The sequence below is a fragment of the Pantoea sp. ICBG 828 genome (assembly GCF_002928355.1).
GTDB classification, from domain to species: Bacteria; Pseudomonadota; Gammaproteobacteria; order Enterobacterales; family Enterobacteriaceae; genus Pantoea; species Pantoea dispersa.
Map to the genome: position 1 here is coordinate 112,240 of NZ_POWN01000004.1, position 439,181 is coordinate 551,420.

The 439,181-nt window shown below is 58.0% G+C and carries 338 protein-coding genes, 8 tRNA genes, 1 other RNA gene, 3 pseudogenes, 1 riboswitch and 1 other annotated feature; of the genes and pseudogenes, 203 read left to right on the forward strand and 147 right to left on the reverse strand.

Features of this window, described 5'->3' with window-relative positions; genetic code table 11:
• Nucleotides 1-91: 91 nt before the first annotated feature.
• Nucleotides 92-844 (reverse strand): transcriptional regulator ExuR, encoded by a 753-nt coding sequence (exuR, locus tag C1Y43_RS11095; protein ID WP_104188215.1) that lies wholly within the window; start codon nt 842-844, stop codon nt 92-94.
• A 298-nt stretch (nt 845-1,142) separates the two neighbouring features.
• On the opposite strand from exuR, the gene C1Y43_RS11100 reads away from it, so the two are divergent.
• Both C1Y43_RS11100 and C1Y43_RS11105 read left to right on the forward strand, forming a co-directional pair.
• Entirely contained in the window at nt 1,143-2,591 is a 1,449-nt protein-coding gene (locus C1Y43_RS11100) for a tagaturonate reductase (RefSeq protein ID WP_104188217.1), read from the forward strand.
• 4 nt (nt 2,592-2,595) lie between these two features.
• Nucleotides 2,596-4,086 (forward strand): UxaA family hydrolase, encoded by a 1,491-nt coding sequence (locus C1Y43_RS11105; RefSeq protein ID WP_104188219.1) that lies wholly within the window; start codon nt 2,596-2,598, stop codon nt 4,084-4,086.
• A gap of 46 nt (nt 4,087-4,132) precedes the next feature.
• Here C1Y43_RS11105 and sstT read toward each other — a convergent pair whose 3' ends face one another.
• The 3 genes from sstT to C1Y43_RS11120 all read right to left on the reverse strand — a co-directional run bounded on the left by sstT (nt 4,133) and on the right by C1Y43_RS11120 (nt 7,809).
• Nucleotides 4,133-5,368 carry a serine/threonine transporter SstT gene (gene sstT, locus C1Y43_RS11110; RefSeq protein ID WP_104188221.1) on the reverse strand — a complete coding sequence of 412 codons (1,236 nt, stop codon included), beginning with the start codon at nt 5,366-5,368 and terminating at the stop codon, nt 4,133-4,135.
• A gap of 227 nt (nt 5,369-5,595) precedes the next feature.
• Nucleotides 5,596-6,567: a TerC family protein gene (locus C1Y43_RS11115; protein ID WP_104188223.1), complete on the reverse strand. Its 972-nt coding sequence runs from the start codon at nt 6,565-6,567 to the stop codon at nt 5,596-5,598.
• 255 nt (nt 6,568-6,822) lie between these two features.
• A complete protein-coding gene (locus tag C1Y43_RS11120) occupies nt 6,823-7,809 on the reverse strand; it encodes a Gfo/Idh/MocA family protein (protein WP_104188224.1) in 987 nt (328 codons plus the stop codon).
• A gap of 137 nt (nt 7,810-7,946) precedes the next feature.
• Here C1Y43_RS11120 and C1Y43_RS11125 point away from each other — a divergent pair, with 137 nt between their 5' ends.
• Nucleotides 7,947-9,635, forward strand: coding sequence for a chloride channel protein (locus C1Y43_RS11125; protein ID WP_058771350.1), 1,689 nt, complete (start codon nt 7,947-7,949; stop codon nt 9,633-9,635).
• Here C1Y43_RS11125 and C1Y43_RS11130 read toward each other — a convergent pair.
• Nucleotides 9,632-10,132, reverse strand: a complete 501-nt coding sequence (locus C1Y43_RS11130; RefSeq protein WP_021509697.1) for a M48 family metallopeptidase — start codon at nt 10,130-10,132, stop codon at nt 9,632-9,634. The two genes, C1Y43_RS11125 and C1Y43_RS11130, sit on opposite strands and share 4 nt — an antisense overlap.
• Nucleotides 10,133-10,213: 81 nt before the next feature.
• Here C1Y43_RS11130 and rlmG point away from each other — a divergent pair, with 81 nt between their 5' ends.
• Nucleotides 10,214-11,332, forward strand: coding sequence for a 23S rRNA (guanine(1835)-N(2))-methyltransferase RlmG (rlmG, locus tag C1Y43_RS11135; RefSeq protein WP_058771320.1), 1,119 nt, complete (start codon nt 10,214-10,216; stop codon nt 11,330-11,332).
• On the opposite strand, the gene C1Y43_RS11140 is transcribed toward rlmG, so the two are convergent.
• The 4 genes from C1Y43_RS11140 to C1Y43_RS23815 form a co-directional block, all read right to left on the reverse strand.
• Complete coding sequence (locus C1Y43_RS11140; protein ID WP_104188226.1) at nt 11,333-13,339, reverse strand: NADPH-dependent 2,4-dienoyl-CoA reductase; 2,007 nt, start codon at nt 13,337-13,339, stop codon at nt 11,333-11,335.
• 318 nt (nt 13,340-13,657) lie between these two features.
• The gene (locus C1Y43_RS11145) at nt 13,658-14,281 is read right to left on the reverse strand and encodes a response regulator transcription factor (protein WP_021509694.1); all 624 of its coding nucleotides are present in this window, start codon (nt 14,279-14,281) and stop codon (nt 13,658-13,660) included.
• Nucleotides 14,282-14,380: 99 nt separating this feature from the next.
• On the reverse strand, nt 14,381-18,058 hold the full coding sequence (locus tag C1Y43_RS11150; protein WP_104188227.1) for an ATP-binding protein: 3,678 nt from the start codon (nt 18,056-18,058) through the stop codon (nt 14,381-14,383).
• A gap of 27 nt (nt 18,059-18,085) precedes the next feature.
• Nucleotides 18,086-18,259, reverse strand: a complete 174-nt coding sequence (locus C1Y43_RS23815) for a hypothetical protein (protein WP_158252665.1) — start codon at nt 18,257-18,259, stop codon at nt 18,086-18,088.
• Between the two features lie 299 nt (nt 18,260-18,558).
• On the opposite strand from C1Y43_RS23815, the gene C1Y43_RS11160 reads away from it, so the two are divergent.
• The 4 genes from C1Y43_RS11160 (at nt 18,559) to C1Y43_RS11175 (ending at nt 22,634) form a co-directional block, all read left to right on the forward strand.
• Nucleotides 18,559-19,260 carry a response regulator transcription factor gene (locus tag C1Y43_RS11160; RefSeq protein ID WP_058759838.1) on the forward strand — a complete coding sequence of 234 codons (702 nt, stop codon included), beginning with the start codon at nt 18,559-18,561 and terminating at the stop codon, nt 19,258-19,260.
• Between the two features lie 169 nt (nt 19,261-19,429).
• Complete coding sequence (gene idnD, locus C1Y43_RS11165) at nt 19,430-20,461, forward strand: L-idonate 5-dehydrogenase (RefSeq protein WP_104188231.1); 1,032 nt, start codon at nt 19,430-19,432, stop codon at nt 20,459-20,461.
• A gap of 9 nt (nt 20,462-20,470) precedes the next feature.
• A complete protein-coding gene (gene idnO / locus C1Y43_RS11170) occupies nt 20,471-21,235 on the forward strand; it encodes a gluconate 5-dehydrogenase (RefSeq protein ID WP_058771316.1) in 765 nt (254 codons plus the stop codon).
• Between the two features lie 79 nt (nt 21,236-21,314).
• Complete coding sequence (locus C1Y43_RS11175) at nt 21,315-22,634, forward strand: gluconate:H+ symporter (protein WP_058771315.1); 1,320 nt, start codon at nt 21,315-21,317, stop codon at nt 22,632-22,634.
• A gap of 31 nt (nt 22,635-22,665) precedes the next feature.
• On the opposite strand, the gene C1Y43_RS11180 is transcribed toward C1Y43_RS11175, so the two are convergent.
• Complete coding sequence (locus C1Y43_RS11180; RefSeq protein WP_104093850.1) at nt 22,666-23,376, reverse strand: polyphenol oxidase family protein; 711 nt, start codon at nt 23,374-23,376, stop codon at nt 22,666-22,668.
• 109 nt (nt 23,377-23,485) lie between these two features.
• Between C1Y43_RS11180 and C1Y43_RS11185 the strand changes: the two genes are divergently transcribed.
• The 4 genes from C1Y43_RS11185 to C1Y43_RS11200 all read left to right on the forward strand — a co-directional run bounded on the left by C1Y43_RS11185 (nt 23,486) and on the right by C1Y43_RS11200 (nt 28,706).
• Nucleotides 23,486-24,295 (forward strand): 5'-nucleotidase, lipoprotein e(P4) family, encoded by an 810-nt coding sequence (locus C1Y43_RS11185; RefSeq protein WP_058771313.1) that lies wholly within the window; start codon nt 23,486-23,488, stop codon nt 24,293-24,295.
• 580 nt (nt 24,296-24,875) lie between these two features.
• On the forward strand, nt 24,876-25,517 hold the full coding sequence (locus tag C1Y43_RS11190; protein WP_104188443.1) for a carbonic anhydrase: 642 nt from the start codon (nt 24,876-24,878) through the stop codon (nt 25,515-25,517).
• Nucleotides 25,518-25,519: 2 nt separating this feature from the next.
• Nucleotides 25,520-26,989 (forward strand): SulP family inorganic anion transporter, encoded by a 1,470-nt coding sequence (locus tag C1Y43_RS11195; RefSeq protein ID WP_104188445.1) that lies wholly within the window; start codon nt 25,520-25,522, stop codon nt 26,987-26,989.
• A 292-nt stretch (nt 26,990-27,281) separates the two neighbouring features.
• Nucleotides 27,282-28,706 carry a GGDEF domain-containing protein gene (locus tag C1Y43_RS11200; RefSeq protein ID WP_058776404.1) on the forward strand — a complete coding sequence of 475 codons (1,425 nt, stop codon included), beginning with the start codon at nt 27,282-27,284 and terminating at the stop codon, nt 28,704-28,706.
• A 16-nt stretch (nt 28,707-28,722) separates the two neighbouring features.
• Here C1Y43_RS11200 and ddlA read toward each other — a convergent pair whose 3' ends face one another.
• On the reverse strand, nt 28,723-29,817 hold the full coding sequence (ddlA, locus tag C1Y43_RS11205; protein WP_104188233.1) for a D-alanine--D-alanine ligase: 1,095 nt from the start codon (nt 29,815-29,817) through the stop codon (nt 28,723-28,725).
• Nucleotides 29,818-30,086: 269 nt separating this feature from the next.
• Between ddlA and C1Y43_RS11210 the strand changes: the two genes are divergently transcribed.
• From C1Y43_RS11210 to C1Y43_RS11220, 3 genes are read left to right on the forward strand one after another with little or no spacing between them, the layout of a single operon-like run.
• On the forward strand, nt 30,087-32,399 hold the full coding sequence (locus C1Y43_RS11210; protein WP_021509682.1) for a type I secretion system permease/ATPase: 2,313 nt from the start codon (nt 30,087-30,089) through the stop codon (nt 32,397-32,399).
• On the forward strand, nt 32,396-33,637 hold the full coding sequence (locus C1Y43_RS11215) for an HlyD family type I secretion periplasmic adaptor subunit (RefSeq protein WP_021509681.1): 1,242 nt from the start codon (nt 32,396-32,398) through the stop codon (nt 33,635-33,637). The genes C1Y43_RS11210 and C1Y43_RS11215 overlap by 4 nt, the downstream gene beginning before the upstream one ends.
• A gap of 5 nt (nt 33,638-33,642) precedes the next feature.
• The gene (locus C1Y43_RS11220) at nt 33,643-35,502 is read left to right on the forward strand and encodes a TolC family protein (protein ID WP_021509680.1); all 1,860 of its coding nucleotides are present in this window, start codon (nt 33,643-33,645) and stop codon (nt 35,500-35,502) included.
• Here C1Y43_RS11220 and C1Y43_RS11225 read toward each other — a convergent pair.
• The 8 genes and pseudogenes from C1Y43_RS11225 to C1Y43_RS11265 all read right to left on the reverse strand — a co-directional run bounded on the left by C1Y43_RS11225 (nt 35,499) and on the right by C1Y43_RS11265 (nt 43,879).
• Nucleotides 35,499-36,644, reverse strand: a complete 1,146-nt coding sequence (locus tag C1Y43_RS11225; protein ID WP_104188235.1) for an MFS transporter — start codon at nt 36,642-36,644, stop codon at nt 35,499-35,501. The two genes, C1Y43_RS11220 and C1Y43_RS11225, sit on opposite strands and share 4 nt — an antisense overlap.
• Nucleotides 36,641-37,174 (reverse strand): TetR/AcrR family transcriptional regulator, encoded by a 534-nt coding sequence (locus tag C1Y43_RS11230; RefSeq protein ID WP_104188237.1) that lies wholly within the window; start codon nt 37,172-37,174, stop codon nt 36,641-36,643. The genes C1Y43_RS11225 and C1Y43_RS11230 overlap by 4 nt, the downstream gene beginning before the upstream one ends.
• A 127-nt stretch (nt 37,175-37,301) precedes the next feature.
• A complete protein-coding gene (gene yjjJ, locus C1Y43_RS11235; RefSeq protein WP_104188238.1) occupies nt 37,302-38,606 on the reverse strand; it encodes a type II toxin-antitoxin system HipA family toxin YjjJ in 1,305 nt (434 codons plus the stop codon).
• Between the two features lie 648 nt (nt 38,607-39,254).
• Nucleotides 39,255-41,027, reverse strand: coding sequence for a hypothetical protein (locus C1Y43_RS23630; RefSeq protein WP_146068656.1), 1,773 nt, complete (start codon nt 41,025-41,027; stop codon nt 39,255-39,257).
• Nucleotides 41,028-41,241: 214 nt separating this feature from the next.
• Nucleotides 41,242-41,616, reverse strand: a pseudogene (locus C1Y43_RS11245) (tyrosine-type recombinase/integrase); the annotation flags it as partial.
• 547 nt (nt 41,617-42,163) lie between these two features.
• Entirely contained in the window at nt 42,164-42,649 is a 486-nt protein-coding gene (locus C1Y43_RS11255; protein WP_104188241.1) for a DUF2778 domain-containing protein, read from the reverse strand.
• A 172-nt stretch (nt 42,650-42,821) separates the two neighbouring features.
• Nucleotides 42,822-42,897, reverse strand: a tRNA-Ile gene (locus tag C1Y43_RS11260).
• 199 nt (nt 42,898-43,096) lie between these two features.
• On the reverse strand, nt 43,097-43,879 hold the full coding sequence (locus tag C1Y43_RS11265) for an SDR family oxidoreductase (protein WP_104188243.1): 783 nt from the start codon (nt 43,877-43,879) through the stop codon (nt 43,097-43,099).
• Nucleotides 43,880-44,015: 136 nt separating this feature from the next.
• Between C1Y43_RS11265 and C1Y43_RS11270 the strand changes: the two genes are divergently transcribed.
• The 3 genes from C1Y43_RS11270 to C1Y43_RS11280 all read left to right on the forward strand — a co-directional run bounded on the left by C1Y43_RS11270 (nt 44,016) and on the right by C1Y43_RS11280 (nt 45,964).
• Entirely contained in the window at nt 44,016-44,603 is a 588-nt protein-coding gene (locus C1Y43_RS11270) for a TetR/AcrR family transcriptional regulator (RefSeq protein ID WP_021509633.1), read from the forward strand.
• Nucleotides 44,600-45,115 carry a G/U mismatch-specific DNA glycosylase gene (mug, locus tag C1Y43_RS11275; RefSeq protein ID WP_058771358.1) on the forward strand — a complete coding sequence of 172 codons (516 nt, stop codon included), beginning with the start codon at nt 44,600-44,602 and terminating at the stop codon, nt 45,113-45,115. Before C1Y43_RS11270 ends, mug begins: the two co-directional genes overlap by 4 nt.
• 87 nt (nt 45,116-45,202) lie before the next feature.
• On the forward strand, nt 45,203-45,964 hold the full coding sequence (locus C1Y43_RS11280) for a substrate-binding domain-containing protein (RefSeq protein WP_104188244.1): 762 nt from the start codon (nt 45,203-45,205) through the stop codon (nt 45,962-45,964).
• A gap of 48 nt (nt 45,965-46,012) precedes the next feature.
• On the opposite strand, the gene rpoD is transcribed toward C1Y43_RS11280, so the two are convergent.
• The 3 genes from rpoD to rpsU all read right to left on the reverse strand — a co-directional run bounded on the left by rpoD (nt 46,013) and on the right by rpsU (nt 50,316).
• On the reverse strand, nt 46,013-47,857 hold the full coding sequence (rpoD, locus tag C1Y43_RS11285; protein WP_021509630.1) for an RNA polymerase sigma factor RpoD: 1,845 nt from the start codon (nt 47,855-47,857) through the stop codon (nt 46,013-46,015).
• Between the two features lie 379 nt (nt 47,858-48,236).
• Nucleotides 48,237-49,982 (reverse strand): DNA primase, encoded by a 1,746-nt coding sequence (gene dnaG / locus C1Y43_RS11295; protein WP_021509629.1) that lies wholly within the window; start codon nt 49,980-49,982, stop codon nt 48,237-48,239.
• Nucleotides 49,983-50,100: 118 nt separating this feature from the next.
• The gene (rpsU, locus tag C1Y43_RS11300) at nt 50,101-50,316 is read right to left on the reverse strand and encodes a 30S ribosomal protein S21 (RefSeq protein WP_001144069.1); all 216 of its coding nucleotides are present in this window, start codon (nt 50,314-50,316) and stop codon (nt 50,101-50,103) included.
• 281 nt (nt 50,317-50,597) lie between these two features.
• On the opposite strand from rpsU, the gene tsaD reads away from it, so the two are divergent.
• Complete coding sequence (tsaD, locus tag C1Y43_RS11305) at nt 50,598-51,611, forward strand: tRNA (adenosine(37)-N6)-threonylcarbamoyltransferase complex transferase subunit TsaD (protein WP_104188448.1); 1,014 nt, start codon at nt 50,598-50,600, stop codon at nt 51,609-51,611.
• A gap of 30 nt (nt 51,612-51,641) precedes the next feature.
• Here the strand turns inward: tsaD and plsY are convergent, their stop codons facing one another.
• Nucleotides 51,642-52,241, reverse strand: coding sequence for a glycerol-3-phosphate 1-O-acyltransferase PlsY (gene plsY, locus C1Y43_RS11310; protein ID WP_021509626.1), 600 nt, complete (start codon nt 52,239-52,241; stop codon nt 51,642-51,644).
• A 107-nt stretch (nt 52,242-52,348) separates the two neighbouring features.
• On the opposite strand from plsY, the gene folB reads away from it, so the two are divergent.
• Nucleotides 52,349-52,708, forward strand: coding sequence for a bifunctional dihydroneopterin aldolase/7,8-dihydroneopterin epimerase (gene folB, locus C1Y43_RS11315; RefSeq protein ID WP_104188248.1), 360 nt, complete (start codon nt 52,349-52,351; stop codon nt 52,706-52,708).
• Between the two features lie 191 nt (nt 52,709-52,899).
• A complete protein-coding gene (gene bacA, locus C1Y43_RS11325; RefSeq protein WP_031280132.1) occupies nt 52,900-53,718 on the forward strand; it encodes an undecaprenyl-diphosphate phosphatase in 819 nt (272 codons plus the stop codon).
• A gap of 18 nt (nt 53,719-53,736) precedes the next feature.
• Here bacA and C1Y43_RS11330 read toward each other — a convergent pair whose 3' ends face one another.
• Nucleotides 53,737-54,969 carry a multifunctional CCA addition/repair protein gene (locus C1Y43_RS11330; protein WP_104188250.1) on the reverse strand — a complete coding sequence of 411 codons (1,233 nt, stop codon included), beginning with the start codon at nt 54,967-54,969 and terminating at the stop codon, nt 53,737-53,739.
• A 141-nt stretch (nt 54,970-55,110) separates the two neighbouring features.
• On the reverse strand, nt 55,111-55,734 hold the full coding sequence (locus C1Y43_RS11335) for a TIGR04211 family SH3 domain-containing protein (RefSeq protein ID WP_104188252.1): 624 nt from the start codon (nt 55,732-55,734) through the stop codon (nt 55,111-55,113).
• 205 nt (nt 55,735-55,939) lie between these two features.
• On the opposite strand from C1Y43_RS11335, the gene C1Y43_RS11340 reads away from it, so the two are divergent.
• The 3 genes from C1Y43_RS11340 (at nt 55,940) to hldE (ending at nt 61,634) form a co-directional block, all read left to right on the forward strand.
• The gene (locus tag C1Y43_RS11340) at nt 55,940-57,250 is read left to right on the forward strand and encodes an inorganic triphosphatase (protein ID WP_104188253.1); all 1,311 of its coding nucleotides are present in this window, start codon (nt 55,940-55,942) and stop codon (nt 57,248-57,250) included.
• Between the two features lie 33 nt (nt 57,251-57,283).
• A complete protein-coding gene (glnE, locus tag C1Y43_RS11345) occupies nt 57,284-60,142 on the forward strand; it encodes a bifunctional [glutamate--ammonia ligase]-adenylyl-L-tyrosine phosphorylase/[glutamate--ammonia-ligase] adenylyltransferase (protein ID WP_058780507.1) in 2,859 nt (952 codons plus the stop codon).
• A gap of 67 nt (nt 60,143-60,209) precedes the next feature.
• Nucleotides 60,210-61,634: a bifunctional D-glycero-beta-D-manno-heptose-7-phosphate kinase/D-glycero-beta-D-manno-heptose 1-phosphate adenylyltransferase HldE gene (hldE, locus tag C1Y43_RS11350; RefSeq protein ID WP_021509620.1), complete on the forward strand. Its 1,425-nt coding sequence runs from the start codon at nt 60,210-60,212 to the stop codon at nt 61,632-61,634.
• A 39-nt stretch (nt 61,635-61,673) separates the two neighbouring features.
• Here the strand turns inward: hldE and C1Y43_RS11355 are convergent, their stop codons facing one another.
• Nucleotides 61,674-61,979 (reverse strand): accessory factor UbiK family protein, encoded by a 306-nt coding sequence (locus C1Y43_RS11355; RefSeq protein ID WP_010618705.1) that lies wholly within the window; start codon nt 61,977-61,979, stop codon nt 61,674-61,676.
• 171 nt (nt 61,980-62,150) lie between these two features.
• Nucleotides 62,151-62,300, forward strand: a riboswitch (FMN riboswitch).
• 109 nt (nt 62,301-62,409) lie between these two features.
• Between C1Y43_RS11355 and ribB the strand changes: the two genes are divergently transcribed.
• Nucleotides 62,410-63,066 carry a 3,4-dihydroxy-2-butanone-4-phosphate synthase gene (gene ribB, locus C1Y43_RS11360; RefSeq protein WP_010618704.1) on the forward strand — a complete coding sequence of 219 codons (657 nt, stop codon included), beginning with the start codon at nt 62,410-62,412 and terminating at the stop codon, nt 63,064-63,066.
• 53 nt (nt 63,067-63,119) lie between these two features.
• On the opposite strand, the gene C1Y43_RS11365 is transcribed toward ribB, so the two are convergent.
• Both C1Y43_RS11365 and zupT read right to left on the reverse strand, forming a co-directional pair.
• Nucleotides 63,120-63,503, reverse strand: a complete 384-nt coding sequence (locus C1Y43_RS11365; protein ID WP_021509619.1) for a cell wall hydrolase — start codon at nt 63,501-63,503, stop codon at nt 63,120-63,122.
• Between the two features lie 144 nt (nt 63,504-63,647).
• Nucleotides 63,648-64,415, reverse strand: coding sequence for a zinc transporter ZupT (zupT, locus tag C1Y43_RS11370; RefSeq protein ID WP_104188255.1), 768 nt, complete (start codon nt 64,413-64,415; stop codon nt 63,648-63,650).
• Between the two features lie 210 nt (nt 64,416-64,625).
• Here zupT and ygiD point away from each other — a divergent pair, with 210 nt between their 5' ends.
• The gene (gene ygiD / locus C1Y43_RS11375) at nt 64,626-65,396 is read left to right on the forward strand and encodes a 4,5-DOPA dioxygenase extradiol (protein WP_369974313.1); all 771 of its coding nucleotides are present in this window, start codon (nt 64,626-64,628) and stop codon (nt 65,394-65,396) included.
• A gap of 35 nt (nt 65,397-65,431) precedes the next feature.
• On the opposite strand, the gene C1Y43_RS11380 is transcribed toward ygiD, so the two are convergent.
• The 3 genes from C1Y43_RS11380 to tolC all read right to left on the reverse strand — a co-directional run bounded on the left by C1Y43_RS11380 (nt 65,432) and on the right by tolC (nt 68,892).
• Complete coding sequence (locus C1Y43_RS11380) at nt 65,432-66,595, reverse strand: glutathionylspermidine synthase family protein (protein ID WP_021509615.1); 1,164 nt, start codon at nt 66,593-66,595, stop codon at nt 65,432-65,434.
• A gap of 8 nt (nt 66,596-66,603) precedes the next feature.
• A complete protein-coding gene (locus C1Y43_RS11385) occupies nt 66,604-67,278 on the reverse strand; it encodes a DUF1190 family protein (RefSeq protein WP_021509614.1) in 675 nt (224 codons plus the stop codon).
• Nucleotides 67,279-67,419: 141 nt separating this feature from the next.
• A complete protein-coding gene (gene tolC, locus C1Y43_RS11390) occupies nt 67,420-68,892 on the reverse strand; it encodes an outer membrane channel protein TolC (protein WP_021509613.1) in 1,473 nt (490 codons plus the stop codon).
• A gap of 213 nt (nt 68,893-69,105) precedes the next feature.
• Here tolC and nudF point away from each other — a divergent pair, with 213 nt between their 5' ends.
• The 9 genes from nudF (at nt 69,106) to C1Y43_RS11440 (ending at nt 81,395) form a co-directional block, all read left to right on the forward strand.
• On the forward strand, nt 69,106-69,741 hold the full coding sequence (gene nudF / locus C1Y43_RS11400) for an ADP-ribose diphosphatase (RefSeq protein WP_021509612.1): 636 nt from the start codon (nt 69,106-69,108) through the stop codon (nt 69,739-69,741).
• Entirely contained in the window at nt 69,738-70,163 is a 426-nt protein-coding gene (locus C1Y43_RS11405; protein ID WP_021509611.1) for a DUF1249 family protein, read from the forward strand. The genes nudF and C1Y43_RS11405 overlap by 4 nt, the downstream gene beginning before the upstream one ends.
• A gap of 64 nt (nt 70,164-70,227) precedes the next feature.
• Nucleotides 70,228-71,055, forward strand: coding sequence for a 3',5'-cyclic-AMP phosphodiesterase (gene cpdA, locus C1Y43_RS11410; protein WP_031280131.1), 828 nt, complete (start codon nt 70,228-70,230; stop codon nt 71,053-71,055).
• 3 nt (nt 71,056-71,058) lie between these two features.
• The gene (yqiA, locus tag C1Y43_RS11415) at nt 71,059-71,640 is read left to right on the forward strand and encodes an esterase YqiA (RefSeq protein ID WP_058771368.1); all 582 of its coding nucleotides are present in this window, start codon (nt 71,059-71,061) and stop codon (nt 71,638-71,640) included.
• 46 nt (nt 71,641-71,686) lie between these two features.
• Complete coding sequence (gene parE, locus C1Y43_RS11420) at nt 71,687-73,582, forward strand: DNA topoisomerase IV subunit B (protein ID WP_104188258.1); 1,896 nt, start codon at nt 71,687-71,689, stop codon at nt 73,580-73,582.
• A gap of 271 nt (nt 73,583-73,853) precedes the next feature.
• Nucleotides 73,854-74,753, forward strand: a complete 900-nt coding sequence (locus C1Y43_RS11425; protein ID WP_058776526.1) for a LysR substrate-binding domain-containing protein — start codon at nt 73,854-73,856, stop codon at nt 74,751-74,753.
• A 258-nt stretch (nt 74,754-75,011) separates the two neighbouring features.
• The gene (locus C1Y43_RS11430) at nt 75,012-77,135 is read left to right on the forward strand and encodes an Ig-like domain-containing protein (RefSeq protein ID WP_104188260.1); all 2,124 of its coding nucleotides are present in this window, start codon (nt 75,012-75,014) and stop codon (nt 77,133-77,135) included.
• A 47-nt stretch (nt 77,136-77,182) separates the two neighbouring features.
• The gene (locus C1Y43_RS11435) at nt 77,183-78,061 is read left to right on the forward strand and encodes an OmpA family protein (RefSeq protein ID WP_021509604.1); all 879 of its coding nucleotides are present in this window, start codon (nt 77,183-77,185) and stop codon (nt 78,059-78,061) included.
• 205 nt (nt 78,062-78,266) lie between these two features.
• The gene (locus C1Y43_RS11440; protein ID WP_104188262.1) at nt 78,267-81,395 is read left to right on the forward strand and encodes an Ig-like domain-containing protein; all 3,129 of its coding nucleotides are present in this window, start codon (nt 78,267-78,269) and stop codon (nt 81,393-81,395) included.
• 71 nt (nt 81,396-81,466) lie between these two features.
• Here C1Y43_RS11440 and C1Y43_RS11445 read toward each other — a convergent pair whose 3' ends face one another.
• Nucleotides 81,467-81,775: a putative quinol monooxygenase gene (locus C1Y43_RS11445; RefSeq protein ID WP_021509602.1), complete on the reverse strand. Its 309-nt coding sequence runs from the start codon at nt 81,773-81,775 to the stop codon at nt 81,467-81,469.
• 36 nt (nt 81,776-81,811) lie between these two features.
• On the reverse strand, nt 81,812-82,393 hold the full coding sequence (locus C1Y43_RS11450; RefSeq protein ID WP_104188263.1) for an NAD(P)H-dependent oxidoreductase: 582 nt from the start codon (nt 82,391-82,393) through the stop codon (nt 81,812-81,814).
• 162 nt (nt 82,394-82,555) lie between these two features.
• Here C1Y43_RS11450 and C1Y43_RS11455 point away from each other — a divergent pair, with 162 nt between their 5' ends.
• Complete coding sequence (locus tag C1Y43_RS11455; protein WP_104188265.1) at nt 82,556-83,320, forward strand: transporter substrate-binding domain-containing protein; 765 nt, start codon at nt 82,556-82,558, stop codon at nt 83,318-83,320.
• 169 nt (nt 83,321-83,489) lie between these two features.
• Here C1Y43_RS11455 and C1Y43_RS11460 read toward each other — a convergent pair whose 3' ends face one another.
• The 6 genes from C1Y43_RS11460 to C1Y43_RS11485 form a co-directional block, all read right to left on the reverse strand.
• Nucleotides 83,490-84,353 (reverse strand): ketose-bisphosphate aldolase, encoded by an 864-nt coding sequence (locus tag C1Y43_RS11460; RefSeq protein WP_021509600.1) that lies wholly within the window; start codon nt 84,351-84,353, stop codon nt 83,490-83,492.
• A 100-nt stretch (nt 84,354-84,453) separates the two neighbouring features.
• On the reverse strand, nt 84,454-85,305 hold the full coding sequence (locus C1Y43_RS11465; protein ID WP_104188266.1) for a class II fructose-bisphosphate aldolase: 852 nt from the start codon (nt 85,303-85,305) through the stop codon (nt 84,454-84,456).
• A gap of 9 nt (nt 85,306-85,314) precedes the next feature.
• Nucleotides 85,315-86,406, reverse strand: a complete 1,092-nt coding sequence (locus C1Y43_RS11470; RefSeq protein ID WP_058759786.1) for a PTS fructose transporter subunit IIC — start codon at nt 86,404-86,406, stop codon at nt 85,315-85,317.
• Between the two features lie 11 nt (nt 86,407-86,417).
• Nucleotides 86,418-86,732, reverse strand: a complete 315-nt coding sequence (locus C1Y43_RS11475) for a PTS fructose transporter subunit IIB (protein WP_021313325.1) — start codon at nt 86,730-86,732, stop codon at nt 86,418-86,420.
• A 23-nt stretch (nt 86,733-86,755) separates the two neighbouring features.
• A complete protein-coding gene (locus C1Y43_RS11480) occupies nt 86,756-87,226 on the reverse strand; it encodes a PTS sugar transporter subunit IIA (protein ID WP_010618474.1) in 471 nt (156 codons plus the stop codon).
• A 17-nt stretch (nt 87,227-87,243) separates the two neighbouring features.
• Nucleotides 87,244-88,803: a transcription antiterminator gene (locus C1Y43_RS11485; protein ID WP_058776535.1), complete on the reverse strand. Its 1,560-nt coding sequence runs from the start codon at nt 88,801-88,803 to the stop codon at nt 87,244-87,246.
• 408 nt (nt 88,804-89,211) lie between these two features.
• Here C1Y43_RS11485 and parC point away from each other — a divergent pair, with 408 nt between their 5' ends.
• The 3 genes from parC to ftsP all read left to right on the forward strand — a co-directional run bounded on the left by parC (nt 89,212) and on the right by ftsP (nt 93,956).
• Nucleotides 89,212-91,485: a DNA topoisomerase IV subunit A gene (gene parC / locus C1Y43_RS11490; protein WP_021509596.1), complete on the forward strand. Its 2,274-nt coding sequence runs from the start codon at nt 89,212-89,214 to the stop codon at nt 91,483-91,485.
• A gap of 38 nt (nt 91,486-91,523) precedes the next feature.
• Complete coding sequence (locus C1Y43_RS11495) at nt 91,524-92,261, forward strand: 1-acylglycerol-3-phosphate O-acyltransferase (RefSeq protein WP_058759788.1); 738 nt, start codon at nt 91,524-91,526, stop codon at nt 92,259-92,261.
• A 267-nt stretch (nt 92,262-92,528) separates the two neighbouring features.
• Complete coding sequence (gene ftsP / locus C1Y43_RS11500) at nt 92,529-93,956, forward strand: cell division protein FtsP (RefSeq protein WP_031280127.1); 1,428 nt, start codon at nt 92,529-92,531, stop codon at nt 93,954-93,956.
• A gap of 276 nt (nt 93,957-94,232) precedes the next feature.
• On the opposite strand, the gene dkgA is transcribed toward ftsP, so the two are convergent.
• Nucleotides 94,233-95,060: a 2,5-didehydrogluconate reductase DkgA gene (gene dkgA / locus C1Y43_RS11505; protein WP_021509593.1), complete on the reverse strand. Its 828-nt coding sequence runs from the start codon at nt 95,058-95,060 to the stop codon at nt 94,233-94,235.
• A 205-nt stretch (nt 95,061-95,265) separates the two neighbouring features.
• On the opposite strand from dkgA, the gene C1Y43_RS11510 reads away from it, so the two are divergent.
• Nucleotides 95,266-96,183: an AraC family transcriptional regulator gene (locus C1Y43_RS11510; RefSeq protein ID WP_021509592.1), complete on the forward strand. Its 918-nt coding sequence runs from the start codon at nt 95,266-95,268 to the stop codon at nt 96,181-96,183.
• Between the two features lie 22 nt (nt 96,184-96,205).
• On the opposite strand, the gene C1Y43_RS11515 is transcribed toward C1Y43_RS11510, so the two are convergent.
• Nucleotides 96,206-96,865: a DedA family protein gene (locus C1Y43_RS11515; protein WP_021509591.1), complete on the reverse strand. Its 660-nt coding sequence runs from the start codon at nt 96,863-96,865 to the stop codon at nt 96,206-96,208.
• A 105-nt stretch (nt 96,866-96,970) separates the two neighbouring features.
• Complete coding sequence (gene metC / locus C1Y43_RS11520; RefSeq protein WP_104188268.1) at nt 96,971-98,161, reverse strand: cystathionine beta-lyase; 1,191 nt, start codon at nt 98,159-98,161, stop codon at nt 96,971-96,973.
• A gap of 466 nt (nt 98,162-98,627) precedes the next feature.
• On the opposite strand from metC, the gene exbB reads away from it, so the two are divergent.
• Both exbB and exbD read left to right on the forward strand, forming a co-directional pair.
• Nucleotides 98,628-99,356, forward strand: coding sequence for a tol-pal system-associated acyl-CoA thioesterase (exbB, locus tag C1Y43_RS11525; RefSeq protein ID WP_031280126.1), 729 nt, complete (start codon nt 98,628-98,630; stop codon nt 99,354-99,356).
• A 5-nt stretch (nt 99,357-99,361) separates the two neighbouring features.
• Nucleotides 99,362-99,784, forward strand: coding sequence for a TonB system transport protein ExbD (gene exbD, locus C1Y43_RS11530; RefSeq protein WP_104188269.1), 423 nt, complete (start codon nt 99,362-99,364; stop codon nt 99,782-99,784).
• A 113-nt stretch (nt 99,785-99,897) separates the two neighbouring features.
• On the opposite strand, the gene C1Y43_RS11535 is transcribed toward exbD, so the two are convergent.
• From C1Y43_RS11535 to C1Y43_RS11555, 5 genes are all read right to left on the reverse strand, one after another.
• Nucleotides 99,898-102,255 (reverse strand): Ig-like domain-containing protein, encoded by a 2,358-nt coding sequence (locus tag C1Y43_RS11535; protein ID WP_104188271.1) that lies wholly within the window; start codon nt 102,253-102,255, stop codon nt 99,898-99,900.
• Nucleotides 102,256-102,451: 196 nt separating this feature from the next.
• Nucleotides 102,452-104,257, reverse strand: coding sequence for an Ig-like domain-containing protein (locus C1Y43_RS11540; RefSeq protein ID WP_104188272.1), 1,806 nt, complete (start codon nt 104,255-104,257; stop codon nt 102,452-102,454).
• 12 nt (nt 104,258-104,269) lie between these two features.
• Nucleotides 104,270-105,382 carry a hypothetical protein gene (locus C1Y43_RS11545; RefSeq protein ID WP_146068657.1) on the reverse strand — a complete coding sequence of 371 codons (1,113 nt, stop codon included), beginning with the start codon at nt 105,380-105,382 and terminating at the stop codon, nt 104,270-104,272.
• A 530-nt stretch (nt 105,383-105,912) separates the two neighbouring features.
• Nucleotides 105,913-107,682 (reverse strand): Ig-like domain-containing protein, encoded by a 1,770-nt coding sequence (locus C1Y43_RS11550; protein ID WP_104188275.1) that lies wholly within the window; start codon nt 107,680-107,682, stop codon nt 105,913-105,915.
• 194 nt (nt 107,683-107,876) lie between these two features.
• A complete protein-coding gene (locus C1Y43_RS11555; RefSeq protein WP_168715057.1) occupies nt 107,877-109,721 on the reverse strand; it encodes an Ig-like domain-containing protein in 1,845 nt (614 codons plus the stop codon).
• A 401-nt stretch (nt 109,722-110,122) separates the two neighbouring features.
• Here C1Y43_RS11555 and C1Y43_RS11560 point away from each other — a divergent pair, with 401 nt between their 5' ends.
• Entirely contained in the window at nt 110,123-111,445 is a 1,323-nt protein-coding gene (locus tag C1Y43_RS11560; protein ID WP_021509584.1) for an MFS transporter, read from the forward strand.
• Nucleotides 111,446-112,073: 628 nt separating this feature from the next.
• On the opposite strand, the gene C1Y43_RS11570 is transcribed toward C1Y43_RS11560, so the two are convergent.
• The 5 genes from C1Y43_RS11570 to C1Y43_RS11590 are packed head-to-tail and all read right to left on the reverse strand — an operon-like array spanning nt 112,074 to nt 117,282.
• Entirely contained in the window at nt 112,074-113,036 is a 963-nt protein-coding gene (locus C1Y43_RS11570) for a spore coat U domain-containing protein (RefSeq protein WP_059012047.1), read from the reverse strand.
• Complete coding sequence (locus C1Y43_RS11575) at nt 113,033-115,465, reverse strand: fimbria/pilus outer membrane usher protein (protein WP_104188280.1); 2,433 nt, start codon at nt 115,463-115,465, stop codon at nt 113,033-113,035. The genes C1Y43_RS11570 and C1Y43_RS11575 overlap by 4 nt, the downstream gene beginning before the upstream one ends.
• A complete protein-coding gene (locus C1Y43_RS11580) occupies nt 115,465-116,163 on the reverse strand; it encodes a molecular chaperone (protein ID WP_369974310.1) in 699 nt (232 codons plus the stop codon). Before C1Y43_RS11580 ends, C1Y43_RS11575 begins: the two co-directional genes overlap by 1 nt.
• Nucleotides 116,164-116,186: 23 nt before the next feature.
• On the reverse strand, nt 116,187-116,690 hold the full coding sequence (locus tag C1Y43_RS11585) for a spore coat U domain-containing protein (protein ID WP_059012052.1): 504 nt from the start codon (nt 116,688-116,690) through the stop codon (nt 116,187-116,189).
• A gap of 22 nt (nt 116,691-116,712) precedes the next feature.
• Entirely contained in the window at nt 116,713-117,282 is a 570-nt protein-coding gene (locus C1Y43_RS11590) for a spore coat protein U domain-containing protein (RefSeq protein ID WP_021509578.1), read from the reverse strand.
• Between the two features lie 547 nt (nt 117,283-117,829).
• Here C1Y43_RS11590 and C1Y43_RS11595 point away from each other — a divergent pair.
• Nucleotides 117,830-119,929 (forward strand): bifunctional diguanylate cyclase/phosphodiesterase, encoded by a 2,100-nt coding sequence (locus C1Y43_RS11595; protein ID WP_104188281.1) that lies wholly within the window; start codon nt 117,830-117,832, stop codon nt 119,927-119,929.
• A gap of 162 nt (nt 119,930-120,091) precedes the next feature.
• Nucleotides 120,092-122,182 carry a bifunctional diguanylate cyclase/phosphodiesterase gene (locus tag C1Y43_RS11600; RefSeq protein ID WP_104188283.1) on the forward strand — a complete coding sequence of 697 codons (2,091 nt, stop codon included), beginning with the start codon at nt 120,092-120,094 and terminating at the stop codon, nt 122,180-122,182.
• 353 nt (nt 122,183-122,535) lie between these two features.
• Here C1Y43_RS11600 and C1Y43_RS11605 read toward each other — a convergent pair whose 3' ends face one another.
• Nucleotides 122,536-124,884, reverse strand: a complete 2,349-nt coding sequence (locus C1Y43_RS11605) for an Ig-like domain-containing protein (protein WP_104188284.1) — start codon at nt 124,882-124,884, stop codon at nt 122,536-122,538.
• Nucleotides 124,885-125,105: 221 nt separating this feature from the next.
• Entirely contained in the window at nt 125,106-127,358 is a 2,253-nt protein-coding gene (locus C1Y43_RS11610) for an Ig-like domain-containing protein (RefSeq protein ID WP_104188286.1), read from the reverse strand.
• Nucleotides 127,359-127,565: 207 nt separating this feature from the next.
• Between C1Y43_RS11610 and C1Y43_RS11620 the strand changes: the two genes are divergently transcribed.
• Nucleotides 127,566-128,996 carry a PLP-dependent aminotransferase family protein gene (locus tag C1Y43_RS11620; RefSeq protein ID WP_021506715.1) on the forward strand — a complete coding sequence of 477 codons (1,431 nt, stop codon included), beginning with the start codon at nt 127,566-127,568 and terminating at the stop codon, nt 128,994-128,996.
• Between the two features lie 12 nt (nt 128,997-129,008).
• On the opposite strand, the gene C1Y43_RS11625 is transcribed toward C1Y43_RS11620, so the two are convergent.
• The 4 genes from C1Y43_RS11625 to pepA form a co-directional block, all read right to left on the reverse strand.
• On the reverse strand, nt 129,009-129,515 hold the full coding sequence (locus tag C1Y43_RS11625) for a GNAT family N-acetyltransferase (RefSeq protein WP_021506716.1): 507 nt from the start codon (nt 129,513-129,515) through the stop codon (nt 129,009-129,011).
• Nucleotides 129,516-129,578: 63 nt separating this feature from the next.
• A complete protein-coding gene (locus tag C1Y43_RS11630; RefSeq protein WP_021506717.1) occupies nt 129,579-132,434 on the reverse strand; it encodes a valine--tRNA ligase in 2,856 nt (951 codons plus the stop codon).
• A 5-nt stretch (nt 132,435-132,439) separates the two neighbouring features.
• Complete coding sequence (locus tag C1Y43_RS11635; RefSeq protein WP_021506718.1) at nt 132,440-132,898, reverse strand: DNA polymerase III subunit chi; 459 nt, start codon at nt 132,896-132,898, stop codon at nt 132,440-132,442.
• A gap of 261 nt (nt 132,899-133,159) precedes the next feature.
• A complete protein-coding gene (pepA, locus tag C1Y43_RS11640; protein WP_021506719.1) occupies nt 133,160-134,671 on the reverse strand; it encodes a leucyl aminopeptidase in 1,512 nt (503 codons plus the stop codon).
• Between the two features lie 267 nt (nt 134,672-134,938).
• Between pepA and lptF the strand changes: the two genes are divergently transcribed.
• Both lptF and lptG read left to right on the forward strand, forming a co-directional pair.
• Entirely contained in the window at nt 134,939-136,039 is a 1,101-nt protein-coding gene (gene lptF, locus C1Y43_RS11645) for an LPS export ABC transporter permease LptF (RefSeq protein WP_031279533.1), read from the forward strand.
• Nucleotides 136,039-137,115, forward strand: coding sequence for an LPS export ABC transporter permease LptG (lptG, locus tag C1Y43_RS11650; RefSeq protein WP_021506721.1), 1,077 nt, complete (start codon nt 136,039-136,041; stop codon nt 137,113-137,115). The genes lptF and lptG overlap by 1 nt, the downstream gene beginning before the upstream one ends.
• A gap of 133 nt (nt 137,116-137,248) precedes the next feature.
• Here the strand turns inward: lptG and C1Y43_RS11655 are convergent, their stop codons facing one another.
• The 3 genes from C1Y43_RS11655 to C1Y43_RS11665 form a co-directional block, all read right to left on the reverse strand.
• The gene (locus tag C1Y43_RS11655; protein ID WP_021506722.1) at nt 137,249-138,526 is read right to left on the reverse strand and encodes a DUF445 domain-containing protein; all 1,278 of its coding nucleotides are present in this window, start codon (nt 138,524-138,526) and stop codon (nt 137,249-137,251) included.
• Between the two features lie 23 nt (nt 138,527-138,549).
• Nucleotides 138,550-140,052 (reverse strand): helicase HerA-like C-terminal domain-containing protein, encoded by a 1,503-nt coding sequence (locus C1Y43_RS11660; RefSeq protein ID WP_021506723.1) that lies wholly within the window; start codon nt 140,050-140,052, stop codon nt 138,550-138,552.
• Nucleotides 140,053-140,222: 170 nt separating this feature from the next.
• Nucleotides 140,223-141,797: an ABC transporter substrate-binding protein gene (locus C1Y43_RS11665; protein WP_369974311.1), complete on the reverse strand. Its 1,575-nt coding sequence runs from the start codon at nt 141,795-141,797 to the stop codon at nt 140,223-140,225.
• A 525-nt stretch (nt 141,798-142,322) separates the two neighbouring features.
• Here C1Y43_RS11665 and C1Y43_RS11670 point away from each other — a divergent pair.
• Genes C1Y43_RS11670 through C1Y43_RS11680 form a run of 3 tightly spaced genes read left to right on the forward strand, consistent with a single transcriptional unit; the run spans nt 142,323 to nt 146,111 of the window.
• Nucleotides 142,323-143,054, forward strand: a complete 732-nt coding sequence (locus C1Y43_RS11670) for a gluconate 2-dehydrogenase subunit 3 family protein (protein WP_031279537.1) — start codon at nt 142,323-142,325, stop codon at nt 143,052-143,054.
• 32 nt (nt 143,055-143,086) lie between these two features.
• Nucleotides 143,087-144,856 (forward strand): GMC family oxidoreductase, encoded by a 1,770-nt coding sequence (locus C1Y43_RS11675; RefSeq protein ID WP_021506726.1) that lies wholly within the window; start codon nt 143,087-143,089, stop codon nt 144,854-144,856.
• Nucleotides 144,857-144,860: 4 nt separating this feature from the next.
• Complete coding sequence (locus tag C1Y43_RS11680) at nt 144,861-146,111, forward strand: cytochrome c (protein WP_021506727.1); 1,251 nt, start codon at nt 144,861-144,863, stop codon at nt 146,109-146,111.
• A gap of 112 nt (nt 146,112-146,223) precedes the next feature.
• On the opposite strand, the gene C1Y43_RS11685 is transcribed toward C1Y43_RS11680, so the two are convergent.
• The 5 genes from C1Y43_RS11685 to C1Y43_RS11705 all read right to left on the reverse strand — a co-directional run bounded on the left by C1Y43_RS11685 (nt 146,224) and on the right by C1Y43_RS11705 (nt 149,552).
• On the reverse strand, nt 146,224-146,901 hold the full coding sequence (locus C1Y43_RS11685; protein WP_021506728.1) for a MarC family NAAT transporter: 678 nt from the start codon (nt 146,899-146,901) through the stop codon (nt 146,224-146,226).
• A 385-nt stretch (nt 146,902-147,286) separates the two neighbouring features.
• The gene (locus C1Y43_RS11690; protein ID WP_021506729.1) at nt 147,287-147,922 is read right to left on the reverse strand and encodes a hypothetical protein; all 636 of its coding nucleotides are present in this window, start codon (nt 147,920-147,922) and stop codon (nt 147,287-147,289) included.
• Nucleotides 147,923-148,017: 95 nt separating this feature from the next.
• Nucleotides 148,018-148,497: a carboxymuconolactone decarboxylase family protein gene (locus tag C1Y43_RS11695; protein WP_021506730.1), complete on the reverse strand. Its 480-nt coding sequence runs from the start codon at nt 148,495-148,497 to the stop codon at nt 148,018-148,020.
• A 12-nt stretch (nt 148,498-148,509) separates the two neighbouring features.
• Nucleotides 148,510-149,115, reverse strand: a complete 606-nt coding sequence (locus C1Y43_RS11700; protein ID WP_104188288.1) for an FMN-dependent NADH-azoreductase — start codon at nt 149,113-149,115, stop codon at nt 148,510-148,512.
• 11 nt (nt 149,116-149,126) lie between these two features.
• Nucleotides 149,127-149,552: a GNAT family N-acetyltransferase gene (locus C1Y43_RS11705; RefSeq protein ID WP_058776589.1), complete on the reverse strand. Its 426-nt coding sequence runs from the start codon at nt 149,550-149,552 to the stop codon at nt 149,127-149,129.
• 120 nt (nt 149,553-149,672) lie between these two features.
• On the opposite strand from C1Y43_RS11705, the gene C1Y43_RS11710 reads away from it, so the two are divergent.
• A complete protein-coding gene (locus tag C1Y43_RS11710) occupies nt 149,673-151,052 on the forward strand; it encodes a PLP-dependent aminotransferase family protein (RefSeq protein ID WP_058776590.1) in 1,380 nt (459 codons plus the stop codon).
• Between the two features lie 109 nt (nt 151,053-151,161).
• Here C1Y43_RS11710 and C1Y43_RS11715 read toward each other — a convergent pair whose 3' ends face one another.
• Complete coding sequence (locus C1Y43_RS11715) at nt 151,162-151,677, reverse strand: DUF2501 domain-containing protein (RefSeq protein ID WP_104188290.1); 516 nt, start codon at nt 151,675-151,677, stop codon at nt 151,162-151,164.
• 249 nt (nt 151,678-151,926) lie between these two features.
• Here C1Y43_RS11715 and C1Y43_RS11720 point away from each other — a divergent pair.
• The 5 genes from C1Y43_RS11720 (at nt 151,927) to C1Y43_RS11740 (ending at nt 158,580) form a co-directional block, all read left to right on the forward strand.
• A tRNA-Leu gene (locus C1Y43_RS11720) sits at nt 151,927-152,011 on the forward strand.
• Between the two features lie 186 nt (nt 152,012-152,197).
• On the forward strand, nt 152,198-153,454 hold the full coding sequence (locus C1Y43_RS11725; protein WP_104188291.1) for an integrase arm-type DNA-binding domain-containing protein: 1,257 nt from the start codon (nt 152,198-152,200) through the stop codon (nt 153,452-153,454).
• 233 nt (nt 153,455-153,687) lie between these two features.
• Nucleotides 153,688-154,620, forward strand: a complete 933-nt coding sequence (locus C1Y43_RS11730) for a COG2958 family protein (RefSeq protein WP_104188293.1) — start codon at nt 153,688-153,690, stop codon at nt 154,618-154,620.
• Between the two features lie 545 nt (nt 154,621-155,165).
• Entirely contained in the window at nt 155,166-157,307 is a 2,142-nt protein-coding gene (locus C1Y43_RS11735; protein ID WP_233209829.1) for a retron Eco8 family effector endonuclease, read from the forward strand.
• A 172-nt stretch (nt 157,308-157,479) separates the two neighbouring features.
• On the forward strand, nt 157,480-158,580 hold the full coding sequence (locus C1Y43_RS11740; RefSeq protein ID WP_104188294.1) for a reverse transcriptase domain-containing protein: 1,101 nt from the start codon (nt 157,480-157,482) through the stop codon (nt 158,578-158,580).
• A 541-nt stretch (nt 158,581-159,121) separates the two neighbouring features.
• On the opposite strand, the gene C1Y43_RS11745 is transcribed toward C1Y43_RS11740, so the two are convergent.
• The 5 genes and pseudogenes from C1Y43_RS11745 to C1Y43_RS24110 form a co-directional block, all read right to left on the reverse strand.
• Complete coding sequence (locus tag C1Y43_RS11745) at nt 159,122-162,241, reverse strand: HsdR family type I site-specific deoxyribonuclease (RefSeq protein ID WP_104188296.1); 3,120 nt, start codon at nt 162,239-162,241, stop codon at nt 159,122-159,124.
• Nucleotides 162,234-163,433 carry an AAA family ATPase gene (locus C1Y43_RS11750; RefSeq protein ID WP_104188298.1) on the reverse strand — a complete coding sequence of 400 codons (1,200 nt, stop codon included), beginning with the start codon at nt 163,431-163,433 and terminating at the stop codon, nt 162,234-162,236. Before C1Y43_RS11750 ends, C1Y43_RS11745 begins: the two co-directional genes overlap by 8 nt.
• Before the next feature lies 1 nt (nt 163,434).
• A complete protein-coding gene (locus C1Y43_RS11755) occupies nt 163,435-164,661 on the reverse strand; it encodes a restriction endonuclease subunit S (protein ID WP_104188300.1) in 1,227 nt (408 codons plus the stop codon).
• Nucleotides 164,658-166,214: a type I restriction-modification system subunit M gene (locus C1Y43_RS11760; protein WP_104188302.1), complete on the reverse strand. Its 1,557-nt coding sequence runs from the start codon at nt 166,212-166,214 to the stop codon at nt 164,658-164,660. The genes C1Y43_RS11755 and C1Y43_RS11760 overlap by 4 nt, the downstream gene beginning before the upstream one ends.
• A 258-nt stretch (nt 166,215-166,472) precedes the next feature.
• A pseudogene (locus C1Y43_RS24110) lies at nt 166,473-166,679 on the reverse strand (hypothetical protein); the annotation flags it as partial.
• Between the two features lie 424 nt (nt 166,680-167,103).
• On the opposite strand from C1Y43_RS24110, the gene C1Y43_RS11770 reads away from it, so the two are divergent.
• From C1Y43_RS11770 to C1Y43_RS11785, 4 genes are all read left to right on the forward strand, one after another.
• On the forward strand, nt 167,104-167,940 hold the full coding sequence (locus C1Y43_RS11770) for a DUF4942 domain-containing protein (protein WP_104188304.1): 837 nt from the start codon (nt 167,104-167,106) through the stop codon (nt 167,938-167,940).
• Nucleotides 167,941-168,097: 157 nt separating this feature from the next.
• Nucleotides 168,098-168,226, forward strand: coding sequence for a DUF1493 family protein (locus C1Y43_RS11775; protein WP_104188305.1), 129 nt, complete (start codon nt 168,098-168,100; stop codon nt 168,224-168,226).
• Between the two features lie 200 nt (nt 168,227-168,426).
• Nucleotides 168,427-169,305: a GyrI-like domain-containing protein gene (locus C1Y43_RS11780; RefSeq protein ID WP_104188307.1), complete on the forward strand. Its 879-nt coding sequence runs from the start codon at nt 168,427-168,429 to the stop codon at nt 169,303-169,305.
• 143 nt (nt 169,306-169,448) lie between these two features.
• Nucleotides 169,449-169,778 carry a DUF1493 family protein gene (locus C1Y43_RS11785; RefSeq protein ID WP_058780964.1) on the forward strand — a complete coding sequence of 110 codons (330 nt, stop codon included), beginning with the start codon at nt 169,449-169,451 and terminating at the stop codon, nt 169,776-169,778.
• Nucleotides 169,779-169,815: 37 nt separating this feature from the next.
• Here C1Y43_RS11785 and C1Y43_RS11790 read toward each other — a convergent pair whose 3' ends face one another.
• Entirely contained in the window at nt 169,816-170,595 is a 780-nt protein-coding gene (locus tag C1Y43_RS11790) for an NAD(P)H-dependent oxidoreductase (protein ID WP_104188308.1), read from the reverse strand.
• Nucleotides 170,596-170,685: 90 nt separating this feature from the next.
• On the opposite strand from C1Y43_RS11790, the gene C1Y43_RS11795 reads away from it, so the two are divergent.
• The 4 genes from C1Y43_RS11795 (at nt 170,686) to C1Y43_RS11810 (ending at nt 174,954) form a co-directional block, all read left to right on the forward strand.
• Nucleotides 170,686-171,576: a LysR family transcriptional regulator gene (locus C1Y43_RS11795; RefSeq protein ID WP_104188310.1), complete on the forward strand. Its 891-nt coding sequence runs from the start codon at nt 170,686-170,688 to the stop codon at nt 171,574-171,576.
• A gap of 159 nt (nt 171,577-171,735) precedes the next feature.
• Nucleotides 171,736-172,605 carry an SDR family oxidoreductase gene (locus C1Y43_RS11800; protein ID WP_058776425.1) on the forward strand — a complete coding sequence of 290 codons (870 nt, stop codon included), beginning with the start codon at nt 171,736-171,738 and terminating at the stop codon, nt 172,603-172,605.
• 44 nt (nt 172,606-172,649) lie between these two features.
• A complete protein-coding gene (locus tag C1Y43_RS11805; protein ID WP_104188312.1) occupies nt 172,650-173,828 on the forward strand; it encodes an arabinose transporter in 1,179 nt (392 codons plus the stop codon).
• A gap of 79 nt (nt 173,829-173,907) precedes the next feature.
• Complete coding sequence (locus C1Y43_RS11810) at nt 173,908-174,954, forward strand: DUF1176 domain-containing protein (RefSeq protein ID WP_104188314.1); 1,047 nt, start codon at nt 173,908-173,910, stop codon at nt 174,952-174,954.
• Between the two features lie 33 nt (nt 174,955-174,987).
• Here C1Y43_RS11810 and C1Y43_RS11815 read toward each other — a convergent pair whose 3' ends face one another.
• Nucleotides 174,988-175,608, reverse strand: a complete 621-nt coding sequence (locus C1Y43_RS11815) for a TetR/AcrR family transcriptional regulator (protein ID WP_058757190.1) — start codon at nt 175,606-175,608, stop codon at nt 174,988-174,990.
• A 323-nt stretch (nt 175,609-175,931) separates the two neighbouring features.
• Here C1Y43_RS11815 and C1Y43_RS11820 point away from each other — a divergent pair, with 323 nt between their 5' ends.
• Both C1Y43_RS11820 and C1Y43_RS11825 read left to right on the forward strand, forming a co-directional pair.
• A complete protein-coding gene (locus C1Y43_RS11820) occupies nt 175,932-177,071 on the forward strand; it encodes an MFS transporter (protein WP_233209833.1) in 1,140 nt (379 codons plus the stop codon).
• Between the two features lie 71 nt (nt 177,072-177,142).
• Nucleotides 177,143-178,096 carry an alpha/beta fold hydrolase gene (locus tag C1Y43_RS11825; RefSeq protein WP_104188452.1) on the forward strand — a complete coding sequence of 318 codons (954 nt, stop codon included), beginning with the start codon at nt 177,143-177,145 and terminating at the stop codon, nt 178,094-178,096.
• A gap of 49 nt (nt 178,097-178,145) precedes the next feature.
• Here the strand turns inward: C1Y43_RS11825 and C1Y43_RS11830 are convergent, their stop codons facing one another.
• On the reverse strand, nt 178,146-178,829 hold the full coding sequence (locus C1Y43_RS11830) for a YecA family protein (protein WP_104188317.1): 684 nt from the start codon (nt 178,827-178,829) through the stop codon (nt 178,146-178,148).
• A 206-nt stretch (nt 178,830-179,035) separates the two neighbouring features.
• Between C1Y43_RS11830 and C1Y43_RS11835 the strand changes: the two genes are divergently transcribed.
• The 4 genes from C1Y43_RS11835 to C1Y43_RS11850 all read left to right on the forward strand — a co-directional run bounded on the left by C1Y43_RS11835 (nt 179,036) and on the right by C1Y43_RS11850 (nt 182,839).
• Nucleotides 179,036-180,055 (forward strand): isopenicillin N synthase family oxygenase, encoded by a 1,020-nt coding sequence (locus C1Y43_RS11835; RefSeq protein ID WP_233209834.1) that lies wholly within the window; start codon nt 179,036-179,038, stop codon nt 180,053-180,055.
• A gap of 18 nt (nt 180,056-180,073) precedes the next feature.
• On the forward strand, nt 180,074-180,856 hold the full coding sequence (locus C1Y43_RS11840; protein WP_059011108.1) for a MetQ/NlpA family ABC transporter substrate-binding protein: 783 nt from the start codon (nt 180,074-180,076) through the stop codon (nt 180,854-180,856).
• A gap of 111 nt (nt 180,857-180,967) precedes the next feature.
• Nucleotides 180,968-182,305 carry a serine hydrolase gene (locus C1Y43_RS11845; protein WP_233209830.1) on the forward strand — a complete coding sequence of 446 codons (1,338 nt, stop codon included), beginning with the start codon at nt 180,968-180,970 and terminating at the stop codon, nt 182,303-182,305.
• A 39-nt stretch (nt 182,306-182,344) separates the two neighbouring features.
• Nucleotides 182,345-182,839 carry an RcnB family protein gene (locus tag C1Y43_RS11850; RefSeq protein WP_031279558.1) on the forward strand — a complete coding sequence of 165 codons (495 nt, stop codon included), beginning with the start codon at nt 182,345-182,347 and terminating at the stop codon, nt 182,837-182,839.
• Here the strand turns inward: C1Y43_RS11850 and C1Y43_RS11855 are convergent.
• Nucleotides 182,829-184,262, reverse strand: a complete 1,434-nt coding sequence (locus C1Y43_RS11855) for a PLP-dependent aminotransferase family protein (RefSeq protein ID WP_104188320.1) — start codon at nt 184,260-184,262, stop codon at nt 182,829-182,831. The genes C1Y43_RS11850 and C1Y43_RS11855 overlap by 11 nt on opposite strands.
• Nucleotides 184,263-184,367: 105 nt before the next feature.
• On the opposite strand from C1Y43_RS11855, the gene C1Y43_RS11860 reads away from it, so the two are divergent.
• On the forward strand, nt 184,368-185,078 hold the full coding sequence (locus tag C1Y43_RS11860; RefSeq protein ID WP_104188321.1) for a GNAT family N-acetyltransferase: 711 nt from the start codon (nt 184,368-184,370) through the stop codon (nt 185,076-185,078).
• Between the two features lie 25 nt (nt 185,079-185,103).
• Here C1Y43_RS11860 and C1Y43_RS11865 read toward each other — a convergent pair whose 3' ends face one another.
• From C1Y43_RS11865 to C1Y43_RS11875, 3 genes are all read right to left on the reverse strand, one after another.
• On the reverse strand, nt 185,104-185,922 hold the full coding sequence (locus C1Y43_RS11865) for a hypothetical protein (RefSeq protein ID WP_104188323.1): 819 nt from the start codon (nt 185,920-185,922) through the stop codon (nt 185,104-185,106).
• Nucleotides 185,923-186,106: 184 nt separating this feature from the next.
• A complete protein-coding gene (opgB, locus tag C1Y43_RS11870; RefSeq protein WP_059011100.1) occupies nt 186,107-188,407 on the reverse strand; it encodes a phosphatidylglycerol--membrane-oligosaccharide glycerophosphotransferase in 2,301 nt (766 codons plus the stop codon).
• Nucleotides 188,408-188,617: 210 nt separating this feature from the next.
• Nucleotides 188,618-189,007, reverse strand: coding sequence for a tautomerase family protein (locus C1Y43_RS11875; protein WP_021506760.1), 390 nt, complete (start codon nt 189,005-189,007; stop codon nt 188,618-188,620).
• Nucleotides 189,008-189,127: 120 nt separating this feature from the next.
• Between C1Y43_RS11875 and C1Y43_RS11880 the strand changes: the two genes are divergently transcribed.
• On the forward strand, nt 189,128-190,051 hold the full coding sequence (locus C1Y43_RS11880) for a LysR family transcriptional regulator (RefSeq protein ID WP_059011097.1): 924 nt from the start codon (nt 189,128-189,130) through the stop codon (nt 190,049-190,051).
• Here the strand turns inward: C1Y43_RS11880 and C1Y43_RS11885 are convergent.
• Nucleotides 190,025-191,044 (reverse strand): capsular polysaccharide synthesis protein, encoded by a 1,020-nt coding sequence (locus C1Y43_RS11885; protein ID WP_059011095.1) that lies wholly within the window; start codon nt 191,042-191,044, stop codon nt 190,025-190,027. The two genes, C1Y43_RS11880 and C1Y43_RS11885, sit on opposite strands and share 27 nt — an antisense overlap.
• A 414-nt stretch (nt 191,045-191,458) precedes the next feature.
• Here C1Y43_RS11885 and C1Y43_RS11890 point away from each other — a divergent pair, with 414 nt between their 5' ends.
• Entirely contained in the window at nt 191,459-192,412 is a 954-nt protein-coding gene (locus tag C1Y43_RS11890; RefSeq protein ID WP_059011093.1) for a YncE family protein, read from the forward strand.
• A gap of 15 nt (nt 192,413-192,427) precedes the next feature.
• On the opposite strand, the gene C1Y43_RS11895 is transcribed toward C1Y43_RS11890, so the two are convergent.
• Nucleotides 192,428-192,982 carry a histidine phosphatase family protein gene (locus C1Y43_RS11895; protein WP_021506764.1) on the reverse strand — a complete coding sequence of 185 codons (555 nt, stop codon included), beginning with the start codon at nt 192,980-192,982 and terminating at the stop codon, nt 192,428-192,430.
• Nucleotides 192,983-193,567: 585 nt separating this feature from the next.
• Here C1Y43_RS11895 and C1Y43_RS11900 point away from each other — a divergent pair.
• From C1Y43_RS11900 to C1Y43_RS11915, 4 genes are all read left to right on the forward strand, one after another.
• Entirely contained in the window at nt 193,568-194,956 is a 1,389-nt protein-coding gene (locus C1Y43_RS11900; RefSeq protein ID WP_021506766.1) for an MFS transporter, read from the forward strand.
• A 75-nt stretch (nt 194,957-195,031) separates the two neighbouring features.
• The gene (locus tag C1Y43_RS11905) at nt 195,032-196,054 is read left to right on the forward strand and encodes a LacI family DNA-binding transcriptional regulator (RefSeq protein ID WP_058771438.1); all 1,023 of its coding nucleotides are present in this window, start codon (nt 195,032-195,034) and stop codon (nt 196,052-196,054) included.
• A 12-nt stretch (nt 196,055-196,066) separates the two neighbouring features.
• Nucleotides 196,067-197,050, forward strand: a complete 984-nt coding sequence (locus C1Y43_RS11910; RefSeq protein ID WP_059011088.1) for a nucleoside hydrolase — start codon at nt 196,067-196,069, stop codon at nt 197,048-197,050.
• A gap of 229 nt (nt 197,051-197,279) precedes the next feature.
• Complete coding sequence (locus tag C1Y43_RS11915) at nt 197,280-198,500, forward strand: MFS transporter (protein WP_021506769.1); 1,221 nt, start codon at nt 197,280-197,282, stop codon at nt 198,498-198,500.
• Here C1Y43_RS11915 and C1Y43_RS11920 read toward each other — a convergent pair.
• The 3 genes from C1Y43_RS11920 to C1Y43_RS11930 all read right to left on the reverse strand — a co-directional run bounded on the left by C1Y43_RS11920 (nt 198,497) and on the right by C1Y43_RS11930 (nt 201,093).
• Nucleotides 198,497-198,961, reverse strand: coding sequence for a YbaK/EbsC family protein (locus C1Y43_RS11920; protein ID WP_021506770.1), 465 nt, complete (start codon nt 198,959-198,961; stop codon nt 198,497-198,499). The two genes, C1Y43_RS11915 and C1Y43_RS11920, sit on opposite strands and share 4 nt — an antisense overlap.
• Nucleotides 198,962-199,056: 95 nt before the next feature.
• Complete coding sequence (gene fhuF, locus C1Y43_RS11925) at nt 199,057-199,851, reverse strand: siderophore-iron reductase FhuF (RefSeq protein ID WP_088516711.1); 795 nt, start codon at nt 199,849-199,851, stop codon at nt 199,057-199,059.
• A gap of 147 nt (nt 199,852-199,998) precedes the next feature.
• Entirely contained in the window at nt 199,999-201,093 is a 1,095-nt protein-coding gene (locus tag C1Y43_RS11930) for a diguanylate cyclase (RefSeq protein ID WP_021506772.1), read from the reverse strand.
• A gap of 229 nt (nt 201,094-201,322) precedes the next feature.
• Here C1Y43_RS11930 and C1Y43_RS11935 point away from each other — a divergent pair, with 229 nt between their 5' ends.
• On the forward strand, nt 201,323-201,607 hold the full coding sequence (locus tag C1Y43_RS11935; protein WP_058780936.1) for a DUF1435 domain-containing protein: 285 nt from the start codon (nt 201,323-201,325) through the stop codon (nt 201,605-201,607).
• Nucleotides 201,608-201,697: 90 nt separating this feature from the next.
• Here the strand turns inward: C1Y43_RS11935 and C1Y43_RS11940 are convergent.
• From C1Y43_RS11940 to rsmC, 4 genes are all read right to left on the reverse strand, one after another.
• Nucleotides 201,698-201,784, reverse strand: a tRNA-Leu gene (locus tag C1Y43_RS11940).
• A 28-nt stretch (nt 201,785-201,812) separates the two neighbouring features.
• Nucleotides 201,813-201,899, reverse strand: a tRNA-Leu gene (locus C1Y43_RS11945).
• 31 nt (nt 201,900-201,930) lie between these two features.
• Nucleotides 201,931-202,017, reverse strand: a tRNA-Leu gene (locus C1Y43_RS11950).
• Nucleotides 202,018-202,161: 144 nt separating this feature from the next.
• Nucleotides 202,162-203,193: a 16S rRNA (guanine(1207)-N(2))-methyltransferase RsmC gene (gene rsmC / locus C1Y43_RS11955; protein WP_104188325.1), complete on the reverse strand. Its 1,032-nt coding sequence runs from the start codon at nt 203,191-203,193 to the stop codon at nt 202,162-202,164.
• A 106-nt stretch (nt 203,194-203,299) separates the two neighbouring features.
• Between rsmC and C1Y43_RS11960 the strand changes: the two genes are divergently transcribed.
• The 30 genes from C1Y43_RS11960 (at nt 203,300) to C1Y43_RS23640 (ending at nt 241,685) form a co-directional block, all read left to right on the forward strand.
• Nucleotides 203,300-203,710 (forward strand): DNA polymerase III subunit psi, encoded by a 411-nt coding sequence (locus C1Y43_RS11960; protein ID WP_031279565.1) that lies wholly within the window; start codon nt 203,300-203,302, stop codon nt 203,708-203,710.
• Nucleotides 203,682-204,122 carry a ribosomal protein S18-alanine N-acetyltransferase gene (rimI, locus tag C1Y43_RS11965; protein WP_104188327.1) on the forward strand — a complete coding sequence of 147 codons (441 nt, stop codon included), beginning with the start codon at nt 203,682-203,684 and terminating at the stop codon, nt 204,120-204,122. The genes C1Y43_RS11960 and rimI overlap by 29 nt, the downstream gene beginning before the upstream one ends.
• 20 nt (nt 204,123-204,142) lie before the next feature.
• Nucleotides 204,143-204,823 (forward strand): pyrimidine 5'-nucleotidase, encoded by a 681-nt coding sequence (gene yjjG / locus C1Y43_RS11970; RefSeq protein WP_021506777.1) that lies wholly within the window; start codon nt 204,143-204,145, stop codon nt 204,821-204,823.
• Nucleotides 204,824-205,688: 865 nt separating this feature from the next.
• Nucleotides 205,689-206,285 carry an SH3 domain-containing protein gene (locus tag C1Y43_RS11975; RefSeq protein WP_031279568.1) on the forward strand — a complete coding sequence of 199 codons (597 nt, stop codon included), beginning with the start codon at nt 205,689-205,691 and terminating at the stop codon, nt 206,283-206,285.
• Nucleotides 206,286-206,307: 22 nt separating this feature from the next.
• The gene (gene tssJ, locus C1Y43_RS11980) at nt 206,308-206,805 is read left to right on the forward strand and encodes a type VI secretion system lipoprotein TssJ (protein WP_021506780.1); all 498 of its coding nucleotides are present in this window, start codon (nt 206,308-206,310) and stop codon (nt 206,803-206,805) included.
• 8 nt (nt 206,806-206,813) lie between these two features.
• Nucleotides 206,814-208,154: a type VI secretion system baseplate subunit TssK gene (gene tssK, locus C1Y43_RS11985; RefSeq protein WP_058771443.1), complete on the forward strand. Its 1,341-nt coding sequence runs from the start codon at nt 206,814-206,816 to the stop codon at nt 208,152-208,154.
• Nucleotides 208,155-208,173: 19 nt separating this feature from the next.
• Entirely contained in the window at nt 208,174-209,415 is a 1,242-nt protein-coding gene (locus tag C1Y43_RS11990; protein ID WP_021506782.1) for a DotU family type VI secretion system protein, read from the forward strand.
• A 3-nt stretch (nt 209,416-209,418) separates the two neighbouring features.
• Entirely contained in the window at nt 209,419-213,048 is a 3,630-nt protein-coding gene (gene tssM, locus C1Y43_RS11995) for a type VI secretion system membrane subunit TssM (RefSeq protein ID WP_104188329.1), read from the forward strand.
• 14 nt (nt 213,049-213,062) lie between these two features.
• Nucleotides 213,063-213,776: a type VI secretion system-associated protein TagF gene (gene tagF, locus C1Y43_RS12000; RefSeq protein WP_021506784.1), complete on the forward strand. Its 714-nt coding sequence runs from the start codon at nt 213,063-213,065 to the stop codon at nt 213,774-213,776.
• A 17-nt stretch (nt 213,777-213,793) separates the two neighbouring features.
• Complete coding sequence (tssA, locus tag C1Y43_RS12005) at nt 213,794-214,804, forward strand: type VI secretion system protein TssA (RefSeq protein WP_166718433.1); 1,011 nt, start codon at nt 213,794-213,796, stop codon at nt 214,802-214,804.
• A 79-nt stretch (nt 214,805-214,883) separates the two neighbouring features.
• Nucleotides 214,884-215,411, forward strand: a complete 528-nt coding sequence (tssB, locus tag C1Y43_RS12010; protein ID WP_021506786.1) for a type VI secretion system contractile sheath small subunit — start codon at nt 214,884-214,886, stop codon at nt 215,409-215,411.
• A 2-nt stretch (nt 215,412-215,413) separates the two neighbouring features.
• Nucleotides 215,414-216,910 (forward strand): type VI secretion system contractile sheath large subunit, encoded by a 1,497-nt coding sequence (tssC, locus tag C1Y43_RS12015; protein ID WP_021506787.1) that lies wholly within the window; start codon nt 215,414-215,416, stop codon nt 216,908-216,910.
• A 314-nt stretch (nt 216,911-217,224) separates the two neighbouring features.
• Nucleotides 217,225-217,707 (forward strand): type VI secretion system tube protein Hcp, encoded by a 483-nt coding sequence (locus C1Y43_RS12020; RefSeq protein ID WP_021313206.1) that lies wholly within the window; start codon nt 217,225-217,227, stop codon nt 217,705-217,707.
• A 149-nt stretch (nt 217,708-217,856) separates the two neighbouring features.
• On the forward strand, nt 217,857-218,849 hold the full coding sequence (locus C1Y43_RS12025; protein WP_104188332.1) for a hypothetical protein: 993 nt from the start codon (nt 217,857-217,859) through the stop codon (nt 218,847-218,849).
• 415 nt (nt 218,850-219,264) lie between these two features.
• Entirely contained in the window at nt 219,265-219,660 is a 396-nt protein-coding gene (locus tag C1Y43_RS12035; RefSeq protein ID WP_233209831.1) for a lysozyme inhibitor LprI family protein, read from the forward strand.
• Nucleotides 219,661-219,970: 310 nt separating this feature from the next.
• Nucleotides 219,971-221,791 carry a type VI secretion system-associated FHA domain protein TagH gene (tagH, locus tag C1Y43_RS12040; protein WP_104188334.1) on the forward strand — a complete coding sequence of 607 codons (1,821 nt, stop codon included), beginning with the start codon at nt 219,971-219,973 and terminating at the stop codon, nt 221,789-221,791.
• Complete coding sequence (locus tag C1Y43_RS12045; RefSeq protein ID WP_058780946.1) at nt 221,788-222,579, forward strand: PP2C family serine/threonine-protein phosphatase; 792 nt, start codon at nt 221,788-221,790, stop codon at nt 222,577-222,579. The genes tagH and C1Y43_RS12045 overlap by 4 nt, the downstream gene beginning before the upstream one ends.
• 10 nt (nt 222,580-222,589) lie before the next feature.
• Entirely contained in the window at nt 222,590-223,567 is a 978-nt protein-coding gene (locus C1Y43_RS12050; RefSeq protein WP_058757159.1) for a hypothetical protein, read from the forward strand.
• Nucleotides 223,568-223,583: 16 nt separating this feature from the next.
• Complete coding sequence (locus C1Y43_RS12055) at nt 223,584-224,408, forward strand: type VI secretion system accessory protein TagJ (RefSeq protein ID WP_104188335.1); 825 nt, start codon at nt 223,584-223,586, stop codon at nt 224,406-224,408.
• Nucleotides 224,398-224,973, forward strand: coding sequence for a type VI secretion system baseplate subunit TssE (tssE, locus tag C1Y43_RS12060; RefSeq protein WP_021506795.1), 576 nt, complete (start codon nt 224,398-224,400; stop codon nt 224,971-224,973). Before C1Y43_RS12055 ends, tssE begins: the two co-directional genes overlap by 11 nt.
• A gap of 2 nt (nt 224,974-224,975) precedes the next feature.
• Complete coding sequence (gene tssF, locus C1Y43_RS12065) at nt 224,976-226,850, forward strand: type VI secretion system baseplate subunit TssF (RefSeq protein ID WP_104188337.1); 1,875 nt, start codon at nt 224,976-224,978, stop codon at nt 226,848-226,850.
• The gene (tssG, locus tag C1Y43_RS12070; protein ID WP_104188338.1) at nt 226,847-227,893 is read left to right on the forward strand and encodes a type VI secretion system baseplate subunit TssG; all 1,047 of its coding nucleotides are present in this window, start codon (nt 226,847-226,849) and stop codon (nt 227,891-227,893) included. Before tssF ends, tssG begins: the two co-directional genes overlap by 4 nt.
• A 54-nt stretch (nt 227,894-227,947) precedes the next feature.
• On the forward strand, nt 227,948-230,557 hold the full coding sequence (gene tssH / locus C1Y43_RS12075) for a type VI secretion system ATPase TssH (protein WP_021506798.1): 2,610 nt from the start codon (nt 227,948-227,950) through the stop codon (nt 230,555-230,557).
• Between the two features lie 29 nt (nt 230,558-230,586).
• Nucleotides 230,587-232,044: a serine/threonine-protein kinase gene (locus tag C1Y43_RS12080; RefSeq protein WP_104188340.1), complete on the forward strand. Its 1,458-nt coding sequence runs from the start codon at nt 230,587-230,589 to the stop codon at nt 232,042-232,044.
• A gap of 16 nt (nt 232,045-232,060) precedes the next feature.
• On the forward strand, nt 232,061-234,592 hold the full coding sequence (gene tssI, locus C1Y43_RS12085) for a type VI secretion system tip protein TssI/VgrG (RefSeq protein WP_104188341.1): 2,532 nt from the start codon (nt 232,061-232,063) through the stop codon (nt 234,590-234,592).
• A complete protein-coding gene (locus C1Y43_RS24115; RefSeq protein WP_233209832.1) occupies nt 234,571-235,314 on the forward strand; it encodes a hypothetical protein in 744 nt (247 codons plus the stop codon). The genes tssI and C1Y43_RS24115 overlap by 22 nt, the downstream gene beginning before the upstream one ends.
• A gap of 134 nt (nt 235,315-235,448) precedes the next feature.
• A complete protein-coding gene (locus C1Y43_RS23635) occupies nt 235,449-236,375 on the forward strand; it encodes a hypothetical protein (protein WP_146068659.1) in 927 nt (308 codons plus the stop codon).
• Nucleotides 236,376-236,509: 134 nt separating this feature from the next.
• Nucleotides 236,510-236,950 carry a DcrB-related protein gene (locus C1Y43_RS12100; protein WP_058771505.1) on the forward strand — a complete coding sequence of 147 codons (441 nt, stop codon included), beginning with the start codon at nt 236,510-236,512 and terminating at the stop codon, nt 236,948-236,950.
• 2 nt (nt 236,951-236,952) lie between these two features.
• The gene (locus C1Y43_RS12105) at nt 236,953-241,290 is read left to right on the forward strand and encodes an RHS repeat-associated core domain-containing protein (protein ID WP_104188344.1); all 4,338 of its coding nucleotides are present in this window, start codon (nt 236,953-236,955) and stop codon (nt 241,288-241,290) included.
• Nucleotides 241,291-241,301: 11 nt separating this feature from the next.
• Entirely contained in the window at nt 241,302-241,685 is a 384-nt protein-coding gene (locus tag C1Y43_RS23640) for a hypothetical protein (RefSeq protein WP_146068660.1), read from the forward strand.
• A gap of 864 nt (nt 241,686-242,549) precedes the next feature.
• Here C1Y43_RS23640 and C1Y43_RS12110 read toward each other — a convergent pair.
• Nucleotides 242,550-243,224 carry a YtjB family periplasmic protein gene (locus C1Y43_RS12110; RefSeq protein WP_021506808.1) on the reverse strand — a complete coding sequence of 225 codons (675 nt, stop codon included), beginning with the start codon at nt 243,222-243,224 and terminating at the stop codon, nt 242,550-242,552.
• Between the two features lie 107 nt (nt 243,225-243,331).
• Here C1Y43_RS12110 and serB point away from each other — a divergent pair, with 107 nt between their 5' ends.
• The 3 genes from serB (at nt 243,332) to nadR (ending at nt 247,243) form a co-directional block, all read left to right on the forward strand.
• Nucleotides 243,332-244,309: a phosphoserine phosphatase gene (gene serB / locus C1Y43_RS12115; protein ID WP_058780963.1), complete on the forward strand. Its 978-nt coding sequence runs from the start codon at nt 243,332-243,334 to the stop codon at nt 244,307-244,309.
• A gap of 13 nt (nt 244,310-244,322) precedes the next feature.
• Nucleotides 244,323-245,705 carry a DNA repair protein RadA gene (gene radA, locus C1Y43_RS12120; RefSeq protein WP_021506810.1) on the forward strand — a complete coding sequence of 461 codons (1,383 nt, stop codon included), beginning with the start codon at nt 244,323-244,325 and terminating at the stop codon, nt 245,703-245,705.
• 311 nt (nt 245,706-246,016) lie between these two features.
• Nucleotides 246,017-247,243, forward strand: a complete 1,227-nt coding sequence (nadR, locus tag C1Y43_RS12125; RefSeq protein WP_010618490.1) for a multifunctional transcriptional regulator/nicotinamide-nucleotide adenylyltransferase/ribosylnicotinamide kinase NadR — start codon at nt 246,017-246,019, stop codon at nt 247,241-247,243.
• A gap of 49 nt (nt 247,244-247,292) precedes the next feature.
• Here nadR and ettA read toward each other — a convergent pair whose 3' ends face one another.
• The 10 genes from ettA to atzF form a co-directional block, all read right to left on the reverse strand.
• Nucleotides 247,293-248,960, reverse strand: a complete 1,668-nt coding sequence (gene ettA / locus C1Y43_RS12130; protein WP_071813584.1) for an energy-dependent translational throttle protein EttA — start codon at nt 248,958-248,960, stop codon at nt 247,293-247,295.
• Between the two features lie 116 nt (nt 248,961-249,076).
• Nucleotides 249,077-249,841: a DNA-binding transcriptional repressor DeoR gene (deoR, locus tag C1Y43_RS12135; protein WP_058757230.1), complete on the reverse strand. Its 765-nt coding sequence runs from the start codon at nt 249,839-249,841 to the stop codon at nt 249,077-249,079.
• A gap of 113 nt (nt 249,842-249,954) precedes the next feature.
• Complete coding sequence (gene urtE / locus C1Y43_RS12140) at nt 249,955-250,653, reverse strand: urea ABC transporter ATP-binding subunit UrtE (RefSeq protein ID WP_058776207.1); 699 nt, start codon at nt 250,651-250,653, stop codon at nt 249,955-249,957.
• A 1-nt stretch (nt 250,654) separates the two neighbouring features.
• Complete coding sequence (gene urtD, locus C1Y43_RS12145) at nt 250,655-251,446, reverse strand: urea ABC transporter ATP-binding protein UrtD (protein WP_104188346.1); 792 nt, start codon at nt 251,444-251,446, stop codon at nt 250,655-250,657.
• Nucleotides 251,439-252,515 (reverse strand): urea ABC transporter permease subunit UrtC, encoded by a 1,077-nt coding sequence (gene urtC, locus C1Y43_RS12150; RefSeq protein ID WP_104188348.1) that lies wholly within the window; start codon nt 252,513-252,515, stop codon nt 251,439-251,441. Before urtC ends, urtD begins: the two co-directional genes overlap by 8 nt.
• Nucleotides 252,515-254,080 (reverse strand): urea ABC transporter permease subunit UrtB, encoded by a 1,566-nt coding sequence (gene urtB / locus C1Y43_RS12155; protein ID WP_058776209.1) that lies wholly within the window; start codon nt 254,078-254,080, stop codon nt 252,515-252,517. Before urtB ends, urtC begins: the two co-directional genes overlap by 1 nt.
• 339 nt (nt 254,081-254,419) lie before the next feature.
• Entirely contained in the window at nt 254,420-255,688 is a 1,269-nt protein-coding gene (gene urtA / locus C1Y43_RS12160) for an urea ABC transporter substrate-binding protein (RefSeq protein ID WP_031279577.1), read from the reverse strand.
• Nucleotides 255,689-255,718: 30 nt separating this feature from the next.
• Complete coding sequence (locus tag C1Y43_RS12165; protein WP_104188349.1) at nt 255,719-256,420, reverse strand: GntR family transcriptional regulator; 702 nt, start codon at nt 256,418-256,420, stop codon at nt 255,719-255,721.
• A 9-nt stretch (nt 256,421-256,429) separates the two neighbouring features.
• A complete protein-coding gene (gene uca / locus C1Y43_RS12170) occupies nt 256,430-260,047 on the reverse strand; it encodes an urea carboxylase (RefSeq protein WP_104188351.1) in 3,618 nt (1,205 codons plus the stop codon).
• Nucleotides 260,048-260,049: 2 nt separating this feature from the next.
• Nucleotides 260,050-261,846 (reverse strand): allophanate hydrolase, encoded by a 1,797-nt coding sequence (gene atzF, locus C1Y43_RS12175; protein ID WP_104188352.1) that lies wholly within the window; start codon nt 261,844-261,846, stop codon nt 260,050-260,052.
• Between the two features lie 256 nt (nt 261,847-262,102).
• Between atzF and sltY the strand changes: the two genes are divergently transcribed.
• Both sltY and trpR read left to right on the forward strand, forming a co-directional pair.
• Nucleotides 262,103-264,022 (forward strand): murein transglycosylase, encoded by a 1,920-nt coding sequence (gene sltY / locus C1Y43_RS12180; protein ID WP_104188354.1) that lies wholly within the window; start codon nt 262,103-262,105, stop codon nt 264,020-264,022.
• A gap of 43 nt (nt 264,023-264,065) precedes the next feature.
• A complete protein-coding gene (trpR, locus tag C1Y43_RS12185) occupies nt 264,066-264,374 on the forward strand; it encodes a trp operon repressor (protein WP_021508685.1) in 309 nt (102 codons plus the stop codon).
• Here trpR and yjjX read toward each other — a convergent pair whose 3' ends face one another.
• Entirely contained in the window at nt 264,375-264,893 is a 519-nt protein-coding gene (gene yjjX, locus C1Y43_RS12190) for an inosine/xanthosine triphosphatase (RefSeq protein ID WP_021508686.1), read from the reverse strand. It lies immediately after the preceding gene.
• 51 nt (nt 264,894-264,944) lie between these two features.
• Here yjjX and gpmB point away from each other — a divergent pair, with 51 nt between their 5' ends.
• Complete coding sequence (gene gpmB / locus C1Y43_RS12195; protein WP_104093703.1) at nt 264,945-265,592, forward strand: 2,3-diphosphoglycerate-dependent phosphoglycerate mutase GpmB; 648 nt, start codon at nt 264,945-264,947, stop codon at nt 265,590-265,592.
• 249 nt (nt 265,593-265,841) lie between these two features.
• Here gpmB and robA read toward each other — a convergent pair whose 3' ends face one another.
• Nucleotides 265,842-266,717, reverse strand: coding sequence for an MDR efflux pump AcrAB transcriptional activator RobA (gene robA / locus C1Y43_RS12200; protein ID WP_021508651.1), 876 nt, complete (start codon nt 266,715-266,717; stop codon nt 265,842-265,844).
• Between the two features lie 193 nt (nt 266,718-266,910).
• On the opposite strand from robA, the gene creA reads away from it, so the two are divergent.
• The gene (creA, locus tag C1Y43_RS12205) at nt 266,911-267,384 is read left to right on the forward strand and encodes a protein CreA (RefSeq protein WP_022548913.1); all 474 of its coding nucleotides are present in this window, start codon (nt 266,911-266,913) and stop codon (nt 267,382-267,384) included.
• A gap of 50 nt (nt 267,385-267,434) precedes the next feature.
• Here creA and arcA read toward each other — a convergent pair whose 3' ends face one another.
• The gene (arcA, locus tag C1Y43_RS12210) at nt 267,435-268,151 is read right to left on the reverse strand and encodes a two-component system response regulator ArcA (protein WP_021508652.1); all 717 of its coding nucleotides are present in this window, start codon (nt 268,149-268,151) and stop codon (nt 267,435-267,437) included.
• 609 nt (nt 268,152-268,760) lie between these two features.
• Here arcA and C1Y43_RS12215 point away from each other — a divergent pair.
• The 5 genes from C1Y43_RS12215 (at nt 268,761) to thrC (ending at nt 274,490) form a co-directional block, all read left to right on the forward strand.
• Complete coding sequence (locus tag C1Y43_RS12215) at nt 268,761-269,480, forward strand: tRNA/rRNA methyltransferase (protein ID WP_104188355.1); 720 nt, start codon at nt 268,761-268,763, stop codon at nt 269,478-269,480.
• 171 nt (nt 269,481-269,651) lie between these two features.
• A complete protein-coding gene (thrL, locus tag C1Y43_RS23945; protein WP_128601299.1) occupies nt 269,652-269,723 on the forward strand; it encodes a thr operon leader peptide in 72 nt (23 codons plus the stop codon).
• Nucleotides 269,659-269,782 (forward strand) — a sequence feature (Thr leader region). It overlaps the preceding gene by 65 nt.
• Nucleotides 269,783-269,808: 26 nt before the next feature.
• Entirely contained in the window at nt 269,809-272,271 is a 2,463-nt protein-coding gene (gene thrA, locus C1Y43_RS12225; protein ID WP_104188357.1) for a bifunctional aspartate kinase/homoserine dehydrogenase I, read from the forward strand.
• Nucleotides 272,272-272,273: 2 nt separating this feature from the next.
• Nucleotides 272,274-273,203 (forward strand): homoserine kinase, encoded by a 930-nt coding sequence (gene thrB, locus C1Y43_RS12230; protein ID WP_104188458.1) that lies wholly within the window; start codon nt 272,274-272,276, stop codon nt 273,201-273,203.
• A gap of 3 nt (nt 273,204-273,206) precedes the next feature.
• Nucleotides 273,207-274,490 (forward strand): threonine synthase, encoded by a 1,284-nt coding sequence (thrC, locus tag C1Y43_RS12235; RefSeq protein WP_021508656.1) that lies wholly within the window; start codon nt 273,207-273,209, stop codon nt 274,488-274,490.
• 119 nt (nt 274,491-274,609) lie between these two features.
• On the opposite strand, the gene yaaA is transcribed toward thrC, so the two are convergent.
• On the reverse strand, nt 274,610-275,383 hold the full coding sequence (gene yaaA, locus C1Y43_RS12240; protein ID WP_058757132.1) for a peroxide stress protein YaaA: 774 nt from the start codon (nt 275,381-275,383) through the stop codon (nt 274,610-274,612).
• Between the two features lie 212 nt (nt 275,384-275,595).
• On the opposite strand from yaaA, the gene tal reads away from it, so the two are divergent.
• The 3 genes from tal to C1Y43_RS12255 all read left to right on the forward strand — a co-directional run bounded on the left by tal (nt 275,596) and on the right by C1Y43_RS12255 (nt 278,685).
• Nucleotides 275,596-276,549 carry a transaldolase gene (tal, locus tag C1Y43_RS12245; protein WP_104188358.1) on the forward strand — a complete coding sequence of 318 codons (954 nt, stop codon included), beginning with the start codon at nt 275,596-275,598 and terminating at the stop codon, nt 276,547-276,549.
• A gap of 124 nt (nt 276,550-276,673) precedes the next feature.
• On the forward strand, nt 276,674-277,261 hold the full coding sequence (gene mog / locus C1Y43_RS12250; protein ID WP_104188360.1) for a molybdopterin adenylyltransferase: 588 nt from the start codon (nt 276,674-276,676) through the stop codon (nt 277,259-277,261).
• Nucleotides 277,262-277,374: 113 nt separating this feature from the next.
• Entirely contained in the window at nt 277,375-278,685 is a 1,311-nt protein-coding gene (locus tag C1Y43_RS12255) for an MFS transporter (protein WP_058757129.1), read from the forward strand.
• Between the two features lie 42 nt (nt 278,686-278,727).
• Here C1Y43_RS12255 and satP read toward each other — a convergent pair whose 3' ends face one another.
• A complete protein-coding gene (gene satP, locus C1Y43_RS12260) occupies nt 278,728-279,288 on the reverse strand; it encodes an acetate uptake transporter (protein ID WP_104188361.1) in 561 nt (186 codons plus the stop codon).
• A 297-nt stretch (nt 279,289-279,585) separates the two neighbouring features.
• Here satP and dnaK point away from each other — a divergent pair, with 297 nt between their 5' ends.
• The 4 genes from dnaK to C1Y43_RS12280 all read left to right on the forward strand — a co-directional run bounded on the left by dnaK (nt 279,586) and on the right by C1Y43_RS12280 (nt 284,576).
• Complete coding sequence (gene dnaK, locus C1Y43_RS12265) at nt 279,586-281,496, forward strand: molecular chaperone DnaK (protein WP_021508662.1); 1,911 nt, start codon at nt 279,586-279,588, stop codon at nt 281,494-281,496.
• 103 nt (nt 281,497-281,599) lie between these two features.
• Nucleotides 281,600-282,736 carry a molecular chaperone DnaJ gene (dnaJ, locus tag C1Y43_RS12270; protein ID WP_021508663.1) on the forward strand — a complete coding sequence of 379 codons (1,137 nt, stop codon included), beginning with the start codon at nt 281,600-281,602 and terminating at the stop codon, nt 282,734-282,736.
• Between the two features lie 441 nt (nt 282,737-283,177).
• Nucleotides 283,178-283,951, forward strand: a complete 774-nt coding sequence (locus C1Y43_RS12275) for a siderophore-interacting protein (protein ID WP_104188363.1) — start codon at nt 283,178-283,180, stop codon at nt 283,949-283,951.
• An 85-nt stretch (nt 283,952-284,036) separates the two neighbouring features.
• Nucleotides 284,037-284,576 (forward strand): PadR family transcriptional regulator, encoded by a 540-nt coding sequence (locus C1Y43_RS12280; RefSeq protein ID WP_021314062.1) that lies wholly within the window; start codon nt 284,037-284,039, stop codon nt 284,574-284,576.
• Nucleotides 284,577-284,581: 5 nt separating this feature from the next.
• Here C1Y43_RS12280 and C1Y43_RS12285 read toward each other — a convergent pair whose 3' ends face one another.
• Entirely contained in the window at nt 284,582-284,869 is a 288-nt protein-coding gene (locus tag C1Y43_RS12285) for a SelT/SelW/SelH family protein (protein WP_104188365.1), read from the reverse strand.
• Between the two features lie 342 nt (nt 284,870-285,211).
• On the opposite strand from C1Y43_RS12285, the gene C1Y43_RS12290 reads away from it, so the two are divergent.
• From C1Y43_RS12290 to C1Y43_RS12310, 5 genes are read left to right on the forward strand one after another with little or no spacing between them, the layout of a single operon-like run.
• Nucleotides 285,212-287,578 carry a TonB-dependent receptor domain-containing protein gene (locus tag C1Y43_RS12290; RefSeq protein ID WP_104188367.1) on the forward strand — a complete coding sequence of 789 codons (2,367 nt, stop codon included), beginning with the start codon at nt 285,212-285,214 and terminating at the stop codon, nt 287,576-287,578.
• A 50-nt stretch (nt 287,579-287,628) separates the two neighbouring features.
• Nucleotides 287,629-288,660 carry a hemin-degrading factor gene (locus C1Y43_RS12295; protein ID WP_104188369.1) on the forward strand — a complete coding sequence of 344 codons (1,032 nt, stop codon included), beginning with the start codon at nt 287,629-287,631 and terminating at the stop codon, nt 288,658-288,660.
• Nucleotides 288,657-289,481 carry a hemin ABC transporter substrate-binding protein gene (locus tag C1Y43_RS12300; RefSeq protein WP_104188371.1) on the forward strand — a complete coding sequence of 275 codons (825 nt, stop codon included), beginning with the start codon at nt 288,657-288,659 and terminating at the stop codon, nt 289,479-289,481. Before C1Y43_RS12295 ends, C1Y43_RS12300 begins: the two co-directional genes overlap by 4 nt.
• On the forward strand, nt 289,474-290,475 hold the full coding sequence (locus C1Y43_RS12305; protein ID WP_104188373.1) for an iron ABC transporter permease: 1,002 nt from the start codon (nt 289,474-289,476) through the stop codon (nt 290,473-290,475). Before C1Y43_RS12300 ends, C1Y43_RS12305 begins: the two co-directional genes overlap by 8 nt.
• Nucleotides 290,468-291,247 carry a heme ABC transporter ATP-binding protein gene (locus C1Y43_RS12310; protein WP_104188374.1) on the forward strand — a complete coding sequence of 260 codons (780 nt, stop codon included), beginning with the start codon at nt 290,468-290,470 and terminating at the stop codon, nt 291,245-291,247. The genes C1Y43_RS12305 and C1Y43_RS12310 overlap by 8 nt, the downstream gene beginning before the upstream one ends.
• 10 nt (nt 291,248-291,257) lie before the next feature.
• Here the strand turns inward: C1Y43_RS12310 and C1Y43_RS12315 are convergent, their stop codons facing one another.
• Nucleotides 291,258-292,250 (reverse strand): MDR family oxidoreductase, encoded by a 993-nt coding sequence (locus tag C1Y43_RS12315; RefSeq protein ID WP_104188376.1) that lies wholly within the window; start codon nt 292,248-292,250, stop codon nt 291,258-291,260.
• A 560-nt stretch (nt 292,251-292,810) separates the two neighbouring features.
• On the opposite strand from C1Y43_RS12315, the gene C1Y43_RS12320 reads away from it, so the two are divergent.
• Nucleotides 292,811-294,958, forward strand: a complete 2,148-nt coding sequence (locus tag C1Y43_RS12320) for an ornithine decarboxylase (RefSeq protein WP_058757120.1) — start codon at nt 292,811-292,813, stop codon at nt 294,956-294,958.
• 67 nt (nt 294,959-295,025) lie between these two features.
• Here C1Y43_RS12320 and mltC read toward each other — a convergent pair whose 3' ends face one another.
• Genes mltC through mutY form a run of 3 tightly spaced genes read right to left on the reverse strand, consistent with a single transcriptional unit; the run spans nt 295,026 to nt 297,517 of the window.
• Nucleotides 295,026-296,105 (reverse strand): membrane-bound lytic murein transglycosylase MltC, encoded by a 1,080-nt coding sequence (gene mltC / locus C1Y43_RS12325; protein ID WP_021506619.1) that lies wholly within the window; start codon nt 296,103-296,105, stop codon nt 295,026-295,028.
• Between the two features lie 54 nt (nt 296,106-296,159).
• Nucleotides 296,160-296,432: an oxidative damage protection protein gene (locus tag C1Y43_RS12330; protein WP_010617014.1), complete on the reverse strand. Its 273-nt coding sequence runs from the start codon at nt 296,430-296,432 to the stop codon at nt 296,160-296,162.
• Nucleotides 296,432-297,517: an A/G-specific adenine glycosylase gene (gene mutY, locus C1Y43_RS12335; protein WP_104188378.1), complete on the reverse strand. Its 1,086-nt coding sequence runs from the start codon at nt 297,515-297,517 to the stop codon at nt 296,432-296,434. Before mutY ends, C1Y43_RS12330 begins: the two co-directional genes overlap by 1 nt.
• Nucleotides 297,518-297,671: 154 nt before the next feature.
• Between mutY and trmB the strand changes: the two genes are divergently transcribed.
• The 4 genes from trmB (at nt 297,672) to C1Y43_RS12355 (ending at nt 302,072) form a co-directional block, all read left to right on the forward strand.
• Nucleotides 297,672-298,391, forward strand: coding sequence for a tRNA (guanosine(46)-N7)-methyltransferase TrmB (gene trmB, locus C1Y43_RS12340; RefSeq protein ID WP_021506621.1), 720 nt, complete (start codon nt 297,672-297,674; stop codon nt 298,389-298,391).
• A complete protein-coding gene (locus C1Y43_RS12345) occupies nt 298,391-298,717 on the forward strand; it encodes a YggL family protein (RefSeq protein WP_021313105.1) in 327 nt (108 codons plus the stop codon). The genes trmB and C1Y43_RS12345 overlap by 1 nt, the downstream gene beginning before the upstream one ends.
• 172 nt (nt 298,718-298,889) lie before the next feature.
• Nucleotides 298,890-299,606, forward strand: a complete 717-nt coding sequence (locus C1Y43_RS12350) for a DUF2884 domain-containing protein (protein WP_104188379.1) — start codon at nt 298,890-298,892, stop codon at nt 299,604-299,606.
• 210 nt (nt 299,607-299,816) lie between these two features.
• Nucleotides 299,817-302,072, forward strand: coding sequence for an Ig-like domain-containing protein (locus tag C1Y43_RS12355; protein WP_058776228.1), 2,256 nt, complete (start codon nt 299,817-299,819; stop codon nt 302,070-302,072).
• Between the two features lie 70 nt (nt 302,073-302,142).
• Here the strand turns inward: C1Y43_RS12355 and hemW are convergent, their stop codons facing one another.
• From hemW to C1Y43_RS12375, 4 genes are read right to left on the reverse strand one after another with little or no spacing between them, the layout of a single operon-like run.
• Nucleotides 302,143-303,273, reverse strand: a complete 1,131-nt coding sequence (hemW, locus tag C1Y43_RS12360; protein WP_058757116.1) for a radical SAM family heme chaperone HemW — start codon at nt 303,271-303,273, stop codon at nt 302,143-302,145.
• Nucleotides 303,266-303,859, reverse strand: a complete 594-nt coding sequence (locus tag C1Y43_RS12365) for an XTP/dITP diphosphatase (protein ID WP_058776229.1) — start codon at nt 303,857-303,859, stop codon at nt 303,266-303,268. The genes hemW and C1Y43_RS12365 overlap by 8 nt, the downstream gene beginning before the upstream one ends.
• Before the next feature lie 20 nt (nt 303,860-303,879).
• Nucleotides 303,880-304,434 carry a YggT family protein gene (locus C1Y43_RS12370; protein WP_021506626.1) on the reverse strand — a complete coding sequence of 185 codons (555 nt, stop codon included), beginning with the start codon at nt 304,432-304,434 and terminating at the stop codon, nt 303,880-303,882.
• A 12-nt stretch (nt 304,435-304,446) separates the two neighbouring features.
• The gene (locus C1Y43_RS12375; RefSeq protein WP_021506627.1) at nt 304,447-305,154 is read right to left on the reverse strand and encodes a YggS family pyridoxal phosphate-dependent enzyme; all 708 of its coding nucleotides are present in this window, start codon (nt 305,152-305,154) and stop codon (nt 304,447-304,449) included.
• Between the two features lie 16 nt (nt 305,155-305,170).
• Between C1Y43_RS12375 and C1Y43_RS12380 the strand changes: the two genes are divergently transcribed.
• Complete coding sequence (locus tag C1Y43_RS12380) at nt 305,171-306,163, forward strand: type IV pilus twitching motility protein PilT (RefSeq protein WP_058776230.1); 993 nt, start codon at nt 305,171-305,173, stop codon at nt 306,161-306,163.
• A gap of 66 nt (nt 306,164-306,229) precedes the next feature.
• On the opposite strand, the gene ruvX is transcribed toward C1Y43_RS12380, so the two are convergent.
• The 7 genes from ruvX to C1Y43_RS12415 form a co-directional block, all read right to left on the reverse strand.
• Nucleotides 306,230-306,646, reverse strand: a complete 417-nt coding sequence (gene ruvX, locus C1Y43_RS12385) for a Holliday junction resolvase RuvX (RefSeq protein ID WP_058757113.1) — start codon at nt 306,644-306,646, stop codon at nt 306,230-306,232.
• Nucleotides 306,646-307,209 carry a YqgE/AlgH family protein gene (locus C1Y43_RS12390; RefSeq protein WP_021506630.1) on the reverse strand — a complete coding sequence of 188 codons (564 nt, stop codon included), beginning with the start codon at nt 307,207-307,209 and terminating at the stop codon, nt 306,646-306,648. Before C1Y43_RS12390 ends, ruvX begins: the two co-directional genes overlap by 1 nt.
• A gap of 85 nt (nt 307,210-307,294) precedes the next feature.
• Nucleotides 307,295-308,239 carry a glutathione synthase gene (gene gshB / locus C1Y43_RS12395; protein ID WP_021506631.1) on the reverse strand — a complete coding sequence of 315 codons (945 nt, stop codon included), beginning with the start codon at nt 308,237-308,239 and terminating at the stop codon, nt 307,295-307,297.
• 96 nt (nt 308,240-308,335) lie between these two features.
• A complete protein-coding gene (gene rsmE / locus C1Y43_RS12400; protein ID WP_021506632.1) occupies nt 308,336-309,067 on the reverse strand; it encodes a 16S rRNA (uracil(1498)-N(3))-methyltransferase in 732 nt (243 codons plus the stop codon).
• A 73-nt stretch (nt 309,068-309,140) separates the two neighbouring features.
• A complete protein-coding gene (gene endA / locus C1Y43_RS12405; RefSeq protein ID WP_058757110.1) occupies nt 309,141-309,848 on the reverse strand; it encodes a deoxyribonuclease I in 708 nt (235 codons plus the stop codon).
• A gap of 78 nt (nt 309,849-309,926) precedes the next feature.
• Nucleotides 309,927-310,439, reverse strand: a complete 513-nt coding sequence (locus tag C1Y43_RS12410) for a SprT family zinc-dependent metalloprotease (RefSeq protein ID WP_088517903.1) — start codon at nt 310,437-310,439, stop codon at nt 309,927-309,929.
• Between the two features lie 104 nt (nt 310,440-310,543).
• Entirely contained in the window at nt 310,544-311,938 is a 1,395-nt protein-coding gene (locus C1Y43_RS12415; protein WP_031279461.1) for a sugar porter family MFS transporter, read from the reverse strand.
• Between the two features lie 781 nt (nt 311,939-312,719).
• Here C1Y43_RS12415 and C1Y43_RS12420 point away from each other — a divergent pair.
• A complete protein-coding gene (locus C1Y43_RS12420; RefSeq protein WP_104188381.1) occupies nt 312,720-313,175 on the forward strand; it encodes a DUF943 family protein in 456 nt (151 codons plus the stop codon).
• 158 nt (nt 313,176-313,333) lie between these two features.
• Here C1Y43_RS12420 and metK read toward each other — a convergent pair whose 3' ends face one another.
• Complete coding sequence (gene metK / locus C1Y43_RS12425; protein WP_058771539.1) at nt 313,334-314,485, reverse strand: methionine adenosyltransferase; 1,152 nt, start codon at nt 314,483-314,485, stop codon at nt 313,334-313,336.
• Nucleotides 314,486-315,281: 796 nt separating this feature from the next.
• Here metK and speA point away from each other — a divergent pair.
• The 7 genes from speA to speB all read left to right on the forward strand — a co-directional run bounded on the left by speA (nt 315,282) and on the right by speB (nt 337,827).
• On the forward strand, nt 315,282-317,261 hold the full coding sequence (speA, locus tag C1Y43_RS12430; RefSeq protein ID WP_071813582.1) for a biosynthetic arginine decarboxylase: 1,980 nt from the start codon (nt 315,282-315,284) through the stop codon (nt 317,259-317,261).
• A 706-nt stretch (nt 317,262-317,967) separates the two neighbouring features.
• On the forward strand, nt 317,968-318,663 hold the full coding sequence (locus C1Y43_RS12435; RefSeq protein ID WP_058776232.1) for an EAL domain-containing protein: 696 nt from the start codon (nt 317,968-317,970) through the stop codon (nt 318,661-318,663).
• Between the two features lie 200 nt (nt 318,664-318,863).
• The gene (locus C1Y43_RS12440; RefSeq protein ID WP_104188459.1) at nt 318,864-331,847 is read left to right on the forward strand and encodes an Ig-like domain-containing protein; all 12,984 of its coding nucleotides are present in this window, start codon (nt 318,864-318,866) and stop codon (nt 331,845-331,847) included.
• 71 nt (nt 331,848-331,918) lie between these two features.
• On the forward strand, nt 331,919-333,370 hold the full coding sequence (locus tag C1Y43_RS12445) for a TolC family outer membrane protein (protein WP_031279469.1): 1,452 nt from the start codon (nt 331,919-331,921) through the stop codon (nt 333,368-333,370).
• Nucleotides 333,367-335,550, forward strand: a complete 2,184-nt coding sequence (locus C1Y43_RS12450) for a type I secretion system permease/ATPase (RefSeq protein WP_104188382.1) — start codon at nt 333,367-333,369, stop codon at nt 335,548-335,550. Before C1Y43_RS12445 ends, C1Y43_RS12450 begins: the two co-directional genes overlap by 4 nt.
• The gene (locus C1Y43_RS12455) at nt 335,550-336,773 is read left to right on the forward strand and encodes an HlyD family type I secretion periplasmic adaptor subunit (RefSeq protein WP_369974314.1); all 1,224 of its coding nucleotides are present in this window, start codon (nt 335,550-335,552) and stop codon (nt 336,771-336,773) included. The genes C1Y43_RS12450 and C1Y43_RS12455 overlap by 1 nt, the downstream gene beginning before the upstream one ends.
• Before the next feature lie 133 nt (nt 336,774-336,906).
• Nucleotides 336,907-337,827 carry an agmatinase gene (gene speB, locus C1Y43_RS12460; RefSeq protein WP_021506644.1) on the forward strand — a complete coding sequence of 307 codons (921 nt, stop codon included), beginning with the start codon at nt 336,907-336,909 and terminating at the stop codon, nt 337,825-337,827.
• Between the two features lie 199 nt (nt 337,828-338,026).
• Here the strand turns inward: speB and C1Y43_RS12465 are convergent, their stop codons facing one another.
• Entirely contained in the window at nt 338,027-338,782 is a 756-nt protein-coding gene (locus tag C1Y43_RS12465) for a M48 family metallopeptidase (protein ID WP_021506645.1), read from the reverse strand.
• 273 nt (nt 338,783-339,055) lie between these two features.
• Here C1Y43_RS12465 and tkt point away from each other — a divergent pair, with 273 nt between their 5' ends.
• The 6 genes from tkt to argO all read left to right on the forward strand — a co-directional run bounded on the left by tkt (nt 339,056) and on the right by argO (nt 346,681).
• The gene (gene tkt / locus C1Y43_RS12470) at nt 339,056-341,047 is read left to right on the forward strand and encodes a transketolase (RefSeq protein ID WP_058757105.1); all 1,992 of its coding nucleotides are present in this window, start codon (nt 339,056-339,058) and stop codon (nt 341,045-341,047) included.
• A 398-nt stretch (nt 341,048-341,445) separates the two neighbouring features.
• Complete coding sequence (gene epd / locus C1Y43_RS12475) at nt 341,446-342,465, forward strand: erythrose-4-phosphate dehydrogenase (protein ID WP_104093684.1); 1,020 nt, start codon at nt 341,446-341,448, stop codon at nt 342,463-342,465.
• A 51-nt stretch (nt 342,466-342,516) separates the two neighbouring features.
• Nucleotides 342,517-343,680, forward strand: coding sequence for a phosphoglycerate kinase (pgk, locus tag C1Y43_RS12480; RefSeq protein ID WP_021506648.1), 1,164 nt, complete (start codon nt 342,517-342,519; stop codon nt 343,678-343,680).
• Between the two features lie 104 nt (nt 343,681-343,784).
• Entirely contained in the window at nt 343,785-344,864 is a 1,080-nt protein-coding gene (fbaA, locus tag C1Y43_RS12485; RefSeq protein WP_058757103.1) for a class II fructose-bisphosphate aldolase, read from the forward strand.
• A gap of 188 nt (nt 344,865-345,052) precedes the next feature.
• Entirely contained in the window at nt 345,053-345,928 is an 876-nt protein-coding gene (gene mscS / locus C1Y43_RS12490; RefSeq protein ID WP_104188384.1) for a small-conductance mechanosensitive channel MscS, read from the forward strand.
• A 129-nt stretch (nt 345,929-346,057) separates the two neighbouring features.
• Entirely contained in the window at nt 346,058-346,681 is a 624-nt protein-coding gene (gene argO, locus C1Y43_RS12495) for an arginine exporter ArgO (protein ID WP_021506651.1), read from the forward strand.
• On the opposite strand, the gene C1Y43_RS12500 is transcribed toward argO, so the two are convergent.
• Nucleotides 346,660-348,936: an FAD-dependent oxidoreductase gene (locus tag C1Y43_RS12500; protein WP_369974315.1), complete on the reverse strand. Its 2,277-nt coding sequence runs from the start codon at nt 348,934-348,936 to the stop codon at nt 346,660-346,662. The two genes, argO and C1Y43_RS12500, sit on opposite strands and share 22 nt — an antisense overlap.
• A gap of 61 nt (nt 348,937-348,997) precedes the next feature.
• Between C1Y43_RS12500 and C1Y43_RS12505 the strand changes: the two genes are divergently transcribed.
• Entirely contained in the window at nt 348,998-349,696 is a 699-nt protein-coding gene (locus C1Y43_RS12505; protein ID WP_021506653.1) for an IclR family transcriptional regulator, read from the forward strand.
• Here C1Y43_RS12505 and C1Y43_RS12510 read toward each other — a convergent pair.
• Nucleotides 349,683-350,990: an MFS transporter gene (locus tag C1Y43_RS12510; protein WP_104188387.1), complete on the reverse strand. Its 1,308-nt coding sequence runs from the start codon at nt 350,988-350,990 to the stop codon at nt 349,683-349,685. The genes C1Y43_RS12505 and C1Y43_RS12510 overlap by 14 nt on opposite strands.
• A gap of 218 nt (nt 350,991-351,208) precedes the next feature.
• Between C1Y43_RS12510 and C1Y43_RS12515 the strand changes: the two genes are divergently transcribed.
• The gene (locus tag C1Y43_RS12515; RefSeq protein WP_021506655.1) at nt 351,209-351,940 is read left to right on the forward strand and encodes an oxidative stress defense protein; all 732 of its coding nucleotides are present in this window, start codon (nt 351,209-351,211) and stop codon (nt 351,938-351,940) included.
• A gap of 115 nt (nt 351,941-352,055) precedes the next feature.
• Here C1Y43_RS12515 and C1Y43_RS12520 read toward each other — a convergent pair whose 3' ends face one another.
• Nucleotides 352,056-352,961 carry a LysR family transcriptional regulator ArgP gene (locus tag C1Y43_RS12520; RefSeq protein ID WP_021506656.1) on the reverse strand — a complete coding sequence of 302 codons (906 nt, stop codon included), beginning with the start codon at nt 352,959-352,961 and terminating at the stop codon, nt 352,056-352,058.
• Between the two features lie 182 nt (nt 352,962-353,143).
• Here C1Y43_RS12520 and rpiA point away from each other — a divergent pair, with 182 nt between their 5' ends.
• Both rpiA and serA read left to right on the forward strand, forming a co-directional pair.
• Nucleotides 353,144-353,803: a ribose-5-phosphate isomerase RpiA gene (rpiA, locus tag C1Y43_RS12525; RefSeq protein ID WP_104188389.1), complete on the forward strand. Its 660-nt coding sequence runs from the start codon at nt 353,144-353,146 to the stop codon at nt 353,801-353,803.
• A 279-nt stretch (nt 353,804-354,082) separates the two neighbouring features.
• The gene (gene serA, locus C1Y43_RS12530) at nt 354,083-355,321 is read left to right on the forward strand and encodes a phosphoglycerate dehydrogenase (protein WP_058757100.1); all 1,239 of its coding nucleotides are present in this window, start codon (nt 354,083-354,085) and stop codon (nt 355,319-355,321) included.
• Between the two features lie 30 nt (nt 355,322-355,351).
• Here the strand turns inward: serA and C1Y43_RS12535 are convergent, their stop codons facing one another.
• The 3 genes from C1Y43_RS12535 to zapA form a co-directional block, all read right to left on the reverse strand.
• A complete protein-coding gene (locus C1Y43_RS12535; RefSeq protein WP_058771549.1) occupies nt 355,352-355,957 on the reverse strand; it encodes a 5-formyltetrahydrofolate cyclo-ligase in 606 nt (201 codons plus the stop codon).
• Nucleotides 355,958-356,027: 70 nt separating this feature from the next.
• Nucleotides 356,028-356,211, reverse strand: a non-coding RNA gene (ssrS, locus tag C1Y43_RS12540) — 6S RNA.
• Between the two features lie 39 nt (nt 356,212-356,250).
• Nucleotides 356,251-356,580: a cell division protein ZapA gene (zapA, locus tag C1Y43_RS12545; RefSeq protein WP_021506660.1), complete on the reverse strand. Its 330-nt coding sequence runs from the start codon at nt 356,578-356,580 to the stop codon at nt 356,251-356,253.
• Nucleotides 356,581-356,750: 170 nt separating this feature from the next.
• On the opposite strand from zapA, the gene C1Y43_RS12550 reads away from it, so the two are divergent.
• The 8 genes from C1Y43_RS12550 to C1Y43_RS12585 all read left to right on the forward strand — a co-directional run bounded on the left by C1Y43_RS12550 (nt 356,751) and on the right by C1Y43_RS12585 (nt 366,953).
• Nucleotides 356,751-357,332: a YecA family protein gene (locus C1Y43_RS12550; RefSeq protein WP_104188391.1), complete on the forward strand. Its 582-nt coding sequence runs from the start codon at nt 356,751-356,753 to the stop codon at nt 357,330-357,332.
• 50 nt (nt 357,333-357,382) lie between these two features.
• Entirely contained in the window at nt 357,383-358,705 is a 1,323-nt protein-coding gene (gene pepP, locus C1Y43_RS12555) for a Xaa-Pro aminopeptidase (RefSeq protein WP_104188393.1), read from the forward strand.
• Complete coding sequence (ubiH, locus tag C1Y43_RS12560) at nt 358,702-359,880, forward strand: 2-octaprenyl-6-methoxyphenyl hydroxylase (protein ID WP_104188394.1); 1,179 nt, start codon at nt 358,702-358,704, stop codon at nt 359,878-359,880. Before pepP ends, ubiH begins: the two co-directional genes overlap by 4 nt.
• Nucleotides 359,881-359,900: 20 nt before the next feature.
• On the forward strand, nt 359,901-361,103 hold the full coding sequence (gene ubiI / locus C1Y43_RS12565) for an FAD-dependent 2-octaprenylphenol hydroxylase (protein WP_104188396.1): 1,203 nt from the start codon (nt 359,901-359,903) through the stop codon (nt 361,101-361,103).
• 555 nt (nt 361,104-361,658) lie between these two features.
• Complete coding sequence (gene gcvT, locus C1Y43_RS12570) at nt 361,659-362,756, forward strand: glycine cleavage system aminomethyltransferase GcvT (protein ID WP_104188397.1); 1,098 nt, start codon at nt 361,659-361,661, stop codon at nt 362,754-362,756.
• 21 nt (nt 362,757-362,777) lie between these two features.
• The gene (gene gcvH, locus C1Y43_RS12575) at nt 362,778-363,164 is read left to right on the forward strand and encodes a glycine cleavage system protein GcvH (RefSeq protein WP_058781308.1); all 387 of its coding nucleotides are present in this window, start codon (nt 362,778-362,780) and stop codon (nt 363,162-363,164) included.
• 98 nt (nt 363,165-363,262) lie between these two features.
• Complete coding sequence (gene gcvP, locus C1Y43_RS12580; protein WP_021506667.1) at nt 363,263-366,136, forward strand: aminomethyl-transferring glycine dehydrogenase; 2,874 nt, start codon at nt 363,263-363,265, stop codon at nt 366,134-366,136.
• 73 nt (nt 366,137-366,209) lie between these two features.
• Complete coding sequence (locus tag C1Y43_RS12585; protein ID WP_104188399.1) at nt 366,210-366,953, forward strand: SDR family oxidoreductase; 744 nt, start codon at nt 366,210-366,212, stop codon at nt 366,951-366,953.
• 60 nt (nt 366,954-367,013) lie between these two features.
• Here the strand turns inward: C1Y43_RS12585 and C1Y43_RS12590 are convergent, their stop codons facing one another.
• Together C1Y43_RS12590 and C1Y43_RS12595 are read right to left on the reverse strand one after the other, a co-directional pair.
• Complete coding sequence (locus C1Y43_RS12590; protein WP_031279480.1) at nt 367,014-368,453, reverse strand: 6-phospho-beta-glucosidase; 1,440 nt, start codon at nt 368,451-368,453, stop codon at nt 367,014-367,016.
• 124 nt (nt 368,454-368,577) lie between these two features.
• Nucleotides 368,578-369,309 (reverse strand): MurR/RpiR family transcriptional regulator, encoded by a 732-nt coding sequence (locus C1Y43_RS12595; protein WP_104188400.1) that lies wholly within the window; start codon nt 369,307-369,309, stop codon nt 368,578-368,580.
• 176 nt (nt 369,310-369,485) lie between these two features.
• Between C1Y43_RS12595 and C1Y43_RS12600 the strand changes: the two genes are divergently transcribed.
• On the forward strand, nt 369,486-370,139 hold the full coding sequence (locus tag C1Y43_RS12600; protein WP_104188402.1) for a hemolysin III family protein: 654 nt from the start codon (nt 369,486-369,488) through the stop codon (nt 370,137-370,139).
• A gap of 52 nt (nt 370,140-370,191) precedes the next feature.
• Here C1Y43_RS12600 and ygfZ read toward each other — a convergent pair whose 3' ends face one another.
• Nucleotides 370,192-371,175, reverse strand: a complete 984-nt coding sequence (gene ygfZ, locus C1Y43_RS12605) for a tRNA-modifying protein YgfZ (protein WP_104188404.1) — start codon at nt 371,173-371,175, stop codon at nt 370,192-370,194.
• A 228-nt stretch (nt 371,176-371,403) separates the two neighbouring features.
• Between ygfZ and sdhE the strand changes: the two genes are divergently transcribed.
• Both sdhE and C1Y43_RS12615 read left to right on the forward strand, forming a co-directional pair.
• Nucleotides 371,404-371,670 (forward strand): FAD assembly factor SdhE, encoded by a 267-nt coding sequence (gene sdhE / locus C1Y43_RS12610; RefSeq protein WP_010616925.1) that lies wholly within the window; start codon nt 371,404-371,406, stop codon nt 371,668-371,670.
• Complete coding sequence (locus C1Y43_RS12615) at nt 371,645-372,064, forward strand: protein YgfX (RefSeq protein ID WP_059011488.1); 420 nt, start codon at nt 371,645-371,647, stop codon at nt 372,062-372,064. The genes sdhE and C1Y43_RS12615 overlap by 26 nt, the downstream gene beginning before the upstream one ends.
• Here the strand turns inward: C1Y43_RS12615 and fldB are convergent.
• Entirely contained in the window at nt 372,061-372,579 is a 519-nt protein-coding gene (gene fldB / locus C1Y43_RS12620) for a flavodoxin FldB (protein WP_010616927.1), read from the reverse strand. The two genes, C1Y43_RS12615 and fldB, sit on opposite strands and share 4 nt — an antisense overlap.
• 100 nt (nt 372,580-372,679) lie before the next feature.
• Here fldB and xerD point away from each other — a divergent pair, with 100 nt between their 5' ends.
• The 3 genes from xerD to recJ are packed head-to-tail and all read left to right on the forward strand — an operon-like array spanning nt 372,680 to nt 376,046.
• Complete coding sequence (gene xerD / locus C1Y43_RS12625) at nt 372,680-373,573, forward strand: site-specific tyrosine recombinase XerD (protein ID WP_104188406.1); 894 nt, start codon at nt 372,680-372,682, stop codon at nt 373,571-373,573.
• A gap of 22 nt (nt 373,574-373,595) precedes the next feature.
• On the forward strand, nt 373,596-374,309 hold the full coding sequence (dsbC, locus tag C1Y43_RS12630; protein ID WP_104188408.1) for a bifunctional protein-disulfide isomerase/oxidoreductase DsbC: 714 nt from the start codon (nt 373,596-373,598) through the stop codon (nt 374,307-374,309).
• A gap of 9 nt (nt 374,310-374,318) precedes the next feature.
• Entirely contained in the window at nt 374,319-376,046 is a 1,728-nt protein-coding gene (gene recJ / locus C1Y43_RS12635) for a single-stranded-DNA-specific exonuclease RecJ (RefSeq protein ID WP_104188409.1), read from the forward strand.
• 3 nt (nt 376,047-376,049) lie between these two features.
• Here recJ and C1Y43_RS12640 read toward each other — a convergent pair whose 3' ends face one another.
• A complete protein-coding gene (locus C1Y43_RS12640; RefSeq protein WP_104188411.1) occupies nt 376,050-378,809 on the reverse strand; it encodes an autotransporter domain-containing protein in 2,760 nt (919 codons plus the stop codon).
• A 551-nt stretch (nt 378,810-379,360) separates the two neighbouring features.
• On the opposite strand from C1Y43_RS12640, the gene prfB reads away from it, so the two are divergent.
• A protein-coding gene (prfB, locus tag C1Y43_RS12645) for a peptide chain release factor 2 (protein WP_104188412.1) occupies nt 379,361-380,459 on the forward strand; the annotation gives its coding sequence in 2 pieces (ribosomal slippage) (nt 379,361-379,435 and nt 379,437-380,459; 1,098 coding nt in all).
• Between the two features lie 9 nt (nt 380,460-380,468).
• Nucleotides 380,469-381,989: a lysine--tRNA ligase gene (lysS, locus tag C1Y43_RS12650; RefSeq protein ID WP_021506681.1), complete on the forward strand. Its 1,521-nt coding sequence runs from the start codon at nt 380,469-380,471 to the stop codon at nt 381,987-381,989.
• Between the two features lie 357 nt (nt 381,990-382,346).
• Here lysS and C1Y43_RS12655 read toward each other — a convergent pair whose 3' ends face one another.
• On the reverse strand, nt 382,347-382,973 hold the full coding sequence (locus tag C1Y43_RS12655; RefSeq protein WP_021506683.1) for a hypothetical protein: 627 nt from the start codon (nt 382,971-382,973) through the stop codon (nt 382,347-382,349).
• Nucleotides 382,974-383,364: 391 nt separating this feature from the next.
• On the opposite strand from C1Y43_RS12655, the gene C1Y43_RS12660 reads away from it, so the two are divergent.
• Nucleotides 383,365-384,528, forward strand: coding sequence for an MFS transporter (locus C1Y43_RS12660; RefSeq protein WP_058775879.1), 1,164 nt, complete (start codon nt 383,365-383,367; stop codon nt 384,526-384,528).
• On the opposite strand, the gene C1Y43_RS12665 is transcribed toward C1Y43_RS12660, so the two are convergent.
• Nucleotides 384,525-385,445, reverse strand: coding sequence for a LysR family transcriptional regulator (locus C1Y43_RS12665; RefSeq protein ID WP_058775880.1), 921 nt, complete (start codon nt 385,443-385,445; stop codon nt 384,525-384,527). The two genes, C1Y43_RS12660 and C1Y43_RS12665, sit on opposite strands and share 4 nt — an antisense overlap.
• 110 nt (nt 385,446-385,555) lie before the next feature.
• Here C1Y43_RS12665 and lysA point away from each other — a divergent pair, with 110 nt between their 5' ends.
• Complete coding sequence (gene lysA, locus C1Y43_RS12670; protein ID WP_104188414.1) at nt 385,556-386,809, forward strand: diaminopimelate decarboxylase; 1,254 nt, start codon at nt 385,556-385,558, stop codon at nt 386,807-386,809.
• A complete protein-coding gene (locus tag C1Y43_RS12675) occupies nt 386,809-387,261 on the forward strand; it encodes a GNAT family N-acetyltransferase (protein WP_058757074.1) in 453 nt (150 codons plus the stop codon). The genes lysA and C1Y43_RS12675 overlap by 1 nt, the downstream gene beginning before the upstream one ends.
• A 238-nt stretch (nt 387,262-387,499) precedes the next feature.
• On the opposite strand, the gene galR is transcribed toward C1Y43_RS12675, so the two are convergent.
• Entirely contained in the window at nt 387,500-388,501 is a 1,002-nt protein-coding gene (gene galR / locus C1Y43_RS12680; RefSeq protein ID WP_031279486.1) for an HTH-type transcriptional regulator GalR, read from the reverse strand.
• 196 nt (nt 388,502-388,697) lie between these two features.
• Here galR and C1Y43_RS12685 point away from each other — a divergent pair, with 196 nt between their 5' ends.
• The 8 genes from C1Y43_RS12685 to lplT all read left to right on the forward strand — a co-directional run bounded on the left by C1Y43_RS12685 (nt 388,698) and on the right by lplT (nt 405,738).
• Nucleotides 388,698-390,971, forward strand: coding sequence for a molybdopterin-dependent oxidoreductase (locus C1Y43_RS12685; RefSeq protein WP_104188416.1), 2,274 nt, complete (start codon nt 388,698-388,700; stop codon nt 390,969-390,971).
• A 311-nt stretch (nt 390,972-391,282) separates the two neighbouring features.
• Entirely contained in the window at nt 391,283-393,013 is a 1,731-nt protein-coding gene (locus C1Y43_RS12690) for a penicillin-binding transpeptidase domain-containing protein (RefSeq protein ID WP_021506690.1), read from the forward strand.
• 443 nt (nt 393,014-393,456) lie between these two features.
• On the forward strand, nt 393,457-394,662 hold the full coding sequence (locus C1Y43_RS12695) for an MdtA/MuxA family multidrug efflux RND transporter periplasmic adaptor subunit (protein ID WP_104188418.1): 1,206 nt from the start codon (nt 393,457-393,459) through the stop codon (nt 394,660-394,662).
• Entirely contained in the window at nt 394,659-397,808 is a 3,150-nt protein-coding gene (locus C1Y43_RS12700) for a multidrug efflux RND transporter permease subunit (protein WP_104188419.1), read from the forward strand. Before C1Y43_RS12695 ends, C1Y43_RS12700 begins: the two co-directional genes overlap by 4 nt.
• Nucleotides 397,805-400,906 carry an efflux RND transporter permease subunit gene (locus C1Y43_RS12705; protein WP_104188421.1) on the forward strand — a complete coding sequence of 1,034 codons (3,102 nt, stop codon included), beginning with the start codon at nt 397,805-397,807 and terminating at the stop codon, nt 400,904-400,906. Before C1Y43_RS12700 ends, C1Y43_RS12705 begins: the two co-directional genes overlap by 4 nt.
• Nucleotides 400,907-400,918: 12 nt before the next feature.
• Complete coding sequence (locus C1Y43_RS12710; RefSeq protein WP_369974316.1) at nt 400,919-402,310, forward strand: efflux transporter outer membrane subunit; 1,392 nt, start codon at nt 400,919-400,921, stop codon at nt 402,308-402,310.
• 90 nt (nt 402,311-402,400) lie between these two features.
• The gene (gene aas, locus C1Y43_RS12715) at nt 402,401-404,551 is read left to right on the forward strand and encodes a bifunctional acyl-ACP--phospholipid O-acyltransferase/long-chain-fatty-acid--ACP ligase (protein WP_104188422.1); all 2,151 of its coding nucleotides are present in this window, start codon (nt 402,401-402,403) and stop codon (nt 404,549-404,551) included.
• The gene (gene lplT, locus C1Y43_RS12720; protein WP_088517227.1) at nt 404,548-405,738 is read left to right on the forward strand and encodes a lysophospholipid transporter LplT; all 1,191 of its coding nucleotides are present in this window, start codon (nt 404,548-404,550) and stop codon (nt 405,736-405,738) included. Before aas ends, lplT begins: the two co-directional genes overlap by 4 nt.
• A 190-nt stretch (nt 405,739-405,928) precedes the next feature.
• Here lplT and C1Y43_RS12725 read toward each other — a convergent pair whose 3' ends face one another.
• From C1Y43_RS12725 to mutH, 4 genes are all read right to left on the reverse strand, one after another.
• Nucleotides 405,929-406,969, reverse strand: coding sequence for an NADP(H)-dependent aldo-keto reductase (locus tag C1Y43_RS12725; RefSeq protein WP_021506697.1), 1,041 nt, complete (start codon nt 406,967-406,969; stop codon nt 405,929-405,931).
• Between the two features lie 143 nt (nt 406,970-407,112).
• The gene (locus C1Y43_RS12730; RefSeq protein WP_021506698.1) at nt 407,113-407,331 is read right to left on the reverse strand and encodes a YgdI/YgdR family lipoprotein; all 219 of its coding nucleotides are present in this window, start codon (nt 407,329-407,331) and stop codon (nt 407,113-407,115) included.
• A 116-nt stretch (nt 407,332-407,447) separates the two neighbouring features.
• Nucleotides 407,448-408,158 (reverse strand): TerC family protein, encoded by a 711-nt coding sequence (locus C1Y43_RS12735; RefSeq protein ID WP_021506699.1) that lies wholly within the window; start codon nt 408,156-408,158, stop codon nt 407,448-407,450.
• Between the two features lie 97 nt (nt 408,159-408,255).
• The gene (gene mutH / locus C1Y43_RS12740) at nt 408,256-408,942 is read right to left on the reverse strand and encodes a DNA mismatch repair endonuclease MutH (protein ID WP_058757065.1); all 687 of its coding nucleotides are present in this window, start codon (nt 408,940-408,942) and stop codon (nt 408,256-408,258) included.
• 684 nt (nt 408,943-409,626) lie between these two features.
• Between mutH and rppH the strand changes: the two genes are divergently transcribed.
• From rppH to recD, 12 genes are all read left to right on the forward strand, one after another.
• Nucleotides 409,627-410,157 carry an RNA pyrophosphohydrolase gene (rppH, locus tag C1Y43_RS12750; protein WP_031279497.1) on the forward strand — a complete coding sequence of 177 codons (531 nt, stop codon included), beginning with the start codon at nt 409,627-409,629 and terminating at the stop codon, nt 410,155-410,157.
• Between the two features lie 12 nt (nt 410,158-410,169).
• Nucleotides 410,170-412,416 carry a phosphoenolpyruvate--protein phosphotransferase gene (gene ptsP, locus C1Y43_RS12755; RefSeq protein ID WP_104188424.1) on the forward strand — a complete coding sequence of 749 codons (2,247 nt, stop codon included), beginning with the start codon at nt 410,170-410,172 and terminating at the stop codon, nt 412,414-412,416.
• 112 nt (nt 412,417-412,528) lie between these two features.
• Nucleotides 412,529-413,410, forward strand: a complete 882-nt coding sequence (gene lgt / locus C1Y43_RS12760; RefSeq protein ID WP_021506703.1) for a prolipoprotein diacylglyceryl transferase — start codon at nt 412,529-412,531, stop codon at nt 413,408-413,410.
• Nucleotides 413,407-414,201 carry a thymidylate synthase gene (gene thyA, locus C1Y43_RS12765; RefSeq protein ID WP_104188425.1) on the forward strand — a complete coding sequence of 265 codons (795 nt, stop codon included), beginning with the start codon at nt 413,407-413,409 and terminating at the stop codon, nt 414,199-414,201. The genes lgt and thyA overlap by 4 nt, the downstream gene beginning before the upstream one ends.
• Before the next feature lie 203 nt (nt 414,202-414,404).
• Nucleotides 414,405-414,875 carry a prepilin-type N-terminal cleavage/methylation domain-containing protein gene (locus tag C1Y43_RS12770; protein WP_104188427.1) on the forward strand — a complete coding sequence of 157 codons (471 nt, stop codon included), beginning with the start codon at nt 414,405-414,407 and terminating at the stop codon, nt 414,873-414,875.
• Nucleotides 414,866-415,405: a prepilin peptidase-dependent protein gene (locus C1Y43_RS12775; RefSeq protein ID WP_104188428.1), complete on the forward strand. Its 540-nt coding sequence runs from the start codon at nt 414,866-414,868 to the stop codon at nt 415,403-415,405. Before C1Y43_RS12770 ends, C1Y43_RS12775 begins: the two co-directional genes overlap by 10 nt.
• On the forward strand, nt 415,402-415,830 hold the full coding sequence (locus C1Y43_RS12780; RefSeq protein ID WP_064511411.1) for a DUF2509 family protein: 429 nt from the start codon (nt 415,402-415,404) through the stop codon (nt 415,828-415,830). Before C1Y43_RS12775 ends, C1Y43_RS12780 begins: the two co-directional genes overlap by 4 nt.
• Before the next feature lies 1 nt (nt 415,831).
• A complete protein-coding gene (locus C1Y43_RS12785) occupies nt 415,832-416,122 on the forward strand; it encodes a prepilin-type N-terminal cleavage/methylation domain-containing protein (protein WP_230857086.1) in 291 nt (96 codons plus the stop codon).
• Nucleotides 416,123-416,183: 61 nt separating this feature from the next.
• Nucleotides 416,184-419,564, forward strand: coding sequence for an exodeoxyribonuclease V subunit gamma (gene recC / locus C1Y43_RS12790; protein ID WP_104188430.1), 3,381 nt, complete (start codon nt 416,184-416,186; stop codon nt 419,562-419,564).
• 107 nt (nt 419,565-419,671) lie between these two features.
• On the forward strand, nt 419,672-422,569 hold the full coding sequence (gene ptrA, locus C1Y43_RS12795) for a pitrilysin (protein ID WP_104188431.1): 2,898 nt from the start codon (nt 419,672-419,674) through the stop codon (nt 422,567-422,569).
• Nucleotides 422,566-426,105: an exodeoxyribonuclease V subunit beta gene (recB, locus tag C1Y43_RS12800; protein ID WP_104188433.1), complete on the forward strand. Its 3,540-nt coding sequence runs from the start codon at nt 422,566-422,568 to the stop codon at nt 426,103-426,105. The genes ptrA and recB overlap by 4 nt, the downstream gene beginning before the upstream one ends.
• Entirely contained in the window at nt 426,102-427,949 is a 1,848-nt protein-coding gene (recD, locus tag C1Y43_RS12805; RefSeq protein WP_104188435.1) for an exodeoxyribonuclease V subunit alpha, read from the forward strand. Before recB ends, recD begins: the two co-directional genes overlap by 4 nt.
• A 51-nt stretch (nt 427,950-428,000) precedes the next feature.
• Here the strand turns inward: recD and argA are convergent, their stop codons facing one another.
• Nucleotides 428,001-429,329 (reverse strand): amino-acid N-acetyltransferase, encoded by a 1,329-nt coding sequence (gene argA / locus C1Y43_RS12810; RefSeq protein WP_021506712.1) that lies wholly within the window; start codon nt 429,327-429,329, stop codon nt 428,001-428,003.
• A 232-nt stretch (nt 429,330-429,561) separates the two neighbouring features.
• Here argA and amiC point away from each other — a divergent pair, with 232 nt between their 5' ends.
• Nucleotides 429,562-430,797, forward strand: a complete 1,236-nt coding sequence (amiC, locus tag C1Y43_RS12815) for an N-acetylmuramoyl-L-alanine amidase AmiC (protein WP_104093652.1) — start codon at nt 429,562-429,564, stop codon at nt 430,795-430,797.
• An 88-nt stretch (nt 430,798-430,885) separates the two neighbouring features.
• Here amiC and C1Y43_RS12820 read toward each other — a convergent pair.
• The 3 genes from C1Y43_RS12820 to C1Y43_RS12830 form a co-directional block, all read right to left on the reverse strand.
• Nucleotides 430,886-430,962, reverse strand: a tRNA-Met gene (locus C1Y43_RS12820).
• A gap of 52 nt (nt 430,963-431,014) precedes the next feature.
• Nucleotides 431,015-431,091: transfer RNA gene (locus C1Y43_RS12825), tRNA-Met, on the reverse strand.
• 52 nt (nt 431,092-431,143) lie between these two features.
• Nucleotides 431,144-431,220: transfer RNA gene (locus tag C1Y43_RS12830), tRNA-Met, on the reverse strand.
• A gap of 207 nt (nt 431,221-431,427) precedes the next feature.
• On the opposite strand from C1Y43_RS12830, the gene mltA reads away from it, so the two are divergent.
• Entirely contained in the window at nt 431,428-432,576 is a 1,149-nt protein-coding gene (mltA, locus tag C1Y43_RS12835) for a murein transglycosylase A (protein WP_021507388.1), read from the forward strand.
• A 60-nt stretch (nt 432,577-432,636) separates the two neighbouring features.
• Complete coding sequence (gene tcdA, locus C1Y43_RS12840; protein WP_021507387.1) at nt 432,637-433,443, forward strand: tRNA cyclic N6-threonylcarbamoyladenosine(37) synthase TcdA; 807 nt, start codon at nt 432,637-432,639, stop codon at nt 433,441-433,443.
• Here the strand turns inward: tcdA and csdE are convergent.
• Nucleotides 433,431-433,883: a cysteine desulfurase sulfur acceptor subunit CsdE gene (gene csdE / locus C1Y43_RS12845; protein WP_104188437.1), complete on the reverse strand. Its 453-nt coding sequence runs from the start codon at nt 433,881-433,883 to the stop codon at nt 433,431-433,433. The two genes, tcdA and csdE, sit on opposite strands and share 13 nt — an antisense overlap.
• A 4-nt stretch (nt 433,884-433,887) precedes the next feature.
• Entirely contained in the window at nt 433,888-435,093 is a 1,206-nt protein-coding gene (gene csdA / locus C1Y43_RS12850) for a cysteine desulfurase CsdA (protein ID WP_104188439.1), read from the reverse strand.
• A 208-nt stretch (nt 435,094-435,301) separates the two neighbouring features.
• Between csdA and C1Y43_RS12855 the strand changes: the two genes are divergently transcribed.
• The 4 genes from C1Y43_RS12855 to rlmM all read left to right on the forward strand — a co-directional run bounded on the left by C1Y43_RS12855 (nt 435,302) and on the right by rlmM (nt 438,325).
• Nucleotides 435,302-435,526 carry a YgdI/YgdR family lipoprotein gene (locus C1Y43_RS12855; protein ID WP_010616412.1) on the forward strand — a complete coding sequence of 75 codons (225 nt, stop codon included), beginning with the start codon at nt 435,302-435,304 and terminating at the stop codon, nt 435,524-435,526.
• A gap of 342 nt (nt 435,527-435,868) precedes the next feature.
• Nucleotides 435,869-436,786, forward strand: coding sequence for a transcriptional regulator GcvA (locus tag C1Y43_RS12860; protein WP_104188440.1), 918 nt, complete (start codon nt 435,869-435,871; stop codon nt 436,784-436,786).
• A gap of 50 nt (nt 436,787-436,836) precedes the next feature.
• Complete coding sequence (locus tag C1Y43_RS12865; RefSeq protein WP_021507384.1) at nt 436,837-437,232, forward strand: DUF423 domain-containing protein; 396 nt, start codon at nt 436,837-436,839, stop codon at nt 437,230-437,232.
• Complete coding sequence (gene rlmM / locus C1Y43_RS12870) at nt 437,225-438,325, forward strand: 23S rRNA (cytidine(2498)-2'-O)-methyltransferase RlmM (RefSeq protein ID WP_021507383.1); 1,101 nt, start codon at nt 437,225-437,227, stop codon at nt 438,323-438,325. The genes C1Y43_RS12865 and rlmM overlap by 8 nt, the downstream gene beginning before the upstream one ends.
• A gap of 748 nt (nt 438,326-439,073) precedes the next feature.
• Here rlmM and C1Y43_RS12875 read toward each other — a convergent pair.
• Nucleotides 439,074-439,181 (reverse strand): annotated as a pseudogene (locus C1Y43_RS12875) (IS110 family transposase); the annotation flags it as partial.

The window sequence follows — 439,181 nt, forward strand, 5'->3', positions numbered from 1 at the left end:
GATGGTCAAAAGGAGCTTTACACGAGCTGACACTATTGCAGATTAACTGACTTTTTAGCCTGAAAATGCAGCGTTTTCTGCCATTGCGGCTTCAGGGCAGGATCACCGGATTTTCTGCGAACATGTAACGGTCGACGTTGAATTCGAAATCATCGGCGGTGGCGTCGAACAGCATCTGTTTAGTATTTTCCAGATGCTGCCACATCGCCAGTTTGCTGGCGGCGGGATCTTTGCGCATCAGCGCTTTTAAAATCTGGTCGTGATCGTCGCACCAGCTGGTGATATGGCGCGCGTCAATGTGCTCGTGCAGCTTAAGCCAGTAAGGATTATGCAGCCGGTGCCGCCACATTTTCTCTACGATGGCGGCCAGCGCGCTGTTTTGGGTGGCCTGGGCAATGCGCACGTGAAACTCCATATCCCATGTCGAATCGCGCGCGTGATCTTCCTGCCGGGCTTTTTCCTGAATCGCCAGCAGCGCCACGATGTCCTGTGGACGGATCTGCGTGGCGGCAAATTCGGCGACATTGCTCTCAATCAGCTGGCGCGCCTGCAGCAGTTCAAAGGGGCCATAGCTGGCAAACTCCAGCTGATCGGCGGCGCTGTCGCGCGGTTGCGGCTGGTCGCTGATCACATGAATGCCCGATCCTTTGCGCACCTCGACGTAGCCTTCCACCTCCAGCATGATGATTGCTTCCCGCACCACGGTGCGGCTCACCTGGTGCGACTCCGCAATCATCCGCTCTGCCGGTAACTTTGCCCCCACGGCATAACTGCCCGCTTCGATACGCTGCTTGAGTTCGCTGGCGAGTTGCTGGTAGAGGCGGCGGGATTCGTTCAGGTCCATGATTTTTCGGTTCTGTGAAAGACGGTAAGTTGTTATACCACTTACCCTGCAATGTCGCAAAGCGCTGAAGCTGTTATACCATCTGGCAAGTTAAGAACCTGCGCGCCTGCTCAGGTTTGATGTTTAATTTATAGAATATACATATATTTAAGTTGATGAAAATAAGAGGCACGCCGGCTTTCGCCGTATGGCAATGATGGATAATGTGACGCAGTTGGCAAACAAATCTCCCTGTCGCTGAAATTGGTATGATAACTTTTGCGCATTAGCTGACCGATTTCATCTTCAAGGAAGCGACATGTTGCGACTCAACCGCCGCGATTTCCCCGGCGCACGCTATAGCGAACGCGTGATCCAGTTCGGCGAAGGCAACTTTTTACGTGCCTTTATCGACTGGCAGCTCGACTGGCTCAATGAACATCAGGGCACTGATGCCGGCGTGGTGGTGGTGCGACCGCGCAACCGGATGCAGACGGAGACGCTCAATCAGCAGGATGGCCTCTACACCACGCTGCTGCGCGGGCTGAATGACGCCGGGGAACCGCTCAGCGAAACCCGGCTGATCCGCAGCCTCAATCGTGAAATCCAGCCTTATCAGCAGTTCGATGAATTCCTGGCTCTGGCACGCGCGCCGCAGATGCGTTTTGTGTTCTCCAACACCACCGAGGCCGGCATCGCGTATGCCGAACAGGATCGGCTGGAGGATCAACCCGCGTCGTCGTTTCCCGGCAAACTGACGCAGCTTTTGTGGGCGCGTTATCAGCACTTTGCCGGTGCCGCCGATAAAGGCTGGCTGATCGTGCCGTGTGAGCTGATCGACCATAACGGCGACACGCTGCGCGCGTTAGTGCTGCGTTACTGCCAGCAGTGGCAGCTGCCAGCGGCCTTTACGCAGTGGGTGACGCAGCACTGCGCCTTTTACAACACCCTGGTGGATCGTATTGTCAGCGGCTATCCGCCGGATGGCGCACAGATTGCAGCCCAACTGGGCTATGACGACCGCTATCTGGTGGCCGGGGAGCGCGACTACCAGTTGGTGCTTGAGGGGCCGGATGCGCTGATGCACGAGCTGCAGCTGACGGCGCTGGCACCTGCCGTCAGGCGGGTGGATGACATCACGCCGTACAAGGCGCAGAAAGTGGCGATCCTTAACGGGGCGCACACTGCGCTGGTGCCGGTAGCGTTTCAGGCCGGGCTGGCGAGCGTGAGCGAGGCAATGAACGATGCGCAACTGGCCGCTTTTGTCGACGCCCTGCTGCGCGAAGAGGTGATTCCGACGCTGGATTTGCCGGGTGACGAGCTGCACGCCTTTGCCGATGCGGTGCAGCGCCGCTTTCGCAATCCGTTTATTCACCATGTGCTGCTGGCGATTGCGCTCAACGGCATGACCAAATTCCGTACGCGCCTGCTGCCGGCGCTGTTGCAGGCGCAGCAGCAGTGTGGCGACTGGCCGCCGCGCCTCATCTTTGCCTTTGCCGCGCTGCTGGCGTTTTATCGCGGCCAGCAGGATGACCGGCAGTGGCCGCTGCAGGATGACGCGCACTGGCTGCAGCGTTTTGCCCGGTTGTGGCCGGCGGTCCTCACCGATCAACTCACCCCGCAGCAGCTGGTGAGCGACGTACTGAGCGACGCGCAGCACTGGGGCGAAGATTTAACCCAGCGGCCCGGCCTGGTCCCGGCGGTCAGCCAGCAACTGCACAACATTCTCGTCCACGGCATGCGGACGGCCCTTAGCCAACTGAGATAACGCGATGCAACAGGCAATCAAAATACATTCACGCGACAACGTCGCCGTCGCGCTGCAGGATCTGGCGGCTGGCATCCAGGTTATCGTCGCAGAACAGCGGATTACGCTGCATCAGGATATCGGGCGCGGCCACAAGTTTGCGCTACAACCGCTCAACAGTGGCGAGCAGGTACTTAAGTATGGGTTGCCGATTGCCCATGCCACTCAGCCGATCGCCGTTGGCGAGCTGATTCACTCCAGCAATGCGCGCACCAATCTGAGCGATGTCGACGAGTACGTATACCAGCCGGAACACCTCACGCTGCCACCGCAGGCGGCGGATCGTGAGGTACAGATCTATCGTCGCGCCACGGGTGAGGTTGGCATTCGTAACGAGCTGTGGATTTTGCCGACCGTCGGCTGCGTGAACGGCATCGCCCGGCAGATTGTGTCACGCTTCCTCCGGGAGAGTGACGACGCGGCCGGCATCGACGGCGTGCACCTGTTCAGCCATCCCTTCGGCTGTTCACAGCTGGGCCAGGATCATGAAAATACCCGCACCATGCTGCAAAATATGGTGCGTCATCCCAATGCCGGCGCGGTGCTGGTGATTGGACTCGGCTGCGAAAACAATCAGGTCGATATCTTTCGCGACACGCTGGGCGGCTTTGACAGCGAACGTGTGCAGTTTATGGAGTGTCAGCAGCAGGATGATGAAGTGGAAGCCGGCCTGCAGCGGTTGCATGCGCTGTACAACGTGATGCGTCACGACCGCCGCCAGCCGGGCAAACTGAGCGAGCTGAAGTTTGGTCTCGAATGCGGTGGCTCGGACGGCTTTTCCGGCATCACCGCCAATCCGCTGCTCGGCTGTTTCTCTGACCAGATGATCGCCAACGGCGGCACCACGGTGCTGACCGAAGTGCCGGAGATGTTTGGTGCCGAGCGCATCCTGATGAGCCGCTGTCGTGATGCGGCGATTTTCGACAAAACGGTGGCGATGATTAACGATTTCAAGCGCTACTTTATCGATCATCAGCAGCCGATTTATGAAAATCCATCGCCGGGCAACAAGGCGGGCGGCATCACCACGCTGGAGGAGAAGTCGCTGGGCTGTACGCAAAAAGCCGGGCAGAGTCAGGTGGTGGATGTGCTGAAATACGGTGAGCGGCTGCGCACGCCGGGGCTCAATTTGCTCAGCGCGCCCGGTAACGATGCGGTCGCCACCAGCGCGCTGGCCGGAGCCGGCTGCCATATGGTGCTGTTTACCACCGGGCGCGGCACGCCGTACGGCGGCTTCGTGCCCACCGTGAAAATCGCCACCAACACGCCGCTGGCGGAGAAAAAGCCGCACTGGATTGATTTCAATGCCGGACGGCTGCTGGAGGGCACCAGCATGGAGGCGCTGCTGGCGGAGTTTGTTGAGACTATTGTGGCGATTGCGAACGGCCAGCCGGCGCGCAATGAAGCTAATGATTTCCGCGAGCTGGCGATCTTCAAGAGTGGCGTGACGCTTTAAAGCGGCAGCGGTTAAAGCGCGGCACCGGTGGGTGCCGCGACGCGGGTTAACCGGCGGTGCGAGGCTGACGTTCCGCTTCCGCCTGACATACGGCGGCGGTAAACAGAATATCGGTCGAGGAGTTGAGTGCGGTTTCGGCGGAATCCTGCAGTACGCCGATGATAAAACCGACCGCAACCACCTGCATCGCCAGATCGTTAGGGATGCCAAACATGTTGCAGGCAACCGGAATCAGCAGCAGCGAACCGCCCGCCACGCCGGACGCACCGCAGGCACACAGCGAGGCGACAAGGCTCAGCAGAATAGCGGTGGGTACGTCCACGGCAATGCCCAGCGTGTGCACCGCAGCCAGCGTCAGTACGGTAATGGTGATTGACGCGCCCGCCATGCTGATGGTGGCACCGAGCGGAATCGATACCGAATAGGTGTCTTCATCCAGATTCAGGCGTTTCGCCAGCGCCATGTTGACCGGAATATTCGCGGCCGAGCTGCGGGTAAAGAACGCCGTTACGCCGCTTTCGCGCAGGCAGGTAAACACCAGCGGATAAGGATTGCGGCGGATTTTCTGAAACACCAGCATCGGGTTGACCACCAGCGCCATAATCAGCATGCAGCCAATCAGCAGCGTCAGCAGGTGGGCATATTGCCACAGCGCGCCGAAGCCGGTTGAGGCCAGAATCGATGCCACCAGGCCAAAAATGCCCAGCGGCGCGCAGCGAATCACACAGCGCACCACCCAGGTCGCGGCATTCGACGCGTCATTCAGGAAGGCTTTGCTGCTCGGGCTGGCATGGCGAAACGCCAGGCCAAGACCAATCGCCCACACCAGAATGCCAATGTAGTTGGCGTTCATCAGCGCTTCAATCGGATTGGCGACCATGCTCATCAGCAGGCCGTGCAGCACTTCGGTGATGCCGGACGGCGGGGTGATTTCGGTCGTACCGACATTCATCGATAACGTCTGCGGGAACAGATGGCTGAAAATTACCGCGACCACCGCCGCGAAGAAGGTACTGAGCAGATACAGCATAATGATCGGGCGAATTCTGGTTTTTTGCCCCTGCTGATGGTTGGCAATCGAAGAGATCACCAGCACCAGCACCAGCAGCGGTGCCACGGCTTTCAGCGCGCGCACGAACAGTTCGCCCAGCAGACCGACGGCTAACGCGGCATCGCGTGAAAGCCACGCCAGCGCCACGCCGGCAACCAGGCCGATCATGATTTGTTTTACCAGACTGCCTGAGAACAGGATGCCCAGCGGTCGAAGAAGATTATTTAGCATATTACGGTCTTTTATTACGGTATGAGTGTTGTGCGCGGTTGCTCCGCGCCAAACGGTTTGCCCGGCGGAGTATAAGGAAAAGTCCTGGCGAGAAAAGAGATAATTCTGTCGGTGCGCGCCAGATCGGTTTTTTGATCTGCTGATGACGGGAAGTGTGACAGAGATATGAAACGCGAAGGTTGGCGCTGGCGAAACAAAGCAGGGGCGATTAGCGCCCCTGCAGAAGATTATTGTGAGATGCCTTTCTGGTCGTTTCTGTGGTTTACCCAGGCGTTAATCAGCAGCGTACCGCCGAGAATCACGCCGACCACCGTCAGCGAGATCGCCACCGGAATGTGATAGAACTCGACAATCAGCATCTTGATACCGATAAACACCAGCACGATCGCCAGACCGTACTTCAGCATCGAGAAGCGCTCTGCCACGTTGGCCAGCAGGAAGTACATAGCGCGCAGGCCAAGGATGGCGAACAGGTTAGAGGTCAGCACGATGAACGGGTCGGTAGTGACGGCAAAAATAGCCGGAATACTGTCGACAGCGAAAATAACATCGCTCAGCTCCACCATAATCAGCACCAGCAGCAGCGGTGTGGCAAACAGCACGCCGTTTTTGCGGGTGAAGAACTTTTCGCCGTGCAGTTCATCGGTCATGCGCAGATGCTTACGCAGCCAGCGCACCACCGGCTTATCGCCGACAGCAGCATCATCGTCCTCTTTCGCGAAGGCCATTTTGATGCCGGTAAACAGCAGGAAAGCGCCGAAGATGTAGAGGATCCAGCTGAACTGTGTGACCAGCCAGCTGCCGGCAAAGATCATGATGGTACGCAGCACAATCGCGCCCAGCACGCCGTAAATCAGCACGCGGCGCTGAAGATTAGACGGAATGGCGAAGTAGCTGAACAGCATCAGCCAGACGAAGACGTTATCGACCGCCAGCGCTTTTTCCAGCACGTAACCGGTGAGGAACGCCAGGGTTTGTGCCGTCGCGACTTCGCGCCCGGCGCTGCCGTCGAGATACCACCAGAACGCGGCGGCAAACAGCAAAGAAACGGAGATCCACACCAGCGACCAGACGGCGGCCTGTTTGAATGACATGGTTTGTGCGCCGCGTCGTCCCTGTAAGAAGAGATCGATCGCCAGCATGATGAGCACGACGACAGCGAAGCTGCCCCAGAGTAACGGTGTGCCTACAGAGTGCATAGTCGTATCCTGTCCTGAAAATGAAAAAACGGCTGAGTCAGAAGACGTCAGCCGCTTTATAGAGCTGCAAGCAAACCTCGCCTTCCGGCAAGGTCTCACTTACAACACAGAATCAATTCCGGGTTGCCTGACGACCGGATGCGCTACGCATCGTAATGACGATCGGTCAGCTTACAAGTTACTCCCCTTTGCTGCGGCCAACATACGTGCAACCGCGAGCAGATTCAATGGGGGAGCTGTAATATTTTGCAATATTTACACTTCTTTCCGATCCGCCGGAAACACCACGCCGGTCTGGCGACGAATCTCTGTCAGCAACCGGGCGGTAATGCGTGACACCTCCAGCGCAGGGTGCTCCACCTGGCGCGTTTCCACCAGCCGGGCGAAGGTCTCTGCTTCATACAGCATAGTATTGATGTGCTGTGACTGCGTCAGGTTCTGGCTCTCGCCGCCGCGCGGAATCAGGCGCAGCTGCTGGCACTCGGAAATTTTCTCAATCACTATCGAGCCGGCTTCGCCCTGGATTTCGCTGGGAATCAGGGAATCACTGACTTTCGAGTGCAGCAGCGTGACGTCGAAATCGCTGTAGTCCAGCACTACCACGCCGTGCGCATCGACGCCGCTTGCCAGCAGCGAGGCCTCCGCTTTCACCTGCTGCGGCGCACCCCACAGGGTAACGGCAGCGGCGAGACAGTAGTAGCCAATATCCATGATCGAACCGTTGGACCAGCGCGGGTTAAAGGTATTCGGGTTCTCACCGTCGAGATAGCGCTGATAGCGTGATGAGTACTGACAGTAGTTGAACAGCGCTTTGCGCAGTGTGCCCAGCTGCGGCAATGCCTGTTGCAGGCGCAGGAACGTCGGCAGACTGGCGGTTTTGAACGCCTCAAACAGCACCACCTGATGCTGACGCGCACAGGCAATCATCGCCTCAGCTTCACGCAGGTTAGAGGCCAGCGGTTTTTCGCAGATGACGTGTTTGCCGTGCGACATGAACAGCAGCGCCTGCTCACAGTGCAGCGCATTGGGGCTGGCGATATACACCGCGTCGATTTCCGGACTTGCCGCCAGCGCCTCCAGTGAGGTAAAGGTCAGCGGACAGGGATAATCCGCGACAAAGGCGTCGGCCTGCTGCTGGCTGCGTGAATAGACGGCGCTCAGTTTCATTTTGCCGCTCTCATGCGCGGCATCGATAAACTGGCGGGTAATCCAGTTGGTTCCCACAATGGCAAAACGTATCACGGCTGGCTCTCCTGCACTCTGAAAGCGGCAGAGTAGCATGTTCCCTGGCGGCGCAGGCAGGCGAAATTTGATCCTGCGATCCGCATTCCAATATGATGATGCCAAACCCTTTTTTAACCGACATGCGGGGACGCCGGGTGAGCGGAAGCAAACACGCACTGAACTGGACCACACTGCTGATCGCCATTCCGGTGGGCCTGGTGGCCTCACTGGTCACGCTGGCGTTTCGCGGCATCATCGATCTCATCAATCATCTGCTGTTTCACAGCGACAGCGAAATCACGGTCGCGATGCACGTCTGGCCGTGGATCTTCTGGCCGCTGCTGGTGGGCGCAGGCGGGCTGCTGGCCGGCTGGTTCCTGCGCTACGCGGTGGCGATTGAGCAGCAGGAGACGGTGAAAACCGATTACCTTGAAGTGATTAACGCGCGGCTGGATGCGGTGCCCACCAAAACCTCGCTGTTTCGCGCACTGTCGTCGATTGCCAGTATCGGCAGCGGGGCGTCGATTGGTAAAGAGGGGCCGATGGTGCAGTTGTCGGCGCTGAGCGGCAGCCTGCTGGGGCGCTGGCTGCCAGCGTCCCTCAATATGCGCAACAGCGACATCGTCGCGATGGCCGCCGCCGCCGGTCTGTCGTCGGTGTATCACGCCCCGCTGGCGTCGGCGATTTTTGTCGCGGAAATTGCGTTTGGTATCTCTGCGCTACAGCGGCTGATTCCGCTGATTGTCGCCTCGGCAGTGGCGGTGATGACCATGTGGTCACTGGGCTTTCGCAGCGCGCTCTATCCGCTCTCCGACACGCTGTTTCAAATGGATCTCACCAGCCTGCTGATGACGGTAATCATTGGGTTTGCTGCGGGCGTGGCAGGCTGGCTGTTAATCAAGCTGATTGCGCGCAGCAAAGCGTTATTCAGCCGCGTGCACTCGCTGCCGTTCAGGCTGGGCGCAGGCGGCTTTGCGGTTGGCTTACTGGCGCTGATCTCCACCGATATCCTCGGTAACGGCTATGAAGTGATCGTGAAAATCATTGAAGGCAACTATCTGCTGGCGGGTCTGCTCGGCCTGCTGGTGCTGAAAATGCTGGCGACCACGCTCTCGGTCGGCTCCAACGCGGTAGGCGGCCTGTTCACGCCCTCATTATTGATTGGTGCGCTGCTCGGCGTGGCGCTGGCGCAGACTGGCGTGCTGCTGCATTTGCCGGTGGGCAATACACTGCTGTATGCGGCGGTGGGCATGGCGGCGGTGCTGGCAGCGGTCAGTCAGGCGCCGCTGATGGCGATGCTGATGGTGCTGGAGATGACGCTCAACAGCAGCCTGCTGTTCCCACTGATGATCGCCTCGGTGCTGGCGTCAATGCTGGTCTACCGGCTGCAGTCTGCCAGTACCTATCCGGTGGTAAGCCATCACCTTAATCGTTCAGAAGCGAAATATGATTTTGATAATATGCGGGTTGATCAGCTGATCATCCCCGGCGCGGCGCTGCAGCCGGCGGAATCGGTCGGGCAGGCGCTGGCGGTGAGTTCGCTCAAGCGCGAGCGCTACGTCTACGTCATTAATCAGGCCGGTCAGTTTCTCGGCGTAGTATCAATTCATGACATTTCGCGCAAAGTGCTGGCACAGGAGATCACGCTGGATTCGCCGGTCAGCAGCGTGATGGATGATAATTTCCCCTGCATTTACCAGCACCAGAGCATGCGTGAAGGCTGGGAGGCGTTTGCGCGCGTGACGCTGGAGCGTTTACCGGTGCTGAATAATGCGCAGGAGCGTCGCTTCCTCGGGGCATTGACCAAAACCAGTCTGATTCAGAAAGCGCAGGAGTTTCTTTAGGCCGCGTTGCCGCGCAGCGCCTGTTCGGTCATCCACAGGCGCGCGTCGAACTCCAGCTGGTGATAGTCCGGCTCCATGTGGCAGCACAGCTGATAAAAGGCTTTGCTGTGATCTTTCTCTTTCAGGTGCGCCAGTTCGTGCACCACGATCATGCGCAGAAAGGGTTCCGGCGCGAGGCGGAAAAAGGTCGAGATGCGAATTTCGGCCTTGGCTTTCAGGTTACCGCCCTGTACGCGGGAAATGGCGGTATGCAGGCCAAGTGCATGCTTCATCACTTTGATTTTATTATCCCAGATGACCTTGCTCACCGGCGGTGCGCTGCGCATATAGCGGTTTTTCAGCGCCTGCGTATAGTCATAAAGCGCGCGGTCGCTGACGACGTCGTGCGTATCGGGATAGCGCTGCTGCAAAAAGGCGGCTAATCGCTGATTATCAATCAGCACTTGCACCTGTTCGAGGATGTTTTCAGGGTAACCCTGCAGATAGATTAATGACATTGGGATTCCCGACGAAAGACAGTATACTGCGCCCCCTTTTCAGGGCGAAAATCGCGCAAAGTGTACCACGCCGGAGATTCCATGAGCCAACTTGAACTGACCGATCGCACGCTGACGCTTCAGCGCTTCCCGCCGATGCGCGAAGAGAGCCCGCTACAGGCGTGGGACGCCGCAGATGAATATTTGCTTCAGCAGGCGCTGCCGGCAGGCCCGGTGCTGGTATTCAATGACAGCTTTGGCGCGCTGACCTGCGGGCTGAACGATCGGGAAATCTGGCACGTCAGCGACTCGTGGCTCAGCCAGCAGGCCGCCCGGCAGAATCTGCGTCTCAACGGTCTGGATGAAGCGTCGGTACACTTTCTTGATAGCCTGGCGCCGTTGCCGGCTGCCCCGGCGGCGGTACTGATTAAGCTGCCCAAAGCGCTGGCGCTGCTTGAGCACCAGCTGCGCGCGCTGCGGACGGTCGTCACGCCGGATACCCTGATTCTGGCGGCCGGTAAAGCCAAAGATATCCATAATTCCACGCTGCAGCTGTTTGAACGCATTCTCGGTGAGAGCAAAACCTCACTGGCGTGGAAAAAAGCGCGTCTGATTTACAGCCATTTCAGCGCGCCGGCGCTGGCGGACGTGCCGGCGACCACCGTGTGGCCGCTCGACGAGACGCCGTATCATATCCACAATCACGCCAATGTGTTCGCCCGCGCGGCGCTGGATATTGGCGCGCGCTTCTTTCTGCAACACCTGCCGCACGATATTGAGGGCGAAATCGTCGATCTCGGCTGCGGTAACGGCGTGATCGGCCTGCAGGCACTGGAACAGAATCCGCAGGCCGAGGTGCTGTTCGTCGATGAATCTTACATGGCGGTGGCTTCCAGCCAGCTTAACGTTGAGCTCAACCGGCCACAGGATCTGGCGCGCTGCCAGTTTCGGGTTAACAACGTGCTGAGCGGTTTTCCGTCGGACCGGCTGCATGCGGTGCTGTGCAATCCGCCGTTCCATCAGCAGCACGCGGTGACCGACCACCTGGCGTGGCAGATGCTGCGTGACGCCAAACGCTGCCTGCAGTATGGCGGCGAGCTGCGCATCGTCGGCAACCGCCACCTTGGCTATCATCAGAAAATGAAGAAGCTGTTTGGCAACTGCGAGCTGGTGGCCTCTAACGCCAAATTTGTGGTGCTGCGTTCGGTCAAGCTGCGTTAATCACAGGCTGAGCGCCAGCTCAGTGGCCTGAGCAATGGCGCGCCGTGCATCCAGCTCCTGCGCGACGTCGGCACCGCCGATCAGCCGCACGGCTTTGCCGCGTGCGGCCAGCGCCTGCGCCAGCGTACGCAGCGGTTCCTGACCGGCGCAAATCACGACGTTATCTACCGCCAGCGTCAGCGCTTCCCCCTGATGGCGCAGGTGCAGCCCGTCATCATCAATCTTCAGATACTCGACATCGCCCCACATCTGCACGCCGTGCGCCTGCAGGCTGGCGCGATGGATCCAGCCGGTGGTTTTCGCCAGCCCGGCGCCCGGCTTGCCGGATTTACGCTGCAGCAGCCAGATCTGGCGATCGGCAGGAGCCGGCTGTGGACGCACTAAACCGCCGCGCGCCTGCAGGCTGCGATCGATGCCCCAGCTTTGGTAGAAGTCTTCCTCGCGATCGGCGTGCTGCAGCAGAAACTCCGCGGTGTCGAAACCAATGCCGCCGGCACCGATAATCGCCACGCGCCGGCCAACCGGTTTTTTGTCGCGTATCACCTCGAGATAGCTCAGCACGCTGGGGTGATCGATGCCCGGAATCGCCAGCTGGCGCGGTGTGATGCCGGTCGCGATGATGACTTCATCCGCCTGTTCCAGTTCGTCGGCGCTGACGCGATGATTCAGGCACAGCTCAACACCTGCGGCTGCCAGCTGATGGCGGAAATAGCGCAGCGTTTCGCTGAACTCCGCCTTGCCGGGGATCTGGCGGGCAATATTAAACTGGCCGCCAATCTGCGCATCGGCTTCATACAGGGTGACGTGATGGCCGCGCTGCGCCGCCTGCAGCGCGAACGCCATACCGGCCGGACCGGCACCTACCACCGCGAGGCGTTTTGGCTGCGCGGCGGCGATGACCGGCATCAGCGTTTCATGACAGGCGCGCGGATTGACCAGGCAGGAAGTGACCTTGCCGGCAAAGATTTGATCGAGACAGGCCTGATTACAGGCGATGCAGGTATTGATGGCGTCGGGCTGGCCCGCCTGCGCTTTGCTGACAAACGCGGCATCGGCAAGAAATGGCCGCGCCATCGACACCATGTCGGCAATACCGTCGCGCACAATCTCCTCCGCTACCTGAGGATGATTGATACGGTTGGTAGCGATAACCGGTACGCTGACGTGCTGGCGCAGATGCTGCGTGACCCAGGCGAAACCGGCACGCGGCACGCAGGTGGCAATGGTGGGAATGCGTGCTTCATGCCAGCCAATGCCGCTGTTGAACAGCGTCACGCCGCGTTGCTCCAGCGCCGTGGCAAGCTGCAGCGTCTCCTGCAGTGAGCTGCCGTTATTCACCAGGTCGAGCATCGACAGGCGAAAAATAATGATGAAGGCTTCGCCGACGGCGGCGCGCACCGCCTGCGTCACTTCCAGTGCAAAGCGCTGCCGCCGCGCCACATCACCGCCCCAGCCGTCGTCGCGCTGATTGGTATGGGCGACCAGGAACTGATTAATCAGGTAGCCTTCGGAACCCATGATTTCGACACCGTCGTAACCGGCCTGCTGCGCCAGCCGGGCGCAGCGCGCGAAATCCGCGATGGTTTGTTCAATCTGCGCTGCGCTCAGTGCCTGCGGTGTAAACGGGTTGATGGGCGCCTGTAACGCCGAGGGCGCCACCAGATCGCGCTGATAGCTGTAACGTCCGGCGTGCAGGATCTGCAGCGCAATTTTGCCCCCCTGTGCATGTACCGCATCGGTTATCTGGCGGTGCCAGCCGCACTGGGTTTCGTCTGTGAGCATGGCTCCGCCCTGCGCCACCACGCCCTGCGCATTGGGCGCGATGCCGCCGGTCACAATCAGCGCAACGCCTTCCCGGGCGCGCTCGGCGTAGAAGGCAGCGAGGCGCTGAGCGCCATCAGCATGCTCTTCCAGACCGGTGTGCATTGAGCCCATCAGGAAACGGTTTTTCAGTTGCGTAAAGCCCAGATCCAGCGGGGCAAACAGATGCGGATAACGCTCAGTCATGATCACTTACTCAGTGAGTGGTCGGATGAGTGAACTCTAGCGGGAAAAGTGCGGGCTGGAAATTTGCGGCGCTCAGCCTGTGAGAAACATCAAAAAAAAGCAGGGCGGCAAGTCGCAGACGAAAGTATCGGACCACTTTCGCCAGGCACGGGAAGAAACCTGCGCGCCCTGTAATGGCATGAAGATTGGGCTAATAAATTAGCTCTGTGGTTATAAATTCCTGTATGACTCAATCTCTATAACAATCCCGGGTGAGGACGAGGTGATGATGCCATGCCTCAGTCGAATTAATCCGCAAGACTGGTCTTGATTTTGGCTTCAGCAGGCACCGTTTCGCCGTGCCAGTTCGATAATATCGACCAGATTCTTTGATTCGAGCTTTTGAAAAATTTTAGTTTTATAAGTACTGATAGTTTTGTTATTTAATCCTAATTCACAGGCAATGATTTTATTGGATTTTCCCTGCGCCAGCTGACGTAAAATAAGCGTTTCCCGCTCGGTCAGGCGCGACAGCATATCCTGTTCATTAACATAACGCTGGCGCCGGTCAAGAATATCGCCGGGCAGATAATTTACATTGTTAAATACGCAGCCAATGGCGGCGATCAGCGTCTGAATCGGATCGTATTTCGACACGAAGCCGTTAGCACCCTGACTAAGCGATTGTATAAGCAGGTGATTGTTACTGCTCTGACTGAGCAGAATGACTTTCATCCAGGTTTTAGATTTTACGATATCGCGTAAAAAGGCGATGCCATTTTTCTCTTTGAAATCAGGATCTAAAATCAGGATGTCGATGTGCTGATGAATAACATCGTCAATACCATCATTAATTGTGTTTGCTGTAGTGACACAATTAAAGCCATTCATTAATAATAAAGCCTGCACCCCAGCCGCAACAAGGCGATGCTCATCAACGATGAGAATTTTTGCATTAAACATAGATCTCCCTTTTACGACACCGATATGATGGCGCTGGCGGACATTATGTCTGGCGGCTTATCCCGGCGAACCGAGAAATGTCTTGATAAGATTATGTTTTTATAAAACCTGCTGATTTTTCAGCCGATATTGTTCAAAGATAATTAATGTTTCATTGACGGCGTTAATTTCGCACGCGATGGCGGCAATCAGCTGCGCGACATCGTGTCCTTCCTGCTGGTGTTTCTCCAGCTTGCGCCCCAGCTCCATCAGCGCGCTGGCATTAAGAATACTGGCACCGCCTTTCAGCTTATGGCCAAGCTGTGACAGCGCGTGAGCATCAGTGGTTTGCTGCAGCGCCGCCAGCAATTCATCGTGGCTGGTGCGAATACTTTCCAGCAGGGTGATGCAGCTGGCGGGATCGCGCTCAGCCAGCTGCATCAGCAGCGGCGCAAAAGTCGGAACCGCCACAGGGGCCGGCAGCGCGGCGACGGCGGTATCAGCAACAGGTTGCCCGGTTACGCCGGCTGCAGCCTCGCTGTCAGGAGCGTTTGGCGTGCGGCGCGGACAGTGGGTGATTTGCGCCAGCAACGTATCCAGATTCAGCGGCTTGAACAGACAGTCGTTCATGCCAGCCTGCAGGCAGCGCTGCATGATGTGCTGCTCGGCGGAGGCGGTCAGGCCGTATAGCGTGATCGGCGGCAGATGATGGTGGCGTTCATGCTGGCGCAGCGCCTGGGCAAATTCAAACCCGTTCATGCCGGGCATATTACAGTCGGTAATGATCAAGTCAAAGCGCAGCGGATCCTGCTGCCACAGCTTCAGCGCTTCGACGGCGCTTTCGCTCACCACCACCTGATGGCCCGCCAGCTCCAGCTGTTTACCCAGCAGCAGGCGATTGGGCGCATGATCATCAATCACCAGCACTGACAGCTTGTCGGTGACCAGCGGCTGTGTCAGATGCGGTTGGGTTTGATCGCGCGGTTCGCCGGCCGGCGCGCGGAAGTAGAAGGAGAACACCGATCCTTCACCTGGCGTACTCTCCACAATCAGTTCGCCATCCAGCAGCTCTGCCAGATTGCGGCAGATGCTCAGGCCAAGACCGGTGCCAATCTGCTGCTGCTGACGTTCACCGACCTGGACAAATGGCTCAAAAATCGCCTGCTGCTGCTCCTCGGTCATGCCGCAGCCGTCATCGCTCACTTCTATGACGAACTCACAACCTTCCTCTTCCTGGCCAATCCCCTGCATCAGCACCACGGTTACGCTGCCGCGATCGGTAAATTTAATGGCGTTACTCAACAGGTTAGACAGGATCTGGTTGATCATCAGCGGATCGGTCTGTACCCAGTAGGCCGCGATGTCCATCTCTACGCGCAGATCGATCCCTTTGCTTTCGGCTTTGTTGCGAAACAGCGTCACCGCCTGATCGATCACATCCGGCAGATAGACGGTTTCCGGCGTGGGTTGATACTGGCCTGATTCGATCTTCGACAGATCGAGGATATCGCCGATCAGCGACAGCAGCGCGCGCGCCGAGCTGTAGGCGACGCGAATATTCTCTGACAGCGTCTCACACGGCTGCGAGCGGGTTTCCAGCTCCAGCAGACCAATGATGGCGTGCAGCGGCGTGCGGATCTCATGGCTCATGCTGGCGAGAAACTCACTTTTGGAGCGGTTGGCTTTGTCTGCGGTGTCCTTGGCCAGCTGCAGCTCCTGCAGCAGCGCGTTACGTTCGGTGACATCGACCCAGCCGCCGATCACCCCGGCAACTTCCCCCAGCCGATCGCGAAACGGCAGCGTCCAGTGGTACAGATGGAAGGCCTGCTGGCCAAACATCAGCTGGACGTCGCGCATTACCGCTTCACCATCCTGCAGCGTCTGCTGGTAACCATCTTCAATAGTATGAATGCTGGCGTTATTGGTGTTGAACACGTCCGACAGTCGTTTGCCGATTACCTCTTCGCGTTTGATGTGCAAAAAGCGCAGATAGGCATTGTTACAGTCCACCAGCCGCGTTTGCTTATCGCGGATATACATTGCCACCGGCGAGTCATTAAACAGCGTGTGGGTAAAATTGAGCTGATTTTTTAGCGCATTCTCTGCCTGCATACGCTGCTGAATCACTTTGCGCAGATGGTGGTTCCACAGCAGGATCAACAGAATCAATCCCAGCGATACCGAAACGATCAGCAGAATCGTTTGCTTATAGTTCTGCCACGAGCTACTGAGAAACGGCGGTTCCGCCTGACGCCACTGCGCCATCAGCTTAAACAGCGTTTCCGGCGGGATGGCCAGCAACGCTTTATCGAGAATGCTGATCAGCGTCTCATTGCCTGGCTCTACGCGCATCACAAAGCGTGCGGGATCGGCGCCCAGCGTACCCTCGACGATCAGCCCGCTGCCAAAATGGTTGCGCAGATGATAGTCGGCAAAAATTTTCGGCACGATCACCGCATCGACCTTGCGCGCCAGCAGCTGGCGCAGCGCATCCAGCGGACGATCGGTATCGCTGACCGACAGGTGCGGATAGTGCTCCTGCAGCCAGCTTTTCATTAGCGGATTTTTTAGCATCAGCGCCGAACCAAACGGAAAGGTGTCGCGCGCCATAATGTTTCCCGGCTGCTGATTGCGGATGATCACCCAATGCGAAACCAGCCACGGACGCGTAATCAGAGCCGGTTGTGCTTCGAACTGTGGCTCCAGAATTTCCAGCGGAAACAGCTTTGGCAAAGGACGTCCGCCGGGGTGTTCATGACTGGCGTGCGCCACAAAATTCAGGCCGGTCTGGCTGGTGATCAGCTCCAGCACGTCCGGCGCCATGCCGCGAAACTGTTCTGCCGGCGTCCGGCTGCTGAGCGGTGCCTGCGCCAGCGGCAAGGTGGTCTCAATGTGAATGTTGTTTTGCAGCCACTGCTCTTCGTCGGCGGTCAGCGCCAGCGGATTGCGTTGCAGTACATGATGGGGATCGAGCTGCCAGCGTTTGGCAATCTGCATGCGGATAGACAGCGGAATCTGCGGCAGCGCCTGGTTGATGGCGTCGGCCAGCGCAGGATATAGCGGACTGATGCCGAAACCGACGTTGAGCGGAATCGTATGCTCGTCGGCGAGAATTGTGAGCGCGTTGGCAAACAGATAGCGATTGAGGTGCGTCAGCGTCGCCGCATTTCCCCAGACGCGCGCCGTCTGACCATAAACGGTGGCGGCGACGGCATCATAATAGCCCGGGAAACGCACCAGCTGCGCGTTTTCGTATGTCTCTTCCAGGTACTGGCGCTGCAGCGGCGTGCCTGACCAGGCAATTTGCTCGGGCATGCCGTTATTGAGAAAAAGGTCGCTGTCGGTCTTCAGTCCCATCACGCTGTAATCCAGCATCCACGGAGCGCTGGCCAGCAGCGGCTGCGACTGTGACGATGGCTGGGCGACGTAAATCGCCAGCATATGCATTTCGCCTTTCAGCACCGCCTGCTGCGCGGCGCTATGACTGGGGAAGTGATAAAGCTCAATGCTGGTCTCCAGCATGCTTTGAATCAGCGACAGGTAGTCGGCGCTCAGGCCTTCGAAGCGGCGCGTATCGGTATCCATATATATCGGTGGCTGTGATTTACCGGCCACTGCGACTTTAATCACTTTATTTCGAAAGGCAGAAGAGATGGGCTCAGCCAGCTGCAGCGCGGGCTGTGCGGTATCGTAACGCGCTAAAAGCTGCAATGGTTTGACCTGCGCCTGCAGCGCGCCGGCAAAAAAAATAAACAGGACCACGCCCGTCAGACGGATGAAATTAACAGGATTAAACACCGTGCGTTCCTGAAGAAAATAAAGTCATTAATGCCGATAAGGGAAAAGGAGTATAAAGAGATTTTTCCCGCCTGCCTGATCTAATGCCGCATTAAGGATATTTTGCGACCATTCTCGAATGTTTAACTTATTATTAACATCCGTGGTTTTTTTTAGATATTGCTTTTGCTTTGATTTCAAATATTTCAACGGTTTATCCATAAAATGACCTTTCAAGACAATTCTTATGTGGTCCATTCGCAGAGTTACGTCAGAATTTTCGCAGTTTTTCCGGGGCCGCTAACCGCTGCTGTCCATTCATCTGGTAAAACTACCTTTTAATTAGCGGTAATAAGTTAAACGCGTAAGCAAAATTCTAATTTTTGTTAACCTGGTGACGTTTGGTTTAAACCGTTGCAAGCGATTTTCCCGGCAGCGGTCAGCGCATACTTTCAGGTCATTTTCACTGGTGTGGTTATCAGTACTGGACAAAATTGAGACTGTAATAAAGGAATAAAAGAATGGTATATGCACATAATAAACAGGTGCGTGTCGCTGTCCTTGATGATCACCCGATGGTTCGTACCGTTTTCGAGTTATGCCTGAAACACGAACCCGATATTCATCTGGTCGGGACCTGGTCTTCAAGTAATGAATTGTTTAGTCAGCTGCGCAGCACTACGGTGGATGTGCTGGTGCTGGACTTTTTGCTGGGCGAGCGGGAACTGGATGGCCTGGCCCTGGTGAAACAGCTGCGAAATCACTATCCGCAGCAAAAGATTTTGATCTCATCGTCCATGGAGAGTCCGGCGATTGTCAAAATGGTGCTGAGCGCCGGCGTTAAGGGCTTTATTGGAAAAAGCCACAATATGCAGGAGATCGTCCAGGCGATTCGTCAGGTGGCGCAGGGGCGGCTATTTTTGTCGCAGGAAGTGGCGTACGAGGTGGAAAACCTCTACGTGATGAATGAAGACGCCATCAACGAAAACCTCGATCTCTCCAGCAAAGGCAATATGTATGAGAAGGTCAAAACCCTCAGCCCGCGCGAAGTAGAAGTGGTGCGCTGTTTTCTCGATGGGCTCAGCGTGTCGCAAATCGCCGTGAAGTTTAAGCGCAGCCGTAAAACCGTGAGCGGACAAAAGCAGTCGGCGCTGAAAAAGCTCGGCCTGCGCTCGGATTCGGAATTGTTCAAATACAGCCACGACCTGATGTCGGGCAGCTAATCTTTCTTTAAGGCGGTCAGGGATGGCCGCCGTCTGCTTTTCCGCCTCTCTGCATCACGTTCCCGGTAACAGCCGTTTTGTAACATCGCTTTGAGTGATGTTCGTCACAGTTTCGCCGGCCGTATCCCGCTGTGATAGCCCCCATTGCTACAGCACTGAAGGGGCTACGATGAACATTGAAACGAAATCCTGCGTCATTACCGGCAAAAAACAGGTCAGCGTCGCACAGCAGCAGGTGCAGTGGGACGGCACCGGCACGCTGGTGCGCATCACGCGCGGCGGCATCTGCGGGTCCGATCTGCACTACTATCAGGAAGGTAAAGTCGGCAGCTTCGAAGTGAAGATGCCGATGATCCTCGGCCATGAAGTGATCGGCTACGTGGTGGAGAGCGACGATCCGCAGCTCCAGCCCAATCAAAAAGTGGCGGTCAATCCCTCAAAGCCGTGCGGCAGCTGTAAATACTGTCTGCGCGAGCAGCAAAATCAGTGCACCTCAATGCGCTTTTTCGGCAGCGCCATGTATCTGCCGCACGTGGATGGCGGCTTCACGCAATACAAAGTGGTCGATAGCGCGCAGTGCGTGCCGTTTCCGCAGGAGGCCGATGACAGCGTAATGGTGTTTGCTGAACCACTGGCCGTGTGCATCCACGCCACGCAGCAGGCGGGCGATCTGAGCGGCAAAACCGTGTTCATTTCCGGCGTCGGGCCGATTGGCTGTCTGATTGCCGCCGCTGCCAAAGCCCGCGGAGCCGCGGAGATTATTTGCAGCGATATCAGCGAACGCTCGCTCAGCCTGGCGCAGCAGATGGGCGCGACCGGCGTGATCCACGCTGCTGACGGTGATTTCACGCCTTACCTTGCAGATAAAGGCTTCTTCGATGTCGCTTTCGAGGCTTCCGGCCATCCGTCTTCGCTGCAGCGCTGTCTCGACGTGGTATGCGCCAAAGGCACGCTGGTACAGGTTGGCATGGGCGGCACGATTCCGGATTTCCCGCTGATGACGCTGATCGCCAAAGAGATCAATCTGGTCGGTTCTTTCCGTTTCACCCACGAATTCAACACGGCGGTTGACTGGCTGGCACGCGGCGTGGTCAATCCGCTGCCGCTGTTCAGCGGGGAGTATGACTTACAGGATATCGACGCGGCGCTGCAGTTTGCCGGTGATAAAACCCGGGCGGCGAAAGTCCAGTTAACGTTTTAAGGAGTCAGTATGAGTCAGCTATTTTCCCTGGCGGGCAAGCGTGTGCTGCTCACCGGTTCGGCGCGCGGCATCGGTTTTCTGCTGGCGCGCGGTCTGGCGGAGGCGGGCGCGGAAGTGATCATCAACGCCACCACCGGGGGCGGCGCAGAGCAGGGCGCGGCGAAACTGCGCGAGCTGGGTTATCACGCGCGGGCGAAGGCCTTCGACGTCACGCAGTCGGCGCAGGTTCAGCAGGCGGTGGAGGAGATTGAAAGTCAGTGGGGCGCGATTGATATCCTGGTGAACAATGCCGGCATTCAGCGCCGCCGGCCGTTTCTCGAGTTTCCCGAGCAGGACTGGAACGACGTGATTGCCGTCAACCAGACAGCGGTGTTTCTGGTGTCACAAACCGTGGCGAAAAGAATGGTGCAGCGTCAGCGCGGAAAAATCATCAACATCGGCTCGATGCAGAGCGAACTGGGGCGCGACACCATCACGCCATATGCCGCCTCCAAGGGCGCGGTCACCATGCTGACGCGCGGCATGTGCGTGGAGCTGGCGCGCCACAATATTCAGGTTAACGCCATTGCACCGGGCTATTTCGTCACCGAGATGACCCAGACGCTGGCTGACGATCCGGCCTTCACCGGCTGGCTGACCAAACGTACGCCGGCCGCACGCTGGGGCAAGCCGGAAGAGCTGATTGGCGCGGCGGTGTTCCTGGCGTCGGGCGCATCTGATTTCGTCAATGGCCACCTGTTGTTTGTTGATGGCGGTATGCGCGTCGCCGTGTAATGCCGTGGCGCGGCTGGCGTAATTGCCGGCGCGCGCCTAAACCTTAAACACCCCTCTGTCTTCCTAAGGATAATAAAAAATGCCAATAACCATAATCGTGCTGGGTGTGATACTGCTGCTGGTTCTGATGATTGTCTTCAAGGTCAACGGCTTCATTGCGTTGGTGTTTGTCTCGGCGGTGGTAGGTATCGCCGAAGGCATGACGCCGCTCAATGTGATGGCCTCGATTCAGAAAGGCATTGGTTCCACGCTCGGCGGCCTGGCGATGATCCTCGGCTTTGGTGCCATGCTCGGGCGGCTGGTGTCCGATACCGGCGCTGCCCAGCGGGTGGCCACCACGCTGATTGCCGCGTTCGGTAAACAGCGGCTGCAGTGGGCGCTGGTGGTCACCGGGCTGATCGTCGGCCTGGCGATGTTTTACGAAGTCGGCTTTGTGCTGTTGCTGCCGCTGGTGTTCACCATCGTTGCGGCGGCCGGACTGCCACTGCTGTACGTCGGCGTGCCGATGGTGGCAGCGCTGTCGGTGACGCACTGCTTCCTGCCACCGCATCCCGGTCCAACCGCCATTGCCACCATCTTTGGTGCTAATCTCGGCACCACGCTGCTGTACGGCTTAATCATTACCATCCCGACGGTGATCATTGCCGGCCCGATTTTCTCAAAATTCCTCAAAAGCTTCGAAAAGTCGCCGCCGGAAGGGCTGTATAACCCTAAAATCTTCACCGAAGAGGAGATGCCAGGCTTCTTTATCAGCATCTTTGCCGCGGTGATTCCGGTAGTGCTGATGGCGATTGCGGCAGTCTGCGAACTGACGATGCCGAAAGAGAATGCGCTGCGCCAGTTCTTTGAATTTATCGGCAACCCGGCGGTGGCGCTGTTTATCGCCGTGGTGATTGCGGTGTTTACCTTGGGTCTGCGCAACGGGCGCAAAATGGAGCAGGTGATGGATATGTGTGGCGATTCGATTGCCGCTATCGCCATGATCGTCTTTATCATTGCCGGCGGCGGTGCCTTTAAGCAGGTGCTGGTGGATAGCGGTGTCGGTAATTACATCGCCGATCTGATGAAAGGATCGTCGCTGTCACCGCTGCTGATGTGCTGGACGGTGGCGGCAATGCTGCGCATCGCGCTGGGATCGGCCACCGTCGCGGCGATCACCACCGCCGGCATCGTGACGCCGATCATTGCCGCTACCCATACCGATCCGGCGCTGATGGTGCTGGCCGTTGGTTCGGGTAGCGTGATCGCCTCGCACGTGAACGATCCGGGTTTCTGGCTGTTCAAAGGCTATTTCAACCTGAGCGTGGTTGAAACGCTGAAAACCTGGACGGTAATGGAAACGCTGATCTCCATCCTCGGCCTCGCCGGTGTGCTGGCGCTCAACGCCATCATTCACTAAGGCCCGCGCTTCACAGGGAGGTGAAGCGTGCTTACGCGCGGCGGCGAATCCACGAGAAACGTGACTGATAGCCGCTGTCAAAATGGGTGTTATAGCGATAGCTCGAACCCGCCTCCGCCATGCAATAAGTACACACCGCCACGCGATCAATCTGCGCCGCCGGGATGCCGCGCTGTAACAGCAGGTCCTGCGCCAGTTGAGGCAAATCAAACCATACTCCCTGATGATGCGCCTGTGCCTGAGGTCGGATTGCCTGCGGATTATGCGGCTGTTGCTGTGACCAGCTTAACGCCGGCAGATCCGGGCGCTGCTGCATCTGTGCGATGCGATCAACGCCCAGCTCATAGCAGCACGGGCCGATCGCCGGACCGATCGCCACCAGCAGGGATGCCGGCGTCGCGCCACCCGCCAGCAGCTGATCGAGGGCACTGCTCAGCACGCCGCCGAGCGTACCCTGCAAGCCGGCATGCACCGCCGCCACCTGATGCGTTTTCACATCGGCAAACAGCACCGGCAGACAGTCAGCGGTGTAAACCGCAACCGGCCGATGATCGTCACCGATCACCCCATCGGATTCACAACTTTTCGGCGGCCGGTTTTGTCCGGCCAACACCACTTTTGCGCTGTGCCGCTGCTGTCCGTACGCCGCAGCGGCCGGTGCCGGCTGACCGGCAGGCTGAAAGGCATACTCCAGCCAGCGTTGACTCTCCAGCAGCGCCGAGCGCGGCCCGCGATTATCCATAAGTGTCTCCTGTGACCTGACCCCGGTTTTCCTCTGCCCACAGCTTACGTTAACTGCTACATTTTTAAAGCTTTACAAAAACTGACCATAATCACTTAAGGACGACATGATGAAAAACACCTCCTGGCTGGCCGCGGCGGGCCTGATTGCCCTGACGCTCACCGGCTGTGCCCAACCGCAAAAACAGCAGGCTCAGCAGCAACTCGGTCAGCAGTCGGTGCTGGCAGTCAACTGGTTCCAGCAGTCTGGCGAATATCAGGCGCTGAGCTGGCAGGCGTTCAACACGGCACGCATGGCGTTTGATAACGCTCCTTCGCTCACCGGCAAACCCAAAGCGGTGATTGTTGATCTGGATGAAACCATGATCGATAACAGCGCCTACAGCGCGTGGCAGGCAAAAAACGGCCAGCCGTTCTCCGGTAAAACCTGGTCAGCGTGGACGCAGGCGCGCCAGGCGACCGCAGTGCCCGGTGCCGTCGAATTTGCCAATTACGTGAATAGCCACGGCGGCACCATGTTCTACGTCTCGAACCGCGATCAGAAAGACTACGCGGCCACGGTCGATAACCTCAACAAGCTGGGCTTCAGCGGCGTAAGCGACAAAACCGTGCGTCTCAGTACCGGCAATTCCAATAAACAGGCGCGTTTCGACGCAATTAAAAATGCCGGCTACAACGTGGTGCTGTATATCGGCGATAACCTGAATGACTTCGGCGGCGCCACCTGGCATCAGGGTAACGCGCAGCGCCAGCAGTTTGTCACGCTCAACCATCAGCGTTTTGGCACCCAGTTCATTGTGCTGCCAAATCCACTGTACGGCGACTGGGAGAGCGGCATGGCTGAAAACTACAATAAGTTAACCCCGGAACAGCAGCTGCAGGTGCGTGAATCCCGCATGAAAGCCTGGAACGGTAAATAATTCGTCAAGCGAAATAGCGCCTGCCCTGGCGGGCGCTTATCGCAGGCGGTTAGCGCCAGTGATATTTACGTTTCTTTGTAATTATTATTCTGCTTATCATTTTCCCGATCTCTTACTTAATCCTTCCGCCGTCTTCAGTGAAATATCATCGCGAATAACGTTAAAACCAGCGAATATCACTATTCATAAATTTAGTAATTAGGATTTTTCTCAGCGAGCAGAGTGTAATCCACCATACCAGCGTAAAGGCGCAAAAGTTTTACGTGTATATATTTGTCAGTGCATCCGAAATGCGTTTTAAAAAATATTATTAATAGACTGATTATATTTATTTTTAATGAAATTCCTGCTGATTGCGTCACTTGCATTAACTTACTTTTTCATGACATTTGCTGACACTTATTTTACATAAGGTCGCTTCTTCTGCCGGGCTGAAATATTCCTGGTGCAAATCAATTCATAAGCGTCTATAACCAATTTCTGTGAGAAAGCGCCGTATTCACCTGCCACAGAACGCTAAAACCGTGCTGCGCCATGCATTTATTTGCCCGGAAGCGCTATTTGCGGATACAGAGAGAAGATAATTGTGACGACCCTTAAACCCTTATTAGCGAAAAATCGCAGTTGGGCACTCCAGCGCCGCGAGCGTAATCCAGATTACTTTGAACAATATCTGCATCAGCAGAAACCCCACTCCTTATGGATTGGCTGTTCCGACAGTCGCGTACCGGCAGAAGTGCTGACCGGCTCGCATCCGGGCGAGCTATTCGTGCACCGCAATATCGCCAATATGGTACTACCCGATGATGACAACTTTATCAGCGTGCTGCAGTACGCGATTTTTTATCTCGGCGTCGAGCGCATTGTGCTGTGCGGTCACTACGGCTGCGGCGGCGTGCAGGCGGCGCTGGGTCTGCCTGCCAGCCCGTTAGCGCAGGAGGATTCGGCGCTCGCCAGGCGCATTGCCGCGCTGCGGCGCGCATTGCAGCACGGGCTGGTGGCCTATCACGCCAGTCCCGCGCAGGAAGAGGAGAGCAGCAAGCTTAACCGGCTGATTGAAGCCAATGTCATCGCCCAGTTTAGCCAGCTGGTGCGCTGCGAGCCGGTGCAACAGGCCTGGCAGGCCGGACAGCAGCTGGATGTATTTGGCTGCGTTTATGACCTGCAGTCCGGCCATCTGAAAGAGTTAATACAGCAATCGTCAGAGGAACCCTCATCATGAATCTGCAAACGCTTCGTCAGGATATTCCTGCTGGTCTGGTGGTGTTTCTGGTGGCGCTGCCACTGTGTCTGGGCATCGCGCAGGCCAGCGGTCTGCCGCCCTTTGCCGGTCTGCTCACCGGGGTGATCGGCGGTCTGCTGGTTACCGCGCTCAGTCCCTCGCGCTTTGCCGTGAGCGGCCCGGCGGCGGGGCTGGTGACCATTGTTGTGGCCTCAATCCAGACGCTCGGCAGCTTTTCCGCGTTTCTCACTGCGCTGATTCTGGCTGGCGTGCTGCAGTGCATGCTCGGCCTGCTGCGCGCCGGTCGTTTTATCTCGCTGGTGCCGGGCAGTGTCATCAAAGGGATGCTGGCGGCCATTGGCCTGCTGTTGATTATGCAGCAGATTCCGGTAGCGCTGGGCGCCGCGAGCGATGCCGGTCTGCAGTCGCTGGTCAGCGGGGAGTTTGCGTTTTCGCTCAGCGCGATGCTGGTGGCCGGTAGCGGGCTGCTGATTCTGTGGCTGTGGACCACGCCCGCGATCAAAGCGGTTAAAGCGCTGAGCTGGATCCCCGGCCCGCTGGTGGCGGTGCTGTTTGGCTGCCTCGCCACGGTGTTAGGCGATCGCCTGTTTCCCAGCCTCGGCGAAGGCCTGCCGCGTATCGTACTGCCGGCGTTTGACAGTATGTCGGCGCTGGTGGCGGAGCTGGAAACTCCTGACTGGCTGGCGTGGCAGAATCCGTCGGTGTGGGTGGTAGCGATTACGCTGGCGCTGGTGGCCAGCCTTGAAACGCTGCTCAGCCAGGAGGCGCTGAAAAAACTGCGTCCGCAGCACCCGGCGCCGTCACCGAATAAAGAGATGTTCGCGCAGGGCATCGGTAACCTGACCGCCGGCTTGCTCGGGGCGATGCCCATTACCGCGGTGATTGTGCGCAGTTCGGTCAACGTCAGCGTGGGTGCCCAAACCAAACTGTCGATTCTGCTGCACGGCGTGCTGCTGCTGATTTGTGGCTTGTGGTTCAGCGCTCTGCTTAACGCGATTCCGCTCGCCAGCCTGGCGGCGGTGCTGCTGTATACCGGCTATAAGCTGGCAACGCCGCGCCTGTTCGTCGAACAGATTCGCATGGGCGCGCAGCAGTACGTGCCGTTTCTTGCCACCATCGGCGGTATCATTGTGTTTGGCATGCTGGCCGGGATTGGTATCGGTATCGCGACGCAGATTCTGTGCAGCATCTACCAAAGCCATCGCAACGCGCTGCAACTTACCCGCTATGACGACCATTACGTGCTGCGCTTTCAGCAAAACCTGACCTTTATGCACAACCCGAAGTTGCAGGGGCTGCTGGCGGAGATCCCGGAAAATAGCGTGGTGATTGTCGATCACGATAACGCCGAGTATATGGATCCGGACGTGAAAGCGGTGCTGCAGGATTTCGGGGATAGCGCCGGTGAGCGCGGCATCCGGCTGAGCCAGTGGCCGGTGGCGGTGAAATAACGTTCCCGCGCGCAGTCATGCAGTTTTTTTCGCCAGAATCGGATATCCCGGATATCCGATTTTTTTATTTATACGGCATAATTGCCGCTCACTGCGCCTGCCTGTTTCACATGCTGCCGGCGGGGCTGGTAGCTCGTCTCTGGCTTTCATGGCAGAGTGAGCGCCGCTCAGTCGCAGAGCAGGGCGACGAATACCGGGTTAATTAGCGAATTATCGCACGGATTTTTCAGGTTAAATGATTGCTGATGCCAGCGACGGATGGCAGCGATTTCAGGTTACAGGGTTCAGACGTATGCGCGTTAAGCTGTTTGAAGAGAATAATGTTAAAAAGAATGCTCTTTCGCTGTGTCTTATTACGCTGTTCTTCTGCTTTATTGGCAGCCACCTGCGTATTCCCGAAGAGTTTTCCCTGTTCTGGCCGGTGAATGCCCTCATCGCCGGTTTAATGGTGCGCAACCCGTTTTTACACACCACCTCCAGTTATCTGGTGTGTTTTGCCGCCATGATTTTCAACGATACGGTTTTTTCCGGCTGGGCACTGCCAGCGGTGACGATTAATTTTGCCAATATCCTGTTTATTCTGGTGTCAGTCAGCATGCTGATTAAGCATCTGCAATCGCCAACTGCAAACAGCCAGGTGTTCAACGCCATGCGCATCTTTCCGGCGTGCCTGCTCGGTGCAGCAGCCTGCGCCACCTGGGGTGCGTGGGCGCAGGATATCGACTTCAACGCGCGCTTTGTGGTGGCGTGGGCCGACTGGTTCAGCGAGCAGTTCTCCACCTCGCTGATGCTGCTGCCGGTGATGCTGACGCGTCCGCTGCGCAGCGTGCCGCTGCGGACGCTGGTGCACCCGGCCAGGCTGCTGCCGCTGCTCGCCGTGGCGCTGTCGCTCACGGTGGGGGCGCTGATTGGTGGCGCGGGCAGTCTGACCTTCCCGGTACCGGCGCTGATCTGGTGTGCCATTGTTCTGCCGATTCCGATCACCAGCCTGGTGATTCTGTTCACCGGCATCACCGAGATCGTGCTGGTCTCGCACGGCGTGATGAATATTCAGGGCGATGATTCGCTGCTGCCCATCAGCCATCTCACTTCTGCACGGCTGGGCGTGGCCACCGTGGCGCTCAGCCCGCTGCTGGTGGCGGTGAGCATGGACGCCATTCGCCAGCTTAACCATCGCCTGGCATTGCGCGCCAATTACGATTTCCTCACCCAGCTACTGTCGCGCTCCGGCCTGTATGAAAACCTGCGCCAGCAGCCGTTTTCCCTGCAGCGTGAAGCCGGCGTGATTATGCTGGATGTCGACTACTTCAAAGCCATTAATGACAATTTCGGCCATGATGCCGGCGATGGCGTGCTGGAGGAGATTGCGCGCCGTATTCAGCACGTGGTCGGCAGTCGCGGCCTGGTGTGCCGCTTTGGCGGCGAAGAGTTCGTGGTGGTGGTATTTGATTACACCCACAGCCAGCTGTTTCAGCTGGCCGAAGTGATTCGTCAGGCAATGGTGAAAGAGAAGTTCTGGATTCAGGGCAACACCGTGACCGTGACGGTCAGCCTCGGCCTGGCGCGCGGCGGTGCGGTTAACGAACGTGAATGGCCGGGGGTAATCAACCGGCTGGTGTCAGCGGCGGATAAACACCTTTACGTTGCCAAGCGCAATGGCCGCAATCAGACCTCACCGGCAATCGCGCCGCGCAGCATGGCGCATGACGTGGCCTGAGCCACGCCATCGCAGGTTACACGCTGCTTTTCAGCTGGCTGGATTGCTGATGACGCTGCTGCGCCAGTTCAATCAGGCGGGTAATCAGATCGCTGTAACTCAGGCCGGCCGCCTGCCACAGTTTGGGATACATGCTGATGTTGGTGAAGCCGGGTAAGGTATTCACTTCGTTGACAATAATGTCGCCCGTATCGGTGAGGAACACATCGACGCGCGCCATGCCAAAGCACTCCAGCGCCTGGAACGCGGTAATCGCTACAGCCCGAATGGCCTCGCTGGCTTCCGCACTGATGTCAGCCGGTACCACCACCTGCGCGCCGCTCTCGCTGATATATTTGGTGTCATACGAGTAGAAGGCGTCGTGCACCACAATTTCACCGCACGGGCTGGCTTCTGGCGCCTCGTTACCCAGCACCGCGCACTCAATCTCACGGCCACTGATGCCCTGTTCAATCAGGACCTTGCGGTCAAAGCGGAACGCCAGATCCAGCGCCGCGTCGAATTCATCCGGCTGCGTCACTTTGCTCACCCCAACGGATGATCCCTGATTGGCTGGCTTGATAAACAGCGGCAGGCCAAAGCGCGCAATCACCGCCTGCACATCCAGCGCCGCGCGCTGCGTCTGGGTGACGCTCAGCCACGGCGCCACTTTCAGGCCGGCATCGCGCAGCAGGCGTTTGGTGAAATCTTTGTCCATGCTGACCGCGGAACCCAGCACATCCGACCCGACAAACGGCAGATTGGCCATGCGCAGCAGTCCCTGCAGCGAGCCATCTTCGCCCAGCGTGCCGTGCACAATCGGGAAGATGACATCCAGCTGCGACAGCGGCTGCGCCTGCTGCCGCGTAATCAGCTGTTCCGCGCGGCTGCCGGGCACCAGCGCCACGTTTTCACCGGAGCGGTTCAGGGCAATCAGCGCCGGATTGTCGGCGTTGAGCAGAAAGCCTGAAGCGTCATTCAGATGCCACTCGCCCTGTTTGTCGATCCCCAGCAGCACCACGTCGTATTTGTTTTTATCGATCGCCTCAAGAATATTTTTGGCCGACTGTAACGACACTTCATGTTCGGCCGACTTGCCGCCAAATACGATACCTACCCGCTGTTTTGCCATTGCTCTTTGTCCGGTTGCAGTAAAGCGAGCAGCTAAGATAACACGCCCAGGACAGCGCTCAACAGCGCCGCGATTATTCTGCAGTTGATCGGTCGCCAGACCGCATTCAATCGGGCTTTGCCCACTTTATTCATAAATATTCTCCACCGTTTGAGACAAGTCTTGGACGGCCTGAAAGCTGCCTTCTGTCAGAATTTTCCCAATTCAAAGAAAAGTCTGCGGTGGACGATGCGTCCACCGTTTTTTGTCAGGTTTACAGGAGTCGGGAAATGATGGACCAGAAGCAGAATGCCGTGGAGCAGGATGCGCGTTCTGTTGCTCGTATCGAAACCACCGTGGATGACACGCTGTTAAAAAGCGTGGCGTGGATTTGCAAACACTACAAACGCGAGAAGAGTGAAGAGGCGCTGGTCGCCGGCCTGCCGAAAGCGACGCTGCTGTCGCCGTCGCAGGCGATGACCGCTCTGGAGAACGCTGGCATTACCGGCGGCATGGTTGAACGCCGCCTGCAGGATCTGCCGGAGCAGCTGATGCCGATGATACTGCTGCGGCAGAACGGCGGCGGCTGCATTGTGCTGTCGCGGCGCATTCACACCAATGAGGAGAATCAACGCGAGCTGCGTTTCCAGCTGATCATGCCGGAGGTGAGTGATAAAGCGGTGGAGATGAGCCTGGCGGAGCTCAACGAGATTTACGCCGGCTTTGCGGTGATGGCGAAACCGGCGGCGGTACTGGATGAGCGCGCCAGCGAAATGCTGCCGGAGGTCAAAGGCCACTGGCTGTTCAGCACCCTGTGGCGCTACCGCCGTTACTACCGCAGCGCCGCCATCGCCGCCGTGCTGATCAACGTACTGGCACTTTCCAGCATCTTCTTCACCATGAACGTCTACGATCGCGTGGTGCCGAACCAGGCGTTTGTTACGCTGTGGTCGCTGGCGATTGGCGTCACCATCGCCATGATCTTCGAAGCCATTACCCGCTTTGTGCGGGCGCATCTGCTGGACATGGCGGGCAAAAAGGCCGACCTGGTGCTGGGCAGCATGCTGTTCCGTCAGGCGTTGTCGATCCAGATGGAGCACAAGCCGGCCTCATCAGGCACTTTCGCCAACCAGATCCGTGAATACGAATCGGTGCGCGATTTTGTTGCTTCGGCGACGCTGGCGGCGATTTCGGATCTGCCGTTTATCCTGATGTTCGTCGGCGTGATCTTCTTTATCAGCGGTCCGCTGGCGATTATTCCGTTGATGATGATCCCGCTGATCATCATCGTCAGCGCCGCGATCCAGTGGCCGCTGGCGCGCATCATGAAAGAGAATCTGCGCGATGCGTCGCTGAAACAGGGCGTGCTGATTGAGTCGGTTGAAGGCATGGAAACGCTGAAAGCCGTGGGCGGTGAAGCGCATATGCAGCGCCGCTGGGAGAACTTCAGCGCGCTGCAGTCGGCTAACTCAATGAAGTCAAAACGCTATTCGACGCTGGCAACCGGCGTGGTGACCTTTCTGCAGCAGTTTCAGACCGTGATGCTGGTGGTGGCCGGGGTTTATCTGATCAACGCTGGCACCTTCACCATGGGTGCGATGATCGCCACCGTGATGCTGGCCAGCCGCGCCACTGGCCCGCTGGGTCAGGTGATTGGTCTGGCGGTGCGTTATCAGCAGGCCAAAGCGGCGCTGACCTCGCTGAATAAGCTGATGGAGATGCCGGTCGATCGCGACAGCAGCAAAACCTACCTGACCGATCCGCCGCTGACCGGCGAGATCTCGCTGAGCAATGTCAGCTTCTCCTATCCGGCACCGCCGATGAAGCCCAATCCGGAAATCCTCAAAGATATCTCGCTGACCATTAAGGCCGGTGAGCGCGTGGCGATTCTTGGCCGCATCGGTAGCGGTAAATCGACGCTGTTACGCGTGATGGCGCGTCTGTATCAGCCGGTGAAAGGGCAGATCTCCGCCGACGGACTCGATGTTAACCAGATCGATCCGGCCGACTGGCGCAAAGCAGTGGGCTTCGTCAGCCAGGATGCGCGCCTGTTCTACGGCACGCTGCGCGAGAACGTGATGATTGGCCGGCCGGATGCCACCGCGAATGAACTGCTGCGTGTGCTGAATCTGACCGGTCTCGATCACGTGGCGGCGCGCCATCCGAGCGGCATCAACCTGTCGGTCGGTGAGGGCGGTGAAGGGCTGTCGGGCGGTCAGCGTCAGTTAGTGTCGCTGGCGCGAACCCTGCTGACGCGGCCCAAAGTGCTGCTGATGGATGAACCGACCAGCGCCATGGACAGCATGACCGAAAGCCAGTTCCTTGCGCATCTGCGTCGCGCCAGCGAAGGCCACACGCTGATCGTCGTGACGCATCGTCCGTCAATTCTGGCGCTGGTCGACCGCATCATCGTGGTTGAGGAAGGAAAAATTGTCGCGGATGGCCCGAAAGAGCAGGTGCTGGCCGCGCTGGAAGGTAAAGGTAAAACCCGCCAGCCGCCGCGTCAGGCGGTAGAGCAGGCGGCGCGCGCACCTGCGCCGGCTAACGATGCTTCGGCAACGTCAGAGCCCGCCGTCGCCGCGGCAGAGGAGGCCGCAGTATGATCAAGTTAATGCCATGGCGCAGCCGCAGCAAAAATCTCTCCGCTGCGGATGCCGAATTCATGAATGACGTGCAGGCTTCCCTGCTGTCGCAAACCACGCCGGGATCAAAACTGGTGATGTGGATCATCATCGCGGTAATTGGCATCGGTCTCACCTGGGCAAACTATGCGCGGGTGGAGGAGATCACCAAAGGCGACGGAAAAGTGATTTCCCGCAGCCGCGAGCAGGTGATTCAGAGTCTGGAAGGCGGCATTCTCGCCGAAATGAACGTGCGTGAAGGCACGGTGGTCAACCGGGGCGATGTCCTGCTGAAAATCGATCCGACGCGTGCGCAATCAAGCTATCGCGAGGCGCTGAGCAAGGTGATTGGCCTGAAGGGCAGCATTGCGCGTCTGCGTGCCGAAGCCTACGCGCAGCCATTGACGTTTGACGAGCAGGTGCAGAGCGATCCCGCCGTGGTTGCGCAGGAGACCAAGGCCTATGAATCACGCAAGCGCGCGCTGAATGACAGCATTAACTCATTGCAGCGCAGCTATGCCCTGTCGATGCGTGAAATTCGTCTGGCGGAGCCGCTGGCGGCGAAAGGATTACTGTCTGAGGTTGAACTGCTGCGCATGCAGCGCCAGGCGAACGACATCCAGGCGCAGATTGTTGAGCGGCGTAACCGTTACCAGTCTGATGCCAACACCGAACTGGCGCGGCTGGAGCTGGAACTCAGCCAGGTAAGCGAAAACCTGATTGGCCGCGCGGACGTGGTCGAGCGCACCACCATTACCGCACCGGTGCGCGGCACGGTGAAAAACGTGCGCGTTAATACCATCGGCGGCGTCATTCAGCCCGGTGAGCACATCCTGGAAATCGTGCCGCTGGAAGAGCAACTGCTGGTGGAGGGCAAAATCCGTCCTTCTGATGTCGCCTTCCTGCGTCCGGGGCTGCCGGCCAAAGTGAAAATCACCGCCTACGACTTCGCCATCTACGGCGGACTGGATGGCCATGTGGAATACATCAGTCCGGATACGCTGAAAGACGATCAGAAAGCCGCTTCCGGCCGCCCGGATGACACCTATTACCGCGTGTTGATCCTCACCGATAAAAGCACGCTGCACGCAGGCAACAAAGATCTGCCGATCATTCCCGGCATGGTGGCCACGGTGGAAATCCGCACCGGCGAGAAAACCATCCTTGATTACCTGCTGAAGCCGGTACTTAAGGCGAAAGAAGCCTTCCGCGAGCGTTAATAACCATGAAAAATAATAATATGCACCGTCGCGCAGCGGCGCGGCGCCTCTCTTTGCTTGCCGGTTGCATTACGGTCATGATGGCTCCGGCCATCAGCGTAATGGCCGATTCGACCAGTGAACTGATGATGTTTGCCGAGATGAGCGGACATCGCCCGGCCGCCCCCGCTGCGGCACCGGTACGCAGCGCGCCGGTGCAGCGCGTGCCCGTTGCGCCAGCCCAGCGCTTTGCAACCGCGCCGGCACCGCAACCGATGTTTACGCAACCTCAGGCCGTGCCGGTTGCGCCACCGGTGGCCACGCCACGCGCTCAGCCGGCACCAGCACCGGCACCTTCACCGGCACCAGCGCCAGCGCCAGCAGCGCCGATTGCCCCGCCGCCGGTGCAGCCGGTACAGGGCGGCGGTTTTCTGACGGAGGAGCAGCGCCAGCCGGAACCAAAGCAGACGAATCCGCTGCTGAAATCGGTACGCACTTTCAACCCGCAGCAGCCTGCGCCGGTGCCGGTGAATGAAGCAGAAGTAAAAGCGCAGAGCGAGTTCAGCTTTGTCAGCCCGCCGGTAGCGGAAACCAGAACCACCGCCGCCGATGCCGCCGTGGCGCGTTCACCGGTCAGCCTGAGCGGCGCGGTGGATGAAACCGTGGCTGAATCCGAGCTGCGGCAGAAATTCCTCTCGGCCGCACGTATCACCTGGCGCATCAGCCCGGCGCTGAAATCATCCGTGGCGCAGACCGATGCCGCCGCCGCCAGTGTGGATGAGGCGAAAGGGCAGCGCTGGCCGCAGCTGGATGTCAGCGCCAGTTCGGCGACCAAAGAGTTTGGTGGCGGGGTAAAAAGCGACGGTAGTCAGAGCAACGTGCCGGCGCTCGGCGTGTCGATGGCGACCAACCTGATTGATTTCGGTCAGACCAGCCGCACCATCGAGAGCCGCGAAGAGCGCGTGACCTCGGCGCAGCAGGCGGCGCAGGCGCAGCGTGAAGAGCTGGCGATGCAGGTCAGCAACGCGCTGATTGAGTGGAACAAGCAGCAGCGGATCATTGCCATCAGCCAGCAGTACGTGGCGCGCATGACCGAACTGACCACCATGCTGAGCGGCATTGTGCAGTCAGATACCGGTCGTCGCAGCGAGCTGACGCAGGCCAAAGGCCGATTGCTGCAGGCGCAGAGTTATCTGGAGAATGCCGAGTCGCGCGCGCGCGATGTCGAGATCACGCTGAACCGCCTGATGGGCAACAGTCGCGTGACGCTGCCAGCCAGCGATCGCTGGGCGATGAATTTTGGCGATCTCAATCGTCAGCTGGCCAGCCTGGATTATCATCCGCTGATCCTGCGCGCCAGCGCGGAAACGCGAGCGGGGTTTAAAGAAGCGGAGGCGATTAAAGCTTCCGGCCTGCCAAAACTCAACTGGACGGTAACCAAAAGCACGCGTGAGGATCAGCTCGGTCGCCAGCAGGCGTGGCAAACCGGCATCAACGTTAGCTGGGGTCTGTTCCGCGGCGGTTCAACCAACGCGCAGGAGATTGCGGCGATTAAACGCGCCGAAGCCAGTCGTCAGCAGGTGCAGGAGCAGCGGCGCGATCTGGAGAATCGCGTGCGCGCCGCCAGCCAGGATGCGCACTCCATGGCCGATCGCGCCGCGCTGTATAAAAGTTTAATTGTCGAGTCTGACCGCATCCGCAAAGACTTTTTCGATCAGTGGTATCACCTCGGACGCCGCTCGCTGCTGGATGTCCTGAGCGCCGAGAGCGATCTGTATAACAACCAGGTGAGCGAAGTGAGCAATCGCTTTGACAGCTACGCGGCGATCATTCGCGGCTACTCCAGTGCCGGCATCCTCAGCCGCTGGCTCACCACCGGACGTTAAGCGTCAGCGCGCTGTGGCGGGTTAGCCGGTACCAGAAATAGCAGCGCAACCGGGATGGCAGCGAACAGCAGCAGTGCCGCAGCGGCGCTGCTGCTGTAGATTTGCGCAAAGAGTATCGCCCCGCCAATTTGCCCAATCGCCAGCGTCAGAAACGCCGCCGCCACGCCAGAGGCCGCATTCTGTGGCGTGGCGGCGGCACCCGCAACCAGCAGGATACCCGACAGCGTGACGTATCCCGCGCCGCACAGCGCCGCCGCCGGTACCAGCCAGTAGCTAAAGTGGGTGAGCGCCGCCAGCAACAGCAGTGGTGCGGCCATCGCCAGCTGCGCCAGCCAGTACACCTGACGCATACCGATGCAGCGTGCCAGCGGACCGGTCAGCGCGCCGAGAATGCCGGCCGCGCCGCTAACCAGCCACAGCATACTGGCCTGGCCCTCGTTCAGGTGGCTGTGCTGGCGTAACACATCCGGTCCAAAACACCACCACGCCGCGCTGGCGACACCGCTAAGAAAAGCGATGATGATTACCCGCTGCAGCGCGCGGTTGTGCAGCCGATCGCGCCAGCCAACCGGCGATCTCTGTGGATCGGCACGCCCGGCGGGCAGGCAATAGCGTGCCAGCAACAGGCTGATTAACGCCAGCGCGGCAAAACAGCAGCAGGCCGCGCGCCAGCCGCCGGGAACCAGCATGAAAATGGGCACTGACACAATAATGCCCGCGCCGGTGCCAGCGTTAATGAGCGTGTTAGCGGCGGTTTGCCGCGACGCGTCAAGTTGCCGGCTCACGGCACTGGCGAGCGCCGGCGAAGCCAGTCCGGCACCGAGACCGGCGATAAGCAGCCCACCGGCAATCAGCCATGCGCTGCTGGCAGCGGCCAGCAGCAGTAAGCCGAACATAGCCGTCAGCGCTGCCAGTATGGCGGTGCTGCGCACGCCCCAGCGCGCCAGCAGCAGCGTGGCGCCGGGCGTGGCCAGGCAGTAAGCCAGATAGCTGCAGGCGGCCAGCATGCCCGATGCGCGCGGGCTGAAGCTGATCTGCTGCGCCACCTGCGGCATCATCATTCCCCAGGCAAAACGTGCCAGTCCGTAGGTCACGGCGATCAGCATAAAGCCGCTTAGCGTCAGGCGGAGTGAAGCTTTCATGGCGTATTCGCCATCAGTTGCTCAGCCGCCAGACGCGCAGTGACCGCGGCCTGCGGACCGTCAACCAACCCGGCCATAATCGCCCCTTCAAACAGTATCCAGATGGCATCGGCCAGCGCTGACGGCGAATTTCTGTGCGAGTGCGCCACGCAGGCACGGATGTAGCCGCGCTGCCAGTAGCGATAATCCAGCGCCTGCGCCGCCAGCTCAGCATCCTGCTCCGCATACTCACCGTACGCTTTGGCAAAAAAGCAGCCGAGCGATCCTTCCGCCTGCATCCACTGTTCCAGCACCGAAAACAGCTGGCTGATGGCTACCGGATCGTCTGGCTCTGACAATAAATCGGCAAAGCGCTGCCGGCGCGCGGTCATCACCGCGGCAGTTAACCGCTCGCGCGACGGAAAGTGCTGATAGAGCGTACGCGTGGAGACCTTCGCCTCACGGCAAATGTAATCGGTGCTGGTGGCATGAAAACCGTTGTTGTAGAACAGCCGCTCGGCAGCGTTCAGGATGTGTTGTTTTTTACGCATACCTTAAAAAGTAAACCGATCGTTTTACTTTTGCAAAGTTACGGGAGCGAAAAACGGGTGCGAGGCGGTTAATCACCGCCTGTTTTAGTGATGCAGCTTTGAAGAAATTATCAATCAGGAAACGCGCTTAGCCCAGTCGGGCGATGCGCGCTCGGGCGTCATCCAGATGCTGTTGTAACGCGGCGAGGCACGGCGCAAAACGATCTGAGAAGCCATCGCAACTGTTCGTCAGAGACAAAAATTCCTCCGCCAAAGCCAGCGCTTCCCGCCATATATCGCTGCTGACCACTTCCGGCAGTGACGCTGGCCGCAGCGTATTCACGATGGCGCCGCCCGCTCTGGGCGCAAAGCCCATCGGCAGAATGTCGTAAGCCGGCGCGAGGTGATAAGGACGGCCATGGCGACTGATGAATGACAGGTTACCGGCGTGCATGTCGGTATTGCCGATCAGCATGCCGAATGCCCAAAGCCGGGCCGTACTATTAGCGGCCTCAGAATGGACACACTTTTCCGCCACAAGATGGTTGACGAGGACCGGCCAGCTTGCGCTGGCATTGCCGACGAACTCTGCATCAAGCGCGCGCAGCGAAAACACGCCGATACGGCCCATTTTGCCCACCCGATCGAAGCGGGGGATTTCGAGGAAGCGCTGCCCTTTAATATCAAACACGTCGGTCTCTACACCCAGCACTTTCAGGGCCAGATGCTCAGCCATCAGCAGATCGCGCCAGCGTTCACTGACTGGGTTGTCATCTGCTGCGGTGAATTTCACCAGCACATGACCGCGTTCGGTATAGGTGCAGAATTTTGGCTGCTCGCCACCCGCAGATGAGCCCGGCACCTCACCAGCGCCCGCAGCCCGCGCCAGTTCGGGATACGCCGTCGCGCGCTCCACGGGTGTTGGTTCGGGCATTTCCAGAAAACGGCTGCGCGCCTGCTCGCCGATCAGCAGGTTGCCGACCGCATCATGACCTTGCGCCAGCAGCGCTCTGACGACATCTGCGTCCGCCCATTGTTCGGGATTCGCCGGCAGACCGAGCCCGCTGGCATAAGTTGAGGCATACGCTCTGCCGAGATAGCCCTGCGGTCGCATGTCAAACAGCCACCACGGCAGCCCGTCGCTGTGAAAGCTTTTCTGGTCCGCCTGCACCATCACAAATCCCTCTGGACGAACCGGAATCAGCTCGCCGAGAGGTTTGATTTGCCCTTCATCGGTAACGCGATAAATCGGAGCCGATCGGAATCCGCGAAACGTATCCCGCAGGGCATATTGAATAGATGGACCCGCCCCGATTTTGACGATGTCATCACCCAGTTCTCTAATCGCACGGGAAAGCGTAGGCTGGCTTATACCCATTTTTTTAGTGAGTTGCCTTCCTGCCATCGGCCCGCTATAGAGAAGCTGGCGTACGGTTTCCGCATGCGTGGACATAGTGTTGAATCACTTTATGAATAGATAGGTGAATAGGTTTTTGAATAGTTAATCTAGCAGGTAAGCAGAGAGGAGTCACTGGGATGTACTGCGCCTGGTGTGCAAAATGTGTGGTTCTGTGGGGAGTTTAGGCTGCATGAAGTTTAGCGAGGTGGATTGCGGTGTCGTTGTCGTAAGAGGTGGTTGTTAACACAACAACAGCGTGAGGCAGTATGAGCCGGAAAGGCAGGCAAAACAGGTGATGTCAGGTTGAAAACGGGAAGGGGGCTGCGCATTGGAGTTTTAACTGTATCAGCAAAAAACGCTGACCTTGTATCGCTATTGTTGAAATCAAAATAGCAAAGCCACCTGTTTAAGGGTGACTTAAGTAAATCAGATGAACAAGTTATTGGCGGCCTTCGCTAAGTTAGAACCACTGAACAAGCGATTATGAGTCCCAATTTGAAGTAAGATTAATCAGTAACTTACTAATTTTTATGTTTTCTTTAGGCTGAATAGTGATGAAAAGTGGCACATAGCGTTGCGCTCTGCTGCCACTTTTTTTTAGTATGAATCTACTTCTTTTAATCCTACGGAATCAGGATTACTACAAATAGAACTGTCGAAAGATGCGCGAGATTGAGGCAATACTCTACTTAGCAGGCCACCTTACAAAACGTTAATAACTTCATCTCGGCGAAGCATAGAGATGAATTTATTAAGACTCCACACTAGGATGCTTAAAAGTATTACTCCAATCCCACTGAATATTAGTGTGTTATCATTAGAGTATTCCCATAGTGTTTTGTTTTGGCGTAAACTGTTTTTATAAAAAAGGTAAGCATTTCCCGATATGACTAAATTATTATCAGTTGATGTATAGGCATAAAGGTCATCGCCTATAAACATTATATTATCCATTTTGTTGGATTCAATATTTTTTCCATCCAAAGATAGCTTATCAAAAGAGTGAAGAATAAATCCGTCTGCATAACCATTTGAAATATATCTTTTAAATAACTCTTCTTTTGTGACACTCTCGATTGTATTGTAAATCAAACCTCCTTTTATTTCGATGTTATTTCCTTCACTATCAATAGTCGGGTTGTAATATTCATCAATATCCGACGGTTCTAATTTGACAAGAAGGCCAGCTAAAACAGCATCATTTTCTTTAATGTTGACTGAAGGACTGATGTTGTTCATGTTAACTATTTCACATTTAAGTTGCTGGTCTATATTTTTTGTGCGTAATCTTTCGGCTTCTATATTAATTTCTTTGTCAATTCCATTTATAGATAGTGTAAATTTTATGATTTTTTTATTATAATTCTTAGGATATTCGATCACTGGAGTGGCAATGTAAAAACCTGCTCCTGAATTGGATGGAAAATATATTGTTTTCCCATCGGTTATTTTATTTAGTGTATAGGTGCCCTTTTCATTACGTTCTGCAGAGAACATGTTTACAAGTTCATCGTTGCTCATGGCGTGGCCAGATTTATCATCAAATCGAATAATTGACATCGATTCGGATGGTTTTATAGAAAATGACCTAACATTGTCATACTGTATTGATTTTGAAAGAGGTTTTTTTATGTGGTAGCTATCTATGCAGTTGAATAAAAGTGTAATAGCTAAATTATAAGATTGGTTTTCTTTGAGGTTGGATTTTATTTCGTCTATCTTACCAAAGACTTGTAGCTCATTTTTAATTTCAAAAGGATTTTCTAAGATCGAAAATTTTTCTCTGTTTTTATTTTCTTTAATATTATCAGATGAGTTTATTTTTGATGTTAAAAAGTAATTCCCAGAAAGGTTCTCAGAAGTTGATACTGAGAAGTTTACATTTGTGGGCCGATAAAAGAGACAAATTACGTAGTAGCTTATAGTTAACATAATTAGGCAGGTTAAGGCATAACATATATAACTGATCACATGCCGGAGAGGAAGGTTGATACTATTTAATCTCAATAGGGAATATTTAATGTAATAAAGAAATACTAAAAACATTGCAATGACAGAAGAGCCGATAGCATTCGCAATAATGCATTCAACCATGCTTTTAGCAGTCAATGCATCGCTTGTATAAAGAACTATTGCATCAGTAACAGTCAAGGATAATATAGAGCTTAATATGCATGAAAGAAATATTTGCACCGATGATCGAAAAAATAGCGATGATATAATAACCAAAAGTACAGGGATGTAGTTAAAGTTATTTGTTAACGAGTAACTGGATGAAATATAAGCGTTAAGGGTGGGCATTTTAGTAATTGCTTCTTCAAACGCGCTTCCATAAAGATTGGAGCTATCACTACTTATAAATTTAAATATGTAAAACTGAACTTGCGACCCTATTGAGGTAATTGTCCAAAGACATATGAATATAAAAAGCAAATCCAAATAAGACGTTTTTCTGTTCAAACTAATTCTAATCATTTAAATCTCTTTATTTTTAGTTGTTAAATCATACTCTGTAATGTGATCGTTAAGTTTTAATTATCACTTCAAAAGTAAATTCATTTGGGTTTATTTTATTATTGGTGGACGGGCTTTTTTAATTTTCTATAATAAATAAATGAAAAAGACACGTGAGTGTCACTATTTTTTAAAAATTTAATCTCAAATGACCTATTAAGCTTTAATTTAAATTTCATACTAATTCCATTCGAAATAGAGAGTTGAGTTTGGTGGCTTCATATAAATGGTCGGGTGCAAAGTGTGCGTACCTCATCGTCACTTTGATATCGGTATATCCCAATATACGCTGAAGCACAATAATATTGCCAGCGTTCATCATGAAGTGTGAGGCGAAGGTGTGACGCAAAACATTTTTCAGCTGTCCAGCAGGCGGTCTCGATTCCTGCGCGTTGCAAAGCCTTCCTAAACGCTGAATAGCAAGGTTTAAAGAGCACCTGCGCTTTCCTGCTGAATGGCAGTTGAGCCTGCAATTTCCAGTTATCGGCACCGCCTGGCTTACCTTTAGCTCAGTTTTTTCATAGATTATCTGGCCCGATCGGATCTCATTCTCCCTAAAACAGCATTTTATGTTCGAAAAGACTTCTACAATTCAAAAGCTATCTCGCTCTGCATATAATTTTCACCAAAAAATAGTTATATGATCTCAAGAAAATTATTGGTAAAAGCATTATCACGCGATAGTTGAGGTGCGACAAAGTTGTTTTTAATCAGTCGATTACGAAAAGGTTAATAACAAATTCTCAATGCGATACTATTTTATACTACTGGGCTGAGCGCTATTGCACAGTGGGTGACTGCAGCAAAGACAACACCTTTAAAAATCTCTTAAACCGGCTCTCAGTTGATGGAACCTAGCTCCGGAGCCTCTTATCTTCATTTTTTACGCTTTAGAAGGATTACCAGTATTAGAGAAAGCAGAATTGATATAGAAATATTGACTATTAATATAAAATCAATAACCGACTCATCACCATAGATCTGCAGGGCGTTGGCGATTGAATAAAATATTGATGCAGGAACTAATAACGCGATCGCTTTAGAGATTGCCACGCAACAGATGATAAATAACAAAATGAGTAAAATAATACGCATCATCAGTACACCTTTACCGTTCCATAGGCTTTCAATTGACTACCTGGAATATTGAGAGTGGGGCCGGCGCGCAGGAACATATCGCGCATGTACTGAAACTGGATAGGATGAGCAAGTGTAATACAGCCCTCGCTAAGACCGAGCGGTCCTATGGGATGGAGCCTGAAATTCCCACGTCTGACGCCCTCCACAAACGTGTAATCATCAATTTTGCCGTCATCGCGGTAAAGACCAAACCAGGTAGTCCGATCCGTTCCGTATATTTCTTTCAAAAACCTCTCACGCCAGGGACCTAATCTTCCACCTGATGGCCGCTCAACAATGTAATAACGTCCGCGCACTAATGGGCCAATATCGGGGACATGAGTTTTATCAGGATTATTACGGCCATCTTTCTGGCCTGAAAACGCGGGAAAAACACCAATGCCCGGACAATTGAGTGAAGTCATTTCACGACGATTTAATAACAGATAGCAGCTGTAAGACATAACGATTCCTTTTGTTAAGTCATTTCATAAGCTTACTAATCACCATTCAATCATTTTAAGCGATTAGTCTGGTCAGGCTTTGTAGTTACATATATTTAAAGCGGCACCATCCAAAGAGAGGACGGGGGGGATCACTAGGAAAGTGATTTAAATACATGATTTTATGAATATTTGGTGGCCCCTGCTGGGTTTGAACCAGCGACCAAGCGATTATGAGTCGCCTGCTCTAACCACTGAGCTAAGGGGCCAGCGGAGCGGGGATTATAAAGTATCTCGGTGGGGCGATCCAGCGTTGCTCAATCGGTTGGTGAAAATTCCCGCAATCACTGAGTCCTTGATCTCACAGGAAAAAATCCCGCAACCCCGGCAGAAGCGGACAATAAGCGCCCACTGCTGTCGCGTTTTTGAGACAAGGCTTGCTGCTGCCTTGTCTCCGGATGCGCAGGTTCAGCGATAGCGAGAGGCAGGCTTATTCAGCGAGATAAACGGCAGGATGGCGCCGCGCGCCTGCTCAAAGCTTTGCCACAGGCCCATATCTTCTACCGAAGGAATGGTGATCGCTTCACCGTCATCCAGACCGCGCAGTGCGGCGGCGACTAAGTCATCGACCTCCATCACCATCTCTGCCGGCAGGTCATCCACCGAGCGCCCGGTGCGCTGAAAGATTTCGGTGCGCGTCAGGCCCGGCAGCAGCGCCTGCACGCGTACGTTGTGGCCCGCCAGCTCGCGCTGCATATTACGCGTCAGCGAGAGCACAAAGGCTTTCGTCGCATTGTAGGCCCCGTTTGCCTGCTCGTTGACCAGCGCCAGTACCGACGCCACGTTCACGATGGTGCCCGCGTTGCGGCTGCGGAAAACCTGTGCGGCCGTGTGAGAAAGCTGCGTCAGCGCCACCACGTTCAGTGCCAGCATGGTTTGCGTCTGGTCGATGCTGGCGTCGATAAACTCGCCTTCCACCGTCATGCCCGCATTGTTGATCAGCGTGGTAATACGCGTATTGTTCCGCAGCTCGCGATCAATACGCACCAGATCCTCATGGCGCGTCAGGTCCGCGGCCAGCACGCTGACTTCCACGTCGTGCGCCTCACGCAGCGACTGCGCCAGTGCGCTCAGACGTGCAGCATCGCGCGCCACCAGAATCAGGTCGTTGCCGCGTGCGGCCAGCTGTTTAGCGTAAGTTGCGCCGATACCGCTGGAAGCGCCGGTGATTAAAGCCAGTTGGTGTGACATGGAAAAGCCCTCTGTATGATGGTCGTCATATTGGTGTGCTGATAATATGACGATCATCATATCTATCGTCAAGCTGGAATATGACGATCGTAATAATTACACTGATTGCCATTAACGATGAGCAGGGTAACAACCGATGGAAAAGCTAAGCCATAAGGCGCGCACGCGGCAGCGCATTCTGGAAGAAGCGGCGGTGGTGATGCGCGAATGCGGCACCGAAGGCATTGGCGTGGCAGCGCTGATGAAGCGCGTCGGCCTGACGCACGGTGGGTTTTATGCGCACTTTGCCTCGCGTGAAGCGCTGGTCGAAGCGGTGATTAGCGAGATGTTTGCCGACTCGGCGCAGCGTTTTGCCGCCGTGCTGGCGATTGAGGATCCGGCTGAACGGCTGAATCAGTGGATCGACCGCTATCTGTCGGACCAGCACTGTGGCGCGCCGGGCGAGGGCTGTCCGATACCGGCGCTGGTCAGCGAAGTGGCGCATTTACCGCCGGATGCGCGGGCGCTGTTTTCAGCGAAGCGCGAAGCGGTGCGGCGTCAGCTGGTGCAGGCGCTGCAGCAGCTGGGACATGCGCAGGCGGAGAGCATCGCCAGCAGCATGCAGGCCGAAATGGTCGGTGCACTGGCGCTGGCGCGCGCCTGCACCGATGAAGCGGAAGCGCGCCAGATGCTGGAGGTGACGCGTCAGGCAGTTAAACTGCGCGCCGGGCTGGTGACAGCATGAGCGATCACGACATCCGTGACATCATCGCGCCCGATTTACAGGTGCTGTTCTGTGGCATCAATCCGGGTAAATCCTCGGCGCATACCGGTTTTCACTTTGCGCATCCCGGCAACCGCTTCTGGAAGGTCATCCATCAGGCCGGATTCACCCGCGAGCAGCTGCTGCCGGAGCAGGAACAGCGGCTGCTGGAGACCGGCTGCGGCATCACCATGCTGGTAGAGCGCCCCACCATTCAGGCCAGCGAGCTGGCGGGCGCGGAGCTGCGTGACGGCGGCGCGCGTCTGCAGGAAAAGGTGCTGCGCTTTCAGCCGCGCGCGCTGGCGGTGCTGGGTAAGGATGCGTTTCAGAAGGCGTTTCGTCAGCGCAACGTGGCGTGGGGCGAGCAGCCGCAGCTGCTGGGCGAAACCCGTTTATGGGTGCTGCCCAATCCCAGCGGATTAAACCGTGCTTCGCTGGAGGAGATGGTCGCCGCTTATCGACAGCTTCATGATTGGTTACAGAATAAGGCGTGAGCTGGCTCTGTTTCATCAGGTAATAACGTTGTTCATCGTTTTGTTTCTGGCTACACCGGATGCTCCACGCAAAAAAGGAGCAGGGAGATGAAGCAACGCACCATGGTTTTGGCGGCACTGCTGCTGGCGGCGCAACCGGGCGTCCAGGCCGCAACGCTGAAGGTATTCAGTTCCGGCGGTATGTACCCGGTGATTGAAAGCCTGAAGCAGGATTATCAGCAGCAGAGCGGTGACAGCATTGAGCTGGAAGCGGCGCCGTCGATGGGGGACACGCCGCAGGCGATTCCTAATCGCCTTAAACGCCATGAAAGCGCCGATGTGCTGGTAATGGTGGATTACGCCATCAAGCCGCTGGAGCAGGCGAAATGGGTGGATAGCGCCAGTCATCAGGTGCTGGCGCACTCGTACATCGCCATGGCGGTGAAGCAGGGCACCACGCCGCCGGATATCAGTACCGTCGCGAAGTTCAAACAGGTGCTGACCACCGCCTCAAGTATCGCCGTGTCTGACAGCGCCAGCGGCAAATATATTCAGAGCAAGATGCTGGATAAGCTGCAGCTGGGCCCGAAAACGGCGGCGAAGATCACCGTGATTCCGGCCACGCCGGTGGGTGAGGCGGTCGCGCAGGGCAAAGCCGAGCTGGGCTTCCAGCAGAACAGCGAGCTGAAGGCGGTGAAAGGCATTACTATCGTGGGACTGATTCCGCCGGCGGCACAGCAGGATACGCTGTACGGTGCGGTGATCACGCGCAGCAGCCAGCAGCAGCAGGCCGCGGCGAAGTTCGTGAAATACCTGCAGAGCGACAAGGCGCGCAGCGTGATGCAGGAGAAAGGGCTGACGCCATACTGAAGGCAATAAAAAACCCCGGCAAGCCGGGGTTTTTACTGACCAGGACGATTAATCGTCGAGGAAGCTACGCAGCACTTCCGAGCGGCTCGGATGGCGCAGTTTACGCAGCGCTTTGGCTTCAATCTGACGGATACGCTCACGCGTTACGTCAAACTGTTTGCCCACCTCTTCCAGCGTGTGGTCGGTATTCATATCGATACCGAAACGCATACGCAGGACTTTAGCTTCACGCGCGGTCAGGCCAGCCAGCACGTCGTGGGTGGCTGAACGCAGGCTTTCCGAAGTCGCGGAATCCAGCGGCAGCTCCAGCGTGGTGTCTTCGATAAAGTCGCCCAGATGCGAATCTTCATCATCACCAATCGGCGTCTCCATGGAGATCGGCTCTTTAGCGATTTTCAGCACCTTACGGATTTTATCTTCCGGCATCAGCATGCGCTCGGCCAGCTCTTCCGGCGTCGGCTCGCGGCCCATCTCCTGCAGCATCTGGCGCGAAATACGGTTGAGTTTGTTAATGGTCTCAATCATATGCACCGGAATACGGATGGTACGCGCCTGGTCGGCGATGGAACGGGTGATAGCCTGACGGATCCACCAGGTGGCGTAAGTTGAGAACTTATAGCCACGGCGATATTCAAACTTATCCACCGCTTTCATCAGACCGATGTTGCCTTCCTGAATCAGGTCGAGGAACTGCAGGCCACGGTTGGTGTACTTCTTGGCGATGGAGATCACCAGACGCAGGTTAGCCTCAACCATCTCTTTCTTCGCACGACGCGCTTTGGCTTCGCCGATCGACATACGACGGTTGATGTCTTTCACCTGCTCAATGGTCAGGCCGGTCTCTTCTTCAATCTGCAGCAGTTTCTGCAGCGAACGCATGACGTCTTCTTCCACTTCCTGCAGTTTTTCCGACCACGGTTTGTTCATGGCCAGTGCCGCTTTGAACCAGCTCTCACTGGTTTCATTACCGGTAAACAGGGTGATGAAGTTTTTCTTCGGCATTTTGCACAGTTCAACACACAGCTTCATGATCAGGCGCTCTTGCGTGCGCACGCGCTCCATCATTTCACGCATGTTGTTCACCAGGTAGTCGAACTGCTTCGGCACCAGGCGGAACTGTTTGAACACTTCAGAGAGATTGTTGATCTCGGCCACGGCGTCCGCATGGCTGCGGCCTTTGGCTTTGATCACGGTGCGCGTGGTTTCGTACTGCGTACGCAGGTCGTTAAACTTCTCGCGCGCCAGTTCCGGATCGATAGAGTTATCGTCGTCGGAGCTGTCGTCGTCGCTCTCTTCGTCTTCCTCTTCGTCGTCGTCGCGGTCTTCTTCCGATAGCTCAGAACCAACGTGGGTCGCGGTTGGTGCCAGATCTTCCTCGGCGTTCGGATCGACGAAACCGGTGATCAGGTCAGACAGGCGTGACTCGCCCGCTTCAACGCGATCGTACTGATCGAGCAGGTAGGTGATTGCTTCCGGGTATTCGGCGACAGAGCATTGCACCTGGTTGATACCGTCTTCGATACGCTTGGCGATGTCGATTTCGCCTTCGCGCGTCAGCAGCTCAACGGTACCCATTTCACGCATGTACATGCGTACCGGGTCGGTGGTACGGCCAATTTCAGATTCAACGCTGGATAATACCTGAGCGGCAGCTTCCGCGGCATCTTCGTCAGTATCGGTGCTGTTTTCATTCAGCATCAGATCATCGGCATCCGGGGCTTCTTCCACCACCTGAATACCCATATCGTTGATCATTTGGATGATGTCTTCGATCTGATCGGAGTCGACGATATCTTCCGGCAGATGGTCATTGACCTCAGCATAGGTCAGATAGCCCTGCTCCTTACCACGGGTGACAAGCAGCTTAAGCTGTGACTGCGGGTTTTGCTCCATAAGACGGTATCCACACTTCTGTTAATTAGATTGGTGTCGGTCGGCAGCGAGCCAACTATAACAGTGAAGGCGTTGTATTTTTGCCGCTGCCTTCAACGCGGCCAGGGCTTTGGCCCATCGTAAATCGGCACTTAAGCCGCTTAATATTCTGTCCGGCGCTAACTCACTTGCCATTTTCAATGCTGGCAGTGCTCGCAATCCCTCACGTACGCCAGTACGCTCCGGTTGCTGCGTGCTGGCAGCCTTGAAACTGACAGCGACGTTAACGCCTATGGTATGTATGCATTGCTTCCGGCTTCGCTTACAGCGTCCATAAACCAGAAACATCAGGCAAGAAGGGCGGCGTTATCAGCCTTCATCATTCTGACCCGATAAAATCTTATTTTTTGGCTAATGCCTGGCTTAATGCCCAGAATTCACGGCGTTCGGCGGCGCTCAGGCCTTCAGTCCGGTCGCGCGCAATCAGTGCTTCGAGGCGCTGCTCCAGCGCAGCATCATAGATGCTTGCCAGCGAGTCCTGGAACACTTCTTCCGCTTCGTCATCTACGATCATGTGGTTCCAGGTGGCCAGTGTTTCAAGGGGCTGGCTAAATTCTGTCCCGCGATATAACTCTAGTAGCTGTCCGGTGGTCAGGCCAGGATTCTCAGTACAACGGCGGACTAACTCCACAAACAGCGGCAATCCCGCTAATTTAGACTGCTCCAGCCCGTCCAGCGCAGGCACGATGGCGGCAAATTGCGGATTCTGCACCAGCAACGCAATCAGCACGCGCATGGTGGTGCGTTTCATCGGTGGCGCCACCGGCGCGGTACCGCTTTCCGCCTGCTTCGGCATCAGCTTGTCTAACTGGTTATCGTCCAGAATGCCGAGTTTATTACCCAGCGTCTGACGCATATAAATCCGCAGCGTTTCGCCCGGAATCTGGCTGATCAGCGGCAGCGCCAGCGTCGCCAGCTTGGTACGGCCGTCGCGCGTACTCAGATCCACCTGCGGCATCAGGCTGTCGAACAGAAACGTGGAGAGCGGCATAGCCTGCTCCATCCGCGCTTCGAATGCTGCTTTGCCCTCTTTACGCACCAGGGTATCCGGGTCTTCGCCGTCGGGCAAAAACATAAAGCGTAGCTGACGACCGTCATTCATGTAAGGCAATGCGGTTTCCAGCGCACGCCATGCAGCTTCACGACCGGCGCGGTCGCCGTCGTAGCAGCAGATCACGTTATCGGTCGAGCGGAACAAAAGCTGGATATGTTCCGCTGTGGTCGAGGTGCCCAGCGAGGCGACAGCATAATCAATGCCGAACTGCGCCAGCGCAACCACGTCCATATAGCCTTCCACCACCAGCAGACGCGCCGGTTGCGGATGATTTTTTTGCGCTTCATACAGGCCGTACAGCTGGCGGCCTTTATGGAAAATCGGTGTTTCCGGTGAGTTCAGGTACTTGGGCGTATCGTTGCCCAGCACGCGGCCACCAAAACCAATCACGCGTCCGCGCTTATCGCGAATCGGAAACATCACGCGATCGCGGAAACGATCGTAGGTACGGCCGCTGTCATTGCTGACCAGCATGCCCGCTTCCATCAGCGATTCACGATCTTCTTTCTGCTGACCGAAACGCTTCAGGACGTTGTCCCAGCCGGCTGGCGCATAGCCAATAGCAAAGTGATCGATCACCTGCTGGCTCAGCCCGCGTGTGGCGAGATACTGTTGTGCTGATTTTGCCTGCGGATTGCGCAGGCTCTGCTGATAAAAGCTGTCTAAACCTTCCAGCAGCTGATACAGGCTCTGGCGCTGGTGGCGCTCCATCGGGCTCGGACCGTTGCCCGCTTCGTACGGCACTTCTAAGCCGTGCTGCGTGGCAAGTTCCTCAACGCTCTCAACGAAATCCAGACGATCGTGATTCATCAGGAAGTCGATGGCGTTGCCTTTGGCACCACAGCCAAAGCAGTAGTAGAACTGCTTTTCGCCGCTTACGGTGAAAGAGGGGGTTTTTTCGTTATGGAAAGGACAGCACGCGTGATAGTTCTTACCCTGCTTTTTCAGCTTAACGCGGGCATCGATAAGATCCACGATGTCCGTGCGGGCAAGTAAATCATTGATAAATACGCGTGGAATTCGTCCAGCCATAAGCCCCGGTTTTTCAGCTCATAAACGGCAACAAGCCGCGCTTCCTTTCGGAAAGCACGGCCTCTTACTTGACTCTGTCTGCGTTTAACACGCGGCGGAAGCGAACTTCCGAAAGAAATTAGTACAGACGAGTGCGGCGTGCGTTTTCGCGAGCCAGTTTCTTGGCGTGACGCTTAACAGCAGACGCTTTAGCGCGCTTACGTTCAGTCGTTGGTTTTTCATAGAACTCACGACGACGAACTTCAGCCAGAACGCCTGCTTTCTCGCAGGAACGCTTGAAGCGACGCAGTGCTACGTCGAATGGCTCGTTTTCACGTACTTTAATTACCGGCATGTAACTCTCACCTCGATAAAATTCGGTTTTTGCTGCTGACTGCGGCGCCAGCACTTTTCAAAATGGTGCAGCATTTTACTCCAGGCGCGGCTGGCTTGTAAAGCACCATGGACAATTTAGAACCAACAGGAGCGTTTGCCTGTGCGGCTGCCGGTTTTTTCAGGCCGTGGAGTATAGCGCACTCTTTGCGCGACAGAAAAACACTTTTTCGCGTGCGGAAGGGCGCAGGCGTCAGCCGGCCTGTGCTACACTGCGCGCCGCAAGAAGAGGGTGATAAAGCTATGCGAGTTCTGGGTATTGAAACGTCCTGCGATGAAACCGGCATCGCGATTTATGACGATGCGTCCGGTCTGCTGGCGAATCAATTATATAGCCAGGTGAAATTACATGCGGATTACGGTGGCGTGGTGCCGGAACTGGCCTCGCGCGATCACGTGCGGAAAACCGTGCCGCTGATCCAGGCCGCGCTGAAACAGGCGGACTTACAGGCCGGAGAGATTGACGCCGTGGCGTACACTGCCGGTCCCGGCCTGGTCGGTGCGCTGCTGGTTGGCGCCACCATTGGCCGCGCGCTGGCGTTCGCCTGGAACGTGCCGGCGGTGCCGGTGCATCACATGGAAGGCCATCTGCTGGCGCCGATGCTGGAAGACAACCCACCGGAATTCCCGTTCGTGGCACTGCTGGTCTCCGGCGGCCACACGCAGCTGATCAGCGTCACCGGCATTGGTGAATATACGCTGCTGGGCGAATCGATTGATGATGCCGCCGGGGAAGCGTTCGATAAAACTGCCAAGCTGCTAGGGCTGGATTATCCGGGCGGCCCGATGCTGTCGCGCATGGCACAGCAGGGCACGCCGGATCGCTTTAAGTTCCCGCGTCCGATGACCGATCGTCCGGGGCTGGACTTCAGCTTCTCTGGCCTGAAAACCTTTGCGGCGAATACCATTCGCGAACATGACGGTGACGAACAGGCGCGCGCCGATATCGCCCGCGCCTTTGAAGATGCGGTAGTGGACACGCTGATGATCAAATGCAAGCGTGCGCTGGAGCAGACCGGCTTCAAACGCCTGGTGATTGCCGGCGGCGTGAGCGCCAACCGCACGCTGCGTGAACGCATGGCAATCATGATGAGCGCGCGCGGCGGCGAGGTGTTTTATGCCCGTCCGGAGTTCTGCACCGACAACGGCGCGATGATTGCCTATGCCGGCATGGTGCGGCTGAAAGGCGGCACGCGCGGTGAGCTGGGTGTCAGCGTGCGGCCACGCTGGCCGCTGGCGGAATTACCGGCCATCTGATAATAAAAAACCGGCTGCGCGCCGGTTTTTTTATTTCTTCTTTTTACGCTTCCACACGCGGTTTTCCTGACCGCGCCACAGGCGCTGAATATTGTCGTGATGGCGCAGCAAAATCAGGCATGACAGCATCGACACCGGAAAGGTGAACTGCGGCTTAAACCACCAGACATAAAACGGGGCAATTAACGCGCTGACGATCGCGCCCAGCGATGAGTAGCCGCTGAGCAGCACCGTCAGCAGCCAGGTGCCGGTCATCAGGCCGGTCAGGTCCCAGCCAATCGGCGCGATGGCCCCAAACGCGGTGGCCACACCTTTGCCGCCGCGAAAGCGGAAAAACACCGGATAGATATGGCCGAGGCAGGCGGCGATGGCCGTGAGGCCAAGATACATCGGCGTGACGTGCAGCCACCAGGCGATCCATACCGGCACCATTCCCTTCGCCACGTCGAAAATCAGTACCGCGGCAGCGGCGGCTTTACCGCCAATACGTAACACGTTGGTGGCGCCTGGATTGCCAGAGCCTGCGCTGCGGGGATCGGGTAAACCAGCGAGTTTACAAACCAGGATCGCACTGGAAATCGAGCCGCAAAGATACGCGAAAATAATCATACCAAGCGCGATAGCACTCATAGCTTCGTACCGTTCCTTTTGGGTCGTTTTGTTCTCGATAAGCGTGGATAATACGCATAATCCGCCGGAAGTGGTATCCGGCTAAGCCAAAAACAGAGAGTGACATCATGGATATCGTATTTATAGAACAACTCACCGTGTTCACCACCATTGGCGTTTACGACTGGGAACAGGGCATGCAGCAGAAGCTGGTGCTCGATGTCGAAATGGCGTGGGACAACCGTCGGGCGGCGGTAAGCGACGATGTGAACCACTGCCTGAGCTATGCCGATGTCACCGAAGCGATCCTCAATCATTTACAGGGACAGCGTTTTGCGCTGGTCGAACGGGTGGCAGAAGAAATCGCCGATCTGTTGATGAATCGTTTCAAAACGCCTGGCGTACGCGTGAAGGTAGGTAAACCGGGGGCTGTCGCCCAGGCGGCGAGCGTGGGCGTGAGAATTGAGCGCGGGACTATTCCTAAATAAATCCTGCGTGATTGCCATCACAATGAAACCAAACCAAATTATGGTGTGTCTCAGTGGAGGCCGCTGCGCTGATGAAGGGGAAGTGACCGAAATCCTTAAGGTTTCCTTCAGCAAGGTGCAGGCATAATTTCAGGCGGTAGCGGTGCGCGACCGCCTTTTTACTGTTTAAAACGGATAGAGGGTAAAATTTGATGGCAGACATTCATCAGCTATGGGTAGCTGCAATCCTGGGGGTTGTGGAAGGCCTTACGGAGTTCCTGCCGGTCTCATCCACAGGCCACATGATTATTGTTGGCCATTTGCTGGGGTTCGAGGGTGAGAAGGCGGAAACCTTTGAAGTGGTGATCCAGCTGGGCTCAATCCTCGCCGTAGTGGTGATGTTCTGGCGCCGGCTGTTTGGCCTGATCGGCATTCACTTCGGCCAGGAGCGCCACGAAGGCGTCGGCAGCGGAAAACTGACGCTGATTCACATTCTGCTGGGTATGGTGCCGGCAGTGGTGATTGGCCTGGTACTGCATGACCAGATTAAAACCCTGTTTAACCCGATCAACGTGATGTACGCGCTGGTGGTGGGCGGCGTGCTGCTGCTGGCGGCGGAATATCTCAAGCCAAAGCAGCCGAAAGCGGTGGGCATTGATGACATCACCTATCGCCAGGCGTTTATGATTGGCTGCTTCCAGTGTCTGGCGCTGTGGCCGGGCTTCTCGCGTTCCGGCGCCACCATCTCCGGCGGTATGCTGATGGGCGTCAGCCGCTATGCGGCGTCCGAGTTTTCCTTCATCCTCGCGGTACCGATGATGATCGGTGCTACCGGACTTGATCTCTACAAGAGCATGGGCTTCCTGACGATGCAGGATTTCCCGATGTTTGCCGTGGGCTTCGTGACCGCCTTCATCGTCGCGCTGCTGGCGATCAAAGTGTTCCTTGAGCTGATCAAACGTATCTCGTTTGTGTCGTTTGCCATCTACCGCTTTATCGTCGCGGCAGCGGTTTACGCCATCTTTATGTAATGCGCGAGGCGCGGCCGGTTACGCTGGCCGCGCGTCGATTAACCCTTCCTGCAACGCCAGCACGCGCCGACGCGTCAGCTCTTCCCGCACCGCCGCGCCTTTGAAACCGGCCTCGACCACCGCTTTGGTGGGCACCGCCTGCGCCAGCGCAAACGCGCGCCGCAGATAATCGCCCTGCGGATAAGCCATGCTCTCCAGCGTCGTGCGCCCGCGAGCGTCGGCTTCGCTGGTCAGTGCCATCTTTTCCACGCGATCGGGCTTGCGCCAGGCGTCGATGCGGTCAAACAGCGCCACCAGCGCGTCAGCCGGCTGGCGTTCAATGGTGTGTACCACATCGTGAAACTCCGTCACCACCAGGGCCAGATCGCGCACCTGGTTCGGCACGCGCAGTCGCTGGCACAGCGCTTCAACAATCGGTACACCGGCCGGGCCGTGACCATGATGGCTCGGCCACTTCTCTGGCGGCGTCAGCGCTTTACCCACATCGTGGAACAGCGTGGCGAAGCGCACGTCAAGCTGGTCGGAGAGCGCTGCGGCCATGGTCAGCGTCATCAGCGCGTGGACGCCGGTATCGATCTCCGGATGCCACTTAACGGGGGCCGGAATGCCGTACAGGTTGTCGATTTCCGGGAACAGCACCTGTAATGCATCGCAGTCGCGCAGCAGCTGGAAATAGACCTGAGGATTGCGCGTCAGCAGCGCTTTTTCCGTCTCTTTCCACACCCTCTCTGCGGTGAGGTGCGCCAGTTCGCCGCTGTGCGCCATCTCGCGCATCAGCGCCTGGGTTTCAGGTGCCACGCGGAAATTGAGGTGGGCGAAACGGGCAGCAAAACGCGCCACGCGCAGCACGCGCAGCGGATCTTCATTAAAAGCTGCAGACACGTGACGCAGGGTACGCTGCTGCAAATCCTGCTGGCCATGATAAGGGTCGATCAGCGTGCCGTCAGCGGCCTGCGCGATGGCATTGATGGTCAGATCGCGACGCTGTAAATCCTGCTCCAGCGTCACGTCCGGCGCGAACTGGGTCACGAAGCCGGTATAACCGTTGCCGCTTTTGCGTTCGGTGCGCGCCAGCGCATACTCTTCGCGGCTTTCAGGATGTAAAAAAACCGGAAAATCCCGGCCCACCTGCTGATAGCCCTGCGCCAGCATGCTGTCGGGCGTTGCGCCCACCACCACCCAATCTCTATCTTTTACCGGCAAACGCAGTAAGGCATCACGCACTGCGCCACCGACCAGAAACGTCTTCACTCAACCACTCCAGAGGCAATCCACTTTTGCGTGCCGCGCACGCTTGTTACGTTATTGTTGCATACTTTGGCGAAAAAGAGGGCATGCCAAAAGGGGCATCTTACGATCCCCTCCAGGCAAACCACAAATGGCGTGGCGGCTTTAATTCATCCAGCGATCGTTTTTCTTGCGGCGCGGCACCATGTGCGGCAGCAGCAGACCGAGCAGCAGACCGACGCCGAGCACGCCGCCGCCATACATAAACCACTGCATGATGATGGTGCGCTGTTTGTCATCCAGCTGAACGTTAGCGGCGCTGACCTTCTTCTGCGCGACAATCAGCTCGTTGCGCAGCTTCTGATTCTCTTCTTTCAGGCCGTTGATGGTGCCGTCGCTGTTGGCCACCTTGTTCTGCATCTCTGACGTACGCTGATTCCAGCTGTTATCAATGTTCGCCAGTTTGTCGGTCAGCTCTTTGACCTGCTGCTCCAGCTGCGGCACGCGGGTGCGCAGGCTGGGGGAGGCGCTGAGCTGCGACAGCGGGATCCAGTTAGTTTTGCCTTCTGCATCGCGGATTTGCGCGTACTGCGAGTCATTATTGGTTTGCAGCAGCGTGACTTCCTCCCCGGCATTCAGCTTGCCAACCAGGCGATACTGATCGCCAGGGCCGCTGCGTACCCAGGTGGATAATTCGTCGGAGATGTAACGTTTTTCATCGGCCGCGTGGGCCGGTGCGATGGCGCTGAAAGCCAGCAAAGAGAGGGCGGCAAGTGAGATTTTTTTCATTCGATATCGTTTTTTCATGATGGGCGTAAATTTACCGGCACAGTCTGGAGTCGCTTCGCATAAATCTGAATGAGAACTATCCTGGTCTCAATGCGGTGCGAAAAGGGTCGTAAAAGCACAAGAAAGCAGAGACAGCAGGCTTGCGGTGCATTACTCTTCGCCAGATTAAACTCGTAAGTGCCAGCAGCGTATTGAATAAAAAATTATGACCATCGAAATCGAATTAAAGTTCATTGCCACCCCGCAAGCCGCCGAAAAACTGGCGCAGACGCTTGCCGCCTGGCCACATCAGCACCACGCCGCGCGTGAGCTGACCAACATCTATTACGAAACCGATGACAACCAGCTGCGCCGCTGGGATATGGGCCTGCGGATTCGCGGCGTGGATCAGCGCTATGAAATGACGCTGAAAACCGCCGGCAAAACGCTGGGCGGCCTGCATCAGCGTCCGGAATACAACGTCGACCTCAGCGAGCCGCAGCTGGACATTGCCCGCCTGCCGGCAGAGATCTGGCCGCAGGGGACCGATGTCGCCGCGCTGCAGCCGCGTTTGCAGCCGCTGTTCAGTACCCATTTCCAGCGTGAAACCTGGCTGGTGAGCGTTGGCGACAGCGAAATTGAAGTAGCGTTCGATTGCGGCAGCGTTGCCGCAGGGGAGCTGAGCGAGCCGCTGTATGAAGTGGAGCTGGAGCTTAAGCGTGGAGCGCGCAGCGATATGCTGACCTTCGCCAGTGCGCTGATCGCCACGGGCGGCCTGCGCCTCGGCAGCCTGAGCAAAGCGGCACGCGGTTATCAGCTGGCGCAGGGCAACGCGCCGCGACCGCTGCGCGCGCTGCCGCTGCAGAAAATTGCCGCCAAAGCCACGGTGGAGCAGGGCATGGTTCACGCCATGAGCGCGGCGCTCGGCCACTGGCAGTACCATGAAGAAGTCTGGCTGCGCGGTAATGAAGACGCCCGGGCACGGGTAATTGAAGCGCTGGAAACGCTGCGTCAGGCGTTTTCCCTGTTTGGCACACTGGTGCCGCGCAAGGCCAACAGCGAACTGCGTCAGAAGCTGACCCGGCTGGAAGAGCTGCTGGCGGACAGCGAGGCCAGCGCAGAAACCGTCTGCTTCTCACCGACCTCAGTTGAAGCCCAGTTAGCACTTACTCACTGGCTGGTGGAGTCGCAGTGGCAGCCGTGGCTGGACGAGAAGAACAAAAGTAAGCTGCAGGGCTCTTTTAAACGCTTCAGCGACATCATGCTGGGGCGCATCGGCGCGGATCTGCGTGAAACCTTCGTCGACGTGCAGCTGTTTAATGAATTTCAGGACAAAGCCACGCGCCTGAACCGCCAGCTGCTGGCGGTGCACCTGCTGGCGGGGGCGTATCCGGCTGAAGAAGTCAGCCAGTGGCTGGCGGGCTGGCAGGAGTTGCAGCACGCCATTCGTGAAAAACAGGAGCGCGGTCTGATTCAGCTGGTCAATCTGGCGATCCGTCAACCGCCGTTCTGGCTGAATAACGGTGCGAAACGCTAAGGCTACGGCACCATCAATCATCAGGGAGGGAAGATGTCGTTACCGTTACCGACGCTGATGCAGGCGCAGCTCGCCAGCGTGGCAGAACGTCTGGGCCTGCCGCTGACGGCGATCACGCCGCAGCAGGCTGGCGCACTGACCTTTAGTGACTTTATCGTAGACAACCTGCAGCAGCATCCGGCGTGGTGGCAACAGCTGCAGCAGCAACCGCCGCAGCCCGAAGAGTGGCAGCACTATGCGGCCTGGCTGGCAGCGGCGCTGCAGCCGGTGGATAACGAAGCCTCCCTGATGCGCGAACTGCGCCTGTTCCGCCGTCATATGCTGGTGCGCATCGCGTGGATGCAGGCGCTGGAGCAGGCCAGCACCGGGCAGAGCCTGACGCAGCTCAGCACGCTGGCGGAAGTGCTGATTACCGCCGCGCGCGACTGGGTGTGGCAGGATTGCTGCCGCGATTTCGGCACGCCGTGCAACGCCGCCGGTGAAGCGCAGCCGATGCTGATTCTGGGTATGGGCAAGCTGGGCGGCGGTGAACTCAACTTCTCTTCCGATATTGACCTGATCTTTGCCTGGCCGGAAAACGGCGTCACCCACGGCGGCCGGCGCGAGCTCGACAACGCCCAGTTCTTCACCCGCATGGGGCAGCGCCTGATCAAGGTGCTGGATCAACCTACCGTCGATGGCTTTGTTTATCGCGTGGATATGCGCCTGCGCCCGTTCGGCGACAGCGGTCCACTGGTGCTGAGCTTTGCCGCGCTGGAGGATTACTACCAGGAGCAGGGCCGTGACTGGGAGCGCTACGCGATGGTGAAAGCGCGCCTGATGGGCGACGACGGCGGCCACTGGAGCCAGGAGCTGCAGCAGATGCTGCGCCCGTTCGTCTATCGCCGCTACATCGATTTCAGCGTGATCCAGTCGCTGCGTAACATGAAAGGCATGATTGCCCGCGAAGTACGGCGGCGCGGCCTGAAGGACAACATCAAACTCGGCGCTGGCGGCATTCGCGAAACCGAATTCATCGTCCAGGTGTTTCAGCTGATTCGAGGTGGACGTGAGCGCTCACTTCAGCTGCGCTCGCTGCTGCCGACGCTGCAGGCCATCGGTGAGCTGGCGCTGTTAACACCGGAGCAGGTTGATCATCTGCGCGCCGCCTACCTGTTTTTACGCCGGCTGGAGAATCTGCTGCAGAGCATCAACGATGAGCAGACGCAGACGCTGCCGGAAAATCCCCTCGACCGCCAGCGCCTGGCCTGGGCGATGGGCATGGCGGACTGGGCGACGCTGCTGGCACAGCTGGAGCAGCACATGGCCGGCGTGCGCCACATTTTCGACGAGCTGATAGGCGATGATGCGCCGGATGTCGACGATCAGCCGCAGCTGGCGGAGTTCGCCAGCCTGTGGCAGGACGCGCTGGAAGAGAGCGATTTGCTGCCGGTGGTACCGCAGCTGCAGGCGGAACAGCGCCATGCGCTGTATCGGGCGCTGAATGATTTCCGTCAGGATGTCAGTCGCCGCACCATCGGTCCGCGCGGCCGGCTGGCGCTCGATCAATTAATGCCGCGCCTGCTAAGCGAAGTGTGCGCACGTGACGACGCCGATGTGGTGCTGGCACGCCTGACGCCGCTGCTGCTTGGCGTATTAACGCGCAGCACCTATCTCGAGTTGCTGACCGAGTATCACGGCGCGCTGCGCCACCTGATTCGCCTGTGTGGCGCTTCGCCGATGATTGCCAGCCAGCTGGCGCGCTATCCGCTGCTGCTGGATGAACTGCTCGATCCGGCCACGCTGTATCAGCCCACCGCCACCGACGCTTATCGTGACGAACTGCGCCAGTATCTGCTGCGCATTCCCACCGATGATGAAGAGCAGCAGCTGGAAGCGCTGCGCCAGTTCAAGCAGGCACAGCATCTGCGTATCGCCGCCGCCGACATCGCCGGAACCCTGCCGGTGATGAAAGTGAGCGATCACTTAACCTGGCTGGCGGAAGCCATCATTGAATCGGTGGTGCAGCAGGCGTGGCAGATGATGGTGCAGCGCTATGGCCGCCCTTCGCACCTCACCAGCGACAGCGAGCGCGGCTTTGCCGTGGTCGGCTACGGCAAACTGGGCGGCTGGGAACTGGGTTACAGTTCGGATCTCGATCTGGTGTTTCTGCATGACTGTCCGGACGATGCCGAAACCGACGGTGAACGCGTTATCGACGGGCGCCAGTTTTACCTGCGTCTCGCTCAGCGCGTCATGCATCTGTTCAGCACCCGCACCTCGTCCGGCATTTTGTATGAGGTGGACGCGCGCCTGCGCCCTTCTGGCGCGGCCGGCATGCTGGTCAGCACCTTTGCTGCCTTTGACGACTATCAGCGCCATGAAGCCTGGACGTGGGAACATCAGGCGCTGGTGCGCGCGCGCATCGTGTTTGGCGAACCGGCGCTGTGTGAGCGCTTCGATGCGATCCGGCGCGGTATTCTCTGCCTGCCGCGTGAAGGCGCGAAGCTGCAAACTGAAGTGCGGGAGATGCGTGAGAAAATGCGCGCGCACCTCAGTAACAAGCACAAAGGTCGCTGGGAGATTAAAACCGATGAGGGCGGTATCACTGATATTGAATTCATCGCGCAGTATCTGGTCTTAGGTTACGCCGCCAGCCAGCCGGCGCTGACGCGCTGGTCGGATAACGTGCGCATTTTCGAACTGATGGCGCGCCACGGCATCATGGCTGATGAGGAAGCGCAGGCGCTGACGCACGCTTACGTCACGCTGCGCGATGCGCTGCACCATCTGGCGCTGCAGGAACTGCCGGGTCATGTCGATCCGGCATCGTTCGCTGACGAACGCGCCGTGGTGCACGCCAGCTGGCAGCGCTGGCTGGCCGCGAGCGATGCGGATGACACGGAGCAGTGAGCCTGGCGGCTTCTATGCTATTATCCGCGCATTATTTTGACTGAACGTTGAAGTCTGGAGTCTCTGCATGAAAGTAACACTGCCCGCGTTTGGCAAGGCCGCTGTGCTGGTTGTCGGCGATGTGATGTTAGACCGCTACTGGTACGGCCCGACCAGCCGGATCTCACCGGAAGCCCCGGTGCCGGTGGTTAAAGTGGATACCATTGAAGAGCGTCCGGGCGGCGCGGCCAACGTGGCGATGAATATCGCTGCACTCGGTGCGGACTCGCGCCTTATCGGTCTGACCGGTGCAGATGACGCTGCGCGCGTGCTGCGCGAAACGCTGGCGCAGGTGAAGGTTGAGTGCGATTTCGTCGCCCTCGATAGCCATCCGACCATCACCAAACTGCGCGTGCTGTCGCGTAACCAGCAGCTGATTCGCCTCGACTTTGAAGAGGGCTTTGAGCAGGTCGATCCGCAGCCGATTCACGATCGCCTGCGTCAGTCGCTGGCACAGGCGGGCGCGCTGGTGCTGTCTGACTATGCCAAAGGCGCGCTGAGCAGCGTGCAGACTATGATTCAGCTGGCGCGTGCGGCGCAGGTGCCGGTACTGATCGACCCGAAAGGTACCGATTTTGAACGCTATCGCGGCGCGACGCTGCTGACGCCCAATCTGTCCGAGTTCGAAGCGGTGGTGGGCAAGTGCAAAAGCGAAGAGGAGATTGTCAGCCGTGGTATGCAGCTGATCGCCGATTACGATCTCTCCGCGCTGCTGGTGACGCGTTCGGAAAACGGAATGACCCTGCTGCAGCCGGGCAAAGCGCCGCTGCATCTGCCCACTCAGGCGCAGGAAGTGTATGACGTGACCGGTGCCGGCGATACGGTGATCGGCGTGCTGGCCGCAGTGCTGGCTGCCGGTGAAAGTCTGGAAGATGCCTGCTTCCTCGCCAATGCTGCGGCTGGCGTGGTGGTCGGCAAGCTCGGGACTTCAACCGTCAGTACCGTGGAGCTGGAGAATGCGATCCACGCGCGGCCGGACAGCGGCTTTGGCGTGATGACCGAAGCCGAGCTGAAAGTGGCGGTGGCGCAGGCGCGCCAGCGCGGTGAGAAAGTCGTGATGACCAACGGCGTGTTCGACATTTTGCATGCCGGCCATGTCTCTTATCTGGCCAACGCGCGCAAACTGGGCGATCGCCTGATCGTGGCGGTCAACAGCGATGCTTCCACCAAACGTCTTAAGGGCGAAACCCGCCCGGTAAACCCGCAGGAAAACCGCATGATCGTGCTGGGTGCGCTGGAAGCCGTAGACTGGGTGGTGCTGTTTGAAGAGGATACGCCACAGCGGCTGATTGCCGAAGTGCTGCCGGATCTGCTGGTGAAAGGCGGTGATTATAAGCCGGAAGATATCGCGGGCAGCAAAGAGGTGTGGGCCAACGGCGGTGACGTGCGCGTGCTCAACTTTGAAGACGGTATTTCCACCACCAACATCATCAAAACCATTCGCAATCAGTAAACACGTAGCCGGCGGGAGCGAACTCCCGCCGCGTAAACCTTACTGAGGCGTATCGATTTTGCCTGCCGGATCTGGCGTGATCACCGCCGGAGCCGGGGCCGCCGGACTTTCACTCTCCAGCTTCGCCAGACGCTGCTCCAGCGCCGCCAGTTTTTCACGCGTGCGCAGCAAAACCTGGGTCTGCACGTCAAACTCTTCACGATTAACCAGATCCATGCGGGTTAACTGCGCCTGCAATACCTGACGAATTTTCTTTTCCACATCGTCGCCAAAGTCGCGAATACCTTTTGGCATCGCTTCGTGCACCTGGCGCGCCAGTTGTTCAATTTTTTTCGTGTCGATCATGGTTGTTTCCTGGTTACGGTGGCTGATAACAGCGCGTGTTCCGACTCATCAAGCATTAAGTGTAATGCCAGAAACGAAAAGGTTAAACCCGAAATCCGCAACGCATGAAGTGCAAAAGCATTTGCACTTTTGTTGATTGCCCGACCAGGTGATTGGCGCTATAGTAATTTCGCTTATTCTCAGGGCGGGGCGAAATTCCCCACCGGCGGTAAATCAGCTTTGGCTGAAAGCCCGCGAGCGCTTTCGCTGTACAGTGAAAGGTCAGCAGATCCGGTGTAATTCCGGGGCCGACGGTTAAAGTCCGGATGGGAGAGGGTAACGACATCAGCCGGGCTGCGCCCGCGTCACGTTATTGCCATGTGTTTTCTACGCACTCCTAAGCTCGCCCTGGTTCTGGTAACTCATATTTTATTAATAAGGTTTTTTTACCATGAATCAGACGCTTCTTTCTGAATTTGGCACGCCGGAACAGCGTGTAGAACGCGCCATTGATGCGCTGCGCAACGGGCGCGGCGTGATGGTGCTGGACGATGAAAATCGCGAAAACGAAGGCGATATGATCTTCGCCGCCGAAACCATGACCGTTGAACAGATGGCGCTGAGCATTCGTCACGGCAGCGGCATTGTCTGCCTGTGCATTAACGAAGCGCGCCGTCAGCAGCTGGATCTGCCGATGATGGTAGAGAACAACACCAGCTCTTACGGCACCGGTTTTACCGTGACCATTGAAGCGGCCAGCGGCGTGACGACCGGCGTATCGGCCTCCGACCGTATTACCACCATCCGCGCGGCGATTGCCGATGATGCTAAACCGTCCGATCTGAATCGTCCCGGCCACGTATTCCCGCTACGCGCGCGCGACGGCGGCGTGCTGGCGCGCGGCGGCCACACCGAAGCGACGCTCGATCTGGTGACGCTGGCGGGCTTCAAACCTGCGGGTGTGCTGTGCGAATTGACCAATGATGACGGCAGCATGGCGCACGCGCCGGAAGTGATTGCGTTTGCGAAGCAGCACGCCATGCCGGTGGTGACCATTGAAGACCTGGTGGCCTGGCGCCGCCAGCATGAAACCCGTCAGGCCAGCTAAGCCGACGTGAAATAAATAAGGCCGGATGTGATGCATCCGGCCTTTTTTTATGATTAACGGCTGGCGTAAAAAACGTGATTACCTATCACCACGGTACGCTGGAAGGCGTGGCGCCACGCCGGTCTGGCGCTGTGTGCATGAAAGAAGGTCGCGCCCTTTGTCACATCCGCCAGCTTACCCTCGACAATCCGCTGGGCCAGGCGCTGCGCGCGCTGCCAGCTTTTGTCATGCTGCGGCGGATGGCGATGGGGATGTTTGTGCAGAGACGTCCAGGAGAACTGTTTGGGTGCGTACACCACCGGACAGATCTCTTTGACGTCCCAGTTAGCCCGGTTCATGGTGACAGTGCCGACGGCAATCTGTCCCTTTACCGGTTCGCCGCGCGCTTCATGATAGATATTCATCGCCAGGCATAAAATGGCTCCCTGAATTAACATAACACTCCACTGCTTTCTAAGAGTCGCGTGGAGTGTAATGAGCCCGCCGTCGGGTGTTAACAAGACCCGTCTCGACTACGCCTTAACAAGCCTAATCAATTGATAGATAAGGCCTAAGTTGTGGCGAATGAGACGAATCTCGCGTCAGCCTACCCCGCTGGTTTGCAGCAACGTCAGGCTCAGGCCCATCACTGTCATGCCGCACAGCACGCCGTAGCTGGGATTGTTATGCGGATCGATTTCGCGCGCCAGCGGCATCAGTTCATCCACGGACAGCGCCACCATAATGCCCGCCACCGCCGCCATAATCGCCGCAATCATCACCGGTGAGACCGCCGGCCCCAGCAGCAGAAAGGCGATGATGCCACCAAGAATCTCCGCCATGCCGGACAGGCAGGCCCAGAACAGCGCTTTGGCTTTCGAGCCGGTGGCGGCGTATATCGGTCCGGCCACCGCCAGCCCTTCCGGAATATTGTGGATCGCGACGGCCAGTGCGATGCCCAGCCCCAGCTCCATATCGCTGCTGGCGGTGACAAAGGTGGCAATGCCTTCGGGAAAGTTATGCAGGCTGATACCGAGCGTCAGCAGGATCGCGGTACGTTTCAGGTTGGTGGGGCGGCGATTGACCGCCATCAGATCCTGCGGATGCTGGTGCGGCAGCAGGCGATCCATGGCGAAATAACCCAGCAGACCGAGCATGAACATGCCGTAGCCGAGCACCGGCGACATGCCTTCCGCATGCAGCGCGGCGGGCAGCATCTCCATCAGGGAAATCAGCAACATGATGCCGGCGGCAAAGCCGAGCGCAAAGGCCAGTACGCGGTTCGACGGCTTCTGACCGAGCACGCCAAAAATCGCGCCGACGAAGGTGGCACCGCCAGCCAGGATGGTTAGCAGCAAAGGTACTGACATGATGGGCTCCTTAATGATAATGATTACCAGTTACAATATAGTTAACCCCATAAAATATCGAGTTATTTAGCGTAAAGTTATGTCGGCAAAATCTTGTTCAAATTTGCTGATAAACATCATCACGCTTATCAGCGTTTTTCCCCTGGCGAAAGCGCGTATCGTGACAATCATTAACGCGATCCCGACGCCAGAGGATGAATAATGACCCGCATGCCCGCTCTGTTTCTCGGCCATGGCAGCCCGATGAACGTATTAGAAGACAACCGTTATACCCGCGTATGGCAACAGCTGGGCGAAACCCTGCCGCGTCCGCGCGCTATTCTCGCCATCTCGGCGCACTGGTACACGCGCGGCACGGCGGTGACGGCGATGAGCAATCCGCGCACCATCCATGATTTTGGTGGCTTCCCGCAGGCGCTGTTCGACGTGCGCTATCCGGCGCCGGGTTCGCCAGCGCTGGCACAGCGCGTTATCGATCTGCTGGCGCCGGTAGCCGTGCAGGCCGATCAGCAGTGGGGCTTTGATCACGGCTCGTGGGGCGTGCTGGCGAAGATGTATCCACAGGCGGATATTCCGCTGATTCAGCTCAGCATCGATGGCACCCAGCCGGCGGCGTGGCATTTTGCGCTGGGACGTAAACTGGCGGCGCTGCGTGACGAAGGCGTGATGCTGGTGGCCAGCGGCAACGTGGTGCATAACCTGCGCATGATTCGCTGGCAGGGCGCGGAAAGCGCTTATCCGTGGGCGGAGAGCTTCAACCAGTTTGTGCGCGATAATCTGGACTACGAAGGCGAGGCGGTGCAGCATCCGCTGGTGAATTATCAGCAGCATGAAGGCGCGCAGCTGGCTAACCCGACGCCGGAGCACTATCTGCCGCTGCTGTATATTCTCGGCGCGCGAGCTGAAGGTGAGGCGGTGAGCATCCCGGTGGAAGGCATGGAGATGGGTTCGATCAGTATGCTGTCGGTGCAGGTTGGCTGACACCTGTGCCGCCCGCAGACCGGGCGGCACGTGCGTTACTCAATAAAGGTGTGCGGATAGAAACGTGACAGATCCTGGGTGATCAGCGCACGATCTTCGCGCAGACCGATACCGGCAGGCTGATCGTCAATCAGCCAGCTGCCAATCAGCGTGTAGCTGTCGCCAAATTTCGGCAGCGGCCAGAACTGCTGGACGATCATGCCCTCTTCGCCATAGGGGCCGTCGGCGCGCGCGATTTCCTGACCGTTTTCCACGATGGTGATATTGGCACCTTCGCGGGAAAACAGCGGTTTCACCACATATTTTTCCATCTGCGGCGCGCTGGCATCATCGGCAAACCAGGCAGGCAGCAGGTTAGGATGGTTGGGGAACATCTCCCACAGCAGCGGCAGCAGCGCTTTGTTGGAGAGAATGCTTTTCCACGCCGGCTCCAGCCAGCGCACGCCGGCATCGGCCAGCTTGGTCGAGAACATCTCGCGCAGCATGAATTCCCACGGATAGAGCTTGAACAGGTTACTGATCACCTGATCGTGCTGATCGGTAAACTGACCTTTTTCGCCCAGCCCGATCTCATCAATGTAGAGAAATTCACTCGGCAGACCGGCTTCAGTGGCGCAATCCTGCAGATACTGTACCGTGGCGCGATCCTCTTCCGTATCGCGACAGCAGGCAAAGTGCAGCCAGTTAAAACCGTGCTGCTGGTGCAGCGTGGCGAAGCGCTCAATCAACTGCTCTTGCAGGCTGTTGAATTGATCGCTGCCCTGCGGCAGGTTGCCGGCGTTGAGCTGATCCTCCAGCCAGATCCACTGGAAAAACGCCGCTTCGTACAGCGAGGTTGGCGTATCGGCGTTGTTCTCCAGCAGCTTGATCTCGCCTGTGCCATCCCACGCCAGATCGAGGCGTGAATAGAGCGAGGGCTGACGCTGCTGCCAGGATTCGCGCACAAAATCCCAGGTGTGTTTCGGAATGCAGAAACGGGTGAGCAGCGCTTCGCTGTTCACCACTTTTTCTACCGCCTGCAGGCACATCTGGTGCAGTTCCGCGGTGGCCGCTTCCAGCTGTTCAATTTGCGCCAGCGTAAACTGGTAATAAGCGTCTTCGCACCAGTAGGGTTCGCCATACATGGTGTGAAACTGAAAGCCGTACTCGGTCGCCTTTTCGCGCCAGTTCGGACGTTCGCTGATAGCAATACGTTGCATGCGCGGGCTTAGCCTCCCAGCGAGCGGCTGCCGGTGCTGGTGGCACTGCTGCGCTGCATGGTGTTCTGTTTGGCTACCGTCTCACCAAAGCCGCCACGGGTGATGGTGGACGTAGTGGCCGGTTTTGGCGCCAGCGCGGTTTTCGGCACGTTTACCGTCCGGCCGGAGGTGGCCGCACCGTAGTTCTTACCGGAAGCATCAACAAACTGGCCGTTAGCCGGGCTATTAGGGGTTTTTGGCGAGAACAGCGGTTGCTGCGCAAAGCCGGCACCGCCGCCCATCAGACGACCCATCATGTAGCCGGCCATCAGAGGCATCCAGAAGCTGCCGCTCTGCTGCGCTTCAGCGTTGTTCGCCGTGGTACCGACGCCCGCCTGTGCCGGGGTTTGCTGACACTGGTTTTCGCCGAATTCCGCGACGCAATCTTCACGCGTGGCGTATTTTGGCGCGGTGCGCTCAGCCTCTTTCAGCGCGTTGTTGTAAGCGGTGGTGCACTGAGCGCTCTGGCCCGGATTGGCTTTCGCACAATCATCGGCGTTCTGGTACATCGAAACCGTTTCATCGCTCTGTTCGCAGCCTGCCAGCATAAACACGGCGGTGACCGCCAGTGCGACCGGCGTTAAATGGCGTGCCTGCCAGCTTTTACGGAAAGCGGCATGACGAATATTTTTTGTCCGTTTCATTATCTTCATCCTGTGCCCAAAGGTGGGGCTTAGGATAGGTGATGAGTGGTGGAAAATGAAGCGGGAAGCCGGGTGGCAAGGGGATCTTTACGTTGTTATACGTTTGAATGCGAAAGGGGCCGCAAGCGGCCCCTTGAAGGCTTAATTAGCGAAAGGATTGGCGCTGTTACGTGCCGCGGCCGGACGGGCCTGAGCGGCGGCGGACGCGGAGGTCGCTTTCGGGCCGTTATCCACGCGCGCGGCCTGCTGGCTGTTTTCCGGCGCGACCACTTCTGGTGAGGTCGTCACTTCTTTGCCCAGCGTGCTGTTCAGCTGCTGCAGATCCTGCTCGTTCAGCGTGCCCAGCGCATATTTGATGTTCAGCTGGTTAATCAGGTAGCTGTAACGCGCATTCGACAGCTGCTGTTTAGCGTTAAACAGCGTGGTGGTCGCGTCTAACACATCAACGATGGTACGCGTACCCACCTGATAACCGGCTTCCGAAGCATCTAATGAGCTCTGCGCCGAGATTACCGACTGTTTGTAAGCGTCGATGCTGCTGATCGAAGCGTTCACGTTGTTGAACGAAGAACGGACGGTCTGAATCGCGCTACGGTGCGCGCCTTCAAGCTGCTCGCTGGCGGCGACGAAGTTATACTGCGCCTGTTTCACCTGCGAGGTCACTGAACCGCCGCTGTACAGAGGCAGTGAGAAGCTCAGGCCAACCTGGTTGGAGCCGGTGATCGAGTCGGTGGTACCGGCGCTCTGATTAGCGCGGCTGCCGCCGTATTTGCTGTTTGACAGACCGGTAGAGGCGGTCAGATCCAGCGTCGGCATGTGGCCGGACTCGGCGGAGCGAATCTGCTCACGCGCCAGATCCTGGCTCAGACGAGCAGACAGCAGGTTGAGGTTACGGCTCTCAGCCTGTTTCAGCAAATTGGATACCGCTTCCGGACGCGCCGTTTTGAAACGATCGATATTCAGTGACGCCAGCGACAGATAATCCATGCCGGTGATCTGACGCAGCGATTCCACCGCGTTATCCAGGTCGTTACGCGCGGTTACTTCGTTGGCCAGCACGCTATCGTATTGAGCACGGGCGTTCTGCACATCGGTGATGGCCACCAGACCGACGTTAAAACGCTGGGTGGTCTGATCCAGCTCGCGGTAGATCGACTGTTTCTGCGCTTCAGTGTAAGAAAGCGTATCAATGGCCTTCAGCACGTTGAAATAGGCGGTTGCGGTGTTCAGGATCAGATCCTGCTGCGCTACCTGATAAGTAACGTCCTGAATACCGGCCGTTTTTTCCTGCAGCGTCAGCGCACGCCATTTCGACATGTCGAAAATCGTCTGCGTTAATTGCAGCGAGGCGCTGGTCGTGTTGGAATGGAGACCGCTGTTGTCGCGATAGCCGCTGTTATAGGTATAATCTGCACCCAGACCCAGCTGCGGCAGCAACGGGCTACGCGCTTCGTTAATTTTCTCAAAAGCAGCGTCGCGATCGGCGGCTGAAGCACGCAGATCCGGGTTGCTGAGGCGCGCCTGCTGGTAGACCTGCAACAGGTTTTCTGCCTGGCTGGCAAGGCTGAAACCGCCCAGGCTCAGTCCAATAAAAAGTGGGAGCAGTTTTTTCATTTGCATTCCTTGTGTTGCAGCAAATGCACAGAGAGTGTGCTGCAGGTAAGCCAAAAAATAATCGCCGATTCTACAGAGGCGGCGTCAGAGATAAGTTGGCTGAACGTGCCTTCTCCCCCTAATTTACGTAAATAATTCAGAAAGAACCACTCGGACGGAGCACAAGGGTTGGCTTTTCTTCGCTCCATCCCAATCTGCATAAGGAACCAGATGATGGCGGGCGAAAAAAAATCCCCTGTGACTTTCACAAAAAACGATGTAGAAATTATTGCACGCGATACTCGCTACGATGGTTTTTTTTCCATCGTCAGTTACCGCTTCCGCCACCGCCGTTTCAATGGCGACATGAGCGGTGAAGTGGTGCGCGAAGTTTTTGAGCGCGGACACGCTGCCGTGCTGCTACCCTATGATCCCCTGCGCGACGAAGTAGTGCTGATCGAACAGATCCGCATCCCGGCCTATGATTCCAGCGCCACGCCCTGGCTGCTGGAGATGGTGGCCGGCATCATTGAACCGGGTGAAACGCCGGAAGATGTGGTGCGTCGTGAAGCGGTCGAAGAGGCTGGCCTCAAGGTTGGCCGCGTCAAACCGATAGTGAATTACTTAGCCAGCCCCGGCGGAACCTCTGAGCGTTTGTCGGTGCTGGTGGGCGAAGTGGATGCCAGCCAGGCAGAGGGAAATCACGGGCTGGAGGAAGAGAATGAGGATATTCTTGTGCATGTGGTAAGCCGCGAACAGGCTTATCGCTGGGTGGAAGAGGGGATTATTGATAACGCGGCATCTGTCATCGCTCTGCAATGGCTGGCGTTGCACCATGAGAAACTAAGAGAAGAGTGGAAGCCAACATGAAACAGCGCTATACCCCTGATTTCCCCGAAATGATGCGTCTGTGCGAAACCAATTTCGCTCAGCTGCGCCGCCTGCTGCCGCGCAGTGACGAGGCAGGTGCGTCGGTGATGTATCAGGTGAACGGCGCCAGTTATCAGCTGACTATTGAAGAGTCGACGCGCTATACCACGCTGGTGGAGATCCGCCAGGTGGCACCCGCAGTGAGCTACTGGAGCCTGCCGTCCATGTCGGTGCGGCTCTACCATGATGCGATGGTGGCTGAAGTGTGTTCCACTCAGCAGATCTATCGCTTCAAAGCGCGCTATGATTATCCTAATAAAAAATTGCATCAGCGCGATGAAAAACATCAGATTAACCAGTTCCTTGCCGACTGGTTGCGGTACTGCCTGGCGCACGGCGCGATGGCCGTGCCGGTGTGCTGATAGCGATACCCTGAATCCGCACGGGTATATAACGCAACGATAGCGTGGAGAGAAAGGAAACGCTTTGGATAGCCTGCTAACTCTTCCTGCGGCAAATGGGTCCGATATCAGGATTTTACAAATTACGGATACCCATCTTTTCGCGGGAAAACATCAATCGCTGCTTGGAGTGAATACCTGGTCGAGTTTTGATGCGGTGCTGGACGCCATCGCGGCGCAACAGCGCGATTACGATCTGATTATCGCCACTGGCGATCTCGCCCAGGATCACACCGTCGAAGCTTATCAGCATTTTGTTGCGGGCATTGCGCGTCTGCCGAAGCCGTGCGTCTGGCTGCCGGGCAATCACGATTTTCAGCCAGCGATGGTGGATACGCTGGCGCAGGCCGGCATCGCCGCGGACAAGCATGTGCTGCTCGGCGAGCACTGGCAACTGGTGCTGCTGGACAGCCAGGTTTTTGGCGTGCCGCACGGCATGCTGAGCGACTATCAGCTGGAGTGGCTGGACCGCACGCTGCGTCAGTTCCCCGATCGCTACACGCTGGTGCTGCTGCACCATCATCCGCTGGCCTCTGGCTGTACCTGGCTTGACCAGCACAGCCTGCGCAATCCGCATCAGCTGGATGCGGTGCTGCAAAACTTCCCGCTGGCGCGCCACCTGGTGTGCGGCCACATTCATCAGGAGCTGGATCTCGACTGGCACGGCCGCCGCGTACTGGCATCGCCTTCGACCTGCGTCCAGTTTAAACCGCACTGCACCAACTTCACCATTGATACCGTGGCGCCCGGCTGGCGCTGGCTGACGCTGCAGGCGGATGGCACGCTGCACACCGAAGTGAATCGTCTGCAGAGCGATCTATTCCGTCCGGATCTGGATTCCGAGGGCTACTAAACCATGGCGGCGCTGATTTATCTGCACGGATTCAACAGCTCACCGCAGTCGGCTAAAGCGACGCAGTTACAGCAGTGGTGTCAGGCGCAGCATCCACACATTGAGGTGCTGGTGCCGCAGCTGCCGACTTTTCCCGCTGAGGCTGCTGCGCTGCTGGAAGAGTTGGTGATGCAGTATGCCGGGGAACCGCTCGGGCTGGTGGGGTCATCGCTCGGTGGTTATTTTGCCACCTGGCTGTCGCAGTGTTTCATGCTGCCGGCGGTGGTGGTGAATCCGGCGGTGCGGCCGTTTGAACTGCTGGTGGATTATCTGGGTGAAAACCGGAATCCCTACACCGGCCAGCAATATGTGTTAGAGTCTCGCCACATTTACGATCTGAAAGTGATGCAGATTGACCCTCTGGAAGCGCCCGATCTACTCTGGCTGCTGCAACAAACCGGCGATGAAGTGCTCGACTATCGCCAGGCGCTGGATTACTACAGCGCGTGCCGTCAGACGGTAGAAGAGGGCGGCAATCATGCCTATATCGGATTCGAACGCCATTTTGCGCAGATGATTGATTTTCTGGGACTGAATACTCCCTGATGCTGCGGGATGGGCCCATTTTCCTATTGCTAATCAGACTGTTACGATGAGCCAATCTAGCTATAATGCTGACGCCATTGAGGTTTTAACCGGCCTCGAACCGGTACGTCGCCGTCCGGGCATGTACACCGATACCACACGCCCTAACCATCTGGGCCAGGAAGTGATCGATAACAGCGTCGATGAGGCGCTGGCTGGTCACGCCAAACGCGTGGAAGTCATCCTGCACGCCGATCAGTCGCTGGAAGTGATCGATGATGGCCGTGGTATGCCCGTCGATATCCACCCGGAAGAGGGCGTGCCAGCGGTCGAACTGATTCTCTGTCGCCTGCACGCCGGCGGTAAATTCTCCAACAAAAACTACCAGTTCTCCGGCGGCCTGCACGGCGTGGGGATTTCGGTGGTCAACGCCCTGTCGAAGCGTGTGGAAGTCACGGTGCGCCGCAACGGTGAGATTTACCAGATCGCCTTCGAAAACGGCGATAAAGTGCAGGATCTGGCGGTGATTGGTACGGTAGGCAAACGTAACACCGGCACCAGCGTTCACTTCTGGCCAGACGAAAGCTTCTTCGACAGCCCGCGCTTCTCGGTCTCCCGCCTCAAGCATCTGCTGAAAGCCAAAGCGGTGCTGTGCCCGGGTGTCGAAATTGTCTTTAAAGACAAGGTGAACGATACCGAGCAAACCTGGCTGTATCAGGATGGCCTGACGGATTACCTGAGCGAAGCGGTGAATGGCCTGCCAACGCTGCCGGAAAAACCGTTTGTCGGCAGCTTTGCCGGCGATGTGGAGGCGGTCGACTGGGCACTGCTGTGGCTGCCGGAGGGCGGCGAGCTGCTGACCGAAAGCTACGTCAACCTGATCCCGACTATGCAGGGCGGAACGCACGTTAACGGCCTGCGTCAGGGCTTGCTCGACGCGATGCGCGAATTCTGTGAATACCGCAATATTCTGCCGCGCGGCGTGAAGCTGTCGGCGGAGGATATCTGGGATCGCTGCGCCTATGTGCTGTCGGTCAAAATGCAGGATCCGCAGTTTGCCGGACAGACCAAAGAGCGTCTCTCCTCACGCCAGTGCGCGGCGTTTGTCTCAGCGGTAGTGAAAGATGCCTTCAGCCTGTGGCTCAACCAGAACGTGCAGGCTGCCGAAATGCTGGCCGAGCTGGCGATCTCCAGCGCACAGCGTCGTATGCGCGCGGCGAAAAAGGTCGTGCGTAAAAAGCTGACCAGCGGACCGGCGCTGCCGGGCAAGCTGGCCGACTGTACCGTGCAGGATCTGAGCAAAACCGAACTGTTCCTGGTGGAAGGGGATTCTGCGGGCGGCTCCGCCAAGCAGGCGCGCGACCGCGAATATCAGGCGATCATGCCGCTGAAAGGCAAGATCCTCAACACCTGGGAAGTGTCGTCGGACGAAGTGCTGGCGTCGCAGGAAGTGCACGATATTTCGGTGGCGATCGGTATCGATCCGGACAGTGAAGATCTCAGCCAGCTGCGCTACGGCAAAATCTGTATCCTCGCGGATGCGGACTCCGACGGCCTGCACATTGCCACACTGCTGTGCGCGCTGTTTGTGAGGCATTTCCGCTCGCTGGTACAGCAGGGCCACGTCTATGTGGCGATGCCGCCGTTGTACCGCATCGACCTCGGTAAAGAGGTGTATTACGCGCTCGATGAAGACGAAAAAGAGGGCGTGCTGGAGCAGCTGAAGCGGAAAAAAGGCAAGCCGAACGTGCAGCGCTTTAAAGGTCTGGGTGAGATGAATCCGCTGCAGCTGCGCGAAACCACGCTCGATCCTAACACCCGTCGTCTGGTGCAACTGACGGTCGACGAAGAAGATGTCGAGCAGACGTTACGGATGATGGACATGCTGCTGGCGAAGAAACGCTCGGAAGACCGCCGCAATTGGCTACAGGAAAAAGGCGACCTCGCCGACCTCGAAGTGTGATGCAAACGGGACGCTGCGGCGTCCCTTTTTTATGCCTGTAACCGTGCCATCGCTGCCCGTCCCGATCTGTCCCATCGCCGCATGCCCGTTAATAAAAACCGCGCTGTGCGCGGCACAACCAGGCCGCCCGCTGACCCGGGTCAGCGATAATCCCTGCGTTTTGCTGCATTGTGGTATCCTGCCGCTGCTGAACGTGGAGCAATCTACCTCAGCAGCCGTGAGAACGAGGCTAAGACAGGTCTCGAAGTAGCAATGCGCTGAGGTAGGAAGAGTGAAAATCACACTGGAAGAGTTACGCGCCTGGGTCGCGGTGGTGGATACCGGTTCGATTACCGCCGCAGCGGAACAGCTGGATCAAACCAGCTCCGGCATCAGCCGGGCGCTGAGCCGCCTCGAAAGCAAACTGCAAACCACGCTGCTGCACCGCACCACGCGTCGCCTGGCACTGACCGAAGAGGGGCTGATTTTTCTCGATCACGCGCGGCAAATCCTCGCGTCGGTGGAGCAGGCCGAAGAGCATATCGCGCAGCGGCGCGACATTCCTTCCGGACGGCTGCGCGTCAACGCCAATACGCCGTTTACCCTGCATGTTATCGTGCCGCTGGTTGCCGAATTTTGCGCGCGCTATCCGCAAATTCAGCTGGAGCTGAACACCGATGACATTGTCATCGACCTGCTTGAGCAGCAAACCGATATCGCTATTCGCATTGGTGAACTGCGCGATTCGACGCTGCGCGCGCGCGTGCTGGGCAGCAGCGCGATTCGCCTGCTGGCCAGTCCGGCCTATCTGGAAAAAGCCGGCGCGCCGCAGAGCGTGGAAGATCTGCTGACGCACCAGCTGCTGGGATTCAGCCAGCTGGACGCGCACAATGTCTGGCCGGTATGGCAGCGTGAAGGCGAGTTTTTGCGCATCAAACCCACGCTGTGCGCGTCGAGCGGCGAAACCCTGCGCCAGCTGGCGCTGGCCGGCCAGGGCATTGTGCGGCTATCGGATTTTGTCAGCCGCGAGGATCGCGCCAGCGGCCGGCTGGTGCAGGTGCTGGAAAATGACACGCGCGAACTGCGCCTGCCGATTCACGCGGTGTACTATCGCAACCAGTCGCTCAGTTCCCGCATCACCTGTTTTCTGGATTTTTTACGGGAAAAAATTCAGGAAAATCATCTGTTATAGTCCTGTTCTGTTTGAATAACCTTTCCTGTTATGTTCTGCCCTCATCGATAAAAACGCTTTAATTCAATCGGTTAATGATTTAGCTATCTTTCGGCCGCCCATTTAAGAATTTTTTCCTAACGGGACATTTCTTATGTCTCGGATTTATCTCTTTCCGGATTATGTCGCAACTTTGAGCCCACCCGTGGGCAGAGCCAGGGAGATTGCGGCGCTTGCCTGCAAACGCGCAGTCAAAATTAATCGACGGAAGGAAGAATCATGAACGTTTCACCCGTAAGTGTGGCGGTTATCGATAAGAAAACCATAACCAAAGCGGAAGTGCTGCGCGCCGGTAAAGACGGCAAAGCAGTGAAGATTCAGGCAATTACCAACGGTAAATATCTGCTGACGCAGAACCAGGACGGCACCGCGCCTGAAAACATCACCGTTAAACGCGCAGGGAAAAACCTGCTGGTGATGCTGGAAGGCTCAGACGCCAGCAAGCCGGATCTGATTATCGAAGATTTCTTCGCTAAATCCGGCACCTTAGTGGGTAAAGCGGAAGACGGCGAAATGCACGCTTACGTCGCGACGGACGGCAATGCCGACCACGAAGCGGCCGCGCTGGCCGACGGCGAAACCACCGCGCTGGCGCTGGGTGAAGGCAGCGTTGATGATAATTCCGGCTACGCACTGGCCAGCGGCTTTGAATGGTCGCCGGCGCTGATTGCGCTGGGTGGCCTGGCGGCTATCGCGGCAGCGGCAGGCCTCGGCTATGTCGCGGCGAAACACCACTACGACAATAACGACGGCAGCCACAGCGGCAAAGGTGAAGGCGGCGGTGGCAGCGGCGGCGGCGATATCAGCAAGCCCACCATCAGCGATGTGATTGATGATATCGGCGACGTAACCGGTTCGGTAGCAAATGGCGGCCGCACCGACGACACCATGCCCACCTTCAACGGCACCGGTACGCCAGGCAATACCATTGAAATATGGGATGGTGAGACGCTGCTGGGTGAAGTGCTGGTGGATGACGAGGGTAACTGGACCTTTACGCCGGAAAAACCGCTGGCGGCTGGCAATCACAGCATCGTTACCGCCGAGCGTAACGCCGAAGGCGTGGTGGGTGAAGAGAGCGATCCGTGGGAATTCATCATCGATCTGACTGCACCAGCCAAAGGCACCATCGGCAGCGTGATGGACGATATGCAGGATCCGCCGGTGCTGATCGAAAAAGGCGGCGTGACGAAAGACAATACGCCAACGCTGACCGGTAAAGCTGAAGCGGGCTCGACGGTAGAAATCTGGAACGATGGCGTGAAGCTGGGCACCGCAAAGGTGGACGCCGAGGGTAACTGGACCTTTACGGCTCCGGCGCTGCAGGATGGGCGACACGAGCTGAGCATCGTGGTGGTCGATCAGGTGGGTAACAAATCTCTGCCATCCGATCCGTTCATCGTTGATGTGGACACCGTGGCGCCGGAAAATCCGGGCATTGGCGTGATCAAAGACAGCGAAGGTAATCCGCTGGAAGACGGTTCCACCACAAAAGATCTGCGTCCGACGCTGGAAGGCACCGGTGAAGATGGCGATATCGTGGTGATTATCGACAACGGCAAGCCCATTGGTTCGGTGATTGTGGAAGACGGCAAGTGGACCTTCACGCCAGAAAACAATCTGCAACCGGGCGAGCACGAGCTGGAAATCGTGGTGCGCGATCCGGCAGGCAACGAATCGCCGGCCTCTGAAAAGGTCACGATTGGGTTTGAAGGCGACACGCAAGTGCCGGTCGATCCTGAGCCTGTTGACGGCCTGCCCGATCCGGACGTTCCGGTTTCCGGCATGATTGAGCATATCTTTAAAGACAATAACGACGCCGGCGTGCGTACGCCAATCGAAAACGGCGGCGCGATGAACGATCCGAGCATCATTGTCGCCGGTAAAGGCGTGCCGGGTGAACTGGTAACCATCTATATTGTCGGTCTCGAGAACAGCTACAGCTTCACTACCACGATTGGGGCTGACGGCAAATGGGAGCTGACGACGCCGGATCTGGCGGATGATGTTTATCAACTGCGCGGCGTGTTCTCCAGCGATGGCGAAGTGACCGGCAAAACGGACATTTATGAAGTGGAAGTCGACACCATTCCACCGCCGCCGCCGGAGATTAATGCGCTGGAGCTGGCCGGTCTTGATATTTCCGCTCTGCTTTCCCTGGACAATCATGAACTGTTCAATGAGGCCGACGATCAGCCGCAGCCGATTAATGCGGAATTACTGCAGCTTAATAACGATGCGTTTAATGACTGGAATAATCAGGAAAGCCAGAGTGGTGTGATAGCTGAAAATAATTCCCAATCAGATGCGCTGTTCTTACAGAACGAAATCGAACAATTCTAATTTATCTGGAGCATACAGGTGCAATTTATTGCACCTGTGAAACTTAAATGAAAATTGCAAAAAAATTACTTTTAGCTTCACTGGTGTGTGCGCCAGTATTCACGACTTTTTCAACCCAGGCGCAAAATTCATTTGATGGCGCATGGCGTAGTTTATCGCCGGTATCGGCAGAGCAGGCGCGGGTGGTTTATTATCGTCCGGCTTCATTAACCGGGGAAAAACCGGCGAATATTTATGTCGACGGTGAATTCCATACGTCGTTACTGGCCGGTGGCTATACGGTGTTTTGTGTTGCGCCGGGAACGCATTCGCTGGGCAGTTATGTCAACGACGCGCCAGATTATCAGGGTAAACGCGCGCAATCGTGGACTGATAAACTGGCTGCCGGTAAAACCTACTACATTCGCGCTAACCTCGATGACAGCGGTCGTCCGCTGGTGGTCAGCCAGCAGCAGGCGCAGCAGGAATTGCTGAGCACCAAACGTCAGGCTCATCTGCTGTCACGCGCATCGTCGGTACAGCGCTGTCAGGAAGGAACAACTGAAGCTTATGATAACTATGCGTTTTCATCTGACCTGCTGTTCCGTTTCGGCAGCGCCAACAGCAACGACATCTCCGCACAGGGGCGCGAAGCACTCAGCAGTTTTGCCAGCATGCTGAAAAAGGAAAATGCTGCTCAACGCCACATCATCGTCACCGGCTTTACCGATCCGATTGGCAGCGACAGCAGCAATATGGCGCTGGGCCAGCGTCGCGCTGAGGCGGTGAAAGCACTGCTGATTGCTCAGGGAATGAATGCGGCCAATATCACCGCGCAGAGCATGGGTGAGTCTCAGGTTGATACTAACTGTTCAGGCAGCCTGCAGGAGCAGAAAGCATGCTATGCCAGCGAGCGCCGGGTTATTATCAGCGTTGAAAACAAGTAATCTGATTTAATTATTTTAGCAGCGCATTCTCACATCTCATATTGATGAGGTGTGAGGCGCTGTGCCTCGATAAAGTTATTAAGGGTTCATATAACTTAATCGATTAAGACGTTTCTCGTATTGTCTTCAGGCATAAAAAGCGAAATTAAACCTGTATTCGGCTGGAAATCCCGAAACATTATTTAACGCAAAAGGAATACACATCATGGCTAATATTACAGCAGCAGAGAACGCGAGCGTTATCTCGACCAAAGATCAGTTTTATAAATGGATTGATAAAGAAGTAAGAGGTGCCAACGGCGGAAAGCTGGAGATTACAATCGATGGTGAAGTGCACATGGTTGATATCAGCGAGGACGGTAAATGGTCATTCGACCCGAAAACCAGCTGGTTAGACGGCACCCATGTCATTCAGCTGGTATCGATTGATAAAGCGACTAACCCGAGCCCACCGCGTATCTTCATTCTTGATATGGATACGACGCCTCCGGCAAAACCGGAAATCTGGCGCGTGATTGATGACGCTGCGGCGGAAGATCACTACCTGACGCCGGGTGAAGCCACCAGCGATAAAACGCCGGCGCTGTCTGGTGTGGCAGAGCCTGGCACCATTGTTACCCTGTACGATAACGGTAAAGAGATCGGTTCAGTGGTAGCAGACAAAATGGGCGCATGGAGCATCACGCCGGAGCTGGCAGACGGCGAGCACCAACTGACCGTGATGGCGAAGGATACAGTTGGTCATGAAAGCCCGATCTCTGATGCTTTCAACCTGACGATTGCTGACGGTGTGGTCACTCAGGCGGTGAACGAAGCCGTATCTGTAACGCCGGCAGAATCAGCCATCGTGGATGCGGCTAATTCTGCGGGTGAACCGGTCAGAACCATCAACAAAAACGTAATTACGCTCAGCGGTGGAAACGCGGAACCTAATGCATTAGTACAGATTGTTATTGATGAAACAGTTTACACTACCCGTGCTGATGGCAGCGGCAAATGGCAGTTTGACTCGCCGGAGCTGAAAGAGGGTTTGCACGTTGCGGGTATTCGTTATCTGGACCGTGCGGGCAACTGGGGACCATCAATTCCGCGTATTTACAATATCGACACCTCCGCACCGGAAGCGCCGCAGATTATGCGCGTGATTGATAATGAAGGCAGCGCGGATACCTATCTGACGCCAGGCAACTACACCAATGACAAAACCCCAACCCTGTACGGTGTTGCTCAGCCGGACAGCCTGGTAAAAATCTACGATATTCGCTCCAATGTGATTGGCAGCGTAAAAGCCGGTGCCGATGGCCGCTGGAGCTTCACGCCGGAACTGACCACCGACGGCACCCACGTGTTTAGCGCCAGCTACACTGACCGCTTCGGCGCTGAGAGCCCACGTTCTGACAACTTCGCGCTGACGCTGGATACCTCTGTGCCTGGCACGCCATCACTGAGTGAGGTGTTGGATGACGAAGGACGCGTTACCGGACCGCTGAAGTCAGGTGACATCACCGATGACAAAACCCCAACCCTGTCGGGTAAAGCAGATGCTGGCGTGATTGTGCGCGTATGGGACGGCGACAAACTGATCGGTTCTACCAAGGCGGACAATCGCGGTGAGTGGAAACTGGACGTTGAGCTGGGTGAAGGTGAGCACTCGCTGGTTGTGGATTCCATCAGCAAAGGCGGCACCGTTTCTGAGAAAACCGATCCGTTCAAACTGGTTATCGACAGCAATATCCTGCCGGCACCGGTAGTGGATGAGATGGTCGCCAACAACGGTGATGAAGAGCGCGTGCTGCAGCCAGGCGATTCAACTAACGACACCACGCCAGTGCTGCGCGGTGAAGGCAACGACGGCGACATCATTTACGTGATTGTTGACGGCGAAAAAGAGCCGGTGGCTTCAACTGTCGTTAAAGATGGTAAATGGGAAATTGAATTGCCAGAGCTGGCGGAAGGTTCACACGATATTGAACTGATCGCTAAAGATCCGGCCACCGGCAAAGAGTCACCGACCTCAGATCCAATCAACGTGATTATCGATATTACGCCTCCGGATCAGCCGCAACCACCAACGATTGTCGATAACGAAGGTGACAACACCGGTCCGGTTGAACCAGGTAAGCCCATTGATGACAACCGTCCAGGTTTCGGCGGCGAAGGTGGTACCCCGGGCGACAAAGTGGAAGTCATCATTGATGACGGTAAAGGTAATCCGGTGGTGATTGGTACCGGTATCGTGGGCGAAGACGGCAAGTGGGAAGTGAAACCTGAGAACCCAATCGATGACGGTAACTATCAGGTTATCATCGAGATCACCGATCCGGCCGGCAACGAATCGCAGCCATCCGATCCTATCGATCTGATCATCGACACCAAAAAGCCTGGCTCAATGGAAGGTTCGTACATACTGGAGGATAACGTCGGTCCTATCCAGGGTGAGATCGAAAATGGCACGGTCACCGATGACAAACAGCCAACGCTGAAGGGCACGTCACCGGATCTGTCGCAGGTCATCATCTACATCGACGATCTGGAGCCGATCGTGGTTGACGTCGTAAACGGCGAGTGGAGCTATGAGCTGCCAGCGCTGGGCGAGGGTAACCACAAAGTTGAAGTTCAGCCGGTGAGCAAATCCGGTGTGAAAGGCGATAAAGAGGCGGCGATTAACTTTGACGTTGATACCACTAAGCCGGAGCCAGTAGAAGGCGGCGGCAAGGCTAACTTCGAAGGCGTCTTCGCGGATAAAACCGGCAGTGAAATTCCCGTGCGGCCGGACACCAACGATGACACGCTGATCTTCAAAGGTAAGGGCTCAGAAGACGGTACTATCGTGATGATTTGGGGCGACGAAGCGCGTACCCAGCTGATCGGTTCTACCGTGGTAGAAAACGGCGTGTGGCGCTATGAGTCAGACAAACTGGCAGAAGGTGATTATGCCTTTAACGTCACGGTTCGCGATACAGCCGGAAACGAACTGGTCATCGACCATACCGTTAAGACCAACGTCGACGTCACCCCGCCGCCGCCGCCAGAGATCAACTCGATCTTCGCTGCGGGTGCCACGGATGTAGAAGGGCTGATGAGCATGTCGCTCAACGACATCATGACGCAGGGTCAGGATTCACTGTTTATCGACAACGGCAAGTCACAGCTGGTAGTGAACGCTAAACAGGGCGAGGCGCTGACGCTGGAAGACATCCTGCCAGCCGGTGAAGATGCCAGCTCCTGGCAGCAGGCGACCGGTACCGTCACCGTCGGCGGCACCGAGTATAACGTCTACAGCAACGGTGATGCGGAACTGCTGGTGCAGAACCTGCATAACGAACAGCACTGATCATTGATTAGCTGCTAAACAAAAGCCCCGGTCGCAAAACCGGGGCTTTTTTTATGCCTGCAGCGGAAAAATCAGGCGGTCGGTTCAAGCACCAGAATTTTCACGTCCACCACGTCATCTTTGATGGTGGCGCGGTGCGCATCCATGTGCGGCATCTGCTGATGCTGCTCCAGATGGCGCAGCGATTCCCACTGCTCAAGCATAAAGATCGAGTCTGGCGAGTTCTGCTTCCACGGCACCTGCGCCTGGTGATCGACCAGCGCATCGTACTGATGGCAACCCTCTTCTTCCAGCACGACAGGGATCAGTTTATTAATCGCCTCCAGTACCTGCTGACGGCGGCCCGGCTTAACGCAAATTTCTGCAACCACAGTTAACATAACGCTTCCTTCTGTTTTTTCCCGGTGTGCTTACAGTTAAGCAAAGATCTGGCTGAGATGAGTCCGATAACGTGCGATATCACGCGGCACGTCCGGCTGTTTAATCACGTCGTTACAGATAAAGGTCGGCAGACTTTCCATGCCGAGGAACTGATTGGCTTTATGGAAGTGCAGGTACAGGCCGTCCACGCCGACGCCTTCGAAGAACTGGTCGGCATCGGTAAAGGCTTCCAGCGGGGCGTTCCAGGTCAGCGACAGCATGTATTTTTTGCCCTGAATCAGGCCGCCGGAACCGTATTTTTTGCTGGCATCGCTGCGCGAACGGCCATCGCTGGCGTACAGCGCGCCGTGGCCCTGAGTAAACACCTCATCGATGTACTTTTTCACCGTCCATGGCTCGCCCATCCACCAGCCCGGCATCTGATAAATCACCACGTCGCTGTCGAGGTATTTCAGTACTTCGTCCGCCACGTTGTAGTCGCTATCGGCAACGGTCACCTGAACCTCATGGCCCAGATCGCGCAGCTGGCTGGCCGCCACTTCGGTCAGGGTATGGTTCAGTTCGCCTTTGGAATGGGCAAAGGTCTTGCCGCCGTCGATAATCAAAATCTTGCTCATGGATAATTCGCTCCGTTTCTCATAGATGCCGCCCACTCTACGCGCGCGCGCGGGGCAAAAAAATGCGTGATTGATCACAAGACTTTTGCTCTCAAAGCAATAATGCCGTCACTTATGCAACAATCCGCACGCAAACCAACATCCACTTAAAAAGAACACACCATGAAAACTGTGATACTGAGTGCCTTACTTCTGGTGGCCGGCGCGGCTCAGGCGCAATCCCATCTTGATGACATTCGCCAGAGCAAAACCCTCAAGGTCTGCACCACTGGTGATTACAAGCCTTACACCTTTTTGCGCAGCGACGGCCAGTATGAAGGGCTGGACATCAGCATGGCGCAGTCGCTGGCCGCCAGCCTCGGCGCAAAAGTAGAGTGGGTACCAACCACGTGGAAAACCCTGAGCGAGGATTTCGTGGCGAAACAGTGTGATATCGCGCTGGGCGGTGTCTCCGTGACGCTTAAACGGCAGCAGATTGCCTGGTTCGCCCAGCCGCTGGGCGTCGATGGCAAGATTCCGCTGGTACGCTGCGCGGATAAAGCGAAGTACCAGACGGTTGAGCAGATCAACCAGCCGCAGGTGCGGGTAATCGAGCCGGCTGGTGGCACCAACGAAGCGTTTGTGCACAGTCATCTGCCGCAGGCCAGCCTGCAACTGGCGGAGAACACCGGCATTTTCCAGCAGCTGGTGGATAACAAAGCCGACGTAATGATTACCGATGCTTCCGAAGCGCTGTTCCAGCAGCAGCACTATCCGTCGCTGTGTGCCATCAATCCGCAACAGCCGATGCAGTATGGCGAGAAGGCTTACATGATTCCGCGTGATGATATGAGCTGGAAGCTGTATGTCGATCAGTGGCTGCACCTCAGCACCGCCACCGGCGAATATGCGCAGATCGCCAGACAGTGGCTGGGCGTGGTGAAGTAATCGTTAGCGATAAAGGGTATTACGACAGGCGTTACCGTCCCGTAGCGGCGCAATTTATTGCGCAATCAGCAGCAGTGCGGCGGGTGAATACGTGTGATCAATCGCGCCGCTACGGCATGGGCAACTGACATCCTGCACTTGCGTAGCGGCCCTATTTATTGTTTTGAAATCAACGATACAATCCGGCTTTACCCAGCCCGCCAAACAGATTCATCTTGTAGCGAATCACCGCTTTCGCGGCGGCGATGGCGTCCGGATAAATCACATTCGGATCCCACCAGCTCTCCCGGGCGAGGATCTCGCGCAGTCGGGCGAAATAGGCGAACTTCATGTCGCTGGAGATATTGATCTTGCCTACGCCCAGCGTCACCGCCTCGGCAATCTCCGCGTCCGGATTGGCCGAACCGCCGTGCAGCACCAGCGGAATATCTACGCGCTGAGAGATATCCTTCAGAATGTGCATCTGCAGCTCCGGTTTCATATCTTTGGGATAGATACCGTGCGCGGTGCCAATCGCCACCGCCAGCGTATCGACGCCGGTGCGCTGCACAAAATCTTCCGCCTGCGCCGGTTCGGTGTAGATCACCTTGCTCACGCCGCCTTCCACCGTGGTGCCGGTATCGCCGATGGTGCCGAGCTCGCCTTCCACCGACACGCCCACCGCGTGCGCCAGCTTCACCACCTCTTTGGTCAGCGCCACATTCTCTTCGTACGGCAGCAGCGAGCCGTCAATCATTACCGAGGTAAACCCGCACTGAATAGCGCGCAGCACCTGCGCAATTGAAGCGCCGTGATCGAGGTGAATAGTAAACGGCACACGGCTTTTCAGGGTGCGTTCGCGCACGTAGCCAAAAAATTCATCGGTGACAAATTCCAGTTCGCTCGGATGGATAGAAATAATGGCGGGCGTGTTGGTGGCTTCGGCTTCTTCCACCACGGCACGGATAAAGCAGCTGTCAGCGACGTTAAATGCGCCGATGGCGAAGCGATGTTCACGGGTCGGGGCCAGCATCTCTTTCATTGAAATCAACATGTTTATGTTTCCTTAGCGTGAGTTTTACCAGAGCCGGCGCACGCGCCGACCCGATGAGGGATAAAAAGAAACAGTTGGAAATTGCGCCGCGATCGGGGCGTCAGTAGCGGTTTGCCGACCCTGACCAGCTCAGATATTCAATAACCACTTCGCGACAGGCGGACTCCATCAGCGCCAGCACATCGGCCAGCTCGGCCTGCGGATGCTGGCGCAGCGCCTGCTGCACCGCGTGCTTACCGGCGTCGAACACCGCAGCGCCGACGTTGATCTTGGCGACGCCACAGGCGCTGACGCGGCGTATATCCTCCGCCGGGGTGCCCGAGCCGCCGTGCAGCGCCAGCGGCCGCGTCGTCACCGCGTGCAGCTGCTGCAGCCGTTCAAAGTCGATCTTCGGCTTTACGTCCGGCGGATAAAGCCCGTGCGCGGTACCGACCGAAATCGCCAGCAGATCGATGCCGGTCTGCTCAATAAACGGCAGCACGTCTTCTACCCGCGTCATTTTCACGGCGGCATCGGCCAGTTCATATGTGGGCGCATCGGCGATATGCCCCAGTTCGCCTTCAACGCACACGCCAGCGGTATGCGCCATCTTCACTACCGCTGCGGTCTGACGAATATTGTCCGCCAGCGGCTCGGCCGATGCGTCAATCATCAGACCGGTAAAGCCGGCGCGAAACGCCTGACCAATCAGCGGAAAAGCTTTGCCGTGGTCGAGCGCCAGCGCTACCGGCACCGCGGCCTGAGCCGCCAGCGCCTGTACCAGCGCCACCGCCACCGCCGGCGGAAAATGCGCGCTGTGTCCCTGATACACGTTGAGAATCAGCGGCGCGCGTTGCTGTTCAGCCGCCTGAATCGCCGCGCGGGCGGTTTCGAGGTTGAAGCAGTTGATCGCCAGCACCGCGTACTTGTGCTGGAAGGCGGCCTGAATCAGGTCATTCATCATGGCAAACATGCGGGCTCCTTATTCCAGAGTGAATTTGATCTCTTCATCGCGGACGCCGGGTGCTTCCACGTCATCGAACTCTTCATCCTGCTGCGTGACCGGTTTTTTCATCACCGACAGCATCACGCCGCACACCACGGTGCCGATGCCGAGCGCCAGGCAGAACAGCCACGGTTTGGTGAACAGCGGCACCACGAACATGCCACCGTGCGGCACCGGCGCTTCCACGCCCCACACCATAATCAGTCCGCCGGCCAGCGCTGAGGCCACCACGCAGCTGGCCACCACGCGCAGCAGGTCGCGTGCCGCAATCGGAATCACACCTTCGGTAATCATGCAGATGCCCATCGGGAAAGCGGCTTTCAGCGCTTCTTTCTCTGCTTTGGTGTACTTGTGGCGCGTCAGCAGATACGAGAGGGTGATGCCGAACGGCGGAATGATGGAGCCGACAAACTTCACCGCTTCCGGACCGTAAATGCCATCGACCAGCATGCCGTCGGCGAACAGCGACATGGTCTTATTGATCGGCCCGCCAAAGTCGAAGGTAGCCATCGCGCCGAGAATGGCGCCCATCACGAATTTGGAGCCGCCCTGCATGGACTCCAGCAGATGAATCAGCGTTTTTTGCAGCCAGACGATCGGCTGGCCGATAAAGGTCATCATCAGCAGCCCGGCGATGATGGTGCTGAGCAGCGGCAGCACCATGATTGGCATCAGCCCCTGCATCGACTGCGGCAGCCTGATCACCCGGCGCAGCAGCAGCACGGTATAGCCGACGAGGAAACCGCCCAGAATGCCGCCGATGAATCCGGTGCCGATCTGACCGCAGATAAAGCCGACGATCAGGCCAGGCGCAAAGCCGGGACGATCGGCAATGGAGTAGGCGATGGCGGCGCTGATCAGCGGCACAATCAGCCCCATGCCCCAGCCGCCGATCTGGTTTAGCATCCACGCAATGCTGCCAGTCTGTTTGCCGACGTCCGGCCCGCCAATCACCTGGCCGAGCGCAATGCAGATGCCGGCGGCGACGATCAGCGGGATCATCCATGAGATGCCGGTGAGCAGGTGGCCTTTGATCTCCTGGCCGTACTGACGTTTGTGATCGCTCATGATCGATCTCCTCAGGCGCGCGCCAGTGAATCCGCCACTTTTTCGAGGAATTTCACCGGTGACTTGATCACCACTTCGGTTTTCACTCGCACGATGGGTTTGCCCTGAAAGCGCTCTTCGCCGTTGATCTTGACGTCAACCGCAAGGATCACCACGTCAGCGGCGTCGATCTGCTCACGCGTCAGCGGCGTTTCAGTGCCGATGGTGCCCTGGGTTTCAACGTGGATGGTGTGGCCCAGCGCGTGAGCCCCCTTAATCAGTTTTTCGCGCGCAATGTAGGTATGCGCGATGCCTGCGGTGCAGGCCGCTACACAGACGATATTCATGTGGCACCTCAAGGTGTTGGGTGTTAACAGAGGTCGGTTTCGGCGTACTGACTAAACAGCCGGATGATATTGCCGGGGTCATTCTCCGCCAGCAGTCGGGCTATCACCTCATCATCGGCCAGCGCGCTGGCCACCTGCGACAACAGGCGAATATGGGTAGTGTTCTGATCTTCCAGCCGCACGGCGAACAGGATGATGCAGCGCACCTGGCTGCCATCCAGCGTTTCCCACGGAATGTCCTGCTGGGTGCGGCCGATGGCGAGCGTGGTTTGTTTGACCGCCGACGATTTGCCGTGCGGAATCGCGATATGGTTTTCGAAGCCGGTCGAGCCTTCCGCTTCACGCAGCCAGACATCGGCAATAAACGCGGCGCGATCGCTGATGGCGCCGTCACTCACCAGCAGATCGGTGAGTTCGTTGATCGCCTCTTCTTTACTGGTGGCGCTAAGCGCCAGGTTAACGCGGCGCGGCGTCAGAATGCGGGAAATGTCCATGGTTGCTCCTCATTCAATCAGTGTGCGGCCAACGCGCAGGGCGTGCCGTTGGGCAGCTGGCTGCCAATCATGGCGTCAGTGACCCGCCGGATATCGTCATCATTAAAAAAGGCGCTGACATACACGGCCGGAATGGCACCGGCGTCGAGGTGGATGGTGGTAATCACCAAATCCACCGCGTGGTGCTGACAAAACGCCGCCTGATTGCTGGCTGACACCACGCCGGCAATTTCCCAGTCCGGAAAAGCGCGTAATATGCGGCTCTTTAGCAGGTGCGAGGTACCCACGCCGCTGGAGCACACCACCAGGATGCGTTTGTGGGCGATCTGCCGCTCCAGTGCCGCCTGGAAATGGACGCACAGATAACCAATTTCATCCTCAGCCACCGGCGACAGGGCGAAGGTGCGCGCGGTCAGCTGCATTGCCTGCTGGGTCAGAGAAAATATCTCTTTCATTTCCTGTTTAATATCATCCAGCAGCGGATTGCGAATATGAATGTGATATTTAAGCCGGTTTAATAATGGCTTTATATGCACCAGTAAACCGTCAAATAATAAACGGTCCTGAGATAAGTCCTGCTGAATAAACGCCGAGAAACGATCAATTAATTCGCAGGTTATTTTAACCGACTCGGCAGTGGAAAATTGATTATGCAGCGTCACCTGATCGCCACGCTCTTCCACCACAATGCCGGAGGAGACGATATATTGATAAATAAAACCGACTTCATCGGCCGGCAATGCACAGCCGATGCGCTGCTCAATGCGCGCCACCATCTGCCGGGCAATGGTGAGAATCGACTGATCCAGATCGTGCGCGGTGGTGAGAATGTCCAGCGCCAGCGCGTTGCCCTGCGCCATGCGGTGCATCATGATCAGGATGTGCGTGCACAGATTGAGATACCAGGCATCGCCCAGCGGATAACTCAGCTGCTGCTCCATCTGTTGCAGCAGCGTCTGCACAAAGGCCACATCCTCTTCGCCAAAATAGTGCACCAGCGCCTGCTGGCTGCCGGGATCGAGCCGCGGCAGCAGCGGCGTACCGGCGACCTGTTGCTGCATCACATCGTTGATCAGCGACACCATCGCCTGACGCAGCGCCTGCTCATGGCCCTCTATATGCGTACCGCCCGGGCCGCGCTGCAGCGTTAATCCCAGCGGCTGCAACCACTCTTCAATCACCTTCAGGTCGTTCACAATCGAGGCGTGGCTGATAAAGTAGCGCTCGGACAGCTTGCTGATTGACGTAGCACGCGGCGCATCGCTCAGGAGCTGGGAGGCGATTTTTATCCGCCGGCTGTTATGACTGAGCGCGTCGCCGGCCTCGTCGCCGTTCAGCTGCTGCTCCAGCTGCAAACGCTGCTGCATATCCTCAACCCGCAGCCGCACACCGCGGCCAGGGGTTTTCTCCAGCGTCAGCGCCCAGTTGCTGAGCCAGCTCTCCAGCCACTGCAGGTCGCGCTGAATGGTCTTTCCGGAGACACCGAGCTGTAACGCCAGCTGACCAATCGGCTGCGGCGCCGCCTGTTGCAACAGCAATTTCACTAACCGGTGTTGTCGCGAAGTCAGTATTTGCATTCGGTCACCCTTTATTTTGGTAAAACCTAATGGGATTTTTCCTTGTGGCATTTATTTCATTGCCAGCAAGCCGTCGCGAAAAAGGTGTGTCTTATGGAGTATGAATTTAGGAAAGGATGGCGGCGGCAACAATACTAAATGTTGTCCCGTCAGGCGGACAGTATTAATACACCGCGATGACAGGAAATTAAATGCGAGTTTGCTCACACAATAAAGTGCTAAATAAGTGTGATGATGCTCTCAATCCTTTTTATTTTTTCAACTGGCGTCACGTTATTTAAGGTCGGGAGATTCTTTCTGTCCTCAACGGCTTCCCTGTGACTAAATCCCGCGAATAAGGTACTATCCTCGCCAAATGACCGCCGGATGACCCGCCGTTGCGGGCCACGAAGTGAGGATGCCAGCTTAATGAGTGAAATGACACAGGATGGCGCAGAGCGTCTTGCCCTGCACAAGTTTACTGAAAACGCGTACCTGAACTACTCCATGTACGTGATCATGGACCGTGCGCTGCCGTACATCGGTGACGGTCTCAAGCCGGTGCAGCGCCGCATTGTTTATGCCATGTCCGAGCTGGGGCTTAACGCCAGCGCAAAATTCAAGAAATCGGCGCGTACCGTGGGTGACGTGCTGGGTAAATACCATCCGCACGGCGACAGCGCCTGCTACGAAGCCATGGTGCTGATGGCGCAGCCGTTCTCCTACCGTTATCCGCTGGTGGATGGTCAGGGCAACTGGGGTGCGCCGGACGATCCGAAATCCTTTGCGGCGATGCGTTACACCGAATCGCGCCTGTCGAAATATGCCGAAGTGCTGCTCAGCGAGCTGGGGCAGGGCACGGTGGATTACATCCCGAACTTCGACGGCACGCTGCAGGAGCCGAAAATGCTGCCGGCGCGCCTGCCGAACATCCTGCTCAACGGCACCACCGGCATCGCCGTGGGTATGGCGACCGATATTCCGCCGCACAACCTGCGCGAAGTGGCCGAAGCCGCGGTGCGCCTGATCGACAAGCCCAACACCACGCTGGATGAGCTGCTGGAAATCGTGCAGGGGCCGGACTTCCCGACCGAAGCCGAGATCATCACGCCACGCGACGAGATCCGCAAGATCTACCAGAACGGCCGTGGTTCGATCCGCCAGCGTGCGGTGTGGAAAAAAGAGGACGGCGAAGTGGTGATCACCGCGCTGCCGCACCAGGTGTCGGGCGCGCGCGTGCTGGAGCAGATCGCCAGCCAGATGCGCAATAAAAAGCTGCCGATGGTGGAGGATCTGCGCGATGAATCGGATCACGAAAACCCGACGCGGCTGGTGATTGTGCCGCGCTCCAACCGGGTGGATCTCGATCAGGTAATGAACCATCTGTTTGCCACCACCGATCTGGAGAAGAGCTACCGCGTTAACCTCAACATGATCGGGCTGGATAACCGTCCGGCGGTGAAAAACCTGCTGGAGATCCTCTCGGAATGGCTGGTGTACCGCCGCGATACCGTGACGCGCCGTCTCAATCATCGCCTGGAACGCGTGCTGCGTCGTCTGCATATCCTCGAAGGTTTGCTGGTGGCGTTCCTCAATATTGATGAGGTGATTCACATCATCCGCAGCGAGGATGAGCCGAAGCCGGTACTGATGTCGCGCTTTGACATCAGCGAAACCCAGGCCGAAGCGATTCTGGAACTGAAACTGCGCCATCTCGCCAAACTGGAAGAGATGAAGATTCGCGGTGAACAGGCCGAGCTGGAAAAAGAGCGCGATCAGCTGCAGGCGATCCTCGCCTCTGATCGCAAAATGAGTAACCTGCTGAAGAAAGAACTGCTGGCGGATAGCCAGACCTACGGCGACGATCGCCGCTCGCCGCTGCATGAACGTGAAGAAGCGAAAGCGCTGAGCGAGAACGAGCTGGTGAGCGCTGAGCCGGTCACCATTGTGCTGTCGCAGATGGGCTGGGTGCGCAGCGCCAAAGGTCACGATATCGATCCGGCAGGATTAAGCTACAAAGCGGGCGACAGCTACCGTGCCGCCGCGCGCGGCAAGAGCAACCAGCCGGTGGCGTTTATTGACTCCACCGGCCGCAGCTATACGCTGGATCCGACCTCGCTGCCGTCGGCACGCGGGCAGGGTGAGCCGCTCACCGGCAAGCTGACGCCACCGCCAGGTGCGGTGATTGAGCAGGTGCTGATGGAAGCGGACGATCAGAAGCTGCTGATGGCCTCCGATGCCGGCTACGGCTTCATCTGTACCTTTGCCGATCTGGTGTCGCGCAACCGCGCCGGTAAAGCGCTGCTGACGTTGCCTGAAAACGCCAAAGTGATGACGCCGCTGGCGGTGCACTCTGGCGACGACATGCTGCTGGCCATCACCCAGGCGGGGCGGATGCTGATGTTCCCGGTGGCCGATCTGCCGCAGATGTCGAAAGGCAAGGGCAACAAGATTATCTCGATTCCGTCCGCGGACGCCGCCGCGGGCGTGGACAAGCTGCAGTGGCTGCTGATTCTGCCGCCGGGCAGTTCCATCACTATCTATGTCGGCAAGCGTAAGCTGATCATGCGTGATGAAGATCTGCAGAAAGTGCGTGCTGAGCGCGGCCGTCGCGGTAGCGTATCGCGCGGACTGCAGCGGATCGATAGCGTGGAAGTGAATGCGCCAGCGCGGCCAAAAAGTGACGCGAATAGCGAAGAGTAAGACTGAAAAGGCGAAGGACTGCCACATTTGAGGAAGCTATGTTACTAATTTTACGCACGTTGATCGTTGTGATTTATTCGATTCTGGTTTGTGTGTTTGGCAGCATCTGGTGTCTGTTTTCACCGCGTAATCCGCGCCACGTGGCGACCTTTGGTCACATGTTTGGTCGTCTGTCGACGGTGTTTGGCGTCAAAGTCGAACTGCGTAAACCGGCGGATGCCGAAAGCTACGGTAACGCGATTTACATCGCTAACCATCAGAACAACTACGACATGATCACCGCCGCCAATATCGTGCAGCCGACCACGGTCACGGTGGGCAAGAAAAGCCTGCTGTGGATCCCGTTCTTCGGCCAGCTCTACTGGCTGACCGGTAACCTGCTGATTGACCGCGATAACCGCGCCAAAGCGCACGGCACCATCGGCGAGCTGGTGGCGCAGTTCAAAAAGAAGAAAATTTCCTTCTGGATGTTCCCGGAAGGGACGCGCAGCCGCGGACGCGGTCTGCTGCCGTTCAAGACCGGCGCGTTCCATGCGGCGGTGGCGGCGGGCGTGCCGATCATCCCGGTGGTGGTCTCTAACACCCACGGCAAAATCAAACTGAATCGCTGGAACAATGGCTTAGTGATCGTGGAAATGCTGCCGCCAGTGGATACCACGCAGTTTGAAACCACGTCGGTACGTAAACTGGCGACCCACTGCCGTGAATTAATGTCTGCTAAGCTGGAAGAGTTGAACGCTGAAGTCGCCGAACGCGAAAAAAACGGTAAAATCTAGCCGGCAAAAAATGGCTCACCCGCAGCGCGCAATGGCTCGATCTGTCGGGTGCATTGATTTGCTGCGGATCCCGCCATTTGTAGGATGCGCATTCATGCGCACCGGGCCCCGCCGCTTGTAGGGTGCGCATTCATGCGCACCGGGTCCCGGATGCGCATTGACCTGACCCGGACACACAGCAGCGCCGGTCGGGCGCTTCACAACACGATTAAAAATAACAACATGGACACGGCGTCTTCACGCCACGCTCAAAAGGTCTGAAGTTTTATGTCTTGCAGCAGACGTCAGTTTATTCAGCTTTCTGCCGGTATGGCGCTGGCTTCCAGCGTTATGCCTTACGCCGCCCGCGCCGCCGCGCCACTGGGCGATGTACCTTTGCCGGTGCCGCCGCTGATTGAATCACGCCGCGGTCAGCCGCTGTTCCTTACGCTGCAGCGCAGCCACTGGTCCTTCAACGGTAACAGCAACAAAGTGCCGGTATGGGGCATTAACGGCCTGTACCTTGGCCCGACGGTGCGCGTTTACAGCGGCGATGATGTCAAACTGATCTACAGCAACCGCCTCAATGAACCGGTGGCGATGACCGTCAGCGGTTTGCAGGTGCCGGGCGCGCTGATGGGCGGTGCGCCGCGCATGATGTCCGCCGGCGTAGACTGGGCACCGGTGCTGCCGATTCGTCAGGGCGCAGCCACGTTGTGGTATCACGCCAACACGCCGAATCGCATGGCGCCGCACGTTTATAACGGCCTGGCGGGCATGTGGCTGATCGAAGATGACATCAGCAAAGCGCTGCCGCTGCCGAAGCATTATGGCGTCGATGATTTCCCGCTGATTATTCAGGACAAGCGCCTCGATAACTTTGCCACGCCGGTTTATAACCCACCGTCGGACGGCGGTTTCCTCGGCGATACGCTGCTGGTTAACGGCGTGCAAAACCCGTATGTCGAAGTGTCGCGCGGCTGGGTGCGTTTGCGCCTGCTGAATGCGGCCAATGCGCGCCGTTTCGATCTCAGCTTTAGCGACAACCGGCCGTTTACGGTGATCGCCAGCGATCAGGGCTTCCTGCCCGCGCCGGTAGCGGTGCAGACGCTGTCGCTCGCACCGGGCGAACGCCGCGAAGTGCTGGTGGACATGTCGCAGGGCGATGAAGTGTCGATCACCGCAGGCACGGCGGCAGGCATTATGGATCGTCTGCGCGGGCTGTTTGAGCCGTCATCGATTCTGACCAACACGCTGGTACTGACGCTGCGTCCAACCGGCCTGCTGCCGCTGGTGACGGATAACCTGCCGATGCGCCTGCTGGCGGATCAGATTCTTGATGGCGTGGCGGTGCGCACGCGCGAATTCCGCCTCGGCGACGGCACGCCAGGCATTAACGGTGTGCTGTGGGACATGAACCGCATCGATACGACGGTGCAGCAGGGCACCTTTGAGCGCTGGATCATTCACGCCGACCGACCGCAGTCGCTGCATATTCAGGGCGTGATGTTCCTGATTAAGAGCGTCAACGGCGCGCAGTCGATGGGAGAGGATCGCGGCTGGAAAGATACGGTCTGGGTGGATGGCGATGTCGAGCTGCTGGTGAGTTTCCCGCAGAGTTCGTCAGAGCATTTCCCGTTTGTCTATTACAGCCAGACGCTGGAGCTCGCCGATCGCGGCACGGCAGGGCAGATGGTGGTGAATCCGGTTGGGTGAGGCGCGTTGCTGTTCCCTCACCCTAACCCTCTCCCGCCAGCGGGAGAGGGAACCGTTTTGTGCAATATTACACACTGGTACACCGCTTCAAATTCGCGCGGACATCTCCCTCTCCCGCGTGCGGGAGAGGGCCGGGGTGAGGGTGCCTGGTTGCACAGTATTACCCACTGGCACACTGCTTCAGATTTGCGCGGACATCTCCCTCTCCCGCGTGCGGGAGAGGGCCGGGGTGAGGGGGCAAACCGCACCCTTCACCCATCGCATCCTTAACCCGCGTCACCCATTAAACTCTTCCGGATCCGGTCCCAGTCGCTTGCCTTTATCCAGCTTCGCGATCTCGCTCACTTCTGACTTATCCAGCCGGAAATCAAACACCTGGAAGTTCTCCTGAATGCGTGCCGGCGTTACCGACTTCGGAATCACCACCAGGCCGCTGTCCAGATGCCAGCGAATCACAATCTGTGCCGGCGTCTTACTGTACTTCTTCGCCAGCTCGCGAATGATCTCCTGATCAAACACGCCTTCACCGCCCTGCGCCAGCGGGCTCCACGACTCGGTCTGAATCTGATGCAGCGCGTTCCATGCATGCAGCGTGCGCTGTTGCAGCATCGGATGCAGTTCAATCTGATTCACCACCGGCGACACGCCAGTTTCATCAATCAGCCGCTTGAGATGCGCTTCATGGAAGTTGCACACGCCGATGCTTTTCGCCAGGCCCTGCTGCTGCAGTTCCACCATTTTCTTCCACGCATCGACGTAGTGATCTTTCTGCGGACACGGCCAGTGCATCAGATACAGGTCCACCTGCTCCAGCTGCAGCTTCTTCAGGCTGGTCTCCATCGCCTGTTCAACGTTCTGCTGGTCATCATTCCACAGTTTGGTGGTGATAAAGATCTCATCGCGCGCCACGTCGGTTTCCTGCAGCGCCTGGCCAATCGCCTCTTCATTTTTATACGCGGCGGCGGTATCGATGGAGCGATAGCCGACCTTCAGTGCTTCCAGCACCGCGTTGCGCGCTTCATCAATGCTGGCCTGCCAGACGCCAAGGCCGAGTTGCGGCATCATGTTGCCGTCGTGCAGTTTAATCCGGGGTTGCTCTGCCATAGTGACTCCTTATCGGTTGCAGTGACTTACCGTAGAAACGATGTGCTTAAGTCTAGTCAACAAACCTGACCTGAGGATCATTGTGGCAACCGAACGGCACTTTCGCCCGGTGCAATCCTGCAAAAATCTTGCCTGATTCTCCAGCCATCTGGAGCTTTATGCAGCAATGCGGCACACTGCGTTTTTTGCTGCCCGAGAGAGTGCCATGCCGAACGATGCCCTTTGCCGCCAGCTGGCGCAGCGCGTGATCACGCTGATGCGCGAGCCACAAAAGCCGCTGTGTGCGGTGGAAAACGTGCGGTTAATCTACGCAGAGGAACCGCTGCCTCGTACGCCGATGTTGTATCCGGCGGGCATCGTGATCCTGTTTCAGGGACACAAAACCGGCTACCTCGGCAGCACGGTGTTTCGCTACGACGCCACCAAATATCTGATGCTCACCGTCACGCTGCCGGTGGAGTGCGAAACTGACGCCACGCCGCAGCAGCCGCTGGCCGGCATGAGTCTCACCGTGGATCCGGCCAGTTTGCAGGATCTGCTGTTAAGCATTGGCGATGACGAGCAGTTTCAGCCTCAGCCGCAAACCTCCGGCATTCACTCTGCGTTTCTTAGCGAGGAGATGCTGTGCGCCGCGGAACGGCTGCTGGATGTGATGGATAAACCGCGTGACGCCCGCGTGCTCGGCCCGCAGCTGGTGCGTGAAATCATCTATTACGTACTGACCGGGCCGATTGGCGGCGCGCTGCTGTCGCTGGTCAATCGCCAGACGCAGTTCAGCCAGGTGGCCCGGGCGCTGCGCCGCATCGAGAATCACTTTGCCGAAAGCCTGAGCGTGGAAATGCTGGCGGCGGAGGTCAACATGAGCGTCTCGGCGTTTCACCATAACTTTAAGGCGGTGACCCAGACGTCGCCGCTGCAATATCTCAAGCGTTACCGGCTGCATCAGGCGCGGTTAATGATGCTGCAGGATGGGCTGAAGGCCAGCGCCGCCGCCGTGCGCGTCGGCTATGAAAGCCCGTCACAGTTTTCGCGGGAGTTTAAACGGTACTTTGGCGTGACGCCGGGAGAAGAGGCGAGCCGCGCGCGCCAGACCGGGGCGCTGCTGCCGTTTGACGCCGCCTGAAGCGGCGGCGCTTTACAGAGGCTCAGGCTTTCTGGCGACGCTTTTTCCAGATCACCACAATGCTGCCGCCGAGGCCGAGAAACAGCAGCACAATAGGCAGCACCATCAGGATCGCCATCACCTGATCTTCGTGGCGCTTGATAAACGGCACCTGGCTGATGCCATAGCCCATCGCCACCACAATCCCGACCCACAGCGCGCCGCTCAGCCAGTTGAAGAACTGAAAACGCCCGTTCTGCAAACCCGAAATGCCCGCCATGGTGGGCAGCAGCGTACGCACAAAGGCCAGAAAGCGGCCAACCAGCAGTGCCATCAGGCCGTGGCGGTTGAACAGGTGCCAGGCGCGCTGATGGTACTGCGCTGGCAAATGCATCAGCCAGCTTTTGACGATTTTAGTATTACCAAGCCAGCGCCCCTGCAGATAGCTCAGCCAGCAGCCGAGGCTGGCAGCGGTGGTCAGAATCACCATGGTCGGCACAAAATCCATCACGCCTTTGGCGATCATCGCGCCTGCCAGCAGCAGCAGGCTGTCGCCGGGCAGGAACGAGGCAGGCAGCAAACCGTTTTCCAGGAACAGCGTCAGAAACATCACGCCGTAGACAATCCACACTACATCCGGATTGGCCAGCGCGGCAAAATCCTGATGCCACAGCGCCTGGACAATCTCATGTAAAACACCCATCAGCTATCCCATCGAGTCACAAGGCTTGTATTTTAACCGTCCGGGACGGCGTAATCGTTGATCTCCGCTACGCCGCACCGGATGGTTTAAGTTTGGTTTATCTTTTTACGCTTTCAGGCGGGCAAAACCGGCTTTCAGGTCATCCAGCAGATCGTCAACGTGCTCGAGCCCGATATGCAGACGCACCAGCGTGCCGTCAAAATCCACGCCGCCCGCCGGACGAATTGCCGCCAGCTCTTCCGGCTGGTTCGCCAGAATCAGCGATTCAAAGCCGCCCCACGAGTAGGCCATACTGAAATGGTGGAAGCGATCGAGATAATTTGCCAGCTGCGCCGGGGTGAGTTTTTCATGCAGGATGAATGAGAACAGCCCGCTGCTGCCGCTGAAGTCGCGCCGCCAGAATTCGTGGCCTTTGCACTGCGCCAGCGCCGGATGGTTGACGCGCGCCACTTCCGGCTGTGCCGCCAGCCATTCGGCCACGCGCAGGCCGCTCTCTTCGTGCTGACGCAGACGCGTAGCCAGCGTGCGCAGGCCGCGGCTGGCCATGTACGCGGTGTCTGCATCCACCATCTGGCCCATTAGATAGGAGTTTTCGCGCAGCTGCGCCCAGCAGCGTTCGTTGGCCACCGCAGTGCCGATCATCGCATCGCTGTGGCCGATGATGTATTTGGTGCCGGCCTGGATCGAAATGTCGATGCCATGCTCCAGCGCGTTAAACAGCACGCCCGCCGCCCAGGTATTATCAATCATGATCACCGCGTCTGGCGCTTTGGCGCGCACCGCCGCGACAATCGCCGGAATATCCTGCACTTCCATGGTGATGGACGCCGGTGATTCGAGGAACACCACGCGGGTGTTCGGCTGCACCAGCTCGCCGATTTCACTGCCGATGCAGTGATCGAACCAGGTGGTGGTGACGTTAAGGTTCGCGAGAATTTTGGTGCAGAAATCCTGGGTGGGTTCGTACACCGCGCCGCTGACCAGAATGTGATCGCCACTGGTGACAAACGCGAGGATGGCATTGGCGACTGCGGCCGCACCGCACGGATAGAGCACGCAGCCGGCGCCGCCTTCCAGTTCGGTCATCGCATCCTGGAAGGAAAAATGGGTGAGGGTGCCGCGCCGGCCATAAAACAGTTCACCGCTGGCGCGTCCGGCGGTGGCGCGTTGTTTGTCCGCGACGGAGTCAAAAACCAGTGAGGATGCGCGCTGAATGACGCTGTTAACCGAGCCCTGAGTGTAACGTTTGCTGCGTCCCGCGGTGACAAGCCGGGTATCAATTTTTTTCGTTGCCATCACTGCCTTTCCTGACACGTCTCACAAAGCATTCAACTTACCACGAATCGCGGCGCGGGGTTGAGCCCGTTTGCCGAATATCAGAGTGACGCCAGCACAATCGCGGAAAGAGGCTGGATGTGGCTTTTATTACGCGGCGGAAAAGCAAAGCGCAATAAATTGCGCCGCTACGACCCGTGCGGGATGTTCGTCCGCGCCAGTTGCTCAATTCCGCAAACCGCACCAAACCGTAGCGGCGCGATTCATCGCGCAACCGTGCCTGCTGCTCCATCCCACAGACCGCACCAAACCGTAGCGGCGCGATTCATCGCGCTAAACATTGCGCCGTATCAATTCAGCGGGTTACAGCTTTGTAAATAGTAATGAGAACCACTATCACTTCGGTCGGTTTTTTTGCTATGATCCGCGCTTCAATCGTGAACGGTGCAACAGAAGTCGGAGACGCAGCGTGGTAGCCAGTGACTTGATGCAAACGGACCTCTCCGTTTGGGGCATGTATCAGCATGCCGATATCGTGGTAAAAATTGTGATGATCGGCCTGTTGCTGGCCTCGGTCGTTACCTGGGCGATTTTCTTTGGCAAATACGCGGAGCTGAGCGGGGCAAAACGTCGCCTGAAGCGCGAACAGCTGGCGCTGGGCGAAGCGCGCTCACTGAATGACGCGTATCGCGCTGCCGAAAACTTCAAAGCCAACAGCCACAGTGCCGTGCTGCTTGCCGACACGCGTAACGAACTGGAACTCTCCGCCGGCAGCGAAGACCTTGACGGCATCAAAGAGCGCACCAGCTTCCGCCTTGAGCGTCGCGTCGCGGGCTTCAGCCGCCACGCCGGTCGCGGTAATGGTTTCCTCGCCACCATCGGTTCCGTCGCGCCGTTTATCGGTCTGTTCGGCACCGTGTGGGGTATCATGAACAGCTTTATTGGTATCGCGAAAACCCAGACCACCAACCTCGCGGTGGTGGCACCGGGCATCGCGGAAGCGCTGCTGGCGACGGCGATTGGCCTGGTAGCGGCAATCCCGGCGGTTGTGATCTATAACGTCTTTGCCCGCATGATTGCCAGCTACAAAGCCTCACTGGGCGACGTGGCGGCGCAGGTACTGCTGCTGCAGAGCCGCGATCTGGACCTCGGCAACGTCGATACCGCAAAAGAAGTTAACCGTCCGGCGGCGGCCCAGAAACTGCGCGTAGGATAAGTATTATGGCGATGCGTTTAAACGATGATGCGGTCGGCGATGGCGAAATGCACGAAATCAACGTGACGCCGTTTATCGACGTCATGCTGGTGCTGCTGATCATCTTCATGGTCGCTGCGCCACTCGCCACGGTGGATGTGCGCGTCAATCTGCCTGCTTCCACCAGCGCGCCGCAGCCGCGTCCGGAGAAGCCGGTTTATCTGTCGATCAAAGCGGATAAACAGATCTACATCGGTAACGATGCGGTGACCAAAGAGACGATGGTGAATGCGCTCACTGCGCAAACCGAAGGCAACAAAGAGACCACCATCTTCTTCCAGGCGGACAAATCAGTCGATTATGAAACGCTGATGTCGGTGATGGATCAGCTGCGTGAAGCGGGTTATCTGAAGATTGGTTTGATGGGCATGGAGACGGTGAAGAAATAGTTTCACCAACGTAAACCCAGCCATTTTATCTGTAAGGTCGTCAATTATGACGACCTTTTTTATTGTGGCGGCCGGAGCAGGCCGCCATGTCATTATGCGGTGGCGAACCGCGGTTAAACCAGATTCACCGTTACGCCGTCCTGCACCAGCAGTTCCGCGTCGCCGTGGCTGAACACATGGTACTGGTTGCCAGCGATGGTCACGGTGCCGGTTTGCTGCGTCCAGCCGCTGACCGCTTCGCCTTCCGGCAGGATGTCGCTAAGCTGCACTGTTTCGCAGGCATGATTATCAATCATTAACTGCGTCTTACCATCATCGATAAACTGATCCTGTTGTCCTTGCTCAAGGATTTCATCTGGATCAATTTGTAATAAACTATTGATGGCATCGTCATGTTGTTCATCAATCTGATTAATCGTTGTATTAACAATCGGAACGGCTTTTTGCCATATAAAATTATCTAAATACAATCCTCCTAAGTCACGCACCTCAATATCAAACTTAGTAAATAACCCTTCATCGATAGAGAACTTATGGTGCAATACCCCTTCTGGTACGGAAACTTTTTCTGAATGTATGATGTTATTATCTTTGTCATAAAAATTTATTATGTAATAGCCTTTATTTCCACCTATAACGTTCAATTCTAAAATTTTCGATGGTGGGACAGTGAACTCTGCTTTAGAGTTTTCTCTCATTATAAGATTATTGCCCGTGTAAGCTTGATTGCCGACATAATAATAGTGGTTTGATAGTTGTACAACTCCGGCTAAAGGCTTCATAGCAAAATCACTTTTGAAATTATATTTGCTGTATAAGTTAAATTGACTGCCAACCCCTACACTAGGATAAGGTTTAGGTATGTGGCTTCCTAAAGATGATGGTAAACCCTCAAAATTACAACCGCTATTAACGTAATTGTATTGCTGTATATTTATAACATAGCTATCGCTGGTTTTATCGCTATCTATCGTCGAGACCGTAAACGCCCACGAGCCGAATTTAAGCGATGGAGGGGTATAACTCCAGTCGCCCTTATCGTTTGAGAAGACAGAAACTGTAAATATGTCCTTACCGTCTGTATATTTGATAACCACAGTGCTATTTGCTTCCGCAACGCCAGAAAGAGTGGGAGTTCGATCATCGGTTTCTCCGCCATTACGGATTATGCCTGTTGATGTTCCCTCATCATCCCAAACAGATATAATTTTCGGCACTATTGTGCCAGTTGTTATAATCTGCAATTCGAAGGTTTTACCAGAGGGAGTATATGTGGCGGAAGTCCCTGACTGGAATTCATAAAGGCCTTCTGTCAAATTTTTACTTTCATAAGTCCATGTTCCATCTGCTTTAGTTATTACGCTACCCAATAAGTCCCACATGCCGGTTAGGTTGCGGTAGTGTATATAGACAATATTATTAGCTTCGGCACGGCCGTATAAAGTAGGAGTAGTATCGTCTGTAATCGCACCAGAACCGAGCATACCGGTAGACGGACCAAAATCATCGTAAGCATGAGTAATCTCAGTGCGAGTTGATGCCGATAGATCAATATTAAGTATGAACTCGTCAGTCCAGCCGCTACTATCATTGGCTCGGAACTCCCAGGTACCGGCACTCAGCGCCGGATTCGGTGTCCAGCTCCAGCGGCTACCGTCCATCACTGCGTTGCCTGCATCGATCCATTCGCCTTTATCATTTCGATACTGGATTCTCACCGTGCTACCTGCTGGTGCGTTACCGCAAAGCTCTGGTGTGGTGTCATCAGTCAGTCCGCCACTTTTCAATTCGCCAGTTGCATTGCCGACATTATCTATTGCGTGAGTGATTTCCAGAATGGCGCCGGGATCGGGCGGGGTTGAGCCATCTTTTCCGATGATGATACTAAAAGCATCCGAAACCTCACCCTCACGCACCTTACCGGCAAAGGTTTCACTCGCCACCAGCGTTAAATCATGCTGGCCGTCGGTGAGGTCAATTTCTGGCTCGATCTTCCACATCCCGGTATTTTCATCCGCTTTGGCGCTGCCGATAACCGTATCATCTTCCTTCAGGTAAACAATCACGCCTTTTTCCGCGATACCGGTCAGGGTGGGGCGGCGGTCGTCGGTCATCTTGCCAGAATCGAAGCTGCCGGTGATGTCACCCTGATCGTCGTACATGTTCAGCAGCGTCGGCGCTGCTGGCGGCGTGGTATCAACAATCAGCGTACGCAGACTGGGCGTACTGACGTTGCCGGCCTTATCAACCGACTGGAAAGACATGTTGTAGTAACCATCCTCCAGCGGCGTTGCAGGTGTCCAGCTCCAGTAGCCGTTGGCAGGGTCGATATCTACCGTAAAGGTCTCTTTGCCGACGGTAATCAGCATGGTGCCGCCCTTACCGATTTCTGAATTTGCATAGCCAAAAAACGTGGGGGTGTTGGTGTCGCGCTCGAGGTATTTCACCTCTTCATAATTGAACAGTTCCATGGAGATTATTCCTGTGTTTTTTTACGTCGGGTCCACCGCAGCGAGGGCCGCTGCGCCTTGTTACAAAGAGCGCATTTTGTAATAGATGATGTAACACGCCGTATGAGATACGTCCCGAAGGGAGAAAAATCCGAACGGATTAAAAACAGAGGAAAAGGAGAAGTTGATGCCGTGCTGCGCGCACGGCATCGGGGGATTACACCAGCTCGATTTTCACGCCGTCCTGCACCAGCAGTTCCGCGTCGCCGTGGCTGAACACGTGGTACTGGTTGCCGGCGATGGTCACGGTGCCGGTTTGCTGCGTCCAGCCGCTGACCGCTTCGCCTTCCGGCAGGATGTCGCTGAGCTGCACGCTGTCGCCGGCCTGGCCGCTGACGCGCAGCTGGGTTTTGCCGTCGTGAATGAACAGGCCCTGCTGACCGGCTTCCACCACGTCACTGAGCGTCAGGCCGAGCGGGGCGAGCGCGTTGATTTCCACCTCGCCCGGCGGCGTGGCGTCCACGACGATGCTGTACGCCGGCAGGCCAGCGTCGTAAGCGCCGTAGCTGACGCTGAGGCTGTGCGATTCATCGCTGAGCTCTGGCGTGATAAAGCGCCAGTTGCCGTCTGCGCCGACCTGCACGCTGCCGATCAGCGTGCTGCCGTCGTAGACGTTGAGCACGCTGTTAGCCTCGGCAACACCGCTCAGCTCCGGCTGGCGGTCATTAGTGATGCCGCCGTTGCTGACTTCGCCGATATACAGCGCCACGTCATCGTACACGCGGAGGATTTCTGGCGTGTGCTGGCCGCCCGGCATCAGGATGAGCTCGAACGTGTCGCTCCACTGGCTGTCGCCCTGCGCCTGCGCGGCAAACGACCAGACGCCGTACTCCAGCGCCGGCGGCGTGAAGCTCCAGTTGCTGTCCGCGCCCACTGTCACCACCACGGAATGGGTGAACTCGCCAGCAATGCCGTAGCGCACCACCACGTTGCTGTTGGCTTCGCCGCGCCCGCTAAGGGTTGGCGTGGTGTCATCGGTGAGCGCGCCGCTTAGCAGCGTGCCGGTGACCGGGCCGAAATCGTCGGTGGCGTGGGTCAGCGTGGCGTGCAGCGCGTCGCTGCCGGCGAAGGCGATATCGAGCCCGAAGCTGTCGCTCCAGCTGCCTTCCTGACCGGCGCGGAACTCCCAGCTGCCGGCGTCCAGCTCAGCCGGTGGTGTCCAGCTCCAGCGGGTGCCGTTCATCTGCGCCGCGCCGCCGTCAACCCACTCGCCGCTGGCGTTGCGGTACTGCACGAAAACCGTGCTGCCCGCCGGGGCGCTGCCGTGCAGCTGCGGCGTGGCGTCGTCGGTGAGCGCGCCGCTCAGCAGCGAACCGGTGACCGGGCCGGCATCATCCACCGCGTGGGAAATCACCGTGGCGGCAGACCCGTCGCGGCCAATCAGCAGTTCGAACGGCGCAGAAGGCTCGCCCTCGCGCAGCTTGCCGTTGAAGGTTTCAACCGCCACCAGCGTCAGCTGGTGGGTGCCGTCGCTCAGATCGGCGTCCGGCTCCAGCGTCCAGATGCCGGTGGTGGCGTCGGCCTGCGCGCTGCCGATCACCGTATCGCCCTCTTTGAGGTACACCACAGTGCCCTTTTCCGCGACGCCGGTCAGGGTCGGGCGGCGGTCGTCGGTCATGCGTCCGGCGTCGAAGCTGCCGGTGATGTCGCCCTGGTCATCGTACATATTGAGCAGGCGCGGCGCGTCCGGCGCCGTGTAGTCGACCACCTGAATAAACTGGGCGGGATTACCAATGTTGCCGGCGGCGTCAATCATGCGCACCGACACGATGTGTTCGCCCGGCGTCCAGTCGGCGGGCGGCGTCCAGCTCCAGCGGCCCTCTGCGTCGACCTTGACGGTGTACGGCGGCTGGCCATCAATAGCGATTTCCGCGAAGCCGTTGCGCGCCTGCGGACTGGTGCCGCTGTAGCCGCGGCGCGGGTCGTCGGTGTAGCGGTAAGATGCATTAAGAATCTGGTTCATGATAGCTCTCCCTTACACCAGCTCGGTTTTCACGCCGTCCTGCACCAGCAGCTCAGCGTCGCCGTTGCTCCAGACGTGATACTGGGTGCCGGCAATGGTGACGGTGCCAGCCTGCTCGGCCCAGCCGTTTTGCTCACTGCCCTCCGGCAGGATGTCTTCGAGGCGCACGGTGTCGCCCTGGTTGCCGTTGACGATAATTTGCTTAGTGGCATCATCAATCGCCAGGTTCTCACTGCCGTGCCTGAGCACATCCTGCAGGCTGAGCGTCAGAGCGTTATTGCCGGCGTTGTCCATCTGAATCACGCTGGTTTTGCTGCCGTCCTCCACCTGGTCGGCAAAAATCACCGTCTGATCTTCGCTGTTGACCAGCAGCTGATAGAGCTGATTATCGGCGTCGAAAACCTGGATCGGGTCATAGAGATCGTTTTCGTCAAACAGATACAGTTTGCCACCGTTGGTGTTGACCTCCGGATGAACGTATTCGCCCCATTTGATATCGTCAATTGTAATGCCGATATCACTGTCATCACTTGTTCCCTCCTGACCCAGTACAAAATCGATGTGACCAATTTTTTTACCCGGCGGTGCGATAAACTGATAGGTATCGGGAGGTGTTACGGTTTTTAAATCCACGGTTGCGAGCATTTCACGGAAGAGAATTTCACCGGTTGTTGAGTAAACGATAATTTCATGTCGGTTGGCTGAATGAACGGCGTTCAGTGCAAATTCGATCTTTTCCGTGCTGCCAAAGTCATACGTATACGTTGAGTTGTCGCCTAATAAAAATGCATGATGTTCTCCGAAGCCACCGTAAACTTTAGATGATGCTATATGTGAAACTGCACCCTCATGCGCTTTTCCGGAGAATTTAACGCCACCCCATAAAGTGTTAACTTTTGTCATATCGAACTTGAAGTCATTGTCATACTTGTCAAATGATTCCAGGCCTGAGTCAACGTTTGCACCCCAGGCGATGTTATCTATGGCGAAGCCTCCATTGGTATTGCCGGGAACACTATCGCTTCCTACAATAAATTCGATATGTGAAATACTGCTTCCCGGTGGTGAGAAATATTCATAATGCTTTGCTTTTGATTCTGTTGCTGGTAAGTATTCTTCATGCAAGATAGAACCATTAGTTGAGTAAACTATTATCTTATGGGTGTTGGTATTATCTAAATAGCTAAAATCAAAAGAAAATTTATCTGTTTTTTCGAAGTTAAACTCATATGATGAGTTCCCTCTAATGTAGAAAATGTTGTTTTTGTTAGCACCTGGGTCGGCAATTATTCCAAGGTCAGTGCCGTAAATTGTTTTAACAAATAATCCACTTTTCAGACGTTCTCCGGTCCTGTTAAATAGATGTCCTGCATCGTATCCTTCAAGGTTATCAAAACCATGACTGTTAGTGTTTATTTCATGTTTAGAGTAGCGTTCAGTTATGATGTTATCAATCCCGTAGCCAGTAAGCGACCCAATAATATGGATTTCAGCGTAACTAATTTCTGCGTTACCAGAGTAGAATTGTAATACCTCTCTGCTATTTCCTCTTTCATCATTGGAGTAAACTCGCCCCAGTTCTTTCCCGCTTTCATCAAAGAAGCTGATGTAGGATTTGGAACTTTCCCAATCAAGTGCGGTGAGTTCAAAGTAATTTATTTTTCCTGGAAATTAACTTTTTGCACGAACTCATTAACATTGCTATCTTTTCGGATGACGAAAAGACCGCCCCAGCGCTCATGATCTTCTATTGCTGTAGTAACATTGTCATGCTTTTTATAGATAAATGTCAGGTTCCCGTAATTAACATCTTTATTGATATTGACAGGGGTAATGTCTTCAAAGTTGTAAACATGAGTAATGGTTTCACTGTCAATAATGTTTAACGAATAATTTGCACTATAGCTAGTTCCATTAGTGGTTTTCGCCCTGAAATCCCAGTTACCATATTCCAGCTCGTCCTTGGGCGTAAACGACCAGCGGCCATTCGCATCCGCAACCGTTGACCCGCTATGCCAGGTTTTGCCGTCGCGTGAGTACTCAACCTGCACAACCGCATTCGCCTCGGCACTGCCGCGCAGTTCCGGCTGAGTATCATTGGTCAGCCCGCCCGATTTCACCTCACCGGTGATTTTGCCCACATCATCCCAGGCCATAGCGATCTCTGGTGCGACGCTGCCCGGCGCCACAATCTGCAGCCCAAATGGTTTACCGTTTGCATCACGGGTTGACGATCTCCCGGCCTGAAACTCATACGTCCCCGGCACCAGTCGATCAGTCTCATACTCCCAGCGACCATCGGCGCCGGCAGTCACGCTGTCCAGCAGTTCCCATGCGCCCAGCACATTGCGATAGTGGATATACACCAGGCTGTTAGACTCGGCGCGGCCGTGCAGGTTTGGCGTGCGGTCATCGGTAATCGCGCCGTTGCCGAGCATGCCAGTGAACGGGCCAAAGTCATCGTAAGCGTGAGTGATTTCCGTTTTTGCCGCCGGTGCGAGATCGATATCCAGCTTAAATTCGTCGGTCCAGCCGCTGCCGGCGTTGGCGCGGAATTCCCAGTTACCGGCACCCAGCGCCGGGTCTGGCGTCCAGCTCCAGCTGGTGCCGTTCATTACCGCATTGCCGCCGTCGATCCATTCACCTTTATCGTTACGGTACTGAATGCGCACCATGCTACCTTCCGGCGCGCTGCCGCGCAGCTCGGGCGTGGTGTCATCGGTAATGCCGCCGCTCTTCAGTGAGCCGGTCAGGCTGCCGGCGTTGTCAACGGCATCAATGATTTTGGCCACGCCGCCCGGATCGCTCGGCACGTCGCCATCTTTTCCGATGGTAATGTTAAACTCATCGGATACTTTGCCCTCACGCACCTTACCGGCGAAGGTTTCCGCCGCCACCAGCGTCAGGTTGTGACGGCCATCCGCCAGGTCCACATTCGGTTCCAGCGTCCACAGACCGGTTTTCTCGTCGGCTTTGGCGCTGCCGATCACGGTGTTGCCCTCTTTCAGATACACCACGGTGCCCTTTTCGGCGATGCCGGTCAGGGTCGGGCGGCGATCGTCGGTCATTTTACCGGCGTCAAAGCTGCCGGTGATGGCGCCCTGATCGTCGTACAGGTTAAGCAGCGTCGGTGCGGCCGGCGGCGTGGTGTCAACGATCAGCGTGCGCTGCGTTGGCGTGCTGAGGTTACCGGCGGTATCGATGGTCATAAAGGAGAGGCTGTATTCACCGTCGGCCAGCGCTTCTGGTGGCGTCCACTTCCAGCTGCCGTCCTGCGGGTTGATGTCGACAAAGAAATTCCTGTCGCCAAGCGTAATCATTACCTGGCCGCCTTTGCCCACTTCTGAATCGATTTTACCGAAAAACGTTGGGGTGTTGGTGTCGCGCTCGAGGTACTTCACCTCTTTAAAATCAAACAGATCCATGGATTTTTTCCTGTGTTTTACGTTGGGTCTATTGCAGCAAAGCCCGCTGCGCCTTGTTATAAAGGGCGCATTTTGTAATAGATGACGTAAAACGCTGTATGAGACCTGTCCCGAAGGGAGAAAAGTCCGAGTGGGTGAAAAGCCGGGGAAAGAGGGCAGGATGATGCCGTGCTACGCGCACGGCATCGGGGGGGTTACACCAGTTGCAGTTGTACGCCGTCCTGCACCAGCAGTTCAGCGTCGCCGTGGCTCCAGACGTGATATTGCGTACCGGCGATGGTCAGGGTGCCGGTCTGCTGCGTCCAGCCATCGACCGCTTCGCCTGCCGGCAGAATATCCTGCAGCTGCACGCTGTCGCCCGGCTTGCCGTTCACCAGCAGCTGGGTGCTGTCATCCTCAATGAACAGGCCTTTGCCACCTTCGCTCAGCAGTTGGTGCAGCGTCAGCGCGTCCGGCTGGGTTTCATCATGCGCCTGCTGATCGAACGCGGCGTCAGGGCTGACGTCGAGCACGAATTTGCTGCTCCAGTTGCTCTTCATCTCGCCGGTTGAGGCGCGCGCCTGATATTCCCATACGCCAGGCTGATGCAGATACGGCGAGGTGAAGCTCCATTTGCCGTCGGCATCGACCAGCACGCTGCCGGCGTGGCGCAGGCCTTCACCCTGCACGCCATATTCGATCTCAATCACCTGGCCCGGCGTGCCGCTGCCGTGCAGCGTTGGCGTGGTGTCATCGGTTGAGTCGTGCTGATAAACCGGCCCCTGCAGCGGGCCCGCGTTGTCCCAGGCGTAGTCGATGGTCGGTTCCAGCGGCGCGCCGGGGATCACCAGCAGCTCAAACTTATCGCTCCACGCGCTGGCTTTACCATCGGCCACGCCGCGCGAGCGGAAACCCCATTCGCCAAAATAGGTCAGTTCAAAGCCGGCGAACTGCCAGTTGCCCTGCGCATCGACCGTCACGCTGCCCGCGCTGTGCCAGCCGCTGTTACTCAGGTTGTACTCAATCTCAACGATGCTGCCCGGCGCACCGCGACCTTCCAGCACCGGCGTTTTATCGTCGGTGGTGCCGCGATGGTACACCTGGCCGGTATGGGCGCCGGTATCGTCACGCGCACAGTCGATAGCCGGACGCAGATTCTCCAGCGCCGACATATTAAGGCTGAAATCCGGGCGGTAGTCGTCTTTGCTGTTCTCATAGGAGGCATAGAAGGTATAGATGCCGTCACCGCTGATCATCGCGCGTGACTGAATTATCCAGTCGCCGTTGGCATCGGTTTTAACGCTGCCTTTATAGCCGATGCCGCCGTGATCGTTCTGCGCGAACAGATAAACGATGCTGTTCGGCTCCGCGCGCCCCACGATCAGCGGCGAGAAGTCGTCGGTGGTGGAGCCGCTGGCGAGCTGGCCCTGCACGGTGCCGACATCGTCAATGGCGTAGCTGATGGTCGGCGGCACCGGTCCGCTTTCAACCACAGTGATGTCAAAGTGGTCAGAAGGTTCGCTGACGCGGCCAAACTCGTCGGTGGCGGTGACGGTTAGCTGATGCCCGCCCGCGCCCAGCAGCGGCTCCAGCGACCATTCGCCGCTTTTTCTGGCCACGGTGCTGCCAATCAGCCTGTCGTGATCGTACAGCCGCACCGTGCTGCCCGGCAGCGCATAGCCCTGCACTTTGGGCGTGGTGTCATCAATGGTGTGTCCGCGCCCGACCGGGCCGGTTTCGCTGCCGACGTCGTCAAACAGCGCGGTGATCGCTGGTTTGTCCGGCACCGAGAGCGCGACGTCAACAGAGAACGGATGCGGTTCGCCGCTGTCGCCGATGCGCGCTACCATGTCGTGGCTGCCTTCGCTCAGCGAGAACGGCGGCTGAAATGACCAGCTGCCGTCGGCGGCAATCGGCGTGCTGTAGTGGTGATCATTGATAATGAATTCAATGATTTCACCGGCCTGCGCCGGCAGGCTGCCGCTCAGCAGCGGATAAGGTGTGCCCACTCGCAAGGTATTAATGGATGAAAAGGGGTCAAAGCTGAGAGGTGTTAGCATAAGTATTCTCCACCAAAATCAACAACGGCGTGATTACCGTTGCCTGCCCAGCATAAAGGGGGAGGGGATGGCGGCATGTACCAGAATCGTCTCGTTTCTAAGACTGATCTTAATAAGTTCTGCTAATGAAAAAGGCATTAAAAAGAGTGGGATATGGCTCATGATATTGTTTGTTGGGGATTGATATCGCTGAATTTATACCACTCGTAAAGTCGATAGTCTGTGCTGCACCTGTCACCTGGAAAGCCCAGAATTATTAACTTTCCTCATAAGCTGATCGGACCGGTCGTGTTAACTGTTTGTTACCTTTGTTTGTACTTTTGTAAAGTGCAATGGTGAACAGGATCACATCTATTCACGCGCCGGCAGGCTAAAACAGGAGAAAAACCAGGAAGGACGATATGAGCTCAAGTCACGCTTTACAAAAGTCATCGCAGGGCGGTGCCAAAACCATCTTTAGCGTTACCAGCGGTAACTTTCTTGAGATGTACGATTTTATGGTGTTTGGCTACTACGCCACCGCCATTGCAAAAACCTTTTTCCCGGGCGACGATCCGTTTGCTTCGCTGATGCTGACGCTGATGACCTTTGGCGCCGGCTTCCTGATGCGTCCGCTCGGGGCGATTATACTGGGGGCCTACATTGACCATCACGGCCGGCGCAAAGGGCTGCTGCTGACGCTCGGCCTGATGGCGCTCGGTACGCTGACTATCGCGCTGGTGCCAGGCTACGCCACGTTGGGCGCGGCGGCACCGATCCTGATTCTGCTTGGCCGCCTGCTGCAGGGCTTCTCGGCGGGCGTGGAGCTCGGCGGCGTTTCGGTTTATCTGTCTGAAGTGGCTCCCAAAGGCCGTAAAGGCTTTTACGTCAGCTGGCAGTCAGGCAGCCAGCAGGTAGCGGTAATCTTTGCCGCGCTGCTGGGGCTGGGGCTTAATCATCTGCTGGCGAAGGACGCGGTGACCGAATGGGGCTGGCGTATTCCGTTTGTGGTCGGCTGTCTGATTGTGCCGTTCCTGTTCTGGATTCGCCGCATGCTGGAAGAGACCGAAGCGTTCAGCCAGCGTAAATCGCACCCGTCGATGGGCCAGATTGTGCGTTCAGTGGGACAGAACTGGGCGCTGGTGCTGGCCGGCATGCTGATGGTGGTCACCACCACGGTGATGTTCTACATGATCACCGCATTCACCCCGACCTTTGGTAAAACCGTGCTGATGATGAGTGACAAACAGAGCTTCCTCGTGACGCTGTTTGTCGGCATCTCCAACCTGTTCTGGCTGCCGGTGATGGGCGCGCTATCGGACCGCGTCGGAAGGCGACCGCTGCTGATTACTTTTACCGTGTTGATGATCCTGACGACCTGGCCGGTGCTGCACGGGCTGGTAGGATCGCCGACCTTCGCGCACCTGGTGGAAGCGGAGCTGTGGTTATCGTTTCTGTACGCCAGCTATAACGGCGCGATGGTGGTGTATCTGGCGGAGATCATGCCGGCTGAAGTGCGTGCTTCGGGCTTTTCGCTGGCCTACAGCCTGGCGACCGCTCTGTTTGGTGGTTTTACGCCGGCGATTTCGAGCTATCTGATTCATGCTACTGGCGATAAAGCGATGCCGGGCGTCTGGCTGTCGTTCGCCGCGGTGTGCGGCCTGGTAGGCACGCTGCTGATCGGCCGTATGGTGAAACAGTATCAGGCGCGGCACAGCGCAACAGTAGTGGGCGCGTCGCTGTAGTTCGAGTGCGCGCGCGCTGGACTCACCCTGACTTTCTCTCACTGGCCCTCACCCTAACCCTCTCCCGCACGCGGGAGAGGGAACCGCTCGGTGCGGTTTCGCAGACCTGTATTTCACCTTAACACTCGCTCGATCGGCCTCTTCTCCCGCTGGCCCTCACCCTAACCCTCTCCCGCACGCGGGAGAGGGAACCGTTCGGTGCGGTTTCACAGACCTGCGCTTCACCTCAACACCCGCGCGATCGGCCCCTTCTCCCGCACGCGGGAGAGGGAACCGCTCAGTGCGGTTTTGCAGACCTGCACTTCACCTCAACGCCCGCGCGATCAGCCCCTTCTCCCGCTGGCGGGAGAAGGCGGGGGATGAGGGTGCCAGCCAGCTCCTGCTCTGCCTGCTGGCCCTCACCCTAACCCTCTCCCGCTGGCGGGAGAAGGCGGGGGATGAGGGTGCCAGCGAGCTCCTGCTCTGCCTGCAGGCCCTCACCCTAACCCTCTCCCGCATGCGGGAGAGGGAACCGTTCAGTGCGGTTTCACCAACCTGCGCTTCACCTCAACACCCGCGCGATCGGCCCCTTCTCCCGCTGGCGGGAGAAGGCGGGGAATGAGGGAATCAGCCACTCCTTACCCGCCCGCTAAAACGCCACATCCACCACCACGCTATCGCTGTAATTCCCCGCTGCGGGCGTATTTTGCGTAGTCAGAATCTGCGCCGTATAGGTAAAGTTGCGCGTCACGGTATCCGCGTTGAGCGATGTCGAGGTCGCGCTGCTCCAGCGGTCGCTGCCGCTCGGGCCCCAGCGATTAGTGGTGGTGGTGCCTTTATAAATATCGTACGCCAGCCGGTTGGTGCCGCTCGCCATCTGGCGCGTGGTGCCGCTGAAATAGCTGCCATTACTCAGTCCCACCGTATACGTGCTGCCCTTTGAACACACCACGTTAATCGTCTGCTGCACAGTAGAAAAACTGCCGACCAGCGGCGCACTGCCGAAGCTGACGTTCGGCGCCGTAATGGTGGTGCAGTCGTTAGTGATCACCATATTCACGGTGATCGGCATCGCCGTCCCGCTGCTGCTCTGCACGGTGCCGACGCACACGCCGGCCACATTTAGCCCGGCGCACACGTTATAACTCACCGTCAGCGTGATGGTGGTGGTGTAACTGCCGGCGGCAATCACCTGGCCGGGTACGGTGCGGAAATAGAGTGGAATGACAAAATTGAGGCTGTTGCCGAGCGCCAGCAGCGCGGAAGAGTTCCAGCGATAGCTGCCGCCCTGGCGCAGTTCGGTGGCACAGGCACTGTCGATGCACAGCTGAATCGGCACGTTATCGGTGCCGCTGGCCGATGCCTTCATGGTGGCGCGCGTGCCGCTCAGGTAGTTGGCGGTGGTAAACGCATAGGCGACGTAATCGCTGCCCAGCAGGTTGAGCGTGCCGGTGCCGCAGTTAACGTTGGTGTTACTGGAAGTATTGACCGCCGTCGACTGCACGTAAAACGTGGTTTGCGTGCCAAAGCTGGCGCTGGGGGCCGAAAGCGAACAGAGCGCGTAGCTGCTGGCCGGCAGCAGCCACAGCAGCAAGAACAGAAATTTCCTCATGGCGAGATCCCTGACTGTGAGTTGTTGGCGGCATTCACGGCCGTACCGGGCGCGGCAGGCGGCAGCGGGCAGGTGAGTGGACCGTAAGTCTGCAGCGCTTTAGGCTGACCCTCAGCGATAGCCAGCGTGGTCTCGCACTCGCGTCCGTCCGGCGTCACCACGCGCATCGGGTTGCTGGCGCTGAGATCTTCCATCCACACGAGGCCATCCCAGCCGACATATTCGGTGGCGCGATCGCGGCGCAACACCTGGCTGGAGACTGGCAGCGGCTGACCGTCGCTGTCGTGCAGGATCACGCTGGCGGCGCGCAGGCGCTCCACCGGGAAATTCAGCAGATAGCCACTTTTGCGCTTCACCGCGAAGCGCTGCTCCACTTTTGGCGCGGTCATGTCAGCCGGCAGATCGAGGGTATCGATATCGTACTTTGCGCCGTAATAGCTGCTGATGGACGGCACCAGCAAATAGCCGGCGTCATCGGTGCGGCCCATCGTCTGGTTTTCGTAGCGCACCGTCACGTCCGGATAGCGGGTTTTCACCACCACAAAGGCATCGTTGATGTTGTTGGCGGCGAACACATGGTTGTCCATCAGCACCAGCGAGCCGGTGAAATCAGCCCACTGCGTGGTGTTGTCATCGTCGCCGTAAAAGCCGGCGGAAGTATCGATCTTGTTGTTGCGATAGCGCAGACTGCCCTGACGATAATCGCCGCTGTCGCCGCCCTGATGCGCCCATGACGCATCGTAAGCAAAACCGCCGTCGCTCGGCATGGCGCGCGACACGTACAGGCGCTGATTGCTTTGTCCCTGCTGATCGCGCTCGACACTAATTGATGCGCTGCTCTGTTCGCCAAACGGAATCACCAGCGAAATCGCGCCGCTCCAGTCGCCCTGCTGCTGGTCGCGGCTGGCGGAAATGTACAGGCTGCTGTTGCCCCACAGGTTTTTACTCCACGATAAATTCCACAGGCGGGTGCGATCGCCGCTGCCGCCGGCGATGTCCAGATACGCCAGACCGAGGCTGCCGTACTGGCTGAGCGACAGGCTGGCGGTGTACTGCGCGCTGCGTCTGGCGAGCGAATAGCTGGTATTGGCGCTGTCGCCGCGGCTGCCGACCCGCGCCAGGTTGCCGAAATCCGCGCTGCGCAGCGTGTGCTGGGTGCCGAGGCTGAACCAGCTGTTGTTGTACTGGTAACCCCAGCTGTACTGGGTACCGGGCCTGCCGTCCAGCTGGCTCTGCGCCAGCGCGGCGTTGATGACGCCCAGACTGCCCAGCTTCACCAGTGCGCCGGCACCGCCCATCGCCACGTCGCTGCTGCCTTCGGCGTGCGATTCCAGCGTCAGCCAGTCGCGCAGGCCGTAACGATAGGATCCGCTGGCCGCCGCTGCGCCGTAATCAAAGTTTTTGATGCCGTAGTTCTCGCGAATCGCCCCGGCGGAGAAGGCGTAATCGGACAGGCCGGTTTTCAGCAGGCTGCTGGAGACATAGAACGGCAGCGTTGTCGTCACCTGACGGCCGACCGCGTCGGTGGTGGTGATCACCGCATCGCCCGCCCCGTTAACGAACGGCACATTGGTCAGCGACCACGGCCCCGGCTGAACGCTGGCCTGTGCGCTGCGGTAACCATTGATAAACAGATCGACTGACGACGGTACCGCCGCCTGGCCGCTAAAGGCCGGCAGCGGGTAAGTGACCAGATCCGGCCGCACGCTGAAGTCACGCGCGATCTGCACGCCGCCAAGGCGCACGCTGTTGCTCCAGCCCAGCGCATCCGTAATCAAATCGCCGGCGCGCCAGCTCAGCGCGGCGTTCTCGTTCTCGTTGCTGTACCAGGTGTCGTAGCGAATGTAACCCTGCTGCTGGCCGCGGGTGTCGCCCGCAAGCTGCTGGATATAGACACCGTTACTGGAGAACTGGCCGGCCGGACCGAACAGGCGCAGCTCATTCCAGCTGGAGAGGCGCGAACCGGCGTTGTCGGTGCGCGTGGCGTAGAAGTCGTAGTTGAGCAGCGCGCCGTTGCTGGCCTGGCCGGGATAGCGCGGACCGTTTTGCGGCTGACCAAGCGTCTGCTCTGGCAGCCAGGCGGGCGGTACCGTCAGCAGCAGGCGCTGACGGCGTTCATCGTATTCCACTTTAACCTCACCCAACTGACCGGGAGCGACCTGTTCGCCAGCCAGCTTCGCCGCCGGAATGCCGGCGCGCTGCAGATCGCCGCTGCGCAGCCAGAACTCACCGTCGCGCCGCTCGACCGGCACAATCTCGCCCCGTTCGCGCTGGTTCACCACCAGTTCCAGCATGTATTGCTGGCCGCTGGCGCTGTGGCTGACGGCAGGCGGCGGTGGCAGCTCAGAGAAGGTCTCTGCGCTGCTCAGCGGGGAAAAGCACAGCACGCTGGTCACTGCCAGCGCGCAGGAAGGCGGCGTCAGCTTCATCAGCGCGCGGCAGCGCTGCGCCAGTGATTTTTATTCACCTCGGCCGCGAGTTCACCGCTCACCGGGCTGTTCAGCGGCCAGCGGTGGCTGCTGTGAGCCAGCACATAGCCAAACAGGCCGTTGCCGAGCGCGCGACCGCCGACGGTGACGTTGCTCAGGCGCGCGTGGCCGTTGCCGCTATTGGTCAGCTCCAGCCAGCGTTTGCCGTCGCGGCTGACCTGACGCCAGCTGAGATCGGCTTTGGCGCTGTCGCGCGTCAGGCCATCACCATAGACAAACAGCGGCACCGAGTAGCGCATCTGAAACGTCAGCCCGGCCTGATTCTCGCCCGGCGAGCGCGGCGTCGGGATCTCGTCCAGCACCACGCGATAGGCTTGCTCCACGCCGGCGGGCGGCGCGCTCTGGCGAATCAGACGCACCAGCTGCTTCTGCCCCGGCTCCAGCCGCACCATCGGCGGGCTGGCGACCACCTGCTGCTGCGTTTGATACTGTTCCTGGCCGTCAATCTGCTGCCAGTTGAAGATGCGCACCTGCATGATGGTGGTGGCGTTACCGCGATTCTCCAGCCACAGTTCGCTGGCTTTTTCCTGTGGGTTGATGGCGGGATCGATCGGCCAGATCATCAGCGAGTTGGCAGCGAAGCTGGCGGGCGACAGGGCCAGAAGAAACCACAGAAGCAGGGCGCGCAGGCTCATCATCTTTCATCCTTTTTATGCTGCCGTCACCAGCTCAGGGTGACGGTTAACGTATCGGTATAGGTCCCGGCGCGCGTCGGGCCGGGCAGGGTTAACAGGCCATAAATCGGCAGCACGATGTTATTGGCGTTGCTGTAACTCAGTGCCACTGGCGAATTAACCGGAATCGTCGTGGTGTGCGCTGCGTTGGTATACAGGCTGTAGGCCACGGTATCGGTGTTACTGGTGTGTTTGAGATTGCGGCTGCTGGTGTAATTGCTGCCGCCATTGATGCTCATGCTGAGGGCGGTACCCGGCGTGCAGGCGAGGGTGAGGGTGGTGCTTTGCACGTAGCTGGCGCTGACGCTGCTGCTCGCCACGCCCGACTGGGTACCAAAATTCAGCGTGCCAAACACGCCGGTATTGGTACCGGAAATCACGCAGCCTGCCACCACTGACGCAGAGACCTGGAAGGTGGCCGTCGGCAAACTCCAGGCCGGGACGCTCCCTATCAGCAGGGCCAGGCTGCCAGCACGCAGCAGCCAGACCATCCTTCTTACCCCACCGCTGGCGTCAGTAATTCACCGCCACGTTAATGGTATCGGTGTAGGTACCGGCCGGAATAAGTGGGTTAAAGCCGCCGCCGACTACCCGACCGTAAATGGCATAGTTGGTGCCGAGCGTCGGATCGGTGGTGCCGCTGGCGGCAATGTTGGTGTTGTTGGCGATGGCGGTGGTAAACGCGGCGTCGCTGTACAGCGTGTAAGCAATGCCCTGCGTATTGTTGGAGCCGAGGATCAGGTAACGCGGCTGGCCGCTCACCGTACCGTAAATAGTGGCCGGTGCCGGATTACTGCTGGTGACCTGCACATTGAAGGTTTGACCGGTGGTGCAGCGGACAAAAATGCCGTTCCCGGATGCACCCACCAGGGTGGCGTTTAAGGTATCAAAGGTTGCAGCGCTGCTACCAAAGTTCAGTGTACCGAAGTTAACCCCGCTGGTGGCGGACTGACCGTTCACCAGACAGCCAGTGGTGAGCGTCAATGTGGCATTGATGGTTCCCGTTGTGGTGGCAGCAAAAACCGTTGCAGGGGCGAGCGCGGCGCTCAGGCTGGTAGCCAAAAGAAAAAGCTTGAGTTTCATAATCAATCCTTACTGATTATCCAAGGTCAGTGCTTTTTCGCCTGGTGATTTATTAATGAAACGAACCCGTAAATAACAAGACGCCGCGATCGGCAAACGAACTTAATGCCCTGCCACCTAAGAAAATTCTTAAAGGCTGAGTTAGTGATTTATATCAGTTTTATTTACTATAGAACACCCTTTTGCCGCTTGTACAACGCACCGGAGAATTTTCGCTAATCAATTCTCCCTTTTCGCCGATAACGCAGTCATAACAAGGGCTGGCGGCCCGTTAAAAAAACCAAACGGCAAGTGTTTTCCCCCTCTACCGCGACTTCAGGTTCAATGCTATGTTCATGCATTAATCAGATATCATTACTTTTCCCGGCCGCGACAGACGATGAGAATAAAAAATAGCCGTGTAATACCTCCAGTTATTTATGGATCTGTTTTTGTGTCGCCACAGCGCGGGTGGTCATTAGCTGCCTCTCATTGATGTTTTCACTTTTTCTGTTGTTAATTGACGATACCGCACCTGCGCCGCCGCGGGTTGAGTTGAGGAGCGCACATGTTGCTGGTTACCTGGGATAGCGTTCTGGTTGCCGTTTCGCTGATTGTGGCGTTTATCGCGGCGTTTACGGCGCTGGATACCGCCGGGCGCGTCGCCGTGTCGCGCGGCCTGCTGGCGAAACTGTGGCTGGTGGCCGGCGGTACGGCGATGGGCATTGGCATCTGGGCGATGCACTTCATTGGCATGCTGGCGATGATGATGCCGATGACCATGCGCTATGACATTCCGCTCACCGCCTTCTCGCTGCTGCTGGCAATTCTCACCAGCATCTTCGCCTTTGCGCAGGGCCTGCAGGGCAGCCATCTGACGCGCCGCCGGCTGCTGCGCGGCACGGTGATCCTCGGCAGCGGCGTGGTTGCTATGCACTATCTCGGCATGCTGGCGCTGCTGATCGAACCCGCCATTCACTGGGATTTGCGCCTGGTGGCGTTGTCGGTACTGATTGCCTACGGCGCATCCGGTGCCGCGCTGTGGCTGGCATTCCATCTGCGCCATGGCGAGAGCCTGCTGCTGATGCGCGCCTGCGCGGCGCTGGCGATGGGGGTGGCGATTGCCGGCATGCACTACACCGGCATGGCGGCCGCGCATTTCAGCGCGCCCGGCAGCATGCAGCACCACGGCATGGGGCAGGAGGGGCTGGCGGTGTGGGTAACCATCATCACGCTCACCATTCTCGGTCTGACGCTGCTGATCTCTATGCTGGACGCCCAGCTGCGCGCGGCGCGTCTTGCCGCCCGGCTGCGGCGCGCCAACAGCGAGCTGCGCCAGCTGGCGCTGCACGATAATCTCACTGCACTGCCCAATCGCGTCATGCTGGACCAGCAGCTCAGCACGCAAATCAAACACGCGACGCTGTATGACCAGCCCTTTGCCCTGATGTTTATGGATCTCGACGGCTTCAAAGCGGTGAACGACACCTGGGGGCATCACGTCGGCGATCGTTTACTGGTCGCCGTGGCGGAACGGCTGCGCACCCAGCTGGATGCGGACATTTTGCTGGCGCGCCTCGGCGGCGATGAGTTTGTCATGCTGTGTCCGCAGTACGCGGCAACCCAGGCTGAAGCGCTGGCGCAGCGGCTGGTGCACAGCATTGATGCACCGTTTGAGCTGGATCGCTACTCGCTGCGCGTCTCGCTCAGCATCGGCATTGTGATCTTCCCGCAGCATGGCCGCAGCCCGCAGGAGATGATGTTCAACGCGGACTCGGCCATGTACCACACCAAGCACAGCGGGCGTAATGGCTGGAGCCTGTTTGAACCGGTGATGAGCGCGGTGGCGCAGCATCAACTGGCGCTGGCCAACGATTTATGGAACGCGCTGGAGTGCCAGGAGATGCGCCTGTTCTATCAGCCGAAATTTCGCGCGGGTGGGACCATTCTGATGGGTTTTGAGGCGTTACTGCGCTGGCAGCATCCGCGCCGCGGCTTGCTGATGCCGGATATGTTTCTGGCGCGCGCCGAGAAAACCGGCCAGATTGTGGCGCTCGGCAACTGGGTGATTAACGAAGCCTGCCGCCAGCTGCGGCAGTGGCATGACGAGGGCAACCGCGACTGGAGCGTCTCGGTTAACCTCTCTGCACTGCAGTTTCATCAGCGCGATCTGATCGACACGCTGCGCCAGACGCTGCAGCGCTACCAGCTGCCGGAAGGCACGCTGATGCTGGAAATCACGGAAAACATCGCCATGCGCGATCCGCAGTTCAGCCAGCAGCGCATCGCCGAACTGCAGCGGCTTGGCGTCAAAGTGGCCATCGACAACTTCGGCATCGGCTACGCCAATCTGCTGCACCTCAAGCATCTTGAGGCCAGCGAGCTGAAAATTGATCGTGCCTTTATTAACAGCCTGCGTGCCGACAGCGAGGATGCAACCGTGGTAACCGCCATGCTGACGCTGGCGCAAAGCCTTAACCTGCGCATGGTGGCGGAGGGCGTGGAGACCGAAGAGCAGCAGCGCCTGCTGACCGGTCTTGGCTTTGACACGCTGCAGGGGTATCTGCTGGGCAAACCGACGCCGGCGGAGCGCATCGGCGAATTCACCGCATCACCGCCGATTGCACCGCACTTTCCTGATAACGTGCTGCCGCTCACCGGCGCCTGACCAGCAATTTTTGTTCTCCTTCACATCGGAAGCTTTCATCGTTCAGTGACTCATATCGGCAGCCGGTCTGCCGATAATTTCAATTATAAAACCAACATTTTCTTTTTCATTTCAACAACACCACAGCTGACTTAACACAGCTTTTTTATATGGGAAATCACTATGTTAGTGACTTCGTACGATGCGTTTACCGTTATCGTTTCGATACTGGTAGCGATGCTGGCCTCGTTTACCGCGCTGGATATGGCGGGACGCGTCGCTTCCTCCACCGGCCGGGTGGCGCTGGTCTGGCTGCTGGGCGGCGGCTTCGCCATGGGCGTGGGTATCTGGGCCATGCACTTTATCGGCATGCTGTCGATGAGCCTGGATATGGTGATGAGCTACGATCCGTTGCTTACCGCCGCCTCAATGGTGGTGGCGGTTCTCGCCTCCATCTTTGCCCTGTGGCTGGTGTGCTCGTCCGGCGACTTGCCGTGGCGACGGCTGCTGGGCGGCGCGCTGGTGCTGGGTTCCGGCGTGGTGGCGATGCACTACACCGGCATGGCGGCGCTGATGTTTGAGCCGGGCATCAGCTGGAACTGGGGCTGGATTGCGGTTTCGGTGCTGATTGCGCTGGTGGCTTCCGGTGCCGCGCTGTGGCTGGCGTTCAACCTGCGCGAAGGACATGGCCGCGTCACGCTACTGCGCGTCGGGGCGGCCGTGGTGATGGGTTGTGCCATTGCCGGTATGCACTATACCGGCATGGCAGCGGCGAACTTCCCGATGCACAGTCACGCCACCCATCACGGTGTGAACAGCGACTGGCTGGCGATGCTGGTCACGGTGGTGACGCTGGCGATTCTCGGTATTACGCTGCTGGTTTCGATGCTCGACGCGCGTATGCAGGCGCGCACCTCGATCCTCGCGCGCTCGCTGGCAGAGGCCAACCGCGAGCTGGCGCAGCTGGCGCTGCACGATAACCTGACGCGACTGCCGAACCGCATCCTGCTGGAAGATCGCCTCGAGCAGGCGATCAACAAGGCCAACCGCGAGCGCTCGCACTTTGCGCTGATGTTTATGGATCTCGACGGCTTCAAAGCGGTCAACGATGCCTTTGGTCACCACGTCGGCGATAACCTGCTGATTGCGGTAACCGAACGCATGACCGACCAGATGAAAGGGCACTACACGCTGGCGCGGCTGGGCGGTGACGAGTTTGTGCTGCTGATTGAGATCGGCGATCCCAATGATGCCGCAGCGGTGGCGGATGCGCTGGTAAAAGCCGTGGATCGCCCGTTTAGCGTGTCACGCTACGAGCTGATGGTGTCGCTGAGTATCGGCATCGCCGTTTATCCTGGTGACGGCAAGGATGAGCGCGAGCTGATGTTTAACGCCGACGCCGCGATGTACCACACCAAAAACAACGGCCGTAACGGCTACAACTTCTTCCAGCCGTCCATGAACACGCTGGCGCAGTCGCAGCTGCAGCTTAATAACGATCTGTGGCAGGCGCTGGATAGCAACGAGCTGCGTCTGTTCTATCAGCCTAAGTACTGCGCGCCGAGCGGGCCGATCATTGGCTTCGAAGCGCTGCTGCGCTGGCAGCACCCGACGCGCGGCCTGCTGACGCCGGACAAGTTTTTACCGATCGCCGAGAAGACCGGCATGATCATTAATATCGGCAACTGGGTGATCAACGAGGCCTGCCGCCAGCTGCACATCTGGCACCAGCAGGGCCATCCGCACTGGTCGGTGGCGGTGAACCTCTCTGCCTTACAGTTTGAGCAGTGCAACCTGGTCGACACCGTGACGCAGGCGCTGGAACAGCACCAGATCCCGGCGGAGCTACTGACGCTGGAGGTCACCGAAACCACGGCGATGCGCGATCCGGAAGAGAGCGTGCGCATCCTCACCGAGCTGACCAGCATGGGGGTAAAAGCCTCGATTGATGACTTCGGCACCGGCTACTCCAGCCTGCTGTATCTCAAGCGCTTACCGGCCAGCGAGCTGAAAATCGACCGCGCCTTTGTTAACGAGCTGCAGGCGAAATCGGAAGACGCAACCATCGTTTCCGCCATCGTCGCGCTGGCGCAGTCGCTGGATCTCAAAGTGGTGGCCGAAGGCGTGGAAACCCAGGATCAGCAGGCGTTCCTCACCGGGCTCGGCTGCGACACCCTGCAGGGCTTCCTGCTGGGCAAACCGCTGCCGCCAGAGCGCATCAGCGAGCTACCGGATTTTGTTAAAGACAAACCCGCGGCGCTGACGGTGGAGTAGAGGCTGGTTTCTGCCGCCTGTCGCTCCTGTCTCCGGGTGCGCGCTCTGTGTCTTTTCTCCCTCTCCATCTCCCGCGTGCGCGCTGCGTGTCTTTTCTCCCTCTCCCGCGTGCGCGCTGCGTGTCTTTTCTCCCTCTCCCGCGTGCGCGCTGTGTGTCTTTTCTCCCTCTCCCGCGTGCACGCTGTATGTCTTTTCTCCCTCTCCCGCGTGCGCGCTGTGTGTCTTTTCTCCCTCTCCCGCGTGCGGGAGAGGGCCGGGGTGAGGGCCAGACCGCACCCAACCCAATAAAAAAAGCCGCAGCATCCCTGCTACGGCTTTTACCTCAAACTCACCTAAAAAGAAGGAGAAAAAACTTACACCAGCTCGACTTTCACCCCTTCCTGCACCAGCAATTCAGCATCGCTACCGTTGTGGGAATAGACTTCATACTGCACGCCAGCGATGGTAACGGTACCGGTTTGTTGGGTCCAACTGGTTAATGCTGCGTCTTCTGGCAGTATGTCATGAAGCTGGATAGTATCGCCTTTTTTACCCGTTATCATTAGCTGGGTATGATTATCATCAATGAAAATATTCATATCTCCCTTTTGCAAAACGTAATCTTTATCTATTTTGTATATGATATCTTGAGTATCAAAAGAATGTTGTTTGTCCAGGGTTTGATAGGATTTGATATTTGTGTTGAGGTGGTTTTCTTCCTGACTTTCATTTCCAATTGTCAAGGTCTTGTTTTTGTAATCAATCGCACTGTAAGTAAAATTATCAATATCAAAACCCTGAACTTCTTGGTCTATTGATAACTCAAAATGACTTATTAACTTTCCTTCAGGAGCAGAATACGAGTATTTACTCCATGAGTAATTGGTGATTTTTTCTGTTTTTATTATGTTGTTGTACTGATCGTAAATTATTATTGTGGCTGGGCTATAGCTGTTTTCGATACCATAGGTATCAAAGGATATCTTGTTTGTCAGGTAATCGAGGTCAACACTCATTTTTGCTGACGTGCGATAAGCATAGGTTCCTAGATGCAAATGCCGTGAATTAAGCTCATCGGTTATTCTGCTTCTATCTCCGCTGAATGTAATGGTGGCACCATTTATTACTAACAAAGAGTCAGATATGTCCTTAGCTGCGAATTTGCTGAAGTTTTCCGTGAAAGTCTGATTGTAAATATCTGACTGGATATTTAAATTGAATATTTTTGAGGGGGTTTCACTATCACTTTTTTTTGCAATAAACTGCCATTCACCTTTAGTCAGTTGGTGTGGCGGAGTAAAAGACCATTTTCCTGCATGGTCAGTCTGGACTGAGTAACCTGTTTGCCAGGCGCCGCCGGCAGAGCGATATTCAATATATACGGTCGAATTCGCTTCGGCTGAGCCACGTATTTCAGGAGTGGAGTCGTCAGTGATTGATCCCGAATTAAGGCTGCCGGTTATTTTTCCTTCATTATCAAACGCACTGGTAATTTGTGGTGTCAACCCCGTTTCACTGGCTATCGTCAATGCAAAATCGCTGCTGCTGTTATGCGTTTTAGCATTATCACTGGCCGAGAACTGGTAGCTGCCCGGTGAGATGCGATCGGTTTCATACGCCCAGTTGCCGTCAGCGCCAGCCTGCACGCTACCCAGCAATTCCCAGCTTCCCAGCGCGTTGCGGAAGTGGATATAGACAAGGCTGTTCGCCTCCGCGCGACCGTTCAGCGTTGGCGTACGGTCATCGGTGATGGCGCCATTGTGTAACAGACCGGTATTGATGCCGAAATCATCCCACGCATGGGTAATAGAGAGTTCGCTCTGCGGCGTTAAATCGATCTCCAGCGTGAATTCATCGGTCCAGCCGCTGCCGGCGTAAGCACGGAACTCCCAGTTGCCTTCACCCAGTGCTTTATCCGGCGTCCAGCTCCACTCGGTGCCGCTCAGCGTGGCGTAGCCGCCGTCAACCCACTGGCCGTTCACGTCCCGGTACTGGACCAGCACGTTGCTGCCGGCTGGCGCAGTACCGCGCAGCGTTGGCGTGGCGTCATCGGTCAGCGCGCCGTTTAGCAGCTTGCCCTGTGCAGCACCGGCGTCATCCAGCGCGTGGGTGATTTCCACCTTGCCGGGAACCGGGACTGCAGAGTCATCGGCGACGGTCAGCGTAAATGTCTCGGATGGCTGACTGACGTAGCCACGGCCATCGGTGGCGGTGACATACAGTGAATGCTCACCGTCAGCCAGCGTCGGGGTAATTTCCCAGTAGCCGTTGCTATTAGCTTTAACGCTGCCAATCAGCTGGTTCTGCGCATTGTACAGGCGAACGATGCTGTCCGGCTCGGCCACACCCTTCAGGGTCGGCGTGCGGTCATCGGTCTGCTGGCCGGAACTCACCGGACCGGTTTTATTACCCGCATTGTCATCGACACCAATAATCAGCGGCTGGTCCGGCGCGGTAAGGTCGACGTTTACGATAAACAGCGAAGGGGCACCGACGTTGCCAGCGCGGTCAATGGTACGTACGGAGAGATTATGCGGCCCTTCAGCCAGCGGAAACGGCGGCTGCCAGCTCCAGCTGCCGTTAGCGGCGATGGTGACGGTATAGACGGTACTGTCCATCACAATTTCCATGATGCCGCCGGCTTCTGATGGCGTGGAGCCGCTAAAAGTACGTTGCGGATCGGTGGTCCAGAGTTGTTTTGCGTTGGTGAGTGCTGTGCTCATGAGCTTATCCTGTTAAGTAATAATCACTGTCCTGGTGGATCTGGCCGCATCAAACGGCAGATGGCGATTATTAGTTGATCGGATAATTCTCCCAACGAGAAAGGTCTTGAAGGAAAACTGGCGGCGGTGATGGTTGTGAAAGGTAAAACCAGCTAAATGAAAGCAGCAAACCACACCAGAAAAAAGTGTGGTCTGCATGGGATCGTTGAGTGAATTGTGGATTAAATCAGCTCGACTTTCACCCCTTCCTGCACCAGCAGTTCAGCATCGCCGTGATTATAAACCTGGTAATGAATGCCAGCGACAGTGACGCTGCCGTTCAGCTGCGACCAGCTGGCAGAAATATCCGTGCCCGGGATTAAATCTGTCAATTTAACGGTGTCGTCTTTATCACCCATAATCACGAACTGTGTTTTGTCGTCATTAATAAACAGACTTTTTTCGCCATGCTGTAATAAATTTTCTGCGTTTAGGGTAAGTATTCCTGCAGTGCTATTATCCATGTTGATGACGGAAGAATCACCAGGTCTCACCGGCAGGTTTGCCAAATCCAGACAGGTAACGTCGTCAACGATGACGTCGCCGGGAAGAGTGTTCTCATGCTCTGCACTCTTAACCGCCTTATCAGCACCCAGTTCGATAACAAATTTGCCCGTCCAGTCACTTTTATTGATACCGTTGGTACTGCGGGCATGGTAAACCCAAATGCCATTGCTGCTTAGTTCGGGTGAGACCATTGACCAGTTACCGTTAGCATCTACTTTCGTACTGCCCGCTGATTTCCAGGATTCGTATTGTTTACCATACTCAATTTCGATAATTGCACCGGGTACGCCTTTTCCCGTCAGCGTCGGCGTTTTATCGTCGGTCCTGCCATTGTGTTGAATATCCCCCTGGACTGAGCCGACATTATCCACTGCATGAGTAATTTCAGGGGCGTTATCGGCCTCATCACCCACGTTCAGGATAAAGGTTTTACTCCAGTCACTTTTACCGACGCCGTTAGTACTACGTGAACGATATTCCCAGATACCGTCACTGGTTAATTGCGGCGTAAATTTCCAGTTGCCACTGGCATCCACCACCACGCTATCAACCATTGACCATCGATTTGTGGATAACCCATATTGGATTTCAATCACAGCGCCTGGGGCGCCGGTCCCCTGCAGCGTCGGAGTTTTATCGTCAGTCAGACTACCATTGCTTAGTTTACCCGTGACTGATCCTGTATCGTCAGTCGCTTGAGTGATTGACGGCGCTTTATCCGCGTCAGCAGAGAAATTCAGGACAAATTTTGGCGTCCAGCTACTTTTGCTCGCGCCATCATCTGTGCAGGCTCTATATCCCCACTGACCATTACCGCTAAGCTGCGGCGAAACCAGTAACCAGTTGCCATCAGCATCAACCACGGCGCTGCCCGCACTTTTCCAGCTCCCATTGGCAAGAGCATATTCAACAAGAATGAGGGAGTGAGGTACGCCTTTTCCCATCAGCGTTGGGGTTTTATCGTCAGTGATGGCACCTGTTGTCAGCTGTCCGGTGCTGGCGCCGTTGTCGTCCAGTGCATAGGTGATTTGTGGCTGGAGATCGATTTTGAGCGTGAACTCATCCGTCCAGCCGCTACCGCTATTGGCACGAAACTGCCATTCGCCCTGACCCAGTCCAGGATTGGGCGTCCAGCTCCAGTTATCACCAGTCAGGCTGGCAAGTCCGCCATCGATCCATTTGCCGTTAGCAAGACGATACTGCATACGGACTTCACTGTCTGCTGGTGCACTACCGTGCAGGGTCGGTGTGTAGTCGATAGTTACCGCACCATTTTTCAAATTTACCGGCGCGCTACCGGTGTCATCGATCGCATCCTTAATTTCTGTTTTAGCTGAAACGGGTGGGGCATCATCAGCAATAGTTAGCTGAAAAGGATGGGATGCCTCGCTCTCATGACCGCGGCCGTCCGTTGCCTTGACGTAAAATGTGTGTGTACCTTCAGCCAGCGTGGGCGTGATTTCCCAGTAGCCATTACTGTTAGTCTTTACGCTGCCAATCACCTCATTTTTTGCGTTGTAAAGATGAACCAGGCTATCGGGTTCCGCGATGCCACGCAGGGTTGGCGTGCGATCGTCACTTTGCTGACCGGAACCGATTAACCCGGTTGCTGCGCCGTTATCATCCAGCGCATTAATGATGATCGGCTGGTCCGGTGCGGTAAGGTCGACGTTTACGATAAACAGCGATGGCGCACCGACGTTGCCGGCGCGGTCAATGGTCCGCACGGAAAGGTTGTGCGGGCCTTCAGCCAGCGGAAACGGCGGCTGCCAGCTCCAGCTGCCATTAGCGGCAATGGAGACGGTATAGACGGTACTGTCCATCACAATTTCCATGATGCCGCCGGCTTCTGATGGCGCGGAGCCGCTAAAGGTGCGTTGCGGATCGGTGGTCCAGAGTTGTTTTGCGTTGGTGAGTGCTGTGCTCATGATTATTCCTGCTTAATAATTAACGTCCTGGTGAAACTGTCCAAATCAAACGACAGGCGGCGATTATTAGTTGATCGGATAATTCTCCCAACGAGAACGGTCTTGAAGGAAAACTGGCGGCGCGCGGGGAAAAGGACACGGATTTTTAGCCGCAGCAATGGCTGGCAGGCTATACTGGCGCGCACGCAGGTCGCAGGGAATGGAGCCATGGCCAAATACCAGCAGCTGGTAGATCAGCTACGTACGCAAATCGAAGCACGCATCTGGCCGCCGGGTGAAAAGCTGCCGTCGCTGCGCCAGCAGGCGGAGCAGAGCGGGTTAAGCCTGATGACGGTGATGCACGCTTACGAAGTGCTGGAGAGCCAGGGCTGGATTGTGTCGAAGCCGCAGTCGGGCTATTACGTGGCACCGCGCGCGGCGGAGAGCCGTCCGCGTTTGCCAACCCAGGCAATCGCTAAAACCGATCAGGCCGATACCAACAGCTTCGTGTTTGACGTGCTGCAGGCGACGCGCGATCCGGCCATCATGCCGTTTGGTTCTGCTTTCCCCGATCCGGAACTGTTTCCCCAGCGCCAGCTGATGCGCTCGCTGGTGAAGGTCTCGCACAATCTTAAACCCACCGATGCCCTGAATAATCTGCCGCCCGGTAATGAAGCGCTGCGAAAAATCCTCGCCCAGCGTTATGCGCAGCAGGGCATTACGCTGTCGCCGGATGACATCGTCATTACTAACGGTGCGATGGAAGCGCTGAACCTCAGCCTGCAGGCGGTGACCGAACCGGGCGACTGGGTGGTGATTGAGAACCCTTCCTTCTATGGCGCGTTGCAGGCGATTGAACGGCTTAAGCTGAACGCGATTGCTATCGCCAGCGATGTGGAGCAGGGCATCGATCTGGATGAGCTGGAGCAGGCGCTGCAGCGCTGGCCGGTGAAAGCCTGCTGGCTGATGACCAACCGGCAGAATCCGCTCGGCTTTACCCTCAGCGCCGGGCGCAAACAGCAGCTGGTGGCACTGCTGACGCGTTATCAGGTGGCGATGATAGAGGACGACGTCTACAGCGACCTGTATCACGGCCACGATAAGCCGTTGCCGGCCAGAGCGTTCGACCGCGAGGGTTACGTGCTGCACTGCGGCAGCTTTTCGAAAAATCTGGTGGCGGGATTTCGCGTGGGCTGGGTCGCGGCGGGGCGCTATGCGCAGCGCGTGCAGCGCATTCAGATGATGAGTACGCTCTCGACCAGCGCGCCGATGCAGCTGGCGCTGGCGGATTTTCTCAGCACCCGCAGCTACGATACGCATCTGAAAAAGCTGCGTCAGACGCTGGCGAAGCGCAAACAGCTGGCACAGCAGGCGCTGCGCCGCGTGCTGCCCGCCGAGGCGCACATCAGCGATACGCCCGGAGGCTACTTTTTGTGGATTACCTTGCCGGAGCAGATTAACGCCACGCAGCTGTATCATCTGGCGCTGCAGCAGGGCATCAGTATTGCGCCGGGCCAGCTGTTTTCCAGCAGCGAGAGTTTCAGCCACTGCTTCCGCTTCAACACCGCCTGGCCATGGGATGCACGCGCCGAGGCGGCGGTGGAGACGCTGGGAGCGTTAATTGGTCAGCTGGCGCAGGGCGTTGCGGTAGAGAAGTGAGTGGTTTTTCCCTCACAACACCCGCAGCATTCTCACTTCGCAATCCACGTGGCCGGTACAGCCCATCGCGTCCTCAATCTGTTCAAAGCCCAGCGACTGATAGAGCTTAATGGCGCGCGTCAGGCTGCCGGTGGTCTCAAGGTAGCAGCGCCGGAACCCGCGCTGGCGGGCAAAATCCATTGCGCGCAGCGCCAGTTCGCGCGCTAAACCCAGCCCGCGCACCGACGGCAGGAAATACATCTTCTGCAACTCACAGATATCCGGTGTGCTGCAGGCGAGCGGTGCCACGCCGCCGCCGCCGACCACCTGACCCTCATGCTCCACGATCCAGTAAGCGCTGTCCGCTGCACTGTACAGCTCAAACAACCGATCGAGCTGCGGGTCGGACACGGTATAACCTTTATCCGCCGTCAGGCCAAACTCGGCGGAGACATCGCGGATCACCTGCGCAATCCGCGGATTATCGGCGGCGACAATCGGGCGCACCTGCAGGTTAAGTGGCGTGGCGGTGGTCATCATAATCTTCCGATAGAAAAAAGCCGGGCAGTGCCCGGCTTCGATTAAGCGTCAGGACTGAAGCGCTTACAATGCCGCAATCACGCCCTGCTGTTCAATCAGTTTTGCTTTTGATTGCTCCAGCTCGGCTACGCGCTCGCGCTCTTTCGCCACCACCGCTTCCGGTGCGCGCGATACAAAGCCTTCGTTAGCCAGTTTGGTCTGAATCTTCTCGATCTCGACATCCAGCTTCACCAGCTCTTTTGCCAGACGCTCCAGCTCGGCTTCCTTGTTGACCAGATCTGCCATCGGGATCAGCAGCTCTGCGCCATCAACAATCTTGGTCACCGAGACCGGACCTTTCTCGCCGGCTGGCAGAATGGTCAGGCTCTCCAGACGCGCCAGGCGCGACAGGAAGTTGCGGTTCTCTTCAACACGACGCTGCGCCGCCGGCGAGCAGTCGCGCAGCAGCACGTCGAGCGGCTTGCTTGGCGCGATGTTCATTTCGGCACGGATATTACGCACCGCCACAATCGCCTGCTTCATCCACTCGATATCGGCCTTCGCTTCCGCGTCTTCCTTCGCCGCGTCATACTGCGGGAACGGCTGCAGCATGATGGTATCGTGATCGATGCTCTTCAGCACTTTCACGCGCTGCCAGATGGTCTCGGTAATGAACGGGATGATCGGATGCGCCAGGCGCAGCAACGCTTCCAGCACCGTCACCAGCGTGTTGCGCGTGCCGCGCAGCTCCGCTTCGCTGCCGCTGTTCATCACCGGCTTGGTCAGCTCCAGATACCAGTCACAGAACTGGTTCCAGGTGAAGTCGTACAGAATGTTGGCAGCGATATCAAAGCGATAGCTATCCAGCGCTTCACGGTACGCTTTCACGGTGCTGTTGAATTCCGTCAGGATCCAGCGATCCGCCAGTGACAGCTTCAGCTCGCCGCCGTTCTGGCCGCAATCCTGATCTTCGGTGTTCATCAGCACGAAGCGGCTGGCGTTCCACAGCTTGTTACAGAAGTTGCGGTAGCCTTCCAGGCGCTTCATATCCCAGTTGATGTCACGACCGGTGGACGCCAGCGCGGCGAGGGTGAAGCGCAGCGCATCGGTGCCGGAAGGCACGATACCGTCCGGGAACTGCTTCTCGGTGCGTTTGCGAATCTTCTCAGCCAGCTGCGGCTGCATCATGTTACCGGTGCGTTTCTCCAGCAGATCTTCCAGCGAAATGCCGTCCACCATATCCAGCGGATCGATGACGTTGCCTTTCGACTTGGACATCTTCTGGCCTTCTTCATCGCGGATCAAACCAGTCATGTAGACGGTTTTAAACGGAACCTGCGGCTTGCCGTTCTCATCTTTGATGAAGTGCATGGTCAGCATGATCATGCGCGCAATCCAGAAGAAGATGATGTCGAAGCCGCTCACCAGCACGCTGGTAGGATGGAAGGTGCGCAGCGCTTCGGTATTCTCCGGCCAGCCCAGCGTAGAGAATGTCCACAGGCCGGAAGAGAACCAGGTATCAAGCACGTCGTCATCCTGGCGCAGCGTCACGTCGGCGGCCAGATTGTTTTCCTGACGCACTTCTTCTTCGCTGCGTCCGACATAGACGTTACCGTTGTTGTCGTACCAGGCCGGAATGCGGTGACCCCACCACAGCTGACGCGAGATGCACCAGTCCTGGATGTCGCGCATCCACGAGAAGTACATGTTTTCGTACTGCTTCGGCACAAACTGAATGTCGCCGTTTTCTACCGCTTCCACCGCGACTTTCGCCAGCGGGGCCGTGCGCACGTACCACTGATCGGTCAGCATCGGCTCGATCACCACGCCGCCGCGGTCGCCGTACGGCACCGTCAGATCGTGTGGTTTGATTTCGTCGAGCAGGCCGAGCTCGTCAACCGCCGCAACAATCGCTTTACGCGCGGCAAAACGCTCCATCTTCTGGAACTGCGGCGGAATTTCATCGGAACAGGCATCGCTGACTTCACCGTTGGTGTCGAACACTTCCGCACGCTCGCGGATGTCGCCATCAAAGGTCAGGATGTTGATCATCGGCAGCTTGTGACGACGGCCCACTTCGTAGTCGTTGAAGTCGTGCGCCGGGGTGATCTTCACGCAGCCGGTGCCTTTCTCCATATCGGCGTGTTCGTCGCCGACGATCGGAATACGACGGTTCACCAGCGGCAGGATCACTTCTTTGCCGATCAGATCTTTATAACGCGGATCTTCCGGGTTGACCGCCACGCCGGTATCGCCCAGCAGGGTTTCCGGACGGGTGGTGGCCACCACCAGGTAATCTTTGCCTTCGGCAGTTTTCACGCCGTCCGCCAGCGGATAGCGAATGTGCCACATTGAGCCTTTGCTCTCGCGGTTTTCCACTTCGAGATCAGAGATCGCCGTGCGCAGTTTCGGGTCCCAGTTCACCAGGCGCTTGCCACGGTAAATCAGGTTTTCTTTGTACAGACGGACGAAGACTTCTTTCACCGCGTTGGACAGGCCTTCATCCATGGTGAAGCGCTCGCGCTCCCAGTCAACCGAGTTGCCAAGGCGACGCATCTGACGGGTGATGGTGCCGCCGGATTCAGCCTTCCACTGCCAGATTTTTTCGATAAAGGCGTCACGACCGTAATCCTGACGCGTTTTGCCCTCTTCAGCGGCGATCTTGCGCTCAACCACCATCTGGGTGGCGATACCGGCGTGGTCCGTACCTGCCTGCCACAGGGTGTTTTTACCCTGCATGCGCTGGTAGCGGATCATGGTATCCATGATGGTTTGCTGGAAGGCGTGACCCATATGCAAGCTACCGGTGACGTTCGGCGGCGGGATCATGATGCAAAAGCTTTCCTGGCTGGTATCGCCATTCGGTTTGAAGTAGCCCTGCTGTTCCCAGTGCTCGTAGAGCGGCTGCTCGATATCTTGCGGGTTATATGTCTTTTCCATATCTGCTATGTCGTTTGCGGCGGGGGTGGCGTCGCCGTATTCAATTGGAAACCAACGCTGCGATACGCTTTATAGCGGTCACGCGCCAGTTGTTTCAGGGATTCTTCATAAGGTACGAAGTCTATCACTTCATGGAAACCGGTAGCAAAATCTGCAAACTGCGGCAGCAGGCTGATCAGCAGATCGCGCGGCGCACTGCCGCGTCGCTGCGGCCAGGCCAGCTCAACCGGCGCGCCGTAGCGCGGGCCTTCGCCGGCCAGGTTGTGCGGCACAAAGGCGTTGGCCGGACGCTGCCACAGTGCTTCATCCAGCCGATTGGCCTGCTGTTCATCTTCGCAGGCAATCAGGATGCGCTTACCGTCTCGCCAGCGGCTGGCGGCCAAATCGCACACCAGCGCTTCGATGGCGCTTAAGCCGTCGCTGGCGCTTTCAGACTCCATGACGAAGAAGGTGGCGTTTTTCATGGCAGGTTATTTCCATCAATGACAGTGGGGCGCATTGTGCGACAGTAAGATTGCGGCGTCCAATAATAAGGTCGCCATCAATGGCGACCTTACAAACCGTGCGGCTGATAATCAGGTCGCCGTGAACGGCAACCCTACACCGTAGGGTGCGCAGTGATACGTATCATCACACCCGTAGGGTGCGCATTCATGCGCACCGTTCCAATGGCCGCACGGCGTCAAACGCATTCATACGTACCGTTGCAGCATTCGCCCCGGCTCTTAATCGTCGCCGTTCAGGCCAGCGCGGTTCAGCAGGAACTGCGACAGCAGTGGCACCGGACGGCCGGTCGCGCCTTTGGCTTTACCGGAGCGCCAGGCGGTGCCGGCGATATCCAGGTGCGCCCAGTTAAACTTGCGCGCAAAGCGTGCCAGGAAGCAGGCGGCGGTAATTGCGCCGCCCGGCCGGCCACCGATGTTGGCCATATCGGCAAAGTTGGATTCCAGCTGCTCCTGATACTCATCGGCCATCGGCAGACGCCACGCGCGGTCGCCCGACTGCTCTGACGCGCTGATCAGCTCGTGCGCCAGCGGATTGTGGTTCGACATCAACCCGCTGACGTGATGGCCCAGCGCGATCACGCAGGCGCCGGTCAGGGTAGCGACGTCAATCACCACTTCCGGATCGAAGCGCTCGACGTAGGTCAGCGCATCGCACAGCACCAGGCGGCCCTCGGCATCGGTATTCAGCACTTCAACCGTCTGGCCAGACATAGTGGTCAGCACGTCGCCCGGACGCATCGCGCGTCCGTCCGGCATGTTTTCACAGCCCACCAGCACGCCGACCACGTTCAGCGGCAGATTCAGCTCCGCCACCATGCGCATCACGCCGTACACCGACGCCGCGCCGCACATGTCATATTTCATCTCATCCATCGCCTCGGCAGGCTTGATGGAGATGCCGCCGGAGTCAAAGGTCAGCCCTTTACCTACCAGCACGATAGGGCGCGCATCGGCGTCGCTGCTGCCTTTGTACTCAATCACCGACATCAGCGACTCATTGTGCGAACCGGCACCGACCGCCAGATAGGCGTTCATGCCCAGCTCTTTCATCTGCTGTTCGCCAATCACGCGGGTGGTAACGTTTTTGCTGTACGCATCGGCCAGCTGACGTGCCTGCGACGCCAGATACGCGGCGTTACAAATATTCGGCGGCATATTGCTCAGGTCTTTCGCCGCTTTGACGCCGGCGGCAACGGCCAGACCGTGCTGAATAGCGCGCTCACCGCTGGTCAGCTCACGGCGGGTCGGCACGTTGAACACCAGCTTGCGCAGCGGACGGCGCGGCTCAACTTTGTTGCTTTTCAGCTGGTCGAAGTTGTACAGCGCCTCTTTAGAGGTTTCTACCGCCTGGCGCACTTTCCAGTAGGTATTGCGCCCTTTAACGTGCAGTTCGGTCAGGAAGCACACCGCTTCCATTGAACCTGTGTCGTTCAGGGTATTGATGGTTTTCTGAATCACCTGTTTGTACTGGCGCTCATCCAGCTCACGCTCTTTACCACAGCCGATCAGCAGGATACGTTCGGACAGGATATTTGGCACATGGTGCAGCAGCAGCGTCTGGCCCACTTTGCCCTCCAGCTCACCGCGGCGCAGCAGCGCGCTGATGTAGCCATCGCTGATCTTATCCAGCTGCTCGGCAATCGGTGACAGACGACGCGGTTCGAAAACGCCAACCACAATGCAGGCGCTGCGCTGTTTTTCCGGGCTACCGCTTTTTACACTGAACTCCATGCACTCTCCTGAATCTTAAAGACAACGGCCTTAGCTGTCGTTAGAATGTAGCGCGTTCGTAACCCATTAATTTGTTGCGACGCCATGACAATTTAACGCCGGCGGCCATAATGAGTGGGGTGACAATGTGTTGTTTTTTCACCACCCTAACGCGTTCGTCATACTATTTTAGCTACCATGACGGCCATTGATGAAGAAAAATGGCTGATAAGCGTTGAAACTAGCGATTTTCCTGCAAAAAGACAAGTTTTCACAGGCGTACTAAGCGTGATCATCATTAGATATCTGGTTCGGGAAACGCTCAAAAGCCAGCTGGCTATCCTGTTCATCCTGCTACTTATCTTCTTTTGCCAGAAGTTAGTCAGGATTTTGGGTGCGGCGGTGGATGGCGAAATCCCAACAAATCTGGTTCTGACATTGTTAGGACTTGGCGTGCCTGAAATGGCACAACTTATCCTGCCCCTAAGCTTGTTTCTGGCGATTTTAATGACCCTTGGGCGGCTGTACACCGAAAGTGAAATTACGGTGATGCACGCCTGCGGGCTGGGTAAAGGCGTCCTGATTAAAGCGGCGATGATCCTGATGCTGTTCACCTCGCTGGTGGCGGCGGTCAACGTGATCTGGCTTGGCCCGTGGTCCTCGCGCTATCAGGATGAAGTGACACAAAATGCCAAAGCCAACCCGGGAGCGGCGGCGCTGGCGGCGGGGCAATTCCAGACCTCCAGCGACGGTAATACCGTGCTGTTCGTCGAAGACGTGAAGGGCAACAAATTCGGCAGCGTGTTCCTGGCGCAGCTGCGACCGAAGGGCAATGCACGGCCTTCGGTGGTGCTGGCCGACAGCGGTCACATGGAGCAGCACAAAGATGGCTCGCAGACCGTGACGCTGGACAAAGGCACGCGCTTTGAAGGCACGGCGCTGCTGCGTGACTTCCGTATTACCGACTTCGTCAATTATCAGGCGCTGGTGGGGTATAAAGAGGCGGTGCTCGATCCTAACGATGCCGATCAGGCCGATATCAGCACGCTGATAAAAACCAAAACGCCGCAGTTCCAGGCGGAGCTGCACTGGCGTCTGACGCTGGTGTTCGCTGTGCTGGTGATGGCGCTGATGGTGGTGCCGCTCAGCGTGGTTAACCCGCGCCAGGGCCGCGTGCTGTCGATGCTGCCGGCAATGCTGCTCTACCTGATCTTCTTCCTGCTGCAGAGCTCGCTGCGCTCCAACGCGGCGAAAGGCCGGTTTGATCCGGCGATCTGGATGTGGGTGGTCAACCTGGCGTATCTGGCGCTGGCGGTGGCGCTTAACGTATGGGATACCGTGCCGATGCGCCGTTTCCGCGCGCGCTTTAGCCGTGGAGGATCCGTGTGATGTTTAAGGTCCTTGACCGCTATATCGGCAAAACTATCTTTAACACCATCATGATGACGTTGTTCATGCTGGTGTCGCTGTCGGGCATCATTAAGTTCGTCGATCAGCTGCGTAAAACCGGGCAGGGCGCGTATACCGCGCTGGATGCCGGTTACTATACGCTGCTCAGCGTGCCGAAAGATATCGAGATCTTCTTCCCGATGGCGGCGCTGCTGGGCGCGCTGCTGGGGCTGGGCACGCTGGCGCAGCGCAGCGAACTGGTGGTGATGCAGGCCTCCGGCTTTACCCGTCTGCAGGTGGCGCTGGCGGTAATGAAAACCGCGATTCCGCTGGTGCTGCTGACCATGGCGGTGGGCGAGTTTGTCGCCCCGCAGGGCGAGCAGATGGCGCGTAACTACCGGGCGCAGCAGCTGTACGGCGGCTCGCTGGTTTCGACGCAAAACGGCCTGTGGGCGAAAGACGGCAACGATTTTATCTACATTGAGCGCATTAAAGGCGACAACGAGATCGACGGCGTCAGTATCTATCGCTTTACTGACCAGCGGCGTCTGCTGAGCGTGCGCTATGCCGCCACCGCGGTCTGGAATAAAGATCGTAAACTGTGGGAGCTGTCGCAGGTGGATGAGTCGGACCTGAAAGATCCGAAGCAGATTACCGGTTCACAGAGCCTGAGCGGTGAATGGAAAACCAATCTGACGCCAGACAAGCTGGGCGTGGTGGCGCTGGACCCGGACGCGCTGTCGATCAGCGGTCTGTATAACTACAGCAAATATCTCAAACAGAGCGGCCAGGAATCCGGGCGCTATCTGCTGAATATGTGGGGCAAAATCTTCCAGCCGCTGTCGGTGGCGGTGATGATGCTGATGGCGCTGTCGTTTATCTTTGGTCCGCTGCGTAGCGTATCGATGGGCGTGCGCGTGGTCACCGGCATTAGCTTTGGCTTCCTGTTCTACGTGCTGGATCAGATCTTCGGGCCACTGAGTCTGGTGTACGGTTTACCGCCGGTGCTGGGCGCGATTCTGCCAAGCGGCGCGTTCTTCGCCATCAGTTTGTACCTGTTGCTGAAACGGCGGTAGTGAGGGTTGCAGGGGCGCGATTCAGGACGCCCCTGTCATTCCCGCACCGTTACCGTAGGGTCGCCATTCATGGCGACCTTTTTTATACATGGCGACCTTTTTATTCATGGTAACCAGGTCGATGCCCGCACCGTTAGCGCAACGTCTGCAGCCAACCCGGCAGCTGCGACAGCAAAAACAGCACCAGGCCAATGGTACCGCCCACCAGCGTGCCGTTGATGCGGATAAACTGCAAATCACGACCAATGTTCAGCTCAATCTGTTGCGACATTTCGCGCGCATCCCAGCTTTTCACCGTATCGCTGATATGGCGGGTGAGAAACGCCGCAAACTCCGGCGCAACGCTACGCGCAGCGTCCTCCAGATGCTGATTCATTGAGGTACGCAGTGCTTCATCGGCGGCCAGCGTTTCGCCCAGCCACAGCGCCGCCAGCCGCACCCGCTCCTGCACGCGCGAATCGTCACTATTGAGGTCGCTCTTCAGCCAGCGGCGCAGGTCCTGCCACAGCTCGCCGATATAACGGTTAAACGACTCATCCTCTTTCAGCCAGTATTTGATGGTCTCAGCCCGTTCGGCCATCTCCGGATCGCTTTTCAGTCGCTCTATCAGGCGCTGTACCGCACGGTTAAAACCGAGGCGGAATTCGTGGCCCTGGTCGCGCGCCACTTCATCCAGAATCGAATCCACCGCGTTGGCGACCAGCTCGGCGCTGTGTTCGCCCAGCCATTCGGTCGGCAGCACTTTGGCTTTGATCGGATGTTCGCGTTTCAGCCAGCGCACAATCTGCAGCGCGATAAACTCGCGCGTGCCGGGTTTGTGCAGCAGACGCAGCAGTTGTTGCACAGCAGCGTCCAGCAGCTCCTGGTGGCGATTGTTTTTGGTCAGGCTGTCCAGCAGCAGCGCGCTGGACTGGGTCAGATCGACCTTATCCAGTGCGCGATGCACCGCGCGGCGCAAAAAGCGCTGAATACGCTGATCGTCAGTAAGATCGAGGAAACCGCGCATCACCTGCAGCAGATGGCGACCAATGCGATCGGCGTTGCCCGGCGTATTGAGCCACTGCGCCAGCAGCTGTGACGGATCGTGGCGGCGAATCAGTGCCAGCAGCGAATCGGTATCGAGAAACTTCTCCTGCACGAAGCGGCCAAGATTCTCGCCGATGCGATCTTTGTTGCGTGGAATGATTGCCGTATGGCGCGAGATGAACGGTACCGGCACGCGACGAAACAGCGCCACCACCGCAAACCAGTCGGCCAGCGCACCGACCATCGCCGCTTCGGCAATCGCCTTCAGCCCCAGCACCCAGAACGTGGGCGGCAGAAACAGCGTCACGACAAAGGTCGCGGCGGCAATCAGCAGCAGCGACAGGGCCAGACGCTTGCTCCGTTTTAATTGTTGATATTTATCCATATCACGATCATAGCAGAGGGCGATTAACGGCGGCGTCCACCGAGCAGACTGCCCAGTACGCCGCGGATGATCTGATTGGTCACCTGGCGCGCCGCGCTTTTCGCCACGCTCTGCACTACGCCGTCGCGCTTGCCGCCGCGCGGCCCGGTGCTGCCAAACAGAATCTCTTTCAGCCCACCCAGAATGCCGTCATCCACCGCCACGCTATTGCCTTTGCTGGGCGGCGCATCGGCCTGCTGCGGCGCGGCCTGTAAGCCTTGCTGTAACATTTCGAACGCCGATTCGCGATCGACGGCACTGTCGTATTTACCGTACAGCGGCGAATGGTTGATCAGGCTGTTGCGTTCATCAGGAGTGGCCGGCCCCATGCGCGAGCCCGGCGCGATCACCATGGCGCGCTGCACCATCGACGGACTGCCTTTCTCATCGAGGAAAGAGATCAACGCCTCGCCGGTGCCCAGCGCCTGAATCGCCTCCACGGTATTAAACGCCGGGTTGGCGCGCATGGTTTCGGCGGCGCTTTTCACCGCTTTCTGGTCTTTCGGCGTGAAGGCACGCAGCGCATGCTGCACGCGGTTACCCAGCTGACCGAGCACATTATCCGGAATGTCCGCCGGATTCTGCGTGACAAAGTACACGCCAACGCCTTTCGAGCGAATCAGGCGAATTACCTGTTCCACTTTCTCCAGCAGCACCGGCGGCGCGTCGTTAAACAGCAGATGCGCTTCGTCAAAGAAGAACACCATCTTTGGTTTGTCCAGATCGCCGGCTTCCGGCAGCTGTTCATACAGTTCCGCCAGCAGCCACAGCAGGCTGGTGGCGTAGAGTTTCGGCTGCTGATAAAGCTTTTCCGCTGCCAGGATATTGATGAAGCCTTTGCCATCAGCGTCGCAGCGCATCCAGTCACGGATATCCAGCATTGGCTCGCCAAAGAAGTGTTCAGCCCCTTGCTGCTCCAGCGCCAGCAGGCCGCGCTGAATGGCGCCCACCGAGGCGCTGCTGATATTGCCGTACTGCGTCTGAAATGCTTTGGCGTTATCACCGATATATTGCGTCATGGCGCGCAAATCTTTGAAGTCCAGCAGCAGCAGGCCCTGATCGTCGGCGATACGGAAGATAATTTGCAGCACGCCGGACTGCACCTCGTTGAGGCTGAGTAGCCGCGCCAGCAGCAGCGGGCCGAGATCGGACACCGTTGCGCGCACCGGATGGCCCTGCTGGCCGAAGATATCCCACAGCATCACCGGATTTTTCTGCGCCTGCCAGTCGGTGACGCCAATCTTCGCCAGCCGCGCCAGCAGCTTTTCCGAGCCGTCGCCTGCGGCCGCAATGCCGGAAAGATCGCCTTTGACATCGGCCATAAACACCGGCACGCCGATGGCGGAGAAGGATTCTGCCAGCTTTTGCAGCGTCACGGTTTTACCGGTGCCGGTCGCGCCGGTTATCAGTCCGTGACGGTTAGCCATGGCGGGCAGCAGATGCAGTTGAAGGTCAGGCGTCTGGGCGATCAGCAGTGGGGTAGTCATGATGTTTGCGCTCTCCGGCATTGCGTAATGACTCAAAGAATAGCAAGCGGTGCGCGGGAGAGAGAGGGATATTTGGGTGAAAAATAAGGGGAGTTCCGTTTGCTGCCCGCGCGATCGGCCCTTCTCCCGCAGGCGGGAGAAGGCTGGAATGAGGGGCAGCGCGCAGCTACCTACCTCTTCTCTACCGCATCGAAAAACAGCAGGCTCACGCCGATGCCCTGCTGCACGTGGCTGACGTTATTGCGCACCGCCACCTGCTGCGCGCCCTGCAGCATCACCACGAACGGCGAATCCTGCTGTACGCGCTGTTGCAGCGCGGTATACAGCGCGCGGCGCTGGCTGGCGTCGCTCTCACCGGCTGCGGTGCGCGTCTGCGCACTCAGCTCAGGAATCTCCCAGCCGACGCGCCACGCCAGCGTTTTAGAGCCGCCCGGCACGTTATAGGCAAAGGCGCTGGCGTTGGTATTCGGATCCACATAGTCGGCACCCCAGTAAATAAAGATCGACTGGAAATCACGTCCGCGCATTTTGCCCCACAGTTCCGATTCCGCCACTGGCTGCAGCTCAATCTGCACGTCGGCTTTGGCAAAGCTGGCCTGCAGCGCCTGCGCCACGTCGATGTACGGCGGCTGGTTGATCACCGTCAGCGAGAATTTGCTGCCGGGCCTGATACCGCCCTGCGCGAGGATCGCTTTGGCTTTGGCCACATCGTAATGGAACGGCTGATTCTCCAGCGCGCCATCAAAGCCCTGCGGCAGGAAGCTCTGGTGAATACGGTACTGGCCTTTCAGCAGATCGCGTGAAATGGCGTTGTAATCCACCAGCCAGCGCGCCGCCTGCCACAGCGCCGGGTTACCCAGCGCCGGCTGCGCTTTGTTTTGCGTATTAAATGCCAGGTAATAGACCAGGCTCGACGGGAAGGCCTCAATGCGCAACTGCTGGTCGTTTTTCAGCGCATCGATCTGGTCCGGGCCCAACTGGTATGCCACATCGACATCGCCCTGCTGAATCAGCAGGCGGCGTGCACCGGCATCGGCCACGCCTTTTAGCAGGATGCGTTTCAGCTGCGGCTGCGGGCTGGCGTGCGGATTTGCGCTCAGCACCAGAGCCTGCTGCGGCACATATTGCTGGATGCTGAATGCGCCGCTGCCCGCGGAGTGAGTGTGCAGCCAGCCGTTGCCGCTGTCGTTGGCGGTGATGTGCTGCTGCACGGTTTTGCTGTCCACCACCGAGGCCACCGGCGCGGTTAACAGGCGCAGCGCCAGATCCTGACCAATCTGCGCTGGCCACTGAATCTCCAGCTGATGATCGTTCACAACCCGCAGCTGGCTGGCGATGTTGTCCGCCTTCCAGCCAAACTCAGCGAGAATAAACGACGGGGCTTTATTGAGCTGTACCGCGCGCGTCAGCGAAAACACCACGTCCTGCGCGGTCACCGGGTTACCGCTGACGAAATGCGCATCCGGTTTCAGATTGAACACCAGGCTGTGCGGCGTGCTGCCGGGCTGCCATGAGGTGGCGAGCAGCGGCGCGAGTTTTTGAGGCGCATCGCGATCGGCCTCTACCAGCGTCTGATAAATGTTGCGCTGCACGCTGTTACTGACGGTCTCAAAACTTTCTGCCGGGTCGAAGCTGATAATGCCGTCGAGCGGCACGGCCACCACCAGCGTGTCTTTTGGCGTGGCGGCCTGCAGGGCAAAGGCGCTGCTGAATAAGGTGAAGAACAATAAGAGTGCTCGCATCATGATTATCCTGAGTAATTGATGCGACGACTTTATCGCTGTCGCGCTGCTGGCTAAATGCCGGTTTGTTCTGAGCTGTGCCGGAAATAACAATTAATACCGGCAATTAACTAATCGATTATTTTGTGTGCGCGCTGTCATATTCAGGAAATAAACCGCTCAGACGTTGCGCATTCAGCCAATAAGCGGTTATTGATAAGCATAAGCTCTGGTATGGAAGTATGATTTTTTCTGATTAATTAAGCTGAGCGACTATTTCTCACGCCGATTTGTTTCAGTCATTTGCCCAGTCTCTGGCGCTAATCTCCTGGCATTTGTACGGTTAAAAGCGCAATTCCCGCTGCGAAAGCGCGTCCACAGCGCCTGGCAACTTTTCGTCAGGTTGATGGTTTCTCATCAAAACACATTTCTAATTTAATGCTTACATCCTGAAATATCTGTATCCATAAGATTGCCAGCTTGTTTGCCGATTTATAAATCTATTAACAAAAATAATTCCCTTTCTTAGCAAGTGAGAGTCGTCGCGCCATGCTTTTAGAAAAACCGACCACCAGACGTAAGTTTTTACTTGGGTCGTTGCTGGCTTTGCCATTAAGCGACCTGGTTTTAAAAGGACTGACTGCAGCCCAGGCTGCGGAAATGGCAGCACCGGACCTTGCCGACTATAAACCGATCTTTTTTAGCGCTGAGGAGTGGCAATTTATTTTGGCCGCGACCGATCGCCTGATCCCCGCCGGTGGCAACGGCAAAGCGCCGGGTGCGCTGGAAACCAATGTGCCAATCTTCATTGACCAGCAGTTGCACAGCCCGGAGTTCGGCGCAGAGATCTACCTGCAGGGGCCGTTTGACGTGCACGCGCCCGCCACCATGGGCTATCAGATCCCGTTCACGCCGCAGCAGATGTATCGCACCGGCATCAAACTGGTGGAGCAGTGGACGCAAAGCACCTACCACAAAGCGTTCTCGCAGCTGACGCTGGCTGAGAAAGACGCGGTGCTGACCAAAGTGAATAAAAACGACGGTATCGACTTCGCCGCGCTGGGCGAACCGAACCTGAAAGCCTCGCAGTTCTTCAGCCAGCTGCTTTCCGATACCAAACACGGCTACCTCGCTGACCCGATGTACGGCGGCAACAAAGGCATGAAAGCCTGGATCGCCATCGGCTTCCCGGGGGCACGCGCCAGCTTCACCGAGTGGGTGAAGCAGCATAACGTGCCGTATCCGCTCGGACCGGTCAGCCTGATGGGCGAACGCGCCTGAATCCCCGTATTTGGTATGTGAGACAGAAAAACATGGCACAGATTACAAAGAAAGAAGTCGACGTCGTGGTGTGCGGCCTCGGCTGGGCCGGCTCGCTGATGAGTATTGAACTGGCAATGGCCGGACTGGACGTGCGCGCCCTTGAGCGCGGTGGCGAGCGCGACTACCCGGATTTCGCTTACCCGAAACCGGCCGATGAGTACGCCTATAACGTGCGCAACAAAGTGTTCGCCACGCCAAAAGAAGTGGCGGTCACCGTGCGTTACAACATGGACCAGACGGCGCTGCCAACCCGCAAATGGGGCGCATTTGCTCCGGGTACCGGCGTCGGCGGCGCGGGCATGCACTGGACGGCGGTACTGATTCGCCCCACGCCCACCGATATCAAACTGAAAACCTACGTCGATCAGGCCTATAAGCCCGGCATCCTGCAGGATGACATGCGCGTGATGGACTTCCCGTTCACCTGGGATGAGATCGAGCCGTATTTCTACAAATTTGAGCTGATTTGCGGCCAGTCTGGCACCACTGGCAATCTGCGCGGGCAAATTCTGGAAGGTGGCGATCCGTTTGAAGGCCCGCGTTCTGAGCCGTATCCGCTACCGGCGCTGGACGATACGCTGAATAACGTGATGTTCAAAGAGGCAGCAAAGAAGCTGGGCTATCATCCGTTCCCGAACCCGTCAGCCTGCGTCTCGCGCGCGTGGAAAAACCCGTACGGCAACCAAATCGCTCCCTGCAACTACTGTGGCTACTGCTCGAAATATCCTTGCCTGAACTACTCAAAAGCCTCGCCGCAGACGGCGGTGATGGACGCGCTGAAGCGCATGCCGAACTTCTCCTATGAAGTGCATGCGGAAGTGTACAAAGTGGTACTGCACGACGACGGCAAAACCGCGAAAGGCGTGCTCTATTTCGACGCTGATGGCAACGAAGTGTTCCAGCCGGCGAAGATTGTGGTGCTCTCCAGCTTCCAGCTGTACAACGTGCGCCTGATGCTGCTGTCCGGCATCGGTAAGCCCTACAACCCGATCACCGAAGAGGGTGTCGTCGGGCGTAACTATGCGTTTCTCTCCAACGGCGGCGCCACGCTGTTCTTCAAAGACAAGAACTTCAACGCCTTCGCCACCGCTGGCGCGACCGGTCAGATGTTTAACGACATCTCGCCTGGCAACTTCGACGGTCCGGGACTCGGCTTCCTCGGCGGCGCCAAAATCCACAGTTCGCAGGCGACCGGTACGCCGATTGGCACTGCGCTGCCGAAAGGCACACCGAGCTGGGGCATGGGGTACAAAGAGGGGCTGGAGCAGTGGTACAACCATTCGATGAAGATCAGTATTACCACCACCTGCCAGTCGTACCGCGATATCTATCTGGATCTGGATCCGCACTACACCGACCATCGCGGTCAGCCGCTGCTGCGCATGACCTTTAACTGGAAACAGAACGAGCTCAAGCTGCAGCAGCACCTGAAAGGCATCGTTGGCGACATCGCCAAAGAGCTGAATCCGGACAGCATGAGCATGAGTTTCCTGCCGATGGGCGCTGACTTTGACCTGACCAAATACGTCTCTACCCACAACGTGGGCGGCGCGGTGATGGGCGACAACCCGAAAACCTCGGCGCTGAACAAGTACCTGCAAAGCTGGGATGTGCACAACGTGTTTGTGCCGGGCGGTAACGCCTTCCCGCAGAACTTCCAGGCGAACCCGACCGACACCATCGGCGCGATTACCCTGATGGCGGCGCAGGCTATCAAAGAGCACTATTTGCAGAATCCCGGCCCACTGGTACAGGCATAAGCACATGAAATTAAAATCATTGTTAATCGCTCACGCGGTGCTGCTGGGCAGCTGTGCGGTGCAGGCGCAGGCAGCAGATGACGCATCACTGATTAAAAAGGGCGAGTATCTGGCGCGCCTCGGCGACTGTATGGCGTGCCATACCGTGGCGGGCAAAGCGGATTACGCCGGCGGACTGGCGATTGAGTCGAACCTCGGCACCATTTACTCCACCAACATCACGCCGGATAAACAGCACGGCATCGGCAACTACAGCGAGCAGCAGTTCTCGGATGCGGTGCGCAAAGGCGTGCTGCCGGACGGATCGCGCCTCTACCCGGCGATGCCGTACCCGGATTACGCCAAAATCAGCGATGAAGACCTGCACGCGCTGTACGTCTATTTCATGCAGGGCGTGAAGCCGGACAGCGAACAGCCGCCGGAAACAAAGCTGAGCTTCCCGTTCAGCCAGCGCTGGGGCATGCGTTTCTGGAACTGGGCGTTTACTTCGGACAAACCGTTCCAGCCGATTGGCGGCGCGTCAGCGGAGGTTAATCGCGGTGCTTACATCGTGGAAAGCCTCGGCCACTGCGGCAGCTGCCACACGCCGCGCGGCATCGGCATGAACGAGAAGGCGCTGGACAGCAGCGACGATCGCTTCCTCGCCGGCGGCAGCCTGAATAACTGGGAGGTGCCGTCGCTGCGCGGTGTGCCACGCTGGAGCGAGCAGGAGATTGTCGATTATCTGCAAACCGGACGTAACGATAAAGCCGCGGTGGGCGGCGAGATGACGTCGGTGGTGGAGCACTCCAGCTCGCACATGACGGATGCCGATCTGCAAGCGATTGCCGCTTACCTCAAGTTCCTCGGCGGCAATCCACCGCTGCAGGCGTACGACGTGCAGGCGCAGCAGAAGACCGAAGCGAAGCTGACAGCGGCGAAGAATCTGTCCGAAGGCGAGCGTCTGTATCTCGACAACTGCGGTGCCTGTCACTTTGTCACCGGCAAAGGCGCGCCGGGGATCTTCCCGGAGCTGGATCAGGCCACTATCGTTAATGCGCAGGACCCCAGCGGGTTGATTCACACCATTCTGGCCGGTGCGCAGCAGCCCTCAACGGAGAAAGCACCGTCGACGCTGGCGATGCCGCCGTTTGCGTATCGTCTGACCGATGATGAAGTGGCGCAGCTGGCCACCTTTATTCGTCAGGGCTGGAGCAACCACGCGCCGGCAGTGACGAAAGAACAGGTGGCGGATGTGCGGAAAACGCTGCACTAAAACGTAGCGGCGCGAACTGGCGCGCTGTCCTGATGGCAATGCCCGGCGTCGCGAGATGGCGGGCATTGCGCGATGAATCGCACCGCTAGCGTACGGTGCGATTTTTTATTGTTTAATGAAAGGTGTGCGCCACTTCCAGCACGCCGTTGATGACAAACTGCACGCCCATACACACCAGTAAAAACCCCATCAGGCGCGAAATCGCTTCGATGCCGCCTTTGCCGACCAGCTTCATGATGGCGCCGGAGCTGCGCAGCGAAATCCATAAAATCACTGCCACCGCCAGGAACGTCAGCACCGGCGCGATGGCCACCACCCACGCGGGGAAATCGACGCCGGCTTTCACCGTCGAGGCTGAACTGATGATCATCGCTATGGTGCCCGGTCCGGCGGTGCTCGGCATTGCCAGCGGCACAAAGGCGATATTCACCGTTTCGCGCGGATCGTCGCTGGCGTCGAGTTCATCCAGCTTGTGTTTGGCCTCCACCGAATGCCCGACCGGTTTGGCGGGAAACAGCATGCGAAAGCCGATAAAGGCGACAATCAGCCCGCCGGCCATGCGCAGGCCGGGAATCGAGATGCCAAAGGTGTGCAGCACCGCGTTACCGGCGTACCAGGCGACCATCATAATCAGGAACACGTAGATCGACGCCTGCAGCGCCTGGCGATTGCGTTCCTGAAAGTTCATGTCACCCGCGAGGCCGAGAAACAGCGCCACGGTGGTTAACGGGTTAGCAAGCGGCAAAATCACCACCAGGCCGAGCCCAATGGCTTTGAACAGTTCCAGCATGATTTATTCCCTGGTTAATATCAGGCGCGCAGCTGCCAGCGCAACGGTCGCCATGAATGGCGACCCTACAGTATCCTGTGCACCGATTTTTTCGTAGGGTGCGCATTTATGCGCGCAGCTGCCAGCGCAACGGTCGCCATGAATGGCGACCCTACAGTATCCTGTGCACCGTTTTTTTCGTAGGGTGCGCATTTATGCGCGCAGCTGCCAGCGCAACGGTCGCCATGAATGGCGACCCTACAGTATCCTGTGCACCGATTTTTTCGTAGGGTGCGCATTTATGCGCGCAGCTGCCAGCACAACGGTCGCCATGAATGGCGACCCTACAGTATCCTGTGCACCGATTTTTTTCGTAGGGGGCGCATTTATGCGCACCTGGACAGCATCAATGCTTCGGCGTTTCCATCGCTTCCAGCAGCTCGGGGAAAAAATCTTCCAGCAGATCCGGCGTCATCAGCTCGGGGTAATGAATCAAATGCTCGCGAATGCGTTCATTCACGTCTGGCAACAGGCGCTGGGCGGCGTCGCTGGCGCTGATTTTCTTCTGCTTCATCAGGCGCAGCACGTTATCCGGCAGGTTATCCTCATCTTCCTCGCTCTCTACGCCTTCCAGATCGTCCAGCTCATCCAGCAACTCCATCAGCGCTTCAATCTGCGGCGTGCGTGACTGATACTCTGCCGGCTTCTCATTCTCCAGATAGCGCAGCAGCGCGCGCACCGGCGAGCCGTCCGGCGTGGCGGGCGGTTCACTGGCGAACCAGCTAAGCAGCGCATGCTGGCTCACCTGATGTACGTGATAACCGTTGTCCACCAGCTCATCGGCGAGGATATCGGCGGTGTCGTGCTCAATCAGGCAAATGTGGGTGCGACCCGGCGTGAACTGCTCCAGCCACTGATAAATCTCCTCAATCACGCTGTCGGCGTAATGAAACGTCTGGCTGAGGTAGCTGTCATCCGGCTGGTGAACGCAGATGCGAATCAGGTCGGGATCGAAGTAAATCGCAATGTTGATGCCTTTCATGCGCGGTGTCCTGTGTGGTGCAAAACCTCACTATAGCGTCAGGGCGCGCAGAAAAACATGCTATCGCCAGCAGCCGCAGCCACTGGCGATAAAAATTACCGCAAATCAGCACGATCCAGCCCGTAAGCGCTGTCGAGCGCGCCGGGTGCCATCTGCGACAGGATCATCAGCCGGTTCCAGGTATTGATCACCGCGATCTTAAAGGTCAGCTCGCTGATCTCCACCTCGGAGAAGTGCGCGCGCAGCTCACCGTACAGCGCCTCGTCAACGCCGTGCTCGCCAATGCGCGTCAGCGCTTCGGTCAGGGCAAAGGCGGTTTTCTCGCGCGCGCTGAACAGCGGCGATTCGCGCCAGATCGCCACATGGTGCAGCCGCAGCTCATGCTCGCCGTCAATCGCCGCCTGCTTGATGTGCATGTCAAGGCAGAACGCGCAGTGGTTGAGCTGCGAGGCGCGGATATCCACCAGATGCCTGAGCGACTTCTCCAGCGACGCGCTGGCGACGCTATTCGACAAATCCGACATCGCTTTGGCCAGCGCCGGGGTGGTTTTGAAATGGTTAACGCGTTGAGTCATGATTTTCCTCCGTCAGAACAGACGTTCAATGGTTTCGAGTGCTTCGGGTAACGCGCGGGCACGGCTGAGCGGGTCGTGCGTGCCGTCGACGCGGATAAACTGCACATCGCTGATGCCGATGTACGCCAGCGCCGCGCGCACGTACGGCGTGAACTGGTCATCCTGCATAAAGGGCCCGTGGGCAAACACGCTGCCGCTGGCCATCACGCAGTAAACTTTTTTGCCGCTCACCAGCCCGACTTTGGTGCCTTCGGGGGTAAAGGCGAAGGTGCGGCCGGCGCGGGTAATATGATCGAACCAGGCTTTCAGCACCGACGGCAGCCCGAGGTTCCACATCGGCGATGAGATAACCAGGGTGTCGCAGGCAAACAGCTGATCCACCAGCCGTTCCGAGGTGCGAATGGCGTTACACTGCGCTTCATCACGCGCCTCCGGTGGGGTAAAAAAAGCCCTGATGGTGAAGGCATCGAGATGCGGCAGCGGCTGTTGCGCCAGATCCAGCACCGTCTCGTGCAGATCGTGATGGCGACTGCGCAGCTTTTCGATCAGACGTGCCGAGGCGATGCGCGACGTCGATCCCGCCAGATCCGGGCTGACTTTAATGTGCAGCACATTCATGCAGTGGTTCCTCATACGATAGAGCGATAAAAATGCAGGCCAAGCGCCTGATAGCCGCAGCGCTGATAAAACGCCTGCGCCCGGGTATTACTGATTGCGGTATCCAGCACCATACGGTGGCAGCCGTACTCCCGCGCCAGCACCGCTAAGCCGTCGAGCAGCGCGGCGCCGAAGCCCTGACCGCGCAGCGCGGGATCGCTCACCAGGTCATCGACGTAGCAGAAGCTGCCGTGGATAAAATTCTCCAGCAGGCGATAACCGGCCAGCACCGCCGGCTCTCCCTGATGTTCGATACCGGCGAGGTGATAACCCTGCGCCTGCTGACGCTGCGCCTGAGCGATAAACTGCGCCTCATCCGCCAGCCGCCCGCGCAGCGCACGCATCAGCGGGTAGCAGCGCGCGAGTTGTTCTGCGGTGGCGTAATGCACAATCTTCATGGCTGTCATCCGTATTGCGGGGGGAATGTCTGCATCTTAAACTGCTATGTCTGAGCGAACAGGGCCATTACGCGTGAAAACAGGTAGGACATAGCGCAGTGGCTGAGGAAGGAGTGACGCGTGGGTTACAAAGAGATTTACCAGCGCTTCCGGCAGCAGATTCTTGCCGGACAGCTCCGGCCGGGCGACCGCGTACCGGCGATCCGCATGCTGGCGGGCGAGCTGCAGGTGGCGCGTAAAACGGTGGAGGCCGCCTATGAAATCCTCATCGGTGAAGGCTATTTTATCAGCCAGGGCGCGAAGGGCACGCGCGTCAATCCACAGCTGAAGCTGGCGAGCGCAGCTACGCCACCGCGCGCACCGGCGACGACGCCCGCGCTGCTGCCGGTGACCGAGGGCAAAGGCGAGCTGCGGCTCGGCATCCCGGCGCTGGACGAGTTTCCGCATAAAAAGTGGCGGCTGCTGTCGGCGAAAGCGGCGCGCAGCCTGCGGCCGGACGAGATGATGATACCGCCGGTGATGGGATATGCGCCGCTGCGGGCGGCCATCGCCAGCTACCTGAACATTTCGCGCGGCCTCAACTGCCAGCCGGAACAGATCTTTATCACCAGCGGCTACCGCGCCAACCTACGGCTGATTCTGGCGGTGCTGGCGCAGCCGGGCGACAAAGTGCTGTTCGAAGATCCCGGCTACTTCTTTGGCCAGCAGCTGCTGAAGCGCATCGCACCCAACCTGCACTATGTGCCGGTGGATGGGCAGGGCGTCGACGTGGATTATCTGCTGCGCTATCACGCCGACGCGCGCTTTGCGGTGGTGACGCCAACGCACCAGAGCCCGCTGGCGGTCAGCCTGTCGCTGCCGCGCAAGCATCAGCTGCTGGCGTGGGCGCAGCAGCATGACAGCTGGATTATTGAGGATGATTACGACGGCGAATTTCATTACACGCGTAAGGTGATTCCGGCGCTGAAAAGCCTGGATGTGCATGACCGGGTGATCTACACCGGCACCTTCAGCAAAACCATGATGCCGGCGATGCGCATCGGCTATCTGGTGATGCCGCAGCACACGCTGGCGCAGTTCGGTGAGCTGGGCGAGATTCTGGAAACCGGCCTGCCGCTGCTGCCACAGAAGATCCTCGCGCAGTTTCTCAGCGAAGGGCATTTTTATCGCCACATCAAAAAGATGCGCATCCTGTATCAGCAGCGCCGTCGCATGATGCTGGAGGCCATCGAAGCCAGCTTGCCGGGGCTGTTTACCTTTGAGCTGACCGACGGCGGTATGCACATCGTGGCGTTTCTGCGGCGCGGCACCCAGGATGTGGCGCTGGCGACGCTGTGGGCGCAGCAGGCGCTATACGTGCGGCCGCTGTCGGGCTGGTACGCGCAGACGCAAAAGCGCTATGGCCTGGTGATTGGCTACACCAATATCCAGTCGTTTGAACAGGCGAGGGTGCTGCTGGCGCGCGTGATGGATGAGACGCGGGCGTTGTTGAGGGCTTAGCGGCTACGTAGCGAGAGAAGAGGGCGCGGGGGACAGCCCGCGCCGGCTGGCATAAGGTGAGTGGCGATTCAGACGGCAGGAAGGCGGCCTCTGAACCCGCGCGAAGGAATCACATGCCGATGTATTTTTTGCCCTGCTTCAGCACCACATCGCAGGCTTTGGTTTTCAGCTTCTCACCCATCGGCGAGTTGCTCAGGCTTTGCAGATTCAGCTGCTGACCGTTGCCGGTGTTCAGCAGGCCCTGCAGCCCCTGCTGGTAATCGGTTTTCTGCTGCTGCGCCGTGGTGGTGCTCAGGCCAAGCTTGCTCAGCACCTGATCCTTCACTGACTTCACGTTGTTATCCACCACGTTGTGCTGCACGCAATACTCCATCACGCCGGCGGCGTTGGTCATACTGTTGGCGCTCACCGCTTTATCGCCGCCGTTCAGCAGGCCGCTGAGCGAAGAGAGCGACAGTCCGCCGTTCTGCGTGTTGCTGGTGGTGGTGTTGCCGCTGTTCTGCTGCGATAACTGCGATGCGGCGCTGCTCAGCTGATCCTGCCAGCTCGCCGCCGATGCGCTACTGGCCACCAGTGCCGCCGCGATACCCCATCCCCAAACTAACCGTTGTGTTGCTTTTTTCATCTCAACCTCGTTGTGCTTATACGTCTGACTGCGTCAGTTGTGGTTAAGAGGCATGCGGCGGCAGAAAGTTCCGGAGAAGTGGCCGCCGCGCGCGAGTTTGGGAGTGTTCCGGAGGCGACTGCCGGGGTTTTGCGCAGCGTTTTTGGCAGCGCTGCTTTTTTCGACGTTTAGCGCACATCCCCGTCGATTCCGGTTGCGCCGCAAGCGCGTAACGGTATAATCGCCCACGTTTTCCGCATCCTCTTCAGTGCCGAAGTGGCGAAATCGGTAGACGCAGTTGATTCAAAATCAACCGTAGAAATACGTGCCGGTTCGAGTCCGGCCTTCGGCACCATCGGAACATCAATAGACGTCAACGGACGTCTTTTTTTGTGCCTGATATCCAGTATTTACCCATTATTCCCGCTATATTAACTCTCTCAAGGTCAACCGACTTAAACGTACATCTACCAACAGATGTTGGTACAGATGATGGTATTTCCGATTCGATAATGCTTGTACCAACAGGGAGGGGATAAGCATGGCTCTAACAGATATCAAAGTCAGAACAGCCAAGCCAACGGATAAGCAATATAAGCTGACTGATGGCAATGGTATGCATCTTCTCGTCCATCCCAATGGTTCAAGATACTGGCGTCTGCAGTACCGCTATGGTGGGAAGCAAAAGATGCTGGCTTTAGGCGTATATCCTGATGTGTCTCTTGCAGATGCAAGAGCTCGTCGTGATGAGGCTCGTAAGTTGTTGGCAAACGGCATCGATCCGGGAGAAAAAAAGAGAAATGATAAGGTTGAGCAGGAAGAAGCACGTACTTTTGAGCAGCTTGCTATTGAGTGGCACGCCACAAATAAAAAGTGGTCGGAAGAACATAGCCGACGAGTGCTGAAAAGTCTTGAGGACAATCTCTTCCCTGCCATAGGTAAGCGGAAAATTACCGATCTTAAAACTAGAGACCTCCTGGCCCCAATCAAAGCGGTAGAGGTGTCGGGGCGCCTTGAGGTGGCCTCCCGTCTACAGCAGCGCACTACTGCAATTATGAGATATGCCGTTCAGAGTGGTTTACTTGATTACAACCCTGCACAGGAAATGGTTGGTGCTATTGCTTCAAGTAACCGGCAGCATAGGCCTGCGTTAGAGTTGAAACGTACTCCCGAACTGCTTCAGCGCATTGATAGCTATACCGGCAGGCCTTTGACTCGTCTTGCCGTTGAGCTGACTCTTCTTGTCTTCATCCGCTCCAGCGAATTGCGTTTTGCTCGTTGGTCTGAGATCGATTTTGAAACATCAATGTGGACGATACCCGCAGAACGAGAGGCTATTGAAGGGATAAAGCACTCCCAGCGTGGCTCAAAAATGCGTACGCCTCATTTGGTGCCGTTATCTCGTCAGGCGTTAGCAATCCTTAAACAGGTACACAAACTTAGTGGCGATCGCGATTTTGTTTTCATTGGCGATCACGACCATCGCAAACCGATGAGTGAGAACACGGTGAACAAGGCTCTGCGCGTTATGGGTTATGACACTAAGGTAGAGGTTTGTGGGCATGGTTTCAGGACGATGGCATGTAGTTCATTAATAGAATCGGGATTGTGGTCGAGGGATGCGGTTGAACGGCAGATGAGCCATATGGAGCGTAACTCTGTGCGTGCGGCTTATATTCATAAGGCCGAGCATCTGGATGAGCGCAGACTGATGCTGCAGTGGTGGGCTGATTTTCTTGATGCGAATCGTGAGAAGCCGGTGAGTCCGTTTGATTTTGCCAAATTAAGCATGGGATGATTAGGTATATTTAAGGTATGTGCCTGACATACCTTATTTTTTTTCTATAACATGTCTTCTGATGGGGTGTTCATTTTGGTAATGAAATCTGTTGTTTAATACCAAAAACTCATATTGTAAGCTTGGTTCAAGTGATAGGTAGTTTTACACTGTCTCATCAGAAAAGCAGCATCTGAGATTTAGCCATTCATTCAGATAGAAGCGTTCTTACTGTTACATTAAAGGCAGGAGCCATGACTAGTCGCCCACAGATGATTATTGATGTTCTTCAGGCTAATCCTGATGAGCAATTTACAGCCCGTCAGCTTGCCCAAAAAATCATTGATCACTATGGCGCAGAGCTTGCTGTAAAGCGTCAAAATCCTCGATTCGCCAGTGATGAAGATTTCTTGAGTCAAATAGCTGCTGAAGTCGGTGGGAGCAGAACCGTTCAGGCAAAAGCGATTTGTCCTCAGGTTATGACGCGTGACAAACCTCGGCCCAGACTATATTACTGGGGTAAGGAAGTCGATAATGGTGTGCAACAACAGTCATCTTTTGATATTGCTCCGACTCCGTCTGCTGAGACGGTAGCTTTTTCTGAGCATGCTCTTTACCCGCTTTTGATTGAGTACCTTTCTGAAGAAGAAGAATTGCTTTGCCGTCGTATCGATGAAAAGCGTTCAAGCAACAACAAAGGTCTTGGGGCAAACCATTGGCTTTATCCGGATATTGTTGCTTTGCAACCTCTCGATAAAGGTTGGGATAGCGTTGTGCAAAACTGCGTACGGTATAGCGAAGGGCGTTTAACCCGTCTGTGGTCTTTTGAGGTAAAACGTCAGCTTAACCGTAGCAATGTTCGAGAATGTTTCTTCCAGGCTGTGAGCAATTCAAGCTGGGCCCATTTTGGTTATCTCGTCGCGACCGAAATAAATGAAGATAAGCAGCGTGGCGTAGAAAGAGAACTGCAGATGTTGTGTGCATTGCATGGTATTGGTGTGATCCTTCTTAATCCGCAAGATCCCGGTAATAGCCAAACGCTGATTCCTGCACGAGAGCGAACAAGTATTGATTGGCAATCCGTCAACCGCCTGGTGGTTGAGAACAAAGATTTTAAAGAGTTTATCGATCTGGTTTCCGATTATCACCAGACAGGAAAAATACACAAAGCGCTCTGGAATAGATAACCCACTGTAATGTTTCTTAGTAAGATATTAGAGTGGATTAAAAACAATATAGATTAATGAACAGCGAACTATTTAGAGTTAGTTATATTTAAAAACTATGTCTGCGAATCGATGGAATAGTAAATATAATAAACTTGGGAGAGTAGTTACTTGCCAAATATTATAATAAATCCATGCAGATAGGTTAATTTATCTAAATTGTATTGGCTAAGATTTACCTGACACAGCTATGGCACAGATCTAAACCTAATCTCACAAGCAGCTCTGTGCAATAAGCAGATACTGGTGCTAACGCTTTTTTGCCCGTTATAATCTATAGAGAATTCTCGTTAACATCTTATCGAGGCTAGTTTACCTTATCTCAAATTATCCGAAGTTGCGTGTACACCTGCTAGAAGCAGGTATCACGTTAAAAGTATTGTCGATGAATTGAAGATCCAACGAAGCGAGGTAAAGGCTATACGACTGCTAGTATCAGAAACCTATTGTTTTGCCTGAGTGAAAAATAATTATCGGAGTAGCAAGTTAAATAATCAACTGATATAATGGGAGAAAAACTAGGGCAGATTATGACAGTTCAGGCTATAAATATCACCAATTTGTTATCATTCGATGAGCTGAGTGTAGATAACTTAAACGACATAAACTGCATTGTCGGTCGAAATAACGTTGGAAAGTCTAACTTACTTAAAGTTCTTAAATTCTTCTACAATAAACTAGAAGGTAAAGAAGAGTTGCCTCCAAAGTTAAATTCTAATTATTCGTATAAAGGTTCTATATCAGTAACTTATGATATGACCAGGATTTATAGAATAGCCAGGAATCAACCTAAAAACAAATATTTTGATTTTATCATCCGAAAATTGGTGCCTCTACATAAACGCAGCATATTTGCATTAACACGCTACGACAATGATTACACTACATATACTTTGACGCTGAACATATACAGCGATGGTAAAGTTAAATGGTCAACGAAAGATAAACAAACTTTAAACCTTATACTTTATCTATTTCCATTTTTCCATATCGAACCTAGACACATGGATTTACATGAATGGGATAGCTTATGGGATCTTATATCAAGAGTAAAATCTTTCAATTTGTCTAAAATTGATGATCAATCTGTAATTGACTTTTTTGATAATTCAATTAATTCGAGTGGTGGTAATTCGTATAGGAATTATGTTTCAGATTTAAACAAAACAATATCTACGAAGCCAAGCTCCCAGAAAGAAAAGGTGCTGAGCTATATTAAAGCTGGATTAAAAGGTTATCGGTTTGAAATAGACGAAAATGATTTAAAGTTTCACTCAGATGGAACAAACTCATTTCATTTCATAAAAACCTTTCTTAAGATACTAATTACAATATCAAGAAGAGAATACATAACGCCATTTGTTTTTATTGATGAGCCAGAGCTAGGTCTGCACCCTAAAATGAACGAGGTTCTAGTTCAAGATATATTTACTAGTTACAATTATAATGAAAAAAAAGATGATCGAGTTACTAGGCCTAAAGTATTCCTAACAACTCATTCGCCTAATATAGTAAAAGAAATAATTAAAAAATTCAGACAAAAACAACGTGTTTATTGTTTCCAGAAGAAAGTTGATGCTAAAACTACGATTAACACATTAAATTCAACTTATGACAACGAGAGCTTTATAAATATTTTTAGCGACAATGAGGCAAGATTGTTCTTTAGCGACTTTATCCTATTTGTAGAGGGTGAAAGTGAGCTGGAAGCTTTTGGAAACATGAAGATGACTGAACATTTTCCTCATTTAAAAAATATAGATATTTATAAATGCAGTAGCAATGTTATTGGTGAACGAGTTAATCCTTCATACTCAAATTCAACGATTCCATACCTATTTTTATTCGATGCTGACAAAGCAATATCAATTAAAGGTGAGCCTCATAGTTTATCTATAAAGCTGGAAAAGAATGGTAACTATTTTAACTTCAAGCCAGATACTTTAAAATCTGAACTTAATAAATATAAGTTGGGTTTTAGTAAGAAGTACAAGACAAAACGAGAAAATATTGAGATGTTATTATCCGTTATAAATCAAAGGGTAAAAGTAAATAATACAACTCAGAGTTTTCTAGATGAGTCTGACTTTGAATCGGTATTTACTGCTGTTAAAAGCAGGTTGCTTGATGAGAATATTTATCTAAATAGAACTACATTAGAAGGCTGTTTAATTCAGAAAAATAGTTCAATAATTGTATATGGATGGTTAGACAAAGAACATAATTCTAATTTTGATTCTATATTACAGCGTATAAAAAGAAGCAAGTATGTTACAGAGGATATGCTCATTGATTACATTAGAATTATTTTTAATGGAAAGTCAATGGCATTAACTGACTATAGCCACTTCAATGTTGAGGCTTACAAGCAAGCTTTAGAAAATAAGAGAAAGGTAAGCGGCAAGCTACGATACACCTCTAGGCATGCAAAAATGCTAATGAAGCTATTAGAAGAGAACACTGTACACAACAAATACCTTGATAAAACCGATGGGTGGACTACAAGCTTTCTAAATCATGCCATCGAATTTGTTGAGAAAGAATCTATAGCTAAAAATCAACCATTTGGGACAGTATTTAAAGTTTTCTTTCCCGAGTTTTATGATATCATTCGTATGCTTCAACCCGATAGTAGAGGGGAGATATGAGTTTCGACAAGTATCTGAGGGCTTGCCTCTCCCGCTCTTTGCTTGAGGAAGTCCAGCTTCTTTTTGCTTTGGGCATAGTCCCAATGACTGCTAAACTAGTCACTCTGATTAGTATGCGTCGGAGTACACACCTACGGTGTAATGGTGTTCTTTTGTATCGGGTTGAAGCTCTATGATGAAAAATAATATTAGCGATGACTTCTTTAAGAAAGCAATACTTAAAGGCAATGAAGATCTTCTAAATGATTTCTCTCCTGCCGTCAGAGAGTTTAAAGTTGGTTGCGACAACTTTTTTGAAATTTCTAAAGACTCTGAACACAAGCGTATAAATGATAGGATAACTAAGTTTGTTCTGGCTAAAAGCCCCATTAACTCATCTGCATGCGGATTTGTTCAAGGTAAATCTTATTACGATTTTCTAAGGCCTCATATCCAAGGATATTATTTTCTACGATTGGATATTAAAAATTTTTTCCATTCAATTTCTGCGCTTGAAGTAAAAAGTCTACTTGCTCAGCACTTCAATAATGAAAAGGGCGGAAATAAATATTCAGCTCTAGACATTGCATATATGGCTGTTACCCACAAGGTTAGTGATACTTATCTTGACAAAGATTTTCGTGGCAAAGAAGTGTTGCCCATTGGATTTTCATCTTCGCCTGTAATATCAAACATAATATTCAGAAAAGTAGATATTCTTATTCAAAAGTTGTGTGAAGACAAAGGGATTATTTACTCTCGTTATGCAGATGATATGTTTTTCTCTTCTGGTAACAGTAAGTACCTGCATTCTGAGCAATTTGAAAAAGACATCTCTATCTTCGTCTCTACACTTTCGCTTAAGTTGAAAAAAAGCAAAAGGAAAGCTACTGAGAACACTATATCCCTCAATGGTTACGTAGTACAGAACAGGAAAAGGAAGAAAGACTTTTTTCATGTATACAAAGAAAAGCCTGTTGGGAATATCAGGCTGTCTGATAAAAAACTTAAACCTTTGAAAAAAATTTCTGCATTGCTCAAAAAACAAAAATCTCCAATATATATAATGGAGAACGTATTCCATTTAAACCCAAGAAAGTTTGCCCTAAGATACGGAAATAAATTTTATTTTTATTCCAAGTATGCGGATGATCAATTACAGAATAAATTAAAAGGTTATCGTTCATATTTAGTTTCACTTATAAAATACAATGATAAATATAGATGTGTCAATATCGATTGCATAAAAAAAATTAAAGAGCTCGTTGAGGTTTTCGAGTCCAACATCAAATAAAGAATGGGCAATATATCTCGACTGTATACCTGAGGCATTCGGTATTCTCTACTTATGAAGTATCTCTTTATTGAGGAGTGAACAATGGAGCATTTGGCTGACTCAGTCGAGCAGGAAAACGTTACAGTCCCGGACCTGGTTAGGCATAGAATATCAACAATGTTCAGTGCAGGGGAATAAACTTGACCACGTAATTAAAATTTTTACAATAGCCCAGATAATCCTCTTAATGTTCATTTATCAAAATCACTGACAAAGTTCTGCCCAAAAGAATGTTAGAGCTAATGTCCGTTCCTCGCTCAAAGCAGACTGTCAAATTTGATTATGTGCTACCAGTAAAAACCGTCAGATCAAGTCTGAGCTAATACATCTAGATATATCATTTCAAAATAGACCGCATCTTATAATGGTTATTTTCGAACGTTATCTAATAACCCGCAATATGCACTTCAGTCAATAAGCATGAATTTATCACTGACAGTTGTATCGAACACTGGGATAGGTCAGGGGAACCATTTTTGTCCCCCCTGTGTGCCCAAGACTAAATTTGTCCACCTACCCCTTTAAACTTCTCAATAAACTCACCAATTTTCTGAAAAACGGTTTGTTTTTTCGTTTTATACTGTGGGTTTAACGGACTAAGCTTTGGTAAAGTCTCGTTTAACTCAGTGCCATTTTCGGTGGCATATTCGCGTTTTAACGATGTACGGATATAGCGCTTCGCTGCCTCTTCATTGAGGTTTTCTTCTTTTATCAACGCTTCAGCTTCACGCAGCTGCTCACGCTGAGCAAAAATGAAGAATGCATCAATGATGCTGGCTTTGTCCGGCATGTCATCAAGGTTAGTCTGCTGAATAAAGTCAACAATCAGACCTTCTTTTGCCCTGTTACCTAGACTTGAGCGAATTAACCGTCTAACCTCTTCAGTCAGTGCCTCTTTACCTTTCTTCTGCCTGTTGTGTTCAAAAATTAGACCAAGAATGTAGTCCAGGTTAATTTCCTGAGATTTCAGTAGGTCAATTTCAAACACGACATCATCCCAGTCAGTGGTTGACTTATCCTTGTCATTAGCCACTTTCTCGCGACGCTGCCAGTCACGGATATCATTGTAGGCTGAACGATAGTCCTGAATCTTACGTTCTGTGGGGAGACGAATGGTCTGTAATTCGGCAAACTTTTCATCGTCTAGATAATGCGCTGTCTTGAAGGTTTCCACGGCATGAGAATCGCTGATATCGACTTTTTGCAGATCTTTCAGCAAGGCAAATTCGTCGTAGTTTTGCAGGATATTTTCAGCCCGCAGGTATTCACCAAACAGTTTAACGAAGGCTTTTTTCCCCTTCTCGCTATCAATGCTAGCCGGATCAGGGAACTGGTGTTCCAAGGTCGTCACAATATCCATAAAGCCGCGCTTGGCCTCACCTGTCACGATATCAGTAAAGCCCTCCATGTACTCTTTGTAGCTTTTCTCCAGCACCACATTTTTGGTGTTCTTATCACCAAACAGCGTAATAGCATCAATGGTTGCGCGTTCAAGATCCCTGAACGTCACTATATTGCCGAAGGTCTTGGTAGCATCAAAGATACGGTTGGTGCGGGAGAATGCCTGCATCAAGCCGTGATAACGCAGGTTTTTATCGACGAACAGGGTGTTCAGCGTCGGAGCGTCAAAACCGGTTAAAAACATTCCCACCACAATGAGCAGGTCGATGTCCTGATTTTTAACTCGCAGGGCCAAATCACGGTAATAGTTTTGAAAGCCGTTGCTGTCAGTGCTGAAATTGGTTTTAAAGTGAGCGTTATAATCATCAATGGCTGCATCCAGAAACTCTTTGGCGCTGCTATTCATTGCACTGGTATCAAAGCTTTCATCAGTAATGTCACCGATAGCACTTTGTTCTTCATTAGCCGCGAAAGAGAAGATAGTTGCCACCCGCAACGGTTTATAGCTGGCTGATTTATTAGCCACCTCTTTCTGTAGCTCTTTAAACGTCGCGTAATACGCTTTTGCCGCATCCACGCTACTTACTGCCAGCATGGCATTAAAACCTCTGGCACCAGGGAAAGTGCGATGTGTTTTCTGGCGGAAGTTGTTCAGTATGTACTGTGTGATTTCCTGGATGCGCAGCGGGTGAAGAAAAGCTTGCTGATTTTCCGCGGCACTGAGTTTTTTCTCGTCGGTTTCGGTTTCCAGCGCCTTAAATTGCGGGCGGACATCGTTATAGTCCACCTTAAACTTCAGCACCTTTTCATCACGAATGGCATCGGTAATCACGTAAGAATGTAACTCACGGCCAAAAACGCTGGCGGTCGTTTCCGACCCTAATGCGTTTTGCGGGAAAATTGGCGTGCCGGTAAAACCGAACTGGTAATACCTTTTGAATTTCTTTTTTAAGTTCTTCTGTGCTTCACCGAACTGACTACGGTGACACTCATCAAAAATAAACACCACCTGCTGCTGATAGACGGACAAGTCCGCTTCCGCCTTCATCAGGTTATTCAGTTTCTGAATAGTAGTGACGATAATTTTATTATCGTCTTTATCCAGATTCCTTTTAAGTCCTGCAGTATTGTCAGAACCATTGACGCTGTCCGGCGAGAAACGCTGGTACTCCTTTATGGTCTGGTAATCGAGGTCTTTCCTGTCGACCACAAAGAAAACTTTATCAATAAAGCTCAGTTCCGTTGCCAGACGTGCGGCCTTAAAGCTGGTCAGGGTTTTGCCCGATCCGGTGGTATGCCAGATAAACCCCCCACTTTCTGGCTTTGACCAGCTCTTCGCGGTAAAGGCACTGTTAATTTTCCATAAGATTCGCTCGGTGGCAGCAATCTGATAGGGGCGCATCACCAGCAGCGTCTGGCTACTGTCAAACACGCTGTAGTTAAACAGCACATTGAGCAGGGTATGCTTCTGGAAAAACGTTGCGGTGAAGTCCTTCAGGTCTTTAATCAACGTGTTGTCGGACTTCGCCCAGTTCATGGAGAAATCAAAACTGTTTTTATCCCGCTTGGTGGTATTGGCAAAGTAACGGGTATCGGTGCCGTTGGATATAACAAACAGTTGCAGGTACTTAAACAGAGAATTGTCACTGTTAAAGCTTTCCTTGCTGTAACGGTGTATCTGATTGAAGGCTTCACGTATAGCGACACCACGTTTTTTCAATTCAATTTGTACAAGCGGCAGGCCATTGACCAGAATGGTGACATCGTAGCGATTGGCATGCGTGCCTGCTTGTTCAAACTGCTTGATGACCTGCACTTTATTGCGAAGGACATTTTTTCTATCCAGTATATAGATATTCTGAATACGGCCATCGTCGAAGACGAAATCATGAACATAATCATCATGAATCTTGCGGGCCTTTTCGACAACGCCATCGCTGGGCTTGTCCATCCAGGTTTCTACAAAGCGACGCCATTCAGCCTCCAGGAACTCCACATTGTTAAGGCTTTGCAATTGTTCCCTGACATTGGCGAGCATAGCCTTGGTGTTGTTCAGGGTTGGCAAGTATTCATAGCCCTGGTTAACTAAATCCTGAATCAGCTCACGCTCCAGATCACCTTCGCTCTGGTAGCTCTCGGTAATCTTCCAGTCCGGGTTGTATTTGTCCAAAATGATAAAATTATTGGACTCAGCAATTGGCTTGGTGCAATCAACCATTTTTTTGTTCCTGCTGCCAGAAGTTATAGTTATCTTTCAAGTGTTCGAGCAACAGTTTGACCGTTGCTTTCTCCGCTGGCGTTGGTTCTGCAACGGCTTCATTCGATAGCGTACAGTGGCTTGTGAACTGCATAATTCTATTCAAATAGAGTTCTTTGTCGTCAGGTAAAAGTAGGGACCATCTAGGGTAGCCCAAAAAACTGGCCGTTTTCTCATACAGATTGCGCAGTAACGTGAAGTGATATCTTTCCACGTTGTTGTTAACAATAGCTTGTTCGATGGTTTGCTTTAGGTGGAGATGATAGGAAAAACTCTTGTTAGAGTCGCCATGTTTTTCTGTGAGGGCAAATGTACCATCCTCAAAACTCTCCAACATGTAACAAGCTTTTCCGTTCAGCTCATTGAAAAGCATATTATAAAATAGTGGATTATGCGTCGTGATAATGAACTTCAAATCGGATTCACTGGATTTGATCAGCCCTGCAAGATTGACTGCTAATTCAATCAAATGGTTATCATCAAGGGAGCTAACGGGATCATCAATGAATACATATTCCAGTTGATCAAACTCTCGGTTCTCACGTACATCCGGATCGGCGACATTTAGAATTGTGACGACTTGATCCAGCAAGGTGTAAAAAACACTCCAGATGAAGTTGCTCTCTTCGCCTTTAGATAACTTGATATGGGCGGAACGTTCATCGTTGCCGCGCTCCATGGAAAAAGTAACTTCGGTAAAATCTGGATTGAAGTGTGGCGTTAGCTTGTCGTTCGCATAGCGCTGGAAATAACGAATGATATTGCCGTCCTGCCCCAAATCTTTTAGCAATGTCAGCAACCAGTTTGTATAGGAATTCGGCTGTACCTTCAGCTTCGGCTCGGCGTCTTCTTGCAGATCGTTATCCCAATAGAATAAGTCCTCAGTGAAAGCATTGTAATAAAGGATTTTTTTGCGCGACAACTCCGACTGTTCAGCTTCGTCATCATCTTCTCCGTCAATGACTTTGGACGCGATCCATTGCTTGAAATCCCGGGAAAGACGTGTCTTGCCTGTGCCATTGAAAGCGTAGATTAACTGCACCTTTGGTACGGGCCTGGTCTCTTCAACTTCCTTCGTTTTTTCAGGAACAGTTTTCTTGACTTTCTTAGGCGTACTCAGCTGTTGGGCTATTTCCAGAAGTGTCTTGCTCATGTCACGCCTCTGCGACTTCCGGCTTCGGGAAGCTAAATAGCATGTCCCGATAATATTCGTACTGCTTCTGGTGCAGCTCGATTTCGCGAGGTAGGCCTTCAGTGATGGAGTTTGTTAATTTATCAAATTTATCGAGGATAGATACTATACGCTCCTGCTCTTGTATTGAAGGCACGGGAATTAAAATCTTAGCAAGATTGTCTGCATTAACCCGCCTAACTTTTGCACCAGTTATGTACTGTTTTTTTTGACTCTGAAATTGCTCGGTTTGGAAAAAATAAGACACATATTTTGGGTTCAAATTATGCTTATATATACAAGCATCACTGCTAACGGCAATATCACTTTTTCCTAACCAAGCAACAGCCTTACAGACATCCTCATCGTTTTCACTTGTTGTTGCTATAATCAGATTTCCAGGCTGGGCCTTTCGACATTTTTTAGCGAGCGCCTCTGAAATGTATGTTTTTGTCTTATCAGTATATGTCCCATAGTGAGTATAGATTTGTCCATAGTGAACACATCCAACACCTGTTTCCGTAAAGTCTTTTTTCTGAAAACTACCCCCACGGATGAACTCTCCTATACCTTCTTGCCCCATCGGTAGATGCTTAACCTCACTATTATCAAAACTCAGCAATTGGTCGCGATAGTAGTCGTACTGCTTTTTACGCATGCTAAGCTCAGCAGTCAGCTCAGCAGTCAGCTCAGCAGTAAGTGCAGTAAATGTATCCAGAATCCGTGCAATTTCAGTCTGGATGGTAATGGATTTTTCTGGATTGTCCGGGCAAGGGATTGGCACAGGTATTTTTTCAACCTGGTGGCTCATTAGCTTTGGGTTTCCCATTCCTGAATATACATACTTCTTGGCTTCAATAGTTAGCCAATAAAAAAGGTATTTGTAGTGTACTACTATTTCTTCATTAATTTTAATGAGTCCGCAGACATTAGTTATCGAAAATTTTCCGGTACGATAGAATACAGTCCCTGCATTTGCTCCATCGGTTGTCCAGCTAATGTATTCACCATCAAAATCAAAGATGTCTATAGAACCAATTTTTCCATTATTGGCTGTTTGAGAACTGTATACTGGATATTTGCCTATATTATCAGTCAAATACCCCTTTGACATAACTCTGCCTCGTCTCAAAGAAGCCACTTCTTCAAGCGATTTCCATTCAACATCAATACCATCCAGCATTTTTTTTAGATAACTCATTTCGCTCATGCCTGCACCTTACTGCCTTCAATCTCAGCCACAATCACATCAATGTCTTTACGTAACAGATCAATTTTGCTGACGGTTGTTTTCAGCTCAGCATTCAGTTCCACAATATCAATGATTTCACGGGTGTCTTTAGCTTCCACGTAGCTGCTGACAGACAGGTTGTAATCATTCCCGGCCACTTTTTCAAAAGGCACTGATTTCGCCAGATGGTCAGTATCTGCCTTGCTGGCAAAAACCTGCATAATCTGTTCTATATGCGCATCGGTGAGAATGTTGTTATTGGTTTCTTTCTTAAATAGCCCACTGGCATCAATAAATTGCACGCTAGTATCGGTTTTGTGTTTTGACAGCACCAGAATATTGACGGCAATGGTGGTGCCGAAGAACAGGTTTGGTGCGAGTGAAATCACCGTCTCAACATAGTTGTTATCAACCAGATACTGGCGGATTTTCTGCTCTGCGCCGCCACGGTAGAAGATACCCGGGAAGCAGACTATCGCCGCCCGGCCTTTGGCAGACAGATAGTTCAGCGCATGAAGCACAAACGCAAAGTCAGCCTTTGATTTTGGAGCCAGCACACCTGCCGGAGCGAATCGCTCATCGTTAATAAGCGTCGGGTCGTCACTGCCAATCCATTTCACCGAGTAAGGTGGGTTAGAGACAATCGCATCAAACGGCTTTTCATCGCTAAAGTGTGGTTCAGTCAGGGTATTGCCCAGCCTGATATCAAATTTGTCGTAGTTGATATTGTGCAGAAACATGTTCATACGTGCCAGGTTGAATGTCGTATGGTTTATTTCCTGACCAAAGAAGCCTTCTTCGATGATGTGGTTATCAAAATGTTTCTTCGCCTGCAGCAGCAGTGATCCCGAGCCAGCCGCCGGATCGTAGATTTTGTTAACGTGGGTCTGACCGTGCATTGCTAGTTGTGCAATCAGTTTTGAAACGTGCTGTGGTGTGAAGAACTCTCCGCCTGATTTACCTGCATTTGCCGCATAGTTAGAAATCAGGAACTCGTACGCATCACCGAACAGGTCAATCTGGTGGTCATTAAAGTTACCCAGTTTTAAACCTTCTACACCTTTCAGCACGGCGGCCAGACGGCTATTTTTGTCTTTTACCGTGTTACCCAGACGATTACTGGTGGTGTCAAAATCAGCAAACAGGCCTTTGATATCGGCTTCAGATGGATAGCCATAAGCTGAACTTTCAATGGCGACAAAAATGCTGTTTAAATCAGCATTCAGCCTGTCGTTGGTATTCGCTTTAGCTGCAACGTTGCAGAATAGCTGGCCCGGGTAAATGAAATAGCCTTTGGTTTTGATGGCATCATCTTTGATGTCATCGGTAATGATACTGTCATCCAGCGCAGCATAGTTGATGCTGTCATCACCGGCTTCGATGTAACTGGAGAAGTTTTCACTGATGAAGCGGTAGAAAAGCGCACCAAGGACATACTGCTTAAAATCCCATCCATCTACCGAGCCTCTAACGTTGTTAGCGATGGCCCAGATTTGACGATGTAGTTCTGCACGCTGTTGAAAGCTTGTCATTTTTTTATCCTGTGTTCGATTCTTAGCAACTGCTGTTGACGGGATTTTACCGCAATTTGTTCTCAACGACTGTACCTATATCAGATCCAGTTATGCCCTTTCCGCTAAGTGGCTTCGTGGAGGCAGAAGGCTATGCCAGTTACCCGTATCTGTGCGCATTGAAAAATTTGATTATTTGCTGTGCTGCAGCAACCGTTTTCTGGTCTGCCGCATTGGGCATCAGAGCGTATCCTGCAGCAGATAAATTTGCATACCTGTTCAGTTGAGTCGCAGGGGAAGTCGTGGCCGACCTGTCCGTGGACGCTCAGGTACTTCATTGCAACCGTGGAGTAGCAACCCCTCCTTCTGTTGGATTTTTGTCATATAGGCGAGTACCTGCCGTATGTTGGTAATACTTCAAGGATCGTTGTAGTGAACAGGGATGTTGATATTTGCTCGATAGTGTTCCTTGTACTCGCAACGGTGGTGCCAGCTCTTTGTAACGGCCACTGTGTCGGTTACACCACGCCTGTTGCCCATAGAGGTTTAGCTGCAACTTTCGCGTATCTGCTAGAAAATTATTACAGCCTGACGTTCAACGGTGCTGTACTCTAGGACTACGCGGTCATTCAGGAGCATTAGTATGCGAGAAAAAAGCTTATTGATGCGGTGTTTATTGGTGAAAAAATACAGCGCTACACTCTGGTCGTGAAAAAGTTAGCGACAAGGAAAACATCGTTTCTTACCACTACCGATATTCTCTGTGCAAGTGTGATACCTGAGTGATGAATACGTGAATTTTTCGAGCCACATTCCGAATTTTTGCCTCCTTACTTTCCACTATTTTTATTTATCGCATAATGTACCAGCTACTCCCGGCAGGCTTACTTAATCTCCTGGATGATTAACGATGCAAACAGAACCGAATGTATTAACAGAGCATAACGAACTCATACTTTCGACCAGTATTGAACGTGTTGTTACAGGCCGTAATACCGCACTCAAACAAATTGAACAAGTCATTCTGGAGCTTAAGTCAATTTCATGTATAACTTCAGATATAGGCGGTGGCATGGCTCAAGACTGGGCAATGAAGTCAGGGCATCGCTACGATAGTTGGTTGATAGAAGAAGTTGATAAAGCGATGCCAGCTATCACCTGTAATATCGATCGCAATATTTGGCGCGATTTAATGCTGAAGTCCGGCATGATGACCTTGATGGATGCGCAGGCCCGAGAACAATGGCATAAAAATCTGGAAGAAAGCGATCTACCAGCTATCAGCGAGGCTAATATCCTCAATACTTTTGAGCAGTTGCATCTGGACAAAATGGATGTCTTTGAGTGTGGAATTATAAATATTTTCAAAGAGCTATCGTGGGATTATAAAGCAAATAGCCCATGCAGCTTTGGTAAGAGGATCATCATTAATAATCTGGTGACATATAATCGATGGGGATTTAGCCTTAACTGGAGCAGGCGGCTGGACCAACTGGCAGACCTTGAGAGAATGCTTTTTCTTTTGGATGGTAAGCCGATCCCAGATAATCGCCGCGATATAACAATCCGGTTGATGGACCATATTCGTGTTAACCCGACTAAGGGACTCTACGAAGATGAGCTCTTCAATATTCGTTACTTCCAGAAGGGCACGGCGCACGTGACTTTCAGGCGTGCTGAACTGATTGAGAGAATGAATGATATCATTGCGAAACATTACCCGGGAATGCTAGCTAATCCCCATTGAAAAGCATGGCGATCTCGCTCCTTAGAAATTAAAAATCTTAGAGCTGAGATTGTTCTTTGATAAGTAACTATTTGACGTTATTGGTTATAGGGTAGACATAATTAAGTATGCAAAGAAGTGTATAAATTTGCTTTTATAATGTTAAAAAGGATTTGGCATGTTACCAAACGTTCTTCGCCCCAAATCGCAGAGAATCTTAGATCAAGCGCCAAAGCCGTTAACGCTGCTGATGTTAATTGAATCAGCAAAAGCGGGGCGCTGGCTATACGATCTCAAAGAAGCCTGAGAGGCAAATTTTAAGTAGCTTAAAAGCATGAAGCCCAAATCTGCCGGGCCTTCTAATGTTCACGCAATATGAACGCATAATCTTCCCCGCCCATTCACAGCAAAAATCATCACAGCGCTTTACTCTCCCTCAAAACTCCGCAAGATCCATCAGGCCCACTCTCCGCCACACGGGCATACTCATTCCCCAGAGAGGATGCTATGCCAGTAAACAAAAATGATCACCGCGAGACCTATCGCAAGCGCTTTGACAAGGTGTTCGACTACATCGAACGCCATCTTGATGAAGCGCTGCTGCTGGAGCAACTGAGTGAAGTGGCGCACTTTTCGCCGTACCACTTTCACCGCCAGTTCAACGCCTGGTGCGGCATGCCGCCGGGGCGTTACATCCAGCTGATGCGGCTCAAACGGGCGTCGTACCGGCTGGCATTCAATCCGCACGAGAAAATCATTGAGATTGCGCTCGATGCCGGTTTTCAGCATGCCGAATCATTCAGTCGCGCCTTTAAGCAGGTATTTGACGTGACGCCGAGTGAATTTCGTCAGCAGCCGGTGTGGATTACCTGGCATCAGCGCATGCCTCAGCCACCCGTCAAACGGAGAGAGAGTATGTCAGTTGAGATTAAAATGTTTCCCACCACGCCGGTGGCGATGCTCACGCATCACGGCGATCCGCAGCGCATCAACGAAACGGCGGCGCAGTTTATTGCCTGGCGCAAAAGCAGCGGAGCATCGCCGGTGCGCAGCAGCCAGACGTTCGGCGTCGCGCCGCACGATCCGGTCAGCACGCCAGCCGGGGATTTTCAGTATCACCTCTGCGGTTCGGTGACTGCACCGGTTAACGAGGACAACGCCTTTGGCGTCGTTAACAGCACCATTCCCGGCGGACGCTGCGCGGTGCTGCGTCATCTCGGTTCGCACAGTGCGCTGACCGAGCTGGCGCGATCGCTCTACAGCGAATGGCTACCCGCCAGCGGTGAAGAGCTGCGCGATTTCCCGCTGTTCTTCCACTATCACAACTTCGTGCATGAGGTGGCGGAACACGAATTGCTGACGGATATTTATCTGCCGCTTAAGTGATAAGGGTCCCGGTAGCAATGGCTATCGGGATTTTTATGCAGGATTGCGATACGTATTCACGGCTGGCATTTTTTTCCTCCTGCCTCGCTGCAAGGCATGGCAAAATGCCCTGCGATCCTATCAGCACAGGCGAAGAGGCGACGATGACAGAGCAACTCGAACAGCGTATCTATGAACTGGTGCGGCGCTATGACGGCGTGTATCTGTTCAAGCAGAAAACGCTCACGCCGCAGATTGATATCGACAGCGATCTCAACTTCGAGCGCGACGAAGCCGCCGCGCTGATGGAGGAGTTTTTCAGCGAGTTTGCGGTCGATCGCGCGAATTTCGCTATTGAAACCTACTACCCGGACGAACCGTCGCTGGCGCAAATCCTCAACCCGTTCAACAAACGTGAAGTGCCGGTGGTGCCGGATTTTACGCTGGGCATGCTGATTACGTCGGCGCAGGCGGGGCGCTGGCTGTTTGAATAATGCGGCAGCGCGCCGCTGCGGTTTGGCGGCCTGCGGCTCAGCGCGCCACGTGCACGCCAAATCCGCGCTCGCCTTCCGCAAGATCCTCGCGCAGCGTCAGCGCCGGAATCGCATATTCACCGCCGTTCTGGCGACGGAAGGCAATCGGTTGATCCTGCGCTAAGCAATCCAGTCGTTGCGCCAGCACGGCGCACCAGTCGGCGAAGCGTTCCTGCGCCGACTTCTGCACGCGATACAACACCAGCGGTGGCAACACGCTGAAGCCGGGATAGAACAGCATGCCGTGCTGGATCGGGAACAGCAGATCCTCAATCGGGCCGTTGATGCCGCGCGGCGCGTAGTGCGACTCCCAGCCACCGGTGGTCACCACCAGCATGGCGCGCTTGCCGGTGAGCGTGCCTTCGCCGTAGCGATCGCCCCAGTGATGATCGTTGTGCTCGCCGACGCCATAGGCAAAACCGTTGGCATACACGCGGTCAAACCAGCCTTTCATGATTGCTGGCATCGAAAACCACCACAGCGGAAACTGAAAAATCACCGTGTCGGCCCAGCGCAACTTCTCCTGCTCGGCGGCAATGTCCGCTGCCTGCAGCTGGTTGTCGTAGGCGAAACGCGAATCCAGCGTGGCATCAAAATGCGCGCCCACCGGGGGCGCCAGCGTGTCGGCGGCATCCAGTTGCGCTTTCCACTGCATGGCGTACAGATCTGACACCTGCACCTGATGGCCCGCCTGCTGCAGATGATTCACGGCAAAGTCTTTCAGCGATCCGTTCAGCGAGCGCGGTTCCGGATGGGCATACACAATCAAAACATTCATGGCGGTATCCTGTGAGATGAAAACCGCTGCAGGTTAAGCCAGTGCTGGCTATAGTAGAAATTAATTACTGATATCTCAGGTATAGACAACATGAATATGCACTCGCTGGATTTGAATCTTCTGCAAACCTTAGACGTGTTGCTGGTGGAGCAGAACGTGACGCGCGCGGCGCAGCGCCTCAATCTGTCGCAGCCGTCGGTAAGTGCTCAGCTGGCGCGCCTGCGGGTGCTGTTTGACGATCCGTTGCTGTTGCCCGGTCCGCGCGGCATGCTGCCCACCGCCCGCGCCGAGGCCCTGCGCGAGCCGCTGTGTCTGGCGCTGGAAGCGCTGGAGCGCGCGGTGGCACCGCCGGCAGCGTTCGATCCGGCGCGCGCGGAGCTCACCTGGCGCATTGCCGCCACCGATTACATGTCATCGGCGCTGATCCTGCCGGCGCTGAAACTCATTCGTGAAGCGGCCCCGCGCAGTCGCATGGCGGTGTTTGCACTCAATCCGCCGCAGGTAGCGCAGCAGCTGGAGAAGGGCGAGCTGGATATGGTGTTTCACACCGGCGACAACGCGCCGCCGACGCTGCATCAGCGCCGCTTGTTCAGCGAGCGCTACGTGCTGGCCGGCCGGCACGATCATCCGCAGCTGCAGCAGCCCCTGACGCTGGATCGCTTTTGCCAGCTGGAGTTTGTGATGGTTTCGCCGGATGGCGGCGGCTTCAGTGCAGCCACCGATCGCGCGCTGGCCAGGCTCGGCCGCACGCGCCGTGTCGCGCTCTCGGTGCCGCATTTCCTGTTTATGCTCGACACGCTGGCCAGCAGTGATTTGGTCGCCGTACTGCCGGAGCGCCTGGTGCGAAACGCGCCGCAGCTCACCGTGCTTGCACCGCCGCTGGAGATTGAAGGGTTTGACATCCTGATGCTGTGGCACGAGCGCCTGCATCGCGATCCCGCCCAGCAATGGCTGCGCCAGCAGATTGTGGCGGCGCTGTAAACCTGAACTCTCGCCGAATAAGTCGCGGTCTTCATGCCCTCAGGCCTTGTCCGACAAGGCTTGCTCCTGCATTGCTGATGCGATTAGCGCCACCGCTCCACAGCACGCATCATATCAACACGACGAAACACTCGCGTTTTACGTGCAGGAGAGAAGACCATGCAGATATTTGTCACCGGGGCCACTGGCTGGGTAGGTTCAGCGGTGGTGGAAGAGTTGATCGCGGCGGGCCATCAGGTAACAGGGCTGGCGCGTTCGGCGGAAAAAGCCGTGGCGCTGGCCGTCACTGGCGCACAGGTTATTCGCGGTTCGCTGGAGGATGCTGACGTGCTGCGTGACGCCGCGCAATCCGCAGACGCCATCATTCATACCGCGTTTAACCACGATTTCTCGCGCTTCGTGCAGAACTGCGAGCAGGACCGTCAGGTGATCGAGCTGCTCGGCGAGGCGATTGCCGGATCGGATCGCATGCTGCTGGTGACGTCCGGCCTGTCCGGTATGGCGCGCGGGGCGACGGAGCTGGATCAGCCGCAGCCGGTGTCACCGCGTCAGTCGGAAGCGGCGGCGCAGGCGCTATCACAGCGCGGCGTGCACGTGGCGACAGTGCGGCTGGCGCCGTCGGTACATGGCCTCGGCGACCACGGTTTCGTGCCGATTCTGGTGCGGCTGGCGCGTGAGAGCGGCATTTCCGCCTGGTGCGGCAGCGGTGAGAACTGCTGGTCCGGCGTGCACCGTCGCGATGCGGCGCGCGTCTATCGGCTGGCGCTGGAGCAGGGCGTCACCGAACGCGTTTATCACGCGGTGGCCGATGAGGCGGTGCCGTTCCGCGCAATCGCGGAGACGATTGGACGCCAGCTCGGATTACCCAGCGGCGAGCGCGACCGGGCACACTTTGGCTGGTTCGCCAACATGGCGGCGGGCAACATGGCGGTCTCCAGCCAGCGCACGCGCACGCTGCTGGACTGGTCTGCAACCCGCCCGGACCTGCTGAGCGAGCTCGATACGCCTGCCTATTACACCCATCTCTGATATCACGCTGCCGCTGCGCGCGGCAGTTTTTCTGGATTATATCGATGAAAAATAATGTATTTATCACCTTGCTGCCGGTGACGCTGGCGGTGTTTATCGCTTTTCTCACCATGGGGATGCAGCTGCCGGTGCTGCCGCTGCATCTGCAGCAGAACCTCGGCATGGATACGCTGGCGATCGGCACGGTCATCGGCGCGCAGTTTATCGCATCGCTGCTGACGCGTTCGTGGGCGGGCAACTTCGCCGATATGCGCGGCGCGAAACGCGCGGTGCTGACCGGGCTGTTGGTGGTGGCAAGTTCCGGTGTGATCTACCTGATTTCGCTGCTGTTCGTTGATCGGCCTGCCAGCTCGGTGGCCATCCTGCTGCTGGGGCGTGTGGTGCTGGCGCTGGGCGAGAGCCTGCTGGCCACCGGTGCGCTCGGCTGGGGACTCGGGCTGGTGGGACCGGCCAATGCCGGTAAAGTGATGGCGTGGATCGGTATCGCGATTTACGGCGCCTGGGCGCTGGGTGCGCCGCTGGGCGTGGCGATTTATCACGGCTGGCACTTCACCGGCATCGCCATGGCGATCATCGTGGTACCGCTGCTGCCGCTGATGTTTATCACCCAGGTGCGCGCCGTTGCGCCGACCTCGACCAAACGCACGCCGTTCTACAAAGTCATGGGCGCGGTGTGGCGGCCGGGACTGGGTCTGGCGCTCGCCAGCGTCGGTTTTGGCATGATCACCGCGTTTATCGCGCTGCTGTTTGCGGCCAGGGCCTGGGGCAACGCGTCGCTGGCGTTCACCGCGTTTGGCGTGGCGTTTATCGCGGCGCGCCTGTTCTTTGCCCATCTGCCGGATAAGCTGGGCGGCGCGCGTGTCGCGCTGGTATGCGTGCTGATTGAGGCCTGCGGTCAGTTGCTGATTTGGGGCGCTGATGACGCGACGCTGGTTTATTTCGGCGCGGCGCTGACCGGTTTTGGTTATTCGCTGGCCTTTCCGGCGTTCGGCGTGGAAGCGGTGCGGCGTGCACCGCCGCACACCCGCAGCCTGGCGATGGGGGCTTACGTGGCGTTTCTCGATATCGCGCTGGCAATCACCAGTCCGCTGGCGGGCGCGCTGGCCGCCCACCGCGGCGTGGCTTCGGTGTATCTCGCCGGCGCGATTGCCGTGGCGCTGGCGATGCTGGTGGCGCTGAGCCTGATGGCGCGTCAGCCACAACCACAGGCAGCGATGGAATAAGACCCGCCGCAAAAAATTCACTTCTCCCGCGCCGCAAAAATCATCACACTAGCCACCTTTACCATTAGGGAGAGATGGCATGAAAAGCCGATTGCTGCTGGCGCTGACGCTGTTCGCCAGCCTGAGCACGCCGTTGTGGGCCGACGAAGGCGTGTCGTTTAGCCATAAAGACTGGGAGCTGGCTTGTGATAATACGCTGACCTGCCGCGCCGCCGGCTACAGCGCCGAAGAAGGCGCGGGCGGATCGGTGCTGCTGACGCGCGCCGGCGGGCCAGACAGCCTGACGCACGGGCGCGTGGTGCTGGCCGATACCGGCGACGATGATGCGCAGCAGGTGAATGCGCTGGCGCTGTGGATTGACGATCGCGCGCTGGGCGAAGTCAGCAAAGCTGAGAACGATGAGTGGACGCTAAGCGACGCACAGACCCAGGCGCTGATCGCCGCCATCAAAGGCAGCGCCAGAGTGGAGTTTCGCGGTGCGGCCGAGCCGTTTGAGCTCTCCGGCAACGGGTCCTTTGCCACGCTGTTAAAAATGGATGAGGCGCAGGGACGGCTGAACACGCCGGGCGCGCTGGTGCGCAAGGGCAACCAGCCGGAAGCCAGCGTGCCGGCGGCAGTGGCGATGCCGGTGATTCAGCAGGTCCATGTGCTGAAAGCCGCGCCGCGCCCGCTGACGCCAGATGAACTGGCACAGGTCAAGCCAAAGCTGATTGCCTCGCTAACCGATGACGACAGCTGTGACAATCTCGCGCCGTCCGACGATCAGCCGGAAGAGGGCGCAGAACCGCCTACGCTGACGCCGGTAGATGCGCAGCACGTGCTGATCGCCGCGCTGTGCTGGCGCGGGGCTTACAACGAAGGCTATGGTTTCTGGCTGCTGGATAACGCGCTGCAGGGCACGCCGCAGCTGATCACCGATTCCGGATCTGATTATCACGACGGCGTAATCAGCGAAGCGCAGAAAGGGCGCGGCATTGGTGACTGCTGGAGCACCGCTGCATGGGTGTGGGATGGCCGCCAGTTTGTCCAGAGCAGCGAGGCCACCACCGGCATGTGCCGTGCCATCCGCGCCGGCGGCGCATGGCAGCTGCCAACGCTGGTCACCGAAGTCAAACCGGCGGGGTAATGTTCAGCGTGCGTCGCCAGGCGGCTGGGGCGCTTAATCCGTCACGGATTTTGCCGCGTCCCACACGGCCATGACGTGGGCGATGGCGTTATCGATCTGCGCGCCGTTGACGCCATCGCGCACCAGCACCGACACGCCCAGCAGAAAAGCGTCGAGGGCGATGGCGAGGGCGGCGGCATCAGTGTCGGCGCGCAGTTCGCCGCTATCGATGCCGCGCTGCACGCAGGCCGTCATACCTGCCAGCGTGCGGGCGCGTGAGCGCGCCAGCGGCTGCGTGACGTCCGCGTGTTCGGCGGAAGGCGCACTCATCACGCCCAGGCCGACCATACATCCCAGCGGATGACCGGACTCACACTGCATGCTGGCCGAGCGCCGCAGCGCGGTCTCCATTGCGGTACGGGGCGGCAGGCTGTTATCCCACAGCGGCTCCACCACCTGCGCGTAAGTCGACAGATAACGCTGCACACACTCCTGAAACAGCGCCTGCTTCGAGCCAAAAGCCGCGTAAAAGCTCGGTGCAGAAATACCGCCGGCAATTCCCGCCTTCAGCTGCGTTAACGATGTCGACTCATAGCCGTGCTGCCAGAAAATCTTCATCGCCTGTTCAATGGCCGCATCACGATCGAACGTACGCGGCCGTCCCATAGTGGCCATCTCAGTGCTCCGTTAAGCTCAATGTTTAAATACTAATCGATACATAAGTCGTTGACAACGGTCTTGCGTGTCAACTAATGTATCGATCAGTATATATTTGTGTTGGCGGTTGGCTGATAGCGCATCCGCGGTAGTGTGTTCTTAAGCCGTAACAGGTTATCGCACTTCGCCAATTTATATACTGATCGGTACATATAATTTTAACGACAGGCGCGCGCCTCACCTGCACGCTGATGACATCGGGAACGCTGATTGTGACGACTTTGAATACCGCCGCGGATAAAACCCGGCCGCTACCGCTGGGCGCGCTGCTGGCGCTGGCCATGACCGGTTTTATCTGCATCATCACCGAAACCTTACCGGCCGGACTGCTGCCGCAGATGGCGGCGGGCCTCGGCATTTCCACCGCGCTGGCCGGGCAGACCGTAACCGTTTATGCGCTTGGCTCGCTGCTGGCGGCGATTCCGCTGACCATCGCCACTCAGGGCTGGTGCCGCCGTAACGTGCTGTTGCTGGCTATCGTCGGTTTTCTGATTTTCAACTCCATCACCACGTTTTCGACCCACTTCGCACTGACGCTGGTGGCGCGCTTTTTCGCCGGCGCAGCGGCGGGACTCGCCTGGAGCCTGCTGGCAGGCTATGCGCGGCGCATGGTGCCGGTCCATCAGCAGGGCAAAGCGCTCGCCGTGGCGATGGTCGGCACGCCGATTGCGCTGGCGCTGGGCGTTCCCGTCGGCACCTGGCTGGGCACGGCGGTAGGCTGGCGCACGGCGTTCGGCATCATGTCAGCGCTGACGCTGCTGCTGATCGGCTGGGTGCTGCTGCGGGTGCCTGACTATCCGGGACAAAGCAGCGATCAGCGTCTGCCGCTGCGCACGGTGTTCATGACGCCAGGCGTGCGTCCGGTGCTGGGCGTGGTGCTGGCGTGGATGACGGCGCACAACATTCTCTACACCTACATTGCGCCGTTCGTTAGCCAGGCGGGTCTCGCCGGGCAGGTAGACAGCGTGCTGCTGGTGTTTGGCATCGCGGCGCTGGCGGCTATCGGCCTGGCCGGTCGCCTCGTCGATCACCACCTGCGCGTCGCCGTGCTCGGCAGTCTGGCGCTGTTTGCGCTGGTCTCGCTGCTGTTCATCTGGCTGGCGCGCTTGCCGCTGCTGGTTTATGTCGGCGTGGCGCTGTGGGGGCTGACGTTTGGCGGGGCGGCCACGCTGCTACAAACGGCGCTGGCGGATGCGGCAGGCGAGGGCGCGGATGTGGCGCTGTCGATGAATGTGGTGGTGTGGAACAGCGCGATTGCCGGCGGCGGTCTGGCCGGTGGCGTGTTGCTTACCCATTGGGGCGTGGCGTCTTTCCCGCTGGCGCTGCTGTTGCTGCTGGCGGTTGGCTTCCTCATCGCACTGCAGGCGCGTCAGCACGGTTTCCAGGCCGGCGCGCGGCACCAGCGCGTACAAGGTCACTGACCTGCCGGGCTGACTTAAAAAATTTAACCCACTGTTTTAAATGGCATTATGACAAAATGGAGATCAATCACGTGTTCAAAAAATTACTGTTAACCCTGCTGCTTGCCTCGGCCGCGCTGTTTTCCGCCGCCAGCACCGCCGCGGATGAATTCCCGCTGCCCGCCGGTTTCACCAGCAGCTATCAAACTGTGGATGGCGTGCGCCTGCATTATGTGAAGGGCGGCAGCGGACCGCTGGTGTATCTGGTGCACGGTTTCGGACAGACGTGGTATGAATGGCATCAGCTGATGCCGGAACTGGCAAAAAACCACACCGTCGTGGCGGTGGATCTGCCGGGGCTGGGGCAGTCTGACGTGCCGCATTCGTATCGCGCCACCGATGTCGCGCCGCTGCTTTATCAGCTGGCAGAACAGTTCGCCGGCGGCAAAAAGTTCGACCTGGTGGCGCACGATATTGGCATCTGGAATACCTATCCGCTGCTGGTGAAACATCAGGACAACATCCGCCGGGCCATCTTTATGGAAGCGCCGATCCCGGATGAAAGCATCTATCAGTTCCCGGCCTTTACGCCCGAAGGCGAATCCCTGGTGTGGCACTTCAGCTTCTTTGCGGCGCAGGGACAGCTCGCTGAACAGCTGATCGCCGGTAAAGAGCGCCTGTTCTTCGAGCATTTCATCAAAGAACATGCCGCCAACAAAGGGGTGTTCACGCCAGCGCTGCTGGATATGTACAGCAAATCCTATGCAAAACCGCACAGCCTGAATGCCGCCTTTGAATATTACCGGGTGCTGAATCAGGGAGTGGCGGACAATAAAGTGCTCTCCCGCGAGAAAATTGCTGTGCCGATGCTGGCGATTGGCGGTGGCGGTCACGGCGGACTGGGTGCCTATGAGCAGCAGGTGGTCAGCCGCTACGCCTCGCAGGTCACCGGCAAAGTGTTACCTGGCTGCGGTCACTGGTTACCTGAAGAGTGCCCCGCGCCGCTGAATGCGGCGGTGATGGAGTTTCTCGCGTCAGGGAAATAACGCGGTGCGCAGGCCAGTTTTAGCGCTGGCCTGCGTTGAGGTGAGCATCTCAGGTTTTATTCAGGCAGCACTGCTTAAATTTTTTGCCGCTGCCGCACGGGCAGGGATCGTTGCGACCGGTTTTTTCACCGGCAAAATGCGGCAGCTGCGGGGCCGGATCGGGCTGCGCCATGCGCTGTTCCTGCCAGTATTCGTGCAGTTCCAGCGCCGCCGGACGAATCGCCTCGATGCTGGCCTCAAACGCGTCCGGGGTGAAGGCTTCACGCTGCGCCAGCTGCGCTTCACTGCCGTGCAGCGCAATCGCCTGCAGCGCCGGTTGCTGTGCCGCCGGCAGCTGCGACCAGTCTGCATCCAGCGCCACTCCGCGCATATAGCCGTAGCACCAGTCTTCCACCACGGTAAACAGCTGGCCTTCCATCTCCTGCTCGCCGAACAGCGGATCGAACTGTTCCGGATACTCCGCCAGCCGCTCGGCGATGTCGTTAAAGTGCTGGAAGGTCAGCGCCATGAAGCGGTCCATTTCGCGCGCGTTCGCCCACTGAGGAATCTTCTTCTCACCGCCCCAAATCGCCACCAGCCATTCGCTCGGTTCGATATCGTTCGGGCCGGAGAGCAGGGCGGTCAGCATGCCGTCCAGTTCGGCGGTGTCCACCACGGAGTGTTCGTTGCCATATTTTTCCAGCATGTCATCAAGCCAGTTCAGCTCTTTTTCGGTTAACGGACCCTGATTCATCCGGCGTCTCCTGCGGTGTGCATTGGTGGGCAAAAATTGCTGGGCGCGATTATAGCGGCAGCGCGCCTGATTTACCGCTTTTTGCATATCGATAGCCGAAGTGCGCCTAAAAAGGAATCGCCATAACTTATCGCGCAACAGTATTGGCGGGAAACGGCGGCGAATGTCAGCGTAAACGCAGGATTTACCGATAGCGAGGAGACAACATCATGGCGGATACCCTGCCAGTACTGGATCTGGCCCTGCTGGAACTACCGGACGCAGAGCAGGCAGCTTACCTGGCGCAGCTGCGGGAGACCGCGCGTGACGTCGGTTTCTTCTATCTGGTTAATCACGGCATCAACCCGCAACTGCTGCACAACGTGCAGAGTATCACGCGGGCGTTTTTTGCCCTGCCACAGGCGGAGAAGCAGCGCGTGGCAATGATCCACTCGCCGCATTTTCGCGGCTACAACCATGCCGGCGTGGAATACACCCGCGACCAGCGCGATCAGCGTGAACAGTTTGATATCGGTGCCGAACGCGCGGCGCTGACGCTGCAGCCGGGCGATCCGGCGTGGAAACGGCTGCAGGGGCCTAACTTATGGCCGGAGGCGTTACCGCAATTGCGTCCGGTAATGCACGCCTGGCAGCAGGCGATGACCGCCATCGCGCTGCGCCTGCTGCGGGCCTTTGCCAAAGCGCTGGCGCTGCCGCCGGATGCGTTCGACGCGCTGTACGGCACCCAGCCCAATGAGCACATCAAGCTGATTCGTTATCCCGGTCAGGTAGCAGATGCCAGCCAGCAGGGCGTCGGCGCGCACAAAGACTCCGGCTTCCTCACTTTTTTGCTGCAGGACGATCAGCCCGGTTTGCAGGTGGAAGTGTCACCCGGTCACTGGGTGGATGCGCTGCCGAAGCCGGGCGCGTTCGTGGTCAACATCGGCGAACTGCTGGAGATTGCCAGCAATGGGTATCTGCGCGCCACCGTGCACCGCGTGGTGTCGCCGCCGGCTAATCGTGAACGCGTGTCGATCGCTTTTTTCCTCGGTGCGCAGCTGGATGCCGAAGTACCGCTGTATCAGCTGCCGCCGCAGCTGGCGGCAGAAGCCCACGGCCCGACCAGCGATCCTGACAATCCGCTGCTGCGCGAAGTGGGCTGGAACTACCTCAAAGGGCGTCTGCGTTCCCATCGCGATGTGGCGCAGCGCTATTACGCTGATGCATTAAGCACAGTGAAATCATAAGAAACGTAAGGAAAGCCCATGCAGAAAACGATGATAGCGTCACTGGCCCTGATGGCCCTGTTCAGCAGCGTGGCGTCCGCCGCGGCACTGCGCGTGGCCGCCGATCCGGTGCCGCACAGTGAGATTCTCAACTACATCAAACAAACCGACAAACAGCTCGACCTGAAGGTGATCGAGCTTAACGGCAATTTAAACGCCAACGAGCTGCTGGCGCGTGGCGACGTCGATGCCAACTATTTCCAGCATGTGCCTTATCTGCGCGATCAGGAAAAAGCGCTGGGCGAAAAATTTGCCGTGGTGGCGACCGTACATATTGAGCCACTCGGGATTTACTCGCACAAAGTGAAATCACTGAAAGATCTGCCGGATGGTGCGCAGGTGGCGGTGCCCAACAACGTCACTAACCTGAGCCGCGCGCTCTATCTGCTGCAGGCCAACGGCCTGATTACGCTGAAAAGCCGCAGCGCCAGTACGCTGGCGACCACGGCGGATATCAGTGACAACCCGCACCATCTGAAGATTATTGAAGTTGAAGCGCCGCAGCTGCCGCGCGCGCTGGATGATGCGCAGCTGGCGATTATTAACGGTAACTATGCCCTGCAGGCCGGGCTGGTGCCGTCAAAAGACGCGCTGGCGCTGGAACAGGCAAAGGATAATCCGTATGCCAACGTGCTGGTCACCACGCCAAAGCTGGCCAGCGACCCGCGCATTCTCGCGTTAGCGAAAGATCTCGAATCAAAACAAACTGCTGAATTTATCAACCAGCACTACAAAGGATCGGTTATCCCGGTTAATCAATAATGCCCGGCGCCACCTGCGGCTGACAGGTGGCGCACCCGCTGTTCTGTGGTATATTTCGCCACCAACACCAGTGGCACCTGCTGCATAACATAAAAAATAACTTATCAATTGATGGCTACTTCCCGCTTCGTCAGACTTCAGCGGCTGACGCTTTCTCGCGCATGGTTTCACCTGCGGCTGTCAGCCCTGTGTCTGCTGCTCAGCGGCTGCGGAACGCTATCGCAAACGTCCGCGCCGGTGGGCGATCGCGTCTATCTTTCCCACGCCTCCTTCCATGAAAACGTCGATGACATTGTGCGCCACTACATGCAGCAAAAGCAGGTGACGGGCATTAGCATCGCCATCATTCACCAGCGCGGCGCGCCGCAGTTTTACAGTTATGGAGTCACCGATGCGCGCCAGCGTTATCCCATCACGTCGGATACGTTGTTTGCGCTGGGCTCGCTGAGCAAAGGCGTTACCGCGGAGGTCATTATCGGGCTGGTGGATCGCGGCGAGCTGCACTGGAACGACACGCTGGCCACGCTGCTGCCGCGCGGCGTGCCGCTAAGTGAGGATGCAAAACGCATTACGCTGCTACAGCTGGTCACGCACACCTCGGGGCTGCCGCGCCAGGATATGGATCTGCCGATGTTCCTGAAATTTATGGCTTACCTGCGCAGCGGCGAAAATTTTTACGGCAATCTGGATAGCGATGCCGTGCTGAGTTATCTGGCCGATTTCAGCGCCCCCGCGCACCCGGCGGCGCAGTACTCCAATCTCGGCTATGCGCTGCTGGGCTACATTCTGCAGCATCGCCTGCATCAGGACATTGAAACGCTGGCGCAGCATCAGCTGTTTGGTCCGCTTGGCATGACCAGCAGCAGCTTCCATCCACAAACCCTGCGCGGCTATCCGTGGCGCGCGCTGGGCCACGCCGGCGATCAGCCGAAACTGATCGCGCGCGGTCAGATGACGCCGGACTGGGCCTTTCGCGGCAATATGGTGGCGGCCGCCAGCCTGTACAGCAATGCGCGCGATCTGATTCGCTACCTCGATGCGCATCTGCACAGCGATGCGCACGGCGCGCTCGGTCAGGCGCTGGCGCAGGTCAATTATCCTTATGAGCAGCATGGCAACCAGGCGCAGAATATCGCCTGGGTAACCGATACTTATGGTCAGCAGCAGATCACTTATCAGGTGGGGTATATTGGCGGTTATGCCAGTTTTATCGGCTACGATCGCGCCCACGGCAATGCCATCGTGGTGCTGCAAAACGCCTTCAACTGGAGCAACTATCTCGGCATTGCGCTGCTGCGTGATTTGGCGCGTAAAGATCGCCGGGTGCTGAACACGGTTGCTTGCAATTTTGCTGCTCAGCAAAGCGCGCCGCCTGAGGTATGCTGTGGAGCGAAATTTGACGCGCAAAGCGCGGCGCGGGAACCTTCCGCACGTGGCGCTTGTCAGTAAATGGGACAGTTAAATAATTAACCAGAGTGGAAATCACCAATGCGCAGGACACACGTCACCCTTCTTTCAGCAGGAATTTTTCTGGGCGCTTTAAGCCTGACGCCAGCAGCGCTGGCAGAAGGTGAGCAAACCGATAGCGTACCGATGCCGCCGCAGGTACAGCAAACCGCACCGGACGCCTCAGCGCCAGCGGCCACCAGCGATGCGCCCGCCAGCAGTGAACCGGCAGAATCCAGTGGCGATGTCGCGCCGATTCGCCCGTCACAAAACGGTCCGGGTGAAGCGCCATCCGCCGCCAATAATTACGATCTGCACACTATCATCATCGATTACAAAGAGTATAAAGTCGGTGACGTCGTGCCGGATGAGTACCGTAAAAAGCAGTACACCATCGTTGAGTGGCAGCCGCGCCACCTGCCTGCACCGCAGGAAGGCACGCACTGGGCTTACATCAACGCTAACTACATCCTGATCACTGACGACAGCGGCAAGATCGTGATGGGCAAATCCGGCGACATTTTCTTCAAGGGTTAATGCCCGGCAGCAGGCGCGCCAACTGCGCCACGCCTGCCATTATCTGACTGGTGCTGGTATTACCGTATCCCAGCACCAGTCCCTGCTGTTTTTGCCCGCCCAGATAAAAGCCGGACAGCGCGCCAGGCGCATAGCCATGGCGAAACAGCTGCGCCGTCAGCGCCACATCATCCACCGTATCCGCCAGCGGCAACACCAGATGCATACCGCACTCACCGCCCAGCAGCGGCACCTGAGCACCAAATGTCTCCTGTAGCGCAGCCCGCAGCGTGGCCTGCCGCTGACGATACAGGCGGCGCATTTTGCTCAGGTGGCGATTGAAATCTCCGCTGCGTAGAAACAGCGCCAGCGCCTGCTGTTCCGGCCGGTTACCGCCGCGTAACAGCTCATGCAAGGCCGGCCGCAGCCGCGGCAGTAGCGGGGCAGGCAGCACCATGTAGCCGATGCGCAGCGCCGGAAACAGGGTTTTGCTGAAGGAGCCGATGTAAATTACCGGCGTCGGCTGCGCCATGCCCTGCATCGCGGCGATGGGCTCGCCGCTGTAGCGAAAATCGCTGTCGTAATCATCTTCGATAATCCACGCCTGATGCCGCTGTGCCGCCGCCAGCAGCGCCAGCCGGCGCGCGGCACTCATGATCGCGCCGGTGGGATACTGATGCGTCGGCGTGGTGTAAATCAGCCGCGGCGGGCGCTGCTGCCAGTCCTGCGCTGTCGGTGCCAGTCCCTGTGCATCTACGGCAATCGGCTCGATCTGCAGATCGCCGAGGCGCATCGCCGCTTTGGCGCCGCGATAGCCCGGCTCTTCCACCCAGCCGGTGTCACCACGATTGGTGAGCAGCGCGACGCACAGCGTCAGCGCCTGCTGCGCGCCTTCGGTAATCACAATCTGCTGCGGCGCACAGCGCACGCCGCGCGCCAGCGCCTCACGCAGCGCCAGCTCACCCAGCGGATCGCCGTAGCCCAGCAGCTGTGCCTGCTGCGCGGTTTGATTGAGCGCGCGACGCCACTGCGCCAGCGGGAAATGCGCCAGCGCCGGCGTGCTCGGGCGCAGTGCCAGCTCCTGGCTGGAGAGGCGATGCAGCGAATGCAACCGGGAAGCGCGCGCGGAAACCGGCCAGTCGGCGCTGTCGTCGGACGCCTGCGCTGGCAGCGGCGTGTGCGCCAGCCGGCTGACGCGGCTTCCCTGGCGGTCGCTGAGGATAAATCCTTCCGCCTGCAGCTGTGACCAGACGGCGATCACCGTATTGCGCGACACCTGCAGTTCAGCCGCCAGCTGGCGGGTCGCCGGCAGGCGCGTGCCCGCCGCCAGCTGACCATTCAGTATCGCCTGGCGCAGCCGCTGATACAGCTGCTGTTGCAGTGTCAGGCTGCCGTCGGCCTCTAGCGGTGCCAGCAGCAGCGAATGCCGGTTTAGTGCGCGCATCGGCGCCTCCGTGGATCTATCGATTTATCATATTGTGGCGCTTTTTTCTGAACCAGCAAAGTGGCACGCTGCACGCTGTCACTCTCACACAGAAGGAATCGCCGTATGTCATCGCAGACCAATCGTTATGGACAACCCATCGGCCCGGCGCTGGAGGCGTGGCAGCCGCGCCCGCTGCCGCAGGGGCAGATTTTCACCGGACAATATTGCCGGCTGGAGCCGCTGGATGCCGCACGTCACGGTCGCGAGCTGTATGCGGCTTATGCGCTGGCGGAAGATGACCGCGACTGGACCTGGCTGCCGGTCGGGCGCTTTGACGATGAAGCGTCTTATCTGGCGTTTGCGCAGCAGTGCCAGCAGAGTCCGGATTACCTGCACTTCGCGGTTATTGACCGGCAAAGCGGGCAGGCGATCGGCTCGCTGGCGCTGATGCGCATTGAACCGCAGCACGGTGTGATGGAAGTCGGCTTTGTGGTGTTCTCTCCGTTGCTGAAGCAAACCCGCATGGCCACCGAAGCCCACTATCTGCTGATGCGTTACGCCTTCGAACAACTCGGCTATCGTCGCTACGAGTGGAAATGCGACAGCTGTAACCAGCCGTCGTACAACGCCGCACTGCGGCTGGGCTTCCGTTATGAAGGCACGTTTCGTCAGGTGGTGGTGTATAAAAATCGCAGCCGGGATACCGCCTGGTTCTCTATCATCGACAGCGAATGGCCGCAGGTGAAGCTGGGCTTTGAGCGCTGGCTGGCGGCAGACAATTTCGACGCTCGCGGGCAACAACGCGCCAGGCTGGAGACATTACGTCAGGTCTGATGCGCGCGCCGGGCTGGCTGCCCGGCTAACCGGCAAAAATATATTTGGCGGCTGACAACACAAAGGCACTGGCCATCGCCATCATCAGCCGCCGATGCCAGAGATTATCGCGTTTGAGCTCATTGAAACCGAGCTGCATGCGATGGTCGAGATCCAGCAGGCGCTCATCCACTTTTTCAAAGCGTTTATCAATTTGCCTGAATTGCTCATCCATCTTTTCAAAGCATTTATCAATTTGCCTGAATCGCTCATCGATTTGTTCAAAACGCTGATCGATTTTCCTGAATTGCTCATCGATTTGTTCAAAGCGTTGATCGATTTTCCTGAATTGCTCATCGATTTGTTCAAAGCGTTGATCGATTTTCCTGAATTGCTCATCCATCTTTTCAAAGCGTTGATCAATTTTCCTAAATTGTTCATCGATTTGTTCAAAACGTTGATCGATTGTTCTGAATTGCGCATCCACTTTTTCAAAGCGTTTATCGATTGATCTGAATTGCGCATCCACCTTTTCGAAGCGTTGATCGATTTGTTCAAAGCGTTGATCAATTTTCCGGAATTGCTCATCGACGTTGTCAAACCGCAGCTCAATGGCTTTAAACGTATGGCGGACCTCATTTTCAAAATGCCTGAGGCTCTGTGCCAGTTTATCGACACGTTGCGCGGTGGCGTGATTTGCCCGCATCACGCCTTCCATGGCCTGCGAAAGGTGCGTTTTAGTCAGGCTGTTTTCCTGCTGCATTTCGGCAAAAATGTCGACCATCACTTCGGCCTGGTGATCGGCCACGCCCGCCTGCTGCAGCGCTTTGAATGCCTTATGGGTGTTCATCATCGTCGGTATCATCCCTGTTGCTCCTGGTCGCCTTTCCTGTTGCCTGCAAGGTTATCCAGGTGGTGATAGTTGCACCATGTGATGATGTGGATTTTGCGCGACGTCTCGAAAAATATCAATTCGTACAAAGAGTAACGCTAAGCGGCAATAAAAAGGGCCTGCACGCTGGCAGGCCCTGGTCTGGCACGCATTTTTATCACTTTTCGGGCTGCGGAATTATTTTTATCTCCGCCATGCCGATACCGAGTTTGCGTGGATCCTGACCGGTAATGTTGCCGAGATTAGACAGCTGTGGTTCTGGCGGCGTGATGATCAGGTTGCGGCTGGCGCCGGGGTTGGTGAAATGCAGCGTTTGCGTGGAGAACGCGTCACCCAGATTGAGCTGCTGCACTTGCTCGCCGACGCGCACCGGAATCGGTCGATGGGCGTTAGCCCCATAGGCGCGTGCGGTGATCACCACGTCAAAGCGCGCCGGCAGCGGATCGATATATTCAATGTTCACCTCCGGCGCGAGGTTGGCGTTCGACCAGCGCCCCCAGCTTTCTGGCCGTGAAATACCGCTAAAGCGCTTCACGCTGGCCGGCGCGCCCGGCACGGTCAGCAGGAAGCTGTCCGCCTGGTAGCGAATGGCATTATCCTCGATGCGCATTTGCTGCTCGTTGAGCTGGTAGGTCGCCGCACTGACCTTCACCTGCGGGAACTGCGCTTTGCCCTGCCACACCGGCTGGTCGATGCGCGTCACCGTGGGTTGTCCGCCGGTCTGGCCCATCGCCAGACAGAGATCGGTCGACAGCGCCAGCGCCGGCTGCCACAGCCGGCCCATTTTGAAGCAGCGATCGACCCAGACAAACTTATCGCTGGCAGCAAAATCGGCCAGCTGGAAGCGCAGCGGCGCGGCGTATTCGCCTTCCGGCAGCGGCTCTACCTGATGATCGGATACGCGGAACAGGATCGGCAGCCTGAACGTCGCGCCCGAGAAGCTAAAGGTATTTTTGGGCTGGTCGATGGTGAACGTCTTCATCTGGCTGGGGAAATTCCACAGCTGAATGATATCGGCTTTCCACGCCGTGACCTTCTTCGCCATGTCATCGAACTGGCTGGAGAGCGAGGCCGAAGACAGCCCGCTGCGGCCAAGGCCAATCGCGTTATCACCGCCGAGAATATCCAGCACCGTGGCGCCGTTATCCAGCGTGCTGCGCTTGCCGTCCAGCACCTCGGCCTGCGGCTGGTCGCCACGGATCACCATAAACAGATCGCGGCGCGGCTGCTTGATCAGATACTGATGCGCCGTGTTATTCATCGCCAGATGATCGGAACTCACCACAATCACGGTGTTTTTAAACCACGGCGAGGCTTTGATGCGGGCAATCAGGCGCGCCACGTGCTCCTGGGAACAGGCCACCGCGCTAAACGACTGGTTGGGTTTGCCGTCATAGCTGTAACTTTTGCGCTGACAGCTGCGCGAAATAAAGCCGTCCGGATGATGGGTGTCCACGGTGAGTGTAAACAGCGCAAAGCGTTTCTGCTGACGCGACAGCTCCTCATACTTTTCAAACACTTCATCCATCACCGTATCGTCGTAAAAGCCCCAGTTGTTACGGTAGCTGGGGTCGGCGACGCGGCTCTTCAGCTCCTGCGAGCCGTACATGTTGGCGGCGTCAAAACCGTGTGACAGCAAAAAAGTGTCTTTACCGGCAAAGCGCAGGTCTGCGCCCTGAATAAACCAGTTCTCATAGCCGGAGTGTTTGAGAATATCGCCGAGGCAGATATTTTGCGGATAGAAGCTGGAAAGTGAAGCCGAGGCGTTGCCGTCGAACGGCGCAAACAGCGGAATACCGCACTGTGACGCCACCATGCCGGCGATGGTGTAATCGGTGCCGGGCAGTTGTTCGGTATTGCTGAAGTCAATGCTGTGATCTTTTTCGCGGCTCAGCTCTGGTGCCAGTCCAGGAAAAGCCTGTTGATCGAAGTAGGTGCGCTCAAGGCTTTCGCCGTAGATATACACCAGGTTGAGCTTCGGCGCGTTAATCTGCTTGTTCGGCGTTTTGTAATAAGTTTCGAAATCCGAGTCAGCCTGGCGCGCGTGGGAGGCGATCAGCTCTTTCACCTGGCGAAACGCCGGCGTGGTTTGCACCGAGCCGGCAGCACAGGCGATCGCCAGCAGGCTCCAGCCGAGATGATGCGGACGTTTATGCCGGCGCAACACCCAGGAGAGAAAACAAAACAGTAAAAACAGGCCGATGATCAAGCCAAGCGCCGGTACCACATATTTGCTCACGCCCGCGCCGGTCAGGCTGTTGGTCAGGGTATAGAGCACCGCATCGTTGATGCCATCGCCGGTAAAATAGTTGCTGGCATACAGCGTAGCGTTGAGCACGATGAACAGGGTGAGCAGCAGCAAGATCAGGATAAACCAGAATTTATTTCGCCCGGCTTTATACGAATAGACTGCGATCGCAGCCAAAAAGAGCACTATTGAAAGCAACTCCAACGGCAGATCCTCACATTAAGTAAAAAGAACGCGTTACCTGCGTCTGCGGCCCTCTGCGGGGGTTTTGCGTCAATCTATATTGGCTGTCACAGGGCTGCAACACATCCAACCAGATTTGTGCGATGCATTGCGAATCGTTTAAGGCGGGTTTAGGCGGAGTCTGATTTAGTCTGGCAGCAACCGGCGCGCTGCTGCCAGCCAGGGCGGGCGCGGGCGTTACAACTTACCGGTGAGATACTGCGCTTCGCCGTCGGCAAAGCTCCAGTCACCTTTGCTGTTGGTGATAAAACTGATCATCAGATCGTTGCCCTGCACGCCACAATTCTCCCGCAGCTCGCGCGCTAACTCTGCCATGAAGTGCGTTTTCTGTTCTTCACTTCTTGGGCTGGTGTACACGCGCACCATCACCAGATTGTCGCTGCGCGCAAAGCCCAGCCCGGTATCCTGAAAGACCATCTGATAACGCTTGTTTTCATGAACAATCTGGTAACGATCGCGCGCCGGAACCTTAAATGCCGTGAGTACTGCGCGATGCGCTGCGTCGAGTAAGGTACGAATCTCTGCTTCAGAACGGCCCTGAATAACATCAAAAGTCAGTAACGGCATCAATAAATCCTCGTTTTTGCCCACGCGGAAAGAGTAGGATGAAACGCTATGCTGCCGCTTGCTGCCGGAAAGAAAAAGCGCGCTGATTAAAATGATTATTTATTATTTTGAACAATCCTGATGAAAGAAATTAAAACCGATGCACTCTGGGTGCATTTGCACTGGCTGACGGTGCTGGCGGAACAGGGCAGTTTTACCCGCGCGGCTGAACGCCTGGATGTCAGTAAAGCGGCGATGAGCCAGAAAATCAAAGAACTGGAGCAGATGGCGGGCGTGGCGCTGGTGCAGCGCACCACGCGCAGCGTGCGGCTGACGTCGGCCGGTGAAAAGCTGGTGGACGACCTGCGTGAGCCGTTTGCGCGCATCGCGCAGAGCTTCTTTAGCGTGCGTGACGAAGCCGGGCCGGTGCGCGGTCTGGTGCGCATCAGCGCGCCGGTGGCGTTTGCCCGGCAGCAGCTGGTGCCGATTATCGGCGACTTTCTGCGCGACTATCCGCAGGTGCGGTTGCAGCTCAACGTCAGCGATCGGCTGGTGTCGCTGGGCAGCGAAGGATTCGATCTCGCCATTCGCCACAGCCAGCAGCTGCCGGAAACGCACGTCGCGCTGCCGCTGTGTGAAACGCGCACGCTGCTGGTGGCCGCGCCGGACTATCTGACCCGTCACGGTACGCCAGATTCGCCGCAGGCGCTGCAGCAGCATAACTGCCTCTATTATCCGCGCGGGCTGGAGTCGCCGCAGTGGCGCTTTCGTCTGCACAGCGATGACAGCGAAACGGTGCAGGTGAAGATTCAGGGTAATTTCGCCACTAATAACAGCGAGTCGATTCGTGACGCTGCGCTGCAGGGGCTGGGCATTGCCATGCTGCCGGACTTCAGCGCCAGCGCGGCGCTGGCCAGCGGCACGCTGCAGCAGGTGCTGCCGGAGTGGCAGGCGGTCGATGCCTTTGCCGACCGCCTGTGGGTGGTGCGGCCTTACGCAGCGCAGGTACCGCGTGCCGTCACCACCTTTATCCACTGGCTACGCACGCGCTTTGTTGATGGGTGAGGCCAGCGGCGCGCTGAGCGGTGCTGTGGGCTGCATCATCGCCCCCAGCAGGCTGCGACGGTTATAGTTACCGAGACGCAGATTGAAGTCGAGATGCAACTGCTCAATGCCGCTCAGCTTGATCACCGGCGGCGGCGTATGCGGGCGCTGATGGAACAGTACCGTGTGCGCAAAGGCATCACTTTGCCAGTTGTTCAGCCGCTGATAGTAATACGCGTTGGCCTCGCATTTACGCAGATACAGGTTCACGCGGCGATGTTCGCGCATCGCCGCCTGCTGCGCCAGCGAACCCAGCTGCTGTGCCGGCTCGGCGATTTTCTGCGTCAGCAGAGCAAAATCATCGCGCTTTGCCAGCTCATTAAAATAGTTGTGCGCCCCCAGATGCTTGATCGGCGCGTACTGTTTTTGCCACTCGCGAATAAAAGGATTATTGGGCGCAGCGGCAAGAAACCAGTTTTCAATCACCGGTGCCAGATAGTTGACGGTGGCAATTTCACGGTAATAGCCAATCACATCCATGCGGCGTTCCTGATGCGCACGGTGCACCCAGCTCAGGTCTTCAAATAACAGCGTGCTGCAGTCAATCGCAATGCCGCCGTAGCGTAATAATAATTCGAGGCGAATGACTTCACTTTTTTGCTGCTCGCTTAATTGTGTCGAGGTAAAAATAAAATCCGGCAGGACTTCTTTAAGCGTTAAACGGTTTAATACATACACCTGATGATCGGTATTATCCTGACGCAGCTGCTGGATATTTAACGCCATCGATTTCGGTAAATATTCATTGTCCCAGTACATCCAGATTTTTTTGGGTATTTCCGGCAGCGCTTTCTCACCCGAAAGCAACACGATATTGTCCTCTTCGCTGGGATCATATTCCGGCGCGCAGAGCGCAGTATGCTGTTTTTTCTGCAGTAATGTCTGGCCGGTGAAGGCGATTCTCTGCCAGTGTTGCCAGAGCGTAAGGGCTGGCTGGAGACGTTTTTTTGTCATGATGCACCTGATTATTGTGATTATGGGGAGCAAAGATTCCCTGATGCTGGCGGCTTGAGCGCGCTTATGTGTCCTGACGGCTGTGTGTAAAAAGACTACCCTTGCTTAATAATCGATCCGCAGCGGCAAGGCTACGAATTTTTTTCGCTTTCAGATTTACCGGAAACGCCGGGATCCGGGATGGCTAAAAAGAGGTATCAATAAAATGATGAGGGAGTGTGTTTTTTATTTTTCTCGATTAAGACTATTCCTAATAAAATAACCCTCTGCAGGCGCAGGCTGCGGCGCGGAATAAAAATGAGCGATCGGCGGTCCGTTAACCGCGCTGTATTTTCCCCTGGCCTCGCCGCCGCTTGCCCAACGCGGAGGCAGGTTAGCTACGCTTAGAGCAGGCAACGAAAAAAAGGAGGCACTATGCAGCCACACAAGCGTGGGTTACTGGCGGTTGATAAGCAGGGCAACCGCGTGCTGTTTCTCAATCCCGACAGCTTCGCCGTTGAGCAGGAGCTGAATGCCTTACCGCCGCGACCGCATGAGCTGCTGATGCTGCCCGCGCTGGAGAAGGCGTATGTGCCGATCTACGGTGATGGCGTCCACGGCGACAATCCGCATCCGGGGCACAAGGTGGCGATTATCGATTTGCGCCGGCGGCAAATCAGCGGCTTTATCAATCTGTCACCGCTCAAGGCGCCGCACAGCGGTCAGCTGGGACGCGATGGCAAAGTGTATTTGTGCTGTGAACACAGTGCCGCGGTGGCGGTGATCGATCCGCACAGCGACACGCTGGAGAAAACCATCCGGCTGCCGTCGCACAACGCGCACCGGCTGACGCTCTCGCCCAGCGGCCGCAAGCTGTTTACTGAAAACGAAGAGGACGCCAGCATCACGGTAGTAGATCTGTGCGAGGCGGAAGGGCGCATCATTGACAACATCCTGCTGCCGGGACCGATTGCCGGCATTGCCGCCTCGCCAAAGCACCCCTATCTGGTGGCCAGCGCGGCAGACGCGCCGCTGCTGTACGTGGTGGATCGTCAGAGCCATCGTATCCGCCAGCGCATCACGTTGCCCGGCCATCAGCAGCCATGCCAGGTGGTGCGCTTCAGTGCCAGCGGTGAGCGGCTGGTGGCGATTGGCGACGGGGAAGGAGTGGTGACGCTGTTTGACGACTTGCTTAATCCGTTGGGTGACGTTGCGGTCGGCAATCAGCCGATGGATGGCTGTTTTAGCGCCGATAACCGCAGCCTGCTGATCGCTAATCAGGGTGACGGTTCGCTTAGCCTGATCGATCTGACGCAGATGAAGGTCATCGCCACGCCGCAGGCTGGCACCGGCTGCGAAGTCCTGAGCTACTTTCAGCTGTCGTCCTGAGTGCGAAAGCCGCCATCAAATAAACGGCCGGTGATAAATCGCGCTGCTCCAGTGGCGGCTGCTGGCGTGTTTTTCTGCCTGCCAGCCGCGCTTGCGCAGTTGGCGCGCAATCAGTTTGTTCATAATACCGTGGCCCACCAGCAGCACCGTGCCCTGTTGCGACAGGGCAATCAGTTTGTCTGCCGCCCGCTGCGCGCGCTGCCGGGCATGCTGCACTGATTCCACGCGCCCGGCGTAACCGCATAGCCACAGCAGGCGCAGCAGCGCCAGCCACAGCGTCAGCGGCAGATGCAGGCGCGCGAACGGCAGCAGCGGCATCGCCACTTCACTGAACACCTCATCCACGTCCTGCGCCTGCAGACCGAGCCGCGCCAGCGATGAACGCGCGCGCGGCAACGGGCTGCAGGCAATCACGCTGGCCATGCGCGCAATCGCCATACTGCGTGGCGGCGGCGCATCACAAATCACCGCCTGGTCGTAGCCTTCACACCAGTCCGCCAGCGCCCGCGCCGTAAAGCGCCCGCTTACCGGATGGTCTGGCTTGCCGTGTCGCATGAGGATAATGGTCATAATGCTCCTGAGTGAAGGTCATCCAGTCTACTGCAGGCACGCAGGATTTCGCGCGGCCCGGGCGGTTTTAAGAATAATGCCCGGGTGTCATCAAAACTTAACTGAAATGTGCGAAAACGGCGCGGTGAAAGTTTGGTCGCCGTTTTTGCCAATGATAAGCAATAGTCGTTAATCACGCAGCGTGCGTGGATTTTTTAATGACGCTGGCTGTAATGTAATGTCATGAATTAACGCCGTTTTTATCTTTTTCTTCTGAACCATTGTGAAGATAAGTTAATTATTTTCCTGTTGATCACTTGATTTATCTACGCGCGTAGATAGACTGTCTTCACAGTGACAACTCACGGTGCCAGAGACGAAGTTGGCCTTGAGATGACCCAGTTACATTTGCCGTGCTAATGCGATCGATGAAAAAAACATCGGCGAAATCAGGCAAATAGATGAATTCCAACACCAGGGAATTCTTTACTGACCTTTCATCCAGGTTTGCCTACTGAACGTCGCCACCGGGGAGTTCCGCTTGTTGCCAGGGAACCGACCCACGGATGGGCGTTTACTGTTTTCACCTCTTTCAGGGAAATGGTTATGACGGTACATCACTCCGTTACGCAACAAGGTTCACCCGCTTCCGCCGCCGATGCGCGGCTGGAAACCACCTCCGGGCGCAAAGATTTCTGGCGCGCCACCTTCTCCTGCTGGCTGGGCACCGCGATGGAATACGCGGATTTCGCCCTGTATGGCCTCGCTGCCGGCATCATTTTTGGCGATGTGTTCTTCCCCGAAGCCACCCCGGCGATGGCGCTGCTCTCCAGCTTTGCCACCTGGTCGGTCGGCTTTATTGCACGCCCGATCGGGGCGCTGCTGTTTGGCTGGATTGGCGATCGCAAGGGCCGCAAGGTAGTGATGATCAGCACCATCATTCTGATGGGCGCTTCGACCACGCTGATCGGCCTGATTCCTTCCTATGCAACGATTGGCCTGTGGGCGCCGGCCTGCCTGGTGCTGCTGCGTTTTACGCAGGGGCTGGGCGCCGGCGCAGAGCTCTCGGGCGGCACGGTGATGCTGGGTGAATACGCGCCGGTTGAGCGCCGTGGCCTGGTGTCGTCGGTGATTGCGCTTGGTTCCAACAGCGGCACGCTGATTGCGTCGCTGGTGTGGCTGGCGGTGATTCAGATGGATAAAGCCACGCTGCTCGACTGGGGCTGGCGTATTCCGTTCCTCAGCAGCGTGCTGATTGCTGCGGTCGCGCTGTGGATTCGCCGTCATCTGCGTGAAACGCCGGTGTTTGAGCGTCAGCAGGCGGAACTGCAGGCGCAGCGCCATGAAACGCTGGCGCAAAGCGCGACGCAACCCGACAGCCGCAGCTTCTGGCAGCGCAGCCGCGCCTTCTGGACCATGGTAGGCCTGCGCATCGGTGAGAACGGCCCGTCCTATCTGGCACAGGGCTTTATCGTCGGCTACGTCGCCAAAGTGCTGATGCTGGACAAATCGGTGCCGACCACCGCGGTGTTCATCGCCTCGCTGCTCGGTTTCCTGATCATCCCGTTTGCCGGCTGGCTGTCGGACCGCTTTGGCCGACGCATCACCTATCGCGGCTTCTGCCTGTTACTGATGGTTTACGCCTGGCCCGCCTTTAGCCTGATGGACAGCCGCGAGCCGGCCATCGTGATTCCGGTGATTGTGGTGGGGATGGCGCTGGCGTCGCTGGGCATCTTTGGCGTGCAGGCGGCATGGGGCGTGGAGATGTTTGGCGTTAAACACCGTTACACCAAAATGGCGGTTGCCAAAGAGCTGGGGTCTATTCTTTCAGGAGGCACCGCACCGCTGGTGGCGGCGGCGCTGCTGTCGTTTACCGGCCACTGGTGGCCGATTGCCGTGTACTTCTCGGCCATGGCGACCATCGGTTTCCTCACCACCTTTGTGGCACCGGAAACGCGCGGACGCGATCTGAATCTGCCGGAGGATGCTATCTGACGCGCAGGATCGTGCAACATTCTTTGATTACGCTGGCCGGTACTCCCGGCCAGCGGCATTAACGCAGAGGCAATATTGGCGAAATCCCCAACCGGAAATGTGACACGCAGTGACGTCGCCAAAGCCGCCGGAACCTCGGTGGCGGTGGTCAGCTATGTGATCAACAACGGACCGCGTCCGGTGGCCGAAGCCACGCGTCAGCGCGTGCTGGCCGCCATCCAGCAAACCGGCTATCGCCCGAATGCGGTGGCGCGCGCACTGGCCTCCGGCAGTACCAAAACCTTTGGCCTGATCGTGCCGAATATCGCAAACCCGTTTGTCGCCTCAATGGCGCACGTGCTGCTGCAGGAGTCGCTGAACCACGGCCACGTAATGCTGCTGGGCGATGCCGGCGACGATCGCCAGCGCGAGCTGGAGCTGATTCAGGGTTTGCTGAATCGTCAGGTGGATGGCCTGTTTTACACCAGCGTCGATCGCCATCCCTATATTGACGTCATCCAGGCGAGCGGAACGCCGCTGGTGATGCTGGACCGCATCGAACCGCGTCCCGGCGTCAGCATGCTGTGCGTGAACGAACGTGAAGCGGCGCGCCAGGTCACGGCGCATCTGCTCAGCCACGGCTATCAGCAGGTCGGCATGATCAGCGGTCCGCGTGAGATGCTTAACGCGCAGGATCGTATTCAGGGCTGGCGCGACGCCATGGCGCAGCACGGGCTGACGGTAGATGAAGCGCTGATTTTTCCGGCCGGCTATTCGCGCCAGGGCGGTTACGACGCCGGGCAGCGCATGATTGCCAGCGGCCGGGTGCCGCGCGCGCTGTTTACCAGTAACGAAGGGCAGGCGATTGGCTGTATTCGCGCGCTGTCCGAACATGGCCTGCGCGTGCCGCACGATGTCGCGCTGGTGTGTTTCAACGGTACCGAGCAGTCGGCCTTTCATGTGCCCACGCTCACCACCGTGCGCCAGCCGCTGCGCGAAATGGCACGCAGCGCCATCGCCATGCTGAAAAACGGTCATGGCGAGGCGCAGCTGGCCGAATTTCCTCACCATCTGGAGATCGGTGAGTCCTGTGGCTGCCAGCTATCTCAACAAAAATAAATATATAACATTATGAAAAGACTAATTATTGATTGTGATCCGGGGAATGGTATTGCTGGCGCTAACACCGATGACGGGCTGGCGCTGGCCTTAGCGCTGGCGTCACGCGCGCTGGCCGTTGAGCTGATCACCACCGTGAGCGGCAACACGCCGAGCGCGGTGGGAGCGCGGGTGGCTAAAGATCTGCTGCAGCGGCTCGGACTGAACATTCCGGTAGTGCAGGGCGCGCTGCAGGCGCTGCGCGAAGATCCGGCGCCGTGGCGCGCGCGGCTGGATAACGTCGCCGACCCGGCGCTGGGCGAACTGTGGCGCGGCGTGCGTCAGCCGCAGATGGTGGCAGCGGACGGCAACGATGCGGCGGGCGTGATGGGCCAGCTGATTTGTGACAATCCCGGCGAGTTTACGCTGGTGGCAATAGGCCCGCTGACCAACGTGGCGCAGGCGCTGCAGCGCTATCCGCAGATGGCGGATTCCGTAGCGGAGATCGTCATTATGGGCGGCGTATTCGCGCTGGATGACTACATCAAAGACACCAATTTTGGCCTCGATCCGGAAGCGGCGCATCAGGTGCTGCACAGCGGCGCCACCATCACGCTGGTGCCAATGGATGCCACCACGCAGACGCTGCTGACCCATCAGGATCTCACGCGCCTGACCGCCTGCGATCATCCACTGCCGCAGTTTGTGCGCGAAACGCTGCGACCGTGGATTGATTACTCCATCCGCACCCGCCATCTGCCGGGTTGCTGGATCCACGATGCGCTGGTCATTGCCTGGCTGCTCAACCAGCGCGTGGCGGACGGCGTGGATTATCACGTCGATATTGAGCTGCGTCCCGGTGCCACGCGCGGCAAGACCTGGCGCTATCGCACGCCGCTGCGGCTGGATGTCGGCGTGCCGGCGGACGCGGGCGCACTGGTGCATGTGATGCAGAACGTAAACAATCCGCTGCTGCTGGAAGTGATTGAGCAGACGTTCAACGGATTGAAACGCTGAGATTTTGCTGCGGCGCGCGGTCTCCCGGCCGGAGTACCGTGCGCCGCTTTCCTGCCGACACGCTTCCTTACATCGCGAATCACTCGCTGACAATTCCCCGCCGCGCGGCGCCTTTCTGACATGCTATATACAAATGGTTAACACAATAATAACCAGTGCAACCATTCGCTGGATAACGTTCCAATAAAAATCTGGCCGCGAGCCGGAAGCAATCAGACAGGATACCCTTATGTTTAACTGGACTGCGACCCAGCGCAACGTGGCTTTCGCCAGTTTCGCCAGCTGGACGCTGGATGCGTTCGACTTCTTTATTCTGGTGTTTGTGCTCAGCGATCTTGCGCGCTACTTCAACACCAGCGTCTCCGATGTTTCCATTGCCATTATGCTGACGCTGGCCGTACGACCGGTGGGCGCATTGATCTTTGGCCGGCTGGCGGAAAAATATGGCCGCCGGCCGATCCTGATGCTCAACATCGTGCTGTTTTCGCTGTTTGAGTTGCTGTCGGCATGGTCGCCCAACTTTGCTGCCTTCCTGACCTTCCGCGTGATTTACGGCGTGGCGATGGGTGGCATCTGGGGCGTGGCCTCTTCGCTGGCGATGGAAACCATTCCCGACCGTTCGCGCGGCCTGATGTCCGGCATCTTCCAGGCCGGTTATCCGTGCGGCTATCTGCTGGCGTCGATAGTGTTTGGCCTGTTCTTCGAACAGGTGGGCTGGCGCGGCATGTTCCTGATTGGCGCGCTGCCGATTCTGCTGCTGCCGTTTATCTATTTTAAAGTGCCGGAATCGCCGGTATGGCTGGCGGCACGCGAGCGTAAAGAGAATCACGCGCTGCTGCCCATCATCCGCCAGCACTGGAAAATCTGTATTTACATGGTGCTGCTGATGGCCTGTTTTAACTTCTTCAGCCACGGCACGCAGGATCTCTATCCGACGTTCCTGAAAGTGCAGCACCAGTTTGACGCCCACACGGTGAGCATTATCGCCATCGGCTATAACATCGCGGCGATGCTCGGCGGCATTACGTTCGGCTCGCTGTCCGAGCGTATCGGGCGTAAAAAAGCCATCATGCTGGCGTCGTTTCTGGCGCTGCCGGTGCTGCCGCTGTGGGCGTTCTCCAGCGGTTCCTGGGCGATTGGGATCGGCGCGTTCCTGATGCAGTTTATGGTGCAGGGCGCATGGGGCGTGGTACCGACCTACCTGACCGAGCTGGTGCCGGCCAATGCGCGTGCGGTACTGCCGGGCTTCGTTTATCAGCTGGGGAATTTAATTGCTTCGGTCAACGCCACGCTGCAGTCACGCATTGCCGAAGCCCACGGCGGTAACTACGGACTGGGCATGGCGATTGTCGCCGGCACGGTGGCGGTGCTGATTTGCGTGTTCGTGGCGTTTGGCCGCGAGACGCGCGGCATCGAAATATCCGGGGCGGTGGCGAAAGAGACGCGTTAACGCGCCTCGCAGACGTCAATCCATTTCGCCGCCGTGAGCTCAGCCATGCGCTGCGGCGAAATGCGCACCGCGCTGTGAATCGAACCGGCCGCAGGTAACACTTCATCGAAACTGCGCAGCGACACATCGCAATAGACGGTCAGCGGATTTTCCAGCCCGAACGGGCACACGCCGCCGACCGGATGGCCGGTCCAGTTCACCACCTCATCCACGCTCAGCATGCGCGCTTTTGCCCCGAGCGCCGCCTTCAGCTTGCGGTTATCCAGCCGGGCGTCGCCGCGCGTGACAATCAGCACCACGCTCTCTTTCACTTTCAGCGACAGGGTTTTGGCGATTTGCCCCGGCGCCACGCCATGTACGCGTGCGGCCAGTTCTACGGTGGCAGTGCTTTCCGGCATCTCGATGATGTCGATATCCGGTGCGTGTTCGGCAAAGAAGTGCCGTACCGACTCCAGGCTCATTTTTTTCTCCGGTAAAAACAGAGCGTAAAAGCTGCCATAAGGCGGGAAAGCTGTAAACGGGAGAAACGGAGAATCTGTAACAGAATACGCCGCGCTTACACGGCATTTAACGTGCAGTTACCGCAGCGTTCGACGTCCGGAATGCGATAGCGCTGGCAGCAGCTACGCCGCTCCATCGCGCCGTTGCGCGGGATCATGGTGCGATACAGCGGATTATCACTGCCGTCGGACAGGGATTTGCTGAAAAACAGCGCCTGTTCCAGTTGATGCCGGGTGGCCGCAGGCAGCTGCTGCTGCAGTTCGCCAAGGAACCAGTAAAACGAGAAGCCTAAGTTGTTCCAGATCAGCCGCGCGTTGATATCACCGTGCTGCGCCATGCCGTTAACGGCGGGGATCAGGCCGTGCTGAATCAGGCGTTCGATACGCTGCTGCGGATTGAGATAGCGCGCATCCTCATCCTCCTGCACATCAATCCAGAAGGCGCAGGGATGGCCGTTTTCGTGGAACTCAACGTGGATACGCTGCGGCGAGCAGTCGAGCGCGCGCGGCTCCTGCAGCAGCGCCAGCATTAATGGCGGCAGCAGCAGGCCAAAATACCACTGGGCCCACAGCGACTGCAGCGGTTTGGCTTCCTGCGGAACATCGGGATGGTGGCGATAGAGATAGTCGCTGTAGCGCTGCGTCAGGCGGCGATAGTGAAACGGCGTGGACCATTCGGCCAGCGTCAGCGTGCCTGCGGGGGCCGGCTGGCCCAGCTTCACGTTTTCCCGCATGTAGCTGCGCTGGTCGCACATCAGATCTTCCAGCGCGCTGGCTAAGCTGCGATCGCTCTGCATAAAGATCAGCGGATGCGCGCTAAAGCGATGATCCTGACGCGTGATGATGGCCATGCGGCTCCTGAGTGAAAACGGGAAGCGAAAAACAAATGATAATCGTTCCCGATTCACTGAGCAAGATGCCAGCAGCGCTCACTGCCTGGCCACCGCGCATTTTGCGTGAAATCCCCCGGAGAGGGCGCGGCGTTGTCGCCGCACCGCTTACACCAGATCGCTGCTTACCGGCGCCAGCTTCGGTAAATCCTCCCACGCCAGAATGGTGTTACGTCCCTGATTCTTCGCCACATACAGCGCGCGGTCGGCGTTGGCCACCGCCTGGTCGAAGTCTTCTGCGAAAATCGGCGCGATACCGGCGCTGATGGTCACGTGGGTCGAGACTTTATCATTGAAGCGGTGGGGAATTTCCAGATCAACCACGTACTGACGGATGCGTTCGGCCAGCTTCATGGCAATCGAGGCGTTAACGTTGGTCATCAGCACCAGAAACTCTTCGCCGCCGTAGCGCGTCACCACATCGCGCGAGCGCACCGCATCACGTATCGCAACCGACACCCGCGCCAGCGCCTGATCGCCCATGGCATGACCGTAGTTATCGTTGTAGGCCTTGAAGTGATCGATATCCAGCAGCAGCACAAAGTGGCTGCCGGCATGATTTTCCATGATGGTATCCAGCCGGTTCTTCAGCCCGCGCCGGTTATACAGGCCGGTGAGCGGATCAAGCATGCTCAAATCGCTAAAACTTTGCTTCTCCTCATACAGCTGGCGCACCAGCCGCAGGGTGAAAGTGTCGAAGCGGCGGCGCATCAAGTGGTGCAGCGAGAAGCCGATCAGCGGCAGCGTAATGGTGAACAGAATGGTCATTAAATGCTGACCATCATCCAGTAACAGTACGGTTAATACCGGTGGCGTAATATGTAAACAGAACGCAAGCAAATAATCACTCAGGGCAATCGCGCTGATAAAAAATACGCTCAGCAGACTGATTATTAAAAAGCTACCGTCAAAATAAAACACCAGATGGTAACGATGATTGATATGCCAGGCCCACAGCGCGCCTAATAGCAATGCGACAGGATTTAATAACGGGAATTTTAGATTTGGCGCGATTAAACATAGCGCCAGCAGCGTGGTGCTAAAGCCCGCCACCAGTGTTACCGGCAGCGAATTGATGGGATTATCCGTGCCGAAAAACGGCAGCAGACAAAAAAGCGAAACGGCGACATTCAAAAACAAAAATAGCATCAGCGACAGCCGATACTTGCTGTGTTTCAACTCATCATAAGATTGTAATTTCATTATTATTACTCGTGACAGCCCTGAAATATCAAAGCGCTACCCGCAGGAAATAATCCCACAACGCGGATAGTGAGCACGTTTTTGCTGTGTTATCAAAATAGTTATCGGCGGCAATCTATCATTTTCCAGTAATTCTGTCATCCGGCGCGGGCAGGGCAAAAAATTCGCTGCAAGATGAGAAATATTGTCATATGATAATGGGAATATTTATCATTTGAAGGGTTGCGCGATGATCATGGCGATGATGGCCGCCTGTGGCTTGTGGGGCGTAAGCTGGGTGATGGGTAAACGTCTGGATAGCGGCTGGGGCGTATTGCTGCCCTGCGCGGCCATGCCGGTGTTTGCGCTGTGGGAGCCGAGTTTCAGCCAGTGGCGCTTAGTGATGATTGTCGCGCTGCTGCTTACCGTGGTGATGCTGTTCCACCATCGTCTGCGTCATTATCTGCTGCTGCCTTCCTGCCTGGCGCTGGCTGGCGGTCTGGCGGCTATCTCGGTGAATTTTCACATCATTTAACGGCGAGCAGAAACGACAATATCACGCAAAGGCGTGATAGCAGCGGTAACAATCAATGGGTATTGTACTGCAGAAGAAGTGTGACAACGTTGGTGCGAAGAGAGGGACTTGAACCCTCACGTCCGTAAGAACACTAACACCTGAAGCTAGCGCGTCTACCAATTCCGCCACCTTCGCATCGTAGTTGTCTGTTTATATCACCGCATGGTGCGAAGAGAGGGACTTGAACCCTCACGTCCGTAAGAACACTAACACCTGAAGCTAGCGCGTCTACCAATTCCGCCACCTTCGCGCAGTGCACGCGATATAAACTCTGTGATTATTGGTGCGAAGAGAGGGACTTGAACCCTCACGTCCGTAAGGACACTAACACCTGAAGCTAGCGCGTCTACCAATTCCGCCACCTTCGCCTACCTGCAATACATTACAGTATTGCTAACCACGGAGGCGCATTTTAGAGATTTTACTCATTGCGTCAACACATATTTTGCGACGGTGAAACGACTGCTGCAAAAAGCAACGTTTTCCCCGTCGCATCGCGGATTTTACTACGCTTAGCGCGCTTTCGCGCCGCGGCCATATACGGCGCGATACACTTTGAAGCGGCCGGTCTGCGCCAGCACTTCATGGTTACCGAAGGTTTCATCCAGCACCTGCGGATAAGGCAGGAAGGCGTTGGCCACGATGCGCAGCTCGCCGCCGCTGTTTAGATGCTTCACCGCACCGCGAATCAGCGTGTGGGCGGCATCAAGGCTGGTTTGCAGACCATCATGGAACGGCGGGTTAGAGATGATCAGATCAAAACGGCCGCTGACGTCCGAGAACACGTTACTGGCAAACACTTCGCCTTCCAGGCCGTTAGCGGCCAGCGTGGCTTTACTCGCCTCGATGGCGGCGGCGTGCACATCGCACAGCCACAGCCGGACTTTCGGCGAATGCTGCGCCAGCGCGGCGGCTAATACGCCACTGCCACAGCCGATATCCAGCACTTTGCCTTTGGTGTGCGGCGTAAGAGTGGAAAGCAGCAGATCGCTGCCGATATCCAGCCCGTCGCGGCTGAACACGCCTGGCAGGGTATGAATGGTGAGATCGTCCAGCTGATAGCGATTGCCGAACGCGCTGGCGTCAAAGCTGGCCTGCTGCGTCAGCTGGCCGTGATACAGCCCGCAGCGGCGCGCGCTGTCGATCTTCTCCAGCGTCGCCCAGTTCTCCAGCATGCCTTCGGCGCTGCGCACGCCGCTGCGGTTTTCACCGACGACAAAAATATCGCAGCCCAGCGGCAGCAGCGACAGCAGGTTTTGCAGCTGGAACTGCGCTTCCGGTTTGTTCTTCGGCCAGAAATAGACCAGCGTGTCGCAACCGGCTACGTCGGCCGCACCGGCCACCAGCCCGTACACTGCCCGTTCACCGAGGCGACGGCTGAGGTTCTGCCAGTGATGGTACTGCTGAGTGTGCACGCGGCTCGACGCGGTCTCCAGCTGGGCGGGCAGGTCATCCTGCAGGTCGCCGGCGAACAGTACGTGGCGGGCGGTAAATTCATCACTGTGGCGCAGAATCACTTCGCTGGCCGGGGTAAAAGCAGACATGGAACGCTCCTGTTAAATCAGAGCGGCGATTATAGTGCTTTGTTGGCGCATGTTCGATGGGTTTGCTAGCATAGCGTCGCATTCTGGCAGGATTACAGGTAACAGCATGAGCACAAGGCGCGACTGGCTTCTACAGCAAATGGGGATTACGCAGTATCAGCTGCGACGTCCGCGCGTGCTGCAAGGCGAAATTGCCGTCACGCTAACGCCGGACACGCGGCTGGTGCTGGTCGCTGAGCAGGCGCCGGATCTGCAGGAGCCGCTGGTGCGCGACGTACTACGGACGCTGAGCATTCAGCCGGGGCAGGTAATGACGCTGACGCCAGAACAGCTGCCGATGCTGCCGGAGCAGGTCGACTGTGCTGGCTGGCTGCTGGGCGTGACCAGCGATCATCCTTTTAACGGCATCACGTTCACCAGCGCCGTTTTCAATGAATTAATCAGCAGCGGCGCGGCCAAACGCGCGCTGTGGCAACAGATGTGTAACCATGACAGCCATCTCTTTCATCACCCCTGATTTACAGCCGCGGCTGCTGGAGATCGAGCGCCACGCGCATGCGTTTCCGTGGAGCGAGCAGACCTTTGCCAGCAATCAGGGCGAACGTTACGTCAATCTTTGCCTGCACGCGGACGGCCAGCTGGCCGGCTTCGCCATCACCCAGGTGGTGCTGGATGAAGCGTCGCTGTTCAACATCGCGGTCGATCCCGCGTTCCAGCGCCGCGGCTATGCGCGTCAGCTGCTACAGCAGCTGATTGCCGAACTGGAGCAGCGTGCGGTGATGACGCTGTGGCTGGAGGTACGCGCCTCCAATCAGCCCGCCATTGCGCTGTATCAGCAGCTGGATTTTCATCAGGTCAGCGTGCGGCCAAACTACTATCCCACCGCCAGCGGGCGCGAGGATGCCATCATCATGGCGCTCACGCTCTGACGTTATTCAAAAGGGGCACTATGTTAAACGACTGGGACTGCATCCTGTTCGATGCGGATGACACACTTTTCCACTTTGACGCCTTCGCCGGCCTGCAGCGCATGTTTGCCAGCTACGACGTGCACTTCAGCGATCAGGATTACGCTGATTATCAGGCCGTCAACAAACCGCTGTGGGTCGATTACCAGAACGGCACCATTTCAGCGTTACAGCTCCAGACGCGCCGCTTCACGCTGTGGGGCGAAAAACTGCGCGTGGCGCCGGAAGTGCTTAACAGCGACTTTCTTAATGCGATGGCCGAGATCTGCCTGCCGCTGGATGGCGCAGCCCGCCTGCTGGATACGCTCAAGGGCAAGGTAAAAATCGCTATCATCACCAACGGTTTTACGGCGCTGCAGCAGGCGCGCCTTGAACGCACCGGTTTCCGTGACTACTTTGACGCGCTGGTGATCTCCGAACAGGTGGGCGTACCCAAGCCGGACGCGGCGATTTTTGACCATACGCTGCAGCTGCTGGGCAATCCCGATCGCCGCCGGGTATTAATGGTCGGCGACACGCCGGAATCGGATATTCTCGGTGGTATGAATGCCGGCGTGAAAACCTGCTGGATCGATCACGGCACGCGTCCGCTGCCGGCGCACATCACGCCCACCTGGCAGGTGAAAACCTTGCCTGAGCTGCAATCTATTCTGACTGCTTAACAATCCCGATACCTGCTATTTTAGCGAATTAAACCAGTCTGGTCCGCCTGGCTGGTTTTTTTCACTGCCAGTTTGTCTTTATCACCCCTTTTTCACCGCCTGCCTGGGTTTTATCGCGCGCAGACAAAATGCGTGCCGCTCAGCGCCATTTTTTTTATGACAATTTTTAATGATCGCGCGAGCAAAATTTCATCTTTCATTTACAATCTTTCACAGTTTTAATGGATTGCTAAGAATAGTCTTAGGTTTACGGGCAAAAGTGACGCAAATTTGCATTAAAAATATTTGTTAACCTTTACTGAACTAATTTCCTCTGCTAGCGGCGCGTTGAAATTTTGTCAGGCTTCTGTAAACTTCCGTCAGACATTAACAAATGGATTGTGATTGCATGCTCACGGGCAGGTTTTACCTGGCTCGTGCGGTAGCTATGATGTTTCCAGTCTTTTATATGTTGTTGATATATCTCAATAAATAGCAATACTGTCAGCGAATGCCGTAAGTTGTTGCTGTTATCCTCTTAATCGTTACCGATTAACCAGATTCATTGAACGTGATAGTTTTTAACCCAGGGATGGCATAAGAGAAACCGAGGTTTGGCTGTGGTCGACCCCTTCGCTTAGCAAAAATTGATCATGTTGCTGATCGTTTGTGAAACGATCAGAATTCTTCCGACATCATCCCTGTCACTAATGTTGCATTTATAATACTTAATTCAGACTGATCAATTTTTGCCTCGCTGGCGCGATGCGTTAGCCACACTCATTAAAGGGTCAACTTTTTAACTGGTACTGAATCGACGCCGGCTCCAGCCGTGCGCACGGTTCATTTTGCTCTTAACCGGCCTCTGGCCACTTTTTAGGCGTTAATGGAACTAAACATGAAGAAAATGGTGAATCTCCGTATGGCGTTGGGCCTGATGTTTGTTTTCGCAGTGGCTGGCTGTAAAGCACCGCCAAAGATGACAGACGACACTATTGTCAGCAGCACCGTTGACGGCGTCACGCTGTCGCACCGTTATGCCGTCCAGCCGCCGGCACAGTTCAGCCCGGTGAACGAAGCTTATCGCGCGCTCTATCCGGCTTCGATCATGACCCGCCCCAGCTTCGGCGGCAAAGTGGTGGATACGCTGAAAAGCGGTGAAACCTACACCGTGATTGGCCAGGTTGAAAACAACTGGCTGGCACTTGGCGAGTCGGCGCAGGCCGCAGACGAAGCGCAGCCTGAGACTGCACCGGCCGATGACAAAAAAGCGCAGCAGCCAGCGGCTCAGCCTGCGGTACAGCTGATCGGTTATGTCCCGTTCCGCGCGGTGGTGAAAAGCGCGCTGTATGAGCAGACCATCAAAGCGGATCAGCCGAAGCGTCGCGCCCGCGCCAGCAGCAAGAAAAAGACCTGCGTCGCGGTGGATGGCGACAGCAAAGCGTGCCAGAACAGCAACAGCGGCACCTGGATCATCAACTAACACGGTAAGCAGGGAGGGCTGAATGATGACGATGATTTCTCTCCGCCGCGCCGGATTACTGCTGCTGGCTTGCCTGCTGGCCGCCTGCAGCAGCAACAGTCCGGCGCCGGTTGCACGCTACAATCTCGACTTTCAGGCGCATCCGCAGATCAACGCGGGTGCGCCGCTCAAAGTCCGGGTGATGTTGCTGACCTCCGATGCGGAATTCATGTCCGCTGATTTCTACTCCCTGCAGAACCAGCCCGCCACCGCGTTGGGCAGCACGCTGCTCAACAATCAGCAGTTCTTCCTGATGTCAGGTCAGCTGAGTAAAACCCTCAGCGCGAAAAGCCTGCCGGAAGCGCGCTTCATCGGCATCATGGCCGAATATCAGGCGCTGGACGGTAAAGTCTGGCGTCTTGCGCTGCCCTTCCCGGATGGCGACGACAGCGCATTCTGGCAGTTCTGGAAAAATAACGATGGTGAGTTGAATGCCCGCGTCGTTGCGGATATCAACGGTCTGCGCGTGGTTAAGCAGTAAGGATGCCTATGAACCGAGCCGAAAAGGTTGTCTGGACCGAGGGGATGTTTCTGCGCCCTCATCATTTCCAGCAGTCGGAAAATTTTCTACACAGCACCCTGCGCGAGTGGGGGCAATCGCAGCGCGCCTACACCTGGGGTTTTTTTGATCTCGAATTTGATGAAGCGCTGCTGCGCCAGGGAAAACTGGCGCTGAGTGCCGCCAGCGGATGTCTGCCTGACGGCACCTTTTTCTCTTTCAGCCAGCCACAGCACGGTCCGGCCCCGCTGGATCTGCCGGCGAATGTCGATCGCAGCAAAGTGGTGCTGGCGATCCCGGCCCGGCGCAACGGGCGTGAAGCGGTGGCGTTTCAGGAGACGCAGGATTCACTGGCGCGCTATCTGGCGTGGGAAGCCGAAGTCGAAGATGACAACGCTCAGGCGGTCGGCGCTGCCACCGTTCAGTTCGGCAAACTGCGCCTGCGCCTGATGCTGGAACAGGATCTCACCGCGGAATGGACGGCGATGGGCGTGGCGCAGGTGATTGAAAAACGCAGCGATAACCACGTGCGCCTCGATACCGATTACATTCCGCCGATGCTGACGCTCAACGCCAGCCGGCCGCTGCAGAGCATGCTCAATGACCTGCACGGCCTGATTCAGCAGCGCAGCCAGCAGCTGAGTCAGCGCACGCCGGGCACTGGCCGCTTTAACAGCGCCGACATGGTCGATTTTATGCTGCTGACCTTACTCAACCGTCAGCTTGGCCTGCACGCACACTTACAGCATCTGCCGCTGCTGCACCCGGAAACGCTCTACAGTCACTGGCTGCAGCTGGCTGCTGAATTGAGCAGCTGGATGCCGGCGCGCACCCCGGACGCGCTGCCGCTGTATGACCATGACGATCTGTACAGCTGCTTTACCCGCTTAACGCTGCTGCTGCGCCAGGGACTGTCGCAGGTGATGGAAGAGAGCGCCATCCAGCTGCCGCTGACGCAGCGCTCGCACGGCCTCAACGTGGCCACGGTGCCGGAAAGCAGCATGGTGCGCGAGTTCGGCTTTGTGCTGGCGGTCAAAGCCAGCGTGCCAGCCGAGGCGCTGAAAACCCACTTCCCGGCGCAGATGAAAGTCGCGCCCGTTACCAAAATCCGCGATCTGGTACAGCTGCAGCTGCCGGGACTGGCGCTGAAAGCCATGCCGGGCGCGCCGCCGCAAATCCCGTGGCATGCTGGCTACAGCTATTTCGAGCTCGATAAGAACAGCGAGCTGTGGCAGGAGATGGAGCGCTCAGGTGCCTTTGCGCTGCATCTGGCCGGTGAGTTTCCGGGCCTGAACATGGAGTTCTGGGCCATTCGTAGTCAGTCAGAATAATCAAAACTGAGCACGCCGCATGATGCAGGAACAACAGAAACCGAACAGTGACGTCACACAGCAGGATGTCAGCCATCAGAATGTGCTGGTCGCCGCGGCGAATCCGCTGATTAACGCGATCCCGCAGATTCGCCACTCCGTCTCGCACGACGATCCGGCGCGACTGCGCCAGCAGCTGATCGATCAGATCCGTCGCTTTGAGCTCAGCTGCCAGCAGTCGGGGCTGAGTTATGAAGTGATCGTCGGCGCGCGCTACTGCCTGTGCACCGCGCTGGATGAAGCGGCGGCGCTGACGCCGTGGGGCAGCCGCGGCGTGTGGACCAGCAACGGCCTGCTGGTGACGTTTCACAATGAAACCTGGGGCGGTGAGAAGTTCTTTCAGCTGCTGGCAAAGCTGTCGCAAAACCCGCGTCAGCACATCCTGCTGCTGGAGCTGATCTATTTCTGTCTGCTGCTCGGCTTTGAAGGGCGCTACCGCGTGCTGGATAACGGGCGTTCGCAGCTGGAAACCATCAAACAGCGTCTGCTGCAGATGATCAAAAGCGTGCGCGGCAGTTACCCGGCGGCGCTGTCACCGCATCCCACCGATCAGCCGGTGCTGCGCAAGCTGTGGCGGCCGATGATTCCACTGTGGGCCTGTGCGGCGGTGGCCGGCTTTGCTGCCTGCCTGTTCTACATCGTCCTGAACTGGCGTCTCGGCGACTACACCTCGCCGGTGCTGGCCAGCATCTATCAGACCGCGCTGCCGGAAGTCAAAATCAGCAATCCGGCACCGCCGCCGCCCGCCACGCTGAACCTGAAAGCGTTCCTCAAGCCGGAAATTGATGCCGGCCTGGTGGCGGTGCGCGATGAAGCCGACCAGAGCGTGGTCACCCTGAAGGGCGATGGCCTGTTCGCCTCGGCATCCACCGAAGTGCGTGGTCGCTACGATGCGGTGATTCAGCGCATTGCCGCCGCGATGAATAACGTCAGCGGGAAGATTCTGGTGATTGGCTACAGCGACAACGTGCCGATTCGCAGCGCCCGCTTCGCCTCCAACTATGAACTCTCGCTGGCGCGCGCACAGTCGGTGCAAACCCTGCTGCAGCAGCAGCTGGCACAACCGTCGCGGGTTAAAGCCGAAGGGCGTGGCGAAAGCCATCCGCTGGTGCCGAACACCAGCGCGGAGAATCGCGCCCGCAACCGTCGCGTAGAAATTACTCTGCTGGTCGCGCCGGATGCGACGCAAGCGGAACTCAACGGCCTGGCGAGAGGGAACTAATCCATGCTGAATATGCTTTTTGCGGTGCTGACCAGCCGCCTCGCCTGGGGTTTTGTCGGCATTACCGCGCTCTCCTTTATCATCTGGGTGATTGGCCCGGTGTTTTCCATTGTCGACTCGCGGCCGCTGGAGCCAGAGCAGAACCGCATCATCAGCATTGCGCTGCTCTATCTGGTGTGGGGGCTGAGCCAGGCGATTCCGCGCCTGTATAACTTCTGGCTCAACCGCAAACTGATGTCGAGCCTCGAAACCAGCAAAAGCGATGCGCCGGAGCAGGACCGCAAACGCCTGACCAATGAAGAACAGGTGCTGGCGAGCCGTTTCTCCGAAGCCACCGACATGCTGAAAAAAGCGCACTTCCAGCGCGCCAGCAGCAAGGGCGCGCCTTTCTGGGCGCAGCGCTTCAGCCATCAATACCTCTACCAGCTGCCGTGGTACATGATCATTGGCGCTCCGGGTGCCGGTAAAACCACCGCGCTGGTCAACTCCGGGCTGCAGTTCCCGCTGGCGGACAAGTTCGGCAAAGCGGCGCTGCGCGGCATTGGCGGCACGCGCAACTGCGACTGGTGGTTCACCAACGAAGCGGTGCTGCTGGACACCGCCGGCCGCTATACCACCCAGGAGAGCCAGCAGGAGCGCGACGCCAGCGAGTGGCATCATTTTCTCGACCTGCTGCGCAAATATCGCGGCCGTCAGCCCGTCAATGGCGTGATTGTTACGCTCAGCGTGTCCGATTTACTGACGCAATCGCCGGAAGCGCAGCGCAATCAGGCGATCGCACTGCGTCAGCGGCTGATGGAGCTGCACGATCGCCTTGGCATTCGCTTCCCGGTTTATGTGCTGGTCACCAAAACCGACCTGCTCAAAGGTTTCCGCAGCTACTTCGCTTCGCTGGATAAAACCCAGCGCGAGCAAATCTGGGGCTTTACCTTCCCGTGGGCGCAGGCGTCGACCGCAGAGTTTGAGCTTAACAGTCAGTTTCAGCAGGAGTATTCACTGCTGCAGCAGCGTCTGGATGCCGGCCTGGCCGATACGCTGTTAGCGGAAAGCGATGCGCAGGCACGGGCGGAGAGCTATCTGTTCCCGCAGGAGTTCGCTGCGCTGCGTCCGCTGCTGGCGGAGGCGCTGGATACGCTGTTTGCCCGCTCTGATTTCGAAACCCAGTTCGCGCCGCGCGGTATCTATTTCGCCAGCGGGACGCAGGAAGGGCTGCCGTTTGACCGCGTGATGGGCGAGCTGAGCCGCGCCCTGCATCTGCCGGGACAGCACAGCGGTGAGTCCGGCAGCTGGGACCAGGTCGACAAAGAGTCACCGATCCCGCCGAACAAAGGCCAGAGCTTCTTCCTGAAAGGCGTGCTGGAAAATGTCATCTTCCAGGAGTCGGGCCTGGCGGGCAGTAACCGCTGGTGGGAGCTGCGCAATCGCGCCGGATTGTGGTCCGGCTATCTGGCGCTGCTGGTGCTGGTACTGATTGCCGGAGCGCTGTGGCTCACCAGCTACAGTAAAAACAAAGCCTATTTACAGGAGATGGCGGGTAAAACGCCGCAGGTGGAACAGCTGGGACAACAGCTGGAACGCCAGGGCAATGGCGATCTGTTTGCGCTGGTGCCGTATCTCAACACGCTGCTGCAGCTGCCAAAAAGCGCCGACTTCTCGCTGGAAGATCCCCCGCTGACGCGCCGCATGGGCCTGTATCGCGGTACCGAAGTCAGCGACGCCACGCGCACCCTGTATGACAAAGCGCTGAGACAGCTGCTGCTGCCGCAGGTGGCGCAAAACATCACCCGCTGGCTGCGTAATGACGACGGCAGCGATGCGGACTACAGCTACGAAGCGCTGAAAGCTTACCAGATGCTGTATCAGCCAAAACATTATGACGGCAAATTCCTGCATGCCTGGCTGATGCTGAATATTAGCCGCGAACTGCCGCAAAACGTGACGCAGCAGGAAGTGAAACAGCTGGCGTGGCATCTGCAGCAGCTGCTGGAGACACAGATTCAGTCCTCGCCGTACGCGAAGGATGACGCGCTGGTAAAGCGCGAGCAGGCGCTGATTAACCAAATGCCGCTGTCGCAGCGCGTCTACGGACGTCTGAAGCGCCTGCTGCAGCGTGACGGCAGCCTGCAACCGGTCACCCTCGCGGCGCTGGGCGGGCCGCAGAGTGAGCTGGTGTTTTCACGCAAAAGCGGCAAATCAGTCAATGACGGCGTGGCCGGCCTGTTCACGCCAGACGGTTACTGGCAGCACGTTGATAAACAAATCGCACCGGTCACGCAGGCGCTGTTTCAGGATGATGTCTGGGTGCTGGGCGGCGTTGCGTCGCCGGAGAACAGTCAGCAGACCGACCTCGCGGTGCGCCAGCTCTACGTGCAGGATTACATCCGCCAGTGGGAGCAGTTCCTCAGCGATATCCAGCTCAACAGCAGCGCGGATTTGTCGCAGCGCATCAACACCGCACGTCTGCTGTCGGGCAACCACTCGCCGCTGCGCCAGCTGGTGGTTAACCTCAGTAAGCTGCTGACGCTGAACCGCGCACAGCCGGATGAGCAAAGTGCCCAGGCACAGCCGGCGACGGGCAACAGCGCCACGCGCACTTTAGAAGCGCTGTTCAGTTCCTCCAAAGCCAGCGCAGCGCCGGGCCAGGGCGCAGCCCAGCAGGCACCGGAGCAGGCGGTGGCGGTGCACTTCGCGCCTGTGCTGGAGCTGGCACAGCCGCTGCAGCAGGGCAGTAAAGTGCTGGCGGTGGATGATTTTCTGCATCAGATCGACGATCTCTACCGCTACCTGACGGCGGTGCAGGACGCCGCCAACAGTGGCATGCCGCCGCCTTCCGGCGATGCCATCAGTCGTCTGCAGGCCAGCGCCGGCCGCTTACCGGGCTCGCTGCAGAATATGGTTTCCAGCATGGCCGTGGGCGCCAGCAGCGATGCACAGCGCCGCGATATGGATAACGTGCGCAAGCGCATCACCATGGAAGTGGGCAGCTTCTGCCGCCAGGCGATTGCCGGCCGTTATCCGCTGGTGCGCAATGCGCGCAGCGAAGTGACGCCGGACGATCTCGCGCGCATGTTCGCGCCGGGCAGCGGGCTGATGGACAGCTTCTTCCGCGACAATCTGGCCAGCAAAGTGGATACCACCAACGCGGCGTGGCGTTTCACGCCAGGCATCGACGGCAAAACGCTGCCGGGCGGTGAGGCGCTGCTGCGTCCGTTCCAGCAGGCGCAGTCGATTCGTGATGCCTTCTTTGCTAACGGGGCGACCACGCCGTCGTTCCGCGTCACGCTGCGTACGGTGAAAATGGATAACGACATTCTCAACCTGACGCTCGACGTCGATGGCCAGATTCTGCGTTACAGCCACGGCCCGCAGGCGGTGCAGATGGTGAGCTGGCCCGGACCGGGCGGCACCAGCCAGGTGCGGATGCAGCTTGGTCTGACCAACGGCACCACCTCAACGCTGGTGACCAGCGGTCCGTGGGCGCTGAACCGCTTCTTCGATCGCGCTCGTTTAACCGCGGTCGGTGGCCTGACCCGCGAGGCCAGTTTTAACGTCGATGGCCATCAGGTCACGTTGTCGTTCACCCCTGGCAGTATTCGTAACCCGTTCCAGCTTCCCGGCTTTAGCTGCCCCTGAAACAGGACCTGATAATGACTCATTACGCAGCACCCGGCTGGTACGGCAAATTGCCCAGCTCGGGTGACTTTGTGAAGCGACGCTTCCCCGATGTGCTGTACCGGCAGTGGTCGAACTGGTTTCAGGTCGGACTGCATCACTGGCAAACCAGTGAAGAGAGTAAAAACGCCCCGTCGCGCGCCTTTCTCAAAGCGCCGGTGTGGAATTTTGTCGTGCCGCCGATGCTCGGCAGTCAACTGATCCAGATGGGCTGCCTGATTGCCGCCCGCGACAGCGTCGGCCGCAACTATCCGCTGTGCGCGCTGCGCCATTTTACTCCTGCCGAGTGGTCACCGGCGCTGCTGGCCCGCTCGGGCGAGTGGTATCAGCAGGTCGGCAATATGCTGCTGCGCGTGGTGCAAAACGGCGGTACGCCAGAGCAGCTCGACCAGGCGCTGCTGAGTATTCCGCAGCCCCAGCAGCCGCAAACTGACGGCGAACAATCGGACATTTTACAGGTGATTGGCGACGGCGAGCCGTCAACGCTCAACTGGAAACTGCCGGGTGACAGCTTCGACCCGCAGTTTTACACCAGCTTCTGGTGGACAAACCAGAGCGACGGTTTCCCGCTTTACACCCAGGTGCACAGCGGCAACTTCACCGCACAGCTGTTCTCACTGCTGTTCGACCCGGCCGGCGGGGCAAAACCCGGACGAAACGGACTTTATCCTCCGATGTTTGAATCCTGAGGCCAACCGCTATGACGATGAATATTGACGCGCTGCTGGCGCCGGTCAGCAGTGATAACCCCTGCGGCGACAACCTGGAGTATCACGCGGATTACCAGGCGATGGAGCAGGCCAGTACCGGTAAAGCCGAACAGCAGTTTGGCGAGACCATTATCCCGGCTGAATCAGCGGACTGGAATAAAGTCGAAAAGCTGGCGATTGACTTGCTCAGCCGCAGCAAAGACCTGCGAGTGATGTTAGCGCTTACTCACGCCTGGACCGAGCTGAAAGGGCTGCCTGGCTATGCGCAGGGGCTGAAGCTGATTGAGCAGGCGCTGCTGCTGTACTGGGAGCCGCTGTGGCCGCGACTGGAAGAGTACGGCGAACAGGATCCGTTTTACCGCATCAATGCGGTGGCGCTACTGGGCGATAAATCAGCGCTGAGCAGCGCGGTACGCCAGAGCTGGCTGCTGCGCTACGCCTCGGATGGCATCACGCTGCGCGATGCCGCAGCGCTGTGCGACGGCAGCAAGACCGAAGTCGCGGACTATCCTGGCGGTCTGCCGCGCCTGACCGATGAGCTGGCGCGCGGCGAGCAGCCCGGTATTGAAGCGGTGCTACAGATAAGTGAGCGTTTGCAAACTATTACCGAAACTCTGACAGAACAGCTGGGGGAAGCGGCGGTGCCGGAGCTGTCGCAGCTGCGCAGGCAGATCGCCATGATCGCCGAACGCTGTCAGGCCACTGACCTCAGCGCGCTGCAGCCGGCCGCGGTAACAGAGCCGCCGCCGGAACCGAGCGTCGCCGCGCCCGCCGCAGCGGTTCGCACGGCTGACTGGCGCAGCGTGCAAATCAGTTCGCGCGCCGATGCGCAGCTGATGCTGGAGAAGGTGAAGCACTACTTTGCTCAGCACGAACCCAGCCATCCGGCACCGCTGATGATCGACCGCGTACAGCGGCTGATTGAACTCGATTTTATGGACATCATCCGCGATCTGGCGCCAGACGGCGTGCATCAGCTGGAAAATATCTTTGGACGCCGCGACTAAGCGAGCGTAACAACTCAACGCAGCGAGACCTGCGCGCCTCCTGCGAAACTTTACCCGCGCACCCTTAATGGAGAAAACCATGGCACCAACGAAATCCAGTGGGCAGAAGTTCATTGCCCGCAATCGCGCGCCTCGCGTTCAGATTGAATATGACGTGGAAATTTATGGCGCGGAACGCAAAATTCAGCTGCCGTTTGTGATGGGCGTCATGGCGGACCTGGTCGGTAAACCACTCGAGCCGCAGGCGAGCCTTGATGAGCGTAAATTCCTGGAAATTGATATCGATAACTTCGATGAGCGCATGAAAGCGCTGAAGCCGCGTGCGGCGTTTCAGGTGGATAACACGCTCAACGGCGAAGGCAAACTTAACGTCGAACTGACCTTTGAGAGCATGGACGATTTCTCACCGGATGCGATTGCCCGCAAAGTTGAACCGCTGAGCAACCTGCTGGAAGCGCGTACCCAGCTTTCGAATCTGCTGACCTACATGGACGGCAAAAACGGTGCGGAAGAGCTGATCGGTAAGATTCTGCAGGATCCAACGCTGTTGAAAGCGCTGACCCATCTGCCGAAGCAGGATGAAAGCGCTGAAGGTAAGGAGGAGTAATCATGACCCAGTCTTCGCATCAGCAGCAACAGGGCGCTTCGCACTACAGCGAGAATGAACTCAGCGCCCTGCTGAACAAAGAATTTCGTCCAACCAGCGATCAGGCGCGTGCAGCCGTCGAAAGTGCTGTGAAGACGCTGGCGCAGCAGGCGCTGGAAAACACCGTCACCATCTCGAATGATACCTATCGCACCATTCAGGCGCTGATCGCTGAGATTGACGACAAGCTGTCACAGCAGATCAACCAGATTATTCATCATGAAGAGTTTCAGCAGCTGGAGAGCGCGTGGCGCGGTCTGAGCTACCTGGTAAACAACACCGAAACCGACGAGATGCTGAAAATCCGTTTCATGAGCATCTCCAAGCAGGAGCTGGGACGCAGCCTGAAGCGTTTTAAAGGCGCTGGCTGGGATCAGAGTCCGCTGTTTAAGAAGATTTATGAGCAGGAGTACGGTCAGTTCGGTGGCGAACCGTTTGGCTGCCTGGTGGGCGATTACTATTTCGATCACAGCCCGCAGGATGTGGAGCTGCTGGGCGAAATGGCGCGTATCAGCGCGGCGGCACACTGCCCGTTCATCACCGGTACAGCGCCAACCGTCATGCAGATGGAATCATGGCAGGAGCTGGCGAACCCGCGCGATCTGACCAAAATCTTCCAGAACACCGAATATGCCGCCTGGCGCAGCCTGCGTGAATCGGAAGATGCCCGCTATCTCGGCCTGGTCATGCCGCGCTTCCTGGCGCGCCTGCCGTATGGCATTCGCACCAATCCGGTGGATAGCTTTGATTTTGAAGAGCAGACCGATGGCTCAAATCACAACGGCTACACCTGGAGCAACGCCGCCTACGCCATGGCAGCCAACATCAACCGTTCGTTCAAAGAGTACGGCTGGTGCACTGCGATCCGGGGCGTCGAGTCTGGCGGTGCGGTTGAAAACCTGCCGTGCCACACCTTCCCGAGTGATGACGGCGGCGTAGACATGAAATGCCCGACGGAGATTGCCATCAGCGATCGTCGTGAAGCCGAGCTGGCGAAAAACGGCTTTATGCCGCTGGTGCACCGCAAAAACTCCGACTTTGCTGCCTTTATTGGTGCGCAGTCACTGCAAAAGCCTGCGGAATACCATGATGCCGATGCGACCGCCAACGCACGTCTGGCTGCACGCCTGCCGTATCTGTTTGCCTGCTGCCGCTTCGCGCACTACCTCAAGTGCATCGTGCGCGACAAGATCGGTTCATTCCGCGAGCGTGATGAAATGGAGCGCTGGCTGAACGATTGGGTGATGAGCTACGTCGACGGCGACCCGGCGAACTCGTCACAGGAAACCAAATCGCGTAAGCCGCTGGCTGCCGCCGAGGTGAGCGTGGAAGAGCAGGAAGATAACCCGGGCTACTACGCCGCGAAATTCTTCCTGCGTCCGCACTACCAGCTGGAAGGCCTGACGGTGTCACTGCGTCTGGTATCGAAACTGCCTTCACTCAAATCGAATGAGAATTGATTAACTGCATCAGGCCGTCATGTATGGCGGTCTGAATGCTCACAAAGCTTTGCAGTTAACGTGCAGACGCAAAACGCTTATTTGCGAGCCGGCTCCACGTTTCGATATTAATATCGAAGAAGTAAAGGATTCACTATTTTTTATTGCTCCATCCAGTGGGACAATAAAAACACTCTCTGAATAAACCATGTAGCGATATTCAGAAAACGAGGCAGAGGTAAAATATGGACTGTTTTATTCAGCCCCATGCTTTCCTGTTTGCCATAACGATGCTTTATCAAAGCAGAACGTAAATCAAGCAAGAGAAGATAATTATGGCTATTGATATGTTTTTAAAAGTTGATGGTGTGACCGGCGAGTCTAAAGACTCCAACCACACCGGCTGGACCGATATTACCTCTTTCAACTGGGGTGCTAACCAGCCGGGTAATATGTCTGTTGGCGGCGGCGGTGGTGCAGGTAAAGTAAATTTTGCTGACCTGAGCGTAAATGCACTGATTGACAAATCCACCACTGCAATCCTGAAAAATTGCGCCAGCGGTAAGCATATCAGCAAAGTAGAGCTGTCCGTATGCAAAGCAGGCGGCACGCAGATTGAATACGCACGTATCACACTGGAAGATGTGCTGGTGTCAAAAGTTGATTATACCGGTGCTGCTAATGGCGATACCCTGAGCGTGACTTACGCGTTCCAGGCTGCCAAAGTGAAACAGCAATACTGGGAGCAGAGCTCTTCAGGTGGTAAAGGCGCTGAAAGCAGCGCTGGCTGGAACATCAAAGAAAATAAAGAAGCGTAATTGCTTTATTAAGCGGCCCTGCGGGGCCGCTATAAATATTTCAGAATGCTTATCTGAAAATATAATTGAGCGGGATACAACTTACAGAAGAGATGTTAATAAGATTGTCTTTTAACTAAATAAATATTTAACTGCAAAAGGAGATTGTGATGACAGGTAAAACTTCCATCGAACCGGGATTTTGTGTAGTGCAACGCCCTGGAAGCCTTACCGAGCAAGCGATGTGGCTCTACGGTACGCGCAACATGCCGGCAGCAAATTACTTTTTGCAGTTAAATGCTGATGTCGCATGGGCTAAACCGGGACAAATCCTGATCGTTGCTGATCCGGAAGGAAACAATCATCCTGCGGCAATGAGTGCCCTGGCAACGGCAAAAGCGACAACCAACAATAATCTGGCGCATCTATCCGTTGATGAGGCTGACTTTTTCAACCGGCACTATGCTTCGATCGCTGCTATTACTAATTATATGGATCAAGCTTCGGGTCTAATCGGTGATGCAGGCGAGAAATACTTCTCAGAAATAGCAAAGAAACTAACTGCCATTGAAAATGCCTATCGCAACCAGTACCTGACGGCAGGCACGCTATTTGGTGAGCAGTTTTTTATTGAGCGTCGCCGTCTGTTTGGCGAACTCGAACAGCTGCTTAATCGCGTTTCGCGATTGATTCTGAATTTGAGACCCTACGATAAAATTAAACATGCATTGAATTTGTCCAGTTCATCCATTGTGCACGACTGGCAAACCGCTGGAGTCGGAGCAATTCGTGGCTACTCAACCTACGTAGATGGTGCAGCGAAAGCAGCTAAGTTTATGAAAGCCGGGGGGTTGGTAGCTGTAGGATTTGGTGCCTTAAATACGACGAATGAGGTCTATCAGGCTTGTACGGTTGATCGCAAAGATCAGTGTGCGCAGGTTGCGGTCGCAAAATATTCAGAGTTTGCAGCTGGTATTGCTGGGGGCTATTATGGGGCGAGCCTTGGTGCCGAAATCAGCACGAGTCTTTGTCTGGCATTAGGCGTTGCAACAGGACCAATTGGCATACTTGCATGTAGTATTGTTGGTGCTGCTGCAGGAGGGTACTTATTAAGTGAAGGCTTTAAAGCCGGGGCAGGTATAACTATGGAAAAGATACTTTGAATTTTTTACTATTAATATCTGTAGTTCTGATAAGCATAGGATGTATCTTGCAAATATATGCATTCATCCTCTTTAAAAAAAACAAGGAAAAACTCGATTTTATATTGAATGAGTTTCAGCGTCTAAATTTGCAGCTAGATATTACCACGCAGATTGCTAATCATTTTTCATCATTATTTCATCATAACAAGGTTTCATATTTTGCACGGCTTTATAAAGGTGTGACCATGTATCATAAGAAAAATGAGCGGGTTAGTGCTGAAACATATAATTTTGTTCAGAATCTCCCATCTGAAAAGATCAAATGGTTGCTCATGCTTCATAAACTAAACTTAATTAGTGCACTGCTTTTATTTGTAGGTGCCACAACTATTTTAATTTATAAACACACACACTGATTTGTTCAGGAGGTTGCTTGAGGTTTTCAAAGTTATATGTTTTTACTTTTCTTTTGGTAATGAATAAATCAGCTTTTGCTACAGCCCTCTGCTCCAGCGAACCCTCAGATAGCGCAGTTTATCAATGCACGCTTCATGAGAAGCAGTTAGCTGAAGACGCGTTGAATCGGGAATACACCGCGGCAAAAAAACGGATTGTATCGTCATACCGTGCGGATAAAAAACTGGCGGATGATTACCTTAGCACATTAACAAATACCCAACGTGGCTGGCTAAAGTACCGTGATGGACAGTGTAAGCTGGAAGCTTTTGATGCAGAGGAAGGGAGTATCGCTCACGAAGTAGCGACTAATATCTGCATTGTGCGCATCAATAAAAAACGCCTGGAATTATTGAGGCAAATTCCTTATTAAGGAAGGTCACTCTTCTCTGCCTCTTATCCGCTAATTGGCTTAGTGAACAACTCTATTAATTACAGCACCGCGCACATATTGTAGCGGCGCGATTCATCGCGCAATAGATTGTGCCGCTACAAAATTGCAATCATTTCTTTGCCAACTCAAAGACTAAATAGCAAATATGACACAGCGCATCGCGTTTTAAAGCGCAGCATCATTCACCTTATATCGCTCGCAGCATCGTATTACCCGCTTCCTATATTCCGCGTCTTTCCCGGAGAGCCGCGCAATATAGATGCCGAACCGCTAACCGCAGGAACCCGTTATGCGCTTTACGATAATAACGACTAAACCCGGCCACCAGCCGCCGCAAACCCGCTGTGACTTTATGCCGCCCGGCGGCACCATTGGCCGCGGAGTGGACAACAATCTGGTGCTGCCGGATGACGATCGCACCATTTCTCGCCTGCAGGCGATTGTGCACATCACCGCCGCTGGCGAATGCCGCCTCACCAACCGGGGCAACGTGACGCGCGTGCTGCTCAATGACATCCCGCTGGAGCGCGGGCGTCAGGTGGAATTACAGGATGGCGACGTGCTGGGCATCGATGATTACCAGCTGCTGGTCAACGATCTCAACGGCGCGCAGCAGCCGCAGGCCGCCACGCTGACACCGCAGCCGGTGGTGCAGGCGGCGGTAATGGCTGATGCGCCACCAGCGGAAAAAGATGCCAGCACCGCCGCGATCCCCAGCGAGATCTGGGACAGCCTCGCCAAAGAGTTCTCGATCTCTGACGATCTGTCGAAGCGCAAAGCAGCGGCCGAGGTGCTGCCGGAGGCCAATCCGCTCACCGCGCCGGCCAGCCTCGATCGCAACCCGGAGGATCCGCTGGCTCAGCTGGTGAACGATGCGCCGCTGGATATTGGCCAGCAGCCGAAAAACACCAGCCTGTTCGATGAAGGCGATGCGCTGTTCGCGCAGGAAAGTATCTTCGACGATCGCACCCCCAGCACACTGTCGGCGCAGCAGAATGCCGCCGCGCAGCCGCAGGTCGAAAGTGCTACCGAGCTCGATCCGCTCAGCCTGTTTGGCAGCCAGAGCAGCAGCGACGTGCGCAACCACGACGATCCGCTTGGCCTGATGATGGGTAATGCGGTTCCGCTCGCGCAGCCGGAGATTGCGCCGACACAGACGGTACAGCCGCAGCCCGACGTCCAGCCGGAAACGCCCAGTGAACCCTCGCCGGAGACGGCACCGGTCGGGCTGGCGGATCTCAGCAGTTCGCCACTGTTTGATGACACCGAAACCCAGGCCACGCCGCCGCTGATCGAACCGCAGGCGGAGCAGCCGGAGACGGTTGCGCCGCAGATCGATTACGGCGGTATTACGTTGCCCACGCCGCAGGCGGTGCAACGTGTACCGTCGCCGACGCCGAAAGGGCGGCTGCGTATCGATCCGGTGGCTTCCAGCCATCAGAACGCGGCACCCGCCAGCCAGGCGACAGCCAGCCACAGCAGCGGCGACGCGCTGAAAGGCGAACTGCTGGATGCACTGCTGGAAGGCATGGGATTGCGCGATCTGCAACCCACGCCGCAGTTCGACCGTGAGCAGATGCTGCAGTTTGGCCAGATGCTGAGCATGTTCTCGCAGGGCACCGTTGCGCTGCTGTCGTCACGCTCGATTCTTAAGCGTGGCGTCAAAGCGGATATGACGGTGATCCTTGATGACGCCAACAACCCGTTCAAACTGCTGCCGTCCGGCAAAACCGTGCTGATGCAGATGTTTGGCAGCCGTATGCCGGGCTTCATGCCGCCGCGTCAGGCGGTGCGTGATGCGCTGATCGATCTGCAGGCGCATCAGCTCGGCATGATCGCCGGGATCCGCGCCATTATCGCTTCGATGCTGCAATCCTTTAATCCGGATCAGCTGGAAGAGGAAGCACGCCAGGCGGGATCGCTGTCGCGCCTCGGCCTGCCGGGCAGCCGCAAAGCCGCGCTGTGGGAGCATTTTGTTGAGCGCTACGGCGAGACGGCGGGCGAGATTGAGGACGATTTCCATACCCTGTTCGGCGAAGCTTTCCTGCATGCCTACGACCTGGAAGTTAATCAGTACAAAGATTCACAAACCCACACGGATGACGCATGAATATCACCATTGCTTCCACGTCGAATCAGGGCGACCGCGCCAGCAATCAGGATCAAACCGGTGAGGTAATCGGTGAACGCTCAGCCTGCTTCGTGGTGTGCGACGGCGTAGCAGGATTTCCTGGCGGCGACGTGGCCGCCCGCATCGCGCGCAGCAGCCTGATGGAGGCGTTCGACGGTAACGCGCACCTGGATGCGCAGTCGATTCGCAACTACGTCAACCACGCGAATCACGCGATTCGCCAGCAGCAGAAAACCAGCAGCGAGCACAGCCGCATGGGCACCACGCTGGTCAGCCTGTTTGTCGACCGCGACTACGAGCTGGCCTACTGGGCGCACGCGGGCGACAGCCGGCTGTATCTGTTTCGCCGCGGCTACCTCTATCACGTGACTACCGACCATAGCCTGGTGCAGCAGATGAAAGATGCCGGTCACCAGACCGAAGGTATCAACAGTAACCTGCTCTATTTTGCCCTCGGCATGGGCGATGAGCAGCGCGACGCCAGCTACAGCGATGTGGTGGAAATAGAAGACGGCGACGCCTTTTTACTGTGCACCGATGGCTTCTGGCACGGCGTGACGCTGGAGCAGATGCAGCAGTCGCTGCACATGGTCAATACGCCGGAAGAGTGGCTGACGCTGATGCAGCAAATCATCCGCAACGGTCAGCCGGATAACGGTCAGCAGGATAACTTCAGCGCGCTGGCCGTCTGGATTGGCTCACCGCAGGACACCACCTTACTGCACTCGCTGTCCGAAGCGGCGCAGTTTTTCCCTCTTCGAGATTGAGAACGCCAACATGAAACATGGATTACTGGGTCTGGCTGCGCTGCTGCTCAGCACGCACGCATTTGCTGAGAACTATCGCATCGTGCAGTCCCCGGCACAGAAACTGGATGTCTGGATTGATGACGTGAAAGATAACCAGCTGGCGAGCTGGTGTAAGCGGAATGTTGATCTGCGCATCGTCACCCACGGCGCGAAAAACGTCGCGGCGCTGGAGGATTTTCTGCCGCGCGTCGCCGGGCTGATGGCATCGCAATGTAAAGCGCTGCAGCAGCTCAACTGGACGCTCAATGATGATGACGGCAACCCGATCGCCAGCGGCAGCGCTGCCAAAGCGCAGCAGTGGCAAACGGTGGTAACGCCGCCGCCCGCGCCCGTGCAGCAGCCAGAGACCGCTGCGGTTGCCCCTGCCGCGCCGGTGCTCAACTCGCCGCAGGCCGATACCACGCCGTGGCTGCAGTTCAGCCTGCTCGACGGCTGTCACTTCCGCACCTGGTGGCAGCATCCGGCGCAGACCAGCGCGCTGTTCGTGCCGTCAAAACAGGGGCTGAGCTGCGGTCAGGATGGCTGGCTGAGCGGCCGCAGCAGCCTGACGCAGATGGGCAACGGTGCGGCGAAAAGCGTGGTGGTGACGTTCCTGCAGGGCTTCCCGATTGCCGGCCTGAATAACAAACAGCAGAGCGCCGAGCTCAGCATCACTACCGTCAACAGCGAACGTATGGTGCTGAGCAACGAGAAGTCGCCAGACAGCTGGCTGGTGCTGCCGTTCAGCAGCCAGTTCAACGGCTGGCAGGCACCGGATCAGGTGGTGGTGCAGATGCCCGCCAGCGATGCCGCCGATGAGAGCGCGCTGCGTGCACGGTTGCAGGAAGTACGCAAAGTGTGGTCGCCGTGGCTGAGCGCCAGCGCACCGCTGAAAGTCCAGCTGGTAGAACAGCTGCATCCGGAGCTGAAAGATCCCGCCGCCGCGGTTTACCGCACCATCAACTAACGCAAAAGGAGCTTGCATGGATTCGCTACAATCGCGCCTGGCCAGTGCCTCACTGGCCGATAACCTCGCCGATATCACCCGCCAGATTCAGGCCAGCCCGGCCAATGCCGACCTGCGCGCGGCGTTTGTGCAGCTGTTGTGCCTGGCGGGTAACTGGACGCGCGCGCAAACCCAGCTGCAATCGTGGCTGGCGCTGACGCCCCAGGCGCAGCCGACCGTCACCTTACTGCAGCAGGCCATTGCCGGTGAGCAGCAGCGTGAAGCGGTACTGCGCGGCGCGGCGCAGCCGCAACTGCCGGGCAGCGCGTGGGCGTGGTGTGAAACCCTGCTGGCTGCGCTGACCGCCGACATCCGCGGTGACTTCGCGCAGGGCGCTGAGCAGCGTGCCGCCGCGCTGGCGCAGGCCGACGCCAATCCGGGTCAGCTGCAACAGCAGGAACAGACGGCAGACTTCGCGTGGCTGATGGACGGCGACAGCCGCTTCGGGCCGGTGTGCGAGGCCATCGCCAACGGCCGCTACTACTGGATTCCATTCGCCGCGATCCGCGAGATGGAATTTCAGGCACCCGCCAGCGTGACCGATTTGGTCTGGCGCCATACGCGCGTGCAGCTGGTGGATGGCAGCGAGCAGATTTGCCAGATCCCGGTGCGCTATCCGCTGCTGCCGGGGGCGGATGAGCGTTACCTGCGCGCCAGCGTTACGGAATGGCAGCCGCTGGGCCACGATGACCGCCAGTTTACCGGCCATGGCCAGAAGCTGTGGCTGAGCGACAGCGGCGAGTATCCGCTGCTGACGCTGCAGCAGCTGACGTTCCAGCCAGGCGGCAGCGATGAGCCGTGATAACAGCTCGCACAACGACGGCTATGCCCAGCTGCATGGCGGTTTCCGCGCGCGTAAAAATCGCGATGCGCTAACCGCGCGCGACAAGCTGCAATCCTCGTTACTCGATCGTCTGACTGACAACGCGCCGGACAAGCAGAGCGAAGCCAGCAACACTACGCTGATTTCCCACAGCACGCTGCGCCGCCACGTGCTGCGCGATCTGCAGTGGCTGTTTAACACCATCAACAACGAAGCCCAGCAGGATCTCAGCGCCTTTGGTGAAGTGCAGCGCTCGGTGTGGAATTTTGGCGTGGCGCCGCTGGCCGGACAGAATATCTCCGACATCGAATGGCAGGATATGCAGCGCAAAATGACCGATGCCATTCTGCATTTCGAGCCGCGCATTCTGCCGCAGGGGCTGCAGGTACGCTGCGTCAGCGATCTGAAGTCGCTCAGCCTGCACAACGTGTTATCGATTGAGATCAAAGGCCGCCTGTGGTGCGTGCCTTATCCGCTGGAGTTTCTGTTCCGCACCCAGGTTGATCTGGAAAGCGGTCATTTTGAACTACTGGATGCAGGTTAATCATGGACAGCAAACTGCTCGACTACTACAACCGCGAACTGGCCTATCTGCGTGAGCTGGGCGCGGAGTTCGCTGCGCGCTATCCGAAAGTCGCCGGGCGGCTGGGAATGCGCGGCATCGAAGTCGCCGATCCTTACGTTGAGCGGCTGATGGAGGGCTTTGCTTTCCTCACGTCGCGCGTGCAGCTCAAAATGGACGCCGAGTTCCCGCGCTTCTCGCAGCGGCTGCTGGAGATGATTGCGCCGTCTTATCTGTCACCTACGCCGTCAATGGCGATTGCACAGCTCACGCCGGATAGCCGCAAAGGCGACATCAGTAATGGCTTCCACGTGCCGCGCGGCACCATGATGGAGAGCCAGCACCTGAAGAAAAACGGCGTAACCTGCAGCTACACCACGGCGCACGATGTCACGCTGCATCCACTGCGCATCAGCGACGTTTCCCTCGGCGGCGTGCCGGGCGATCTGCCGCTGGGTGAACTGAAGCTCAGCGGTCGCGGTGCGGCCAGCGCGCTGCGCGTGCGTATCGCCTGCGAAGGCATTTCGTCGCTCAGCCAGCTGAATGTCGCCGATTTAATGCTGTATCTCAGCGGTCCGGACATTCAGGCACAGAAACTGCTGGAGCTGCTGATGCAGCACTGCGTCGGCATCGTGCTGCAATCGGTCGAACAGAAACCGCTGCGCCAGGTGCTGCCGGATGAAGCGTTACAGCAGGAAGGCTTTGCGCCAGAGCAGGCGCTGCTGCCGGACGATCTGCGTAACTTCGACGGTTACCGGCTGCTGCAGGAGTATTTTGCCTTTCCGGCGCGTTTCCAGTTCATCAGCCTGAGCCAGCTGGCACCGTTTCTGCGCCGCTGCGATAACGCGCAGGAATTCGACATTATCATCCTGCTGGATAAGGCTGACAGCGCGCTGGAAAGCGTGGTGGACAGCAGCCATCTGGCGCTGCACTGCACGCCGGTAATCAACCTGTTTCCCAAAACGGCCGAGCGCCTGAAGGTCAGCGACAGCCAGCATGAATATCATCTGGTGGTGGATAACATCCGGCCGCTGGACTACGAAGTGCACTCGGTGCAGCGGCTGTTCGCCACCGTTGAGGGCAAGCGCGAAGAGCAGTTATTCCGCCCGTTCTGGAGCACCTTCAGCGGCGACGACGGCGATTACGGTGCCTATTTCTCGCTGCGCCGTGAGCAGCGCACGCTGTCTGAGCAGGCGCAGCGTTACGGCACGCGCACCGGCTATATCGGCTCGGAAGTGTTTTTGTCGCTGGTGGATGAGCATCACACGCCGTGGCGCGACGACATGCGCTATCTGTCGGCAGACGTGCTCTGTACCAGCCGCGATCTGCCGCTGATGCTGTTGCAGCAGGAGCAGGGCAATTTCGTCATGCCGGATTCGATCCCGGTCGGTCAGCTGAAATTGTGTAAAGGCCCGACGCCGCCGCGTCCGGCGCTGGCCGAAGGGCTTTCCGCGTGGCGTCTGATCAGCCACCTGCAGATGAACTACCTGAGCCTGATGGACAGCAGCGACGGCCAGGGCGCGGCTGCGCTGCGCCAGCTGCTGAGCCTGTACGCCAATCTCGCCGAAGCGGCGGTGGCGCGCCAGATTGACGGTATTCGCCACTGCCAGCTCAGCGCGGTCAACCGCCGGGTGCCGGAACCGGGCCCGGTAGTGTTTGCGCGCGGCGTCAGCATCACGCTGGAGGTCGACGAACAGGCGTTCTCCGGTGCCAGTCCGTGGCTGCTTGGCAGCGTGCTGGAGCGGGTGTGCAGCCGGCTGGTGGCGCTGAATAGCTTTACCGAATTCACCCTCAACAGCCAGCAGCGCGGCGAGGTGGGCTACTGGCCGCCGCGCATGGGCAGGAAGGCGCTGCTATGAGCGAGGCGCAGATCATTCCGCTGCAGCGCGCCCAGCGGCTGCCGGACGATTTCTGGCAGGCAGTGATGGCGGCACCGTGGCGCTACGATCTGTTTCAGCTGCTACGCCGGCTGGATGCGCAGGGCGGCCAGCGCTATCCGCTGGGACGCGCGCCGCTGCCGAAGTTCGAAGCGCTGCGCATTGGTCAGCAACCGTCGCTGGCGTTTGCCCCGGCAACGCTGGCCAGCGTGCAGCCGCGCGCAGAGGACGCGCGCCATGACGTGGCGATTTACAGCTTTGGCCTGTTTGGCCCCAACGGTCCGCTGCCGACCCATCTGACGGAATATGTGCACGAGCGCATCGTGCACCATCAGGATCACAGCCTGGCGGCGTTTGCCGACATCTTTCACCATCGCGCCACGCTGCTGTTTTATCGCGCCTGGGCCGATGCGCAGCCGGCCGTTTCGCTGGATCGCGCCGATAACCGCCGCTTTGTCGATTACCTTGCCTGTCTGGCCGGCATCGGTTTACCGGCGCAGCAGCAGGCCAGTTCGCTCAGCCTGCATGCGCGGCTGATGCTGGTCGGCCATCTTAGCCGCCACGGTCACGACGCTGAAGGGCTGGTACGCATTCTGCGTCACTACTTTGGCGTACCGGTGCAGCTGGCACAGAACGTGCCGCAGTGGCTGACGCTGGACGAGCGCGATCAGGCGCGGCTGGGGGCCGGACGCCAGATGCCGCGGCTGGGCGAATCGGCGTTCCTGGGTGTGGCGGTGCGCGATGTGCAGCACCGTTTTCGCCTGCGGCTCGGTCCGCTGAGCGCGCAGCAGTATGCCCACTTTCTGCCAGATGCGCCGGGCGCGCGCGAAGTGCGCGACTGGGTGCGTCACTATCTCGGCATCGAGATGCAGTGGGACCTCAGCCTGATCCTGGCGGCGGAAGAGGTGCAAAGCGTCACGCTGGGAGGCAATGCCCGGCTGGGCTACACCAGCTGGCTGGGACACGCGCCACAGCCGCAGGATCGCGAAGATTTCATGTTTGAGGTTGAGGCAGCCGCAAGCTAGCCCAATCGCTTTTCCCTGTTACACAGCCTGCTTCTTACATTAAAGAGACCCGATATGTCAGAAATCAGCCGTGCCGTGTTATTCGGCAAACTGGATACGCTGTTATTTACCTCGCTGGAAAGCGCCACCGCCTTTTGTAAACTGCGCGGCAATCCTTATGTTGAGCTGGTGCACTGGCTGCACCAGCTGATGCAGCAGCAGGATGGCGACTTACAGCGGGTGATCAGCCATTTTTCACTGGATGAAAACGCGCTGACGCGGGATATCGTCGCGGCGCTCGACCGCCTGCCGCGCGGTGCGAGCGCGGTTTCCGATCTCGCCGAACACATCGACAGCGCCGTCGAGCGCGCCTGGGTCTACGCCTCGCTGAAGTACGGTGCGACGCGCATTCGCGGCGGCCATCTGCTGATTGGCATGCTCAAAACCTTCAACCTCGCCAGCGTGCTGAAAGGCATCTCCGGCCAGTTTGGCCGTATCAATGCTGATGCGCTGCTGGAGCAGTTCGACACGCTGCTCGCCAGCAGCAAAGAAGCACAGCAGGCGCTGGTGGCGCAGCCGGGCGCGGAGAGTGCCGCACCGGCAGCCAGCACCAGCACGCTGGCGCAGTACGCGCAGGATCTCACCGCACGCGCACGCGAAGGACGCATCGATCCGGTCACCGGCCGTGATGAAGAGATCCGCCAGATGGTGGATATTCTGATGCGTCGCCGGCAGAACAACCCGCTGCTGACCGGCGAAGCGGGCGTTGGCAAAACCGCGGTGGTTGAAGGCCTGGCGCTGCGTATTGCCGCTGGCGACGTACCGGCTCCGCTGCGCGATGTGCAGCTGTGGCTGCTGGATATCGGCATGCTGCAGGCCGGTGCCGGCATGAAAGGCGAATTTGAAGCGCGCCTGCAGGCGCTGATTAATGAAGTGCAGTCCAGCCCGACGCCGATTGTACTGTTCGTCGACGAGATCCACACGCTGGTCGGGGCCGGCGGCCAGCAGGGTACCGGCGATGCCGCTAACCTGCTGAAACCGGCGCTGGCGCGCGGCCAGCTGCGCACCATCGGTGCCACCACCTGGGCCGAATACAAAAAGTACATTGAGAAAGATCCAGCGCTGACGCGTCGTTTCCAGACCGTGCAGGTGCAGGAGCCGGATGAAGCTAAAGCGATTCTGATGCTGCGCAGCACTGTCAGCGCGCTGGAGAAGCACCATCAGGTACTGCTGCTGGATGAGGCAGTCAGCGCGGCGGTGAAGCTGTCGCATCGTTACATTCCTGCGCGCCAGCTGCCGGATAAAGCGGTGGCGCTGCTGGACACCGCCTGTGCACGCGTGGCGGTGAGCCAGGGCGCACAGCCTGCGGCACTGGAAGATTGCCTGCATCGTCTGGCCGCGCTGGAGATTGAAGCGGAGATCATTGAGCGCGAAAGCAAAGTCGGGCTGGGCGATGCGGCGCGTTCGCAGGCGGTTGCCGCGCAGCGCGCGACGCTGGAAACCGAGCGCGATGCGCTGCAGCAGCGCTGGCAGCAGGAGCGTGAACTGGTCGATCAGCTGATTGCCCTGCGGGCGCGCTGCGTGACGGAGGGCGAAGCCGCGCTGCGCGATGAGCTGGACGCGACGCAACAGCAGCTGCAGCAGGTGCAGGGCGAAGCGCCGCTGCTGTTTGCCGCCGTGGATGCCAGCGTGGTGGCCGCCGTGGTCGCAGACTGGACCGGGATTCCGCTGGGGCGCATGGTGAAAAACGAAATCGACGCGGTGCTCAATCTCGCCGATACACTCAACCAGCGCGTGATTGGCCAGCGTCACGGTCTCGATCTGATCGCCAAACGCGTGCGCACCTCACGCGCGCGCCTCGACAATCCGAACAAACCGGTCGGCGTCTTTATGCTGTGCGGTCCCTCCGGCGTCGGCAAAACCGAAACCGCGCTGGCGCTGGCCGAGTCGCTGTACGGCGGCGAGCAGAACATCATCACCATCAACATGAGCGAGTTTCAGGAAGCCCACACCGTTTCTACCCTGAAAGGCGCACCGCCGGGTTACGTGGGCTATGGCGAAGGCGGCGTGCTGACCGAAGCGGTGCGGCGTCGTCCCTACAGCGTGGTGCTGCTGGATGAGATTGAGAAGGCGCATCCGGATGTGCACGAGCTGTTCTTCCAGGTGTTCGATAAAGGCTGGATGGAGGATGGCGAAGGGCGCCACATCGACTTCCGTAACACCATCATTATTCTGACCTCCAACGTCGGTACGCAGCTGATCAGCGCGATGTGCGCCGATCCGGAGTTAATGCCGGATCCGGAAGCGCTGAGCACCGCGCTGCGCAAACCGCTGCTGGAGGTCTTCCCGCCAGCGCTGCTGGGTCGCCTGCTGGTGGTGCCATATTACCCGCTGAGCGACGCGATGCTGGCGGAAATCGTCCGGCTGCAGCTGGGCCGTATTGTTCAGCGCCTCGCCGACAACCACGGCATCAGCGCGCAGATTGACGATTCGGTCATCAGCCAGATCGTGCAGCGCTGCACGGAGGTGGAATCCGGAGGCCGCATGGTCGACGCCATCCTCACCAATACCCTGTTGCCGCAGATGAGCCAGATGCTGCTCAGCGCCCACGCCCGCGATGAACGCTATCGTCGCGTGCAGGTACGCTGTGAGCAGGGCGAGTTTGTTTGCCAGTTCGATGTCTAAAGCCGTTAGTGATCAGAGAGTTTTCGAAAATGTCGGAACACGATAATCCCCTCAACGTACCCAACGCTCTGCCGGTGGGTTACCGTTTCAATGAGTTTGAAATTAAAGAAGTGATCGGTGGTGGCGGCTTTGGCATTGTTTATCGTGCCTGGGATCATCAGCTGGAGCGTGATATCGCCATTAAAGAGTTTATGCCGGCTTCGCTGGCGGTGCGCAGCGATGATCTGAACCTGGTGCTGCGCAGCGAACGCTTCAGCAAAACCTTTCATGCCGGGCTGAACAGCTTTATTCAGGAGGCGCGCCTGCTGGCCCGCTTCAACCATCCTAATCTGCTGCACGTGCTGCGTTTCTGGGTGCAGAACGACACCGCTTACATGGGCACGGTGTTTTACAGCGGCACCACCTTATCGAACCTGCGCGAACGCAATCCGCAGCTGGTGGATGAAGCCTGGATTCGTCGCCTGCTGCCACCGCTGCTGGGTGCGATCAAAACCATCCACGACGCCGGTTACCTGCACCGTGATATCTCGCTGGATAACATCCAGATCCAGAGCAGCGGTGAGCCGGTGCTGCTGGATTTTGGCTCTGCGCGTAAAACCATTGGCAACCTCTCGGATGAGAGCGAAACCATGCTGCGTCCGGGCTATGCGCCCATCGAGCAATACAGCGATAACGACGAAAGCGAACAGGGCGCGTGGACGGATATTTACGCGCTGGGCGCGGTGCTGCACACGCTGATCACCGGGGCGCCACCGCCGGTGAGCGTGGTGCGCAGCATCGAAGATAACTACCAGCCGCTGGCCGCGCGCCGCCTGCCGGGCTACTCCCAGGCCTTGCTGACGGCGGTGGACCGTGCGCTGGCGCTCAAGCCGGAAGATCGGCCGCAGGATATTGATGCTTTTGCCGGGCTGATGGCGCTGCCAGAGCGCGAACCGGAACCGCTGCTGAGCGCCAAAATCAGCGGACCGGGCACCATGCTGGTGCCGGTGGAAGAGGCGAACGAAGCCGAAACGCTTTCGCCGGTGAAATCGCTGCTGCGCCATCGCTTTGCGCTGCCGGGACTGGTGGCCGCGGGCGTGCTGGTGGGATTGTGCGTGGGGCTGCTGATGTCCGGGGGCGATGAGCCTGCGGCGCCGGCAGAGACGGTGCAAAACAGCGCGCCAGCTGCTGATCCGGCAGTTTCACCTTCAGCGTCGTCAGCGCCAGCCGCAACGGCAGCGGTAACGCCGGAAAAACCGCGCGAAGCGGAGCAGCAGCCTGCACCGCCGCCGGAGCCGGTCGCGCAGGTTTACATCAAGCTGCAGCAGGGCGAACGCGTCCAGGTGAATGGCAAACCGCAGGCGCTGGTGCCTGCCGCCAACGGTTTTGCCGCGCTGCAGCTGGCGCCAGGCAACTATACCTTTGCCATCAGCGGCCAGGGCGGCACGCGCGAGCAAACGCTGACCATCAGCGAAGAAGGCGTCTGGTTGCTCGATCCACACAGTTAATCATCAGGGATTTATTATGTTCTCACGCATCACCGCGCAGCTGCCGATGGACGGCCTGCTGTTCTGGAAACTCACCGGCGCCGAGGCGCTGTCGCAGTCGTTTGAGCTGAACGCCGAGCTGCTGGCCACGGACGCGCGCATCGACCGGCACGCGCTGCTGGGGCAGCCGGTCACGTTCACGCTGCCGACGCAGAGCCTGCTGTCGCCGCGCTACCTCAACGGGAAAATCACGCGGGTGGCGGTGCGCAGCGAGGAGCTGAGCGGGACGCGCTACGCGGTGTACCAGCTGCGGGTGGAGCCGGACCTGTGGCCGATGCGCCGGGACCGCAACCTGCGGATATTCCAGGGTCAGACGGTGCCGCAGATAGTGCAGGCGCTGCTGCAGGAGAACGGGGTGAACGTGGAGACGCGGCTGGGCAGCAGCTACCGGGTGTGGGAGTACTGCGTGCAGTACCAGGAGAGCAGCTTCGACTTCATCAGCCGGCTGATGGAGCTGGAGGGGATTTACTACTGGTTCCGTCACGAGGCGGAGCGTCACGTGATGGTGCTGTGCGACGGGGCGGACCAGCACGAGGCGTTCGCGGGCTATGAGACGATACCGTACCACGTGACGGCGTCGGGCGGGAGCGTGACGGAGGAGGGCATCAGCCAGTGGTCGCTGTGCGAGAGCGTGACGCCGGGGATGTACAGCACGGACGACTACGACTTCCGCAAGCCGAACGCGTGGATGCTGCAGGCGCGGCAGAACCCGGTGTCGCCGGTGCCGGGGGCGGTGGACGTGTACGACTGGCCGGGCCATTTTGTCGACCACAGCCACGGGGAGTTTTACACGCGCATCCGCCAGGAGGTGTGGCAGGTGGCGCACCACAGCGTGAGCGGAACGGGGACGGCGACGGGCATCGCGCCGGGGTACCGGTTCGGCATCGTGAACGCGCCGCACTTCAGCGACAACGGAGAGTACCTGGTGACGTCGGCGCGGTACGACTTCGAGGAGAACGGGTACGCGAGCGGCGGCGGCGGGGCGCGGCACAACATCGCGTTCACGGTGCTGCCGTCGTCGGTGACGTACCGTGCGGAGCCGGCGACGGCGTGGCCGAAGACGCACGGGCCGCAGACGGCGAAGGTGGTGGGCCCGGCGGGTGAGTCAATCTGGACGGACCGCTACGGCCGGGTGAAGGTGAAGTTCCACTGGGACCGCCTGGCGAAGGGCGACGACACGAGCTCGTGCTGGGTGCGGGTGTCGAGCGCGTGGGCGGGCCAGGGGTACGGCGGGGTGCAGATCCCGCGGGTGAACGACGAGGTGGTGGTGGACTTCATCAACGGCGACCCGGACCGGCCGCTGATCATCGGTCGCGTGTACAACGAGGCGAGCATGCCGCCGTGGGCGCTGCCAGCGGCGGCGACGCAGATGGGCTTTTTAAGCCGTTCGAAGGACGGCACGGCGGACACGGCAAACGCGCTGCGCTTCGAGGACAAGGCGGGCGAGGAGCATCTTTGGATCCAGGCGCAGAAAAACATGGATACGCACGTTAAAAACGATGCCAGCCACTCGGTCGCCAACAACCACAGCCATTATGCTGGTGGCAATGAGTTGTACCGCGTTGAGACCAACCGTGTACACGGTATCAAAGGCGGCGAGGAGCTCCTGACCGGACAAGGCAAGCTGGATGCGGCAGTTGATACTTATGTCCTGGGATCCGGCACCAAACTGCGTCTGGAGTGCGGTGAAAGCGCTATTGAACTCAACGCTAACGGTCACATTAATATTGTCGGTAAAGGCTTCAATATTTTCGTGCAGGGCGATGGCCACATTACAACGTCTGGCGGCAAGCTGAACCTGAATACTGACGGTGCAAAGCCCGGCACCGGTGCGCCAGGTGCTGATCACAAACAGAATATCAGTAAAGCGGTAGAGAACTTGTTCCCACCGAAACAGAAAGGACAGGCGGCTCCGGCTGCGCCGAAAGCTGCCAAATCTGAACCAAAAAATGCCGCAGACCAAAAGTATGACGATAACTTTAGTAAGTTATCGCCAATAATTCTGCGGCATGAAGGTGGTTATGCCAATCGTGCGGCAGATAAAGGTGGGCCAACTAATCACGGTATTGCATGGAAAACATGGCAGAGATATGCTCAGGAAGATGTGGGCGTTGAGCCCACGCTAGATAACCTAAAAAAACTTACTCCAGAACAAGCAGAAGTTATCTACAAAAAAAGATATTGGGATGCCAAAGGATTTAATGATATTAAGGATCCTAAGTTAGCATTAATGTCATATGACTGGACTATTACATCTGGTGGGGCTGGCAAACAAATTCAGAAGTTATTGAATAGTCAATATGGGAAAAACTTAAAGGTGGATGGGGCTATCGGGCCAGATACCATCGCCGCAATGAATAGTGTTGCTGATTCTAATGAGTTAACCGAAAATATCGCAGAGATTAGGAAGGTATATTATAAAAATTTAACTATTTCAGATCCTAATAACCTTCCTAATTTAAATGGATGGATTAACAGAGTAAATGATTGTCTGAATTTCAAGGGCTAAATAAAATGAGAAATAAATTTTCGATGTTTGCAGTTATATTATTCGCTAAATCTACATTTTTGTGGGCTGCGGTGGATTTCAACGGTGAGTGGTCTGGTGCTGCGGGTAATGAAAATAGCTCCGATTATTCCACGTTAAATATCAAGCTCAGGCAAGTTGATGGGAAGGTTGTTGGGCGCTACTGCTACATTACGAATAGTGGTAATCGTATTGATTGCCCTGGTGGTGATGAGAATAACTTACATGGCGTTGTAAAGAATAATAGAGCTAATGTGAAATTTGACTCTGTCTTTGGTGGTAAAAATGGAGAGGCTGAATTGACATTAAATAATAACGCCATGCTCTGGCATTTAATTGTACTGCCGAGCCATGGTGAGTTTTATGCTCCCAAGGATTTTTCCCTTAAAAAGATAGAGACAAATAGAAATGCAATGTTAAAAAGCAGGGTTTTTTCGACATCAGGATTCACTGTGACTCTTGTAAATAACTGTGGGGGTTTTTATACCAGTTGTAAAAATGTAAAGTATTATGGCATGAGAAATAGCGATGGTAGCCAGATTTCACTTACCGGCCACACAATTGATTCCCCTGATGCAGCCAAAGCAGTTGGTATGATTTTCAATAATGGAAATATAGAGTATGGCATTAATTTTGAGCCGTTAACGCTGACGGTATCAAGAGACAAAAAGGTATTGCTATCACAGGATGGAAAGTGGGAATGAAAATGTCCAGGAGCGTATTGCGTAAAATGTATCTTGCCAGGTTAATAAATGATTTTTAGGTTTTTATATACAGCTGTACTATCCGGGTTGATGATCGATTTGAGTTTTAAAAAGTTGGCTTGTCGGGTAAGTTGATGCGTAATAAATTATCTTTACTTAGTGTTGTGGCAGTTATGGTTTTCGGCATGATGTCAGCCAGAGCAGACGTAGTGATGTCTGATTATAATAGTCTTGAAAAAGTTTCATCCGTTTTTAGCAACAAGGAGGTACTGCTGAAGCTAAAGAGCATTTTGGGCCCTGATTACGATACCTTCAGTCAAAACTTTGATGTGTATGGTGAACCGCACCTGACATCAGCAGGCGGATTGTTTGTGAAAGGCTGGTTAAGAGATCTCTATCTGGAACAGGCTTCAGCCTTTGTAATACAACCTGATGGCAGGACCTATGCTGCATGGACAGATGCTAAAACGGGCAAAATAAGTTATCGATGTAATGATAATACTGAGAAAACTTTGCAGCCTGATATTGCTGCCTGGGCAAAGCGTTTCAATAGCGACCCTGCGGGGGATTCTGCAGGTAACTTACAAGTAAACTGTACCTGTAAACCTCTTTCAGCCTCCGACTTCAGTGTGGAAATCAATCATTATCGTGTCTCACTGGGAGACGAATGGGATAATCTGACAAAGCAGCACGCCGGAGTGCCGATTGCTGAAAGCTATGCTGGCGACAGACATTCAGACGACGGAAATTATCATTATTATCAGTATAACTATCCAGGTTTTAATATTTACTCTTCCAATTTAAACTGGGGAAAAGAGCATCGCGACAGTGATAGCTATATCATAGCGCAAATCACCCTTAATTCTCCGGGAATCAAAACGTACAGAAGTGTTTCAGTTGGTGACAGCGAAAGCGCTCTGCAGCGTCGTTATGGCAAAGGCGCTGTAGATGACAGTGATGATCAATACTGGATTTATTACGAGGGTGATGGAAAACGTCTCTTATTTCAGATTGAAGAACATCGCATAAGTCATATTATGATGGTTTTTAATGATGCGTAATGTGTCATTATCAATAACTGGCTAATATGCAAATAAAAGTATCTACTGGCGATGGATCGGCTTAATTAATTTCGTTTCGCTAAAGTGATTCCACATAGATCCATCCTCATTTATTCCTCTAACGGATATCCAACATGCACTACCAATTCAACGAGGGCGCGTTCGCCCTGTTTCCGGCTGGCTGGCAGGATACCAGCATGAATATTCTGCGCGATGAGGCCACCGGGCTGGCGCTGATCGTCAGCCGTGGGCCAATCGCCGAAGGCAGCGATTTTGAGCAGGAGTTTCACCGTCAGTGGGATACGTTGCGCAGCCAGATGGGCCATGTAGAGCAGAGCGAATTTACACGCGTGCTGGCGGGAGCCGACAACACGTTGCGCGCCATCGAAGTGGAAACGGCTTTTGATCGCAACGGGCAGGCACTGTGGCAACGTCAGCTGGCAGTAAACGTGCCTGAAACCAATACGTTGATGATATTTACTTTTTCAGCCATGCGGCCTTTTGATGAAGAAGACGGGGCACGCTGGCATGCCTTCAAACAGAGCCTGACACTGAACGCCCCACGGAAGGGATAATTATGGATAAGCACGCGGCCCGCCAGGGCGATGACATCATTCATTCCAGTATTTTCGCCGATATCACCAGTATCGTCGCTGAAGGTGCGGTCTACGCCGCGATGGGCGCGATTGTTGCCGGTGTGGCTACCGTAGCTGCTCCGCTGGTTGGCGTGGGTGCGCTGGCGGCGGTAGGCAGTAGCTGTCTGCTGAGCGGTATCATCGCGGGTGCGGTGGCGAATGTGGCAGGTATCACGGACGACATCAGCGCGGCTGCGGATGGCATTGGCGACATGCTGTTCCCGCCGTCGCCTGCGGGTGTCATTGCCAGCGGTTCGGATAATGTAATCATCAATGGCTTAGCGGCGGCTCGCGCGGCAGGAGAACTGACGGCAGGCGATACGCCACCACCGGAAGCGCAGTCGGCCGGATTTTTTGCCGACTATGCCGGCAAACTGCTGGCGGTTGCCGACCAGTTCGCCGGGGCGATGTGGCAGCCGACGATTGCCTCCGCTGCCGCAGGTACCTCGCCACTGGAACAGGATAAAGTTGCGTGCGAGAAACACAGCGGGCCACAGTATCTCGCTGAAGGATCTAAAAGCGTATTCATCAACGGCCAGCCGGCGGCACGTGCTAAAGATCGCACCACCTGTGGCGCGACCATCAGCGATGATGTTTCAGCCAACGTCATCATTGGCGGTGAAACGCTAACGGTGCGGGATATCAAAAGCGGCAAACAGCCCGGTCTGGCGCTGGCGATGATCGGCCTGTCGTTGATCCGCGGTCGTCCCGGCCAGATCCTGAAAAATATGCCGTGTGCGCTGGCAATGGCGGGCGGCGGCATGCTGGCCGATATGTCTATCAACGCGATATTTTCCGCGCTGCACCCGGTACATGCAGCTACCGGCGTGAAAGTGCTGAATGATGATGCCGAGCGTGATTTCTTGCTGCCGGGACGTTTTCCCCTGCGCTGGCAGCGCAGCTATAACAGCCTGACGCAGCGCGCCGGCCTGTTTGGCCGTGGCTGGTCGACGGTGTTCGACAGCTATCTGACGCTGGAAGGCAATCAGGCCACCTGGTTTGATGACAACGGCCGCGAACTGCGTTTTGCCTTGCCCGGTGAAAAAGAGGTGCTTTACAGCATCAGCGAAGGACTGATGGTGCGACGCAATGCGCACGGTGACGTGGCAATCGCTGACGATGACGGCGCGGTCTGGCGCTTGTACAAACCCACCGCCAGAAACCCGCAGCTCTTGCGTCTCGCCTCGCTGAGCGACGAGTACGGCAACGCGCTGGAGATGGGCTGGGATGAGCAGAGCCGGCTGGTGCGCATCCATGATGAACCGCTGGCGATTGACGTGACGCTGCACTACAACGATGAACGCCATCCGCACCGCGTTACCGCTGCCAGTCACTTTGACGGTGAACAGCACTGGCCGCTGATGCGCTGGAGCTTTGATGATCACGGCCAGCTGGCCAGCGTCACCGATGCGGCAGGCATTGAGACGCGCCGTTTCCGTTATAACGTGGATGGCCTGATGGTGTGGCACCGCCTGCCGGGCGGGCTGGAGAGCGAGTATCGCTGGCAGCTGTTTGATCACTGGCGGGTGATTGAAAACCGCACCAGCAGCGGCGATGGCTGCCGTATGCAGTACGATCTCACGGCAGGTATTACCCGCGTTTCTACCTACGATGGACAGCAGCGCGAGCATCACTGGAATGCACAGGGATTGATTACCTGCTACATCGACGAGCGCGGCGAGCAATGGCGCTACGAGTGGGATGACAATGAACTGCTGACGCGCCGTATTGACCCGCTCGGCCATGCGGTGAACTTTAACTACGACGAGCTCGGTAACCGCATTGAAGAGCAGGATGCCGATGGCAATGCGCAGACCACAGAGTGGTTAACGCATCGTGCCCTGCCCAGCGTCATCACCCAGCCTGGCGGCGCTGCCATCCGTTATTACTACGATATCCATCACGGACTGGAACGGGTGGTCGATGCGCTCGGGTACAGCACGCGTTATCTGCGCGATGAGTTTGGGCTGATCACTGAAGAGATTGATGCGGCGGGCAATCGCTATCGCCGTGAGTATAACGATGCCGGGCAGGTCATTCGCGAGACGGACTGCTCCGGCCAGACTACGCGTTACCGTTATCATCCGCTGGGCTGGCTGAGTTGTGTTACAGCAGCCGATGGCGAAGAAACGCGATACTACTATGATGCCGCCGGGCGGCCCCGGCAGATGGAGCGTGCTGAAGGCTGGGAAGAACGTCTGGAGTGGAGCGAACGTGGTCTGCCAGTGGCGTATGCCTCGGCATACGGTAAACGCAGCGAATTCGCTTACGACCAGGCCGGCAGACTGACTCTCTCGCGAAACGCGCAGGGCGAAGAGGTGCAGCGCCGCTGGGATAGCCGTGGACGTTTAATTTCGCTGCAAAATCAGAACGGTGAAAGCTACCACTTTGAATGGGGCGCAGATTCGCTGCTGCTGGCGCAGGTCGGGCTGGACGGTGTGGCAACACGCTACGACTATGATGCCGCCGGACGCGCAGTTGCCCGCACTTTCGCCGCCGGTCACCCGCAGGCCATTACGCACCGCTTCGCCTTCAGCCCGGCAGGGCAACTCATGGCGCGCATCACCCCGGAAGGCCAGACGCGCTATGACTATACCGCGGCGGGCCAGCTGGCAAGCGTGGCGCAGCATCTGCCACTGGGGGAAAACCAGTGGAGCCGTGAAGCCGAGCAGGCGATTACCTTCGCGTATGACAAGGCTGGTCGCGTGATAGCGGAGCAGGGCGATCAGGGCAGCCTGGCGTGGCAGTACGACGCGCTGGGCAACTGCACTGCGCTGACGCTGCCGGATGGCCGCCAGCTGAAACAGTTGTATTACGGCAGTGGCCATCTGCTGAGCATTGCGCTGGATAACCTGCCGGTCAGCGAATTTACGCGCGATACACTGCACCGCGAGCTGAGCCGCAGTCAGGGCGGACTGACCACGCGCAGCGATTACGATCGGCTGGGTCGGCTGGTGCGTCGCGATGTGTTCGACGGTGAGGCACAGCGCCCGGCACCGCGCCGCTGGTCACGCCGGCGTGATTTCGACTACGGCAACAACCTGATTCGCGAACAGCGCGACGACAATCCTTTCAGCCAGACGCTCTGGCACTACGACAGCGCGGGCCGTCTGCTGGCGCAGGAAGGTGCACAGCCCGGTAATGATACGTGGCAGTGGGATGGCGCGGGTAATCCGCTGGACCGCAGCGCGGCAGCAGCGGTAACGCACAACCGTGTTACGCAGCTGAACGGCATCCGCTGGCGCTATGACGTGCACGGTCGCACCAGTGAAAAGGATGACGGTCAGACGCGCTGGCGCTACCGCTATGATGACGAGCATCGCCTGATCGAAGTCGTCAGCGAACCGCGCGATCGCAACAAGCCTCAGGTGCAGGTGAGTTTCCGCTACGATCCGCTCGGGCGCCGCATCAGCAAGCGCGTGCAGCGTTTGCTGCACGGCAAGCCGGCCGGAGCAGCGACCCTCACCCGCTTCGTCTGGGACGGTTTTCGTCTGCTGCAGGAAATACACGACGATGTGCCACTGACCTACGTATACAGCGACGCAAACAGCTATGAACCGCTGGCGCGTATTGACGGCAATGAGGGCGCGGAGATTTTCTGGTTCCACAATGCCGCTAACGGCATGCCGGAACGCCTGACAGACAGCGAAGGCCGCATCAGCTGGGAAGGCATCAATAACGCATGGGGCAAACTGCTGCGCGAAACTCATCAGCAACTGCCCGGCTACGACCAGAACCTGCGTATGCAGGGCCAGTACCTGGACCGTGAAACCGGACTGCACTACAATCTGTTTCGTTACTACGATCCGGACAGTGCGCGGTTTACTCAGCAGGACCCGATAGGGCTGGCGGGTGGGCTGAATCTGTATGTTTATGCACCCAACTCTATGACATGGATAGATCCGCTTGGGTTGAGTAAATGTTCAGATGCTGAAAGTCAGAAATTATATCGAGGGGTTAGTGCAAAACATCCTGAATTAGAAAATGCCAGAAAGGGTATTGTAAAACCAGCAAACCCTCATGCTGATTTGTCACCTGAACAACATGCAGAGGGTGGATTGACGGGTGAAAGCCAATTTGTATCATGGACTCCTGATAAAGAAATGGCTTTAGGTCATGCTAATAAAGACGGACCAGGAGGGGTTCTGCTGAGTGTCCCTGTCGGAGCGCCTCCTCAGGGAGCTTCATGGTCTTGGGGATGGACACATATTAACGACTGGGGCGAAGTTGAGATGTTGCAATTGGGTACACGAAAAGGCGTGATCGTCACCGTTTTATGAGGATTAACTGTATGAAGCATCTGAGTTACCTAAAATCCATTTTTCCTAAAAAACGAGAGGAATGGACAAGATATTTAAACGGTATGCTTATGTCGGATAGCTTAATAATAGGTAATCCATATGATGAGGATTTGAATTTATTACTTCTTAAGTATAAAAAAAGGAACTATATAAATAAAGGACATGGAGAGGAAGTGTTAGGGCTTAATGATTTGGTTGTGAAAATAAATTCTTGCTTGGGCGATATTAAGGCTACGGTTTATCCATTGAAAAATGATGTTTATTCCGGTGATTGCATAGTCTTAAAAAATGAAATTATAGGGTGTGCTTTTATCAAGAGAGGTCGTTCCTCTTATAAAAAAGGGCTTTGGATAAACGGAAGTAAAATAGATTAAAGGAATTGCTTTTAATGAAAGTTAGACGGTTGTTTAGCAATTTTTTTTGCCATTTCTTACCTTTAGTCGATTGAGTGTGTGTATAAAATTGAGTTCAGCCGGAATACATAAAATTTACCTGACTCGGCATGAATCTAGTTGGAGAAATCAGTAATAACAAAACAGATGTGAGCGTGCGTTATGCTTATGGAGAAAAAAGCTGCGAAAAAGTGGCTCAAATTGAAACGAAAGGAGCGTTCGTGAGATAAAAAATCAACAAGAGATAAGTTATAAACAAAAGGAATTTATACAATTAATCCTGAGGGTAGGCCCTGAAGTCATGATAGAATGAAAGAAAAACTTGATTCTTTTCTACTATTTTAATGTGGAGTTGCTCAGCTCAAGCATTCAACAATCTTTGAAGTCAAGACAGATAAATATCTAAAAGTTTTACTGAGCATATCCGCAATTAGTAAGCCATAATTTCGAACAATTATCTGTAGATGAGCGCATTGTAAAGTTCGATGCTTTTGATATTCCTCTGAGTACTAATCATGAACTATGGATATTACAGTGAAGTTCTTGCCTTTCTCAATGATTACTTTATGAGGAGTGTTAAGGATTCCCATTGTTTGTGTAATTTAAATAAAATAATTGAAAGTTCAATGCATGAAAGTAATGTTCCTATTAGGTCTATTCACCAAACTTTTATTGATTGCACGGAAAAATTCAATGATTACTCTATACAAGGAGAAAATATGAGAGATGTATGGAGGAAGCTGCTCGATATATGGCAGTAACTTGTATTCATCGATAATTGCGTACAGTAATGTTAGCAGTGCTGCAACGTAATCCCTTGCATCAGACCGCACTGCCCAAATGAACTCAACCCTCTTTCCTCTCCGTCTCCACACTCTCCGCCGCCGTCTCTTCCTCTTTATCCTCTTTCACCGTTCTGCTGGCCGTCAGCAGGAACGGGGATTGCTGCCAGCGGGTGCGGCGGTCGCGCAGCAGGGTGCGGGTCAGGATAATGCCGATCGCCAGCGCCAGCAGCATCATCAGGCGCAGAATATTGGTGGTGTTATCCACCTGACGCGATTCCGTCACCAGCACATGGGTATCCAGCGTGATACGCAGAAAACCCTGCGGACCCTCTTTCCCTTCCAGCGGCTGGACAATCTGATGATTGAAATAACTACCAGCACGTTTACCGTCGAGCGCCAGGCGGTCGCGCACATTAATACTCTCACCGCTGTGGGCCACCAGGCTACCGTCGTCGGCATAGACCGAAGCGTCCAGCACGCGGCTGTTATCCGTCATTTGATTCAGGATGGCTTCAATCTGCGTGCGGTTATCGTCGCTGTTATCCATGAGCGGTTTCAGGCTGAACGCCACCTGGCGCGTCAGCGTGTGCGCCAGCTCCTCGACCTGCTCGGAACGGGCCATCTGATGGCCAAGACTAAACCATGACGCGCCCTGCATCAGCACCACTAACAGCGCCAGCGAGATAAGAACGATCACCGTGCGATGCAGGCGAAATTTCAGTGCGGTTTTGACCATCAGAAACCCGTGTGACGTAACAGCAGAAAGGCTGGCAATTATGTTGCCAGAACCCGCGCAGACAAGGTAGCCTCTTGCGTGGTTTTGTTGTCCCTACAGGAGCTGTAATGCCAAATCGTCTTACCTGGTGCGATCTGCCCGCCGATGTCTCTCTTTGGCCGGGTTTACCCCTTTCCCTGAGCGGTGATGAAGTGATGCCGCTGGATTACCGTGCCGGTCGGACTGGCTGGTTACTGTATGGGCGCGGGCTCGATAAACAAAAACTGACTGATTATCAGCATCAGCTGGGCGCGGCGATGGTGATCGTCAGCGCGTGGAATGTCGATGAGTATCAGGTAATCCGGCTGGCGGGCTCGCTGACGCCGCGTGCCAGCAAGCTGGCACATGAGGCTGGCTTTGATGTGGCGCCGCTTGGCAAAATCCCCCATCTGAAAACGCCAGGGCTGCTGGTAATGGACATGGATTCCACCGCCATCCAGATCGAGTGCATCGATGAGATCGCCAAACTGGCGGGCTGTGGCGAGCAGGTGGCGGAAGTGACGGAGCGCGCGATGCGCGGCGAGCTGGATTTTAAAGCCAGCCTGCGCGAGCGCGTGGCGAAGCTGGCCGGCGCTGACGCCAACATCATGAAGCAGGTGCGCGACACGCTGCCGCTGATGCCGGGCCTGACCACGCTGGTGCACAAGTTGCAGGCGCTGGGCTGGCAGGTGGCGATTGCCTCGGGCGGGTTCACCTTCTATGCCGATCACCTGCGGCAGACGCTGCATCTGGCCGCTGCGGTAGCCAACGAACTGGAAATGCGTGACGGTAAGCTGACCGGTGAAGTGCTGGGGCAAATCGTCGACGCGCAATTTAAAGCCGATACCCTGAACAGTCTGGCCCAGCGCTTTGACATCGCACCGGAACAAACCGTGGCGATTGGCGATGGTGCTAACGATCTGCCGATGATTAAAACCGCGGCGCTGGGTATCGCCTATCATGCTAAACCCAAAGTGAATGAGCAGACGGAAGTGATTATCCGCCACGCTGACCTGATGGGAGTGTTCTGCATTCTCACCGGCAGCCTGATTCACGAAGAGCGTTAACTGAGGATTTGATTTGGCCAAAGCGGCAAAACGCGCCTTCGTCTGTAACGAATGCGGCGCTGACTATCCGCGCTGGCAGGGGCAATGCAGCGCCTGTCACGCCTGGAATACCATTACCGAGGTGCGCATTGCCGCCTCGCCTGCGGCCGCGCGCAATGAGCGCCTGAGCGGCTATGCCGGCAGCGCCGGCACCAGCCGGGTGCAGAAGCTGTCGGAGATCAGTCTGGAAGCGCTGCCGCGTTTCTCGACCAGTTTTAAAGAGTTTGACCGCGTGCTGGGCGGCGGCGTGGTGCCGGGCAGCGCGATACTGATTGGCGGTAACCCTGGTGCCGGTAAATCGACGCTGCTGTTGCAGGTTATGTGTAAGCTGGCGGAAGGGATGAAAACCCTGTACGTCACCGGCGAAGAGTCGCTGCAACAGGTAGCGATGCGCGCCCATCGTCTGGGATTACCGACGGAAAACCTCAATATGCTGTCGGAAACCAGCATCGAGCAGATCTGCCTGATCGCCGAGCAGGAGCAGCCGAAGCTGATGGTGATCGACTCGATCCAGGTGATGCACATGGCGGAGATCCAGTCATCGCCGGGCAGCGTGGCGCAGGTGCGGGAAACCGCCGCTTACCTGACGCGCTTCGCCAAGACGCGCGGCGTGGCGATCATCATGGTCGGTCACGTCACCAAAGATGGCTCGCTGGCTGGTCCGAAGGTGCTGGAGCACTGTATCGACTGTTCGGTGCTGCTGGACGGCGATGCCGATTCGCGCTTCCGCACGCTGCGCAGCCACAAAAACCGCTTTGGTGCGGTGAATGAGCTGGGCGTCTTTGCCATGACCGAGCAGGGCATGCGCGAAGTCAGTAACCCGTCTGCTATCTTTTTGTCACGCGGCGATGAGATCACCTCCGGCAGTTCGGTAATGGTGGTCTGGGAGGGCACGCGCCCGCTGCTGGTTGAGATTCAGGCGCTGGTGGACCATTCGATGATGGGCAATCCGCGCCGCGTGGCGGTTGGGCTGGAGCAGAACCGTCTGGCGATTCTGCTGGCGGTGCTGCACCGCCACGGCGGCCTGCAGATGGCCGATCAGGATGTGTTTGTGAACGTGGTCGGCGGCGTCAAAGTCACCGAGACCAGTGCAGACCTGGCGCTGCTGCTGGCGATGGTGTCGAGCCTGCGCGATCGCCCGCTGCCGCAGGATCTGGTGATTTTTGGCGAAGTCGGGCTGGCCGGGGAGATTCGTCCGGTGCCGAGCGGCCAGGAGCGCATTTCCGAAGCGGCCAAGCACGGCTTTAAGCGCGCCATTGTGCCGGCAGGGAATGCGCCGAAGAAGGCGATTGACGGTATGAAGGTGTATAGCGCGAAGAAACTGGCGGACGCGCTGGCGATTCTGGACGAGCTGTAAGGGGAGTTGTTGGGGGGAGGTTTGGCTTGTGGCTCCACCTTTTCCCTCACCCTAACCCTCTCCCGCTTGCGGGAGAGGGAACCGTTCGCAGGGGCGGGAAGTACGGCGTTGATCTGCCATTTACCGCTCTGTTCAGGGTTTTCCCCCTCTCCCGCTTGCGGGAGAGGGGACCGTTCGCAGAGGCGGGAAGTACGGCGTAGATCTGTCATTTATCGCTCTATCCAGGATTTTCCCCCTCTCCCGCGGGCGGGAGAGGGCCGGGGTGAGGGCCCACGCGCACCATCCCTCTAATTCCATGCAGGAGGCACCACATGTCATCGTTTGACTATCTGAAAACCGCGATTCGCCAGCAGGGACACACATTACAGCAGGTGGCTGATGCCAGCGGGATGACCAAAGGCTATCTGAGCCAGTTGCTGAATGCCAAAATCAAAAGCCCGAGCGCGCAGAAGCTGGAAGCGCTGCACCGTTTTCTCGGACTGGAATTCCCGCGCCGCGACAAAACCGTGGGCGTGGTGTTCGGGAAGTTCTATCCGCTGCACACCGGTCACATCTACCTGATCCAGCGCGCCTGTAGCCAGGTCGATGAGCTGCACATCATCATGGGCCATGACGATCCGCGCGATCGCCAGCTGTTTGAGAACAGCGCCATGTCGCAGCAGCCCACCATCAGCGATCGTCTGCGCTGGCTGCTGCAGACCTTCAAGTACCAGAAAAACATCCGTATCCATTCGTTCAACGAAGAGGGCATCGAGCCCTATCCGCACGGCTGGGATGTGTGGAGCGCTGGCGTGAAAACCTTCCTCGCGGAGCAGGGCATTGAGCCCGACTGCGTTTATACCAGCGAAGAACCGGATGCGCCGATGTATCAGCAGCATCTGGGCATTCCGGCGGTGGTGATCGATCCGCATCGATCGTTTATGAACATCAGCGGCAGCCAGATTCGTCAGGATCCGTTCCGCTACTGGGAGTACATCCCGACTGAAGTGAAGCCGTTCTTCGTGCGCACCGTGGCGGTGCTCGGCGGTGAATCGAGCGGTAAATCGACGCTGGTTAACAAGCTGGCCAACATCTTTAACACCACCAGCGCGTGGGAGTATGGCCGCGATTATGTCTTTTCGCACCTCGGCGGCGACGAGATGGCGCTGCAATACTCCGACTACGACAAAATCGCGCTCGGCCAGGCGCAGTACATCGATTTCGCCGTCAAATACGCCAACAAGGTGGCGTTTATCGACACTGACTTCATCACTACCCAGGCGTTCTGCCTTAAGTATGAAGGGCGCGAGCACCCGTTCGTGCAGGCGCTGATCGATGAGTACCGCTTTGACCTGGTGATTCTGCTGGAAAATAATGTGCCGTGGGTGGCCGACGGCCTGCGCAGCCTCGGCAGTTCGATGGATCGCCGCGAGTTCCAGTCGATGCTAGTCACCATGCTGCGTGAAAATCACATTGAATATGTGCACGTCAAAGAGGATGACTACGACACACGCTTCCTGCGCTGCGTCGAGCTGGTGAAGCAGATGCTGGGCAGCTAGCGCAGCACAACAAAAAAGGCGCCGCGGCGCCTTTTTGTTATCACAGCGATTACTTCGCCATGCGCTTGTACTTGATACGCTTCGGCTCCAGCGCTTCGGCGCCGAGGGTGCGTTTCTTGTACTCTTCGTACTCGGTAAAGTTACCTTCGAAGAACTCCACCTTACCTTCATCCTGATAGTCGATGATGTGGGTGGCGATACGGTCGAGGAACCAGCGGTCGTGCGAGATCACCATCGCGCAGCCCGGGAACTCCAGCAGGGCGTTTTCCAGTGCGCGCAGGGTTTCGATGTCCAGGTCGTTGGTTGGCTCATCGAGCAGCAGCAGGTTGCCGCCCACCTGCAGCAGTTTCGCCAGGTGCAGACGGCCACGCTCACCGCCTGACAGTTCGCCGACGCGTTTGCCCTGATCGGTACCCTTGAAGTTGAAGCGGCCGACGTAAGCGCGGCTCGGCATTTCGGTGTTGCCGATGCGCATAATGTCCTGACCGCCAGAAACTTCTTCCCACACGGTTTTGGAATTATCCATCGCATCGCGGAACTGATCGACCGACGCCAGCTTCACGGTTTCGCCCAGCTCGATGCTGCCGGAATCCGGCTGCTCCTGGCCTGACATCATGCGGAACAGCGTCGATTTACCGGCGCCGTTAGGACCGATGATGCCGACGATGGCGCCTTTCGGCAGCGAGAACGACAGATCATCAATCAGCACGCGATCGCCATACGCTTTGCTCAGATTCTTCACTTCCAGCACTTTGTCGCCGAGGCGCGCGCCAGGTGGAATGAACAGTTCGTTGGTCTCGTTACGTTTCTGATAATCGGTGTTGTTGAGCTCTTCAAAGCGCGCCAGACGGGCTTTGCCCTTAGACTGACGGCCTTTCGCGCCCTGGCGCACCCACTCCAGCTCTTTCTCGATCGATTTGCGACGCGCCGCTTCCTGAGAAGCCTCCTGCGCCAGACGCTGATCTTTCTGCTCCAGCCATGAGGAGTAGTTGCCTTCCCATGGAATCCCTTCGCCACGGTCCAGCTCCAGAATCCAGCCGGCAACGTTATCGAGGAAGTAACGGTCGTGGGTGATGGCTACCACGGTGCCTTCGAAGTCGTGCAGGAAACGCTCCAGCCATGCGACGGATTCGGCATCCAGGTGGTTGGTCGGTTCGTCGAGCAGCAGCATGTCTGGCTTTTCCAGCAGCAGACGGCACAGCGCGACGCGGCGGCGTTCACCACCGGACAGGTTAGCGATTTTGGCATCCCACTCCGGCAGACGCATGGCATCGGCAGCGCGGTTCAGCTGGGTTTCCAGGTTGTGCCCGTCGTGTGCCTGGATCACTTCTTCCAGACGGCCCTGCTCAGCGGCCAGCTTGTCGAAGTCGGCATCCGGATCGGCGTACAGCGCGTACACTTCGTCGAGACGCTTCAGCGCGCCAACCACTTCCGCGACGGCTTCTTCCACCGACTCACGCACGGTGTGTTCCGGGTTCAGCTGAGGTTCCTGCGGCAGATAGCCGACTTTGATGCCCGGCTGCGGGCGAGCTTCCCCTTCGATATCTTTATCAATGCCGGCCATGATGCGCAGCAGGGTCGATTTACCCGCGCCGTTCAGGCCGAGTACGCCAATTTTGGCGCCAGGGAAAAAGCTAAGGGAGATATTCTTCAGAATGTGACGCTTCGGCGGAACCACTTTGCCGACGCGATGCATGCTATAGACGAATTGAGCCACGTTGTGATGAGCCTCTTGGTCTGTAATGGGTGGAACGTCAGATGCTGAAGTTTAGCCGTTTTCACCCGGCAATCACAGCCGCATTGCGCGCAATCTTCCGCAGCGGCGGAATAATGCTAGCCGCAGTGCAGGGTGAGCCTGGCCGCCTGCAGCACGGCGAGCAGCGCGGGCGGAGGCGGGCTGTCGCTGACCAGCATATCAAACAGCGAGAAGTCACCAATGCGCGCCGGCAGTACCTTGCCGTACTTGCTGCTGTCGCCGACCACGATTTTGGTCTGCGCCCGCTGCAGCGCCAGATGCTTGATGGGCAGTTCATTGAGGTTATAACAGGTGGCACCCTGCGCGGCGTCCATGCCGGCGGCAGAGATGAAGGCTTTATTGGGGCAGAGCGCATCCAGCACCGTGACCTGCTCGAGCGGGGTAAACACAGCGTTATCGGCGTGGAATTCGCCGCCGCACAGAATCACCCGACAGTGCGGCTTCTCTTTTAACGCCAGAAAGGTGTTGATCGCGCTGCAAATGGCGGTGAAGGGCAGATCGTTATCGATCGCTTCTATCACCAGCGGCAATGTGGTGCCGCAGTCGAAAAACACCGTGTCGTTGGCCTGTACCAGCGCGGCAGCCCGCTGTGCCAGCAGACGTTTCTTGCTGACGTTGAGGTTTTGCTGGTCGCTGACAAAATAGTGCGCCACGTTCTGCCGCGGGTCGCGCATCACATAGCCACCCAGCAGCACCACGCCCTGCGTCGCGCCGGTTAAATCGCGGCGGATGGTCATTTCTGACACGCCCAGCAGTTGCGCGGCCTGTTTTAAGTGCAGGGTGTCGCTGTGTTTCAGCGCCTGCGCCAGCTTATTGATTCGTTCGTCGCGGCGGGTTTCCATCAGTAACAGTTCGCTCAACCTTCGCTGCGGCCGGAATGGCCGGGTGGAGGGTAAACATAAGTTTTTTCTTGCAGATTAACAACCTGTCTTCTGCCTGCCCGCCCGCCGCGCGGCTAAATCGCCACCAGCCCGCGCACGCCCTCGCTCTCCATATTCGCCCCTGCGCCACGCTGCACAATTTCGCCGCGCGACATCACCAGATAGCTGTCGGCCAGTTCGGCGGCGAAATCGTAAAACTGCTCGACCAGCAGGATCGCCATGTCACCGCGCTGTGCCAGCTGGCGGATCACTGCACCGATCTCTTTGATCACCGATGGCTGGATCCCTTCGGTCGGCTCATCAAGGATCAACAGCTGCGGCTGGCAGGCCAGCGCCCGGCCTATCGCCAGTTGCTGCTGCTGGCCGCCTGACAGATCGCCACCGCGCCGCGTTTTCATCTCGCGCAGCACCGGAAACAGCTGGTAGATCTCCTCCGGTACCCGGCTGGCCTGGGCGCCGGAGAAGCGCGCCAGCCCCATCAGCAGGTTCTCTTCCACCGTCAGACGCGGAAAAATTTCGCGCCCCTGCGGCACGTAAGCAATACCGGCCTGCACGCGCTGGTGGGGTTTTCGCGTGTTAATCAGCTGGTTCTGCCAGCGAACCTCGCCGGATTTGACCGGAATCAGCCCCATCAGACACTTCAGCAGTGTGGTTTTGCCCACGCCGTTGCGCCCCAGCAGGCAGGTGATCTCGCCCGGGCGAGCCTCAAACGACAGACCGCGCAGGATATGGCTGCCGCCGTAATATTGATGCAGTTCTGCTACCTGTAACATCTTAGCGCCCCAGATATACGTCGATAACCCGATCGTCCGCCTGTACCTCGCGCAGCGATCCCTCAGCCAGCACCTGGCCCTGATGCAGCACCGTCACGTGGTCGGCAATGGTTTCCACAAAGCCCATGTCATGTTCCACCACCATCAGTGAGTGCTTGCCCGCCAGGCTGCGGAACAGCTCGGCGGTGTAGTCGGTTTCGGCATCGGTCATGCCGGCTGCCGGTTCGTCCAGCAGCAGCAGGTGCGGCTCCTGCACCAGCAGCATGCCGATTTCGAGAAACTGCTTCTGCCCGTGCGACAGCAGACCCGCCTGCCGCTGGCGTTCGCCGCCGAGCCGCAGCAGTTTCAGTACCTCGTCGATGCGATCGCGCTGCTCACCGCTAAGCCGGGCGCGCAGGCTGGCCCACACCGATTTATCGTTTTTCAGCGCGATCTCGAGGTTTTCAAACACCGTCAGCGCTTCAAACACCGTGGGTTTCTGAAACTTGCGGCCAATGCCGGCACGGGCGATTTCGACCGGCGACAGCTGGCGCAGATTGGTATCCTGGTCGTAGATTACCTGGCCGCTGTCCGGCCGGGTTTTGCCGGTGATCACGTCCATCAGCGTGGTTTTTCCCGCGCCGTTCGGGCCGATCACGCAGCGCAACTCGCCGACGCCAATCTGCAATGACAGATCGGTCAGCGCGCGGAAGCCGTCAAACGAGACGTTGATGTTCTCCAGCAGCAGCACCGGATCGGTTTGCTGACGATGGCGATCCGCCGGGTGCGGTTGGGTAAACAGTTGCTCAGTCATGGCGCCTCCGGCGCAGCAGGCCAATCACACCACGCGGCAGGAACAGCGTGACCAGGATGAACATCAGGCCCAGGAAAAACAGCCAGTATTCCGGGAAGGCGACGGTGAACCAGCTTTTGGCACCGTTGACGATGGCCGCACCCAGCAGCGGACCAATCAGCGTGCCGCGTCCACCGAGTGCCACCCAAATCGCCGCTTCAATCGAGTTGGTCGGCGACATTTCGCTCGGGTTGATGATGCCGACCTGCGGCACGTACAGCGCACCGGCCAGCCCGCACAGCACGGCGGAGAGCGTCCAGATGAACAGCTTGAAGCCTTTTGGATCGTAACCGACGAACATCAGACGGTTTTCCGCATCGCGCACCGCCGTCAGCACACGGCCAAACTTACTGCGCGCCAGGGCAAAGCCCAGAGCCAGGCTAAACAGCAGCAATAGCACGGTCGCGATAAACAGTGCGATACGCGTGCCGGTAGCGGTGACGCTGAAACCGAGCAGGGTAGTAAAACCGGTAAAGCCGTTGTTGCCGCCAAAGCCGGTTTCGTTGCGGAAAAATAGCAGCATGCCGGCGTAAGTCAGTGCCTGCGTCATGATAGAAAAGTAGACGCCTTTGATTCTGGAGCGAAAGGCGAAGAAGCCAAACAGCATTGCCAGCAGGCCCGGCACCAGTACAATCAGGCACAGCGCCCAGAGAAAGTGCTGGCTGCCGGCCCAGAACCACGGCAGCTCATTCCACGACAGAAACGACATAAACGCTGGCAAACCGCTGCCTGCGGCCTGGCGCATCAGGTACATGCCCATGGCATAGCCGCCGAGAGCAAAAAACAGCCCGTGGCCGAGCGACAGCAGCCCGGCGTAGCCCCACACCAGATCCAGCGCCACCGCGACAATCGCATAGCAGAGGATTTTGCCCACCAGCGTCAGCGTATAGGTGGAGATCGCCAGCGGATGGCTGGCGGGCAGCAGGGCGCAGAACGGCAGCACCAGCAGCAGCGCGGTCACGATGACGCCGAGAATCAGGCTGAGGCGCGGCGCTTTGCGCACCGCGCGTAAGGTCAGTGGCTGGCTCATCAGTCAATCACCCTCCCTTTAACGGCAAACAGACCTTGTGGACGTTTCTGGATGAACAGCACAATCAGCACGAGGATCAGGATTTTGCCGAGCACCGCGCCAATCTGCGGCTCCAGCACTTTGTTGAGGATGCCGAGACCAAAAGCCGCCACCACGGTGCCGGCCAGCTGACCGACGCCGCCGAGCACCACCACGAGGAATGAGTCGATGATGTAGCCCTGACCCAGTTCCGGCCCGACATTGCCCAGCTGCGACAGCGCGACGCCGCCGAGTCCGGCAATGCCGGAACCGAGGCCAAACGCCAGCATATCGATGCGCCCGGTCGGCACGCCGCAGCAGTCCGCCATGGCGCGGTTCTGCGTGACCGCGCGCACATTCAGCCCCAGCCGGGTTTTATTCAGCAGCAGCCAGGTGAGCGCCAGCACCGCGATGACAAACAGGATCACCGCGATGCGGTTATACGGCAGCACCAGATTCGGCAGCAGCTGCCAGCCGCCGGACAGCCAGCCCGGGTTGGCCACTTCGAGGTTCTGCGCGCCAAACAGCATGCGCACCAGCTGAATCAGCATCAGGCTGATGCCCCAGGTGGCGAGCAGCGTCTCCAGCGGGCGACCGTATAAGTGGCGGATGATGGTGCGTTCCAGCAGCATGCCCATCACGGCGGTGACGGCGAAGGCCACCGGCAGCGCCAGCAGCGGGTACCACGCCAGCCACTGCGGCGCAAACTGCTGGAACAGGTTCTGCACCAGCCAGGTGGCGTAGGCGCCGAGCATCAGCATCTCGCCGTGCGCCATGTTGATTACGCCCAGCAGGCCGTAGGTGATCGCCAGGCCGAGCGCGGCCAGCAGCAGAATGGAGCCGAGCGACAGGCCGGTAAACGCCTGCCCGAGCCAATCGCCCCACATCAGGCGCTGCCTGATGTGCTGCAGGCTGGCGGCCGCAGCGGCGCGCACCTGCGCATCAGGTTCGTTGCTGGCCTGGGTTAAGCGCGTCAGGCTGGCCTGCATCGCCGGATCGCCCGATTCACCGAGCAGCGTGACCGCTTTCAGGCGCAGCGCGGCGTCCGGGCTGGCGAGCTGCAGATTCGCGGCGGCCATCGCCAGCACCGCGCGTACTTTGCTGTCCTGTTCGGCGGCAAGGCGCTGTTCAATCAGCGGCAGCTGGTCAGGCGCGGCATCGTTTTGTAACTGCTGCGCTGCGCGCAGGCGAGTCGCCGCATCGTCACTCACCAGCTGGTGGGCGGCGAGGGCGCTGGCAATCAGCACGCGCAGCCGGTTGTTCATGAAAAGTTTTTTGGTTTCGCCGTCCGGCTGCCGGGCGCTGTCGAGCGGCAGAAGCTGGTCAGCCTGTTTGCTGAACGGCTGTTTGTTCTGGTCGATAACCACGCTTTCATTGCGCAGCGCCTGCAGCAGCGGCAAGCGGCTGGCCTGCGGCGCCGCAGCCCACTGCTGCAGCAATGTCGCCTGCTGCGTGCGGCTGGCGGCGGCGAAGTCAGCGCCATCACCGGCCTGCGCCAGCCACGGCAGCAGTAACAGCAGGCAGCTGAGAATACGGCGGAGTGTCATGGTGATCATCCTGTTATGGTTAGGTTGGGTGCGGTGTGGCCCTTAGGGGGTAGGGCGTTGTCTGGCCCTCACCCCGGCCCTCTCCCGGAGGGAGAGGGAGAAAAACGGATGAGTGCGGTGCATGGCCCTCACCCCGGCCCTCTCCCGGAGGGAGAGGGAGAAAAACGGGTGAGTGCGGTGCAAGGCCCTCACCCCGGCCCTCTCCCACAGGGAGAGGGAGACGCTGCTACAGGTGAGTTCGGTAGCGGCGTGCTGGCTCGATCGGTTCCCTCTCCCGCAAGCGGGAGAGGGTTAGGGTGAGGGCCATAGGGCCAGAGGGCGAGGACCATCAGCCTCCCCTTACTGCGCCGACTTCACCGGATAGTCCGGCTTCTTATCATTCCCGGCGATATACGGGCTCCACGGCTGGGCGCGTACCGGCTGTTCGGTCTGCCACACCACGTTGAACTGGCCGTTCTCCTCCACTTCACCAATCATCACCGGCTTGTGCAGATGGTGGTTGGTTTTGTCCATGGTCAGCGTGAAGCCGTCCGGTGCTTTGAACGTCTGTCCGGCCATCGCGGCGCGCACTTTGTCCACATCGGTGGTGCCGGCTTTCTCTACCGCCTGCGCCCACATGTGCAGGCCAACGTAAGTGGCTTCCATCGGATCGTTGGTCACTACGGTGCTGGCGTTCGGCAGGTTGTGCGCTTTGGCGTAAGCGCGGTAGTCGGCCACGAACTTCGCATTAGTCGGGTTATCCACTGACTCAAAGTAGTTCCACGCCGCCAGCTGACCGACCAGCGGTTTGGTGTCGATGCCGCGCAGCTCTTCTTCCCCCACCGAGAAGGCGATTACCGGAATGTCGGTTGCTTTAATGCCCTGGTTCGCCAGCTCTTTGTAGAACGGGACGTTGGAATCACCGTTGATGGTGGAGATCACCGCGGTTTTGCCACCGGCGGAGAATTTTTTGATATTCGACACGATGGTCTGGTAATCGCTGTAACCAAACGGCGTGTACACCTCTTCGATATCCTTATCCTGCACGCCTTTGCTATGCAGGAAGGCACGCAGAATCTTGTTGGTGGTGCGCGGATAGACGTAGTCGGTGCCGAGCAGGAAGAAGCGTTTGGCGCTGCCGCCATCTTCGCTCATCAGATACTGCACCGCCGGGATCGCCTGCTGGTTCGGCGCGGCGCCGGTGTAGAACACGTTCGGCGACATCTCTTCGCCTTCGTACTGCACCGGATAGAACAGCAGGCCGTTGAGCTCTTCAAACACCGGCAGCACCGATTTGCGCGACACCGACGTCCAGCAGCCAAACACCACCGCCACTTTGTCCTGAGTCAGCAGCTGGCGCGCTTTTTCGGCGAACAGCGGCCAGTTCGAGGCCGGATCGACCACCACCGGTTCCAGCTTCTTGCCCAGCACACCGCCTTTGGCGTTGATCTCATCGATGGTCATCAGCGCCACATCTTTCAGCGGCGTTTCGGAAATCGCCATGGTGCCGGACAGCGAATGCATAATGCCGACTTTGATGGTGTCTGCCGCCTGTGCGGTAAAGGCGAAGCCCATGCTGGCAACGGTAGCGGAGAGCGCGAAAGCTTTAAGCAACGAACGTCGTTTCATCATTTAAACCCCTAACTGTGTTATCTGTTGTTATTCAATGGGTTGAAGCCGAGCCTGCTGTAACATATGCAACGTAATCTTCCTGACCTCGGCCTTACTGACGGCAATGTGGTCGGTTAAAATGCGCTGTGCCTCCTCGGTGTGTTGCTGAAAAATCGCCCGTAAGATCTGAGCGTGCTCGCGGTACGTGGCATCAACCCGGTCATCCCGCGTGAAGTCGAGACGGCGAATGATGCGGATTTTTTCTGTCAGCTCGGCGTGGATGCGCGCCATCTCCTGATTGCCCGCCGCGGCCACCAGCGCCATGTGAAAGGCTTCGTCGTGCGCTGATACCGCTTTGCCATCTTCCAGCCGGGCATCGTCGATCCAGAAGGTTTTCAGCGCGGTCAGGGTTTCCGCGCAGGCCAGCGGCGGCAGCGCGCACAGGCGGCGCACCGCTTCGCGTTCCAGCACGGTGCGGAAGTCGTACAGCTCCTCGAAGTAGGCGAAATCGAACGGCCGCACCTGCCAGCCGCTGCGAAACCACACCTCAACGTAGCCTTCGCGCTCCAGCCAGAACAGCGCCTGACGCACCGGCGTGCGGCTCACCGCCAGCCGCTCGGCGATTTCGTTTTCGCTGAAGCGGTCGCCCGGCATCAGACGGAATTCAAAAATGTCCTGCTTCAGCGCCTGATAAACCTTTTCGGCCAGCGCTTCGGGACGGCCTTTGCTGCGGAGCGCGCTACTGTTCATACCTGCTCCTTAAGCCAGCCACAGCAGGGTGTCGCCCGGACTTACCGGACGGCCCGCCTGGCAGACAATGCGTTTCACCGTGCCGGCCTGCGGCGCGACAATCGCCAGCTCCATCTTCATCGCTTCCACGATGATTAGCGTCTGGCCGGCCTGCACCGTATCGCCCGGCGCAACCAGCACTTTCCAGATGTTGCCGTTCATGTCTGCACACACCGCCAGCGCATCGTCCTCTGCGTCGGTGACCACCAGCGTCTCTTCACTGGTGAGCGGCGCTTCCTGCTCTTCCTGCGCCCACAGCGTGACTTCCTGCTCAAACGCCGCGGCCTGACGTTCACGGAAAGCACTGATTTCCGGCGCGTTGTCGGTGAGGAATTGCTGATGGGCCGCGAAATCAAACTCGCTGTGTTCGATGCGGATGCGGGCACGACCGGCGCGGAAATCGTCGCGCAGCTGCGTCAGTTCCGCTTCGCTCACCGGATAGAAACGCACCTGATCGAAGAAGCGCAGCAGCCAGGGTTCGCCGGCGGCAAACTGATCGTTTTGCAGGAACTTATTCCAGATAGGCAGCGTGCGCCCCACCAGCTGATAGCCGCCCGGTGAATCCATGCCGTAGATGCACATGTACATGCCGCCAATGCCCACCGTGCCTTCGGCGGTAAAGGTGCGCGCCGGGCTGTATTTGGAACTCAGCAGGCGATGGCGTGGATCGATCGGCACCGCGCACGGCGCGCCGAGATAGACATCGCCGAGACCGAGAATCAGATAGCTGGCGGCAAACAGGGTGTCGCGCACCGCTTCGCGGCTCGCCAGCCCATTGATGCGCTGAATGAAGTCAACGTTGTTCGGCAACCACGGCGCGCTGGCGCGAACCGTCTCCTGGTAACGCTCCACCGCGCCGAGCGTGGCGCTGTCTTCAAACGCCATCGGCAGCCAGACGATGCGCGACGGCACTTTCAGCGCGCTGACGTCGCCCAGCCCGGCTTCCAGCTCCAGCAGCAGCGTCATCAACTGCTGCTGACCGATCACCAGGCTGTCATAGCGCACCTGCAGCGAGCGCACGCCGGGCGACAGCTCTTCAATGCCGGGCTCTGCACGCTGGCGCAGCGCCTGCATCAGCAGGTGTACGCGCAGGCGCAGCGCCAGATCCAGCACGTTATCGCCGTACTCAATCAGCACATATTTGTCGCCCGCCTGGCGGTAGACCGCCGCAGGCGTGGTGGCGGTCGCCGACAGCGCCGCTAACAGGGTGGCAGAACCGATGTCGCTCGCCGCCAGCGACGGCACCGCGAAGGCCGGTGCGTGCTGGCTGCGCAGCGTGGTTACGCTGTGCGCCTGAGCTTTCTCCAGCGCGACCGCTTCGTCGGCGCTGATCGGGTGGAAGCGGATGCGATCGCCCGGTTTGACCTGGCCGACTTTCCACAGCTCGGCTTTGGCGATGGTGACCGGGCAGACGAAGCCACCAAGGCTTGGGCCGTCGTGCGTCAGGATCACCGGGAAGTCACCGGTAAAGTTCACCGCGCCGATGGCGTATTCGCAGTCGTGTACGTTAGACGGATGCAGCCCGGCTTCACCGCCATTGGCGCGCGTCCAGCTGGGTTTAGGCCCGACCAGACGGACGCCCAGCCGGTTGGAGTTGTAATGCACCTGCCAGTCGCTGGCAAAGAACTCATCGATGGCGGCCTGGGTGAAGAAATCCGGTGCGCCGTGCGGGCCGTACAGCACGCCAATGCGCCATTCGCTGCCGTAGTGCGGCACCAGCGCGCGATCCAGCGCTTCAGGTTCGCTGACCGGGGCTGGCGTGGTGCAGGCGGCGAGCGCTGGCTGGGAGATCGGCAGCATGTCGGCGACGCGCAGCGTGCGTCCGGCGTGGCCGCCAAACTGGCCCAGCGAGAAGGTGGCGCGGCTGCCGAGATACTCCGGCACGTCGAAACCATTACGCACCGCTAAATAGGTGCGGCAGCCGCTCTGCGCGCGGCCCAGCGTCAGGGTTTGTCCGGCTTTCACCGCCACCGGCTGCCAGTAGTTGACCGCGCTGCCGTCGAGATCGGCCGGACAGTCGGCACCGGTCAGCGCGATCAGCGCATCGCTGTGGAAGCGCAGCGTCGGGCCCTGCAGGGTGAACTCCAGCCCGGCGGCGCTGGCGTGGTTGCCGACGATACGGTTGGCCAGGCGGAAGGCGAAGTCATCCATCGGGCCGGACGGCGGCACGCCGATGTCCCAGTAGCCCAGGCGGCCGGGAAAGTCCTGAATGCTGCTGAAGGTGCCGGGCTGCAGCACTTCGATGACGCTGGCCGCCGGCGTAAAGCCGTCAAGGAAGCGCGTCCAGACGTTACCGCTGCGGAAGGCGTCGGTCGCCACGATCTGACGCAGATAATCGAGATTGGTGGCGATGCCGTGCAGTTGGGTGGCGTTAAGCGCCTGCTGCAGCTTCGCCAGCGCGGCGTCGCGCGTTTCGCCATGCACGATCAGTTTGGCTACCATCGGATCGTAAAACGCCGTCACTTCGCTGCCGGTCTCGATCCAGCCGTCGACGCGCACCCCCGGCGGGAAGCTGACGTGGGTTAACACGCCCGGGCTCGGCTGGAAGTTTTTCAGCGGATCTTCGGCGTACAGCCGCACCTCAATCGATGCGCCGTGCGGTGCCTGCTGCAGACGATCCCAGTCGATGGCATCGTCCGCCGCCACCTGCAGCATGCACTCCACCAGGTCAAGGCCGGTGACGCACTCGGTCACCGGATGCTCCACCTGCAGGCGGGTGTTCACTTCAAGGAAATAAAACGCGTCCTGCGCGGCGTCATAGATGTACTCCACGGTGCCGGCGCTGCGGTAATTAACCAGCTCGCCCAGCCGCACCGCTGAAGCCAGCAGCGCTTCACGCGTGGCCTGCGGCAGATTAGGGGCCGGCGTCTCTTCCACCACCTTCTGATTGCGGCGCTGCAGCGAACAGTCGCGTTCGCCCAGCGCAATCACCTTGCCCTTGCCGTCGCCAAAAATCTGCACTTCCACATGACGCGCACGATCGATGCAGCGTTCAAGAAACACGCCGGCATCGCTGAAAAACTGCTCGCCCAGACGGCGCACGCTCTCCCACGCGTTCTCCAGGGCCGTGGCGTCGGCGCTGCGGGTCAGACCGATGCCGCCACCGCCAGCGGTGCTTTTCAGCATCACCGGATAGCCAATGTCTTCCGCCGCGCTGAGTGCGTCCTGCAGCGAACTGAGCAGCGGCGTGCCCGGCGTCATCGGCACGCCGGCGCTGGCCGCCAGTTCACGGGCGCGATGCTTGAGACCGAATTCGCCGATCTGCTGTGCGGTCGGGCCGACAAACGCGATGCCGGCCTCTTCGCAGGCGGCGGCAAACGGCAGGCTCTCCGACAGAAAACCGTAGCCGGGCCAGATGGCCTGCGCGCCGCTTTGCTGCGCAGCGGCGAGAATTTTGTCGATGCGCAGATAGCTGTCGCTGGCTTTGTCACCGCCAAGGGCGATGGCCACATCGGCTTCGGTAACGTGACGCGCATTGCGGTCGGCATCCGAATAGACCGCCACGCTGGTTACGCCGAGGCGCTTCAGGGTGCGGATGGCACGACAGGCGATTTCGCCACGGTTAGCAATCAGAACGGTGCTGAACATGATTAGTGATTCCCCTGTGACGTCAGCCAGTTGCGCCAGCCGCCGAATTCAGTGATTTCCAGCGCCTGGGTCAGCGCTGCCGGTTCGCAGATAAAGCCTTTCACGATGCGTCCATCCGCCAGCGTCAGCGAACCGATGCCGAGCGGTGCCGGGATTTCCGCGACGAATTCGCCAAAACGCGCCAGCGGGATGTCCCACAGTTCGACGGTGATGGCGGCACCGCTGTCGCCGCGCAGCAGGCCGGGCTTTTTGATCGGGCCATCAAGCAGGGCGAACAGGCGATAGTGGCTGGCGGTTTGCGTCTCTTCGACCCACACCGCCTGACGCGTGGTGAGCTGAAAATTCAGCGGCATGCCGGTGAGATGGGCACCGACCACCGCCACGCGCACGTGGTCAGGTGACGGCGGCAGCGCGGCGGGCTGCGGCGGCAGCGCTTTGCCGGTGGCCCCGAGCGGCAGCGCCAGCTGCTGCTGCCAGCGCAGGCCAAACGTCGCCAGCGCGCGGTCGTGCCACGCCGGGGCGATCAGCGTGATGCCTGCAGGCAGCCCATCGGCGCGGAACGGGCCAGGCAGCGCCAGCGCGCTGAGATCGGCCAGATTCGTGAAGTTGGTGTAGGTGCCGAACTGCGAGTTGTAGTGCACCGGCTCCTGCTGCATCTCTTCCAGCGTATGGATGGTGGGCGAGGTCGGCACCACCAGTGCATCGAACCGGGCCAGCGTCTGCTGGATCTGGCGCGTCAGTTCGGCGCGCAGGTATTCGGCCTGATACGCCTCGACGGCGCTGTACTGGCGGCCGCTGCTGACGATGCCGTACACCACCGGATCCATCTCTTCCGGGCGGTCGAGCATCTCGCCGACCGCCACGGTGCGCTCGGCGACCCACGGGCCGTAATAGAGCTGCTCCGCCAGCTGGTGGAAAGGGGCGAAGTCGATAGGGTGCAGCGTCGCACCGATCGCCGTGAGCTGCTCCAGCGCGCTGAGCCACGCCGCTTCCGCCTGCTGATCGCCGTAAAACTGCGGTGCGGCAGGGATCGCCAGCGAGGGTTGCGGCTGGAAACTGGCCGGTGCGCTGCGTGGCGACTGGCGCGCATAGGCGTCACCGGCGTCGTAGCCGCCCGCGATGCTGGCGACGCTAAAGGCATCGGCAACCGTCAGTGCGAACACCGAGATGGTGTCATTGAGACGGCAGGCCGGTACCACACCGCTGGCCGAGAACCAGCCTTTGGTCGGCTTCAGTCCGACGATATTGTTAAAACCTGCCGGCACGCGGCCGGAGCCGGCGGTATCGGTGCCGAGCGAGAAGCCGACCAGGCCGCGCGCCAGCACGGACGCGGAGCCGGAGCTGGAACCGCCGCTGACGTAGGCCGGGTTAAAGGTGTTGCTCACCGCGCCATACGGCGAGCGGGTGCCAACCAGACCGGTCGCGTACTGATCGAGGTTGGTTTTACCGATGACGATAGCGCCTGCCGTTTTCAGCCTGGCCACCACGAAGGCATCGGCTGCGGCCTGATACGTCAGCGCCGGGCAGGCGGCGGTGGTCGGCCAGCCAGCCACGTCGATGTTGTCTTTGACGGCAAACGGCACGCCAAACAGCGGCAGGGCGGCCGGATTGCGCTGATACGCCGCCAGCAGCGGTTCAACCTGCGCCAGCAACTGGGCTGGCGAAGCGAGGTACAGCCAGGCATTATCCTGGTTATCGAGTGCGTCGAGATGTGCGGCCAGCAGTGCAGGGATCTGCTGTGCATCCTGCTGTGCGCAACGTTGCCAATCCTGAAGCGTAAAACCGAAGGTCGATGCCATGAGTGAATTCCAGCTGGTATACAAGATGGCATTCAACAGAGCAAAGCACGTGCCAGAGTTGTAACTGAATGAAAACGCATAGCTATTTGCTGGGTAATAAGTTTTTCTGATGATTATTTGCACAATTGCGGCGCAGGCGCTGAACAATCACGGTGCGCCTGGGTAAATTTTGTGAAGAACGTGGCAAGAGCCGGTTGGCCTGGTTAGCATGAAGGGAGTCCGGCATAAGCTGGAGCGCAGCAATGAGGAGAGCGGAGTGGAGAAGTGGCGTAACTGGATGATAGGGATCTGTCTGGTCAGCACGGCCGGCAGCGTGTGGGCCGATTCGCTGGATGAGCAACGACAGCGCTATGCGCAAATCAAACAGGCCTGGGACAACAAACAGATGGACCAGGTTGAGCAGCTGATGCCAACGCTGCAGGATTATCCGCTCTATCCGTACCTGCAGTACCGCCTGCTGGCGCAGGATCTCGATCAGGAGACCGGGCTGGCGGTGAAAAACTTTATTCAGCAGTATCCGACGCTGCCGCCGGCGCGTTCGCTGCAGACGCGCTTTGTTAACGTGCTGGCGCACCGCCAGGACTGGCCGGGCGTGCTCAGCTTCAGCCCGGATGAGCCAAAGCCGGTGCAGGCGCGCTGTAACTGGTACTACGCCAAATGGGCGACCGGTCAGCAGCAGGCGGCGTTTGACGGGGCCAAAGCCATCTGGCTGCGCGGGACCGCGTTACCGAACGACTGCGACAAGCTGTTCTCGGTGTGGCAGGCCTCAGGGCAGCTGTCGCCGATCACTATCCTCGAACGCATCCGCCTGGCGATGAAAGCCGGCAACGACAGCCTGGTTAATTATCTGGCGAAAATGCTGCCGGCGGATTATCAAACCACCGCCAGCGCGCTGATTGCGCTGCAGCAGAATCCCCAGACCGTCACCACCTTTGCCAGCACCCTCGGCCCGACCGACTTTACCCGCATGGCCACCAGCTACGCCTTTGCCCGCGTGGCGCGTCAGGATATGGACAACGCGCGCATGATGATCCCGCAGCTGGTTCAGGCGCAGAAGATGAGCCCGGCGGAAGAGCAGGATCTGAAAGAGACGGTGGTGTGGCGCATGATGGGTGCCGATCTCACCTCGGAGCAGGCGCGCTGGCGCGATGCGGTGGTGATGAACAGCGAATCCACCGCGCTGATTGAGCGGCGCGTGCGGCTGGCGCTGAGTGAAAACGACCGTCGCGGCCTGAACACCTGGATTGCCCGGCTGCCGGTGGAAGCCAAAGAGAAAGATGAATGGCAGTACTGGCAGGCCGATTTACTGATGGCGCAGGGGCGCAAAGAGGAAGCGGAAGAGATTCTGCGTAAGCTGATGCAGCAGCGCGGTTTCTATCCGATGGTGGCGGCACAGCGGCTGGGCGTCGAGTATCCGCTGCAGGTGGATCAGGCTCCGGCGGCGGACAATAGCGTGGTGCAGGGGCCGGAGATGGCGCGCGTGCGCGAGCTGATGTACTGGGGGCTGGATAACCTGGCGCGCAGCGAGTGGGCCAATCTGATCAGCAGCAAAACCCGTACCCAGCAGCAGATGCTGGCGCGCTACGCCAATGAACAGGACTGGTGGGATCTCAGCGTGCAGGCCACCATCACCGCGAAAATGTGGGATAGCCTGAAAGAGCGTTTCCCGCTGGCGTGGCGCAATCTGTATCAGCAATACACCAGCGATAAAGGCATCACGCCAAGCTACGCCATGGCGATTTCCCGCCAGGAGAGCGCGTGGAACCCGAAAGCACGCTCACCGGTTGGCGCCAGTGGCCTGATGCAGGTGATGCCGGGCACTGCCAGCCATACCGTGAAGATGTATAACATTCCGGGTTACGTTAACAGCAGTCAACTGCTCGATCCGCAGACCAATATTCAGATTGGTACGCAGTATCTGGAGTATGTCTATCAGCAGTTTGGTCAGAACCGCATCTTCTCTTCTGCCGCCTATAATGCCGGCCCGGGGCGGGTGCGCAGCTGGCTGAATACCAGCGGCGGCAAACTGGATGCGGTGGCGTTTATCGAAACCATTCCCTTCTCGGAAACCCGTGGCTACGTGAAAAACGTGCTGGCCTACGATGCCTATTACCGCTACTTCATGGGCAAGCCGGATAAGATTCTGGCCGACGGCGAGTGGAATCGCCGTTACTGACTGTGTTATGCTTCCGTACTCGTTAATGAGTACGGAAGCCTTCATGAGCCAACCCCTTTCCCCGCAGCCGGTTGAAGACAACTGGCTGCGTTTCATCGACCTGATGCACAACGCGTTTTCCGATGACGTAGCGCTGCCCCTGCTGCAGCTGATGATGACGCCGGACGAGCGCGAAGCCTTAGGCACGCGCCTGCGCATTATCGAAGCGTTGATCAACGGTGATATCAGTCAGCGCGAGCTGAAAAACGAATTGGGCGTCGGGATTGCCACCATCACCCGCGGATCCAATAGCCTGAAAGAGGCGCCGCCCGAGCTGAAACGCTGGCTGGAAGCGCGCCTCGGGCGCAGCTGATCACTGCTGATACAGCGGGTGAGTGAACGGACAGAGCGCCAGAATCAGGGCCTGATGATAGACGCTGGAGCGGCTCAGCAGGCCGTGGGTGAAGGCGCCAATCGCACCGCCCTTATGTTTGATATTCTCCACGCCGGTTAAGCGCGCCATTTCGTCACCGAGCTCATGCCCGGCAGCAAGACCGGCCATCACCACCGGCGGCAGCGTAAAGCTGGCAGAGCGGGATTCACCGCGCTGCTGCGCATTCTCCACCACCATCCAGGCAAAGGCGCAGTCGCCTTCGATGCCGGCTTCAATCGCCACCCAGTAATCCGCCTGTGGCCGCACATGACGCGCGTTCGCCACGCGCTGGCGTGCGCCAGTTCGCGTTTCGGCATCGCTTAAGGGCTGCGCGGCGACGCCGCTCTCGACCTCGACCCCTTCAATATGGCAGGATCCTTCGCCGAAAACGTCGTTGAACGCCTGAGCAATTGCGCGGATTTTTGCCGGATTGATGGTGGCTGCGACAACATGGTACATAATTACCTGAACCCTCAAGACAAATTTGTCGCAGTATAACGGAAATTAAGCATGTTACAGGTCTATCTTGTTCGTCACGGTGAAACGGTTTGGAATGCGGCCCGACGCATTCAGGGGCAGTCCGACAGTCCGCTGACGGATAAAGGTGAGCAGCAGGCGCATCAGGTGGGCGAGCGCGTGAAATCGCTGGGCATTACTCACGTGATTGCCAGCGATTTAGGACGTACCCGGCGCACCGCGGAGATTATCGCTGATGCCTGCGGTTGTACGGTGACGCTGGATGCCCGCCTGCGCGAGCTCAATATGGGCTGTCTGGAGCAGCGTCCGCTCGACGGCCTGACGGCGGAAGAGGAGAGCTGGCGTAAAGCGCTGGTGGATGGCACCGAAGGCGGCCGGATTCCGGGTGGTGAGTCGATGGAAGAGATGGCGACGCGCATGCATGACGCGCTCAATGCCTGTCTCGATCTGCCGGCGGGTAGCCGCCCGCTGCTGGTGAGCCACGGCATGGCGCTGGGTGTGCTGGTGAGTACCATTCTGGGGCTGCCGGCCCATGCGGAGCGCCGTTTGCGTCTGCGTAACTGCTCGATTTCGCGCGTCGATCATCAGCAAAGCGCCTGGCTCGCCGCCGGCTGGGTGGTGGAGACGGCCGGTGATGTTTCGCATCTGGATGCCCCGGCGCTGGATGAGCTGCAGCGTTAAGCGCGGTAGCGCATGGCGCAGAATGACTGCGTATCGGTGCGTATCAATGATCGCGTATCGGTGCGCATGAATGCGCACCCTACGAGGGCATGGGCAATGCGCATCGGCGACAAACGGTAGGGGTTGTTGCTGCGGTTGAATCGGTGCGCATGAATGCGCACCCTACGGGGTGCACGGGCAATCCGCATCGGCGACAAACGGTGATGCTTCTGTAGGGTCGCCATTCATGGCGACCTTCGGCAACGCCCGTTACTGCTGCGGACGAATCGGAATCAGATATTCGCAGCGAATCTCCATTGGCGGCTCGCTGCGCTTCTTGCCACCGTGCGTATAGAAGCGCTCAATATCCTGGCCCTGACGGCGCACCAGGCCGAGGGTCGGCATACAGGTGCCGTACAGCAGCAGAATAAACTCCTGCAGCGCAGTGCGCGGTCCCTGATAGCTGAACTGCACATAATCCCCGGCTTCCAGAATCACGCTCTGGTTTGACTGCATGCTCAGCGCCTGCTGGTCGGCCGGCACCGCCGTGGTGTACAGAATCTCCTGCTCATCATCCTTCTCATGGCTGGCGCGTACCTGATGCAGGCCGTACAGCACCGGCGGCACGGTATCGGTCTCCAGCAGGAACTGCTTCCAGAAGTGGATGCGCATCTCGTCGCGGTAGCTGGAGATCTGCTCCAGCGTGCAGGTATAGCTTTGCGTTTGCCCCACCAGCACCGTTTCCGGCAGCGTGACGAACTGCGCTTGCGGCATCGGGTAATCATCGAGGCGAATCGGCGGGCGAATGCCGTACGAATTCCACTCCGACGAGCGGCGATACCACGCAGGTGTCTGATTGAACTGCTTTTTAAACGCGCGGGTAAAGGTTTGCTGCGAATCGAAGCGATACTGCAGCGCAATGTCGAGGATCGGCCGGCTGGTGAGACGCAGCGCGACGGCGGCCTTGGACAGCCGGCGGGCGCGGATATACGCGCCGATGGCGTGGCCAGTAACTTCCTTGAACATTCGCTGCAGGTGCCACTTGGAATAGCCCGCTTTTAGCGCAACGTTATCGAGCGAAAGGGGTTGATCCAGATGGCTTTCCAGCCAGACAAGCAAATCGCGAATGATACCGGCTTGGTCCATAAAACATCCTCATAACTCTCTGGTGGCGCAACGATGAAGTCACCGAATAGTAGCACGAATTGCACAACGGCGCGGGGGTGGTTTGCCAGTTAACTGTGCTACATCAATGCGGGTTGTAACCCGTTAGGTTTGGTTCTCGGTTCGATTAACAGTACATTACATTCACATCTATTCCGTTTGCAATGGTAACTCAATGACAATAGCTCGCAATCTTATAGTCACGCTGGCAACATTTATGTTGAGTCAGAGCGTGCTGGCCGAGGAGATCGGCTCCGTTGACACCGTATTCAAGATGTTTGGCCCCGATCATAAGATCGTGGTGGAAGCCTTCGACGACCCCGACGTTAAAAATGTAACCTGTTATATCAGCCGGGCGAAAACCGGCGGTATTAAGGGCGGACTGGGTCTGGCGGAAGATACTTCCGACGCGGCCATCTCCTGTCAGCAGGTGGGACCGATAGAGCTTAGCGATAAAATCGCGCAGGGCAAGGCGCAGGGTGAAGTGGTGTTCCGCAAACGCACTTCACTGGTGTTTAAAAAGCTGCAGGTAGTGCGCTTCTTTGACCAGAAACGTCATGCGCTGGTGTACCTGAGCTATTCGGATAAAGTGGTCGATGGCTCACCGAAAAATGCGCTGAGCGCGGTGCCGATTATGCCGTGGCACTGAGCCGATAAAAAAACGCCCTGACGGGCGTTTTTTTGTTTCGCGACGGACGCTTAATCCTGCAGCTCGCCGCAGAAGCGGTAGCCTTCGCCGTGGATAGTGGCGATGATTTCCGGCGTATCCGGCGTCGACTCAAAGTGTTTGCGGATGCGGCGAATGGTGACATCCACCGTGCGGTCATGCGGCTTCAGCTCGCGACCGGTCATCTTCTTCAGCAGGTCAGCTCGCGTCTGGATTTTGCCCGGATTTTCACAGAAGTGCAGCATGGCGCGGAACTCACTGCGCGGCAGCTTGTACTGATCGCCGTTCGGGCTGATCAGCGAGCGGCTGTTAATATCCAGTTCCCAGCCGTTGAAGCGATAGCTCTCGACCTGACGGCGCTCTTCGCTCGGCATCGCCAGATTCATGGTACGCGACAGCAGGTTGCGCGCACGAATCGTCAGCTCACGCGGATTGAACGGCTTAGTGATGTAGTCGTCGGCACCGATCTCCAGACCGAGGATTTTATCCACTTCGTTATCACGGCCGGTGAGGAACATCAGGGCGACGTTAGCCTGTTCGCGCAGTTCACGCGCCAGCAGTAAACCGTTTTTGCCCGGCAGGTTGATATCCATAATCACCAGATTGACGTCGTTATCGGTCAAAACCTGATGCATCTCGGCGCCGTCGGTGGCTTCATAGACCACGTAACCTTCGGCCTCAAAAATACTTTTGAGGGTGTTACGCGTGACCAGTTCGTCTTCAACGATAAGAATGTGCGGGGTCTGCATGTTTCGCTACCTAAAATTTGCCAACAAATCGAAAACAGGGCGTACGGCGGTTGCCATAACTGTTCCACTGAACAGTGGGCCGTTCGCAACCGGTGTACGAAATGATCTTCGGAATACACCATCCATCTACGTCAACTTCAGTGTTAGCTCAGCCAGTCAGGATGAATATTTGCGTGCCCCGTGGGTATCGGACTGGCGCTTATCCTAACCGTATTAACAGCAACCTAACAGCACCAACAACAACCGATAAGCATAAAAACAACGCTTCGTTGACTTATATCAAATGCAAGTGTAGCACGTTAACACTTTTATGAAAAACTTCTACTGGAATGCCAGCTTAGCTCACAAAAAGCAGCATTTTCGCTACATTTCAGCTGCATCAGCGCAAAAGTAAAACCTGCAGGTAATAACTTTTTAATTGCATGAAAAATAATGTTTTAATATGGGTTTAGCGCATAAATTTTGCTTATTACGCATAATTACGCCTGCCCGGCATTTTTGCCCTGTTTTAACATCCTTAACATCTTATTTTCTCAGGCCCGTGCGGTTGGTATTTTGTCGCCTGCATGCCAACATAGGTCGGGTTATTAACCGTTCGATGGAAAAATCATGCATTTCCCCCTGATCCTTGTCTCACCCGCTCGCCCGGAGAATATCGGCGCGGCCGCCCGCGCCATGAAAACCATGGGATTTAGCGAGTTGCGTATTGTCGCCAGTCACGCCTGGCAGGATCCGGCCGCGCGGCGTGTGGCCCACGGCGCCGGTGAGATTCTTGACCACGTGAAAACCTATGACACGCTGAGCGCCGCGCTGGCGGATGTCGATTTTTCCGTAGCCACGACCGCCCGCAGCCGGGCGAAGTTTCGCTATTACGCCACGCCGGCGCAGGTCGAAACCATCCTGCAGGAGAAACGTCAGTGGCTGAATCGCATCGCGCTGGTGTTTGGCCGTGAAGACAGCGGGCTGACTAATGAGGAGCTGGAACAGGTCGATCTGCTGACCGGCATTCCGATGGCGCAGGACTATCCTTCACTGAATCTCGGCCAGGCGGTGATGGTGTACTGCTATCAGCTGTCGGCGCTGCATCAGGTAGCGGCCGCGCCGGTTGAGGCGGCTAACGCGCAGCAGCTGCAGGCGCTGCGTCAGCGCTTTCATCAGCTGCTGGTGACGCTGGAAGTCAGCAATGATGCCAAGCTGGCGGACTGGATCGATCAGCGCATCGGTCTGCTGGAGCAGCGCGACAGTGCCATGCTGCACCGTTTGCTGCACGACGTAGAAAAAAAACTTATAGATAATTGCTCGGGAAAACCGGCTCCGGACAGTGAGTGATCGGGCGTCTGTGGCGCTGCCTGAACGATCGCAATCCGTTTCGGCGTCTGCGGCGCAGCACTGCGCAGCAGCACCATTCGGGTGCAAAGACAAATTCGTTGACTTAACGTGCGCTTTGCTTTACTTCTGGAAGGCAGACGGACAAGACAAAGACAGACAGAAAAAATCTCAATGCGTAACCACAGCCTGAACACCACCATTATTATTACCACCACCATTACCACAGGTAACGGTGCGGGCTGACGCATACAGGAAAAACAAAAGAAAGAAGCCCGCACCTCAACAGTGCGGGCTTTTTTTTCGGCAAAAATTCAGGAGAGCTTCAATCATGCGAGTGCTGAAATTCGGCGGAACCTCGGTAGCCAATGCGGAACGTTTTCTCCGCGTGGCAGACATTCTGGAAAGCAATGCGCAACAGGGACAGGTTGCGACCGTGCTCTCTGCGCCGGCGAAAATCACCAATCATCTGGTAGCGATGATTGAGAAAACCATCAGCGGCCAGGATGCGCTGCCGAATATCAGCGATGCCGAACGCATTTTTGCCGAACTGCTGCAGGGGCTGGCCGACGCTCAGCCTGGTTTCGATTACGATGGCCTGAAAACCCGCGTTGAGCTGGAGTTTGCGCAGCTGAAACAGGTGCTGCACGGCATCAGCCTGCTGGGTCAGTGCCCGGATGCCGTGAACGCCGCCATTATCTGTCGTGGCGAGAAGCTGTCGATTGCCATCATGGAAGCGCTGCTGCAGGCGCGCGGCCACAAAGTGACGGTGATCGATCCGGTCGAAAAACTGCTGGCGGTGGGCCATTATCTTGAATCGACCGTGGATATCGCCGAATCCACCCGGCGTATCGCGGCCAGCCAGATCCCGACCGACCACATGATCCTGATGGCGGGCTTCACCGCCGGCAATGAGAAGGGCGAGCTGGTGGTGCTGGGGCGTAATGGCTCCGACTACTCGGCGGCCGTGCTGGCGGCGTGTCTGCGCGCGGACTGCTGTGAAATCTGGACCGATGTCGATGGCGTTTACACCTGCGATCCGCGTCAGGTACCGGATGCGCGTCTGCTGAAGTCGATGTCCTATCAGGAGGCGATGGAGCTCTCCTACTTTGGTGCCAAAGTGCTGCACCCGCGCACCATCGCGCCGATTGCTCAGTTCCAGATTCCGTGCTTAATCAAAAATACCGCCAATCCTCAGGCGCCGGGCACTCTGATTGGCGGCGAAGGCGAAGTGGATGAGAACCCGGTAAAAGGCATCACCAATCTGAATAACATGGCGATGTTTAACGTCTCCGGTCCGGGCATGAAAGGGATGGTGGGCATGGCGGCGCGCGTGTTTGCCGCGATGTCGCGCACCGGCATTTCCGTGGTGCTGATTACTCAATCCTCCTCCGAATACAGCATCAGCTTCTGCGTGCCGCAGAGCGAGCAGGCGCGCGCACGTCGCGTACTGGAAGAGGAATTCTACCTCGAACTGAAAGATGGCCTGCTCGATCCGCTCGACGTGCTGGAGCAGCTGGCGGTGATTTCGGTGGTGGGCGACGGCATGCGCACGCTGCGCGGCATCTCCGCTAAATTCTTCTCGGCGCTGGCACGCGCCAACATCAATATCGTGGCGATTGCTCAGGGCTCCTCTGAGCGCTCCATCTCCGTCGTGGTCAGCAACGATGACGTCACCACCGGCGTGCGCGTGGTGCATCAGATGCTGTTCGCCACCGATCAGGTGATTGAAGTGTTTGTGGTGGGCGTCGGCGGCGTCGGCGGCGCACTGCTCGACCAGCTGCACCGCCAGCAGGCGTGGCTGAAGGGCAAGCATATCGATCTGCGCGTGTGCGGCATCGCCAATTCGCATGCGCTGCTGACCAACGTGCACGGCATCGACCTCAGCAACTGGAAGGCGGCGCTGGCGGAAGCCAAAGAGCCGTTTAACCTCGGCCGGCTGATTCGTCTGGTGAAGGAGTACCATCTGCTCAACCCGGTGATCGTCGACTGTACCTCCAGCCAGGCGGTGGCCGATCAGTACGCGGACTTCCTCGCCGAAGGTTTCCACGTGGTCACGCCAAATAAAAAGGCCAATACCTCGTCGTGGAATTACTACCAGCAGATGCGTGCGGCGGCGGCGAAATCGCGCCGTAAGTTCCTCTATGACACCAACGTCGGTGCCGGTCTGCCGGTGATTGAAAACCTGCAGAACCTGCTGAACGCCGGCGATGAGCTGATCAAGTTCTCCGGCATCCTGTCGGGCTCGCTGTCGTTTATCTTTGGCAAGCTGGATGAGGGCGTGACGCTGTCCGAAGCCACCCGCATGGCGCGCGAGCTGGGCTTTACCGAGCCGGATCCGCGCGACGACCTGTCCGGTACTGACGTGGCGCGTAAGCTGCTGATTCTGGCGCGTGAGGCGGGTCATCAACTGGAGCTGAGCGACATCGACATCGAACCGCTGCTGCCCGCCAGCCTGACGGACATCGCCGACGTCGATCAGTTTATGGCGCGGCTGCCGGAGCTGGACAACGCCTTTGCCGCGCGCGTTGCCAAAGCGCGTGATGAGGGTAAAGTGTTACGCTTCGTCGGCGCGATTGAAGAGGGCGGCGCCTGCAAAGTTAAAATCGATGCGGTGGACGGCAACGATCCGCTGTACAAAGTGAAGAACGGCGAGAACGCCCTGGCGTTTTACAGCCGCTATTATCAGCCGATCCCGCTGGTTCTGCGCGGATATGGCGCGGGGAATGATGTCACCGCGGCGGGTGTGTTTGCCGATTTGCTGCGCACGCTGACGTGGAAGTTGGGAGTTTAATGATGGTAAAAATTTATGCACCGGCCTCGATAGGTAACGTCAGCGTCGGCTTTGATGTGCTGGGCGCGGCGGTTTCGCCGGTGGATGGCTCGCTGATGGGCGACTGCGTCTCGGTCGAAGCGGCAGACCAGTTTAGCCTGCAGAATAAAGGGCGCTTTGTCAGCAAACTGCCCGCCGATCCGCAGGACAACATCGTTTACCAGTGCTGGCAGCGTTTCTGCCAGGCGATTGGTAAAGACGTTCCGGTGGCGATGACGCTGGAGAAAAACATGCCGATTGGTTCAGGCCTCGGTTCCAGCGCCTGCTCGGTGGTGGCCGGCCTGATGGCGATGAATGAGTTCTGCGGCCAGCCGCTTAACGACACCGAGCTGCTGGCGCTGATGGGCGAGCTGGAAGGGCGCATCTCCGGCAGCGTGCACTATGACAACGTCGCGCCGTGCTTCCTCGGCGGCGTACAGCTGATGATTGAAGAGAACGGGATCATCAGCCAGGAGGTGCCGTGCTTTGATGACTGGCTGTGGGTAATGGCTTATCCGGGCATCAAAGTCTCCACGGCGGAAGCACGCGCCATCCTGCCGGCGCAGTATCGCAAGCAGGATGCCATCAAACATGGTCGTCTGCTGGCCGGCTTTATTCACGCCTGCCACACCCGTCAGCCGCTGCTGGCGGCTAAACTGATGCAGGATGTGATCGCCGAGCCGTATCGCACCAAACTGCTGCCGGGCTTTGCGGAGGCGCGGCAGGCGGCCAGCGACATTGGCGCGCTGGCCTGCGGTATTTCGGGCTCTGGCCCGACACTTTTCGCCGTTTGCAACGAGATGGCAACGGCACAGCGGATGGCGGACTGGCTGAGCCAGCACTATCTGCAGAATGAGGAAGGCTTCGTCCATATCTGCCGTCTTGATACGGCTGGCGCACGTAAACTGGGATAACGCATGAAACTCTACAACCTTAAGGATCATAACGAGCAGGTTAGCTTCGCGCAGGCCGTGAAACAGGGCCTCGGCTCGCAGCAGGGGCTGTTTTTCCCGCTGGAACTGCCGGAATTCGAGCTGACCGACATTGATGCGATGCTGGAGATGGATTTCGTCAGCCGCAGCAGCAAGATTCTCTCTGCTTACATCGGCGATGAAATTGCCGCGCACCAGCTGGCCGAGCGCGTGAAGAACGCCTTTGCTTTCCCAGCACCGGTGAGCCAGGTGAGCGACGATGTGGCCTGCCTGGAACTGTTCCACGGTCCGACGCTGGCGTTTAAAGATTTCGGCGGGCGCTTTATGGCGCAGATGCTGTCGTACGTGTCTGGCGCGGATGAGCAGATCACCATTCTGACCGCGACCTCCGGCGATACCGGCGCAGCGGTGGCGCACGCGTTCTACGGCATGGAAAACGTGCGCGTGGTCATCCTGTATCCGCAGGGCAAAATCAGTCCGCTGCAGGAGAAGCTGTTCTGTACGCTGGGCGGCAACATTGAAACCATCGCGATCGACGGCGACTTCGATGCCTGTCAGGCGCTGGTTAAGCAGGCGTTTGATGACGAAGAGCTGAAGAAAGCCATCGGCCTGAATTCGGCTAACTCCATCAATATCAGCCGTCTGCTGGCACAGATTTGCTATTACTTCGAGGCGGTGGCGCAGCTGCCGCAGGAAAAACGTAATCAGCTGGTGGTGTCGGTGCCAAGCGGTAACTTTGGCGATCTCACGGCCGGCCTGCTGGCGAAATCGCTCGGTCTGCCGATCAAGCGCTTTATCGCCGCGACCAACGCCAACGACACCGTGCCGCGCTTCCTTGCCGACGGTCAGTGGCAGCCGAACGCGACCGTGGCAACGCTGTCGAACGCGATGGATGTCAGCCAGCCTAACAACTGGCCGCGTGTGGAAGAGCTGTTCCGCCGCAAAACCTGGCGCCTGACCGATCTGGCCTACGGCGCGGTGTCGGATGAGACCACCAAAGCCACCATGCGCGAGCTGGCAGAGCTGGGTTACCTGTCAGAACCGCACGCGGCGATTGCCTATCGTCTGCTGCGCGATCAGCTGCAGGAAGGGGAGTTTGGCCTGTTCCTCGGCACCGCGCATCCGGCGAAATTTAAGGAGAGCGTGGAAGAGATTCTCGGCCAGCCGCTGCCGCTGCCGGAAGCGCTGGCCGCGCGCGCCGATTTGCCGCTGCTGTCGCATGCCATGAAGGCGGATTTCGCCGCGCTGCGGGCGTTTTTGCTGAAGTAAATACCCAACGGGCCGGTCACTTCGGCCCGTTATGCATTTTTCTGGCGGCGCGATTTAACGCGCGGGTTTTTAACAGACGCGCAATGATTTGCGCCGCTACGATTCAGGTGAAGCTGGCGTTATTGCTCGCGGCGCTTAAATACCAGCTCGTTACCCTTACTCTCCGCCGCATCAAAGAAATAACCGTCAACATCAAACTTCTTCAGCTGCGTCGGTTTCGTCAGGCGCTTCTCAATCACATAACGGCTCATCAGGCCACGCGCCTTCTTGGCGTAGAAACTGATCACCTTGAACTTACCGTTTTTCTCATCGAGGAACACCGGCTTAACCAGCTCGGCATTCAGCTGCTTCGGCTTGATGGCTTTGAAATACTCATCGGAGGCGAGGTTGATCAGCACGTCATCGCCCTGTTCCGCCAGCGCGTCGTTGAGCTTTTGCGTCAGCAGGTCGCCCCAGAAGCTGTAGAGATCTTTGCCGGCCGGATTCGCCAGTTTGATGCCCATCTCTAAACGGTACGGCTGCATCAAATCCAGCGGGCGCAGCAGGCCATACAGGCCCGAAAGCATACGCAGGTGTTTTTGGGCAAAATCAAAGTCGGCTTCGCTGAAGGTCTCTGCCTGCAAACCGGTATAAACATCACCTTTGAAGGCCAGAATCGCCTGCCGCGCGTTATCGGGTGAGAAGGGCGGCTGCCACTGGCTGAAACGGTCGGCGTTGAGGTGCGCCAGTTTGTCGCTGATGCCCATCAGCGAAGCGATTTGCGCCGGGGAAAGATCGCGCGCCACGTCAATCAGCTGCTGTGATTTTTCTAACAGCGCCGGTTGGGTAAACCGTGACGTAGCCAGCGGGCTTTCATAATCCAGTGTCTTGGCTGGCGAGATAACCATCAGCATTGTGTCTGTCCTCGTTGACCCGCTGTTTTCAGGGGATGGATGGGAAAAATGTCGCGACGAGTGTAGCAAAAAAGCTGCACGGATCGGCAAATCGCTCCCATTTGTTAGCGCTATCGTAAAGGGCACGCGGCGATGTTGCGCCGCTTAGCCTGCGTGATATTATCGCAACAGCCTTTTACACCCTGACAGTCAACTTAAGAGAAAAGAGAACCATGACGGACAAACTTACTTCCTTGCGTCAGCTGACTACTGTGGTCGCCGACACCGGTGATATCGCGGCAATGAAACTCTACCAACCGCAGGATGCCACCACTAACCCTTCTTTGATCCTCAACGCTGCGCAAATCCCTGAATACCGTAAACTGATTGACGAAGCCATTAGCTGGGCACGTCAGCAGAGCAGCAACAAAGAAGAGCAGCTGGCGCTGGTTTCTGACAAGCTGGCCGTCAACATTGGTCTGGAAATTCTCAAACTGATCCCGGGACGTATCTCTACTGAAGTTGACGCGCGTCTCTCTTACGACACCGAAGCGAGCATCGCGAAAGCACGCAGCCTGATCAAACTCTACAACGATGCCGGCATCAGCAACGATCGTATCCTGATCAAACTGGCCTCAACCTGGCAGGGCATCCGCGCGGCGGAGCAGCTGGAGAAAGAAGGCATCAACTGTAACCTGACGCTGCTGTTCTCCTTCGCCCAGGCGCGTGCCTGTGCCGAAGCGGGCGTGTTCCTGATTTCGCCATTTGTTGGCCGTATCCTCGACTGGTACAAGCAGAGCACCGACAAGAAAGAGTACGCAGCGCATGAAGATCCAGGCGTGGTATCCGTGTCTGAGATCTACAACTACTACAAGCAGCACGGCTATGAAACCGTGGTGATGGGCGCCAGCTTCCGTAACGTCGGCGAAATCATCGAGCTGGCCGGTTGCGACCGCCTGACTATCTCTCCGGGCCTGCTGAAAGAGCTGGCCGAGAGCGAAGGCAGCGTAGAGCGTAAACTGAGCTACAGCGGCGAAGTGAAAGCGCGTCCGGCTAAAATGACCGAAGCGGAATTCCTGTGGCAGCACAACCAGGATCCAATGGCGGTGACCAAACTGGCCGAAGGTATCCGCAACTTTGCCATCGACCAGGGCAAACTTGAGAAGATGATCGCCGAACTGCTGTAAGGTGATGTGCCGTGGCGGCTGCCGGTCGCCACGGTTTTCGCGTTTCCCTCGCTGATGCTTTGTATTATCCTTTCTGCCATTCCCCTTTTTCTCACCGCCCCGCGGTCAACACAGCGATAACTCTATGGATACTTTACGTATTGGCTTAATTTCCGTGTCCGATCGGGCCGCTAACGGCATCTATCAGGATCAGGGCATTCCGGCGCTGGAAAGCTGGCTTAGCGCTGCGCTGGCGACACCGTTTGAGATTGAAACCCGCCTGGTTCCGGATGAACAGCCGATGATTGAGCAGGCGATTTGCGAGCTGGTCGACGAACGTTTTTGCCATCTGGTGCTGACCACCGGCGGTACCGGTCCGGCCCGGCGCGACGTCACGCCGGATGCGACCTTAGCGGTAGCCGACCGCGAGATGCCCGGCTTTGGCGAGCAGATGCGGCAGATCAGCCTGCAGTTTGTGCCGACCGCGATTCTGTCACGCCAGGTGGGCGTGATCCGCAAGCAGTCGCTCATCCTCAACCTGCCGGGACAGCCGAAATCGATTAAAGAGACGCTGGAAGGGTTGAAAGCGGATGACGGCACGGTGAAAGTGCCAGGGATTTTCGCGGCTGTACCCTATTGTTTACAGCTGCTGGAAGGGCCTTACGTCGAAACCTACCCGGAGGTGGTAGCAGCTTTTCGCCCGAAAAGCGCACGACGTGAGACAAACGTCTGAAAATTGCCGTTTTCAGGCATAAAATGCAGAGTGACTGGTGTGGCAAAATATTGACGGTATAGTAACCTCAGCTTTACAACTATACTGACATAGCCTCTGGATACCGCACTCTTATGGATTCGCTGACAACGCGTCGACTCAACCGCCAGGACTACAAAACCCTGGCGCTGGCTGCCCTGGGCGGGGCGCTGGAATTCTACGATTTTATCATCTTCGTCTTCTTCGCTGCGGTGATTGGCGAGCTGTTCTTTCCGCCAGACATCCCGGAATGGCTGCGTCAGGTGCAGACGTTTGCCATCTTCGCCGCCGGTTATCTGGCGCGCCCGCTGGGCGGCATCATCATGGCGCACTTTGGCGACAAAGTCGGGCGTAAGAAGATGTTCAGCCTGAGTATTCTGCTGATGGCGCTGCCGACGCTGGCGATGGGCGCGCTGCCCACCTACGCCAGCATTGGCATTGCCGCACCGTTACTGATGTTGCTGATGCGCGTGCTGCAGGGCGCGGCCATTGGCGGCGAGGTGCCGGGCGCGTGGGTGTTTGTTGCGGAGCATGTGCCGGAGAAGCGTATCGGTTTTGCCTGCGGCACGCTGACTGCAGGCTTAACCGCCGGCATTCTGCTCGGGTCGCTGGTGGCGACGGTGCTGAATACTTCGCTCTCGCCGGCGGCGATACGCGATCACGGCTGGCGCATTCCTTTCTTCCTCGGCGGCCTGTTTGGCCTGCTGGCGATGTATCTGCGTCGCTGGCTGCATGAAACCCCGGTATTTCGTCAGATGCAGCAGCGCAAAGCGCTGGCGGAAAAGCTGCCGCTGCAGACCATTCTCGCCAGCCACAAGCGCGGCATTGCGGTGTCGATGCTGCTTACCTGGCTATTATCAGCCTGTATTGTGGTGGTGATTCTGATGGCACCGACGCTGATGCAGAAACAGCATGGCGTGCCGGCGGCGCTCAGTCTGCAGGCCAACAGTTTCGCGACCGTGATGCTGCTGATCGGCTGCGTGCTGGCGGGCTGGATTGTCGATCGCTACGGTGCGGCGCGTACCTTACTGATTGGTTCGTTGCTGCTGGCGCTGTGCAGCTGGAGCTTTTTCCAGCAGCTTGGCGGCACGCCGCAGATGCTGTTCATCTGGTACGGTCTGGCGGGACTGAGCGTGGGCGTGGTCGGCGTGGTGCCGTTTGTTATGGTGCGGGCGTTTCCGGCGGCGGTGCGCTTCACCGGCATTTCCTTCTCTTACAACGTGTCGTATGCCATCTTTGGCGGTCTGACGCCGATCAGCGTGACGCTGATGATGTCGCTGACGCCGATGGCGCCGGCCTGGTACGTGCTGGCGCTGGCGCTAATCGGCATGCTGGTGGCGCTGTGGTTATGGCATGACAGCCGCCAGGCTAATGCGCAGCTGGATGTTTCGCTGCATTCATCGTAATGGCAGCGCGCGGAGCGGCATGACGGCTCCGCGCGCCGTTGATTACTCGCCAATCGGCAACACGCTGCGCTCAAACTTCTCGTTCAGCACTTCGCCCATTGCCAGATAAAAGGCGCTGGCACCACAGACGATGCCCACCCAGCCGGCGATGCGCAGCAGCGCCGCGTGATCCAGCAGATGGCCGATAGCCAGCAGCGCAAACAGCAGCGTCAGGCTGGCAAACACAAACTGCAGCATCTTCGCGGCCTGCAGCGTGCCAAAGAACAGAAACAGCGTGAAGATACCCCACAGCGCCAGGTAAGCGCCGAGGAAATGGCCATCGGCGGCCGCAGCCAGTCCCATTTTCGGCAGCAGCAGAATCGCCACCAGCGTCAGCCAGAAGCTGCCGTACGAGGTAAAGGCGGTCAGGCCGAAGGTATTGCCTTTTTTATACTCCAGCAGCCCGGCAAGGATTTGCGCGATGCCGCCGTAAAAGAGGCCCATCGCCAGGATAATTACATCCATTTCAAACAGACCGGTGTTGTGTAAGTTGAGCAGGATGGTGGTCATACCAAAACCCATCAGGCCCAGTGGGGCGGGATTCGCCAGCGTGGTGTTGCCCATAATTCCTCAGCAGCAGCGTTATTGTTTATTGGTTTAACGCCCGCGCCAACAGCGGTGGGGAGCGGGGCGCTGCATCATAATCAGGTGGCTTTTACCGCACTTTGATCTCACGCGGTAAGAGAATCTAAATTTTTTTTAGTTTTAACCCTTGATGCGCTTCGAAGCGGCCCCATTTAGTTGTCATCAAGCATTGTGAGGCAGCAAAAAAATCTGCCGCAGCGGTTGAAAGTGGTCAGCGTGACCGCATCTCTGCTTCACAACCCAATTTGGCAAAGAATTTAAGTGGGAGACGTTTAGATGGGTAAGATTATTGGTATTGACCTGGGTACAACCAACTCATGTGTGGCGATTATGGACGGTGGCAAAGCACGCGTGCTTGAAAACGCCGAAGGCGATCGCACCACACCGTCAATCATTGCATATACCGGGGATGGCGAAACTCTGGTCGGTCAACCGGCTAAACGTCAGGCGGTGACCAACCCGCAGAACACCCTGTTTGCAATCAAGCGCCTGATCGGCCGTCGTTTCCAGGACGAAGAAGTGCAGCGTGATATCAAAATCATGCCGTACAAAATCATCGGTTCTGACAACGGTGACGCATGGCTGGACGTAAAGGGCCAGAAAATGGCACCGCCGCAGATCTCTGCAGAAGTGCTGAAAAAAATGAAGAAAACCGCGGAAGATTTCCTCGGTGAGCCGGTAACCGAAGCGGTTATCACCGTTCCAGCTTACTTCAACGATGCGCAGCGTCAGGCGACTAAAGACGCCGGCCGTATCGCGGGTCTGGACGTAAAACGTATCATCAACGAACCGACCGCAGCGGCACTGGCGTATGGCCTGGATAAAGGTCAGGGCAACCGCACCATCGCGGTATATGACCTGGGTGGCGGTACCTTCGACATCTCTATCATTGAGATCGACGAAGTCGACGGCGAGAAAACCTTTGAAGTACTGGCGACCAACGGTGATACCCACCTGGGTGGTGAAGACTTCGACAGCCGTCTGATCAACTACCTGGTTGCCGAATTCAAGAAAGATCAGGGCATCGATCTGCACAACGATCCGCTGGCGATGCAGCGTCTGAAAGAAGCGGCAGAGAAAGCGAAAATCGAGCTCTCTTCTGCGCAGCAGACCGACGTTAACCTGCCGTACATCACGGCGGATGCGACTGGTCCTAAGCACCTGAACATTAAAGTGACCCGTGCGAAGCTGGAATCACTGGTGGAAGACCTGGTTACCCGTTCGATTGAGCCGCTGAAAGTGGCGCTGAACGACGCTGGCCTGTCGGTTTCTGACATCAACGACGTGATCCTGGTCGGTGGTCAGACGCGTATGCCAATGGTGCAGGCGAAAGTGGCGGAGTTCTTCGGTAAAGAGCCACGTAAAGACGTGAACCCGGACGAAGCGGTCGCTGTGGGTGCTGCGGTACAGGGCGGCGTGCTGGCTGGTGAAGTAAAAGACGTTCTGCTGCTGGACGTGACCCCGCTGTCGCTGGGTATCGAAACCATGGGTGGCGTGATGACGTCGCTGATCAGCAAGAACACCACGATCCCAACCAAGCACAGCCAGGTGTTCTCGACTGCTGAAGACAACCAGTCTGCCGTGACCATTCACGTGCTGCAGGGTGAGCGTAAGCGTTCGGCGGATAACAAATCGCTGGGCCAGTTCAACCTCGACGGTATTCAGCCTGCGCCGCGCGGTATGCCACAGATCGAAGTGACCTTCGACATCGATGCTGACGGTATTCTGCACGTGTCTGCGAAGGACAAAAACAGCGGGAAAGAGCAGAAGATCACCATCAAAGCTTCTTCTGGCCTGAACGAGGAAGAGATCGAAAAAATGGTTCGTGACGCGGAAGCTAACGCCGAGTCAGACCGTAAATTCGAAGAGCTGGTGCAGACGCGTAACCAGGGCGACCAGATTGCGCACAGCACGCGTAAGCAGCTGGACGAAGCCGGTGACAAACTGTCAGCGGAAGACAAAGCACCGATCGAGTCTGCCCTGAACGAGCTGAACACCGCGCTGAAAGGCGAAGATAAAGCAGAAATCGAAGCCAAAATGCAGGCGCTGATGGAAGTGTCCAGCAAGCTGATGGAACTGGCGCAGCAGCAGGCTCAGGCCGGCGCAGCGGATGCCGGCGACGCTTCGGCGAAGAAAGATGACGACGTTGTCGACGCTGAATTCGAAGAAGTGAAAGATAAAAAATAATTGCCCCTGACCGGGCGCGACGGCTGGCCTGACAGCCGTTGAAACCAGCACGGGCGTCGGAGATCTCTCCACGCCCGTGCGATCATGTTAAGGGCAGAGAAAAATGGCTAAGAGTGATTTTTACGAGATCTTAGGCGTCTCAAAATCCGCCGATGAGCGCGAAATCAAAAAGGCCTATAAGCGCCTGGCGATGAAGTATCACCCGGACCGTAATCCGGGCGATAAAGAGGCCGAGACGAAATTCAAAGAGGTCAAGGAAGCCTACGAGATCCTCACCGATGCGCAGAAGCGTGCAGCTTACGATCAGTACGGTCATGCGGCGTTTGAGCAGGGCGGTGGTGGCGGCTTCGGCGGCGGCTTTGGTGGCGGCGGTGCCGACTTCAGCGATATCTTTGGCGACGTGTTCGGCGATATCTTTGGTGGTGGTCGCCGTCAGCGCGCCTCACGCGGCGCCGATTTACGCTACAACATGGAACTGACGCTGGAAGAAGCGGTACGCGGCGTGACCAAAGAGATCCGCATTCCAACGCTGGAAGAGTGTGATGTCTGCCACGGCAGCGGCGCCAAAGCGGGCACCCAGCCGCAGACCTGTCCGACCTGTCACGGTGCGGGCCAGGTACAGATGCGTCAGGGCTTCTTTACCGTGCAGCAAGCCTGTCCGACCTGTCACGGTCGCGGCTCGGTGATTAAAGATCCGTGCAACGCCTGTCACGGCCATGGCCGCGTTGAGCGCCAGAAAACGCTGTCGGTGAAAATCCCGGCGGGCGTCGATACCGGCGACCGTATCCGCCTCAGCGGAGAAGGTGAAGCGGGCGAACATGGCGCACCGGCTGGCGATCTGTACGTGCAGGTTTCGGTGAAGAAACACCCGATCTTCGAGCGTGAAGATAACAACCTGTACTGCGAAGTGCCGATCAACTTTGCCATGGCAGCGCTGGGCGGCGAGATTGAAGTGCCGACGCTCGACGGTCGCGTGAAGCTGAAAGTGCCGGCAGAAACCCAGACCGGCAAGCTGTTCCGCATGCGCGGCAAAGGCGTGAAGTCGGTGCGTGGCGGTGCGGTCGGCGATCTGCTGTGTCGCGTGGTGGTGGAAACCCCGGTCAGCCTCAACGACAAGCAAAAAGCGCTGCTGCGCGAGCTGGAAGAGAGCTTCGGCGGACCCACCGGCGAGAAAAACAGCCCGCGTTCGAAAAGCTTCTTCGACGGCGTAAAGAAGTTCTTTGACGATCTGACCCGCTAATCGGGTGCGCAGACAGAAACAAGCGGAGAGGCAACTCTCCGCTTTTTTTATGCGCAGCTCTGCTATGCAGATATTCAACGGCATTGTTTTTCGTCATTCAACGCTTTAACAGCTCACCTCCTGTCAAAACGGCAGCATTTTCGCTAGCGGCGCAATTTATTGCGCGATAAATCGCGCCGCTACAAATATCGTGCGGCTTGCGACTACCTCAACAGGTCGCCATTTATGGCGACCTGAAGCCGTGAAAATCCCCGCCAAAAACGCTTCCTCACCTTGCAAAAACCGGTTCCGTTTTCGCCAATAGCATTTTTCGGCATTGCGTCGAAAATATATCATAGGTATCTTGCAAGGCGTTTAATGAGAATGATTTTCGATAACATGCACCATCAGCGGTGTGCGGTAGCGCAGTAGCGCGGGACCGTCGCTGCAGGGAGAGAAACGTTGCCAAACCCGACTCACTATCGCGCTCCACAACGCGTGCGCAATGAATTACGCTTCCGTCACATCACCGTCGCCAGCAAAACGCGGGTGGCCGATGCCTTCTGGCGCATCGTCTTTAGCGGCAGCGATCTGGCGGGTTTCCACTCGCCCTCTTTTGACGACCACATCAAAGTGTTTTTCCCGGATACGCCGGGCGGTGCGCTGGCGCTGCCACACATGACCGACGAAGGCATCGTCTGGCCTGACGGCGTGCGTCCGGCGGCGCGCGACTATACGCCGCTGGCCTTTAACGGCAGCGATTCGCTGACGCTGGATTTTTACATCCACGACGGCGGCGTCGCCAGCAGCTGGGCGAGTGCCGCTCAGCCGGGCGATCGCATTGCGATGGGCGGCCCGCGCGGCTCATGCGTCGTGCCGGTGGATTATGCCTGTCAGATTTATGTCTGTGATGAGACCGGTCTGCCGGCGTTTAAGCGCCGCTATCAGGAAATGCAGGCACAGCAGATTCATCTGCTGGCCTGTGTTGATGAGCCAGTCGGCCGCGCGTATCTTGGCGACCTGCCGGACGTCACGGTGAGCTGGCTCGGCAGCGGCAACATGCAGACTGAGGCGCTGACGCCGCTGCTGGACCCGATTATGCTGCCTGCTGATGACTACTTCATCTGGCTGACCGGCGAAGGCGCGGCGGTGAAACAGCTGAGCGATTATTTTACTCAGCAACGTGCGGCGCACAGCGACCTGGTGCGCGCCGTCGCTTACTGGCATCAGAAATAACCGGCGCCCGCCCGCTGCCACCTGTGTTGAATTTTACCAGGCACCAGACTACTATCAACCTCCCTCAACTGACCCCGGGAAGGCGATGAAACAGCAGCGGGATGTTCCAGAGCACGCCGATGCGGCACAGCGTGCCAGCTGTGCCGGCGCACGCAGAAAGCGGCGCGAAAGGATGCTGGATGCCAGTGATATTCGCCTGCTGATGCTGCACTTTCTGGCCAGCGGCGCGGCGCACGGTTATGAGCTGATCAAATCGGTGGAAGAGTTGTCGAAAGGCGAATATTCCCCCAGCCCCGGCATTATTTATCCCAACCTGACGCTGCTGGAAGAGATGGACGCCATTCGCGTGGTGGATGCCCAGGCCACGCGCAAAGCCTACGCGCTTAACGATGCGGGCCGCGCGCTGCTGGCGGAAAATGGCGAAAACGTGGCGGTGATTATCGGGCGGCTCACTTCGCTGGCGATCCTGGTCAACAACCGCAGCATTCCGCAGGTGGAGCAGGCGATCCATACGCTTCGCTATACGCTCAATCACCGGCTGTCGCAGGAGCAGATTTCACCGGCCACGGTGGAGATTGTCGTGGCGGCGTTGCAGGACGCGGCAGAGAAGATCGCCAACAGCTAAGCGCGTTACGGTTTCTTCTTGTCCACATGCCCCAGTTCGCGATCCGGCCAGCAGACATCGCGCACCCGCTGCTTCAGTGCTGCCGCATCGGGAAAGCCGCCTTCCTGTTTGCGTTCCCAAATTACCTGACCATCAATGCTAATCTCGAATACGCCGCCGCTGCCGGGCTGGAGCGTGACCGCGCTGAGATCGCCGGCAAAGGTATGCAGCAGCTCCTGCGCCATCCACGCCGAACGCAGCAGCCAGTTACATTGGGTACAGTAGTGAATGGTTACTGCCGGTTTATCTGACATCCTATCCCTCCTGTTAGTGCTTGATTAATCATGGGTTAACAAATTGTGCGCACAAAGATACATCTTAATGCAAATGATATTGATAATGATTACCAATTGCATTAAATTGTTTTCGCCATCATTTTACTCTCTATAAATCCCGCAGGCATCCCTTCGGCGCCGCTGCCAGTGACACACGGCAGCTGTGCACTGAAGCGCGCATGACACTGTGCCACAGGTGCCGGGATCGATAACATTATCTGGCCAGCGTGACGCGCTGTTTCACGGTTTTTAGCATAAAGCCGTGGTTTTCTGGCAGCAAATAAGTGAGCGAATACTAACAATTAACCAGGTATTTCGCGCATGTCTTTACACCTTCAGGGAAATTTCCGGCAGCGTCTGTTTATCGTCGCTGTTCTTGCTTCAGCCATTCACGCAGCCTGCAGCTATGCCGCCAGCGACAGCAGTACGCTGGCGCGTTCCGCAGAGAACAACAGCAGCAATGAACCGGTAATGACCGTTACCGCGCCTAAGCAGCAGGCCGGCAGCAAAACCACGCTCACCGCCAGCGATCTGCAAAAACGCGGCGCCAATGACTTCGGTTCGATCATGCGTTATGAGCCGCTGGTCAGCGCCACTGGTGCGGCGGGCGGTTCGTCAGCCGGTAAAAGCGGCTTTGACCGTGCAGGCTACACCGGCTACAACATTCGCGGGCTGGAAAGTAACCGTGTCGGTCTGGATATTGATGGCATTCCGGTACCGGACGCCACCGGTCGTCCGTACGTCAGTCGTGCCGGTAACAATACCTTCGGTATCGGTCGCGACTACATCGACCCGTATATGTTTGGCAGCGTCGAAATTGAGAAGGGCGCTACATCGGTGGAACAACCTAACACCGCCATCGGCGGTAACGTATCGTTTCATAACAAGTCGCCGGACGACTACCTCAGCAGCGATAAAACCCACTATTTCGGTTATCAGAGCGACTACAGTTCGGCAGATCGCAGCTGGCACAATGGCATCACCGCGGCGGCAGGGGATGATGAACTGCGCGGCCTGTTTGTCTACAGCCGCCGCGACGGCCAGCAGACGCGCAACAACAGCGGCGTAAAAGACGCCTACCCGGCCAACTGGCACTCGGATGCCTTTATGACGTCGGGAATCTGGCAGCCAAACGATCAGCACAAGCTGAGCGCCACCTTCGACTACTACCACAAAACCAATCACACCCACTACGATACCTGGGACAGCAGCAGCGGCAACACTATCTGGGGCACTGCGCAACAGCAGAGCGATTCGCGCCGCTGGGGCATTAATCTTGCTGATGAGTGGACGCCGTACAACGAGATGATCGATACGCTGACCACGCGGGTTTACTGGCAGCAAACCGAGGCGCACGACACCACCTGGTTACCGACCAGCGCCAGTCAGTACGGTTTCGTCTACTCTGACTACAACGTCGATACTTTAGGGTTTGACACGCGCGCCAGCAAAACCCTCGGCCGCCACGAGCTGAGCGGCGGCGTCAACGCGCGCGTGGAGAACAGCGAGCGTCCGTTCCGCCAGGAGCCGAACCCGGGCACCTTCGGCACCATCACCCAGCCGCAGTCAGACAGCCGTTCCTGGACCGTGGCCGGTTATCTGCAGGATAAAATTAATTTCGATCTCGATAGCCACAATTTCGCGGTGATTCCCGGCGTGCGTGTTATTCATCAAAGCACCAAACCGAAGAACCTCGGCGATCTGACCAACGGCAGCACGGTGCTGACCGCAGAGCAGGTGGAAAAACTGTACGGCAAGACCAATTCAGACACCGAAGTGCTGCCGTCACTGACCTTCCAGTACGATATCAATCCGGCGCTCACCACCTGGCTGCAATATAAGCGCGGCGTGGAGTTCCCGACCACCAGCCAGCTGTACGGCTCGTGGAACCTTGGTTCAAGCTACGCCGGCAGCGCGCAGTATGCGCTGATTGGTAATACCGATCTGAAAACCGAGACCAGCAACAATTTTGAGTGGGGTCTGAAAGGACAGCCGACCGACGGCATCACCCTCAATACCTCGGTGTTCTACAACACCTACAAAAACTTTATTGCCTACACCCGCTATCGCCGCGCCACCAACCCGGCGATGTTCGTCAATGTTCCGGCCAACATCTACACCAGCTATCAGGCTGAGAACCGCGACAAAGCCTACATTTATGGGGCGGAGATCAGCACCCGCGTCAACTACGGCAGCTGGTTCCCGACCGTGGATGGCCTGAGCAGCACGTTCGCGCTCGGCTACAGCGAGGGTAAAGCGAAATCCCGCTATCTGGGCGACAAATACATCGATCTCGACAGCGTCGCGCCGCTGAAAGCGATTGTCGGCGTCGCGTGGGACGACAAAGCGCGCGGTTACGGCGCTGCGCTCACCGCCACCTTCGTCAAAGGCAAACAGGCCAGCGCCACCAACCGTGAGAGCTACAGCAACAGCGGGGCGGCCATCAGCGACGCCAGCAGCGAATACATGCGCGTGCCGGGCTACGGCCTGATCGATGCCACCGCGTACTGGCAGCTAACGAAAAATGTCAGGCTGAGCAGCGGTGTCTACAACATTACCGATCGTAAATACTGGGATTACCTCAGCAGCCGCACGCTGACCAGCGCCAGCGCGCAGGAGCGCAACGACATCAATCTGGCCGTGATGCCGGGACGCACCTGGCAGCTCGGCGTGAACGTCGACTTCTAATCACTTTTCGCCCTGCGGTGGCGCAGGGCATTTTCACGGGAGCAAGCGCAATGCATCAACGCTATCAACACTATCTGGCGCTGAAAGGCCAGCATCCAAAAATGTACGCGCGTGATTTAGCCGCGCTGATGGGCATAGGGGAAGCACAGCTGTGCGAAGCGCGCGTGGGCCACGACGCGCAGCCGCTGCGCGCCGATTTTCCGGCGCTGCTGACGGCGCTGGCGGCAGTGGGTGAGACCAAAAGTATTACGCGCAATGCCTGGGCGGTGCACGAACAGGTGGGAACCTACAGCAATCTGCATCTCGGCGAACATGGCGGGCTGGTGCTTAATCCGCGTGCGCTCGACCAGCGTCTGTTTCCCGCGCAGTGGCACAGTGCTTTCTTCCTGCGCGAGCAGACCGCGCACGGCGAACGACAGAGCATACAGATTTTCGATCGTCACGCTGATGCGGTGCTGAAAATCTACACCACCGCGCAAACGGAGATGCCGGCGTGGCAGGCATTGATTGAGCGCTTCCGGCTGGCGCACGCGCCTCAGCTGCAGCCGCAGCCGGTCAGCGCCACGCCGTTCAGCGACAGGGTGGATGCCGGCACTGTCGAAGCGGAGTGGCGTGCCATGACCGATGTGCATCAGTTCTTTGGCCTGCTGAAGCGTCACCATCTCTCGCGGCCGCAGGCGTTTCGCGCGGTGCCGGATGATTTAGCGCGTCAGGTGAGCAACACCGCGCTGGCAACGCTGCTGGGCCAGGTACAGCAGGATGGCAATGAAATCATGATCTTCGTCGGCAATCGCGGCTGTACCCAGATCTTTACCGGCACTATCGGGAAAGTGGTGCCGCTGGATAACTGGATTAACGTTTTTAACCCCACATTCACGCTGCATCTGATGGCGGATCGCATTCACGAGAGCTGGGTGACGCGCAAGCCGGGCGGCGATGGCTTCGTCACCAGTCTGGAGCTGTTTGCTGCCGATGGCACGCAGATTGCCCAGCTGTACGGCCAGCGCAGCGAGGGCACGCCGGAACAGGCACGCTGGCGCGAGCAGGTGATGGCGCTGACGCCGACAGCAGCCGCCGCATGAAAGCGCTGATCCTGACACTGCTTGCTCTGCTGACGCTGCCGGCGTGGGCGGCGCAGCGCATCATTACTATCGGAGGCGATGTAACGCAGATCGTCTACGCGCTGGATGCGCAGGCGCAGCTAGTGGCGCGCGACAGCACCAGCCAGCATCCGGCGGCGGCCACCAGGCTGCCGGATATCGGTTATATGCGCCAGCTCAACGCGGAAGGCATTCTGGCACAGAAACCGACGCTGGTACTGGCCAGCGCGCTGGCTAAACCGTCGCTGGTGTTGCAGCAGGTGGCGGACGCCGGGGTAACGGTGGTGGAGGTCAGTGGGGATAACCGCCTCGACGCCATCACGGACAAAATCGCCACCATTGGCAAAGCGCTGCAGCGTGAACAGGCGGCCCGCGCGTTGATCGACAAGGTCAACAAACAGCGTGCGCAGCTACCGCAGCGGCCGCTGCCGGTGAAAGTGCTGTTTATCATGGCGCACGGTGGATTACGTACCCAGGCGGCTGGTGCGCAGACCGGCGCTGACGGCGCAATTCGCGCTGCCGGCCTGGTCAATGCCATGGGCGCGGTGCCGCACTATCAGCAGCTGTCGCAGGAGGGCGTCGTGGCGGCGGCACCGGATTTGGTGGTGGTCGGCGAAGAGGGGCTGCGCACGCTGGGTGGCGAACAGGCGGTGTGGGCGCTGCCGGGCCTGCAGTTGACGCCGGCCGGCCAGCATCACGCGCTGCTGGTGATTGATGAGATGGCGCTGCTGAGTTTCGGCCTCGATACGCCGGACGCGATTTTGCGCCTGCGCCATGCGGCGGAAGCCGTGCAGCATGATTAACCGCCTGATGATGCGCTGGCTGATGTTAATGAGTATCAGCATGCTGGTGTGCATGCTGCTGGCGGCCAACCTCGGCGCGATGCCGCTGTCGCTGCGCACGCTGTGGCAGGCGCCGCTCAGCGATCTGGCCTGGCAAATCTGGCTCACAATTCGCCTGCCGCGCGTATTGCTGGCGGTGCTGACTGGCATGGCGCTGGCGGTGTCCGGCGCGGTGATGCAGGGGCTGTTTCGTAATCCGCTGGCCGATCCCGGACTGCTGGGTATCAGCAGCGGTGCCGGGCTGGCGGTGGCGCTCTCAGTGGTGTTGCCGGTCAGCCTGCCGCCGCTGCTGGCGCTCTGGCTGCCCTCGCTGGCAGCGTTTGCCGGCAGCCTGGTAGTAACGCTGCTGATCTTCAGCTTTAGCCGGCTGGCGCAGGGCCTGCTGGCGCGCCTGCTGCTGGTGGGCATTGCGATTAATGCGCTATGCGGCGCGGCGGTTGGCGTGCTGTCGTGGCTGAGCAACGACCAGCAGCTGCGTCAGCTGTCGCTGTGGGGCATGGGCAGCCTGACGGGTGCCCAGTGGCCGAGCCTGCTGGTGTGCGCGCTGCTGATTGTTCCGGCGCTGCTGCTGGTACAGACGCGCGCGCGTCGCCTCAATCTGCTGCAGCTGGGCGAAGAGGACGCGCACTATATGGGCGTCGATGTTAAACGCACGCAGCGCCAGCTGTTGGTGCTGAGTGCGCTGCTGGTGGGCACGGCGGTGGCGGTCAGCGGCATTATCGGTTTTGTCGGGCTGGTGGTGCCGCACGTGATGCGTTTTTGTCTCGGCAGTGACCACCGCTGGCTGCTGCCGGGCGCGGCGCTGGCGGGAGCGATTCTGCTGTTGCTGGCGGATACGCTGGCGCGCACCGTGGTGATTCCGGCCGAAATGCCGGTCGGGCTGCTAACCAGTCTGTTGGGCGGGCCGTGGTTCCTGTGGCAGATTCTGCGCCAGCAAAGGGGGCTGAATGAGTGAGCAGTTGCAGGCGCGCGGACTGCGGTTTTGCCGGGGAACGCGTACCTTAATCGATGATGTTTCCCTGACGCTGCCGCCGGGCGAAATGGTTGCCCTGATCGGTCCTAACGGTGCCGGTAAGTCGACGCTGCTGCGGCTGCTGACCGGCTTTCTGCACGCGGACGCCGGCGAATGCTGGCTGGGCGATCGTCCACTGGCGGCCTGGCCGCGTGAACCGCTGGCGCAGCGCCGCGCGGTGATGCGCCAGCAAAACAGCGTCACCTTTCCGCTGCCGGCTGCCGACGTGGTGGCGATGGGGCGCGCACCCTGGCCGGCCGGTAACTGCCAGGCGGTGGTGCAGGAGGTGATGCAGTTAACCGGCAGCGCGCCGCTGGCGCAGCGCGACTATCGGTCGCTGTCGGGCGGGGAGCAGCAGCGCGTGCAGCTGGCCCGGGTGCTGGCGCAGCTGTGGCATGACGACGGCCCGCGCGGCTGGCTGTTGCTGGATGAACCCACCTCCGCGCTCGATCTCTACTGGCAGCAGTCCACTCTGCGCCTGCTGCACCGGCTGACGCGCAATGGCCGCTTCAGCGTCTGCGCGGTGCTGCACGATTTGAATCTGGCCTCACTGTGGTCGGATCGGGTGTTGTTGTTACACCACGGCCAGCTGGTGGCGCAGGGCGCGCCGCACGCGGTGATGACCGAACCGATTCTGACACGCTGGTATCAGGCCGACCTGCAGGTGGTTACGCCGCCAGCGCAGGATCGGCCGCAGATCCAGCTGCGGCCATAACTGCACCGGGTCAGGGCGCCTGGCGGCAATTGACAATCAGCCGACCACGCACCTGGCCCGCCAGCAGTTGTTCTGCGCCTGCGCGCGCCTCACTCAGTGGAATCACTTTGGTCATCTGCTCCAGCTGCGCGCCGTCAACCAGCTCCGCCAGACGCTGCCACGCCTGCTGACGCAGCGGTTTGGCGCACATCACGCTGTCCACGCCGGCCAGCGTAACGCCGCGCAGAATAAACGGCGCAACGCTGGTAGGCAGATCGAGGCCCTGCGCCATGCCGCAGGCGGCGACCACGCCGTCGCGCTGGATCCCGGCTAACACATTGGCCAGCGTGTGGCTGCCGACGCTATCGATCGCGGCGGCCCAGCGCTCTTTCGCCAGCGGTTTGCCGGGCGCGCTCAGTTCGTTACGGTCGATAATCGCGGAGGCGCCGAGCGTATCGAGCAGGTAGGCGCTGTCGCTGGCGCGGCCGCTGGATGCCACCACCTCATAGCCGAGACGCGCCAGCAGGCTCACGCTGAAGCTGCCCACGCCGCCGCTGGCACCGGTAACCAGTACCTGACCGTGCTGCGGTGTGATGCCCTGTTTTTCCAGCGCCAGCACGCACAGCATTGCGGTAAAGCCGGCGGTACCAATCGCCATGGTTTGCAGCGGGCTGAGCGCCGCCGGGACGCTAACCAGCCAGTCGCCGGAGACGCTGGCTTTCTGCGCCAGCCCGCCCCAGTGTTTTTCACCCACGCCCCAGCCGGTGAGCAGCGCAACATCGTCCTGCTGCCACTCCGGATGACGGCTGTGGATCACCCGGCCAACAAAATCGATGCCCGGCACCATGGGAAACTGGCGCACAATCGGCCCTTTATTGCAGATGGCCAGCGCATCTTTGTAGTTGAGGGTGGAGTAGCTTACTTCGAGGGTAACATCCTGATCGGGTAATTGTTGCTCTGACAGATCCTGCAGGGATGTGCGGTATCCCTGTTCATCATTTTCAATGACCAGTGCCTTGAACATGCAGCCTCCGGCTGGTTGGGAGAAGTGCGCTCCATAGTACGCTTCTGCCGCAGGGAGCGCCAGGCGGATGGGCGCGGCAGGCGGTCGCTATCGCACCGGCGTTACATTCTGCATAACTTTGCATAACCTTCGACTATTCAGGCAGTTAAAAATAGATGCTTTAACTATTATTCATTTAAATCAATGAAGTAGCGCATTGGCGTTCTGCATCAAAATTCCGCGCTGATTGGTTGTTCGCGGGAAAAAAAGATGCCATCATGTCGCCCGAATTTATTCCCCATCTTCATCGCTGAGGACGCCGCCATGTCCGGTACAATGCACATCTGCACTTGTCGCCGTGCGCTTCATGACAAGCGCGCCTCTGTCATCTGTTGTTCGCATTTCCCGCTCACCATGCGGTGAGGCTACGCCCCGTTCGCTGTTGGATATGAGTAAAGACAGACGCGATCTGGCTTTACTGATGTCTATCGGTTGCGGCCGCCGGACGTTATTCGCCGGGGAAATTTCCTCATTGCTGTGCCACTGGCACCCACTCATCCTTCATTACGGGGATTTGTGTTATGAACCCATTGAAAATTGCTGCCAGCGTAGCGGTAGCGCCAAGCCTGAGTCTCAACACCGCGCGCGACGTGGTGACGCTGGATAATACCGATTTCACCGACGTAGCCGCGGTAGTGGTCTCGCTGGCCGATACACGCAGCGGCGTGCTGACGCTGCTGCGCCAGACTGGCTTCAATCTGCCGGTGTTTGTCGCGAACGCCTTTGATGACGCGGTGCTGACGCTGCCGGGCGTGACCGGAGAGATCAACGGCGCAGCGGAAGAGTGGCAGGCGCTGGAGCAGGCGGCGCAGGCGTACGAGGCGGAACTGCTGCCGCCGTTTTTCGACACCCTGACGCGCTATGTCGATATGCAGAACAGCACCTTTGCCTGTCCGGGCCATCAGGGCGGGGCGTTTTTCCGCCGCCATCCGGCCGGACGTCAGTTTTATGAGTTCTACGGCGAGAACGTCTTTCGCTCCGATATGTGTAACGCGGACGTCAAGCTGGGCGATTTACTGATCCACGAAGGCTCGGCCAAGGATGCGCAGAAATATGCCGCGCGCGTGTTCAACGCCGATAAAACCTACTTCGTGCTGAACGGCACCTCCAGCGCCAACAAAGTGGTGACCAATGCGCTGCTGACGCGCGGCGATCTGGTGCTGTTTGACCGCAATAACCATAAATCTAACCACCACGGTGCGCTGATTCAGGCGGGCGCCACGCCGGTTTATCTGGAAGCGGCGCGTAACCCGTTTGGCTTTATTGGCGGCATCGATGCGCACTGTTTCGACGAGACGTATCTGCGCGAGCAGGTGCGCCAGGTCGCGCCACAGCGCGCGGATCAGCCGCGCCCGTTCCGGCTGGCGATCATCCAGCTTGGCACCTACGATGGCACGGTATACAACGCGCGCCAGGTAGTGGATCGCATCGGGCATCTGTGTGACTACATTCTGTTTGATTCGGCATGGCTGGGTTATGAGCAGTTTATTCCGCTGATGGCCGGCTGCTCGCCGCTGACGCTGGAGCTTAACGAGAACGATCCGGGGATCTTTGTCACCCAGTCGGTGCATAAGCAGCTGGCGGGCTTCTCGCAGACTTCGCAGATTCACAAGAAAGATAACCATATTCGCGGCCAGAAACGCTTCTGCCCACATAAGCGGCTGAACAACGCGTTTATGCTGCACGCCTCAACCAGCCCGTTCTATCCGCTGTTCGCTGCGCTGGATATCAACGCCAGAATGCATCAGGGCGAAGCGGGGCGCAGCATGTGGCACGACTGCGTCACGCTGGGCATTGAGGCACGCAAAGCAATCCTCGAGCGCTGCAGCCTGATTCAACCCTTCCTGCCGGAGCAGGTGCACGGCAAGCCATGGCAGGCGGCAGAAACCGCCACCATCGCCGCCGATCCGGCGTATTTCAGCTTCGAACCGGGCGCGAAGTGGCACGGTTTTGCCGGTTACGATGCCGGACAGTATCTGGTGGACCCGTGCAAACTGCTGCTCACCACGCCAGGCATCGATGCCACCAGCGGCGAATATACCCGCTTTGGCATTCCGGCCACCATTCTCGCCAACTATCTGCGCGAGAACGGTATCGTGCCGGAGAAGTGCGATCTCAACTCAATCCTGTTCCTGCTGACCCCAGCGGAAACGCCGGAAAAAATGGCGCATCTGGTGGCGATGCTGGAGCAGTTTGAACAGCACGTGCGGGAAGATGCGCTGCTGGCCGAAGTGCTGCCGAGCGTGTATCGCAGGCACGTTGAGCGCTATCAGGGCTACACGCTGCGTCGCCTGTGCCAGGAGATGCACGATTTGTACGTCAGCTACGACGTCAAGGATCTGCAGCGCGACATGTTTCGCCAGGCGTGTTTCCCGAAAGTCGAGGTCAATCCGCAGGATGCGCATCAGGCGTATATTCGCGGTGACGTTGAGCTGGTGCCGATCGCCAGTGCCGAAGGGCGCATTGCCGCCGAGGGGGCGCTGCCGTATCCGCCGGGTGTGCTGTGCGTAGTGCCAGGCGAAACCTGGGGCGGGGCAGTGCAGCGCTATTTCCTCGCGCTGGAAGCGGGTATCAATCTGCTGCCGGGCTTTTCACCGGAGTTGCAGGGGGTTTACACCGAGGAGGATGACAGCGGGCACAAGCGGTTAGTGGCGAATATGATGTTGTAGGAGGGGGCTGTTCCCTACCGCACGGCACCTTCTCCCGCAGGCGGGAGAAGGTGGCGATGAGCGCTAATCAATAACGGTGGTAGCTGCGCTGTGCCTGGCTCACTTTGTACAGATAGCGGCGCGACTCGGCCGACGGATGGTTGGTGGTCAGCGTCTGATACACCTGGCTCGGTGACATGCCGTTGATGGTGGCGAAGGCGCGGTCTTTATCGCTGGAGAACACGCGCAGCACGCTGCCCGCCCCGCCGTTATAAGCGGTGATCACTGCGTAACGGCGTGATAGCGGATCCTGAATCCCGCCGAGATAGCTCTTCTGCAGCAGCGACAGATAAGCGGTACCGGCATCAATATTATTGGCCGGATCGAGCAGATAGCTGCGGCTCGGTTTACCCCATTTGCCCTTCATGCGGAACACATCGACCCCGGCAGTATGCTGCACCACCTGCATCAGACCCAGCGCATCGGCGTTGCTTACCGCATAAGGGTTGAAGCTCGATTCGGTCTGCATGATCGCCAGAATCAGCGAGGCATCAACGCCATACTGTTCGGCCGCTTTGCGCACCAGCGGCAGATATTTATGCGCACGTTTGTCGAGGTGGTTAGGCACCATCGGAATGGTCACCGACCAGATAACGTGCAGCCCGGAGGTGCGTTTCTGCAGTTTGTTCTGAATCAGGTAATCAGCAAAGTTACCGGCGCGTCCCTGCCAGCGGATCGGCTGACCGGTGTTATCCAGCACCTGGCCGTACAGCAGTGGCTCTTTACTGATCTGAATATCGTTGGCGTCGGAGTAGAGATCGACGTTGCCCGGATCGTCACCAATCAACAGCGTGGTGATGATGGCCTGACGCAGGCTGGCCATCGGATCGGTGCCGGAAATGGTCTCAATGGTGATGCTACCGCTGTCGAAGTTGATGTGACTGCGGGTGTAATAGTTATCGCTGTATTTGACGTAGTCCTTGGGTCCGGCGATCAGAACCTCATTGATTCCCCAGATATTCTCGATGTTGGCGGCAAACTGCCCCATCAGAATGTCAAAACCGTTGGTGTCCTTAACCCACTCTTCATGGTACTGCGATTTTTTTTGTCCGGAGCAGGAGACTAACAGGGGTGCGATGACCAGCAGTGCTATCAGTTTTTTATTCATTGTGAATGCGTGCCTGACTCGAAAAAGAGGGCCTCAAAGGGAGGCCCTGAACGTTTATTTTTCTGGCGGGGTGTAACCTTCAATGTGCACATCTTTGCCTTCGAACAGGAAATTCACCATCTCCTTCTCCAGCACTTTGCGATCTTCCGGGTTCATCATGTTGAGCTTCTTCTCGTTGATCAACATGGTCTGCTTAGACATCCACTGCTGCCAGGCTTCTTTGGAAATCTCATTGTAGATGCGCTTACCCAGTTCGCCAGGATAGAGCTGAAAGTCCTGGCCTTCAGCGTCGCGTTGCAGATAAGTACAAAAAATGGTGCGGCTCATTACTCTTCCTCTTCGGTCAAACTGGTTCGCAGTTGAAGCTGCCGGGGATGGCGCAGCTCATGCAGCAGGCGCTCTACCGGCGCGGCCAGCCCCACTGACGGTGGTTGCGCTAAGTTATACCAGAGACCGCCGGCTTCATCCATCAGCGACCCGGAGGAAGGCCACACCAGCCACATAGGCACAATATCTAAGTGGAAATGGCTGAAGGTGTGGCGAAACGCGGTAAGCTGCTGCGGCTTCGCGTGGATGCCGCGCGCCGCCAGCCAGTCAGTCAGCGCTTGCTCACTGGTGAACTGCGGGAAGCAGAACAGGCCGCCCCACAAACCCACCGGCGGACGCTGTTCCAGAAACACCTCGTCGCCGTGCTGCAGCATCAGGAACCAGCCGCTGCGCTCTGGCAGCGTGACTTTCGGTTTCTTACCGGGATAATCAGCCCAGTTGCCTTGTGCATAAGCCGCGCAGCCGCTATTCAGCGGGCAGATTTCGCATTTCGGGCGGGAGCGAGTACACACTAACGCGCCGAGATCCATCATCGCCTGATTGAACTGGCTGACGCCTTCCGCTGGCGTGACGTCTTCACTGATCTGCCACAGCCGCTTCTCCACCTCTTTTTTGCCCGGCCAGCCGCTCACTGCATAGCAGCGCGCCAGCACGCGTTTTACGTTGCCGTCGAGGATCGGGAAATGCAGGCCAAGCGACAGCGACAGAATCGCGCCCGCCGTGGAGCGGCCGACGCCTGGCAGCGCCGCGACGTCATCGAAATGGGGCGGGAATACGCCGCCGTGCCGCTCAACCACCTGTTTAGCCGCCTTGTGCAGGTTACGCGCCCGTGCGTAATAGCCGAGACCGGTCCACAGATGCAGCACTTCATCAAGCGGCGCGGCGGCCAGGTCGGCAACCGTGGGGAAGCGCGCCATAAAGCGTTCGAAATAGGGAATAACGGTGGCAACCTGCGTCTGCTGCAGCATCACTTCGGAGAGCCACACCTTATAGGGCGTTTTCTCCAGCTGCCACGGCAGAGTTTTACGGCCAAAGCGTTGGTACCACTCCAGCACCTGTTGCGCGAACTGCGGCGCCTGCATCATAAGAAGGAAATTTTCCGTGTTTACTCTACAATCAGGCAGGAATTCCAGCACAGAGACATCAGGGTGTAAACCGGAAGATTGCAAAGGCTTGCTTCTGTTACTTAACTTTGCATAATGCCCGTTTCCCTGAACAGGCTAACCAGCAGGTTTCAACATGATTAATGACGTCATCACCCCGGAATTTGATGAGAACGGGCGGCCTTTGCGCCGTATCCGCAGTTTTGTGCGCCGCCAGGGGCGCTTAACGAAAGGACAGCAGCTCGCGCTCGACAATTACTGGCCGGAGATGGGCGTCGAGTATCAGCCGCAGCCGCTGGACATGGTCGCGCTGTTTGGCCGCGAAGCGCCGCTGGTGCTGGAGATTGGTTTTGGCATGGGCGCCTCGCTGGTGACCATGGCGCAGAACAATCCGCATCAGAACTTCCTCGGCATTGAAGTGCATGCGCCGGGTGTCGGTGCCTGTCTGGCCTCGGCCAAAGAGGCTGGCGTGCAGAATCTGCGCGTGATGTGTCACGACGCGGTGGAAGTGCTGGAAAACATGGTGCCGGACAATTCGCTGCGCATGGTGCAGCTGTTTTTCCCGGATCCATGGCATAAGGCGCGCCACAACAAGCGCCGCATCGTCCAGGTACCGTTTGCCGAGCTGGTGCTGCGCAAGCTGAAGCTGGGCGGCGTGTTCCACATGGCGACCGACTGGGAAGAGTACGCCACGCATATGCTGGAAGTGATGAGCAGCATCGATGGCTATAGCAATCAGTCGGAGAGCCAGAATTACGTGCCGCGTCCGGAAACGCGTCCGTTAACCAAATTTGAGCAGCGCGGGCAGCGACTGGGCCATGGCGTATGGGATCTGATGTTTGAGAGGGTGAAATAATGGCTGTAAAACGTAGCCGCCGTTTACGTAAAAAGTTGCATGTTGATGAGTTTCAGGAGCTGGGCTTCTCTGTTGCCTGGCGTTTTGCCGAAGGCACCAGCGAAGAAGAGGTGGATGCCACGCTCGATCAGTTCATCAATGAGGTGATCGATCCGAATGGTCTGGCCTATGACGGCAGCGGCTATCTGGTGTGGGAAGGGCTGGTGTGTCTGCAGCAGACCGGCAAATGCACCGACGCGCACCGCGAGCTGGTGCGTAACTGGCTGGAAAAGAAAAATCTCGCCGATATTCAGGTCACTGAACTCTTCGACGTTTGGTGGGACTAAGTATCACCACTAGCGATAACTTCGCGCGATGAATCGCGCCGCTACACATTCAGTGCGTGTTGGTTGACTCGCTTGTCCAATGCACCTTTCGTAGCGGCGCAATTTATTGCGCATCGCCAGACGCAGCACAATGCCACCGCTTATCAGACTATTCACATCTGCAGGAGATTTCATGGTTCGTAAGGCTCTTCTCGCCGCGCTGCTGCTGGCGGCAGCTCAGGCGCATGCTGACTATCAGTGCAGCGTCAATCCAAAGGATGATGTGATCATCAAACCCCAGAGCGTGCAGGTGGTGGGCAGCAACGGCAACCTTGAAATCACGCCGCAGGGCGATGTGCAGTTCAACGGCAAGGCGGTGAGCGTCGATAACGCCACGCGCCAGCAGGCGATTGACTACCAGAACGCGCTGCGTCGCGATCTGCCGTGGGTCGACAGCGGCGCAACCACCCGTCTGGAGCGGGGCCGCGTGGCGCTGGATAAAGTGATCGTCGAAAAACTCGGGGCGGACAGTAATGTGCGCAATCGCCTGACCACGCTGAACGGCCAGCTTAAGCAGCAGATGAACCGCATCATCGAGCATCGCCCGGATGGCCTGACCTTCCACCATCAGGCCATTGAGCAGGTGCGCGCCGACGGCGAGAAGCTGGTGCAGAGCACGCTGGGCGGGGTGTTGCAGGATAGTCTGAACGAGATGGGCACCAAACAGGCCGCCAGCGGCAGCAATCCGCTGCAGGCGCTGATGGGCAACCTCGGCGGGCTACAGCAGTCGATTCAGACTGAATGGAACAATCAGGAGCAGGATTTCCAGAACTTCGGTCATGAAGTGTGTAACCGGGTGACCGCACTGGAAAGCCAGCGCAAGACGCTGATGCAGAACGTAAAGGGCTAAGCCAGCCGCGTTGCCGCTGAATGCACGGAACATCACGGCGTCATTGTTCTTCTGAACAGTGGCGCCTTTTTTATCCCCGCAACTTTTAAGCCATGATTTAACGGGTTGTCTTAGATTCGGGACGAATCTGATAACGGCAAAATTTCCGCATTAATAACTATATCAACGGGCATTCAGCCTATTGAACTTATTAATTTTTAAGGAAATTTTATGTTATTTTCTGACACCTCTGCTTCCAGTTCACACCCGGTTTTATCACCCCCTGTGGTTATCGTTGCCGAACGCGGCTGGTACAACGACCCGCAAAAACGCTGGCAGGGAACGGTGCAAACGCCGGATGCCGTTGAAGTCATCGTGACGGTTAACGGTGGCAATCCGCTACGCGTGCCGGTGATCAATGGCCACTTCGAGTGGATGCCGCCGCAGCCGATGGCCGATGGTGAATACCAGCTAACCTTCACCGCCGTGGATGCCGCCGGCAATCACAGCGCACCCACGCGCGTGGATTACAATATTGATACCCATCCGCCCGCCAGACCGATCATTGAAGCGATTGAAGACCACGTTGCCGGCGGCGTGGAGGACGGTAACAGCATCAGGCGTAACGGCTATACCAACGATGATCAGCCGGTGGTACGCGGGCAGGTCGAAGCCAACGCGCTGGTTTATCTCTATAATGGCAACCAACTTCTCGCCTCTGTCCGTGCCGATGCGCAGGGCAACTGGCAGGCGCAGCTCGATCTGCCGCAGGACGGAACCTATAACCTGACGGCGCAGGCCGAGGACCGCGCCGACAACCGCAGTCAGCCGTCGCCGAAGTGGACCTTTCATCTCGATACGCTTACCCCGGAAACGCCGACGTTCAGCTATTACGACGACAATCGCGGGCTGTATCAGGGCCAGTTTGGCCGCGGCAAACCCACCGATGATGTCCGGCCGGAACTGCACGGCGAAGCCGAGCCCGGCAGCGTGGTGCGCATTCAGTATGCCGCACCGGGCGGAAAGTGGGTTGTCGGCGGTACGGCCACCGTCGACAGCAGCGGCCACTGGCACTGGACGCCGCCGCAGGATCTGCTGCCGGACGGCGACTGGCGTTTTCGCAGCCGCAGCAGCGATAAGGCCGGCAACGTCAGTCAATGGAGCGACAGCTGGACGCTGACCATCGACACCCGTATCAACACGCCCGCCATCCTGCAGGCTATCGATGACGTCGGCACCATCCAGCCGGTGCTGCCGGGCCAGACCACCGACGATAAGCGGCTCGATTTTTCCGGACAGGCCGAGCCTTACAGTCAGGTGACGCTGTACCAGAACGGCGTGGCAGCCGGCAGCGCGACGGTGGGGGCCGATGGCCGCTGGCAGATTACCCCGGACCGCGACATGCAGCCGGGTAGCAACAACTTTACGGTAAAAGCAGTCGATCTGGCGGGTAACATCAGCAACTATGCGCCCAACTGGGCGATTAACTATGACTCTGGCGTGAAGCACAGTTCTGGCGAAGAGAACTGGAACTGTCGCGCCAATACCAGCTGGCAAACCGGCCGGGTGTATCAGTACGGCGGGTTGAAAGTCACCGAACTGAAACATGGCACCAGCAACAACTGTTTCTATACCGGCATAATGAACCGGCCGGATGGCTATGAAAGCAAAGCGATTGAGATGCTGGATCATTCAGTCGTGCAGTTTGATTTTGGTGCCACCAATTACGTCGAGTTCAATTATGGCTATCTCCACAATTGCGATACCTACGTGGATATCTTCTCCCCCAGCGGCGAGCTGCTGGGGCGCGAATACCTGCAGCCCGGTGGCGCCAGCCGGTCTGAGCAGGGCCTGAACACCTTTAGCTGGCAGGCTCCGGCGGGCCAGCAGATTGGCTATATTGACGTCCATTCGGGCGAAGATCCGGATACCTATAAAAAAGTGCTGTGCTGGAACGTGCTGGTGAAGCGCGATGTCGGCTGGATTATTGATACTGTGCGCTGGGGCAAAGACGAGAGTCTGATCCAGCACCATACGCTGCCGGAAACGCAGGAACAGGAGGGCGCGCAGCTGCATCTGAATGATGTGCAGCAGTGGCTGGCGGCGCATAGCGGACAACCGCTGCAGGGCTTCTCTGCGCTGGTGCTGGAAGGAGAACACCAGCAGCTTGATTATCAGCAGCTGACGCAGCATATCAGCGGCCTGCAGCATATCGATCTCACCGGCTCCGGGGACAATCTGCTGCAGCTGGATGCGCAGCAGCTGTTGCAGCAGGCGCAACAGGATGTGCTGCTGCCAGAGCGCACGCGCAGTTGGCTGATTGATGGTGACGCCGGTGACGTGGTGCAGCTCAGCGATAGCACGCAATTTTATCAGCAGTGGCAGCAGCAGGGGACGCAGCAGAGCGGTGGCAAAGTGTGGCAGGTGTTTGAGAGTCTCGACCACAGCGCGACGCTGTTAATCAATAATGAGGTGATGGTCGCCTGAGCCTAACAGATGCAGCCGTGCCGCACAGCACGGCTGCCAGCGGAAAAGGTGCGCGCCTTCTCCGCTGAATTTACATGAACAGCTCCAGCAGCGAATTGAGGAACAGTTTGCCTTTTTCGGTGATCTGCCAGTGCTCTGGCTGTTCCTGCACATAACCGGCGGCAATGGCTGCGTCGATCTGCGGGCGAATCACTGCCTCGTCCAGCCCGGTGTAGCGCTGAAAGTCGGCGCGCGGCGCGGCTTCCAGCAGGCGGAAACGATTCATAAAGAACTCGAACGGCTTGTCCTCGTCCGGCACATCATGCTGCTTATCCAGATAGTTGCCCTTCATAAAACCGCGCGGATGACGGGTTTTCACCGTGCGCACGATGCGCCCGTCCGGCTGCGTCAGCTTGCCGTGCGCGCCACAGCCGATGCCGAGGTAATCACCGAAGCGCCAGTAGTTCAGGTTATGCTCGCAGCGATAGCCCGGTTTGGCGTAGGCCGAGGTTTCATACTGCTGATAGCCTGCGGCGCTCAGCAGCTGATGACCCTGCTCAAAGATATCCCACAGCGCATCGTCATCCGGCAATACCGGCGGGCGTGAACCAAACAGTGTGTTGGGCTCAATGGTCAGCTGATACCACGACAGATGCGGCGGGTTGAGGGCAATCGCCTGGCGCAAATCGTCCAGCGCCTCTTCCAGCGACTGATCCGGCAGGCCGTGCATCAGGTCGAGGTTAAAGCTGCGCAGGCCGAGACCGGCCGCCAGCTGTGCTGCGCGGACCGCCTCGTCCGGACCGTGGATGCGACCCAGGCGCGTCAGCTTTTGCGGACTGAAACTCTGCACGCCAATCGAAATCCGGTTAATGCCCGCCCGCTGATAGCCGCTGAAGCGATCGGCTTCCACCGTGCCCGGATTGGCTTCCATGGTGATTTCGGCGTCCGCCGCCAGCGGCAGGCGCGCGCGCACGCCATCCATCAACTGCTGCATCGCTTCGCTGCTCAGCAGGCTGGGCGTGCCGCCGCCGATAAAGATGGTGCGCACTTCGCGCCCGGCGGTCAGCGGCAGATCCTGGTCAAGATCGTTGAGCAGATGCTGTACATACTCGCTGTGCGGCACTTCGCCTTTGAGCGCGTGCGAGTTGAAGTCGCAGTACGGACATTTCTGCACGCACCACGGGATGTGGATATAAAGGCTTAACGGTGGTAACTCAGGCATTGCGCATCGCTTCCAGCAGCAGCGTCAATGCTTTACCCCGGTGCGACACGGCACGCTTTTCATCCTTGCTCAGCTCGGCCGCGGTTTTACCCAGCGCCGGCACGTAGAAGATCGGATCATAACCGAAGCCGCCTTCACCGGCGGCCGCGCGGATAATCTCTCCGGCCCAGCTGCCGTGGAACACCAGCGGCGTCGGGTCGGCGGCGTGACGCACGTACACCAGCACGCAGTGGAACTGTGCCTGGCGCTCGCCGTCCGGCACCTGCTCCAGTGCCTGCAGCAGTTTGTCGAGATTCTGCTGGTCGCTGGCATCAACGCCGGCATAGCGCGCCGAGTAAATGCCCGGCGCGCCGCCCAGCGCATCGACCGCCAGCCCGGAGTCATCAGCAATCGCCGGCAGGCCGGTGATCTGCGCCGCGTGACGCGCTTTCAGGATGGCGTTTTCGATAAAGGTCAGCCCGGTCTCTTCGGCAGACTCTACGCCCAGCTCGGTTTGCGCCACGATATCCAGGCCGAAGGCCGCTAACAGATCGGCCAGTTCACGTACTTTGCCCGGATTACCGGTGGCGAGCACAACTTTTTGCATAACAGTTCCAGATTAACGAATTACAGCAGGTACCAGAGACCCGGGAACAGGTCCATACCGAGGAAGTTCAGCGCATACAGCACCAGAATCACGATCATCGCCGAGAAATCGATGCCGCCCATCGCCGGCAGGATACGGCGAATCGGTGCCATCAGCGGTTCGGTCAGCTGGATCAGCACATAGTCCATCGCACCGCGTCCCTGGCTGATCCAGCTCATCAGCGAGCGAATGATGATCACCCAGAACACCAGATAGCCGGCGGATTTGACCAGTGACAGCAGCCCCACCAGCAGGTTGGTCGGATCGACGGAGAACACCCCGACCTGAATCAGCAGCAGAATCGGATATTTCAGCGTGGTCAGCACGAATGCCAGCAGCAGCGACGCGGTGTCAATCGGTCCCAGCGCCGGCAAAATGCGGCGCAGCGGTTTAACAATCGGCTGGGTGATCTTCACGACAAACTGCGCCAGCGGATTGTAAAAGTCACAGCGTGACCACTGCATCCAGATGCGCAGCAGCAGCACCATCACGTACAGATCAATCAGCGTTTTGACTAAAAACGTCAGTGTTAACATGAGGTTCCTCAATTATTGTTGTGAAGGGCGTGCATAATCCCGCGCGCCAAATACCGCGGTGCCGATGCGCACCATCGTACTGCCTGCGGCAATCGCCGCATCCATATCGTCGCTCATTCCCAGAGAAAGCGTATCGACGCCAGGATAGTCCTGTTGCAAGGCACGAAACGCGCTGGCCATCTGCTGGCACACCGCCAGCTGGCGCGCGTAATCCTGCTCGGGCGCCGGAATTGCCATCAGTCCACGCAGGCGCAAACGCGGCAGGGCGGCAATCTGTTGCGCCAGCCCGGCGACGGCCTCCAGCATGATGCCAGATTTGCTGTGCTCGTCACTGATATTTACCTGAATTAACACGTTGAGCGGCGGCAGCGCGGCCGGACGCTGATCGTTCAGCCGCTGCGCGATACGCAGACGGTCAACGGTATGGCACCAGGCAAAGTTTTCCGCCACCAGACGGCTTTTATTGGATTGTAGCGGCCCGATAAAGTGCCATTGCAGATCAGGATGTGCGGCCAGTTCGGCAACTTTTTCAACCCCTTCCTGCACGTAATTTTCACCGAAGGCGCGCTGTCCGGCGGCAATGGCTTCTGCGATAGCGCTCGCAGGTTTGGTTTTGCTCACTGCAAGCAGCGTAATTTCTTCTGGCGCGCGGCCGCAACGCGCGGCGGCAGCAGCGATCCGCTCGCGCACTTGCTGTAAGTTGTGCTCAATGGAAGTCATAGTCAGGAGAAGTTAAATGGATTTGGATGACGTTGTGGCGCTTAGTGTAAAGCATAATGCGGCCGATCTGCACCTTTGCAGCGGACATTTACCGCACTGGCGCCGGCAGGGCGTGCTGGAGCCAATACCGCAACAGCACAGCTTGCCTGAGCGCTGGCTGCAGGCCTTTAGCGAGCAGTGGCTTAGCGCCGCGCAGCGCAGCGAGTTAGCCGGCAGCGGTCACGTCGATTTCGCCATCACGCTCGGCAACGGCAGCCGGCTGCGCGCCAATCTGTTCCGCCAGCGTCACGGACTGGCGCTGGCGCTGCGGCTGATTGCCAGTCAGCCACCGGATATAGCGCGCCTGCAGCTGCCGGACGTGGTGCGCTCGCTGCTGCAGCAGGAGGAAGGGCTTATCCTCATCACCGGCGCGACCGGCAGCGGCAAATCCACCACGCTGGCGGCGCTGGTGGATAGCCTCAATCGTCAGCAGGCGCGTCACATTATCACGCTGGAAGATCCGATCGAGTTCGTCCACCACAGCCAGCGTTCGCTGATTCAGCAGCGCGAAATCGGCGCGCACTGCGCTTCGTTTCAGCTCGGATTAAAAGCGGCGCTGCGTGAAGACCCGGATGTGATCCTGCTGGGTGAGCTGCGCGACAGCGAAACCATCCGGCTGGCGCTGACCGCTGCCGAGACCGGCCATCTGGTGCTGGCCACGCTGCATACGCGCGGCGCGACGCAGGCGGTGGACCGGCTGGTGGATGTGTTTCCGGCCGAGGAGAAAAACCTCGTGCGCACGCAGCTGGCCGGCAGCCTGAAAGCGGTGCTGGCGCAGCGTTTAGTCGCTGCCAAAGCCGGCGGCCGCATTGGCCTGTTTGAAGTGCTGGTGGCGACGCCGGCGGTCGCTAACCTGATCCGCGAAGGCAAAATGCATCAGCTGCCCGGTGTGTTGCAGACCGGCGCGCAGGCAGGGATGCAGACTTTCGCCCAGAGCGAGCAGGCCCGGCGTGAGGCGGGATTAATTTGAGCGGCGACGTGCCCTGAGAACCACCGACACGGCGGCGCGAAACCGCGCGGCCGCATTCGGGCTGATTTAATGCGTCTCGAACCAGTCCTGCAGGATAATCACTGCGGACTGCGAATCAATATGGCCTTTCTGTAGCGCGCGATAGCCGCCGCGTTCGAACAGATCGGCACGCGCTTCAACGGTGCTCAGGCGCTCATCCTGCAGCTCCACACGCACGCCGAAGCGGCCGTGCAGCCGGTTAGCAAACTTGCGTGCGCGCGCAGTCAGCGGCTGTTCGCTGCCGTCCATGTTGAGTGGCAGGCCAACCACCACGTAATCCGGCTGCCACTCTTTCAGCAGCTTACCAATCAGCTCCCAGTCCGGTGTGCCGTCCTGCGCTTTCAGCGCGGTAAGCGGACGCGCAGTGCCGGTCAGCTGTTGCCCGATGGCAACGCCGATGCTTTTGGTGCCGAAGTCAAAGCCGAGCAGCGTTTCACTGGCCATCAGGCGTGCCCTGCATCGCTGGTCATGTTGTGGATGTCCACACCCATGCTGCGCGCGGCTTCACGCCAGCGTTCGGCAATCGGCGTCTGGAACAGGATTTGCGTATTGGCCGGCGTGGTCAGCCAGGCATTCTCCAGCAGCTCATTTTCCAGCTGATCCTTCTCCCACGCGCAATAACCCAGTGCTACCAGCACGTTCTCTGGCTGTTCACGCGTGCCGATTGCTTCCAGCACATCGCGCGAAGTGGTGATCACCGTATTGTCAGAAATGCGGATACTGGAGGAGAACACGCGCTGGGCCGAGTGCAGAATAAAGCCACGATCTTCCGCCAGCGGACCACCGGCAAACACCGGTTTGTCCAGTTTGATGGCAGGATCGCGTTCTGATGGGCTGATTTTAAGTTTTTTCAGGATGCCTTCGACCGTCAGGTTGTCCATCGGCTTGTTAACGATCAAACCCATGGCACCCTCTTCGTTATGCTCGCAGATATACACCACCGAGCGTTTGAAGAAAGGGTCCTGCAGCGACGGCATCGCAATCAAGAAATGGTGCTGTAAATTCATTCTCACTCGTTTACCAAAAATAGCCGGTGCTGAACGGCTGCACCGGCTTTGGGTGGTTCACGGAGCTCTCACTCCTGCGGCATCCTCAGCCCAAACGTTTTTCAATCGCGTCCATCAGCATGCCGGTGATGGAGACCGGGAACGCCGCCTCGATTTCGCGGATGCAGGTTGGGCTGGTGACGTTAACTTCTGTCAGTTTATCACCGATAATATCGAGGCCGACAAAAATCAGCCCTTTGGCTTTCAATGTCGGACCTACGCGGCGGGCAATTTCCCAGTCGCTGTCGCTCAGCGGACGGGCTTCGCCGCGGCCACCGGCGGCGAGGTTGCCACGGGTTTCGCCGCCCTGCGGAATGCGTGCCAGGCAGTATGGCACCGGTTCACCATCGACCACCAGCACGCGTTTATCACCGTCTTTGATCGCCGGCAGATAATTTTGCGCCATGCAGAAGAACTGACCGTGGTTGGTCAGCGTTTCGGTGATCACGCCGAAGTTGGCATCATCTTTTTTGATGCGGAAAATCGACGCGCCGCCCATGCCGTCGAGCGGCTTGAAGATCACATCGCCATGCTCCTGCCAGAACGCGCGCAGCTGCTCTTTGTTGCGCGTCACCAGCGTGTCTGGCGTCAGGTCGGCAAACCAGGCGGTGTAGAGTTTTTCGTTGCAGTCACGCAGGCTCTGCGGTTTGTTAACGATCAGCGTGCCTTGCTCTTCCGCGCGCTCCAGCAGATAAGTGGCGTAAATGAACTCGGTATCAAACGGCGGGTCTTTACGCATCAGCACCACGTTAAGATCGGCCAGCGGGATAGTCTGCTCGCTGCCAAACGTGTACCACTGATCATAGTTCTGCTCGACGCTCAGCAGCCGGGTGCGCGCGTAAGTCACGCCACCGCGCAGCGACAGATCGCCCATCTCCATGTAGTGAATTTCATAACCGCGGCGCTGTGCTTCCAGCAACATGGCGAAGCTGGAGTCTTTTTTAATGTTGATGGACGAAATCGGGTCCATAACGATGCCAAGCTTAATCATTATTCTCTCCTCAAAGGGGAATTCAGCCACCCCGTTCCGTGCGAAAGCGTTGTGCTGGTCAGTTATCTGCGTGTGTCTTCGGGCTGAAAGTATCCCTTAACCGAGGTCACCAAACCTCACCTGAAGTGCCGTGATGGCGGTAAGCGCCGTGGTTTCGGTGCGCAAAACGCGCGGACCGAGCAGGATATCGGTAAAGCCGTGCTGCGCCGTCATGGCAATTTCCTCTGCCGACAGGCCGCCTTCCGGGCCAATCAGCAGCCGTACGCGTTCAACCGGCTGCGGCAGCGTATTGATGCTGTGGCTGGCGCGCGGATGCAGGTTGAGCTTCAGGCCGTCATCCGCTTCGGCGCACCAGGCTTCGAGCGTCATCGCAGCGCGGATTTCCGGCACGCGATTACGACCGCACTGCTCGCAGGCGGCGATGGCAATTTTTTGCCACTGCTGAATCTTTTTCGCCAGGCGTTCGGCATCCAGCTTTACGCCACAGCGTTCAGAAAACAAGGGCGTAATCACATTCACGCCCAGTTCGATCGATTTCTGGATAGTGAATTCCATTTTTTCACCGCGCGACATCACCTGACCGAGGTGTAAGTGCAGCGGGGATTCGCGATCGTCAGGCTGGCTGGCAAGGACCTTTACTTTTACACGCTTTTTGTCGGCCTGGGTGATTTCGGCGCTAAAAGTCAGATTACTGCCATCAAACAGCTCGATCTGCTGTCCGGCGCTCATGCGCAACACGCGGCCGACGTGGTTGGCGGCATCCTCATCAAGCAGAACTTCACTGTTAACGGTTAGAGCTTCGGGGTGATAAATGCGGGGTATGCGCATGCGGTTCCTGCCGGCGTTATGCCGCATCGCGCGATGCGGCCCAATCGAAAAAAGCTAGTGTAGGGTAGCGCTTTCAGCGCTGGCAAGCCTGCTGTACCCAGGAATTGTGATTTCCCTGCACCGCGGCGATGCGCTGGTCGCGTTCGCACTCCCACGGCGTGACCGGATACTGCTTGTTCCACGCGGTGAACAGCTGGGTTTGCTGGCGTGACAGGCGCAGATGATACTGGTCGCGCATATAGAAGTAGGTGCGGGCGATGGCGCCGCGCGCGCGCTCGGGAGGCTCGGCGCGCTTCTGCTTAAAATCGATCTTCATGCTGCACTGACCGTACTGCTGCTCGCCACCGTTCCACTGGCTGTACTGGAAGTTATTGCGGTCACCGTTCACTTCGCCGATAGCTGGCTGCAGGTTGTGCAGATCGCTTTCGATGCGGCGGTAGTCTGCGTCTTTGCTGCAGTTTTTGCGTCCGCCGTTTTGCCAGCACTGACGCTGATGACCAAACTCCCACGCCGGCATGACGTGTTCCCACTCGATGCGTTCCGCGCGGTTGGCGTTCTTGCGCACGCTATAGCCGCAGCTGCTCAGATCCGGCACGCCTTTTTTACCGTGCCAGCTGATTTTGCAGCCGCAGTAAAAATCCGCCGGCGCATCCGCGTTGATCTTTGCCGCGACCACTTTCGCCTGCTGAAAATTGTTCTGGTTGTAATGGGTGAGACTGAGGCTGTACGCGCTGAGCGGCGCGACCAGCAGAGAGAGTAATAACAGCGTTTTGCGAGACATATTCCAAAAAATAACCTGGTACCGAAAAAGGGCGGCAGGGTAACAGAATGGCCGGGCGCGGGGAATGAGAATCGCGGACTAATCCGCTGCGTATTCACCGGGTTGCAGCAGGGTACCGCAATGCACGCAGCGATATTCGCTCTCACCACGCACCACGCGGTTATGGCGGCGTACCGTCAGCTGATGTTGCTGGCAGCGACAGCGATAGGGGAAGGTATTGCTGCGCACCGAAGTGATGGCGAACTGGTGGGTGCGGCGGGCGGGCACGCCCAGCACGTCCTCCATCATCCACTTCCACTCTTTGCCGTGCGGCGGTACGCGGCCGAAGGTTTTCCACACCAGCAGATGCGCCAGCTCATGCGGCACCACTTCATCGATAAAAGCCTGCTGGTTTTCCAGCAGCAGCACCGGGTTGAGGCGAATTTGCCACTGCTCCAGCCAAGCGGTGCCTGCGGCCGTGCCGCGCTGCTGATAAACCAGCGTCGGCTCTTCGAAATGACGTTCGAGTTTTTGCTGAGCCAGCTGCAAAAAATGGCGCAGCGAGCGCATGACGGCTTGTTGCAGGGCGATGGGCAGACGTGGCGTTTTCATGTGCGGCAGCATAAGGCGTTGCCGCGGGGTACGCAACTGCATGCGCACAGGCGGCAGATAAAAAAAGGGCCGCCCTGCGGCAGCCCTGGTTAACGCATCTGGCCTTACTGCTGGCCGATATCGCGCAGTTTTTTGCCCGACATCAGGTTGCGCTCGATGTGCTCCAGCGAGACGTTTTTGGTCTCCGGAATCAGCGCGACCGTCAGCAGAATAAAGAACACGTTCAGCGCGGCGTAGACCCAGAAAGTCGGCGCGTTGCCCAGCGAGTTCAGCATGGTCAGGAAGGTGGCACCAACGATCATGTTGGCAATCCAGTTGGTCGCGGTAGAGACGGTGATACCAAAATCACGCCCTTTCAGCGGCTGGATTTCAGAACACAGTACCCAAATCAGCGGACCGGCTGACATCGCGAAGCCAACAATGAACATCAGCAGCATGGCGATGGCAAAGTACTGCTCACCGGCAGAGTTAATGCCAATGTGCAGCATGGTACCGAGGATGCCCATGCCGGCCGCCATCACCAGGAAGCCCAGCACCAGCGTGGGTTTACGGCCCCAGCGATCCACCAGACCGATAGCGATAAAGGTCGCCAGCACGTTCACCAGACCCACGATCACGGTGCCCCACATTTGCTGCGTGGTATTGGCGAAGCCGGCGATTTCGAAGATTTTCGGTGCGTAGTACATGATGACGTTCATGCCGGTGAACTGCTGCATTACCTGCAACAGCACGCCGAGGAACACCGCGCGGCGGAAGTTGCTGTTGCTCTGGAACAGCTGCCAGCCGGACTGTTTGATCTTCAGGCTTTCGCGGATCTCATCCAGCTCGCGTTTCGCCTGCTCGCTGGTGTCACGCAGGCGGTCCAGCACGCGCTGTGCATCGCGGAAGTCACCTTTCGCCGCCAGCCAGCGCGGGCTGTTTGGCAGGAACACCACGCCAACCAGCAGCAGCACCGCCGGAATAGTGATGATGCCCAGCATCCAGCGCCAGTCGCCCGAGGCACTGAACGCGGTGTCAGACAGGTAAGCGCCGAGAATACCGATGGTGATCATCAGCTGATACAGGGAAATCATACTGCCGCGGATCTTCTCTGGTGCGATTTCCGAGAGATACAGCGGGGCGGTATAAGAGGCAACGCCGACGGCAAGGCCGAGCACCACGCGTGCGGCAATCAGCATTTCCGGGTTTGGCGCCATCGCCGACCACAGTGAACCGATAACGAACAGGATGGCACCGGCCATCAGGCTCTTTTTACGGCCGAGACGCGAAGACATCCAGCCGCTGCCCACAGCACCGACCGCAGCACCGAACATCATTGAGCTGACGATCCACTCCTGCTGATGTGCGGTAACGTTGAAATCTTTCGCGATGAAGGGCAGGGCACCGGCGATAACGCCGATATCCAGACCGAACAGCAGGCCCGCCAGAGCGGCCAGAAAGCAGACAAACAGGGTCATCGCCTTGTTTGAGGTTCTGCTTTTGTGAGTATTACCTGGCATATTGCCTCCGAAGTTTATCCATCTTTGTTTTTATCAATGTTAAGTAAGCTGCCTGCGGGAAAAAGTGAGTGCGATCACATCGATGTAATCGGTTACACACGCTGAAACCCTGTAATCCAGCATTTTTTGCCCGAATCAGTCACATAACCAGTAAGGTATAGCACCCTTTAAGTTTCTGACATCACTATAAATATCGGCTATCAGACGACGCTGAAAATAACGCATTTTCATCACCGTTACTACGCTGAAAAATCTCTAAATTGAAGATATTAAAAGGATTTCAAAATGTAATCGTTAACACTTTGTTGTAAGCGCAGTGCTAACAGTGTAGACAGCGCTGAAAAATGCGCCTGCGGTGCTGTAGACAAAAAGTGTGATGGTGCAGAGGCGCGTTGGATTGGTTCGGAGACATAGCAAATAACCACTTTATTTGAGTGGTTATTGTTCATTTATGATACTATCGGTGCCAGGAACAATTTCTTTCGGAAAGGGAAATCGAATAATGAGTAGCTTATTTCTTCAGGTTGATGGTGTTGCAGGGGATAAGGGTACGCCACGTGTAAATTGCAGTTTATAAAACATAAATTTTCCTGTTATCCAGGTGCAGGAGTGCATTTCCCAATTAAAAATTTGCACGCAATCCAGGTGCGCATAAATGCGCACCCTACAAAAAGTAACCCGCTCAGATGTAGGGTCGCCATTCATGGCGACCTGAAATAGCGGACTTACAATCATCAATACATCATGCCAATTTCACTTTGGATGAGAAACCAGAGTTATCATGTTTAAAACAGCTAAAGCCACAATGGTCATATTGACACTGGGTGCCGTCTTTTTCTCAAAATATTTTTGGATAGAGACTTTCTATCACCCCGTAATCAAAGATTTTTTTCCGGGAAATGGCGCATTAATGGTCGTTGTTCAGCATCCCCCCGCATCAGGTAAAGCACTTGAGAATTGGTGGATGAATAAACTTAAGCCAATGATTGATCAGCTACCGAACCCGCAGCAACACGATTTAAAATCCATATTCGTGGTGAATTTTAACAGCGGATATAAATCTTTATCGTTTTCTGAAAAGGATTTCTCTGGCGAAAGTGATGAGGATTACATTTGTTTTGAGGAAATAAAAAGCGAAAAAAGATGCTTGTTAAAAGACTATCCGGTTTTTATAAATGTTGGGAGTGTTTATTATTCATTGCATATGGGTGAGTTGACTATAAACCTAAAAAAATAGCTTTTTAATAGTCTTCCAGAGAGTGTACGGAAAAGTAGTGCATTCAGCGTATTAAAATAAAAGTTTGCTGTTATAAAAAGCCCGCTTGCGCGGGCTCGATTTTACCTTCTCCCGTAAGAGAAGTTCGGGGTGAGAGCCGTTGCCCGCACCCGCGTTGATTACAGGCCTGCGGCCTCGCGCAGCTGGGCGGCTTTGTCGGTCTGTTCCCACGGGAAGTGTTCACGACCAAAGTGACCGTAGGCAGCGGTTTCTTTGTAGATTGGCTTCAGCAGATCCATCATCTGAATCAGACCGTATGGACGCAGGTCGAAGAATTCACGCACCAGTAGCGTCAGCTGTTCGGTTGAAACTTTCTCGGTACCGAAGGTTTCCACCATGATTGAGGTCGGTTCTGCCACACCAATCGCGTAAGAAACCTGGATTTCGCAGCGATCGGCCAGGCCAGCGGCAACGATATTTTTCGCCACGTAGCGCGCAGCGTAAGCCGCTGAACGGTCAACTTTCGACGGATCCTTGCCGGAGAACGCGCCACCGCCGTGACGAGCCATGCCGCCATAGGTATCGACGATGATTTTACGACCGGTCAGGCCGCAGTCGCCCATCGGGCCGCCGATCACGAAACGACCGGTTGGGTTGATGTGGTATTTGGTGCTGGCGTTGATCCACTCGGTCGGCAGTACCGGCTTGATGATCTCTTCCATCACCGCTTCACGCAGATCGGCCTGTGAAATCTCTTCTGAATGCTGAGTTGACAGCACTACCGCATCGATACCGACGATCCTGCCGCCGTCGTACTGGAAGGTAATCTGGCTTTTGGCATCCGGGCGCAGCCATGGCAGCGTACCGTTTTTACGCACTTCAGCCTGACGCTGCACCAGACGGTGCGCGTAGGTCACCGGTGCCGGCATCAGCACGTCGGTTTCATTGGTGGCGTAACCAAACATCAGGCCCTGGTCGCCCGCGCCCTGTTCCAGCGGATCGGTACGGTCTACGCCCTGGTTGATGTCCGGCGACTGTTTACCAATCGCGCTCAGCACCGCACAGGAGTTAGCATCAAAGCCCATATCGGAATGAACATAGCCGATTTCACGTACGGTATTACGGGTGATCTCTTCGATATCGACCCAGGCGCTGGTGGTGATCTCACCGCCAACCAGCACCATACCGGTTTTTACGTAGGTTTCGCAGGCGACACGTGCTTTGGGATCCTGTTCAAGGATGGCGTCCAGCACGGCATCGGAAATCTGATCGGCGATTTTATCAGGATGTCCTTCTGATACGGACTCGGATGTAAAAAGGTGTTTAGCCATTCTGTTCTTTACCTTGCAAATGGTTTGAATTCGACTGCATAGCGTAAGCGGGATGATGCCAGCTCGACGCCCCTTCAGGCAAAGCCGCAAGCAGTAGGAAGTGTCAGCGTACCAGGCTCACACCGCCTGGATGTTAATCAGTTTAGATGGAAAACCATCTGGACGGCTATTTTAGGTCACTCAGTGCGCGTTTTTCCAGTGCTTTTTCGCCATCCGCATTTATCGCTACAGATCAACTGGAATATTTTCCTGACACCCGCCGCAGCGCGCCGACAAAGATTTTGCATTTTGCCGCGTCAGACTGTATAAAACGCCGCAGTTGTCCCATGGATGACGCCCCCGTGCGTCGCGCTGTCAGAGGCTGTTGATCTGATTTTCATCCACTCCGTTTCCGCATGCTGTTAGCAGGCGCTGGAGGTGATAAAAACAATGAACCACATTTTCGCTCTCTTCGGTTCACGGCGCCGTTCTGGCGCGCTGGCACGCCTTTCCATTTCCAGTTCTGCTCTTTTCTCTCGTCGAAGTTTTCTGCGCTGCGGTAATTATCCCGACACGAGCGCCGGCTAAGCTATTCCCCCAGTTTCTCTGCTGTGTTTCACTCGCCTGTGGTGAGGTGATGCGGGACGATTTTGCCCCGTTGTGCACCGCTTCCGGCACGGTGTTTTACACTTAACCTCAGTAAGGCGCACGGTAACCTGCTGAGGCAAGATAAGCAGAATGAGGAAATTTCCATCCGGCGCAGTAGCAGCAAAATCCGGCAACTTTTTCATATTTCAACGGAAAATTGAGGTTCGTGATGTCTGACGACATGAAGAATATCAAGGGTTCGTCAGCTGGCGAACAGGGTGTACTCCGCTCGATGCAGGAGGTGGCGATGAACGATCAGGACGCAAGCAGAATGCTGCGCACCTACAACATTGCCTGGTGGGGAAACAACTATTACGACGTCAACGAACTCGGCCACATCAGCGTCTGCCCGGATCCGGATCAGCCGGAGGTGCGCGTTGACCTGGCGAAGCTGGTTAAAGAGCGCGAGGCCGACGGCCAGCGCCTGCCTGCGCTGTTCTGCTTCCCGCAAATTCTGCAGCACCGTCTGCGTTCGATTAATGCCGCCTTTAAACGCGCGCGTGAATCCTACGGCTATAAGGGCGACTACTTCCTGGTTTACCCGATCAAAGTTAACCAGCATAAGCGCGTGATTGAATCGCTGGTCAACTCCGGCGAGCCGCTGGGGCTGGAGGCGGGTTCCAAAGCTGAGCTGATGGCGGTGCTGGCGCACGCCGGGAAAACCCGCTCGGTGATTGTGTGTAACGGCTACAAAGACCGCGAATATATCCGTCTGGCGCTGATTGGTGAAAAGCTCGGCCATAAAGTCTATCTGGTGATTGAGAAGATGACCGAAGTGCGCCTGGTGCTGGAAGAAGCCGAGCGGCTAAACGTGGTGCCGCGTCTCGGCATTCGCGCCCGTCTGGCATCGCAGGGCTCCGGTAAGTGGCAGTCGAGCGGCGGCGAGAAATCCAAATTTGGTCTGGCGGCATCGCAGGTGCTGCAGCTGGTCGATATCATGCGCAAAGCGGGTCGTCTCGACAGCCTGCAGCTGCTGCATTTCCACCTCGGCTCGCAGATGTCCAATATTCGCGATATCGCCACCGGCGTACGTGAATCGGCGCGCTTCTATGTTGAGCTGGCGAAGCTGGGCGTCAACATCAAGTGCTTTGACGTCGGCGGCGGGCTTGGGGTTGACTACGAAGGCACACGTTCGCAGTCAGACTGCTCAGTCAACTACGGCCTGAACGAATACGCCAATAACGTGATCTGGGCCATCGGCGACGCCTGTGAAGAGCACGGTCTGGAGCATCCGACCGTGATTACGGAATCGGGGCGTGCGGTGACCGCGCATCATACCGTGCTGGTCTCCAACATCATCGGCGTTGAGCGCAATGAATTCAGTACGCCGGTCGCACCGGATGCCGACTCACCGCGCCCGATTCAGAGCCTGTGGGATACCTGGCAGGAGATGCACGAGCCGAGCGTACGCCGTTCGCTGCGCGAATGGCTGCATGACAGCCAGATGGACCTGTTCGACATCCATACCGGCTATTCGTCAGGCACCTATGATCTCGGTCAGCGCGCCTGGGCAGAGCAGCTGTATCTCAGCATCTGCCACTATATCCAGCAGCACCTTGACCCGAGCAACCGCGCCCATCGGCCCATCATTGATGAGCTGCAGGAGCGCATGGCGGACAAGATTTACGTCAACTTCTCGCTGTTCCAGTCGATGCCGGATGCGTGGGGCATCGATCAGCTGTTCCCGGTGCTGCCGCTGGAAGGGCTGAACAAAACTCCGCAGCGGCGTGCGGTACTGCTGGATATCACCTGTGATTCCGATGGCACTATTGATCACTACGTTGACGGCGACGGTATTGCCACCACCATGCCAATGCCTGAGTACGATGTAGATAATCCACCGATGCTGGGCTTCTTCATGGTCGGGGCGTATCAGGAAATCCTCGGCAATATGCACAACCTGTTTGGCGATACCGAAGCGGTTGACGTCTTCGCCTTCCCGGATGGCAGTGTAGAAGTGCAGCTGTCTGATGAAGGTGATACCGTGGCGGATATGCTGCAATACGTGCAGCTCAATCCTAACGATCTGATGACGTTATTCCGCGATCAGGTAAAACAGCAGCAGGATATTGACGAAGAGCTGCGGGCGCAGTTCCTTGAAGAGTTTGAGAGTGGGCTTTACGGCTATACCTATCTCGAAGACGAGTAAGTGTATTTCCCGCAACGGGCTCCGGCTGGAGCCCGTTATTATCACCTTCCCTGACAATCCATCCTGCCATTTATTCAATTCGTGATCGCTATCACTCTGAAATTATCCCGGCCGAAACAGCAAATTCAAACCGTTTATTAACAAAAGCTATCTGCTTAATTCAGCAGCGAAAGCGCATCGGCAGCAAAAAAATCGTTTTTTAAATCTGTGGCTTAGTGTTGCACCTGCCCGCAAATGACCAATCTTTCTTTTATGAGTTTCTGTCTATCTATAATAAAAATTTAAGCATAAGGCGGTGGGTTAGCGATGTGCAGGCCGCCGGTTTTTTGACGCTTTCTGGAATCCCGCTTTAAGCAGTGCATTATCTCATCTTAAGGACAAAGCCAGAATTTATACCAATGCTGTATAATTTATTGCTTATTAATCAGTTGAGTATGGGTTTTATTTTTTTGTCAGGGCCGATAAGCGAAATCTGAAATCTAAGAATTATCTGATCTTTATATGAAACATGCAGTGAAAATGAAGCTTTATTGATTGGTTTAAACGATTAAAGTTCACGCTGTTGTTCACTGAAATCTATTTTTCAAAATGTAAGTTGTAAGTTAACCTTCAGTTAAGGTGTTAAGTTTTATCGATGTTTCCCTTACGAATCACATGAGAAAAGCTGACGGTTTAACGCGCTATCAGCCAGTGTAAGGATCGTAAAATGCGCTGCAAATCCGACTACATTCTGATGCTGGAGCCGGTTCACGCTATTTCCGGTGAAGTGGTGGCATGGGAATTGTTGACGCGTTTCGCAGATGATGCAGATACCAATAATAAGCGTAACCCTGACAGGGATGCAGGGTTCTTCAGTCGGCTTTCTGCTGACGAAAAATGGCAGTTATTCCTCCACCAGGTCGAAAAACTTATTCAGCTTTACCATGCGGGGTTTGAGCAGGTCATCAGCGTTAATGTAGACAGAGATATTGTTTCAGGCATTTTTAAAGATGCTGAAATACAAAGAAAACTGGCCGCGCTGACGCGATTACGGCTGGAAATCTCTGCCTTCTTCACCGCACGTTTTAATAGTGCCGACCTGCTGATCCTGAAAGGCGTAGCCAAAATCACGCCGGCCCCGTTATGGCTCGATGACTTTGGTCCGGGTTATTCCAACCTGACCATGCTCGATAGCGGAATATTCGACATCGTCAAGATTGATAAAAAATTTTTTTGGCAATTTGGCGAAGATCGCACTTTCGACATTCTGCTCGACCACCTCAATCAATTATGTCGCGGCGTGATTATTGAGGGCGTTGAACATCAACGTCAGGTTGATTTGCTGTCGCAAAAATCAATTTACGGCATGCAAGGCTACCACTGGAAGAGCGTCTATCTCACTGATTTGTTGGCGCAAGTCTGAAAAGAGTTCGGCAGAGCTGTTTTTCGCACGGGCGGCAAATAACGACTCAGCGCGTTTTCACTGTGCCTCTGGCAGATGAAACCGGCCTGGAGAGGATGTGAGTAATTCATTGAATTATTCGCGAAGAATACCGGTGTCTGGCGATACCGGGCGTTTTTATGGATGCCATTAAGCTTATAACTGCGCGGGATATCGATAAAATGAACAATATCTCTGTAACGCCTAAAGGCGGAACGATTGTTACTGAAGTGAGCGGTAATCAGGTTAATTTGACTGCTCCCAGTGTGGTTAAGCTCAACCTTAATCAGGCTGATATTAAGTCTTTCACACGCAATGGTAGTGATTTAGTGGTCACCACTAAATCCGGTGAAGTCGTTGTTATTCATAAATTCTACGATGCTAACGGCGACAGCGATCTGGTGCTGCAGGACGACAAAGGCGCGCTGTGGTGGGTGGAAGATCCCGGCACAGAAGGCTTCCAGTTTGTCTCTATCGACAGCACGGAAGGGCTGTTAGCGGAAAACGTCACGGGTGACGGAACACTGACCGCCTTTGGTATCGCCGGCGCCGCGCTGGCCGGTATCGGTGCGCTGATCGCCGGTAACAACGGCGGTGGCGGCGGCGGCGGTGGGGATAACGGCGGCGGCGACAATGGCGGCGGCGGTGATACCACGGCACCGGCGGCAGTCAGCGATCTGCTGATCACGGATAACGCGGGCAGCGTGCAGGGCGCTATCACGGGCGGCACCAGCACCGATGACAACACGCCTACGTTAAGCGGCACGGCCGAAGCGGGGACCATTGTCAGTATTTACGACGGCACCACGCTGCTGGGTACGGTCACCGTCGGTGCCGATGGCCGCTGGAGCTTCACGACACCCGCTCTGGGTGAAGGGCAGCACAGCCTGACGGTTACCGTCACCGATGCTGCCGGCAACACCAGTCCGGCCACCAGCCCGGTTGATTTCACTGTCGATACGCAGCCACCGGCAGTGGCCACGGACGTGTCCCTGACCAACAACAGCGGCGGCAGCACCACGCCGGTACCAAACGGATCGAGCAGCGATGACAACACGCCGACCCTGAGCGGCCGCGGTGAAGCGGGCGCTGTGGTCAGCGTTTACGATGGTCAGACGCTGCTCGGCACGGCGCTGGTGGGCGCGAACGGCAACTGGAGTTTTACCACGCCAGCGCTGAGCAATGGCAGCCACAGCCTGACCGTGACGCTGACGGACGCTGCCGGCAACGTCAGCGCTGCGTCCTCGCCGTTTGTGGTGACGATTCAGGCGGGCCTGCCCTCAACCAGCAGTTCGCTGCAAATTACCGACGATAGCGATGCCACGCTGCGCACGCTGAGCGATGGCGCCAGTACCAAAGACAGCACGCCGGTGCTGAGCGGCCTGGCGAGCGCTAACGCCGTCATCACGCTGTACAACGGCACTACGCTGCTGGGCAGTACTATTGCCGACGGCAGCGGTCAGTGGCGCTTCACTCCCGCCACGCTGGCAGATGGCACTTACGCGTTCCGCGCGGTTGCCACCGACGCCGCCGGTAACGTCACCACCTCCGTCACCCTGACGGTCACCATCGATACCGTGGCGCCCGGCGCGGCAGGCGATTTGCTGCTGACCGGCGACAGCAATGGCACCGTGACGCCGATTGCCGCCGGCGGCAGCAGCAATGACAACACGCTGTCGCTGAGCGGCACGGCAGAGGCCGGCAGCACCGTTACGGTACGCGATGGCAACGTTGTGCTCGGCACGGCTATCGTCGGCAGTAACGGCAGCTGGAGCTTCACCACGCCAGCGCTCAGCGACGGCAATCACAGCCTGACTACCACGGTAACCGACAGCGCCGGCAACACCGGTCCGGCATCAGCGGCTATCGTGGTCACCGTCGATACCACCGCACCGGCGGCGATCGGCGATCTGCAGGTGATCGACAACGTGGGTGCCAGCCAGGGCCCGCTGACGTCGGGCGCTACCACCGATGACAACACACCTACCCTGAGCGGCAGCGGCGAAGCCGGTGCGCTGATCAGCATTTACGACGGCAGCACGCTCCTGGGCAATACCCTTGTCGGGGCCAACGGCAGCTGGAGCTTTACCACGCCAGCGCTCAGCAACGGCAGCCACAGCCTGACCGTTACGCAAACCGATGCGGCGGGCAACGTCAGCAGCGCGACCGCGGAATTTGTGGTCAATGTGGACGCTGCGCTGCCACCCGCCAGCGCCAGCATTGAGCTGGTGGGCGACAGCGGCAATACCCTCGTCTCACTGCAAAACGGCGCCGTCACCAATGACGACAGCCCGACCCTCGCCGGCCTGACCCGGGCGGGCAGCCTCGTCCGCATCTTTGACGGCGGCGATCTGCTCGGCAGCACCACAGCCGACGGCAATGGGCAGTGGAGCTTTGCCCTGAGCAACCTGAGTGAGGGCGGCCACGCGTTCAGCGCCACCATTACCGACGTTGACGGCAATGTGATTGACACCGTCACCCTGAACATTACGGTTGATACCACGCCACCGGCGGCAGCCAGCGATCTGGCACTGCTGAACGATGCCGGCAGTACCGCACAGCCGGTGACGGGCGGCAGCGCGATCAACGATGCGACACCGCTGCTGAGCGGCACGGCGGAAGCCGGCAGTATTGTCACGATTCGCGACGGCAACACCGTTCTCGGCAGCGTCAGCGTGGGCAGTAACGGCAGCTGGAGCTTCACCACGCCAGCGCTGGGCGAGGGCAATCACAGCCTGAGCACCACGGTGATCGATGCCGCCGGCAACGTCAGCCCGGCATCAACGCCGATCGCCTTTAGCGTTGACACCACCGCGCCTGCCGCCGTCAGCGGCCTGCAGGTGACGGATAACGCGGGCAGCGCCACCGGCGCGCTGGCTTCCGGCCAGACCACCGACGATCGCACACCAACCCTGAGCGGTTCGGCAGAAGCGGGCGCGGTGGTGCGTATCTATGACGGCACCACGCTGCTCGGTAGCGTTACCGCCGGTAGCAACGGCAGCTGGAGCTTTACGCCAGATGCGCTCACCAACGGGCAGCACAGCCTGACCACCACAGTGACTGACGCGGCCGGCAACGTCAGCCCGGCATCGCCGGTGTTCACGGTCAACATCGAGGCGGGCGTGCCGGCCACCAGCAGCCTGCTGATTGTCACCGATGATAACGGCAGCACGCTGGTCGAACTGGCCAATAACGACAGCACCACCGACAGCACGCCGATTCTCAGCGGCCAGGCCGGGGCGGGCGATCTCGTCACCCTGTACAACGGCAGCACGGTTTTGGGCAGCGTGGTCGCGGGCAGCAACGGACAGTGGAGCTTCACGCCAGCGGCGCTGGCCGACGGCACCTACGCATTCCGCGCCAGCGCCGATAACGGCAGCGGCACTGTGACGGATTCGCCGGTAATCACCATCACCATCGACACCGTCGCGCCCGCGGCACCGACAGGCATCCAGCTGACCAACGATGACGGCGATCCGCTGGGCACAGGCAGCACTAACGTCTCTGCGCCAACCCTGAGCGGCAGCGGCGAAGCTGGCGGTGTAGTGATTATCTCCGATGGCGGTACGGTGATTGGCAGCACCACGGTGGGCAACGATGGCAACTGGAGCTTTACCACGCCGCCCCTCAGCGATGGCAGCCACAGCCTGACCAGTACCGTCACCGATGCGGCCGGCAATACCGGACCGGCGTCAACACCGGTAACCGTCATCGTCGATACGCAGGCACCGGCGGCGGCGGGCAATCTGCAGCTCAGCAATGGCGACGGCACACCGGTTGCCGCGGGCGGCAGCACCAATGACACCACGCCAACCCTGAGCGGTACCGCTGAACCCGGCAGTACAGTGACCGTCAGCGACGGCGATACGGTGCTGGGCACGGCGACGGCAGGCAGCGACGGCAGCTGGAGTTTCACCCCGACCGATCCGCTGAGCGAAGGGCAGCATAACCTGACGTCTACCATTACCGACGCGGCGGGCAATACCGGGCCGGGCAGTACGGCGGTGATTGTCATCGTCGATACCAGCGCCCCTGCCGTGGCCAGCGAGCTGCTGCTCAGCAACGACCAGAGCGGCACACCGGTGCCGGTCAGCAATGGCCTCACCAATGACACCACGCCGGTGTTGAGTGGCCGCGCGGAACCGGGCAGCACCGTGACCATTTCCGATGGCGATACGGTACTGGGCACCGCCACCGTCGGCAACGACGGCAGCTGGAGCTTCACCGCACCGGTGCTGGCGGCGGGCGACCATAGCCTGACGGCGACGGTGACCGATACCGCCGGCAATACCAGCGAACCCTCGGCCGCCCTCAGCTTTACCATCGATACCACCACGCCAGCCGCGCCGGGCAATGTGCAGCTCAGTAATGATCAGAGCGGCACGCCGGTGCTGATCACCAGCGGTGCCACTAACGACACCACGCCGGTCCTGAGCGGCAGCGGCACCGCCGGCAGCACCATCACCGTCTCGGATGGCAATACCGTGCTGGGCACCACCACGGTCAACGACGACGGCAGCTGGAGCTTCACGCCAGCCACTGCGCTGGGCGAGGGGCAGCACAGCCTGACGGCGACCGAAACCAGTCCGGCTGGCAATACCAGTGCACCGTCGGCCCCGCTGGAGGTGAACATCGATCTCACCGATCCGGCGCCCGCCGCAGACTTGCTGCTGGTTAACGATCAGGGCGCAACGCCGCTGCCGATCGCGGCGGATGGCGTTACTAATGACACCACGCCGCTGTTCAGCGGTAGCGCGGAGCCGGGCAGCCTCGTCGCGATTTACGACAATGGCAGCGTGATTGGCTCGGCGCAGGCCGATGCAAACGGCAACTGGAGCTTCACGCCGGATCCGGCACTGGAGGCGGGCACGCATAGCCTGACCACCGTTGTCACCGACACGGCGGGCAACAGCGGGCCGGTGTCTGATGCGTTTGATTTCACAATCGATCTCACCACGCCGTCTGCCGCCGTTGATGTCGTGCTGAACAACGATAACGGCGAGACGCTGCAGCCGATCAACAGCGGCACCGCGACCAACGACACCACGCCGCAGCTGAGCGGCACCGCCGATGCCGGCAGCACCGTCACCATCCTCGATGGCAACACGGTGCTGGGCAGCGTGCTGGTGGGTGCCGGTGGCATATGGACCTATGCGGTACCGACGCTGAGCCAGGGCGAACATAGCCTGACCACGACGGTTACCAGCCCGGCGGGCAACGTTAGCGCACCGTCCGCGGCGATTGATTTTACCGTGGATACCACGGCACCGGCCGAGCCGACCGGCCTGCTACTGGTGAACGATGAGGTTGATCCGGCCGTACCGGTGGCCTCTGGCGGGGCGACCAACGACACCACACCAGTGTTGAGCGGTAGCGCCGAGCCTGACAGCGTGGTGATCGTGCGCGACAACGGCGTGATCATCGGCTCGGCTACCGCCGGCAATGACGGCAGCTGGCGCTTCACGCCTGATACCGCCCTGGAAGCGGGCAGTCACAGCCTGACGGCCAGCGTCACCGATCCGGCAGGCAACGTCGGGCCGGAGTCCGCGCCGTACACCTTCACCGTTGATCTCACGCCACCGGCAGCGCCAGTGGACGTGGTGCTGAGCAATAACGATGGCAGCACGCTGGTGGCGATTGCCGCCAATGGCGCGACCAACGACACCACGCCGCAACTCTCCGGCAGCGCCACGGCGGGCAGTATCATCACTGTCTACGATGGCGACAGCACAACGCCGATCGGTTCGGTGACCGTGGGCGCCGATGGCAGCTGGCAGTTTGTTACCGGTACGCTGGACGAGGGCGATCACAGCCTGACGGTAACGGTGACTGATGCGGCGGGTAACGTCAGCGATCCTTCCGCGCCGATTAGCTTTACCGTGGATACCACGGCGCCGGACGCGGTCGTCGATCTGCTGCTGGTGAACAACAACGTCGATCCGGCCACGCCAATCACCTCAGGCAGCAACACCAATGACAGCACGCCGCTGCTCAGCGGAACGGCGGAGCCGAATAGCACCATCATCGTCTATGACGGACAGACGCCGATCGGCACGGCGACGGCAGATAACGACGGCGCATGGAGCTTCTCACCTGAACTGACCGATGGCTCGCACAGCCTCAGCGTGACGGTCACCGACGTCGCCGGCAATGTCAGTGCACCGAGCGCCAGCGTGGCGATCACCGTCGATACCGTAGCACCGTCGGCGGTCACCCAGTTGAGCGTCGCCAGCGACAATGGCAACGGCGATCCGGTCACCATCCCGAACGGCGGCTTAACCAGTGACAACACGCCGGTGCTGAGCGGCAGCGGCGATCCGGGCAGCCTGATTGTGATTACCTCGCAGGACGGTCCGGTGGGCAGCGTCACTGTGGGCAGCAGCGGCAGCTGGAGCTTCACACCGGCCAGTGCGCTGAGTGACGGCAGCTACACCTTAACCGTTGTGGCGCGCGACGCGGCGGGCAACGTCAGCGCGCCGGTTACGGCACAGCTGGTGATTGACGCCACCGCGCCGGATCAGGTGACGGAAATCAGTCTCTCCAATGACAACGGCAGTGCGCTGGTGGATATTCCGTCGGGATCGACCACCAGCGATACCACGCCGTTGCTGGCGGGCGTTGCTGAGCCGGGCAGCACGGTGAACATTCTGGATAATGGCGCGCCGATTGGTACGGCGATTGCGGGCAGTGACGGCGCGTGGAGTTTCAACGTGCCAACCCTCACCAACGCGGCGCACAGCCTGACGGTGACGGTCACGGATGCGGCCGGTAACACCGGACCGGCGTCGGCACCGATTACCTTTACCGTGGATAGCCAGGCTCCGGCCCAGGCCACGCTGGAAGTGAATAACGACAACGGCACCGATCTGGTACTGGTGCCCGATGGCACCTATACCAATGACAACACGCCACGCCTGAGCGGTACGGCGGAGGCTGACAGCCTGGTGACCATTTACGATGGCAATGTGGTGCTGGGTTCGACCACCGCCAATGCGGACGGCGAATGGGTGTTCCTGTCGCCCGTGCTCACCGATGGTCAGCACACCCTGACGGCCACGGTGACGGACAGCCTCGGCAACGTCAGTGCGCCGTCTTCCAGCTTCACCGTTCAGGTTGATGCCACGCCGCCGCAGCCGGTCAGCGCCGTGCTGCTGCAGAATGACAACGATCCGGATAATCCAGTCACCATCGCCAACGGTGGCGCCACCAACGACAACACGCCGCTGCTGAGCGGCAGCGGTGAGCCGGGTGCTCTCGTCAACGTGTACAACGGCAACGTGCTGGTGGGGTCGGCGACGGTGGACACTGAGGGCAACTGGAGCCTGAATACGTCGCCGCTGGATAACGGCAACTACACGCTGACGGTCGTCGTCAGTGACAACGCGGGTAACGTCAGCGACCCGGTGAGCATTGGCGTAACGGTTAACACCGTCGGACCGGATCCGGTGCTGTCGTTTGAGGTCAACGCCAATAACGGTCCGACCGCTCTGCCGCTGGTGGATGGCAGCTTTACCAACGACACCACGCCGGTACTGAGCGGAACGGCGCAGGCGGGTGCCATCATCAACCTGCTGCAGGACGATACGGTGATTGGCTCGGTGGTCGCCGATGCCAATGGCGTATGGCGCTTTGAAACCAGCGCGCTGCAGGATGGCAGCTACGCCTTCTCGGTGCAGGTGGTGGATGCCGCTGGCAACGTCAGCGAGCCGGTTGGGCCGGTGAATGTCACCGTCGATACGCTGGCGCCAGACGCGGTTCCTGACCTGGTGGTCGCCGATAACGTGGGTGGCACGACGGGCCCGCTGGATGACGGCGCGTCGACTGATGACAACACGCCAACCCTGAGCGGCACGGCAGAAGCCGGCAGCACGGTGAACATCTACGATGGCACCACGCTGCTGGGCACTGCGCTGGCCGGCTCGGGCGGGGCCTGGAGCTTTACGACCGCGGCGCTCAACAACGGACCTCACAACTTCACCGTGACCGTGACCGATGCGGCGGGCAACGTCAGCACGGCGACGCCGGCGTTCAGCCTTAACGTGCAGGCCGATCTGCCGCCAGCCACCTCGACGCTGCAAATCACTGACGACACGGGCACGACGCTGGTGACGCTGGCAGACGGCGCGGTAACCCGCGACACCACGCCAACGCTTAGCGGCTCTGCCGAACCCGGTCAGCTGATTCGTATTTATAACGCTAATACGGATGCGGTAATCACCAGCGTTACGGCGGATGCTAACGGCCAGTGGAGCTATACGCCGACGCTGGCTGAAGGCAGCTACGCCTACTACATCACCGCGCAAAACCCTGGCGGTGATGAGGGGACGCGATCGGCTACCCTCGGCTTCACCGTGGACATCACCGCGCCGGCGGTGGCCGCTGATGTGGTGATCAGCAACGATCGCAGCGGCACGGCGGTGCCGATTAGCGACGGCAGCGTCATCAATGACAACACGCCGGTACTCAGCGGCAGCGCCGATGCGGGCAGCCTGGTCACGGTGTACGATGGCAACACCGCCATCGCGTCGGTTACGGTGGGCGCGGGTGGAAGCTGGACGCTGACCACGCCTGCATTGAGCGAAGGGGCGCACGCGCTGAGCGTGGGCGTCAGCGATGCGGCGGGTAACAGCAGCGACCGCACCCCGGCGCTTAGCTTCACTGTGGACAGCATCGCACCGAACGCTTCGACGCTGGTCATCACCAACGATGATACCGCGCAGCCGGTGCTTAACGGCGGCTACAGCAGCGATGCCACGCCAACCCTGAGCGGCGTAGCGGAAGCGGGCAGCACGGTCACCATCCTGAATAATGGTGATGTGCTGACCACGCTGACCGTGCCGTCCAGCGGCAACTGGAGCTACACGCCAGCGACAGCGCTGAGTGAAGGATCGCACACCCTGAGCGTTTCGGTGACCGATGCGGCGGGCAACGTCAGCACCAGCACCAGCGCGACGGTGATCGTTGATACCCTGGCGCCGGACGATCTGACGCTCACGGCCAGCAACAACAACGGCAGCACGCCGGTGACGATTGCTGACGGCGGCACCACCAACGACAACACGCCGCTGTTACGCGGTGTAGCTGAGGCAGGCAGCGTGGTAACCATTCGTCTGGATGGCGATGTGGTGGCCTCGCTGACGGTGGGCAGCAGCGGCAACTGGAGTTACACCTCTGCGGCACTGAGCGACGGCAGCCATACCTTCAGCGTCACGGAAACGGACGCGGCGGGTAACACCGGCGAGGCGCTCAGCGTGACGCTGATCGTTGATGCGACGCCACCGCTGGTGGCCACCAACCTGACCATCACTAACGATGTGACCGGCGTCAGCATACCGGCTGGCGGCGCGACTAACGACACCACGCCAACGCTGAGCGGCAGCGCCGAGGCCAACACCACGGTTAGCGTTTATGACGGCAATACGCTGCTGGGCACGGCGCTCGTGAACGGCAGCGGCGCATGGAGCTTTGTCTCACCGACGCTGGGTAACGGCGCGCATGCGCTGAGCGTGGCGGTCACCGATGCGGCGGGCAATACCGGCCCGCGCACCACGCCGGTGACTATCACCGTCGATACCGTTGCGCCGGGCGCGGCCACGCTGGTGGTCACCAACGACGTCAGCGGCAGCGTCATCCCGAATGGCGGCGTCACCAGCGATACCACGCCGGTGCTGAGCGGCCGGGCGGAGGCGGGCAGCATTGTCACCGTGCTGGATGGCACTACGCTGGTCGGCTCCGTGCAGGTGGGCAGTGACGGCAACTGGACGCTGACGCCAGCCACGGCGCTGAGCGAAACGCTTCATACGCTCAACGTCACGGTCACCGATGCGGCCGGTAACGTCAGTGCCACCACCAGCGCCACGCTGGTGATCGACACCACGCCGCCAGTGGCTATCACCGGGCTGGCAGCGGTGAACAACAACGGCAGCACGCCGGTGGCGATTGCGGCGGGTGGCGTCACTAATGACAGCACGCCACGCCTGAGCGGCACGGCGGAAGCCAACAGCATCGTGACCATCCGCGATGGTGATACGGTGCTGGGTTCGGTAACCGCCGCCAGCAACGGCAGCTGGAGCTTCGTCACTGGCACCTTGTCTGACGGTTTACACTCCTTCAGCGTGACGGCCACCGATGCGGCCGGCAATACCGGTCCCGCAGCGTCCCTTGCGCTGACCGTCGACACCGCACCGCCGCTGGCGGCAACCGGGCTGACGCTGACCAACGACGTCACCGGTGTGGCTATCGTCAATAACGGAGTCACCAACGACAGCACGCCGACGCTGCAGGGCACGGCGGAAGCGAACGCGATTGTAACGGTTTACGATGGCAACACGCTGCTCGGAACGGTGCAGGCTAACGCCAGCGGCAGCTGGAGCTTCGTCTCGCCGACGCTGAGCAATGCCGCCCACGCACTGAGCGTGACGGTGACCGACAGCGCGGGCAACGTCAGTCCCCGTTCCGAGGTGATTAACCTCACCGTGGATACGGTGGCGCCAGCGAACACCAGTCTCACCATTATTAATGATGCGACCGGTGCCACCATCGTCAACGGCGGCGCGACCAACGACACCACGCCAACGCTGCGCGGCAGCGTCAGCGCGGCGGAGGCCGGGGCACGCGTCACCATTCTGGACAACGGCCTGGCACTGGGCACGGCGATTGTGCAGGCGGACGGCAGCTGGAGCTTCACGCCTCTGGCGGCGCTGAGCGCCGGTCCGCACCCGATCACGGTGACGGTAACGGATGCCGCAGGTAACGTCAGCGGCACCACCGCGGCCACGGTGATCATCGATACCACGGCACCGGCGGCCATCACCAATCTGCTGGCGCTCAACAACAACGGCAGCACGGCGGTGACCATTCCGAATAATGGCGTCACCAACGACAGCACGCCGCTGCTGAGCGGCAACGGCGAGGCGGGCGCGCGCATCACGGTGTACGACGGCACCACATTGCTGGGCACCACCACGGTGGGCAGCAACGGCAGCTGGAGCTTCGTGGTGGGCAACGCGCTGAGCAACGGCAGCCACACGCTGAACGTGACGCAGACCGACCCGGCGGGCAACGTCAGCCCGCAGGTGTCGACCACGCTGATCGTCGATACCGTGGTGCCGGTTGCCAGTACGCTGACCATCATTGATGACATCAGCGGTACGCCGGTGACGCTGGCGAACGGCGCCTTTACGCGCGATACCACGCCAACGCTGCGCGGCACCACGGAAGCAGGTGCTGTGGTCACCATCTACGACGGTGCCAGCGCCATTGGTTCTGTGACCGCGGGGAGTGATGGCAGCTGGAGCTTCACCACCGCCACGCTGGCGAACGGCGCGCACACGCTGAGCACCACGGTGACCGATGCGGCGGGTAACGTCAGCACCGGCAACATCACGGCGACGGTGAACGTCGATACCCTGCCTCCGGCGGCGGTAAGCGGGCTGGCGATCAACAGCGCCGGTACCCTTGTCACCGGTAGCGGTGAAGTGGGGGCCACGGTGACGGTGCGCGATGCCAGCGGCAACGCGCTCGGCACCACCACGGTCGGCAGCGGCGGCAACTGGTCGGTGACGCTCACCACCGCGCAGATCACCGGTGCGCCGCTCTCGGTGATCCAGACGGATCGCGCCGGTAACGTCTCGCCGGGGGCTTCGCTGACCGGTGCGATTCGCATCGTGGCGACCAACGACAGCAACGAGGTGGATTACACCAGCACGCAGGCAACGGTGAACAACGGTACGGTCAGCTCGTCGCACACCGCGCTGCTGACCGTGGGGCTGGGTACGGTGCTCAATGCCAGCGTACTGAACAACGGTAATGCTTACCTGTTCAGCGTGGGTAACGATGACAGCCGTACCGTGACGCTCAACGGTTCGGTAACCAGTCTCGGCGTGGCCGCCAACTATTCGTTAAACCTGTACGAACAGCAGGCGAACGGCTCGTGGCAGTTGATCAGTATTAAGACCAACTACATTAACGCGCTGCTGACGATCGGTACGCTGAAAGGGGCAAACGTCACCTACACCGGACTGGGGACCGGCAACTATGCGGTGGTGGTGGCAGCCACCACCAACATTAGCGTGTTGCCAACCACCACGGTAAGCACGGTGTCGGATTTCACCACGCTGGCGGTCACCACCGCTGCGACGGTCACCGGTAACCTGCTGACCAACGACACCAGCTCGATCGCCGGGACGATTCCGTCCGGCACGGCGGTGGCGTCGGTGGGCAGCAGCGCGGTGGCGTCCAGCGGCAATACGGTGATCAACACCACCTACGGTACGCTGACCATTGATGCGAAGGGTAACTACACCTACACGCTGAAGGCCGGGCTGGATATCGATACCCTGCCATCCGCAGACACCTTCACCTACTCGGTGCGGGATGCCAGCGGTGCAGTGACCTCGGCGACGCTGACGGTGACGCTGCATAACGGTGCGGCCACCGCGCTGTTCGCCACCACCAGTCTGGCGGCGGAAACCACCAGCAGCAGCGAGCACGATGCCAGCGGCAGCATCTGGGGAGACAGCAACGTCAGCCACAGCGGCACGCTGAGCATCCTCAATGAGCACGGCGATCTCACCACCGTGAGCAGCGTGGGCAGCACGGCGGTGGCCGGGGACTTTGGTGTGCTGACCATCGCCGCCAACGGTAGCTATACCTATACCCTGAACGCGGATGTGAATATCCAGAACATCACGCATAAGGAGGTGTTTACCTACACCCTGGCGTCGTCCGACGGCACCATCACCAGCAACACCTTTACCATTGAGCTTCACCCGACCATCACGGGCAGCGCCGCGGCTGACAGCCTCACCAGCAGCGCCTACGACGACACCATTACCAGCGGTGCCGGCGCAGATACGCTGGTTTACCACCTGCTGAGCAGCGCAGATGCCACCGGCGGCAACGGTCACGACACCTGGACCGACTTCAGCGTCGCGCAGGGTGACAAGATCGACGTCAGCAGTCTGCTGATCGGCTGGAATGATTCCACCAGTAATATCAATGATTTTGTGAAAGTGGATCATACCGCGGACGGCAATACGGTGTTGTCAATTGACCGTGACGGCAGCGGCACGGGGTACAGCAGTACGCAGCTGATTACCCTGGAAGGCGTAAACGTCTCACTGGAGGAGTTGCTGCAGCAACCGCATCAAAACCACACGGCTTAGTGGGTGTAACGCAGGGAAGCATAACGGGCACAGGGAGGTGCCCCTTTCTCTCTTTTACTGGTGAACAATCGATGGATCTGATGCAATCAGGCGCAACAACTCGCCGTACCTGTAAGCTCAGCGCCCTGTGTGCTGGCATTGTGTTTTTTCACAGTTCTCATCTTATGGCTGCCAGTGATGCCGTGACGCAGGCGGGGCGCATAACCTCAGCCGGTCTGGCGCAGCAGCAGGATCTTCCCTCCTTAACCGGTCAGGTGGCCGAACCCGCGCTGGCTAACGTGCCGGATACCTTAACCCTTAACCAGGCAGTGCAGCGTGCCATCCAGTGGCATCCGGACATCGCCCAGGCGATTGGCAAAATGCTGGAGCAGGCCAGCCAGGTCGATGTGGCGCAGGCCAAATACTATCCGCAAATCAGCGCCGGGATGAACAACGGCTACAGCAACGCCTACAGCGAGAAAGGCTTCAGCCCGTCATTTGTGCTGTCGGTATCACAGATGCTGTATGACTTCGGCAAAGTCAGCAGTTCGGTGCGCTCCGCCGAAGCCGGGGTGGCGCAGGAGCAGGCCAGCGTGCTGGTGAGTATCGATACCGTCGCGCACGACACCGCCGCCGCGCTGGTGCAGGTGCAGGGCTATCAGCAGCTGGTGAAGATCGCCCAGGATCAGCTGACGGCGCTGAGTAAGATTGGCGATCTGGCGCGTCAGCGCAATGAAGAGGGGGCGGCATCGCTCTCGGACGCCACCCAGACCGACGCGCGTATCGAAGGGGCGCGCACCACGCTGACCCAGTATCAGGCCAGCCTCAACCGCTGGCGTGCCACGCTGGCCAGCTATCTCGGCTGGCCGCTGGTGAAAAAGGTCAGCGATGCGTTTCCGCCCAGCCTGACGCGCGCCTGCGCGGTGGGCAAAGCTGACGACAAATCCAATCCGGCGGTGCTGGCGGCATGGGCGCAGGCACGGCAGGCGCAGGCTAAACTGGATAACGCCAACGCGCAAAATTTACCCACCATTTCGCTGGAACCGCAGGTCACGCATTACCTCAACAATCACTACTCCGGCAGCGAAACGCTCGACCGCACCCAGTATTCCGCGTTCGTTAAAGTTGAGATGCCGCTGTATCAGGGCGGCGGCATTACCGCGGCGCGCGATGCGGCGGCCAGCGCGCTGCAGGCGGCCAATGCGGCGGTGAACTCGGCGCGTCTCAAAGCGCAGCAGCAGCTCAGCGAATCGCAAACCGAAGCGCTGAGCCTGTCGCAGAGCCTGGCGATCATGTCGCGTCAGCAGACGCTGGGCGAGAAGACGCAGCAGCTGTATCAGGACCAGTATCTGCAGCTCGGCACCCGTCCGCTGCTGGACGTGCTCAACGCCGAACAGGAAGTGTTTCAGACGCGCTTCGCCATGCAGCAAACCATCAGTCAGTTACGTTCACTGCAGCTCGACTGCTTATACAGCACCGGGCAGATGCGGTCAGCGTTTGCGCTGAATAACCAGCGCATCCAGTCCGTGGAGATCCAGCCATGACGCAATTACAGATTCCGGACGCCCCCAATGGCAATCCCGCCAGCGCCGCCGATGGCGAGGTGCCGCTACACGGCTGGGCCACCGCCATTATTCTCATCGCGACCCATTATCGCCTGCCGTGCTCGCCGGGCATGATCATGGCTGCCAGCGAATGGCAGGGCAAACAGTCACGTGATAAAGCGCTGCGCCATCTGGCGCGTCAGGCCGGGCTGTCGCTGCAGCTGTATGAAGAGCATCAGTGGGAGATCAGCAGCTGGCGCTTGCCGCTGGCGGTGGAACTGAGCGACGGCCAGGTTGGCGTCATCACCAGCTTTGATGGCGATGACACGGTGCGCGTGCACCTGGCCGGCGATGAACAACCGGCGCCGATCGCGCTGAACACGCTGCTGCCGCAGATCCGCTACGCCGCGGCGCTGCGTCCGGTGACGGCCGCCAAAGATAGCCGTGTCGATCGCTATCTCGCCACGGTCAGGCCCGACTGGCTGCGTCGTCTGGTGCTGCACGACATGCGTCCTTACGGCTACGTGATGCTGGGATCGTTCCTGATCAACCTGCTGGCGCTGGTCGGCATCATCTTCTCGATGCAGGTGTACGATCGGGTGATTCCGGCGCAGTCGTACCCCACGCTGTACGTGCTGTATATCGGGGTGATCCTCTCGGTGGTGTTCACCTATATTCTGCGCGTCGGTCGCGATCACGTCACCGATCTGCTCGGCAAGCGCGCCGATATGCGCGTCTCCGATCGCGTGTTCGGCCACGCGCTGCGGCTGCGTAACAGTGCGGTGCCGCGATCGACCGGTACCTTTATCTCGCAGCTGCGCGAGCTGGAAGCGGTGCGCGAAATGGTGACGTCGACCACGGTGACTGCGATCGTCGATATGCCGTTCTTCCTGCTGTTTATGCTGGTGATGGCGATCATCGCGCCGCAGCTGGCGTGGATCGCGCCGGTGGCGGTGCTGCTGATGATCCTGCCCGGCGTGCTGAGCCAGAAAAAACTGGCGAAGCTGGCGCAGCAAAACCTGAAAGAGTCGACGCTGCGCAACGCGGTGCTGGTGGAGAGCGTGCAGGGGCTGGAAGATATCAAGCTGATGCAGGCGGAGGACCGCTTTCTGCAGCAGTGGAACAGCTATATCCGCATCACCGCGCAGTCGGGCGTCGAGATGCGCAAAGTGATGCATGCGCTGATCAGCTGGGGCGTCACCATTCAGGGACTGGTGTACGCCAGCGTGATCGTGGTCGGGGCGCCGATGGTGATCAACGGCGATATCACCACCGGGGCGATTGTCGCCGCGTCGCTGCTGTCTTCGCGCATGATTGCGCCAATGGCGACGCTGTGTGGCGTGCTGGCGCGCTGGCAGCAGGTAAAAGCGGCGAAGAGCAGCCTCGATGCGCTGATGAATCTGCCGGTGGAGAACAGTAAAGACGAAACGCGCATTCACTGTCCGGTGCTGTTTGGCCACTATCAGTTCACCGATGTCATGTTCCGCTACTACAGCGATTCGCTGACGGTGGCGCTGCGCATCAAGACGCTGACCATCAAGCCGGGTGAGCGCATCGCCGTGCTGGGGCGCAACGGCTCCGGTAAATCCACGCTGCTGCAGGCGATGGCCGGCGGCATGGATCTGGTGGGCGGCGAGCTGCGGCTGGACAACCTCAGCCTGCCGCATATTGATGTCGCGGACGTGCGGCGCAACGTCGGGCTGCTGACGCAGAACGCGCGGCTGTTCCACGGTACGCTGCGGGAAAACCTCACCATGGGCGCGGCGCACGCCACCGACGAAGCGATTTTTGCCGCGCTGACGGTCAGTGGCGGGGCCGATTTTATTCGCCGTCTGCCGCTCGGGCTCGATCATCCGATAATGGAGGGCGGCGTCGGGCTGTCCGGCGGTCAGCGCCAGTCGCTGCTGCTGGCGCGCATGCTGCTGCGCGATCCTAATATCGTGCTGCTGGATGAGCCGACCGCTTCGCTCGACGATCATACCGAGAAGGATTTTATTGAGCGGCTGGGCGCCTGGCTGAATGGCCGCACGTTGATCGTGGCGACGCACCGCGCGGCGATTCTGTCGCTGGTGGATCGCATACTGGTGCTGAAAGAGGGGCAGCTGGTAATGGACAGCCCGAAAGAGAACGCGCTGCCGGCACCGCGCGCCAGCGGAGCGGCGGGGGAGGGACAGGCATGATGAAACAATTGCCGGCAAAACTGCGGCTGGTGACCGCCGCGGAAGTGGATTCGTCCGACGATCTGCTCGGTGAACTGAAATCGGAAAGCCACTACACCGGCGCAGTGCGGCTGATCGTCATCAGCACGGCGCTGATCGTGGTGGCGCTGGTGTGGGCGTGGTTTGGCATGCTGGATGAGGTCTCAACCGGCACCGGGAAGGTGATCCCCAGTTCGCGCGAGCAGGTGCTGCAGTCGCTGGAGGGCGGCATTCTCACGGAACTGTATGTGCATGAGGGCGATCGCGTGCAGGCCGGGCAGATCGTGGCGAAACTGGATGCCACGCGCTCGCAGTCCAGCGTCGGCGAGAGCGCGGCGCGCTACCGGGCCGCACTGGCAGCGGCTTCGCGCCTGCGTGCGGAAGTGAACGATGATCCGCTCACGTTTCCCGCCGAGCTGAAGGGCTACCCGGATCTTATCGCGGCGGAAACCCGGCTGTATAACACCAAACGCGCCCAGCTCAATGATGCAACCCGGCAGTTTAAGGAGTCGCTGGCGCTGGCTAATCGCGAACTGGCGATCACCCAACGGCTGGCGAAAACCGGTGCTGCCAGCAGCGTGGAAGTGCTGCGCTTACAGCGCGATAAGTCCGACCTCGAGCTGAAACTTACCGATATGCGCTCGCAGTATTATGTGCAGGCGCGCGAAGAGCTGGCGAAGGCCAGCGCCGAAGCCGACAGCCTGGCGCAGGTGATTAAAGGACGCGAAGATACCGTAACGCGTCTGACCATTCGCGCGCCGATGCGCGGCATCGTGAAAAACATCAAAGTCTCGACGGTGGGCGGGGTGATTCCGCCCAACGGTGAGTTGATGAACATCGTACCGATGAACGATCGGCTGCTGATTGAAGCGCGCCTGTCGCCGCGCGATATTGCTTTTATCCATCCCGGCCAGCGCGCGGTGGTAAAAATCTCCGCTTACGATTACGCCATCTACGGCGGCCTGAACGGCGTGGTGGAAAGCATTTCGCCGGATACCATCCAGGACGAAGTCAAACCGGAGATTTACTACTATCGCGTATTTATTCGTACTGATAACGACTATGTGCAGAACAAGGCTGGCCGGCGCTTTGCCATCAGCCCTGGCATGGTATCCACCGTGGATATCAAAACCGGCGAGAAGAGCATCATGGATTATCTGGTCAAACCGTTTAACAAGGCCAAAGAGGCGATGCGCGAGCGCTAATTGCGATGCGCGGCAATCTCGGCGATAATCACGCCCATCAATCCCTTCCTCGTCGGGCCTAACGACGCGGAGGGGATTTTTTTCATCTATACCTTAACTGGCTAACCGATTTAAGGATTTAAGAGGACTCGTTATGTACAACACGCTGGGCAATCAGTACGACAACTCCCTGGTTTCTAACGCCTTCGGTTTCATGCGTTTTCCGCTGAACTTCCAGCCTTACGACAGCGACGCCGAGTGGGTGATTACCGGTGTGCCGTTTGATGCCGCAACGTCAGGCCGGCCGGGCAGCCGTTTAGGGCCGGGGGCGATCCGTCAGATCTCTACTAACCTGGCGTGGGAAGGCTGCCGCTGGCCGTGGGATTTCGATCTGCGTCAGCGCCTCAACGTGGTGGACTGCGGCGATCTGGTGTACGCCTTCGGTGATTCACAGGATCTGTCCGACAAGCTGCAGGCGCACGCGGAAAAGCTGCTGGCGAACGGCAAGCGCATGCTGACTTTTGGCGGTGATCACTATGTCACGCTGCCGCTGCTGCGCGCGCACGCCAAACACTTCGGCAAGATGGCGCTGGTGCACTTCGATGCGCATACCGATACCTACTCCAACGGCCCGACTTTTGACCACGGCACCATGTTCTACACTGCGCCGCAGGAAGGGCTGATCGATCCGCAGCATTCGGTGCAGATTGGTATCCGTACTGAGTTCGATAAGAGCCTGGGCTTCAACGTGCTGGACGCCGCGCAGGTTAATGACCGCAGCGTGGATGACATTCTGGCCGAAGTGAAGCGCACCGTGGGCGATCTGCCGGTGTACCTGACGTTTGATATCGACTGCCTCGATCCGGCCCATGCGCCAGGCACCGGTACGCCAGTGATTGGCGGCCTGACCAGCGATAAAGCCACAAAGCTGATTCGCGGCCTGCAGGGTATGAACATTGTGGGGATGGATCTGGTGGAAGTGGCACCGGGCTACGATCACGCCGACCTGACCTCACTGGCCGCTGCCACGCTGGCGCTGGATATGCTGCACGTGCAGGCGGCGAATAAAGGTTAAGCGGCAGTGCGGACGGCTGCCCTCACCCTGACCCTCTCCCCCAGGAGAGGGAACCGATCGAGCGGGCGGTGAGAACAGCACGGACTGCTCCCTTTCCCGCGTGCGGGAGAGGGAACCGATCGAGCGGGCGGTGAGAACCGCACGGCCTGCGCCCTCTCCCGCGTGCGGGAGAGGGCTGGGGTGAGGGGAAGACCGGCTACTACTTACCATCCGCCGCGATGCGGTCGCGAATATGCTGCGCGCGCGACTCAGAATCCGGATGCGAGTCAAACATTGAGCTCTGGCGGCCCTGATCCAGCTTCGCCAGCTTCTCGAAGCTGGTCGCCAGACCAAGCGGATTAATGCCGCGCTTCTTCAGCAGATCGTACGAATAGTCATCCGCCTGCGACTCCTGGGTCTGTGAGAACTGCGCGTTAACCAGCTTCTCGCCCATCTCGCCCAGCTGTGACTGCGACAGCGAACCGATCACGCCACCCACCGACGCCGCAGCGTTGCGTGCCGCCGTGGTCGCGAAAGCCACCTGCATCGCTTTGCGCGTATGGCCTAGCGCGACGTGGCCCATTTCATGGCCGAGCACGCCTTCCACTTCGTTGTCGCTCATCATATCCATCAGACCGCTATAAACGCGGATACAGCCATTGGCCATCGCCCAGGCGTTGACGTCTTTGGTCAGATACACCTTGTAGTTGGCCGGTACGCCGTTGATGTTATCGCCCAGCGCGGCGGCGATTTTGTTCAGCCGCTGCTGATAGCTGCTGTTGGCCGGCGCCAGCTGGTTCTCTTTATCCATCTGGGCACATGACTGATCGCTCAGCTCTTTAACCTGGGCATCATTCAGTGAGTAAGCCTGAAACGCCTGCGCGCCAGACTGCAACAGTGCGTTGTTATCCATTCCTTCGCAGCCGCTCAGCAGCGAAACCATTCCCAGCGCGACAACCATGGCGCGAATTTTCATATCAGCATCCTTTGAGTAACAAGTAGAGAAAACAAACACCTGAAAAACCACGCAGGTGTTTAAACGCATTGGTTATAGCGTGCCAGGGGCGGATTGGCTAGCAGACAGGCCCCGAAATGCAACCCTGAACCGCAGATTTAGCATCCTGATACATGTACTTTTGCCCCGATTTTCATGTACATTGATGTGCGACTTTTTTCTCGCTTCGCCTTATAACTCATTAATTACAATCAGTTAAGCGTGGCGGAGCATTAATCCGACCTGGAGTAGAAGATGCCCTCTCGTAAAGAGCTTGCCAACGCCATTCGCGCGTTAAGTATGGATGCAGTACAGAAAGCGAAATCGGGACATCCGGGTGCCCCAATGGGCATGGCCGATATCGCTGAAGTGCTGTGGCGTGATTTCCTGAACCACAATCCAACTAACCCGCTGTGGGCAGATCGCGACCGTTTCGTGCTGTCCAACGGCCACGGCTCGATGCTGATTTACAGCCTGCTGCACCTCACTGGCTATGACCTGCCGATGAGCGAGCTGCAGAACTTCCGTCAGCTGCACTCTAAAACCCCAGGCCACCCGGAATACGGCTACACCGCAGGCGTAGAAACCACCACCGGCCCACTGGGTCAGGGCATCGCGAACGCCGTGGGCTTCGCCATTGCTGAGCGCACGCTGGCGGCGCAGTTCAACCGTCCGGGCCATGACATCGTAGACCATCACACTTACGTGTTCATGGGCGACGGCTGCATGATGGAAGGCATCTCGCACGAAGTGTGCTCCATCGCCGGTACCCTGAAGCTCGGCAAGCTGGTGGCGTTTTATGACGACAACGGCATCTCTATCGACGGTCACGTGGATGGCTGGTTCACCGACGACACCGCCAAACGCTTCGAAGCCTACGGCTGGCACGTGGTGCGTGGCGTGGACGGTCACGACGCCGACGCGATCAAAAAAGCGGTAGAAGAAGCCAAAGCGGTCACCGACAAGCCATCGCTGCTGATGTGCAAAACCATCATCGGTTTCGGTTCCCCGAACAAAGCCGGTACGCACGATTCGCACGGTGCCCCGCTGGGTGACGACGAAATCGCGCTGACCCGTAAACAGCTGGGCTGGAACTACGCGCCATTTGAGATTCCTTCTGAAATCTACGCACAGTGGGATGCCAAAGAAGCCGGCCAGGCGAAAGAGAAAGCCTGGGACGAGAAGTTTGCTGCTTACGCCGCTGCGCATCCGGAACTGGCCACAGAGTTCAAACGCCGCGTGAACAACGAGCTGCCCGCTAACTGGCAGGCGGAATCGCAGAAGTTCATCGAGCAGCTGCAGGCTAATCCGGCAAAAATCGCCAGCCGTAAAGCATCGCAGAATGCCATCGAAGCTTTCGGTAAGCTGCTGCCGGAATATCTGGGCGGCTCGGCTGACCTGGCACCAAGCAACCTGACCATGTGGTCCGGCTCGAAGCCGATCAATGAAGATGCCGCAGGCAACTACATTCATTACGGCGTGCGTGAGTTTGGTATGACCGCCATCGCCAACGGTATCGCGCTGCACGGTGGCTTCCTGCCGTACACCGCAACCTTCCTGATGTTCGTCGAGTACGCGCGTAACGCGGCACGTATGGCGGCGCTGATGAAAATCCGTCAGGTGATGGTTTATACCCACGACTCTATCGGTCTGGGTGAAGATGGCCCGACGCACCAGCCGGTTGAGCAGATGGCCAGCCTGCGCACCACCCCGAACATGAGCCTGTGGCGTCCGTGTGACCAGGTGGAATCTGCGGTGGCATGGAAATACGCTATCGAGCGCGTTGACGGCCCATCAGCCCTGATCTTCTCGCGTCAGAACCTGGCGCAGCAGGATCGTAGCGCTGAGCAGCTGGCTAACGTGGCGCGCGGTGGTTACGTGCTGAAAGATTGCGACGGCACGCCGGAGCTGATTCTGATTGCGACCGGTTCTGAAGTTGAGCTGGCGGTCGGCGCTTACGAGCAGCTGAGCGCGGAAGGTCGTAAGGTGCGCGTGGTGTCCATGCCGTCTACCGATGCGTTTGATAAGCAGGATGCGGCTTATCGTGAGTCTGTGCTGCCGAAAGCAGTTGGCGCACGCGTTGCTATCGAAGCCGGTATTGCGGATTACTGGTTCAAGTATACCGGCCTGCACGGTGCCATCGTTGGCATGACCACCTTCGGTGAGTCAGCGCCAGCTGAGAAGCTGTTCGAAGAGTTCGGCTTCACCGTGGCCAACGTGGTGAAAACCGCGAAATCGATTCTGTAATTTCGCGTAACCCGTCGCGCCGCTGCGCGTTGTAGCGGCGCGATTCATCGCGCATTTCTGCTGCCATCCTCATGCTTTACCACGCGCAATAAATTGCGCCGCGACACCGATGTGCAGATCGGCGGCCGTGTTATTGCCTGAACCTGAAACGGTTCAATTATTCCTGCAGTAATAATTGTCATTGCCTGAATTTGTGACGCAGATCCAATAATCAGCAGCACAGTTGATCGCAATCATTCCTGTTATTCCTTCCATGCTTTATTCTCGCTGAACCGTTTCAGTTGCAGCCGTGTGCTCTCTGTCAGCAACCGTAACCGGGCAAGAATTCCCTGTACAAAACGCAGCGAAACGCTCAAGGTATTTGGCACGTTTTTTCAGGTGTGGCTGCAGGAAGTGAGATGACCATTCGTATCGCAATAAATGGTTTTGGTCGTATCGGGCGCAACGTGTTGCGTGCGCTGTATGAAACCGGTCGCCGGGCGGAAATCACCGTAGTGGCGATTAACGAACTGGCGGAAGCGGCTGGCATGGCGCATCTGCTGAAGTACGACACCAGCCACGGCCGCTTTGCCTTTGAGGTACGCCAGGAGCGCGATCAGCTGTGGGTTGGCGAAGATACCATCCGTATCCTGCATCAGGCTGAGATTGCCGCGCTGCCGTGGCGCGAGCTGAATGTCGATATCGTGCTGGACTGCACCGGCGTGTACGGCAGCCGCGACGATGGTGAAGCGCATCTGCAGGCTGGCGCGAAGAAAGTGTTGTTCTCGCATCCCGGCGGCAACGATTTGGATGCCACCGTAGTGTTCGGCGTTAACGAACAGGCTCTTAAACAAACTGACCGCATTGTCTCCAACGCATCCTGCACCACCAACTGTATTATTCCGGTGATCAAGCTGCTGGATGACGCCTTTGGCATTGAGTCGGGCACCGTGACCACCATCCACTCGGCGATGCACGATCAGCAGGTGATTGACGCGTATCACAGCGACCTGCGCCGTACCCGTGCCGCCAGTCAGTCGATCATTCCGGTCGATACGCGTCTTGCCGCTGGCATTACCCGTATTTTTCCGAAATTTAACGACCGCTTCGAGGCTATCGCGGTGCGCGTGCCTACGATCAACGTGACCGCCATTGATCTGAGCGTTTCGGTGCGCCAGGCGGTGAAGGCGTGTGAGGTCAACGCGTTGCTGCAAAACGCGTCAGAGGGGGCATTTCGTGGTATAGTTGACTATACGGAATTACCGTTAGTCTCAGTAGATTTTAACCACGATCCGCACAGTGCCATAGTGGACGGCACGCAAACGCGGGTCAGCGGTCACCACCTGATCAAAACCCTGGTCTGGTGTGACAACGAATGGGGCTTTGCTAACCGCATGATCGACACCACGTTAGCAATGGCCGCAAGCGGTTTCAGGTAAGACGCGGACTGCGTCTGGCAAAACTTATGAGAATCAACGAGAGGGTTCACCATGTCTGTAATTAAGATGACCGATCTGGATCTTGCTGGTAAACGCGTTCTGATCCGTGCCGATCTCAACGTACCAGTGAAAGAAGGGAAAGTGACGTCAGATGCACGTATTCGTGCTTCTCTGCCTACCATCGAAGCGGCGTTGAAACAGGGCGCGAAAGTGATGGTTACCTCTCACCTGGGTCGCCCGACCGAAGGTGAATACAACGAAGAGTTCTCCCTCCTGCCGGTTGTTAACTACCTGAAAGAAAAACTGAACGGCACTAACGTGACCCTGGCGAAAGACTACCTCGACGGCGTGGAAGTGGGCGCGGGTGAACTGGTGGTGCTGGAAAACGTTCGCTTCAACAAAGGCGAGAAAAAAGACGACGAAACCCTGTCGAAGAAATATGCCGCGCTGTGTGACGTGTTCGTCATGGATGCATTCGGCACCGCGCACCGCGCGCAGGCGTCCACTCACGGCGTGGGCAAATTCGCTCCTATCGCCTGTGCCGGTCCGCTGCTGTCTGCCGAACTGGAAGCGCTGGGCAAAGTGATGAGCAATCCACAGCGTCCGCTGGTTGCCGTGGTGGGTGGTTCTAAAGTGTCGACCAAATTCGACGTGCTGCAATCGCTGGTGAAAATCGCTGACACCGTGATTGTCGGTGGCGGTATCGCTAACACCTTCGTGGCGATCGACAACAACGTCGGCAAATCGCTGTACGAGCCAGACTTCGTTGAGGCCGCTAAAGGCCTGCGCGACCAGTACGGCATTCCGGTACCGACCGATTCACGCGTCGGCACGGAATTCTCCGAAACTGCCCCGGCAACCGTGAAAAAGGTTTCCGAAGTAGCGGATAACGAAGAAATTATGGACTTCGGTGACGAAACCGCACAGAACATGGCGAAACTGCTGAAAGACGCAAAAACCATTCTGTGGAACGGTCCGGTTGGCGTGTTTGAGTTCCCGAACTTCCGTAAGGGCACCGAAATCGTTGCCAACGCTATCGCAGACAGCGACGCGTTCTCTGTTGCCGGCGGCGGTGATACCCTGGCGGCTATCGACCTGTTCGGTATCGAGGACAAAATCTCCTACATCTCTACCGGTGGCGGTGCGTTCCTCGAGTTCGTGGAAGGCAAAAAACTGCCGGCAGTTGCCATGCTGGAAGAACGCGCGAAGCAGTAATTTTTGGGGGCAGCGCTTCGGCGCTGTCTGAAGGCTTGCCCGCTGTGGGCGAACAGATCGCATTCCCATTGGGGAGTGGACGATAAACGAAACAGGACACAACCATGTCTAAAATTTTTGATTTCGTAAAACCCGGCGTTGTCACTGGTGATGACGTTCAGAAAATCTTCAAAGTAGCGAAAGAAAACAAATTCGCTCTGCCAGCCGTTAACTGCGTCGGCACGGATTCCATCAACGCGGTACTGGAAGCTGCGGCTAAAGTTAAAGCGCCGGTCATCGTTCAGTTCTCCAACGGTGGTGCTGCCTTCATCGCCGGTAAAGGTTTCAAAACCGACAAACCACAGGGCGCTGCGATTTTCGGCGCAATCGCTGGTGCACACCATGTGCATCTGATGGCTGAACAGTACGGCGTGCCAGTAATCCTGCACACCGACCACTGTGCGAAGAAACTGCTGCCGTGGATCGACGGCCTGCTGGATGCTGGTGAAGAGCACTTCAAGAAAACCGGTAAACCTCTGTTCTCCTCACACATGATCGATCTGTCTGAAGAGTCACTGGAAGAGAACATCGAGATTTCTTCTAAATATCTGGCGCGCATGGCGAAACTGGATATGACGCTGGAAATCGAACTGGGCTGCACCGGTGGTGAAGAAGATGGCGTGGACAACAGCCACATGGACGCTTCTGCACTGTACACTCAGCCAGAAGACGTAGATTACGCTTACACCGAGCTGAGCAAAATCAGCCCGCGTTTCACCATCGCTGCGTCCTTCGGTAACGTGCACGGCGTGTACAAGCCAGGCAACGTGAAACTGACTCCAACCATTCTGCGTGATTCGCAGAAATACGTTTCAGAGAAACACGGCCTGCCGCACAACGCGCTGGACTTCGTGTTCCACGGCGGTTCCGGTTCTTCTGCTGCAGAAATCGAAGAGTCTATCAGCTACGGCGTGATCAAGATGAACATCGATACCGATACCCAGTGGGCAACCTGGGACGGCATCCTGCAGTACTACAAAACCAACGAAGCGTACCTGCAGGGTCAGCTTGGCAACCCGAACGGTGCTGACAGCCCGAACAAAAAATACTACGATCCACGCGTCTGGCTGCGTGCGGCACAATCTTCCATGGTTGTGCGCTTAGAGCAGGCTTTCAAAGAGCTGAACGCTGTCGACGTACTGTAATTTTTGCTTACCGTACAAAAAAGGCCCGAAAGGGCCTTTTTTTATGCGTCCTGTCTGGAAATCCCGGTTTATACAGCACATTTTTGGCGCTTCGCCCCATTATTGTTTACCCTTGTACTCGGGAGTGTCGGATTGAATCTGGCAGTTTTTGTACTTTCCTGCGGGAAACTCAACAACAGGGCTAACAAATGGAAGATCTTAACGTCGTTGACGGCATTAACAATGCAGGTGGCTGGCTGGTGCGCAACCAGGCGCTGATCCTCAGCTATGCGGTGAACATCGTGGCGGCTATCGCCATCATTATTGTCGGGATGATTATCGCGCGCGTGGTATCGAACGGCGTCAATCGCCTGCTGGTCGCGCGTCATATTGATGCCACCGTGGCTGATTTCCTCTCGGCGCTGGTGCGCTACGGTATTATTGCCTTCACGATTATTGCCGCGCTGGGCCGCGTCGGCGTGCAGACTGCCTCGGTGATCGCCGTGCTCGGTGCTGCCGGTCTGGCCGTCGGTCTGGCACTGCAGGGGTCGCTCTCCAACCTGGCGGCAGGCGTACTGCTGGTGACCTTCCGTCCATTCCGCACCGGTGAGTTCGTCGATCTCGGTGGCGTGATGGGGACCGTACAGAATGTACAGATCTTCTCGACCACGCTGAAAACCGCTGACGGCAAAATCGTGGTGGTGCCAAACGGCAAAATCATCGCCGGCAACATCGTTAACTTTTCGCGCGAACCTATCCGCCGCAACGAGTTCATTATTGGCGTCGCCTACGATGCGGATGTCGATCAGGTGATCGATCTGCTGCGTGAAGTGGTGGAAGCGGACGAGCGCGTGCTGAAAGATCTGGGTATTCAGATTGGCCTGAACGAACTGGCGGCTTCGTCGCTGAACTTTGTGGTGCGCTGCTGGAGCAAAAGCGGTGATCTGCAGAACGTCTACTGGGATCTGATGAAGAACTTCAAGCGCACCCTGGATGCGCACGGTATCGGTATTCCTTATCCGCAGATGGACGTGCACCTGCATCAGGTGCAGAGCGAGGCGCAGCAGTCTGCGCGCAGCGAGTAAGTTATCAGGGCACCGGCGGGTGCCCTTGCTTTATCAGTTCCGCTAATGACCGATTAATTCTTTCCATTTCCGCTAATATCCGCACTTCACTATACTGCCCAGCAACACCCCTTTTTCAGGAACTCTTCCGTGTTATCTGTTTACTTACAAGGGCTTGCCCTTGGTGCTGCGTTGATCCTGCCGTTAGGCCCGCAAAATGCCTTTGTCCTGAACCAGGGCATTAAGCGCCATTACCATTTGATGACCGCATCGTTGTGCACACTGAGCGATATTGCGCTGATCTGTGGCGGAATATTTGGCGGCAGCGCACTGTTGCAGCAGTCACCGGTTCTGCTGATGCTGATCACCTGGGCTGGCGTGGCGTTTCTGCTGTGGTACGGCTGGGGCGCGCTGCGCAGTGCCTGGCAGGGCGATGTCACGCTGGCGTCAGAGGCGGCGCTGAAGCAGGGGCGCTGGCGCATTGTCGCCACTATGCTGGCGGTGACCTGGCTCAATCCGCATGTCTATCTCGACACCTTCGTGGTGCTCGGCAGCCTCGGCAGTCAGCTGCCGTCGGCGGAGGCGCGCCGCTGGTTCGCTTTCGGCACCGCCAGCGCCTCGCTGCTGTGGTTTTTCGGTCTGGCGCTGCTGGCCGCCTGGCTGTCGCCGCGCCTGCGCACCGTGCGCGCGCAGCGCATCATTAATCTGCTGGTGGGCGGCGTAATGTGGTTTATCGCCCTGCAGCTGGCGCGTCAGGGCATCGCCGGCTGGTGATGCACATGCAGGCCGTAAAGCGCGGGCAGGGCGCCTGCGCTGGCCAGCAGCTCCAGCCGAATCTGGCGGAACGCGGTATCCGGGGGCAGCGCATGATGGCACAGCGAGTGATGATTATCGCTGACCGCGGCCAGCAGCGTGTCATCCAGCCACAGGCGATAGTGGGTAGTGCAGTGCGGCGTCACCGCCTGCGCATGGCCCATCTGCACCGTTTCCATCGCATGATCGAAATCGTTATCGAACAGCAACGTAATCTGGCTGGCGCGCTGCGCGTCCGGCCACTGCCAGCACACCCACGGCTGGCAATCGTCCGCTGCCGGCAGCCAGCCGTTGGTGTGACTTTCCGGCCGCAGTTTACCGTTGAGCAAATAGTCGCAGTGCCACAGCCGCAGCGGTGTCGCCAGACTAAACGCGATCAGGATCTGATTGGGCGCGCGGCGCGGTAGCCAGAAATCAAACTCTTCCACGCCGTAATCGCCGTCGTTTATCTGCCGGGTGCGTTTCGCGACGCGCGGATTGAGGCTGTTGAAGACCATCATAATGCCCGGCAGGCGCTGGCGGGTGAGCGCCACTTCAACCGCCGGATTTTCTTCAAAGGCGATAAACAGGTAACGATCGCACTCCGCACGGTAGTCAAACGGCAGCGAATACGCCTCTTCACCGCTAATCTGCAGGCTGTGTGTGGCCAGCAGCCGATCGCCGCAGGTATTGGCCGGATTGTCGCTGGTCAGCAGTGAAACCTGCAGCGTCTGCGCGGATGACGCCCGCAGCCGCACCGTCAGCGCCGGCAGGCGTTCTCCGGCTTTAAGCGGCAGCAGCAGGGCGCAGCGTGAGGTAAGGGCGTGCCAGCCGCCATCCGCGGGCAGGGCGTGCAGCGCGAAGGTGCTGCTGGCGCTGACCTGAGCGGCACCGGCCGGATGCGCCAGCTGCTGACGCGGAATGTACGCGCCGTGGCGCAGCAGCTGTTGCTGCAGCTGACCAATATGCTCCGGCTGCGCCAGCTGACGCGGTGTCTGGTTATGCTGCTGACACAGCGCCGCCGCGCGGCCCACCACTTCGCCCAGCACGCCACAGGTGCACATCACGCGCGCGCTGCCAAAGGCTACGTGCGTGGCAGAGATAAGCCGGCCGGTCAGCAGCAGATTATCCAGCGACTGGCTGTACAGCGCCCGAAACGGAATGGTGTAAGTGCCTTTGCTGTGGAACTGGCGGCAGCCGTCGTGAGCGCTGTACACGCCGTCGGCCGGATGCAGGTCAATCGACCAGCCGCCGTAGGCCACCGCATCGTAGTGGTCGCGCTGTGCGATGATATCCTGCTGACACAGCAGGGTGTCGCCGAGAAAGCGTCGGCTCTCGCGCTTGCCGGGAATCAGCCCGACCCATTCAATGGTCAGCGTGTCGGCATCGGCAAACTCGCCGGAGTTTTTGATGTAATCCCACACGCCCCAGACAATTTTCCACAGCTCCCACTTGATGGTTTCGCTTTCATGCACGGTATCCAGCCGGCCGCCCCACTCAAGCCACCACAGATCGCAGCCGTTGAGATCGGAGCTCAGGCGTTTATAGCGCGGAATGGCGGTGATCTCTTTCAGGGCGAAGGAGGGCGGTACAAAGCGCACCGGCTGCGCGCTGCGTTTGGTATAAAAATAAATCGAGTGGCCGAGCTTGTGGCCAAACTGCTCGCCCGGCGCCATTTTTTCGCCAAACTCCTGCGGTGATTCTGCGCCCACACGGTGCGCAGCCCCGGCCAGATAGCCGAGCACGCCGTCGCCGCTGGCATCAATAAACTGGCCGGCCGTCACGCGATAGCGGGTCTGATTGATGGCGTTGAAAGCCTGAACCGCCTGCAGGCGCTGCGCAGATTTTTCGATGTCGCTGACCACGGTATTGAGCAGCAGCGTCAGGCGCGGCTGCGCCTGCACGATGTCCAGCAGCACCATGTCGAACAGCACCGGGTTGCCCTCTTTGTTGCGCCAGAGGTTCTCCTCCATGATCTCGCCCATGATGCCGCCTTCACGCGCCCAGCGGTTGTTATTACCCATATGCGACGTCGCGCCGTTGGCCCACAGCCGCACTTCGCTGGAGGCGTTGCCGCCGGGGACCGGGCGATCCTGAATCAGCACCACCTGCTGGCCCGCGCGTGCCGCAGCCAGCGCGGCGCACACGCCAGCCAGACCGCCGCCGGCGACCAGCACATCGGCGTTTAACGACTGCAACGGAAAGGCACGCGCGGCCTGAGAAGAGAAAGTTTGCATCATGAGGTTACTCCCGCCTGAAGGCTGCTAAGATTGAATTTTTACCGTCACAAGGTGATTTATGTCTTCGCAACCCAACCAGAGCCTGATTGACGGAATTCGCTGCCTGCAATATCTGGTATCCAGTGACAAAGCGGTCGGCGGCCGTGAACTGGCGCGCCAGATGGGGATGAACAGCACGCGGGTAAACCGTCTGCTGATGACCATGGCGTCCATCGGCCTGACGATTCAGGATGAACACCGGCGCTATCTGCCGGGCCCGGGCATTCATGCGCTGGCGGCGCAGGCCATTCGTGGATCGTCGCTGTTTGCTTCGGCACTGCCGCAGCTGGAGGCGCACGCGCCGCGCGATATCGTGGTGGCGCTTGGCGTGCTGTGGGAGGACCAGGTCATCTACATCTGGCACTCGGAGCCCGGCGAGCGTACCAGTACCAGCCAGGCGCTGGCCGGATTCCGCATGCTGCCAGCGTGGCAGTCGGTGATTGGCGTCGCGCTGCTGGCGGCGGAGAGTGACGAGGTGCTGCGGCCACGCTTCAGTGACGAACAGTGGGCGCAGATTGCGCCGCTGCTGGCGCGCAAACGCACCGGGGATTATCTGGTGTGGCATCGCGAGGACGGCGAAATCAGTATGGCGCAGCCGATCAATAACAACCGCGCGGCGCTGGCCTTCGCCAAAATCTGGCAGGCCGATGAGGCCCAGCTGGCGCAGCGTCTGCAACAGCTGCACGCGCTGGCGAAACGGCTCATCAGCGCGCGCTGACATGGTCAATTTTTCCTACTACAAACAGATAGCTGCAGATGCCAATAGCGGCCAGCACGGCGATAAAGGCCAGCGCCGGCGCGAAGTTGCTGCCGTCAATCAAAGCACCGATGGCGATCGGCACCACGATGGATGACAGCGCGCCGGTAAAGTTAAACACGCCGCCGGCCAGACCGATCAGATGGCGCGGCGCCAGCGTGGTAACAAACACCCAGGTGATGGTCGCCAGGCCATTGCCAAAAAACGCCAGCGACATAAACAGGATGATCAGCCGCGAATCTTCGGTGTAGTTAGCACCAAGGATGAACAGCGTGAGGAACAGGCCGAGGATCACCGGCAGCTTGCGCGCCACGCTGGCTGACACGCCGCGCCGGATCATGCGGTCTGAGGCAAAGCCGGCCAGCAGTACGCCACAAAACGCCGCGAAGTAGGGCAGCGACGCCACATAGCCGCTCTTGATAAAGTCCATGTGGCGATACTCCACCAGATAGGTAGGAAACCAGGTGAGGAAAAACCAGAAGGTCGCCGAGATGGTGAACTGGCCAATATAGATGCCGACCAGCTTGCGGCTGCGAAACATCTGCGCCAGATCGGCCCAGCGTGCACGCGGCTGCTGCCTGCCCTGGCGGTTTTCCAGCAGTGCGCCGTTGTCACGCAGATAGTTAAGTTCAGCCTCTGATACACCTTTGTGCTGGTTCGGCTCGCGATACAGCAGATACCACACCAGCGCCCAAATCATGCCCGCCACGCCGGTAATCAGAAACAGCCCGCGCCAGCCAAACGCAGCCTGCACGTGAAACAGCAGCGGCGTCATACAGGCGAGGCCAACAAACTGTGCGGACGAGTAGATGCCAATTGCACTGGCACGCTCCTGCTCTGGGAACCAGCTGGAAATCACCCGATTGTTAGCCGGCATCACCGGCGCCTCGAAGGCACCCACGCCGAGGCGCAGACCGAACAGCGCGCCGAAGCTGCTGGCAAAAGCGTGCAGTGCGGTGATCAGCGACCAGGCAAACAGCCCCGCGCCGTATACCAGCCGCGCGCCGAGACGATCGATCAGGAATCCGCCGGGAATTTGCAGCGCCGCATAGATCCAGCCGAACGCCGAGAAGATCAGCCCCATCTCCAGCGGCGTGAAGCGCAGTTCACCGGCCATCTGCGTGGCGGCCACCGACAGGTTGGTGCGATCCATGTAGTTAATGATGATGTTGATAAACACCAGGGCCAGCATCATAAAGCGTGTGCGTCCGGCTCGCACGCTGACCGCGCTTTGGCTAAGTGGCTGTTCTGTCATAATACAACTCTCCCGAGGGGCAGAAGTGTTTCTTTAATAGAAACGCAGGCGGCGCTTTTCAGCGAATCTGTAGCGATAAATTTGCGATCGCGGATACGTTAAACCTGAGCAAAGCCGAACTTTTTGCTAATTTCAAACTCAGACCATCACGCATAGTAATGTGTTTTGGGTTTCGCCATAGTGGCGACCTGAAATTGAACCCTTCAAGGAGGACTTTCGTGAAACTGAAAGCACTGGCGCTGGCCGCCGTAATGAGCACGGGCGCACTGTCCGGTCTGGTCCAGGCGGGAGAAGTGCCGAACGGACCGCACGTGGTGACATCAGGACAGGCCAGCGTGGATGCCCGTCCGGATATGGCTACACTCTCCATCGTGGTGAATGTTTCGTCGAAAGACGCGGCGGATGCAAAGAAACAGGCTGACGACCGCGTGGCGCAATATTTTGATTTCCTGCAAAAGAACGGCATCGAGAAGAAAGATATTGATGCGGCTAATCTCAGCACCCAGCCGGAGTATGACTACACCAAAGAGGGTAAATCGGTGCTGAAAGGCTACCGTGCGGTGCGTCAGGTTGAAGTAACGCTGCGCCAGCTGGATAAGCTGAATGAGCTGCTGGACGGCGCGCTGAAGTCGGGCCTGAATGAGATTCGTTCTGTTGAGCTGGGCGTGGCTAACGCGGACAGCTACAAAGATCAGGCGCGTAAAGCGGCGATTGCCAATGCCACACAGCAGGCGAGCGCCCTTGCGGAAGGCTTCAATGCCAAACTGGGCTCGGTGTACAGCATTCGCTATCACGTGGCTAACTATCAGCCGATGCCGATGGCGCGCATGTACAAAGCGGCCGGTGCCGCGGCGGACACCACCGCGCAGCAGACCTACGAGCAGCAGAGCATCCATTTTGACGATCAGGTGGATGTGGTCTTCGAAATCAAACCGAATACCGCGCAGTAAGTTAGCCTGTAAAATTGTAGCGGCGCGATTCATCGCGCTTTCCAGCAGCAGAACCGCTGTTAAAACGCGCGATGAATCGCGCCGCTACGACTGTTGTGCGCTAATCTGAACGGCGCTAGGCCGCAACTTCATCCTGGCGCAATACGCGGTGGCCGTGGGCAATCAGCGCATCGGTCACGCTGCGCATCAGACGGCTTTCCGGCGCGAAACGGTGCCAGTACAGCATCCGGCGCTGATACAGACCCGGCGTCAAATCAACCAGCTCTCCCTGCGCCAGCTCGCGCTCAATCTGCAGGTGCGGAATCATACAGCACACCGATCCCTGACGCGCCAGCTGCACAAAAGCCTCTGATGAGTTCACGATGTGGCACGGCACGCTGCCCGGCGATAAATCAAAGTTCTGCTGCAAAAAGGCCTGATGCATATCGTCGAGGTGATCAAACGCCACCGCCGGGGCTTTCAGCAGCGCCGAGCGCGTCACGCCATTGGGGAAATAGCGCGCGGCAAACTCCGGCGAGGCGCAGAACAGATAGTCCAGCGCACCCAGCTGATCCACCAGACAGCTTGGCAACGGCTGCGGCTGGATACTCACCGCGCCGACCACTTCACCGCGCCGTAAACGCTCCTGCGTGCGGGTTTCATCTTCCACCTGCAGATTCAGGCGCACCGGCGAGTCGGCCAGCACATCTTTCAGCGCCGGCAGCAGCCAGGTAGCAAGACTGTCGGCGTTCACCGCCAGCGACAGCAGCAGCGGCGTGGTGCCACCGTTATCATCGCCCAGCCACTCCTCTTCCAGCAGCTCCACCTGATGCAGCAGCGCCAGCAATTTTTGTCCCTGCTCGGTCGGGCGCGGCGGCACGGTACGCACCAGCAGCGGCTGACCAAATAAGTTTTCCAGCTGTTTAATGCGCTGCGACACCGCAGACTGCGTGATGCACAGCTTCTGGGCGGCACGCTCAAAGCCGCGTTCGCGAATCACAGCATCCAGCGCCTGAAGCGTTCGATAATCCGGGCGTTTCATTGTTGTTCTCTCTCGTTCAGGGTGGAAACTACTATGCCATAAAACGGCGAAGCTGTGCGGCCGACGCGTTTTTGCGGGCTGGCTTCCAAAGGCTTACATCCAACGTCGGTCAGCCGCGCTTTTTGACAGCGCCTTGTTTTATACTACGCGCACTTCGATGTCGCACAGGTTTTAAACATACCATGACCCAGGATGAACTGAAAAAAGCGGTAGGTTGGGCAGCGCTGCAGTACGTGCAGCCAGGCACCATTGTTGGCGTAGGCACCGGTTCAACGGCGGCGCACTTTATTGACGCGCTTGGTACCATCAGGGATCAGATCGAGGGCGCGGTTTCCAGTTCGGAAGCCTCAACCGAAAAGCTCAAATCGCTGGGCATTCCGGTGTTCGATCTCAACAACGTGGATGCGCTGTCGGTGTATGTCGACGGGGCTGATGAGATCAATCCACAGATGCAGATGATCAAGGGCGGCGGCGCAGCGCTGACGCGCGAGAAAATTGTCGCGGCGGTGGCGCAGAAATTTATCTGCATCGCGGATGCGTCCAAACAAGTCGATGTGCTGGGCAACTTCCCGCTTCCGGTGGAGGTGATTCCGATGGCACGCGCTTATGTGGCGCGGGAGCTGGTGAAGCTGGGCGGCCTGCCGGAGTATCGTCAGCACGTGATTACGGATAACGGCAACATTATTCTCGACGTACATAATCTGCGCATCCTTGACCCGATTGCGCTGGAAAAAACCATCAATGCGCTGCCGGGCGTCGTCACCGTGGGGCTGTTTGCCGCACGCGGAGCGGATATCGCGCTGATTGGTACGCCGGACGGCGTGAAAACCATCACCAATTGATCTCACCGGCGCGCCGCCAGCGCCGGTTATTTCCATCCGCAAAACATCTTTTCTTGCTGCAGTGAAATTTGGTGACTTATGTCACAAATGATTCATCAACAGCAGGTTCGTACTTTGCGCTCTCGTCATCTCACGATTTTGTGTGGATTTGTGTTGTCTGCACGTGGGCGCGTGCTAGCGTGCAGGCAATCGTTTGTATTGCCGCGCCGGAAAATTTTGATATTTTGACAGAAGGCTACCTTATGGTAGTCCTCGTTGAATTCTGAATAGGGTCGGGAAATGGCAAAGGTATCACTGGAAAAAGACAAGATTAAGTTCCTGCTGGTGGAAGGCGTTCACCAGAGTGCGCTGGATAATCTGCGCGCCGCAGGTTACACCAACATCGAGTTCCACAAAGGCGCACTGGATGCTGAGACGCTGAAGTCCTCCATCCGCGATGCCCACTTCATTGGTATCCGTTCCCGTACCCAACTGACTGAAGAGATCTTCGCGGCAGCTGAAAAGCTGGTGGCGGTGGGCTGCTTCTGTATTGGTACTAACCAGGTTGATCTCAGCGCGGCAGCGAAACGCGGCGTGCCGGTGTTCAACGCCCCGTTCTCCAATACCCGTTCGGTCGCGGAACTGGTGATCGGCGAAATGCTGCTGATGCTGCGCGGCATTCCGGAAGCCAATGCCAAAGCACACCGCGGCATCTGGAATAAAATCGCCACCGGTTCGTACGAAGCGCGTGGTAAGAAGCTGGGTATCATTGGCTACGGCCATATCGGGATGCAGCTCGGCGTGTTGGCGGAAAGCCTCGGCATGCACGTATTTTTCTACGATATCGAAAACAAGCTGCCGCTGGGCAATGCCACCCAGGTGCGCCATCTCTCTGACCTGCTGAACATGAGTGATGTGGTCAGCCTGCACGTGCCGGAAACGCCGTCTACGCAGAACATGATTGGCAGCGAAGAGCTGGCGCTGATGAAGCCCGGCGCGCTGTTGATCAACGCCGCGCGCGGCACCGTGATCGACATCCCGGCGCTGTGTAATGCGCTGGCCAGCAAACATCTCGCCGGTGCCGCCATCGACGTCTTCCCGGTTGAACCTGCAACCAACAGCGATCCGTTTAACTCGCCGCTGTGCGAATTCGACAACGTGATCCTGACGCCGCACATCGGCGGATCAACGCAGGAAGCGCAGGAGAACATCGGTCTGGAAGTGTCTGGCAAGCTGGCCAAGTACTCTGACAACGGCTCGACGCTCTCCGCAGTAAACTTCCCGGAAGTCTCGCTGCCGATGCACGCTGCCAGCGCCAGCCGCCTGCTGCACATCCATGAAAACCGCCCGGGCGTGCTGACCGCCATCAACCAGATCTTTGCCGAGCAGGGCATCAACATTGCCGCTCAGTATCTGCAAACCTCGCCAGTGATGGGTTATGTGGTTATCGATATTGATGCCGAAGAAGATGTGGCCGAGAAAGCGCTGCAACTGATGAAGGCGATTCCAGGCACCATTCGCGCCCGTCTGCTGTACTGACAGTGCAGGGCGCCGCTGGGCGCCCTGTCTTTATCCCGCCAGCGTTTCCCACTGCCACAGCTTTGACGGCGTGAGAATCGCCGGCAATGGCACATCCCAGGCCGCCACCGGCAGCGCATCGACGCGCTGGCAGTCGTGCGCAATACCCAGCGGTAAAAAGCCATGCTGCTGCCAGTGCTGTAGCGTGCGATCGTAAAAACCCCCGCCCATGCCTAAGCGTTGTCCCTGCGCGTCAAACGCCACCAGCGGTACCAGCATCACATCCAGCTGATCGAGTGTCGCCAGCTGCGTAATATCCAGCGGCGGCTCAGGGATGCGAAGCTTGTTAGGCCGCAGCGGGGTTTCTGGCGTGTAGCGCAAAAAAAGCAGGTGACCGGGCGCAAACGGGTGCAGCACCGGCAGAAAGACCTGCTTCTTTTGCTGCCACAGTTTGGCAATCAGCGGTCGGGTATTGATTTCGCCATCGACGGAGAGAAACAGCGCGATGCGTTGCGCGCTGGCCAGCGGGGCAAAATTAATGGCATGTTCAGCCAGCAGATCGGCGGCCTCAACCTGTTGCTCAGGCGTAAGATTGCGGCGCAGATGGCGCACATGCTGACGAATATCCTGACGGTCGAGAAGAGAAGGTGCTGGCATGATGTCCCCGGCTGATAAGGCTGTTGATAGCCACATTATCACACCGGGAATAACAGGGTGGAACTAAGAGGAGATCTCCGAGATGCCGCCGCAGGCTGTAACCCTTGAACCCTTGGTTCAAGGTGAGTATGCCGTCGTAACCATCAGGCTTCTCGGACGGACCGAGCATGCTCACAGGTTACAGAGCGTCACACTCTGTTGGTATGAAATATCGGCTCAGGGGACTGGCCCGCTTGCAAACATCTCAGAGAAAATTGACTTCACCGTTACTCTAACACGAGTACCGTGAAGTGTTATTCGAATTTAGGGCCCTGACGTTCAGTTATGCGACCTTGCTCAACTAATGCCTGCTCAATGGTCTGCTGCAGCATACGGATGCGTTGTTCCATATTGGCTGCGTAATCGCGCGTTTTACCTTTCTCTTGTGCCAGCTCGTGGCAAATGTTTAACGCGGCGATGAACACCAGCTGCTCTGTATTTGTGACTCTAGTGCGAACTTTTAAATCTTGCAACCGTTGATTGAGATCCTCTGCGGCCAGATTCAGCGCATCTTGCTGTTCAGGCGGACAATTCACTCTCAATGAACGACCAAAAATCTGAATATCTACCGGTTGTGCAGACATGCCACCATCCTGACTGATTACTTCGTTCGCATCTCCCTTACCTGTCAATGGGTTGGGAGGTGCGCAACTATATAGACCCGCGTGATAAGTTACAACCCCTTTTCTGGAAACCCTGAGGCACCTGGTGGTAGCATAACACGAACTTATTCTGCCAACGACGACCAAAGCTTATGTCTTTACAGAACGCAACACCCACTTACAACGCGCTGGCCGCGGCACTTTCCCAGCAGGGCATAGGCATGACGCCCGCCGAGATGCACGGACTGCTGTGTGGCATTCTGTGCGGCGGCAATCAGGACAGCAGCTGGAAAACCCTGGTGCATGACCTGACTAACGAAGGCATGGCGTTCTCGCAAAGCCTATCGCAGCCGCTGCAGGCGCTGCATGAAAACCTGGCCAACACGCTGGATGAAGAGGGTTTCCTGTTCCAGCTGATGCTGCCGGATGAGGAGGACATCACGGTGTTCGATCGTGCTGACGCGCTAGCCGGCTGGGTCAATCACTTCCTGCTGGGCCTGGGCGTGACGCAGCCGAAGCTGGACAAAGTGACCGGTGAGACCGGCGAAGCGATTGACGATCTGCGCACCATTGCGCAACTTGGCTACGATGAAGATGAAGATCAGGAAGAGCTCGAACAGTCGCTGGAAGAGGTGATTGAGTACGTGCGCGTTGCCGCGCTGCTGTGCCATGACACCTTCACCCGGCCACACACGCCGACCGCACCGGAAGTGCAAAAACCTACGCTACACTAAGCGCGTCATCGTGGGCAGGTCGCTGCCCGTTTTCTACAGGGAGTGCAAATATGATTACACTGGAAACTTTCCGGCAACGTCGTCAGGCGCTGATCGCCCGCATGGCGCCCGGCAGCGCGGCTTTGATTTTTGCTGCACCTGAAGTGACGCGCAGCAACGACACCGAATATCCCTTTCGCCAGAACAGCGATTTCTGGTACTTCACCGGCTTCAACGAGCCGCAGGCGCTGCTGGTATTAATCAAGAGCGATGACAATCATAACCACAGCGTGCTGTTTAACCGCGTACGCGACCTGACGGCCGAGATCTGGTTCGGGCGTCGGCTTGGTCAGGAAGCCGCACCGGCGAAGCTGGGCGTTGACCGCGCGCTGCCGTGGGATGCGATTGACGAGCAGCTGCACCAGCTGCTCAACGGACTCGACGTGGTCTATCACGCACAGGGTGAATACGCGGAAGCGGATACGCTGGTGTTCAGCGCGCTGGAGAAACTGCGCCGCGGTTTCCGGCAAAACCTCAGCGCGCCGGCGACGCTGACCGACTGGCGTCCCTGGGTGCATGAGATGCGCCTGTTTAAAAGCGAAGACGAGATCGCCATTCTGCGCCGCGCAGGAAAAATCAGCGCGCTGGCACATACCCGTGCGATGCAGGCGTGCCGTCCCGGCATGTTTGAATATCAACTGGAAGGCGAAATCCATCACGAATTCACCCGCCACGGCGCGCGCTTTCCGTCTTACAACACCATCGTGGGCTCCGGTGAGAACGGCTGCATTTTGCACTACACCGAAAACGAAAGCGAAATGCGCGACGGCGATCTGGTGCTGATTGATGCCGGTTGCGAATTCCATGGCTACGCCGGCGATATCACCCGCACTTTCCCGGTAAACGGTAAATTCAGCCAGCCGCAGCGCGAGATCTACGACATCGTGCTCGCCTCGCTGTATAAGGCGCTGTCGATGTTCCGCCCGGGCATCAGCATCCATGAAGTCAACGACGAAGTGGTGCGCATCATGATCACCGGTCTGGTCGATCTGGGAATACTGGAAGGCAATATCGATACGCTGTTTGAAGAGCAGGCGCACCGTCCGTTCTTTATGCACGGTCTTGGGCACTGGCTGGGGCTGGACGTGCATGACGTCGGCCACTACGGCACGCCCAGCCGCGACCGCCTGCTTGAACCCGGCATGGTGCTCACCGTTGAACCGGGCCTGTATATCGCGCCGGATGCCAAAGTGCCGGCGCAGTATCGCGGCATCGGTATCCGTATCGAAGACGACATCGTCATCACCGCCGACGGTAATGAAAACCTGACCGACAGCGTGGTAAAAGACGCTGAGGCGATCGAAGCACTGATGGCGGCGGCGCGCGGCGTATGAGTATCCTGATTGCAGGCGGCGGCATGACCGGCGCCACGCTGGCACTGGCGATTTCGCATCTGACGCAGGGCCAGTTGCCGGTGACGCTGATTGAACGTCATCAGCCGGACAGCCGCGCGCACCCGGGCTTTGACGGGCGCGCCATCGCGCTGGCGGCGGGCACCTGTCAGCAGCTGGCGGAAATTGACCTGTGGCGTTCGCTGGCGGATTGCGCCACGCCCATTACCCACATCCACGTTTCCGATCGCGGGCACAGCGGGTTTGTTCAGCTGCAGGCTGAGGATTATCAGCTGTCGGCGTTGGGCAACGTGGTCGAGCTGTATGACGTGGGACAGTGCCTGTTTAAACGTCTGCGTGAGGCACCCGGCGTGACGCTGTGCTGCCCGGATCATGTGACCTCAGTAACCCGCAGCGCCGATAGCGTGCAGGCGACGCTCAGCAGCGGCGCAACGTTACAGGGCGCGCTGCTGGTGGCCGCTGACGGCGCACGCTCGCCGCTGGCGGCATCCTGCGGCATTCGCTGGCAGCGCGACGACTACCAGCAGCTGGCGGTGATTGCCAACGTCGCGACGCAGTTGCCGCATCAGGGTCGCGCGTTTGAGCGCTTCACCCGGCATGGCCCGCTGGCGCTGCTGCCGATGTCCGGCAACCGTCTGTCGCTGGTGTGGTGTCATCCGGCGGCGGCCGAAGCCACGGTTAAGCAGTGGGACGATGCCACCTTCCTGCATGAATTACAGCGCGCCTTTGGCTGGCGGCTGGGGCGCTTTACTCACGCCGGCCAGCGCGAAATCTATCCGCTGGCGCTGCAGACCGCAGAGCGTCAGGTGACGCACCGGCTGGCACTGGTCGGCAATGCGGCGCAGACGCTGCATCCGATCGCCGGGCAGGGCTTTAACCTCGGACTGCGCGATGTGATGTCGCTGGCGGAAACCCTTGCGGCGGCGCATCGTTACCAGCAGGATCCGGGCAGCCACGCGGTGTTGCACCATTTTGCTGCGCGCCGCCAGCCGGATCGCGTGGCGACCATTGGCGTCACCGACGGTCTGGTGCGGCTGTTCGCCAACCGTTATGCCCCGCTGGTGGCAGGACGAAATCTTGGGCTGGTGGCAATGGACCACCTGCCATGGCTGCGAAACCCACTTGCCGTGCGCACGCTCGGCTGGGTTAAGCGTTAAGCATGAATTAAGGGGCAGCAATGCAAACATTTGATGTGGCGATTGCCGGGGGCGGCATGGTCGGTCTGGCGGTGGCCTGTGGCTTACAGGGCAGCGGCCTGCGCGTTGCGGTGCTGGAAAAAGCGCCTGAGCCACAATTTGATGCGGCGGCGCCAGCGTCGGTTCGCGTCTCGGCCATCAACGCCGCCAGCGAGCGTCTGCTGCAAAAACTTGATGTCTGGTCCACCATTCTCGCGCTGCGCGCCAGCGCGTATCACGGCATGGAAGTGTGGGATCAGGACAGCTTTGGCTCGATCAGCTTTGATGACGAGCAGCAGGGGCTGTCGCACCTCGGACATATCATTGAAAACGAGGTGATTCACAGTGCACTGTGGCAGCGCGCCAGTCAGTGCAGCGACGTGACGCTGATTGCGCCGGCTCAGCTGCAGCAGGTGGCGTTTGGCGATAACGAAGCCTTTATTACCCTGCAGGATGGCAGCATGATGAGCGCGCGCCTGCTGATTGCTGCGGACGGGGCCAACTCGTGGCTGCGTGACAAAGCGGATATCCCGATCACCTTCTGGGATTACGAACATCACGCGCTGGTGGCCAATGTACGCACCGATATGCCGCACGATGCCATCGCGCGCCAGGTGTTCCACGGCGACGGCATTCTGGCCTTCCTGCCGATGCAGAATCCGCACCTGTGTTCCATCGTCTGGTCGCTGTCACCGCAGGAAGCGGCGCGACTGCAATCCATGCCGGAAGCGCTGTTTAACCAGCAGTTGTCGGTGGCATTCGATATGCGCCTTGGTCTGTGCCAGGTGGAAAGCGAACGTAAAACTTTCCCGCTGACGGCGCGTTACGCCCGCAACTTTGCTGCGCACCGGCTGGCGCTGGTGGGCGATGCGGCGCATACCATCCATCCGCTGGCCGGGCAGGGGGTTAACCTCGGCTTTATGGATGCCGCCGAGCTGATTGGCGAAATCCGCCGTCTGCATCAGCAGGGCAAAGATATCGGCCAGCATCTCTATTTGCGGCGTTATGAACGCAGCCGCAAGCACAGCGCAGCGCTGATGCTGGCTGGAATGCAGGGTTTCCGTGAGCTGTTTGCCGGGCACCATCCGGCGAAAAAACTGCTGCGCGACGTCGGGCTGAAGCTGGCCGACACGCTGCCTGGCGTGAAGCCGTTACTGCTGAAGCAGGCTATGGGCCTCAACGACCTGCCCGGCTGGATCCGCTAACCCTCCTTATTACGGCACCCTTTCAGGTGCCGTTTTTCCTGCACTGACGTTACGCGATCGCCCTCAAGGGTGGGCGTGGCAGTCGGCTGCCGCTCATGAATCACCGAACTGCACAGCGTTGTAGCCATCCATCGCGACCCTGTTCGCACCCGGTAACGTCACTGCAAAACCCGCCCCGGCACCATTATTGTGCATCGCTGCACCCAAATTGCCCTTCATTTGATTTATTCTAATTTCAGGTCTCAAATCGCATTACTTTAACTAATCCTAAATGCTTTTCGCACCCGAACCATTTCCCTTGTCTGCGGCACGGCTTCCATTATTCGGCTGAATTACTGCGCAACAGGTGAATTATATGCGCGGTAAATCACATAAATGCAGTGAGATGTGCTGGCGTGGCTGCCGGGGCAGCCCAAAGGATGATAAGGTTTCACCCTCGTTTTCCTTATGGTTAATTGCCGGATTCGGTGGTAACTTCAGCGTAAAGAGAACGTTTGCGTCGCTCAAAACTGACGGCGCAGGCGCGTCACACTCACTTGTCTTCACAGGATGGTTATGACTCAGCAAACGCCTCTATTCGAACAGCATCAGGCCTGCGGTGCCCGCATGGTGGATTTCCACGGCTGGATGATGCCGCTGCACTACGGCTCGCAAATGGATGAGCACCATGCGGTGCGCAACGATGCCGGAATGTTTGACGTTTCCCACATGACCATTGTCGATCTGCACGGCGCGCGCACCCGTGAATTTCTGCGTTACCTGCTGGCCAACGACGTCGCCAAACTGACCCAGCCCGGCAAAGCCCTCTATACCGGCATGCTGAATGCTTCAGCTGGCGTCATTGATGATTTAATTGTTTACTTTATGAGCGAAGATTTCTTCCGCCTGGTGGTCAACTCCGCCACGCGCGAGAAGGATTTGGCGTGGATCGCTGAGCATGCGCAGCCGTTTGGGGTTGCGCTCATCGAGCGTGACGATCTGGCGCTAATCGCCGTACAGGGACCGAACGCGCAGCAAAAAGCACAGAGCCTGTTAAGCGCGGCACAGCGTGACGCGGTGGCAGGCATGAAGCCGTTCTTTGGCGTACAGGCCGGCGATCTGTTTATCGCCACGACCGGTTATACCGGTGAAGCCGGTTATGAAATCGCCCTGCCTGCCGCTCAGGCCGCAGATTTCTGGCAGCAGCTGCTGGCCGCAGGCGTGAAACCAGCCGGACTGGGCGCACGCGATACGCTGCGTCTCGAAGCTGGCATGAATCTGTATGGGCAGGAGATGGATGAAGGCGTTTCGCCGCTGGCTGCCAACATGGGCTGGACCATCAGCTGGGAGCCCGCCGACCGTGATTTCATTGGCCGTGAAGCGCTGGAAGCGCAGCGCGAGAACGGCACGGAAAAACTGGTCGGGCTGGTGATGACCGAAAAAGGCGTGCTGCGTAACGGCCTGACGGTGCGCTTTACCGATGCGCAGGGACAGCCGCAGCAGGGCATCATTACCAGCGGCTCCTTCTCGCCAACGCTGGGCTACAGCATTGCGCTGGCGCGCGTGCCGGCCAGTATCGGTGAGCAGGCGATTGTTGAAATCCGCAATCGTGAAATGCCGGTGAAAGTAACTAAACCTATTTTTGTTCGCGCCGGCAAGCCGGTCGCTCAGTAATTTTTTTCAGGAGAAATGGCGATGAGCAATGTGCCAAATGAATTGAAGTACCGTGATAGCCACGAGTGGGTGCGTAAAGAAGCTGACGGTACGTTTACCGTGGGCATCACCGAACACGCGCAGGAACTGCTGGGCGACATGGTGTTTGTCGACCTGCCAGACGTGGGCGCCAGCTTTGCCGCCGGTGACGACTGTGCGGTAGCCGAATCCGTGAAAGCGGCATCGGATATCTATGCCCCGCTGAGCGGTGAAATTGTTGCGGTCAACGAAGCGCTGGGCGATGCCCCGGAGCTGGTTAACAGCGAACCGTACGCCGCCGGCTGGCTGTTCCGCATCAAAGCCAGCGACGAGTCCGAGCTCGACGCGATGCTTGATGCTGCCGCCTACAAAGCGTCCATCGACGAGTAACCGGTAGTCTCTGAAGGTGCCGCGCTGCGGCGCCTTCTTTTTTATCTGCCTGATTTAATGCCATTTTGTCACCCAGCCCGATTCAGGATGTACTGTAAATGACTCAGACTCTCAGCCAGCTCGAACATAACGGTGCTTTTATTGAGCGCCATATCGGTCCTGATGCCGCGCAGCAGGCCACCATGCTGGAAGCGATTGGTGCCAGCTCGCTGGCTTCGCTGATCGCTTCAATTGTGCCTGCTGATATCCAGCTGCCAGGCCCGCCGGCGGTAGGCGATGCCGCGACTGAACAGCAGGCGCTGGCAGAGCTGAAAGCCATTGCCAGCCAGAATCAGCGTTACAAATCCTGGATTGGAATGGGTTACAGCGCCGTGATCACCCCGCCGGTGATTCTGCGCAACATGCTGGAAAATCCGGGCTGGTACACGGCGTATACGCCGTATCAGCCGGAAGTGTCGCAGGGCCGGCTGGAAGCGCTGCTCAATTTCCAGACCCTGACGCTCGATCTCACCGGGCTGGATATCGCTTCAGCGTCGCTGCTGGATGAAGCCACCGCGGCGGCCGAAGCCATGGCGATGGCCAAACGCGTCAGCAAGCTGAAAAACGCGACAAAATTCTTTATCGCCGATGACATCCATCCGCAAACGCTGGATGTGGTGCGCACCCGCGCCGAAACCTTTGGCTTTGAGCTGATTATCGATCGCGCCGAAAAAGCCCGCGAGCACGACGATCTGTTTGGCGTGCTGCTGCAGCAGGTCGGTACCAGCGGAGAAGTGCACGACTACCGTGAACTGATTGCTGAGCTGAAAAGCCGCAAAGTGGTGGTGAGCGTGGCGGCGGATTTCATGGCGCTGGTGCAGCTGGAAGCGCCGGGCAAACAGGGTGCTGATATCGTCTTTGGTTCCGCCCAGCGCTTTGGCGTACCGATGGGCTACGGCGGTCCGCACGCGGCCTTCTTTGCCAGCCGTGATGAGCACAAGCGCTCCATGCCGGGCCGTATCATCGGTGTGTCACGCGATGCCGCCGGTAACACCGCGCTGCGCATGGCGATGCAGACGCGCGAACAACACATCCGCCGTGAGAAAGCCAACTCCAACATTTGTACTTCACAGGTGCTGCTGGCGAATATCGCCGGCCTGTACGCGGTTTACCATGGCCCGGCCGGACTGAAGCGCATTGCCTCGCGCATTCACCGTCTGACCTCGATTCTGGCAGCAGGCCTGCAAAACGGCGGCCTGAAGCTGCGCCATCACAGCTGGTTCGATACGCTGACCGTTGAAGTCGCGGACAAAGCGGCGGTGCTGAACCGTGCGCTGAGCTTCGGCGTCAACCTGCGCAGCGATATCCTCAATGCGGTCGGTATCACGCTGGATGAAACCACCACGCGTGAAGACGTGCTGGCGCTGTTTGCCATTCTGCTGGGCGACGCGCACGGCCAGGATATCGAGGCGCTGGACGCCGCGGTGGCGGCGGAAAACAGCGCCATTCCGGCAGGCCAGCAGCGTACCAGCGAATTCCTTACCCATCCGGTGTTCAACCGTCATCACAGCGAAACTGAGATGATGCGCTATATGCACAGCCTGGAGAAAAAGGATCTGGCGCTGAATCAGGCGATGATCCCGCTCGGCTCATGCACCATGAAACTGAATGCCGCCGCCGAAATGATTCCGATCACCTGGCCGGAATTCGCTGAACTGCACCCGTTCTGCCCGGCAGAGCAGGCGAGCGGTTATCTGCAGATGATCGGCCAGCTGTCCCAGTGGCTGGTTCAGCTCACCGGGTACGATGCGCTGTGCATGCAGCCGAACTCTGGTGCGCAGGGCGAATACGCCGGTCTGCTGGCCATCCGTCGCTATCATGAGAGCCGTAATGAAGCGGGCCGCACGATCTGTCTGATCCCGAGCTCGGCGCACGGTACCAACCCGGCGTCCGCGCAGATGGCGGGCATGGCGGTGGTGGTGGTGGCCTGTGATAAGCAGGGCAACATCGATCTCGGCGATCTGCGTGAAAAAGCAGCGCAGGCCGGTGATGCGCTGTCGTGTATCATGGTGACCTATCCGTCGACGCACGGCGTCTACGAAGAGACCATTCGCGAAGTGTGCCAGATCGTGCATCAGTACGGCGGCCAGGTGTACCTCGACGGCGCAAACATGAACGCGCAGGTCGGGATCACCACGCCTGGCTACATTGGCGCTGACGTGTCGCATCTCAACCTGCACAAAACCTTCTGCATTCCGCACGGCGGTGGCGGTCCGGGCATGGGGCCGATCGGGGTGAAGGCGCATCTGGCGCCATTCGTACCGGGCCACAGCGTGGTGCAGATTGACGGCGTGCTGACCCAGCAGGGCGCGGTTTCTGCGGCGCCGTTCGGCAGCGCATCTATTCTGCCCATCAGCTGGATGTACATTCGCATGATGGGTGCCGAAGGGCTGAAGCAGGCCAGCTCGGTGGCGATTCTCAACGCCAACTACATCGCCAGCCGGCTGCAGTCAGCGTACCCGATTCTGTACGCCGGCCGCGACGGCCGCGTGGCGCATGAGTGCATTCTCGACATTCGTCCGCTGAAAGAGCAGACCGGCATCAGCGAGCTGGATATCGCGAAACGCCTGATCGACTATGGCTTCCATGCGCCGACCATGTCGTTCCCGGTCGCGGGCACGCTGATGGTCGAGCCGACCGAATCTGAGAGCAAAATCGAGCTGGACCGCTTTATTGACGCGATGCTGGCGATCCGCATGGAAATCGATCGCGTGGCCGACGGTGAATGGCCGGCTGACGACAACCCGCTGGTGAATGCACCACATACCCAGATGGAAATCGTCGGCGACTGGACTCATCCGTACAGCCGCGAGCTGGCGGTCTTCCCGGCCGGCAGCGCCAACAAATACTGGCCGACCGTTAAGCGTCTCGACGATGTGTTTGGCGATCGCAATGTGTTCTGTTCATGCGTTCCGATGAGCGAATACCAGTAATTTGCAGGCGTAATCCAAACCCTTCAGTAATACTAAAGGCCGATTTGTCGGCCTTTTTTTATGGGAGAAGCATATGGATCTGGCACTGGTCACCGGCGGTAGCCGCGGAATTGGACGGGCAACATCGCTGCTGCTGGCGCAGGCAGGTTATCGCGTGGCAATCAATTTCCGGCAGCGCGAAGCAGAAGCGTTGCAGGTGGTAGCAGATATCGAAGCGCAGGGCGGCAGCGCGTTTGCCTTACAGGCGGATATTGCCGATGAAGCGCAGGTGGTGCGCATGTTCCGCCAGCTGGATCAGCAGCCGGGCGCGCTGCGCGTGCTGGTGAATAACGCCGGTATTCTCTTCTCCCAGTGCCGGGTTGAGGATCTGGATGCTGCGCGCATTCAGCGCGTGCTGGCAACCAACGTCACCGGCACGTTTATCTGCTGCCGCGAAGCGGTAAAACGCATGAGCACCGCACACGGCGGTCAGGGCGGCGCTATTGTTAACGTCTCGTCAGCGGCCGCGCGTACCGGCTCGCCCAATGAGTATGTCGATTATGCGGCGTCGAAAGGCGCGATGGACACGCTGACCAGAGGATTGTCACTGGAAGTGGCGGCGCAGGGGATTCGCGTTAACAGCGTGCGGCCAGGGCTGATCTACACCGATATGCATGCCGACGGCGGCGAGCCGGGGCGCGTTGATCGCCTCGCGTCATCGCTGCCGATGCAGCGCGGCGGCCAGGCGGAGGAGATCGCTGCCGCCATCGCCTGGCTGGCCAGTGACGCCGCTTCATACGTCACCGGCAGCTTTATTGATGCATCAGGCGGTCGTTGAGCCGCACTTCACAGCCTGTCTGCGCGCGGCGCACATCTATACGTCGCGCGCCATTAGCGGTTACAGCACTTCACCATTGCTGGCAATCACCTGCTGATACCAGGCGAAACTCTTCTTCTTCGAGCGGGCAAAGCTGCCGCTGCCGTCATCGTTTTTATCGACGTGGATAAAGCCGTAGCGCTTGCTGTACTGGCCGGTGGTAAAGGAGACGCAGTCGATGCAGCCCCACGGCGTATAGCCCAACAGATCGACACCATCCAGCGCCACCGCTTTTTTCATCTCTTCGATGTGCGCGCGCAGATAATCAATGCGGTAGTCATCTTCGATTACGCCCTCAGCATTGGCTTTATCAATGGCACCAAAGCCGTTCTCAACGATAAACAGCGGCTTCTGGTAGCGCTCATACAGCGCGTTAAGCACGTAGCGCAGGCCGACCGGATCAATCTGCCAGCCCCAGTCGGACGCTTTCACATGCGGGTTAGGCACTACGCCGTCGAAGCCGGTGATCGGGTCGTCGACGCCGCTGGCTTTGGTGTCCACCGCATTGCTCATGTAGTAGCTGAAACCGATGTAATCGCAGCAGCCCTGACGCAGCGTTTCGGCGTCATCGGCTTCCATCTCAATGTGATAGCCCTTGCGCGCCCACTCTTTCAGCGTATAAGCCGGGTACGCGCCGCGCATCTGCACGTCGCTGAACACGTAGCGCTGATGCATCGACTCCTGCGCGCGCATCACGTCGTCTGGATGGCAGGAAAACGGATAGACCGGTACCATGGCGATCATGCAGCCAATCTGGAAATCCGGGTTGATTTCGTGGCCGCGCTTCACCACTTTGGCACTGGCAACGAACTGGTGATGCATCACCTGATACATCGTCTGCTCCGGCTTTTCATGCTCTGTGAATACGACGCCGGAGCAGCAGTAGCCGAACAGCGGATACTGCCAGTTGCGCTGGTTATTGATTTCATTGAAGGTCATCCAGTACTTCACCTTGTGGCGATAGCGCGTCATCACCACGTCACTGAAGCGCACAAAGAAATCGACCACTTTGCGATTAGCCCAGCCGCCGTACTCTTTAACCAGATGATAAGGCATCTCAAAGTGCGACAGGGTAATCACCGGTTCGATGCCATATTTCAGCAGTTCATCAAACAGGTCATCGTAAAATTGCAGGCCGGCTTCATTGGGTTGCAGTTCATCGCCGTTGGGGAAAATGCGCGTCCAGGCAATCGAGGTGCGGAAGCATTTGAAACCCATCTCAGCAAACAGCGCCACGTCCTGTTTGTAGTGTGAATAGAATTCCACCGCCTGATGGTTGGGATAGTGCTGGCCGGGCTGGACGCCGGGCGTGATGACGCGATCAACGCCGTGTGCGCCGCCGGTGAGAACATCGGCGATGCTGACGCCTTTGCCGCCCTGATCCCAGCCGCCCTCAACCTGATGGGCTGCCACCGCGCCGCCCCAGAGAAATCCGCTGGGTAACTGCAATCCTTCACTCATTTCAATACCTCGTCACGCTGTTGGCGAAAATAATACTGCCCGCAGTGTAACAACTGAAATAGCAAAGTCACGCTATAACACCGGCGCGGAAATGTGACTTGTTACCGCCGAAAAACAGGCTGTTTTATACCTGCGTGAGGCGGGAAATATAACGGCCCAGCGTCTCCAGAATATAAATCACCGGTACCTGGGTGGTAATATCGTAGCGGTCAGGCAGTTTCTCCTGCGGCACATGATAGGAGAGATTGAAATCCGCCATTTTCGCCAGCGAGCAGTTGTCGTGATTGGTGATGGAGATGATTTTACAGTGATGCAGACTGAACTGACTGGCAAAGCGCAGGATCTCTTCGGTTTCGCCAGAGACGGATAAAATAATCGCCAGCGCATTTTCCCAGGCGCTCTTACTCACCGGGTAATAAGGGTCGTCAATATGATGGCTGAATTTACCAATATTAGAAAAATAGCGTGCACCATATTTGCCGAGACTGCCTGAAGTACCGGCACCAATAAAGAAAATGTGCTCAGCCTCAATGATCATTTGCGCTGCGGTGGCAATCTGCTGATCAAATTCTGCGTTGTTGATGCTTTTAAAAAAGCTCAGCATTTCTCCGACGCCGGAGGGAAGCAGCACCGGCGCGCTTTGCTCCTGCGCCAGGCGAAAACGGATGCGAAATTCTGACCAGCCGTCACAGTGCATTTTGCGGCAGAAGCGCAGCACCGTGGTGGTCGAGACGCCCGCCTGCGCCGCCAGTTCGCGGATGGTCATATAACTGACACTTTCCCGGTGTTTGATGATGAAGTGATAAACCTGCATCTCAAGGTCATTCAAACGGGACAGGTCGCTGTGTGAAAACATTCGGGCGGCGCTCACGGCAAAAAGAAGCCTCAGTGTAACAGATTGGTTTGCCGCTGGGTTGTCACACCTCTTCACAGAATAATTTTAGCGTACATGTGTACTCTGAAATTGTTCTTCGCTACTCTGGTGCACAGAAAAAGCACAACTTTCGTTACGATGTTCAGGAATCCGACGCCATGGTACAGAACCGACTTATTGCCCAGGGCTATTCACTGGCCGAAGAGATCGCCAACAGCATCAGCCACGGCCTGGGCTGCGTGTTTGGCATCGTGGGGCTGGTGTTGCTGTTGACCCAGGCCGTTGAAATGCAGGCGAATATCACCGCCATTACCAGCTATAGCCTGTACGGCGGCAGCATGATTTTGCTGTTCCTCGCCTCGACGCTGTATCACGCCATTCCGCATCAGCGCGCCAAATACTGGCTGAAGAAATTTGACCACTGCGCCATCTATTTGCTGATCGCCGGGACTTACACGCCGTTTCTGCTGGTCGGGCTGCAATCACCGCTGGCGCAGGGATTGATGGTGGTGATCTGGAGTCTGGCGCTGGCGGGCATCATCTTTAAGCTGACCATTGCGCATCGCTTTAAAGTGCTGTCGCTGGTGACCTATCTCAGCATGGGCTGGCTGTCGCTGGTGGTGGTTTATCAGCTGGCAACCAAACTGTCGGCCGGCGGCGTCTGGCTGCTGGCGGCGGGCGGGATTGTCTATTCGCTCGGGGTGATTTTCTATGTGTCGCGCCGTATTCCGTACAATCATGCCATCTGGCACGGTTTCGTGCTGGGCGGCAGCGTGCTGCACTTTTGCGCCATCTATTTTTACGTGATGTAACAAGGCCAGGGTCGCCACTGATGGCGACCCTGCGGCGTACCAGCCGTAACCGTTACTCCTCCAGCGAATAGGGCAGTGGCTGGATGGTCAGCTTACCGCTTTCATCGCCTTCAACGCGCAGCACGCTATCCGGCTCCAGATCGTTGTTCAGCACCGCCTGCACCCACACGCTGCCATCATCCAGCTGTACGCCGCTCAGCACCGTGCCGGTGCGACGCCATTTGTCGCCCATCTGCAACTCCAGCGAACTGGCCGCGTCCGGTACTTTGCTGGCGCTGCCCGCCAGCCAGTAGAGCGCACGTTTGTTGGCGCCGCGGAATTTGGCGCGCGCCACCATCTCCTGGCCGGTATAACAGCCTTTTTTGAAGCTGATGGCATCCAGCGCCTGCAGGTTAGTGGCCTGCGGAATCAACTGCGCCGTGGTGGCGCTGTCGATCACCGGCACGCCCGCCGCAATATCCAGCGCCAGCCACTGCGTGCTGTCATTCAGCTGCGCTTCCCCGGCCAGCTTCTGCTGCAGCGCTTCGGCCTGCGCCGGCGTGGTGACCAGCAGAAAACGCTCGGCTGGTTCGGCGAACCACAGCAGGGTGGTGTCATCCTGCTGCACCACTGGGGTTGTGGCATCCGGCAGCGTGGCGAAAACGCTAGCCAGCGCGGCGCGCGCCTGAAAACCGGCAACGCCGAGCAGGACTGCGTCATCATCGGCCGCAATGGTCACTTTGGCGAACACCGCATACTTCTTCAGTTCGGTCACCTGCTGCTCGCGCAGATTGCGGCGCACAACATAGGCATAACCTTCTCCACGATGGAACAGACGCAGATTGCTCCACATTTTGCCTTTGGCATCACAGTGCGCTGCCGGGCGATGCTGCGCTGCGTCCAGCGCCGCCACGTCCAGCGTCAGCTGACCCTGCAGATAAGAGGTGCTGTCTTTGCCCTGCACCGATACCAGCGCCCACTCGTCGAGCGACATCAGCGTTAAAGGCAGGCGCGACGCCGCAGCGGGCTGGCGAGGCGGAAGGGTGAAAATCGGCATGAGTCCGTCCTGATCAATAAGGTTTATCCAGTAATATGCTTACCAATGTTAAAAGAGCAGTGCGCCATTGCAACCTGTTTGCGGAATCTGGCGCACAAATCGCGTGATAACCCTGTAACCGGTGGCATTGCTGTGCGTCATCGCGCGCAGTGTCCGGTTGCACGCCTGCAGCGCGGCGAAAAAGCAGGTACACTGAGCGCCACTGTTATCAGCTGTGGAAGAAGACACATGGATATTCATGACAAAGCGCGCGTCCAGTGGGCATGCCGTCGCGGCATGCTGGAGCTGGATGTCTCGATCATGCCGTTCTTTAAATATGAGTATGATTCGCTGAGCGACAGCGACAAGCAGGTGTTTGTCGCGCTGCTGAAGAGCGACGATCCGGACCTGTTTAACTGGATGATGAACCACGGCGAACCGGCCGATCCCGAGTTCAAACGCATGGTGAAACTGATTCAGCAGCGCAACCGTGAACGCGGGCCGGTGGCAATGTGATCTGCGCGCGTCACGCAGCGCGCGGGTGCTGAATGTGACGCTGTTCGGGCTGTGTGGCGCGCTGTTGCTGAGCTGCCGCTGGCCGGCGGGCTGGGCCTGGGTTCAGATCGCGGTAGTGATTCTGCTGACACTGCAGTGCTGGCGTAACGCGCGTCGCCTGCAGCAGCGCTGCGGAGCGCTCATGCTGGATGACAAGGGTGACTGGTACTGGCGCGGTGAGCGCTGGCAGGCGCAACGGCAGCCGGACTGGCTACCGTGGGGCGTGTTGCTGGTGCTGCGTAACCGTCGCGGGCAGCGCTGGCGGCTGTGGCTGCTGCACGACAGCATGCCGCCCGACGCGTGGCGCGCGTTACGCGCCCGCTGTTTTTTGCTGGATGGCGCGACGCCGCATTAAAGCAGCGCGGCGGTTTCGGTCAGAATCTGTTCGCACCACTGCTCAACGCGCTCTTCGCTCAACTCAAACTGATTAACGTCGTCGAGCGCCAGACCGACAAACTGCTGACCATCGGCGGTCAGCGGTTTTTTACTGGTAAACTGGTAGCCGTCGAGCGGCCAGTAACCGACAAACTGCACGCCCATCGGCAGCAGCAGTTCGTGCAGCATACCCAGCGCATCGAGGAACCATTCGCTGTACTCGACCTGGTCGCCCATGCCGTACAGCGCCACAATTTTGCCCTGCAGATTGAGCGCCGGCAGCTGTTGCCACACCGCTTCCCAGTCCTCCTGCAGTTCGCCGAAATCCCAGGTCGGAATACCGAGAATCAGTAAATCGTACTGTTCCATCAGCGACGGATCGTCATCTTTCAGGTTATGCAGTGTGACTAATTCTTCACCGATAAAGTCGCGGATTTTCTCCGCCGTCATCTCGGTGTAACAGGTACTGGAACCGTAAAACAGACCGATATTCATGCAATTAATGCTCTGACTGAAACTCACTCTGGCGCAATTGTACCAGAAGCAGGCCAGTTTCAGGCATAATGAGCACGATTTCACACGGCGAGGGGCAATAGTGCAGGACAGCGATCTGATAGAACAGTTTCTCGACGCGCTCTGGATTGAGCGCAACCTGGCGCAGAACACGCTGGCGTCCTATCGTCAGGATTTGCAGACGCTCACTGACTGGCTGCACCACCATGAGCGCACGCTGCTGACGCTGGAATCCGCTGATTTGCAGCAGTTTCTGGCTGAGCGGATTGAGGGCGGTTACAAAGCCACCAGCTCAGCGCGTACTCTGAGCGCGATGCGCCGTCTGTTTCAGTATCTGTACCGCGAAAAGCTGCGCAGTGACGATCCCAGCGCGCTGTTATCAGCGCCGAAATTGCCGCAGCGCCTGCCAAAAGACCTGTCAGAAAATCAGGTCGAGCGCCTGTTACAGACGCCGGCAACGGACATACCGCTCGAACTGCGTGACAAAGCGATGCTGGAGCTGCTCTACGCTACCGGGCTGCGCGTCTCTGAGCTGGTCGGTCTGACGTTGAGTGATGTCAGCCTGCGTCAGGGCGTGGTGCGCGTCATCGGTAAAGGCAATAAAGAGCGGCTGGTGCCATTAGGTGAAGAAGCAATTTACTGGCTGGAGCATTATATGGAACACGGGCGGCCGTGGCTGCTGAACGGGCAGACCATTGATGTGCTGTTCCCCAGCAACCGCGCGCAGCAGATGACACGCCAGACCTTCTGGCATCGCATCAAACACTATGCCACCCTTGCCGGCATCGACAGCGAAAAGCTGTCACCGCACGTGCTGCGCCACGCATTTGCCACACATTTACTGAACCATGGTGCCGATTTACGCGTCGTACAGATGTTGCTGGGGCACAGCGACCTGTCGACCACCCAGATTTACACGCACGTGGCGACTGAGCGCCTGCGTCAGTTACATCAACAGCATCATCCGCGCGCCTGAGCAGCGGCAACAAGGATTTGAGATGAAAAAAACCGTTACGACGCTGGCTCTGCTGGTCAGCGCCTTTTCTGCGCTGGCCCATGCCGATGACAGCGCGATTCAGCAATCACTGAAAAAACTGGGTATGCAGCAGGCGGAAATCCAGCCGTCGCCGCTGCCGGGTATCCAAACGGTGATGACCGAAAGCGGCGTGCTGTACGTCACCGAAGACGGCAAGCACATGATTCAGGGCCCGCTGTACGATGTCAGCGGCGCGCAGCCGGTGAATGTCACCAATCAGCTGCTGGAGAAAAAAGTCGCCGCGCTGGCACCGGAAATGATTGTCTACAAAGCGCCGAAAGAGCAGCACGTGATCACCGTATTCACCGACATCACCTGCGGCTACTGCCGCAAACTGCACGAGCAAATGGCTGACTACAACGCGCTGGGCATCACCGTGCGCTATCTGGCGTTCCCGCGTGAAGGCCTGCACGGCCAGGTGGAGAAAGCCATGACCGCCATCTGGTGCAGCGCCGATCGCAACAAGGCGTTTGATGCCGCAATGAAAGGCGACGCACCGCAAATGGATGCGCCGGCGAGCTGCAAAATCAATCTCGACCAGCACTACAAGCTGGGCATTCTGTTTGGTATTCAGGGCACGCCCGCCATCCTCACCGACAGCGGCATGATGATTCCTGGCTACCAGGGACCGCAGGAGCTGAAGCAGGTGCTGGACGGCCAGAAGCGTGGTGGTTAAGACACAGTGATGCACTCTGTAGAATTGCGTCGGCGTGAAGCCCAGGCCGACGCGCAGTTACCCGATGATTTACCGCCGCTGCTGCGTCGTCTCTACCTGCAGCGCGGTGTCAAAGACGCCGCCGAACTGGAACGCGGCGCGAAATTCCTGCTGCCGTGGCAAAGCCTTGGCGGCATTGAGCGCGCTGTGACGCTGCTGCACCAGATGCTGCAGCAGCAACGCCGCATCGTGGTGGTGGGCGATTTCGATGCCGATGGCGCCACCAGCACTGCGCTCACCGTGCTGGCGCTGCGCAGCATGGGCGGCAACGTCGATTATCTGGTGCCGAACCGCTTTGAGGACGGCTATGGCCTGAGCCCGGAAGTGGTGGAGCAGGCGCGCGCGCGTGGCGCCGAGCTGATCCTCACCGTGGATAACGGCATTTCGTCGCACGCGGGCGTCGACACCGCGCACCAGCACGGTATTCCGGTGCTGATCACCGATCACCACCTGCCGGGCGAAACACTGCCGGCGGCAGAGGCCATCGTTAACCCTAACCTGAGCGACAGTGCATTCCCGTCGCGTTCGCTGGCGGGCGTCGGCGTGGCGTTTTATCTGATGCTGGCGCTGCGTGCCCATCTGCGTCAGCTGAGCTGGTTCAGCGACGGACGCAGTGAACCCAATCTGGCCGAACTGCTGGATCTGGTGGCGCTCGGTACCGTGGCCGACGTGGTGCCGCTGGATGCCAACAACCGCATTCTGGTGTGGCAGGGGCTGAGCCGCATCCGCGCCGGCAAATGCCGTGCCGGCATCCGCGCGCTGCTGGAGATTGCTAACCGCGACGCGCGTCAGTTGGCGGCCAGCGACCTCGGTTTTGCCGTCGGACCACGCCTCAATGCTGCCGGCCGGCTGGACGATATGTCGGTTGGCGTTGCGCTGCTGCTGACGGAAGATATTGCCCAGGCGCGCATGCTGGCCAGCGAACTTGATGCGCTTAATCAGACGCGCAAAGAGATTGAGCAGGGCATGAAGAGCGAGGCGCTGGCGCTGTGCGATGAGCTGGAGCGCCAGCATCGCGATCTGCCGCTCGGGCTGGCGTTTTATCACCCGGAGTGGCATCAGGGCGTGGTTGGCATCCTCGCGTCACGCCTGAAAGAGCGCTTCCACCGCCCGGTGATCGCCTTCGCGCCGGCCGGTGACGGCACGCTGAAGGGCTCTGGCCGTTCGATTGCCGGCCTGCACCTGCGCGACGCGCTGGAACGCATCGACACGCTCTATCCCGGCCTGATCATCAAATTTGGCGGGCACGCCATGGCGGCGGGGCTGTCGCTGGAAGAGGCGAAGTACGATGAGTTCCGCCAGCGCTTTGCTGCGCTGATCGACGAATGGCTGGAGGGCGAGGCGCTGCAGGGCGTGATGTGGTCCGATGGCGAACTGCATGCGCAGGAATTTACCCTGCACACCGCGGAAATGCTGCGGGAAGCCGGCCCCTGGGGCCAGGCGTTTCCGGAGCCGGTGTTCGACGGTCAGTTTAAGCTGTTGCAGCAGCGTCTGGTGGGCGAGCGTCACCTTAAGGTGATGGTCGAGCCGCTGGGCGGCGGCCCGTTACTGGATGGTATCGCCTTTAACGTCGACACCAGCCTGTGGCCAGACAGCAGCGTGCGTCAGGTGCAGCTGGCCTACAAGCTGGATATCAACGAATACCGCGGCAACCGCTCGGTACAGCTGATCATCGACCATATCTGGCCGCAGTCGTAACCTTTAGAACGTGACGTCGACACCGCCGCGCAGCACCTTCTCATCGCCGCGATCGGCCACGTGGCGGTCGGCACGCAGGAACAGCCGCGCGCGTGCCGACTGCACCAGATCAACCCGCGCACCAAACCACTGCGAGCGGCGATCGAGCTGCATACCCGGGATGGTAAAGCTCTGCTGACCGCTGCCGAAGCCGCTCCAGCGCGCGCTGACGTCCATCGACGGATTGCTGAACGCGTACTGGTATTCGCCATACAGGCTCAGCATGCTCCACCAGCCCGCCGACCAGTCCTGGCGCGCGCTGAGATTCAGGCCGCCGTAACCGACGCTGCGGCGATAGCTGTCGCCGTCGCCCTGCAGACCAAACGCGCTGCCGCTGTCGCTGAAGCTGCCGGTTTGCAGGCCGGTTTCACGCCAGCCGAGATAGGGCTCAATGCGATAATCCTCCTGTAGCGTCCAGCGATAGCCGCTCTGTAACGCTGCCTGCCAGCTGTCAGTGCGGGCGGAAGAGGAGACCGGTGCAGCTTCATCCAGCAGCACCAGGCGCTGCAGTTTGTCGCGTCCATGCTGATAGCTGAGATTGCCCTGCCAGTACCAGGCTGGCGTCACCGCATAGCGCCCATACAGCATTACGCCCTGCAGGCTGTTCTGGCTGTTGCCGCCGGTGTCGTCATAGGTGGCATCAAGCTGAGTGTGCGTCCAGGCGATGCCGAGGCGCAGGCCGGGCAGGCCAAAATCGCTGTCGGCACCCAGCGCGGTCAGGGTATTGCGATAGCGGTTGCCGAGATAGCCATCCTGATCGAGCGAACCGCGCAGCTGACCGCTCTCCAGCCAGAAGCCGAAGCGCCCCTGTTCGCTGGCATCATCGATGCGGTTGTTGAGCAGGCGCGTCTGATAATCAAGCGCGTTGAACAGCACCGCATTGCCGGAGGCATGCGCCTGGCCGGACAGGGAGTTGATCGCCGCCTGTGCGCTGCGGGTGTCCGCCAGCGTCTGGAAGGCGCCTGCGGCCGCCAGCGCTGACTGCTGCGCACTGCTCAGCGTCGCCTGACCCTGCCAGCGGTCCGCCAGCTCAAACGCCTGCTCCAGGTTGCGGCTGGTTTGCTGCGCGCTGGTGCTATCGATTCCCATCGCCTGTGCCGCCGCGGCGGTGTTTTTACGCGTTAGCTGGCCGGTAACGCTGTGGGCGTCATAGCTGACGGAACCGTCGAGAAATACGCCGGTATTGACCTGGCTAAACTGACCGCTCACGCCGCCGCCGCTGGTCAGCAACGTTTCCTGCTGTTTCACCACGTAGCTGGCGGAGGGCGGCGCCAGGTTTAGCGTGCCGTCAAGCGCCGCGTTGCCGGTCACGCGCAGCGGATTGTTCAGCGTGACGTTGAGCGTACCGTCGGCGCTCTGCTGATAGTTGCCCGCTACCTGCAGGCCGCCGTTAACCGATCCCTGATTGACCAGATTGCCGCCGATGCGTCCGCTGCCACCCAGTTTGCCGCTGCCGTTTACCAGCGCATTGCCGGCAATCGTACCGTCAATCAGCAGGCTATTGGCGGAGACCTGCGTCAGGCCCTGATAGCTGTTGTTGCCGGTCAGCTGCAGCGTACCGCCGCGTTCGCTGCCGTCCAGCACCAGCCCGCGATCGCCGCTGATGTCATTGCTGAACACATACTGGCCGCCGTCGAGGCGCGCACTGAAGTCCTCTGCCCAGAATTGTCCCGGCCCGTTTAAGGCTTTGGCGGCGTTAAGATCGCCCCAGCCGAACGTCTCATTGTATGGCCGCCCGTTGGCGCTGTCAGCGACGTTATCGTGCGCATCACTGCGGTAGGTGGCGGTGGTCAGCAGGGTTTGCTGCAGGTTATGGCCGCTCATCCACGGGAAACGCTGCAGCAGCTGCGAGGCCGCAGCCGTCACGCGCGGTGCGGCAAACGAGGTGCCGTAGCTGCGCGCCTGCACCCAGCTGCCGTCGGAGTTTTGATACAGGTAATCGGTATAGCCCGGCGCGGTCAGGCACCACGCGGCGGCCGCGCCGCAGGCGTCAAACGGTCCGGTGCCGGCTGCGCGGCCTGGCAGGTCATAACCGGTATGACTCAGGATACCGGTCACCGCCAGCAGATTACGCGCCAGCTGCGGGTCGTTATACATCAGCGGTGTCAGCACGTCCGGTGCCGGCGTGGCGCCGCTGTTGTTGCCGGTGATCATCACCGCCAGCCCATCTGCCGCAGCCACCGCGTTGAGCCCCTGATACAGCGACTGATAGCGCTGGCGCGCATCGGTTAACGCCTGCTGGCTGGTGAGGCGCTCCTGCGAACCGTAGGACATATTGAAGATGCGTACGCCCTGTGCCACTAAGCCCTGCACGGCGCGCGCAGTATTGTCGTAGCTGAAAATATTATTTTGTGACGCCTGCGCCACATACAGCGCGCTGTCAGGCGACAGCCCCAGCAGCGTCATCGCCACCAGCGTGCCGTGCCCGTTGATCCCCATGTTGTCATTCAGCGCGGTGTTGCTGTCGACATAACTGGAGAAATTCACGTTGGCGTAATTAATTCCGCTGCGGCCCGGGGCCAGACCAGAGTCAATGATGCCCACTTTATTGCTGGCGGCCGTGGCCGGCACCGCAGGTTCAACGACCGGCGTGACCGGGGTCAGGGTGCTGCCGCCGCCGCTACCACCGCCGCCGCCGCCGCCACCACAGGCGCTCAGCAGAAACGGGATGATGAGCGCCAGCAGGCGCGGTGAGGATCGAAAAGTAACAACAGGATAATGCATGGCAACTCCTCATGCCTCTCAGGGCATGTTGTCGCCCGTTCACGTTAACGGGCCTGAATGCAGTCTTTCCCTGTCACGAATACTCCTGAGCAACGTGGCTGACAGACAGAACGCAATAGATGAAGCACGAACCCCTGAGATTCCGCCAGGGTGCAGAAAGGATAAGGTGCGCACTGGCCGGTTGATGGCCAGGACAGCGCAGCATTGCGCAGGCTAATCGCGCTATATCACGCTTCGAACCAGACATTTCTGATGGTGGAGTTTTAATGATTTTGTTTGAGAAATCATGGGTTTTAATGACGCCAGCTGGCGTTTATTGCCGTGATTATGTAGGAAAATTCTGAAGACGCACCGCGCGAATGGCGAGTGACAGCGGGATTTCTGGCAACCGCCATACCTGCTGGTTTCCAGAACTGGCGCAATTATTTTCTGCCGGTTCATACGCGGTATAGCCATTGATGTGCAAAGCTACAAACCAGGCGCGCTTTCGGGTAAACTAGCGCGTTACTTTTATCTCCTCTCACCGAATCGTCAAAAAAGACTGAAAAGCCATGTTTGAAATTAATCCGGTCAAAAATCGTATCCAGGACCTCAGCGAGCGCAGCAGCGTTCTTAGGGGGTATCTTTGACTACGATGCCAAGAAAGAACGCCTCGAAGAAGTAAACGCCGAGCTGGAACAGCCGGACGTCTGGAACGAACCTGAACGCGCGCAGGCGCTGGGCAAAGAGCGCGCCTCGCTGGAAGCGGTGGTTGAAACGCTCGACCAGATGCAGCAGGGGCTGGAAGATGTGCAGGGTCTGCTGGAGCTGGCGGTTGAAGCCGACGACGAAGAGACCTTCAACGAAGCCGTGGCCGAGCTGGACGCGCTGGACGTGAAGCTGGGTGAACTGGAGTTCCGCCGTATGTTCTCCGGCGAATACGACAGCGCCGACTGCTACATGGATATTCAGGCCGGCTCCGGCGGCACCGAAGCGCAGGACTGGGCCAGCATGCTGCTGCGCATGTATCTGCGCTGGGCGGAAGCCAAAGGCTTCAAAACCGAGATCATCGAAGAGTCCGAAGGCGAAGTGGCCGGTACCAAATCAGCCACCATCAAAATCATCGGTGATTACGCTTACGGCTGGCTGCGTACCGAAACCGGCGTTCATCGTCTGGTGCGTAAGAGCCCGTTCGACTCCGGCGGTCGTCGTCACACCTCATTCAGTTCGGTATTTATTTACCCGGAAGTGGATGACAACATCGACATCGAAATCAACCCGGCCGACCTGCGTATCGACGTCTATCGCGCCTCGGGTGCCGGTGGTCAGCACGTTAACAAAACCGAGTCAGCGGTGCGTATTACTCACCTGCCGACCAACATTGTGGTGCAGTGCCAGAACGACCGCTCGCAGCATAAGAACAAAGATCAGGCCTTCAAACAGCTGCGTGCCAAGCTGTATGAATACGAAATGCAGAAGAAGAATGCCGACAAGCAGGCGGCGGAAGAGAACAAGTCGGACATCGGCTGGGGCAGCCAGATCCGTTCATACGTTCTTGACGATTCGCGCATCAAGGATCTGCGTACCAGCGTAGAAACGCGTAACACCCAGGCCGTACTGGATGGCGATCTTGACCGTTTTATTGAAGCAAGTTTAAAAGCAGGGCTATAAGGAACCGACATGTCTGAACAACAACCGCAGAGCGCTGATGCCGCCCTTGAGTTAAACAACGAACTGAAAGCGCGTCGCGAAAAACTCAGCGCGCTGCGTGAAAAGGGCGTGGCGTTTCCTAACGATTTCCGCCGTGACACCACCTCCGATCGTCTGCATGCCGACTATGACAGCAAAGAGAACGACGAGCTGGAAGCGCTCGGCGTTGAGGTGAGCGTAGCCGGTCGTATGATGACCCGCCGCATCATGGGTAAGGCGTCGTTCGCCACCCTGCAGGATGTGGGCGGTCAGATCCAGATCTACGTTTCCCGTGACGATCTGCCGGAAGGCGTCTACAACGAGCAGTTCAAAAAATGGGATCTCGGCGATATCCTCGGCGCGCGCGGTAAGCTGTTCAAAACCAAAACCGGCGAGCTGTCGATCCACATCTCTGAGCTGCGCCTGCTGACCAAAGCGCTGCGTCCGCTGCCGGACAAATTCCACGGCCTCGCCGATCAGGAAACCCGTTACCGTCAGCGTTACCTTGACCTGATCTCCAACGACGATTCGCGTAAGACCTTCAAAATTCGCTCACAAATCATGGCCGGCATTCGTCAGTTCATGGTTAACCGCGACTTTATGGAAGTGGAAACACCGATGATGCAGGTGATTCCGGGCGGCGCCTCCGCGCGTCCGTTCATCACCCATCATAATGCGCTCGACATCGACATGTACCTGCGTATCGCGCCGGAGCTGTACCTCAAGCGTCTGGTGGTTGGCGGTTTCGATCGCGTGTTTGAGATCAACCGTAACTTCCGTAACGAAGGGATTTCGCCGCGCCATAATCCAGAGTTCACCATGATGGAACTCTATATGGCGTATGCGGATTACAAAGATCTGATCGAACTGACCGAGAGCCTGTTCCGCACCCTGGCGCAGGACGTGCTGGGCACGACGGAAGTGCCATACGGTGAGCACACCTTCGATTTCGGCAAGCCGTTTGAGAAGCTCACCATGCGTGAAGCGATCAAGAAATACCGTCCGGAAACGGACCTCGCCGATCTGGATGACTTTGATAAAGCCGTGGCGATTGCCAACGCGCTGCACATCAAAGTGGAGAAGAGCTGGGGTCTGGGCCGCGTGGTGACCGAGATCTTCGAAGAGACGGCAGAAGCGCACCTGATTCAGCCAACTTTCATCACCGAGTATCCGGCAGAGGTGTCACCGCTGGCGCGTCGTAATGACGAGAACCCGGAAATCACCGACCGCTTTGAGTTCTTCATCGGCGGCCGTGAAATCGGTAACGGCTTCTCCGAGCTGAACGATGCGGAAGATCAGGCCGAGCGTTTCCTGCAACAGGTTAACGCGAAGGACGCCGGTGATGACGAAGCGATGTTCTACGACGAAGACTACGTCACCGCGCTGGAGCACGGTCTGCCACCGACTGCAGGTCTGGGCATTGGTATCGACCGTCTGGTCATGTTGTTCACCAACAGCCACACCATTCGTGACGTGATCCTGTTCCCGGCTCTGCGCCCGACCGGTAAGTAATCAGGTTGCCTTCACCCTCACCCTAACCCTCTCCCATGGGGAGAGGGGACTTGCCTGTACCCCGGTGGGAGAGGGCCGCTGTGGTTTTCTCCCTCTCCCCGAGGCAGAAGGCCGCTGTGGTTTTCTCCCTCTCCCCGTGGCAAAGTGCCGCTGTGGCTTTCTCCCTCTCCCTGTGGCAAAGGTCAGCTCTGGTTTTCTCCCTCTCCCCGTGGCAGAGGACAGCTCTGGTTTTCTCCCTCTCCCTGTGGCAGAGGTCAGCTCTTGTTTTCTCCCTCTCCCTGTGGCAGAGGACCGCTCTGGTTTTCTCCCTCTCCCTGTGGGAGAGGGCCGGGGTGAGGGCACCAGCGCGCACCCAACCTAAGACTTCACCACCCCATCCAGCCACGCCTGGAACCGCGCATAAGGCACATACAGCGCCACATCTTTAAACAGCGTTTTGCCGCTCTTATTATCATCAATCCGACTGCTATAGCCGACAATCACCCCGGCCAGCGTGTCGTCGCTGGCGTTATACACCGCGCCGCCGGACATGCCTTTCACCACGCCGGCATTGGCCGCCACCACTACGCAGCTGGCCTTATTCCAGTCATTGCTCAGCGTCGTATTGATCAGGTTTTTGCCGCTTGATGCCACCGGCAGCGCGGAGATAAAGCTATACCCATACAGATTTACGTTGTCGCCGATATGGCTGTTGCGGAACTGCGGGGGCAGGTTGGCTTCCTTATTCGCATGATAAACCACGGCGATATCGCACTCCGGATGCCAGGCCTTCACCCGATACAGCGAATATTTGGCCACGTGCGCCGCCGTCAGACTGTACTCGCGCGTCAGGGGGATAGTGGTGCCCAGCGCACCCATGCCGAGCACGGTGGGGATGCCGGTGACGGTCATATCGACGCGCCTGGCCGCTTCTGAGCTGTATTCATAGTGCCCGACCGAGCAGCCGCTTAAGCCGCCGATCGCCAGCGCGATGATCCATCGCATAACTCTGTCCCCCTGTTGTGTTGACGCCGCATTACCGGGCAATCCATTGGGGTATCGGCAATGTGCGACCATCCTTTACTGCCTGATTTAACGCCAGAAAGCGCCGTCGCTGTGACAGCGATCACAACCTGTTATCAAGCGTAGTCTGTTATCGCCGTCCTGTCTCAGTGATGCATAAGCGACACTTTTTAGCGCCGGGATTATTGCCGCGCAGACAAAATAGCCTTGCTGCCGCCCGGGTGGTTGAGAGTCAGAGGCTGTGCTTTAATAGCAGACTGTGACGCAGTTCAAAAATAAACATCCCCGCACTGTCGGAGGGATACGCGTCTGTCTTAACCGTACGGCGTTCGTCGTGCGGCCCGCCTGCAAAATTATTTTGGGAGAGTGTGTTATGCCTGTTGCATTACTGGCGCTGGCGCTGAGTGCGTTCGCCATCGGCACCACGGAGTTCGTCATCATGGGGTTACTGCCGGAAGTGGCGGGTGACCTGCAGGTGTCGATTCCTTCTGCGGGCTGGCTGATCAGCGGCTATGCGCTGGGCGTGGCCATCGGCGCGCCAATCATGGCGCTGCTGACCGCGAAACTGCCGCGTAAACGTACCCTGATTCTGCTGATGATCATCTTCATCATCGGCAACGTACTCTGTGCGCTGGCTTATACCTATAACCTGCTGATGCTGGCGCGCGTTATTACCGCGTTGTGTCACGGTGCGTTCTTCGGCATCGGTTCAGTGGTCGCGGCCAGCCTGGTGGCGCCGAGCCGTCAGGCGTCGGCGGTGGCGCTGATGTTTACCGGTCTGACGCTGGCCAACGTGCTGGGCGTGCCGCTCGGCACCTGGTTTGGTCAGCTGTTTGGCTGGCGCGCCACCTTCTGGGGCGTGGCGATTATCGGCATTCTCGCGTTCATCGCGCTGATTGTCAGCCTGCCGACTAACAAAGATGAAAAACCGGTGCACCTGGCGAGCGAAATCAGCGCGCTGGCCAACGGCAAACTGTGGCTGTCGCTGCTGATGACGGTGTGTTTTGCCGCCGCGATGTTTGCGCTGTTCAGCTACATTGCGCCGCTGCTGTTACAGGTGACCGGCATCAGCGATCGCGGTGTCAGCTGGACGCTGTTCCTGATTGGTGCTGGCCTGACGGTGGGTAACATTGTTGGCGGGAAACTGGCGGACTGGAAAGTGTCGTTCAGCCTGATCCTCAGCTTCTCGCTGATTGCCGTGTTCTCGCTGCTGTTCAGCTGGACCAGCCATGCGCTGTGGCTGGCAGAGGTAACCCTGTTCCTGTGGGCGATGGCGACCTTCGCCACCGTGCCGGGCCTGCAAATCAACGTGGTGCGCCACGGTAAAGACGCGCCAAACCTGGTGTCGACGCTCAACATCTCGGCCTTTAACGTCGGAAACGCACTCGGTGCGTGGGTGGGCGGCGCAGTGATCGACAAAGGCTATGGCCTGACGGCGGTGCCGGTCGCGGCGGCAGCGCTGGCGGCCGCGGGATTAGTGGTTTGTCTGCTGACCTTCCGCAAATCGGGCGGTCAGCGCGAGACGGTGCGCGCTTAAGCCAGCCGCTGGGCGATGCGCTGCGGAAAGGTGGCCACCTGCTGCTGCAGGTGGTCGCAAAAGTGATCGACCAGCGCCGATGCCGGCCGATGCTGTGGCCGTACCAGGCTCACCGTGAACGGCACGGCAATACTGAAGCGGCGCATCACCACACCGCTGTCGGCGTAATCCAGCGCCGTCAGCGGATTAACAATCGAAATGCCCACCCCGGCGCGCACCATCGCGCACACCGACGCGGCGCTATGCGTCTCCAGCACCAGCCGCCGCTCCACCTGCTGCTCATGGAACAGCGCATCCAGCAACTGACGATAGCTATCGCTGCGCGACAGGCTGACATAGTTTTCACCGTGAAAATCCTGCGGCGTCAGCACCGCCCGCTGACACAGCGGATGCTGCGGCGGCAGCACGCACACTTCATCACTGGTCAGCAGTGCCAGGCGTTCAGTCCCGGCGGGTGCATGCTGGGTTTCGGTCAGACCGAGATCGTAGCGCTGCGCCGACAGCCACTCCTCCAGCAGCGGCGACTCCTGCGGAATAATATTCAGGCTCACCTGCGGATAGCGCTGTAAAAACGGCTGCAGCAATGGCGGCAACAGCGACTGGGAAAAGACCGGCAGGCAGGCGATGGACAGCTCGCCCTGGCGGAAATTGCGCAACCCTTCGGCGGCATCCATGATGCGATCCAGACCGTACCACGAGCGCTGCACCTCTTCGTACAGCCGCAGCCCCTGCACGGTGGGCTGCAGGCGGCCGCGCACCCGCTCAAACAGCTGTAAGCCCAGTTGCTGTTCCAGCCGCGCCAGTTCGCGGCTCACCGTTGGCTGCGAGGTATGCAGCAGCGTGGCAGCCTGGGTCAGATTGCCGCTGGTCATCACCGCGTGAAAGATTTCGATATGCCGCCAGTTAATTTTTGCCATCGTCGCCTCCGTGTCATCCATATCATATTTGCATAGCTGATGCTTAAACAGATATTTTTCTGCATCACTGTGCTGTGGCTAAATGACAGCAACGACTCAGGAGAATGCTCATGCCACGTCCACTTAACGATTCCCAGACGGCGCTTAACGCCACAAATCTGCTGCCGCTGGCGCAGCGCTACAGCGGCCCGTTCTGGGCTTACGATGCCGAAATCATTCAGCAGCGTATTGCGCAGCTCAGCGCGTTTGACGTGGTGCGCTTTGCGCAAAAGGCCTGCTCGAATATTCATATTCTGCGCCTGATGCGCGCTGCCGGCGTCAGGGTCGATTCGGTCTCGCTCGGCGAGATCGAACGTGCGCTGGCCGCCGGTTTTCAGCCGGGCGGCGAGGATATTGTGTTCACCGCCGATGTGCTGGACTCACCGACGCTGGCGCGCATCGCCGAGCTGAAGGTGCCGGTGAATGCCGGATCCGTGGATATGCTGCATCAGCTCGGCGCGGTTTCGCCGGGTCACAGCGTCTGGCTGCGCATTAATCCGGGCTTTGGCCACGGTCACAGCCAGAAAACCAATACCGGTGGCGAAAACAGTAAGCACGGCATCTGGCACAGCGATCTGCCACTGGCGCTGGCGGCGATTCAGCAGCATGGCCTGCAGCTGATAGGTTTACATATGCACATTGGCTCCGGCGTCGATTATGGCCATCTGCAGCAGGTGTGCGACGCGATGGTCGATCAGGTATTGGCCTTTGGTCAGGACCTGCAGGCCATCTCGGCGGGCGGCGGGCTGTCGATTCCTTACCGCTTTGGTGAGGAGGCGATTGATACGCAGCACTATTACGGCCTGTGGAACGGCGCGCGCGAGCGTATCGCGGCGCACCTCGGCCATGCGGTGAAGCTGGAGATCGAGCCGGGCCGTTTCCTGGTGGCGGAGTCGGGCGTGCTGGTGTCGCAGGTGCGGGCGGTGAAGCAGATGGGCAGCCGTCACTTTGTGCTGGTGGATGCCGGTTTCAGCGATCTGATGCGTCCGTCGATGTACGGCAGCTATCACCATATTTCGCTGCTGCCTGCCGATGGCAGCGCGCCGGGTGAGGCGCATGTGGAGAGCGTGGTGGCCGGGCCGCTGTGTGAGTCGGGAGATGTGTTTACCCAGCTGGAAGGGGGCAAAGTGGAAACCCGCTCGCTGCCAGCGGCACAGGTCGGCGATTATCTGGTGTTCCATGATACCGGCGCTTACGGCGCATCAATGTCCTCCAACTACAACAGCCGTCCGCTGATCCCGGAAGTGCTGTTTGAGCAGGGCGTGCCGCGTGAGATTCGCCGTGCGCAGACCATTCAGGAACTGCTGGCGCTGGAGCTGAACTGATGCGCATCGTGCCACTCAGCAGCGTGCCGCATCACGCCAGCCAGATCACCGACTGGCTATGGCAGGCGTTTGGTGATGGCACCTCGCGCGCGTTTTACGACAGCATTGTTCGTAGTAGCCTGAACGGTGCCGCGTTTCCGGTGACCTTTGTCGCGCTGGACGACGATGACGTGCCGCACGGCACGGTAGGGTTCTGGCGCTGTGATTTGATTAGCCGTCAGGATCTCTATCCGTGGGTTGCCGCGCTGTATGTGGATGAAGCGGCGCGCGGGCAGGGGCTGAGCGCCGCCCTGCAGCAGCACGTGCTGGACTATGCCCGCCAGCGCGGCTATGCAACGGTGTGGCTGTGGTCGACATTTGGCGGCTACTACGAGCGATTCGGCTGGCAGTATCAGTGTGATGCGCTGGAGTTTCCTGAGGTGCAGGTGAAGGTGTATTCGCAGGATTTATAGTGGGTTGGGTGCGCGCTGGCCCTCACCCCAACCCTCTCCCGCAAGCGGGCGAGGGGGCTGACCGCGCGCGCTGGCCCTCACCCCAACCCTCTCCCGCAAGCGGGCGAGGGGGCTGACCGTGCGCGCTGGCCCTCACCCCAACCCTCTCCCGCAAGCGGGCGAGGGAGCTGACCGCGCGCTCTGGAACGTTCCCTCTCCCTCAGGGAGAGGGTTAGGGTGAGGGAAAGCCTGCACCCGTTTAACCCGGTCCACCCACCGAATGCCGCCTGACCAGCGTCGGGCTAAACATATTGGTCACCTCCGGCAGCGCGGTGCCGTTGGCCAGCGCCAGCGCCAGCTGCGCGGCCTGCTGCGCCATGGTCACAATCGGATAGCGCACCGTAGTCAGGCGCGGACGCACGTAGCGCGACACCAGCACATCATCAAAGCCAATCAGCGACATCTCTTCGGGCACGCGAATGCCGTTATCGCTCAGCACCGCCAGCGCACCGGCGGCCATCGAATCGTTGTAGCACGCCACCGCGCTCACCTGCTTGCCGCGTCCGAGCAGTTCCGTCATTGCCTGCTCGCCACCGACCTCATCCGGTTCTCCCCACGCCACCAGCCGGTCGTTGCACGGCAGACCGTGCTCCTTCAGCGCATCGTAGTAGCCCTGCAGCCGATCTTCGGCGTCAGAAATGGTGTGCGTCGAGCAGATAAAGGCGATCTGCGTATGACCCTGCTGAATCAGGTGGCGCGTGGCCAGCCAGGCGCCGTAGCGGTCATCCAGCGCAATGCAGCGTGACTCAAACCCCTGCAGCAGCCGGTTCAGCAGCACCATGCCCGGCACCTGCTTCATCAGTAGCTCTAAATCGTCATCGGGAATTTTCTTGGCGTGCACCACCAGCGCAGCGCAGCGATGGCGCATCAGCTGTTCAATCGCCTGACGCTCTTTCTGCTCATTATGGTAACCGTTACCAATCAGCAGAAAGTTGCCGGTTTGCCCGGCGACTTCATCGACGGCTTTCACCATCGCGCCAAAAAACGGGTCTGACACATCGCCTACCACCAGCCCGAGCGTTTCGGTGGATTGCTGCGCCAGCGCGCGGGCATTGGCATTCGGGTGATACTGCAGCTGTTCCATGGCCTGGGTAACAGCGAGGCGCGAACTCTCGCTGGCTTTGGGTGAATTATTGATGACGCGGGACACGGTCGCGACCGACACCCCCGCCATGCGGGCAACATCCTTAATAGTAGCCATGCAATGGTCGACATCCGGGAAAACGTTTACACATGCTCTCAGTGTTACGGAAAAGCCCGGCAGCCGCAACCCGCCAGAATGTCAGCGCTGTCGCAAAAGTGCGGAAAATCAGACGCTCACGGTGAGGCTTTAGCCCGGTAACGGCACCGTGCTATGCTGCCAGCCTGAATCACACCTGCCTGCCGGACCCATAACCATGAAAACTCGTGTGCCGCACCTTGCGCACTGGGGCGCGTTTACCGCCGTCACCGAAAATCAGCGCCTGATTGCCTGCGAACCTTTCTTCGCCGATGCCGATCCTTCCCCGATGATCCACACTATCCCTGAACTGGTGTACTCGGATAAACGCATCCGTCAGCCGATGGTGCGCCGTTCGTGGCTGAAGTCGCGTGAAAACAGCGATCGCACGCTGCGCGGCCGGGAAGATTTTGTCGCCGTGGACTGGGACACCGCGCTCGATCTGGTGGCGGAAGAGAACCGCCGGGTGCGCGACCGCTACGGCGCTTCCGGCATTTTCAACGGTTCGTACGGCTGGTCATCAGCCGGTCGCGTTAACCATGCGCGCACCCTGATTCGTCGCTTCTATTTCCAGGGCGGCGGTGGCGTTGATCAGCAGGGTAACTACAGCTGGGGTGCGGCACAGTTCTTTCTGCCCTACGTGATTGGCACTTATATGCCGCTCACCGGCCGCGTCACCGACTGGCCGCAGGTGGTGGAGCACGCAGAAATTTTCGTCGCCTTTGGCGGTCTGGCGCTGAAAAATGCGCAGGTGGCCTCCGGCGGCGCCGGCGAGCACAGCCTGAAACCGGCGCTGCAGCAGCTGAGCGCCAAAGGCACGCCGATCATTAACATCAGCCCGATGCGCGATGACTGCCCGGCATTCGTTAACGCCGAGTGGATTCCGATTCGCCCGAACACCGACGTGGCGCTGATGCTGGCGCTCGGCCATGAAATTACCCGCCGGAACGCTATCGATGAGGCTTTCCTCGCCAGCCACTGCACCGGCTGGCCGCAGCTGCGTGCCTATCTGCTGGGCGAAAGCGACGGCGTGGCGAAAACGCCCGCGTGGGCCAGTGCGATAACCGGCATCCCGGCGGCGCGTATCGCGCTGCTGGCGCAGCAGCTGGCGGGCAAACGCAGTTTTATCACCTGTGCTTATGCGGTGCAGCGCGCCCATCGCGGCGAGCAGCCGTACTGGATGATGATTGCGCTCTCGTCGATGCTGGGCCAGCCGGGACTGCCGGGCGGCGGCTTCTCTTTTGGCCATGGCTCGATGAACAGCGTCGGCAATCCGCGCCAGGAAGGCCCGGCGCCGCTGATGAGCACCGGCCCGAATCCGGCGAATCTGTCGATCCCGGTGGCGCGCATCAGCGACATGCTGCTCAATCCCGGCCAGCCGTATGCGTTTCAGGGCGAGACGCTGCACTATCCCGACATTCACCTGGTGCACTGGGCAGGTGGCAATCCGTTCCACCATCACCAGCAGCTCAACCGGCTGGTCGAGGGCTGGCAGCGCCCGGATACGGTCATCGTGCAGGATATCGTCTGGACGCCCGCGGCGCAGATGGCGGACATCGTGCTGCCGGCCACCACCACGCTGGAGCGCAACGACATTGGCGGCTCGTCGCGTGACCGCTTCGTGCTGGCGATGCACCAGGCGATTAAACCGCAGCATCAGGCGCGTAACGACTTTGATATTTTTGCCGATCTGGCCGATCGCCTTGGCTACCGCGATCGCTTTACCGAAGGACGCAACGAGATGCAGTGGATTGAGCATCTTTACCAGCAGTGTGCGCAGGCGCATGCGCAGCTGGACATCGCGTTCCCGGAGTTCGAGGCATTCTGGCAGCGCGGCTTTGTTGAGATTCCGCAGGGCGGCAAGCCGTACGTGTTTATGGATGATTTCCGCGCCGACCCGCAGGCGCATCCGATTCACACCGCCAGCGGCAAAATTGAGCTGTTTTGCCAGACCATCGCCGATTACCAGCTGGCGGATTTCGCCGGGCATCCGGAGTGGCGCGCGCCGCAGGAGTGGCTTGGCGCAGCGCTCAGCGCGCAGTTCCCGCTGCACATGATTTCGGTGCAGCCTGCGGATCGCCTGCACAGTCAGCTGGATGCCACCGCCACGGTGCAGGCCGGCAAAACCGCCGGTCACGAAACGCTGTATATGCACGTTGACGATGCCGCCGCGCGCGGTATCAGTGACGGCGATGAGATTGAAGTGAGCAATGCGCGTGGCCGTATGCTGGCTGGCGTCCGCCTGACGGACGGCCTGACGCCCGGCGTGGTGATCATCGCCACCGGCGCCTGGTTCGATCCCGGTTTTGGCAAAGCGTGGCAGCCGTGGGACCGCGCCGGCAACCCTAACGTGCTGACGCTCGACATCGGAACTTCGTCGTTAACCCAGGGACCAAACGCCATGAGCTGCCTGGTGGAAATCAAAAAACACGCCAGTTGCACAATCGGCTAACAATCTCACCGCTGGTTACATTTTGCCGGTAACTGTTGCGTTTGAGTGATAGTTTCTGCGCTGAGCAACTTGCTACAGTCAGGGTCCCAGAGGTATTGATGGGTGAACATCAACAGTTTTCTTGATTACACCGACCTGCGCAGATGCGCAGGTTTTTTTTGCCTGCGATCTGCCGGTGTGATGCGTCCCGTTGCGGTGACCTCAATCGGGCATAAACGAACTGATACATTGTTTTCCTGTCAACTCGCTTTACCTTTCTTTATAACTGCAGCTAACCCCTTTGGATTCATCTTTTATCGCAGCGGATCGCCATGCCCCCGATTAAAAAATTTCTGGGAAAAGACCAGATTAAAGCCCCGTTTAACCCGTTTCGTTTTCGTCTGATTTGTCTGGGCGTATTAGGCTGCATGGGCCTGCTGCTGGCGCGCGTCGGCGATCTGCAGCTGATCAATCATCCGATGCTGGAGCACGAGGCCGACCAGCGCTCGCTGCGGACCGTGACGCTGCCGACCAACCGCGGCACGCTGCTCGACCGCGACGGCCAGGCGCTGGCGCTCAGCGTGCCATCGCGCGATATCATCGCCGATCCGCTGCGCGTGCTGGAGGCCAATCCCGATTTCACCAGCGCCAAATGGAGCTATCTGGCGGCGGCGCTGAATCTGCGACCGGACGAGCTGCGCGCGCAGATCACCGCCAATCCGAAAAAGCGCTTCCTCTACCTCGGGCGCAAAATCGAGCTGGGCATTGCCAAAGATATTGCTGAGCTGCATCTGAAAGGCATCAGTTCGGTGTATGACGACAGCCGTTTTTATCCGATGAGTGAAGCCGCGGCGCCGCTGATTGGCATCGTCGGGGCGGACAATAACGGGCTTAATGGGCTGGAGAAGGGCTTTGACCGGGTACTGCAGGGCGAGCCGGGTAAAGAGGTGTATCGCCAGGACGGGGACGGCAACATTATTGCGATGATCGATTACGAGCCGCCGAAGCAGCCGCCGACGGTGCAGCTCAGCATCGATAAGTTTGACCAGTTTACGTTGTACAGCAAGCTGCGCGACGGCGTGCTGCTCAACAAGGCCGATTCGGGCGCGGCGGTGCTGGTGAAGATCGACACCGGCGAGATCCTCGCTATGGCGTCTTATCCGTCGTTCAACCCCAACAATTATGACAACGCCACGCCGGCGCAAATGCGCAATACCGCCATTAACGACAGCTACGAGCCCGGTTCAACGGTGAAACCGCTGGTGGTGATGGAAGGGCTGCAGCGTCATCTGGTGCGCCCCGATTCGGTGATCGACACCACGCCCTACAGCGTCAACGGCCACCTGATCCGCGATGTCGGCCACTGGCCGCGCCTGACCATGACCGGCATTTTGCAGAAATCCAGCGACATCGGCGTCTCGCACATCGCGCTGGCAATGCCGGCGGAAGCGCTGGTGAACACCTATCAGGCGTTTGGTCTCGGCAAGCCGACCGGGCTGGGGCTGACCGGTGAGAGCGTGGGCTACTTCCCGCTGCATCGCCAGCGCTGGGCGGACATCGAGCGCGCCACCTTTTCGTTCGGTTACGGTCTGCGCGTAACGCCGCTGCAGATTGCGCGTGAATACGCCACACTCGGTTCGTATGGCGTCTATCGCCCGCTGTCGATCACCAAAGTGACGCCACCGGTGCTGGGCAGGCAGGTGGCGGATCCGCAGATCGTGCAAACCGTGGTGCACATGCTGGAGAGTGACGTGCTGCCGGGCGGTACCGGGGTGAAAGCAGCGGTACCGGGCTACCGGCTGGCGACCAAAACCGGCACCGCGGAGAAGATGGGCAGCAGCGGCAAATATGACGGCGGCTACGTTAACTACACCGCCGGCATCGCGCCGGCCAGCCATCCGGAAGTGGCGCTGGTGGTGATGATTAACCATCCTACCGCTGGCGATCACTTTGGCGGCTCGGTGGCCGCGCCGGTATTTGGCAACATCATGGGGCCGGTGCTGAAACACATGAACGTGGCACCCGACGCGATTTACAGTAAACCGGCATCAGATAAATCTTAACGAAATCAGGATGTAAACGCGCAGTCGAGCTTTTCACACCTCGTTGCATTTCGCCGAACTCCGTTGCGATTTGCGGCTGTTATCCGCGCCGCCATTGCGCGACGATAAAGGTCCCAGAGGTATTGATTGGTGTGAAGATCGGCTGCTGCGGCAGCGATACCCTTGTGGTATTCACCCTGTTCGGTTGCACCGACCCACGCGGATGCGTGGGTTTTTTTTGCCTGTAAGTTGTCCTCCTCTCCCGTTTATAGCGCCTGCGCGCGCCATCACCGACCGCTGCCGGGCGCGGTTTAAATCCTGCATCTCTTAACGAAACGCTTACGGTTTGCGTATAGAAAACGTTCTGGCGATCCGCCGATAATGCGCGTCGTGATGATTTTCGCTGAAATAATCCCCTGCTTACCGGGGTTTTTACCCACACTTTTGCTGATCTGAAGACGCTGATGACTATCCATGCTCCCCGTTCTGGTTTCTCCCGCTGGCTGAAATGGCTGCTTGTGTTGCTGGTGCTGCTGATCGCGGCCGGCGTGATCTGGCGTGTGGCAGGCGGCAAGCGGGGCGCAGCACCCGGCGACCTGCCGCCAGGCGGTCATCGCGGCGCGGCGCAGATGAGCGGCCCGGCAACGCTGGTGCACAGCGGCATTGCCGCGACGACCGACGTACCGGTGTACCTGAATGCGCTCGGCACGGTGATCCCCAACGCCAGCGTCACCGTCACCAGCCGCGTGGCCGGGCAGCTGCAGCAGGTGTTCTTTACTGAAGGGCAGAAAGTCAGCGCCGGTCAGCTGCTGGCGCAGATCGATCCGCGCAGTTATCAGGCGACGCTGGCGCAGTATCAGGGCGATCTCAGCCAGAACCAGGCGCTGCTGCACAGTGCGCAACTGACGCTGGCACGCTACAAAAAGCTGGCAGCGCAGGACTCGCTGTCGCGCCAGGATCTGGATAGCCAGATTGCTACCGTCGGCCAGTATCAGGGCGCGGTGGCGGCGGATCAGGCGCAAATCGCCAGCGCAAAACTGGATATTGAGTATGCCCGCATCACCTCGCCGATCAGCGGCCGCGTAGGTCTGCGGCTGGTCGATCCGGGCAATATGGTGCAGACCAGCGACACCACCGGCATTGTGGTGGTGACGCAAATGCAGCCTGCCGCCGTGACGTTCAGCGTGCCGCAAAGTTACATCGCGCAGCTGACGCGCGCACTGCGCAACGGCCAGAGCCTGCCCGCGACGGCCTTCGATCAGGACAACAGCACCATACTGGCGCAGGGTGAGGTGAAGTACATCAGCAATCAGATCGATACCAGCACCGGCACCATCGAACTGAAAGCCAGCTTTCCTAACCAGGACGAAGCGCTGTTTGCCAACCAGTTCGTTAATCTGCGTTTGCAAACCGGCACGCTGAAAAACGCGACGGTGATTCCGGCGCAGGCGCTGCAGCTGAGCAGCGACGGGAGCTTTGTGTTTATTATCAACAAAGATAATAGCGTGACGCGCAAAGCGGTCACCGCCGGACCGGCACTGGGGGAAGATCGTCAGGCGATCCTGCAGGGCGTGGCGCCAGGCGATCGTCTGGTGACCGAGGGGATCGATCGTCTGACTAACGGCAGCAAAGTCCAGCTGGCTGACGACAGCAAAAGTACCCAGCCATGAATCCGTCTCGTCTGTTTATCCTGCGCCCGGTGGCGACGATTCTGCTGATGGTCGGCGTGCTGATCGCCGGTCTGTTCGCTTATCGCTTTCTCTCCACCTCGGCGCTGCCGCAGGTGGATTATCCGACCATTCAGGTTACCACCCTTTATCCTGGCGCCAGCCCGGACGTGATGGCCTCGTCCGTGACCTCGCCGCTGGAGCGTCAGCTCGGTCAGATGGCCGGTCTTAGCCAGATGACGTCTGCCAGCTCGGGCGGATCATCGATTATCACCCTGAAGTTCAGCCTCGATCTGTCGCTTGACGTCGCCGAACAGGAAGTCCAGGCGGCAATCAACGCGGCGAATAATCTGTTACCGGACGATCTGCCCAATCCGCCGACGTATAAAAAGGTCAATCCGGCCGACAGTGCGGTGATCACGCTGGCCGCCAGTTCCGACACGCTGCCGCTGACTGAGGTGCAGGATCTGGTGAACACGCGCGTGGCGCTGAAGCTGTCGCAAATCAACGGCGTGGGGATGGTGACCCTGGCGGGCGGTAATCAGCCGGCGATTCGCGTGCAGATGGATCCAAAAGCGCTGGCGGCGCACAAGCTGTCGCTGGAAGACGTCAATACGCTGATCGCCAACAGCAACGTCAACGGTTCGAAAGGCGGTTTCGACGGCAAATATCACTCGGTGACCATCGACGCCAACGACCAGCTGCGCACCGCGGCCGAATACGGCAATCTGATTCTCACCTGGCAGAACGGTGCGGCGCTGCGGCTGAAAGATATCGCCCATATCGAGCAGGGGCCGGAGAATCGCTTTCAGTCGGCGTGGGCCAATAACCGTCCGGCGATTGTCATCAGCGTGCAGCGCCAGCCTGGCGCCAACGTCATTCAGGTGGTGGATAGCATTAAAAAACAGCTGCCCGTTTTGCAGGCGGCGCTGCCGGATGGCGTGAAAATGCGTGTGCTCGCCGATCGCACGCAGACCATCCGCGCCTCGATCAGCGACGTACAGTTTGAACTGATGCTGTCGATCGCACTGGTGGTGATGGTGACCTTCCTGTTTCTGCGCAACGTGGCGGCGACGCTGATTCCCAGCGTGGCAGTACCGCTGTCGCTGATTGGCACCTTTGGCGTGATGTATCTCGCCGATTTCAGCCTCAACAACCTGTCGCTAATGGCGCTGACCATCGCCACCGGGTTTGTCATTGATGACGCGATTGTGGTGGTGGAGAACATTTCACGCCGGCTGGAGCAGGGGGAAACGCCGATGCAGGCCGCGCTGAAAGGCTCGCAGCAGATTGGCTTCACCATTATTTCCCTGACGTTTTCCCTGATTGCGGTCCTGATTCCGCTGCTGTTTATGGGCGATGTGGTCGGCCGGCTGTTCCGCGAATTCGCCATCACCCTGGCCGTCTCGATTCTGGTGTCGATGGTGGTGTCGCTGACGCTGACGCCGATGCTGTGTGCCTGGCTGTTAAGGCATATTCCGGAGTCGCAACAGTCACGCTTTGCGCGCAAAGGCGGCGAGCTGTTTGACAAACTGGTACGCGGCTATGACCGCCTGCTCAGCGTAGTGCTCAACCATCAGAAGCTGACGCTGCTGGTGGCGCTGGCAACCTTTGCACTCACCGCGCTGCTGTATCTGGCCATCCCGAAGGGGTTCTTTCCCACCCAGGATACCGGGCTGATTCAGGGGGTGACCGTGGCGTCGCAGGATGTCTCCTTCACGGCGATGGCGCAGCGTCAGCAGGCGCTGGCAACGGTGATCCTGCAAAATCCGGCGGTCGAGAGTGTGTCCTCAACCATTGGTATCGACGGCAATAACACCAGTCTCAATAGCGGGCGCCTGCAAATCAACCTGAAAGCGTTTGACCAGCGCGACGTCAAAGCCGATGAGGTGATTGCGCAGCTACAGCAGGCGGCGCGCCAGGTCGCCGGCATTCAGCTTTATCTGCAGCCAGCACAGGACCTGACGGTCAACGATCAGGTGACGCCGAGCCAGTACCAGTTCACCCTTGATGATGCCGACAGCGAAAACCTGGTGCGCTGGACGCCGCAGCTGATAGCTGCGCTGCAGCAGCGCCCGGAGTTTAATGGCGTGGTCAGCAACCTGCAGGATCAGGGGCGCGTGGCCTATGTGGAGCTGAATCGCGATAAAGCGGCGCGCTACGGCATCACGGCAGCTGACGTCGATACCGCGCTGTACAACAGCTTTGGTCAGCGGCTGGTTTCCACCATTTTTACCCAGGCGAACCAGTATCGCGTGGTGCTGGAAGTGGCGCCGCAGTATCAGCAGTCGCCGGCGTCATTTGATGACGTTTATCTGCCGGTGAGCAGCAGTGCATCAACCAGCAGTGACAGCGACAGTGAGACCACCACCACCGGCATGGTGAAACTCACCGCCATCGCCAGCGTGCATGCGCGGACCGGGGCGCTGATGCACATGCGCCTGAATCAGTTCCCGGCGGTGATGGTGTCGTTCAATCTTAACCCCGGTTATTCGCTGGAGGAGGGGCAGCGGGCGATTGCGCAGGTCACGCAGCAGCTTAAACTACCCGCCAGCATAACGCTGCGTTATCAGGGTGAAACCGCGGCGTTTCAGAGTGCCACCGGCAATACGCTGTGGCTGATTCTGGCGGCGCTGATCACCATGTACGTGGTGCTGGGCATTCTGTATGAGAGCTTTATCCATCCGGTGACCATTCTCTCCACGCTGCCGTCGGCGGCGGTCGGGGCGCTGCTGACGCTGATGCTGGCGGGCAGCGAATTCAGCCTGATCGCGCTGATTGGCGTCATTCTGCTGATTGGCATCGTTAAAAAGAACGCCATTATGATGATCGACTTCGCGCTGGAGGCGCAGCATAAGCAGCATATGAAGCCGCGCGAAGCGATCCATCAGGCCTGCCTGCTGCGCTTCCGGCCGATTCTGATGACCACCATGGCGGCGCTGCTCGGGGCGCTGCCGCTGATGCTGGCCTCCGGCTCCGGTGCTGAACTGCGTCAGCCGCTCGGGCTGGTGATTGTCGGTGGCCTGCTGGTGAGCCAGGTGCTGACGCTGTTCTCCACCCCGGTAATCTATCTGTGGTTTGATGGGCTGGCGCAGCGCGGTAAGCGCTACGTGCAGCGCCGGCAGCAGCAGGCGCGGGGCGAGCCATGAACATCACCCGGCTGTTTATCTTTCGCCCGGTTGCCACGCTGCTGCTGACGCTGGCGATCCTGCTGCTCGGGGCGCTGGGCTACCGGCTGCTGCCCGTCGCGCCGCTGCCGCAGGTGGATTTTCCTACCATCATGGTCAGCGCCAGCCTGGCCGGTGCCAGCCCGGAAACCATGGCGGCCACGGTGGCGACGCCGCTGGAGCGTTCGCTCGGCCAGATTGCCGGTGTGACGGAGATGACGTCGACCAGCTCGCAGGGCTCGACCAGCGTGATACTGCAGTTTGAACTTGACCGCGATATCAATGGCGCGGCGCGCGACGTACAGGCGGCGATAAACGCGGCGCGCAGCCTGTTACCGAGTGCTATGGAGTCGCTGCCGACCTATCGCAAAGCGAATCCCTCGGACGCGCCGATTGTGATGCTGGCGCTTACCTCCGCCACGCGCACGCCGGGTGAACTGTATGACCTCGCCGAAAGCAAAATTGAACAGGCGATGGGGCAGGTCAGGGGCGTGGGCGAAGTGTCGCTGATGGGCAGCGCGCTGCCGGCGGTCCGCATCGATCTGCAGCCGCAACAGCTGACGCACTATGGCATTGCGCTGGATACGGTGCGCAGCGCCGTATCCAGCAGCACCACCAATCTGCCGAAAGGCATGCTGCAGGGCAGCAGCCAGTCCTGGATGGTGGACGGTAACGGCCAGCTGGACAAAGCGGCACAGTACCGCGACCTGATAGTCAGCTACCACGCGGGTAAGGCGGTGCGACTGCATGACGTCGCCACGGTGTATGACTCGGTGGAGGATCAGTATCAGGCCGGCTTTCTCAATTCACAGCCGTCGGTGATGATCGCCATCAAGCGTCAGGCCGGCGCTAACATGCTCGACACCATTGACGCCATCAAAGCGCAGCTGCCACAGCTGGAGAAAGATCTGCCTGCTGATACCCAGCTCAAAGTGGTGGTGGACCGTTCGCCAACGGTGCGCGCCTCCCTGTATGACACCGAAGAGACGCTGCTGGTGGCGATGCTGCTGGTGATTGCTGTGGTATTTGTCTTCCTGCGTAATCTGCAGGCGGTGGTGATTCCGGCGCTGGCGCTGCCGGTGTCGCTGATCGGCACCTGCGCGGTGATGTATCTGCTCGGCTACAGTCTCGATAACCTGTCGCTGATGGCGCTGATCATCGCCACGGGCTTTGTTGTTGATGACGCCATCGTGGTGCTGGAAAATATCACCCGGCACATCGAAGCCGGTCTGAGTCCGCTGCGTGCCGCCCTGCGCGGTGCCCATGAGGTGAGCTTTACGGTGCTGTCGATGACGGTGTCGCTGGTGGCGGTGTTTATCCCGATTCTGCTGATGGGCAGTATTGTTGGCCGCCTGTTCCGCGAATTTGCGGTGACGCTGACGGTCTCGCTGCTGATCTCCATGTTTGTCTCGCTCAGCCTGACCCCGATGCTGTGCGCCCGGCTGCTGCGGCCGAAGCCGCTGGTCACCCGGCGGCCGCATCCGCTCTATCAGCTGATCGAAAATGCGCTCAACGCGCTGCTGGCCGCCTACGCGCGTGGCCTGGCGTGGGTGATGGCGCACCAGAAGATCACCCTGCTGAGTTTACTGCTCACCGTGCTGCTCAATCTGTTTCTGTTTAGCGTGGTGCAAAAGGGCTTTTTCCCCAATCAGGACACCGGCCTGCTGATGGGCGCCCTGCGCGCTGACCAGAACATCTCCTTCCAGGCGATGAAGCCAAAGATGCTGGCGTTCACCAAAATCATTGAGGCCGATCCGGCGGTAGACAGCGTGATGTCGTCAATGGGCAGCGGTATGTTTGGCTCGCGCAATAGCGCCAACTTTTTTGTCCGGCTGAAAGATTTTGACCAGCGCAGCGCCAGTGCCACCGAAGTGGCTAACCGGCTGAGCCTGAAAACCCGCCATATTGCCGGGGCGCAGCTGTTCCTGATGGCCGCGCAGGATCTGCACATCGGCGGGCGCAGCGCCAACGCCACTTATCAGTACAGCCTGCAGGCTGACGATCTCGATCTGCTGCGCCGCTGGACACCGAAAGTCCAGGCGGCGCTGGCCGCGATACCGCAACTCAACAGCGTGGATTCCGATGCGCAAACCGGCGGACAGGAGGTGGTGATCAACATCGATCGCGACCGCGCCACGCGGCTGGGCGTTAACGTGCAGATGCTGGACACGCTGCTGAACAATGCCTTTAGTCAGCGACAGATTGCCACGCTCTATCACACGCTCAATCAGTACCATGTGGTGATGGCCCTGCAGGACAGCGACACGCGCGATCCGGCCATGCTGCAACAACTGTATGTGATTAACGACAGCGGCGATCGCGTGCCGCTGGCGGCCTTTGCCCACTTCAGCGGCGGCAACGCGCCGCTGTCGGTTGCGCATCAGGGCCAGTCAGCGACCAGCACCATCGCCTTCAACCTCAACGACGGCGTGTCGCTGGAGCAGGCGCAGACGCTGATTAAGCAAGCGATGGCACAGCTGGGGTTGCCCTCCAGCATTCAGGCGGGCTTTGCCGGCACCGCCGCAGCGTTCTCTCAGCTCACCGCCACCATGCCGTGGCTGATTATTGCGGCGCTGGCGGCGGTGTATATCGTCCTGGGCGTGCTGTATGAGAGTTACATTCACCCGCTGACCATTCTCTCCACGCTGCCGTCGGCAGGCGTCGGGGCGCTGCTGCTGTTGCTGCTGACCAATACGCAGCTGACGGTGATTGCGCTGATCGGCATCATTTTGCTGATCGGTATCGTCAAGAAAAACGCCATCATGATGATCGATTTTGCCCTGCACGCCGAGCGCAGTCAGGGGCTGTCGCCGCAGCAGGCGATTACGCAGGCGTGCCTGATGCGCTTTCGGCCGATCATGATGACCACGCTGGCCGCCTTCTTCGGCGCTCTGCCGCTGGCGCTGGGTAGCGGTGGCGACGCTGATTTACGCAGCCCGCTGGGGATTGCCATTGCCGGCGGTCTGGCCCTGAGCCAGCTGCTGACCCTGTTTACCACGCCAGTGGTCTATCTCTGGCTGGATCGTCTCAGCCGCGCCACCCAGCGTCAGTGGCGGCGCGTGCGTCATGTGGAATCCTGATTGATGAAAATGATGAACATTGGCGCGCTGACGGCGGCGCTACTGGTTGCTGGCTGTAGCGTTGGCCCCGATTATCAGCGTCCGGCGATGGCGCTGCCGACGCACTATAAAGAGGCCAAAGGCTGGACGCAGGCCACGCCGCAGGACGCCAGTCGCAAAGGGGAGTGGTGGACGGTGTATCACGATGCCACCTTGTCCAGCCTGCTGCGCCAGGTGAGCATCTCTAACCAGAACGTCGCCAGTTATGCGGCGCAGTATCGCGAAGCCCAGGCGCTGAGCGCGCAGTCGCGCGCGGCGCTGTTTCCCTCACTCGACTACGATGCCAGCAGCACGCGCAGCGGCAGCCGTGCCAGCACCAGCGGTCAGCGCAGCGTCAGCAACAGCCACAGCGCTACGCTGAGTGCCAGCTGGGAGCTGGATCTGTGGGGCAAACTGCGCCGCACCCAGGAAGAAGATAAGGCCAGCGCGCAGGCCAGCCAGGCTGAACTGGCCAATGTCACGCTGAGCGCCCAGTCAGAGCTGGCGCAGGACTATTTTCAGCTGCGCATCATCGACGAAAAGATCGCGCTCTATCAGCGCAGCATTGAAGCTTATCAGCGCTATCTCAGCGTGATTGACAACAAGTACCGCGCCGGTAGCGAATCCCGCGCCACTCTGGCGCAGGCACAGATGCAGCTGGAGAGCGCCCGCGCTTCGGCGCAGGATTATCAGTGGCAGCGCGCGCAACTGGAGCACGCGGTGGCGCTGCTGCTGGGGCGTGCGCCAGCCGACTTTACGTTGCCGGTGGCGAAGCTGGATGCCACGCTGCCGTCCATTCCACAGAGCCTGCCTTCGGCGCTGCTGCAGCGCCGTCCGGACATCGCCTATGCCGAACGTAACGTGGCGGCCGCCAACGCGGCGGTCGGAGTGGCGATTGCCGGTTATTATCCCGACCTGACGCTCAGCGCCAGCGGTGGCGTGACCGCCTCAGCGATCCACAGTTTATTGTCGCTGCCGAATCGCGCCTGGTCGCTGGGGCCGGAGCTCAGCGGTACGCTGCTCGATTTTGGCGCGACCTCGGCGAAAGTGGCGCAGGCGCGTGCCGCCTATGATGCCAGCGTGGCCACCTATCGCCAGACGGTGCTGAGCGCGCTGGGAGAAGTGGAAGATAACCTGGTGGAACTGAATACCCTGCAGGGGGAAATCGCCGCGCAGCAGCGCGCCGCCGTGGCGGCACAGGCGTCAGCACGCGTAACGCGCAACCAGTATGACGCCGGCATGATTGATTACCTTGATGTCGCTACCACGGAGAACAGCAGCCTGAGCGAGCAGCAGAGCCTGCTGTCGCTGCAGAGCAGCCAGTGGGTGAGTAGCGTGGCGCTGATCGCCGCACTGGGCGGCGGCTGGCAGGGCGAATCACCCTGAATTCATCACGATAAATCACTGCGCTACTTGTCGAACATCCCCGGATCCTGCAAGGTAAGAACCATTTTTTACCGCTGCTAAGGAGCTGGCATGCTATTTACCGTTCTGCGTTTCCTCTGTCGCCTGTTATGGCGCGTTGAGCTGCGTGGCGATCTGACTGCCCTGCACAAAGAAAAAGTGCTGATCACGCCAAACCATATGTCGTTTCTCGATGGCGTGCTGCTGGCGCTGTTTCTGCCCATCAAACCGGTGTTCGCCGTCTATTCCTCGATCAGCGAACAGTGGTATATGCGCCTGCTCAGGCCGGTCATCGACTTCGTGCCGCTCGACCCCACCAAACCGATGTCGATCAAACATCTGGTGCGCATGATCAACGAAGGGCGTCCGGTGGTGATCTTTCCGGAAGGGCGCATTACCGTCACCGGCTCATTGATGAAAATCTACAGCGGCGCTGGCTTCGTCGCGGCAAAATCCGCCGCCATCGTGGTGCCGATGCGTATTGAAGGCGCAGAGTACACGCCGTTTGGCCGCCTGGCCGGGGTGTTTAAACGCCGCCTGTTCCCGCGCATTACCCTGACGGTGCTGCCGGCCACGGTAATTCCCATGCCGGAAGCGAAACGCGCGCGCGACCGCCGCGTGCTGGCCGGTGAGCATTTACACCATGTGATGATGGAAGCGCGCATGGCGGTACGCCCGCGCGAAACGCTGTTCGACGCTTTTCTCAATGCGCGCACCCGTTACGGGCTGAGTAAAGCCTGCATCGAAGACATCAACTTTAAGCCGGACAGCTACACCGGGCTGCTGAAAAAAGCGCTCGGTGTCGGACGCATTCTGGAGCGCTACAGCCAGCAGGGCGAATTCGTTGGCCTGCTGCTGCCGAATGCCACGGTGACCGCGGCGGCGATTCTGGGGGCTTCACTGCGCGGGCGCGTGCCGGCCATGCTCAACTACACCGCCGGCATCAACGGCATGCGCGCGGCGCTGACCGCCTCGCAGGTGAAAACCGTGTTTACCTCGCGCCAGTTCCTCGAGAAGGGCAACCTGTGGCACCTGCCGCAGGGGCTGACGGAGGTGCAGTGGATCTATCTGGAGGATCTGAAAGATACCGTCACGCTGCAGGACAAACTGTGGATCCTCGCGCACCTGCTGCTGCCGCGCCGGGCGCAGGTTGCGCAGCAGCCAGAAGACGCGGCAATGGTGCTTTTTACCTCCGGCTCGGAAGGCAATCCCAAAGGCGTGGTGCACTCGCATAAAAGTCTGCTGGCGAACGTGGAGCAGATTCGCACCGTGGCGGATTTCACCCCGCGCGACCGCTTTATGTCGGCGCTGCCGCTGTTCCACGCCTTCGGCCTCACCGTCGGGCTGTTCACGCCGCTGCTGACCGGCGCGCAGGTATTCCTCTATCCCAGCCCGCTGCACTATCGCATCGTGCCGGAGCTGGTGTATGACCGTAACTGCACCGTGCTGTTTGGCACCTCCACCTTCCTCGGCAACTATGCGCGCTTTGCCAGCCCGTACGATTTCGCCCGGCTGCGCTACGTCGTCGCCGGTGCCGAGAAGCTGCAGGAAGGCACGCGCCAGATCTACATGGAGAAGTACGGCATCCGCATCCTTGAAGGTTACGGCGTGACCGAGTGTGCACCGGTGGTGGCAATCAACGTACCGATGGCCGCCAAATCGCATACCGTCGGGCGTATTCTGCCGGGCATGGATTCACGTCTGATTGCGGTGCCCGGCATTGAGCAGGGCGGACGGCTGCAGCTGCGCGGTCCGAACATCATGAACGGCTATCTGCGGGTGGAAAACCCCGGCGTGCTGGAGCCACCGGTGGCGGATAACGGCGAAGGCGAACAGGAAGCCGGCTGGTACGATACCGGGGATATTGTCAGCTTTGACGAGGGCGGTTTCTGTCAGATTCAGGGGCGCGCTAAACGCTTCGCCAAAATCGCCGGAGAGATGGTGTCGCTGGAGAGCGTGGAGCAGATTGCCCTGAAAGCTTCGGCGGAGAAACAGCACGCGGCGTCGCTGCGGCCCGATGGCCAGCGTGGAGAAGCGCTGGTGCTGTTTACCACCGACAGTGAACTCAGCCGCGACCGGCTGCAGCAGGCCGCGCGTGAGATGGGTGCGCCAGAGCTGGCGGTGCCGCGCGACATTCGCTACATGAAACAGCTGCCGATGCTGGGCAGCGGCAAACCAGACTACGTCAGCCTGAAACAGCTGGCAGAAGAGGAGCGGGCATGAGTCAGTCGGTGAATCCGGACGCCCCTTTGCTGTCGCGCAGTATGCTGGCGGTGATCGTGGCACAGTTTTTCTCTGCCTTTGGCGACAACGCGCTGCTGTTCGCCACGCTGGCGCTGCTGAAAAGTCAGTTCTATCCGGACTGGAGCCAGCCGATCCTGCAGATGCTGTTTGTGGCCACTTACATTCTGCTCGCGCCGTTTGTCGGACAGATGGCCGACAGCTTTGCCAAAGGGCGGGTGATGATGTTTGCCAACAGCCTTAAGCTGCTCGGTGCGCTGGTGATCTGCTTCGGCTTTAATCCGTTTCTCGGCTACACGCTGGTAGGCGTCGGCGCGGCGGCGTATTCGCCGGCGAAATACGGCATCCTGACGGAGATCACCAGCGGCGCGCGGCTGGTGAAAGCCAACGGGCTGATGGAGTCGTCGACTATCGCGGCGATTCTGCTCGGCTCGGTGGCAGGCGGCGTGCTCGCCGACTGGCATCTGCTGGCAGCACTGGTGGTGTGTGCACTCACTTACGCACTGGCGGTGGTGGCGAACCTGTTCATTCCGCGTCTGCAGGCAGCGCGCCCCGGCCAGAGCTGGCACGCTGGCGCGATGCTGCGCAGCTTTATCGCCTCGGCACAGCTGCTGTGGCGTAACGGTGAAACCCGCTTCTCGCTGCTCGGCACCAGCCTGTTCTGGGGCGCCGGCGTCACGCTGCGCTTCCTGCTGGTGCTGTGGGTGCCGGTGGCGCTGGGCATCACGGACAATAAAACGCCGACCACGCTAAATGCCATGGTGGCGATCGGTATCGTTATCGGCGCGGGCGCGGCGGCAAAACTGGTCACGCTGCAAACGGTGCGGCGCTGCATGCCGGCCGGCGTGCTGATTGGCGTGATGGTGGTGCTGTTCTCGCTGCAGCATAGCCTGCTGAATGCGTATCTGCTACTGATGCTGATTGGTGCACTCGGCGGCTTCTTTGTGGTGCCGCTCAACGCGCTGTTGCAGGAGCGCGGCAAAGATACCGTGGGTTCTGGCAACGCGATTGCGGTGCAAAACCTGGGTGAGAACAGCGCGATGCTGCTGATGCTGGGGCTGTATACCGTGGCGATTAAGCTGGGTGCGCCGGCGGTCGCGACGGGCGTGGGCTTCGGCGCGCTGTTCGCCATGGCGATTGCCGTGTTGTGGTGGAGAACGCGTCGCTGAGCGGTGCAGAAAGGGACCAGGTCGCCATGAATGGCGACCCTACCCTGGCCCGGCGCATACGCCAAAACCACAGCTGGTACACGAGGGTAACACAAACCCTGTAGGGTGCGCGTTAACGCGCACCAAAACCGCAGCACGTACGCCAGGGCCATAAACCCTGTAGGGTGCGCGTTAACGCGCACCAGGGAGATTACGGTGCCGGATACGTGTACTGACGGTGAATCGCCTCCAGCGCCTCTAACACCTCGCCGCTCAGCGTCAGGTTGAAACTCTCCACGTTAACCTTCAGCTGTTCCATGGTGGTGGCACCGAGCAGGGTGCTGGCCACAAACGGCTGCTGCCGCACATAGGCCAGCGCCATCTGTGACGGATCAAGGTTGTGCTGTTTCGCCAGCGCCACGTAGGCAGCAATCGCCTGCTGTGACTGCTCGCCGCTGTAGCGGGTAAAGCGGCTGAACAGCGTATTGCGCGCGCCGGCCGGTTTCGCCCCGTTGAGGTATTTGCCGCTCAGCGTGCCAAAGGCCAGGCTGGAATAAGCCAGCAGTTCCACGCCCTCATGCTGGCTAATCTCTGCCAGACCCACTTCAAAACTGCGGTTCAGCAGGCTGTACGGATTCTGAATGGTGACGATACGCGGCAGCTCGTGCTTCTCCGCCAGCTGCAGGTAGCGCATCACGCCCCAGGCCGTTTCGTTCGAGACGCCAATGTAACGGATCTTGCCCGCGCGCACCTGTTCGGTCAGCGCTTCCAGCGTCTCCAGCAGCGTAACGGTGGCGGTGTTGTCACTGTACTGATAACCGAGCTTGCCAAAGTAGTTAGTCTGGCGCTGCGGCCAGTGCAGCTGGTAGAGGTCGAGGTAATCGGTATTGAGGCGTTTCAGGCTGGCGTCCAGCGCTTCGCGGATGTTCTTGCGATCCAGCGCCTGGTTGGGGCGAATAAGCGCATCGCTGCCGCGCACCGGGCCGGCGACTTTACTCGCCAGAATGATTTTGTCGCGGCTGCCGCGCTTTTGCAGCCAGCTGCCAATGTATTTTTCGGTCAGGCCCTGGGTTTCCGGACGCGGTGGCACCGGATACATCTCGGCGGTATCAATCAGGTTAATACCCTGGCTAACGGCGTAATCAAGCTGCTGGTGGGCGTCGGCTTCGCTATTCTGCTCACCAAACGTCATCGTGCCTAACCCCAGCTGACTGACTTCCAGCGTGCTATGGGGGATACGGTGATAATGCATTGCCGGCTTCCTTTTTTCATTATGAAACGGAATGTTGTGTTCTCTGGGACTATAGCCTGTGAAGTGGCGCAGAAGGAAGGGGGGAAAGTTCGGGAAATCGCCTGCACAGGGGGAAAACGCGTACAGGCGAGGCAATTTGGCACTTAACGCTCAATGATGGTGGAAACCTCGTCACCATTAATTTGCATAACATGGCCCTGTTCGTCGGTGTACTGCACCAGACCGGTTTCTTTATCAATCGACGGCTTACCTTCGGTCATAATCATGCGGCCATCTTTGGTGGCCATAACGTAATCACTGCTGCAACCGCTTAATGCCAGCGCCGCCAGCAGCAGGCCCACTGCACTTACCAACCCTTTCATTCTCAGCTCCCTCAAGCCACTTCAACAGCAAAAGTGTAGTAATAAATGCTTTTGCCAGCTGGAGTAATCGCATCATTCCTAAAATAACAGGGCGAGATGCGCTCGCCCTTGACAGGTTACGCTTTGTTTTTCCTGCTGCGCATCAGGTTCAGACACTCTACCGCCATGGAGAAGAACATCGCAAAATAAATGTAACCTTTTGGTACATGCATACCAAAACTCTCGAGGATCAGGGTAAAGCCGACCAGAATCAGAAACGCCAGCGCCAGCATTTTGACCGACGGATGCCGCTCAACAAACTCGCCAATCGCGCGCGCGGCCACCATCATCATCAGCACCGCGATGACCACTGCCGCCATCATAATGAACAGGTGATCGGACAGACCGACGGCGGTGATCACTGAATCCAGGCTGAAGATGATGTCGAGCAGCATGATCTGCACGATGGCGCCGAAGAAAGAGTGCACATTGGTTTTGTGCTCCTCTTCGCCGCCTTCGATGGTTTCATGGATCTCCATGCTCGACTTCCACAGCAGGAACAGGCCGCCGAACAGCAGAATCAGATCGCGCGCGGAAAAGGCGTGGTCCATGATGGAAAACAACGGCTGCGTTAGTCTCACCACCCAGGCGATGGAGGCCAGCAGCCCGAGGCGCATCAACATCGCCCCCATCAGACCCAGCCGGCGCGCCCGGTTTTGCTGGTGCTGCGGCAGTTTTGCGACCACCAGAGACAGGAAAATAATGTTATCGATACCCAGCACCACTTCCAGAATGGTTAATGTTCCCAGCGCCAGCCAGGCGTTGGGATCAGCAATCCAGTCAAACATGAATCCTTCATTCCTAAACGAAAAGTAAACGGGAATTATACACGGCGCAGGCGGCGCTGCCTAAAGCGATCCTGCAAGGGCGTAGTTGTACCGGGAATTACAGCAGAAAATGCCGTGCCAGCAGCGGTCCGGTAAAGCTCTTCTTGAGATAAAAACCGCGCGGCAGCGTCATGATCGGCTCGCCATGTTCGCCGATGGCTTCGGTCAGCGCTTTGCTGTTGGCCGCTTTCGGCCGGATTTGCAGCCACGCACCGTGGCGGGCGGTGATGCGCTCCACCTGGCCGAGCACGATCATGTCCATCAGCTCTTCCCAGTCCTCACGTAACTGCTGCTCTTCCTGCGCATTCGGCTGCCACAGCAGCGGCGAACCCACGCGGCGCTCGGCCAGCGGAATGGCGCGATCGCCCTCCACCGGGATCCACAGCACCCGCGCCAGCTTGTGGCGCACGTGGCTGGTTTGCCAGGTAACGCCGCTGTTGCCGGTGAGCGGTGCCACGCAGACAAAGGTGGTTTCCAGCGGCTTACCCAGCGCGTCGACCGGAATGGTTTTGAGTTCAATGCCCAGATGCGCAAAATCCTGCTCGGCTTTACTGCCGGCGCTGGCGCCAAGCAGCAGCTCCAGCAGCATGCCAACCCAGCCTTTATCACGGCGTAAATCGGCAGGCATCGGCAGGCCAAGCTGCGCGGCCAGCGCGGCAAAGCTCTGACCAGCCAGCTGTTGGGCACGCTGAAGCAGTTCGGCTTCGTTACGGGGCGCAGCAGGCAAGGCGGCAGGGCAATTCATGATAAAACTCGCATTGGTCAAAATTTGGTCAGTAAAGGTCGGCGCGTGTTGTCCACATCGTGGCGGACAATGTAAACGTGATAATAGCATGATTCAGCATGCTTTTTTAGCGCGATTGACCTGGCGCTCACCAGGGTAAGAGGCGGTTATCCCGGTTTGTTATCGACAATGAACAGGATCTTAAACCCAGTTATCCACAGAAAAGTGGGATAACCCCATGTTTTGCCCACCCCTGTTTCCATTTACAGCCTTGACTTTGCCGAACTGCGCGCTTTTTTTCCATTCTCTGCCCAGGTTTAGGACATTCTCTGTGGATAAAATCAACGGTGATGGATCTTTGAGCGGCGGTAACCGCGTGGGGAAGAATAACCGGCTTTCACGCTGTGTATCTGAACGGGTTAACAGGCTATCCCTATGATAAATGGTGGTTTTAGTGCTATTCTCCCCGGCGTGCATGAGAATTTTCCGAAGCGGTTATTCAACTCATTCCCGTGTTCTGCACAAAGCTATCCACAGAAAAGGTGAATAAGATCGCCGTTAAATACCCCTGTCTGTTTATAACATGGCTATTATCTGTGAGTTATCCCATTGTTATCCGGTCAGCGGCGCGGATATCCAGTGGTTTACCGCCTGTAAGGAGTATGAAACAATCAGGCTATTCAAATTTAGCTTTGAGGTAGTCCAGTGATCGATGATGATGGCTACCGCCCGAATGTTGGTATCGTAATCTGTAACAGGCAAGGACAAGTGTTATGGGCCAGGCGCTTTGGACAGCACTCCTGGCAGTTTCCTCAGGGAGGCATCAATCCGGGTGAAACCGCTGAACAGGCGATGTATCGTGAACTGTTCGAAGAAGTGGGTTTACACCGCAAAGATGTTCGAATACTTGCTTCAACCCGTAACTGGTTACGTTACAAGTTGCCAAAACGTTTGGTGCGTTGGGACACAAAGCCGGTGTGTATCGGCCAGAAACAAAAGTGGTTTCTTCTGCAGTTGATGTGTAGTGACGCGGATATCAATGTGCAACACAGTAGCACGCCGGAGTTCGATGGCTGGCGCTGGGTCAGCTTCTGGTATCCGGTACGTCAGGTTGTCTCTTTCAAGCGCGATGTGTATCGCCGCGTCATGAAGGAATTCGCTGGCGTGGTGATGTCTATGCAGGAGAGTGCGGGGCAGCGCAATAACAACGCCGCCCATCGACGTAAAAGAGGATAGGCCACGCCCTTTATGCTCACTCAGTTGCGCGAAATTGTAGAAAAAGTGGCGAGTGCACCGCGTCTGAATGAAGCACTCGACATTCTGGTCAACGAAATATGCCTGGCGATGGAGACCGAGGTCTGCTCGGTTTACCTCGCCGATCACGATCGGCGTTGCTACTACCTGATGGCGACGCGCGGCCTGAAAAAGCCGCGCGGCCGCACGGTTACGCTGGCGTTCGACGAAGGTATAGTCGGGCTGGTGGGCCGCCTGGCCGAACCGATCAACCTCGCCGATGCGCAAAGTCATCCCAGCTTCAAATACATTCCCTCCGTCAAAGAAGAGCGCTACCGCTCGTTTCTGGGTGTGCCAATCATCAGCCGGCGTCAGCTGCTCGGCGTGCTGGTGGTGCAACAGCGAGAGCATCGTCAGTTCGACGAAAGCGAAGAGTCATTTCTGGTTACGCTGGCCACGCAGATGGCCGCGCTGCTGTCGCAGTCGCAGCTTGGCCAGCTGTTCGGTCAGTTCCGCCAGACGCGCGTCAAAGCGATTGCCGCCGCGCCGGGCGTCGCCGTTGCACCTGGCTGGGTTGATGAAACGCAGCCGCTGCTCGACCAGGTGTCCGCCGCCTCTACGCTCGATCCACAGCGTGAACGCGAGCGCCTGATTGTCGCCATGGGCGAGGCGAGTAACGAGTTTCGCCGCTTCAGCAAGCGTTTCGCGGCCAGCGTGCAGAAAGAGAGCGCGGCGATCTTCGATCTTTACTCGCACCTGCTCACCGATGCGCGACTGAAAAAAGATCTGTTTGCCGAGATCGAGCGCGGATCGGTAGCCGAGTGGGCGGTCAAAACGGTGATCGAGAAGTTTGCCGCACAGTTTGCCAGCCTGCAGGATCACTATTTACGTGAGCGCGCCGGGGATTTGCGCGTGCTCGGCCAGCGCCTGCTGTTCCACCTTGACGACACGCTGGTGGGTACTAATGCCTGGCCGGAACGCTTTGTGCTGGTGGCCGATGAACTCACCGCCACCACGCTGGCGGAGCTGCCGCAGGAGCGGCTGGCGGGCGTAGTGGTGCGCGATGGCGCAGCCAACTCGCACGCGGCGATCCTCACGCGCGCCATGGGTATTCCGACCGTGATGGGCGCGGATATCCTGCCGTCGCAGCTCAACAAGCGGCTGCTGATCGTGGACGGCTATCGCGGCGAAGTGCTGATCGATCCAGAGCCGGTGCTGGTGCAGGAGTATCAGCGGCTGATCAGCGAAGAGAACGCGCTGAGCAAAATGGCCGAAGATGTGGTGGAGCAGCCCGGCGAGCTGAAAAGCGGCGAGCGCGTGCAGGTGATGCTCAACGCCGGTCTCAGCCCGGAACACGAACAGGCGCTCGACAACTGGGTTGACGGCATCGGCCTGTATCGCACCGAAATTCCGTTCATGCTGCAAAGCGGCTTCCCGTCGGAAGAGGAGCAGGTGGCGCAATATCAGGGCATGCTGCAACTGTTTTACGACAAACCGGTGACGCTGCGCACGCTGGATGTCGGCGCTGACAAACAGCTGCCTTACATGCCGATCAGTGAAGAGAACCCCTGTCTCGGCTGGCGTGGCATTCGTCTGACGCTCGACCAGCCGGAGATCTTCCTGGTGCAGGTGCGCGCCATGCTGCGCGCCAACGTCGCTTCGGGCAACCTGAGCATTCTGCTGCCGATGATCAGTCATATCGACGAGATCGAAGAGGCGCGGCGCCTGATCGATCGCGCCGGTCGCGAAGTGGAAGAGATGCTCGGTTATGCCATTCCGAAACCGCGCATTGGTGTGATGATTGAAGTGCCGTCGATGCTGTTTCTGATCCCGCATCTGGCGCAACGCGTGGACTTTATCTCCGTCGGCACCAACGATCTCACCCAGTATCTGCTGGCGGTCGATCGTAACAATACCCGCGTCGCCAACCTTTACGATTCGCTGCATCCGGCGATGCTGCGGGCGTTGCAAACCATCGCCAGCGAAGCCCGCCAGGCCAAACTGGAGCTGTGCCTGTGTGGTGAAATGGCGGGCGATCCGATGTGCGTCGCGCTGCTGGTGGGTCTGGGTTATCACCATCTCAGCATGAACGGCAAGAACATTCCGCGCGTCAAATACCTGCTGCGCCACCTCGATTATGAAGAGGCGCAGAAACTGAGCCAGCAGGGCGTGATGGCGCACACCGCAACGGAGGTGCGCCATCTGGTGTCGGCTTTCATGGAGCGGCGCGGCCTGGGCGGACTGATTCGCGGCGGACGTTAACTGTTTACATTTCTGCGGAAATTGTGAAAAGCGGCTGTGCTATGATGCGCAGCCTTTTATTGTATGGCCCTTTAGCCACGCCCTTTTGCGGGCAGAAAAAACATGGTGAAAGATGACTAACGGCTACATTTCATTTCCCCAATTCGATCCGGTGATCTTCTCCATCGGACCGGTTTCGCTGCACTGGTACGGCCTGATGTATCTGGTAGGCTTTGTGTTTGCTATGTGGCTGGCGGTGCGCCGCGCCAACAAACCCGGCAGCGGCTGGAAGAAAGAAGAAGTTGAAAACCTGCTGTACGCGGGCTTCCTCGGCGTGTTCCTCGGCGGCCGCATCGGCTACGTGCTGTTCTATAACCTGCCGCTGTTCCTCGACAACCCACTCTATCTGTTCAAAGTGTGGGACGGGGGCATGTCATTCCACGGTGGTCTGATTGGGGTGATCGTGGTGATGCTGATCTTCGCCCGCCGTACCAAACGCACCTTCTTCCAGGTCTCTGATTTCATTGCGCCGCTGATCCCGTTTGGTCTCGGTGCTGGCCGTCTCGGCAACTTCATCAACGGCGAACTGTGGGGCCGCGTGGCGCCTGACTTTAAATTCGCCATGCTGTTCCCGGGTTCGCGCAGCGAAGACCTCGCTTTGGCGGCCAACAACCCGCAATATCAGGAACTGCTGAACACGTACGGCGTGCTGCCGCGCCATCCGTCACAGCTGTATGAGCTGTGTCTGGAAGGCATCGTGCTGTTTATCATCCTCAACCTGTTTATTCGCAAGCCGCGCCCGATGGGCAGCGTCTCCGGCCTGTTCCTGATTGGCTACGGCGCATTCCGCATTATCGTGGAGTTTTTCCGCCAGCCGGATGCCCAGCTTGGCCTGTTCGAAGGCGGTATCAGTATGGGCCAGATTCTGTCGATCCCGATGATTCTGGCCGGAGTGATTATGATGGTCTGGGCGTATCGTCGTCGCCCGCAGCAACAAACGCGTGAGGTAAAATGAAACAGTATCTGGATTTGATGCAACATGTGCTGAATGAAGGCGCAGAAAAGGCCGACCGTACCGGTACCGGCACGCTCTCCATCTTTGGCCACCAGATGCGTTTCAATTTGCAGGACGGTTTTCCGCTGGTCACCACCAAGAAGGTGCATCTGCGCTCAATCATTCATGAGCTGCTGTGGTTCCTAAAAGGCGACACCAACATCGGCTACCTGAAAGAGAACAAGGTCACCATCTGGGACGAATGGGCGGATGAAAACGGCGATCTGGGACCGGTCTACGGCAAGCAGTGGCGCAGCTGGGGCAATGCTTCCGGCGAAGAGATCGATCAAATCAGCAAGGTGATTGAGCAGCTGAAACGCGATCCGGATTCGCGCCGCATTATCGTTTCGGCATGGAACGTCGGTGAGCTGGATCAGATGGCGCTGGCGCCGTGCCACGCGTTTTTCCAGTTCTATGTGGCGAATGGCAAGCTGTCGTGCCAGCTGTACCAGCGTTCATGCGATATCTTCCTCGGCCTGCCGTTCAATATCGCCAGCTATGCGCTGCTGGTGCATATGGTGGCACAGCAGTGCGATCTTGAGGTGGGCGATTTCGTCTGGACCGGCGGCGATACGCACCTGTACAGTAACCATCTCGAACAGGCGCGACTGCAGCTGACGCGTGAAACGCGACCGCTGCCGAAACTGGTGATTAAGCGTAAGCCCGCGTCGATTTTTGATTACCAGTTCGATGATTTTGAGATCGAAGGCTACGATCCGCATCCGGCGATCAAAGCGCCGGTTGCCGTGTAATCTGCCGCTCTTCAGCATCAGGCCCTGCCATCGTGCAGGGCTTTTTTTTTTGCCTGGCCCCGTCCGCTTCTGCGGGGATTTTCTGAATCCGACGCGCAAAAAAAGGGTGTTGTCTGCACCGGGCATAACTTTCCTGCGGCACGCTTTCCATCTTCTCTGTTTGCCGCTGTTGCTTTTCATCCGGCAGGCGCAGAGTGCCGGTTATGAACAGAACCCAAAACGCCGGCTTTACGCTGCCGGAACTGCTGCTGGTTATGGTGATTGCCGGCATCCTCAGCATCGCCGCCTTACAGGGCTGGCAGCGCTGGCAGCAGTATCAGCAACTGCGTGAGAGCGTACTGCAGTTGCAGAGCTTTTTGCTGCGGCTGCGTGCGCACGCCAGCTGGCACAACCGCGACCTCAGCCTGTGGCTGCAGCCGGGCGAAAACGGCTGCCTCGGCACCGGGCCGCAGCCCGCAGAAGGGTGTAAGCTGCCGTCGCGCTGGCTGTTCCGGCCGCCTTATCGCGAAGTGCGCATCACCGCGCTGGTCGGCGAGCCGGGCTTTTACGGCCGACGCGATGTGGCCCGGCCCGGCAGTATCGAACTGGAGAGCGCAGCTGGCCGCTGGCGCGTCATCCTCTCCGCCCGGGCGCGCATCCGGGTCTGCCAGCCAGGAGAGAAGGGATGCGAATAGCGCAGGGGGGCTTCAGTCTGCTGGAGATGCTGATCGCCATGGCGATTGGCGCAGTGCTGATGGTCAGCGTCGGCCGCTTTCTGCCGCTGCTGCTGGAGCAGAACCTGCGCCTGCAGCAGCGGGTCCAGCTGCAACAGGAGCTGCAGCAGATTGCCGGCTCGCTGGCCAAAGCGCTGCGCCGTGCCGGTTACTGTCACGGTCAGTGCGCCGGTGCGGCGCTCACGCTGATGAGCAGCGGCAGCTGTGTACTGCTGCGCTGGGACGAAAACAGTAACGGACGCTGGGAAGGTGTCGGTCACAGTGAAAGCGATTATTACGGCTATCGTCTGCGCAACGGACAGCTGGAGATGCAGCGCGGCGTGGATGAGTGCAACAGCAACGGCTGGGAGCGCATCACCGATCCGGCATTCCTCACCCTCAGCACCTTCCGGGTTGAGCGCCAGGGCACGCGGCTGCTGTTGCAGATGGCCGCCACGGCGGGCCGCCAGCAGGCAGAGCTGACGATGATAGCGGAGGGGCTGAATCTGTGAAGCAGCGCGGCAACAGCACGCTAGGCATGGTGGTGATGTTACTGCTGATGGGCGGGCTCACGCTGCACGCCGCGCGCACGCAGCTGGCGCAGGGCATGGCGCTGGTCGCCGACGAGCAGCAGCATCAGCAGGATTTCTGGCAGGCGCAGGCCGCTTTAACATGGGGCCGGCAGCAAAACTGGCCACAGGCCGCGGGCTGGCAGTGTCAGACCGCTCAGGCCGACGCGTGGCAAAGCTGTCTGCTGCGGCAGGAGGAGAATCATGGCTTATTATCGGCGCGCGGCACCGGACGCGCGCTCGTGCTCTATCAGTGGGTGTCGCTGCGCAACGGTCAGCTGCAGCCACAGCCGCATGGCTGGATCGACTACTGCCCGCTGGCGAAGGCGGAGCAGTGTCAGCTGCCAGAGGCGACAGCAGGGTTTTAGCCTGGCGGAAACGCTGGTCGCGATGCTGCTGCTGGCGATGACCATCAGCACGCTGCTGCAGTATCATCGCGCACTGGCGCTGGGATTTAGCCAGCAGTGGCAGCAGCGCCAGGCGTGGCAGGTAGCCGGGCAGGCGCTGCTCGGGCGTGATACTGCCGGCTGGCACATTGTGCACCAGCCGCAGAGTTTACCTGGGGGCTGCGTGCTGGATCGCGTTACCGTCACCGGACCCCATCAGCGCACGGCGTCGCTGGCGCGGCTCAATTGCCGCGAAGGTGATGCCGGCGGGTAGGCAGGCCAGGCGATTAAGGGTAGAGTGACCGGGCTGCGCTTTCCCTTCTTTAAGGAGTTTTATGTTCCGGGTTTACCACTCCAATCGGTTAGATTTATTGAAAGACTTAGCGGTAGAGCTGATAAAACTCCAGCCGCTGGCCGATCCGCTCGCGGCTGAGCAGGTGCTGGTACAGAGCCCGGGCATGGCGCAGTGGCTGCAGATGGAGCTGGCTAACCGCTTCAACATTGCCGCCAACATTGATTTTCCGCTGCCCGCCAGCTTTATCTGGAGCATGTTCGTTAAAGTGCTGCCGGATATCCCGGAAGAGAGTGCTTTCACCAAAGCCAGCATGAGCTGGAAGCTGATGCACCGGCTGCCGGTGCTGCTGGAGCAGGAGGCGTTTCAGCCGCTGCGCAGCTATCTGCATGACGACGACGATCAGCGCAAACTCTACCAGCTCAGCGCGCGCGTGGCGGATCTGTTCGACCAGTATCTGGTCTACCGCTCCGACTGGCTGAACCGCTGGGAGCGCGGCGAACAGGTGGACGGGCTGAGCGATGCTCAGCAGTGGCAGGCGGCGCTGTGGCGCGATCTGGTCGAATTCACGCGCAGCCTCGGTCAGCCGATGTGGCACCGTGCCAACCTCTATGCACGGTTTATCCAGGCGCTGGAGCAGGCGTCAACGCCGCCGCCGGGACTGCCGCAGCGCGTCTTCATCTGCGGTATCTCTGCGCTGCCGCCGGTTTATCTGCAGGCGCTGGAAGCGCTGGGCCGCCATATTGATATTCACCTGCTGTTTACCAATCCCTGTCGTCACTACTGGGGCGACATTCAGGATTACGCCTTCCTCGCGAAGCTGCAGAGCCGCCAGCGGCTGCGCCTGCATTCGCAGGAGACGCAGCCGCTGTTCCGCGACCCGGATGCCGCGCCAGCGCTGTTTAACGAACTGGGCGAGCAGCAGCTGACCAATCCACTGCTGGCCTCGTGGGGCAAGCTGGGCCGCGACAACCTGTTTCTGCTGAGCCAGATGGAGTCAGCCGCCAACGACATCGATGCGTTTGTGGAGATGTCACCGGATAATCTGCTGCACTGCCTGCAGGCCGATCTGCTCAATCTTGACGATCGCGCGGTGATTGGGCTCAGCGCTGGCGAGCTGGCCGACAGCATGGACAAGCGCCGGCTCGATCCGCACGATCGCTCCATCACGCTCCAGGTGTGTCACAGCGCCCAGCGTGAAGTGGAAGTGCTGCAGGATCACCTGCTGGCGCTGATGGAAGCCGACCCGGAGCTGAAGCCGCGCGATATTATCGTCATGGTGGCAGACATCGACAGCTACGCGCCTTTTATTCAGGCGGCTTTTGCCAGTGCGCCGCCTGAGCGCTATCTGCCGTTCGCCATTTCTGACCGGCGCGCCAGTCAGGCGCATCCGGCCATCCTCGCGCTGCTCAGCCTGCTGGCACTGCCGGACAGTCGCTTTGCCTCAGAAGAGGTGCTGGCGCTGCTCGAGGTGCCGGCGCTGGCACAGCGTTTCTCCGTAGAGGAGAGCGGCCTGCGCCTGCTGCGCCGCTGGGTGATGGAATCCGGCATCCGCTGGGGACTGGATGACGCCAGCGTGGAAGCGCTGGCGCTGCCGGTCACCGGCCAGCACACCTGGCGCTTCGGCTTGCAGCGTATGCTGCTGGGCTACGCGCTGGAAAGCCGCAACGGCGACTGGCAGGGCATTCTGCCGTATGACGAATCCAGCGGCCTGATCGCCGAGCTGGCGGGCCATCTGGCCGAGCTGCTGGCGCGGCTCGACAGCTGGCGCACGCGCCTTGCGCAGACGCGCACCCTGGCCGAGTGGCTGCCGCTGTGCCGTGAGCTGATCGACAGCTTCTTCAGCGGCGATGCCGACAGCGAAGCGGCGCTGCTGCTGGTCGAAACGCAGTGGCAGGAGATCATTGAGCAGGGGATGCAGGCCGCCTATCAGCAGCCGATTCCGGTCACGCTGCTGCGCGATGAGCTGCGTGCGCGCCTCGATCAGCAGCGCATCAGCCAGCGCTTCCTGGCCGGGCCGATCAACTTCTGTACGCTGATGCCGATGCGCTCTATCCCGTTTAAAGTGGTGTGCCTGCTGGGCATGAACGACGGCGTGTATCCGCGCACCCTGGCGCCGCTCGGTTTTGACCTGATGCAGCAGCAGACGCGGAAAGGCGATCGCAGCCGGCGTGATGATGACCGCTATCTGTTCCTTGAAGCGCTGATCTCGGCGCAGCAGCAGCTGTACATCAGCTACATTGGCCGGGCGATTCAGGACAACACCGAGCGCTATCCCTCGGTGCTGGTGACTGAACTGGTGGATTATCTGGCGCAAAGTTTCTGTCTGCCGGGCGATGAAGCCTGTGAGCCGGACGTCAGTGAGCAGCGGGTGCGGGCACATTTGCAACGCCTGCACAGCCGCATGCCGTTTGCGGCGGAAAATTTCCAGCCGGGAAGCCACGTGCAGAGCTTTGCCGCAGAATGGTTGCCGGCGGCGACCGGCAGCGGCGTGGCGCAGCCCGGGTTTGTCCAGCCGCTGCCGGTTCAGCCGCTGACCACGCTGTCGCTGGAGCAGCTGCTACGCTTCTGGCGTCATCCGGTACGGGCGTGGTTTCAGCAGCGCCTCGGTGTGGCTTTCTGGATGGAGGAGAGCGAGCTGCCGGACAGCGAACCGTTCGCACCGGACAGCCTGGAGCGCTATCAGATCAACGCTGAACTGCTCAATACGCTGGTCAACGGTGACGATCCGGCCCAGCTGTATGCGCACCATCGCGCCGCCGGTAATCTGCCTTACGGCGCCTTCGGGGAACTTTTCTGGCAAAGCCAGACCGAAGAGATGCAGGAAGTGGCGGCGGAAGTGAGCGCGCAGCGGCTGCAGGCGGAGAGCTGGGAAGTCAACCTGACGCTGGGCGCAACGCAGTTGACCGGCTGGCTGACTCAGGTGCAAGCTGATGGGCTGTTACGCTGGCGGCCGGGCGTGCTCAACATCAACGATGGCCTGCTGCTGTGGCTGGAACATCTGGTGTATTGTGCGCTGGGCGGCAACGGCACCAGCCGCATGTACGGTCGCAAACAGAGCCGCTGGCGCTTCGCGGCGGTGGCACCCGCCCAGGCGCAGGCGCAGCTGGCTGAATATGTGGCCGCCTGTGAGGCAGGTCTGGCGCAGCCGCTGCTGCTGCTGAATAAATCCGGCGGCGCCTGGCTGGACGCCAGCTTTGACAGCAAATCCGGCCAGCTTCAGGAAGATGACGCTACGCAGAAAAAGGCGCTCAACAAGCTGTTGCAGGCGTGGCAGGGCGGCTATCAGGTTGAAGGCGAGGGCAGCGATCCCTATCTGCAGCGCCTGTGCCGCACGCTGGACGAGCCGACGCAGCAGCAGATCATCGCTGCGGCGCGTCAGTGGTATTTGCCGGTGCGCCTCGCGCATCAGGATGATGAATAGCAACGGAAGTGCGGCCTGTACCTTGGCAGCCACCGTCTTATAAGAAAGTGTTTGAGTATCCCGACCGGCGCAATGCCGGCGGATAAGGGTAACGTTAAGGGGTTGAAATGCGGATTTACGCACGCTGGATAGGAGCGCTGCTGCTGAGCATGCTGGCGCTGAATGCCTTTGCCGACGACGGGCGCGGCTGGCAGCCGATTGATGAAACCATCCGCAAGAGCGATCACGATCCGCGCAGTTATCAGGCCATTACCCTGAGCAACGGCATGACGGTGCTGCTGGTGTCGGATGCTGCCGCGCCGAAATCGCTGGCAGCGCTGACGTTACCGATCGGTTCTCTGGACGATCCCGACAGTCAGCTGGGCCTGGCACACTATCTGGAACACATGGTGCTGATGGGGTCAAAAAATTATCCGCAGCCGGATAACCTGGCGGAGTTTCTCAAGAAGCACGGTGGTAGCCACAATGCCAGCACAGCCTCGTACCGCACCGCGTTTTACCTGGAAGTCGAAAACGATGCGCTGCAACCGGCGGTGGATCGTCTGGCGGATGCGATTGCGCAACCCCTGCTCGACCCGACCAACGCGGACCGCGAGCGGCATGCGGTTAACGCTGAGCTGACGATGGCACGCTCGCGCGATGGGCTGCGTATGGCGCAGGTTGGCGCGGAAACCCTCAACCCGGCGCACCCCGGCTCGCGCTATTCGGGCGGTAACCTTGATACTCTGAGTGACAAACCCGACAGCAACCTGCATCAGGCGCTGCTCGATTTCTATCACCGCCACTACTCGGCGAATCTGATGAAAGCGGTGATTTACAGTAACAAACCGCTGCCGGAGATGGCGACGATCGCTGCCGAGACCTTTGGTCGCGTGGCCAATCATCAGGCCAGCGTGCCGGACATTACCGTGCCGGTGGTCACCGATGCGCAGAAAGGCATCATCATTCATTACGTGCCAGCGCAGCCGCGCAAGCAGCTGAAAATTGAGTTTCGCATCGCCAACGACAGCGACCAGTTCCGCAGCAAAACCGACACCTTAATCAGTTATCTGCTGGGCAACCGCAGCAAAAATACCCTGAACGACTGGTTGCAGCAGCAGGGACTGGCGGATGGCGTCAATGCCGGCGCGGATCCGATGACCGAGCGTAACAGCGGCGTGTTTGCCATCTCGGTTTCGCTGACCGACAAAGGTCTGGCGCAGCGCGATCGCGTGGTGGCTGCAGTATTCAGCTACCTTGATATGCTGCGCAAACAAGGCATCGACAAGCGCTATTTCGATGAAGTCGCGCACGTGCTGGCGCTGGATTTCCGCTATCCGTCGATTACCCGCGATATGGATTACATTGAGTGGCTGGTGGATACCATGCTGCGCGTGCCGGTGACGCACACGCTGGATGCGCCTTATCTGGCCGACCGCTATGATGCGGCCGCGATCAGCGCCCGTCTGGCTGAGATGACGCCGCAGAACGCCCGCATCTGGTACATCAGTCCCGCTGAGCCGCACAACAAACAGGCTTACTTTGTGAATGCGCCTTATCAGGTGGATAAAATCAGCGCCGCGCAGTTTAGCGACTGGCAGCAGCAGGCGCAGCAGATTCCGCTGTCGCTGCCGACCCTGAATCCCTACATTCCGTCGGACTTCGCCCTCATCCCGTCTGACGGTAAGCATTACGATCATCCGGTGGCGCTGACCAATGGCGACAGCATGCGCATCTACTGGATGCCGAGCCAGTTCTACGCCAGCGAGCCGAAGGCCGCTATTACGCTCGCGCTGCGTAACAAATCCGCGATCAGCGATGCGCGCCAGCAGGTGTTGTTTGGTCTCAACGACTACCTCTCCAGCCTGGCGCTGGATGAGCTGAATTCGCAGGCCTCGGTGGGCGGCATCAGCTTCTCCACCGGTGAGGACGACGGGCTGGTGTTCAATGCCAGCGGCTTCACCCAGCGCCTGCCGGAGCTGCTGAAAAAGCTGGTAGAAGGCTACGCCAGCTTCCAGCCGGATGCGCAGCAGCTCGAGCAGGCGAAATCCTGGTATCTGGATCGGCTGGAAGCAGCGGAAAAGGGCAAAGCGTTTGAACAGGCGATTCAGCCGATGCAAATGCTGTCCCAGCTGCCTTATACCCAGCGTGAGGCGCGACGCCAGCTGGTGAAACAGATCACGCTGCAGGAGGTGATGGATTACCGCGATGCGCTGATCCAGCACGCCACGCCGGAAATGATGGTGGTCGGCAATCTGTCGGCCGATCGCGTCAGGCAGCTGGGCGAAGAGCTTAAACAGCAGCTGCACAGCACGGGGCACGGTTACTGGCACAGCAATTATGTGGTGGTGGATAAGCCGATCAAAGCCAACCTGCAGAAAACCGGCAGCAGCACCGACTCAGCGCTGGCGACGCTGTATGTGCCGCTCGGCTACAGCGAGTATCAAAGTATGGCTAACAGCACCATGCTGAGCCAGATTGTGCAGCCGTGGTTCTACAATCAGCTGCGCACCGAGGAGCAGCTGGGCTATGCGGTGTTCGCTTATCAGATCCCGATTGGTCGCCAGTGGGGCATTGGCTTCCTGCTGCAAAGCAACAGTAAACCGCCCGCTTATCTGCTGCAGCGTTTCCAGGCGTTCTATCCGCAGGCGGAACAGCGTCTGCGCAGCATGAAAGCGGAGGATTTCGCCCAGTATCAGCAGGCACTGATCAACGACCTGAAACAGCGTCCGCAAACGCTGGATGAAGAGGCCAACCGTTACAGTCGTGATTTCAATCGCCAGAACTTCGCGTTTGATACGCGCGAAAAGGCCATTGCGCAAATTCAGCAGCTGACACCGGCCAGCCTGGCTGACTTTTTCCATCAGGCCGTGCTGGCGCAGCAGGGCATGGCGATGATCTCGCAGATTGGCGGCAGTCACGATGGCACCCACGATGCGGATTACGCGCCGCTGCCGGGCTTTACCACCTGGGATGAAGTCGCCCGGCTGCAGCAGTCGCTCTCCGTGAAGAGTGATGCGCCATGAGTCAGCGCCCTGAATCGCTCAATCCCCTGACGCTGCCGCTGCAGGGTGAGCGTCTGATTGAGGCCTCCGCCGGCACCGGTAAGACCTTTACCATTGGTCTGCTCTACCTGCGTTTGCTATTGGGACTTGGCGGACCGAATGCCTATGCGCGCCCGCTGTCGGTGGAAGAGATTCTGGTGGTGACCTTTACCGAAGCCGCCACCGCCGAACTGCGCGGCCGTATCCGGGAAAATATTCATGAGCTGCGGCTGGCCTGTCTGCGCGGCGTCAGCGCAAATCCGATGCTGATGCAGCTGCTGGCCGACATTGCCCAGCCCGCTGAGGCGGCCTCGCTGCTGCTGGCGGCGGAACGGCAGATGGACGAGGCGGCGATCTTCACCATTCACGGCTTCTGCCAGCGCATGCTCAATCTCAACGCGTTTGAGTCCGGTATGCTGTTTGAGCAGCAGCTGATTGAAGATGAACAGCTGCTGTTGCGTCAGGCGACGGCGGATTTCTGGCGACGCCACTGCTATCCGCTGACGCTGGATATTGCGCGCGTCATCGTTGCGGAATGGAGCGGGCCGGAACAGCTGTTGTCGACGTTGCGCCCGTGGCTGCAGGGCGAGTCGCCCAGCCTGCGTCTGGCGCCGCACGACAGTGAAACCCTGACATCACGCCACAGCAGCAACCTGGCGCGTATTGCCGAAATGAAAGCGCAGTGGCGTGCGCTGGGCGAAGAGGTGCTGACGCTGGTCGGGCAGTCTGATGTTGATAAGCGCAGCTACAGCAGCAAAAACCTGCCGCTGTGGGTCAGCAAAGTCAGCGCCTGGGCGCAGAGCGAGACCGTGGATTACCAGATTCCCGCCGAGCTGGCGCGTTTCGGTCAGCAGGTGCTCAATGAAAAAACTAAAAAGGGCGCGCCACCGCAGCACCCGTTGTTTGCCGCCATTGATACATTCCTGGCGCAGCCGCTGTCGCTGCGCGATTTGGTGATTGCACGCGCGCTGGTGGAGGTGCGTCACGCGGTGCGTAAAGAGAAACGCCTGCAGGCGCTGCTGGGGTTTGACGATCTGCTGAGCCGGCTGGACGAGGCGCTGCAACAGCCCGGCGGCGAGCAGCTGGCGCAGGCGATTCGCCAGCGCTTTCCGGTGGCGCTGATTGACGAATTCCAGGATACCGACCCGCTGCAGTACCGTATTTTCCGCACGCTCTATTTACAGCAGCCGCAGCATGCGCTGCTGCTGATTGGCGACCCAAAACAGGCTATCTACGCCTTCCGCGGTGCGGACATCTTTACCTATATCCGCGCGCGCAGTGAAGTTCACGCGCACTACACGCTGGATACCAACTGGCGCTCGTCACCGGCGATGGTGGAGAGCGTCAATCAGCTGTTTATGCGCCAGCCTGCCCCGTTTCTGTTTGCGGACATCCCGTTTCTGCCGGTCAATGCCGCGCCGCCCAATCAGCGTTTGTCGCTGAGTATCGACGGCGAGGAGCAGGCCGCGCTGCGCTTCTGGCTACAGCCGGGCGCAGGCTGCAGCGTCAGCGAATACCAGCAGCTGATGGCGCAGCAGTGCGCCGCCGATATCAGCCGCTGGCTGCAGGCGGGTCAGCAACAGCGCGCGCTGCTGGGCAAAACCCCCGATCAGCGGCCGGTGCAGGCCTCGGACATCACCGTATTGGTGCGCAGCCGGAACGAAGCCAATCTGATTCGCGCCGCGCTCAATCAGCTCGGCATTCCCTCGGTTTATCTCTCCAACCGCGACAGCGTGTATACCACGCCCGAGGCGCGAGAACTGCTATGGCTGTTGCAGGCGATCCTTGCACCCGAGCAGGAGCGGATGCTGCGCACCGCGCTGGCCACGTCGCTGTTTGCCTTTGATGCCGCGCAGCTGGACGCGCTGGATCAGGATGCGCGCGGCTGGGATGCGCTGGTGGATACCTTTGCCCGCTGGCAGCAATTGTGGCACCAGCGTGGCGTACTGCCGATGCTGCGTCAGCTGATGCTGGAGCGCCAGCTGGCAGAAAACCTGCTGGCCTCAGAGAATGGCGAGCGTCGCCTGACCGATCTGCTGCACCTCGGCGAACTGCTGCAGGAGGCGGCGGCCCAGCTCGACAGTCCGCACGCGCTGGTGCGTTATCTGGCGCAGCAGATCGCCCGACCAGACAGCCAGTCGGCCAGCCAGCAGCTGCGGCTGGAGAGCGACCGCCACCTGGTGCAGATTGTCACTATCCATAAATCCAAGGGGTTACAGTATCCACTGGTGTGGCTGCCGTTTGCCGCCGGTTTCCGCGAGGCCGATATCGCGCTCTATCACGACCGCGAGCATTACAACGCGGTGCTGGATTTGCAGAATGATGAGCAAAGTCTGGCGCTGGCAGAGCAGGAGCGGCTGGCAGAGGATTTACGCCTGCTGTACGTGGCGCTGACGCGTTCGGTGTATCACTGCAGCGTCGGCGTGGCACCGCTGTTTCGCGGCACGCGCAAGAAAGAGGGCGAGAGCGATTTACATAAAAGCGCGCTGGGTTTCCTGCTGCAGCGCGGCGAGCCGGCCACCGCAGAACAGCTGGCGAGTTTACTGCACGACATCAGTGTGACCGGAACCGAAGTGGTGCTGGCGCAGCCGCAGGGCCATGAACGCTGGCAGGCGCTGGACGAGGTTGACGATGCGCTGGATGCGCGCAGCGTCACGCGCGCGCTGGCCGATCCGTGGCGTGTTACCAGCTACTCCGGGCTGCAGCAGCACGGCAGTCATCGTCTGCTGGATGTGATGCCGGGCTTCGATGCGGAAGCGGTCGGGGAAGATCGCGAGGCGGAAGTGCTGGAAGCCGCGCTGACGCCGCACCATTTCCCACGTGGCGCAGCGCCCGGGACTTTCCTGCATACGCTGTTTGAATCGCTCGACTTCACCCAGCCGCCGTCAGCGCCGCAGCTGGAACAGCAGTTGCAACAGAGCGGCTATCCGCTGCACTGGCAGCCGATGCTGAGCGAGTGGATTACCCGCGTGGTGAACACGCCGCTCAACACTGAAGGGATCCGGCTGAGCGACATCACACCGGGCAATCGCCTGATCGAGATGGAGTTCTATTTGCCGATTGACGGACTGCTGACGGCACCGGCGCTGGACGCGTTGATGCGGCAGGATCCGCTGTCGCGTCAGGCGCCGCCGCTCGACTTCCGCCAGGTGCAGGGCATGCTGAAAGGCTTCATCGACCTGGTATTTCGCTGGCAGGGCAAATACTATCTGCTGGATTACAAATCTAACTGGCTGGGCGAGAGCCATCAGGCATACACACCGCAGGCGATGGCGCAGGCGATGATCGACCACCGTTACGATTTGCAGTATCAGTTGTATACGCTGGCGCTGCATCGCTATTTGCAGCACCGCCTGACGGATTACGATTATGAACAGCATTTTGGCGGCGTATTCTATCTGTTTTTACGCGGCATGGATGGCAGCTCGCCAGATAACGGGGTGTTCCATACCCGACCAACATCAGATTTCGTTTCACAACTGGATAGCCTGTTTCGCGGGCCGGGAGCAGCAGCATGAGTAGCATGAGTACGCTATTGGCACAGGCGGCAGAACTGCGCCTGCTGCGGGCGCTGGATATTCAGTTTGCCCGGCTGCTGGCCGACGACGATCGGCCCGCGCATCTGCTGGCGGCTGCCTGTCTCAGCGCGGAAGCTGGTGACGGTCACGTCTGCCTGCCGCTGTCGCAGCTTACCCGCGAAGGGCTGTTCAGCGGTCGTCATCCGGAGCTGGCACACGCCATCTGGCAGGCCGCCGGCGAGCCGCAGGACTGGCCAACGCTGCTGGCGGACTGGCAGGCGCTCAGCGCCAGCGATCGCCCGGCGCCGGTGGTGCTGCGTGATAACCGGCTCTATCTGCACCGGCTCTGGCATCACGAAGGGGAAGTGGCGCGCTTTTTCCAGCCACAGGCGGCGCCGCAGCTGTTTGCGCCCGAACAGGTGCGCAGCGTGCTGGATACCTTTTTCGGCTGCCAGCCTGAGGACTGGCAGAAAATTGCGGCGGCGGTGGCGCTGACGCAAAAAACCGCGGTGATCTCTGGGGGGCCCGGCACCGGCAAAACCACCACGGTGGCGAAGCTGCTGGCGGCGCTGATTCGCCTCAGTGAGGGAACCCTGCGCATTCAGCTGGCCGCCCCTACCGGTAAGGCGGCGGCGCGGCTGACCGAGTCGCTGGGTAAGGCGCTGCGCAGTCTCGACGTCAGCGATGCGGAGCGCCAGCGTTTTCCGGCAGAAGCCACCACGCTGCACCGTTTACTCGGTGCCCAGCCCGAGACGCAGCGCCTGCGCTACCACGCCGGTAATCCGCTGCATCTCGATGTGCTGGTGGTCGATGAAGCCTCGATGGTCGATCTCGGCATGATGGCAAACCTGATCGCCGCGCTGCCCGCTCACGCGCGGGTGATTTTTCTCGGCGATCGCGACCAGCTGGCCTCGGTTGAAGCCGGTGCGGTACTCGGGGATATCTGCCGCTGTGCCGAGGCGGGCTATAGTCCGGTGCGTGCGCTGCAGCTCACCACGCTGACCGGCTGCGAGGTTGCCGGCACCGATGATGCGGTGGCCCCGGCGGTGCGTGATGCCATCTGCCTGCTGCGCAAAAGCTACCGTTTCGCGGCGCACTCCGGCATCGGTCAGCTGGCTGCGGCGGTCAACGCCGGCGAAGCGCAGGCGGTCGAGGCGGCCTTTCAGGCGGGCTTCAGTGATATCGTGCGCCAGCCGCTCAACGATGCCGAAGCGTATCAGGCGATGCTGACGCAGATTGCCGAAGGCTATCGGCCATTTCTCCAGCTGATTAACCAGCGTGCCGCACCGGCCGAGGTGATTGCTGCGTTTGGCCGTTATCAGCTGCTGTGCGCCCTGCGCGAAGGGCCATTTGGCGTGCAGGGGCTCAATCAGCGTATTGAGCACAAGCTGATGCAGCTGCAGCTGATTCGTCGTCCGGCAGGGGGCAGCCGCTGGTATCAGGGACGTCCGGTGATGGTGACGCGTAACGACAGCGCGCTTGGCCTGTTCAATGGTGATATCGGCATTACGCTGTTCGATGAGGAAGGGCTGCTCAAGGTGTTTTTCCCGCTGCCTGATGGCAGCATCAAAGCGGTACAGCCAAGTCGCCTGCCGGCCCATGACACGGCATGGGCGATGACGGTGCACAAATCACAGGGTTCAGAGTTTGACCACACCGCGCTGGTGATGCCGGCTCAGTTCCTGCCGGTACTGACGCGCGAGCTGATATACACGGCTATTACCCGGGCGCGCAGCCAGCTGACGCTGTTCAGTGATGAAGCGGTGTTCCGGCGTGCGGTGCAGTTGCGCACGCAGCGGCGCAGCGGGTTGCTGGATCGCTTAGGGGAAGAAGAGGGCAGATGATTGCGCCGCGGCGGGGAATAGCCCTCAGCGGCGCGTAAGGTGCGCTGGCGCTTAGCGTAAGTCTGCCATCAGCACTTTGGAACGACGCTGATAGTTGTACATCTGCTTTTTGCTTTCAGGCAGCGACTCAATATCCACCGGCGTGAAGCCGCGCTCCTGGAACCAGTGGATACTGCGCGTGGTCAGCACGAACAGCTTCTTCAGCCCCATCTGCCGCGCCTGCAGCGCCACGCGCTCCAGCAGCAGCTCGCCGCGTGACGAGCTGCGATAGTCGGGGTGCACCGCCACGCAGGCCATCTCGCCGATTTGCTCGTCCGGGAACGGATAGAGCGCTGCGCAGGCGATGGTCATATTGTCGCGCTGAATAATGGTGAATTTGTCGATCTCCATCTCCAGCTGCTCGCGTGAACGGCGCACCAGAATGCCCTGCTGCTCCAGCGGACGAATCAGTTCGAGAATCCCGCCGATGTCGTTAATGTTGGCGCGGCGAATCTGCTCAGCCGACTCCATGACAATCTGCGTACCGATACCGTCACGCGAGAACAGCTCCTGCAGCAGTGCGCCATCTTCCTGATAGCTGATCAGATGGCTGCGGCGCACGCCGCTGCGGCAGGCTTTGACCGCGCCACGCAGGAAGCGCACGGTGCCGGAGAGAAAATCACCGTCGCTCTCCATTTCATCAATACGCGTCTGCGCCTCGTTCGGGAACAGCTCGGAAATGATGGTGCCTTCGCGATCGGTTACGCCCTGTTCGGAGCAGAAACCGATCATCTTCTCGGCTTTCAGCTTAATCGCCAGCTGCGTCGCCACCTCTTCCGAGGTCAGGTTAAAGCTTTCGCCGGTCACCGAGACCGCCACCGGACCCAGCAGCACAATGGCATTGTTATCCAGCTGACGATGGATCGCCTCTTCGTCAATCCGGCGGATGCGGCCGCTGTGGCAGTAATCGACGCCGTCATCCACGCCCAGCGGCTGAGCGATGATGAAGTTACCGCTCACCACATTAATATGCGCGCCCTGCAGCGGCGTATTATTCAGGCTCATCGACAGACGCGCCGTAATATCGAGCTGTAAACGCCCGGCCGCCTGCTTCACCAGCTCCAGCGATTGGGCATCGGTCACGCGCGTGTGTTTGTGATAAATCGGCTCCAGCTGCTGCTGCGCGAGGCTGGCATCGATCTGCGGCCGTGCGCCATAAACCACCACCAGGCGAATGCCGAGACTATGCAACAGGCCGATATCGTTAACGATGCTGGAGAAGTTCTCATGCTCGATGGCCTCGCCACCCAGCATGATGACAAACGTCTTGTCACGGTGGGCATTAATATAGGGAACGGTATGGCGAAAACCCTGAACCAGTTCGGTACTGCGTTCCTTCACGGCAAACCCTCTGTGAATGGTTATTCGAAATTTATGTATTTTTATGCTCTTTCGCCACTTTTTGCAAGCATCGGACCTGACGTTACTTTACGATTTTCCTGATGCAAGCCACGCTAACAGACTGCATTATCTGGTTTTTCCGGCAAGACAAGACATTCCTCATTGAATAAAGTTTTCGCCTTCTGCTCGTCAACTGACGATTTTTTAGACATAACACAGTAGCTGGAGCGGCATGTCCGAAGCTTTTACCCGAAGACGACTTTTACAGGGCGCAGGTGCGCTGTGGTTGCTGAGCGTGACGCGCAGCGGTTTTGCGGCCAGTCAGCACATTGTGGCCGTGCGCATCTGGCCATCCTCGACTTACTCGCGCGTGACGCTGGAATCCAGCGTCGCGCTGCACTATAAGCAGTTCACGCTGAGCAATCCCGAACGGCTGGTGATCGATATCCAGAACCTGCACATCAACAGTGCGCTGAAAGGCATTGATAAGCTGGTGCGGGTGGACGATCCCTACATTAAAACCGCGCGCGTCGGTCAGTTTGATCCCACCACGGTGCGCGTGGTGCTGGAGCTGAAGCGCAGCGTGGCACCGAAAACCTTCACCCTCGATCCGGTCGCGGGTATTCGCCACCGGCTGGTGGTCGATCTCTATCCCAGCCAGTCGTCACAGGAAGAGGATCCGCTGCTGGCGTTACTGAAGGATTACAACCAGGGTGAACTGGAGCGCGACCAACCGGCGCAGGCGCCGCTACCGGGTAAAGCCGGGCGCGATCGACCGATTATTATCATGATTGATCCCGGTCACGGCGGAGAAGATCCCGGCGCGCACGGCAAGTACAAAACGCGCGAGAAAGATATCGTGCTGAAGATTGGACGCTATCTGAAAGCGCTGATCGACAAAGAACGTAATATGAAGGCTTACATGACGCGCAACGAAGATGTGTTTATACCGCTGCGCGTGCGGGTCGCGAAAGCGCGCAAGCAGCGTGCCGATCTGTTTGTCTCGATTCACGCTGACGCTTTTACCAGCCGGGCGGCGCGCGGCTCTTCGGTCTTCGCGCTCTCCACCAGCGGCGCAACCTCGGCCGCCGCGCGCTTTCTCGCCCAGACGCAGAACGAAGCGGATTTGATCGGGGGGGTCAGCATGAGCGGCGATCGCTATCTCGACCACACCATGTTCGATATGGTGCAGCGGCAGACCATCAGCGACAGTCTGAAGTTTGGCAAAGAAGTGCTGACGCGCATGGGCCACATTAACCACCTGCATAAACGCACGGTGGATCAGGCCGGCTTTGCGGTGCTGAAAGCGCCGGATATCCCGTCGATTCTGGTGGAAACGGCGTTTATCAGTAACGTCGAAGAGGAGCGGAAGCTGCGTACCCCGCGCTATCAGCATCAGGTAGCGGAAGCCATTCTGCACGGTATTAAGGCGTATTTTGACAAAGGCGGCGTGCTGGCACGGCGTTAGGGCAGGGCGGCAGCGATGCCGCTTTTTACCGGGCGCAGAAACAAAAAAACACCCGTCAGGGTGTTGTGATGTTCTTCGTCAGAAGAAGTGGTTGCGGGGGCCGGATTCGAACCGACGACCTTCGGGTTATGAGCCCGACGAGCTACCAGGCTGCTCCACCCCGCGTCCGTCTGTCGCACTGAGCGACTTTGCACATTGTATTCTTCGTTAAGACAATTGGTTGCGGGGGCCGGATTCGAACCGACGACCTTCGGGTTATGAGCCCGACGAGCTACCAGGCTGCTCCACCCCGCGTCCGTCTGTCGCGCTAAGCGACTTGCCACATTGTCTCTTCATCACGAAGAATTGGTTGCGGGGGCCGGATTTGAACCGACGACCTTCGGGTTATGAGCCCGACGAGCTACCAGGCTGCTCCACCCCGCGTCCGTGGATGCGCACTATACACCGGGCGTATGATGATGCAACCCCTTTTTTGCGTTAAAGCGCTAAATAGACAAACAGTTGCTGAATTATTTGGCCATTGGACGATTTATTATACAGATGTGAGCGCGCTAGCCTGCGGCAGATTTCATTCTGTCTGCCCCTTTGCTATCGTCGCCGTGCAAACAACCAGCTTAAAAAGAGAAGGTAATGAAAGGACATTGGGCGAAGTATGCACTTACTGGCGCATTTCTGGCGCTGTTAGCCGGTTGTAGCTCTAAGCCGACCGATCGCGGTCAGCAATATATTGATGGCAAGCTGGAGCAACCGCTCGGGCTGGTGAATGAGCCGAACGCCAAAGGGCGTCCGGTCAATGGCCGTGATTTCGGCCTGCAGGTGCAGCAGATCCAGTCGGCGTCGTCCGGTCTGTATGGCCGCAACCTCGGCACTTACAGTGCGATTCAGAACTGGCTGCTCTCCGGCGCCGATACGCGTCAGCTGCGCCAGTTCGGCCTGAACGCCTATCAGATGGAAGGCACCGACAGCTACGGCAACGTACAGTTTACCGGTTACTACACGCCGGTGGTGGAAGCGCGTTATACCCGTCAGGGCGAATTCCAGTATCCGATTTATCGCATGCCGCCGCGTCCGCGCGGACAGAAGCTGCCAAGCCGCGCTTCTATCTATAGTGGCGCACTGGATGAGCGTTATGTGATTGCCTGGAGCAACTCGCTGATCGACAACTTTATGATGGACGTGCAGGGTAGCGGCTATGTCGATTTCGGCGATGGCCGTCCGCTGCGTTTCTTCGGTTACGGCGGCAAGAACGGCTGGGCTTACCACAGTATTGGCAAAGAGCTGATCGATCGCGGTGAAGTGAAGCGCGAAGACATGTCGATGCAGGCGATTCGGCAGTGGGCGCAGGAGCACTCGCCGCAGGAAGTGCGCAACGTACTGGAAACCAACCAGTCGTTCGTGTTCTTCAAGCCGGAAGAGTATGTGCCGGTGCGCGGTGCCAGCGCGGTACCGCTGATTGCCAAAGCCTCGGTGGCGTCCGATCGTTCGCTGATTCCCGCCGGTACGGCGCTGCTGGCTGAAGTGCCGCAGCTGAATGAGAAGGGCAAATTCAACGGCAAATATGAGATGCGCCTGATGGTCGCACTGGACGTGGGCGGCGCGATCAAAGGCCAGCACTTCGATATCTACCAGGGCGTCGGCCCGGATGCGGCGCATCTGGCGGGCTTCTACAACCATTATGGCCGCGTCTGGGTACTGAAAGCCGCGCCGGGAACCGGCCAGCCGCTGTTCAGCAATCCGCAAAACGGCAATAATGGTTCATTGATTATCGGCGCAAATTGATAGGCTGCGCACCCTGGGTTTGTCGGGTGCGCGTCTGCGCATCGTACTAAAAGGTTAGCTATGAAAGTTGTCAGCGACGCCTGGCGCCAGCGATTTGGCGGCACGGCGCGTCTCTACGGGCAGGAAGCACTGCAGCGTTTTGCCGACGCGCATTTCTGCGTCATCGGCATTGGCGGCGTCGGTTCCTGGGCGGCCGAAGCGCTGGCGCGCACTGGCATCGGTAAAATTACCCTGATCGACATGGACGATGTGTGTATTACCAATACCAACCGTCAGATTCATGCATTGCAGGGGCATGTCGGTCAGGCGAAAACTGAGGTGATGGCGCAGCGTATTCACGCCATCAATCCGGAGTGTGAGGTGATCTGCATCGATGACTTTATCACGCCGGACAATACCGCGGAGCTGATGGCGGCGGGGTTCGACTATGTGATTGACGCGATTGATAGCGTGCGGCCTAAGGCTGCGCTGATCGCCTGGTGCCGGCGTAATAAGATCCCGCTGATCACCACCGGTGGCGCCGGCGGACAGATCGATCCGACGCAGATTCAGGTCAGTGACTTAGCCAAAACCATTCAGGATCCGCTGGCTGCCAAACTGCGCGAGCGGCTGAAAAGTGATTTTGGCGTAGTGAAAAACAGCAAGGGTAAACTGGGGATCGACTGCGTGTTCTCTACTGAGGCGCTGGTGTATCCGCAGCCGGACGGCAGCGTATGCGCTTCGCGCAGTACGGCGGAAGGGCCAAAGCGCATGGACTGTGCCGCCGGCTTTGGTGCGGCCACCATGGTGACCGCCACCTTTGGTTTTGTTGCGGTGTCGCACGCGCTGAAAAAATTCCTCGCGCGCGCGGCGCGTCAGTCTGCCTGATGCGCGCGGGCGGCGCGCTGTACCGCCTCAGCCAGCGCCTGTAAACCACTGCTGCGCGAGGCGCTCAGCTGCGCGCGCAGCCCTAAGGTATCAAACAGCGCCAGCGGGTCTGTGGCTAACAGGGCCGCGGGCGTTTTTCCTTCCACCGCTGTCAGCAGCACCGCCAGCAATCCGCGCACAATGCGTCCCTCACTGTCACCGTAAAAATGCAGCGTGCCGTCGGCCCGCTGCTGGCTGCTGAGCCAGACGCGGTTTTCGCAGCCGGAGAGCTCAATTTCCGCCGTTTTCAGCGCTTCCGGCAGCACCGGCAACTGGCGGCTGAGCTGAATCAGCTGGCGGTAGCGATCTTCCCACTGATGAAAATGGGCAAACTTCTCCGTCAGGCTGGCTGCGGTAATCAGATCACCAAACGGATGGGGGGCAAGCAGGGCTGATGTCATTACGTTACTCACTCAGTAAATCTACGGCATGGTGCATGGCGCGCACCAGCGCGTCCACGTCCTGCAGATTATTATAGGGGGCAAATGAGACGCGCAGCGTGCCGCTGACGCCAAGCGCCGCCATCAGCGGCTGGGCACAGTGCTGGCCGGCGCGCAGCGCGATGCCCTGTTCCGCCAGCAGCGTCACGATATCGCTGTGGTGAATACCGGCGATATCAAACGCCAGCAGGCTGGCGCTGCCGCAGCGGAAACTGCGGAAGCCAGGAATAGCGCTGAGTTGCTCTTCGGCAAGGCTGGCCAGCTGCTGGCTCCAGCGTTCGGCTTTTTCCGCATCGTACTGTGTCAGCCAGTCCAGCGCCGCACTCAGCCCGACCACACCCGCCACGTTCGGCGTGCCTGCTTCAAAGCGCCACGGCACCGGCTGCGGCGTGAAGCCGCTGAAATCGACCTGCGTCAGCATTTTGCCGCCGCCCTGCCACGGCGGCATCGCGTCCAGCAGCTCCGCTTTACCGTACAGCACGCCAGTGCCCATCGGGCCGTACAGCTTGTGCGCGGAAAAGGCGTAGAAGTCGATATCCAGCGCCTGCACATCCGGCGGGCAGTGCACTACGCCCTGCGCGCCATCCACAATCACTTTCGCCCCAACGCCGTGCGCCAGCGTAATCGCCTGCGCCAGATCCGGACAGCCACCGGTCACGTTAGACATCTGACCTATCGCCAGCAGCCGGGTGCGCGCGTTGAACAGCTGCGGCAGCAGGGCGATATCCGGCCGCCGGTCAGCGCCAAGCGGCCACTTTATCACTTTCGCACCGCTGGCCTGCGCCACCATCAGCCACGGCACCAGATTGGCGTGGTGCTCGGCTTCGCTCACCACAATCTCGTCGCCCGGCTGCAGGCGCGGTGCCAGCCAGCTGTGCGCCACCAGGTTGATGGCCTCCGTGGTGCCACGCGTCCAGACGATTTGCCGATCGTCCGCCGCCTGCAGCCAGTGCGCCACGCGCGCCCGCGCCTGTTCATACTGTGCCGTCAGCGCGCGGGCAGCGGTGAACTGGCTGCGGTGGACGGTGCCGCCGCTCAGCGAATAAAACTGCGCGGTCGCGTCAATCACCGCCTGCGGCTTCAGTGCGGTGGCGGCGCTGTCGAGATAGACACCCGCATCGCTCAGCGCGGGAAACTGCTGACGAAACTCGCCAGGAGAGAAATGGGTCATACTCAGCTCACTTACTTGGATGTTAGGACCAGGCTGAAAGCCACGCCGTGGCCTGGCAAAGCTGGAAAAGCGCGTTATGCTAATTATTGCAAGGTTTGAACCGAAACCCGCATAACGAATCGGTCTGTTCCAGTCGATCGCTCTGTTTGCTGCCACTGGTCAGCGCACGCGGGTGGTTTAATGCAATCAATCTGCAAGGAGATAGAAGATGAATAAACTCGCCGCAGTGCTGGCCGTGTGCACCATGGCCTTTACCCTGGCCGCCTGTTCCAGCAACTACGTCATGCATACTAATGATGGTCGCACCATTGTTGCGGATGGCAAACCAAAAGTTGACGATGAAACCGGTATGATCAGCTATAAAGATGCCAATGGCAACGAGCAGCAGATTAACCGCTCAGATGTGAAAGAGATGGTGGAAATGGGCCAGTAAGCCCGGCTAGCAGGTAAAAAAAAGCACCGCAATTTGCGGTGCTATTTAAAATCACTATGGACAGACAGGGTAAATCTACAGGAATTAAAAGTTTGATCTGCAATCGTCAGATCAAAATGCAAACACAACATCACGACCACAAGCCAAAAGCTCTCTAAAAGTCTGCGATCTCTCGCACGTTTCCAGAAATCTTTTCGTTCCGGCTCAGGAAGTGCGGCAACTATAGGTATTTGCTGGAGCTTCCTCAACGGACAAATTATAATGTCTCGGATTAAAAAATCTAATACGTAACGACTTTGTATAAGTTGCAGTGTTACGCTGTCAATCCGGGTACGGAAAACCATGTCAAAACGCCTTCCGCCGCTTAATGCTCTTCGCGTCTTCGACGCTGCGGCCCGTCATTTGAGCTTCACCAAAGCCGCTGAGGAGCTGTTTGTCACCCAGGCGGCTGTCAGCCATCAGATTAAATCGCTGGAAGATTTTCTCGGTCTCAAGCTGTTTCGCCGGCGCAATCGTTCGCTGTTACTGACCGAAGAGGGTCAAAGCTACTATCTCGATATCAAAGAGATTTTTTCGGCACTGAACGATGCCACGCGCAAACTGCAGGCGCGCAGTGCCAAAGGGGCTCTCACCGTCAGCCTGTTGCCGAGTTTCGCCATTCAGTGGCTGGTTCCGCGCCTCTCCAGCTTTAATCTGGCTTATCCGGGCATTGATGTGCGTATCCAGGCGGTAGACCGTGATGAGGAGAAGCTGGCCGACGATGTCGACGTGGCGATTTTTTACGGCCGCGGCAACTGGCCCGGTTTGCGGGTAGAGAAATTGTATGCCGAATATCTGCTGCCGGTGTGCTCGCCGCAGCTGCTGACCGGCGACAATCCGCTCAAATCACCGGCCGATCTGGCGCATTTCACGCTGCTGCATGACGCCTCGCGCCGTGACTGGCAATCCTATATTCGTCAACTGGGCTTGCAGCACATTAATGTTCAGCAGGGGCCGATCTTCAGCCACAGCGCCATGGTGCTGCAGGCGGCGATCCACGGCCAGGGCGTGGCGCTGGCCAATAACGTGATGGCGCAGAGTGAAATTGAGGCCGGACGTCTGGTCTGTCCTTTCAACGATGTCTTAGTGAGTAAAAATGCTTTTTATCTGGTTTGTCATGACAGCCAGGCAGAACTGGGTAAAATAGCCGCCTTTCGGCAGTGGATTCTGGAAAAAGCCGCAACTGAACAAGAAAAATTCCGCTTCCGCTACGATCACTAACGCGTTGCCTGCCGCACAGTGATGTGCGGTTTCACCTTGAGGATAAATGAATGTCCAGTCGTGCCATGTTTATATTTGCCGCCATCAGCGGCTTTCTGCTGGTGGCGTTTGGTGCTTTTGGGGCGCATGTGCTGAGCAAAGCGCTCGGCGCGGCCGAGATGGCGTGGATCCATACCGGCCTTGAATATCAGGCGTATCATACGCTGGCGATTATCGGTATTGGCGCAGCGATGCTGCGTCGCGCCAATATCTGGTTTTACTGGAGTAGCGCCGCGATGGCGCTGGGTATCGTCCTGTTCAGCGGCAGCCTGTATTGTCTGGCGCTGTCGCACCTGAAGTTTTGGGTGTTTGTTACGCCGGTTGGAGGCCTGTGCTTCCTGATTGGCTGGTTTTTGATGTTGATTGGCGCGCTGCGTCTGAAACGAAAGGCAGATCGCCATGAATAAAGTTTTACTCTATTGCCGTCCGGGATTTGAGAAAGAGTGTGCGGCAGAAATCAGTGCCAAAGCAGCGGAGCGCGAAATCTACGGTTTTCCGCGCGTTAAAGATGACGCCGGTTACGTGCTGTTTGAGTGCTATCAGCCGGAAGAGGCGGAAAAACTGATCGCCACGCTGCCGTTCGCGGAGCTGATTTTTGCCCGGCAAATGCTGGTAGTGGGCGAGCTGCTGCGCGATCTCCCGCCGGAAGATCGTATTACCCCGATCGTCGGCATGCTGAGCGGCGTGGTGGAGAAGGGCGGCGAGCTGCGCGTTGAAGTGCCCGACACCAATGAAGCCAAAGAGCTGACCAAATTTTGCCGAAAGCTGACGGTACCGCTGCGCGCCAGCCTGCGCGACAGCAAAATCCTGCTGAATTATGAGAGCAATAAACGTCCGGTAGTGCATGTGTTCTTTATCGCGCCGGGCACCTGCTACGTTGGTTATTCGCTGCCGCACAACAACTCGCCGTTTTACATGGGCATTCCGCGCCTGAAGTTCCCGGCCGATGCGCCAAGCCGCTCTACGCTGAAGCTGGAAGAAGCATTCCATGTGTTCGTGCCGGCCGATGAGTGGGACGAACGGCTGGGCAGCGGCATGTATGCGGTCGATCTTGGTGCCTGCCCCGGCGGCTGGACCTATCAGCTGGTGAAGCGCAGCATGTGGGTGTACGCGGTGGATAACGGCCCGATGGCGCCGAGCCTGATGGATACCGGACAGGTTACGCACTGCCGCGAAGACGGTTTCAAATTCCGCCCGCCGCGCAGCAACATCAGCTGGCTGGTGTGCGACATGGTGGAAAAACCGGTGCGCGTCGCCAGCCTGATGACCGAATGGCTGGTCAACGGCTGGTGCCGTGAGGCGATCTTCAACCTCAAGCTGCCAATGAAAAAGCGCTATGAAGAGGTTACGCAGAATCTGGCTATGATGGACGCGGCGCTGAAGGAGAAGGGCGTAAACGCGCAGATTCAGGCGCGCCAGCTGTATCACGACCGCGAAGAAGTGACCGTGCATGTGCGCCGGATTTGGGCGGCAGTCGGCGGACGGCGCGACGAACGCTAGTTCTGCTTCATACTTTGCGCTATCGCGGCGTTGGCTGCGCCTGCTCGCCCCGGTCACATACTAATGTATGCTCCCGGGACTCCCAGGCTTGCCGCCTTGCGCTAGCACAAATTATTTCGCAGAACTTAGTTGCACTCATCCGTAGCGGCGCGATTTATCGCGCAATGAGCGGGATTGAAACTTCCCTGAACAGCTCGGGCTTGTCGTCCTGCGGTGGCACAAATTATTTCGCAGAAACTAGGTGCACTAGCCCGTAGCGGCGCGATTCATCGCGCAATTAGCGGGATTGAAACTTCCCTGAACAGCTCGGGCTTGTCGTCCTGCGGTGGCACAAATTATTTCGCAGAAATTAGGTGCACTAGCCCGTAGCGGCGCGATTCATCGCGCAATGAGTAGGGTTGAAACTTCCCGGATCAGCTCAGGCTTGCCGCCTTGCACTAGCACAAATTATTTCTCAGAACTTAGTTGCACTCATCCGTAGCGGCGCGATTCATCGCGCAATAAATTGCGCCGCTACCAAGACCGCAACCGATGTGGAATGGGGCTATAACTCGCCTGACCAGCTCGGGCTTGCCGTCCTGCGGTGGCACAAATTATTGCGCAGAAATTAGGTGCACCAGCCCGTAGCGGCGCGATTCATCGCGCAATAAATTACGCCGCAACCAAAACCGCAACCGGTGTGGAATGGGGCTATAACTTGCCTGAACAGCTTAGGCTTGCCGTGCTGCTGTAGATACCGTCTTGCCGGTTACCTGGCAAGACATATTTCGGCATCGAACGGACGACCCGATTTCAGCACGCCATAAGCCAGCTGCAGCAGCTTCTTCATCGCCGCGCACACCACGACTTTTCCCGT

What these genes read in the sequence shown, in the direction of transcription:
- exuR (WP_104188215.1), bottom strand. Translation starts at nt 844, where the DNA reads ATGGACCTGAACGAATCCCGCCGCCTCTACCAGCAACTCGCCAGCGAA.
- C1Y43_RS11100 (WP_104188217.1), top strand. Translation starts at nt 1,143, where the DNA reads ATGTTGCGACTCAACCGCCGCGATTTCCCCGGCGCACGCTATAGCGAA.
- C1Y43_RS11105 (WP_104188219.1), top strand. Translation starts at nt 2,596, where the DNA reads ATGCAACAGGCAATCAAAATACATTCACGCGACAACGTCGCCGTCGCG.
- sstT (WP_104188221.1), bottom strand. Translation starts at nt 5,368, where the DNA reads ATGCTAAATAATCTTCTTCGACCGCTGGGCATCCTGTTCTCAGGCAGT.
- C1Y43_RS11115 (WP_104188223.1), bottom strand. Translation starts at nt 6,567, where the DNA reads ATGCACTCTGTAGGCACACCGTTACTCTGGGGCAGCTTCGCTGTCGTC.
- C1Y43_RS11130 (WP_021509697.1), bottom strand. Translation starts at nt 10,132, where the DNA reads ATGTCATTAATCTATCTGCAGGGTTACCCTGAAAACATCCTCGAACAG.
- rlmG (WP_058771320.1), top strand. Translation starts at nt 10,214, where the DNA reads ATGAGCCAACTTGAACTGACCGATCGCACGCTGACGCTTCAGCGCTTC.
- C1Y43_RS11140 (WP_104188226.1), bottom strand. Translation starts at nt 13,339, where the DNA reads ATGACTGAGCGTTATCCGCATCTGTTTGCCCCGCTGGATCTGGGCTTT.
- C1Y43_RS11145 (WP_021509694.1), bottom strand. Translation starts at nt 14,281, where the DNA reads ATGTTTAATGCAAAAATTCTCATCGTTGATGAGCATCGCCTTGTTGCG.
- C1Y43_RS23815 (WP_158252665.1), bottom strand. Translation starts at nt 18,259, where the DNA reads ATGGATAAACCGTTGAAATATTTGAAATCAAAGCAAAAGCAATATCTA.
- C1Y43_RS11160 (WP_058759838.1), top strand. Translation starts at nt 18,559, where the DNA reads ATGGTATATGCACATAATAAACAGGTGCGTGTCGCTGTCCTTGATGAT.
- idnD (WP_104188231.1), top strand. Translation starts at nt 19,430, where the DNA reads ATGAACATTGAAACGAAATCCTGCGTCATTACCGGCAAAAAACAGGTC.
- idnO (WP_058771316.1), top strand. Translation starts at nt 20,471, where the DNA reads ATGAGTCAGCTATTTTCCCTGGCGGGCAAGCGTGTGCTGCTCACCGGT.
- C1Y43_RS11175 (WP_058771315.1), top strand. Translation starts at nt 21,315, where the DNA reads ATGCCAATAACCATAATCGTGCTGGGTGTGATACTGCTGCTGGTTCTG.
- C1Y43_RS11180 (WP_104093850.1), bottom strand. Translation starts at nt 23,376, where the DNA reads ATGGATAATCGCGGGCCGCGCTCGGCGCTGCTGGAGAGTCAACGCTGG.
- C1Y43_RS11185 (WP_058771313.1), top strand. Translation starts at nt 23,486, where the DNA reads ATGAAAAACACCTCCTGGCTGGCCGCGGCGGGCCTGATTGCCCTGACG.
- C1Y43_RS11200 (WP_058776404.1), top strand. Translation starts at nt 27,282, where the DNA reads ATGCGCGTTAAGCTGTTTGAAGAGAATAATGTTAAAAAGAATGCTCTT.
- ddlA (WP_104188233.1), bottom strand. Translation starts at nt 29,817, where the DNA reads ATGGCAAAACAGCGGGTAGGTATCGTATTTGGCGGCAAGTCGGCCGAA.
- C1Y43_RS11210 (WP_021509682.1), top strand. Translation starts at nt 30,087, where the DNA reads ATGATGGACCAGAAGCAGAATGCCGTGGAGCAGGATGCGCGTTCTGTT.
- C1Y43_RS11215 (WP_021509681.1), top strand. Translation starts at nt 32,396, where the DNA reads ATGATCAAGTTAATGCCATGGCGCAGCCGCAGCAAAAATCTCTCCGCT.
- C1Y43_RS11220 (WP_021509680.1), top strand. Translation starts at nt 33,643, where the DNA reads ATGAAAAATAATAATATGCACCGTCGCGCAGCGGCGCGGCGCCTCTCT.
- C1Y43_RS11225 (WP_104188235.1), bottom strand. Translation starts at nt 36,644, where the DNA reads ATGAAAGCTTCACTCCGCCTGACGCTAAGCGGCTTTATGCTGATCGCC.
- C1Y43_RS11230 (WP_104188237.1), bottom strand. Translation starts at nt 37,174, where the DNA reads ATGCGTAAAAAACAACACATCCTGAACGCTGCCGAGCGGCTGTTCTAC.
- yjjJ (WP_104188238.1), bottom strand. Translation starts at nt 38,606, where the DNA reads ATGTCCACGCATGCGGAAACCGTACGCCAGCTTCTCTATAGCGGGCCG.
- C1Y43_RS23630 (WP_146068656.1), bottom strand. Translation starts at nt 41,027, where the DNA reads ATGATTAGAATTAGTTTGAACAGAAAAACGTCTTATTTGGATTTGCTT.
- C1Y43_RS11255 (WP_104188241.1), bottom strand. Translation starts at nt 42,649, where the DNA reads ATGTCTTACAGCTGCTATCTGTTATTAAATCGTCGTGAAATGACTTCA.
- C1Y43_RS11265 (WP_104188243.1), bottom strand. Translation starts at nt 43,879, where the DNA reads ATGTCACACCAACTGGCTTTAATCACCGGCGCTTCCAGCGGTATCGGC.
- C1Y43_RS11270 (WP_021509633.1), top strand. Translation starts at nt 44,016, where the DNA reads ATGGAAAAGCTAAGCCATAAGGCGCGCACGCGGCAGCGCATTCTGGAA.
- mug (WP_058771358.1), top strand. Translation starts at nt 44,600, where the DNA reads ATGAGCGATCACGACATCCGTGACATCATCGCGCCCGATTTACAGGTG.
- C1Y43_RS11280 (WP_104188244.1), top strand. Translation starts at nt 45,203, where the DNA reads ATGAAGCAACGCACCATGGTTTTGGCGGCACTGCTGCTGGCGGCGCAA.
- rpoD (WP_021509630.1), bottom strand. Translation starts at nt 47,857, where the DNA reads ATGGAGCAAAACCCGCAGTCACAGCTTAAGCTGCTTGTCACCCGTGGT.
- dnaG (WP_021509629.1), bottom strand. Translation starts at nt 49,982, where the DNA reads ATGGCTGGACGAATTCCACGCGTATTTATCAATGATTTACTTGCCCGC.
- rpsU (WP_001144069.1), bottom strand. Translation starts at nt 50,316, where the DNA reads ATGCCGGTAATTAAAGTACGTGAAAACGAGCCATTCGACGTAGCACTG.
- tsaD (WP_104188448.1), top strand. Translation starts at nt 50,598, where the DNA reads ATGCGAGTTCTGGGTATTGAAACGTCCTGCGATGAAACCGGCATCGCG.
- plsY (WP_021509626.1), bottom strand. Translation starts at nt 52,241, where the DNA reads ATGAGTGCTATCGCGCTTGGTATGATTATTTTCGCGTATCTTTGCGGC.
- folB (WP_104188248.1), top strand. Translation starts at nt 52,349, where the DNA reads ATGGATATCGTATTTATAGAACAACTCACCGTGTTCACCACCATTGGC.
- bacA (WP_031280132.1), top strand. Translation starts at nt 52,900, where the DNA reads ATGGCAGACATTCATCAGCTATGGGTAGCTGCAATCCTGGGGGTTGTG.
- C1Y43_RS11335 (WP_104188252.1), bottom strand. Translation starts at nt 55,734, where the DNA reads ATGAAAAAAATCTCACTTGCCGCCCTCTCTTTGCTGGCTTTCAGCGCC.
- C1Y43_RS11340 (WP_104188253.1), top strand. Translation starts at nt 55,940, where the DNA reads ATGACCATCGAAATCGAATTAAAGTTCATTGCCACCCCGCAAGCCGCC.
- glnE (WP_058780507.1), top strand. Translation starts at nt 57,284, where the DNA reads ATGTCGTTACCGTTACCGACGCTGATGCAGGCGCAGCTCGCCAGCGTG.
- hldE (WP_021509620.1), top strand. Translation starts at nt 60,210, where the DNA reads ATGAAAGTAACACTGCCCGCGTTTGGCAAGGCCGCTGTGCTGGTTGTC.
- C1Y43_RS11355 (WP_010618705.1), bottom strand. Translation starts at nt 61,979, where the DNA reads ATGATCGACACGAAAAAAATTGAACAACTGGCGCGCCAGGTGCACGAA.
- ribB (WP_010618704.1), top strand. Translation starts at nt 62,410, where the DNA reads ATGAATCAGACGCTTCTTTCTGAATTTGGCACGCCGGAACAGCGTGTA.
- C1Y43_RS11365 (WP_021509619.1), bottom strand. Translation starts at nt 63,503, where the DNA reads ATGTTAATTCAGGGAGCCATTTTATGCCTGGCGATGAATATCTATCAT.
- zupT (WP_104188255.1), bottom strand. Translation starts at nt 64,415, where the DNA reads ATGTCAGTACCTTTGCTGCTAACCATCCTGGCTGGCGGTGCCACCTTC.
- ygiD (WP_369974313.1), top strand. Translation starts at nt 64,626, where the DNA reads ATGCCCGCTCTGTTTCTCGGCCATGGCAGCCCGATGAACGTATTAGAA.
- C1Y43_RS11380 (WP_021509615.1), bottom strand. Translation starts at nt 66,595, where the DNA reads ATGCAACGTATTGCTATCAGCGAACGTCCGAACTGGCGCGAAAAGGCG.
- C1Y43_RS11385 (WP_021509614.1), bottom strand. Translation starts at nt 67,278, where the DNA reads ATGAAACGGACAAAAAATATTCGTCATGCCGCTTTCCGTAAAAGCTGG.
- tolC (WP_021509613.1), bottom strand. Translation starts at nt 68,892, where the DNA reads ATGAAAAAACTGCTCCCACTTTTTATTGGACTGAGCCTGGGCGGTTTC.
- nudF (WP_021509612.1), top strand. Translation starts at nt 69,106, where the DNA reads ATGGCGGGCGAAAAAAAATCCCCTGTGACTTTCACAAAAAACGATGTA.
- C1Y43_RS11405 (WP_021509611.1), top strand. Translation starts at nt 69,738, where the DNA reads ATGAAACAGCGCTATACCCCTGATTTCCCCGAAATGATGCGTCTGTGC.
- yqiA (WP_058771368.1), top strand. Translation starts at nt 71,059, where the DNA reads ATGGCGGCGCTGATTTATCTGCACGGATTCAACAGCTCACCGCAGTCG.
- parE (WP_104188258.1), top strand. Translation starts at nt 71,687, where the DNA reads ATGAGCCAATCTAGCTATAATGCTGACGCCATTGAGGTTTTAACCGGC.
- C1Y43_RS11430 (WP_104188260.1), top strand. Translation starts at nt 75,012, where the DNA reads ATGAACGTTTCACCCGTAAGTGTGGCGGTTATCGATAAGAAAACCATA.
- C1Y43_RS11435 (WP_021509604.1), top strand. Translation starts at nt 77,183, where the DNA reads ATGAAAATTGCAAAAAAATTACTTTTAGCTTCACTGGTGTGTGCGCCA.
- C1Y43_RS11440 (WP_104188262.1), top strand. Translation starts at nt 78,267, where the DNA reads ATGGCTAATATTACAGCAGCAGAGAACGCGAGCGTTATCTCGACCAAA.
- C1Y43_RS11445 (WP_021509602.1), bottom strand. Translation starts at nt 81,775, where the DNA reads ATGTTAACTGTGGTTGCAGAAATTTGCGTTAAGCCGGGCCGCCGTCAG.
- C1Y43_RS11450 (WP_104188263.1), bottom strand. Translation starts at nt 82,393, where the DNA reads ATGAGCAAGATTTTGATTATCGACGGCGGCAAGACCTTTGCCCATTCC.
- C1Y43_RS11455 (WP_104188265.1), top strand. Translation starts at nt 82,556, where the DNA reads ATGAAAACTGTGATACTGAGTGCCTTACTTCTGGTGGCCGGCGCGGCT.
- C1Y43_RS11460 (WP_021509600.1), bottom strand. Translation starts at nt 84,353, where the DNA reads ATGTTGATTTCAATGAAAGAGATGCTGGCCCCGACCCGTGAACATCGC.
- C1Y43_RS11465 (WP_104188266.1), bottom strand. Translation starts at nt 85,305, where the DNA reads ATGTTTGCCATGATGAATGACCTGATTCAGGCCGCCTTCCAGCACAAG.
- C1Y43_RS11470 (WP_058759786.1), bottom strand. Translation starts at nt 86,406, where the DNA reads ATGAGCGATCACAAACGTCAGTACGGCCAGGAGATCAAAGGCCACCTG.
- C1Y43_RS11475 (WP_021313325.1), bottom strand. Translation starts at nt 86,732, where the DNA reads ATGAATATCGTCTGTGTAGCGGCCTGCACCGCAGGCATCGCGCATACC.
- C1Y43_RS11480 (WP_010618474.1), bottom strand. Translation starts at nt 87,226, where the DNA reads ATGGACATTTCCCGCATTCTGACGCCGCGCCGCGTTAACCTGGCGCTT.
- C1Y43_RS11485 (WP_058776535.1), bottom strand. Translation starts at nt 88,803, where the DNA reads ATGCAAATACTGACTTCGCGACAACACCGGTTAGTGAAATTGCTGTTG.
- parC (WP_021509596.1), top strand. Translation starts at nt 89,212, where the DNA reads ATGAGTGAAATGACACAGGATGGCGCAGAGCGTCTTGCCCTGCACAAG.
- C1Y43_RS11495 (WP_058759788.1), top strand. Translation starts at nt 91,524, where the DNA reads ATGTTACTAATTTTACGCACGTTGATCGTTGTGATTTATTCGATTCTG.
- ftsP (WP_031280127.1), top strand. Translation starts at nt 92,529, where the DNA reads ATGTCTTGCAGCAGACGTCAGTTTATTCAGCTTTCTGCCGGTATGGCG.
- dkgA (WP_021509593.1), bottom strand. Translation starts at nt 95,060, where the DNA reads ATGGCAGAGCAACCCCGGATTAAACTGCACGACGGCAACATGATGCCG.
- C1Y43_RS11510 (WP_021509592.1), top strand. Translation starts at nt 95,266, where the DNA reads ATGCCGAACGATGCCCTTTGCCGCCAGCTGGCGCAGCGCGTGATCACG.
- C1Y43_RS11515 (WP_021509591.1), bottom strand. Translation starts at nt 96,865, where the DNA reads ATGGGTGTTTTACATGAGATTGTCCAGGCGCTGTGGCATCAGGATTTT.
- metC (WP_104188268.1), bottom strand. Translation starts at nt 98,161, where the DNA reads ATGGCAACGAAAAAAATTGATACCCGGCTTGTCACCGCGGGACGCAGC.
- exbB (WP_031280126.1), top strand. Translation starts at nt 98,628, where the DNA reads ATGCAAACGGACCTCTCCGTTTGGGGCATGTATCAGCATGCCGATATC.
- exbD (WP_104188269.1), top strand. Translation starts at nt 99,362, where the DNA reads ATGGCGATGCGTTTAAACGATGATGCGGTCGGCGATGGCGAAATGCAC.
- C1Y43_RS11535 (WP_104188271.1), bottom strand. Translation starts at nt 102,255, where the DNA reads ATGGAACTGTTCAATTATGAAGAGGTGAAATACCTCGAGCGCGACACC.
- C1Y43_RS11540 (WP_104188272.1), bottom strand. Translation starts at nt 104,257, where the DNA reads ATGAACCAGATTCTTAATGCATCTTACCGCTACACCGACGACCCGCGC.
- C1Y43_RS11550 (WP_104188275.1), bottom strand. Translation starts at nt 107,682, where the DNA reads ATGGATCTGTTTGATTTTAAAGAGGTGAAGTACCTCGAGCGCGACACC.
- C1Y43_RS11555 (WP_168715057.1), bottom strand. Translation starts at nt 109,721, where the DNA reads ATGCTAACACCTCTCAGCTTTGACCCCTTTTCATCCATTAATACCTTG.
- C1Y43_RS11560 (WP_021509584.1), top strand. Translation starts at nt 110,123, where the DNA reads ATGAGCTCAAGTCACGCTTTACAAAAGTCATCGCAGGGCGGTGCCAAA.
- C1Y43_RS11570 (WP_059012047.1), bottom strand. Translation starts at nt 113,036, where the DNA reads ATGAGGAAATTTCTGTTCTTGCTGCTGTGGCTGCTGCCGGCCAGCAGC.
- C1Y43_RS11575 (WP_104188280.1), bottom strand. Translation starts at nt 115,465, where the DNA reads ATGAAGCTGACGCCGCCTTCCTGCGCGCTGGCAGTGACCAGCGTGCTG.
- C1Y43_RS11580 (WP_369974310.1), bottom strand. Translation starts at nt 116,163, where the DNA reads ATGATGAGCCTGCGCGCCCTGCTTCTGTGGTTTCTTCTGGCCCTGTCG.
- C1Y43_RS11585 (WP_059012052.1), bottom strand. Translation starts at nt 116,690, where the DNA reads ATGGTCTGGCTGCTGCGTGCTGGCAGCCTGGCCCTGCTGATAGGGAGC.
- C1Y43_RS11590 (WP_021509578.1), bottom strand. Translation starts at nt 117,282, where the DNA reads ATGAAACTCAAGCTTTTTCTTTTGGCTACCAGCCTGAGCGCCGCGCTC.
- C1Y43_RS11595 (WP_104188281.1), top strand. Translation starts at nt 117,830, where the DNA reads ATGTTGCTGGTTACCTGGGATAGCGTTCTGGTTGCCGTTTCGCTGATT.
- C1Y43_RS11600 (WP_104188283.1), top strand. Translation starts at nt 120,092, where the DNA reads ATGTTAGTGACTTCGTACGATGCGTTTACCGTTATCGTTTCGATACTG.
- C1Y43_RS11605 (WP_104188284.1), bottom strand. Translation starts at nt 124,884, where the DNA reads ATGAGCACAGCACTCACCAACGCAAAACAACTCTGGACCACCGATCCG.
- C1Y43_RS11610 (WP_104188286.1), bottom strand. Translation starts at nt 127,358, where the DNA reads ATGAGCACAGCACTCACCAACGCAAAACAACTCTGGACCACCGATCCG.
- C1Y43_RS11620 (WP_021506715.1), top strand. Translation starts at nt 127,566, where the DNA reads ATGGCCAAATACCAGCAGCTGGTAGATCAGCTACGTACGCAAATCGAA.
- C1Y43_RS11625 (WP_021506716.1), bottom strand. Translation starts at nt 129,515, where the DNA reads ATGATGACCACCGCCACGCCACTTAACCTGCAGGTGCGCCCGATTGTC.
- C1Y43_RS11630 (WP_021506717.1), bottom strand. Translation starts at nt 132,434, where the DNA reads ATGGAAAAGACATATAACCCGCAAGATATCGAGCAGCCGCTCTACGAG.
- C1Y43_RS11635 (WP_021506718.1), bottom strand. Translation starts at nt 132,898, where the DNA reads ATGAAAAACGCCACCTTCTTCGTCATGGAGTCTGAAAGCGCCAGCGAC.
- pepA (WP_021506719.1), bottom strand. Translation starts at nt 134,671, where the DNA reads ATGGAGTTCAGTGTAAAAAGCGGTAGCCCGGAAAAACAGCGCAGCGCC.
- lptG (WP_021506721.1), top strand. Translation starts at nt 136,039, where the DNA reads ATGTTTAAGGTCCTTGACCGCTATATCGGCAAAACTATCTTTAACACC.
- C1Y43_RS11655 (WP_021506722.1), bottom strand. Translation starts at nt 138,526, where the DNA reads ATGGATAAATATCAACAATTAAAACGGAGCAAGCGTCTGGCCCTGTCG.
- C1Y43_RS11660 (WP_021506723.1), bottom strand. Translation starts at nt 140,052, where the DNA reads ATGACTACCCCACTGCTGATCGCCCAGACGCCTGACCTTCAACTGCAT.
- C1Y43_RS11665 (WP_369974311.1), bottom strand. Translation starts at nt 141,797, where the DNA reads ATGATGCGAGCACTCTTATTGTTCTTCACCTTATTCAGCAGCGCCTTT.
- C1Y43_RS11670 (WP_031279537.1), top strand. Translation starts at nt 142,323, where the DNA reads ATGCTTTTAGAAAAACCGACCACCAGACGTAAGTTTTTACTTGGGTCG.
- C1Y43_RS11675 (WP_021506726.1), top strand. Translation starts at nt 143,087, where the DNA reads ATGGCACAGATTACAAAGAAAGAAGTCGACGTCGTGGTGTGCGGCCTC.
- C1Y43_RS11680 (WP_021506727.1), top strand. Translation starts at nt 144,861, where the DNA reads ATGAAATTAAAATCATTGTTAATCGCTCACGCGGTGCTGCTGGGCAGC.
- C1Y43_RS11685 (WP_021506728.1), bottom strand. Translation starts at nt 146,901, where the DNA reads ATGCTGGAACTGTTCAAAGCCATTGGGCTCGGCCTGGTGGTGATTTTG.
- C1Y43_RS11690 (WP_021506729.1), bottom strand. Translation starts at nt 147,922, where the DNA reads ATGAAAGGCATCAACATTGCGATTTACTTCGATCCCGACCTGATTCGC.
- C1Y43_RS11695 (WP_021506730.1), bottom strand. Translation starts at nt 148,497, where the DNA reads ATGACTCAACGCGTTAACCATTTCAAAACCACCCCGGCGCTGGCCAAA.
- C1Y43_RS11700 (WP_104188288.1), bottom strand. Translation starts at nt 149,115, where the DNA reads ATGAATGTGCTGCACATTAAAGTCAGCCCGGATCTGGCGGGATCGACG.
- C1Y43_RS11705 (WP_058776589.1), bottom strand. Translation starts at nt 149,552, where the DNA reads ATGAAGATTGTGCATTACGCCACCGCAGAACAACTCGCGCGCTGCTAC.
- C1Y43_RS11715 (WP_104188290.1), bottom strand. Translation starts at nt 151,677, where the DNA reads ATGAAAAAAGCAACACAACGGTTAGTTTGGGGATGGGGTATCGCGGCG.
- C1Y43_RS11725 (WP_104188291.1), top strand. Translation starts at nt 152,198, where the DNA reads ATGGCTCTAACAGATATCAAAGTCAGAACAGCCAAGCCAACGGATAAG.
- C1Y43_RS11730 (WP_104188293.1), top strand. Translation starts at nt 153,688, where the DNA reads ATGACTAGTCGCCCACAGATGATTATTGATGTTCTTCAGGCTAATCCT.
- C1Y43_RS11735 (WP_233209829.1), top strand. Translation starts at nt 155,166, where the DNA reads ATGGGAGAAAAACTAGGGCAGATTATGACAGTTCAGGCTATAAATATC.
- C1Y43_RS11740 (WP_104188294.1), top strand. Translation starts at nt 157,480, where the DNA reads ATGATGAAAAATAATATTAGCGATGACTTCTTTAAGAAAGCAATACTT.
- C1Y43_RS11745 (WP_104188296.1), bottom strand. Translation starts at nt 162,241, where the DNA reads ATGGTTGATTGCACCAAGCCAATTGCTGAGTCCAATAATTTTATCATT.
- C1Y43_RS11750 (WP_104188298.1), bottom strand. Translation starts at nt 163,433, where the DNA reads ATGAGCAAGACACTTCTGGAAATAGCCCAACAGCTGAGTACGCCTAAG.
- C1Y43_RS11755 (WP_104188300.1), bottom strand. Translation starts at nt 164,661, where the DNA reads ATGAGCGAAATGAGTTATCTAAAAAAAATGCTGGATGGTATTGATGTT.
- C1Y43_RS11760 (WP_104188302.1), bottom strand. Translation starts at nt 166,214, where the DNA reads ATGACAAGCTTTCAACAGCGTGCAGAACTACATCGTCAAATCTGGGCC.
- C1Y43_RS11770 (WP_104188304.1), top strand. Translation starts at nt 167,104, where the DNA reads ATGCAAACAGAACCGAATGTATTAACAGAGCATAACGAACTCATACTT.
- C1Y43_RS11775 (WP_104188305.1), top strand. Translation starts at nt 168,098, where the DNA reads ATGTTACCAAACGTTCTTCGCCCCAAATCGCAGAGAATCTTAGATCAA.
- C1Y43_RS11780 (WP_104188307.1), top strand. Translation starts at nt 168,427, where the DNA reads ATGCCAGTAAACAAAAATGATCACCGCGAGACCTATCGCAAGCGCTTT.
- C1Y43_RS11785 (WP_058780964.1), top strand. Translation starts at nt 169,449, where the DNA reads ATGACAGAGCAACTCGAACAGCGTATCTATGAACTGGTGCGGCGCTAT.
- C1Y43_RS11790 (WP_104188308.1), bottom strand. Translation starts at nt 170,595, where the DNA reads ATGAATGTTTTGATTGTGTATGCCCATCCGGAACCGCGCTCGCTGAAC.
- C1Y43_RS11795 (WP_104188310.1), top strand. Translation starts at nt 170,686, where the DNA reads ATGAATATGCACTCGCTGGATTTGAATCTTCTGCAAACCTTAGACGTG.
- C1Y43_RS11800 (WP_058776425.1), top strand. Translation starts at nt 171,736, where the DNA reads ATGCAGATATTTGTCACCGGGGCCACTGGCTGGGTAGGTTCAGCGGTG.
- C1Y43_RS11805 (WP_104188312.1), top strand. Translation starts at nt 172,650, where the DNA reads ATGAAAAATAATGTATTTATCACCTTGCTGCCGGTGACGCTGGCGGTG.
- C1Y43_RS11810 (WP_104188314.1), top strand. Translation starts at nt 173,908, where the DNA reads ATGAAAAGCCGATTGCTGCTGGCGCTGACGCTGTTCGCCAGCCTGAGC.
- C1Y43_RS11815 (WP_058757190.1), bottom strand. Translation starts at nt 175,608, where the DNA reads ATGGCCACTATGGGACGGCCGCGTACGTTCGATCGTGATGCGGCCATT.
- C1Y43_RS11820 (WP_233209833.1), top strand. Translation starts at nt 175,932, where the DNA reads ATGACCGGTTTTATCTGCATCATCACCGAAACCTTACCGGCCGGACTG.
- C1Y43_RS11830 (WP_104188317.1), bottom strand. Translation starts at nt 178,829, where the DNA reads ATGAATCAGGGTCCGTTAACCGAAAAAGAGCTGAACTGGCTTGATGAC.
- C1Y43_RS11840 (WP_059011108.1), top strand. Translation starts at nt 180,074, where the DNA reads ATGCAGAAAACGATGATAGCGTCACTGGCCCTGATGGCCCTGTTCAGC.
- C1Y43_RS11845 (WP_233209830.1), top strand. Translation starts at nt 180,968, where the DNA reads ATGGCTACTTCCCGCTTCGTCAGACTTCAGCGGCTGACGCTTTCTCGC.
- C1Y43_RS11850 (WP_031279558.1), top strand. Translation starts at nt 182,345, where the DNA reads ATGCGCAGGACACACGTCACCCTTCTTTCAGCAGGAATTTTTCTGGGC.
- C1Y43_RS11855 (WP_104188320.1), bottom strand. Translation starts at nt 184,262, where the DNA reads ATGCGCGCACTAAACCGGCATTCGCTGCTGCTGGCACCGCTAGAGGCC.
- C1Y43_RS11860 (WP_104188321.1), top strand. Translation starts at nt 184,368, where the DNA reads ATGTCATCGCAGACCAATCGTTATGGACAACCCATCGGCCCGGCGCTG.
- C1Y43_RS11865 (WP_104188323.1), bottom strand. Translation starts at nt 185,922, where the DNA reads ATGATACCGACGATGATGAACACCCATAAGGCATTCAAAGCGCTGCAG.
- C1Y43_RS11875 (WP_021506760.1), bottom strand. Translation starts at nt 189,007, where the DNA reads ATGCCGTTACTGACTTTTGATGTTATTCAGGGCCGTTCTGAAGCAGAG.
- C1Y43_RS11880 (WP_059011097.1), top strand. Translation starts at nt 189,128, where the DNA reads ATGAAAGAAATTAAAACCGATGCACTCTGGGTGCATTTGCACTGGCTG.
- C1Y43_RS11885 (WP_059011095.1), bottom strand. Translation starts at nt 191,044, where the DNA reads ATGACAAAAAAACGTCTCCAGCCAGCCCTTACGCTCTGGCAACACTGG.
- C1Y43_RS11890 (WP_059011093.1), top strand. Translation starts at nt 191,459, where the DNA reads ATGCAGCCACACAAGCGTGGGTTACTGGCGGTTGATAAGCAGGGCAAC.
- C1Y43_RS11895 (WP_021506764.1), bottom strand. Translation starts at nt 192,982, where the DNA reads ATGACCATTATCCTCATGCGACACGGCAAGCCAGACCATCCGGTAAGC.
- C1Y43_RS11900 (WP_021506766.1), top strand. Translation starts at nt 193,568, where the DNA reads ATGACGGTACATCACTCCGTTACGCAACAAGGTTCACCCGCTTCCGCC.
- C1Y43_RS11910 (WP_059011088.1), top strand. Translation starts at nt 196,067, where the DNA reads ATGAAAAGACTAATTATTGATTGTGATCCGGGGAATGGTATTGCTGGC.
- C1Y43_RS11915 (WP_021506769.1), top strand. Translation starts at nt 197,280, where the DNA reads ATGTTTAACTGGACTGCGACCCAGCGCAACGTGGCTTTCGCCAGTTTC.
- C1Y43_RS11920 (WP_021506770.1), bottom strand. Translation starts at nt 198,961, where the DNA reads ATGAGCCTGGAGTCGGTACGGCACTTCTTTGCCGAACACGCACCGGAT.
- fhuF (WP_088516711.1), bottom strand. Translation starts at nt 199,851, where the DNA reads ATGGCCATCATCACGCGTCAGGATCATCGCTTTAGCGCGCATCCGCTG.
- C1Y43_RS11930 (WP_021506772.1), bottom strand. Translation starts at nt 201,093, where the DNA reads ATGAAATTACAATCTTATGATGAGTTGAAACACAGCAAGTATCGGCTG.
- C1Y43_RS11935 (WP_058780936.1), top strand. Translation starts at nt 201,323, where the DNA reads ATGATCATGGCGATGATGGCCGCCTGTGGCTTGTGGGGCGTAAGCTGG.
- rsmC (WP_104188325.1), bottom strand. Translation starts at nt 203,193, where the DNA reads ATGTCTGCTTTTACCCCGGCCAGCGAAGTGATTCTGCGCCACAGTGAT.
- C1Y43_RS11960 (WP_031279565.1), top strand. Translation starts at nt 203,300, where the DNA reads ATGAGCACAAGGCGCGACTGGCTTCTACAGCAAATGGGGATTACGCAG.
- rimI (WP_104188327.1), top strand. Translation starts at nt 203,682, where the DNA reads ATGACAGCCATCTCTTTCATCACCCCTGATTTACAGCCGCGGCTGCTG.
- yjjG (WP_021506777.1), top strand. Translation starts at nt 204,143, where the DNA reads ATGTTAAACGACTGGGACTGCATCCTGTTCGATGCGGATGACACACTT.
- C1Y43_RS11975 (WP_031279568.1), top strand. Translation starts at nt 205,689, where the DNA reads ATGGAACTAAACATGAAGAAAATGGTGAATCTCCGTATGGCGTTGGGC.
- tssJ (WP_021506780.1), top strand. Translation starts at nt 206,308, where the DNA reads ATGATGACGATGATTTCTCTCCGCCGCGCCGGATTACTGCTGCTGGCT.
- tssK (WP_058771443.1), top strand. Translation starts at nt 206,814, where the DNA reads ATGAACCGAGCCGAAAAGGTTGTCTGGACCGAGGGGATGTTTCTGCGC.
- C1Y43_RS11990 (WP_021506782.1), top strand. Translation starts at nt 208,174, where the DNA reads ATGATGCAGGAACAACAGAAACCGAACAGTGACGTCACACAGCAGGAT.
- tssM (WP_104188329.1), top strand. Translation starts at nt 209,419, where the DNA reads ATGCTGAATATGCTTTTTGCGGTGCTGACCAGCCGCCTCGCCTGGGGT.
- tagF (WP_021506784.1), top strand. Translation starts at nt 213,063, where the DNA reads ATGACTCATTACGCAGCACCCGGCTGGTACGGCAAATTGCCCAGCTCG.
- tssA (WP_166718433.1), top strand. Translation starts at nt 213,794, where the DNA reads ATGAATATTGACGCGCTGCTGGCGCCGGTCAGCAGTGATAACCCCTGC.
- tssB (WP_021506786.1), top strand. Translation starts at nt 214,884, where the DNA reads ATGGCACCAACGAAATCCAGTGGGCAGAAGTTCATTGCCCGCAATCGC.
- tssC (WP_021506787.1), top strand. Translation starts at nt 215,414, where the DNA reads ATGACCCAGTCTTCGCATCAGCAGCAACAGGGCGCTTCGCACTACAGC.
- C1Y43_RS12020 (WP_021313206.1), top strand. Translation starts at nt 217,225, where the DNA reads ATGGCTATTGATATGTTTTTAAAAGTTGATGGTGTGACCGGCGAGTCT.
- C1Y43_RS12025 (WP_104188332.1), top strand. Translation starts at nt 217,857, where the DNA reads ATGACAGGTAAAACTTCCATCGAACCGGGATTTTGTGTAGTGCAACGC.
- tagH (WP_104188334.1), top strand. Translation starts at nt 219,971, where the DNA reads ATGCGCTTTACGATAATAACGACTAAACCCGGCCACCAGCCGCCGCAA.
- C1Y43_RS12045 (WP_058780946.1), top strand. Translation starts at nt 221,788, where the DNA reads ATGAATATCACCATTGCTTCCACGTCGAATCAGGGCGACCGCGCCAGC.
- C1Y43_RS12050 (WP_058757159.1), top strand. Translation starts at nt 222,590, where the DNA reads ATGAAACATGGATTACTGGGTCTGGCTGCGCTGCTGCTCAGCACGCAC.
- C1Y43_RS12055 (WP_104188335.1), top strand. Translation starts at nt 223,584, where the DNA reads ATGGATTCGCTACAATCGCGCCTGGCCAGTGCCTCACTGGCCGATAAC.
- tssE (WP_021506795.1), top strand. Translation starts at nt 224,398, where the DNA reads ATGAGCCGTGATAACAGCTCGCACAACGACGGCTATGCCCAGCTGCAT.
- tssF (WP_104188337.1), top strand. Translation starts at nt 224,976, where the DNA reads ATGGACAGCAAACTGCTCGACTACTACAACCGCGAACTGGCCTATCTG.
- tssG (WP_104188338.1), top strand. Translation starts at nt 226,847, where the DNA reads ATGAGCGAGGCGCAGATCATTCCGCTGCAGCGCGCCCAGCGGCTGCCG.
- tssH (WP_021506798.1), top strand. Translation starts at nt 227,948, where the DNA reads ATGTCAGAAATCAGCCGTGCCGTGTTATTCGGCAAACTGGATACGCTG.
- C1Y43_RS12080 (WP_104188340.1), top strand. Translation starts at nt 230,587, where the DNA reads ATGTCGGAACACGATAATCCCCTCAACGTACCCAACGCTCTGCCGGTG.
- tssI (WP_104188341.1), top strand. Translation starts at nt 232,061, where the DNA reads ATGTTCTCACGCATCACCGCGCAGCTGCCGATGGACGGCCTGCTGTTC.
- C1Y43_RS23635 (WP_146068659.1), top strand. Translation starts at nt 235,449, where the DNA reads ATGCGTAATAAATTATCTTTACTTAGTGTTGTGGCAGTTATGGTTTTC.
- C1Y43_RS12100 (WP_058771505.1), top strand. Translation starts at nt 236,510, where the DNA reads ATGCACTACCAATTCAACGAGGGCGCGTTCGCCCTGTTTCCGGCTGGC.
- C1Y43_RS12105 (WP_104188344.1), top strand. Translation starts at nt 236,953, where the DNA reads ATGGATAAGCACGCGGCCCGCCAGGGCGATGACATCATTCATTCCAGT.
- C1Y43_RS23640 (WP_146068660.1), top strand. Translation starts at nt 241,302, where the DNA reads ATGAAGCATCTGAGTTACCTAAAATCCATTTTTCCTAAAAAACGAGAG.
- C1Y43_RS12110 (WP_021506808.1), bottom strand. Translation starts at nt 243,224, where the DNA reads ATGGTCAAAACCGCACTGAAATTTCGCCTGCATCGCACGGTGATCGTT.
- serB (WP_058780963.1), top strand. Translation starts at nt 243,332, where the DNA reads ATGCCAAATCGTCTTACCTGGTGCGATCTGCCCGCCGATGTCTCTCTT.
- nadR (WP_010618490.1), top strand. Translation starts at nt 246,017, where the DNA reads ATGTCATCGTTTGACTATCTGAAAACCGCGATTCGCCAGCAGGGACAC.
- deoR (WP_058757230.1), bottom strand. Translation starts at nt 249,841, where the DNA reads ATGGAAACCCGCCGCGACGAACGAATCAATAAGCTGGCGCAGGCGCTG.
- urtE (WP_058776207.1), bottom strand. Translation starts at nt 250,653, where the DNA reads ATGTTACAGGTAGCAGAACTGCATCAATATTACGGCGGCAGCCATATC.
- urtD (WP_104188346.1), bottom strand. Translation starts at nt 251,446, where the DNA reads ATGACTGAGCAACTGTTTACCCAACCGCACCCGGCGGATCGCCATCGT.
- urtC (WP_104188348.1), bottom strand. Translation starts at nt 252,515, where the DNA reads ATGAGCCAGCCACTGACCTTACGCGCGGTGCGCAAAGCGCCGCGCCTC.
- urtB (WP_058776209.1), bottom strand. Translation starts at nt 254,080, where the DNA reads ATGACACTCCGCCGTATTCTCAGCTGCCTGCTGTTACTGCTGCCGTGG.
- urtA (WP_031279577.1), bottom strand. Translation starts at nt 255,688, where the DNA reads ATGAAACGACGTTCGTTGCTTAAAGCTTTCGCGCTCTCCGCTACCGTT.
- C1Y43_RS12165 (WP_104188349.1), bottom strand. Translation starts at nt 256,420, where the DNA reads ATGAACAGTAGCGCGCTCCGCAGCAAAGGCCGTCCCGAAGCGCTGGCC.
- uca (WP_104188351.1), bottom strand. Translation starts at nt 260,047, where the DNA reads ATGTTCAGCACCGTTCTGATTGCTAACCGTGGCGAAATCGCCTGTCGT.
- atzF (WP_104188352.1), bottom strand. Translation starts at nt 261,846, where the DNA reads ATGGCATCGACCTTCGGTTTTACGCTTCAGGATTGGCAACGTTGCGCA.
- trpR (WP_021508685.1), top strand. Translation starts at nt 264,066, where the DNA reads ATGAGCCAACCCCTTTCCCCGCAGCCGGTTGAAGACAACTGGCTGCGT.
- yjjX (WP_021508686.1), bottom strand. Translation starts at nt 264,893, where the DNA reads ATGTACCATGTTGTCGCAGCCACCATCAATCCGGCAAAAATCCGCGCA.
- gpmB (WP_104093703.1), top strand. Translation starts at nt 264,945, where the DNA reads ATGTTACAGGTCTATCTTGTTCGTCACGGTGAAACGGTTTGGAATGCG.
- robA (WP_021508651.1), bottom strand. Translation starts at nt 266,717, where the DNA reads ATGGACCAAGCCGGTATCATTCGCGATTTGCTTGTCTGGCTGGAAAGC.
- creA (WP_022548913.1), top strand. Translation starts at nt 266,911, where the DNA reads ATGACAATAGCTCGCAATCTTATAGTCACGCTGGCAACATTTATGTTG.
- arcA (WP_021508652.1), bottom strand. Translation starts at nt 268,151, where the DNA reads ATGCAGACCCCGCACATTCTTATCGTTGAAGACGAACTGGTCACGCGT.
- C1Y43_RS12215 (WP_104188355.1), top strand. Translation starts at nt 268,761, where the DNA reads ATGCATTTCCCCCTGATCCTTGTCTCACCCGCTCGCCCGGAGAATATC.
- thrA (WP_104188357.1), top strand. Translation starts at nt 269,809, where the DNA reads ATGCGAGTGCTGAAATTCGGCGGAACCTCGGTAGCCAATGCGGAACGT.
- thrB (WP_104188458.1), top strand. Translation starts at nt 272,274, where the DNA reads ATGGTAAAAATTTATGCACCGGCCTCGATAGGTAACGTCAGCGTCGGC.
- thrC (WP_021508656.1), top strand. Translation starts at nt 273,207, where the DNA reads ATGAAACTCTACAACCTTAAGGATCATAACGAGCAGGTTAGCTTCGCG.
- yaaA (WP_058757132.1), bottom strand. Translation starts at nt 275,383, where the DNA reads ATGCTGATGGTTATCTCGCCAGCCAAGACACTGGATTATGAAAGCCCG.
- tal (WP_104188358.1), top strand. Translation starts at nt 275,596, where the DNA reads ATGACGGACAAACTTACTTCCTTGCGTCAGCTGACTACTGTGGTCGCC.
- mog (WP_104188360.1), top strand. Translation starts at nt 276,674, where the DNA reads ATGGATACTTTACGTATTGGCTTAATTTCCGTGTCCGATCGGGCCGCT.
- C1Y43_RS12255 (WP_058757129.1), top strand. Translation starts at nt 277,375, where the DNA reads ATGGATTCGCTGACAACGCGTCGACTCAACCGCCAGGACTACAAAACC.
- satP (WP_104188361.1), bottom strand. Translation starts at nt 279,288, where the DNA reads ATGGGCAACACCACGCTGGCGAATCCCGCCCCACTGGGCCTGATGGGT.
- dnaK (WP_021508662.1), top strand. Translation starts at nt 279,586, where the DNA reads ATGGGTAAGATTATTGGTATTGACCTGGGTACAACCAACTCATGTGTG.
- dnaJ (WP_021508663.1), top strand. Translation starts at nt 281,600, where the DNA reads ATGGCTAAGAGTGATTTTTACGAGATCTTAGGCGTCTCAAAATCCGCC.
- C1Y43_RS12280 (WP_021314062.1), top strand. Translation starts at nt 284,037, where the DNA reads ATGAAACAGCAGCGGGATGTTCCAGAGCACGCCGATGCGGCACAGCGT.
- C1Y43_RS12285 (WP_104188365.1), bottom strand. Translation starts at nt 284,869, where the DNA reads ATGTCAGATAAACCGGCAGTAACCATTCACTACTGTACCCAATGTAAC.
- C1Y43_RS12290 (WP_104188367.1), top strand. Translation starts at nt 285,212, where the DNA reads ATGTCTTTACACCTTCAGGGAAATTTCCGGCAGCGTCTGTTTATCGTC.
- C1Y43_RS12295 (WP_104188369.1), top strand. Translation starts at nt 287,629, where the DNA reads ATGCATCAACGCTATCAACACTATCTGGCGCTGAAAGGCCAGCATCCA.
- C1Y43_RS12300 (WP_104188371.1), top strand. Translation starts at nt 288,657, where the DNA reads ATGAAAGCGCTGATCCTGACACTGCTTGCTCTGCTGACGCTGCCGGCG.
- C1Y43_RS12305 (WP_104188373.1), top strand. Translation starts at nt 289,474, where the DNA reads ATGATTAACCGCCTGATGATGCGCTGGCTGATGTTAATGAGTATCAGC.
- C1Y43_RS12310 (WP_104188374.1), top strand. Translation starts at nt 290,468, where the DNA reads ATGAGTGAGCAGTTGCAGGCGCGCGGACTGCGGTTTTGCCGGGGAACG.
- C1Y43_RS12315 (WP_104188376.1), bottom strand. Translation starts at nt 292,250, where the DNA reads ATGTTCAAGGCACTGGTCATTGAAAATGATGAACAGGGATACCGCACA.
- C1Y43_RS12320 (WP_058757120.1), top strand. Translation starts at nt 292,811, where the DNA reads ATGAACCCATTGAAAATTGCTGCCAGCGTAGCGGTAGCGCCAAGCCTG.
- mltC (WP_021506619.1), bottom strand. Translation starts at nt 296,105, where the DNA reads ATGAATAAAAAACTGATAGCACTGCTGGTCATCGCACCCCTGTTAGTC.
- C1Y43_RS12330 (WP_010617014.1), bottom strand. Translation starts at nt 296,432, where the DNA reads ATGAGCCGCACCATTTTTTGTACTTATCTGCAACGCGACGCTGAAGGC.
- mutY (WP_104188378.1), bottom strand. Translation starts at nt 297,517, where the DNA reads ATGATGCAGGCGCCGCAGTTCGCGCAACAGGTGCTGGAGTGGTACCAA.
- trmB (WP_021506621.1), top strand. Translation starts at nt 297,672, where the DNA reads ATGATTAATGACGTCATCACCCCGGAATTTGATGAGAACGGGCGGCCT.
- C1Y43_RS12345 (WP_021313105.1), top strand. Translation starts at nt 298,391, where the DNA reads ATGGCTGTAAAACGTAGCCGCCGTTTACGTAAAAAGTTGCATGTTGAT.
- C1Y43_RS12350 (WP_104188379.1), top strand. Translation starts at nt 298,890, where the DNA reads ATGGTTCGTAAGGCTCTTCTCGCCGCGCTGCTGCTGGCGGCAGCTCAG.
- C1Y43_RS12355 (WP_058776228.1), top strand. Translation starts at nt 299,817, where the DNA reads ATGTTATTTTCTGACACCTCTGCTTCCAGTTCACACCCGGTTTTATCA.
- hemW (WP_058757116.1), bottom strand. Translation starts at nt 303,273, where the DNA reads ATGCCTGAGTTACCACCGTTAAGCCTTTATATCCACATCCCGTGGTGC.
- C1Y43_RS12365 (WP_058776229.1), bottom strand. Translation starts at nt 303,859, where the DNA reads ATGCAAAAAGTTGTGCTCGCCACCGGTAATCCGGGCAAAGTACGTGAA.
- C1Y43_RS12370 (WP_021506626.1), bottom strand. Translation starts at nt 304,434, where the DNA reads ATGTTAACACTGACGTTTTTAGTCAAAACGCTGATTGATCTGTACGTG.
- C1Y43_RS12375 (WP_021506627.1), bottom strand. Translation starts at nt 305,154, where the DNA reads ATGACTTCCATTGAGCACAACTTACAGCAAGTGCGCGAGCGGATCGCT.
- C1Y43_RS12380 (WP_058776230.1), top strand. Translation starts at nt 305,171, where the DNA reads ATGGATTTGGATGACGTTGTGGCGCTTAGTGTAAAGCATAATGCGGCC.
- ruvX (WP_058757113.1), bottom strand. Translation starts at nt 306,646, where the DNA reads ATGGCCAGTGAAACGCTGCTCGGCTTTGACTTCGGCACCAAAAGCATC.
- C1Y43_RS12390 (WP_021506630.1), bottom strand. Translation starts at nt 307,209, where the DNA reads ATGAATTTACAGCACCATTTCTTGATTGCGATGCCGTCGCTGCAGGAC.
- gshB (WP_021506631.1), bottom strand. Translation starts at nt 308,239, where the DNA reads ATGATTAAGCTTGGCATCGTTATGGACCCGATTTCGTCCATCAACATT.
- rsmE (WP_021506632.1), bottom strand. Translation starts at nt 309,067, where the DNA reads ATGCGCATACCCCGCATTTATCACCCCGAAGCTCTAACCGTTAACAGT.
- endA (WP_058757110.1), bottom strand. Translation starts at nt 309,848, where the DNA reads ATGTCTCGCAAAACGCTGTTATTACTCTCTCTGCTGGTCGCGCCGCTC.
- C1Y43_RS12410 (WP_088517903.1), bottom strand. Translation starts at nt 310,439, where the DNA reads ATGAAAACGCCACGTCTGCCCATCGCCCTGCAACAAGCCGTCATGCGC.
- C1Y43_RS12415 (WP_031279461.1), bottom strand. Translation starts at nt 311,938, where the DNA reads ATGCCAGGTAATACTCACAAAAGCAGAACCTCAAACAAGGCGATGACC.
- C1Y43_RS12420 (WP_104188381.1), top strand. Translation starts at nt 312,720, where the DNA reads ATGTTTAAAACAGCTAAAGCCACAATGGTCATATTGACACTGGGTGCC.
- metK (WP_058771539.1), bottom strand. Translation starts at nt 314,485, where the DNA reads ATGGCTAAACACCTTTTTACATCCGAGTCCGTATCAGAAGGACATCCT.
- speA (WP_071813582.1), top strand. Translation starts at nt 315,282, where the DNA reads ATGTCTGACGACATGAAGAATATCAAGGGTTCGTCAGCTGGCGAACAG.
- C1Y43_RS12435 (WP_058776232.1), top strand. Translation starts at nt 317,968, where the DNA reads ATGCGCTGCAAATCCGACTACATTCTGATGCTGGAGCCGGTTCACGCT.
- C1Y43_RS12440 (WP_104188459.1), top strand. Translation starts at nt 318,864, where the DNA reads ATGAACAATATCTCTGTAACGCCTAAAGGCGGAACGATTGTTACTGAA.
- C1Y43_RS12445 (WP_031279469.1), top strand. Translation starts at nt 331,919, where the DNA reads ATGGATCTGATGCAATCAGGCGCAACAACTCGCCGTACCTGTAAGCTC.
- C1Y43_RS12450 (WP_104188382.1), top strand. Translation starts at nt 333,367, where the DNA reads ATGACGCAATTACAGATTCCGGACGCCCCCAATGGCAATCCCGCCAGC.
- C1Y43_RS12455 (WP_369974314.1), top strand. Translation starts at nt 335,550, where the DNA reads ATGAAACAATTGCCGGCAAAACTGCGGCTGGTGACCGCCGCGGAAGTG.
- speB (WP_021506644.1), top strand. Translation starts at nt 336,907, where the DNA reads ATGTACAACACGCTGGGCAATCAGTACGACAACTCCCTGGTTTCTAAC.
- C1Y43_RS12465 (WP_021506645.1), bottom strand. Translation starts at nt 338,782, where the DNA reads ATGAAAATTCGCGCCATGGTTGTCGCGCTGGGAATGGTTTCGCTGCTG.
- tkt (WP_058757105.1), top strand. Translation starts at nt 339,056, where the DNA reads ATGCCCTCTCGTAAAGAGCTTGCCAACGCCATTCGCGCGTTAAGTATG.
- epd (WP_104093684.1), top strand. Translation starts at nt 341,446, where the DNA reads ATGACCATTCGTATCGCAATAAATGGTTTTGGTCGTATCGGGCGCAAC.
- pgk (WP_021506648.1), top strand. Translation starts at nt 342,517, where the DNA reads ATGTCTGTAATTAAGATGACCGATCTGGATCTTGCTGGTAAACGCGTT.
- fbaA (WP_058757103.1), top strand. Translation starts at nt 343,785, where the DNA reads ATGTCTAAAATTTTTGATTTCGTAAAACCCGGCGTTGTCACTGGTGAT.
- mscS (WP_104188384.1), top strand. Translation starts at nt 345,053, where the DNA reads ATGGAAGATCTTAACGTCGTTGACGGCATTAACAATGCAGGTGGCTGG.
- C1Y43_RS12500 (WP_369974315.1), bottom strand. Translation starts at nt 348,936, where the DNA reads ATGCAAACTTTCTCTTCTCAGGCCGCGCGTGCCTTTCCGTTGCAGTCG.
- C1Y43_RS12505 (WP_021506653.1), top strand. Translation starts at nt 348,998, where the DNA reads ATGTCTTCGCAACCCAACCAGAGCCTGATTGACGGAATTCGCTGCCTG.
- C1Y43_RS12510 (WP_104188387.1), bottom strand. Translation starts at nt 350,990, where the DNA reads ATGACAGAACAGCCACTTAGCCAAAGCGCGGTCAGCGTGCGAGCCGGA.
- C1Y43_RS12520 (WP_021506656.1), bottom strand. Translation starts at nt 352,961, where the DNA reads ATGAAACGCCCGGATTATCGAACGCTTCAGGCGCTGGATGCTGTGATT.
- rpiA (WP_104188389.1), top strand. Translation starts at nt 353,144, where the DNA reads ATGACCCAGGATGAACTGAAAAAAGCGGTAGGTTGGGCAGCGCTGCAG.
- serA (WP_058757100.1), top strand. Translation starts at nt 354,083, where the DNA reads ATGGCAAAGGTATCACTGGAAAAAGACAAGATTAAGTTCCTGCTGGTG.
- C1Y43_RS12535 (WP_058771549.1), bottom strand. Translation starts at nt 355,957, where the DNA reads ATGCCAGCACCTTCTCTTCTCGACCGTCAGGATATTCGTCAGCATGTG.
- zapA (WP_021506660.1), bottom strand. Translation starts at nt 356,580, where the DNA reads ATGTCTGCACAACCGGTAGATATTCAGATTTTTGGTCGTTCATTGAGA.
- C1Y43_RS12550 (WP_104188391.1), top strand. Translation starts at nt 356,751, where the DNA reads ATGTCTTTACAGAACGCAACACCCACTTACAACGCGCTGGCCGCGGCA.
- pepP (WP_104188393.1), top strand. Translation starts at nt 357,383, where the DNA reads ATGATTACACTGGAAACTTTCCGGCAACGTCGTCAGGCGCTGATCGCC.
- ubiH (WP_104188394.1), top strand. Translation starts at nt 358,702, where the DNA reads ATGAGTATCCTGATTGCAGGCGGCGGCATGACCGGCGCCACGCTGGCA.
- ubiI (WP_104188396.1), top strand. Translation starts at nt 359,901, where the DNA reads ATGCAAACATTTGATGTGGCGATTGCCGGGGGCGGCATGGTCGGTCTG.
- gcvT (WP_104188397.1), top strand. Translation starts at nt 361,659, where the DNA reads ATGACTCAGCAAACGCCTCTATTCGAACAGCATCAGGCCTGCGGTGCC.
- gcvH (WP_058781308.1), top strand. Translation starts at nt 362,778, where the DNA reads ATGAGCAATGTGCCAAATGAATTGAAGTACCGTGATAGCCACGAGTGG.
- gcvP (WP_021506667.1), top strand. Translation starts at nt 363,263, where the DNA reads ATGACTCAGACTCTCAGCCAGCTCGAACATAACGGTGCTTTTATTGAG.
- C1Y43_RS12585 (WP_104188399.1), top strand. Translation starts at nt 366,210, where the DNA reads ATGGATCTGGCACTGGTCACCGGCGGTAGCCGCGGAATTGGACGGGCA.
- C1Y43_RS12590 (WP_031279480.1), bottom strand. Translation starts at nt 368,453, where the DNA reads ATGAGTGAAGGATTGCAGTTACCCAGCGGATTTCTCTGGGGCGGCGCG.
- C1Y43_RS12595 (WP_104188400.1), bottom strand. Translation starts at nt 369,309, where the DNA reads ATGTTTTCACACAGCGACCTGTCCCGTTTGAATGACCTTGAGATGCAG.
- C1Y43_RS12600 (WP_104188402.1), top strand. Translation starts at nt 369,486, where the DNA reads ATGGTACAGAACCGACTTATTGCCCAGGGCTATTCACTGGCCGAAGAG.
- ygfZ (WP_104188404.1), bottom strand. Translation starts at nt 371,175, where the DNA reads ATGCCGATTTTCACCCTTCCGCCTCGCCAGCCCGCTGCGGCGTCGCGC.
- sdhE (WP_010616925.1), top strand. Translation starts at nt 371,404, where the DNA reads ATGGATATTCATGACAAAGCGCGCGTCCAGTGGGCATGCCGTCGCGGC.
- fldB (WP_010616927.1), bottom strand. Translation starts at nt 372,579, where the DNA reads ATGAATATCGGTCTGTTTTACGGTTCCAGTACCTGTTACACCGAGATG.
- dsbC (WP_104188408.1), top strand. Translation starts at nt 373,596, where the DNA reads ATGAAAAAAACCGTTACGACGCTGGCTCTGCTGGTCAGCGCCTTTTCT.
- recJ (WP_104188409.1), top strand. Translation starts at nt 374,319, where the DNA reads ATGCACTCTGTAGAATTGCGTCGGCGTGAAGCCCAGGCCGACGCGCAG.
- C1Y43_RS12640 (WP_104188411.1), bottom strand. Translation starts at nt 378,809, where the DNA reads ATGCATTATCCTGTTGTTACTTTTCGATCCTCACCGCGCCTGCTGGCG.
- lysS (WP_021506681.1), top strand. Translation starts at nt 380,469, where the DNA reads ATGTCTGAACAACAACCGCAGAGCGCTGATGCCGCCCTTGAGTTAAAC.
- C1Y43_RS12655 (WP_021506683.1), bottom strand. Translation starts at nt 382,973, where the DNA reads ATGCGATGGATCATCGCGCTGGCGATCGGCGGCTTAAGCGGCTGCTCG.
- C1Y43_RS12660 (WP_058775879.1), top strand. Translation starts at nt 383,365, where the DNA reads ATGCCTGTTGCATTACTGGCGCTGGCGCTGAGTGCGTTCGCCATCGGC.
- C1Y43_RS12665 (WP_058775880.1), bottom strand. Translation starts at nt 385,445, where the DNA reads ATGGCAAAAATTAACTGGCGGCATATCGAAATCTTTCACGCGGTGATG.
- lysA (WP_104188414.1), top strand. Translation starts at nt 385,556, where the DNA reads ATGCCACGTCCACTTAACGATTCCCAGACGGCGCTTAACGCCACAAAT.
- C1Y43_RS12675 (WP_058757074.1), top strand. Translation starts at nt 386,809, where the DNA reads ATGCGCATCGTGCCACTCAGCAGCGTGCCGCATCACGCCAGCCAGATC.
- galR (WP_031279486.1), bottom strand. Translation starts at nt 388,501, where the DNA reads ATGGCTACTATTAAGGATGTTGCCCGCATGGCGGGGGTGTCGGTCGCG.
- C1Y43_RS12685 (WP_104188416.1), top strand. Translation starts at nt 388,698, where the DNA reads ATGAAAACTCGTGTGCCGCACCTTGCGCACTGGGGCGCGTTTACCGCC.
- C1Y43_RS12690 (WP_021506690.1), top strand. Translation starts at nt 391,283, where the DNA reads ATGCCCCCGATTAAAAAATTTCTGGGAAAAGACCAGATTAAAGCCCCG.
- C1Y43_RS12695 (WP_104188418.1), top strand. Translation starts at nt 393,457, where the DNA reads ATGACTATCCATGCTCCCCGTTCTGGTTTCTCCCGCTGGCTGAAATGG.
- C1Y43_RS12700 (WP_104188419.1), top strand. Translation starts at nt 394,659, where the DNA reads ATGAATCCGTCTCGTCTGTTTATCCTGCGCCCGGTGGCGACGATTCTG.
- C1Y43_RS12705 (WP_104188421.1), top strand. Translation starts at nt 397,805, where the DNA reads ATGAACATCACCCGGCTGTTTATCTTTCGCCCGGTTGCCACGCTGCTG.
- C1Y43_RS12710 (WP_369974316.1), top strand. Translation starts at nt 400,919, where the DNA reads ATGAACATTGGCGCGCTGACGGCGGCGCTACTGGTTGCTGGCTGTAGC.
- aas (WP_104188422.1), top strand. Translation starts at nt 402,401, where the DNA reads ATGCTATTTACCGTTCTGCGTTTCCTCTGTCGCCTGTTATGGCGCGTT.
- lplT (WP_088517227.1), top strand. Translation starts at nt 404,548, where the DNA reads ATGAGTCAGTCGGTGAATCCGGACGCCCCTTTGCTGTCGCGCAGTATG.
- C1Y43_RS12725 (WP_021506697.1), bottom strand. Translation starts at nt 406,969, where the DNA reads ATGCATTATCACCGTATCCCCCATAGCACGCTGGAAGTCAGTCAGCTG.
- C1Y43_RS12730 (WP_021506698.1), bottom strand. Translation starts at nt 407,331, where the DNA reads ATGAAAGGGTTGGTAAGTGCAGTGGGCCTGCTGCTGGCGGCGCTGGCA.
- C1Y43_RS12735 (WP_021506699.1), bottom strand. Translation starts at nt 408,158, where the DNA reads ATGTTTGACTGGATTGCTGATCCCAACGCCTGGCTGGCGCTGGGAACA.
- mutH (WP_058757065.1), bottom strand. Translation starts at nt 408,942, where the DNA reads ATGAATTGCCCTGCCGCCTTGCCTGCTGCGCCCCGTAACGAAGCCGAA.
- ptsP (WP_104188424.1), top strand. Translation starts at nt 410,170, where the DNA reads ATGCTCACTCAGTTGCGCGAAATTGTAGAAAAAGTGGCGAGTGCACCG.
- lgt (WP_021506703.1), top strand. Translation starts at nt 412,529, where the DNA reads ATGACTAACGGCTACATTTCATTTCCCCAATTCGATCCGGTGATCTTC.
- thyA (WP_104188425.1), top strand. Translation starts at nt 413,407, where the DNA reads ATGAAACAGTATCTGGATTTGATGCAACATGTGCTGAATGAAGGCGCA.
- C1Y43_RS12770 (WP_104188427.1), top strand. Translation starts at nt 414,405, where the DNA reads ATGAACAGAACCCAAAACGCCGGCTTTACGCTGCCGGAACTGCTGCTG.
- C1Y43_RS12775 (WP_104188428.1), top strand. Translation starts at nt 414,866, where the DNA reads ATGCGAATAGCGCAGGGGGGCTTCAGTCTGCTGGAGATGCTGATCGCC.
- recC (WP_104188430.1), top strand. Translation starts at nt 416,184, where the DNA reads ATGTTCCGGGTTTACCACTCCAATCGGTTAGATTTATTGAAAGACTTA.
- ptrA (WP_104188431.1), top strand. Translation starts at nt 419,672, where the DNA reads ATGCGGATTTACGCACGCTGGATAGGAGCGCTGCTGCTGAGCATGCTG.
- recB (WP_104188433.1), top strand. Translation starts at nt 422,566, where the DNA reads ATGAGTCAGCGCCCTGAATCGCTCAATCCCCTGACGCTGCCGCTGCAG.
- recD (WP_104188435.1), top strand. Translation starts at nt 426,102, where the DNA reads ATGAGTAGCATGAGTACGCTATTGGCACAGGCGGCAGAACTGCGCCTG.
- amiC (WP_104093652.1), top strand. Translation starts at nt 429,562, where the DNA reads ATGTCCGAAGCTTTTACCCGAAGACGACTTTTACAGGGCGCAGGTGCG.
- mltA (WP_021507388.1), top strand. Translation starts at nt 431,428, where the DNA reads ATGAAAGGACATTGGGCGAAGTATGCACTTACTGGCGCATTTCTGGCG.
- tcdA (WP_021507387.1), top strand. Translation starts at nt 432,637, where the DNA reads ATGAAAGTTGTCAGCGACGCCTGGCGCCAGCGATTTGGCGGCACGGCG.
- csdE (WP_104188437.1), bottom strand. Translation starts at nt 433,883, where the DNA reads ATGACATCAGCCCTGCTTGCCCCCCATCCGTTTGGTGATCTGATTACC.
- csdA (WP_104188439.1), bottom strand. Translation starts at nt 435,093, where the DNA reads ATGACCCATTTCTCTCCTGGCGAGTTTCGTCAGCAGTTTCCCGCGCTG.
- C1Y43_RS12855 (WP_010616412.1), top strand. Translation starts at nt 435,302, where the DNA reads ATGAATAAACTCGCCGCAGTGCTGGCCGTGTGCACCATGGCCTTTACC.
- C1Y43_RS12860 (WP_104188440.1), top strand. Translation starts at nt 435,869, where the DNA reads ATGTCAAAACGCCTTCCGCCGCTTAATGCTCTTCGCGTCTTCGACGCT.
- C1Y43_RS12865 (WP_021507384.1), top strand. Translation starts at nt 436,837, where the DNA reads ATGTCCAGTCGTGCCATGTTTATATTTGCCGCCATCAGCGGCTTTCTG.
- rlmM (WP_021507383.1), top strand. Translation starts at nt 437,225, where the DNA reads ATGAATAAAGTTTTACTCTATTGCCGTCCGGGATTTGAGAAAGAGTGT.